Raw genomic sequence first — 461,373 nt, 5'->3', positions numbered from 1 at the left:
GGGGGCAACGCCCTCGGACGGTTCGTCGAGCAGCACCAGATACGGGTTGCCCATCAGCGTGCGCGAGACGGTCAGCATCTGCTGCTCGCCGCCGCTCATCTGGCCGCCGGGGCGTCTGGGCATTTCGCCCAGATTGGGGAACAGGCGGAACAGTTTTTCCGGCGTCCATTGCGGCGCACCTTCGCGCGGCGGCTGACGGCCGGTATCGAGGTTTTCCATCACCGTCAGATCGGCAAACACGCGGCGATCTTCCGGGACGAATCCCATGCCCATGCGGGCGATCCGATAAGGCGGCAACGCCGTGATGTTCTGTCCGCGAAAACGCACTTCGCCCTGACGGCGCGGCAATAGTCCCATCACCGCTTTCATCGTGGTCGATTTGCCGGCGCCGTTGCGGCCCATCAGCGCGACCACTTCGCCACGGCCCACTTCCAGGCCGACGTCGAACAGAATATGCGCACGGCCATAGAATGCATTGAGGCCGGAGACCTTCAGCATCGGCTCGCTCATTGCAGCGCTCCTTGTCCCGGATGGCCGCCTGCCGCTTCATGCAGCGGCGCGCATGGCTGGAAGGTCTTGCCGGTGCCGAAATAGACTTCCTGAACGCGTGCGTCGTTGCGGATCGTTTCGCCGTCGCCCTCGGCTATCAGCTTGCCACGTGCGAGCACGATCATGCGATCGGCGTAAGCGAATACAACGTCCATGCTGTGTTCGGTAAAGAGCACGCCGATCTTGTACTCCGTGACGAGACGCCTCGTCAGCGCCATCAACTCGTTGCGCTCCCTGGGCGCCATGCCGGCGGTGGGCTCGTCCATCAGCAGCAACTTCGGCCGATTGGCCAGCGCGATCGCCAGTTCAACGCGTTTGACATCCCCATAAGCGAGCACGCCGCAGGCGCGGTTCGCGTCGGCGCCCATGCCGACCTGTTCGAGCAGCGTCATCGCTTCGTCGGCATAGCGCGAGCCCACGGGTTTCCACAGGCCGAAGGTTTTGCGTTCGCGCGAGACGAGGGCCATCTGCACGTTTTCGAGCACGGTCATCGAATTGAAGGTCGCGGCAATCTGAAACGTGCGGCCAACGCCCAACCGCCAGATATCGCGTGGCCGCATGCCGACCAGTTCGCGATCGTCGAGGCGAATCGAACCGGACGACGGTTGCAGTTGCCCGTTGACCATATTGAAGCAGGTCGACTTGCCCGCGCCATTCGGTCCCAGCAGCGCGAGCAACTGGCCGGCTTCAAGATCGAAGGACACATCGTCGACCGCTTTCAGGCCGCCGAACGACTTGGAGAGGCCGGATACGCGCAGCAGGCTCATAGCCCCTCCTTGATCGCCGTACCTTGCGACGCCGCCGAAGCCCGATCTTCCGCCTTATCCACCGTATCGTCGCCAAACCGCTCGCGAATAAAACCGACGATCCCCTGCGGAAACGCGATCACCAGCAACAGGATCGCGAAACCCAGCAGCGCCTGCCAATAGTCGGTCTGCCGCGCGACGGTGTCCTGCAGCCAGGTGAACACCGCCGCGCCGACAATCGGACCGGTCAAGGTCTGCAAGCCGCCGAGCAGCACCATCACGAGGCCATCCACGGAGCGGCTCACGCTGATCACCTCGGGCGAAATCGTCCCTTTGGAGAAGGCATACAGCGATCCGGCAAGCCCGCAGAACAGCGACGCGACGACGAATGCCGCCCACTGCACACGTTTCACGTCGATGCCGATGGCTTCGGCGCGCAACACCGAATCGCGCGACGCCCGCATCGCGTAGCCGAGCGGCGAGAACAGCATCTTGCGCAGCAGCCACACACCCACCACGGCGCAGGCGAGCGTCAGATAATAAAAAGCCACCGGCGACGACAACCAGTTCGACGGCCACAGGCCGAGAATGCCGTTGCTGCCGCCTGTTACATCGTCCCACTGGAACACCACGGACCAGACGATCTGCGCGAACGCGAGCGTCAGCATCGCAAGGTACACGCCCGAAAGCCGCACGCAAAACCAGCCGAACACCAGCGCGCCAGCCACGGCGAGCGAGGGGCCGAGCAGCAGCGCGGCTTCCATCGGCAGATTCAGAACCTTGAGAAACAGTGCGGCGCCATAAGCACCCAGGCCGAAATACGCGGCGTGGCCGAACGAATGCATGCCGCCGGGACCCATGATGAAATGCAGACTCGTGGCGAACAGCACGGCGATCAGGATTTCAACCAGCAGCACAGGCATATAGGGAAACGCGTTGGCCGCAAGCGGTGCGAGCACCAGCACCAGCAAGGCGATGGCCGCCAGCCACTTCAGGCGCTTGCCGGCGGGCCTCAATGGCGCTTCAGGTGCCGCCATGCCACGCACCGCGGCGCCCGCCTTCCCGAGCAAGCCCCAAGGCCGCACCACCAGCACCACCGCCATCACGACGAATTCCGCAACCAGCGTAAAACGGCTCAACGACAGGTCGATACCGAACACCGACACATGCCCGATGCCGATGCAGAGCGCCTTGATCTCGGCGATCAGCAACGCCGCGATAAACGCGCCCGGAATCGACCCCATGCCGCCGACCACGACGACGACAAACGCATTGCCGATGGTCTCCAGATCGAGCGACAGATTCGCCGACATCCGCGGCCCTTGCAGCGCACCGCCCAGCCCGGCGAGAAATGCGCCGACGAAAAACACGCCGGTAAACAGCCATGCCTGATTGATGCCGAGCGCGCCGAGCATCTCGCGATCCTGGGTCGCGGCGCGCACGAGCGTGCCCCAACGGGTGCGCGTCAACGCATACCAGAGCAGCAGCAACACCACGGGTCCGATCACGATCAGCGCAATATCGTAGGTCGGCAGCGGATGGCCGAGAAATTCGACCGCGCCGGCCAGATGCGGCGCACGGGGTCCAAACAGGTCTTCGGGACCCCATAGCCACAACGCGGCGTCGCGAAAGATCAGCACCAGCGCGAAGGTCGCCAGCAGGTGAAACAACTCGGGGGCCTGGTAGATGCGCCGCAGCACGATCATTTCGACCAGCGCGCCGAGCACCGCCACCACCAGCGCGGCAGCCAGCACCGACAGCCAGAAGCCGCCCGTGGTATGGCCGAAACGGCTCGCGATGCTATACGCGACGTAAATGCCGAACATATAGAACGAGCCGTGCGCGAAGTTGACGATGCGCGTCACGCCGAAGATCAGCGACAAACCGGCGGCGACGAGAAACAGCGTCGACGCATCGGCGAGCCCGTTGACCAGCTGTACCAGCAAATTCGAAAGCATCGCGACCCTTGAAATAGCTCAGCGCAAACCGTCTTCGCCCTTGATCTCACTCACCTGCAAGCCGCCGATGCGCGGCAGCGGCCGGCCCGAGGCTGTCACAGCAACGGCCACGACGATTTCATTCGCGCGCGGCGCATCCGACACACGTGCCTCGATCGCGTCGAAATGGCTGCGCACGAAAGCGGCATCTTTATGGCCTAACGGCACGTCGATCGCGGTGCCGAGCGTACCCATTTTTTTCGCCGACGGCACCAGCGCCGCGCCTTTTTCAACCGCGACTCGCAGCGGAGCGCCGAGCTTCGGATGCAGGATCGCAGCCGCGTGCTCGAGTTCACCCGCTTCGCCGACGATCGCCGCCTTGCCGTAGCTTTGCGCGTCGCCCGGTTTGATGCCGAGCGCTTCGACACACTTGTTGCCGAGCAAGGCGCCAAGTTCCTCGCCGGCTTCGATCAGCGCGTCCAGTTTCGCCTCGTAACGGCCCGCGTAGGGATTATCGATCACCGCGATCGCGACTGCACGGCGTGCCGGTGGTTCGACGGCCTGCCCCATTTCAATGCGTGTTTCATCGACCTGCACGATCAGCTTGCGAAGCTTGATTGCCATTTCACTCTCCCGGTTTCGATGCGTGTTACGCCGTTCAGCGCAAGCCGTCCTTGCCCACAATCGCCTCTTTCGCCAGGCCGCCGACACGCGCATGCACGCGCTGGCCCGTGCTCATCACGAGGATATACACCAGTTCGTCGGCAGCGGGGGCGCCCGGTACACGCACTTCGATCGCGTCGAAATGGCTGCGTACGTAGCTCGCGTTGACATGTGTGAGCGGCACATCGAGCGCGGTGGAAGGCGCGCCGACTTTCTTGGTCGACGGCACGATAGCGTTAGTCGGCACGCCGTTTTTCTCCAGCAATTCGCGCATCGCATAGCCGCCGGGCACATGCCACAGCGCGCCATGCTCGAGTTCGCCCCGCGAGCCGACGATTGCGCCTTTGCCGTAGCTTTCAATCGATGCGTGCGGCACCGCCATCGCCGCCAGCAACCGTTGCGCCATGTCGAAGCCGATTGGCTTGAGCGCTTCCATCGCATGCTCGATTCTGGCCTCGTAGCGGCCGGCGAACGGATTCGTCATTACCGCGGCAATCGCGCCGCGCCGCAACGGCTGCGCGGGTGCGGGGCCGAACTCGTGAAAAATGTCTTCGACGTGCGTCAGCACGCGGCGTATTTCGAACACGGAGCCTCCGTTGCTTATTTCAGGTTGCCTGTTTCACGTTGCTGACCTGGGCTTGCCGTCCCGGCGCGATTGCTGACCAACGCGTCCTGGTAGTGCATCCCCGCCACCCGTGCCCGTCCTTGCAGGAACAACGCCGCGCCTTCGATCAAACCCTGTTCCTGCAAACGCCGCGCCGCGTCGACGCCACGCGCCAGCGCGAAGTCGATCAACGGTTGCGGCAAGGATGGCACGTCAACGGTCACGAGCATGTCGCCGAGATCACTATCGTCTTTCAACGAGGACGCCGGCCTGCGCACAACACCGGTATGGTCCAGATTGACGGCATTAGCGATTATCGTCGCAGCGGCATCGGCAGTGGCGGCGTTGCGAGCGAGCACCGTGACGCTGTCGGCAATACCCAGACTAAAACTGCGCCCACGCCAGCCGCTGGTCGCGACGCCGCGAATCGGCATCGCGGCATCGAGCGTCAGGTTGGCGTCCAAAGCTTGATCGCCTGGCAAATTCGCGCCGGAGAACCCCGCCAGATCGGCGAACACGCCCACGCGATACTGTTGGCCTTCCGTCAGGTAGAGCGCGATATCGCCGCCGTTGTTAATGAAAGCGCGCGCTATACCCTCACGCGCGAACGCCGTGATCAATTCATCCGCGACGCTCCCTGCGACGGCCGCCATCGGCGTGATGTAACGCGCACGGTGAGGATGACTGGCGCTCCACATGCGGCGGGCAACGGGACCTTTCAACACGCAGTCGCTGTGCGCAGCATGGCCTGGAACAGGTTGCCGAAGCAGCCTCAACTCGCCGACCAGCTCAGGCAACACGTCGACAAAGCGTGCCCAGCAAGCCTCATATGCGGCCTGCACCGCCGAGGGTTCGCCGTCCGCGCCGAGAATCAGATCGATCGGCCCATGCTGCCAATGCCAGCGGGCCGCGTCGAGCTGGGCGCGGGTTGCGCTCGTTGCGTTCGTTGCGTTCGTTGCGCTCTTTGCATTCGTTGCGTTCATCGGGTTCGTCGTGCCGGTCATGTGTCGCTGTTAGCCCGGCATCGGCGGCATGGCGGGCGGCCACGGATTGTCCGGATGACGCGCCAATGTTCTGCGGGCAAGCGGCGCCCCTTCCGTATGGTCCGGCCCATTCGCCAGCACGCTTGCCAGCGACCGCACCGCGTCGAGATGGCCGCCGAGATCGCGATACGCGTCGTACGTCATGGTGAATTCGATCGGTGCGACGATCGCGGGCGTCGGCACGGTGCCGAACGATCGATCGGGCATACGCGAAACATCCACCATCACGGTGATGCCGCCACCCGGCCACACATAGGCGGGCGCGCCGCCACAGGTGACGTTGACGAGCTTCTGTTTGATCGCGCGCGTCAGCAGGACCGGATTCTCCGTCGCTCCCGCTCTCAGGCTGCCGCCTGCGCCGCCGAGAAACAGCACTGTCGCAAGCGAAGGTTCACAGTTCTCGCCGATTCGTTCGACCGTGCGGTGCACGGCGTCCGGCATGGCCGCGATACGCGGCACGAGATTCTGATCGAGTTCGTACCATTGCGCGTGTTCGCCGGTGGTCGACACCATCAGCAAGCGCATACCCGGTTTTGCCACAGCGGGATCGAAACCTTCGACAATCGCCAACGGGTCCTGAATGTCGGTGCCGCCCCAGCCGGTGCCGGGATTCGCGACCTGGAAATAGCGGCCGGGGGTCGATTTGCGGCCGCGAATCTTCAGACCTGAGCGCGTCATGCCCAGGCAGCGGCCCGCCTGGTGTTCAGTCAGCACGCCGGTGATGTGATCGTCGACCACCACCACTTCATCGACGTGGCCGAACCACTGCTTGGCGAAGATGCCAATGGTGGCCGACCCGCAGCCCACCCGCATACGCTGCTCTTCCACGCCGTCGACAATCGGGGCCGCGCCCGCGCGAATCGTGAGACTCGCCCCGCCGTCGATAGTCAGCTCCACCGCTTCCTTATTGCCGAGCGCGAGCATCATGTCGCACGTGACGCGGCCCTCTTTCTTGCTGCCGCCGGTCAGATGATGAACGCCACCGAGGCTCAGCATCTGCGAGCCGTATTCGGCCGTCGTCACATGCCCGACGATCTCGCCGTGGCAACGCACGTTCGATTGCTCCGGCCCGAGAAAGCGGTCCGTGTCGATCTTCACCTTGAAACTGCAATAGCTGAAAATGCCCTCGGTGACGACGGTGATCATGTCGACGTCGTCGAGCCTCGAGGCAACAATGAACGGCGCGGGCTTGTAGTCGGGATACGTGGAGGATGCGCCAATGCCGGTAACGAACAGCGCCTGTTCCGCGGCAGGATCGTGTACTTCGGACGATGCACCAAATTCGACCGTAGACTCCGCACTGTTCGTGATCGCTTCGGGCGAACTCGCGGCGCGCGACAGAAACACCACAGGGTCGACGCGAATCAGCCGCCCGTCCGCATTCGCATAACGATCGCACGCGCCAGTGCGGCCCTCCGATATCTGGCACAACACCGGGCAGGCATTGCATTCAATCTTGTTCGACGCCATTCGCTCGCTGCGCGGCATCGCTTTCTCGAGCACGGTCGGGCCTGGTGTCGAGGCGGTTTCGCCGTCGACGCGCTCCGCACCGAAATCGACCTTCGTATGTTCTGTCATGGTGGGGTTCCCATACGACGACATTACAATCGGTCCTGCCCGGCTGACGAATCGCCCCTGTTTAAAGGGACTTTCGCGTGATCCGCATTTTTCCATGTTGCGGTCACTCACCGTTCGTGTAGTATCCGCTACACCAAACTTGTTTGAAATCTACTCGATCAAAATAGACTGCGCAACGAGTTTCCCGGTGAACATGCGAATGCTGCGGCGCGACATTGCCGTAGGAATCACGCTTCAAATCTACCCCGAAGCACCTGATCGTGCCGAGCATTTCGTCACGCGCAATATGGGCTGTATGATGAAGACGCGCCGTGCTCAAGCGTATCCGAGCTTGGCTTAGCGGCTGCGGCGCAGGCCGTTCAACCCGACGCTAACAAAGAGATCCGAGACCGCCATGAGTCCCACTGCCGCCCGCAAGCCGGGCGCCATCGGCATCCGAGCGAAGCAGGCGCAAGACACCCGCGCCAAGATTCTCAAAGCGGCCATCAAGGTCTTCGCCAAGCAAGGCTTTGCAAGCGGCCGAATCGAAAGTATTTCGAAGGCCGCGCGCTCGCACGACCGGATGATCTATTACTACTTCGGCAGCAAGGAACAGTTGTTTGTCGAGGTGCTGGAGACGATCTACACGCAGTTCAACGAGGCCGAAAGCAGGCTCGATCTCGATCTGGATGATCCCGTGCATGGCCTCGAGCAGATGGTCGAATTCGTCTGGCAGTACTACCTCGATCATCCCGAGTTCGTCACGCTGCTGTCGAGCGAGAATCTGCATCAGGGCAAGCACGCGAAGAAATCGTCGAAGCTGAAGGAGATTTCCGGCTATGCAATTTCGGTCGTGCAGAAGTTACTCGACGCCGGCCAGGCGCAAAACGTCTTTCGTGCCGACGTCAAAGCGCGTGACGTGTACCTGATGATCGCGTCGCTCGGTTATTTCTATAACGCCAATCAGTACACGCTGGGTGCGTTTCTCGGCGAGCCGCTGATGGACAAGGCCGCCCTCGCGCATTGGCGCGAGGTCATCAAGGACACGGTGTTGCGCGCGGTGCGCTTGCAACTGCCGGCCGACACCGCGGTGATGAATACCAGCAAGATTGCCTGAAGCGCACTTCGCGAAACGTGCGCTTCAGGACTTTGTTAAGGCTTTGCCGCTGCGGCGTCGTCTTCGCGGAACAGTTTATCGGCCAGATGAAACGCCGAGTTGGCCGCCGGCACGCCGCAATAGATCGCGGTTTGCAGCAGTACTTCCTTGATCTGCTCGCGCGTCACACCGTTGTTTTTTGCGGCACGCAGATGCAATGCGAGTTCTTCGCTGCGATTGAGCGCGACCATCATCGCGATGGTCAGCAGACTGCGCGTGTGACGCGGCAAACCTTCGCGCGTCCAGATTTCGCCCCACGCATAGCGGGTAATCAGATTCTGGAACTCTTCGGTCAATTCCGTGCGATTCGCAAGCGACCGGTCGACGTGCGCGCTGCCCAGCACCGCGCGGCGCACGCCGAGTCCGGCTTCGTAGCGGTCTTCGTCGTTCATTTCTGCTCCGTCAGGAAGTCGAGCACGGTCTTCGTGAAGGTCTCGGCTCTCTCGATGTTGGAAATATGCGAGGCGTCCAGTTCGACATAGCGCGCGCCCGGAAGCGCCTGTGCCAGTTCGCGGCCTTGCGCCGGCGTGGCGGCTAGATCGTGCGTGCCGCTGATCACCAGCGCGGGCACCTTGATGCCGGGGACTTCAGGCCGCAGATCGGCGGCGTCGATGGCGTCGCAATTCGATGCGTAGCCTTCTTTGTCGGTGTGCACGAACACGTCGCGGATCATCGCAAGCACCACCGGTTCGCGTTCGATGTAGTCGGCGGTGAACCAGCGCGGCAAGACCGCGTCGGCCAGTGCGAGCATGCCTTCAGTGCGGGCCCTTGCGGCGCGCGGCACCCACACCTCCGGCGAACCGATGCGCGCCGCCGTGTTGCACAGCACGACCCGTTCGAGACGATTCCCGTGACGCGCGGCCAGCGCAACGCCCGTAAGGCCGCCCATCGACAGACCGCAGAAATTCGCACGGGCGATCTTCAGCGAGTCCATCAGACCGAGCACGTCGCCGGTCAGCTGGTCGATCGTGTACGGACCTTTGGGCGCTTCCGAATGACCGTGACCGCGCGTGTCGTAGCGCAGCACGCGGAAGTGTTTGGACAGAGCCGCGACCTGCGGCGTCCACATCGACAGATCGCTGCCGAGCGAATTCGACAACACGATCCACGGCGCGTTGCCGTGACGGTCCCCGTCGATTCGATAGTGAAGCTCGGTACCGTTGACTGCGGCGTAGGGCATGCCGGTTACTCCTTGGAAGTGGCGCGTTTGGCGCGCGCGTGATGAAGTGCCAGCGCGGCGTCCACATAAGCGTGCGCCTGGCCGACGTATTGAGCGGGATCGAGCAGCTGCTTCAGGCGCTCGATCGAAAGATGTTCGGTCACGGCGGCGTCCGCCGCGAGCACCTCGAAGAGTGTCTTGTGTTCGGCGACGGCCGCTTTCGAGGCACGCTCGACCAGGTGATGCGCGTCGAGCCGGCCGATGCTGTCGCCGAGCGCGAGCATGACCGCTTCGCCGAGGATCAGGCCGTGCGTGACGTCGAGATTGGCGGCGAGACGCGGCACATTCACGTTGAGCCCCACCGCAATCTGTTCGATGTTGGCGAGCGCGCCACCCGCGAGGCGCGCGAGATCCGGCAACGCGTCCCATTCGGCTTGCCAGCCGCCGAGCGCACGCTCGTGCTCCTGCACCATGCCGGCGAACACCGTGGCCACCAGCCCCGGCGCGCGCGTCGCGGCCGTCAGCACAGCGGCGCAGCCAACCGGATTGCGTTTGTGCGGCATGGTCGACGAACCACCCTTGCCGGCCGCGGCAGGTTCACCCAGTTCGTCGATTTCGGTTTGCATCTGCAAGGAGATATCGCGCGCGATCTTGCCGAGCGTGCCGATCAGCATGCCGAACAGCGATGCGGTTTCGGCGATGCGATCGCGCTGCGTGTGCCACGGCAAGGTGGGCACAGCAAGCTTGAGTTCCTGAGCCAGCGATTGCGTGACTTGCGGCGCCGCGTCGCGCAGGCTCGCCAGCGTGCCGGCCGCGCCGCCGAATTGCAGCACCAGCACGCGCGCGCGCAATGCATCGAGCCGCTCGCGATGACGCAGCAGTGCATCGAGCCACTGCGCGAATTTCAGACCGAGCGTGATCGGCAGCGCCTGCTGCAACCAGGTGCGGCCGATCATCGGCGTCGCGCGGTGGGTGGCGGCGAGTTTCGCCAGCGCATCGCAGGTGGTTTGCAGGCCGCTGTCGAGCAGATCGAAGGTGTCGCGTAATTGCAGCACCGTCGCCGTATCGATGATGTCCTGACTCGTCGCGCCCCAGTGGACGTACTTCGATGCCTCAGCGTCTGCCGCTTTGACGCGCGCGGTAAGTTGTTTGACGAGGGGAATCGCGAGATTGCCGCCGAGCGCGGCGTCGCGCGCAAGCGCGTTGGCGTCGAGTTGATCCGCCTGGCAGGCGCCCTCGATCGCGGCTACGGCGCGGTAGGGAATCACGTTGTGCGCGGCCGTTGCGCGCGCGAGCGCGGCTTCGACATCGAGCATCCGTTGCAGCGTGGCACGCGGCGACCAGATATCGTTCATCGGCTGCGTGCCGCAAAGAAGGCCGGTCAGACGGGCGCTGGAGTCGAGCATGGTGGCGTCGATGAGGGAGTCGAAAGTAGGAGTTTCGCCGAAGCTGCCTGGACGCGCCGCGAGGCGCACCGCGACACGCTATCTACCGAGAGCGTACCGCACACGGCGTTGCGGCGCATTGTGCCCCGAACATCGCCGCGACGGCGCGGTGGATGTGCGTAGCTGTCACGTCGATCGTAGAGGGCGTATGAGCTGCGCTATGTGCCGTGCGCCGTGACGTTACCTGAGGCGTGAGGGGCAGAAAGCGCGCCTCAAGCGCACTCCTGTCCGGGACGGCGGCGGGGCGCTGGGCGCGGCATACGCACTTCGCTGCTTCGCCGGCGTTTCGGCTGCCCGGCGCAAGGCAGGCGTCCGCCACCTGCCTTGTGCAGCGATGCTCAGGCCGCGCGAGCCGCTTGCGTGCCGTCGATCAGCGGTACGCCGGTCAGTTTGTGCAGCGCATCGAAGTCGATGTCCGAGAATATCTCGCGCACCACGAGCCCCTGATCGGTGACGTCGATCATTGCCAGGTCCGTATAGATGCGGTCGACGCAATTCACGCCTGTGACCGGATACGAGCATTGCGCCGCGATTTTGCTTTCGCCCTGCTTGGTCAGGTGTTCCATCATCACGTAGACCTGTTTCGCGCCGATGGCCAGATCCATCGCACCGCCGACTGCCGGGATCGCATCGGGCGCACCGGTATGCCAGTTCGCCAGGTCGCCTTTCGCCGACACCTGGAACGCGCCGAGCACGCAGAAATCCAGATGGCCGCCGCGCATCATCGCGAACGAATCCGAGTGATGGAAGAAGGCGCCGCCCGTGAGCAGCGTGACGTGCTGCTTGCCGGCGTTGATCAGTTCGTCGTCTTCCTCGCCCTTTGCGGGTGCCGGGCCCATGCCGAGCAAGCCGTTTTCGCTGTGCAGGAAGATTTCCTTGCCGGCGTCGAGGTGGTTGGCCACCAGCGTGGGCACGCCGATGCCGAGGTTGACGTAAGCGCCTTCAGGAATATCCTGGGCAACGCGCTTGGCCATTTCATCGCGGGTCAGTTTTTTCATGTCGTTCTCCTCAGGCGGCGGTCGCGGATGCAAGTTCGGCTTGATGCACCGCTTGCGGCACTTCGATCACGCGTTGCACGAAGATGCCTGGCGTGATGATGTTTTCCGGATCGAGTTCACCGAGCGGCACCACTTTCGACACCTGCACGATGGCCGTTTTCGCTGCGCTCGCCATGATCGGACCAAAGTTTCGGGCGGTCTTGCGATAGACCAGATTGCCCCAGCGGTCGCCCTTGAACGCTTTGATCAGCGCAAAGTCCGCATGTAGCGGCGACTCCAGCACGTAGTGCCGGCCGTCGATCAGACGGGTTTCCTTGCCTTCCGCGAGTTTGGTGCCGTAGCCGGTGGGCGTGAAGAACCCGCCGATACCTGCGCCTGCTGCGCGAATGCGTTCCGCGAGGTTGCCTTGCGGCACCAGTTCAAGTTCGATTTCGCCGGCGCGGTAGAGCGCGTCGAACACATACGAGTCGGTTTGACGCGGGAACGAGCAGATGATCTTGCGCACGCGTTTGGCTTTGAGCAGCGCCGCGAGGCCGATATCGCCATTACCGGCGTTGTTGTTGACGATGGTGAGTTCGCGCGCGCCCTGTTCGATGAGTGCGTCGATCAGTTCGGACGGCATGCCGGCCGTGCCGAAGCCGCCGATCATGACGGTCGCGCCGTCGTGGACATCGGCTACCGCCGATTGAAGTGACTCGAAAATCTTGTTGATCATGTCGAAGTTCCTTTGGGGGCGCTGCGGGGCGCTGCGGGCCGCTGGGCGTTTGCTTTTTGCCTTTGCAGGCAAGGGCTTGTGCAGGACGGTCTCCGGGCCTGTGCTGGCGGCTGCTCGCCGGATCAGGATGCGGGCTGGCGCCTTTGGTTTGTTCGTTGTCGATTTGTTCTATATACGAACGTTGATTCGATTAGCGAACGTTGAGGCGATTATGGTTGCCATTTGGGCGAGTTGTCAAGGCTGGGGATTGCCCTTAATCATAGGAGGTGGGCCTGCTCGGCGGTTTTGTTGTTGATCTGGATTTGGGGCGGTGCCTTGGATTTTGGGCGTTGCCTTGCTGGATTCGTGGTCTGTTTGGCGTTGTTGATCTGGGCTTTTGGCCTTTCCTTGCTGTGTTAGTGGTCTATTAGCGTTGCCCCTGTGCGGGGCGGCACCTACTTCTCTTTGCCGGCCGCAAAGAGAAGCAACCGTATTGGAAGTCAAGCGACGGCTAGCTGGCGGATGACTGATGCCCGGCACGGTAGTCAGCGATGCACAGGCGAGCGCATGCAGCACGATTGATGATCGCGCCCGGACTGCCCGCCATCAGGGCAACGCGTGACGAAGCTCAGTTAGTCGGCGAACTCCAGGGCGTGGCGTTACGGACCATCGCATTGAGCGTGACGACGAGCTTGCGGATGCAGGCCGTGATAGCAACCTTGAACGGTTTGCCGGCCTTGCGTAGCCGGTCATAGAAAGCCCGGATGGTCGGGTTAAAACGCAGCGCCGGCACGCAGGCCATATAGAGCGCTCGCCGCACGACGGCGCGCCCACCCTGAATGCGGCGTTTGCCGATGTGCCTGCCGCTGTCGCTATTGAAGGGAGCGACGCCGGTGAGCGCAGCGATCTCCCGGCGGTTCAGCGAGCCAAGTTGGGGCATAAAAGCGATCAGCGTCGCGGCGGCGCCGGGACCGATGCCTGGCACGGAGCGCAGCAGGTCTTCCTTCTGGCGCCACGCGGGCGAGGAGCGCAGGAATGAATCGATGTCGTTGTCAGCGAGCTTGATCTGCTGCTTGAGCCATTTGATGTGCTCGTTCAGACTGTCCCGTGCAGCGGCATGGGCGCGCTCAAGCCGTGCTTTCTCTGCCACGAGCATATCGATGAGCTGGGCACGGCGCAGCAGCAGGGCCTGCAACTGCTCGGTCTGCACATCGGTGAGCGGGCGCACGACGGGCTTGAGGACCGCGGCGAAATGGGCGATGGCGAAGGCGTCGATGCGATCGGTTTTGGCACGCGAGCCGGTTGCGCGGGCGAAGTCGCGTACCTGCCGGGGATTGACCGCGACGGCGGGCAAGCCGGCCTCGCAGAGGGCCCTGAGCACAGCGAGTTCAAGCTTGCCGGTGGCCTCCATGACGATCAGTGTGGGGCTCAACGCGATCAGACGTTGCACCAGCTGTTCGATAGCGACCGGCTCATTGTCGACACGGAAATGTTCGGTGGTGTCGTGAATGGCAATATCGAGCGCGCTGCCGCTGACGTCGATGCCGATATAAACGGAAGAAGATTGATTCATCACGGTACCCATACTTGCAGGAAAATACGAGCTCAAGGCTCAGTCAACTGTTCGGGTTAGAAGGATGAAAAAGGATAGTCGCTCAAGCTTCTCTGCGGGCTCGAAACCCGGTAGGCAGACGAACTGACTGTCCCTGTGACGACAACTGATCGGGTCGGCGTCACAGAAGGGAATATACAAGTAGGCAAGAGAAAGCGGCTCAAACCGCTAATTCTTAAGCGGGTCCCCCGCACAGCCGCGGTAGTGGTGCATCTGGAATCTGTGTTCTCGCACATTCGGCGTTAGTGACAAGGCCGTCATACCTCCGGCGGCGCTGCGCGCGCCGATACCCAGTTCACAAAACAGTCGGTTGCGTTTTGTGGTCCAGCCGAACTCGATGTGGCGGCGCTTTCGAAACCCACGATATTTGCGCATTCGGCGCCTCGCCACGGCGAAGCCGTGGCTCCGCTGCGCAAAGCAAACCCGCTGGTTTCCCCGGCAGACCCGTCCGCGACGCACGCAGTGCGGAGTGGGAGCTGATGAATCCTTTGTCAACAGCGCGGAGTGTGCGGCGGCACGGATTCCAGATGCACCACTACCGCGACTGTGCGGGGGACCCGCTTATGAGCTGGCGGGGTGAGCCGCTTTCTTTGCTTATCTTTCTTTGCGGCGGTGTGTGTCAAGGTAGTTGTCGCGTGAACCGTTACGCTGCCTGCCTGTACATTTGGGCCGAGGCCGAGGTTCGTTCCGGATTCAGATAGACCGCGTCTGCCAGATGCCAGTTCCGGATAGCTCCTGACCAGCGCGCCGGGTTTCGCATGCGTGCGCTCCGGTACAGCGCTCGCCGTCGGGCCAGCAGGTCACTGGCTTCGCCCCGGTGACGTTGGCCCGGGCTGACATACTTCAGACCGCTGTGACAGTGCTCTTCGTTGTACCACTGCACGAAGCGCTGCACCCATTGCCGAGCCGCCTCCAGCGTGTCGAACGGCTGCTCTGGCCACAACGGACAGTACTTCGCCGTTCGGAACAGCGATTCGGCAAAAGCGTTGTCGTTGCTCACACGCGGCCGGCTGAACGAAGGCTGCACACCCAGATCGATCATCGCCGCGCGCATGGTGGCGCCTTTCATTGCACTGCCGTTATCAGAGTGCAGCACCAGCGGACGCCCGGCGACGCCTTCACGCAGACACCCCTTGGCCAGCAGCACGCTCGCGTGCTCGGCCGACTCCTGCTCCCAGACCTCGTTCATCACCAGCTTGCGGCTGTAGATGTCCTTCATCATGTACCAGTAGAAGTACCGGCCCCTTACCGTGGTCGGCATCCAGGTGATATCCCAGCACCACACCTGATTCGGACCATCGGCACAATGCGTCGTGAGCGTGCGTCGTTGCGGGGCACGCGCGCGGCCCCGGCGCTGGCCCTGTCCTGCCGCTTTCAGCACCCGGTAGAACGTCGATTCGGAAGCCAGATAAACCCCCTCATCGGCCAGTTTCGGCACGATCTGGTGCGGCGTCAGGCTCGCGTAGCCCGGGCGGTTGGCCGCATCGAGTACGGCCTGCCGCTCGGCTTCACTCAGCCTGTTGGGCGGCGCTGCACGCTTCACCTGAGTGCGCCCGTCATGCGGCAACAGGCGCCAGCGCTGGACACTGCGTATGCTGAGCCCCAACTGCTCGCATGCTCGCGAGCGGCATGCCCCTTGCCGTACGGCTTCATCGATCAACTGCATGGCTTCATCGCGATCCGGGCTGCTGATCAGTCTTCCTCTTCCTTGCCCCAGATCGCGTCGGCTTTTTTTCGCAGGTTCAGCAACGCCGCCGCCTCCGCACGGGCCGCATCGCTGCGCTTGAGCTGGCGCTCCAGTTCACGGATGCGCTTCTGGTGAGCCTTCACTTCCTTGCGCTGGGCAGCCGTGAGTTTCGCCTCCGGCACGTTGGCCTGCTCGCACGCCTGACGCCACTGCCGGATCTGCTCCGGATAAATGCCCTTGCTACGGCAGTATTCTGAGGTCTCCACCTCGTTCAGCGATGCCGTCTCCAGCACCACCCTGAACTTGTCGGCGCTCGACCATTGATCGCTTGTCTTGCCATTGCCCGGCATGAATCCCCCAGCCTGTCTCGCGCTCTGCCGCCAGGCACGCAGTGTCACCGTCGTGATGCCCGTCGCCCCTGCCAGCTCGATGACCGCACGATTGAACGGCGGCATCATCTGTTTGACTACCCATTCCCGCGTCTCTGCTGAATAGCGTCTCATATTCCATTCGCTGTCCGCCCTCCATCTTTACATCAATCGTTCGAGTGAGGCGACAACTAGCCTGACATGGAGGGGCGGCGGCAAAGAAAGTAAGTGCCGCCCCGCACAGGGGCAACGCTAATAGACCACTAACAATTCAAGGAAAGGCCAAAAGACCAACACCAGAACAGACCCCGATCACAGCAAGGCAACGCCCAAAATCCAGATCAACAACAAAACCGCCGAGCAGGCCCCAACCGCTATCCAGAATCCAAATTATTGAGCTACCCTTTATCCAGATAAGAAATACCCCCCCAAAACCCGCCGCAGGCAAAAAACCCAAACCCGATGCCCGACACAAACCTGGATCTAAACCTGATCCCCTACCTCGTAGCAATGGAAGACACCCGCAACGTGAGCCGCGCAGCGGACCAACTCGGCGTCAGCCAACCCCGCGTAAGCACCGCGCTAGGCCGCCTGCGGGAATACTTCGACGACCCGCTCTTCGTGCGAACATCGAAAGGCATGGAGCCCACGCCGCGCGCGCTCGCCATCCTCCCCGCCGCTCGCGACGCGCTGCTGCGGATCGAAAAAGGCATGCTCGACGTACAAGACTTCGATCCGGCCACCAGCACCCATACGTTCTCCATCGCGCTCTCCGACGTCGGCGAAATCGTCTTCCTGCCGCGGCTGCTGCAACTCTTCGCCGAACGCGCGCCGCAGGCAAATCTGCGCTCCGTGTCGCTGCCGCCCTCGCACGTGGAACGCGGGCTCGAATCGGGTGACGTCGACCTCGCCGTAGGCTATTTCCCCGACCTGTCAGGCAACAACTTCTTCCAGCAACGGCTTTTCACCCACCGGTTCATCTGCCTGATGCGCACAGGGCACCCGCTTTCGAAGGCGCCGCTCACGCTGCCTCAGTACGTGGCGTCGGGCCACGCCGTGGTGCGCGCCGAAGGACGCAGCCAGGAAGTCCTCGAACACTACCTGGAAAAGAAACGCATCAAGCGCCGCGCGGTACTCGAAACGCCACACTTCATGAGTCTGCCGTTCATCCTCGCGCGCACCGATCTGCTCGCCACCGTGCCGCACGCCATCGGCTTCGCGTACGTGTCGGAGCATGCGTCGATCACGCTGGTCGAGCCGCCACTGCCGTTGCCGCGCTTCGATCTGCGGCAACACTGGCATCGCAAGTTTCATAACGACCCGCGCGCGAGCTGGCTGCGCAGCATCGTCGCCGAACTCTTCAACGACGATATGGACGAGTGGCCAAAGTAAGCTCACGCCCCGTCAGCGAAAGGGGCATCGACACGATGCGACGCAAAACATGGAACAATGGCCGCTACTCATTGAACCCGCGCGCCCCGTCTAGCGTCGACGCGCGCCCCCGGAGGAGCGACGGATGGCCAGCAGCAAAGCAAAGAAAACCAAACCCGCGGCCGCAGTGGACCGCCCCAGCCGCGAAGAAGCTGAAGCAGCAGTACGCGTGCTGCTGCGTTGGGCCGGCGACAATCCCGAGCGCGAAGGCCTGCTCGATACGCCGGCACGCGTGGTGCGCTCCTATGAGGAGTTCTACGCAGGTTATCAGCTCGATCCGCGCGAAATCCTCGCCCGCACCTTCTCCGAAGTGGACGGCTACGACGAAATGATCGTGCTGAAAGATATCCGCTTCGAAAGCTATTGCGAACACCACATGGTGCCGATCATCGGGCGCGCACACGTTGCGTATCTGCCCGAGCATCGGGTGGTCGGCATCTCGAAGCTGGCACGCCTCGTCGATGCCTTCGCCAAGCGTCTGCAGATCCAGGAAAAGATGACCGTGCAGATCGCCGATACGTTGAACGAAGTGCTGCAACCGGCGGGCGTCGGCGTGATTCTCGAAGCCGCGCATCAATGCATGTCCACGCGAGGGGTGCACAAAGCAGGTGTCACGATGGTCACCTCGCGCATGCTGGGCACCTTCCGCACCGATCCGTCGACGCGTCGCGAGTTTCTGTCGATCGTGGGCAATCCAGGGGTGGTGGCGATCTCCAACACCTGAGCCACCTCAGGCCGTGCCGCGAGCCGTACGGCGCGCCGTGCGCATCTGGCCAAAGGTGGCCAGCAGCACGGCGCCAAGCACGCACGCGACACCCGCAAGCTGCGCCGCGCTGACCGGTTCCCGCAGCACGGCAGCGGCCAACGCCACCGCGCTCACCGGCACGAGCGCGGTCATCAGTCCGGCTTCGGCACCGCTAATGCGCGCTGCACCCGCATACCAGAGAACGAAACCGGCCACGGTCGGCACCAGCGCGTAATACAGCACGCCGGCCAGGGCGTCCAGATTGAACGGCACGCTCCAGGGCTTCTCGAAGAACGCCGGCACGATCGCCACCGCGAAACCAATGCCGCACATCAACGCCGATAGCGGCAGCGGCGCGACCGGCGTGTGCAACTTGCGATTGAGCAGAATGAAGAGCGCCTCGCAAACGATCGCCGCAAACACCAGCGCATTGCCGACCAGCGAACGGGCTGCATGCGGCGCGGCGAAATCGTCGAGATGCACGGTACACACCAGCACGCCCAAGGTGGCAAGAACAATCGCGCCGATCAACGCGGGCGCCGGGCGCTCGCCCAGCGCGAGCATGGCGACCATGCCGGACACGGCAGGCAAGGTGCCCGCAATCACACCGGCATCGGCAGCCGAGGCGAGCTTCATCCCGCTGATGAGCAACACTGTATAACCGACGCTGCCCGCCCCCGCCTGGGCAATCACGAGCACCGTATCGTGCCGGTCGAGACGGGGCCAGCGCACGCCCCGCCAGCGCATCGCCAGCACAAACAGGGGAAACGCGATGGCAAACCGCAACGCGGTCGCGCTGAACGGCGGCAATCCGCTGGCGATCGATTTGCTGACGACAACCGTGCTGCCGACCCCGATCATCGCCAGCGCGCAAAACACATAGCCGACATAGCGTGAATTCATGCTGCTGTCCTGTTCCTGTATATGAGCAGGCAGATTAAGGGCGGCCAACGCGTGCCGTCTTGAACGAAATTGCAGAGAAAGTACCCGCCAATAGTTCGGCGGCCCCGTCAGCTTGACGGAATACCGGCTCCAATCAGGCATGGATCTGGCTGGCAGCCTGGTAGGACCAGCCGGTGCTCCAGCAACGTCCATCGAGTATCCTGATCAAAATAGAACCCGCCACAACGGCGTGGTCAATCGAACACAACAGGAGTTCCGCAATTGGTAGCGTTTCCGTCGTCGGCGGTTTCAACCTGGGGCGGCGCAGTCGTCTTTCTCAACGTTCTGTTGACACGCCTCGGGCTGCCGATCCCCGCGGTTCCCATACTGCTCTTCGCGGGCTCCGCGATTGCCGCCGGCACCTTGTCTTTCTGGCCGATCCTGCTGGCCGCGGTGCTCGGCGCGCTCATCGGCGACGGCACATGGTTCGCCGCGGGCCGCATCTACGGACGCAAGCTGATCGCCGCCTTGAGCCGGATCTCTCCGGCGGTCGATTCCAGGCTCGATTCGGCTCGCTCGCTATTCGAACGCTTCGGCGTGCCGCTCGTGTCGATCTCGAAGTTCGTCCCCGGACTGGGACTCATCACCCCGCCGCTAATGGGCACGACCGCCGTGGACAGCCGCATCTACGCTGTGTGGGATCTCGTCGGCGCGCTGGCGTGGGCCACCTTCTGGCTACTTGGCGGCGCCGCGGCGGAACGGCAGTTGCATATGCTGCTCGCCGTCGTCAGAGCGCGCGGGGGCACCGTGATCGACGTCCTGCTGGCCGCGGCGCTGATCTATCTGCTGTACCGTCTGCAGCAGCGGCGTCGCGAGCGGCGCCGTCTCGTGGATGCCGCCTCCGCGAGCGCCTCGCAGGCAACCGTGGCCTCGCGTGGATGGCGCCGCATCATGCCGCGCAAGATTCTGGATGCCCGCCCAGCCACATCGGCAGGCGAAGCGCCGCGCCCTCTTCCCGGTGCGCTGGCGCTCGACCCCTACTCGCCTGAACAGGTCGACGGCGCGCTGCTCGCTTATGACATGGTGATTTATTGCATTTGTCCGGACAGCGCAACCGCGGTGCAGATCACACACCGCATGCGCCTGAACGGCTACACGCGGATTCGCGCCCTGAGGGGTGGCCTTGACGCCTGGCAAAGGCGCGGGTTTCCCGTCGAGCCACTGGTGCCGGCGGGTGAAGCGGCCATCGGCAAACGCGCACCGGCATCACACGCCGAGGCAGGCGGCACGGTGACGCTACGCGGCTTCGCCCCCCGGCGCGGCAAAAGCGCCTGGGCAGGCCCCTGAACGGTCATCCAGCCCGGCGCGCGAGCGCTGTCTCATACAACGCGTTGCCGTCGCACGTCACGCTTTATCGCGACGAGTCCTGCGCCACTGAACTTCCCGCCGACACCGCCGACCTGACCCGGTTGCGCCCTGCCGCCTTGGCCGCGTATAGCTGCCGGTCGGCGGCGGCCAGCAGATCGAGCGCGTTCGCGCCGTCCGCCGGCACACAGGTCGAGCAACCGATGCTCACCGTGATAGCGATCACCTCACCGTCGCGATGCACGACTCGCAGACTCTGCACCTTGCTGCGAATCTGTTCCGCGACGTTGAGCGCGCCTTCGGCTGTCGTATCCGGCAAGATAACGGCAAACTCTTCGCCGCCGTAGCGCGCCACCAGATCGACCGGACGCAGCACCGTGGCGGAGATGCATTCGGCCACGGCGGTCAGCGCCTCGTCGCCGCTTGCGTGGCCGTAGACGTCGTTGAAATGCTTGAAATGATCGATGTCGATGAACAAGGCCGATAGCGACTGCCCCGAGCGCCGCGCGCGCCGCCATTCTTCGTCGAGACGCTTGTCGAGCACGCGGCGATTGCTGAGCCCCGTCAACGGGTCCGTCGCGGCCAGTCGCACCAGCGCCGCCTGCGCACGGGATTTGTCGCGCAACGCGAAAGCAAGCAGCCACGAGACCATCACGAACACCGCGCCGAAAGCGAGCGTCAACACGCCGGCAATCGTGCTGCGACGCCGCCACGGTGCGAGCACTTCATCCACGGACGGCGCAACCGCGGCAATCAGCGGCGTGCCCGGCACACGTGCGTAGGTGAACATCCGGCGCACGCCGTCCACCGCCGAGATGGCGATATACGAGCCCGAGTTATGCGCGGCCATCACCTGAAAGGTCGGTGACTTCGCTATGCTCGAGCCGATATCGCGCGAGGAAAACGGCTTGCGCGCGAGCAAGGTGCCGTCGTCCATCACGATGAACACGGAGCCCAGTTCGCCCGTGTTGATCCGGTCCAGCAGATGCTGAAAATACTCGATGCGTATCGCCAGCAGCGCAACGCCGCCAAACCTGCCATCGGCTTCATTAATGCGCCGCGTGAGACCGATCGAGAGCTTGCCGTCGCGCAGCCGCGAGCGGTACGGGTGCGATAGATAGAGCCCTGCGGCCGGATTGCGTTGATGCACCAGAAAGTAGTCGCGGTCGCCCAGGCTCACTGAGGCGTCGATCTCGTCGTTCTGCGAGGCGAGCACCCGACCGTCCGGGCCGAGTACATAGGCGCCGCCAAGGTAGGCCGCGGTGGTTGCGCGATCGAACAGCACGGCCCGCCGCAAGCCGGGAGGCAGGGTCCACGTGCCCGGATCGCGTGCCCCGTCCACCATTGCCTCCAGCGACAAATCGTAAATCTCGACATTTCGTTCGAGATCGGTGGAAATGATCGAGACGAGGTTTTGTGCCGTTTCGCGCGCATGGTCGAGCGCGTCGGCGCGGCCGCTGCTCAGCGTCAGCAGCGTCAAACCGGCCATCGCCACGGCAACCAGCGTGCCGGCCACGCCCGCAAAAAACGGATGGTTGCCGACATAGCGCGCCACATCGGTCCCACCGGCGCGCGACATGAATCGCAACCGTCGACGCCGCGAAAGCGTTTGATGTGCCACGTGCGCATCGCCTCCTTCGCAAAAGGTCCACCCGGCGGATCAGTCCCGACGCATAGCCAATCGGCTTACTTGGGCCGCTTCGCCTGGGCGCGCGGCCGCTCGCCGCGCCAGATTACAGTTTGCGCAACAGTCCCGCTGCCGCGCGCATCCGGCGTTTGCGCTCCTTTCTGAACCAGCGAAGCGCTGCGTCGGTGTCGCCGGATCCAGCTAGCAAGTCCACGTTGTCGCGCAACAGCATTTCGCTCGCGACAATATCGTTGAGCGTACCGAAACGCTTCTGAATCCGCTTTAACCGCTTCAGCACACGTTTGTGGTTGCCGCTCAAAACCGGCTCGAAAAACTCGAGCAGGTAGCGCACTTTTTTCCCGGCCTTTCTGACGTCGTGGAAGGCAGTGTAGTTGGAGCGCTTCGCGCGAGACGCGCGTTTTATGCGTTTTTTTAGCGAACGTTCGGAAGCAGCCACCCGTTGCTCGACGAACGTTTGCAGCGGCACCCGCTCGTGAGCCGTGTTCAGTTCCTTACTGGCGCTGCTCAGCGCGTCTTGCAACAGACGTTTGACGCCCGCGTTCGAAAGCGTTTCGCGACTTGTCGCCAACGCGTCGCCGCGCACCGCCTGGAGTTGCGGCGACAACTCGGGCGCAATGCGCTCGTTGCCGGCAATCAACGCGATCAGAATGTCCCAGTCGCGCGTCTTGCCGGCTGCCGTCGCCAGATACTTGTACAGCGCGCGTTGGCGCGTATTCCCACCTTTTTCCAGCAAGGGTTCGAACGCCCACCACAGCGAGCGCAACCGCCGCAGCGAGACGCGCAGTTTGTGCAGCGCTTCGGGCGACGCGTCTTCATGCACCTCATTGGCATGTTCGATCGCCGCATCGACAAGCGGCGCCGCATACGACGCAAAGGCCGCCTCGGCAGATTGCTCTGCTTCGGCCGGTTCACGATCCGCAGCCTGCTTGCCGACCTTGCGACTTGCTTGCATCACCGCACGTCCTTCAAAGGCCCATTTATGTCAGCCTAGCAAAAAAAGGTCCCAGTGGATATCCGCCCGCGCGTCACCTAAACTGCACGACGATGGCCTACGGAAAATGCACGTTGCATGAGAAGCAATCCGTAGTGCGCCACCTCGGCCACCTGAATCGCGCGAGCCCATACGAGTCTGCATGCGACCCTCGCGGGAGTTGAACCGGACCCGCCATTCCACGGCACACGGTGCATTTCACGCCTAGTTATTTTCGGACCACTTATCATTCCTGCGCGCCGTGCAATCTGCGGCTTACCCCGCAACGCCAGTCTCCACACACTTCTCGCGAACCCGCCCCGCATAGCTGTCACGCCATTGTCATCATTGCGTCACACAGGCACCGCAGGATCGGCAGTTCCGCGACAACTTTCTTTTGGGGCATACGCCATGCCGGAACTTTCGTACCCGCAACCGGGCGCTGCAAGTGAAAAGGGGCGCAGTATCGGCCTTATCATTTTCCTCGTCGTGATTGCGATCGGCGCCGTTTATTGCGCCATGCACCTGGCAACCGATCTACAACCGGTTCGCGAAGGCTCGGTGCTGCCCTACTTCCTGCTCGGTGTTGCACTCCTGATCGCGCTCGGCTTCGAATTCGTCAATGGATTCCATGACACGGCCAACGCAGTCGCTACCGTGATCTACACGCATTCGCTCGCACCGAACCTCGCGGTGGTCTGGTCCGGTGCGTGGAATTTCCTCGGTGTGCTGACTTCAACGGGCGCGGTCGCGTTCGGCATTCTGCAACTGCTGCCGGTCGAGCTGATTCTGCAAGTGGGCAGCAGCGCGGGTTTCGCGATGGTGTTCGCACTGCTGATCGCCGCGATCATCTGGAATCTGGGCACCTGGTATTTCGGACTGCCGTCGTCGAGCTCGCATACGCTGATCGGCTCGATCATCGGCGTAGGTCTGATGAATCAACTGATGCACGGCGCGAGCGGCACGAGCGGCGTGGACTGGAATCAGGCGCTCGGCGTGGGCAAGTCCTTGCTGTTTTCGCCGCTGGTCGGCTTTCTCGCCTCGGCGTTGCTGCTGTTGATCCTCAAGGCCGTCGTGCGGATTCCCGCGCTGTATGCGGAGCCGAAGGGGAAAAAGCCGCCGCCGTTCTGGATTCGCAGCCTGTTGATTCTGACCTGTACGGGTGTTTCGTTCGCGCACGGTTCGAACGACGGGCAGAAAGGCATGGGCCTCATCATGCTGATCCTGATCGGCACGGTGCCGACGGCGTACGCGCTGAACAAGGCCGTCACGCCGGCGGAAACGCAAACCTTCATCGCCGTGGCTCAACACGCCGCGGACACGCTCGGCAAGTACACGCAAGGCGTGGCGCCGTCCGCCGATCCACGCGCCGAAGTCGAAGCGTACGTGCGCAACCGTCAGTTGACGCCGGCCACGGTGCCGGCCTTGCAGCAACTCACCACGTTGATCGGCCAGCAGGTCGGCGCATCGGGATCGATGGCTGCCGTGCCGCAAGCTATCGTCGATAACGTGCGTAACAATATGTATGTCGCGTCCGAAGCGATTCGCCTGATGGAGAAGAGCAAGCAGCCGGCCTTCTCGTCGGGCGATGCCAAAGCGATCGACAACTTCAAGGCGCAAACCGATCACGCCACCAAGTTCATCCCGACGTGGGTCAAGGTTGCGGTCGCTATCGCCCTCGGTCTCGGCACGATGGTCGGCTGGAAGCGCATTGTCGTCACGGTCGGCGAAAAGATCGGCAAGCAGCATCTGACTTACGGCCAGGGCGCATCGGCTGAAGTGGTCGCGATGCTGACGATCGGCGCAGCCGACATGTACGGCTTGCCGGTCTCGACCACGCACGTGTTGTCCTCCGGCGTGGCGGGCACCATGGCGGCCAACGGCTCCGGCTTGCAATGGGGCACCGTGCGCAGCCTGATCCTCGCTTGGGTGCTGACGCTGCCGGTTTCCATCGCGCTGTCGGCCGGTCTGTACTGGCTGTTCCGGATGGTGTTCTGAAACGGCTGAAATCGCCGGAACCGCAGTAGCCGGGGCCAATCCCGGCTACTGCGAAGATAAAAAAAGCGCGGTTTCTGCCGCGCTTTTTTATCCCACTGGGCGGGCCGAAACCCGCAACCCGCAGCCCGCTCAATAAATCTCGGGCACGATCATCGAAGGCGGCACCGGCTGACGGCTGTATTCGTCGTGATAAACCCGCGCGGGCAATTCGACCGTCGGATGCTCAATCTCGTGGTACGGCACCTGGCTCAGCAGATGGTGAATGCAGTTCAGGCGCGCGCGCTTCTTGTCGACCGCCTGCACGACCCACCATGGTGCTTCGGGAATGTGCGAGCGCTGCAGCATGACTTCCTTCGCCTGCGTATACGCTTCCCAGCGGCGCCGGCTTTCCAGATCCATCGGACTGAGTTTCCACTGCTTCAGCGGATCGTGGATGCGGTTCTGAAAGCGGATTTCCTGTTCTTCGTCAGTGATCGAGAACCAGTACTTGAGGATCTGCACGCCGCTGCGCGCCAGCATCTTTTCGAATTCCGGCACCGAGCGGAAAAACTCTTCGTACTCGTCGTCGGTGCAGAAATTCATTACGCGTTCAACGCCCGCGCGGTTGTACCAGCTGCGATCGAACAGCACCATTTCGCCGCCCGCCGGCAGATGCGACACATAACGCTGGAAATACCATTGCGTGCGTTCGCGGTTGTTCGGCGCAGGCAAGGCCGCCACGCGGCACACGCGCGGATTGAGCCGCTGCGTGATGCGTTTGATCGCGCCGCCCTTGCCCGCTGCGTCACGCCCTTCGAAAATCACCACCAGGCGATGGCCGGTCTGCACGATCCAGTCCTGCAGTTTGACGAGCTCGCCCTGCAGGCGAAACAGCTCGCGGAAGTACACCTTGCGCGCCTCGCGATGTTCGGGCGAGAAGCCGTCCGCACCGTCGATGATACGGTCGTCGACCTCCATTTCGAGCTCTTCGTCGTACGCGTCGATGAGGTCTTCCTCGAAACGGCGTTGCCGTTCTGCCATGACTTCGGCCTCGGGTCTCGGATCCAGCTCTTTCATTAGGACTCTCCTGGCAACGGAAATGATTAGGCGCGCGGCGCATACGCGTCGCGAACGGGTTCGATTATCGAAGCGCGAGGTGTCAGCCGTGTTACCGGCGCGGCGGCCACGCGTTGCTGCGAGGGATTCGCCCGCGGCCTGCGCGCCGTGTGGTGAGCCATGATAGCGACTTTTGTGTGGCTGCCCAGGCCCTAACGCAGCGGCTTCGCAAAGCTGAGTTCGTGGCCATCGGGATCGGTAATGTGAAAATAGCGCTCGCCCCACGGCGCATCGGACGGTTCGAGCGACGGCTTCAAACCCGCCGCCAGCGCCTTCCGGTAGAGCGCGTCGACATCCGAGACGTAGAGGATCACACGGCCCCACCAGTTCACCGGGGCGCGGGTGTCCACGATCAGATTCAGATACGAACCGCCAAATGCGAACGACGTGAACGCTTCGTTCGAACCGCCGAATTTGATCGGAAAACCAAGCGCTTCGTAAAACAGCACCGCGCGCGGCATATTGTGGGTGGCGAGCGTGATGGCGCTCAGCGACTCGATCCGTGGGCCGGCCGGCTCCGTCGGGTCTATTCGCGCACTTGACGACGCAGAGGCTGCGGCTGACGTGGCAGGCGAGTTCATGGCGGCTACCTCCTTGTCGACATGGTAGCGCCGGACGGGCTTGTATGGCGTAGCGGGCATTAAGGCGGACATTGAGGCTGGCGTCGCGCGACACGGGAAAGTACCCCGTAGCCGGCCTCGTCCCCCGCCGCGCCGGCACTTGAAAACCCTTCCACCGCCCCGCATCTGGATTCCCGTTTATCCGGAGCATCGCCATGGGAAGCCGTCCACGCTTCATCGATGACCTGTCGCGCGCCGCATCCGACGCCCCCGGGCCCGATCCACTCAGCGTTTTATCCGACGACGCCCTGCTCGACGCCTATTCCCGCACCGTAATCGGCGCGCTGGAACGAGTTCAGCAGGCCGTCGCCTTCATTTCTGTCGAACGCCGGCTGCCCGGCGCCCCCGCGGGGCGCGACAGTCGCGGCGGCACCGGCTCGGGCTTTCTGTTCACGCCCGACGGCTATCTGCTCACCAACAGCCATGTCGTGCATGGCGCCACCCACATCACAGTGACGCTCGCCGACGGCGCGAAATTCGACGCCGATCTGGTCGGCGACGATCCCGGCAGCGATCTGGCCGTCCTGCGCATCGGCTCGCCGGAGCCGCTGCCGCACGTCGAACTCGGCGAATCGTCGAAGCTGCGGGCCGGCCAGATCGCAATCGCGGTCGGCAATCCGCTCGGGCTCGCGCAAACCGTGACGACCGGCGTGGTCTCGGCGCTCGGCCGCTCGCTGCGCTCGAATTCAGGCCGCATGATCTACGACGTGATCCAGACCGATGCCGCGCTCAACCCCGGCAATTCGGGCGGCCCGCTGATCAATTCAGCCGGTCAGGTGATCGGCGTGAACACCGCGATCATTCCCGGCGCGCAGGCAATCTGCTTCGCCACGGCGATCGATACGGCCAAGTGGGTCATCATGCAGATTTTCGCGCATGGCCGCGTGCGGCGCGCGTACATCGGCGTGGCCGGCACCACGAGGCCGCTGTCGCGCCGCGTGCAGCGCTATTTCGGCCTGGACTCGAAAAGCGGCGTGCACGTCATGGAGATCGTCAAAGGCAGTCCGGCCGCGCTCGGCGGTCTACGCACCGACGACACGATCGTCGCGATCGATACGCTTGCGGTGCAAGACGTCGATAGCCTGCAACGCACGCTCGACGCCTCGCGTATCGACAAGCCGGTCAACGTGACCGTGTTGCGGGGCGCGCAACGGCTCGAATTGACCTTGACGCCGGTCGAGCAGACAAGCTGATCGAACCGCTGCAGAGCGGCTCAACAATACCCCACACGCCTTGAGTCTCACCGATAAAAAAGGCCTCGCACTCAATCGGGTGCGAGGCCTTTCTTCTGCCTGCGGCGCATCCGCAAAGATGCGCCGCCTGGATGCTTCTCAACGATTCAACCAAGCGTTCACTGGATCACCCGCGTCACACCACGGCCGCGCGGATCGGCTGCCGCTTCCGGCGTATCGCCGTTGACCTTGATCGCCTGAATGTCGCCGCTGAAATCCTGCCCCTTCAGCGTGTAGCCCTTCGCCTCGATCTGCTTGGCGAGTTCGCCGTCGATCGGCTTGTACGGCTCCCAGAAGATCGTGTTCGGCGGCAACAGTTGATGATGGAAACGCATTGCCGCAACCGCGTCCTGCAACGGCATGTTGAAGTCGTAGACGTTGTTGATCACCTGGAAGATCGACGTGAAGATGCGCGAGCCGCCCGGCGTGCCGATCACGAGCGACACCTTGCCGTCCTTCGTCAGAATCGTCGGGGTCATCGAAGACAGCGGGCGCTTCTTCGGTGCAATCGAATTCGCGTCGCTGCCCACCACGCCGAACATGTTCGGCACGCCCGGCTTCGCGGAGAAGTCGTCCATTTCGTCGTTCAGCACGATACCCGTGCGATCCGCCACCACACCCGAGCCGAAGTAGCCGTTGATGGTGTACGTGTTCGACACGGCATTACCCCACTTGTCGATCACCGAGAAGTGCGTGGTTTCCGCTTTCTCCGGCATCGACGTGCCCAGACCCGGCTGTACGCTCTTCGTATCCGAAGGCGTAGTCGGGTTCACCTCGGCAGCGCGTTTCGCGAGGTATGCGTCGTCGGTCAGTTGTGCGACCGGCACCTTGTAGAAGTCCGGATCGCCGAGATACTGCGCACGATCGGCGAACACGCGCTTCTCGATTTCGGCAATCAGATGCACGTATTGCGCGGAATTAAGCGTGACGTCCTTGAAGTCGGGTGCGATGTCGGCCTTCATCTTCAGCAACTGCACGAGACCGATACCGCCCGAACTCGGAGGCGGCGCGGTAATCACGTGGTAGCCATTCCAGTCTGCCTGGATCGGCTGACGCCACACCGCCTTGTATTGCTGCAGATCGGCCTTCGTAATCAGACCGTGACCGCGCATGGAAGCCGCGATCAGATCCGCCGTCTTGCCCGAGTAGAAGTCTTTCGCACCCTGATCCGAAATGCGCTGCAGCACGGCGGCGAGATCCGGTTGCTTGAAGTTCACGCCCTGCTTCAGATTACCGAAGTAGGTGTCGAAGTTGGTCTTGCCGGCAAAGTCTTTCGCTGCGTCGTCGCGGCGTTGCTGCAATTGCTCGCTGACCACGAAGCCGTCGCGCGCGTAGTGAATCGCCGGCGCGAGCACCTGCTTCCATTTGAGCTTGCCGAAGCGGCGTTGCGCCTGCCACATACCGTCGACGGTGCCTGGCACGCCGACCGCGCGGTAGCCGAACAGGCTCATGTCTTTGATGACCTCGCCCTTGTCGTCGAGGTACATGTTCTTCGTTGCAGCCAGTGGCGCACGCTCGCGATAGTCGAGGAAGTACGGCTTGCCGTCGACATATAGTGTCATGAAACCGCCGCCGCCAATATTGCCCGCTTCCGGATACGTCACGGCAAGCGTGAAGGCAATCGCGACGGCCGCGTCGACGGCATTGCCGCCTTCCTTGAAGATCTGTTCCGCGGCGCCGGCGCTGTACTTGTCGGCGACCGCAATGGCTGAAGCGGTGAGAACTGCCGGCTGCGCTTTTTCGGGCGCTTTGGCAAAGGCCGGAGTGGCTTCGAGAAGGCCGCTTGAAACGGAGACAAGCGCGACTAGCGCAAGTCCGCTAACGGACGATTTGGCGTTGTGAAACAACTTCATTGGATCCCCTCCGAGACGACTTCTTCATCTGACGATAACGAAAGCTGCCTTGCGCTTATAACATGCGGGTCCGGCATTTGCGAAGCCGTGGCGCGCATGGGGTGCATGCTGCGGCACACAAAAAATGCGCGCTTGGCGACGCGGATTATCGTGAGCCGCGACTGTTCGAATTAACTTCGAACACAGCTACCGCGCCGCACCAAAAAAAACCCGCGCAAGCGCGAACACTCACGCGGTGCCTCTGCTGCCGCGGGCAATTTCATCGCCGGCACCTGGCGGCAGGCGCGCGGTCACCGGAATCGACAGGAACGAGAACAGGCCGACCACGAGAAACGCCGGCCAGAAGTCGGAGAACACGATAGTCGAATGACCCTGCACGTTATGCGAGATTTGCAGCACAATGCCGGCGATCGTCACCCCGAGCCCCAAGGAAATCTGCTGGATCACGCTCGCCACACTCGTCGCGCGGCCAACGTCGCGGCTCGAAATGTCCGCGTACGCCAGGCTATTCAACGACGTGAATTGCAACGACGGGAAGAAGCCGCCGAACAGCACCACACACCAGATCAGCCAATGCGGCGTGCCGGGAAAGAACAGCCCGTAGACGGCAATGGCGAGGCCCGCGCAACCGGCGTTGAACATCAGCACCGTGCGGAAACCGAAGCGGCTGAGAATGCGCGACGCGGCCGCCTTCATGAAGATCGAGCCGAACGCTGACGCGCAGGTGATCGATCCCGACTTGAACGCTGTCATGCCAAGACCTTCCTGCAACGCGAGCGGCAACAGAAAAGGCACCGCACCGAGGCCGATGCGAAACAGCGAGCCGCCCACCACGCTCGCATGAAAACTCGGAATGCGCAACAGCCGCAAATCGAGTACCGGCAATTCGACGCGGTTCGCGTACAGCACGTAAATCACCAGCAGCACCACGCCAATCACGCACATGCCGATCGATGCGGTATTGGACACCAGTCCGCCGCCAACCAGCGAGAGCCCCAGCATGAACAGCGACGCCCCGCTCGCCGACAATACGAAACCGGTCCAGTCGAGCCGGCCAGGATGCGCTTCGCGCACGTTGGCGATGTGTTTGTTCGCGAGCCAGATCCCCAGCAAACCGATCGGAATGTTGATGAAGAAAATCAGGCGCCAGTGCAGATACGTCGTAATGAAGCCACCGAGCGGTGGCCCCACGACCGGCCCGAGCAGCGCGGGCACGGTCAGATAGTTGACCGCGCGGATGAAGTCCGACTTGGGCACCGAGCGGAAAATAATGATGCGCCCCACCGGCACCATCATCGCGCCACCGATGCCTTGCACGAAGCGCGCAACCACGAAAGTGCCAAGCGAAGTGGACGCCGCGCACATCAGCGAGCCGGCCATGAAGATGCCAATTGCCGTGCGAAACACTGTGCGCGAGCCGAAGCGGTCGGCAACCCAGCCGCAAATCGGAATGAAGACGCCGAGGCCAATGACATAAGCCGTCACGGCAAGCTTGAGGGTGATGGGGTCCTGGCCGAGATCGCGCGCCAGAACTGGCAGCGACGTCACGATGACCGTGCCGTCCACGTTTTCCATGAACATCGCACACGCGACGATCAGCGGAACAATGAAAGTGCCTAAAGCGAGAGGCATTGGCATGACGGCGGGTTGCAAGGCCGCCGATGTAAAGCGGCAATTATCGCACTGCAACGACAACAGATGTTGCTAAACAGCGTCCTTTCGCATTCGCGCTAAAACGCGGCTTGCTATCCGGTACTGAATCGTTGAGCGCGCAACGACGCAGCACAGCCTACGAAAAACAGGAGTAAAAAGAGAAGAAAACGCGAAGCGATGATGAGCCGGAATATAGCCGGCTCATCATGCCATTCAGAAGCGCTTCAAAAACAGCGCCGAGGCAGAGCTCAGCGTGACGCGCTGACCAGCGGTTGCAACGACGGCAGAATTTCGGTGCTGGCGCGAGCGACGTCGTTCGGGAAGTCGATCTCGATCCACGGCGAGCCGGTCACGTCAGCCGTGTCGAATACCTGGCTGCGCTCGAGCAGCAGGTCGCGCACCGCTTCTTCGTGCGGCATATTGGCCCGGCCGCTCTCGACGTAACCCGCGACGATCTGCGTGAAACGTTGCGCGGTTTCCTGGCGGAAACGGAAGAATCCCACCGATTCGCCGATGGTGTCGTACTCGAGATTGACGGCGAGTTGCTTGCGCAACTCGACCGGCACGCCGTCTTTCAGACACAGCTTGACGGGCTCGTCGCCCGCTTCGAAATCACGGTCGATCAACAAACGGTTGACCGTTTCGCCCGCCACCAGCGCGTTCAGAATGCGCTCGTCGTAAAGCACGTCGGCATCCATCAGCAGCACGTCGCCGCCGCGCGTGAGCGCCTCGGCCACCGTGTGCACCGTCAGCACGCTACCCAGGTCGTAACGCGGGTTCAGCACGGTTTCCACCTGATGCGGCCAGTTGATGCGCTCCAGTTCCGCCTGCACCGATTCCGGCTGGAAACCGAGCGCCAGCACGACCTCGGTCACGCCGGCGGTTTCAAGCATCTGCAGATGCCGTTCGAGCAGGCTCATGCCGTCGAACTGCAACAGGCACTTCGGGAACTGTGCCTGCGGCGGTTGCTGGAGACGCAGGCCTAGGCCCGCTGCGAGGATGATGGCACGCATGCGCAGTCCTTTGAAAAAATTCGGAGATTAATCGACAACCGGTACGCGCCCGGTGGCGCGCCGCCGTTGCCAGTTTCGTTCGCTGAAATGCAACACCAGCAGTCCCGGCAAACCCAGCAGGATTTCACGTGCGCGCTTGGCGAGCGACAACGCCAGCGCCGCATCCGGCGGCAGGCCCACGAGCGGCGCAAGCAGCAGATAGCCGCCTTCCTGCACACCGAGCGAGCCCGGGATCATAAAGGCTGCGCCACGAATCGCTTGCCCGAGACTTTCGAGCAGGAGTGCGTCGACCCAGTCGACCGGATGACCGAGGAAGCTCAGCGCGAGCCACACTTCGACCGTGCCGACGATCCAGCCCACCAGGCTCAGCGCAAAGCTCGCCGCAACGCGGCCGCGCTCGCGGTAGATGCCCTGCACGGCCGCGTCGACGGCTTCGGCGCGCGTCATCAGCGACGACCAGTCGCGTTTGCCGAACACCTTGGAGACCACGCCCAGCAGACGCCCGAACAGACCGCGCCGCTGCGCGTAATAGAAACCCGCGATCATCGCACCCAGCACGCCGGTGGCAATGAACGTGGCGGTTCGCAGATCGTGAAGCGCGCCATGTGCGGCGTAAGCGCCGAACAGCAGTAGTCCGAGCAGCGCGAAAACGATTTGCGCGAGCGCTTGCGCCGTCGTGCTGACGGTAATGGCGGCCGCCGCGTCGCGCATGCGCATGCCGCGCTGGGACAGTTGCCGCACCATCACCACGGGGCCGCCGATCTGGCCGGCCGGCAACAGGCTATTCACCGATTCGCCGATCCAGCGTGCGAACACCGCATCGCGCAGCGTGACGTCATGATGCACACCGTCGTGCCGGCGCCGGAACAGCACCGAGATCGCACCGGCATCGAGCACCAGCGGCACGACGTGAAACGCCGCGACCAGCACAAGCCCCCAGCCAGCCGCGGCCAGCGCCGAGGCAACGGAGCCGAAACCCTGCCACGCGAGCAGGCCGACAAAAAGCGCCGTCCCGATCGACAGCAGAATCAGAGCCGCGCGTGTCATGCGTGGCCCTTGCCGCGCTTCGTCATTTGACGGAAGACCTGACGGAAACCGAAGTACGCGATCGCGTCCTTCATATTGGAGACGAAACGGCGCCACGGCCGCATGTTCGGATCGGTGACGTATTCGAAAGTCAGCGATACACGCATTTCGTTCGCGCCAGCCGGCGTAATGCGATGCCGCAGCTTGTCGCCGTCGAAGAACACCAGGCCGCCCGGCGGAATCTGCACCGAGCCCGGCTGGTCCGGCACGTCCGGATTGCGTGTGTGCAATTCGTAGTCGAGCCGGCACGACGATTCGTCGATCACGCCGAGCAACAACGTGTAGCGGCGGCCGTCGTAGTACGAGGTATCGTAGTGCCAGCCGATGTGGTCGCCGGCACGCGTGTAGTAATACAGCGCATACGCATGCGGATCGTCTCCGGGCGACACTTGCAGCTTGTCGCCGCTGAGTTGCTCGAGCCAGCCAATCAGTTCCTTCGACCGGTACAGCTCGGCGATGAACGGCGCGAGGCGGTCGATCGTATGGCGGCTCACGCTGCCGCCCTGCTTGTGGCCCGGCAGATAGTTGCGGTTCACTTCGTCGAGCAGACCGCGCGCACTCTGCACGAGCTGGTCAGTGACTTCGGGCGCGAGAAAATCTTCCAGATACAGGAACGCGCCCTGCTCGGCGAAATCCCTGGAGAGCCGCGGCATGTTGAAGCTCCGCGTGCGGCCCGCCACCGCGCGATCGGCATTCGGCGCAGGCGTGGCCGGCGTAACCGGCGAGCGTTCAACTGAGATTGGCGCGATCACGTCGTCTTCGGCGTGCATACTCATTCACTGGCCCACATTTGACTGGTTTCAGGTTCCTTGGCAGGGACGGCCGCCAGGCGGGCGGTGCGGCGCGAAACGCGCCAGTAATCGACCACGACCCAGGCAGCAAAGAGCGGCGCACCAATCGACGCCACCACCACGAACGGTGTGACGACGCTCGTCAGCGTGACGATGGGCAGCAGATACAACACGTCTTCGGTTTCGAATCCGCCAACCGAAGCCTGTTTGGTGCCCGCCTTGCCCGCCATGTCTTCGATGCGCATGCGCAGGAAGAAAATCAGGGCGACCGCAACGCCGGCCACGGCGCCGAGCCATCCCGGTGAAACTTTCAATGCGCCGACATGTGTCGTACCGATTCCCATGCCGACGAACAACATGACAGTCACGAGCGCGTCACAAGCCAGATCGTAAAAATGACCGATCCGGCTCGATTTTCCGCCGATGCGCGCAAGCTCGCCGTCCGTGTGGTCGACGAAGTTCGACAGCACGATCAGAAAGGCGCCCGCATTGGCTGAGGCAAATCCGCCGCGAGCGAGGCACAGCGCGCCCGCCACGCCAATTAGCAGGCGCAGCGTGGTCAGATGGTTCGGCGTAACCCACGTGTTGACGAGCGGCGTGACAAGCCGGCGGGCGAGCCGCGCATCCCATGTCCTCGGGGCCGGAACGTTCAACGGAATTTTTGGTCGGGAATTCATAACCCGGAAATATATACGGGATCGCGAAAGCGTGCTTTATTCCTTAACGTTTTCTTAAGGCCTCGCGTGACCCTCAAGTGCCGGCTGGTGGGCAAAGTATGCCGAATCACGTTAAAGTGCGAATCCAGTTGCGCCTGTCATGACGGATCACTTCGATGCGCAACGTTTTTTGGGTCGCGGCATTTGGCCGCCACCCGTTGCGAACACACTACATCGAACGCAGGTCGTTATTCACGCTTATGAAATGCCTGTTTTTCTCTGCACTCCTTGCGCTGACCACCGCGGCGCTGCCGCTTACCAGTCACGCCGCCGCTCTCGACACACCGCTGACCTGCAATGAAAGCGGTCATCAGTTCATTGCCGATCTCGCCCAGCAACAGCTGATCGACCCGAAGCCGACGCGAGTCGAAAGCAACTCCATCAATGCGTTTTCGCCGACCCGGGGCGCCGACCTGACCGCCTACGGCTTTCACGTTTTCGCGGTGGTCGGCTACGAAAAAGACGACCCGATGTTTCGCGTCGGCGATGGCGAGCCGGTAGCCCGCTCGGCCTATGGCGTGGTGGTGTTCGGCAGCGAATCCAAAGTCCAGAACGCGCTCACCGAAGGCGGCAGCACGGCGATCGTGCACCGGGTGGCGCCGCTCATCACGGCGATTTTCTGCAAACGGAGTTGAGGCGGGCGGCCCGATGCCGCCCGGCACCGCCACTCCCTACAGCTTGATCCCCGCCGGATCCGCCGTCAGATACCCCACCGTCGCGCCAAAACGGTCCTTATAGTTCGCCCGCACGAGCGGATCGAGCGTCGATTGGACCTTGTCGTGCAACGGTGTTTCCCAATCGCCGACGTGCTGAAAGTTGCTCATCACGTAAGTCCAGCCGTTGATTTCGTCGACCGCGTGCAGGCCCGTCGACTCCGCACCCGCCGGGCACGACAACACGCGCGCGAGCGTCTTCGTGTCGACGTTGTAAGCCCACAGGAAATTGTTGACGTGCATGCCGCTGTCTTCGCCGATAAACAGCGTGCGCAGTTTTTCGGAGAACTTCAGGTTGTCCGGATTCGCGATGCGATCCGCGTTCGCCGTGTTGCCGAGCGCGTCGGCGGGCGACAGATCCTCGCCGACCAGCGCCGCGGGCGCGGCCATCTCGACCGGCACCCACTCGCTGTTGATCGCGCCGCCGCTGCGGTCGCGCTGGCCGCCCTTCATGTTCAGCGCGTAAACCGCACCGGCGTTGATGACCTTGTCGAGCGCAATATCGGTCGACGCAGCGTTACCGCGCACCATCGATTTCTCGATGCGCGACATCGCGGAATACAGCACTTTGTCCTTGATATTGACCGTCGTGCCTTCGAGCTTCGTGAACCCCATGCTGCCGCCCGCCAACGCGGCGTAGCGGTGCGTTTCGAGGAAGGTCGCCGCCTTGACCATGCCCGGCTTGACGCGCACCCAATTGAAGGTGCCGTTGTAGTTGATCTTCGTGTAAGTCGAATCGGCGGGATCCCTGGTCGCAATGTCCACGATGTCGCTCGCGCGCAACTGGTTGGCGAGCGCCTCGATTTCGTCGCTGGTCGCGTGGCCCAGATTGATCCAGGAGAGCGTCGCCGCCCCCGCGCCGCTCGATGAGGTCTGCGTCCACTTCGCCACATACAGCGTGCCGGCCGACAGATCGGTCTCGCGATCGGCGATGAACATGAACAGGCCGCCGTTGGTCGCGTCGTCGCCCATCAGCACGGTGCGCTTGTCCGGCATCACCTGAATCAGTTCGTGCGAGATGCGGCCAAGGCAGTAGTGCTTTTTGATCGTGCCGGTGCCGTCGGGATTCACGGTCACTTCCGGCAGATGGCCATAGTGATAAGGGTTGGCCGTGGTTTCGTCGCCGAACAGACTGCGGCTGAAGCCCTTGAACTGGCTATTGGCCGCGATCGTGGAAGCGTCCGGCTCGTATTCTTCACTCGACAGATGCGTATTCCACGGCGACAGGCTCGCGCCGCATGTGATCCACAAGCCATGGGCCTTCGAGGTATCCACGTTGGAATAACCCGCCAGAGTGAGCTTGCCGGTAGCCGGGTCCTGATCGAGCGTGAGCACGGCAATCGGCGAAGGCAACTGGCCGTACATCGACTTCAGGCTCTGATCGCGGGTCGTGTACTCGAACTGCACGACGGCAAATACCGCGTTGCCCTTGAGTCCCTTGACCGTCGGCTTGTCGAGGCGGATCAGCGAGCTGCCGTCCGGACAGTCCGAATAGAACTGGCGCTCCTTACCCGAAACGGATTTATCGATGATCGGCTGATTGTTGATGTCGAAGTAGCCGCCAGCCAGGATCGTGCCGCCCTTGATGTTCGGCACCATATCGCCGGTCACGAAGAACGGCTGGTAAGCGAGCTTGAACGAGCGGCGGCTGCCGTCGCTCAGTTGCACCGTGAGGGTGGAGCCGACCGTGGTTTTCGCCATCGCGGCGGGCTCCGCCAGCGTCGGCGCGGCCATGGCGCTGAATGCCGCCGAGACGAAGTTCGCCACCGGCTTGACCGGCGTTGCCAGGTCGTTGCCGCCACCGCAGGCGGTCAGCATCGACGCCGTTGCGAGGCCGCCTAACGGCAGCATCGGCACGCCAGTGAGTATTTTCAGGGCCTTGCGGCGGGAAAGGTCGAGCTGCTCTGCCATGTTGTCGTGATCCAGGTTTTGGGTAGCGTGGGTGATTGCACAGCCGGCACGCACTCAGATCCAAAACCGCATGGTTCACGCTCGCGCCGCTATGACGCGAGGATTCTATGAAGCCAATGTGAAAGTATATTGACAGGCTTTAGTAATATTTAATTTGGCGATTTGTCAGCAACCCGTGCTGCACCCGGTTCAGCCCGGACGGCGAAATTCGTTCTCGACCCACGCAACGGCGCTCGCCTTGCTGAGCTTGAAGTTCAGCGCGACCTGCACTTGCGCGAGCTGTTCACCGAACGTGTCGAGCGCGGTCAGCAGCGCGTACGGTTCGTCTTCGTCGGGAACGATGTCGAGCGTGATGTCGAGTTCGTCGTTACCGTCCGCGCTGGCCACGCGTACTTCTTTATGCAACTGGGCGCGCAGTTGCTGCTCGTGGCGGCGCAGCACCTCAGACGCGGTTTTCACCAGCGTGTTGAATGCCGAGGTATCGAGCGGCTTCGGATCTTTCTTGTTGCGGCCCATCGTCCACGGACCGACGAGCGCCGGTTCCGCTTCGCCGTCTTTGATCATGGCGACGGCCCAGCCTTCATCGTCTTCGTTCTTGATGACGCGCGCGGTCCAGCCGTCGTCGCGCCACAGACGCGCTTCGTGCACGGTTTCCGGCTGCGCTTCGTCAAGCTGCTCGGGGATGGCTTCGTGGATTTCGGGCGCGCCTTCCGTCGTGGGGATAGCAGGGGTGTCGGACGATGGAAGGGGGGTATCGGTCATTACAGGTTTACTCACGTTCGCGGGGCGGAAACACATCTCAAGCCTGCGATTCTACCCGCCCCGCGCGCGCTCAATCCGCCCTCTGACGAATGGATAAGCCGGTGCAAGCTCCTCGTCATGCGAAATAGTGCATTTCGTTATGTACGGGAACTTATTAATTCATTAAAAAAGTTTCAAAAAAAACGCGGCCCGAAAGCCGCGCATAAAAGATGAAAAAGACACCCCTGGTCAAGGGGTGAAGTGAATTGTAGAACCGTAATTAGCCAGGATAGACCATATGAACTGGAAGAGTGCATTGCAGAAAATAGAATAAATCAAGTCCGCTTTATGATTCGCTCAAATCCTTACCGGATATGACAAAGCGGGAACGTCGCGATCGAGCAACATCTATAATTTGACAAATAGTTACAGCGCCGCTGCATACAGATATTTTTTCTTTATTTATCCGCACTTACACAATTACAAACCGTCATTGCGAAATAGAAAAATCATTGTTGTGCCATACGCGCTTAAAGATATTAATAGCAGGAATACACTGCGCAGCGGATCGTCAGGCAGCCGGGGCAATCGGCTGCAAGCACTGGAATGCGATTCTTTACGCACTGTCCCGGAGTTATCTAAACATGAAAAAAACCCTCATCGCAGCAGGTCTCATGGGCGCGTTCGCCATCACGGCTCACGCACAGAGCAGCGTCACCTTGTACGGCACGCTGGACGCCGGCCTCGTCTACTCGAACAACCAGGGCGGTCACAGCAACTGGCAACAAGGCAGCGGTTCGGTGTCGAACACCTACTTCGGTCTGCGCGGCAGCGAAGACCTTGGTGGCGGCCTGCATGCCATCTTCACGTTGGAGAACGGCTTCAATCTGAACAACGGCCAGGACACGGAGAGCAGCACGATGTTCAATCGTCAGGCTTTCGTCGGGCTGAAGAGCGATCAGTACGGCGCGCTGACGCTCGGCCGCCAGTACGACTCCGTGGTCGATTACCTCGCGCCGCTGTCCGAAGCGGGCGCGGGCTTCGGCAACAATCTGGCCGCTCACCCGTTCGATAACGACAATCTGGACAACTCGTTCTCGATCAAGAACGCCGTGAAGTACACGAGCGCGAACTATGCCGGCCTCAAGTTCGGCGGTCTGTACGGCTTCAGCAATTCGGCCGGCCAGTTCTCGAACAATCGCGCGTGGAGTGCCGGCGCTTCGTACGACAACGGTCCGCTGAGCGTGGCGGCCGCCTACCTGCAACTGAACAACTCGGGCAGCTCGAACCTGAGCGGCGCCGTGTCGCAAGGCGACGGCACTGCGGCAGTCGCGGCAAACCTGCAGCGCACGTTCGGCGCCGGCATCAACTACACGTACGGGCCGGCAACGGCAGGCTTCGTGTACACGCACACGCAACTGGACGGCATCAGCGGCGTGGACGTCGGCGGCGTCACGCTGCCTGGCGTGGCGGGCACGAACCTGCATCTGGACAACTACGAGTTGAACGGCAAATACGCACTGACGCCGGCCCTGAGCCTCGCCGCGTCCTACACGTTCACCGACGGCAAGATGTCGGGATCGAACGGCTCGGGCGATCCGAAGTGGCACACGGTGTCGCTGCAAGGCGACTACTCGCTGAGCAAGCGTACCGACGTGTATGTGGAAGGCGTGTACCAGCACGCATCGGGCGAACTCGGCAACTTCGGTGCGAACGTGGCGGCAATCAACACGCTGGCGCCGTCGTCGACCGGCAACCAGGTTGCCGCTGCTGTAGGCCTGCGTCACCGTTTCTAAGTTGCGCTCATTGCGCTCAGTGCTCTCGTTGCGCTGATAGCACGTGTAGAGCGGCACACCCATCCGCTCTGCAGTCGAAACCGCGCGTGACACGATCACGTGCGGTTTTTTTCATGGGGCTTACGTTCTCACATTTCCACGTAGTCATAGTGACGCCACAAGCGCGCCGTGGGTATACTGAACCCGGCTGCCTTCCTCACCTCAACGCCGTTATGTCGCTACGTCGCTACGTCGCTACGTCGTAACATCGCTGCGGTTGAACGGCGGTTTCGTCGCGAAGCATGACGTTACGTTCAATCGCGTCGCGCTTCGCCCGCGCCCCAAGTTCCCGAGTACGACCGGGGACGCCGACGACCGAACCATGAAAAGACTTCTTCTGCTTGCCCCCGCTGTTGCCGTCACTGCTTTTCTCGCTGCCTGTGGTTCTTCCAGTGGTCCCGCCCGCGATGCGTCCCAACCGATGATGTACGTGTCTTCGCAACGTGCCCCTGCCTATATCGCCGATTGCCTCGAAGGCAAGCTGTCGCGTGTGCGAATGTCGCGCGTCGGCGGGGCGACCGAGATCGCCGTCGGTTCCGATTCAAACACCTCGTATTTCGTCACGCTGACGCCGTACAACGCCGGCTCGGTCATCAAGGTGATGCGTCCCGCGAATGCACCGGACGATCCGCCTGAACCGGAAATGCGCTTCGACATTGCGCGCTGTGCGACCTCCTGAGTTTTGGGTCGCACGGCTGCGTCGTTGAAGACCGCTCTCAAGGTCACGCCGATACGTGATTTTTAATTCACGTGTCGGCTATTTTTTTATCCGTTCATCTGCGAATATAGCCGCCCCCTGGCTTTTATCCGGCGCGCTGCGTCGTGAGGTTCGATGGCATCCAGCAAAGCACATCACGCGACCGGATTCGCGGCCGGCGTTATCGCGGCGGCGGTCGTCGCGCGCGTCGGTGGCGGCGGCTCGTTTCATATCGGCGTGCTGTTGAGTTTCATCGCCGGGGTGGCCGGGAGTACGGCGCCGGACTGGCTGGAAGTGGCGTGGTGGTCACGCGCACGAAGACTGTGGATCACCCATCGTACGTTGACGCATTGGGGGGTGGGGTGGGTCGCGTTGCTTGTGGTTTCTTATCACTGGCTTGGGCGGTCTGGTTATGCTGCGCCGGGGTTCGGGTTTGCTTGCGGTGGGTTGATGCATTTGCTGGCCGATTGGCCTAATCCGCTTGGTGTGCCGTGGGTCGCCGGGCGGCACTCATTGAAGCTCTGGAATAGTGGGCACTGTGATTTGATTGTTGTTGCGGCTTCGTGGGTCGCGGCTTTCTTTGTTGGGGAGCATGTTTGGGTGCATGGGGTGCACGGAATGCTCGGGGTTTCGGTTTTGCGGGGATGGGGGTGGCTTTGACTCGCGTCTTTGGGTTTTTGGCCTTTCCTTGTTGTGTTAGCGGTCTATTAGCGTTGCCCCTGTGCGGGGCGGCACCTACTTTTCTTTGCCTGCCGCAAAGAAAAGTAGGCAAAAGAAAGCGGCTTTACACCGCCAGCTCATAAGCGGGTCCCCTGGCTTGAGGGGGTAGTGGTGCATCTGGAATCTGTGTTCTCGCACATTCCGCCTCAGTGACAAGGCAGTCATACTTCCGGCGGCGCTGCGCGCGCCGTGGCGGTTGTTCAGCCCCCCCTCCTGTGCGCCCCCTTCTTGCGGTTATGCTCGTGTCGCCGATGCGTAGTTCGCCGGTGTAATCCCCAGCAATCGGACGAAAGCCCTGGTCATGTGGCTCTGGTCGGCAAATCCGGCGGCAGCCGCGGCCTCGGCCAAGGTCGTTCCGCGGGCGATCAGTTGCCTCGCAAGCATCACGCGCCGCTGCATCCGGTAGGCGTGCGGCGGAAGTCCCGTCTCATGCGCGAAGCCGCGTAGTAACTGAAAACGACTCATGCCACTGTCCGCCGCCAGATCGGCTAGCGTGAGCGGTGACGAAGGGTCGTCGTCGATGCGAGCCCTCGCTCGTACAATCGGGCTCAACGACGGCAATAGTCGCGAACGTGCATTCGCGCTCGCGTGCGTTCGGATCAGATACCCAAGCAAATCGAGCATCGCCTCCTCCCGCACCAGATCGTCCGGCACGGTTTGCGCTTCCACCGATACCGCGAACAGACGCTCGAACAACCTCTTCAGCAACGGATCGTGTATCGCCGGTTGCGTTAGCTCGATCTCGTGCGCAGCCGCACCGCTCAGCTCGACAGCAACATCGGACAGCATCGAAGGCTCGAAGTACAACATGCGCCATGCCCGGCCGCGCTCGTCGAGCGGGCTGCCGTCGTGCACCTCCCCCGGATTCACCATGATCGCATCGCTCGCCCGCGCTTCAACCACGCCGCGCCCACTCGACGATCGATGCCCGCCAGCCACGATTACGCCAACGCCGAACCGGTCGTGCGAATGACGCGGAAACGAATGCGCCGTTTCCGCTACCGTCGCCTCAACGCCGGCAATCGCACAACGAGGCATGTGAACGCGGCCGTGCGGCATGGTTCGCCTTGTCAGAAATTAAGGAGCGTGCGGCGCGGCGCAACACGCGCGAATGTGCGCCGCGATAACGCGCCGTGAGTTGCAAGTCGAATCGCAGAGCGCCACGCTACGCTGCAAAGCACAAGATGACAGGCAAGCCGCCCCGCTCATCAGCCACGCCCCTCGTCCGTGCGGTCGCTCTCACGGATCTTGCCCTGCGACACGCTGCTGCCCGGCGGCACACTATGCGTCAGCCACACGTTGCCGCCAATCACCGAACCACGCCCGATGGTCACGCGGCCGAGAATCGTCGCGCCGGCATAAATCACGACGTCGTCTTCAACGATCGGATGGCGCGCGTTGCCCTTGATCAGCGTGCCGTCAAGGTCCGCAGCGAAGCTCTTCGCGCCAAGCGTCACGGCCTGATAAACGCGCACACGCTCGCCGATGATCGCTGTCTCACCGATCACGACGCCCGTGCCATGGTCGATAAAGAAACTCGGCCCGATGGTCGCGCCCGGGTGAATGTCGATGCCCGTCGCGGAGTGCGCAATCTCATTGATGAAGCGCGCGAGCAAGGGCACGCCGAGGCGATGCAGCGCGTGCGCAAGACGGTGATGCGTCATCGCCCATACGCCCGGGTAACACAGCAGAATTTCCGTGATGTGCTGGGCAGCCGGGTCGCCGGTGAAAGCAGCCTGAATGTCGCTGACCAGCAATGCGCGAATCCCGGGCAACTGCGTGCCGAATTCCCGCGCGACCTCGTACGCACGCGCCTTCAGATCCGCATCGGGCGTCTCCCCGAACTCGGGCAGAAAGCGCAAGGCGCGCCGGATCTGTTCGGCAAGCAATCGCAACGTGCTTTCGAGTGTATGGCCAACGTAATAGTCGACCGTTTCGTCAGTCAGATCGGGGGCGCCGTAGTGTGTGGGAAACAGCGCCGCACGCAAGCCGGTGACAATGGAGATTACCGCTTCGCGCGACGGCAGCTCGCGAATGCCGAGCGGATGCCGCGTGCGGTGCAACTCCTCACGCGAGGCGCGCAAGTCCGCAACGATCTGTTCGAGGCCCCAGTTGTGGGAAGGCACGTTAGGCATAAAAGGACAGCGCCGTACGCCAGGTACGGTTCAGAGTGATTGTCCCAAGAGATTACCGCGTTTTGCCGTGGCCCGCGCAATGCGGCGCGGCTGCCCGGCATGCCGGATGCTTCAGATGGTCACGCTGCTCGCGTCGATCCAGCGCACCGCCCAGTCGCGCGCATGTGCGATAGCGGCGACTTCGTCAGGAAAACGCAAGTCGGTGGGAAAAAAACGGTTGGCGACCAGTTCGCCGTCGCTCGAGCGGGAGATGACCACATAAGGTTGCCAAGTACCATCGCCCGCGCGCGCCGGCGCGCAGTTCAGCAAATAGCCGCGATGTGTGAATGCAGCATCGAAGTGCATGTGTCACCCGCCCTGACGGCCCCGTAAGATGTTCTGAGTAGCGCGTTTGTTCATTGTCGGCCATGTAAAAACAACCGGACGCATGTCGTCAACGCATGTCGTCAATTTAACCGCGCTTCACTTGTCGGAGTAAGATCATACTCTGTAGAAAATAGGCGTCCATTAAAAAAAACGAAAGGACTGCCGGACGCAATCGCGAGGCGAAATGCCCGCATACATCAGTGCACATAACCGCGAGGCAACCGCGGCGCGCGCAGTACAAACTCACCGCACAACAAAATCGTGCGGAGCAGGAACGGGTTTTGCCGCACTTCAACCATGTCCTCTTCAACGGAGAATGCATGATGAACAGCGATATCAACAAGCCAGCAGACACCGGCCAACAACCGCGCACCACTGGCCCTCGCACGACGGAGCTGCACAACGACCGCACCCACGACAGCACGGTCGACACCGACGGCAAGAATCTCGAAGCCGCCCGCATCGCCGGCCACAGCCCGATCTCGCCCGACGAAATCACGACGAGCAACGCCACTCTGATCAACAGCGTGCCGGAGGCGCACGACGGCATGGCCGGCTTCGACAGCCGGGTTGGCGGCAATCACCTGCTGCTGGCGCTCGAACCAGGCTGCACGGTCATCGACAAGGGCATGGTCGAGCCGCAAGGACCCGATTCAGCCGACGATCCGTTTGACGATCCGCGCTCGATCCGCAGCCGTCGCGAACGCGGCCGCATTCACTACGCCCTTAATCATTTACGGCCCACTCGCGTAATCGAATTACATCGGTCGAAATAGATATTGGAACCGCGGACACTGCGGACACTGCGGACACCGCGCGTATTCGTTTGAATTGGCCCGTTTGCATCGATTAATCAGTCCATTCCAAAGCGCGCGCCGTTTGAATGACGGCGCGCATCCCGTCACGGATTAGAAACTCCGGGTTGCAGGACCTGCAAGCCGAACAGGCTATTTCCGCTCACCGAACGCCGACACAATCGACTCAGATTCATTACCCAACGGAGCAGCAAATGAAAAAGATCGTCGTGATCGGTGCCACGGGCACGGTCGGCCAGGCAGTGAGCGCAGCGTTGAAAGCGCGTCATGAAGTCATCGAAGTGGGCGCGACGCGCGGCCAGTATCGCGTCGACAGCACGGACCCGGCCAGCATCGAGCGCCTCTTTGGCGAGATCGGCAAGGTCGACGGCGTCGTCACCGCCACCGGCAAGCTGCATTTCGGCCCGCTGCCGGAGATGAGCGTCGAGCAATTCTGGGTCGGTCTGCGCGACAAGCTGATGGGTCAGATCAACGTCGTACTGGGCGCCCAGCAGTACGTGAACGACGGCGGCTCGTTCACGCTGACGAGCGGCATTGTCGGCGACGAACCGATTCGCGAAGGCGCGAATGCAACCACCGTGAATCTGGCCCTGGAAGGTTTCGTGCGGGGCGCCGCGATCGAGTTGCCGCGCGGCATCCGCATCAACGTGGTGAGCCCGACGGTACTGACCGAAGCGCTCGATGCGTTTGGCCCCTACTTCCGCGGCTTCGAACCGGTGAGCGCCGAACGTGCCGCGCAGGCCTATCTGCGCAGCGTGGAAGGCGCGCAAACGGGCCGGGTGTATCGCGTGGGGTATTGAACGCTCAGCAGGCTCGTTGAATCCCGGGCTCTCCGCCTGCGTGCGCTTGTGCCGGTTTGCGCACCGCAGCACCGGGATTCAGCACCTCAGCGCTTCTGCTCTTTCACGCGCGACACGATCTGGGTCGGGCTGACGAACTGCAGTGCAATCAGCACCCAGATCAGCGTGATCGCCATGTAGATCATCGCCATCGCATCGATCGACTGCGGGGCGCGCACACCGGTTGAAAATACCGCGTAGTACAACGCGACTACGAGCGTTTGCGTTGCCGGCCCCGCCGTGAAGAATGTCAGCTCGAACATGCCGATAGTGCGCACCAGCACCAGCAAGCCCGCTGCTAGCATGCCGGGTACCAGCAGGGGCAGCAGCACGTAGCGGAAATAGCGGAGCGTGTCGGCGCCGAAGATGCGCGCCGCCGCTTCGAGACTGGGATCGATCTGCTCGATGAACGGGGTCATCACCAGGATCACGAACGGCAGCGCCGGCACGAGATTCGCCAGAATCACGCCGCCCAGCGTGCCCGCGAGACCGACTTTGTACATCACGGTCGCCATCGGAATGCCGTAGGTCACGGGCGGCACCATCAGAGGCAAAAGGAAAATCAGCATCGCCACGCGCTTGCCCGGAAACTGCACGCGGGCGAGCGCATACGCCGCGGGCACACCGAGCACAACCGACAACACCACTACCGCCCCGACCACTTCGACCGTGACCCACAACACGCTCGCCAGTTGAAAATCGCTCCACGCCTGCGCGTACCAATGCAGTGTAAAACCCTGCGGCAACAAGGTGCCGAACCAGCGGGTCGCGACCGAATTCACCGCGACGGTCGCAATCAGCAACACCACGTTGACGAGGAAGAACACCATCGCCCCCCACACCAGCACAAGCCAGATGCGGCCCGGCACACTGGCGCGCTGCTTCATGCGCTTGCCGGGTTGCCGTGCGCCGTCGTGGTTTTCGTTCGAGGTGGACGCGGACCACGAAGCATGCGCGGCGCGATGATCGGCAGCCATCAGCCTTTGCCTCCCGTCGTCGGACCGCGGTAGAAGAAGCGGCGCGCGCCGAGCATGGCGGCAACCACCAGCAGTTGCACAAAACCCATCACCATCGCGATTGTGGAAGCGAGGGAGTAATCGTAGCTTTCAAAAGCGGCTTCGGCCGCGGCGATCGACATCACACGCGTGGGCCCGGCTGGTGCTCCCAACAGCACCGCAGACGGAAACACCGAGAACGCCTGTACGAACGACAAACACGCGGCCATCGTCAAACCTGGCACCAGCAGCGGCAGATAGATGCGGCGAAACTGCTGCCAGGGGCTCGCGCCAAGCGTGGCGGCGGCGCTCGCGAGCGTCGGATCGATGCCGGTCACGTATGACAGCGTCAGCAAAAACGCAAACGGAAAACCCGACACGATCAGCGAGATCAGCACGCCCCAGAAGTTATGCGTCAAGCGCACTTCGTCGGTATAGAGATGCAGGCCTTGCAACGCCTGCGGAAACCAGCCGTTCGGGCCGAAGTACGTGAGCATGCCGTCGGCGATCAGCACGGTACCGAGCGTAACGGGAATCACCAGCAGCGTCGTGACGAGCTTCTGATAAGGCGAATTGCGGCGCAGTGCGAACGCCACAGGAACCGACACACCGACGTTGATCAGGGTAGCGGGCACAGCAAGCTTGAGCGTGACGAGAATGGTCGGCCACATCGACGTATCGGTGAAGAACGTCAGATAGTTGGCCCACAGGCCGCCGCCGTTCATCGGTTTGAACGACAGCATCAAGCCGTACGCGAACGGATAGATGAACAAAGCGGCGATGAAAATCAGCGCCGGCGCAACCAGCCACGCTTTGGCGTCGCGCGGCGCAACAGATGCGCGTGGCGGTGACAGCGTGGGTGTGTTCATGCGGCCTCTGCGTCATAGACCAGCGTGCGCGACGGCGGCACGTGCAGACTGATGCGCTCGCCCTCTTCGAATTCGCCGGCGATGCGTGCCCACAAATCGCCGAACGCGGTCTTCACCCGCAGCAGGGAATCGTGGCCGCCGTATTCCACGGTGGTGACCAGCGCGCCGAAGGTGTTTCCCGCGTCAGGTGCTGCACGCTCCATGTCCTCAGGGCGCAACGCGACGCTCACGCGCTTGCCGTTGAAACCGGCCATTGGCGTCCCGATCAGACGCACGCCGTTCGCACTCACTGCGACCCCATCGCCCTGCGTGCCTTCGAGCACGAATTCAGCCACGTTGCGATAGCCCATGAACCGCGCGACATGCAAGTTCCGTGGCCGCGTGTAGACCTCCTTCGGCGTGCCGATCTGCTGCACCACGCCCTCTTTCATCACGACGATACGATCAGCCATGGACAGTGCTTCGTCCTGATCGTGCGTCACGTAGAGCGTCGCGCGTTCGAGTTGGTTATGGATCCGGCGAATTTCCGCGCGCATTTCAATGCGCAATTTCGTATCGAGATTCGACAGCGGCTCGTCCATCAGAATCAGCGGCGGTTCGATCACGATCGCCCGCGCAATCGCGACACGCTGCTGCTGACCGCCGGATAACTGTCCGGGCAGCTTGCGCTCATGCCCGACCAGTTGCACGAGCTGTAACGCTTCACGCGCACGGCGCATGGCTTCGCTCTTGCCGACACCGCGCATCTTCAGTCCGAAGCCGACGTTGTCGAGCACGCTCATATGGGGAAACAGCGCATAGTTCTGGAACACCATGCCGAAGCCGCGCTTTTCTGGTGGCAGCACGTCGATGCGTTTATCGTCGAGCCAGATGCCACCCCCGCTCAATGGCTGCAAACCCGCGATGCAATTGAGCGCCGTCGATTTACCGCAGCCCGAAGGTCCGAGCAGCGCAATGAATTCGCCACGCCGGATGTTCAGATCGAGATCCTGCAATGCCGCGACCGCCTGCCCTTCCGCATTCGTGAAACTGCGGCTCACCGAATCGAGCCGCAACTGTTCAAAGTGATGCTTCATGGCGATTTCCTGATACGCGTGACGCTTGACGCACGAATCGCAGCGGCAGGCTGAGAACGGATACGCGTGTTAATTCGCGGCCTACTTGGTCTTCTGCGCGCCGATATCGCTGTCCCACTTCTTGAAAGCCGCGACCATCGCGGTGGCGTTCAGCGGCAAAACATGCGGACGCTCGGCCAGCAGCTTCGCGTATTCCGGCCGGCCGTATTTCTTCAGCACGTCCTGGCTGTGCGCGGGCGCCTGCTCGATGCTCACGCCCTTGATTGCCGGCCCCGGGTAGAAGTAACCATCGTCATAGGTCATGGCCTGCTGCGCGGGCTCGAGCATGAAGTTCATCAGCTTGTAGAGCACGTCGAGCTTTTCCTTCGGCACACCCTTTGGAATCACCATGTAGTGAGCGTCGTTCACCCACGTCATGTTGTCGAATGCCTGCACACGAAAATCCGCCGGCACGATGCCGAGCGCGCGCGGATTGATATCCCATCCGGTGACCGTTACGGTCATGTCGCGTGAGCCCTCACCGAGCTCTTTCATCACGGCCGAAGTGCCACCCGGATAGTAAGGAATGCAATCGTTCAACTGCTTGAGGAAGGCCCACGTCTTGTCCCAGCCGTGAACCGGATCTTGCGGGTCCTTGTCGCCGAGCACGTAAGGCAAGCCCATCAGGAAGGTGCGGCCCGGACCGGAGTTCGCCGGCCGCGCGTAGATCAGCTTATCCGGATGCGCCTTGCACCATTGCAGGAGTTGCGCAGGTGTTCTGGGTGGATCGCTGACTTTGGCGGGGTTGTATTCGAGCAAGGGACCGGCCGGCATATACGCGACTTCGAGGCCGTAGCCTTGTGCGAGGTCCTGCATCTTGCGCGGACCGGGCGCGTATTTATCGAGCACACCGGGGAAAGCCGCCGCATTGTCCGGCAGCAGTTTCATCCAGAGATTCTGCTCGATGCCGGCGGCCAGTGCGTCAGTGCCGGTCAGGACGAGATCGATGTCGGAGCGACCGGCAGCCTGCATCGCCTTGATCTTGCCGGGCAACTGCGGCGCGGGCGCGTTGGTGAACGTGAGGTTGGCGACCAGATTGGGATACTTCGCCTTGAAGGCCTCGAAACCCTTCTGGGTGAGTTGAAGATCGCCGGCCACGTCGACGATATTGAGCGTTACCGGATCGGCCGCGTGCGCGGCGGGTGCAAATGCGGCGCTTGCCATGAGCGTTACGGATACCAGCCTGAACGCCAACCTGCCTGAAACAGTCATTGCGTCTCCTCGCTTCCTGGTATGAAGTCCGCCGGCCAGATGCGCCGCTGGCGGTGTCTCTCTTCTACCAATGGAACATAGCGAAGCGTAACTGCCGATGTCAAGCAAATACTCACCACGGCGCTTTACCCGTCAATCTGCCCGTTTTGGCGAGGAATCCTTGTGGTTCAATGGGTTGCGCGGTTCGCCCGAGGGCAAACCCGAAGTCAGCACGCAGGTTGCATGATGAGTTGTCAGGCAACATGCGCTATCGTAGCGCAACGCCTTGCGTATTCAGCCGCCCTGGACGCCCTGCGTATTCACATAGAGCGAATACAAGCCGTGACTCGCCGCCATGAACAAGCGGTTGCGATGGCGTCCGCCGAAGCACACGTTCGCACAGCGCTCCGGCAACGCAATGTGGCCGATCGGCTCGCCTTGCGGCGTGAAAACGCGCACCCCGTCGAGTTCGTCGGTGCCCATGCCCCAGCCGCACCAGAGATTGCCATGCGTATCGACGCGAAAGCCGTCGGGTGTGCCTGCGCCCGCGTCGATCAACACGCGGTTGTTCGACAGCACGGCGCTATCGCCACTTATGTCGACGTCGAAAGCACGAATCTTGCGCGGCTCGCCTCGCGATTCGACGATGTACAGCACCGATTCGTCCGGTGAAAACGCAAGACCGTTCGGGCCCAGCACGTCGTCGGCGACCACGGTCACTTCGCCGGATTGGCCGTCGATGCGATACACGCACGCAGGCAATTCCGACTCCTGCTGCTCGCCCTCATAGAAGCTGTCGATGCCGAAGGTCGGGTCGCTGAACCAGATCGAACCGTCCGACTTCACGACCACGTCATTCGGCGAGTTGAAGCGCTTGCCGCGATAACGCTCGGCGAGCACGGTAATCGAACCGTCATACTCGGTGCGCGTGACCCGCCGCGTCAGGTGCTCGCAACTGACAAGCCGGCCCTGACGGTCGCGTGTATGGCCGTTCGCATTGTTCGACGACTGGCGAAACGTGGTCACGGCGCCATTCGTTTCGTCCCAGCGCAGGGTGCGGTCGTTGGGAATGTCGCTCCACAGCAGATAACGGCCGTCGCCGAACCAGACCGGCCCTTCCGACCAGCGTGCGCCCTGATACAGACACTCGACGGAAGCGGACGCCAGGATCAACGATTTAAAGCGCGGATCGAGCAGGCGAATGGAGGGATCGGGATAGCGGCGACTGGTGTCGGTCATGCTTAGGCTTTGGATGATGAAGGTTGATGAGAAAAGCAAGCCGATGCCGGCCAGCAGGACCTGCGCCGCACGATCGATCTTCGCATGATGCTCGGACAGCGTTGAACTGGATAGTACCGCCCCGCAATGCTGTCAGACAACCTGGGCACAGGCGATGCCACACAAGCCCGACCCGAAGCCGATAAGACGAAGGCGAAGTTGGCAAAGCCGGTCAGGCGCTTTTGTATGACAATAGCGCCTGACCGGCATGAGTGAATGATCGCAGGCCAGGCGGGAATTGACGATCGGGAAATCGCAGTCGTTTCGCCTGGAATCCGGATAAATGTCGTTCAGTGGTTTGACGGTAATGTTGCCAATCAAAAGCATCAAAACCTGCACCACGAGAAAATTACCCACTTTTTCGACCCGTGAATGTTAATCGGGTCAAAGAAATCCGTTATAAAGAGCAATTCGTTCGCCTCTTCGCAGAACCCGCGCTGGTGCTGTTTCTTTAGAAATCGCGCTCGGCTTGCGGAATAATTTTTAGTGATAGATTGTGAAGATAAAAACAGCCGGGCGGATCACCGCACCGCAATTAACCGCAACGGGATGTTTGCGAGTCTGAGAGAACACAAATTGTCGCTACATTTTATCGAGGAAATGGCGCCACTACTGAACGCCGCGGATGAAGCGGAATGGTTCGGTGCGATTGCGGGCCTTGCTGAAACGTGGGGCTTCGACAAGCTGTTGATCGCCATGTTGCCGCGTCCGACCATTCGCCTCGAAGATGCCTATGTGCGGAGCACCTACGCACCAAAGTGGCGACGCACGTACGACGAACAGGGTCTCGTCCACATCGACCCGACAGTCTCGCATTGCGCAACGCGTGCCACGCCGCTGATCTGGTCGCCAGACATTTTCACCACGGCACAGCAACAGTCGATGTACGAGGAAGCCCGCTCGCACGGCCTGCGCGCCGGTGTCACTTTGCCGATTCATGGACCAAACCAGGAAGCCGGCATGATGTGCTTCGTCAACGACAGCAATCCGTCCGACGCATTCTGGCGCCATGTCAACGTTGCATTGCCAAACCTGGTGTTATTGCGCGATCTGGTGATCGATACCAGTCAGCGCCATCTGAATACGCACACTCAGACTCTATTACCCAAGCTCACGCCTCGCGAACGCGAGTGTTTGAAATGGACCGCGCGCGGCAAATCCACGTGGGAAATCTCCCATATCCTGAGCTGTTCGGAAGCCGTGGTGAACTTCCACATGAAGAACATCAGGACGAAATTCGGTGTGAATTCAAGGCGCGCGGCGGCCGTAATCGCCGCGCAGCTAGGACTTATTGACCCGGGTTAAGCAAGGCGGCGGCGTCACGGCTGTACAAGACCCGTTCAGCCCGGCCCAGATCCGCGTCCGAAACGGTTTTGGTGAAATAGAGGCCCAGCAGGATCGACACGGGCGCCGGAATCTCCGCGCCCGATTCGAACCGGCTGCCACGCGACTGCGTCACGCCAAAGCGTGCCCAGAAGCGGCGCTGGCTCTCTTTTTTCTTCTTGCGGTAGGCAATGATCAGAACCCGATCCACCACCGATGAAGGCTCCGCCGGGCGGCTTTGGACGGAGGGTTGCACCTGCCAGTGATTGTCGAGAAGTTCCATTTTTCGGTCCGGTCGGTTGAGTACTGAGGCTTGTCTCGAATTCTGCGTTATCCGATAAGCATCCACACCTATCCAGGTAGGTAGGTGGCAGAACGATTCAAAATGCATAAGTTTTCTTGCGTATTGGGTACCCCAACACGTTCAGGAGAACGTCATGCAAACAGCGATTCGGATTGGAATGCGGCAGGAATTTGACAATGCGGACATCAATGAGATGTACCGCTTGCGGGCCCGGGTGTTCCATGGGCGGCTCGGATGGGACATCCCGACTATTGCGGGCATGGAGATCGACGGCTATGACGCCCTTGGCCCGCACTACATGCTGATTCAGGGCGGCGACCGGCAGGTGCGGGGCTGTTGGCGTCTGATGCCAACCGAAGGGCCGAATATGCTGAAGGACACTTTCCCGCAGTTGCTTCATGGCGCGGACGCACCGGTCGGGCGGCATATCTGGGAGCTCAGCCGCTTCGCAATCGAAACCAGCGGCGAGGAGCAGTCGTTCGGCTTTGCCGACCTGACCATGCAGGCGATTCACGAACTCGTGACATTCGCCGACCGGATGGGCATCACGCGTTATGTCACGGTGACCACCACGCCGATCGAACGGCTGCTGCGCAAGACCGGTATCGATATCAGCCGGCTCGGATCGCCTCTGCAGATCGGCGTGGAGCGGGCCGTGGCGCTGGATATTGCGGTCAGTCCGAAGACCCGCACCGCCCTGTTTGGGCCGATGGCCGCCGCCGCCTGACGCCTTGACGTGAAATTGGGGCGGGGTTGCGGTTGCCCGCTTGTCAGGGTGCTGTTGCCTGGACGCCACAGACGAGCGGCGAGCGCCTGTTAGTTGCGATCCATCAGGAAGATGCGCGGGATGTCAGGAGCCGAACATCCGTTCGAGCGCATTCTCGAGGTGCGCCCGCATCGCCCTCGCCGCAGCGGGACCGTCCTTGCGGCGAATCGCCTCGAGCACGGCCAGATGTTCATCCTGCACGAGCCGTTGCCGCTCCACCGTCTTCACGAGCGACAGATTGCGCGACAGGTTCATGCTGAACAGAATCTGTTCCTCGATGAACGACATGACCGTGATGAAAAAAGGATTTTTCGACGCGCGCGCCACCGCCAGGTGGAACATGAAATCGTCCTGCGCACCGATACCCCGTGTTTCTATGATCCGCTCCAGCTGATCCCACGCATGCTGGATCGCGCCGATGTCGTCGGCGTCGGCTTTGAGCGCCGCCTGCTCGGCAGCGCCCGCCTCGGTCACGATGCGAAATTCATAGCAGCGGCGGATGTCAGACAGCGTTTCGAGCGGCGCAAAGCGGCGCACATCGGGGTCCGGCCGGCGCGCAACCGTGGTGCCCGAGCCGTGCCGCGTCATGATGATCCCGTCCGCCCGCAAGCGCGCGAGCGCCTCGCGCACGGTCGGCCGTGAAGTCGCAAAGCGTTCGGCCAGTGCGTGCTCGGTCGGCAGCCGCTCACCCTCCTTATACTCGCCTTCAAGAATGCGATTCAGGATGTCGCCGTAAATCTTGTCGGGCAAGCCCGTCGTTTTGCGCTCGTTCATCAGCGGGCTGAAGCAGCTTGTCTGAATAGGTTCCGATTGTAAGGCAAACCTGCCCCTATGCCGGGCTGATCGTCGCGCTTTGGCCGGGCCGGAACGCCGCGAACGCACGCGGCACGGCGCTCATCGCGTGACACATCGCTATCTTAAAATTTGACAAATGTTTGATTTACATCCGGTCTCGATGCATCTTTTTCAGCGATCATTTAAGCTCGCATCGTAATCTAATTGTCAATGAGCCCGGCCGGCCGAATGGCCGCGGCATCCAGCCCTTTCAGACGCGGAGTTGATATGTACACACGCATCCTTGTAGCCGTCGACGGCAGCCACACCTCGCGCCGTGCGTTCGAAGCAGCGCTCGCACTCGCGAAGTCCACCGGCGCCGTCATGCAGCCGCTCTACGTCGTCGAGAACACGCCGATGTATTTCGAAGCGCCCGGCTATGACCCTTCCGTTCTGCGTAACCGCCTCGTCGAGGAAGGCAAGGAACTCGGCGCGGAATTCGCCGCGGCCATGGCTGCGCAAGGCGTTAAGGGTGAACTCGCCGTGGGCGAAGCTTCTTCGCTCGACGACGTTTCGGTGGTCGTACTAAAAGCTGCCGCTGACTTCAACGCCGATCTGCTGGTAATGGGCACGCATGGCCGCCGCGGCTTTCAGCGCCTGATTCTCGGCAGCGTCGCAGAGCGCTGCGTGCGCCAGGCGACCTTGCCCGTGCTGCTGATTCCATCCGCGGCAGGCAAACCCGACGACGGTGCCTGAACGCGTGGAGTGACGCACATGGCCATTGCGTGTGCCCGCCGTCAAGGTCGGCACATGCTGCACGCTGTCTCTAAAATGCGGGCTGAGCACGGTGACCAGGATACATAGCAGTCCATAACCACAAGCAGCAACGCGAGGGTGACATCGCTCAAGAGGCCGAACTGCATGAACGCGTCATTTTGTCGCTAAGCGAGGAGCATGGGCGGTGGGACAATCAGTCATCACCCTTACAAATGACTGAAAAACATGCTGACTCCTACCGCTGTGACTCGCTCGGCCGGCATTGCCGAATCCACTGTGATTTCGTCGCCTGCGCGTGGCGCCCGTCGTGCCGCGCCGGTGAGGGCAACCGCGCGCACCGCCGCTCGCTGTTCGAGTTGTGCGATGCGGGCGCTCTGCATGCCGCAAGGCCTGGCGCCAGACGAACTGACCAAACTCGAAGCGCTTATTTGCACCGCGCGCTCAGTGCAGCGCGGCGAAGCGCTGTATCGCAGCGGCGATCGTTTCGACAACATTTACGCGGTACGCTCCGGCTCCATGAAAACCGTCATGGCGCACCGCGACGGCCGCGAACAGGTCACCGGCCTGCGCCTCGCCGGCGAAGCACTCGGGCTCGACGGCATGAGCGATGACGTGCATGCCTGCAGCGCCGTCGCCCTGGAAGACAGCACCGTTTGCATTGTTCCCTACTCTGCCCTCAAGTCCCTGTGCCGCGAAATCAACTCGATGCAGGAACGCCTGCACAAACTGCTGGGTGAGCAGATCGTCCGCGAAGCCGGGCAGATGATGGTGCTCGGCTCACTTTCGGCAGACGAACGCGTGGCGGCATTTCTACTTGACGTGTCGGAACGCAATGCCCAGCGCGGCTATTCATCGGCGGAATTCAACTTGCGCATGACACGCGAGGACATGGGCAGCTACCTGGGAATGACGCTCGAAACCGTGAGCCGCACCCTGTCAAGATTTCAAAAGCGCGGTCTGATCGACATACAAGGCAAACACATCCGGATCGTCGACCTGGAAAGCTTGCAGAAGGTGTAAGCCGTACGCGCCGGACCTGGCCCGCGCCGCCACGTCCCGGCCCATCCGCCTTTTAAGCGCGCATTCACCTTGGCATGGCTCCTGCGAGCGGGTACAGTCTTTAGTCCGTCCCCCGCAAGGAGACCCGGCGAAATGAATCGCGACCCCGCCCCGCATCACCCGCTCGTCCAGCGCCTGATCGACGCGCGTCAAGTAACCGACGCGCTGTTTTCCATCATCAAACCCGAATTTCTGTATGACCGGCCGATCCGTGAGCGCCACCGGATCGTGTTTTACATCGGCCATCTGGAAGCTTTCGACCGTAACCTTTTCGATCAGCGCCTGTGCGATCTGCCGGCATTCGATCCGCACCTCGACCAACTGTTCGCTTTCGGGATCGATCCCGTCGACGGTGGCTTTCCGACCGATCAACCCAGTGACTGGCCATCGCTCGACGCCGTGCGCGGCTACGGGTTGCGCGCCCGCGAACAGATCGACCGCGAACTCGATGCACTGAGCGACTCGGCGCGTGTCGGGCATGAGGGCACGCAAACCGGTGCGGCCGAGCAGTTGCTGAATGTCGCGATCGAGCATCGCCTGATGCATGCTGAAACGCTCGCGTACATGCTGCATCAGTTGCCGCTTGCACAGAAGGTCGCCCCATTACGCGAGGCGGTGCTTACCCGTGCCGAACCGCGTGAGTCGTTGTCCTCGATGGTCAGCGTGCCGGCTGGCACCACGGTGCTCGGCATGGCACGCGAGAGCGGGCGTTTTGGCTGGGACAACGAGTTCGGCGAACTGCGCGTCGGCGTGCCGGCATTCGAGATCGATCGCCACATGGTAACGAACGGCGCATTTCGCGAGTTCATCGAGGCGGGCGGCTATCGCGAACCCAGGTGGTGGTCCAACAAGGATTGGGCCTGGAAAGAGGCAGAACAAATCCAGCATCCGGCCTGCTGGTCGCAGCAAACTGGAAGCGCTCAGAACAGCGGCTGGACGCTGCGCACGATGTTCGACGAAATGCCGCTGCCGCCCGACTGGCCGGTGTACGTGAGTCATGCCGAGGCCAGCGCCTATGCGCGCTGGGCCGGCAAGACGCTGCCCAGCGAGGCACAATGGCAACGCGCGGCACACGGTGCGCCGCACGCTGCGTCGGGCAATTTCGATTTTCGTAGCTGGAACCCGCAGCCGGTCGATGCGTATCCCGACAACGTCAGCGCATTCGGCGTGGAAGGCCAGTTCGGCAATGGCTGGGAATGGACCTCGAGCGTGTTCGACGCCCTGCCGGGGTTTGAAGCCTTTCCGTTTTATCCGGGCTACTCCGCCAACTTTTTCGATGGGCAGCATTACGTGCTCAAGGGCGGCTCGGCGCGCACCGCGCAATGCATGTTGCGGCCGGCTTTTCGCAACTGGTTTCAACCGCACTATCAATATGTGTACGCCGGATTCCGGTGTGTGAAAGATTGACGAATAAAGCATAAGTTGACGGTCAAAGAGACCGCATGGTTTATTGCAAAGACCGGCGCACTTATGCTTTATTCACTGACGCCCGGCGTCAAGTCCGGGCGACTCCTCGCGTGCAGCAACTACGCCCTGCTTGCTCATCAACGGCGCCTACGGCAACGACATCATGGCCGCGAGCGCACCTTGGCGGCGCTGGGCGGACACGCCCAGCGCCGAGGTTCGCCCGGTCATTGCGAGTCCGTTCGGCGCTGGGCCATCTCACTGCGCCCGAACTTCGATGGAGACGCGCCGGTCCGGTTGCAGGCAAGCGATGACTGCCCTGCTCCCACCGTCCGGACATTGCGTTGTTGAATCGCGGGAGCCCACGCCCGTTGCGTGAATCAACTCACCGTTCAGTCCGTGATCGATCATGTACTCCCTTATTGTCTGGGCACGCGCGAGAGACAACGGCTGATTGAGCGTTTCAGGCCCAAGACGGTCGGTATGGCCTACGACCGAAATAGCCTGAACGCCACTGCGCTGCTTGATACGCGCGATGACCTCGTCGAGGCTCGCCGCCCCGCCCGGCAACATCGAAGCGCGGCTTGATTGCCCGAAGGCAAACAGCGCGTCGCTTTGCAATACGAATTGCGCGACCGTTGGCGGCTCGGCTGCGGCCGGCGGCGAAGCCGCTGCAACCGGCGTATCCGGCGCGTCGCCACATGCGAATGTGAGCCGTCGCGTGACATCGGACTGGTCACTATCCGGCAGCAGGCGTCCAACTTTCTGCACCGGGCGAACCGGTTCTCCGTGACATATCCGCTCGGCGACTTTCATACAGGTAGCGGGTCCTTCGAATACCCCATGACATTCGACCTGATGAAGCCTGGAACCGTCCGCGGCCGTAACGGTATAAGCATTAAACGTCGGCCCGGAAGCACTCGAACATCCCGCAAGAAAAACCAGGCTCAGCGATAAACTCCATCCGGAAATCTGCTTCATTATGTTCTCCATACTGTTTTTTCGTACGCCCGGTTCGGCGCACGATCAGGTTGTCCGCATTTGAGCGAAGGCGTCCGCGCGCTACCATTGCATGGCCGCGCCCATCCCGAAGGTTGTGCCGCCGGGGCTCATGCCGACGCCTGCTTTCATCTTGATGTTCTCGGTGAGACGAGCGGTTCCGCCCAGCGCGACGGCCTGATAGCCACGGAAGCCCGCCGTGCCGATGCCAAATGACAAGGTTTTGTCCTTGTCGACTTCCGGAATCATCGTCAACGCGGTCGCTGCGGCGATGCCGGAATAGGCATTGCGCGCGACCGAGTTGATGCCCGATTGCAACTGGTCCACGCGTTGGTCGGTATAGGCATTGGCTTGTGCCAGTCCGGCATTGAGCTGGTCCACGTTGACGGCGTCCGTCCCCTGCGTACCCGCAGCCACATTTGCCACCTGCCGCGTATCGTTAAGTGAGCCGACGGATACGACGTTGCTTCGGCCTCCGTCCGTGCTGTTGGATCCCAGCGCCACCGAGTTATTCCCGCTCGCCGCTGCGCCGACGCCAACCGCAGTGGCGCCATTCGCGCTGGCTTGCGAACTGTTGCCGACCGCCGTGCTATTCGAGCCGGAAGCTACCGAGCCCTGGCCGCCCGCCGAAGAATTCGGCCCCGTGGACGCGGGTGAAGAACCCGGCGTGGACGAGAAGGGGGCACCGCCGCCCCCGCTTTGGTTATTGATCAGCGTGGTCAACTGCGTGGTGACTGCGGCAAGCTGGCTTACATTCACCGCGTCGGTTCCGGCCTTGCCGGCAGCCACGCCAGTGATCTGCCGATTGCCGATATTGACCTCGCCCGCGGACGACTGCGGACTGCTCAATCCGTACGCGATGTAATTGCTCAACGCGCCAACCGTCGTAACCGACCCCGCGCCCAGCGCAACGCTGTTTGCCATCGTCGCGCTCGCACCCGAACCCATCGCGACCGCGTCGATAGCGCTGCTTTGCGCACCCGAGCCGATAGCCACGCCGCCTGCGTTCGCAGCCTTTGCGTTCGCCCCTTGTGCGATCGACTGGGCGCCGCTTGCGATCGAGCCACTGCCGAGCGCAATCGCGTCGGCCTGTGCCGCGTTCGAGCTCTCGCCGATCGCGACGCCGCCCGGTGCTGTCGAATCGACGATAGCGCCGTTGCCGATGCCCACGCCGTTGTCGCCGTTGACCACCGTCGTCGGTCCAACGGCAATCGACTGCGCACCGACCGCGAGCGAATCCGCCGCCGTCGAATTCGCGTGAAAGTACATCTGTCCGGTCACGGCGAACGACGACAGCGCGCCCGCAAGCTGTCTGATCGTGACCGCGTCCTGGGCCTGTGTGCCGTCCGCGACGTTGGTCAACTGGCGATAGGTATTGCCGGCCGCGCTGCCGAAAGACACGGCGCCGAGCAAGGTTTGATCCGACGTGTTGAAGGGAATCGCATGGGTGCCATTCGCGATCGAACCGATACCGGAAAGGACCGCGCGATTGGACACCGATCCCGAGCCGATCGCGACCCCGCCTGCCACCGATACGCTCGACAGCGCCCCCAATGCAAGCGCGTTGTCCGCCTGCGCGGCAGCGCCGTTGCCGCCGGCGAAGCTGCTCACCCCGGCGGCGGTTGCCCCTACCCCTGCAGCCAACGCATTGACGCCGGTGGCGCCGTCGTTGTTGTAGTTGCCGCCTTGCGTGCCGCCGTCGTTGACGCTGTAGTAGTGGACCTTGCTGGCCGTGACTACGCTGGCAAGGTTGTCGACCGCCTGATCCGTCGCATAAAGCTGCGAACCGTTCACGGCGTCCGTACTCCCTGCGTTCACCTGGCCGGCCGCCACGTTGGTCACCGTGCGCTCGTGACCCGCGCTACCCACGCTCACCGTGCTGGTCGGGGCGGTACCGGCGTACGTGTAGGCCGTGCCGTTGATCGTGGCACCCGTCGTCACCACCGCCGCGGCTGTTGTCGAACCGCTGCCCAGTGCAACGGCATTGGCGTTATTGGCAACCGCGCCCTGCCCCAGGGCCGTGCTGTTGGCGCCGGCCGCGCTTGCGGCCACGCCCGCCGCAAGCGCGTTGGTGCCGGTGGCACCGTCGTCGGCATAGTTGGCACTCTGGGTACCGCCGTCGTTGACGCTGTAGTAGTGCGTCTTGTTGGCGGTCACCGTCGTGGACAGACTGCTGACCGCCTGATCGGTTGCATACAGTTGCGAACCGTTCACCGCGTCGGTACTCGCCGAGTTCACCTGGCCGGCCGCCACGTTGGTCACCGTGCGCTCGTGACCGGCGCTGCCCACGCTGACCGTGCTGGTCGGAGCCGCACCTGCATAGGTGTAGGCCGTGCCGTTGATGGTGACACCCGGCGTCGCCACCGCCGCGGCTGTTGTCGATCCGCTGCCCAGCGCCACACTATTGGCAAACGTCGAACTGGCTCCGGCACCAAGCGCTACAGCGTCGGTGGCGCTGCTTTGCGCGCCTGAGCCCACAGCCACACCGCCCTGGTTAGCGGCATTCGCGTTGGCACCTTGCGCGATCGATTGCGCGCCGCTCGCGACTGCGCCGCTGCCGAGCGCCATGGCGTCGGCCGCGGCCGAATGCGATTGCTGGCCGATCGCGACACCGCCAGGCGCCGTCGCATCGACCACGGCCCCGTCGCCGACCCCGACACCGTTGTCTCCGTTGACAACGGTCGTCGGTCCGACCGCGATCGACTGCGCACCCACGGCCAGCGAATCGGCCGCCGTCGAATTCGCGTGAAAATAGTTCGTGCCCGTCACCGAGAACGATGACAATGCGCCCGCGAGTTGCCTGACTGTGACAGCGTCCTGCGCCTGCGTGCCGTCGGCGACATTGGTCAATTGACGGTAGGCGGTGCTGCTGCCGACGGATACCGCACCCAGCAGGGTCTCGTCGGAGGTATTGAACGGAATCGCGTGGGAACCGTTGGCGATAGATCCGACCCCGGGCAGAACCGCGCGATCGGAAACCGATCCCGATCCGATCGCCACGCCGCCGACAACCGAAGCCGTCGCTTGCAGCCCGAATGCGGTTGCGTTGTTCGCCAACGCCTGAGCACCGTTGCCCAGTGCCGTGCTGCTCACGCCGGAAGCCAGCGCGCCGACACCCGCAGCCAGGGCGTCGACGCCGGTCGCGCCGTCATCGGCATAGTTGGCGCCCTGAGTGCCGCCGTCGTTGACGCTGTAGTAGTGCGTCTTGTTGGCGGTGACCGTCGTGGACAGCGCGTCGACCGCCTGGTCGGTCGCGTACAACTGCGAGCCGTTCACCGCGTCGGTACTGGCCGAGTTCAATTGGCCCGCGGCAACATTCGTCACGGTGCGTTCGGCGCCCGCTTTGCCGACGCTGACCGTGCTCGCCGGATTGGTACCGGCAAACGTGTACGCGGTCCCGTTGATGGTCGCGCCTGGCGTCCCCACTGCGGCAGCCGTCGTGCTTCCCGCACCCAGAGCCACCGCACCGGCATTGGTGACCGTTGCGCCGGAACCGATCGCCACGCCTTGCGTCGCCGCGGCCGACACCGTTGCAGCGTCGCCGAACGCGACCGAGCCGGCATTGTTCGCCTGCGATGCGTTGCCCAGCGCGACGGCGCCCTGGCCGGTCGCTGCATTGGCATTGCCGAGCGCCACCGCGCCCTGGCCGTTGGACGTATTGTTCGCGCCCATGGTTATCGCACCGGTCCCGACCGCCGAGTTCGGGTCGCCAATGGCAACCGCGCCGTTACCGCTGGCCGTATTGCCCACACCGATCGACACCGCCTTGCCGCCAGTCGCGGTTGCCGTCTGACCGATCGCGATGGCGCCGGCCGTATTCGCGGTTGCCCCGGTACCCTGGGCAATCGAATCGCCGCCCGTGGCTTGGGCTCCGTTGCCCAACGCAATGTCGTTGGCCGTCGTCGGTGCGCCGTTCACGCCGGCCACTGCATTCAGACCCTGGGCGATCGAATCGTTGCCGAAAGCACTGGCAACCGGCCCCACAGCAATCGCGTTGGTACCGGTGGGAACGCTATCCGCCAGCACCGAATTGGTGTGGAAATATTTGATCCCGCCACCATTGTTGATGTTGGAAATCGCTGTGGTATTAGCCGTGACCTGCTGGTTGGTGGCGAACAGTTGGGAGCCGTTCACCGCATCCGTGCTCGTCGCGTTCAACGCGGCCGGCGCCATGTTGGTAATGGTCACCGGCGACCCGGCTCCCGCGCCGCCGGTCGCACCGAGCGTGATCTTCGTCCCGCCCGCCGCGTCGTACTTGACCGCGATATTGGCCGTGTTGTCGATATTCGTATTCAGCGCGCTCAACGCACCGGCAACCGTCGTCTGCGCCGTGGGTCCGGTTACGGCGCCGGTAGTGCTGACGGTGTTGACCGGTTGGCTAAAGCCGCTCAGATCGCCGGTCGCGGCGCTATAGCTGGCGCCGCCGCCCAAGGTGCCCGCTGTCGACGCGCCGAGATTATTGACGCCGGTGACAACCGTATTCAGCTGCGAGCCGTTGATTGCGTCGGTGCTGGCAGTCGAAATCACGCCCGCTGCCACGTTCTGCAGTTGCCGTTCCTGGCCGGCGGACCCTATCGACACCACGCCGTTGGCCGCGTTCGCGATGCCGGCCGCCGTGCCGCCATAAAGCGCTGTGGTGCCCGTATGTGGCGCTGCCGTTGTACTGCCCGCACCCAATGCGACGTCGTTCGCGTTGCTGGCTGACGCGCCGGCACCCAGCGCAATCGCACGGGCCTGATTGGCCACCGCCGAATCGCCGAGCGCCAGCGCGCTCGCGCCGTTCGCGTTGCTTGCGTTGCCCAGCGCAAGCGCGCCTTGACCATTGGCGGTATTGCCATTGCCCTGCGCTACCGCGCCATTACCCGTGGCAGTATTGTTCGCGCCGACGGCGACCGCACCATTGCCGGTCGCGGTATTGGGATCGCCAATCGCGACTGCGCCGTTGCCGCTGGCGGTCTGCGCCTGACCGAGCGCCACTGCGCCCGTCCCGCTGAGCACCTGCGAGTTATGACCGCCGGCGAACGACCCGGCGCCGGCTGCTGCAGCGACCGTGCTGCCGTCGCCGATTGCGACCGTGGAGGCGGCGAGCGCACTCGCGGCATTGCCGATGGCAGAAGCATTGACCGCGTTAGCCGTCGCCGAGGTGCCCATGGCGAGGGCATCGGTGTTAGCCCCTGTCTGCGCCGAATCGCCTATCGCAATGGACGAAGAGCCAGCCGAGTTCGCTCCGGAGCCGATCGCAATGGCGCGAATGCCCGACGCCGCGGCACCCGCCACCGTCGCCGGAGTAGACGCGCCGCCTTCGGCAACGGTATCGGATGACCCCAACGCTATCGAATTGGCACCGGTGGCTTGCGAGCCGTTCATCATGCCGAGCGCGTTGAGCCCTGAGGCGGCGGCGCCCGCCCCCAAAGCCACGGCATTCTGTGCCGTCGCTTTGGACACTGTGCCGGCGGCGAGCGACGAGGGACCGGATGCAGTCACGTCCGTGCCGACACCAATCGCACCGGCAGCCGTTGCGCCGGTGCCCGCGACAGAACGCGGTCCGAGATAAACGGCGTTGAGACCGCTGGCGATGGACTGGAAGCCGACAGCGACAGCATGCGTCCCGGAGGCAGTGGCGATATAACCCACTCCGACGGCTGCAGGTCCGCTTGCCACCGCCTGGTAACCAATCGCAGCGGCATAGTCGGCGGTAGAGGTAACGTCCGTGCCAATCGCAATGGACGCCGTTCCGGTCGAACCGGTGCCCGCCAGGCTGCGCGCTCCCAGATAAAGGGCGTTGGCGCCAGTGGCACTGGCTCCCGAGCCGACGGCTATGCCGTTGGTCTGGGAGCCAGTGGCTCCGCTGCCCAATGCGACCACGCCTGACGCGGCAGCATTGGCACTCGAACCCATTGCAACGCTGTTGTCTCCGGTTGCTTTCGCCAACGGGCCGACAGCGGTGGACACATTCCCGCTTGAGACAACATCGACGCCGATCCCGATGGCCGACGTTCCGCTGGCGGCGACATCGGTCCCGATCCCAATCGCCGACTGCGCGGTTGCGCCGGTGCCCGGAGCGGTGCGCGCGCCCACGTAAATGGCGTTGATGCCATTGGCAATAGCCTGAAAGCCGAACGACAAAGCATTAATTCCCGTGCTGCTGGCGCCATAACCTACTGCGGTGGCTCCGCCGCCGGAGGCCGTAGACTGTTGGCCCACGCACGTGGTGCTGCCACTATAGAAGTTATAGGGTGCCGTCGCGCAGCTCAGTTGCGCCTGCGCTTGCGTGCCCCATCCGCCCAGGCCCATTAGCAACAGTGCGATGACGACCCGCGGACTGGAGCCCTGCGGCGCCGTAGCGCCATGTTCACCCTGCTCGCCGCTGCGTCCGTCGCATAGGGAGGCAGCCGCTCCTGACTTTCCCTTGCCGCGCGACGTGTCCAGCTCCGACGCGGCTACGAATGCGCCCAGCGCCTTATTCCAGATGGTCCGATATGCTTTGTTCATGTCGTTGCCTCACCAGGTAATTGAAATGAGAAGTTCTTAAGCACGAGCGTGTGCATGCATCCAAATTATTCAGGATGCCTATTTATAGTGTTCAAAGTAACTCTCTACGGCGCGTGTTGCTTTAGCGTTGGAGCTGCAGCAAGTTGCTTCCGTCCTCGGTTAGTGACGAATCTTGAGCGCGAGCAGATACCCATGCTCACGATATGATTCGCATGACTAAACAATCAATGAGGATCGGTCAGTTAGCCAGTTTTTAAAACGCTGGCTCCTGAGACGTTTGACGAATGTCTGGTTTATGAAGGTCCGAAGGGGAGACGCAAAGGAAGAACGATTGCGTGGCAGAACGCCAATTGCCGGCCAGACTGATGTGATTTCTTCGCCGAGGCAGCGCCCGACTCCGTTCCGACTGGGATACTCATCTTTACTGCCCCCTCAGTAGCCTGTTGCAACGTTTCCCGGCTCGTGGCATGACAAGTCGTCTTGCGCCAGGCTACACGCACCGTTTTTCTTTCTCGCCACATCTTGAGCACACTATGTGAGACGAAGGCCGCCGAGCTATCCGCATCGAATGCGCTGGCTCCCTTCATTAAGTCGTGTAATGAAAAGAAAGATGAGTGCCCGCGGGAACTTTCTCATAGGTCTTTTCATTTGTCTACCAAAAGCATTTGCCAATATCCGGGTGTTGCGCAATTCAATGCTCGACTTTCCTTGACCCCATTTCGACTGCCGAAATGAGTCAGAATTTCCTGATATGCCCTTCAGGATATCTGTAATTTTTTCTCCATTTTTTAAGTCAGTTTTGTGTAGCAACGTGCATTAAAAAATGCGAGACAAAGAATGAGAAGGAAAAAGAAATTCATTCGGCAGGCCGGCCTCGCAGGCTCTCCTGTTTCTTCCACATCTGCCCGCTGCTGCGCAAGGGCAGCAGCAGCGGGACACAGTCAAGTTACTTACCAGCGGTAGCCAACGCCCGCGCCCGCGCCCACGGACCCGTGACCCGAAACGCCCGTCGTGATCGAGCCTTTGACCATCCACTTCTGCGTTGCGACCGACAGCCCCACAGCCATCGCGGATTGTCCACCGTAGTTGCCGGCTGCGAGTGCTACAACCTTCTCGCCCGGCAACACAGCTTGCGGCAAATTCGCCATGGCGATTGCGGATGCTGTACCCGCGCTCGCGTCACGACGATATTTCTCCATGTCATCGCGAACGCTGTTGATTGCGCCATTCAGTTGCCGCACGTTGACTGCGTCAGTCGGAGCCGTACCGTCTGCAACGTTGGTAATCTGACGCTCAGCACCCGGCGCACCAACCGAAACCGTGTTGTCCCGGTCTGCGACTGAATTTGCACCCAGGGCAACCGAATTATTCGCGGTGGCCTGGCTATTGGTGCCGATCGCAGTCGAATCCGTGCCGGTGACTTTGGAGTTCGTGCCGATGGCGGTTGCACTCGCAGCCGTGACCGTCGCGTTCGTGCCGATTGCCGTACCATCCTGACCCGAAACGTTCGAGCCGTTGCCGACAGCGGTTCCGTTCGATGCCGACACCGACGAATTCGTACCCACTGCGGTGTCGGTACTGTCAATGACCGAGCCATTCGAGCCCGATGTCGAAATCTTGTCGACCGTGGTGGTGATCGACGCCAGATTGGTCGAGAGTGCCGAAACCTGCGAAGCGATCGAGAAGAGCTGCGATCCGTTCACCGCGTCTGTGCTGGTGGCGCTGATTTGACCGGCGGCGACATTCTGCAACTGATGTTCCTGACCGACCGCACCGATACTGACGACGCCGGTCGGCGCTGCGCCCGCGAAGCCACCGAAGGTGACGCCGTTCAGCGTGACGCTGCTTACGTTGGTTGCCGCGCGCGTGACCGCGCCGGAACCGAGCGCCGTCGAATCTGCGGTCGAAGCCGCGGCTGCGTTACCGATCGCGATTGAATTTGCACCTGTCGCTTGTGCGAGCGTACCCAGCGCAATCGCGTTGGCCGACGCGGCGTTCGCATTAAATCCAATCGCGACAGAAGTAATTGCTGATGCGGCTGAAGACTGACCAATTGCAATAGCCGATCCCCCGCTCGCCAAGCTTGAGTTGCCGAGCGCTGTCGAGCTGCCGCCGCTTGCCGTCGCTAAGGGACCAATTGCCGTTGCGCTGTTGGTGGCTGCGTTCGACCCGGCCCCTAACGCTACGGAATTCACATCAGCTGCCGAGGCATTCTCACCGATCGCGATCGCGTTCAGGGCAGTTGCCTGCGCACGGGCAATTGCAACGCTACCGATCCCGGATGCAACGGAATCCACACCGATGGACGTAGCGTCAGCCGCGCTCGCGTTCGCCTGAAAACCCAGCGCCGTTCCGCCAGCGGCTGAACTATTGGTACCGACCGCCGTTGAGAACTGAGCGGTAGTGTGTGCCAGAGCACCAATCGCAGTCGAGTCACCGTTCGCCGCGCTCGACCCACCGCCGAAAGCTACTGCCTGGCCGCCGCTTGCGACCGAATTAGCGCCCACTGCCGTGGCATTCTGGCCGCTTGCAGTTACCGTATCACCCAGCGCGGTTGCGGCCCCGCCATTCGCGGCGACATTGATCCCGACCGCTGTATTCTGACTGGTGTTGTTCGCGTCGCCGGCTACGGCGGGAAGGGTCCCGCCGGTACTCGCGGACGGAGCCGTAGCCCCCCCAATCGTTGCAGTCGTCCCGCCGATTTCACCGCCAACCGCCAGGTTATCTGCATGTGCATATCCAGCCGAGAGCGTGAGCGCCGTGAGTACAGCAAGTGCAACTTTCGACCTCGGGGAACACCCGCCATCGCCCATTTCCGCCTGCCCCGCTTCGCCCTGCACGCCACGCTGCGTTTCGGCCGCCGCGACCAGCGCGCCAATTCGACGATTCCAAACCAATTTATATCGGCTCTTGTTCATTACGTTCCACTCTCACTTGTCTGATAGTCAATAAAGGGATTCATGTCTGATCTCCGTCACGCTATGCAGAGGGATCACGACACCGATGTCTTACAAAATGTAGGAATTAGAAAATTTGTGTAAGGCGGCGAGGAATTATGGGCAGCGTTATTGCCGCATTCGTTTTGCCGGAGGGACGAAATGCTTTGCCGGAGGGAAAATTCTTTTGCTATCTGTGTGAAAACCGCTCGATTTAAATTGAATTAACAATTTGATAAGCGTCGCGGCTTTATGCTGACGACCGGTCTCTGCAAGCCTCAAGCTCCGTAATCAGCCGCCGTTAACAGGAACGTTTCCCGTCAAATCCTTTCGCCTACACGATGTCGCCCCGAAACACCACCCTCACGGATGCCCATCTTCTTGTGGTAGACGATCAGCCAGACCAGCTGCGATTGTTGATTGACGTATTGCGCAATGCTGGATGCCGGATCAGCGTCGGATTCGACGGGTCACAGGCTTATCAACGAGCCCTGGCGATTTCACCCGACCTGATCCTGATGGACGTACGGATGCCGCGGATGGACGGATTCGCCGCCTGCCGGCTGCTTGCCGCGGACCCTCGCACCTCTGCGATTCCCGTCATATTTCTGACGGTGGCTGGGGACCTTCACGATCGGATCAACGGCCTGGAAATCGGCGGCGTGGACTATGTGCTCAAGCCATTCGAGGCCGAAGAGGTACTTGCGCGGATTCGCATTCATCTCGCCCGGACACGCGGCAACCGGTACGCCGAAGAGGAGACATCCGCTTCGGAATTCACGGGTAACAGCGTCATCGTTCGCGCGGCCATCCGGCATTTGTCGCAGAGGCTGAGCGACGCGCCAACGGTCGAACAACTCGCGCGCCTCGTGGGCACCAATGAAAAACGACTGTCGCGTGCGTTTAGGGACAACCTTGGCAAGACAGTATTCGAGTATCTCCGGGACGAGCGCCTGCGGATTGCACAAAAGCTGTTGAGCAGCACGCCGGTGAATATTGCCAGCATCGCCGAAGAAATTGGTTTTTCCAGCGCCGCGAATTTCGCCACGGCGTTTCGCGAGCGATTCGGCATGCCTCCGTCAACCTATCGGGAAGAATTTCGCAGCCGGAGTCTGGCTGACACCGTGGAATCCGTCCTCGAGGCAGAGTGACGAGATCATGACTTCGACCTGGTGGTTCCGCTTGCTGTTCTTATGCCTGAGCTGGTGGACCACCCATTCGTTGGCCGTCGGTCTCGACACCACTGGAGCACAGACACAAGGGATTCCCACCCTGGACCAGGCGCAGGTATTCGAAGACACCTCGGGCAAGCTGAGACTGGACGACATACTCACGCTGTCCGCGGGAGCCACACAAGGTTTTCGTCCCATGCAGCAGAGTCGACTGAAACCGGGTTTCACCCGCTCGGCGTGGTGGCTGCGCGTGGCGGTGAGCAACCACGGTTCAGCAGTCCTCCCGCTCGTGCTCGTGTTCCAGGACGCGCGCCTCGAGAAAGTAGACTTTTACAGCGCCCACAACGGCCGCTGGACAAAAGACGGCATCGATTCCGCCGGCCTCGCATCGCAGTCGTTCTCGTCACGCTACCGGCTGGTGGATTTCACGCTCGCTCCCGGTGAACAGCGCGTTTTTCTCATCCGGGCAGCCAGCGACACCGCACTCACGCTCGAGCCGAGACTATATTCCGCAGCGGCATACGACGCGCTGGAGAAACGCGCGGCGCTCTGGGACGGAGGATTGATTGGCGGCACGCTCGCACTGGCGTGGTGCGCGCTGCTTATCGCCTATTTTTCCCGTAGTGTCTCGTTTCTTGTACTGGCCGCGCTGTGCGCTATGACGGCGTTGTTCGAAGCTGCGGATCGCGGCTATACGAAGCAATATCTGTGGCCTTTCGCGACCGAGTGGGGCGCCAGAAGTGTGACGGTGTTCGGATGTACTGCCGTGCTGCTGTTCATTGTCTTTATCTTGCGCATCTCACGCAGCGAAAAGGCAAACCTGCCGGCACGTTACATACTGTTCGGGTTTGCGTTGTTGCAGTGCGTCGCAGCGATAGGCGCCGCATTCGGCAATCTGTTCGCGTTCGCGCAAATCGGCGTGTATGTCAATGCACTGTTCGGCGTCTTCACGGTGATTCTCGCTGCACGGCTCGCGCGTCAGTCGACCCCCACCGCGCGAATCATGTTGCTCGTCATGATTTTCGCTCTCTTCACCTTTGCGTTGCGCATACTCGAAACGCGGGGCTCCTTGCCGACTGCTCTTGCATGGTTGAAATCCGACATTCATCCGAACCCGGTCGTGGCGATCATTGGGTTGGCCACCAACCTTATCGTGCTTGCAGCGTGGATAAACCACGTAGGAAAACAACGAACCGCGGCGAGAACCGAACTTGCAGACTGGCAAAGAAGCGAACACAACCGACTCCGCGAACAGGTCGCGCAGCGCACGTTGGAGTTGAACGACGCGTTGCTATACGCCGAGGAAAAGAATCAGCAACTGATCGAAACGCTGGGTTATGTCAGTCATGACCTCCGTGCGCCGCTTGCCACGATAACGGGTTATACCGGACAGTTGCGGGAACTGGCGGATTCCAGCCAGGTGAGACCGATTGAGGCCATCGAGCGCAGCGTGAACTATCAACTCGGCCTGATCGACGAACTGGTCGGATATGCAAAAACCGAATTGCAGCCGCTGGACATCGCTCCCGTCGCAACCAACCTGCCGGCGCTGCTGGATGACATTGCCGAGTACGCGGTCGCACTTTGCGCGCAGCTAAACAACCAGTTCAAGTATCAGGCATTGACGTCACTGCCCCGACGACTGACGATCGACGGGCGCCGCTTGCAACAGGTATTGCTCAACCTGCTGTCGAACGCATCGAAGTTCACCCGCGACGGCTCCGTTACGCTGACGGTCAGCGCGCGCCTGCAGGACAATCAATGGCACATGGGTTTCGAGGTCGCCGACACCGGCATCGGTATCGACATTGAAGCGCAATCGAAACTCTTTACGGCATTTCGCCAGATACAGGCGGTGAACGGTAGCACCGGCCTCGGCCTCATTATTTCGCAGCGCATTGTCAACACCATGGGCGGGGACTTGCGCGTATCCAGCGCGCCGCATCGCGGCACCTCATTCACCTTCGAACTCACCGTTCCCGTTGCTGAAGACGAGGGTGCGTTGCCGTCGAACGTCGTAGCGCATTCTTCCGGCGCTCCCGCACCTGGTCGCTCACAAGCCAGACACGGAGTCGCGGTTGCCGTTCCTCCAGAGCGCGATCGCCGGGAACTGGCAGCTCTTGCGAAAGACGGACGCCTGACCGACATAGAGCGATGGATCGAAAACATGATCGGGCGCCACCCCACATGTGCTGCGTTCCTGACTGACATGCGATATCGCCTCGAAGCGCTGGATTTCGCGGGTATCGAGGCTCTTGCTCTCGCACCGCACGAAACATCGACGCTCGCCGGGGAAAAATGAAGCGACGGCCGCACCGCGGCCGCTCTTTGACAAACGGCCGGCCGGGCAGCCCGCCAGCAAAACGGAGCAAGACAGCATGGTGTGGACAAAGGCCGCGAGGCAGCGCGCGATCACGGTCACTGTGAAGGGGATGTTTTGCGCAGCGGCTGCCGGCCATGCGCATGCGCAGGCGACGCGGCCAGCGGAGGATTCCGGCGTCACGCTGCCGGAGATCAAGGTGAAGGATGTCGCGAACGGGGCATCAGTCGGACTCGTCGGCAAACGCACCGCGACCGGCACGAAAACCGACACGCCGATCACCGAGGTTCCGCAAACGATCAATGTCGTGACCGGACAGCAGATCGAAATGACCGGTGCCACCGACCTCAATCAGGCGCTGCGCTACGTGCCAGGCTTCGCGTCGTTTGGATCCGACAGCCGCACAGATCTGTATGCGGTGCTGCGCGGCTTTACGCCCACTTTGTTCATCGACGGATTGCAAGCGCCGAACACGACACCTATCGCGAGCTGGCGCGTCGACCCGTACATGCTCGACAGCATCACCGTACTACGCGGGCCAACGTCGGTTCTGTATGGCGCCGGCGATCCGGGCGCGATCGTCGATGCGCAAACCAAACGAGCCGACGGCGAGCGCGTGCGCGAGGTGGGTGTGCAGATCGGCAACTATGCGCGCAAGCAGATCATGTTCGACATCGGCGATAGGCTCGACGCCGATGGCAAGTACGCGTATCGCTTCGTGGGCGACGCACGCGACGGCAACGCGGTGACCGGACCGAATGCGGACCGGCGCGTCGCGCTTGCACCGTCGTTTCGCTGGCGACCGGATTCCGACACCTCGTTGACGCTCACGGCGACCTACCTGCAGGACTGGAATGATATTTCGCACAACTTCCTGCCCGCGCAGGGCACCGTATTGCCAAACCCGAATGGGCAGTTGTCGCATGACGTCTACACGGGGGACCCCACTTTTAATGACTACCGCAAGAAGCAGTGGTCGCTCGGCTACCAGTTCTCGCACGACCTCGATTCCATCTGGACGTTAAGCCAGAACCTGCGCTGGATGCACTTGTCGCTCAGCGACGCGTCGGTGTTTGGCGGCGGCCTCGCCGAGGGAAGCACAACCGACATCACGCGTTACGCCGGGCTGTTTCAACCAAACTACAGCCGCTTCGACGTCGACAACAACGCGCAGGCGCGTTTCGCTACCGGGCCGCTCGAACATCGTGTGCTGCTCGGATTTCAGTACAACCGTCAGACGACGACCGACAGCGACTGGCTCGCGCTCGCGCCGGAGCTAAACCTTTACAACCCGGTCTACACACCGGTCACGACTGCGATCTTCTCGGGCCCGACATCGCTCGGCCACGAGGACCAGTACACGACGATGAACACGTTCGGCGTGTACGCGCAGGACCAGCTCAAATGGAACCGCTGGACCTTGACGCTCGGCGGCCGCGAGGATTGGGTCGACACGCACCTGGACGACCACGAGGCCGGCACGCAGACGAAACAGGATGTCAGCGCGTTCTCCGGTCGCGTCGGCCTCACGTACGAGGGCGACTACGGACTGTCGCCCTACATCGGCTATTCGACATCGTTCAACCCGGTCATCGGTGTGAAGATGTTCGGCGGCGGATTGCCCGAGCCGACGCGCGGCAGGCAGATCGAAGCAGGCCTGCGTTGGCAGCCGCCCGGCAAGAACCTGATGTTGAGCGCAGCCGTCTATCAGATCAATCAGACGAACGTCGTGACGCCGGCGCCGACGAATCTCGATCCGACTGGAACGTCTTCGGTGCAAACCGGAGAGGTGCGCTCGCGCGGCATCGAGCTGAGCGCGGTCGGAAACGTGACGCGCGAACTCTCCGTGATCGCGTCGTACATCTATCAGGACGTGAAGAATGTAAAGGCAAACGACGCGTCGCTGAACAACTGGCCGGTCGACATTCCTCGCCCTCGCCAGATGGCATCGCTGTGGACCGACTGGACATGGCATACGGGAGCGCTCGCCGGCTTCGGGTTGGGAGGTGGCGTCCGCTACCAGAGCGCGTCCGCCGGTGCGCCGGACAACTCGCTGACAGTTGCAAGCTATGTGCTGTACGACGCGGCACTGCACTATCAGACCCGCAACTGGCGTTTCATGCTGAATGCGGCCAACCTGTTCGACCGCCACTACATCAGCGGTTGCCAATCCTATTCGGTCTGCGCATTCGGCAATGGGCGAACGCTGCTAGCCAACGCGAAGTACACCTGGTAGCAAGACGTTCGTCTACTCAGAAGCGATGCCGTATGCCGGCAGCAATCAGCAACTGATTGCTGCCTGTGGACGGAGCCACCGTGTTAATGACCGCGGGCGCGCCTGACGATGCACGCTGGTAGAGCGCCTCGACATACGTATCGGTACGCTTCGAGAGTTGGTAGTCAGCCTGCAGCGCACCCTGGTGCCAATGCGCACCCGAGCCCTTCGTATACGTGTACATGCCGGCCAGCGACACCGTAGGCGTCAACTGGTACACGCCGTTCACCTCATAGTTGCTGAATCCCACCGACGGCGCGGCCGCTCCGGAATCGGCATTGCTCACTCCGCTGTACGTGGAGCGCGACCACGCCGCCCCTAACGTGAACCCGCTAATCGCATAGCTGGCCCCCACGCCGTAGGTATTCTGCGTCTGCACGCTCGCCTGGAAAACATCGCGGTTGACGCCCGGCAGGGCGACCGTGTCGTATGCGCCACCCGCCGTGTTGCCCCGGCCGTTGCCATGCAGCCAGGCCGCGCCCGCGTTAAACGACCCATTCTGATAGTTCGCGCCCACGCTGTACGCGCGGTTGTTCGCGAACTGGCCGGCACCGTTTGAAAATGCATACATGCCGCCGAAACTAAAGCCGCCGAACGTCGGGCTCGCATACTTGATCGAATTGCGGGCCAGGTACGAGTTGTTGGCATTGTCGTTGTCAAACGGGTGAGCAAATGCAGTCCCGCCATTCGCACCCGTCAGCGTGAACGGTGCGAAGTAATCGTGAATCGAATCGTACTGATGGCCCAATGTGACGGTCCCGTAGCCATCGTTGCCAAGGCCGACATAGTAGGGATGATCGTTGAGCGCGGCACCTGTCTGTGTCGAGAACCCTCGTTCGAGGCGGAAAATCGCCTTGTTGCCGCCACCGAGATCCTCCGAACCCTGCAGGCCCCAGTAGCTCCCGTCGATCAGTCCCGAGGTTGCCTGATACTGGGCATGGCCGCCGACGTTGCTCAAATACGCGAGACCTGCATCGATTTCTCCATATAGCGTTACGCTGCTTTGCGCTTGTGCATACCCGCTCGCCAGCGTGAGAACTGCGGTGCAAATCGAGACGCGGATGAAGGAAGTGTTTTTGTTGTTCGACATGTGGGAAGCTTTTTTAAATTGATTAGTTAAACAAACGGTGATCCGAGCCGCAGACCACACCGCATTGCCGCCGGCTCCTGCCGGCGACAGCGCAAACAGCCGGTTCAGTACCACCGCCCATAGCGGCGGATGTAGACCGTTTTGACGACCTGAGTGAGCATCATGTAGCCCACCATCGTGGCGATAAACCAGCCCCAATAGCTCGGAGCCAACGCCGTGAAGCCGAACGTGTCAGCCAGTGGCGAGAACGGCAGCCAGCAGCCGACCGCGATCGCGGTGAAAGTCGACAGCAGCACGGGCAGCGCTGCCGTGCTCTGCAGGAACGGGATCTTCTGCGTACGCAGCATGTGCACGACGAGCGTCTGGGACACGAGACCTTCAACGAACCAGCCTGAATTCATGATGATCTGGCCACCGTTTCCGCCGTGCAGGTGATACAACGCACCCGCGCCGAATACGCTCCACATCAGGAAGTAGGTCGTAATATCGAACACCGAGGACGTCGGCCCAAGCCAGACCATGAAGCGCCCAATGTTGCCCGCTTCCCACTTGCGCGGCTTCTTCAGGAACTCGGGGTCCATCTTGTCCCAGGGCAGGAACATCTGCGACAGGTCATAGATCAGGTTCTGGATCAGCAACTGCATCGCAAGCATCGGCTCCCACGGCAAGAACGCGCTCGCCACCAGCACCGAGAACACGTTGCCGAAGTTCGAACTCGCCGTCATGTTCAGATACTTGAGGATGTTGCCGAACGTCTCGCGGCCCTTGATCACACCCTCTTCCAGCACCATCAGGCTCTTCTCGAGCAGGATGATGTCGGCCGTTTCCTTGGCGATGTCCGCACCGCTATCGACCGAAATCCCCACGTCGGCGTCGCGCAGCGCCGGCGCGTCATTGATACCGTCGCCGAGGAAACCGACCGTGTGCCCGTTCGCCTGCAGCGCCTTCACAACGCGCGCCTTCTGCAGCGGCGCGAGCTTCGCGAACACGGTCGTCCGTTCGACTACTTCGCCAAGCCGGTCATCGTCCATCTGTTCGATGTCGCGTCCGAGCAGCGGTGTGCCGGGCTCAAGGCCGACGTCCCGGCAAACCTTCGATGCGACGATCGGGTTGTCTCCCGTCAGCACCTTCACGGCGACGCCGTTGTCGTGCAATGCGCGAATCGCAGGCGCCGCGGAATCTTTCGGCGGATCGAGGAACGTCAGGAATCCGCGCACCACAAGTCTGGCTTCATCCAAGGTCCTGTATTGCAGTTTTGCCTCGGCCTGAGGGATCTCGCGGGTGGCGACAACCAATACCCGGTAGCCATCCTCGTTGTACTCCTGCGAGCGGGCAATCAGGTCCTGACGCTCCTTCGCACCCAGTTCGCGGATCGCGTCGCCGTCCTGAATATGCGTGGAAACCATCAGCATTTCCTCGACCGCCCCCTTCGACACCATCAGTTGATCGCCACCGGCACGCGCGACGATCACCGACAAACGCCGCCGGACGAAATCAAACGGGAGTTCATCGACCTTCGTGTAATGCGTCAGTTTCACGGCCGTTCCCGCCTGGTTCGCGTGGTTGACGACCGCAATGTCGATCAGATTCTTTTGCCCGCTCTGGTGAAAGCTGTTGAGCCAGGCGAGCTCCAGGATGTGCGGGTCTTTATCGCCATGAATATCGAGGTGGTGCTCGAGGATGATCTTGTCCTGCGTGAGCGTCCCGGTCTTGTCGGTACACAGCACGTCCATTGCGCCGAAGTTCTGCACGGAATTCAGGCGCTTGACCACCACCTTGCGGCGCGCCATTGCAACGGCCCCTTTCGCAAGATTGGCCGATACGATCATGGGCAGCATCTCGGGCGTCAATCCCACCGCGACAGCAAGCGCGAATGTCAGTGCGGACAGCCAGTCGCCCTTCGTCAGGCCGTTGATCATGAATACGATCGGCACCATGACCAGCATGAAACGGATCAACAGCCATGACACGCTGCTCACGCCGCGGTCGAAACTGGTTTCAACCCGCTTGTGGCTAGTGACGTTCTGCGCGAGTGCGCCAAAGTACGTGTCGGCTCCGGTGGCGACCACAACCGCGGTCGCCGTACCGCTTACAACATTCGTGCCCATGAAGCAGATGTTGGCCAACTCGAGCGGATCGCCCTGACCGCTCGAACCGGCATCCGCGGATTTCTCCATCACGGCGCCAAGCGTGTCGTATTTCTCGACCGGCAGCGCTTCGCCGGTGAGTGCCGCCTGACTGATAAACAGGTCGCGCGAGTGGATCAACCGGATGTCGGCTGGGATCATGTCACCCGCCTGCAGACTGACGATATCGCCGACAACCAGACTGGACATCGCGATTTCGCGCTTTTCCGGCGACGCCGATTTCGATGCACGACGCACAACGGTTGCGGTCGTGCGCACCATCGATTTCAGTCGCGCAGCGGCCTTGCTTGAGCGGTACTCCTGAAAAAATCGCAGCAGGCTGCTGACCGTCACCATGGTGAGCAGGATGCTGATGCCGGTCCAGTCGCGATCGTCCGGGGCGGCAAAGTAAACATCGGTCAGGTAACTGATCCCCGCGAGCACGAGCAGCACGATCACGAACGGATTCTTGAAGGCCAGCAGCAATTGCACGACGACGTGAGGCGGCTTGTCATGTGCCACTTCGTTCGGGCCGTTCTGATGCAGACGCTCCTCGGCGTCGGCCTCGACAAGGCCATCCAGCGAGCTTTGCGTATGCAGCAGCGTGGTGTTGATACTGTTGTTGGCCTCGGCGACGATGCGCGCAGAGTGCTTGCGCTCGCTGGAGGTGGACGTGGTAATGAAGCCCCTCTGCTTACGCGGGGACGGATGAGAACGGTAAGAATGCTTGGACATAGTTTTCCCCGTGGCGGGCGGCCAATGGCCGCCGCGACACTTCTTTTTTCAAGGTGATTTTCTATGGTTGCGCGACCTGACTCCGGAATAGGACGGAGCAGGCACGCGCACGTGCCGGACCGCTATCCGGCACGCAGCGACGTCAGTGCGCGCGGCTCCACAACCCCGTCCACCAACGGGCAATGGCCGTCGGCGTTTTATGTTCGTGGATACGCAGCGTCAGCAGCGAGTCGTAGTGGGCACGAGCCTCACGAATGTGAGGCAACTCGGGTACGAGAAGAGCGAAATGCATGATGTTCCTCCGTCCGGGCTGCTGCCCGGAGGTCGTTCGCGTGCGCCGGCTGGAAGGCCGGCACCACGACGCCAAAGCTCAACGAGAGAAAGGCGAGGAACGGTGTGGACTTCCTTCAGGCGGAAAGAAAGTTTGAATCGCGTAAGGGACAAGAGTCACTGTCGGGCATGATTTCTCCTTTCTCGCGCTTGTCTGCACGAGCATGTCTTTTCAACCACGCACTGCACGAATTGCGCGGGCGTGAGCGATCACCGTCGCGAGTCAGGCTCACGACGTCTTTCAAGCGGACGAGCGAAATCACGCGCGTCGACGCGGTACTAAAACGGTGCGGGGGAAGTATTGCGAAACTACGGCGAAACTACGACGCGCACCATCCTGCCTGCTGGCGGGACGGCGGCTAAAAGAGGCGGGCGTCCTGTCGGTCAGGCAGACAAACTGTTCGAAGATCGACTACTGCTACTGTCCAAGGCATCGGCCCCTTAGTGAGAACGGACGAATAGTAATTGCCGTGAAAGTCGCTGTCAACCCGCAAAACGTCATTTTGGAACGGTCGTTAGTCGAAAAGAATCGGAGTCGGAAAAGTGACAATTCAGACGGTCTTTTTGCTGATTGGCACGACCGTTAGAAAAGCGCCTAACGCGTACCGTCAACCCATAATGTCGAGCTATGGATGTGAATCGTAAACCGGCATATCATTCGGCATCCTTAGCTTGAGGCTCATTTTAATCGATGCCCACTCCAGCATCGCACCCTCAATGACCCGCGCCAGTCACCAGTTGCAGCGGCGTTTCAATGACTCGCGACAAGTCACTTTCCTTTCGCTGTTCGGTAACTGCCTTCAACGCCACGTCGACACCGAATACAGCCTGCCGATCGGCAAACTGATTCATGGTCGCGAGCACGCGGCCGTCGGCGAGCAAGGGTTTAATCGCATCGCTGTCGTTATACCCGGTGACATAAACACCACCGGTTCTCCCCGCATCGCGAACAGCATCTACCGCACCCATGGCCATATTGTCGTTACCGCACATCAGCGCCCGGATCTGTGGATAGTCTCCCAACATCTTAGACGCGACGTCCCGCCCCTTCGCATAATCCCAGTCGCCGGACTGTATGGCGACGATCTTCATGCCGGCCTCGCTCATCGCGTCCTTGCTGCCGGCCGTGCGTTGCTGCGCATTGCGGTCGGCGGAGCTCCCTTCGATGATCCCGACCTGATCGCCCGCCTTGAGCCGCTGCGCAAGATAATCGCCCACCTGCTTCGCGCCCTTGCGGTTATTCGGGCCGACAAAAGGCACGGAGATGTGAGCGGCATCCTGCAACGCATCGTCAAGCGGGTTGTCGATGGTAATCATGATGATGCCCGCCTTGATGCCCCGCGCCACGACCGCTGTCAACGCCTTCGAGTCAGTCGGCGCGATGACGATCGCATTCACCCTCGCTTTGATCAGCTCGTCGACCATTCGGATCTGTACGGCCGTATCGCCCTCCGTTGCCGTTCCCCGAATGGTCAAAGCGAACTGCGACGCATAGTGCTTCTGATAATTCTGCGCAGCGTTCACCATCGCGACCGTGAACGGATCGGACATCGACTTCAACACAAGGGCAATCTTCAGCTTGCCGCCCTGCATTGCATCGACACGAGCCGTACCTGTCAGGCCTGCCGAGGCCAGCGTGGCGGCAACCAGCAAGCGGCGGCGCATCCTCTGTGTCATTGAGTTTCTCTCCTTGGACACACACGGACGGCTGTTTGCATCGCGTCCGCACATAAAACGGATCAAACTGCCGCCAACGCTGCTGTGTCCCGATCGCCCGCGCCCGATAGCGGCCGCAGAACGGCAGCGATGTCGTCGAACAACGGCCGGCTGCCGATGTCCTCGCTCAGGCATTGCGCTTTTAACGCTACCAGCTTCGCCGCGATATCCACGTTCGCATCCAGTCCGTCGCATCGCTCGATCAATTCCTCGAGCAGACAACCATACGCCCTGACTTCGATGCGTTGCAACGCATCACTGAAGTCCCGGTTATCGGCAACGTGGAAAGACGCCGCGCCAAAATCGCCCAGCAATGCGCTCCCCTGCTCACTGCCAGCGCCGTGCAGAATATTGTGCGCGTACAGATCGCCATGCATCACCCCTTGACGATGCAGATGACACGCCGCCGACGCAATGCCGTACGCAATACGTAATACTGAGGCCAACCCGAAGCGCATGCCTTCACCATAGGCGTCGCGCGTGCATGACTCGAGGCTTGGTGGGCCCGCAAGATTGGTGAACTGCGGATCGATCAGCTCCATCACCAGGCCATGTGCGCCGGCCGGATGGTCCTTCACCTTACCCACCACCGGAATCAGGTTCGGATGACCGCCAGCGCGAATGCAGGCCGCCATTTCGCAGTCAGGCAATCCGTCGCTCGTTACCGCACCCTTGAACAATTTGACGGCCACCGGCCTGCTCGCCTCGTCATGACGGGCAGAAAGCGCCGCACGATAAATGACACCGGACGCACCCTCGCCTAACTGCGCTTCAAGTTCCAACGCATTCCATTGAATATCCGCGATCGGCGTGTCGATCAGGGCTGACGCGGCCAGCGCTTCACTGAATGGATTGCCGGCGCACGCCAGCCACGAAAGCCGCGGCAGGAGCAACAACCACGCGGGCAGTTCGTCCAGTTGATTCGCCGCGAGACGCAGCAGTTCGAGCCGCGAGCAGGCTGCCATTTCCTCGGGCAATGCGCGCAACCGGTTGCCGGCAAGCATCAACTTCTGCAGTTGCGAGCAGGCGCCGATTTCAGGCGGCAGGGCTTCGACCTCGTTGTCGGTGAGGATCAGCCAACGCAACAACGGCGGCAGCGATTTACCCGAAACCTCACGAATACGATTGGCCTTGAAACCGACCATGCTCAGTTGCGAACACTGCCCTAGCACTTCCGGCAATTCAGTAAACCGGTTGTCAGAGGCAAAAATGATGCGCAGCTTTCGCAGCCGCGGCAAATCATCGGGCAGCGTTGAAAGTGCATTACCCGACAGATCGAGAATTTCCAGCGTGTCGGCCAGATCGAAAATCTCACGTGGAAATTCGCTCAGGCCACACGCCAGAGTGAGTCGGCGGGTACCCGCCAGTTGTCCGGCGCGCAGTTGTTCGAGGGTCGTGGTCACAGTCGTAGAGAATATATCCGCTCGCCGGTAAGCGATGCGTCGAAGGTATCAATTCTACTGAGTCCCGGGCCACGCGCGGAATTGGATAGCAAGATCCGGCGTGACCTCGGCGCGAACAGTGTTTAAGCTGTCAGGTATCGGAGGGTCAAGGCGCCGCGAGTTTGCAGCCTCGCGTCAAGCCATCCCGGCCCCCAGCCAGCCAGGAGCAAGCAAAGTGACATACGCGTACAAGTTGATGAATTCGCCCGTCGGCGAGTTGAAGCTCGTTGCAAACGGCAACCGGCTCGCCGCCATTCTCTGGGAGAACGACAAGCCAAACCGGGTGCGCCTGCCGGAATCGATCGAAGCGGATGACCGCCCGATCCTGCTCGAAACCGAGCGGCAGCTGAACGAATATTTCGCGGGAACGAGAGACCGGTTCGACCTCGAGTTCGACTTCCAGGGAACGGAATTCCAGAAGAAGGTTTGGGCGGCGCTCCTGACGATCCCGTTCGGCGAAACGCGCAGTTATTCGGACATCGCTACGCAAATCGGGAACATCAACGCGGTGCGGGCCGTGGGCGCGGCGAACGGCAGAAACCCGATCTCGATCGTGGCGCCATGTCATCGCGTGATCGGTGCGTCCGGCGATCTGACCGGCTTTGCCGGCGGCCTGGCAAACAAGATGTTTCTTCTGTCGCTTGAAGCCGGGCAAACTTCGCTGGAAGCAGCGGCGGAATCGGCTACGGCTTCAACCACCGCGGCGGCAACGGCAATGGCTAGTCGGGAAGCGCCGGCGAAACCGGCACGCCCGGCGCCCGCTCGCGGGACCCAGAGTTCGCTGTTTGGTAACTGAGCGGCAACTGAGTGGCGACTGCGCGGCAATCGCGCAGGTTGCCGCGCTGATTCGAGGACAATGCGTCAGCCTCAGACGGTGGCGTTGAATGCCTCGTGATAGGTCACATCGCCCGCGGGCCAGGCGCCGGCAAGTAAAATTGCCTGAAAATACTCGGGCGGGACACCCGGCAGCACAAGATGAGGCATAGCCGTAAAACCGAAGCGCCCGTAATAGGCCGGGTCGCCGAGCACCACGCAACCGCTGGCGCCCAGGCGCCGCAATTCGGACAGTGCCGACTCCATCAGTTGCGATCCGATACGCTGCCCTTGACGGCCGGGCGACACTGAAATTGGGCCCAAACCGTACCAACCCGTTGCGCCGTCGGAGATCGCGACCGGGGAAAGCGCAACATGCCCGACGATCCCGTATTCATCTAACGCGACAAGCGAAATCGACAGTTGCCCCGCGCGACGTAATGCATTCACGATGAAATGCTCTGCGCCATTCGTATGCGGTGCATGCTCAAACGCAGCGATCGTGAGTTGCTCGATTGCTGGCGCATCTGCGGGTAATTCGTCGCGGATTCTGAGTGCCTGAGTGCGGGATTCCTTTTTCATGTTGAGGCGAGTCTCGTCGTCGATCATCGCGCGAAGTGCCTGGAACAACGCCGTTGCGTCCGTGTACTTCCGGCCATATCCGAGATTGAATTCGTAGTCGAAATTTCCAGGGTTTTTCCCCTGATTGTGCTGCAGCAGCGTTTCAAGCTTATCCAGTGCCTTAACGGCCCGGGCCTCCGGCGAGGCGGCGCGTTCGTACTCATCCCATAGCGACAGGATGCCTGCGCCGGTCGATGCATCGAGTTCGCGAGTCAGTGTCACCAGATCGCGCCGCTCCTGCTCGCTCTTGTTCGGATGCGCGTGCTGCTCGATCGCCGGAACGTCACCATGAAGTGCCTCGCCGAGATCGTGGATCACGCACATCTTCAGAACCCTGACGAAATCCAGATCGCCTAATTCCTCTTCGAAGGTGATCGCCATCAGACACAAGCGCCAACTGTGTTCCGCCGTGCTCTCGTTGCGACCCGACGAGGTGTACGCAGTTCTCAGCACGTCTTTGAGTTTTTCCGCTTCGCGCAGAAACGCGAGCTTTCCTTTCAGATGTTTGATGCTCATATAGTCTTCTCCGGCGGTCCCTATACGACCCTTCCTGTCGACTCGACCAACCTCGACGAACTGGATTTGCAAGATTTTCCGCCGCCGATCGTACCGGTATCGCATCGGGCAGTACACGCATAAAATATGCGCTCCGCGAGACGGACGGTTTAGCGATGAACCCGGCTACAGCGTTTCGACGAGACGCACGGCTGTGCCGTCGGAGAGCGTCATGCGGGTCCAGCGGCAGCGGCTTTCGCGAATCGGCACCTGCGGCGAATGATTGACGCCACTGCCGAACTCCAACGGCGCAGGCGCGAGCACGCTGCGCCAACCGCAATCGTCGAGCAAAAGTTCTTGCGCCACGATCTCAGGCGTTGCGTAGCGCCACAGTGAACGCCCCAGCAGAGTGCTTAGAGGCACGCTGAATTCAACGGCACGCGCCGACGAGCACGCCAGCAGACGATGTGTGAGGTCGCAAACCAGATGAACTTCACGCGGGCTTTCGGCAACGAGCCGCTCGAGAGCCCGGTCGGCAGCTGATTCGAGGCGCGCCGCCAGCAGTCTTTCCGCCCGCGCCCGCTCCGTTGGCTCCATGTCCTGAAGGCCGGCTTCCCACCGCGAGACGGTGGATTGGGCCACACCGAACATCTCGGCTGCGTGCGTCTGCTTCACGCGATGCAGCAAGCGCCAGCGCTTCAGTGCGATTCCGAGGGCGAGAGAAGTGAGAGTCAGGCTGCTCATACCTAAAAGATTGTACCCGTCTGCCGCATCGTGTTGAAACGGTGAGGCGCTCCACACGCCGGTGCGCGAGGGCACCGCCGGTGGCGGCTCACAAGATGCACCGCCGCCCGCAACAGACGATTCGATCAATTGCTTCTGCCCGCGCCTAAGCATTTCCTAAGCTGAACCCGCTAAGATCCTGGACGTGCTTCATCACATGTCCCTCAAAAACCTCCCTGCATGAATCCACTCGAAGCCTTCAATCAGGCGCTCTTTCTGATGATCAATGCAACGCCGTCGACGCCAGCCTGGCAAATCGACATGGCGCGCATGATTGCGGAATACGTCATTTATCTCGTTCCGCTGTCGCTGATCGCGATATGGCTCTTCGGCGACGAGCGTCAGCGCGAAGTCGCGGTGCGCGCGTTTTGCGTAACCCTGCTCGCCCTTGGACTCAATCAGATTGTCGGTCTGGTTTGGCCACATCCCCGGCCTTTCGTGATCGGACTTGGCCATACGTTTCTGGAACACGCACCCGACCCATCGTTCCCAAGCGACCATGGGACGATAATCTCGTGCATCGCACTGAGCTTGTTGCTGGGTGGCATGAGACGGTACGGCATGCTGATCCTGCTGTCCGGTCTCGCGGTGGCGTGGGCGCGCATCTTTGTCGGCGTGCATTTCCCGCTCGACATGGTTGGCGCCGTAGGCATGGCATGCGTGGCCTATCTGCTGATCGCGCCGCTGTGGCGGCTGGCAGGCGCCACGGTAATGCGCGGCCTTGTCACCGTGTACCGCAAGCTGCTGGCGTGGCCGATCGGGCGTGGCTGGTTATCCTCATAGGCCAGTGTGGGCGCGCGGGCCTGCGCTTCGGATCTTCGAGCGGCGCTGAGGCGCAACCATCGGTTGCACCGCCCGCCACGGCCTGATTGGCGAGCGGCGCTTTGGCAATGGCCAAACCCCGCTTGATGGGCGCGTGAGGATCATTGCGCCCGGCATGCAGTGCAGGCTCGCGCTCGCCGGTCACTTCCAGAGCGTACGGCCGAAGAACGTCAGGGTGCGGTCCCAGGCCCGCTGCGCCCAGACCGGATCAAACTGGGTCCGGGAGATGCGGCCCGGCCCGACTGCCGTCTCGTTAGCGAACGAGTGATGCGCGAGATAGCGATGAAACTCGACGTCGACATTGGCTGCGATGAGCTTCGCCTCCAATGCATCGACCGTCTCTGCCGGGAAGAACTCGTCCTGGGTCGCCCAATGACCAAGAACAGGAACCTTGATTTTCGATGCGTCGATGTATTCGAGCGGCGGAAAGCCGTACCACACCACGCCGGCCGCCACCTCCGGGATATTGCATAGCGATAGCCAGGTGAGCGCGCCACCCATGCAATAACCGGTCACACCGACGCTCGCCGCATGCTGCTTCAGGTACTGGACAGCGCCCCGCACGTCCTGAGTAGCGGCGTCGCCGAAATTGAGCCCGCTCATCAGATGGTGTGCCTCTTCTTCCTCCACCGTCGATTTGCCGCGGTAAAGATCGGGCACCAGCGCCAGATAGCCGGCTTGCGCGAGACGGTCGGCCACCCCGCGGATCTGGTCGTTCAACCCCCACCACTCCTGAATCACGACGATGGCAGGCGCGCCTTCTGCTTTATGCGGCCTCGCCAGATAGCCCTGGACTTCCTTGCCGTCCGGCCGGTGAAACGTGATCATCGATCCTGTGGTCTGTGTCATCAGTCATTCCTCGAGGTAGGCGAAGCCGTTAGCATAGCGCCAGTGCGAGGGACCCTGCTGAATTCAGGCCTTACTTAAAAGCGGTCAATATGCCGTGCAGTGTTTTCACGAGCGCGCTTATGAGCCTTTCTGTATGCTTCCTGGGCCGCCTATTCATAAAGTATCGTTACTAACCAGTCAGTACAGTACGGCGGGACTTGCCACTACAGTGTAATAACGCCCAATTGACTCACTACGCGATCACAACACGCGCTATTAGGACGAGATAGCATTCAACCAAGGAAATCCCTACGCCAACGTAAGGATTTCCTGACATTGAATTCGGTGACGCCCGATCAACAAAATTTTTTGACGCCTTTATGCTCAACCGAGGCTTTTAGTTTATGATCTCTCCCCAGCGAAGTCGTCTATCTAAAAAGACAAGCTTGTTCTGCAACGACCCGGCGCGAAATTGTTAAATTTAAGCATGCGGCAAAAATGTCCGCCACCCGTACTGAATTCGTAAAATTGACTGACTACCGTCTCTCAGGTTCTGGCATGCAATCCTCGGACGCCAGAGTCTTTTCAGCCGACACAATGTGTCGGCTTTTTTTTGCCGGTTAGCCGCAGAAATAAACTTCGATCCGGTTGATTTTCGAAAGCATTAATTAAATAGAAAAATTAAATCTCCCGCAAACCTTTGCGAGATTAAATTATTTTCAGAGAGGCCCGACCATATTGGCTCGATAGCGAACACTGCCACGATCGACAAACCCAAATGCGGAATTAAGAGATAAAGAAGGATTAACTTTCCCGCGAAAGACGTAGCACATCTATTTGTATGACAAATAATTGGAAGCCGAACGCAACAGTTATAACCGCTGGTGCGATACTCAGGAATGAGCCAGGAATCCGGATACTCTGGCCAACCCTGTTTCGAGCACCTGCCGATTATTCGCATACCCAACGCGCACATAGCCTTCCATATCGAGCGCACTGCCCGGTGTGAACATCACGCCGGTTTGTTCGATCAGCGTAGTGCAAAACTCCACCGACGAGATCGGCAGGTCGTACTTCAGCAGCGCGGTCGTTACCGACTTCGGCTTGATATACGACATAGCTGGCTCGCTTACCGGAACCGCTCGGGACGAAACGGATAGGGATCGGCGCAGGGCGTCGCGCCCGTCATCATCTCCGCCAGCAAACGGCCCGTCACGGGACCAATCGTCAATCCGTGGTGATTGTGGCCAAACGCGAACCAGAGTCCTCGATGGCGAGGCGCTCGCCCAATGACGGGCCGCATGTCTGGCGTGCAGGGACGCAAGCCGATCCATGGCGCGTCGTCCAGCCGGCGCCCCAAACCGAAAACCGGCCGGGCGACGCTTTCTGCGCGCGCAAGTTGAATACCCGTTGGCGGTGCATCCCGGCGGGCGATTTCAACACCCGTCGTCAAACGCAAGCGGCCTTCCATTGGCGCGACCACATACCCTCGCTCCGTATCCACAAGCGGTACCGAGAGCAGTGGTTTCGTGGCCTCGTAGTGCATGTGATAGCCGCGCTTCGCGCGCAGCGGTATGCGATATCCGAGCGGCTCAAAAACTTTATCGGACCACGGGCCGAGTGCCACGACCACCTCGTTGGCACTGATCCTGCCCTGAGACGTCTGCACGGTCCACGCATCGGCCTCCTGACGCACCGTACTTGCCTCTCCGGTCAGCAACGTTCCGCCGCCATCCTCGAACAGCCGCGCATATCCCTTCGTCAACGCGCCTGGGTTGGAAATACTCTTCGGGTCCTGCCAATGCAAAGCGCCACAAAAACCGCTGCCCAACCCAGGCTCGCGCGCCAGCAGCCGCGCGGCATCGAGCGTCGCCACGCGCAACCCATATTGACTCGCGGTGACTTCGGCGGCTGATGCTTGCCGTTCATATTCGGAGCGCGTGCGAAATGCCTCGATCCAGCCGCCGTCATGCGCGAGTCTCTGAAGACCGGCACGCTCGATCAGCACGTCGTGTTCGTCGACGCTCTGGCGGATCAACGGCAGCATGTCGCGCGCGGCCGCTTCCAACCGCTCCGGCGACGACTCCCACCAGAATCGCGCGAGCCACGCGGCAAAAGACGGCACGGCCTTATAGTCCCAGTACAGGTCGATCGAACGATTGCGCATGTAGCGCAGCAGTGTTCCGAAATCGCGCGGAAACGCGTAAGGGACCACCGACGACCGCTCGATCAACCCTGCATTGCCGAAACTGGTCTCTTCACCAGGGCCGCGCCGATCGACGAGCGCCACGCGGCGGCCACGATCCTGCAGATGCAGCGCCGACGACACGCCAACGATCCCGGCGCCCAACACGATTACATCGAAATCCATAAGTTACTTCGCGATGATGTCGCGCTTGAAATACTTCTGCGAAAGATTGCTGAGCGTGCCGTCCTTCTTCAAAGCGTCGAGCGCGGCATCGATCTTTCCGGCCAGCGCCTTGTCGCCCTTACGCAAGCCAAAACCGGTGCCTTCGCCTAGTGTTGCCGGATCGCTGAGTGGCTGGCCGACAATCGCATAGTCCTTGCCTGAGGGTTTATTCAGAAAACCGTCCTCAACAGTCTGCGCTTCCTGGACGGCGGCATCCAGTCGTCCTGCAACGAGGTCGGCATACACCTGATCCTGGTCCTGATACGAGACGATCGATACCCCGGCATTCGCCCAGTGATGCTTGAGGAAGTCTTCCTGCGACGATCCCTGCAGGACACCGACGCGTTTGCCCTGCAGGCTCTTCACATCGGGCAGCAAGGACGAACCATGCCGGGCCACCATCACGATCGGCACCACGTAGATCGGCGGCGTGAAATCGATGGACTGCTTACGCTTGTCCGTGATGTTCATGGCGGAATTGATCACATCGAATTTGCGCGCCTGCAACGCGGGAATCAAGCCGTCGAACGAGTTTTCCACCCACTCGCATTTCACCCCCATCTTTGCACAAACCGCATTGCCGACGTCGACGTCGAATCCTTGCAATTGCCCCGTCGGCGACTTGCTCTCGAACGGCGGATACGCTGCCTCGATACCGAAACGCAAGGCGCTTTGAGTCTCCGCGTTAACGGTGCCGACCGAACCGATTAACGCAGCCGCGACGAAGAATGACAGTGAAAGCTTCAGAGACATGATGGATCCCAGTGTGGTTGGAGGGTCGCGAATTCAGGGCGAGAACGGTCGCTAACGGGGCACCGTCTGGAAGCCACATGAGAAACAAAGGAGACGGGCTTCTCACACTCGCTCTGGAACAACAGTCTATTCTGGACATTGGTAATTGCAAGCGATTTTCAAAAATAAAAGTCCAGATTGGACTTTTTGACTTTAGAATCGTGCTGACGCCGCAAGCCGGCAACGATCTGGAGAGCAAGCCCATGAGCAGCACAGACAAAGTATTCCCGTTGATCGTCCAACAGGACGCAGTGCGTAAGGCCCTGCCCCATCTCGATGTGCGCGGTGCGCTGACACGCATGTTTCTCGCGCTTGCGAACAACGCCGCGGTGCAGCCGGCGCAGACCTTCACCCCCTTTCCGCAAGGGGCCGGCGACTTCATCACCTACCTCGGGGTGCTAGCGGAAGCCAAGGCGTTCGGTGCCAAGTTGTCGCCGTACATCGTGACTGAGTCGAAACCGGTCATCACCGCATGGACCGCGCTGATGTCGATGGAAACGGGGCAGCCTTTGATGTGGTGCGATGCGGGATTGCTGACCGTCGAGCGCACTGCCGGTGCGACCGCACTAGCGGTGGATCACCTTGCGGCACCGAACGCGCGCCGGCTCGCCGTTGTCGGCGCGGGCGCGGTGGGACAAGCTCATGTGCGCCATCTCGCGGCGCTACGGCCATGGGATCTGATCAGCGTGTTTTCTCCCGAGCTTGGCGGGAACGAAGCAAAGCGCGCCGCGATCGGAGCCCTTGATGAGCGCGTGCTGGTTTGCACCAGACTTGAAGATTGCCTGCGCGATGCGGACGTGGTGGCGTTGTGCACATCCTCAGGCACACCGGTAATTTCGGAGGACAGGCTGACAAAGCCGGCGCTCATTACGTCGATCAGTACGAACGTCGCGAACGCTCACGAAATTCCACCGGCATGGCTGCCGGGCATGGAGGTCTATTGCGACTACCGGCCAACCACGCCTGGCAGTGCCGGGGAAATGAAACTGGCGGCGCAGTTGCATGGCTGGTCGCCGGACAGCGTGCTTGGCGATCTGCCTGAGCTGGTGTCCGGCATCGCCAGAAAACCCTCCGGGCAACACCACGTTTTTTTTCCGCTCAATTGGACTCGGGCTTGAAGACGTGGCGATCGCCAACGAATTATTCAGACACATAGCTGCGCAGCACAGCAGCATGGCAAAATGACGCGCGTCATGCGGATTCGCCGCACCGTGACGCTACACGTTGCAGACTTTCCGAACCCTGGAATCTCCCCCATCCCTATGCGAAAGACTAAGACAACGGCCGCACGCAAGCTTCTTCTGGATCGATACGGCCGTGTCGCCGATGGTATCGCACTGCTCTTTTTCCCGTACGTCGAAGTCGTCATCCATGACTTGCAAAGTCAGACCGTTGCGTACATAGCCAACAACCTGTCCAAGCGTGAACTGGGTGACGAATCGGCACTGGAAGAAATCGACCATTCGGTGGAGTCAGGCACGGTCGGCCCATACGAGAAGATCAATTGGGACGGCCGGCGGATGCGCTGCGTCAGCACGGTGCTGTTTGACGACGCCGGGGTTGCCGTTGGTGTGATGTGCGTGAACTACAACATTGCGGTCTTCGAGGACATGAAACATGTTATCGACCGGGTGATCTCAGGTGCCGGCGTGGTCAAACAACCCGAAGAATTGTTCAAGGACGACTGGCAGGAGCGTATCAACACGTTTCTGCACACGTGGCTTCAGGAGCGCCAGTTGGCATTGAATTCACTGACCCGCGACCATCGTCGCGAGCTGGTCGAAGCGCTGTGGGCCGAAGGTGCGTTCAAAGGGAAAAGTGCTGCAAACTACGTGGCAAACGTGCTGGGAATGGGGCGCGCGACCGTGTATCAACACATAAGAGATCTGCGCGACGCGGCAGCCTGAGTTGATCGGCGCGCCGCTGCTTTATCCGCGGCGCGCCGGTACTACGCGGCCTTATTGGCCCATATAGCCGAGCGGAACAGTCGCGTTGGCCTTGGCAACCGTCGCGTTGTTCGACACGATGTACTGCGGCACTTCCGTGAGGGTCAGCGTGACCTGCCCGTTCGTATAGGCAAGCGTGCTGGTGTTGCCATACCCGTCGATCTTCGTCACATTGCCCGACGTACCCGCGCTGTCGACCTGAAGCGTATAGCTCGTCGAGTAGGTCTGGCTATAAAGACCGCCGCTCGCGGGCCACTGCGCGTTGCTATGCGCCCATGCAGCCGTCACCACCTTGCCGTTACCGAGTTGCTGGAACGCATACGCAAAGGTTCCCGACGGCGTACCCGTGATCCGGCCCAATGTATTCGTGCCGTCCAGCACACGCGTCATCGTGGCGAAGGCCATTGCTTCGGGCTTCGGCGAAAGGTTCGACGCACCGTATGCGCCTTGAGCGTCATTCAGGTCGAAGAACGTGCCGTATCCCACTTCGCCGGGATAGTCGGCACCGTAGAAAAGCGTCGTCAACTGCGCGCCGCCACCCAGCACAATAATGTGCGAACGCACACCAACCGCGGCCTGGGCAAACAACTGGTTCTGTGACGGCACCGTGGGACCATAGTTAAGACCCGGATCGTAGCTCGTGCCTTGTTCGGTAACGAAGAGCTTCATGTTCGGCTTACCGGCCTGCATCACCGAACGCAATTGCGTCATCTGGTTATCGAGCGCGTTCGCCTGGTTTGCCGTACTCGGATCGGAGTCCTGCAACTCCGGCGGATGAGCCGGATAGGTGCCCGCATTCCAGTAGCCATGCGTCGAGACCGCATCAATGTAATTCCACAGACCCAGCGCACCGAACGTTTGCAGATAACCGGTCGTGCAGGTGCTGCAATTCGCCGGGAACGGGTTGGTCGGGCCCATCACGACGGCATTCGGATCGGTCGAATGAATGCCCTGGTACGCAGCCTTGTACATGGCAACGAAGTTCGCATTGCTATCCGCCCAGCCGAGGCTCGGCTCCCAGGTCACCTGATAATAGTCGCTCTGCTGGTTCGGGTAGTTTGCCGCGCGAATCAGGCTGGTATCGGTGCCGACCTTGGCCATGAAGCTCTGGAACTCCGGCATGTTCGACGGTGCATAGTAGCTGTCGTTGTATTGGCCCGTCTTCGAATCCCAGGCCGGCAGTCCATCAAGACGCACGATGCGCATCTGATCGGGATTTGCCTTGTAGAACGGATCGAGATCGTTCACGCTCGGCGTGTACGTGTTGGGGCCATTGGGTTCCATTGCCGATACCTCGCGGTCGTCGATGGTCCACGAGACGCCCATGTCATGCAGTGCGGCGATGTTCCCATTGAAGCCCTGCATACCGAAGCGGTGCTGATCCTGATGTGCGTATGTGACGGTGCCCAGCACCGGCGTCAGGTTCGGCAGCACGCCGAAGGTTGCGATGCCCACCGGACGCGTACCGCTGTTTGGCAAGGTACCGCCGTTCGAGCGCAGCGTCGCGGTCAGCGCACCATAGCCGGACCACGTCGACGTACACGGAATCGAGTTGGTTTGCACACCGGCGCTCACCGCGAAACTGCCCTGCGTCTTGATCGCGCCATTCGAATCCGCCACGGACCAGACGACGGTATCCGAGTTCGGCGCGTTTGTCGTAATCGCGAGCTTGAACGGTGCATTGTTCTGGAAAATGCGCAGGCCGTCGGTGGTGGGAGTGTCGGCGCTGATCACTCCGTTGGCGGTTCCGCCTGCGGTGTGCGTGGGCGTGCCGCACGAGAGGGTTGAACTGCCAGGCGTCGGGGTTGGAGTCGGCGTGGGTGCCGGTGCCGGTGCCGGTGCCGGTGCTGGCGTTGGCGTTGGCGTTGGCGTTGGCGTTGGCGTTGGCGTCGGCGTTGGCGTCGGCGTCGGCGTCGGCGTTGGCGTTAGCGTCGGCGTCGGCGTCGGCGTTGGCGTCGGAGCCGGCGTAGGCGTTGGCGTAGCGCTGGCGGCAACCGCCCTCACCCAGCATGACTTGCCATAGCCGAATGCGGGATCTGTCTGCGAAACCGCGCCGACATAACACCCAACGCCGTTGCTAAAGGTAGCGGGCGCCGTCAGCATGGCCGACGGCGCGGTGGGCGGAACTGCACCGAACACCACCGAAGCCGTGCCGAGGAATTTGCAGGTGCCATTCTCTTGCGCGCACAACTTGTATTGCAGTCCCGCGACCGTGATGGTGCTCGTCGCGGCCTGCGCATTTTCTGCGCCAAACCATGCCAGTACGGTTGCTGCCGCAACCCCTAGAAGTTTGAAGTTTCTCGTCATTGTCGATGTGTGTCGCTAGGAATCAGGTTATCCCCGAGGATTGAGCGAGATCGAACCAGGTCGTCCCACTTTGACGTTGTTCTGGGTACAGAGAGAGTTGAATCGGTGAACGCGATGAGACCGCATGCCGAGCGTCGCCAGCCGGAAGCACGTCCAGCATTTCGACTTGTCATTAGCCAGCAGATGTTTATTACGTAATCCTTACCAATAACCAAAAAGTTTGCGTGATGAAGTTCTTCAATGATTGACGGCGAACCTGGCTGCCTCGATTTCAGTCAAGGCAAATCCAGAACACGGCAGGTGCGCCCGGAACGAAACTAATTAGGTTTCGAGCCCAATTCCGGTATCGCAACACCTATGAAAGTTGCTGACAGGTAGCGTTAAAGTCGCTTGACTCATTCGCAACCCGTTTGTTTGAGTAAGCTGATCCAGCGTCGCGAAAACGCCTGCCACGCAAGCTTTACTTGATCGACGCGAGTTTCGGGCGCATGCCCGGCATTAGTTACAGCCAGTTTTTGGCAGACGAATTATAAACGTTTCATCTCTGTAACGTGACTGCGATCGTGGTGATAAGTAGTAGTTCAAAGAATCTTACGGGAAACGCTTCCGACGGTTTTCCAAAGCCGGGGCAACGGAAAATCTCTGCCTCACCGAGGCACGGAAAACGCAAGTCTTTGACTCTTGCCGAAGAAAAATAAATAACTCACGCAGGAGAATAACGTCGCACGTTTTTATATTATTAATATCAATGTGAGCGACGGCAAACGAATAGTCGTGAGAGCCGCGCGGTGCGAAATCAACAAAGCGTCAAACGCGCACCGCGTCTTTTCATCTGATCATAATCGCGGCAGAAAACCGATCAGGGTGTCCAGCGATAAACGATCACGCTGGAGCCGTTGTAGTTGTCTTTCGTGATCACGTACTCACCGGCCGACCTAAGGTAAGCCCTGAGGCCATACATCGAATCCACGTCGTTGCCCACGTCGACCGTCCCCCCACTCGAATTGATCAGCGTCGTATCGAGATTCCCCGTCGTGAGGTTGAAGGCGTCGATGTTGGGCACCGTATGCACGTAACCGACAAACAGATAATTCCCCGCAGCCGCGATCGACTTGGGATTGGCGCTGGTGAGGTTGATCACCGGATTGGGCTTCGTGGTGTTGCCCGCGCTCCAGCCGTGATACACCTCGATTCTCGATTGCATCGCCGTCCAGTCCCAACTGCCGGCAATGCCTTGCGCGAGGATCATGGTGTCGCTCTCCGGCAGGTAGATGATGCGCGTCAATGGCCGGATACTCTGCGGAATGGAAATGGCGATTCCGGGTCCCCATATCGGCTTGCCTTCGCCATCGAAACCCGTCAACGGGTAGTGGTAGATGTGATTCGTCCTGTCCAGACCGGCCCACACGTCTCCCCTGCTATCGATGCAAAATCCCCCGGTGACCGATAGTGTCGTGTTGAAAGCCGGACCTGGAATCGACGCGTCCGGAATGGCAATGTAGCCGCTCGCGGAATTGAAATGGAAAAAGTAGAAGATGCCGGGGTTCTGGCCGGACGCCACGAGAATCCGGTTTCCGCCCACGCTAACGAGCTGACCGAAGTGCTCGTCGCGCTGCGTATCGTTCATGTTGAGGCGCGGATCGGACGGATAGCTGAACGGGTCGACCGTGTTCGCGACAAAGGTGCCGCCGGCCGTGCCGGTGTAAATGTTCGTGCCGCCATAGAAATAGGCACCGTCGGTAAGCGGATCCGGCGCGGCGACCGCCTCGAAGTTGAGCGACTGAAGCTTCCATTGCAGATTGCCGGTACTGTCGTACGCGTGAATGTCGGTGCCGCCGTTGCGGCCGAGGTCCCAACCTCCGCCCCATGGGTTGTTGAGCACATACAGGTTGCCGGCTGCGTCTTTACCGATGCCCACAACACGCGTGAAGCGCTTGTCGCCAACCTGGCCCTTGATGCCAGTAGTAGTGTCGAGATAGCCGCCCTGAATGCCGAACGTGCCGACTAGAGTCGGCGTACCCGAGACGGTATAACGCTTGATATTCATGTCGGGACCCTGATCGCCAACCATCAGTTGTCCAGACGATGCATCGAAGTACAGCGCGGAGGGTCGCGAGACGGCAGGCATCTGAATCGTGTTCAACAGCGCGCCGCCCGAGCTGAACTCAACGACCGTGGCCGCGCTTTGCTGCGCGACCCAGAGATTGCCCGCGCTATCCAAAGCGAGCGCTCCGGGACCCGATACGTTAATGTCCTGCTGCCACACGCCATCGGTCGTATAGACGCGAACGCGATTACCCAAAAAGTCGCTCGCATAAAGGAGCGAGCCGGCTGTCGCGAGTCCGGTAATCACGTCAGCCCGCTTGACGGCATTCCAGGCGCTTACTGGAATGAGAAGATCGCGTTGCTGAGTCGCGCGGTTGTAGCGTCCTACCGCCCCGCTGCCGTACTTGGTGCTGTACTGCAAGGCGGCGAAGATGGACGTGGCATTCCCCGTGATGGCTCCGCCCTGAAACTCGCTGTTGATTCCAATCGAACCGATACTCTTGCCATTCTGATAGATCGCAACGCCGCCCTCGTTTTCATCCCACATGGATGCGGTATAGATCACGCCTTCTGGCGCGACCCACATTGAGCGCGCTGTGTTGCCCACGTGCGTAGCAAGCGTTCCGAATGTGTTCGCCAGCCAGTCGGTGGTGTACTGCGCCTGACACGCTGATGCAAACACGCTAATCGTCGCGATTGCTGCGATTGCCGCGCCATGCAGCACAGCGCGAATTCGTTTTCTAACCATGGGCGATGCTCTCCTGACAGTGGTCCCCCGATAATATTAATCACCGTATCATCGAGAAAAGCGTGAAAAATTCAGAAAGCATTTTTTTCGACCATTTGCCAAGCTTGCGAGCATCGCTGAAGTTGATGTCGGTGCCTATCGCACACTCACTGCGCACGCTTGCGCGGTTGACGGAGCAGTCAGTCAGACCATGCCTGTGTCCGGTTTCAGCATGTCCATGAACGCGCGGACCTTGGCGCTCAGCAAGCGGCGCGAACTATAAAGCGCCCAGACCTCCACGGACGCACCCGTTGCCGTGCCCCAGCAAACGAGCCGGCCCGCGCGCACATCCTGCTCGACCAGCAAGCGCGGCAGGAGTGCTGCGCCCACGCCTTGCAGCACCGCCTCGCGCACCATCAATAGCGACGACATCCGCAGCACCGGCATCGGCTGGATGACCCTCACATCGCCGGCTTCCGTGCGCATGTTCCAGAGCGCGCCGGGCGGCGCCGCGGCGAACATGACGGCCGGCACCTGAAGCGCATCGGCTTCGCTTGTGGACATCGCCGACGCCGACGGTATCGACATACCCGGCGCCGCGACCACGAGACGCTCGTCACTGAGAATGCGCCGCCCGACGAGTTGCGCGTCGGGCCGTGGATCGATACGGATCACCAGGTCGTAGCCGTCCTCCACCGGATCCGCAACCCGGTCTTCCGCGATGATCTCGAGCTCGACCTGCGGATAGGCCAGTGCAAAACGCGCCGCGATCTGGCACAGCAGGACGTGCGCGAACACAACCGGTGCGCTGATGCGCAAGCGCCCGCGCGGCACCGGCGCGCGCGACGCGACTGCTTCGCCCGCCTCCTGAATTTCCGCCATGAGCCCTCGCGTGCGCTCGTGGAGCGCAAGACCTTCCTCCGTCAGACGCAACCGGCGTGCGCCCCGCTCGATCAGCCGCACACCGAGGTCGTCTTCCAGCTCGGCCACGCGCCGTGACAGCGTGGCCTTGGGACGGTCGAGCGCGCGACTGGCCGGCCCGAAGCCACCGTGCAAGGCAACCGCATTGAAATCCGCCAGCGAGGTCAAATCCATGATCGTTCCGTTTATGAGACGAGGTGTCTGAATTTTGTCACTTTCGGTCAACCAATGGAACGAATATTGTTCGTCTCACGGACTAACCCAGTCCATTCAACCCCAGGAGAAAATCATGGCAATCCTCGTAACTGGCAGCACAGGCGTAATCGGCAAGCAGGTTCTCGACCATCTGAACGGCAGCGGCGCCGACGTGCGCGCCCTGACCCGCTCGCCGGAAAAAGCCCAATTTCCCGCCGGCGTCATCGCGGTCAAAGGCGACCTGTCCGACATCGACGCAATACGGCGCGCAATGAACGGCGTCAGCACCTTGTTCCTGCTCGCCCCCAACGCCGCCGACGAACTGACACAGGCGCTGCAGACGCTCAGCGTCGCGCGGGAAGCCGGCGTGAAGGGCATTGTTTATCTGTCGGTTTTCAAGGGTGCGGAGTATGTCGATGTGCCTCACTTCACCGGCAAGCACACAGTGGAACGCATGATCGAGCACACCGATCTGCCGGCGACGGTGCTGCGCCCCGCGTATTTCATCCAGAACGATGCCCGGCAGAAAGACCCGCTGCTGACACACGGCGTCTACGGCATGCCGATTGGCAGCAAAGGTATTTCGATGGTCGATGTCCGCGATATCGGCGACGCCGCCGCACGCGAACTCCTGCGCCGCGAGCGCGCCGCCGATCGGCTGCCACGTGAGACGTACGAACTCGTCGGGCCCGATGCGCTGACGTCGGACACCATCGCCGCGATCTGGGCCGAGGCATTGGGACGCCCGGTCCGCTACGGCGGCGACGATCTCGACATCCTCGAACAGCGTCTCAAGGCGGTCGCACCAGGTTGGCTCGCCTACGACATGCGTCTGATGATGCGCCGCTATCAACTGGACGGCGCGGTCGCTTCGAAAGCCGAGATCGAACGCCTCGCCGCGCTGCTCGGGCGGCAGCCAAGATCGTATCGGGACTTCGCGATGGCCTCGGCCGCCGCATGGACGAAGGGTTGATCGATCAGGATGGGTCAAACGCGCTGTCTAAAGACAGGCACGCGGACCACGGGCGGGGCTGAGAAGTCCCGCCCGTGGTTCATACGCCAGCGTTCAAGATCCAACGGCGGCCTTGATTGCCCTGGCGCTATTGTGGAAATGGACGAACTGAGTAGGGTAAGGATCAGTCTCAATGCCCACCGCAAAAAACCGCAGTCAGAAAAAACGGTATGACCTCGCGAATGCCTGCATTGCTGCCAGCCTGCCGTACGCTCGCCTCAACCGATGTGGCAGACCCTCTCACCACCACGCCATACGTTGAAGACTTGAGCGGCTGGCCGCTGCCCTGTTTGAAAATCGGATCGTTCTGCGCATATCCGAAAACGGCCGAGACGTGAAAGCCAAATGCCGTCAGGTTGCTGCCGCGCGCGGGACGAAACGCGTTGACCGAGTTCGCTTCAATGCGTATTGGCTTCGGATCGATCGACTGTTCGTCCAGAAGCGGAGCAATGAAATCATGCGGATTCGACTGACAGTTCAGCTGCGTGTCGAGCGCATAGGCATTGCACGCGGCGGAAGATAATCCCACGCCCAGCGACACAAGGGCGACTAGCATGCGAAGAGTGGATGGTTTCATCGTCGTAGCGCGATCGTTCTGCTGGATTGCCTCGAGAAGCCCGAGCACATAAGGTAGCAGATCGTTGAGATTTCAGAATCGTACCGCTCGTGCCGCCAGTCTGTGCGGTGACGCTCAGACCGGCCGAAACCCGCGCACGACAAGCGCCAGGCCGTATTCCGTGCCGCATAACTCACGCGCCTGCCCAATTCCGTCGCCCTGCTATGCTTCACATGAAGTCGGTCCAGCACGCGAGGATCCGACGCGCGGGACTGTCGCTGTGCCGCTCGCTAAACGAACCACACCCATGACCCGCTCCTCACATTACGACCTCCAATCCCTGCGCGTTTTCATCGTCGTCGCGGAACTCGGCAGCTTGACGAAGGCGGCCGAGCGTACCTGCCTGACGCTGTCGGCAGTCAGCAAACGCATGACCGATCTGGAACATAGCATCGATTGCACACTGATGCTGCGGCAACCGCGCGGCATCGAGCTGACCGCCGCCGGCAAGGGTTTGCTCGCGCATGCGAGACAAGTCGTCGAGCGCGTGAACCGCATGGCCAACGAAATGAGCGACTACGCCGCCGGCGTGCGCGGACACGTGCGGGTCTGGGCCAACACGTCATCGGTCATCCAGTTCCTGCCGCACGACGTGCAGGCTTTTCTCTCCGGCAACCCCGGCGTGAAGATCTCACTCGAGGAACGATTGAGCGACGAAATCGTCGCGGCAATCCGCAACGGCGACGCCGATATCGGCATCTTTGCGGACAATGTGCTGTCGCCGGGTATCGACAAGGCCATATATCGCGAGGACAAACTCGTGCTGCTGGTGCCGGCCGGCCATCCGCTCGCCGCCCTCGAAGAAGTCGCCTTCGCCGATACACTCGACTTCGAGTACGTCGGCCTGAACGAAGGCAGCTCGCTGCTCGCGCGGCTGCTCGATGCCGCATTCAGCGCGGACCGGGTGCTCAAGCTGCGCATCCAGGTGCACAGCTTCGACGGCATCTGCCGGATGATCGAGCACGGGCTCGGCATCGGCGTACTCCCCGAGGGCGCCGTGCGCCCGGAAATTCTCGCAGCGGGCCTGCGCGCCGTGAAACTGACCGACGCGTGGGCTCATCGTGCATTGTGGATCGGCACGCTGTCGCGCGAAACGCTGTCGCCTGAAGCGCTGCGCCTGTACGACTTCATGTCCGGCCATACCGAAGCTTAAGCTCGCCGACCCTTTCCATTCTGGAAAGGGTCGTTGAGAATCCATTGATTTTCAGCGCGGGCGGGTTGTCGCAAAGTAAGCGTCAAGAGACGACGTTTGCAAGGAGACAACCATGACGAAGCCGCTGGATGGCGTTCGCGTGCTCGAAATGGGCCAGCTTATTGCCGGCCCCTTCGCTGGAAAAATGCTCGCCGAGTTCGGCGCGCATGTCATCAAGATCGAACCACCCGGCGCGGGCGATCCGCTGCGCAAATGGCGCCTGCTGCATGAGGGCACATCCGTCTGGTGGGCGGCGCAATCGCGCAACAAGGAATCCGTCACGCTCGATCTTCGCTCGCCCGAAGGTCAGGACGTGGTTCGTCAACTGGTCGCGCAAAGCGACGTGCTGATCGAGAACTTTCGTCCCGGCACGCTCGAAAAATGGGGGCTCGGCTGGGACGAACTGCATGCGTTAAATCCTGGTCTCGTGATGCTGCGCGTGTCCGGCTATGGGCAGACCGGTCCCTACCGCGACCGTCCGGGCTTCGGCGTCATCGGCGAAGCGATGGGCGGCTTGCGGCATCTGAGCGGCGAAACCGGCCGCACACCGGTGCGCGTGGGCATCTCCATCGGCGATTCCCTCTCCGCCTTGCACGGCGTGATCGGCATCCTGCTCGCGCTGCGCCATCGCGATCAGAACGGCGGTGCGGGCCAGATGATCGACGTCGCGCTCTACGAGTCGGTTTTCAACATGATGGAAAGCCTGCTGCCCGAATACTCGACATTCGGCGCCGTGCGTCAAGCGGCGGGCAGCAGCCTGCCTGGAATCGCGCCGTCGAATGCATATCGCTGCAGCGACGGCAAATATGCACTGATCGCCGGCAATGGCGACAGTATCTTCCGGCGCCTGATGGAACTGATCGGCCGCCAGGACCTCGCGGACGATCCCACCCTCGCCCAAAACGATGGCCGCGTAAACAACGTTGAGCGGCTGGATGCAGCGATTGCCGACTGGACTCGCCACCACACACTCGACGAGGTGCTCACCGCGCTCAATGACGCGCGCATTCCCGCCGGCAAGATCTACGACGTCGCCGACATCGCGAACGACCCGCACTACCACGCACGCGAAATGATTCTCGACGGCCAGCTTCCCGACGGCACGCCGGTGCAACTGCCCGGCATCGTCCCGAAGCTGAGCGCGACACCGGGCACGGTGAGCACCTGCGCGCCCACCCTCGGCCAGCACACCGACAAGGTGCTGGAAAACCTCGGCATCGGCACGTCGACTCGCGACGCCTGGCGCGCCCGCGGCATCATCTGAACAGGAGCACGGTATGAGCAGCAAACGTCTGTATATCCAGGAGGTCGCAACTCGCGACGGTTTCCAGAACGAGGCCCGGTTCGTCGACACCGACGCCAAGATCGAACTGATCAATCGTCTGAGCGCGTGCGGTTACGCCAGGATCGAGGTGACCTCGTTCACCTCGCCAAAAGCGATTCCGGCCTTGCGCGATGCCGAAGCCGTCATGCAGCAAATCAAGCGGCATCAAGGCGTTATCTACACCGTGCTCGTTCCGAATCTGCGCGGCGCCGAGCGCGCGCTGTCGTGCGGTGTCGATGAAGTCAATCTCGTGATGTCGGTCAGCGAGAGCCACAACCGCGCGAACCTGCGCATGAGCCGCGAGCAATCGTTCGCACAGTTGCGCGACGTAATCGGCGTGGTCAAGCAAACGAAGGTGGCGATCAACGTATCGCTCTCCACCGCAATGGGCTGCCCGATGGAAGGCGACATCGAACCGGCTGACGTGCTGGACTGGATGCAGCGCTTCGCCGATCTCGGCGTGCATGGCGTGACCTTGTGCGACACCACCGGCATGGCCTATCCATCGCAGGTCGGGGCGCTGTGCGCCGCCGCACGCGAGCGTTTCGCCGCCCTTGAACTCACGCTGCACTTTCATAACACGCGCGGCATGGCGCTCGCCAACACGCTCGCCGCCCTGGAGGCTGGTATCGACCGTTTCGACGCGTCGCTCGGCGGACTCGGCGGGTGTCCCTACGCGCCGGGTGCAACGGGCAATGTCTGCACGGAGGAACTCGTGCACATGCTCGAACTCGACGGCTACGACACCGGCGTCGATCTCGATGCCGTGCTGTCCGCCTCGGCGCTGCTTCCCGGACTGATCGGCCACGACGTGCCGAGCCAGTTGCTCAAGGCCGGACGCCGCCTCGATCTGCACCCGGCGCCTTGCATCGCGACCGACGGCCTGCCGGAACAACGCGCATTTTCTTCAGGAACCTGACATGGCACTCATCGACCACCTCGATCACCTCGTACTGACTTGCGTCGACTTCGCTGCAACGAAGCGGTTCTACACCGAGGTCATGCAGATGCAACTCGAGACGTTTGGCGAAGGACGTATTGCGTTTCGCTTCGGCAATCAGAAGATCAACGTCCACGTGCGCGGCGCCGAATTCGAGCCGAAGGCGCATGTTCCCGTGCCGGGCGCGCTCGACCTGTGTTTCATCGCCACCGTGCCGCTCGACGATGTCATTGCGCATCTCGCCCGCTGCCAATGGCCGATTATCGAAGGCCCGGTTGCGCGCACCGGCGCCACACAGAAGATTCGATCGGTGTACGTGCGCGATCCCGATCTGAATCTGATCGAGATTTCCGAACTCGCGGGCTGATGTCATGACACCCCGCTCCCTACGAACCGGTGATTTTCACGTGCCGGTCAACAACCTGAATCGCGTGCCGTTGCAGCTCACCCTGTGCCAGGCGGTGATTCGATGAACATCGTCCTGCTCGACAGCGCTACGTTGCCCGTGCCGCTCACCGCGCCGGCCTGGGCGGGCGGATGGTCCGCCCGCCTCGCCACGCGCGCCGCCGACGTGGTTCATGCGCTCGAAGATGCCGCCATTGCGATCACGAACAAAGTGCCGATCCGCGCGGCCGATCTGAAACGTCTGCCGAAACTTCGCTTTATCTGCATTGCCGCAACGGGCTTCGATTGCATCGATATCGACGCCTGCCGCGAGTCCGGCGTGATCGTGTCCAACGTGCCGGGCTATTCGGCACAGAGCGTGTCCGAGTGGGCGCTCACGTCGATCTTCGCCTTGCGGCGCAATCTGTTCGCCTATCGCGAGACCGCTCGCATCGGTTGGGCCAGTTCGCCGAATTTCTGCGTGCACGACGCGCCGATTCTCGACATCGCCGGGTCGACGCTCGGCATTATCGGGCGCGGCGCGATCGGCAGTTCGCTTGCCCGGCTGGCCCGCGCGGTCGGCATGGATGTGATGTTTGCGGAGCACCGCGGACGGTTGACGGTTCGCGACGGCTTCACGTCATTTGACGAGGTGGTGCGAACCGCCGACGTTCTCTCGCTCCACTGTCCACTGACCGAAGCGACGCGCAAGCTGATCGACGCGCCCACACTTCGCGCGATGAAACGCGGCGCGTTGCTCGTGAATAGCGCGCGCGGCGGTCTGGTCGATTCGGCAGCGCTGCTCGATGCGCTTACCACCGGCCACCTCGGCGGCGCCGCGCTCGACGTACTCCCGCAGGAACCACCCGATCCGCATGAGCCCCTGCTGGCGTGCGCGCATCCCAACCTCATCGTCACGCCGCACGTCAGTTGGGCGGCGACGCATGCCGCGAACCGGCTCAATGCCGGCATCGAAGCGAACCTCGCTGCGTTCCATGCGGGCGCACCGATCAACGTGGTGAACGGCGCATAAGCCGCGCCGGAAATAAAGCAACGGAGACAAGCATGAACAGCAGCAATCTGGGTGTGGGCGCAAAAGCAGGCGCCCATTCGCGCATCTCTTCATCCGAGCCGGTTTCAACCGACGAATCACACCGCCAGGATGTTCAGGCCGCCACGTTGGGCGGCTGGATGGACAACATGCCTGCGGGCTCACTGCATCGATTTGTAGTGTGGGTGATCGGCATAGGCCTGTTCTTCGATATGTTCGAGATTTTCCTTGTCAGCTCGATCGGTGCGGCGCTGCAGGGCGAGTACGGTATCGACAGACACAGCATGGACTTCAAGCTGCTGCTGGCCTCGGCGTTTGTCGGCATGTTCTTCGGTGCATTTTTTCTGGGCAGCATGGCCGACCGGATTGGCCGGCGGAAGGCTTTCCTGTTCAATCTGATCTGGTACAGCGGCTTTTCACTGATCGGCGCATTCTCGGTCAATGCCGAGATGCTGGTGATCTGCCGCTTCCTCACCGGCATCGGCGTAGGCGCACTCTATCCCGTCGCCGACAGTTTCCTGTCCGAGATTCTGCCCAAGGAACGCCGCGGACGAATGGCCGCCTGGGCCTACACCGCGTCGTATGTTGCCGTGCCACTGGTCGGATTCCTCGCGCTTTGGCTCAACCCTCTGCACTTCGGTGCCGTGGCGGGTTGGCGCGCTATTCTGGTGATCGGCAGCCTGGGCGCAGTACTGGTTTTGCTCGTACAACATAAGATGCCCGAAAGCCCGCGCTGGCTATTGGCGCAGGGTCGCGTCGACGAAGCTCACGCGATGCTTCGGCGCTTTGCCGACAGTGCCGGGGTGACGGTGCCGGTCATCTCACCTGAGGCGACCGTCAAGCGCAATGCAATGACTTTAGGTGAGCGCGTTGCCCTGCTACGCCGCCCTCCGTACAACAAACGCTACCTGATGCTGGCCATCTTCCATCTGCTGCAGGGATTTGGCTACTATGGCTTTGGCACTCTGGCCGCCACAGTAGTGAAAAGCCGCGGTTTTGACATCACCGACGGCACGTTGTTTATCGCGCTGTCGTTTCTCGGCTACCCGGTCGGCTCTTTGCTTTCTATCCCGCTCCTCAACTGGATAGAACGCCGGACGCTGGTGATCGGCGCCATCTTGTCCATTGCGGTTTTTGGCCTGGGTTTTGCCTATTCGAACAACTCGGGGTTGATCGTTCTATTTGGCGTGTTGACAACCTGCGCATCGAATGTATTCAGCAATGCGTACCATGTCTATCAGGCAGAGATCTTTCCGGCCAGCGTGCGCTCGACTGCAATCGGCAGCACCTATTCGTTGTCCCGCATTGTTAGTGCGATGCTGCCTTTCATCTTGCTTCCCGTATTGAGCCAGCAAGGAGCAGGCGCTATGTTCGGCATTATTGCGGCGGCCCTGCTGATCGTGGCTATCACCGTGCGAATCGTCGGCCCCCGCACGACACGGCGCAGCCAGGACGAGATCAACCCGGGTTAAGCCGCGCGTCGTACATCGCTTGATTACAGAAGGCGGCGCGCCGATCCATCGAGGCGCGCCGCCCCACACCTGATGTCTGTCAAACCAGGGTCAACAACGCATGCATCGACCCTACGTCTGCATCAGGAGTCAGGAGAGATGATGCACTTCCTGCAGGCCATATACCGGCGTCGCAATCCCCTCCATGCGCGCCTTCAACTGCAGCGATAAGTATTGCGAGTAGTGGCGTGATTGATGCAGGTTACCGCCGTGGAACCACAGGGCAGCCTGCTGCGTCGGTTTCCACATGTTGCGTTGTTCGCCCTCCCACGGTCCAGGGTCTTTCGTCGTATTCGAGCCCAGCCCCCACACCTTGCCCACTTTATCCGCCACTTCACGCGAGATAAGATCGGCGGCCCAGCCGTTCATCGACCCATAGCCGGTTGCATAGACGACGAGATCCGCTTCCAGTTCGGTGCCGTCGCTGAGCACAACGGAGTGCTCCTTCAGTTCGACCACATCCACACCGCTCTTCAGTTTTATCTTGCCGTCCGCCACAAGGTCGGCGGCGCCCACGTCGATGTAATAACCCGACCCGCGCCGAAGATACTTCATGAAAAGCCCCGAATCGTCGTCCCCGAAATCGAGCATGAAGCCGCGCTTCTCCAGGCGGTCGTAGAACGCCGCGTCGCGCTGCCTGATTGCATCGAAGACCGGTTTCTGGAACGTATGCAGGATCTTGTACGGGATTGACGCAAAGGTCAGATCGGCTTTCGAAGTCGTCATACCCGACGCCACCGCGCGCTCGGAATAAAGATCGCCGAGCGCAAGCTCCATCAACGAATCCGACTTGACGATATGCGTGGACGAACGCTGAACCATCGTGACGTCAACGCCCGCCTCCCACAGCGCCGCGCAGATATCGTGCGACGAATTGTTCGCGCCGATCACCACCACTTTCTTGCCCTTGTAAGCGTCCGGCCCCGGATGTTTCGACGAGTGATGCTGCTCGCCCTTGAACACATCCATGCCTTTGAATGAGGGGATATTCGGCTTACCTGACATGCCCGTCGCCAGCACAAGCTGCTTGGGCCGCAGCGTCAGCGTCTCGCCGCCATGCTCGACCTCGACCACCCATTCGGCCGCCGCTTCGTCATAGCGTGCCGACTTGCAGGTGGTCGATCCCCAGTAGTTCAATTCCATGACCTTGGTGTACATCTCAAGCCAGTCGCCGATCTTGTCCTTGGGCGTAAAGACCGGCCAGTTATCCGGGAACGGCAAATACGGCATATGGTCGTACCAGACCGGATCATGCAGACACAGCGACTTGTAGCGGTTGCGCCACTGATCGCCAGGACGTGGGTTCTTATCGACGATGATCGTCGGCACCCCCAACTGGCGCAAACGCGCACCCAGCCCGATCCCACCCTGTCCTCCCCCCACGATCAGACAGTAGGGTTGCTCCTCACGACCCAGCTCCCGCGCCTCCGCTTCGCGGCGCTCCTTCCAGCTGACCCGATCCGTGCGTGCGCCGTGTTCCGCGCCCATCGGACGACGCTGGCCTTTGGGCTCTTCGTGGCCTTTCAGTTCGGCCATGGTGGTCAGCAAGGTCCAGATCAGGCCGTCTTTCACACGGATAAAAGCACTGCCGCGGGCGGCCTGCGTCTCGAACGTGATCCACGCCTGGGCTACGCCGTCGGCTTCGGTCGGCGTCTCATTGTCGGCAATCCTCAGCCGGGTGGGTTTAATGGCGTCGAGTTGGGCGTCGAGCATGGCGCCGATCTGCTCCCGGCCCTCCATGGTTTTGATATTCCATGTAAAAGCAACCAGATCGCGCCAGTAGCACTCCGGTTGAAACAACGCGACGGCCGCAGCGGTATCGCCGCGTTTGAGCGCCGATTCCAGGGACTCCAGAACATGTGTAATAGTCTGGCTTGCATTATTTTCAGGCATGGCTGCTCCTCCATTCGATACGGATTAGTGAAACATCGAGGTAATGCGCGGGTTCTTTGCCCGCTGGATAACCGTGGACCGCTAGCGCCGGTGCGGCGGGACAATGCCGAACTTCGCGATCCGTCTGTAAAGCGTCGCCCGCGAGATGCCGAGAGTCTGAGCGGTCTCGTCGGGGTGCCATTTCGCATCCGTCAGGGCGGCGACGATGCGATCGCGCTCAAGGGCGTCGATCTCGAAGAGGGCGGGTTGTGCCTCGCGGGCGGGATTCCGGTGCTTCGGCGCCGCTTGCCGTTGCGCCCGGATGACCGGTGGGCGAACCCGCGCATGAAGAGGCGCGCCGCTGCCCACCAGTTTCATCGAAACCATGTCGCGGCCGGGCCTGACATCCAGAAGACGTTCGGCGCGGACATCGAATAGCTCGGAGACAGGCCGCGGCAACTGGTCGAGGCCCGGCACACATTCCTTGGCCCGGCGGTTTGCCGCGACCGCATTTCCATGCACGTCGAAAGCGATCAGAATTTCCGGCTGGGCTTCCACGTAGTGACGATTCCGGTGGGCCAGCAACACCCAGTAATGGGTGGTCGCGTTGAGAAAGAAACTATCCTCGATCAGCACCGCGCTATGACGCACGATATGGTTGATCAGGCGCTGGCTTTCGCGTTCGTCAGGCGAGCGAATCGCCGAAGCATCTAGCACGCCGATCAGTTCGCCTTCCAGCCCGAAGATGGGCGAGGCACTGCATGTCAACGTGGTAAACGCGGCGCGAAAATGATCTGTCTTATGCACCGTGATCGGTTGGGAATCCAGCAATACGGCCGCAACGCCGCAGGTTCCCTCTTCCTGCTCGGACCAGCAGGAGCCCCAATAAAGCCCCGCCCGTTTGAAGTCGTGGCGCCGGTCCCGGTCGACGCGATAATCTATCGTCACGCCCTGCGCGTCGGTGAGCATCACACAGTAGTCCGCTTCGCGTACCGTCTCATGCAAACGCGAAAGGCATTCTCCCGAGGCCCGCAAAACCGATTCTTCACGATGTTGCACGTCGCGTAGTTCCGGCGCGGTCAGAATGCGCGGACCTTTTGTCAGACCGGGATCGAGATGATATTGCTCGAGCGAGCGCCAGTACGACGAAGCCAGCCGCGCGGAATCGGCACCGCGATCGGGCGTCCGGCCTTCGATCAACCTGCGGATCCGGTCGATGTGTCTAACTTGCGGAACATAAGGCATGAATGTCTCCGGTCTGCTCGGCGCACATCGCCAGGTGCGCGCTCAGGATGACTTTTAGCATGCGTGTTCCGGAAGATCACACCGCAGTGCAGCATCAAGCCGGATGAGACTTTTGTCTCATTCCTTTGTCTCATTCTTTTGTCTCAGTTCTTTTATGGCGGGGACGGAACGCGGTTCGATTTCCGCGGTACTGAAGATAGGGCGCGTGAAGCCCCTGCTAGAATGCTTGCCCTTTTCTCTGGAGACGCACATGTCCTGGTTCATCTATGAAGTGCCCGAATACAATGAAGACGGGGCGCGCATCGAACCCTTCAGCGACCTGCGTAGCCGCGTCCAGAAAGTCAGCGGGCAGGCCATGGTCGACGAGCTGGAAAGCGTCCGCGAGAACGCCGCGAAGACAGCGGATACGCCGGCGCACCCGCTACGCGCCGCGGATAATCCTCACGTATTTCCGATCCCGTACGCCGACTCCATGATCCTGGTCGGGTTCATCTTCGAACTGAAACGGGAGTCCCGATGCCTGGTGGTGTCGCCCGTGGAAATGCCCTGGTTGAAAGACGCGTAACGCGTCTCGTCGCCAACGCGTAACGCGTAACGCGTCACGCGTAGCGCGCGAGAAACATGTCGGCGGCCGATTCCGCGACGTGTTTCTGTTCATCCACGCCGAGAGGCGGCTGCCCCATCGTCACCTGCGGCCAGAAAGCGAATGCTTTTACGAGAGCCTGCAGCTGCTGCGAAGCGTATACCGGGTCCGACGTCTTCAGGCGGCCATCGGCTGCGGCTGCGCGAATCCACACCGTCAAGTCCTCCTCCCGCTCACCCATGCGGGTCACCATCTCCCGCGCGCGCTCCGGCGAATGAATGCCCGCCGCGATCGCGACGCGCGCGAGGGCCAGGAACGCCTCGTTATTCAATAGGCCCAGCTTTTTGAACAGAAGCTGGAGCAACTGCGCACGCAATGGATGCGCGGCGGAATAAGCCGGCGCTTCGCCTGTGTCACTCGATTCCCACAACTGCCGCAGGATCGCTGCGAACAGCACTTCCTTACTGGGGAAATGGTTGTAGACCGTCCGCTTCGAGACGCTCGCGCGGGCCGCGATACGGTCCATGCTGGTCGCGTCGAAACCGGCCGCGAGAAATTCTTCGATGGCCGCCTCGATGATGGCAGCGCGCTTGCGGTCGGTCAGGCGTAGAGGGGGATGACTGGTGTTCATCGCTAAATTTTACACCGGGTAGTTTACTTTTCTCAAAAATAAACTACACTCAACAGTCTACTTTCTGTATCGAGGCGGTTTGCATGGCATCGTTCACCAGTTCTATTCGCCGCGCCTTGGGCCTGACGGCGGCGCGACGCGGGCGCGAATTGTTCGACATGTCGGCTCAGCACGACGGCGAGCGCTTTCGAAACGTCAAGCCGCGTCCCGTAGAAGGTGTCGGCAAGACCCTGAGCATCGCGTGGAATCTGTTGTTCCGCAAACCGGACGGCACGGTGCCGGCGGGCACGCTGCCCGTCGACACGCTGTCGCGCGAACAACTCGACGCCGCGCCGGACCGCAGCCTCTATCGCCTCGGGCATTCGACCATGCTGCTCAAGCTGCGTGGTCAGTTCTGGCTGACCGATCCCGTCTTCGCCGAGCGTGCATCGCCGTTCCGGCGGTTCGGCCCGAAGCGCTTCCATGCCCCGCCCATTGCACTCGAAGACTTGCCGCCGTTGCGCGGCGTGATTCTGTCGCACGATCACTACGACCACCTGGATCGCGAAACGGTGCTGGCGCTCGCCGCGAAGACTGGCGTGTTCCTGACGCCGCTGGGTGTCGGCGACCGCCTGATCGAATGGGGTATCGAGGCGTCGAAGGTGCGTCAATTCGATTGGTGGCAGGGCGTTGAAATCGACGGCCTGTCGTTTACTGCAACACCGGCGCAGCACTTCTCCGGTCGCAGTCTGTTCGACGGCAACAGCACCTTGTGGGCCTCGTGGGTGATCGTCGACGACGCGCTACGCGTGTTCTTCAGCGGCGACACCGGTTACTTCGACGGCTTCAGGACCATCGGCGAGCGGCTCGGCCCATTTGACGTGACGCTGCTCGAAACCGGCGCCTACGATGCTCAATGGCCGTACGTCCATATGCAGCCCGACGAGACCGTACAGGCTCACGTCGATCTGCGCGGACGCTGGCTGGTGCCGGTTCACAACGGCACGTTCGATCTGGCGATGCATCGCTGGCAGGAACCGTACGAGCGTGTGGTTGGGCTCGCTGCCGCACGGGGCATTGCGCTCGCGACGCCTCGCATGGGCGAGCGGCTCGATCTGGGCACGCCGCACCGTGGCGGCAAGTGGTGGCGCGAGGTGGCAGAGGTAGCGGAGGTGGTGCAGGCCCCCGCGACGTCGCGGCGCTGGTTCTGTCGCGATAGCCGGCAAGCGAATTCGTAAGGCACCCGGTCAGCAGCGCCGTCGATCGTTCCGGCTAGGGGATGAAAACGGTGCGCCGGGCGCTACTGGGCGCTCCCCAGTGCGCACCGAGATCCGCGAGAGGGACAGCCTCCGTCGCGATTTGCAGACCCGCGCGCACGGTGGCATCGAGCACCTGCTGCATGGTGTGCAGAACGCGCGGTAAAGGGAGGCTGCCGATACCGCTGCCCAACAGCGAAATCGGCGCCGCGCGCAGCACGGCGGCCGGCAACAGAAGATCGGCGCCGCTGATCGCGCCGATCTGGACGAAGCGCAGCGCTTCATCTTCAGCCAAAGTCCGCGCCGCGGCAATCAGCAAGGACAGCGCACTGGCGCCCCACACGTAATCCAGCACCACGTCGACCCCTTCCCGGAATTGCGCTTCGAACGCATGACTCAGCGCGTCGGCGTCCTGCTCTAACGAAATGACGCTATCCGCGCCAGCTTGCCCAAGCGACGCTAGCACGGCCGCGTTACGACCCGTCGCGATGATTTTTTCGGCGCCAAGATGCTTCGCGATCTGGACGGCAAGCCGCCCGGAGGTACCCGTTGCGCCGTTGATCAGCACCGTCTCACCCGCCACGAACCTGGCCCGCTCGACGAGCGCCGCCCACGACGACATGCCCGGAATGGCAATGGCGGCCGCCGTAACGTCGTCGATCGTATCGGGTAGCAGCACGCAGTTCGCTTCGGGCACGAGGCACTGCTGCGCCATCGCGCCGAACGGCGCCTGCGGTCCGAAGAAATACACGCGTTGGCCATCGTCGCGACGCCCGATGCCGTCGACTCCCGCCACGAACGGAAACGCCCCCTTCGACGAATAGTGCGAGCCCGACGCCCTCGCGCGCGTGACGTGACTCAACGCCGACGCCGTAACGTCGACGATACGATGACCCGGACGCGGATCGGGACGATTGAAATCGGCGTAAACAGGGTGTTCGCCCGCCGTTTTGACGACTGCAGCTTTCATGGTGGCTCCTTGAATTCGAGGTGAAACCGGCGTGCCGCTCAGCGGATGTCGCGCTGTATGCCGACCGATGAGTCGATCCAGTCACGCAGCCGCACGTCGCGAATCTCGAGTACATCGAACAGCCCGACGGCACGCAGGGCGGGCAGTGCCGCGACGATGTCCGTGGCGGCCACAGCACGCGCCGCGTCAGTGCTGGCCGGATCGGTCCAGACGCGCGCATTGGCCAGAAAAGCGGCAACCGTGCCTTTGCGGACTGTCACACCATCGATATCGGCCTGATCGACGTGGTCGGGGAGAACGTGTTCGGCTCGCATCGCGCGGCACTCCGGTGTTGTGTAAGTGGAAGCTAGTTTAGTGATGCAGACCCGGCCCGTCTCCGGTATAAAGGTCGTTCGATACCGGATTCCCGCCACCTCTTGCGATGACCACCCCCTTAATTCGACCGGATCTCGTGAGCTCGCCCGACGGTCCGTTCCTCGCCGCGGCCGAACTGACACAAAGTGAATCGCGCGCAACGCCCTCACACAGTCATGCGCGCGGACAGCTCATGGGCGCGCTGAGCGGGCTCGCATCGATCGGGTTCGACAAGCAGCAATGGGTCGTGCCCGCCACCCATGCGATCTGGATTCCCCCGCATTGCGTCCACTCGGTACGCTCCTATGGCCCCTTCGCGGGGTGGAGTGTTTTCATTACCGAGGAGCGCTGCGAATCGCTGCCGCGGCAGGCGCGCGCAATCAAGACGACGCCCTTGCTGCGCGAGGCGGTGCGGCGCGCCGCGAGCTGGCCAGGCATCGAGCTCGACGCGACGCAGACGCGCATTGCGGAGGTCATCGTCGATGAGCTCGCTGCGTCAAAGGAAGAATCGCTAGGCCTGCCGAGCCCCACCGATCCACGGCTCGTGCGCATCACGGACGCGCTCGGCGGCAACCTGGCGGATAACCGCCGCCTCGAAGAATGGGCAATATGGGCCGGTCTCGCGCCGCGAACGCTGAGCCGCCGGTTTGTGACCGAAACAGGCATGACGTTCGCGCAATGGCGTCAACAGGCCCGCCTGCTTCGCGCACTCGAACTGGTGGCGGATGGGATTCCCGTCACGACGATTGCGCTCGAGCTCGGCTACGACAATGTCAGCGCCTTTATCGACATGTTTCGTCGGGCATTGGGCACCACGCCCGGACGCTACCTGGCCGTGGCAGCACCGGAGAATCGCCGTAGCGGCTGATTCGAAACAGCCTGCACGTCACGGACAATATTTCCAGGCGTGAATCGTCTACAGACGTATGGAACCGCCGCGCACCCCAAAACCGATGATCGAACGCGACAACGACATCACCGCAACCGTGTTGCGTGAGCGGTCGAAACTCGGCAATTTTATCCGGCGCCGCGTGCACGATCAGGGCGAGGCCGAAGACATCCTGCAGGACGTCTTTCACGAGTTCGTGCAAGCCTACCGGCTCCCCGCACCGATCGAACAGGTAAGCGCGTGGCTGTTCCGCGTGGCGCGAAATCGCATCATCGACCGCTTTCGCAAGCGCCGCGAGCAACCGCTCGCCGACATGGCCGACGATCAGGACGACGCAGACAACCCGGACTATCGGCTGGATCTCGCCCTGCCGGCCACCGACGCCGGTCCCGAAGCCGTCTATGCAAGATCGGTGCTGCTGGAAACCCTGCAAGACGCACTCGACGAATTGCCGGCAAATCAGCGCGACGTCTTCGTCGCCCACGAACTCGAAGGACGCAGCTTCAAGGAGCTGGCATCCGAAACCGGTGTCGGCGTGAACACGCTATTGGCCCGCAAGCGCTACGCGGTACTGCATCTGCGCGTTCGCCTGCAAGCCGTCTATGACGAACTGGATATCTAAAAGGAGCAGCTAGATGAGATTCAAACTGAGATGCTTCGGCAAGGCACTGTTGGTTCTGGTGGGCGTTGCCGTGCTGGGATGGATGGTGATGGCGCTATGGAATTGGGTGATGCCCGCGCTATTCGTCGGTGCCCGTCCGATCGACTTTCTGCACGCGCTGGGCCTGCTGGTCCTGAGCCGGATTCTCTTTGGCGGATTCCGCGGGCATGGCGGCTGGCATGGACGCCGGCACTGGCGGCGCTGGGAACGGATGACACCGCAGGAGCGTGAAAACTTTCAGAAGAACCTGGCGTCCTTTGACGGCAAGCGTCACGAGGACGAAGCATGAGCCGCGCATCTACATCCGCTTGCAAGCAGCCCGCAGGCGTGATCGCTCCCGTGGTCAATCTGAAGCGGTGCGAAGGCAAGGGCGATTGCGCCATCGTCTGCCCCGAAGACGTATTCGAAATCCGCCGGATCGATACGGCGGACTATCAGCAGTTGGGCGCGCTGAACCGATTCAAGCTGCGCGTACACGGCATGAAAGTCGCGTACACGCCCAACGCCGATGCATGCCGGGCGTGTGGCCTGTGCGTAAGCGCATGCCCCGAACATGCCATTACGTTAGCCAGGATCGGGGCGCCATGAGGTCGTGTGTTGCCACGCATCACTCAGGCAAACGCAGGCAAACACAGATAAGCGCAGGCAGCTACAGGCAGTTGCAAGCAGGCGCAGAGCCGGGACCGCGGGCACCGCGGTCTCAGCTAACTGAATCCATTCCCGATTGCTGATAATTCTGAATCCCGACCTTATCGATCAAGGCCAGATTCGTTTCGAGCCAGTCGATATGATCTTCCGTATCGTCGAGAATATGGGTGATGATGTCGCGCGAGACGAAGTCGCGAACCGTCTCGCAGTATGCGATCGCTTCCTTACAAGTTGTCTGCGACGCCTGCTCGAGTTTGAGATCGCACTCAAGAATTTCTTTCGTATCCTCACCAATCAGCAACTTATGCAGGTCCTGCAGATTGGGCAAGCCGTCCAGCATGAAGATGCGTTCGATCAACAGGTCCGCATGCTTCATCTCGCCGATTGATTCGTCATACTCGTGCTTCTCAAGGCTTTTCAGGCCCCAGTGCCCGTACATTCTGGCATGCAGGAAATACTGGTTGATCGCGCTCAGTTCGTTCTTCAGCTGAGCGTTCAGATATTCGAGAACCTTGGGGTCTCCTTGCATATCGCCTCCTTGAATGGTGACGCCGCGCGATAAAAGCGCGAGGGGTGCTCAGGCATCCTGTTCCGTCTGATGCGACTTACAGCTCAACCGTCGACGCGCGAATGGCCGTTGCTACCAGTCCAGCATAGTGGATTGCCCGTGCAACGTTAAAAATGAGAACCGGAATCGTTAGCAGTAGATGCTTGCGCAGATGTGCGACCACGAAGGTGCCGATCAGGTTGCCGTGCCGGTGCCCACGTTTCTCCCGGCATTCCTCGCCGGCTGGCCCTCCGCCCGAATCCCGGAACTGAACAGGCTCACAAACTGTTCGAAACCCTGGATCGGCAGCGGCTTGCAAAAAAGAAACCCTTGATAGGCATGGCAGCCTGCTACCGCAAGGAAATCTCTTTGCGCTTCGGTTTCAACCCCCTCGGCAATGACACCCAGGTTAAAGCTTCGCGCAAGCGCGACGATGGTTCTCGCGATGTCGGCGTCGTTGGGGTCGACCAGAATGTCGCGCACGAACGAGCGGTCGATCTTTAACTGGTCCAACGGCAATCGCTTCAGATAGGCCAGCGAAGAGTAGCCCGTCCCGAAGTCGTCGAGCGAGAACGTCACACCGCGGGCACGCAGGGCGCTCATCTTTTCGATAACGTCCTGTACGTTCTCAACGAGAACACTCTCGGTCAGCTCGAGCTTCAACCGGTCCGCCCTCGCTCCAGTCCGGTTGATGACCTCGAGCACACCGTCCACGAAATCTGGCTCGCGAAATTGCCGGGCACTGACGTTCACTGCCATGGACAGATGCGCCATCGATGGGCTCGCCGCCCACAGTGCCAGTTGAGCGCATGCGGACGCCAGCACCTTGCGCCCCATCTCGAGAATCAGCCCGGACTCCTCGGCGAGCGGAATAAACTCGCCTGGCGCTATCAGGCCGCGTTCAGGGTGCTCCCAACGCACCAGCGCTTCCGCACCGGTAATGTAATTGCCGTCGACGACCTGCGCCTGATAGTGGAGAATAATCCGGTTCTCTTCGATCGCGTTGCGCAGCCCCACCTCCATTTCGGCCCGCTTCAACACCGCCGTCTGCATCGCCGGATCGAAGAAACAGATGCCATTGCGGCCGCGCTCCTTCGATTGATACATGGCGAGATCGGCCTGTTTGAAAAGCTCGTCGATGGACGTCTGCTCCCCCTTGAATACTGTGACGCCTATGCTGGCGGTGCTCCGGAACTGGATGCCGTTGAGCTCATAGGCACACCCCAGCACGGAGAGAATTCTTTCCCCCACCGCCTCGGTTTGCCTGGTGGCCACCGCCTCATCCAGACTCAGCTTGCCCAGCACCACAACGAACTCGTCACCCCCCACCCGCGCGACCGTGTCGGCCTCATTGACGCTATTCGACAGGCGATACGCGACCTGCCGCAGGAGCAGATCGCCTTTGTCGTGCCCAAGCGTGTCGTTCAGCGTTTTGAAGTGATCGAGATCGATGAACATCAGGGCGCCACAGACCTTGTTCTCCCGGCTCGCCACCATGGATTGCCTGAGCCGGTCCAGAAGCAGTGCACGATTGGGCAAGCGGGTCAGCGTGTCGTAGAAGGCCAGCTCCCGGATTTTCTCCTCCGACTTCTTACGCTCGGTAATGTCGCGGCCGCTGGTACGAAAACCGATGAAGTCGCCCCGCTGATTGCTAATCGGCACCCAGGAAACCGACAGCCACAGCAGCGACCCATCCTTGCGCACGCAACGAAACTCGAGATCCTCGCCGCGAGAACCCTGAAGCCCCTTTTTAAACTCCGGGGCAACCCGCGAAACGTCCTCTGGATGGATCAGCGTGCGGGCGAAATCGGGCATCGCCATGCATTCGGCGACCGTATAGCCCGTGTAGTACTCAACCGAAGGATTGATCCAGCGAGGTTTGCCATCCGGTCCCCACCAGATTTCCAGGTTCACCGTGCAGTCGGCAATGGCGCGAAACTTCTCTTCGTTCTCGCGCAACTCCCGTGTCATCGCCGAGGCGAGCCGCATGGCGCGCTCGCGCCCCGTCATCATGAGCCAGCTCAGAAGCGCCAGCAGAAAACTCAAGCCCGTGCCGGCGCCTGCAATCAACGCCTCCGCATTGCGTCCCAATCTGGATCGGAACTCGTCGGAGGCGCTCATCGAGAGCATCCAGTCATGCCCGTCCACAACCAGATATTCATTTGCGGAGATGATCGCGGGCGCACGCCGGTTGTTTAGCTCCGAAGTGCGATGCAGCAGCGCGGCCTCCAATGGCTCGACCCCATCGTAAATGGCCAGCGAGACACCGGGTGGCTGTTCGCCGTACAGACTGGCCATCACGTCGTGCATCTGGAACGACGCGTAGACCCAACCAATGATGTTCGCCCGGCGTTGCGCGAGATCGTCCTGCGCCTTGCCGGCCGCGTAGATCGGCAGGTACATGATGAAACCCGGCCGACGGTCAGGACTCACGCCGACCTCGAGGTTCACCTTGCCCGACAGGGCCGCCATGCCGGAATCACGGGCCTTCTCCAGCGCGGCGCGCCGCATCGGTTCGTCCCAGGTGTCAAAACCGGGCGAGCTGCGGGCAACGCCGACAAAAGGCTCGCGCTGAATGATCGGCGCATAAGCCGTGCGCTGCCCGCCAGGATGAATCGTGTAGTCTGGAATGCCGCCCTGACGCATGCCCGCTATGTGGGCCGCTTTACTCGCCGCGGGCACCCATTCGATTACACCGACGCCGTGGACGCCGGAAAAATTCGCGTCAAGATTGAGCGCGTTCACATAGCGCCGGAACCGCTCGCGGTCGATCGTGCCGTTCGCGGCAAACAGGCTCTGCACGCCGCGCAGCATCAGTTCATAGGTCGCCATGCGCTGCTCGACGCGGCCCACCGCATCACTCACGGTGTATTCGAACTGGCTGCGCAGCTCTTTGCGACTCGCCTGTCGTTCGTGATTCCAGACGATCCAGGTCAGGCAGAGCGACGCTGATAAAACCAGTAACGGCAGCAGGACAGCGCGTATCCGGATCACGGTGACGCCTTGAAGTTGACCATGGAATCGGCCAGATCCGGCTTGAAGTACTTTTCGAAGATTCGCCGCACCGTGCCGTCGGCGCGCATTTCGTCTACCAGCGCCTGCCACTTTTCCCGTTCGGCGGCGGAGAGCGCTTTCTTCGACATGATCAGACCGTGCGGCACCGAAGGATCGTTGAACTCGACAATCGTTGTCACATTGCGGATTTTTTTCGCGTCCAGTGCGGGGTAATCGAAGGGCTCGATAATCATGCCCTGGATCTGCCGAAGAATAAGCGCCTGGTAGAGCGGTTCGAGCCCTCCTGCCAGGCTGACCCGGTTTTCCGCCGTCAGTCTGTCGACCAGTTCGTTGGCCGATGCGCTGTAGCGAAAACTGCGGATCACGCCGAGCTGGGCGTGCCGGTTATGTTCGAAATCCGCGACGTTGTGGATACCGGCGTCCTTGCGCACGAGTAGATAGTATTTATCACTGAAGTACCATGCAAACGACGCATATTGATTGCGTTCGTCGTTCGCAATGCCAGAAAGGCTGAAATCGAGCGCACCCGACTCGATCAGTTTCCAGATACGTGCCCGCGACATCAGACTGACCTTGATCTGGCAACCGCTGCGCCGGATCAGCTCGTCCGCAAAGTCTTTGTCGATACCGCTGTCGGTGTCGAGCGAATAGAGCAGGCCGTGGTCGTGCAATCCAAGCGTGAACGGCCGGGAGCAATCCGGGCCGCCCGCAAAAGCATTGCTTACGAAACACACTGCCAACAGAACCCCGCCAAGCCAGTTTCGAATCACAACGCCTCCGTAGCGGAATGACGCCTGGTTATATTCTCGCCGGGTCATAATCCGGCGGCATGCTCAGGCAGGTTTATTTTGCTCATACCCTACTTTTATCACAGAATTCGGGATGCTTTTCTGACCCAATGCGCTGCCGATGGGCGGTGACAACTTCAACCATCCGGGCGAAATCGGACCCGGCGTGCATGGCGCCCATTCGCCACACGTGCCTGCCGCTCAATGACGAAGCATCAGCGGCCATCGAAGGCGGTTCTGAAAGGTGGAGCCGGTAGCATGCGAAGGACTCCCCCGAACCCTCCTTTCAATCACGTATCGCTTACATTTCATTTCCCATGGCTACCTACATCCTACTCGGCGGCGGCTTGGCCGTGGCTTTGCTGATTGCTGCATGGGGAATCTGGCGCTTGAGATAGAGGAAGACCGCTTGCCTGCTGCTTGCGTCACGCGCAGCAGGCGCTGTCATCACTACGCCGCGCGCCTACGGAAATATCCGTAGACCGCGCGCCCGCGGCAACACTCAACCTAGATCCCCTATGTCCTCCACTGCTCTCAGCGCGGCCTCTTCTGCAAAAAAAGCTGCGCCCGGTCTTGTGCTCGGCGCCATCGGGGTTGTGTTCGGCGACATCGGAACCAGCCCGCTCTATACGCTGCGCGAATGCCTGAAGGCGGCAGGCGGCATCACGCAAACCAATGTGTTCGGCATTGTCTCGCTGATTCTGTGGTCGATCATCATTGTCGTCACGCTGAAGTACGTCAGCTTCGTGATGCGTGCGGACAACGAAGGCGAAGGCGGCATCCTGGCGCTCACCGCGCTTGCATCCAGAGTGGCACCCGCACGATTGCGCGGCGTTCTGCTAACGCTCGGCGTGTTCGGTGCAGCCATGTTCTACGGCGATTCAATGATCACACCGGCCATTTCGGTGATATCCGCCGTGGAAGGCGTGACACTCGTGGACCCGCATCTGACCGAGTGGATTGTCCCGATCTCGCTCGTCATCCTCACGGGCCTCTTCAAACTTCAGAAGCGCGGCACGGGCGCGGTCGGCCAGGTTTTCGGGCCAGTGATGATCGTGTGGTTCGTGACGCTGGCGGTGCTGGGCATCTCCCATATCGTTACGCATACCGCGATCATGCAAGCCGTCTCGCCGCTCTACGCGGTCGCATTCGTCGCACATGCACCGGCCACCGCGTTCGTTGTCCTGGGTTCGGTCTTTCTGGCGCTGACCGGCGGTGAGGCGCTCTATGCCGACATGGGTCATTTCGGCAAAAAGCCGATCCGTCTCGCATGGCTGATTCTCGTGCTGCCGAGTCTGGTGCTGAACTACTTCGGTCAGGCGGCACTGGTTCTGGAAAAACCCTCCGCGATTGCTCAACCGTTTTTTCAGTCCGCGCCTGGCTGGGCGCTCGTGCCGCTGGTCGTGCTCGCCACGGCGGCCACCATCATCGCGTCTCAGGCCGTTATCTCAGGCGCCTTCTCGATGACCAAGCAGGCCGTGCAACTCGGCTTTCTGCCGCGCATCCCGGTGGTGCACACGTCGACGCACGAGATCGGCCAGGTGTATGTCCCGTTTATCAACGTCACGCTGTACGCAGCCGTGGTTTTTCTGGTGGTGTTTTTCAAATCCTCTGACAATCTGGCGGCGGCTTACGGTATCGCCGTGGCGTCGACCATGCTGCTGACCACCTTGCTGATGTACTTCATCACCCACTCCCTGTGGCACTGGAAGCCGCTGGCCACCGCGGCTGTTATCGGCCCCCTTGCGCTTGTCGACGCGGTGTTCGTATCGAGCAACGTCGGCAAGGTGCTGGATGGCGGCTGGTTTCCGCTGCTCGCCGGAGGTGCGCTGTTCACCGTGATGACCACCTGGCACAAGGGACGTGAAATGGTGGTCGACAAGATGAAAACCGACAACATGCCGCTGGTGGCCCTGATTCATTCGTTGTGCGGCGGCGAGCACTCACCGCCGCGCGTGAACGGCACGGCCGTTTTTCCGGGCGGGGTCGTGGACATGGCGCCCTCGGCATTTCTGCATAACCTGAAGCACAACGGCGTCATGCATCAGGTCAACATCTTTCTTGCGGGTACGACGGACAACGTACCGCATGTTCCCGACGAGCGGAAAGCCACGGTGGTCGACCTCGGACACGGATGCTACGCCGTCACGGTTCACTACGGCTTTATGGAGATTCCGAACGTTCCGTTCATTCTCGAACTGGCGCAGAAACAGATGCCGAACTGGAACTACGAACCTGCTGATACGTCGTTCTTTCTCGCGCGCGACACGGTGATGGCCACCGGCGAAAGCAAATCGATGCCGCTCTGGCGCGAGAAGCTGTTCGCGTTTCTTGCCAGAAACGCAGCGCAGGCGGCTGAGTACTACAGCCTGCCCGCTAACCGCGTGGTGGAAATGGGCGGTCAGATCAATATCTGAGCGACGGCGTCTCCGGCCGTCCATCCAGGCGCGCGAATTTCCCGCCAGAACGATGTGCGAAAAGACCTGGCTCTGGCGCAGCGCAAGCTACCCGGAGGCCAGCGTTGAACAGGCGACGGTGCGATAATTGCAGTGCTTTCCCGGCAATCACGCGTTCAGCATAGGGACAATGGCCTGAATCATGTTGCGCAGAACCAGTTCGCAATTTGACCGTTATATGTTGCGCGGACGCGCTCGCACACTCCTGCGTCAAGCGATCGGCTGGGCGATTTTCGTTAGCGGATTTACGGTCATGGCGACGTACCTGGTGCGGCGGCTAGTCGATGACTAACATAGCGCGAACCGCGCTCGCCATCGTTTAGCCGGCGCCCGGCAATCCGATCCTTTAGCGCCCTCATCCCCTACGGGACGATCACACCCGTTTCAGGCAATGACCCCAAAAGCGGCACCTGCAAGGCCCGCTGCACACACGACCACGGCAATCCCGGCAACGAGCCACAGGTACGCTCCACGCGGCCGGTATGGGTTAGGCAGAGCCGTAACGCTGAGTGCAATGAGTAAGCCAATCACCAGCGGCAGCATCACTGCGTTGACAACCTGCGCCGCGACATTCAGCACAACGAGATTCGGTGCCAGCCAGACCACATAAGCGCTGCCGGCGACGGATGCCACATACACGCCATAGAACCACGGTGAATGCGTGGGCCGGTCTTCAAGCGAGCGCCGGTATCCCGCCACTTCGCCAAGCCCCCATGCCAGCGACAGCGAGCAGACAATAGCGGCCACCATCGACGCACCCAGCACACCGGCGCTGAAGAGAAAACGCCCCGCGTTCGGACCTACTGCAGTCGCAAGCGCGTTGCTGATTTCGCCGACGCTTTGTAGCGCGCCCGCATTGCCGCCTCCCGACAGCGTTGCTGCCGCGGCGACGAGGACCGCCGCGGTCAGTAATTGCGTGAGCACGGCGCCCACCGCCGTTTCGACCCGAGCCACCGTGTAGTCAGCCGCCGTGAGCTTTTTATCCGCTACCGCGGCCTGCTGGTAGAAGACCATCCATGGATTGAACGTCGCGCCAATCAGTGCGGCCGCAAGATATCCAAACTGGTGATTGCCGAGCGGCAGGTCCGCCATTTGCCGGAACAGTTCGTGGACATCCGGATGAGCCTTCCATGCCACAACGAAAAACATCAATTCGAAGGCGCCAATGAAGATCGCGACCCTGTCCACGCGTCGATGCGATCCGGTGGACACGATCGCGATCAGCGCGAGAGCGGCAAGCGGCAACGTAATGGAGCGGGACACGCCATATAGCTCTCCCACGCCGGCGACCCCGGTGAATTCGGTCACCAGAGAACTCAGTACGGCGACGACCAATCCGGCCGCGGATACCCACGCCCATAGCGAGCCGAAGTGCGAGCGAATCAGTTCGCCGTGACCTCGCCCCGTAAAAATACCGAGCCGGACAGTGAGTTCCTGAACCATGTAAAGCAAGGGGATAAGGCCCAGCAGCAGCACCAGAAGTTGCAGCCCCCATTGCGCGCCGGCCTGCGCCGCCGTTACGACATTGCCTGCATCGCAGTCAGCGAGCATGACGAGCAGTCCCGGTCCGCACAAAGCAATCCAGCGCAGACGAGGCGAGACTTTTGGATTGAGCAGCGAGGAACGGGTCATGCTCTCTGGCGGAATGTGAAGGTGGTATGCCTGGTATGCGGCGACTGATTGTAGTCTCTCCGATCGCGCCGAATCATCCGGCGTCCAGCATTCTCAGTACGGCATTTCCTTCGTCCGTAATCGCGAACCTCGCTTCACCGCGCTCCGAATCGACCAGTCGGGCCAGCCCGGCTTCGCGAAGCGCCAGTACATCCTCAGTTGCGGCCCTCGCATCCACAGGTGTTTGAAGCAGCACGAGCAGCGTCGCCAGTTCATGCGCACTCAGGCATCGCCGCTCCGCGGGCGTATAGATGCGTTCAATAAGCTCCATGGTTAACCTCCTGTCTGATGCAGACGCGTTGCAGGTTGTAGATGCATGTCGTGCTGCCGGTGACCTGCATGCGTGAAGTGGCTTGACGCGGCAGCGTCAGGAGAACCACCAGCTCAGCCGTAACGAGCGACCCAACTCATCGGCGATGGACGACGTGCACAACATCGCGACTAGCACGAAAGCGGCCACCGTGACGGCGACAATCGCGTATCCGGCAGGCGTCAACGGGTTACCCGCATAGACCACGCGAAAAGCGGCGCGCGCCGCCATTTTCCCGGCCCGGCGGAAATGGCTTGCCGCAGCCGACCTCTGGCTTCTATCGGCGCGAACGGAAACACCGGCACGCGCCGCCGCCGGAACCGACGTGGAAACGGCCAGCAGATGTGCACGGGCAGCGACCCGCAGCGGGTGTGGCGCACGCACGGCGCCACCGAAAAACATAACGAATGATTTGACGAACATAAGCGCACCCCCGTCCTGCCCGGACATAGCTGGGCGACGTGTGACGACGTGACTGCATCTCGCAAGCGGACTTGCGGCAAGCGGTCAAACAAAGGGAGCGTGCTGCTGACGGACCGGCAGGGAGCCAGTCGGTAATGAAGCGCGCTAACCCGACAAAAGCGAGTTAGCGGCGAAGGAGTGTTCCTGCGGCGGCTATCTCGCGGTGACTTCGCCGGCACAGACCGGCATTGAACTTCCACTACTAGAGCATGTGTCCACAAGGGACTCCTTTTGATGAGACGGGCGGATTGTATTCGGCTCTCGATGAAAACTGCAAGTAAAAAAAACCGCCGGGACATCGTAGTCCGAATCGCCTGGCCAGAATCCCGCACCCAATGATTCTGTTTTCCGATTCCTGTTTTCAATCTCACTCCCGAGCGGTAACAGCCGCTCTTTCCTGTCAATTCTGAAAGGAAATGGGATTAAAAAATTATATTGGCTCTGCTTAGCGAATCATGTTGACTTCGGATTTGCACGACGCCTAGAATTCGAGAATCTTCACAAACGGGGCTGATGCCTTGGACACCTGCAGTAGTCGACCTTCGAATAGTTTCGCTGCCTGACTGGCAGGACGTCCGCGCTCTCTTCATCCAGCCGCCGTCTTGCCTCCCAGGCAGACGGTGCGCGCCGTAGTTACCTTCTCCGTGCACCTTTATTAGCGCCATATAGCCGCGGTATTTTCGCGTCCGTATGGCATCGCGTCGCGAGCGTCAACTCGCGGCTGCGTCCGTTCGCGCCTTGCCGATTTTCAATGGCGCAGACGGACGCGTGATCAGGCACGCCCATTGAAAACACGCGTGCCGGAACGCAGACAAGGAGCCGCCATGCCGGACAGTGACAGTTACCCCTTATGCCGCTCACCTCACCCTTTGCCTGAGGAAAGCAAGTAGACGTTCGCCGGCATGCGCATCGTGCGCCCGGCCTCCATGTCTGCTGGCTTTCCGCGAACCGCGTTAAGCCAAACGCCTGGAGAAATATCATGAACTTCGGCCTCCTTCTGTCGCAACTGCCGCACGTTGAAGAATCACGCGTCCACTACGACGCCATGCTGGCACTGCATGCCAACGAACCGCACAAGCTCGCTGTGTTCTGGCAGCGCCTTAAAGCACTCGTTTCCTAACCTCCCGCGCCCTTTCCGCCATACGCAAGCGACGCCGTCGTTCGACGGCACACGCCCTTACGTATGCCGGAGGTGCGCAATTTCCTCATTGCCCTTTCAATAACCAGAATCAGGGAAAAGAAAAATGGCCACTCCCGCTACTAACGTCTCACCGCCACGCAGCGCCGTGCTCGACTCGGCGCACATCGGCGACATCAAGGGGGCGCTCGGCACCATTGCCCATCACGACACCGCACCGCGCACCAACTGGTGGGCACGCTTCCGAACGCTCCTCGCGATCCTCGGACCTGGCCTCATCGTGATGGTCGGCGATAACGACGCCGGTGCCTTTGGCACGTACACCCAGGCCGGCCAGAACTATGGGACCACCTTGCTGTGGACCATGTTGCTGCTGGTGCCCGTTCTGTTCGTCAACCAGGAAATGGTGCTGCGTCTCGGCGCGGTCACGGGCGTGGGTCATGCACGGCTTATCTTCGAACGCTTCGGCAAGTTCTGGGGGGCGTTCAGCGTCGTCGACCTGTTCATCCTCAACGCGCTGACCATCGTCACCGAGTTTATCGGCATCACCTTCGTTCTCGACTTCTTTGGCATCTCGAAGATTCTCGGGGTCTGTATTGCCGCGGCGCTCACCATGGCCGCCGTCAGTACCGGCAATTTCAGACGCTTCGAGCGCTTCGCCGTCGTACTGTGCCTGCTGAGTTTGCTGCTCGTGCCCGTGCTGGTGTCGATTCACCCGCCGGTCGCTCAGATGACGCGCGACTTCCTCATTCCGAACTGGCCCACTCATTCGAAACTGAGCGATGTGATGCTGCTCGTCATCGGCATCGTCGGCACCACGGTCGCACCGTGGCAACTGTTCTTCCAGCAAAGCTACGTGGTCGACAAACGCATCACCCCGCGTTTCATGAAGTACGAAAAAGCCGACCTGTGGATCGGTATTGTGTTCGTGCTGATTGGCGCCGTGGCGATGATTTCGTTCTGTGCCGCGCTGTACGCCGGCAAGCCCGAATTCGGCAATTTCACGGACGCAGGCGGCGTGATCGCGGGCCTGGAAAAATACGCGGGGCGCACTTCGGCCACGCTCTTCGCCGTGGCCCTTCTTGACGCCTGCATCATCGGCGCCGCCGCGGTCTCGCTGTCGACGGCCTACGCCATCGGCGACGTGTTCAAGATCCGTCACTCGTTGCATCGTCCGGTGTCGGACGCCAAGGGTTTCTATCTCGTCTATTTCGGCATCGTTGCCGCCGCGGCCGCGCTGGTGCTGATTCCCGGCAGCCCGCTTGGTCTGCTAACCGAAGCGGTGCAAACACTCGCGGGTGTCCTGCTGCCTAGCGCCACGGTGTTTCTGCTGCTGCTGTGCAACGACAAGGCCGTGCTTGGCCCGTGGGTCAACTCGAAGAAACTCAATCTGTTCACGGGCGCCGTGATCTGGGTGCTGGTGATGCTGTCCATCATCCTGACCGCGTCGGTCGTTTATCCGGACATCACGGGCGAAACGATTCTGGAAACGCTCGCGGGCGGCACGCTCCTCGCCGTCTTCGGCTATGCCGCCACGGTCGGAATTCGTCGAGTCCGTCGCGAAGCCGCGGACGGACACGTGCAGCAGTATCCGAAGAACGCCCGCGATACCTGGCGCATGCCGCCGCTGGACGAACTGCCGCCGCCCAAACTCACGCTGAGCAAGCGTGTCTGGATGGGTGTGCTGCGAGGCTACCTGGTAGTGGCCGTCGGCCTCGTTGTTCTGAAGGTCGTGCAGATGACGCTGCTGAAATAAACTCGTTCTGCTTTCGAGCGGGGTGATGACGCTGCTGGCACTCGCGTCTCCATACGATATCTGCCTGCCGCCCACGGTAAGTACCGCGCACCGTCTCCACAGACGGCCCGCCTGACAACGCAATGCCACGCAAAGTGTCGTCGCATTGCCTCATCTACGGGAAGTACTGCGTGGGGGAGGCGCTGCGAGGCCGATAAGCGTCGAACGTCGGTGAAATACTGAATAAGCCGCCATCAACAGACGTCATATATCAACCTGCACCTACTCTGCCGTGCCCGCGCGCACGGCATTTTTTCGCGTCGAATGCCTTAAAATTAATCACAGATAGGGGGAAACCCGTATAATTCAGGATAAGAGGTCAGACAACTAGTGGGTATACCACGCGTCAAGACCCGGGCCCGCGCTGCGCGGCGCCTGCCCTGAAAAGCTCTCCTTTCCCAGACCCGTGAACCCGACTGCGACTGCCCTGCCCTTCCGGAACGCCCTGCTAGCGATGCTCGGCATCGGCCTTGTCAATATGCTGGTCGCACTCGACCAGACCGTCGTCAGCACCGCGCTGCCTTCGATCGTCGCCGAACTGCACGGCTTCGAGTACTACGCATGGATTGCCAGCGCGTACCTGCTGGCGTCAGTGGTGACCGTTCCCGTGTTCGGCCGTCTCGGCGACTACTTCGGCCGCAAGCGTTTTGTGATCGCCGCGGTCATTACGTTCACCGTGGCGTCGGTGCTCTGCGGCGTCGCGAACGACATGCTGTTCCTTGTGATCGCACGCGGCTTGCAAGGCGTCGGCGGCGGGATGATGGTAGGTACCGCGTTCGCGTCGATTCCGGATCTGTTCCCCGATCCTCGCGCGCGGGTGCGCTGGCAGGTGGTGATGGCGGCCGCGTACGGAATCGGCACCGCGGCGGGTCCGTCGCTGGGCGGCTGGATGAGCGAGCACTGGGGCTGGCGCTCCACCTTCCTGATCAACCTGCCGGTCGGCGCCGCGGCGCTCTATTTCATCTGGGCGCATCTGCCCAACCTGCAGCGGCCGCACGAGGGCGAGGTCAAGATCGACTGGCTCGGTGCGGCATTAGTCGCCATCGTACTGGGTGGCTTTCAGGCGCTCATCGAAGCCGTGCCGAAGCATGGTTTGACGACCGGCAACCTGACGCTGGCGGCCTTCGTGATCGCGAGCGCCGTTGCGTTGCTGGTGTGCGAAAAACGCGCCACGCATCCAATCATTCCACTCGACCTGTTCAAGGACGCGCAACTCGTCACGCTGTTCATACTCGGTTTCCTGTCCGGCTTCGTGATGTTTTCGCTGATCTTCTTTGCGCCGCTGCTGCTGCAAGGCGGCTTCGGCTTGTCGCCGCAACAGGCGGGTCTGCTCGCCACGCCGATCGCCGCCTGCATCGCACTCGGCAGCCTGCTGAATACGCGCATCGTCATCCACATGAAGAAGCCCACGCGGATTCTGTCGATCGGGTTCGCACTGCTGCTGTTCGCCGCGATCGCGCTGGCGTTCGCCAATCCGCAGACACCGCACGTGTGGATCGAATTGCCGATGGCGGCCGTCGGTATCGGCCTGGGTTTCATCCTGAACAATCTGAATGTGTTCGGCCAGGAAATTGCCGGGCGCGAACGCTTCGGCATCACGACGGCGCTGCTTCAGTCCACGCGGATGGTGGGTGGGATGCTCGGCACCAGCATTGTGGCAACCGTGGTGCAGCATCACTATCGCGACGTGGTGACGCGCACGATGAGCGTGCTCGGCGAGCCGGCCGTTTCGCAATGGCAGCCGCGTTTCGTCGATCTGCGCATCCTGATCGACGAAGCATCGCGACTGAAACTGATTGCGGATATGAAGCCGTCGGGCCTCAATACGCTCGCGTTGATCGACACGGCACGCGATGCGCTGGTGCAGTCGATTCATATCGGCGTGTGGCTGACGGCGGTAGCGGCACTGGCCGCTGCGCTGCTCGTGCAGCGCATCTCGCACGTGGTGTTTCGCAAGAGCTGAACGCGGCGTGGCCGCGATCGTTTCGCGGCTGCGGCCCGCGCCGCTTCTTGCATCGGTTATTGCAGCACTTATTGCACCGGTTATTGCACCGGTTATTGCGCGCCGAGCTTCCTGATCAGCACGTCGAGTTGCGCCATTTCCTCTTCGGTCAGATCGGTCAGCGGCGCGCGCACCGGGCCCGCGCCGTGGCCGACCAGCTTCGCGCCGGCCTTCACGATACTGACCGCGTAGCCTTGGCGGCGGTTACGGATCGCCAGATACGGCAGGAAAAATTCATCGATCAGCTTGCCGACGGTAGCGTGGTCGTCCGCGGCAATCGCACGGTAGAAATCCATCGCGGTCTTCGGGATAAAGTTAAAGACCGCCGACGAGTACACCGGCACGCCCATCGCCTTATAAGCCGCAGCGTAGATTTCCGCGGTCGGCAGGCCGCCGAGGTACGAGAAACGCTCACCGAGACGCCGGCGAATCGTCACCATGTTCTCGATTTCACCCACGCCGTCCTTGAAGCCGATCAGATTCGGGCAACTGTCCGCGAGACGTTCGAGCATATCCGCGTTCAGCTTCGAATTCGCGCGGTTATAGACGATCACGCCGATGTTCTTCACCGCCTTGCAGACCTGCTCGACGTGCGCGGCAATGCCTTCCTGCGACGCCTCGGTCAGATAGTGCGGCATCAGCAGCACGCCGCTTGCGCCAAGACGTTCGGCCTCCTGTGCATATTCAATCGCAACGCGCGTCGGGCCGCCCGCACCGGCGAGAATCGGCACCTTGCCGCGGCAGGTATCGGTCGCCGTGCGAACCACCTCCGTGTAGTCGCTTTTGGTCAGCGAGAAAAATTCGCCCGTGCCGCCCGCGGCGAACAATGCCGTCGCGCCATACGGCGCGAGCCATTCGAGGCGCGCAGCATAGGTATCGGCGCGGAAATCGCCCTGTTCGTCGAAGTCGGTCACCGGAAACGACAGCAGGCCTTCCGAGACGATCGCTTTGAGTTCTTGAGGTGAGGTCATGGCGTGAATGGCGTAGTAGCGTAAATTTTGTCGGTGAAAACGAGCGGCGGCACCCGGCGCCGCTCAAATCATAAAAGACTCAGCGCACCAGACACGGGCGCTTGTTGTCGAACTTCCAGTTCGGAATCAGGTATTGCATGGCCACGCCGTCGTCGCGCGCACCGAGGCCGTGTTGCTGATACAGCGCATGCGCCTTCTCGATCTCGTCCATATCCAGTTCGACACCGAGGCCGGCAGCCTGAGGCACCTTGACCTTGCCGCCGACGATCTGCAGCGGCTCACGCGTCAGGCGCTGACCGTCCTGCCAGATCCAGTGCGTGTCGATCGCCGTAATCTTGCCGGGCGCCGCCGCCGCGACATGCGTGAACATCGCGAGCGAAATGTCGAAGTGATTGTTCGAGTGCGAGCCCCAGGTGAGCCCCCATTCATTGCACATCTGCGCCACCCGTACCGAACCCTGCATGGTCCAGAAATGCGGATCGGCAAGCGGAATATCCACCGACTGCAACTGGATCGCGTGGCCCATCTGACGCCAGTCGGTCGCGATCATGTTGGTCGCCGTCGGCAAACCGGTCGCGCGGCGGAACTCGGCCATCACCTCGCGGCCCGAATAACCATTCTCCGCGCCGCACGGATCTTCCGCGTAAGCCAGCACGTCGTGCTTGTCGCGGCACAGGCGCACCGCTTCCGCGAGCGACCATGCGCCGTTCGGGTCGAGCGTGACGCGGGCGTTGGGGAAACGCTCGGCGAGCGCCGTGACCGCTTCGATTTCGGCGTCGCCGGACAACACGCCGCCTTTGAGTTTGAAATCGTTGAAGCCGTAGCGCGCCTGCGCTGCCTCGGCGAGCCGCACGACGGCCTCGGGCGTCATCGCTTCTTCGGTACGCACGCGCTCCCAGTCGTCGCGCCCATCCGCGCCGCTCGCATAGGGCAGATCGGTTTTCTTGCGGTCGCCGATATAGAACAGATAACCGAGCATTTCCACTTCGTCGCGTTGCTGGCCTTCACCGAGCAGCGCCGCGACGGGCACGCCAAGATGCTGACCGAGCAGATCGAGCAAGGCGGCTTCGAGCGCGGTCACCGCGTGAATGGTGGTGCGCAGATCGAAGGTCTGCAGACCACGGCCACCGGCATCGCGATCGGCGAACTGGGTACGCGCTTTGTTCAGGATAGCCTGAAGATTGCCGATCGACTGACCGACGACCAGCGGACGCGCGTCGTCGATGGTCTGGCGGATGCTCTCGCCACCCGGCACCTCGCCGACGCCCGTGTGTCCGGCACTGTCGCGCAGAATGACGATATTGCGCGTGAAGAACGGGCCATGCGCGCCGCTCAGATTCATCAGCATGCTGTCACGGCCGGCGACGGGCACGACGCGCAGCTCGGTCACGATCGGCGTAGCGTTCGATTGGGATGAGTTCGTGGACATGAGAATGGACCCGGTAGAGTTAGCGAGCCAGCAGGTGGGCGTCCGCGCGCTGGATTAGCGCGCTTGGGACCCGTGCCGGGCAGAAAGTGGGAAATGCGTGATTCATGATTGGCGATTTTCGCTGGTCAGTGGGCTTTGCTATGCAAAGACTCCGGCAACGCGTCACGATTCACACGGCGAGTGCGGGTCAGGAAACCGGCCGCCGCCGCGATCAGCGAAGCCACGCCCAGAGCGTACAAACCGCCAGTAATTGAGCCGGTGTGCTGCTGCAAATAACCGAACGCGGCCGGTGCGAAAAAACCGCCGAGGTTGCCGACCGAGTTGATCAGCGCGATCACGGCTGCGGCAACGCGTGCGTCGAGATAACCCTGCGGAATCGGCCAGAAAAGCGACGAGGCCGCCTTGAAACCGATTGCCGAGAAACAGATAGCCACGAAAGACAGTACTGGATTACTCGAAGTCGAAGCGAACAACCCGCACGCCGCAATGACGAGCGCTACCGCCAGCCACGCCTGCTGGAAACGCCATTTCGCCGACAACACCGCGAAGCAGTACATCGCGACCATGGCGATGAGCCACGGGATGGTATTGAACATGCCGACTTCGAAGTCCGAGAGTCCCCCCATCTTGCGAATGATCGTCGGGAGCCAGAACGTCGCCGCGTAGATAGTCAGTTGAATCGCAAAGTACAGAAAACAGAATAGGAGAATCTGCGGGTCTTTCAGCAGCTTCATCGGGGGTAGATGCGCTCCGCCATGCGCCTCGCGCTCGGCCTGCTCCGCGGCGATCGAGCTGGCGAGAACGGTCTGCTCCTCCGCCGTCAGCCACGAGGCATCGCGAATACGCGACTTCAGCAGCACCCAGCTCACGCCGCACAGCACGATTGAAAAACCGCCCTCAATGAGAAACATCCATTGCCAGCCTTGCAAGCCGAGGCCGCGAATCGACAGCAAACTGCCGGTGATCGGCCCGGACAGCACCGACGCCAGCGCGGAGCCCGAGAGAAAAACCGCCACGGCCTTGCCCCGCTCTTTCTGCGGCAGCCATTGGGTGAAGTAAAACACCACGCCCGGAAAGAAGCCGGCCTCAGCGATGCCGAGCAGGAAACGCAACACGTAGAAGGACGTATCGTTCCAGACGAACGCCATGGCCGCCGCGACCAGCCCCCAGGTGCCCATGATGCGGGTCAGCCAGGCGCGTGCGCCGTACTTCTGCATCAATACGTTCGACGGCACTTCGAACAGCGCATAGCCGACAAAGAACAACCCGCTCCCCAGACCGTACGCGGCAGCACCGATGCCGAGGTCCGCCTGCATGTGAGAATTGACGAAGCCGATGTTCACGCGGTCGATGTAGTTCGCGATGAACATGATCAGAAACAGCGGCAAGATGTGCCGCTTGACCTTCGAGACCGCGGACTCGAGCGGGTCGGCGGCGGTAAGAGCAGATGTCAAGGTTGTCTCCAGTTCCGGCCACTCCGGCGGCCTGCTCCGAAATACGTGATACGTTGTCTGACGACAGTCTACCCGCTTCTTTCCATCGCTTCCAATAAGGTGTTTACCCTGCCACTTGATCCATACTCCGACCGGGTATAGTGGATACCGCGACAAGCGCGGCATTCTTACCTCGGAAAATGCCAATCCAAAATAAGACGTCCGACAACAAGATGTAATCCGCTTGCAGCAGAGGCCCCAAAGAATCGATCCGTCGCCGCGCGCCTCCCGGGAGCGAGTGTTTCGAGTCGCGATCATTCGGACTGACGCTATGATGGCTATGTCGAACCGTCATATGACTTCACTCGCACCCGCTACGGGTGTATTTCCAGCCGATCAGATTAATCAACAAACCGTAAATGAGCAGCCTGACTGAGAAGGTGGTGGCCAGCCTTTCCGACGAAATCCGCCGCGGCGCCCTGAGGCCGGGAGACCGCATCCCTACGGAAGTCGCCATGATGAAGCAGCTCTCGGTGAGCCGCTCCGTGGTTCGCGAGGCGATCTCGCGCCTGCAGGCGGCTAAAGTGGTCGAGACGCGTCACGGCATCGGCACGTTCGTGCTGGAGCCGGCCACGGAACAGTCGATGCAGTTGCCCGCCGCCGACCTCTCCAGCATGCTGGACGTGATGGCAATCATCGAATTTCGCATCGATGTGGAGGCTGCTTCGGCTGCGCTCGCCGCGGCACGGCGCACCGAGCAGAATCTCAAGCAGATTCGTGCCGCACTGGAACGCTTCGAGTCGGAACTCGAACGCGGGAGTACGGACACGCTCGCGCATGACATCGAGTTTCATCTGCAGATCGCCCGGGCAAGCGGCAACCGCTATTTCTTCGATGTGCTCAGTCAACTCGGCCGCTCGGTGAGCCCACGCACACGGCTCGGATCAGCCGAGATCGCGGAGCTCGATCATATTGAAACCTTGCGCAACGTGCTCAGCGAGCACCAGATGATTTACCGGGCCATCGAACGTCAGGACGCCGACGACGCACGCGCCGCGATGCGCATGCATCTGAGCAATAGCCGCGAGCGGCTTCGGCGCGCGCATGAGTCGAGCAAGGCGGCCGGCTAAGCCCAATATCAGGCCTATCAGATTCACCAGTGGCAACCTGAACCGGCTCAGCGCTTCATGCTGCCTGGCCCTGCAAACTATCTAGGGTGCCGGCACATAGCCAACCCCAGCCGGCTCCTCCACCTCCAGCCCCATCAAGGCCGAACTCAACGATTTGCCATGCGCGTCCAGCGCCAGCGAGCGCGTTACGCCTCCGCCGAGCGCCTCGCCGAGTACGAAGTTGAACGCGGCAATGCCGGGCAATTCGTAACGCACGACGCTGCCGCGCACCACCTCGCCGAGGTACGCCTTGACCCGCTCAGCGCTCAACACCGCTCGCAGATGCTCATAGTGTCTGGCGTCGTAACAGATGACGGAGATATTCAGCGTATTGCCCTTGTCGCCAGTCCGCGAATGCGCAAGTTCACGTAGTTTCATGTCACGCCTCCACCAGCGAGAAAGTGGGCCTGGCGTGCTCACGTGGCAGCAACACCGATTGCACCGCGACGACTTCGCGTGCCGACTTCGTCACGCCGCCACCGCCCGCCGGTCCGTTCGTGTAAAGCGTCTCCACCTCGTTGCCGATCCGTACCGCTTGCGCCAGCGAGTCGGCGCGACCCGCGACCCGTGCCCGGACCTCATAGGGCTCGGCGTGGTCGACCGCCAGCGCTTCGCCATGCAATGCATTCACGCCGATCAGATCGAAACGCAATTCACGCGTATCCACACCGGTCAAGGCGAGCCTTTCCCGCACAATATCGAGCGCGAGCCGGGCACGTGCCAGCGCGCCGGGACCGCCATACGAAATCTGCCCCTCGCCGATATAGCCATCGAAATAAGCGACCGACACCTTCAACGTATCCGTACGCGGTGCGCCACGTCCACCGCTCACGCGAATGCGATCCGGCGCTTCCTGCGCGACACGCACCTGCGTGAAATCGGCAACCACGTCCGGTTGCAGATAGCGCTGCGGATCGTGAATTTCATACAGCAGTTGCTCCTTGCAGCTTGCTTCGGTCACTCGTCCGCCGGCCTGCGCGAGCTTGGTGATGATCATCGACCCGTCCTGCCCGACTTCGGCGATGGGAAAACCGAGCCGCGCGAGATTCGGGACGTCCTTGAAACCCGGGTCCGCAAAATAGCCTCCGGTGATTTGTCCCGCGCATTCGAGCAGATGGCCGATCACGGTTGCCTGCCCGAGCGTTTGCCAGTCGTCCATCCGCCAACCGAATTCGTGGATCAACGGCGCGACGAACAGCGACGGATCGGCGACGCGTCCGGTCAGCACGATTTGCGCGCCGGCCGCCAGCGCCTCGACAATCGCCGCCGCGCCGAGATAGGCATTCGCGGAGACGAGGCGATCCTTGTACGACGCGACGCTTTCCCCGGATTCCTCGAAGCGGAAATTGCCCTGCCGTACCACGTCGAGCACATCGTCGCCGGTGACGGCGGCAATCTTCACCGGACCGAGGCCGAGCGAGTGCGCGATCTCGGCGGTCTTCTTCGCCGCCGCGAGTGGATTGGCCGCACCCATGTTCGACACGATCCGCACGCCGTTGCGAATCGCAGCGGGCAGCACGGCCGCCATGCGCGTTTCGAGCAACGGGTCGTAACCCTGTTCGGGATCTTTGCTGCGCGCCTGCTGCGCAATCGCGATGGTGCGCTCGGCGAGGCATTCGAACACCAGGTAATCGAGCGCGCCATGTTGCGCCAGTTCGGCCGCCGGCTCGATACGGTCGCCGGAATACCCCGCGCCCGCGCCGATTCGCACCGGCCGTCTATGTGGAGTCGTTGTCATGATGATCGCGTCCGTTCAGTGAAGCCGTGCGGCTCACAGTGAGAATATCCCCAGCACGACGCAGGCAATCGTCATCACGATCGAGGCGCCGAACAGCAAGGGAAACGTAAATTTCTGGTGATCGGCAAGATCGATGCCGCACAAGCCGACTACGAGGAACGTCGCCGGCGTAAGGGGGCTGACCGGAAAGCCGGTCGTCATCTGCCCGAGCAGCGCGGCCTGGCCGACGTGCACGGCGGGCACGCCGAGTTGGCCGGCCACTTCGGCAATCACCGGCAACACGCCGAAGTAAAACGAGTCCGGATCGAACAGCATGCTGAGCGGCATCGACAGCACGCCGAGCACGACGGGAATGTGCCCCGCCATCGCGGGCGGCACGAAACCGACGGCCGCCTGTGCCATCGCTTTCAGCATGCCGCTGCCCTGCATCACACCGGTGAACACGCCGGCCGCGAGCAGAATGCCGGCCATCATCAGCGCGGCGCGCGCGTGAGCGTCGATCCGCTTGCGCTGCATGTCGACGTTCGGATAGTTCACCATCAACGCGACGCATAGCCCGACCATGAACATGATCGCGGGCGGAATCTTCTCGCCCATCACGACCATCGTGCCGAGTACGACCAGTGTCAGGACGATGTTGAACCAGAAGTTTTTCGGCCGGCGCAAGGCTTGCTCCTCCGGCGTCAGCTTGCGCTCCGGCATCGGTATCGCAGCGCTCGCGGCGCTGAGACCCAGCCGCTTTTCCTCGCGCCGCCCAAGCCAGAATGCCACGCCGAAAACGAACACCAGCCCGATCAACTGCACGGGAATCAGCGGATTGAACAGCGCCGAAATCGGCAGATGCAGCGACGCCGACGCGCGGATCATCGGCCCGGTCCACGGCAGAAAGTTGATGCCGGCGGCCATCGAAACGGCCGCGGCCAGCACGCGCCGGTCCATCTTCAGACGATCGTAGAGCGGCAGCATCGCGGGAATCGTGACGAGAAAGCACACCGCGCCAGAGCCGTCCAGGTGAATCAGCAGCGCGAGCACGGTGGTGCCCATCACGATCCGCGTGGGCCGCGTACCGACCGCGCGCAGGATGCGGTCGATGATCGGATCGAGCGTGCCGGCGTCGGTGATGGTGCCGAAGTAAAGAATCGCGAAGACGAACATCCCGACCACGGGCGCGAGGCTCTTGAGCCCGTCGATCACGAACTTGCTGGTCTGAAAGCCGAACCCGCCGAGGAGCGACGCCGCAATCGGCACGATGATGAGCGCCACCAGCGGCGACATCCGTTTCGACAGAATCGCGCCGAGCAGCACGACGATGGTAGCCAGCCCCAGTAGTGGCAGCATGTGCTTGTCTCCAATGTTGTTTTTTACTGCGATCGAGCGTAAGTTCGGGGCAATAATAAATCAATTGAAATGAATTGATCGCAGCAATCACAAACCATTATGGATCTGAATCTTCGGGATATCCGCGCGTTCATCGCTGTCGCGCAAACGGGTAGCTTCACGCGTGCGGCGGCACGGTTGCACCTGTCACAACCGGCCTTGACGGTGCAGATTCGCCGGCTCGAGGAAACCGTCGGCATGCGCCTGTTCGATCGCAACAGCCGCAATGTCGCGCTAACGCCGACCGGCCGCGAACTGCTGCCTCTGCTGCAAAAGTCGCTGCACGATATGGAACATGTGCTGATCGACGCCCGTGCGCTCGGCGAGGGAACCAGCGGCACGGTGCGCATCGCGTGCCTGCCGACTTTTGCGGCCAGCGTCTTGCCCGAACTCGTACAGGACATGAAGAAGGCTGTGCCGCGCGTGAACTTCCATGTGCGCGACGTGGTGGCCAGCGTGGTCAACACGCTGGTGCGCAACGAGGAGGTCGATATCGGGCTGACTGGCGGTACGCTGGACGATAGCGCCTTCGAAGTCCTGCATGCGGGTATCGATCGGCTGGTGGCGGTTTTTCCGAAGCGCCATGCGCTGGCGCGGCGTCGGCGCATCACGCTGGCCGACCTCGCCGCGGTGCCGCTCGTGCTGACGGCCCCAGGCACGAGCGTGCGGGCCGTGGTCGATAGCGCCTTTGCCAACGCCCGCTGCGCGCCGGAGATCGCCTGTGAGCCGACCTACATGATGAGCGCCGTCGCGATGGTGCGCGCCGGGCTCGGCGTGACCATCCTGCCGGCTTCGGCTCGCGAGGTCAGAGCGGAGCCTGAGTTGGTGGTTCGTCCGGTTGACGATCCCGCCTTCACCCGTCCGATCGCCCTCATCAAGAAACGCGGCAGGACCCTGCCGCCCGTCACGGAAACCTTCGTCGCCATATTGCTCGACAGGCTCGATTGACCCCCATGCGTATTCAATGATTCAATCGACCATGCAACCGGACTGAGACAAAGTCCTATGCAGCACGCCGGCTCTGAACCGGCCATCCAGGGGGAGTCAGGCACGTGTCGAATGGACAGGTTCTTACCTTGCGGTACCGCTCGGCCAGATGGTTTGGGGGGACCCGCAAATGGATCGCCTGGACAATCGGCCGGCATCCCCTGTTGGCTGGTCTGTCCGGCATGCTTGCCGCCATCGTCATGGCCGCTCTGACTTTCGTCGCGCTCTATAACAGCCGCGAAGACGAATTCCGCCATGCCATGGACAATTCGCGCAACCTCGTCGCGATTATCAGCCGCGACCTTGCGCGTAATGTCGCCCTTTACGATCTGTCGTTGCGCGGCGTGGCGTCGGACGCCGAACGCCCGGAAACATGGACCCTGTCGCCCTACTTGCGCCAGCGCGTATTGTTCGATCGTGGACTGGGTTCGCCGATCTCCGGCGACGCTTATGTTCTCGATGCGCAAGGCCGTGTCAAAGCGTCGAAAAGCGGCAACACTTACCCCGGGCTGTCGTTCGCGGACCGCGACTACTTCACCGTGCAGCAGAACAACCCCTCGGTGGGCCTCTACATTTCGCATCCCTATCCGTCGCAGGTCCGCGGCGGCGCGCTGGCGGTTGCACTGTCAAGGCGTATCGACACGGCCCAGGGTGCATTCGACGGCATTGCTCTCGTCAGCATCCGGATCGAGTACTTCGAACATCTGCTCGACAATATCGATCTCGGCCCCAACGGCGGCGGCTTTATCGTGCTCGACAACGGCACGCTCCTCGCGAGCCGGCCGCCGGCGCGCCGTGGCATCGGCTCGAACTATGCGGGTACGGCAAATTTCGCCGGCATCGCGAACCACCCGTCCGGCAGCTTCGTCTCGGACGGTTCGCTGGATGGCATCTCGCGCCTGTACACCTACGCCCACGTGCCGGGCACACCCCTGATCGTCGGTATCGCGCCCGCCGTGGAAGACGTGCTGACCGACTGGCGCAAACGCAACATGCTGGCCGGCGCGATGACGGTTCTGTTCGGCGGCGCGTACGTGATCGTGGCGTGGCTGTTTGCCTTCGCGCTGCGCGACAAGGTGCGCGCCGAGGCCGAATTGCAGCGCATCGCCGAAACCGATGCGCTGACCGGCTTGAGCAATCGCCGCGCTTTCGACCAGCGGCTTGCGCAGGAATGGCTGCGTTCGCAGCGCGAGCAGACGCCGCTCTCGCTGCTGTTCATCGACATCGATCACTTCAAACGCCTGAACGATACCTACGGCCACGCGGCGGGCGACGAGGTGTTGGCCGAGGTAGCCGCGCGCATCATGTCGGGCACCCGGCGCGCGGTGGATCTTGCCGCACGCTATGGCGGCGAGGAGTTCGCGGTGGTGTTGCCGAATACATCGCTCGACGGCGCGGTCAAGGTCGCGGAAACGATCCGTGAGCGCATCGAGGCGGCAGGACTTGCGAACAAGGACACTGAACGCGGCCACGTGACGATCAGCGTGGGCTGCGCATCATGCATGCCGCCCGGGGGCGGCAGCGCGGCCGCCCTGCTTGCCGCGGCCGATACCCAGCTGTACGCCGCAAAGGCCGCTGGACGCAATCGCGTGGCGTGGCAGCCGGGTGCTGAACAATATCCGGCTTGAATATCGCTGATTTTCCGCCAGGCGATCTTTCATTTTCAAACAGAACCCGAATCGCCTCGCTATTCGTTTGTTTTAATCGACCAGACTCAAGCTAGTATTAGCATCGCGCGGACGCGAGGATAACGTTCGCGCGCATTTTCCAAAAATCGCCGAAGACCAAAAAATGATAATCAGTCAATTTCGAATGCTCGTGGTGGCCACTGCCTCATTCGCCGCGGCCGTTCCAGCATACGCAGGGTTGGGCGGCGCGCCGACCTACCCCGTAACCGCCAGCAGTACCAGTGCAGGGGCACTGAGCCTGGGCGGCGCCGCCGTGGCGCGCTACGCGGCAAGCGGCAATGCGGCCGCGCCGGCTTACACCGTGAGTCAGACCACGCTGCCGTCGGGTACGGTGGTGAACGAGTACATCACGGCGGCCAACACCGTGTTCGCGTTGAGTTGGGAAGGCCCGACCATGCCGCCGCTCAAGACGCTGCTCGCCACTTACTTCCCGTCTTACGTGCAGGGCCTCACCGACGCACATGCTGCGCAAGGCGGCGGCTACGGAGCAGCCGTCGTGCATCAGTCGGCGCTGGTCGTGGAGACCGGCGGCCATATGGGCTCCTTCGTTGGGCGAGCCTATCTCCCGCAAGCGTTGCCGCAAGGCGTGAGCGCTGACGACATCAAGTAAGTCTATTAAAAATCAATCGAGAGAATAAAAGTGCGCAAAATCGCATGGATCATTGCCGCGGCGCTCGGGCTCAGTCTGGCTGCCTGCGGTGGCGGCGGGGGCAGCAGCAGCGGTAACAGCAACACGGCGGCAAATGCACCGGCCGCCGTCAATTCGCCCGCCCCGTCGAACACCGTCACTTCGACACCTAACGTCCTCGCGGCGGACGCTTCGGCGGTGCCTACCACCGTCGGCCCCGGCAATACGATCGGGGTGACGGTCAGCAAAACGGGCATCCACAATCAGCCCATGGTCACCGTCACGCTCTGCACCCCAGGAACCAACGCCAGCGGAAACTGCGTGAAGATTCCGAATGTGATCGTCGATACCGCGTCGTTCGGGCTGCGTCTGGTCAGCTCCGCGATTCAGCCATCCACCTTCAGCACATTGACAGCCGAAAAAGATCAGACGAGCGGCCTGCCGCTCGCCGAATGCGCGCTGTTCGGCAGCGGCTACGCGTGGGGGACTGTCCATTACGCGGACGTGTCGCTTTCGGGTGAGACGGCCACGAGCGTGCCGATCCAGGTGATCGGCGATGCCACGCTGACGACCGCCGCCCCGTCCGAGTGTCAGGTTGGCCGTCCGCTGGTCACCACGGCCGATCTCGGTGCAAACGGGATTCTCGGCATTGGCGTGAGCCCGAACGACTGCGGTCTGGCGTGCCAGCAAGGACCGGTGTCGACGTTCTACTACACCAACGCCGGCGTCGGCACCGCGGTGCCCGTCAACGGACAGATCACCAACCCGGTCTCGATGTTCGCGCAGGACAACAACGGCGTGATTCTGGAGATGGCCCAGGTTTCCGACACCGGCAGCCCGACCGCTCAGGGCACGCTGGTGTTCGGCATCGACACGCAGGCCAACAACGCGTTGGCCGGCACGAGCGCCACGTTGATGAAGACGAATGAAAACGGCAACTTCACGTCGGTGTACAACGGAACCGCGCAGACCAGAACGTTCTTCGATTCCGGCTCGACGGTCATGTTCTTCCCGGACCTGAGCATCCCGATCGACAGCGCGAGCGGCTATTACGCCCCCGCGACGACGGTGGGCCGAACGTCGATACTGGTAGGAGCCAGCCCGGCGAGCACGGTACTCGGTTTCAATATTGCAAACGGCGTGACGCTGAACGCATCGGGAAATAACGCGTTCAATAATCTCGGCATCTATATGACGCGGCAGTTCGACTTCGGCATGCCGTTTTTCTATGGCCGGCACGTGTACTACGGGATTTCGGGCAAGGGATCCACGGGTGGCGGCACGGGGCCTTATGTAGCGTACGTTTCGAGCTAAGTAGCGAGGGGTCCCGCGCGGCGGCTATCGGTGCAGGCGTCGATAGGCCGTTGTGCGGGACGTCGTAATGCGAAGCCGGAAAGGGTGAGGCGAGCCGATGCCGGTGGACTCGCGTTGGTCCTGCTGGGTCTCGGCGTGGCAAACTTCGCTGCCACCCTGCCGGCCGGGTGACTGCTGAAGCGCAACCTGCTGCGTGACACGGGTGCCGATGCCGGCGCTGGTTTGCGTCCGGGTGCAGCAAGGATCACCGCAAAGGAACCCACCCATGGAATTCCACGACGACGACCTCGCCCATTTCGAAACTCATGGCGCTGCCCCGCTGCCGGTTTCGAACGACCAAGGCTACGTCGAGCACGAAGGCGCGCGGATCTGGTACGCGTCATATGGGACCGGCAAACCGGTCATCCTGCTGCACGGCGGTCTGGGGCACAGCGGCAACTGGGGCTATCAGGTCCCGGCGCTGGTCAGTTCCGGGCACCGCGTGGTGGCGATCGACAGCCGCGGCCATGGCCGCAGCACCCGCGATGCGCGCCCCTATAAGTACGAGTTGATGGCCACCGACGTTCTGGCCGTAATGGACACGCTGCAACTCGAGCGCGCCGCCATGGTCGGCTGGAGCGATGGCGCCTGCGTCGCCATGGTGCTGGGCAGCCGGGCTCCCGAGCGGGTTGCCGGCGTGTTCTTCTTCGGCTGCAACATGGATCCGGGTGGGACGAAAGCATTCGTGCCCACGCCGATCATCGACCGGTGTTTCGCGAGGCATGCCAAGGACTATGCCCAACTCTCGGCCACACCCGACGACTTCGATGCATTCGTTGGCGCAGTCAGCGAAATGATGCGAACCGAGCCCAACTATTCAGCGCACGATCTGGCCGCGATTCGCGTGCCGGTTGCCATCGTCCAGAGCGAGCACGACGAATTCATCAAACCGGAACACGCCGACTACCTCGCCCGCAGCATTCCAGGCGCGGCGTTGATTCTCCTGCCCGGCGTGAGCCATTTCGCCCCGCTGCAACGGCCGGCGCAATTCAATCACGTAATGCTCGCTTTTCTGAAGCGCGTGCTTCCCTGAACCGGGCGATCAGGCGCAACGTTTGGCTGTGCCGCGAATGCATGGCGCCCCACTATGTGGTCAGCACGCGAAAATTTCACGATGTGGCATGAGCCCTTGCTTCGTAAAAAATCGTGGTGCGTGGCACAAATTTGCCATTTCGCAATGTCGCCCCACGTTGCACATCGCGAAATGTAGAATGTAACTATATATTTTTAAAAGATATTCTTTTATCGAGAGAACCGTCTAACACGCTCTTGCGCCACGACCTGCTGACGTAGACTCTTTTACAAGAGCCGACGCTTCATAGGACGCAGCGAAAAGGGTGCAGCGAAAGACGGGACGAAAGCGCAGTCGCAGCGAGTCCCCTGCCCCTACCTGAAGCCGCCACGGCATCGCGGTTTTTAATTGGCAATTGGGAGACTAAAAATGAAAGGCTTTCGCTTTGGATCGACCCAGGGAGCGTTCTATATTTTGCCGGGCCAAGGTGGCTGGGAGGCAACTTACGGCAACGAAACGCTTGGTGAATTTTCCTGCCCGGAAAAGGCCGCCGACGAAGTCGCACGCGGCCTCACCTGCCCGCAACTGACCGAAGTCGACACGTCGACACTCGAAATTCCTGAGAAGCTCAGTGATTGGGAAATCGTTCACGTGTGAAGGCAGGCATGACCGATTCGGTACGCGTAGAAACGACGATGGCGCTCCTTAGGAGCGCCATCGTCTTGCTTACGGCCTATTTCCGTACTTGTTCCGCGACCTTGAGCGGCGGTTTCAGTACCGCATTCAGCACGTCATTTAGTGTCTTAAGTGTCTTAAGCAACCGCGTCCACGATCTTGTTCAGCGTCGCGCTCGGGCGCATGGCCTTGCTCGTCAGGTCGACATTCGGACGGTAGTAACCGCCGATATCCACCGGCTTGCCTTGCGCTGCACCCAGTTCTTCGATGATCTTCGCTTCGTTGTCCGCCATTGCCTTGGCCACACCGGCGAACTGCGCCTGCAAGGCAGCGTCTTCGGTTTGCGCAGCGAGTGCTTCAGCCCAGTACATGGCCAGGTAGAAGTGGCTGCCGCGGTTGTCGATACCGCCAATCTTGCGCGCCGGCGACTTGTCGTTGTCGAGGAACTTGCCGGTTGCCTGATCCAGCGTCTTGGCCAGCACTTGCGCCTTCGGGTTGTGATACGCGCCGCTCAGGTGTTCGAGCGAAGCCGCCAACGCCAGGAATTCGCCGAGCGAATCCCAACGCAGGAAGCCTTCTTCGACCAGTTGCTGAACGTGCTTCGGCGCCGAACCGCCCGCGCCGGTTTCGAACATGCCGCCACCTGCCATCAGCGGGACGATCGACAGCATCTTCGCGCTGGTGCCCAGTTCCATGATCGGGAACAGGTCGGTCAGGTAGTCGCGCAGCACGTTGCCGGTAACCGAGATCGTGTCCTTGCCGGCGCGGATGCGCTCGATCGAGAATTTCGTCGCTTCAACCGGCGTCATGACGCGGATATCCAGACCGCTGGTGTCGTGGTCCTTCAGGTATTGCTCGACCTTCTTGATGATCTGCGCGTCGTGCGCACGTGCCGCGTCCAGCCAGAAAATAGCCGGCGTGCCGGTGGCGCGAGCCCGGTTGACCGCGAGCTTGACCCAATCCTGGACCGGCGCGTCTTTGGTCTGGCACATGCGCCAGATGTCGCCGGCTTCAACCGCCTGCTCGATCAGCACCTTGCCGGCTGCATCGGTCACGCGAACCACGCCGCTCGCCGGAATCTGGAACGTCTTGTCGTGTGAACCGTATTCTTCAGCGGCTTGCGCCATCAGGCCGACGTTCGGCACCGTGCCCATCGTGACCGGGTCGAATGCGCCATTCTTCTTGCAATCTTCGATCACAGCCTGGTAGACGCCGGCATAGCAACGGTCGGGAATCACCGCCTTGGCGTCGTGCAGCGCACCGTCCGCGCCCCACATCTTGCCCGATTCGCGAATCATGGCCGGCATGGATGCGTCGACGATCACGTCGCTCGGCACGTGCAGGCTGGTGATGCCCTTGTCCGAGTTGACCATGGCCAGTTGCGGGCGTTGCGCGTACTGCGCCTTGATGTCGGCTTCGATTGCTTCACGCGTTTCGGCCGGCAGATCCTTCAGGCGCGCGTACAGATCGCCAATACCGTTGTTCGGGTTGAAACCGGCTTGCGCCAGCGCGTCGGCATGCTTGGTCAGCACGTCTTTGTAGAACACCGAGACCACGTGGCCGAAGATGATCGGATCCGACACCTTCATCATGGTCGCTTTCAGGTGCACCGAGAACAGCACGCCCTTGGCCTTCGCATCGGCGATTTCCGCTTCGATGAAGTTGCGCAGCGCGTTCTTGCTCAGCACCGATGCGTCGATGATCTCGCCCGCTTGCACGGCCGTCTTTTCTTTCAGGACCCTGGTCGAGCCGTCGGCGGTGGTCAATTCGATCTTCACGGCGCCGGCTGCTGCGATCAGCGCCGATTTTTCGCTGCCGTAGAAATCGCCGCCGCTCATGTGCGCCACGTGCGACTTCGAGTCCGCGCTCCACTTGCCCATCTTGTGCGGATGCTTGCGCGCGTAGTTCTTGACCGACAACGGCGCGCGGCGATCCGAATTGCCTTCGCGCAGCACCGGGTTCACCGCGCTGCCCTTGATCTTGTCGTAGCGCGCCTTGACGTCTTTCTCTTCGTCGGTCTTCGCTTCGTCCGGATAGGACGGCAGCTTGAAGCCCTGATCGCGCAGTTCGGCAATCGCAGCCTTCAGTTGCGGCACCGAAGCGCTGATGTTCGGCAGCTTGATGATGTTCGCTTCCGGACGCGTGGTGAGTCCACCCAGTTCCGCCAGATCGTCGGAACCCTTCTGTTCCGCGCTCAGGTAGTCCGGGAATGCAGCGATGATCCGGCCGGCGAGCGAGATATCGCGCGTTTCAACGATCACGTCGGACGAGCGCGTGAACGCCTTGACGATCGGCAGCAGCGAATAAGTCGCCAGAGCAGGCGCTTCGTCGGTCAGGGTGTAGATGATCTTCGGCGATGTGGACATGTTTGATGCTTTGCTTGGTGAAGTGTTAGACAGAGCGTTGGTGGCGCTGAGCCGCGGAATGGCGGCAAAGCAGCAGGAACGCAGCGCGACCCACGGCACTACTTTTTACGGCCCGACCGTGAGTATATGCGTGTTTTCCAGTACTCGCTGCTAAACAAACATATCGCCGAAACAGCGCGGACAGGGCCGAGCCCCACCAGATAAGGCTTACAGCCAATTCGCCTATGTCTTAAGACAGATGTCTTATAGAGGACTTGAGGCGTAAGCATATTGTTAATGCGAATCAGATGCATTACCATTCGTGCGCAGTCGAAATCTGGACCATCCGTTTAATCACTACTCGCCAAACGATGCCGTCGCGCACATTTCTGGTGCGTTGCGCCGTCCTGCCCAACTCAAACAATATGCAGAATCTCCTCGTCGCCAGCCGCCCAGCGCGGCCAACGCTGATGCGCGGCCATCGCCGTACACCGTCTCTACTCAGTGCGGGGCTGTTCGTCAGCGTCGGCCTGTCGTTGTCCACGCTGTCGTCATCGGGATGGGCTCAGGCCGCGGCAAGCGACGCCGGCGGCACACTGCCCGCCGTGAGCGTCTCGGCCGCGAAAGACACCGCCGTGGCGCAGGCCGACACCGTCAGCGCAGGCGCGCTGGGTACGCGCAAGGCGGTGGACACGCCGTTTTCGACGCGCACCGTGACGAGCGAGGAAGGCAAGGACCTGTTCGCGACGACCTCCAACGATCTGTTCAAGTACGATCCGGCCGTGTCGGCCAGCAGCGAGAACGCGGTCGCCGAAAACTCGATGTTCCAGGTGCGCGGCATGCCGATCGACACACTGAACAGCATCAAGGTGGATGGCCAGACGTTCCCGTCGTGGGACACCGACCTGCCGCTCGAACCGTTCGAGCAGGTGGAATTGCTGAAGGGCCTGTCCGGTTTCATGTACGGCTTCGGCTCGCCGGGCGGCATCGTCAACTTCGTGCTGAAACGGCCGACCGACGATCCATACCGCAGCATTTCGGTCGGCTATAGATCGGCCGGGGTGTTCACCGAGGCGATCGATCTGGGCGGCCGCTTCGGCAACGACAACCGTTTCGGCTATCGCCTGAACCTCGTCAACGAAGACGGCAATACCGCCGAGCAGAACGGTCATATCCGCCGCCAGGTCGCGTCGCTTGCGCTGGATTTCCGCATCACGCCGGACCTGACCTGGACGGTCGACGCCTTCTATCAGAAGCGTAAAACCAACGGCACGCTGTTTGGCCTCGGCTTCGGCAGCGGTCTGGGGATTCCCGACGCGAGCACCGTCACCCATGCGCTAACGCAGCCGCAGAATTACTATCAGACCGAGATGGCCTCGTTCGGCACGGGCCTCGATTACCGTCTTTCCGAGAACTGGCATGCGAGCGTGAAGTACCGCTTTGCCAAGGAGAATCGCACCAACTCGGATAGCTTCCTGTACGTCACCGACGCCGCCGGCAACTACTCGAACACGCTCTATGCGGCGCTGACGCGCTACTTCTATCAGAACGTCGACGCGATGGTGCAGGGCAAGTTCAACACCGGCAGCATCAGGCACGACGTCGTGCTCGGCGCGAGCTACCAGACGCAAACCGCCGAGTACAGCAACAGCACCGGCTGGAACAGCGGCTATTTCCTCGGCACCGGCAATCTGTACAACAGCACCTTGCTGACCAACGACGAAGTCAGCATCGGCTCGGATCTCTATCGTCAGCAACGCATCACGCAGGCCGCGTTGTATGCCAGCGATACCGTGCAATTGACGTCGCGCCTGTCGGCACTGGTTGGCGTGCGTTACACGCAATTCCGCCAGCATCAGTACGACCCGTCGAGCGCCGTCACGTCGCAATACAGTGCGAATCCGGTCACGCCGACCTTCGCGCTCATGTACAAGACCGACCCGTATTCGACGGTCTATGCGAGCTATGTGCAGTCACTCGAGCAGGGCGGCGCCGCGGCGAACACCAACCTCAACTATCCGGCCACGTACGGCCCGTTGAGGAGCAAGCAGTATGAAATCGGCTTCAAGACGGATCACGCGAAATGGGGCGCCAACCTCGCGCTGTTCCGCGTCGACCAGGGCTACTACTACACGAACACGGCCAAGCTCTTCGTGCAGGACGGCACCAAGCGCTACACCGGCATCGACGCGAGCGGCTGGCTCGCGTTGACGAGCGAATGGCGCGTGATGGGCGGCATGATGTGGCTCGATACGAAGGCCGTCGACATCGACGACGCGGCTATCGAAGGCAAGCGCATTTATGGCGCGCCGCGCTTTACCTTCACGGGCCGTATCGAGTACAACCCATCGTATCTGCGTCCGCTGACGCTGGCGTTCGGCGGCAAGTATGTCGGCAACCAGGCCGTGGACGCAGCCAACACGCAGTTCGTGCCCGCCTATACCACCTTCGATCTGAGCGGCCGGTATGAGACGAAGATCGCCGGCAAGGACGTGACATTGCGCGCGGGCATCAACAACATGTTCAACCGCCGCTACTGGACCACCGCGTGGGGCTCCTTCGTCTCGCCTTCACCGACCCGCACGGCCGTGGCTAGCGCGACGATGCAGTTCTAACCACTACGCGCGAGGCAGGGCGTCCATGCTGGGCGCCCTGACCATGGCGGGAATCTCGGCCACCAGCGCGTCGATTGCCGAGCGCGTCTTCAAGGCCAGATATCGGCTCTTCGGCCACACCACGTGGATCTCCTGCAAGGGCCGAAAACAGTTCTCCATGACCGCGACCAGTTGGCCCGTTTGCACATAGCGGGTCAGCAGCCAGCATGGCAGCCACACCAGACCAAAGCCTGCAATTGCGGCATCCACCATCCCCTGCATGTCGTCAAAGGCGAGTTGCGGCTCGACTTGCGCGCGGCGGATTTGCCCGTCGGTATCGACCACGTCCCACGGCAATGCCACACCCGCCCGCATGTAGGCGATGATCGTGTGGCCGCGCAATTCGTTGACGTTGGTGGGCTTGCCGCGTTGCGCGAGATAGGACGGCGCCGCGCCGATGCTTGCGTACTGCACCCCCAGCCGGCGCGCCGCGAGACTTGCGCTGTCAGGCAGCGGACCGATCCGCACGACCAGATCGAAGCCCTCCTCCACCATGTCCACGAAGCGATCGTTGATCGAAATATCGACCTTCAGTTGCGGATGCCGGCGCGCGAGCCCGAGCAGGACCGGCGCCACGCAATGATGGCCGAAGGCCTGCGGCACGCTCACCCGCAGACGCCCTTTAGGCTCGCGCCGACCCGAGTCCAGATCGGCCTCCGCCGCCTCGAGCTCGGCCAATGCGCGCACGCAGCGGTCGTAATAGGCCTGGCCGTCTTCGGTGAGGCTCTGGCTACGTGTAGTGCGGTTGAGCAGGCGCACGCCGAGGCGCTTTTCGAGCCGCACGATCACCTTGCCGACAGCCGAACGCGTCAGGTTCATGCGCTCCGCCGCCAACGCAAAACTGCCCGTTTCGACGACGCGCACGAACGTCGTCACGCCATCAAGAATGTCGCTCATAGCCTCACCCAATTGGTTCCCTCAAAGACACATTCATTGGAGTAAATGGCGTCAATAGGGACAGGAATTCCCCTCTATATTACACACTCTCTGGTGGCCCAGGCCATCGACTATCGAGGTGAATTCCTATGTCCAGATATCGGAACGCGTCGCCACGGCACGACGAACGGCCGCATGCCGGCGCCACGGCGACCACAACCGACCAGGGCTCGACCACGCGGCAATCGCGCGCCGGCCGGCCCACGTCCAACGACGCGGCGCAAACGACGACCCGTTTCTCCATCCGCAAGAACACGCTGGCGCTGGGCGCCGTGTGCCTTGCTTCACTGATGTTCAGCCTTGAAATCTCAAGTGTGCCGGTGATCCTGCCTACTCTCGAGCGTGTTCTGCACGGCGACTTCAAGGGCATGCAATGGATCATGAACGCCTACACGCTTGCGGTAACAACGGTCCTGATGGCAACCGGCACGCTGGCGGACCGCTTCGGCCGCCGGCGGATTTTCGTCATTGGCATTGCGCTGTTTGGCCTGACTTCGTTGATATGCGGGCTTGCGCAGAGCGTGCCGACGCTGATCGTCGGGCGTTTGTTGCAAGGCGCGAGTGGCGGCGCGATGCTGATCTGTCAGGTCGCCGTGCTCTCGCACCAGTTCAACGAGGGACCTGAGCGTGCCCGGGCATTCAGCGCGTGGGGCATTGTTCTTGGCATCGGCTTGGGCTTTGGGCCGATAATCGGCGGAATGATCGTGGCGGTATCCGGGTGGCAATGGGTCTTCTGGGTACATGCGCTGCTCGCCATCGTGACCTTGGCGCTGGTCTTTGGCGGCGTGCAGGAATCGCGCGATCCGCACGCGCATACGTTCGACGTGGCCGGCATTGCCACGTTGTCGCTGGCGGTTTTTGGCCTGGTGTATTTCATCACCCAGGGCCCCGCCCTTGGCTTCACCAGTTCGCGTGCGATTTTCATTCTCGTGGCGACGGTGCTTGCCTTCGTGGCATTCCTGTACGCGGAGCGATTCAGCGCACGTCCGATGTTCGATTTTTCGGTATTCAGGATTCCGCAGTTTTCCGGCGCGTTGATGGGTTCCGCCGGCATGAACTTCAGTTTCTGGCCTTTCATGATTTACATCCCGATCTACTTCCAGATCGGACTTGGCTACGACAGCATGACTGCGGGGCTGGCCTTGCTTGCATACACGCTGCCGACGCTGCTGTTTCCTCCGCTGGGCGAGCGGCTTATCTTGCGTTACGGCTCAGGAATTGCAATTCCTGGTGGTCTCTTCGTCATCGGCCTTGGTTTCATGTTGATGAAGTACGGCAGCAGCGTTGCGCATCCGAGCGCGCTGACGATGTTGCCTGGTTGCATACTCGCCGGGGCCGGCCTTGGCTTGACGAATACGCCCGTAACTAACACGACAACGGGTGCCGTTCCTGTGGAGCGAGCCGGCATGGCATCTGGCATTGACATGAGTGCGCGGATGATTACGCTCGCGATCAACATTGCGTTGATGGGTGCGATTCTGATTGCCGGCATCCTGTTCCACCTGAAGGCGAGATTGCCTGCAACGATCGACGCGGGCCTGCTTGCCCGACTTGCCGAGAAGATTGCCGCGGGGGATGCCGAAGCTGTCAAAGCGGGAATACCGGTGCTAGCGCAAATCGATCCTACGGGAACAGCGGTTCACGCCGCATTAATCGACGGCTTTGGCTGGGTGATGCTATACGGCGGCGCTGGCGTATGGGTCCTCGCGGTGCTGAGTTTTGTGATTTCGGGCAGCGCATCGAGACGGCTAAGAAAAGTAGAAACCCGTCCTGCACAACAAGTCGCCCGCTGCGATTCGTGCTGAAGCGTCAGACTGACGGATCGCCGAGGTTCATCCGATGACGGCAACACATGGCCCCAAACGAGATCGAGACCGGAATCGAGATTGGTGTTAAGAAATGAGCGTCGGCGCGCGCAGCGCCGCCGGAAGTATGACTGCCTTGTCACTGAGGCGGAATGTGCGAGGAGACAGATTCCAGATGCACCACCACCGTAGCTGCGCGGGGGACCCACTTATGAGCTAGCGGTGTAAAGCCGCTTTCTTTTGCCTACATTTCTTTGCGGCAGGCAAAGAAAAGTAGGTGCCGCCCCGCACAGGGGCAACGGGGCCTGTCAGTAATTTCGTGTTTGAGGCATAACATGTCGCCAAGGAGTGACTATGCCTCGCAAACCGAAAGCCAAGCCGGTAGACCTGCCGGCAATTCCTGCCGAGCTGCTTGAACAGTTCGGCAACGGCCCGATGACGGCCGAAGCCATCAATGCCGCCACGATGGCGCTCAAGAAGGCCCTGATCGAGCGTGCGCTGGGTGGCGAGATGAACCACCATCTCGGCTATCCGTCGGGCGCCGCCAGGCCGGCCCACGCCACGAACCAGCGCAATGGCCGTGGTGCCAAGACGGTTCTGACCGAAGACGGTCCAATCCGCATCGAGGTGCCCCGCGACCGTGATGGCAGCTTCGAGCCGATATTGATCCCCAAGCATGAACGCCGCTTCACCGGCTTCGACGACAGGATCGTGGCCATGTACGCGCGTGGCATGACGGTCCGGGAGATTCAGGGTTTCCTGCAAGAGCAGTACGGCACCGAGGTCTCGCCTGATTTCATCAGCTCGGTGACCGACGAGGTGATGGCCGAAGTGAGCGCCTGGCAAACCCGGCCGCTCGAGCCCATGTATCCGGTCGTGTTCTTCGATGCCTTGCGCGTCAAGATCCGCGAAGACGCCGTGGTACGCAACAAGGCGGTCTATCTGGCACTGGGCGTGCTGCCGGACGGCACACGCGACATTCTCGGACTCTGGATCGAAGGCACCGAAGGCGCCAAGTTCTGGATGAAGGTCTTCAATGATCTGAAGACGCGCGGCGTCAACGACATCCTGATCGCCGTCACGGATGGTCTCAAGGGCATGCCCGAAGCACTGGCCGCCGTGTTCCCGGCCACCACGCTGCAGACCTGCATCGTCCATCTGATCCGTAATAGCCTGGATTATTCGAGCTGGAAAGATCGTCGGGCACTGGCCGCAGCGATCCGTCCGATCTACACGGCACCCAGCGCGGAAGCGGCCGAAGCTGAACTCGACGCGTTTGCCGATGGGCCATGGGGCCAGAAACTCCCGATGATTGGCATGGCCTGGCGCAGTGCCTGGGACCGCGTGATCCCGTTCTTTGCGTTTCCCCCCGCGATACGCAAGATTATTTACACCACAAATGCCATTGAGAGCATCAATGCCCAGTTGCGCAAGATCATCAAGACCCGCGGCCACTTCCCGAGTGCCGAGGCCGCCACCAAGCTCATCTGGCTGGCCTTGCGAAATATCACGGCGAACTGGGGACATGCCGCTCACGACTGGAAGACGGCCATGAACCAATTCGCTATCCTCTATCAGGATCGCTTCATCAGATCACCCGTGTAATTCTCCAAACGCCTTAAACACGGAAATTCTGACACCCCCGGGCAACGCCAATAGACCACTAACACAACAAGGAAAGGCCAACACCCAACTCTAACTACCGCCGCCGCCCACTACAAACCACCCCCACACCACGATTACAGACATCAACACAATACCTCTCAGCATCCCTCACAAGGGACCCCACCACCGTCTGCGAAACATCAAGCGCCCGCGCTGCGCTCAGCAGCGTTTCCTCCCGCACTCTCACCATCTCAAACGCAACCCGGTTACGCGCCGGCAACTGCTCAAGAGCCTGACAAACGTGCCGCAACGTATCGCGCACAAGCAGCGCTGCTTCAGGTGAAGGCTCCACCGAAGGCACATGCAAACCATCGTCATTGTCAGCGTGATAGGTACTCTCGAGGCTCTGCCGCCGAACCACGTCAATCGACGCATTCCGCACCATACGGGTCACGTAGGCCACCGGTTGCCGCACAGCATCCTGATCCCGAAAGTCGATCAGTTTGACAAACACATCGTGCACCACATCTTCAGCCAGACTGGCGCACCCTACGAACCCGCAGGCCAGTTCAACGAGCATCGGCCGATTCGCAACCAGCACATCGAGCAGCGCTCCTTTCCCCCAATCGACGGAGCGAGCGCGACTGCCGGCCCGCCGTTGCTCTGAAGGACGTGCGACACCTGCGTTGAGAACAGACATTGGTATCGCTGTTGAAGACTGCTGCCGCACGAACACCTCCGCCATGAATTCGCTCCGAATTTCTCAAGAAACGACATCAATTTATCGTAAACACGAATCATTCTCAATCAAGATTTGAAATAACCTCACGGGTTCGACCGGTTTGCTTGATAAGGCAGGATTCCCGCGGCATGAGAATTAACTATAGACAGCCAGTACCTGGCACTCGGTGCCGAACATCACGCGGCCAGTGATCATCAGATAGTCCGGGCCGTCCATGAAATGAAATTAACTTAGGCATCCATATTTTTGTCGAAGTACGCGAAGCGGAACACAGTCGTGCAATAGTGGAAATCCCTGCCCCACTTCAACTCACCCCACTCGCCATTCTCTTCGTCACAACGCTTGACACTTTTCACGACGCATCATAAAGTTTGCCTGCAGATCTAGATAAGAGACTATCTGTAAGATGGTCTCTTGCGCGTAAACGGAACGCATCCGAATACGCACTCGCGATTTGCTCCGCGAACAGCACCGGCCTCTTACAGAAAAACTAAAGGAGACCGATTGTGCAAACGATCGCGATTAAGATTCGTGGCATTGACGATGTTATTTCATTCATCGATTCATGTTCAGGCATTCCCGGTAGAGCCGGCGTTATCTGGTGGCTCGCACTCGGCGGCCTGTTTCTAGACGCATTCTCCAATTCTGCTTTGAGCGCGGGCCTCGGGCCCATGACGCGGGATCTCCATCTCGGCGCGCCTCAAATTGCGCTCATGACGTCGTTTGCGTCCTGGGTTGCGATCGCCTTTAACCCGATCGGCGGCTGGATGGCCGATCGCTGGGGGCGCATCCGTCCTTTAGTGCTGGCCAAATTGCTCGCGGTGATCGGCGCCGTGCTGGTGGTGTTCGCACCGGGTTTCGAAGTCATTCTGGCGGGCCGCTTCTTTGTCGGCATGGCCTACGGGATCGACTTCGCGATTGCGATGGCGATGCTCGCCGAGTTCACGCCGGTCAAACTGAAGAGCCGCCTGAATGCATGGCAGGGCATGTGGTACACCGCCGTCTGCTCCAACCTGCTGCTCGCACTGCTGTTTCAATCTTGGCACGTGGGCGACTCGATCTGGCGCTATTCGGTGGCGGCAACGGCCCTGTTCGGCGCGGCGATCCTCGTGCTGCAACTGGTGTTTCTGGTCGAGAGCCCGATCTGGCTCGCGCGCAAGGAACGTCTGGTGGAGGCCGCCACCGCGATGAGCCGCATCTACGGGCGTCCCTTCTCTGCCGCGCCCGTCGAAGAGCGCGTGCCGGTGCTGAATCAGGCCACCCGTGGGCTCGCCAACGTCGCACTGATCTTTCGCGGCATCTATCTGCCACGCACCCTGCTCGCCGCTACCGTTCAGGTCGGCCAGTCGATCCAGTACTTCGCGATCGGCTGGTATCTGCCGTTGATCAGCGCGGCGTTGTTCGGCAAGGATTTCGTCTACGCCACGCTCGGCGCATTGCTCTTCAACGTGTTCGGCATCTTCGGCGGCTTCATGTCGCCGGTCATCGGCAAGCGATTCGGCTTGCGGCGCGCGTCCGCATTCGGCTTCGCCGCGGTCTTCGTAATGCTGGTGGTACTCGGTCTGTTCGGCTCGAAAATGCCATTGTGGCTCGCGGTGATCGTGCCCTCGCTGTTCATTCTGTTTCACTCTTCAGGGCCCGGCGCGAACGGCAAGAGTCTTTCTTCGCTGTCGTTTCGCAGTGAGATTCGCGCGGGCGCCAACGGCGTAATCGGCGCGTTGGGGTCGATTGGCGCCGCGCTGGGCCTGCTGGTGTTCCCGCTGTTTCGTGAGCGCTACGGCCTCGACACCACCTTCCTGATCCTGGCCATCGTGCCGCTGGTGGCGAGCGTGATCTGCTTTGTCATCAAGTGGGACCCGACGCGCACCACCATCACCCCCGACAACGAACCCAACGCGCCGCAATTCAAAGGCGACGCTGAGCAAGCATCCGCATTCATGACCCCGGCAATCGAGAAATCCCAGCAATGACCCGTAATCGAAACGTTATTCTCGCCATCGACGAGGGGACGTCCGGCACGCGCGCGGCAGTCGTCGACGCAGACGGACAGGTCTCCTGTCTGGAGTATCTGCCGCTCAGTGTCGACAGCCCGCGGCCGGGCGTCGTCGAGCAGGACGCGAACGCCATCCTCGAGAAAACCCTCGCCGTGTGCCGCGCGACGCTGGCTCGCGCGGCAAGCGAGCAGTTGAACGTGGTCGCGTTAGCCATTGCGACGCAACGCGCCACTGCCGTGCTGTGGGACACCCACACCGGCCGCGCGCTGGTGCCCGCAATGGTGTGGCAGGACACACGCCACGCAAGCGAACTGGACCGGTTGGCCGCGAAGTGGGACAGCACACTGATCGAACGCGTGGGACGTCCTGCCGGTGTGCGCTCGCCCTATCTGTGGGCGGCCCATCACCTGCAAAAGACACCTTCTGTGATCCTGGCCCAGCGCGAGCGCCGCCTCGCGTTCGGCACGATCGACACGTGGCTGCTCTGGCATCTGTCGAACGAACGCGTTTGTGTGACGACGCCGACCAACGCGACCTCGGCGAGCGCCTATCTGCTGGCCGAGCACCGCTATTGTCTCGACTGGATCGATGCGCTCGGCTTCCCGCAGACCCTGTTGCCGGAACTTCGTCAGGATGCCGATGAATTCGGCCGAACTCGCGCCGACCTGCTCGGCATCGACGTGCCGATTCTCGCCTGTGCGGGCGATCAGCTCGCGGGCGCCGTGGGACTGGGCTGTCTCGATCGCGGCCAGTCGATGTGTGTCCACGGCACCGGCAGTTTCGTCGATCTGCTGGTGGGCACGCAGATTCCACCCGTCACAGGGACTTCGCACGACGGCACGCTGACCATGACCGCGCGCCGCCAGCACAACGTCTCGCATTATTCGCTCGAAACCTTCGTCGCGACTACAGGCTCGGCGCTGAACTGGATCTGCGAGAAATTGCACTGGTTCGACAATCCCGCCCAGATCAGCGCGCTCGCCGCAACGGTGAACTCGGCGCGCGGCGTGACCTTCCTGCCTGCCTTGACCGGCCTGCGCGTGCCGCAATTGCAACCGAATGCGCGCGCTTCGCTGTGCGGCATTTCCATCGCCACGACGCAAGCCGAAATCGCCTACGCGATTCTCGAAGGCATCGCGCATTCGGTGGCGTTGTGCATCGACGCGAACCAGGCGATCGCGGATGTCGAAGCCTCCGAACTGGTGGTCGGCGGTGGCCTGTCGGGCAGCGACACCCTGTTGCAAATTCAGGCCGATCTGAGCGGCATGCCGGTGCGGCGCATGCATGAAAGCGACCGCGCGAGCCTGCGTGGCATCGCGTTTCTCGCTGGTTCGTCGGGATTGCTGTGGGATTCGTTGCAGCAGGCCCGCGCCACTACCGTCACCGACGCGGTGTTCGAGCCGTCGGCGGACTCAGGCGCGCGCGCGAAGCGGCGCGCCTCGTGGCAGGCAAGGGTCGAGGCCGAACTTGCTCATGCAAGCGCATTTGATAATGGTTGTGGGGACTGATACACATGTTGTTTATTCCATCCAGAAAGGCCTCGAAAGAACGCGCCGAAATGACCGGCACCGAGCCCCTGCGCATGGTGCGCGGCGAGCAGCTCGACCGCCTCGGCAGTGAAACCTTCGACATCGTGATCGTGGGCGGCGGAGTAACCGGCGCCTACGCGGCACTCGACGCCAGCTTGCGCGGCTATCGTGTAGCGCTGCTCGAAAAGAGCGATTTCGCCTCGGGCACCTCGTCGAAGTCATCGAAGATGGTGCACGGCGGCCTGCGTTATATCGAGCAGGGCAATCTCGGGCTGGTACGCCACTCGTTACTCGAACGGCAGCGTCTGCGCAGAAACGCACGGCACCTGGTGCAACGCCTGCCCTTCCTGTTTCCCGTCATGGAGAAAGACGGCGTGTTCGACAAGCGCCTCGCCAAAGCATTCGAAAGTCTGCTGTGGACCTACGACATTGCCGGCGGCTGGCGCGAAGGCATCCTGCATCAGAAGCTCAGTAAGGCGGAAGTGCTGTCGCATTGCCCCACCTTCAACGAAGAGAACCTCACCGGCGGCTTCATGTATTTCGACGCGCGCGTGGACGATGCGCGCCTCACGTTGAATCTCGCGCGCACGGCGGCGTTTCATGGCGCGGCCGTCGTCAATCACGCCAAGGTCGTCGAGATTACGCGCGACGGACACGGCAGCGTCGACGGTGTGATCGTGCATGCGGACGAGCGCGAAATTCGCGTGCGTGGCGGCGTGGTGGTGATGGCTACCGGCGTCTGGTTGCGCGACTGGAACGGCCGCAAAAAAGACGATCCGGCAGCTTTGCAAATCCGTCCTGCGAAGGGCGTGCACGTCGCGATTCCGTGGCTGAAGATTCGCAACGACTGCACGGTGACGATTCCCGTACCGGGCCGCAGCCGACGCGCGACGATCACACGCTGGGGCAACGTGTCCTATCTCGGCACCACCGACGAAGACTATCAAGGCAATCTGGACGACGTCTGCTGCACGCGCCAGGAACTCGACTTCCTGATCGAAGGCGCGCGCTCCGCATTGAAGACCGATCTGCAGGCCGGGGACGTGGTGGGCAGCATCGCCGGCTGCCGGCCGCTGGTCGGGCCGCCCGGTGGAAAGACGCTGGAAATGAAGCGCAATCACGAGATTCATACCGCGCCGGACGGACTCGTCACGATCGTGGGCGGCAAGCTCACGACCTCGCGGCACATGGCCGAACAGACCATCGACGCCGCGCAGAAAGTGATCGGCAAACGCGCGAAATGCCGGACGAAGTCCGCGTACCTGCTTGGCGCGGCGGGCTACGACGCGCAAGCGATCGTTGCGTCAGGCGGTTTGTCCGCGCAACTGGGCGAACGCTACGGCACGGAAGCGCGTTTTGTCACCGACATTCTCGAAGGCGATTCGAGCTTGCTGAAGCCGATCGTCGAAGGTCTGCCGTACACCGAAGCGGAGGTGCTCTACGCCGTCAGACACGAACTCGCGAGCAACGTGGATGACGTGCTGTCGCGCCGCATCCGCGCACGCCTGATGGCACGCGATGCATCGGCACGCGCCGCCGTGCGCGTGGGTGAAATTTTACAGACGGAACTCGGCTTGTCCGCAGCGGCCGTCGCAAAGCAGGTGAGCGACTACGTCGCCGCCGTCGAACACGAAAAGTCTGTTCTTATGGGAGAAACCGAATGATCAGCAAGGAAGCAATCAAGCGTGGCTATAACCGTGGCAACTATATCGTCGGCGCGCATACTCCGCCGGCTTACGCCGCCACGCTCAAGGACACAGTCAAGGACAGCACGGCTGAAGCCGGTCTGCAACGCGATCCGGTCAAGGTCAGCGAACAGCAGATCGGCGCATTGCGCGACGTAGCCGACGAAGTGCTCACGCTCGCACCCGACGTCGTCGCGTGGACGCGCGACTGGTGGGCCGCCTCGATGGTGACGGAAACCGCCGGCAAACCGGCTACGCCGCACGCGGTCATCGTGCGCGTCTCGAAGGTCGAGCAGATTCAGGCTGTCATGCGTATCGCCCATGCAGCGTCGATTCCGGTAACGGTGTCCGCGGGGCGCAGCAATGTGACCGGTGCGGCGCTGCCCGTGCGCGGCGGCATCGTGCTGGACGTGTGCGAACTGAATCGCCTCGTCGGCTTTGACCGCGAAAGCCAGATCGTCGAAGTCGAAGCCGGCATGTTCGGCGACATCTTCGAAGAAACCATCCAGCGCGACTACGGTATGACGATGGGCCATTGGCCGTCGTCGTACGCGATCAGCACGGTCGGCGGATGGGTGGCGTGCCGCGGCGCGGGTCAACTCTCGACGCGCTACGGCAAGATCGAAGACATGGTGTCCGGCATGGACGTGGTGCTCGCCGACGGCAGCCTGATCAGCGTGGGCGGTTATTCGCGCGCGGCGGTCGGTCCCGATCTGCAGCAGCTTTTCATCGGCTCCGAAGGCACGCTTGGCGTAATCGTGCGCGTGCGTTTGAAGCTGCATCGTCTGCCGGATTACGGCCGGGCGATTGCCTATGGCTTCAAGACCTTCGCGATCGGCCTCGAAGCATGCCGCCAGATCATGCAACAAGGCGCGAACCCGGCTGCCCTGCGCCTTTATGACGAACTCGAAAGCGGCGTGCAATTCGGGCTGCCGGAATCGAACGTGCTGCTGATCGCCGACGAAGGTCCGCGCGAAATGGTCGAAGCGGTGCTGACGATCAGCGAACGTGTCTGCAAGGAACTGGGCGAGCAACTGGACGACAAGGTCATCTTCGAGAAGTGGCTCGACACGCGTTACCTCACCGGCAAGAGCGCGGAAGGTTTCAAACGCAGCCCGGGTTTTGTGGCCGATACGCTGGAAATGGTCGGCCCGTGGAAAGACCTGCCGGGCATCTATGCCGACGTAGTGGCCGCCATCAATGCAGTACCCGGCACGCTGGCCGGTTCGGCGCACCAGTCGCATGCGTATGTGGACGGCGCGTGCCTGTACTTCTCGTTGCGCGGCGAAGTCGAAGTCGAGCATCGTGCGAAGTGGTATCGCGCGGCATGGGACGCCGCCAATGCTGTCCTCATCAAATACAATGCGACGTTGAGCCACCATCACGGCGTCGGCCTGTTGCGCGCGCCGTATATGAGCGAATCGCTCGGTAGTGCATTCCCGGTTCTGCAGGCAGTCAAGCGCACACTCGACCCGAAGAACATTCTCAATCCCGGCAAGCTTGGCCTGACTGACGAGCAAGCTCAAGACACGAAGCAGTAATCACATGGATAAGTCACTTGGGGCGCGCCTAACGCGCCACCCGGTCATTGCGACGCTGTTCGGCGTCGAGCAGATCGACATCTTTCTGAAAAGCGCTGCGGAAATCTCGATCGTCGCGAATGTCGAATTGCGCAAACTGCACCCGGTGGTCGCGGCGCTGACGAAAGCCGGCAAGTATGTCATCGTCAATATCGACAGTTGCGATGGGCTTTCGCAAGATAAAGGCGGCGTGGAGTATCTGGCGGACATCGGCGTCACCAGCCTCGTCTCGACCCGGGTGGCGACTATCCAGCGCGGCAATCGGGCCGGTCTCGTCACGATGCAGAAAGTATTCGTGACGGACCGCTCGACCTGGCCGCGTAGCGTAAAGGCATTGGAGCAAAGCGATCCGAATCTGGTACAACTGATGCCAGCGCCGATGCTCTCGCATCTGTCCGAACAGGACCGCAAGGCTTTGCCGCCGATCGTCGCCTCGGGCTTCGTCTGCAATAAAGGCGACGTGTTCGATGCGCTGAAGAAAGGCGCAGTCGCGGTCTCCACCAGCGACAGCGAATTGTGGAATCTGGATCCTGAACGTTGAAGGTCCCATCTTGTTGGAGCAACCGATGGCAAATGCTTACCTGCAGGTGATCGCGCATTATTTCGCCAAACCCGGCAACGGCGACGCAATTGTGCAGCCCCTTACGGAACTCGCGGCGGCGACCCGCATGGAGCCCAAGAACCTCTACTACGAATTCTTCCGCTCGCCGGCCGATTCCGATCACTTCGTGATTCTGGAACAGTACAGCGACGCCGACGGCCTCAGCGTGCATCGCGATACACCGCACTTCCAACGGCTCGGCTTCGGCACGATCATTCCGCTGCTCGAGCGGCGTGAAGTCACGAGCCATATGGTGCCTGGAGACGCAGCATGATGAACGCATTCCGGTTTCAAACCGTGCCGGCCATGGTCGTCGAATTCGGCGCGGCGCGCCGTCTCGGCGCTCTGTTGCGTGCGCAATTTCCGTCACTCACACGCCTGTGCGTGGTGACGGACGGTTTTCTTCACAAGAGCGGGCTGCTGAATCCGGCTCTCGCCGATCTCGCGGCGCACGGCTGGAACACCACCGTGATCGACGATGTGATCGCCGATCCGCCCGAGCATATCGTGCTCGAGGCGACGTCGTTCGCACGCGAGGCCGGTGCGGAAATCGTGCTGGGACTCGGCGGCGGTTCGTCGATGGACGTGGCGAAGCTGATCGCCGTGCTGGCTCCGCAGCAGGAGCAGGCACTCAGCGAGATGTACGGCGTGAACAAGGTCACGGTATCGCGCTTGCCGCTCGTGCAGATGCCGACCACCGCGGGCACCGGCTCCGAAGTCACGGCCGTGTCGATCGTAACGGTGGGCGAGGCGAAAAAGATGGGCGTGGTCGCGCCGCAACTGGTCGCCGATCTGGCCATTCTCGACGCGGAACTCACGCTCGGGCTGCCGGTTGCAGCAACGGCGGCAACCGGCGTCGACGCGATGGTTCACGCGATCGAGGCCTACACGTCCGCGCATTTGAAGAACCCGGTGTCCGACATGCTGGCGGTGAAGGCGCTTGAACTGCTGTCGCGCAATCTGTTGCCTGCCTGCGAGAACGGTCAGAATCGCGCGGCCCGCGAAGCGATGTTGCTCGGCGCGGCGTTCGCCGGGCAGGCTTTCGCCAATTCGCCGGTGGCCGCCGTGCATGCGCTCGCGTATCCGATCGGTGGCATTTATCACGTCCCGCACGGTCTTTCGAATGCGCTCGTGCTGCCACACGTGCTGCGCTTCAACGCCCAGGCAGCGGCGCATCTGTACGCGGAACTCGCGGACGTGATCGCGCCGGGTCTGACGGGCAGCGCGGAGAGCAAGACGTTGGCGTTGATCGAACGGCTCGAACAGATGATTGCCGCAACCGCGATTCCGGCCCGATTGCGCGACGTCGGCATTGAACGAAGCGGGCTCGAGCGGATGGCGAGCGACGCGATGTTGCAAACGCGGCTTCTGGTGAATAATCCCCGGCCTGTTACCGAGGCCGATGCGCTGGCAATTTATACCGCTGCGTTTTAATCGACGAGCTGAGCGTGAGTGAGAGCGGGAGTCGCCATGCATGGTGTTTGATGGCAGCTCAGCGCCGTTACGCCGACGGGACACGTTACGTAGCATGGGCGCGGAACACGGCCGATGCGTTTTAGTTGAGAACGGGTTTTCGACGCGATAAATTCTTCAAATTTAAACTTTCTCAACTATATATTTTATAAATCGTTGAAATAACGCGATAACTCGTATTTGGCGTGCAATTTGCAGTGATAACCCCATCAATAGTCGTTCAACGGGGACATCATGCAAAAATTCGCCGGTCGGACAGTTATCGCTGTTGCGACATCAACATTACTCGCGCTCTACGGTTGTGGATCGACCATTACCAACCCCGGCAGTGGCCTTGGCGGCGGTGGACTGGGAGGCACTTCGGGGTCGAGTTCGGGAGGTAGTTCGGGCGGCAGCTCGGGCGGCTCTTCAGGTGCCAGCTCCGGTGGCACTTCGGGTTCCAGCTCGGGCGGCAGTAGCTCCGGCACGAGCAGTTCGGGCACGAGCAGTTCGGGCACGAGCAGTTCAGGCACCAGCAGCTCGGGTACCAGCAGTTCAGGCACCAGCAGCTCGGGCACCAGCAGTTCAGGTACCAGCTCCGGTACCAGCTCCGGTACGAGCTCAGGCACCAGCTCCGGTACCAGCTCCGGTACCAGCTCGGGCACCAGCTCCGGTACCAGCTCCGGTACCAGCTCCGGTACGAGCTCAGGCACCAGCTCCGGTACCAGCTCCGGTACCAGCTCGGGCACCAGCTCCGGTACCAGCTCGGGCACCAGCTCCGGTACCAGCTCAGGTACCAGCTCGGGCACCAGCTCCGGTACCAGCTCAGGCACCAGCTCCGGTACCAGCTCGGGCACCAGCTCCGGTACCAGCTCAGGCACCAGCTCCGGTACCAGCTCAGGCACCAGCTCCGGTACCAGCTCGGGCACCAGCTCCGGTACCTCCGGCGCCTCCTCCACCCCCATCGGCAACGTCGTCACCCAGGGCGGCAATCTCATCACGGCCGTGGGCACCACCGTCGCCGATACGGGTTCCAAGATCACCGGTACCTCGATCCCCGGCGTCAACGGCGCAACGACTTCGAATCTCGGCGCTGCAATCACCGATCTCGGCAACGGCGTCAAGGTGCTCGGCAACGGCACGGCCGCGGGTCTCGGCACACTGGGCAGCTCGACCAATCCGCTTGGACCGACTCTGACCTCCGCGTCGGGTCTCGTCAGCAATACAGGCGCAGCCGTTACTGCGGTCGGCGGTGTGGTGACGAGTCTCGGAACTGGGCCGCTCGCACCGCTCGCGCCCGTCACGTCGACCTTGGGTGCGGTTGTCGGCGGTGTGGGTGAGGGTGTCGTCAAAGTTGGCGCTGGTTTGAATTCGGCGCTGACCAGCGGGCCGGTTCAACAGGTCGAGACCCAACTGAGCACGGTCATCAACCCGATCACGCTGGTGGTCTCGAATACGACACAAACAATCGGCAACGCCACGGGCCTCGGCGCACCGCTCAACGGCTTGCTGAGCACCATCGGCAACGGACTCGATTCGGCCGGCAAGAAAGTGTCGGGCGCGACCGGCGATCAGGTGGGTAAAGACGTCGGCGGCATCGTGAGCCAGTTGGGCAAGACGGTCACCAGCACGGGTGGACTGCTAACGGGCGCGACGACCAATCCGTTGGCGCCGATCGCCGGCCTGCTGGGCCCGCTTGGTGGACTGGGCGGGCTGGGCGGATCGAGCGGCTCCGGTAGTGGCATCGGCATCCCGCCACTGACCGGCCTGATCGGCAACCTCGGTTCGCTGGGCGGAACCGGAAGCACCGGCAACCCGCTCGCGCCGATCACCGGACTCCTCGGCGGCTTGAGCTCGCCTGGCGGCACCTCCGGCGCAGGCGGCCCGCTTGCACCGGTCACCGGTCTGCTCGGCAACCTCGGTTCGCTTGGCGGCTCTTCGAGTTCCGGCGGTCCGCTCGCACCGATCACCGGCCTCGTGTCGACGCTGACGTCGACGCTAAGCGGTGCTGCGGGCCAAAGCTCGCCGCTCGCGCCCGTCACCGGCCTCGTCACGACGCTGACTTCGACACTGAGCGGCGCATCCGGCAAGACCACGCCGCTTGCGCCGGTCACGGGCATCGTGAGCGGCCTGACCGGTGGCACGGGTAGTACGGGTAGCGGCTCGACGGGCAGCGGAAATCTGCTGGCGCCGGTGACGAACCTTGTCACCGGATTGCTTGGCGGCGCCGCCCCCGCTAAATAAACCGCAATAAGTAAGCAGCATTAATCAGCATTAAGCGGCAATTCGGCACAGCGGCCGGGACTTAAAAAATCAAAAGCCCGGTCGCTCCCTATGTCATGAATACGAGGATGACATGAACTCCACTCTGGGTAACGTAGCGCACGTAGAAGAGCAGCGCCCGCGTTCGGCAACGCCGTTTTCCGTAGGCTTGCTTGGCATCACGATCGGCCTGCTGACGCTCTGGCTGCTGCGCGACAATACCGCGCTGGACGGCGCGGCGCGCAGCACTGCCGCATGTCTCGCGATCATCGCAACCATCGCGCTATACGAACTGTTTGTCGCGCGCGCGTATCTACGCCCAAGCGCGGGGCTTGCGGGCCAGGCGCTCCGGCCGCTCAGTATTGCGCGCGTGGCTTTGCGTCTTGCCGCGCTGGCCTCGGTATATGTCGGCATCGGCCTGCTCTACTGGCTGTTGCCCGAGTATCACGGCACGTTCTACAAACCCTTCTGGTCTCTGATCAGTACGCTCGCACCGTATCTGATGGTGGCCGCGCCGTTTTACTTTGCGTGGATGGACAGGCGCCAGCGCGAAGTCGACGATGCTTATATGTTGTGGGGACGTCTGGTGTTTCTCGGACAGCGCCCGGGCAACTGGAAACCCGTGCGTGAAATGCTGGCGGGATGGATGGTGAAAGCGTTCTTCCTGCCGCTGATGATCACCTATCTTTCCACCGATGCGGACCATATCGGCGCGTCGCTCGCGACCGCCATGAACGCGCCGTTTTCTCTCGCGTCGTTCAGGTTCATGTATGACCTGTCCTTCACGATGGACTTGATGTTCGGCACAGTAGGCTATCTGTGCACACTGCGCATTCTCGATACCCACGTGCGCAGCGCGGAACCCACCACGCTCGGCTGGCTGGTTGCCCTAGTCTGTTATCAGCCGTTCTGGTCCCTGATCTCGAGCCAGTACATTCACTACCAGGGCACGATGTTCTGGGACAACTGGCTGATCTCCGTACCCATTATCCGATTCATCTGGGGCAGCGCAATCATCGCCCTCGTGTTCTGCTACGCGCTTTCCACTGTCGCGTTCGGCTTGCGATTCTCGAACCTGACCAATCGCGGCATCATCACCTCGGGTCCTTATCGCTTCACAAAGCATCCCGCCTACATTACAAAGAATCTCTCGTTCTGGCTGGTCTCTGTGCCATTCGTCGAACCGTTGGGCTGGCAAGTCGCGTTCACGCACTGCGTCGCGCTGACGGCCGTGAATCTGCTGTATTTCATGCGTGCCAAAACCGAGGAACGGCATTTGATGAACGACCCTGACTATCGGGCTTACGCAGAATGGATCGAGAAGAATGGCCTGTTTGCCAGAGTCGGGCGCGTGTTTAAATAAGATGTTTATTCTACAAACACGCCGGTGCACATTTTTTGCATCGCACCATTTTTCATAAGAACAAGAATGTCGGCTGCACTTTTTACCGGCGGCACGCGACTGCCGGTGCACTCGGAGGATAACGCCCGCCACCGATTTTCCGGGAGCGGCAGATACCCCTCTGCTGCGTTGCAACCAGAACGTTACGTAACGTTCTGGGTCGTGCTCAGGATTCGCGGCTGAGCGCCAGCATATCGGCCAGCCCAGCCTTCGGACGTGCAAACAGGAAGCCTTGCGCCAACGCCTGCGGCCAGGCGCTCAACCATTGCAACTGTGCTTTGGTCTCGACACCGCTCACCACGACCTGCACATCGAGCGCATGGAGCAGATCCAGTAACGCCGATATCACCACGCAGGCGCGCGGATCACGCGGGACCATGGCCATCAGTTCAGGCGCAATCGCGACCGTGTCTACGTCGAGTGCACCAAGCAGCGCGAGCGAAGACGCGCCGCCGCCCCACTTGCCTAGCGAGATGCCGGCTCCCGCCGATCGAAGTCCGGCCGTCAGGGTACGCAAAGACAGCAGACGTGCCGCGTCGGCACTATCGGGCGCTTCGATTTCAAGCAGATTGGCCGGCACGCCATACGAGCGTGCGATACGTGAGAAGTCGTCGGCAAACGATTCGGTCACGGCCACCTGTGCCGGCACCGTGATTGCAACCGGCAGCAGCGCCATCTTCGCGGAGAGACAATCGCGCAGTTCACGGCACACGCCGTCGATGACGAACAAGGCCATCTCCCGCGCGACTTGCGGATGCTCGAGCGGCATCATGAAAATGCCGGGAAGCAGCAGCCCGTAGTCCGGGTGAGTCCATCGCACCTGCGCTTCGAGGCGCGTCAGCGCTCCGCTTGCCACGCGATAAGCGCCTTGAAACACGAGATGAAATTCGCCCGCGCGCAAACCTTGGCGGACACGGCTTTCGAGTTCACTTAGCGTCACAGGATCGTCGTGCGCGTCGTCCCAATCGGTCTGCTCAACGCAAGCGTTACGCGTGCCGAACGACGTTGCGAGCGATACGGGTTTTTCATAGTCGAGCGTTAGCATGGCGGAGGCGCAATTTTTTAACCTCGCCAACGTATGCACATGTCGTGCCAAGTGTTGCGCTCACTCAGCGATCCAACCGCGACCATCACCGATAAGCCCCACGGAACAATGGTTTACGGCGATAAGGATCGTATCTGCCGAGGCATGATTTTCATTGCCGAACGTTTGTATGGATGCGTGTGTTACGTAGCGTTCCGCCTCGACGTTACGGCCTGTCGCGCAGTGCGTCGCATGTTGGGATTACCGCAAGCGCGTCTCTTCACATCCGGAAATTGTGTCCTGCATGACGAACAGGACGCTATTAACGATCGGTAAAATTTAGACTTTCGCACTGCACCAATAAAATTTGACCGATAAAAAAAGATTTACTAGTATCGGCACCAACGCAGCATGCAACGACTGCGCATTCCTCATACAGTCTTTCAAGGCGGCCGATGCTTCAGATCCCCCTCACCGACGCCGATTGGGCGCGCGTTCAGAATCTCTTTCCCACGGCCGCGTCCGGGCGCGGGCGCCCTCGTCGCAGCGATCGCGAGATCCTCAACGCGATACTCTGGGTGCAGCAAACGAAAGAAAAATGGCACAGGCTTCCCGCGACTTTTCCGCCACAGCAAACTTGTTATCTTCGGTATATGACCTGGAAGAAAACGGGCGTTCTAGATCAGGTGAATGAACGCCTTCCGTTGTGCGATTCGGCGTTGTCGACCTGCTGAATTAGCGTCAAGCATTGCCTGGCACCCCGCATCGATTCTGAAGCGATTCGCTGTCTCGCGATTCGCTTCTATGAGCGCCGGCGCCCTTCAGCAGGTCAGGCCTTGCCATTCATTCGATCCATCACCGCCATCAGATCGGCGAGCGACTGTTTGCATTGCGCTGCGTTTGGCGCGCTGGCGCGCAACGCGCTCAGTGCACGGTCGATGGCTTTGTCGACGATATGCCAGTCGGCTGCGGCACGAGGCTTCAGCGAAGGCTCGGCGTCGTCCCATGCCAGTTCCAGATCCTTGATGCGCGCCTTGCCGCCCGCGAGATCGCCCTTGTCCACGAGTATTGCCGTGTCGGCGGCGATCTTGCGAAACGGCGACAGATCGCCAAGCTTCGACACCTTGACGGCCTCTGCCGCTTCCGTTGACGCGAAGCCGATCCCGCCCCCGTCGCCGTGCCCGAAGCTGATGGCGGACATAGCGATGAAAGAAGCGACGACAGCTTTGTTGAGCGTGCGTTGATTCATGATTGTCCTTTTCCGTATGATCCGGTTGTTTCGATAGACGATTGAAAATGAGCGACGTGCACGGCTTATTGAGCAGCGCTCGTTCAAGGCTCGCGTGCCGGGACAACTCGCACGGACCGCTGTTCGATTGCAGTCGCGAAAATCACCAGCACGACAATGGCACTGAGGAATAGAACGCTCGTATTGATCGTGCCGAGGCCGATGCCGCCGTAGGCGCGCGACTGCGAAAGCAGGTCGCCGAACGAGGCGCCCAGGGGCCGCGTCAAAATATAGGCAAGCCAGAAAGTCAGCACGGGATTCCCGCCGACGTAATAGATAACGCTCACCGAAGCGATCAACGCGCCGAATACCACAACACCGAACAGGAAGCCGAGTCCCAGGGCTTCTGTCGCGAGATCGCCCGCCGCAGTGCCCAGCGCGAACGTGACCAACACAGCAGCCCAGTAGAAAAGCTCACGCCGCGTCGTGTAGATCGTGTGAATCGACAACGTCCGTTCACTGCGATACCAGAGCGCGAACACCACGGCCAGCGTAAGAGAAAACGCGATCGTGCTCGCGTAAAGACTGACACCGAGCTTGTCGGTCAGTGCATCGGTAATCTGCGTACCGACCACGCTGACCAGCACCACGGTCAGCCAGTAAATCCACGGTATGTACTTGCGCATGCGAAGCTGCATGACCAACGCGGCAATCAGCAACGTCAGCATCAATGCGCCAGTGAACGCGGTACCGAGCCCCACATGCACGGCAAGATAGTCCGCGCCGGTTTCGCCCACTGTGGTCGCCATGATCTTGATCGCCCAGAAGACAAGCGTTGCCTCGGGCACTTTGTTGCGCATCCCGGCAACACGATCATTCGCGGTCTCTAGCAAGCTGGCTCTCCCATTGGTCAGCATTTAATTCGACGCTGCGAGCAGGCGCGTTGGCGCTTACCCATGCGGCGAATAGTGCAATGGCGAACCTTATGGAAACCTTATCCGTGACGCCGGCGCAATCACGGGAATGCAAACGGGAAACGGAAAGCAGGAAAGGGTCTGAAGAGGCGCCGCCGCTAACTGCGCGCCGCCTCTTCAGACCTTGAATCGATCGTTATGGAATATTTAAAAACGCGTACGAATACCCGTTGTCAACTCCAACTGGTTCTTCGCCCCGTACGTCGTCGCCACCACATAGCCGCGGTGCAGCTTCATGTAGTCGCCGGCCACGTAAAGCTCGGTGCGCTTGGACAAGTGATAGAACATCGAGGCGTACAGGGTTTCCTTATAACCGCTGCCGGTGCCGGTATCCGGATCAAAACTCAGGTTGGCATTGGCGATACTGCCGCTGGTGTCGAACGCGGCATTCGACGTGTGCATTTGCTGGTAGCCGAGTTCGTAGTCGAGTGGCCCCTTCGGCGCCAGTTTGAACGACACCGTCCACGCATTGTCACGGCGTTGGCCCAGCGCACCCTGATCGCCGGTGTAGTGAAAATAGCCGGCATTCACGCGGAAGATGCTGTACGCGTAATTTCCACCCACCGAGTACGCCTTGTTGGTGAAGCCGTTATTGTTCACGTGGTTGTAGAACGAAGACACATTGAACGGGCCGCCGTTATAGCCGAGTGCAACGGAATACGTAGCGTTGTTGCCGAAACTCGTCTTGTTGCCGAACGCATAGCCCGCTGACGTGAAAATGCCGTTGTTCCACAGCTTCTTCCAGACAAGACCGTTCTCGTAACGGGTGCCGGTTGCGCTGCCCGCGTAGAAGATCAGTTGCTTGAAATTGTTGGTATTGGTCCAACCGCCTTCTTCCGTATTCAACTTCCCGCTGGTGTACGGGTCGCCATAGATCGCGGACGCATCGCGTGCAATCGTGTTCTGGAACCCCGCGGTGAACTTACCGATGGTGTCGCTTTCCACGCCGACCCATGCGTCGCGATCGAAGATCTGGCCTGGGTCCTCCATGGCGCCGTCGCTCACGCGGTACTCCGCTTCCAATCTGAAGATCGCCTTCAGACCACCACCCAGATCTTCCGCGCCCTTCATGCCGAACCGGCTGCCGCTGAACCACGGTTCACCGTTGATACCCATTGAAACCACGTGTTTGCCATCAGCATTCGCGTTGGTCTGATAAGACACTGCACTCAGATCCATCAGGCCGTAAAGCTGTACGTTCGATTGCGCGTGAGCGCTGCCCACCGCCAGGACACCCGTGCTCGCCACCAGCAACAAGCTGCTCTTTTTTACCATCGTCTCCTCCGATCCTGCTGCGTTGAATTGATCTGATATCCATTTGCGTAGCAGAACAAAGGATAGTCAGACCAACCCTTCACGCCTCTTTCGCAGAAGCACGGGAAACGTCGGTGAAAACACTACATACAACGATATTTAAATGAATCGATTAACCTGCTCAATACTACGAAATACTCACGCTGGCGTTATAACGTCTCGGCAAATGATTCGCGCGGCACTTCTTCGCGCAGGATGTAACCCAATCCTCGCAAGGTCATGATCTTTGCACTGGAGCCGGCAAGATGCTTGCGCAAGCGGTGGATGTAGATATCGATGGCATCGGCGCTGGGTTCGTCGTCGAGCGCGAAGACCTTGTCGATCAAGGTGGACTTCGAGACTGTCTTGCCCTGCTTCAGCATCAGCGTTTCGAGGATCGCATGCTCGCGCCGCCGCAACGGCAAAGGCTCGTTCTGCAGCACGAATTCACGGGAGTCGAACAGATAACGCAGATCGCCGCAGTCGATCGACTGCCCCTTGTCGCCGGCCGCCTGGCGACGGATCAGCGCCTTGATGCGTGCGACCAGTTCGCGCGCGTCGAAGGGTTTGACGACGTAATCGTCCGCGCCGACCGAGAAGCAGGCCACCTTGTCGTCGGTCGAACCGTTAGCGGTGAGCATGAGCACCGGCACGTTGTCGCGTTTGCGGCGCAGGCGCGCCAGTACGTCCTTGCCACTCATGCCCGGCAGCCGCAGATCGAGCAGCACCGCGTCGTAGCATTGCAGGCCGAGCAGCGTCTCGGCCCGCTCGCCGTCCTGCGCCCAGTCGATCGCGAAATGCTCGACCTGCATAAGGTTCATCACCCAACGCGCGAGGTCGGCGTCGTCTTCAACGAGCAGCAGTTTCATGAGTCTCCCCTGATATACCGGCGTATCGAGTATCAAACCGCCGCCGACCATAGTCGCATCTCGACGGTGGCGACCAGGCCAACACCGCCCTCTCCGGGTTCGAGCGTCACGGCACCGCCCTGCCGGTGAGCGATCTCGCGCACGATCGGCAAGCCGAGGCCGGTTCCGTCTGCATGACTCGACGCGCGATAGAAGCGTTCGAACACGCGCGCCCTCGCTTCAGCCTTGATTCCCGGCCCATTGTCGATCACACGCACAATCGCCCTGTCGTTGCTGCGCTGGGCATGCACGGTGACGCGGCCACCGGTTTGCGTATAGCGCAGCGCGTTGTCGACAAGATTGGTCACGAGCGCCGCGGTCAACGCCTCGTCGCCCGTTACGTACAAACTGTCTTCCAGTTCGGCGCCCAGGTCGATTTCACGCGACTGCGCGAACGCAATCAACTCCTCCAGCACGCCCGCGATCAACGCGCTCAGATCGACCCGTTCGCGCGTATTGGGCGGCGCGGCAGACTCGGCCTGAGCGAGTAGCAACAGTTTGTTGGTCAGGGTGGTCAGCTTGTGGCTGCTTTTATGCATGCCGGCCAGCGCTTCGCTGAGCGGCGCGTCCCGATTTTCACGTTGCCGCGCGAACTGGATCTGCGCGACCAGCAGCGCGAGCGGCGTGCGCAACTGATGCGCGGCGTCGGAGATGAATTGCCGCTGGGTTGCGGCCTGCTGGCCCATGCGCGCGATGCACTGGTTGATCGCGTCGACGATAGGCCTTAATTCGACATGCAGGCGCACCACGCGTATCGGTTCGAGTTGCGACGCGTTGCGATCGGCGACGTCGTCTTTCACCTTCATCAACGGCCGCAGCTCGAAGGTCAGCCCAAGGTAGACGAACACCATGGCGAGCACCAGCGTGAGCACCTCACCGAACAGTTGCGGCCGCAGCAGACGCCACAGCATGGCGTCGCGCGAGCCCTCCGTCTTCGCGACCGCGACGATGACTTCCTCCGTGCGGCCGGAGTCGTATAACTGCCGCACATAAACAGCCGCGCGTACGGGCCGGCCATCGTCGAGATGGGTGTAGTAGAGCATCGGGACATCGCCCGCGCCGCGCGGCACCGGCAACTCGGGGCTGCCGGCCAGCAGGCGGTGGCCGCTCGCTTCGACACGATAGAACACACTGTCCTGCTCCGGCGACTCGAACAACTCGAGCGCGGCAGGCGGAACCTGGATCGAAACGCTGCCGTTATCCCAATCGATGTCCTCGCCAATGATACGCATCGACGATAGCAGCGCGTTGTCCTGAACCAGATCGGCCGTGGTCTGCGCGTTACGGTACGAAATCAGGCCGGAAATGGAAACGAACGCCGCCAGCGGCAGCAGGAGCCACCACAACAAACGTCCGCGCAAACTGCCTGAAAACACGATTCGTCGTTCCTCTTTCCTGGAAACCGGCGCACCTCTCGGTGGACGTTTAATAGATCGACTGCAAAAAATTCTAGGCGCGCGAATCCTTCCCGAAGCTTTCGCACACGCGTTTCTGGCACCGATTGCGGGTTTGTCCCGACTCGTTCCAGATTCGCCAATCTGAAGCGGCTGGTTTATGCGGGCTGACGCCCTTCGGCCGCCGCGCGCGGAAACGACACGCTCACGTGTACGCCTTTGCCGCCTTCGCCTGGTTTGAGCGCGATCTCCGCGTGATGCGCATCCGCAATTTCGCGCACGATGGCGAGGCCCAACCCCGTTCCTTCCGTATCCGTCGATGCCCGGAAAAACGGTTCAAATACGCGGCTGCGCGACTCGGCGGGAATGCCAGGGCCGTCGTCCAACACCGACACGGTGACCCGATCGGTATGCGCGCTGACCGCCACCGTCACGTGGCCGCCACTGCCGGTATAACGGATCGCGTTCTCCGCAAGATTGGCGATCAGCGCCTGAAGCAGGCCGCGATGCCCGGCCACCGGCGCGGGGCCGTTCAGTTCGGCGCCCAGATCGATGTCGCGGGCCTGGGCGAGCAGCGCCAGGTCCTCCGCCACTTCCATTGCCAGCGCCACCAGATCCACCGTTTCCACGGCCAGTTGCCGATTGTCGGCGGCCTCGGCCTGGGCAAGCAACAGCAGCTTGTTGGTCAGCCCGACCATTGAACGGTTGCTGCGATGCATCGCGGCGAGCGCTTCGTCGAGCGCGGGATTCAGACCGTCCTGCTGGCGCGCGAACTGCAATTGTGTGCCAAGCAGCGTGAGCGGCGTGCGCAACTGGTGCGCGGCGTCGGCGATAAAACGCCGTTGCGCGGCAACCTGTACGCCGAGCCGCGCGATACATTGATTGATCGCTTCGACGATGGGCCGCAACTCGGTATGCAGGCGCTCGACGCGAATCGGCTCAAGCTGCATGGGGTCACGGTCGGCGACGTCCTCCTTCACTTTCATCAGCGGCCGCAATTCGAAGGTGAGGCCGATGCAGACCAGCGCGACCGCCAGCACAATCATTTCGATCTGCCGAACGAGTTGCGGCTGCCACAATTGCTGCGCCATCGCGTCACGCGAGCGCACCGTCTTGCCTACCGTCACCCGCACCCGGTGCGTCGCGCCGTTGTCGTACATCAGGCGCACGAGTCCGACTGCGCGCACGGGCTGGCCATGAAACTCGGCATCGTAGTGATCGGCCTGGTCGGACGGGAGCGCCGCGTGTTGCGGAAAATCCGGCGTGCCGGCCAGCAAACGGCCATTGTCGACCCGCACGCTGTAGAACACCTGATCGCGATACGGCGACACGAATACTTCAAGCGCGGCCGGCGGCACATCTACGCGCAGAAAACCGTCCACCCATTCCACTTCCCCGGCAATCATTCGCGCCGACGAGATCAGTTGGTTGTCCTGCACCAGATCCGCCGTACGGCGCGCGTTGTCGTACTCTGCCTTGCCGGTGACGAACACGTACAGCGCGAGCGGCACCAGCAGCCACCACAGCAGACGCATGCGCAGGCTATTGGTCATCTTCTTTCTTGCGCAGCAGATAACCGAGCCCACGCAACGTGACGATCGCGGCCGAACTGCCGTCGAGTTTCTTGCGCAGCCGCGAGATGTAGATTTCGACCGCGTCCTCGCTCGGCTCGTCCGCCAGCGTGAAAATCGCATCGACCAGCGCCGGTTTGGTCACCGTCTTGCCCAGACGCAGGATCAGCGTTTCGAGCACCGAGCGCTCGCGTGGCGTGACATTCAGCGGTGCACCCTTCAACGTGAACTGGCGCGTGTCGATGTCGAACGAAAGATCGCCACAGACAACCTCACTGGCTTTCGACGGCGACTGACGCCGGATCGCCACCTTGATCCGCGCAATCAGTTCGCGCACTTCGAAAGGCTTGACCAGGTAGTCGTCCGCGCCGGCGCCGAGCAGTTCCACTTTTTCGTCGATCGATCCGCTTGCGGTCAGGATCAGCACCGGTGTGGCGTCACCGCGCTGGCGCAGCCGGCGCAGCACGTTCTTGCCCGACAGCTTCGGCAGATTCAGATCGAGCAGGATCACGTCGTAGTGGTTGGTGCGCAGCAGGCGATCGGCGGCGTCGCCGTCCTGCACCGCGTCGAGCGCGAACGCTTCCTGCTCCAGCATTTTCGCGAGCCAGTGCGCAAGCGTCGGGTTGTCTTCGATAAGCAGCAGCTTCATGGCGGGAACGGCGAATTGGGTCACTCAATGCGCGGCAAAAGTCAGGACGCCGATTGTGCCGTAAAACAAGGGCGTTGCGCGCAGCTTGCGTAATTCGTGGCCTACGTTATGGGGTTTGCCAGGGGGTGGCGGAGCGGATGATGTGAATTCTCGGGTTAACACCCATAATTTGCCCCCAGCCCCGAAAGCTGCCAGAAGGTTTCCGATTTTTATAATCCCCGTCATTCATCCAGAAAGCGCCGCATCCGCAGATAGCGGCGACCAAACCTAAGGAGACTGCTTCATGCGTACCTTGCGCCAGATTGCCGCTGTGTCAGGTGTTGCGTTCACCCTTGCCGCCGCTTCGGCCGCGGCTCACGCCGAGAAGCTGACGATCATGGTCGGCGGCGCCACCAAGATCATCTATCTGCCCGCCAAGCTCACGGAGCAACTCGGCTACTTCAAGGACGAAGGACTCGACGTCGAAATTCTCTCGCAACCGGCCGGCGTGGATGCTGAAAACGAACTGCTGGCTGGCGCTGTGCAAGGCGTGGTGGGCTTCTACGATCACACCATCGACTTGCAGAGCAAGGGCAAGGAAGTCCAGGCGCTGGTGATTTTCGGTCAGGTGCCGGGTGAAGTGGAAATGGTCTCCACCAAGGCTGCCGAGACGTTCAAAAGCATGGCCGACTCAAAGGGCAAGACACTGGGTGTGACCGGCCTCGGTTCGTCCACCAGCTTCCTCACGCAATACCTCGCGCAACGCGCGGGCGTGCCGTCCACGCAATACACGCTGCTGCCGGTCGGCGCGGACAACAGCTTTATCGCCGCCATCAAGCAGAACCGTATCGACGCGGGCATGACCACGGAGCCGACCGTCTCGCAGTTGCTGAAGACCGGCGACGCCAAGGTGCTGGTCGATATGCGCACGCTGGAAGGCACGCGTGCCGCGCTCGGCGGCACGTATCCGGCTTCGAGCTTCTATGTGCAGCGCGCGTGGGCCGAATCGCACAAGGACGACGCCGCGAAACTCGCGCACGCATTCGCGAAGACACTGAACTTCATCGCGACGCATAGCGCGGAAGAGATCGCCGCGAAGATGCCGAAGGACTACTACGGCAATAACAAGGACCTGTATGTCGGCGCGTTGAAGGCGTCGCTGCCGATGTTCACGAAGGACGGCAAGATGCCCGCCGACGGCCCGGACACGGTCCTCAAGGTGCTGTCGGCGTTCAATCCTTCGGTGAAGGGCAAGCACATCGATCTCGCCAAGACCTACACCAACGATTACGTGTCGGCACCGGTCAAGACCGCAGCGAAGTAATGCACTCGACGTAATGCGCCCGAAGCAACGTCCTCGACATCACGCCCATTCAACATCAAGAGAACTGCGAGGCATCAGCCGATGAATCAACCCATGTCACGCGATACACCCGCCATCGAAATGCGCAACGTATCGTGCCGTTTCATCTCTCCGGACGGCAAGGCAACCGTCGCGTTGCGCGACTTCAGCATGTCGGTGGCGCGCGGCGAATTCGTCGCGGTGGTCGGGCCGACGGGTTGCGGCAAGTCGACCACACTCAGCATGATCACCGGCTTGCTGAAGCCGACCACCGGCGAAGTACGGGTGATGGGCGCGCCGGTGGACGGTATCGATCCGCGCATCGGTTTCGTGTTTCAGGCGGACGCCGTGTTCCCGTGGCGCTCGGTGCTCGACAACGTGGCGGCCGGCCCGCTGTATCGCGGCCGCTCGAAATCCGCCGCGTACGACGAAGCCAACGAATGGCTGCGCCGCGTGGGCCTCGACAAGTTCGGCAAGCACTATCCGCATCAACTGTCGGGCGGCATGAGAAAGCGCGTGGCGCTCGCGCAAACCTTCATCAACAAGCCGGAAATCCTGCTGATGGACGAGCCCTTCTCGGCGCTCGACATGCAGACGCGCACGCTGATGCAGGACGAACTGCTGCAACTGTGGGGCGGCGCCGGTTCGGTGGTGTTCGTCACGCACGATCTGGAAGAAGCGATTGCGCTTGCCGACCGCGTATTCGTGCTGACGGCCCGCCCGGCCACGCTGAAGAAAGTGTACGAAATCGATCTGCCGCGTCCGCGCGTCACGTCGGAGATTCGCTACGAACCGCGTTTCATCGAAATCTCGCGCGACATCTGGCATGACCTGCGCGAAGAAGTGCAGATCGGTTAATCAAGGAACGGCAAACATGTCTACGACCCCTCAACATATGATGCCTTCGGGCATCGATCCCGTGACACTCGCCCAGGTCGAGCGTGTCGCGCAAAAACGCATCCGGCAGCGCCAGGCGCTGGTGATTACGCTGCGCATTGTCGTGCTGGTGGTTGTGCTCGGCGGGTGGGAGTTGTCCGCGCGCCTGAAGTGGATCGATCCGTTCTTCTTCTCGATGCCCAGCGCGATTTTCGATCAGATCGTCGACTGGTTCGTGAACGGCACGTCGCAAGGTCCGCTCCTGACGCAAGTGTGGGTCACGCTTGAAGAAACCGGGCTCGGCTTCATTATCGGTTCGGTGGCGGGTGTGTTCTGCGGCATCGTGCTCGGCCGCAACAAGCTGCTCTCCGACGTGTTCAGCCTCTACATCAAGATCGCCAACTCGATTCCGCGTGTGGTGCTCGGCTCAGTGTTCGTGATTGCGCTCGGTCTTGGCATGGCTTCGAAGGTGGCGCTGGCGGTGGTGATGGTGTTCTTCGTCGTGTTCGCCAACGCGTTTCAAGGTGTGCGCGAAGCAGACCGCTACATGATCGCGAATGCGCAGATTCTGGGTGCATCACGCCGTCAGGTGACGACCTCGGTGGTGATTCCGTCGGCGCTGAGCTGGATTCTCGCCAGCTTGCATGTGAGCTTCGGTTTTGCGCTGGTCGGTGCGGTGGTCGGCGAGTTCCTCGGCTCGAAGCAAGGCATCGGCCTGCTGATCTCCACAGCACAAGGCGCGTTCAACGCAAGCGGCGTGTTCGCGGCAATGATCGTGCTGGCCGTGGTCGCACTGGCTGCGGACTATCTGTTGACGGCACTCGAACACCGGCTGTTGAAGTGGCGGCCCGCAGCGGTTTGAGTTGACCGTCAGGCTGCATGAAAAAAGGGGCGCCATTGGCGCCCCTTTTTATATCAAATTTCGCAACAAACCTTACCTGAATTGACTATTACTCCGGCCAGATCGCAAAACTACAATGCAATCACTGACTACGAACAACACCGCTCGTAGCAAGATAAAGACCGAACTGGAGGTAGTTCATCATGAAATCGCTCATTCAAGCTGTTGTTATCGCCGCTGTGCTGGCCGCTCCTGTCGCCTCGTTTGCGCAGTCCAACCAGCCCGTGACCCGCGCCCAGGTGCGTGCAGAACTGATTCAACTCGAAAAGGCCGGCTACCAGCCGGGCCGTGCCGACCCGTACTACCCGGCTGACATTCAGGCTGCACAAGCCCGTGTCGCCACGCAGAACGGTACCGCACAAGCCGCGCAAAGCAGTTTCGGCGGTGTGGTGAGCGGCTCGTCGCAGTCCGGTCATGCGGTTCCGGCAAACGGTCCGAAGTCGATCTACTTCGGCAACTAAGCCGATACCCGAGCCGGTAACCAGGCAGTCCGGCGGAACCCGCCACAGAGGCTTTGCTGCTTGCCCTCTCGGCTGCCAGGCGCGCAAAACAGCCGCGCGCACTGATTCAAATGAACTGGCCCGCGACCGGGCATCCCCGGTCGCGGGCCAGTTCTGTATTCGATACCTCCGTCATCGGGCTCCCGATGACTTCGCCTGGACCTCCGTGGTCTGGGCGCTTTTTCTATTTCCGCATGGATTGCGACGCCGTAGCAGTACCTGACTACCGGCGTTATTCGCGGGCGATCAGACCGTCTACTTCGCCACGCCCCGTGACGAGACAGCTCGACAGGAAATTTTCACCCTGGCTGCTGGCCCCGACGTTACCGAAGCCCTTCTTCAATGCATTCGCCTTAACCAGTTCCGCGCCCTGGTGGCACGTTATTGTCCCCATTTCACCGGCTTGCGCGCGCATCAGCGCCCTATCCGCCATCAGATAGCCAAGCAACAACACCACAGCAATATTGAACGCTTGTCTCATGGATCGTCTCCTCTTTTGAAGAGACTAACGCGAACCATCGACTCAGGATGCTAGGGGTTTCCCGATTGGCAGCGATTCAATGATGCAGATTAAGTGACGCGGATTTTCGCGTGAAGCCGCTATGCGGCGCTATCCGTTAGGATATTGCTGGGCAATCAGATTCGCTCGCAATGTAGCGAACTGGTTCGTCATGTCGTTCAACAGATAGAGATCGCGGCGGCGATTCGCCGGTTGTGATGCCTGTGCATCGTAGTCGATCGGCAATGACACACCCTGAGCCGCGTAAGCGTTCATGCCGCGTGCACGCGAGGTCTGAATCGCGCGCTTCGCCTGATCGCGGTGCGTGACCACCGCCACCGTGCCGAGCGCCGCAGCCGGCTGGAGCGCAATGATCGCAGCCGCTACGTCGTCGAGCGCCGGATAGCTGATCGCGCCATTGCTCGCGACAGTGGGCGGCTTGACCGATTGAAGATTCGAGCCGTTCATCTGGTACTTCGACGCGAGCACGCTGGCCACTTCCCATTGCGCATACACCATCACCGGTTTCAACTGATACAACTGGTGCACGGCATCCGCGATCTCTTCGTTGATCGGACCGGGCTGCGGCAATTGCGCCTGACTGCTCCCACTGGCGGAACTCGCGCCGCTTGCGGCAGCGGGCCGGTCACCAAAGCTGTACGCAACGATTGCACCGATCTGGGCAGCGGGAATCGACGGCATATTCCAGTTAAAGAAGATGTCCTGCAGATAGGGCATTTCAGTGTTCGCGATCGCTGCGTCGTTCAACTCGACGTTGAGCTTGCCGAGCATTTGACGTTGAAGTTCAGCATCGGAAACGACTGCGGCGGATGCCTGAGCGTTGCTGCTCGTGGCAAGCGTAGCGGCCACGACCGGCAGTGCGGCGGCCGATGCCGAGATCAGAAATTGACGGCGAGATGACATGAGTTGCCTTGCTGTTCTGTGATGACGTTGCGCCTTTTAGCCTTGCGGATAGGCCTGGGCGATCAAGGTTTGAGCTTTGACGGCCAACTGTGCATACATGTCATGCACCAGATAGAGTCCGCGATTGCGAGTCCACGGCTGCCCCGACAACGGATCGTAATTGACGGGCAGCGTCACTTCCTTCGCTGCGTACGCTTTCATGCCACGACCCACGGAGGTCTGAATGCAACGCTTCGCATGGTCGCGATGACCGACCACAGCCACATTCCCCATGGCCGCGGCACCGCCTTCAAGCGCCACGATGGCGGCTGCCACGCCGTCGGTGCTGAGGTAAGTGATCGAGCCGTCGCTGGCAATGACAGGTTCGATGGAATGCAGGTTCGTGCTGTTCATCTGATACTTGGACGCGAGAAAGCGCGCGATTTCCCACTGCGCGAAGACCGTCACGGGCTTCAATTGATAGATCTGATGCACGGCATCTGCGAGTTCTTCATTGATCGGCCCGGGATCAGGGAGTGCCGCCTGATTGGTGCCGTTGCTCGACGTGTTGCCACTCGCCGCGTTCGGCCGGTTGCCGAAGCTATAGGCAACGATCGTGTTGACCTGTGCGGCGGGAATCAGCGGAAGGTCCCACGTAAAACCCACGTCCATCAAATACGGCTCGATGGTATTACCCGTCGTGGTGTCGTTGAGTTGTGCGTTGAGCTTGCCGATCATCTGCGCCTGAAGTTCGGCGTCGGAAATGGGCGTGCTGATGGAAAGATTATTGCCACCGCATGCGCCAAGCGCGGATGCGAGAACGGGCAGCGTCGCCGTTCTGGATGCGGAGGCAAGGAAGGTCCGTCGGGTTTGCATGGCGAGTTGATAACCTGAAGCTGTTCGGATTATTTGATATCGCGTGAGCGAATTGATAAGACCGGCGATTCGCATAACGTGCGAGTTTCGCGGGCCTGATTCCGAACAACACTTTAATTACCAACTATGACAGTGCCGTTAATTTGTAAGGTTTTCAGACGCGGCATGTGTTACGCGTCTTTTGTCCAATTCTCTTCCAAATTAAAACGGATAACTAACCATCTATAGAACGGACCCGATACTCAGAATCGAGCTTCGATCTGCTTGATGCGTTTTTCAACGGACGCGCGCACCAGTCCATTCGAAGGCACCAGCAGCAGTGAGGATGCGATGATTCCATACACCTGATTGCGCCGGACTTTGGAGACTTTGGCCGGGTCGAGCCAGGCCGCGTTATCCACCAGCAACAACAGCGTGTCCAGGCCGATCAGGATCGGCCACAAACAGGCGAGACGCAAACGCACCGACCACGCGGGAATCGCCAGCGTGTAGTCGAGCGCCTCGCGGAAATGATCCAGCGCACCGCGCACGAGTTCGACCATCAGAGGTCTCGCGCGAGCGGAATTCGCCGGCAGCAGCAGATCTTGCACGCTGAGGCCGTATTGATCGAGCATCGTCTGCGGCAGGTAGCAGCGGCCGATTCGCAAGTCCTTGCCGCAATCGCGCAACACGTTGGTCATCTGCAGCGCTTTGCCGAAACGCACGCCGCGGCGCGCCATGGTCTCGGGCCGCTCTTTCAGCGTACCGGGCATGTGTGCGTAAGTCATCGTGGTCCAGAATTCGCCGACGCAGCCCGCCACCAGATAGGTATAGCGGTCAAGTTCCGCGTATTCGCGCAGCGCGGCGATCTGACCGGAACGTTCGTCGGGAAACGCGCGAAGGTCGAACTCCATACCCTCGGTCAGCGTCGAGACGATTTCGCGTACGGCCTTGCGGTCCGACTCGCTCAGTTGCGAGAGCACCTCGAGCGCGGGTCCAAGCGATTCCAGCAAGACCTTTTCATCGGACTGGACCTGCTGCCCCGCTACCTCTGTTGCCATACGCTGGAACAGCGCGCCGTCGTCCGTCGCGCCGTTGATCTGGCCGCGCAGCGACAGCAGCAACGCCAGGCGTTGCTCGGGCGAGATCAGCGACGTGTCCGCGATGGTGTCGGCCGCACGCGCCAGCAGGTACGCGAGGCCAATCGGATCGCGCATCCCGGCGGGCAGCACGCGCAGGGTGAGGTAGAAGGAGCGTGAAACGCCTTTCAGGAGCGGGCCGAGAAGAAAGGCCCGGGTCGGATTCGGCATGAGTGAGATCAGGTGAGTATTAGGCGAAATCAGGAGGCGAAAATCAGGCGCTGCCGAATTGTATACGTCCACTGGACAGGGATCATGCCGAATCCCACCATCGAATACGCGCGCAAGCCGCTTTCATTCGACACCCTTCACGCGATGCTCGAGCGGATCGCGGCCTGACGGCTAGGTAAAACCCCGAATTCCTGCCAACCGCCACACAGATTAATCTCGGCACATTCATTAAATAGAACGTCGTTCTGTTAGACAGAACTACGTAGGCAAGAGACTCCGAAGGAGGATTCCATGGCAAGCCTGCCGCTCGACGCACCTGGCGCGTCGCCCGCTTCAAGCACCGGCGCGCAGGCGCTCACGCCCGGCGTCAACGCGCGCATCGACCGCCTGCCCGCCACGCGCACGATATGGATGCTGGTGTTCCTGCTGTCGATCGGCGGCTGGTTCGAGTTCTACGACCTGTTTTTCACCGCTTATGTGGGCCCCGGCCTCGTCAAAAGCGGCCTCTATGCAACCACGACCGCATCGTTCTTCGGGGTATCCGGGCTGGGCGCCTTCGTGGCGGCGTCATTCGCCGGACTCTTCATCGGCACCTTCTTTCTCGCGGGTCTGGCGGATCGCTATGGCCGTCGAACCGTGTTTACCGTGTCGCTACTGTGGTATTCCGCGGCCACGCTGATCATGGCCCTGCAAACCACCGCGCCGGCCATCAATCTGTGGCGCCTGATCGCGGGCATCGGCGTGGGCGTCGAGCTGGTGACGATCGACACCTATGTCAGCGAACTCGTGCCGAAACACCTGCGCGGCCGGGCCTTCGCGTTCGTTCATCTGGTGCAGTACACCGCCGTGCCGTCGGTCGCCTTGCTCGCCTGGTGGCTGGTGCCACAAACGCCGTTCGGCGTGGACGGCTGGCGCTGGGTCGTGATCATCGGCGCACTCGGCGCGGTAATCGTGTGGGCCATCCGCCGGCGCGTGCCGGAAAGCCCGCGTTGGCTCGCACAGCAAGGCCGCGCCGCCGAAGCCGAACAGGTCCTGCAAGCGATCGAAGCAAAAGTCGCCCGGCAATACGGCAAGCCCTTGCCCGCACCGGTGCCGGCTGTCGAGCCGGCTACCACCAAGGCCGCTTTCCGCGAAATCTGGCAGCCGCCGTATCGCAAGCGCGCGATCACGATGCTCGTCTTCAACCTGTTCCAGGCGATCGGCTTCTACGGCTTCGCATCATGGGTGCCGACGCTGCTGGTTTCCAAGGGCGTGACGATTACGCACAGCCTGCTGTATTCGTTCGTCATTGCGATCTCCAATCCGTTCGGACCGCTAATCGGCATGGCGATCGCGGATCGCATCGAACGTAAGACCCTGATCGTGTTATCGGCACTCGGCATCGCCGTGTTCGGCAGCCTGTTCGCGACGCAAACCTCGCCTGCCATGCTGATGACGCTAGGTGTGCTGATCACGCTGTGCGGCACCTTGCTGTCGGTCGGCTATCACGCGTACCAGACCGAACTGTTCCCCACCCGCTTGCGGGCGCGCGCCGTCGGTTTTGTTTACTCGATGTCGCGCTTATCCGCGATGTTCTCCGGCTTCATGATCGCCTTCGCGCTGCGCCACTTCCAGGTGCCGGGCGTGTTCGCGTTGATCACGCTGTCGATGGTAATGGTGATGGGCGCGATCGGCCTCTTCGGGCCGCGCACCAACAATCGCAATCTCGACGAAATTTCGCATTGAGCGCAACTGAGCGCATTGAACAAGAGGCTTCAAAGATGACGCTGCCGCTGGCTGGAGTGCGGGTACTGGATTTATCGAATGTATTGGCGGGCCCTTTCTGCGCGTATCAGCTCGCGTTGCTGGGCGCCGAAGTAATCAAGGTCGAGCATCCCGAGGGGGGCGATCTTGCGCGGCGCCTGGGCGCCGACAAGGAAGCGTCGATGCGCAACATGGGGGCCTCGTTCGTTGCGGTCAATGCCGGCAAACAATCCCTCACGCTCAATCTGAAGGACCCGCGCGGCAAGACCATCTTGCGCGAGCTCGTCAAAACCGCCGACGTGCTGGTCGAAAATTTCCGGCCCGGCGTGATGACGCGGCTCGGCCTCGATTTCGACGCGTTGCGCGAGGTGAATCCAAAGCTCGTGTACTGCGCGATCTCCGGTTTCGGCATGGACGGCGAGTTTTCGAAGCGCCCCGCCTACGACCAGATCATCCAGGGCATTTCGGGTGTGATGAGCGTAACCGGCGACGCCGACAGCGCGCCATTGCGCGTCGGCTACCCGGTGTCGGACACGGTGGGCGGTCTCACCGCCGCATTCGGCATCTGCGCCGCGCTGGTGGACGCCCGCGCAAGCGGGCACGGCCGCATGCTCGACGTCTCGATGCTCGAAGCCACGCTCGCGACGATGGGCTGGGTCGTCTCGAACTATCTGAATGCCGGCGTCACGCCCGAGCCGATGGGTAACGAGAACTTCACCGCCGCGCCTTCGGGCACCTTCAAAACCGGCGACGGACCGCTCAATATCGCGGCGAACGAGAACAAGCAGTTCGCCAGCCTGTGCCACCTGATCGGCCGCGCCGATCTGCTCGACGACACGCGCTTTTCCGAGCGCAATGCACGCAAGGTGAATCGCGCGGCATTGAAGGCTGAAATCGAAGCGGCGCTGGCCAATGACAGTGCGACAAACTGGGAAGCCAAATTCTTCGAAGCAGGCGTGCCGGCCGGACGCGTGATGTCGGTGCCCGAGATCCTCGCTCATCCGCATCTGGAATCACGCGAGTTCATCCGCGAATTTCCGGGCAACGGCGCGACTGAGCGGCAACGCGTCACGCGCGCGGGCTTTCGTCTCTCCGATGCCGACACCGCGCCGGCCACGCCCGCGCCGGTCCTATCGGCACACACGCGCGATCAGCTCGCCGCGCTCGGTTACGACGACGCACAAATCGACCACCTACGCTCCGAAGGAGTGATCTGAACATGACGCAAGCATTCGACGCTGCCAGGCTCGCCGCCGAGTACTGGAGCACTTCGATCATCGATATTCATCCCGGCTCGATCAAGGTACGCGGTTTTCCGATTCAGGAACTGATTGGCAACGTCAGCTTTCCGCAAATGATCTGGCTGATGCTGCGCGGAGAGCTGCCTGACGCCGCGCAAGCGCGTCTGTTCGAGGCGGCGCTGGTGGCATCGGTGGATCATGGCCCACACGCCCCGTCGATTGCGATCTCGCGAATGGCAACCAGTTGCGGTTTGCCGTTGAACGGCGCAATGGCCTCGGCGATCAATGCGCTGGACGACGTGCATGGCGGTGCGGGTCAGCAGGCGGTCGAACTGTACGATTCGATCGCCGCGCTCATGGAAGCAGGCGCCACGCTGGAGGGCGCGGTCGAGCAAGGAGTCGATGCATTTACCGCTGAGCACGGCAAGTATCTGCCCGGCTTTGGACACCGCTTTCATCCGGTCGATCCGCGGGCCATCCGGCTTCTTGCACTCGTGGATGAGAACGTCGAACAAAAAAGTATCAGTGGGCAATACGCCTCGATTGCGCGCGGCATTGAAGCCTTGCTCAAGCAGCGCAAGAACAAGCCCGTACCGATGAATATCGACGGCGCAACCGCCGTGATCTACGCGGAACTGGGTTTTGCGCCGGAGCTGGCACGCGGCGTGTTTTGCCTGTCACGCGCGGTCGGGATTCTGTCGCATGCGTGGGAGCAGCGCGGACGCAACGAGCGCAACAAAGGCCCGATGCCGCGCCAGATGGGCTACACCTACACGGGCAAGCCCGAACGTCACCTGTCCTGAAGCGCGGCCGCGCGCCGCTGCGCGTTGCGCATGGCGCGTGAGTCGCCGCCTAAGGCATCCGTGGCACGCGCGGCGCAATCGAACAACGCGTCGAGATTGCGCTCGAAAAACGCCTGATCGATGCGCGAACTCGGGCCCGCGAGCGTGAGCACGCCGCGCAAGCTCTGGCGCACGCCGAATACCGGCATCGAAATCCCAGCCGTCTCCCGATCGCGCTCGCCGATCGACACACAGTAGAAATCCTCGCGAATCTTCTCGTACGGTGCGCCCGGCGTGCCGCCGAACGCCAGCAACGCATGGCCGCCCGAGCCGCTTTCCAGCGGCAGTACGTCACCTTCGCGCACATGAAAACGCACCGCATGGGTGGAGTCCACACGATGCAGGCACACGCGCACCGCTTCGTCGCGCACATAGAAGGACACGCTTTCACCGCTTGTTTCCGCGAGTTCACGCATCAGCGGCACCAGAATATCGCCGACGTTGAGGCTGCGCTGATACAGCGCGCCGAGCATGAAGGTGGCGGGGCCGAGTTGATAACGGCCGTCGTCCAGACGCAGCAGCAGGCGGTGCTGGATCAACGAGCCCGCGAGTCGCAATAACGTGCTCTTGTAAAGCCCCGTGCGCGCCGCGAGTTCGGCGAGCGTGAGCGCGGCGTCATCCGGCCGGAAGGCGAACAGGATCGCGCAAGCACGATCGATGACGGCAACGCCCTCGGTTTCCTTTGAGTTTGATTTGTCCGTGGGCGTTGGCATGAGTTCGCGTCAGTCACGTTGCTTCATAGGGAAGCTGAAATTTTACGCCATCACGCGGTGCGCTCATAGTCGACATTGGTTCCTCAGCGAAGCAACGGGTCGAAAGCGAATGCCGCACGGCGAAACACGGTCATTTTCGCCTGTTTCTGCAGACTCGCGGTCGCAGCTGAACCCACGATAAAGAGATGCCTTTTGCTCTGACGGCGCAGATAAAATTTCGATCGTCCTGGATGCCTGGAAGGCAAAAATACAAAGGCATCAATGAGCAGATTTGTACGCTTCGATCTGTCAGTAGAGCTGACAGCAGAGTTATTGCGGAGGCATCAAAAAGGGTACCTTACGGACAGCGACTACCGTCATCAGGTTCTCATCGGCCATTTTACGAAGGAAACGCTGACGGCGATCAACTTATCCGATCGAGCCATTGTCACGTCCGTTCGCCTGCTTCTCAAAATCATGGAGAAACATGGGCTGCCTCCCGAAACGGTCGCCTCGCTGCGAGAACTGATCCTCAAACCCGTCGCAGTGTATGAATCAGCCACTGAGCGCGATAGCATTGTGGTCGTTACGATCGAAATGCCTGACGGTAAAAATCCGCTGCTTGTCGCGATTCGCGTCGACGTGCCGGATTCAGCAAACAAACCAAACATGCACTGGATGGCAAGCGCTTACGCGAAAGACGATCCTGCGGTCATCGAGCGCTGGGAGGCAAATGGACTTCTGATCTGGAAGCGCGAGCCGGTCGTTGAACTCACAACCGAACCGGTGTAGCCAAGGAGTAGGAAATTGCGGGGCCGAGGCCAACGTCCCAGCCGGAGATATAAAAGGCAGCGACTCGGCCTGGAAATGAAAATGCCTAAGTCCACGGATAGCCGACCGTCTGCTGCTAGTCGGGTATTTATCGTAGCCCTTAGGCAACGCGAATTATCTGCTTCGATAGGGATCTTGTCAAACTGCATCAAAGACCTCCGACCTCTGAGGCGGGCAAGATTCAAGTAGGCAGCGGCACGCATCCCGGATGCGTCGCACAACGGCCGGCCGCGAGCGGCGTCATCGTGCGAAGCCCAACCGTCGTTTCATCTGCGGCCACCCCGCCCCCATCAAACTGCCGCCACCACGACCGCGCCAACGTTTGCGATCGCCGCATTGCAGCGCGCCGCATCGCCGCTTGTCTCCGTGAGGTAGACCGTGACGAGAATCGGCCCGCGTCCCGGCGGCCAGAGAATCGCGATGTCGTTTGCCGTGCCGTGATCGCCCGTGCCGGTTTTATCGCCGACGCCCCAATCCTTCGGCAGCTTCGCGCGAATCCGTTCGCCACCGGTCTGATTCGCGGCAAGCCAGGCCAGCAATTGCGCACGCGACGGCGAGGACAAGCGCTCGTCCAGCAGCAGTTCGCGCAAATTGCCGAGCATCGCGTTGGGTGTGGTGGTGTCGCGCGGATCGCCGGGTGTCGCTTCGTTCAGCGCCGGTTCGTTACGGTCCAGACGCGTGACGCCGTCGCCGATACTACGCGCGAACGCGGTCAAAGCAGCGGGACCGCCGAAGCTTGCCAGCAGCAGATTGGCCGCGGTGTTGTCGCTGAGCGTAATGGCTGCCTTGCACAAGTCGGCGACGCTCATCCCCGCCTCACCGGTCAGCTCGCGGGTGTGCCGGCTGGTCGCCGGCGAGTACGGCACAAGATCGCTTTTCGAAAATACGACACGCCGCTCCAGATTCTCCTGCCCGTGATCCACGCGCGTCAGTACAAGCCCCGCTGCCAGCAGTTTGAACGTGCTGCACATCGGAAACCGCTCGTCCGTCCGCAAACCGGTATGCAATCCGGACGTTGTGTCGAGGATCGAAACGCCGAGCCGTCCGCCGCTTTCCGCTTCGATCTGCGCGAGCCGCTGGCGAATTGCCTCCACCTTGACCGCGCCGCCGCCTTGTTTGGTGGCGCTCGCCTTCACCACTTTCGCAAACGCTCCACCGCTGCCAACCGCAACCCCAGCTATCGAAACACCGAGCATCGCGCCCGCGAATTTCCGTCTTGTGATCATCGCCGCTCCTTATGTGAAGCCGCAACTATCGGTGTTCCACCGCGCGTTGGCAAACGATGATAAGTTAGTCGGTCCCCAAGAAAAACTTGTGCTTCCGCCATGAGACCGTATCTTCCGTTGAATGCGCTGCGCGCCTTCGAGTCGTCCGCGCGGCATTTGAGCTTTACGCGCGCCGCGCTCGAGTTGAACGTCACCCAGGCCGCGGTGAGTCAGCAGGTCAGGACGCTGGAGGAGCGGCTCGGCACGACGCTATTCAAACGTTTGCCTCGCGGACTGGCAATGACGGATGAAGGCCTGGCGCTGCGCCCTGTCCTCACCGATGCGTTCGATCGCATCGAAGCCGTGCTCAAGCAGTTCGAGGGGGGCCACTTTCACGAGGTGTTGACAGTCGGCGTGGTGGGTACCTTCGCGGTAGGCTGGTTGATGCCGCGACTCAGGTCGTTTCGCGAAGCGCATCCGTTTGTCGAATTGCGTCTGCTCACCAACAACAATCTGGTCGACCTCGCCACGGAAGGCCTCGACTTCGCAATTCGTTTCGGCGACGGCACCTGGCCAGGCTCGCTCGCCACCCGGCTGCTCGACGCGCCGCTCGCGATTCTGTGTGCGCCTGAAATCGCGCGGCGCCTGGCCGAACCCGCGGATCTCGCCAATGAAACCTTGCTGCGCTCCTATCGGGTCGATGACTGGGCGACCTGGTTCGCGGCCGCCGGTATTCCGCCGCGGCCAATTCGTGGACCGGTGTTCGATTCTTCGCGATTGATGGTGGAGGCGGCGATGCAGGGCGCGGGCATTGCGTTGGCGCCCGCGCTAATGTTCGATCACGAGATCAACACGGGCCGCCTGGTGCGCCCATTCGAAGTGGAGGTTCACGCCGGCAGCTACTGGTTGACGTGGTTGAAGGGCAAACCAATGACGCCGGCCATGACGCTGTTCAGCCAGTGGATCGTCAAGGAAGCAGCGTTGCCCGAACAAGGCTAGCAAACCGCCCGTCTTCAGGTATGGAGGCACTCACTTGCACTGTTTGACACCTCTTACGCCGAAGCGATCTCGCGCGTAAAAGCATCCTCGCTGACGACCCGGCAAACTGCGCCTGAAATCCCATCGCGATCGGATTAGCCCTGAAATCAAGGGGCAATTTGCTGCACTGCCCACGCGAAATCCGATCAGAAACCTTGACCTGGCGATTCTGTTTTCTTACTATGAGCCTCGAAGTTTGCGCAGCGTTTATGAACCTGTTCTTACAAAAAGTGCGCACATAAAAAAAACGACAGCTAAACACCGAGGTCTTTCGGGGCTCTTGCATGACAATGGATGAGGACATCGCGCACGTCGCGCGTGTAATGGCGCCATCGCTACGCGCCTTCCGTGGCGAACCTGTGTTGCCACCAGCATATTGGCGAAAACGGCTACAACGCATACAGGACGAATTTCCCCTGACTCAATTGCAGACGTTCCAGATCAAGCATCTGCTTGGGGAGTTGGATCGGTTCGAGGCGGAAGCACAAAGCCGCTCATGCTGAGTCGTTCCATCATCGTCACGAGTCAACTACTGTTCGAACCCTGGTAGCGCCAGCGACAAGATCCGGCGCTCGCTGATGCAATTCCCGATCGAATCACTTCCTCCATCAGGCGCACACGTTTCCGCTGGCGAGTCAACGTGAAAAACGAACGGAGAAACATTCGGCATCTCTGTATCGCGATCGCCTTCGCCAAATTTCCCTGATCTCGCAACAAAAGAAATCACTCACCTCGCGCATGCTCTTCGCGGATTGCGTGTTACGTGCATTGGGACGTAACGAAGCCCAGGTGTTACGAGCTACGTGGTCGAAATATCACTAGAAAAAAGAGCGCTTGCTGCCCACAGGCTCGGGTCGAGACCATGGGTAGTGGGCCACTCATCTGGCATAAATCTCGCTTGATTGCAGCGCGCCGTCACGCAAGAGCGTGAGTCTTCGGCGCGTCGAGACAAAACGGATGCTGCCAGAACAGACCGGCAGCCACACACGCTACGGGACCGTATGAAAATCGGGTTGAACCTCATTCCCAAACTTTGTGTTTTGGGCGTCTTTTTTTATTTGTATGTAAGCGTGAACACAGCCGCATGGGCAACAAAGCGCCACGAAGGGAAGCTGTTGTTTCTGGAGTGGCAACCAACACGTGCGCGCGGGTCGCAGGAGTTGAAACGGCTGAACCTGCTTAGGCGGTTGCGTCTCTTTGCTTTGCTGACTGCGATCGTCGCAGTTGCTGTGCAAGCATTTCTCTTTTTCCGCTAACAAAAGAACAGCACATGAAAATCGGATATACGAAAGGCAACTACCCTGAACAGCGCTGCGTGCTGGGAAAAGTGCCGGACACCACATATCAAAAAATCGGCAATCCGATTTTCATCCGTCTCCTTGCGAAGATCGAGCGAAAGCTCAGCAGGAAGCAATTGTCGTTCTTCGATTTCTTCCACGTCGAGAAGAAATCGCCTGATGTTGATTGCTTCCATTTTTTCAACGACGTTTCGAACACCCGTAAGCCCTGGGTGTCGACGTTCGAGTCGATGATCCCGCGCGAGAATTTTTATCTTGATGCCAAGCAATCGCGCAATGCAGACGGTTCGCTTAGACACAGTCGGCTAGTCCGGTACAAACTTGGCCTGATCGCCCGAGACAATTGCAAAAAAATTATCGCACTCTCCCAATGCAATATGCGTATGCAACTTCGCATGCTGGAGTCCTATCCGGAGCTCAGGGAAGCCATCGTACGAAAGATGGCGGTTATTCCGCCGCCTCAGGCATTGATCAGTGGTTGCGCCGAAAAGCCGGATGATGGCATTGTCCGTTTCACCTTCGTCGGGCGGCAGTTTTTCCAGAAGGGAGGCTACGAAACCCTTGAAGCTTTTGCGCGCCTGGAATCGGAGGGAATCACAGGATATGAGCTAACGCTGGTAGGCGATCTTTCCGAGACCTGGAACCATGCCCACCGCGGGGTTCAGGATAAAGAGGAAACCCTGCAGCAGGCCCGGGCGTTGATTTCCAGTAGTCAGCGCATCACGCACAAAACGAAACTGCCCAACGCCGAAGTCATCGAGCTATTGCGGCGCACCCACGTTGGCCTGTTACCGACATGGGCCGACACTTACGGTTACTCGGTCCTGGAGTTCCAGGCGGCGGGTTGCCCGGTCATTACGACCAATGTTCGCGCGCTTCCGGAGATCAACAACGGTTCGGTGGGATGGGTTGTGGATCTGCCGCTCAACGAATCAAACGAGCTCGACGTGAATAACGAAACCGTCAAACGGCAGCTTCGTGATGCGATTATCGACGGTATTTACAAAGCAGCTCGCGATGCGATCGAGCACCCTGAAGCACTGCGCGAGCGGGGGCAACGATGCATTGAACGCGTAGCCTCCGAGCACAGCCCGGCTGCCTATGCCGATCAATTGAATCGGCTTTATGCCGCGTGATTCCCGGTGCCGGTGAAAACCACCGCCCTCAGCCCTCAATTAATCCGATAGCGCTGCATTTCAGCCTCGGATACGACAATCCACGCGTGCGCCGCATCACGTGCGGCGATGACTTCTTCTGATCACATCAACGTGGCGGCCGCGGCCGCCGCATCACTTCTGCGTGGTCAATACCATTTGACCTCCACGCCGTCTCGATAGCGCTCATTGCCTGCGAAGGAACGATTGCCTGAAACCAAGGTCAGTGATCGTCAGCGAACATACGCATGATTCGCCAGTCTGTACACTCTGGAAACGTCGACAAAAGCCTGTCTGGTAAAACGGCAAGCATTTCAAATACATGGAGTTCGCATGCCCGTGCGCTGGATTGTCAATCTCATGCTAATGCCACTTCTACTAATTGCAGTGGTATGCGCTGCTTTGGTTGCAATATCCATAGCCAGTTATGACGAACTGCTCGAACGCGCGCGCCGTTTCAGGCAGTCCTAGTGTTCTCGGCTGGCAAAGACAGACTTCAGAATACCCAAAAACCGCGCTCCACCATGTCCGCCGCTATCAAGAGCCACGCGTGGACCCTGCCTGAATAATCGCTATCGGCCCAAATCAGAAAAACTCTGACTGCCCGTTATGCCACTCCCCAGCGTGCTTCCGCCGAGATCAGATTGTAGTAACTCATCCGACGCGTCCGTATTCTCCGCACTGCCCATACCGCCCATACTGCCGGACACTTTGTTTTGCATAACCCTCATCGCAGCGCCACTTCCCATTCCGACGCCGGCCACTGCCGCCACACTCGTCCCTCTGGCCATGCTCAGACCACCGTTCGCGCCAATACCGATTCGGGCGCCGGCGCCCATGCCCCCGCTCATGCCGGCCATTAAACCGGAAGAGCCCGGTCTTTGACCCATCCCTCGCTTTTGCCCGATGCCGCCTGCCAACATACCCGACACCTGCTGGGTCTTGACGCTCGAGGCCGCGGACGGGTCTAGCGTATTCTCTGTGAGAGCGCCTGGCTCACTATAGGATGGCGTCTGATAGTCGGACTCCTCCTTTTCGGCCGCAATCCGGTTTTTCCGTCCCGCGTATCTAATGCGATAGTGCCCCTTCAGGGCATCGGCCTCTGCTTTGCGCGCCGAAAAACTCGACACTGTAAAGTTACCTTCTCCGTAGCCGGCTTGATCTAAAGGCGCCGCGGAAAGTGCATCGCCTTCAACCTGCGCACACGCGCAGTTAGCCAAAAATAAGTAAGTTATCAAAAAAGCGATTTTTATTTTCATACATCGACCCCGGCAATCGAATAACTTCAAGATACTTCACAGTCTGGACGCAGACGCCCCCAGTCAATCACATCTCATCGCCCTCGGGCAGCGCGCCTTCTGCTCTGCCTGGCTGCACGGCGTATTTCGGATACCGCCGCGTGTATTTTTCCAGCAGCCGCTCATATTCCGTGAGAATCTTGTTCCACTGAAATTCTTCTTCAAAGCGCTTAACGCTCGCCGAACTTAAGCGATCGACAAGCTCGTCGTCGTCCAACAGTTCGGAGATACAGGCGTTGCATTCTTCGACCGTCGAGAAAAATTTCGCGCTATCTCCAGCCACCCAGCGGTTGAACCGATTGTTATGCGCAATCACCGCGCACCCGGCACCCAACGCTTCCACAAGAGAGGGATTCGTGCCGCCCACCTGATGTCCGTGAAGATAGAAGCGCGCATTTGCGCGAAGCGCGCTAACAGCGGCATGGTCATAGATTGCGCCTGGGAAAATGACTTCCTCGCTTGCGGCGTCCAGAACCCTCTGGTGATACGCGTTCTGCTGTCCGTTATAACTTCCCAACACCATCAATTTGGCCTGCCGCCGGCGTTGTGAGAATGCGGTGACGATCTCCAGGATCGAGTTCTCCGCTTCCGGTCTTGCTATGAGGATGCCGTACGGCAAGCCTGCAAGATCGTATTTACTCAACACGGAATGCTGGAGATCGCGCGTTGCCCGGTCAGCGCCGTAGACAATCGTTGTGATCTTTTTTCTGGACACCCGTGTTGCCAGGTGATCGGCAATCGACGGATGGTCGGCTATCAAATGGTTACCAACGAGGCAACCAATCCGCTCATTCAGCCACAACCAAACTTTCGCTGGTGCGCTCCACTTTATTCGCTGCCACTCAAGTCCATCCATGTTGAAAATGTTGTTTATCCCGGACAGACGAAGCCAGCTTGAGAAAACCGCCGTGTTGTAACCGAGCGTCAACACCACATCGGGTCTCGCCTCGATTACATGACGCACGGCCTTAAAATCGAACGCCATCGTGCCCCACGCGCCAGGCGCATTCGTGGAAATCGTAACGCGCCGCACGCCTTTCCATTCGTCTACCTCGCAAAGGTTCTCGGCAGTGTCCGCCTGGCAGTAAACGGTCACTCGCCACCCCTGCTTCACCAGATAAAGTGCCAAACGCTCCGCAAAAGTCTCAAAGCCACCATGTCGCGCGGGAATCCCGCGCGTCCCCAGAATAGCAAGGTCTTTTTTCATTATTTGATTAAGCGATTTAATTTTTTAAAAATCTTAACGGAATCGATTTCCCCGAGCCCATTCCAAAAGGCCTTGCAAATCAATTCTGCCCAATACCTAGATGTCCCGAAAAATTCTCCTGTATCCATTCAAAAAACCGCACATGGACAAAAATATCGAACGAAACAGAGAGAATCGCTTCATCAAATAGTTGAAGTAGTCTTCGGCAGGCTTATTACGGCCTTTAAAGTCCTGCCTCATCAGCAAAGTCCTTTCAGCTTCAATGCTGCTCCCGGCATGCTGCGCAGGATGCGAGAGCACGTCGCAAAAAAGCACCTCGCCTTTTGAGCGTTTCAGTAGCGAGGCCCAATCGTCAGCCTTGTGCAACACCGCGGATTGCCTGGCAAGCAAGTCAGCCGCCATGCCTCTAGACAATACGTAACAGGCGGTTCGCCACATTTGCCGATAGGAATGCCCGTTGACCGTGAACACGCCAGGCTCGCTCGAACTTCGCTGCTTGCCGAAAAGCCACCTGCGTGAGCGCAGCCCATCCTGCGCGCCGCAGCAAAGCAAAAAGTCGTTATCCAGTTGCTCCGCAACACGCGCAATTCGGCTGATGTCTTCATCGCGCCCCTCGATATCGTCCTCAAGGATTAGAGCCATCTTTTCGCCGGTATCCAGAAATTGCCGATACGCTTCAAGATGGCTCAGCGCACAACCTACTTCCGCCGGGCTCAGCAACTCACCTTTCGAACGATAAAGCGGAGCGGCAAGCTGAAAATACTCCCGCGCGCTCATCGAGCGTCCGTCGACCGCGCTCACAATTTCAAATGCTTCTGACGCCTGGGGAAATCTGCCTTTTAGCAGCTTCCTCCGGGCCTCATCCTGCGACAGTGAAATCAGAAATGTTTTCATCGTAGATACTATTCGCACTCAATTCGCACGGCACACGGGATTCTATTTACCTTTTAAAGCGCTAATAATCGTGTTCATTCTGACGGTCCTCCCATTCGAAGCCATGCGCAAAGTCGTTTGCTGGGGATTCCAGAGCGGATTTTCCTTAAATGCGTGGAAGGCCCAGCCAAACGAAAGCTGATCCATGACATCAAGCAGGTCGGCGAGGTAACGATCCCCATCATCACCCGATATGACGCTTGCACTAAACTCCCCGATGAAAATCGGAACATGATTGGCGTCACCGTACTGCCTCGCGACAACGAGGGTGGCCCGGATCTTGTTCGCGTCCCACTGCTCTCCGGCGATTCTCCCAGGGTAGTGAACCGCCGCGGAGAACTGCGGCAGCACGCCTTCATGCGTCAATTCCATTGGCGTGTACATATGGGGACTTACAACCATCCGATCCGTACGTGGAAGCTTGAGACGGCTCAGTGCGGAAAAGAAACTGTCGTAGCCCCCTTGCGCGTTAAGCTGCCTCGCCGGCTCGATAACGATGTATGCCGCTTTATTGTTGGCTCGAATTACCGAGACTAACGATTCGACAAACTTGTTCCAATCAAAATAATTATTGTCGGCCGACGGTACCGCCGTTACAGGTTCGTTCAACAGGTCAAATCCCAACACCGCCTGGCCGTCGCTGCGATAGCGCTGCGCAATCTGAACCCAAAGCGACTTCAATCTGTTCTGAAGCAAATCGGATGACCAGAAAACGTCATGCGGCGACGTCGTGTATCGATTCTTGAACCCCGGCAGCGCGTGGGGATCGATAACAACGGCCAGATGATTCTTCTTCGCGACCTCAATTATGTGGTCAAGTTTCTTGAAGGTGGCCTCGTTGCTCTCATACGAGCCAGTCAGGCTTAACAGCGGCGAGTCACCGAATGAAACGCGAACCACACTACATCCGATGCTCGCGATATATTCGAGATCTGCGTCGGACACATTTGGTGTTACGTTAAAACCCCGTGCTGTTGCCCAATCGAATGCAACAGCCGGCATCGAGGTGAGCGCCAGCAAGCACAAAAAAACACCCGCAATCGATTTTTTTGAAATCATTTCACCAGCACTCCTCTTACACCGTAGAACGCCGTCTTACATGAATTGATGACCTTTCGCCCAACAACAACCCTGGCGAAGTCGGTGACGAACTTTCGGACTTTTACCGCGCGAAGAAAAAGTGCGGCAATCAGTATCCCTGCCGCCTTGATACGCTCAGAAAGCGGACCGTTTGCTAATTCCGGTGCGATTATGATTGCCATGAATCCAAAAATTGCACCTTTCGACAGATGATCGCCGTACCGCCTAATCCACTCTTTTGAACCATCGTTGTCTACGAGCGAAGAAACACGATTCGTTTTCGAATCCTGGTACCAGATCGTCTCAGCACTTTCAATAAACACAAATTCAGCGCCAATCAACTGCAAGCGAATCGCCAGATCCCAATCCTGATGCTTTAGCAGTCTCGAATCGAATAGGCAGCTTTCGAAAAGCTCTTTCGACATGAACAGCGAGCTTGTCTGAATGTGCCCCGAATTCTTGAACAGGTAGTCGCCGACCTGTTCCCCACGTCCAATTCCACGAGCAGGTTCCATAAACTCTTTGCCGTCTCGCCTCACCCGCAGCCTTGTATAACAAACGACAGCCTTTGGGTTCCCGTGCTCCAACACGGCTTCCATTTGAGTGGCCAGTTTCCCCGCCAGCCACTCGTCATCTGAGTCGAGAAATGCTATGTATTCGCCGCGCGCCAAGGTACCGCCTTTATTCCGCGAGGCGCCTCCCTTGAGGTTCCTGTCATTCCTTAAGTATCGGACGCGAGGATCATTTATCGTCCTGACGACTTCTTCCGTACCATCAGTTGAACCGTCGTCTATGACTATTACTTCAATATTCGTCCAGGTCTGTTTAAGCGCGCTTTCTACCGCGCGGGCGATAGTAGCCTCCCGGTTGTAGGTAGGAATGACAACACTGATAAGCGCATTGTTGTTCATCATTCCACCTGGGCACGTTTCTCGGCAAATGTAAAAACGGTCTTCTTTATCCACCCAAAGCCCATCAGCCCATAAACTGCCGCCCCTACCGCAGAGACCAATATCGCGAGCGGCAACGCGCTCATCCCGGTATCGATTAATTTAATCCGCAGCACAGTCATGCAAACCATCATCACGGCGCAAATCGCCAGCGGCCGCGAAATTTTCGCCAGCAAATACGAAATGCCTGAGCCCAGATGTTTCATGGTCGCAGTCATAGCCACGAAGAAATTGATCATGTTTGCAACGGCATACATCGCAGCGACATGATTGACATCCCAGAAGGCGCCAATAATGAATCCACCGACCTGCAGAACCGTCGCAATCAATCCGAGCTTCATCAATGATTTCGTGTTCCCGGTTGCCATAAAAACAGTGCCGGTGGTACTAACCACTGACTGTATAAATCCAACCGGCGCAAGCCAGGCCAAAACCGGAACTACCGCACTCCATTTCGCGCCGAATACGATGTGCACGAACTCGGACCTCAAGACCCAGATCCCGCACATCAGGGGGCCCGTGATCGTTACGACCATCATGACGGTCTTCAGGTACAGATTCCGCAGGACAAGCGGTTCGTTCTGATGCCGGCTTAGTAACGGGAAGAGCGCCCGGGTGGCTACGAACGTCATGTTTTGCAACGGAAACAACATGACCCGATAGGCCTGGGAATAAACACCCAATTGCACCGCGCCAAGCAACTTGCCGACGACGATGCTGTCGGCGTTTCTCGCGAAATAATTGATCAGATTGAACGCCGTTAAATTCCCGCTATAGGAGAACAAGGATTTAAAGGATTCGACATTGAATTTCCTTACCGGGCGCCACCGGCTCAATATCCACAGTTGCGTCGACGACAGCGCAGCCGCAGTGAGTATCTGCGCCGGCAGGCAAAACACGCCGAACCCAAAGTGGGCCAGGAGAATAGCCACAGAGAGGCCTGTTCCCGAAGATAGAATTTCAACCCTTGCAAGCAACTTGAACTGCGATTGACGCTCAAGCAAAGCCTGATGAACGGCGGAGCTAGCGGTGATCGGGAAGCCGAGGGCGAGCAACCACAACACCTTCGGAAGATTCGGCGACACAAAGATGTATCCGATCAGGGTGGCCAAACCCGCGACCAGTGCTGAAAGTGTCAGCCCGACTCCGAAATTCAGCCAGAAGACCGTGGCTTTTGCGTTCTCATCCAGTTCATCTCTCTGAACAACAGCCGCCGAGGTTCCCAGGTCTCGCAGAAGATTCGCGAGATTGACGACGATCATCGCCATCGCCATTACGCCGTAATCCGCGGGCCCAAGAAGCCTCGCCAGAAACAGCATGCCCAATAGCTGCAATCCCACGCGAGAAAATTGGGAAACGGCAACCCATTTCGTGTTGTTAATAAGTGTCATGGGCCGCCCATAAATCCATATTCTTTAATCATCGCCGCAATCTGCACGTCGTTCTCGTCGCTTCCGAGGTTTGACTTCCACAGTGCGACCTCCTGGGAGCCGAGCCAGAATTTGACGGTTCCGCTTGACGGGACTTTTCTGACCAGAATGCCCCTGGCTCTCGCCATCCAGTAAAACCAGACGTCGTCAGCTTGCGGGCAAAGGCTTTTCATTCTGTCCACGTTTGTTGCTTCGCCGTCGAAGACGTTGGGTGGATAAAGAACGCCGCCCACTCCCGTAGCAAAATTCAATGGATTTTTTTGCAAAGACTCCGAGCACCAGTGCCAGGTTCTGTATGCATCGGGTAGCCCGTCAGAGTTGGTTTTAACGACATGCATCCGGTGACAAAGAATTTCCGGCGAGCTCTCGTTGTATTGCTCAAGCAGGTCGGCGAGCCATGTCCGCCAATAGACGACGTCGTCATCGGCTGTAACCACTGCCATGCCTTTATAGGCGGACAGAGCGGGCACCAGTTTCTTGTATGACCGCAAGTTTTCGCAGAAGTGAATCTCCAGCCCCCAACTCTGCAGCGCCAGTACATTGGCCGGCAAATGCTCCGAATCCTCTTCGGCTATCCAAAGTACTACCGCGGCCGGTTGCACGCTTTGCAAGAGAATCGTCTTGAGCGTTAAATGCAGGGTCCGGAACCTCGGCGGATATGAGGTAAGGCTGACGATAACTCGCCGGTCGAGTTGCGCCGTTCGGCGCGTTGCACGGCAGAGAATCCACGTTACTTCGGTCGTTAAATGATCCACCAGGGCTCTCACCACAGCGAAAGCCAACTTGACGTCCTGCTTAACGGTTCGCAATCTGTCTTTCATGACATTACCGAGCGATACAGTGCGGACAACTTCTCGTAATGCGCGGGTCTGCTAAATTTACTTTCGACATTCTTCCTGCCCACACGCCCCATTTTTTCCAGATCGAGCTTTCCATATGCCATTTCTTCGACTGCGGTAATGAGCGCGTCAACGTTGCCGGCTTCGACAAGCGTCGAGTCGTCCCCGGCACTCAATACTTCTGGGAGCCCCCCGATGTCGGCAGCAATCACCGGTTTCCCATACGCCAGCGACTCTGCAGCCGACAGTCCGAAGGTTTCGTACCAGACGGATGGAACGATGCTTGCCGTCGCTCCTCTGACTAAGCCGCCCAACTGATCTCGAGTGGCAAATCCGAAGAACGTCACGTTCGACATAGCGTTCTTCCGGCAATATTCCTTGGCATCTTCATAGGCGCCGCCGACACCCACAATCAACAGGTTGATGTTTTTAATCTTCTTGAAGGCCGCAAGGAGCACCCAGATTCCCTTCTCTTTTTCTACGCGTCCGAAATATATGAAATACCGGCCCGCGCGGTACTCGGGAACTATTTCGCTAATATCCACAAAATTATGTATGGTGGAGACCTTGTGCTCCGGAACACCCATGCTTACGACCTTGTTCCGTTGAAAATCGCTAACGGCTATAAATCTGTCTATCTTCTCAACGGAACCGAACATATAGCTAACGTAACTCTCGACCATAGAAGCGGCCGATCGCATTACGGACCCCTTGTTGCATCGATGTGTGAGGACATTGTGAAACTTGAAATTCGCACACTTCTCGCAAACAGAACCGTTGGAGCTGAGTTGATACGTTGGACATACAAGCTTGTACTCGTGAATTGTCTGCACCAGCGGTATGGCGTGACTTTTCACCTCAGCCAAAATAGAAGCCGAAAGCTTCCCGTAGTAAATGTGGCAATGAAATACATCAGGACCGAATTCCCTGATAAATCTCCGAACGGCTTTCTTCGCATCGAAGTTGTACATGTATCGAACAACATCGCTCAGGCGCGGTGACGAAATTGATACTTCCTTTTTCGGGAAAAATTCCAGCCATTCGCTGGCCTGGTTCTCCTTATCCGCACCACAAAAAGGTGCAACTTCGTGGCCGTAGGCACGAAGCATTTTCTCTGTTTCTATAAGAACCTTGTCAGAGCCACCTCGTACGAAGTAGTTCTGGCCAGCCATGGCGATTTTCATGATGCTCTCAGGTAAACCGGTGCGCTTGTTTTAGTTAGCGATCGCCGAACAACCTCCCCATTCATCGCCGCAGATATCTCAAACAAATATAGAAAGACAATGAAATGAGAATTGAAGCTGACCATTCTCGACTCAAAGGTGTTTTCGAGAATGAAAATAAACATGTACCCAAAAAACAGGGTAAATGTCTGGTTATTTTTAAGATTCTTAACAAATACAGTGATCAACAGGAAGACAATCACCTCTCCGCACAACCCCAACGAGTAAAGCGTCTCGATGAATCCGTTATGCGCGGAGGCCACCAGAAATCCGACCTGCGACGTAAAGTCCGAACCATCAAGGCTATTCGCCACGCTTAGCTGATCAAGTCCGTAGCCCCAGATCGGCGACGCGGCAACTTTCGCGAAGATGTAAAGCCAGATGACATTCCGGTTTGAAAAGGTTGCGTATTTTTCATCGGGCGAATCCATCCCCAGGGCGATGGCGGCATAGACCGCGAAAGCACTGAGCAGCAACAAACCCAGCAGGATCAAAAGACGATAACGATAAATGAATTTTCTTATAAAGCTGAAAGTGCACGCCGAATTGAACAGGAACAGCACGACCACAATACCGATTGCGGTCGTCGACTGACTTCCAATAGTCAATATGGCGGCAAGAACTGCACTCAGGGCAGCAAACTTGTTCTTCGAGATCAACCAATACCAGAATGAAATCGAGAATGCGAGCGCCGCGAACGATCCGAGAGAATTTTTATGAGTAAAAATACCTTGCCATTTCCCCAGGTGTTCACCAACTGCCACCCCATAGTGAGGAATCAGGAATATGTATATAAAACTCGACAACTCGAATATAAGAAATCCTTTTATCGCCGCGCGGATCGTCCCGTCCCAGCCAGCCAACTTAATATGTGTCGCGACCAGCAGATACGCTGCAATCAACAGCAAAGCCGCACCCAAAGATGCCTTAGGCACCTCGGCCCACAACGCGGAGCAGATCGATAGCGCGCCGAGACCCAGCAAGGCCCAATGCGGTCGGATTTTGAACCTGCAGACAATCCATACAAAAAATACAACCGCCAGCGTCACACCGCCCCAAACAATGGGCAACGCGTTCAGAGGACCGTTGTAGGGAATAGCATTGTCCAGGCCCTGGTCGCGCGCCCCGCCATCTTTGATCAAGCCGATGTATGCGCCGAATGACAGAATCGTCATCGCAAATGCCAAGAATCCAACTATTCTCTTAAGCATGTTTTATCTCTAGGGCCACGCTACCGTTTCCCGGCAGAATTCGATCCGATTTCGAAAGTCCACGCATTCGTGGCCTTCGCCGTTTACACACGTCCTGCTCGCCGCTGCTACTTCTTGATGCGGCCGTACTGGTACGTGTAGTACCCGCCGTAATATCGGCCGTAGCCAATAACCCTGCGCGGAATGCCGTTGAAGATGGCCCCCTTCAGCACAGCGCCCCCTTGCCGCAACCGTCTTACCGCTTCGGCAATTTCAGGCAGCGGGTGCTGTCCGTGACGTAGCGCCAGGAGCGTCGTGCCCGCCAGTTTCGCCACAATTGCCGCGTCCGTCACCGCAAGCACGGGTGGCGTGTCGACGAGGACAATGTCATACGAGGCAGCCAATTGATGAAGCAGCTTGGCAAAGCGGTCAGCGAGAAGCAATTCGGCTGGATTCGGCGGAACGGTCCCCGTTGTTATCAAGTCGAGGTTTTCCAGTACCTGCCGCCGGGTCGCCTGTTCCACCGTATGGGTGCCCAGAATCAACTCCGACAACCCATTCTCCCGGGGCGTGTCAAAGAATTGATGCAAGTGGCCTCGCCGCATGTCCGCGTCGATCAACAGAACGCGCTTGCCTGTTGTAGCCAGTACTGCCGCCAGGTTAGAGCCAATGAATGACTTTCCTACGCCCGGGCTTGGGCCGGTAACCACCACAATATTGTTCGTGCTATTGAGCATGGCGAACTGCAACGAGGTCCGAAGACTGCGAATGCTCTCAATGGTGGGATCGTCCGGCCGAACTTTGGCGAGAGCGAATATTCCCTCCTCGCCTTTTCGCATGGAGTTTTCCAACGCCGACTGTTGCTCGCTTTGCGGGATTGCCGCGAAGATGCTCACGCCCGTTGCACGTTCAATCACGTCGCCGTCCTCTACGCCGCGCACAATAGCCCGGTTGATAAAGGCGGCAACGGTACCCAGAATCAGACCCAGGACAACGCCCAGCGCAACGACCAGTGGCCTCTTCGGCTTGACAGGTTTATCCGGCTGGACGGCACGGTCCACGATCCGCACGTTGCCGACTTTGCCAGCCTTAAGAACTTTGAGTTGCTGCGCGCTATTCAGCAAGCCGGTGTACAAGTCGGTATTGACAGTAACGTCGCGCATGAGTCGCAAAGCGGACTGCTCAAGATCTGGCAGCGCTGTGATGCGGCGCGCCAGAAGGCCGACCTGATCCTGCGCCGCGCTAATCTGGCTGTCGATCGTCGCGACGTTATGACTTGCGGGATTGAAGCGCTGCAAGAGCTCCACGCGCTTCTGCTTCAACTCAAGCAGCGTAGAGTTGGCATCCACCGATTGTTGCAGAACGAGCTTGGCCTCTTCGCTCAAGCTAACTGTCCCGCTGCGGTTCCGAAAATTGTTATATCGCTCTTCTGACGACTCCAGTTCCTTCTTGAGTGCAGGAAGTTGCTGATCCAGAAAGACCAGCGTCTTCTCGGTCTCGGCGGTATTCAGTTGAACGTTTTGATAGACGTACTCGTCGGCAATCGCGTTTAGCGTGTCCTTCGTCTCTTCAGCATCGGTGCCGTCGAGAGTAGTCTCAAGAATCCCGGACTGCTTGCCCTGCTCCGCAATCACCAGCTTGTCCTGGAGATCCTCGACACGCTCCGATTCCGAATAGCGCAAGAGATTGAACTTCGTGTTGGGGCGGGCATTGAGTTCACTCACAAGAGACGTAACCGGACCATCATCGACCCGACCGTGGGCTTCCTGACCCACCACGCCATTCAGCACGACATCGTTATCGTTGTCCAGCAGATGGTATTTTCCGCTCCCGTCTGAGACCAGAGTGAATTTACTTTCCACATAGGTTTTCGGAACGTCGAAGCGCTCTACCTTTATTTTCTCACCACCCCACGCGAAGCTTTCAAGACCGAGTAACGGTTTGGCCAGAGAACCCTCCGGCAAGTTTGCCAGCTCGTGATCTTCAGCGCGGCGCGCAAACCAGCGACCGATGACCGGGAAGTACTTCGGCTTTGCCGAGATGTACAGCTTCAGCTTTGAAACCGTCTGCCCAAGTACGAGCCGCGATCTGAGGATCTCGATTTCCGCCGTCGTTTCCGACTTGGCACCAAGCAGAGGGGCCAGGTCTCCTAATAGCGCGGCGGAGGTATCGGAATCCTCAACCTGAACGATCATGTTTGCGCGGTAGACAGGCTTCGCAATGATCGCGTACGCCACGCTCAACACAGTTACAACAAGCGTGACAATCAAGATCAACTTTCTGTTGTTCTGGAGCACAGCGATATATTCGCCGATGCTCAGATCATCATCTGTTTTTTCCTCGAGGAGCCGAATGTCTTTTAAGTTGGTCATTTTCACATTACCGTTGCGTTCATTTCGCGCAGCGCCACATACCAGTCGTCAAGCGCAGTGTCGATAGTAGACAAGACGTGTTCGAAAACTGAACGGTCTTTACGATACGGGTCGATCACATCAATCCCGCGATGGTGTCCAAGCCGAAAAACCCGTCCCGTGGAGAAGGGGTAACGAGACTCAAAGAATCGCTTCTGGACGTCGGTCATTACGAATATCACCGTTGCATCCGTGACCATGCTCAGGGTTACCTGACGAGCAATATGTCCATCGATGTCGATGCCACGCTCAATTAGAAGCTCTCGCGCAAGAGGGTCGGCGCGGTGGCCCACTACCGCACCAATGCCGGCTGATGCGATACTCAGCTCCGGCAGGCGGTGCGAAAGAATTCCAGCGGCCATTGGGCTACGGCACAGGTTTCCATCGCAAACGACAAGTACTGATGTGCTCATTTTTGCCTGAAGCATTTCGTTAGGTTTCGCAAACTTCGTATTGACACGACTATTTAGTCGCAATCGCCGCTGTCAGACCTGCATTGATGGCCGGAATGAGCAAGCTCAGAACACGGCTAAACCGCACCAATCCATTGCCGTCGACGTAGACAACGTCATTGGTCTGCAGATTGAACTGATTGGCGAGAAGCATGGAAACCGGCGATTTTGCGTCGAGGTGGAACACCTTGAAGTTCTTGTCGGCGGATCCACGAATGACGTAGACCTGCGACGGGTCGGAACTCGATGTGTTCAGACTACCCGCCTGCGCCAGGGCGTCGCTCAATGTCAGCCTGCCGTCGCGCAAGGGCACAGCAACTGTCGGCTTATTAACTTCGCCCATGACGAAAACGCCGCTATCCTCGCGTGACAGAACGCGCAGCAGGTCTCCTTGACGAAGGACGAGCCTGGCCGGGTTGTATCCTTCCTGAAGGATCCTCGGCAAGTTAATACGAAACGACTCCCCGTTTCGAACGAGCATCAGCCGGCTCTGATCTGCGGTGGGGCTAAATCCGCCGGCGCGGTTAATCGCTTCGTAGAGGTTCATTGGTACGTCATTCAGAACCTGAACACCTGGCACCCGGACCTCGCCGTCTATGTACACCTGTTTCGAACGATACGAGGACACACGCACCGTTACCTGCGGATCGTTGAACGTCTTGGCTAACTCGGCAGTCAGTTTTGACTGAATCTCCTGCGGCGCCAGCCCTTCGACATGCAGACGACCCGCAAACGGAAATTGCAGATTGCCCGACTGATCCACAACGAAGCCGGACCCGGGATCTGCCGCCTTTTGTGTCGTGGCCGGCGGCTGCGCTCCCTGCGCAAGCGCTAACTCAGGGTGGTCCCATACGGTGATTTGAAGCACGTCCCCACGGCCGACCGTATAAAGATCGGTCGTAGCACTTGCGTTTTCCAACCGTAAAAACGCCGGCTTATCTTCTGTTTCGCGCGCCGCCTGGATCGTCGAAAGATCGATGTCGGTAATCGGAATCTTGAGATCGGTGGTCGGTGTTTGAGTGTCGCTACCGTCATTGAGCGCAACCACGGCCGGCGTGGACATCTTCATCCCGGGAGCAACAGTACACGCGGACAACATGGTGAAGGCCGGCAGGACTATCAGGCCGAGACGTACGAATAGTCGTTGGAATCCTTTTGGGCTTTGCGCAAAGCATACGGAACGCTTGGACATACGATGTTTCCCCGTGTATCCCGCACTCGCGGGACAATTTATTTTTCGGATGAGGCTCAAGCCGTACTACATGGCGACGATCGAGACAGACAGATCTCGCGGGTCAACCATCCTTCACCTCAATGAACTGCCGTTTCCGAACTAGCCGGCTCAATCGGAAAACGTTGTCTGTCAATTCTGTTGTGCTCGCAACGACCATCGATCATGATTTCCGCTGCCGCTGCGATGCGTCCTGGACGACCGCCCTTATCGAGCATTAACCGTGCCAAACAGTTCAGCCGCTTTCCCGATCGCTTCCGAGAACGTTTACGTGGGTAAGTGCCGATATAAGCGGGTCCTCTTCCTGTCTCGCGTCCAATTTGAGGCGGCAGGAAGGAGGACCCCGACCTGCGTTACGTAACGTCCTGCCGTAACGCGTGAAGATGATCGAATGTCCTGCCTCTCAAGCACTAACGCACTGCACTCATTTAGTCGTTGTGCCAGTACCGCCGGTGCCGCCCGTACCGCCGGTCGATCCATTGCTGCCGCTTCCGCCGGAAATCGGTGCTGCTGCGCCCGCTGCCGTTGCAGCGCTCGAGAGCGACGCCGCCGGTTGACCGTTGCTGGTAATCGCGCCAGCCGCCAACAAGGTGTCGAGATCCGCATCCGCGCCCGGAGCGCCAGGCGTAAACGAAACCGTCAGGAACGACGACGAAGAAAGCGTGATTCCATACGTGTTCTTGATCAGCGTCGCCACCGCCGCCTGAGCATTCGCAATCACCGTACTGTTCGACAGCGCGCTCTGATACGAAGAGTTAGAAGAAATCCCCGCTAGCAGGCCGCTCACAGTCGTACCCAATTGCCCCGCCAGGTAGTCCAGCAACAGTTCTGTCAGCGGCGTCACATTGAAAGTACCCGCGCCGGCAGCAAACGAGTGAATCGTGATCGCACCGCTGGTCGCGGTAATCGCGCAAGGACCGTCAAACGCGAAGGTCGCCGTATAAGCGCCGTTCGAATTTGCCGTTGCACTGCCCGAGCCGTTCTTGCAGGCCAGCGTGATACTTGCGTTAGCGAGTGCCGCGCCAACAGCGGCCGTGCCGTTTACCGTCCCGACCGGCGAACTGCCGGTGCTGGTTCCACCACCACATGCGACCAGCGCGCTGGTGGCAAGCACGATCGATCCGAACTGCAGCGAGCGCAGCGTGGCGCCGTTTAGAAGCTTCATCGCCTATCTCCAAAGAAAGTCATTCACAATTGACCGGTGCCAAAGCCCGTCCGTCGCCTACACCCTGCAAACCGTTTCCGCAGATGCCCTGTGAAAGCACGGCGCCCGTCGACACGGCAGGCACACTCACTTGCGGTTTCTGTTTCGTGCGGTCAGTGCCGTCAGTACCGTCACTAGGCGGCCGCCCGTAACGCAGATACGCATCACGCATCCGATAGAGCTGAGTCGAGAAGTACTCGCCGCTAAAGCGGCCCTGATTCAACAAATACTGCTGTGTGCTATACGGGAAACTCATGTTCTCCGCCGCATTGGCCGACAGGTAATTCGTCGAGCCCACCCGCGTGCGGAAATCGAGCCCGAACTGCTCCGAGCCGTACACCTGGCTGATCCCCGGCTTCATGCCCTGGCGCAACGTCAGTGGGAAGCTGACTGCTGCCCCCACAAACGTGCCCTGCCCGCTATGTTCGCCATGCACACTCACTGATACGTCGTCGAACCAGCGTGTCAGTGTCGCAACCGGTCCCTTGTCTCCTCCAACAAAACGCGCCACCCCGGCTTCGATCCACAGCTTCCAGGACGGTTGGACCCAGCGGTAAGTCAGCTCGGCATTCTTCTCGCTCGGCAATTCGTCATGACCCGGTTCATGGTGAAAATAGGCGAGCCGCAGACGAATCAGATCGGGGCGTCCCGGCACGAATACCGTGGTTTCGTTCTGCACACCGACGTACGAGTAGTCGAACTTTCCGATCGATGCCACGTTGAACACTTGCGGCATGATCCAGAAGCTTTGCGCCAGGGCGACCGCATTCAGGCCACCGCGCAAGCGGTAATCGCTGAACACCCGGCCCTCGTCCATGTTTTTGGTGTTGTAGAGCGGCGCGATATAGCTCGCGTACAACTCCGCACCCCGCCAAAGCGGCACGAATCCTTCAATGTTGGCGCCCAGCGAAACATCGAAGACACCGTACTCGGTGCCGTACAGGTAACTGACCACCGGCTCGATCTGAATCCGCGTCAACCCATGCGTGTGTTCGTTGCCATGCCATGCGATCGAATCCGCGTCGTAGGTTGGACGCGTACGCATCGTCAATGAAGCACCCGCAGCTGTCGGCGCGCCGCCGGCAATGAACTGCGCAAATGCGTCGCGGTCCACAATGACTTCGCCTATTGGTTCATTGGCCTTCTTGATGACCACGTGAATCCTGGCGGTGCCATGAGGTGCATTCACACTCGCGACACCGAGCGCAATACCGAGCGCATCGGCTTCGTTCTGGTTGTAGCGATGGTTCTCGTACTCGACCACCAGATCGCGACCGCTGACCCCGACACGCACACGTTCGAGTCCGGCAGCAAACAGTTGCGCGGCGATCTCATCGAGCGCGGAGGTATCCAGCGCTTCCGGAATGGCGGCAGACGGCGTGTCGGACGATTTACCCGCTGTCACGTCACTCAGCATCACGGACGCATACGACTGCAAAGGCGGCACATACGTGATCGGCGCGGCGGCCAGTGCACTGTGCCCGGCATTGGCTGCGCGTGTGTCCACCGGTTGCAGGCTGGCGAGGCGGATGGCGCCGTCATCGTCGGCATCCGCGGTTTGGGCTGCGGGTACTTGCGGCCCGTCGCACAAGCCCTCTGCACAACGCGCACCGCTAAAGCGCTTGCCCAGCGGAATCTGAATGCCCACCGAGAATGAAGTGCGCGGCGCCACGCCATCGGTCGAACGAATCGAGCGCATGAACGTGCCGATCACGTTCGCATCGGCAAGCCAGCTAATTCGCGGCGATTGATAACGTACACCGGCATAAGGCGTCTTCGAATCATCTTCTGCGAGCAGCGACAGCCCCGTGTTCCACAGCGAGACCTGCGCGCCGCCGAACAAACCGTCAAGTCGATCGCCCCGGCCGTAACCGGCCGTCAATGTCACCGGTCCGAACGCTTGCGACACCACGCCGTACTTCGAACGGAAGAAATGTGTCTGACCACCAATGTCCGTCACACCGAACGCAATGTTCGGCTGATACTTGAAGAACTTCGGTACTTCGACCTTGACATTGGCCATCAGATGCCGAAATATGAAATGCTCCTCGCCAGTGAACTGAACCGACTTGACCGTCGGATAGTTGGCCAGCCCGCCCGCAACTTCAACGTAAGGCAGCAGTCCGAAGGCGCCCCAATAGACTTCTGAGCCGGTCGCCTGTTTTCCGTATCGCGGGTCGATGTAGTTGTTGTACTGAACTTCTCCTGTACCTTCGGGCAAAGCAAACGCATACGGAATGACTAGGCCACCGGCCTGGCCTAACGCATTCAACGCCGGCTCGGCCGCTTGTACCGATGCCGAAAATGCCAGAAAGGAAGCGACTGCAACGGCTGTCGGCGCCAATACGAATAGTTGTCCGCGTGATCTCGTGGCCATGTGTTTTCTTATTGTGTGCAAGTGTCAGTACGCGTTGCTATGGATCAGCCCTTTCGCTATCGTCGCCGCGACAATCCGCATGTCGAGCCCGAATGACCAATTGCGCAGGTAATACAGGTCATGTTCGACGCGTCCTTGCATCTTCTCGATCTGGTCTGTCTCCCCTCTGAATCCGTTGATCTGCGCCCACCCCGTAATACCCGGCTTGATTCGGTACCGATGGATATAGCCGTTCACGACTTTCTGATAAAGCTCGTCGTGTTCGATCGCATGAGGCCGCGGCCCCACCACCGACATATCGCCGCGCAGCACATTGAAGAATTGCGGCAGCTCATCCAGACTGGTACGCCTGAGAAACGCACCTACTCGCGTAATACGCGGATCGCCCCGCGTCGCCTGTTTCAGCACGCCTGTTTCCACGGCATGAGGACGCATCGAGCGGAACTTGTAGATCTTGAAGATGCGGCCGTCCGCGCCCTTGCGCTTCTGCGTGAAAAACACAGGCCCTCGCGAAGAGAACTTGATGGCAATCGCAATTGCCACGAGCAGCGGTGCAAGCGCCAGCAGTGCACAAGCGGCGAACAGGCGATCGAAAATCTCTTTCTTCACTAACGCGCGAGCCGGTACCGGCGACGCAACCAGATTAATTGCAGGCATCCCGATCAAATCGATCATGCCGCTATCGAACAGCGCAACGCTGCGCATATCAGGCACAAAACGCACGTTCACGAGATCGTCGCGAAACTCGGCGACAAAGCGCGAGATCGTGCGTTCCTCGGAGAGAGGCAACGCAAGCCACAACTCGCTCACGTCGTGAGATCTCACGTAGGCAGCGAACTTGACGATGTCGTCGTACACCGGCACGCCCGAACCTATCGTTCCCAGCACCGGCCGCACATCGAAGGCCGCCACCGCGCGAAAACCACTCGCACTCGAGCCTTCGATATTGCGCACGACCTGGTGGCAATGCGCACCGCATCCGACCACGGCAACCCGACGCAGATTCATCCCCGCATGGCGCACGCGTGCCAGCACAGCGTGCACAAGCAGACGCGACGCAATCAACGCGCCCCCCGTAATGGCCATCCAGTAGGCAAACCAGAGACGCGAGATGAAATCCGTGCGATGCAGCGAAAACATCAACACAAGGCCAAAGCCCTGAACGACGAACCACGCCAGTGACACCTGACCGGCCATGCGCAACATCGCCCGCCCACGCCACGATCCATAGACACCGAAAGTAGGGAACAGAACCAGCGTAAAGGCCGCGGCAAACGCAACGAACGCGGTATCGATACGGCTTTGCGTCAGGTCTTCAAAGCGCACCTGCGATGCAGCCAACGCCCCCAGGACGACGAGCATCACATCGAGCAAGCGTGAGATCAGGCCTTGCAACCCCGGTATCGTTCTTCTTTGCTGCGAAAAATTCGCCGTATCCATACTTATCCCCGCGCTGGTCTCTCGCGCCAAACGTTCTTGTGGAGCTGCTCAACTTATGTTTGCTTCAGCAGCCCATGTCTCTCGTACATCAACCACCACGCTCTTCGCGACAACAAAACCACCCCGGCACGCGAAGAAGCGCGCAATACAAAAACAATCTGGATTTCATTCATCCAGCGCGAAACGACACGACTGGACGTTCCTGAACAGCGATAGGGGATGTGCTGCAAGCCGCTCGCACCCGTCCAATCTGGGTACTCAGGCAAACGCCGCCACGGCGAGATCCGAACCAGAGATCAAACCGCTTGTACGTTGAGGAGACTGACCTGATAACCCCCGACCAGGTCAGTCGTTGACTCGAACTTCGCTACTGCTGCTTACTGCTTGTGTTGTCTGTGTTATGCACCGCGCAACCTTTAAAGCAGCAACCGTGCCAATCGTTATATTTTTTTTACAATCAGCTTTAATATATGGGACAAACCCTTGTCGCAGATACGTTTTTTCCCTGGAACGGTCGCCTGGAAAGCCGTCAAATAAAACGCAAAAACATGCCCGGTAACGCGCCCGTTACGTAACGCCGCCCGTAACGGCGCTCATCGAACCAGAACGGAGGCGGGCAGGCAGGAGCGCTGCGAAAAGTCCAACGAGGGCTATGAGGAAGATGCCTTAAGGTGCCTTAAGGTCCCTTAAGGCAGAGGAAACCGATCCGGGGGAACGGTCGAAGCGTCCCACCTCAGATGAATAAAACGGCGCCTCGCAAGAACGCAGACGTTCGTTTTAAACAGATATGCGCTCCGACTTTCGCTGTTGGGCACATGGCTTGCTGAACCCACGGCATCGATACTGCCTTTCGCGAGCCCGCTCAACCGCGGGCCGCACGGCTGTCGTGACAGATAGGTCCTGTCAATCCAAGCGGAGGTAATTAATATGTTGGGAACTATTCTTCTGGTCGTGCTGATCCTTCTCCTCATCGGTGCGCTTCCGACGTGGCCTCATAGCCGTGCGTGGGGTTATGGGCCAACAGGCGGTCTCGGACTCGTAGTGATCGTCGTGATTGTGCTGGTCCTCACTGGCGTCATATAGCCGGTATTGCGCTGCTTAAGAGCGGCTAGCTGTCGGCTGCTTCATCGCCGGCATAGCCGTTCAGCAGTTGCTCGAACAGATCGGCATCGCCCATTTGACCGCCCTTGAGCATGACTTCCATGCCGTCGAGTTCACTCCGCTCAGCGTGCAGACGGCAAACGGTGACGCCCGCCGACAAGGGAGCAAGATACGACAACCCCCATGCATCGAGCGCGCGCACGGCGATGCTCGATGTATCCCCACCTGCGATCCCGATGCGCTGCAGTCTCACCTTGCCAAGCACCGCTTTCAGCAATGCGGCATTCGCATTAGCGAGTTGCGGCATCACGCTGCGTGCAGCGTCGGCTATGGGATGCGCCATGCGCCGGGTCGTGAAAGCCAGCACATTGCGTCCATCGCGCAACGGCCCGACGATTGCCGCGACGCGTTCAGCCAGATAATCCGGCGCCGCATTGCCGGTCATTTGCTGCGGGTCCAGTTCTACACGCAGATAAGACTGTGCCGCGGCGATCTGCACTTCCGTCAAAGGGGAAAGACTGCCGGCCAGCACGAACACCGGGCCCCGTGCGCGTGTCAGCGGCGCAGGCACGGCACTGACTTCTCCTCGGTCCACCACATCATTGAGCGCACTGACATAAGCCTGCGCCACACTACTCGCCCCAACCGCAAGCAGTGGCGAGCGGATCGCGGCATGACGGGCGATCAAACCGCCAATCGCTTGCAAATGCGAGTCGTCGAGTACGTCGAATAGCACGGCATCTGGTTTCGATTCGAGCAGGCAATCCAGTTCGGTTTGCAGCGCCGCGTCCCCGCGCGCGTAACAACGCCAATCGACCGATTGCACATTCTTCAATCCCTGACGTTGCAAATGAACTCGTAAGTCCGCTTCATTCATCGGCGTGACGGGATGACGGCTCATGGTCGGGTGACGGTCGATTCTGTAGACCGATTGTTGATGAGCGTCTTCACCGCCAGCCGCAAACAGTTCGCCGAATACACAATAGCGACGCAGACTCGGTTGCCCCCCCACCACGGCCACGAGCGAGTTCGCACAGTACTCGCGCAATGTGCGGATTGCCACGCCGATGCTGCCGGTCTGCGGCGCACTGTCGAAGGTCGAACACACTTTGTAGTGCATCACGCGCACGCCTAGCGCGGCGAACGCGGCCCCCACCCGTGCCAGCTCCTGATGTTGCGCATGGGGCTGCATGGTGCGCGCGGCGCCCGCGATACCCACTGCGTCGAGCCGGCCCAGCATCGACAGCCGTTGGGCATCTGGCGGAGCGAAGAACAGCATGGTGCGCAAGCCGGCGCGGGCGAGATGAGCGAGCGTGTCGGTCGCGCCCGTAAAGTCGTCGCCGTAGAAACCATAAGCGGGGCCCGCGCTGCTCATGCCGCTCATGCCATTCACCTCCCGCGTGTCGCTCATGGTCGGCTGCCGAAGAACTCCAGCGCACGCCGCAATTCCGGCATATGTTCGGCGTAACGTTCCAGCGGCGTGTGCGCCTGCGCCGCCTCCCATGCCTGCCGAACACTTGTGACGCCGGCCGCAGGACCGTCGGGATGCGCGAGAACGCCACCGCCCGACATGAACAATACGTCGGTGGAGTGCACGGCATCGAACGTCGCCGGCACGGTGCCCGCCCATTGTCCTGACGAAAATGCGGGCAACACGGCATCGTCGCAACCCGGTGCGAGTGGCGCAGCACAATCGCGTGCGGATTCGATCACCTCGGCGTCGCTTTGCGCGAATTTACCGGCGAGACCGTGCACGTGCATATGGTCGACACCCGTCAATCGCCAGAGCGTCTGATACGCCTGAAACGACATGCCGAGCGCCGGATCGCGCGACATCATGCCGTAGCCGTTTCGATGCGCATGCAGCACGAGTGGCGTTGCGCGGCGCAGCGTCTGGATCGCCGAAAAGCCGCACCAGTTGATGCTGGCCATCACGCAACTGCCGCCTTCGTGCTCGACGAGTTCCGCGTGACGGCGCATCGCGTCGAGATCGTCGGTGATATTGAACGCGACCATGACGGGGCGGCCGCTGCGCTCGCGATAGTCGCGCACTGCTTTCATCACCGCGCGCACGCGCTCAGCAAGCGGAGCATGCGCGGGATTCGCACACACTTCGTCATCCTTGATGAAATCGACACCCGCTTCGCACAACTCGCGCACCAGCGCCGCGGTTTCTTCGGCACTCAAACCAACATTCGGCTTGATGATGGTGCCGATCATCGGCCTGTCCGCGACTTGCGTCAGCGCCCGCGTACCGGCTACGCCATGACGCGGCAATTCAAAGCGCGCGCGATATGAGGCCGGCAAGCGCAGCGACAACAGCCGCATGCCGGTCACTTCACCGAGGTCATACAGATTGCCGGCAACGGTCGCGGCAAGCGTCGGCAGATTCACGCCGATGTTGGCCAATGGAAACGACAACGTGACGCGAGCGCGCCGCCACGGTCCTTGCGTGCCCTGACGCGCCAGCCACGCGCTCGGCAAGCTGGGCTGCGAAGCCGGCTCGAGCTCGTCGATTCGCACCACGCTGGCGCGACTGCGCGCGCGTAGCGCGTCGGATTCATTCGCGACCCGCACGAAGGTGCCGCTCGACTGCTCGCCGGCCATCACGTCGGCCACGCGCGCGGGATCGAGCGGCGTCTCGATCAGATAGTCGGCTTCGAGGCACTCGTCGGTGACGGTCTGCGCCCGCAATATCGTGTTCATAGCGTGCTCAGATCGGGAAAGCGGCGCACCGGATCACGACCGTCCCAATCTCGCGAGGCCGCGTAGATCATGTCGAACAGTTTGCCCTTCGGCCCCGCGATCTCCGACAACTCGACCACCGTGCCTGGATGATTTTCAGTGTCGAAGTAAACGAAACGCCCATTACGCCCCACCTCGCCGCTCATCGCGACTTTGAAGCCTTGCTCCTGCAAACGCGCAAGATCGGCATCGAATGAAGTGGTCCAGTAAGCGTTGTGCTGCAAACCGGTGTGTCCCGCGGCAAGAAAGTCGCGATACATGGACGGCGCGTCATTGCGGGTCTGGATCAGCTCGACCTGCAGCGTGCCCGAGTTCGCCAGCGCCACCGAGTTATGCACGTCGTACGATTGCCCACGGTACGTGTAATTCTCGATTGGCACGCGTTCGTTGTAGAACCACGGACCCACGCCAAGTACGCGGCTCCAGTAGTCCATCGCGGCCTCGATATCGCGCACTACATAACCCGCCTGACGGATCTCGCCAAAGAAACGACTCATGAAACTCTCCCAATGCTGCCAGTTTTGAAAGACGAGCGACGCCCCGGCGCAGCGGGAACGCAGCGCCCGAATGTCGAACCCGTAACGAGACTTAAAAGAGACCTTAGAGAAAACCGATAGAAAGCCAGGGAATCGCCGCGATCAGAATCAGGCCGACGATCAAAGCCGCCATATAACCGACAATCGGACGGATACCCGCGTCGGGATTGACCTTGCTGATCGCACACGCCGAGTAGTAGCCGACTCCGAATGGCGGCGAGAACAGACCCACACCCATCGACAGGATCACGACGATCGCGTAGTGCACTTCATTGACGCCCGCGATCCGCGCAATCGGGAACAGCAGCGGTCCGAACAGCACGATGGCGGGAATCCCTTCGAGCACACTGCCGAGCATCACGAATACGACGATCGACACGGCGAGAAAACCATACGCGCCGCCGGGCATCGAGCCCATCAGTTGTGCGAGGTCCTGCGAGAAGCCGGATTGCGTCAGCGCCCACGCCATGGCCGTCGCGCAACCGATAATGAACAGGATCGCACCGGACAGGGTCGCTGCGTCCACCAGCATGCGGCCAAGGCGCTTCCACTCAAACCGCCGGTAGACGAGCAGCCCGATCACCATCGAATACGCAATGCCGATGGTCGATACTTCGGTCGCTGTCGCCACACCTTCGACCACCGCCATTCTGATCACGAACGGTAGCGCGAGTGCCGGCAGCGAGACAATGAACAGACGCCCGATCTGCCGCTTGCTGAAACGCTGCGCGCCGCTCAGGTCCTCCTTGCGGTAGCGCCACCACACCACCACGCACAGAATCAACGCAAGCACGGCGCCTGGCAGCATCCCCGCAGTGAAAAGCGCGGAGATCGACAGGCCGGTCACCGAACCGATCGTAATCAGCACAATGCTCGGCGGAATGGTTTCGCTTTGCGCGCCGGTGGTGGCAAGCAGCGCAACCAGGTCGCCTTCTGAAGCACCGCGTTTTTTCATTTCCGGGAACAGCACCGGCGCGATCGCCGCCATGTCCGCGACTTTCGAACCGGAAATGCCCGATACCAGATACATCGCACCGATCAGCACGAACGACAAACCACCATGCAAGTGCCCGACGAGGCTCGCGAGAAACTCGATCATCGCGCGCGCCATGCCGGTCATTTCGATCAGCAAACCGAGAAACACAAACAATGGCACCGCCAGCAACACCAGATGAGACATCCCCTCATCCATACGACCCACTACAACCTCGAGCGGCGTGAAGGTCGAAAGCCCGAGATAGCCGAACGTGGCAAGCGCGAACGAAAAGCCAATGGGCACGCCTGAAAAAATACCGATCGCCACCACGCCGACGAAGAAGATCACCAGGTTGGCCTTACCAAGCGTCTGGAACCACGGACCGGCGAATACAGCCACGACGCCCAATAGCGCGGCAATCACGAGCACGATCAGCACGTCGCGCAAGCGACTCACCTGCGCAAGACGAATCAGGCCAACGGTCAACATAAGCGCTGCACCAATCGGCAACGCGAGCGCGCGCCATGCATTGCTGATCTCCAGTGCGGGTGTGACGATCGCCGCCTCGCCCGATGCATAGTCGTAGGCGGGTCCGATCAGCAGCGCGAGTAAGGCGATCGACGCGGCGATCGCCAGCGTATCGACGAATGCGCGCCGCTGCGCCGAAAGACGGCTGACGAAAGCCGTCATCCGCATATGTTCACCGCGCCGCAACGCAAGTACGGCGCCGAGCATGGCGAGCCACAGGAACAGAATCCCGGCAAGTTCGTCCGACCACACCAGCGGCTGGTGCAGCGCATAGCGGCAGATCACGCCCGCCAGCAGCACGACGATCTCCACCGCCAGCAGTGCCGCCGCACAGACCTCGACGAGCGCGATCAAGCCGCGATCGAAGCTTCGCAGCCAGCGGCGCGGCAGGCTCGCCGCGTGCAGCGCGACGGCTGCCTCGGCCGGATTCAATGCGTGATTCGACATACGGATGCCTCCTCGCGGCCGCTCGCCGCGCTTCGCGTCATGCTCATCGATGTGCCGCACGGTCGGAACTCAAGGTTCATCGCTTGCGGTTAAGCCAGCTTGCCGACCGATTGTTCGAGCAGGTCCCACGCCTGCGTGCCGAACTTGCTCTTCCATTCGGCGTAGAAACCCGCCTGGCGCAGCGCCGCGCGGAACGTGTCCGGCGCAGGACGGTTGATGGCGAGGCCTTTGCTTTGCAGATCCGCGACGGCAGCTTCATTGAGCTTGCGAACGTCGTCGCGTTGTTTCAGCGCGCCTTGATTGAACGCATCGCTGGCGATCCCTTGCAGGTCCTTCGGCAAACGTTGCCACGCGCGCTGGTTCAGCACGAACCAGTAGCCGTCCCACATGTGGTTGGTCAACGAGCAATACTTCTGCACCTCGTAGAGTTTCGCGACCTGCACGATCGGCAGCGGATTTTCCTGTGCGTCGACGATATGCGTTTGCAGCGACGAATAGACTTCGCTGAATTGCAGGCTGGTCGGCGCGGCGCCCAGGCCCTTGAACATGTCGATGCTAAGCGGGCTCACCGGTACACGGATCTTCAGACCGCGCATGTTTTGCGCGCTGACAATCGGCCCGTTGCTGGTCGTGGTCTGACGAAAACCGTTGTCCCACATCTTTTCGAACGACTCGAGCCCGGCCTTCTGCATCGCGGCGCGCACGTAGGCGCCAAGCTTGCCGTCCATCGCGCTCCACACCTGGTTGTAGTCGCTAAACGCAAAGCCGACCGCATTGATCGCGACCGATGGCGCGAGTGTAGAAACCACCAGTGCGGACGGCGTGAACATCTCGATGCCGCCGCTACGCACCTGCGCGAGCATGTCGGTATCGCCGCCCAACTGGTTGTTAGGGAATATCCGGATCTCCATGCGCCCCTTCGACGCCTCTTTGATCTGGTTGGCCGCTTCCTGCGAGCGCACGTTCAGCGGATGCGTGAGCGGCAGATTGTTGCCGTACTTGAACACGAATTCCGGGCCGGACGCCGCGCGCACGATCGCGGGAAAGCCCAGCGCGCCGGCTACCGGCATGGCGGCAGCGGCACGCAGCAACGTGCGTCTCGCGAGGTTGGTCATTTGGGTGTCTCCTTGCTTATAATTGATGTGACTGTCGAATCCATCAAAAACCATCATCATCCGCTGACACTGCCCTGATTTCCGGTCACTGCGTGTCAGCCGTCGTGTGATAGCTGCAAGACTAGGCGTGCGCGGCAATTGCTGTCAAACCGCGAACTTGATGGTTTTTGATGGACTTCCACTCTGCGAAGGACGGCTATGTCCGAACCGCTTCTCGTCACCGCAGCCACGCGGGCGCGCATTCCCGACATTGCGCGCGCCGCCGGCGTCTCGACCGCCACGGTGGATCGCGTACTCAATGGCCGCGAAGGCGTACGCGCGGTCACCGCGCAACGTGTGCTTCAGGCGGCCGCGCAACTCGGCTATCTGCTCACGCCGGAAACACCCACGGCGTCTGCTTCAAAACCCATGCGCATTGCGTTTCTTCTGCCCGCCGGCACCAATCGCTATTTGCACATGCTCGGCGATTACATCGACTTCGCGCACGATCAATGGAATGCGTTGGACATGAAATGCCGCGTCCACTACGTCGAGAGTTTCAACCCGAAAGAACTCGCCGACCGTCTGCTGCACTACGGACAACGTGCGGACGGGGTGGTGTTCATGGCGCTCGAGCATCCCGTCGTACGCGATGCGGTAAATACGCTTGCCGATCAAGGTGTACCGGCAATTACGCTGATTTCAGATTTGTCGAACGCGCGGCGATTGGCGTACGTGGGCATCGACAATCGCTCAGCCGGACGAACGGCAGCGTTGCTGCTGGGACGCTTCATGGGACCACGGCCGAGTGGGAAGATCGCGATGCTGGCGGGCAGCCTCAACTATCGTGGCCATGAAGAACGCGAGATCGGTTTTCTGCACCTGATCGAATCGACGTTTCCGCAGGTGCGGGTCATTGGTTTGCGAGAGGGGCACGACGATAGCGAGCGCAACTATGCGCAGACGCGCAAGCTGCTGGAACAGCATCCTGATCTCGCGGGAATCTACAACAGTGGCGGTGGATCTGACGGGGTCGCTCGCGCGATTGTCGAAGCCCGTGCCGAGCAGAAGATCCTGTTTGTCGGGCACGGATTGACGCCGGACACGAGAGCCCTCCTGATCGACGGGACGATGGATGCATTGATCACACAAACACCGCAGGCCATGGTGGGGAATTGTTTGCGCATTTTCCGCAACGTACGGGAAAAACGCGAGGCGATGAGTGACGTTAAACCCGTGCAGTTCAGTATTGTACTGAGGGAGAATTTGCCTTGATTCGCGGGGTTTGAAGCGAGGGTTTGAAACTTGCCAGCAGGTCCGCGACGGCGAATCACGTCAGGCATGCCGGATGCTCAGTCTCCAGCGTATTCAATCTTTGATACACAAGGAGATCACATCATGCCTTACCTTCTCGGCTGGCTGCTTGGCGTCCCGCTTATCGTGCTGATTATCCTGTACCTCATCTTCCATTAACTCGTTGCAGCATAGACAGTTCACCTGAAGATCGGTCCACGCGGCGCTGCCTGTCCGGGCAAGCCGCGTTTCCCGAGGGCCTCGTCCCCCGTGTCGCCGTCCATCGATACCAGTGATGGATCGGCACCTATTCCTTTTCACTTGCACTGTACAAAACGGTGCGTAAAACTAGGTCCCCTAGTCCGCGCAAAATGCCATATCTGCACACGCACGCACAGACTGCGTACGAGCAAGGAGGGACCGATGGCAAGCAACGAATACACGCTGTCACATCAGGACGTGGTGAGGGCAGTGATCATTCATCAGAACATTCATGAGGGCTTCTGGACGCTGAACATCAATTTCAACGTCGCCGCCACTCATGGCCCACAAGTGCCGGACCCCTGTCTCGCCGTGACGATCAAGGGCATCGGCATCATGCGGGCTTCGTCTACCGATCCGCTCGCCATCAACGCAGCCCTCGTCAATCCCGCAACGCCGGAACGGGTTGAAAGTCCGGAACGTTCCGTGCATATCGCCGCTGCCGTCAACGGTACGCATGAAGGCGGCATGCAATTCTGTCGCGACGCCTATCGCAGTGTCGCTGTGCAAAGCGCGGTCAGAGCGCCGGGCAAACCCAGTTGAACGGGATCAGCGAACCGCCGCCATCAATGCGCCCATGCCGACCAGCAAACTGCCCATCAGGCGATTGACCACGCGCAATCGCTTCGGCCGTTGCAGCACCGTGCGCAGACGGTGCGAAAACACCGCCGTCGATGCCACGCCCAATGCGAACACCAGCGCAAACGTCACGGCCAGCAGCAGATATTGCTGATTCGCGGACCAGTGCACCTCATCCGAAGGCGCACTGATGAACTGCGGAAAAAACGACGGGAAAAATAACAGCGTCTTCGGGTTGAGCCCGGACGTAGCGAACCCGCGCCAGAACAGACTGCGCTGCTGATCCGCGCCGGCGGAAGCCGCCAGGCTGCCGCTACGCCATTGCTTGCAGCCGAGATACACGAGATAGATCGCGCCGGCCCAGCGCAACCCGATCAATGCGCGCGCGTCGATCAGCAGCAGCGAGTTCAGACAGAGCGCGGTGAACGCCAACTGAAGCAGCACGGCGCAGGTGCCGCCCCACACGCAGGGCAACGCGGCGCGCCAGCCGGCGCTGAGCGCCTGACTCATCGTCAGTACATTGACCGGACCAGGGGAATAAACGAGTACGAGAGAAGCGAGGAGAAATGAAACGTACAGCTGGATCGACATCAGTGGGCCAGGTTGCGGCTTGACCAGTCGTGCGCGCCATCGCCGCGCTCGAAGATCGTTCAAGGACAGCGGATGGACGCCCGGTGCCGGCAAGCATTCGGTTAAGAAAATGCACCATGCCCGGCGAGCGCGTCTTCCGGCGCGGGTGACGCCGGAATTCGCCCGCGTGCTGTCTTCCTATGAAGGCAGCGAGACACCGGATGGCAGCTTGTGGCCGCGCAAGACCGCCGGCCCGGGGCCGGCGGCCCGGACGGTTGTCCCGGGCATGAATGCACCCTGAAAATATACCAGGAGGCAGGCTGGATATGCTTCTTAAAGCGGTGCAATCATCCGCCGCACACAGAACGATCTTCCTTTAGAATGGTATTTATCTGAATAAACTTCCGTTGATGCCATGTCTACCCGAAATCGTCCACTGGATAACCAGGATCGGAAGATCATGCGCGAGTTGCAGAAGAACGCGCGCCTGAGCAATGCCGAGCTCGCCGATCTGGTCGGCATGTCGACTACGGCGTGCTGGAATCGCACGCGTCAACTGGAAACCGAGGGGTATATCCGGGGCTATGTCGCCTTGCTCGATCAGCAGAAACTCGGCTTCGCCGACGTAGTGCTGCTCGAAGTCACGCTCGACCGTCACGACGACGATGCCCTCGCCCGCTTCGGCGCCGAACTGGCGATGTTGCCGGAAGTGCTGGAAGCGTATCTGGTGTCGGGCGACTACGACTACCTGGTGAAAGTGGCGGTCGACGGTACGGCGGGATACGAGCGTTTTCTACGCGAGAAGCTCTACAAGATCGCCGGCATCCGCCATAGCCGCTCGATGTTTGCCCTCCGCTGCATGAAGAGCATCCCGTCGATCGCGATCTGATCAGGCGATGCCTGCCAGCTTCAACGCGTCGACGGTCATATGCACACCGAGTGCAATCAGAACAACGCCCATCATCCAGCGCTGAGCCAGCAGGAGTCCTGGACGACGGGAGAGGAACGTCGCCATGCTGGCGGAACAGATTGCCACCAGCCCGTTGACCGAAGCGAACGCCACAATCAGCAGTGAACCGAGCATGAGCGACTGCCTGAAAACACTGCCGTCCTGATAGTCGATGAATTGCGGCAGGAGCGACAGAAAGATCATCGCGAGTTTGGGATTCAACAGGCTGGTGGTTGCCCCCATCGCCAGAAGCCGGCGCGGCCGTTCGCGCGGCAGCTCACGAACCTCCAGCGGAGAGCGGCCACCCGGCTTCACCGCCTGCCACGCCAGATAGAACAGATACGCCGCGCCCACCGCACCCAGCACGCTGGCGGCATAAGGCACGCTCAGGAAAAGCGCGGTGATGCCAAACGCCGCGCCGAACATATAGAAGAGATATCCGAGCATGACGCCCGCCAGCGATATCAGCCCGGCCGTGCGTCCCTGCGCAATCGAGCGCGACATGACGTAGACCATGTTCGGACCCGGTGTCACAGCAAGCATGCCGCCGACCGCCAGAAATCCGTAAATCGATACCGTACCGTGCATTGTCGCGGGCTCCCTTCAAGGGCTCAGCATGAGTGGCATCAGTATCGGCCGATATGCATACGCCAGTAAAACGAATTAAACTGAACCCATTGCTCAGATTTTCTGACGAATTTGAAAGCGGCTTAAAGTGAAAAAACTCGATCTCGACGTGCTGGAAATGGTGGCGGCGGTCGCCGATACAGGATCGTTCGCGGGAGGGGCGGCGTCCGTGCACCGTTCACCGTCGGCGGTGAGCATGCAGATCAAAGCACTTGAAGATGCGTTGGGGAAACCGCTCTTCGTGCGAAGCACCCGCAACGTCGCGATTACCGCCGAGGGCACGACGCTTCTGGACTATGGCCGTCGGATGCTTGCCATGCGGGAGGAAGCGTGGGCTTCGGTGGTTCGCCCGGAGATGAAGGGCCGCGTCACGATCGGCGTGCCCGACGACTACGCTTCATCGTTGCTGCCTCCGGTTCTGGGAAAGTTCGCGGTTGCGCATCCCCGTGTGGAGATTCGCGTCATCGGTTTGCCCAGCAATGCGCTCGTTCCCTTGCTGAAAGACAACACGCTCGACCTGGCCTGCTTCACGAAAACGCGGGGCGTGGTGGGCGAATTTATTCGCTTCGAGCCGATGGTGTGGGCCGGGTCGCCCGCAAGGAAAGTGTGGAAAGAGCGGCCACTTCCCATTGCCGTTTTCGAACACGGCAGTACAGCACGCGCCTATGCCGTCAGCGCGCTTCAGCGTGAAAATATCAAGTATCGGATGTCCTACGAAAGCCCGAGTTTGCTGGGCCTTATCAGCATGGTCGAAGCCGGGCTCGCGATAGCGCCGCTCGCACGATGCAGCGTTCCGGCGCACCTTGTTCAACTCTCGCAGAATGAAGGCTTGCCGCCCCTGAACGAACTCGAAGTGGTCCTTGCGCGCAGTGCCCGCTCGGCACGGCCGCCCTGCGATTTTCTCGCTGAACAGATTCTGTCTGAGTTGAGGATTTAAGCGGGACTACGCCGGTTTCTCGACCGGGGGCGTTGCCGCTACGCCGGCGCCTGCCTGCCGCGCAACGGAACGCCCAGGTCTTCAGTGCTTATGATGCAGCCAGTCTTTGAGCGGATGGGCGTGCAGCCAGCGGGAAACCGGCTGGTCGTTCAACTGGTCTTTGTGTTCGCGCCTGTAGCGTACCGCTGTAAATATCACAAGACAGCACACCACCACGATTCCCACTACGAAACTCATCATCGATTCAGTCATGGCAACCTCCTTTGAGGCGAAACCATGCTTATATTTTAGGCGACTGGAGAAATAGCGACGTCGGCTTTCATTGTCCCATGACGATAGGAACCGCGACGCGTTCCAGCACGGTCATCGGACCCAGCCTTCTGATGATTTGCATCTGTGCTGTGTCGCGCACAAAGAGCGATCCCGCGAACCCCAGTGCGTTCACCGAAATGCCCTCTACTCGCTCCAGGGTCCGTGGCACCAGCAGCATCCATCGCGGGGTGACAAGCAGGTTGTACGGTGCCGACGGGTGCAGTTCGCCACTCGCTTCGATTGCGCGCAGGCCCACCGCGTCGAGCAATGCGTGGTAGCAATCGAGCGCTTCCTGTGCAGCGTGGCGTGACGCGGCAGGTGCCCGTTCCAGACAGGCGATGGCGTGCCGGAACGGCAGACCCGGTACCTTGCCAAGCCGACCTTCCATGCGTACTGACCCAAGAACAGACTCAATGGGAAGCGGCGGACCTGATTCCGCAAGCGGCAACGGCACGATCTGCAAATGCTTGTGGAGTTGACTCGCACCCGCCTGCGCGCCGCCATTGTAGAAACCCAGGCCATCGAACTCGGCCAGGCAGACAAACCAGGCAGCAAAGTCCGCCAGATCGAGCAGCGTTTCCTGCGATCTGAAGCAACGTGTGACGATCAGAAGATGATGATCGATGACGTTGAATTTGTTGAGCAACGCGATGTGCGTGTCCGAGAGATCGGCCACAAAGAGGTCTGGATCATAAGGCAGGAACGGATTGATCGCGCTGCGCGTCGCGGCTCCGTCGGTCTTGACGGCCTTGTGATCTTTGGGCGCCTGGCGCGCCTCCTCCTTGCGAGCGAGGCTTGAAACCTGGCGAACGAGAAACCGTACGCCGCGGTCTTCGATCAGCGCCTGGGTTGTCTCGATCGGCCGCAACGCGCCGCACCGCAGCGCATGCTCGGTCTGGTACAGGATAGCCGGCCATAGGGTGCCGGGCTGGAGAGGGGGATGTCCCACAGTTCAGGCAGACCGGTGCCCGTGTCGCGAACGCGCACGTCGCAAGCGCGCATGTCGCTGAACAGGAGTAAGCCGCACACCTACGCCTTGTACCCAATAGCCCGTAACAAATCCTTGCGCCATTGAACGCCCTCCTCGTCTTCCACGCCGAGCGGCGGGAACCCGTCAACCACACCCAGAATACCGCGCCCCTGGTCGGTCTCGGCAAGCAGAACCTGGGTGGGATTCGCCGTCGCGCAGAAAATCCGGCAGACCTCCGGCACGGCCTTGATCGCGTTCAGAACATTGACTGGATAAAAACCATCGCCGAGAAAGATCACGAAGCAGTGGCCCGCGGCGATGGTCATCGCATTCTGGCAAGCCAGCTCGATCAGGTCAGTGTCGGTGCCGGAGCGCCGCACAAGCCGGTTACCCGACGCTTCACAAAAGGCCAGACCAAACTTGATACCAGGAACGGTACCGACCATGGCCTCATGCAGATCCTCGACGGATTTGATGAAATGGCTTTGCCCCAGGATGAAGTTCGTCGCCTCGGGTTTGACGATTGTTACCGTAAGCAGTTGCATAGCGGACCTCGCTCGGTTGCGCCGGAAGCACTTGGAGAAGGCTGCTTTCGTCAGCGAAGTCAACGAAGTCAACGAAGTCAACGAAGTCAGCGAATCCCGGTTGGTCGCGTTTCGCCGGCCCGCGGCTGCCTTCCCCAATCAAGCCTAGTACGAACCCGCCATCAGCGAAAGTGCGGGCCGCAGGGTGGCGTCATCACTACCCGCTAACGTTGGGCAAGATGTGCCACATGACTGCGCATTTGCTGCACTAGAATGAATTTTCACCGTACTGGATCGTGCTGGCGAACCGCACCTGTCCAGCCCAGGTAGGACGTGTGTTGGAGGGACAAACCATGCCGACGTACCAATATCGCTGCGAGAAATGCGGCGAGTTGTTCGAGCACGCTGAACATCTCGCTGAACATGAGAGCGCTCATCCGCTCTGCCCGAAGTGCGGAAGCGAGACCTGTCAGCACGTGCCGACACCCTTTGTCGCGAAGACGTCCAGAAAGAGCTGAGTTCTCTTAACTCGCGTCGGTGGCGTTCTATTTCCGCAAACAATGTACGCGGCTGAAGTGCGGACGGCGCGCAGGCGTAAGCATGTGCTCACGACATAGCACGCCGCCAATCGTCAATTGTCAGTCGTCAGCCGCCGGCCTTCAACGCGTGCCAGGCAGCAGGATTCGCTCGTCTACCTGACGGATGTCGGTGTGCCCGCAAAAGGCCATGGTGATGTCCAGTTCCTTGTGGATGATCTCGAGGCACCGCGTGACGCCCGCCTCGCCCATCGCACCCAGGCCGTAGAGGAAGCTGCGCCCGATCAGCGTGCCTTTCGCGCCGAGCGCAACCGCCTTCAGCACGTCCTGTCCGCTGCGAATGCCGCCGTCCATCCACACTTCAATGCGCGAGCCGACCTCGCGTGCGATTTCGGGCAGCGCCGCGATCGAAGAGGGTGCACCGTCCAGTTGGCGCCCGCCATGGTTGGAGACGATCAACGCGTCCGCGCCGCTGTCGGCGGCAAGGCGCGCATCTTCAGCATCGAGGATGCCTTTCAGAATGAGCTTGCCGCCCCACTGCTTCTTGACCCACTCGACGTCCGCCCAACTCAGCGTGGGATCGAACTGCTCGGCGGTCCACGAGCCCAGCGAGGACAGATCGCCCACACCCTTCGCATGACCGACGATGTTGCCGAAGGTACGCCGCCGGGTGCCGAGCATGCCGAGACACCAGCGCGGCTTGGTCGCGAGATTGACGAGATTCGCGGGGGTCAGCCTGGGCGGCGCCGAGAGCCCGTTCTTGATGTCCTTGTGGCGTTGCCCAAGAATCTGCAGATCCAGTGTCAGCATCAAGGCGCTGCACCCTGCCGCGCGAGCGCGCTCGATCAACCGCACAATGAAATCGCGGTCGCGCATCATATAAAGCTGGAACCAGAACGGTTTGGTGGTCTGGGCGGCAACGTCCTCGATCGAACAGATACTCATCGTGGACAAGGTGAACGGCACGCCGAATTTCTCGGCCGCGCGTGCCGCGAGGATTTCACCGTCGGCATGCTGCATGCCGGTCAAACCCGTCGGCGCGATCGCCACCGGCATGGCGGCCGCCTGACCGACCATTTCCGTGTGCGTGCTGCGGCCGGCCATGTTGACCGCCACGCGCTGACGCAGCTTCAGGCGCTGGAAATCGCTCTCATTGGCGCGGTAGGTACTTTCAGTCCACGAGCCGCTGTCGGCGTAGTCGTAGAACATGCGCGGCACACGCCGTTGAGCGAGCACGCGTAAATCTTCGATGCAGGTGATGACGGGCACGATTTCTCTCTGCGCAGGGAACAAGGGACCGAGTGTACGTTGTGGAGATAGTCACCCGGTATTCCGGTAATTCCTTAGGACAATTCAATCAGGCTTCACGTAAAGGCTTCTGGCAAGCCGCCAGCGCCGCGCCGGCCGCCAGCAGCAACGCGGAATAAACCAGCCCGCGGGCGAGACCTGCGCCATCCGAGACCCAGCCGATCACCATCGGCCCGACGATCTGTCCGAACGCAAACACGATCGTGAATGCGCTGATGCCCTTGGCCCAGTGACTCACCGGCAAATTGTGGCGCACGAACGCCGTGGTCGACGCAACGGCCGAGAGAAACGTCGCGCCGAACAACACGCCGGAGACGAACGCCACCCAGGGTTGCGTGAACAACGCGGGCAGCAGCGTTGCCACCGCGAGCAACGCGTTGAGTATCGCGAGCGCATGCCCGCCACGCATCCGGTCGAGCAGACCGGACCACAGGCGCGCCGATACCACGGTCGCCACACCGAGCAACAGGTAGAAGCCGGTCACCACCGCCGCACTCATGCCCGCGTTGCGCAGCAGCGCGACGATGAACGTCATGTAGCCGATATAGCCGACACCGAACAATCCATAGCCCGCCAGCGCGAGGCTGAAACGCGGCCAGCGCGGCGCTTCGGCGGTATCGGCAGCATGTGCGGCGGACGAGCCAGGCGCATGAACCTTGTCGATCTTCCTGGCGGCGCCGACGGCAATCGCGGCAAATGCCGCACACGCCGCCGCGAGCGCGAACCACGCAAACTGCCAGCCATGCACGGCGTCGACAATCGTCAACGGCACCAGCACCGACGAGGCGACGATGCCCCAGCCGGTCCCGCCGTAATACAGGCCGAGCACCAATCCCGCCTCGTGCGGTCTCGCGGATGCAAGCCGCGCCGCAAGCACGCCGCCGCTGATGAAAATCGCCGCGCTGCTCACGCCGGTAACCACACGCAACGCGAGCAGCGAATGTGTGTCGGCCAGCAAACCGCTGATCGCCATCAGAAGCGCGGTGACCGCGCAGCCGGCGCCGAACAGTACACCGGCCGGCCAGCGGCGCGCGAGTTGCGGAAAGGCGAGCGCGCCCAGCAGATAGCCCAGCGCATTGGCGGTGTTCATCGCGCCAGCCTCGGCAAAGCTCCAGCCGAGGTCGAGTTTCATCGACGGCAACAGCAGCGCGTAGGCAAAACGGGCAAGGCCCAGCGCGATCGCGCTGCCTAACGACAGGCCAATGGCCAGCATCAAGGTAGGCAGGCGCTGCGCCGCTTCAATGGGGTGTGAGGTCGATGCGATGTCTCGAGTTTTTATTGGCATTGGCTAGCGTGGGTAGACAAGGATGCGCAGGCTTGCTGCGGCATTTCGCCATCATAGCCGGGGGCGCCTCGCGCGGTTGACCGTTAGTTGCAAGTATGAGCCCGGCATTCGGCTGCAAGCCCTCCGCACCACCCGCAGCGTGTGCCAATCCGCGATGCCATGCGCTGTCCAATTCACTTTCTAAATGCGAATGATTTGCATTTACTGGAAAATTGGCTCATCATACGGCCCATACCATCAGCCGAATACCAAAATCATGAGCACGCTCGATATCAGCCGTCCTGGAACCGCAAGCGAACGCACAGCAACCGCGCCTCAGTCCGCCGCCAGCGCCAAGGCGACGGCCGCGCTTGAGGTGCTGCTGTCGCGCCAGTCTCATTGGCCGCTCACCGAGCCGGGACCGGCAAGCACCGAGCTCGATCTGATTTTCGACGCTGCCTTGCGCGCGCCCGATCACGGCAATCTGCGGCCGTGGCGCTTCGTGACGATCCGCGGCGACGCACGCGACCAACTGGGCGACGTGCTGGTCGACCTCGCCTGCGCCCGTTCGCCCGGCGAGCCGCGCTCAGCGCATGCGCATCGGCGCCAGAAGGCATTCGCAGCGCCCCTCGTGATCGCGCTAGGCGCAGCGCTCTCGGCCCACTCGAAAGTGCCCGAAACCGAGCAGTTGCTGGCGGTTGGCGCCGCCACGATGAACATGCTGAATGCGATCCACGCGCTCGGCTACGGCGGCTTCTGGGCCACCGGACCAGACTGCTACGAACCCCAACTGCGCGAGGCGCTGGGCTTCGCGCCGAACGAGCAGCTAGTGGGATTCCTGTTTGTCGGCACGCCGAAAACGCCCGGCCAGGCACCGGCACGTCCGGCGCGCAGCGAGCACGTACGCGAATGGCTGCCGGCACAACCCGCAAAGACTTGAAGCACGCCCTGACGCAAATCCTGCGTCATCGCCTATCCGTCGCAAGCGACATGCGCTGGCCTGCGACGCGGCTCTCATCCGATCAGGCCGGCGCGACTCATTGGACCGTGTCCATTCAGGAGCATCGATGAACTTCCGCTCTCAATACAGCAGCCGTCCCGAACTGGTCGACGACCACGTGGCGGACACCGCCAATGCACCCGATCGCACGGTCCTCAGCGCAGTACGCACGTGGCTGCGGCCAGCGTGCGAAACGGCGCGCGGCGGCGTGCACTGGCGCGACATCCTGAGCGGCGTGGGACTGCGGCAGGACGGCATCGAACATTTCGATCTGCTGATGCGTTCGCTGATGCACGTGTCCTATCGCCCGCTCGACATGCGATGCCGCTGCGCCAGCGATCTCGGCAAGGACGAAGCCGTGATTCTGCAAACCATCGCGCTGCTGCAAAAAACGCACAGCGGCGCGGCCTTGCGCATGCTGAACGAATGGCTGCCGGCGCCGGCTGTCAGTGGTGTGTTGAAGCTGATTCGCTGGTTCGCCATCGACCTGCTCGACGCCGGAGTCGAACTCGACGTGCAAGCGCGCCGCGTCACGTATATGCATTGAGGGCCCAAGCGTATGCCGATGGAACTCGCTTATCGCACGTCCTCGCATGGGCGCGACAGCATCGAGCCGCAGACGGCGAACCGCGCCAACGTCCTGCACGCCGATCAACCGGCTCGAAGCACCCACGCTATCGTCCATGCCGTCGCGCCGGAATTCGTCTCGCATCCGCTGACGCGCCACTATCCGGCCAGTGTCGCCGCGCCGCGCGCGGGTGAATTGCAGATGTGGCGGTTTCGCTGCGAGTGGCTGCCGGTGCCGGTCCAGGAAGGCGAAGCGTGGCTCTCGAAGGTCGAGCGCGAACGTGCACGGCTTCATCCGAACTCGGCGCTGCGCAAACGCTTTATCAGCGCGCGCGTGGTGACACGCTGGATCGTCGCCAATCTGTTCGACTGCGAACCGCAGGCCGTCGATTTGCAGGACGACGGCCATGAAAAACTGCGCGCGCGCCATCCGCATGACGGTCGAGGCATCACAATCGATATCGCATACGCCGGCATCTGGATCGTGATCGGCATTGCATCGGCCACGCTCGGTCTGAGCGTCGTCGTCCCCTCGCCCGGCGCCACGCCCGACGATACGCCGGAAGGCTCACGCCGACGCGCGCGTTACGGCAGCTTGTGCAATGCGTTGCGCTATGCGCCCGTCGATCTCGACCTGGATCTGCTGTCGAGCGATACCGCCGTCGGCGCGTTCGATCTGGCGGAGCATGGCCGCTGGCATGTGCTCGATTTACCGATGTCGGGCAAGATTCGCGCGGCAGTTGCACTCGCGCAGCCCGTCACGCGGGTGCAGGCGATTGGATGGCCGAAAGCGATGGTGTTTGGCGAACCCGGCAAGTAGACGCCTGGCGCCACGCACGCCTCGTATTACGCGAACGTTTTCGTCGACCACGCCACGCAGGCGATATAGCCTTCCGGCGCCGCGATCCAATGCGCGGCAAGCTCGCGCATGTCGTCGGGAATCTGCTTGCGTAGCGTCACTTGAAGACCGTCGCGCGGCAGCACCGTGAGATGCTGCAAGCCACGCGTGATGCCCACGCCCGTTGTTTTGACGAGCGCTTCTTTCGCGACCCATGCGTCGTAAAACGCACTGATCTGCTGTGCGGCGTCCAGCCGCTCGATCCATGCCGCCTCGCTCGTGTCGAGCGTCAGCGATACGATCGAACGCCAATCGAAGGTATCGCTGCATTGCTCGATATCGACGCCGACACGCTGGCGCGGCGACATCGCGATCAGTCCGTGCGCACCCGCATGCGAGACGTTGAAGTCGCAGGCGTTGGAATCGGCGAGACAGGGACGGCGGTTTTCATCGAGCCTGAATCGGACGGCGTGTGCGGTCATGCCGAGATGTCGCGCGAGTTGCTCGCGCAACGCCACACGCACGGTGGCAAAACGCAGCGCGTCTTCGTGGCGGTGAAAGTTGCCGGCTCGCGTGCGTTCGTCGCTGCTAAGCGCGGCGAACGCGGCATCTTCCAACGATGCTTCGAAAGCGAAATCGACCCGCCACAACGAAACGTCGGATGGGCCTTCATGCGGTAGTGGAACAGGTTCGATTGAATACATCGCGAGGATTCGGACGTTGGACGCGCACAAGCAAGAGACTTTACGCGACTCTACCCGATATGACGTTCAAACCGGCTCTATCTCCTACTCCGAACAGGCGTTCGCAAAGCGGCGACATTCAACGATGGTTGTGGCACCCTCTTCTTTCGCGCCCCTCCAATCGCACCGGACCCGGCGGCCCGCAGGATGCGGCGGAAAGTGGCGCATTCCATATGGCTCGGTGCGGGACAGGCAGCAGCGTGCCGTAGGCCATCGCGCATGGCGGTCAGTTGGCGGATTGTCCTGTCGAGTTCGTCTGCCTTCATCACCAGCATCTGCCGGTCGATGCGCGGCTGCCCGTCCGGCGCAAACATTTGCGCAATCTCTTCCAGCGAAAATCCCGAAGCGCGTCCCAGCGCGATCAGTGCCAGCCGGTCCAGCACGTCCCCGTCGAACAGGCGGCGCAACCCGCGTCTGCCGGTAGACGCAATCAGCCCCTTTTCCTCATAGAATCGCAGTGTCGATGCAGGAATACCGGATTGCTGCGCCACCTCGGCGATGTCTAGCCTGATCATCCCTTGACCTCAAGTCGACTTGAACTTGCATAGTGTAGCTTCCGCTCCCGGGGAGCAAACACAGGACAACGACCATGGATGCCAATCACCCGAACGCAAGTACACAGGCAGCGCTTTGGAACGGCAGCTCAGGCCGCGCGTGGGTGGCCGAGCAGCAGGTGCTCGACCAGATGTTCAAGCCGCTCGAAGATCTGCTCGTCGACGGCATCCGCGCCGGGTCCGCAACGCGAGTACTCGACGTCGGCTGCGGCACGGGCAGCACGACCCTGACTGCCTCAAGGCGGCTGGGTGCGAAGGCCCATTGCATCGGCGCCGACATTTCAGCACCGATGATCGAGGTCGCCCGAACGCGCGCGGAACAGGAGCGCTCGACGGCAAGCTTCATCTGTGCCGACGCGCAGACCTACGCCTTCGAGCCGGCGTGCTTCGACTGGATCATGTCGCGCCTGGGCGTGATGTTCTTCGACGATCCGGTCGCAGCCTTCGCGAATCTGCGGCGCGCCGCCAGCGATCGCGCCGAACTACGCTGCATTGCCTGGCGGAGTGCCGCGGACAATCCGTTCATGAGTACCGCCGAGCGCGCCGCCGCGCCGCTGTTGCCGAGTCTGCCCGTTCGCCAGCCGGGTGCGCCTGGACAGTTTGCCTTCGCCGACCGGAACAAGGTGTCATCCATTCTGGAGGCGAGCGGATGGACCGGGATCGACATCCAGCCACTCGACGTGGAGTGCGCGTTTCCGGAGAACGAACTGATCGGCTATTTCACCCGGCTTGGCCCCGTCGGTTTGAGCCTTCAAACGGCAGACGAGCCGACTCGCGCCCGAGTGATCGAAACGGTTCGCGCCGCCTTCGACCCCTACGTGCACGGCACCGAAGTTCGCTACACGGCGGCCTGCTGGATGATCAACGGCCGCGCGCCATCCGCCTGACCGGCGCCTCGCAAGGGACGCCCTTAGACGCGCTTCATTTCCTTCGGTACGCCGAGCAGCAACGCCACGCCGCTGGCGAACAATAGCGCGGTCAGCAGATACAGCGCGTTATCCATGCTGCCGGTGTGCGTCTTGATCAGACCGATCACCCACGGGCTGACAATCCCGCTCGTAATGCCGATGCTGCTGATCAGCGCAATCCCCGCGGCGGCAGCCGCGCCGGACAGATAACCCGACGGCACGGTCCAGAAAATCGGCAACGCGGCGAAGATCAGTACGGCAGCCACCGAGAGAATCGCGAGCATCGCCGGAAAGCTGCTCAGATGAAGTGTCAGAAGCGAGAGCGCGATACCGCCGCCGATCGTGCAAACCGCGAAGTGCCGGCGTCGTTCGCCACGGCGGTCCGAGTGACGCGCAATCAGAATCAGGCCCACTGCGCCGACGGCATTCGGAATCACGGTGTACAGGCTGATCGCCAGCACATCGTGAACGCCGAAGTCGCGAATCATCAACGGCATCCAGAAATTCAGCGTCAGCGACGCACAGGTGAGCGAGAAGTAGATGAACGCAAACAGATACACCCGAGGATTGCGCAGCGCTTGCATGACAGAGCGCGATGAATGTGCGTCCGAATGTGCGTCCGAATGTGCGTCGAATGCCGCGCGGCGATCTTCATCGCGCTGCGCGATCAGTTGCGCCTTTTCTGCGGCGGTGAGCCAGCTTGCCTGCTGCGGGCCGTCGAGCAGATAAAACGCGGCGAGCAAGCCAAGTACGATGGCCGGCGCGCCTTCGATCACGAACATCCACTGCCAGCCGAACAGCCCCATCACGCCGCCCATATCGCGCATGATCCAGCCGGACACCAAGCCGCCGAGCACACCCGCCACCGCGACGCCCGCGAAGAAAATCGACAGAACGGCCGCGCGCCGCCGCGCCGGGTACCAGTAGGTCAGATACAGCACGATGCCGGGAAAGAAACCCGCTTCGAACACGCCGAGCATGAAACGCAGCACGTAAAAGTGCATGGGCTTCGACACCAGCATCATGCCGACCGACGCGATGCCCCACAGCAGCATGATCCGCGTGAACGTTCGGCGCGCGCCAAAACGCGCCAGCAACATGTTGCTCGGCACCTCGCACAGCACGTAGCCGATGTAAAAAACCGCCGCCCCCAAACCGTACATAGCGTCACTGAAACCGAGGTCGTGCTTCATCTGCAATTGCGCGAAGCCGATATTGATGCGATCGAGAAACGACACCACGTAACACAGGAATAGAAACGGAATAATCCGCATCGAGACCTTGCGATACAACAAGTCGTCCTGCACAGCAGCGGATACGCCCGGTGCGAGCGTGGGGGCGAGGGATTGGCTCATCGATTATCTCCAAACGTGAGGGTCCAACGGACCCGCTGGGTCCGGCGTCTCGATGCGCCGCGTTGTCTGTTTGCTACGGGAACGGAACGGCATGCGGCGCTATAGGTACGCCACTTGCCATGGTGAATTGCGCGTGGCTCGAACGGCCACGCGCGTAAGCGTTTTAATTACTGCGGCCTGCCGTCACTCGTGCTCAGGCGGCCAGTGAATGCGTTGGTGCGCCTTGCAGCGAAACATCAACCACGCCTGCACGTGCGTGCCGCATCGCTTCAAGCAACGTCAAGTGATCGCCGATATGGTTGGCCAGCAACAGGATCAGTTGCGCATTGGCCGACTGACTCTGCGCGTCGTCCAGATCGCGATGCATGTCGATCAGCGCCTCGTAGAAATCGTCGGGGCGGGCGAGATTGGGTTGCGTGTTCAATGCCATGACTGTCTCCTGCTATTTTCTTTTGCCGGTGCGCTGCGGGTGCCCTGCTTCAGGCCGTACCTTCCACGCACAACGCCCGCTTCAATGCGCCTTGTACAAAGCTCACGTCCAGTTGCCGACGACGCGCGCAGACGTGTTGATCGGGGCGGATCAGATAGAACGTGCCGGGTTGGCCGTCATAACGTGCGGCGACAAGACCGTCGACGTCATGCACCACCTTGACATCCGAAGCCAACGCGATCTGTGCATCGCCACTCGTCACCACAACGAGCTTCAGCGGAACCGGCCCGCTTCGCAATGCGTCCAGCGCAGCTTGCGTCGACTGATCCATACCTTGCGAGCCGCAGAACAGCACGCCCGTAAATTGCTGGCCGAGTTGCTGTAACAGCCATGCAGGTTGCCCGTCTGCACGAACCGGTGCATCGACGCACGATGCGCCCGGCACCATCGGACCTTCAAAGCTCTCGCTGTCCAGTGTATTCAACGGAGAATCACGCAGCACCGCCGGCACAGACAGCCGGCCGCTATTCGTCAACTGCCGCGCGAACGGGTGGTGCCGTGCGAGCTTCAGCACCGCATCGCGGAACACGCGGCTCACGGGGCTCTTCGGCGTGATGAAATCGGTCGAGCGCGTGGAATTGCGGATGTTTTCATCCGCGGCGAATTCGCGCTCGCTTGCATACGTGTCGAGCAGCGTATCGGACGCTTTACCGTCGAGCACCATCGCCAGTTTCCATGCGAGGTTCTCCGCATCCTGCACGCCGCTATTCGCGCCGCGCGCGCCGAACGGCGACACGCCATGCGCGGAATCGCCCGCGAACAACACGTTGCCGTGCCGGAACCGATCCATGCGCAAACACGAAAACGTATAGACGCTGACCCATTCCAGCTCGAACTTCGCGTCCGGTCCAAGCAACGCGCGCACACGCGGCATCACCCGTTCCGGTGTTTTCTCAAGCACCGGATCGGCGTCCCAGCCCAACTGGAAATCGATTCGCCACACGTTGTCCGGCTGGCGATGCAACAGCACCGATTGATTCGGATGGAACGGCGGATCGAACCAGAACCAGCGTTCAGTTGGAAACTCCGCTTCCATCTTCACGTCGGCGATCAGGAAACGGTCTTTGAAAGTGACGCCCTTGCTGTCGAGTCCCATCAGATTGCGCATCGGACTGCGCGAACCGTCGGCGGCCACTACATAGCGGCCGCATAACGGGTATTGACCATCGGGCGTGTCGATCGTCAGCGTTACGCTGGCGTCCTGCGTGCCTGGTGTGCCGCTCTGCTGCACGCCGACCACCTTGCTCCTCCAGCGAATCTCGAGATTCGGCATCTCCTGCGCGCGTTCGAGCAGAAAACCTTCGACGTAGTACTGCTGCAGATTGATGAACGCGGGCCGATGATGACCCGCCTCCGGCTGCAGATTGAACGTGTACACCAGTTCATCTTTCAGGAACACCTTGCCGACATTCCAGCTAATGCCCTTGTCCACCATGCGCTGCCCGCAGCCGAGCCGATCGAAGATATCGAGCGACCGCTTCGAAAAGCAGATCGCCCGCGATCCGGTGGACAACGAACAATCGTCGTCGACCAGTACGACCGGCACGCCCTGCTGCGCGATATCGATCGCGGTAGCGAGGCCCACCGGCCCCGCGCCGACCACGATCACGGGATAACCCGCCTGCTCCGCGCCGCTTTGCTCGCGGCACGGCCGATACTCGAACGACAGCGTCTGGTAGTTGATGCTCATCTTGTGTCTCCGTCCTTCTCTTCTCTGCTCTGCTTGACGCTTTCCGGCGTTTCTATGCGGTGGTCAGATTTTCAATCAGGCTTGCAGTGCGTCCCACATTTCCTTGTCCCGTTGCGCGGTCCAGATGCGCGGATGCGTGATGCCGCTCGCTTCGTCGAACGCACGCGAAACGTCGAACGGCAGGCAATGCTCATAGATGAACACGTGGCCGAACTTCGGGTCCATTGCCTTGCGCGTATGCGCCATCGCGGCTTTCAGATCGAGCTTCTGTTCGACGGCTTCACGGCCTTGCTGGAGCAGCGTGGTCACGAAGTCTTTCGTGTAATCGAGGCCCTTGTTGACGTCTTCCGGCGTGGTCAATGCAGGACCGCGGCCCGGCACCAGCTTCTCGGCCTTCAGCGCGCGCAGCGCTTCGAGCGTGGCCGGCCATTGTTCGAGTTGAGCGTCGCCGCAATAGCAGGCTGCGTCGTATTCAACCAGGTCGCCGGAGAACAGCACCTTCTGCGACGGCAGCCACACCACCGTATCGCCCTTCGTATGACCGGCGCCCAGATGCGCGATACGCACTTCCAGCTTGCCGAGGAACAGCGTCATTTCTTTTTCGAACACCAGCGTGGGCCACGTCAGACCCGGCACGGTTTCAACGCCGGCGAACAGACGCGGGAAGCGTTCGATTTCCGACTTCATGTCCGCTTCGCCGCGCTCGACGATCATCTCGTAGGTGCCGCGGCTCGCGATCACTTCCTGCGCGCCCTCTTCGAAATACGCCGACGCACCCAGCACGCGCACCGCGTGGTAGTGCGACAGCACGACGTACTTGATCGGTTTGTCGGTGACGCTGCGAATCTTCGCGATGAGGTCTTGCGCCATGGCCGGCGTGGCGGTGGTGTCGACGATCAGCACGCCGTCGTCGCCGATGATCACGCCCGAGTTCGGATCGCCTTCAGCGGTGTACGCGTAAGCGTTCTCGGACAGCTTGGTCCAAGTGACTTTCTTGACTTCCAGGTCTGCCTGGGATGCGAATGCCTTTGCCATGCTTGTCTCCCTCAAAAGTGGAATGTGAGGCGAGACGGCCGGCTGCGCGTACGGATTTCAGATGCGCGGGCTGACTGTATTGGGGGTTGTCTCGCCCCGTTTTGACTCTGTGACTGCACCGGTATGTCGGGGTGAATGCATCTTATGGCCGTGCCAGTTTATTTGTCAATAGCGAAATGTATCGCTATACGCAAATCTCGGAGCGTCTAAGATAAGGACAGGATGGCGCGGGCTTTCGCACGGGGCATCGGCTAACATGGACCCTTTTTACGGACGAGCGCGGGTGTGAGCACAGCAGCGAAATCGGCCGCCGGCAAGGGCGCGGGCGGCAGCGAGACGGCAGACGGCGGCAAGACGCAGCGCGGAATTCAGAGCGTCGAAGTGGGCGGCCGCGTGTTGCTGGCGCTCGCGCAGGCGCGCAGTCCGCTCGCTTTGTCCGATCTCGCCGCCGCCGCGCAGATTGCGCCGGGGCAGGCGCACGCCTATCTGGTTAGCTTGAGCCGCTTAGGTCTGATCAAACGCGACGAATTGTCGGGCCGTTATGAACCCGGTCCGTTGTCGTTGCGGCTTGGCTTGATGCATCTGGAGAACCAGCCGGCGTTTCGCGCCGCCGTGCCGCGCGTGGCGGCGTTGGCCGAGGCAATCGGGTTTAGCGTCGCGATCTGTATTGCCGGGCCGCAGGGGCCGACCATCGTCCGCTATGAACATGCGGGCTTTCCGCTGCATGTGAATCTGCATGTGGGCACGGTGATGTCGCTGCCGGCCACGTCGACGGGGCGCGTGTTTTGCGCCTATCTGCCACGCGAAGCGCTGGCGGCGATGTGGGCGAATCAGTCGGGCTCGCGCGATAGCGCCATGACGCCATCTGGCGACAGCGCCGCGTTCGAGGCCGCTTTGAACGACATCCGTGCGCGCGGACTCGCATTCAGCGTTGACGCGCCGAGTCCGGGCATCAGCAGTTTGAGCGCGCCGGTGCTCGATGCCAGCGGCCACTTGTGCCTCGCGCTGACGGTGATCGGCTCGACCGGCGCGATCGACGTCACCGCCCAGGGTCCGACGGCTCGCGCACTGCTTGCTGCCGCTCATGACATTGGCGCTGAACTGGCGGCCGCGCCTTCTTTGCTGGCTTCTTCCGCATCGTGACCGATTCCTTCGACACCGCTTACACAGGCACCGGCGCTTCTGCTGCGTCGGCCGCTTCCGCCGATGCGAAACCGCAGCGCGGCATCCAGTCGCTCGATAGCACCGGCGAGTTGCTTGGCGCGCTGGTAGCAGCCGCGCGGCCCTTGAGCCTGCGCGATCTTGCGGCTTTAGCCGGCATGCCGCCGGCTAAAGCGTTTCCGCATCTGGTGAGTCTGCTCAAGATCGGCTTGCTGAATCGCGATGCCGCTGGTTGCTTCGAAGCCGGGCCTTTAGCACTGGAGCTTGGCTTGATCGGCTTGCAGCGTTTGTCGCCCACGCGGGAAGCCGAACCGGAAGTGGTCGAACTGGCGGCGTCGACGGGAATGAGCGTCGCGATGGCGGTGCTTGGGCCACTCGGGCCGACCGTCGTGCGCCTGGAAGAATCAGCGCGGCCGCTGCATGTGAGCTTGCGGGTCGGCACGGTGATGTCGCTGGTGAATACCGCTATCGGGCGCGTGTTTGCTGCTCACGTCGCGGACGATGTGCGCCACGGCCTGCTGGCGCAAGATCATTTGCGGCTGGCGGGCGCCGAGGCGGAGGAGACAAAGGCCTACACCCAACGCCTCGCGCAAATCCGCGCGGACGGCATCGACACCGCACTGAGCCGGCCGGTGCCAGGCATCGACACCCTGGCTGCGCCGGTGCTGGACCATACCGGCAGCATCTGCCTGGTGCTCGCGGTGATGGGGCCGAGCGGCAGCTTCGACAGCGAACTCGCGGGCGGCCCCGCGCAGACTTTGCGCGCCGCCACCCTGAGGCTGTCGCGGCGCTTTGGGTGGATGACGGCGGCAGGCGGGGCCTGAAAACACGATCACTTGCCATTGGCGTCGGTACGCTGCGCTCGCCCCCTCCGATAGCGCCACACCCCCACGCCGATCACACCTACGGCGATCAGCAACCCGATCAACGCCACCGGTTTCTTATTACGCCCTGCATCGCGCTTCACGTCGCGCCAGGCCTGCGTATAAGTGAACGTCGCCGCGGCCCGGAAATCCGGCGCCGGGCACAGCGTGCCGAACGGGCCGCCGAAATCCACGTAAGCCCCCTCTTTGACATAGCGCTGATAAAACGCGAGCGAGCGCGACGGATCGTCGTTGTGCGTCCAGTCCGTCCCACGGCAAAGCACGGCGGCGAATGCCTGCGAACGCGGCGGCAAGCCGTCCGCCGCTTTGGCGATGTAGTCGGCGGCGATGTCGCGGTAGTGAAAACGCACCAACGGTTTGCTCTCGCTGGCCGCGTAGCGGCGCTTCTCGTCAGCAGTCACGAACGGTCCGGCCAGATCCGCCTCCGCGCGCGCCGCCGGCGTATCCGGCGTATCCGGTGTCGCGGCCGCGCCGGCATCTGAAGTGCGATTCACTCGTGCACCGATCACACCTGAACGTCCCGATCCGCCCGCGAACGCACCGTCGACATCGCGATAGTCCGGTCCTTGCTCATAACCCATCAACTCCATGCCCTGCTGCTTCGCGAGCGTCGCCGCGTCGAACCAGCCATGCGCGCGGTTCGCACCCAGCCATGCATGCTGCGCCTCGTCCAGCGCGGCCGCATAGTCACGCGCGAGCTTGCGAAGCTGCAATTGCTTGCGGGTCGTCTGGCCGCCTTCCCAACTGAAGGTGCTGTAGCGCGGGTCGTTGTCGGCGGGAAAATACGGCAGCGCATCGTCAATCCGGCCATCGCGCACTAGACGGCGCGCGAGCAGATAACGCAATGAATCGGCGGTGGTCTGGGGCAACGCAGAGTAGGCATCCGCACTCGCATTGGACGCCGGCACAGGAGGCACCGCCGATGCCGGTACGCGCGAGTCGACGAAGTGCTTCAGTTCGTCCGTGGTGAGCACGCGCTCGGCGATATAGGCCATGTCGCTGCCGTAGGCGACTTCGGAGACGGAGTCGTCGTCCAGGCCCGTCTTGTCCTGTCGGGATGCCGCGTCGAACAGATAGCCGAGCGCCTCGATATATTGGCCGCGCGATAGCGTCAACACCGCTTGCTCGCCTTTAATCAACAGCGCACCGGCCGGTTCGACGCTCGAATCGGCGGTGGGAAATGCTTTGGAGGCCTGCGCATAGGCCTGCACGGCAGCCGCCGTATCGCCGCGGCGCAAGGCCAATTTCGCGCTCACCCAGCTAGCGAGCGCGCTATGTTCACGCGCCGCCAGCGCACCGGCGAAATCGTAGCGGCCGACACGATACGCCAGCGCGGCGAGGCGGTCGGCGCCCGCCACATGATCGATGCCCCGTTGCCGAATCGCCTCGACCAGCGACACCAACGCCGGGTTGGATCTGATGCCCTTGTCGCCGCGAGCGGCATCGGCATAGCCGGTCGGGCCGTAACTGTTGTCGTAGCCGCCGTAGTATTCGAACGCGCTCGCCGGTTGATCGTTGACGATGTCGCCTTCACGCGCGAGCGCATACGCAACCAGCAAACGTTGCGCGAGCGGATCGTCGATCAGTGACGCGACGCGCGCCTTCCGCTCCAGCGCCCACGCTGCGATAAAGCGCAGAGATTGCAGGCCGCTATTGCCACCGCGTGCAGCCTCCTGCGCGTACAGGTTGATCGCCTGCTTGAGATCCGCCGGCGCAATCGCCGCCGCGCACGGCGTGCTGTTCAGGAAGCTGCGGTAGTCGCATTGCTTGCCGGTTTGTTTGTCCTGCAGATAGGTGAGCGCTTCGTCGCCAAAACTGGCTACCGCCAGACCTTCGGGATCGGGGGCTCCGTTGGCTGCGAGCGTGCGCGGTTTCGCGTAAGCGGCCGGCAGTGCGGCCGTGAGGGCCGCGCACGCGTCGCCGCTCGTGCAGTCGTCCGCCCGTGCCTGGGCGATCGCCGCGAGTTCGGTTGCCGCGGCTACCGCACGTGGGGCGCCGGTTGCAGCAGGCAACGCGAGAACCGCATCGAGCCGGGTAGCCGCGCGGCTGAGTAGCGCTTCGCGTGCAGCGCAGGTGGACTGGGCGGCTGTGGTGTCTGCTGCATGGGTCGCGGGCGAAGCGCCGGATGCGCCTGCATCAGCGGCGGCTGGATTTGCGCTGGATGCGGGCGCATCCGGCGCCGCACTTGCCTCGCTCGTGCAGGCCGCCAGCGCGTGGCCGAAATCGACGTCCGCGGCTGCAAAGAGCCGTTGCGCCTCCGGCACGCTCGCTCCCATTGCGTAGGCGGTGTCGCCATCCGCGGCCTTGGCCATCGCGGCCAGCGTGGCGATCTGTTCGGGCGAGAGGCCCGCCGACATCGCTTTGGCAGGATCGACCGGTTGCTGCCCCGCCGGAACGTGTACGGCTTCAGGCGCGAACAGATGATCGGCAGGCGTCACGAGATGCGAAACCTCATACGCAAACGAATTGTTCGGCGTACCGGATAGCGTGCCCGCGCGATTGTCGAGCAATTGCAGCGGAAAAAACGGTCCGCACGCATGGACGATAACCGCGCCGACCAACAACGCAACCCCGCCACCGAGCGCAAGATATTTACGGTTCAACATGAACAGAGACCTTTTTGTTATCGACTTCGCCGCAGCGAAGCCAGCCGATATCGCGGCGCATACCCGCGCGCAGCAAACCGGGTTGAACGCGACGCAGCAGCATGCCGCGCGCGTCGTAGTCGAGGGCGTAGCCGTTGATACCATCGGCGGCTGCGCATGAGGCATCGGCGCGCACGGTCGCGGGCAACGGTGCGTCGGTGTTGCCGCCGCTGACGAGCGAGACGTCGAAGAGACCCGGCTGCTGCGCGCTTGGGCGCACGTCGGCGGCAATCGCGGACGTCAGCGGTGCGCGCGTGAGCACGGCACGCCAGGTGGCTAGACTCCATGCGCGTTCGTCCGCATCGGTGGGTAGACGGAACCAGACGATGCCCTTGAGTCCCGGCAACGCATCGCGTTCGATCCGCGCGACAAAAGCGCTGATGTGCTCGGGTTGCGCGACAAGTTCATGCACGACGCCCTGGGTCGAGCCGTTGGCGAGCAACATCGGCCGCTCGCTTTCGATGCCGGCCACGCGGCCGTCGTCGCCCCATGTCACGCGCGAGCCGTAAGTCGGCAACGCGACGCGCCACGGACGCCGGGTGCGTGGCGCGAATTCGCGCAGCCATGCGCGCGCTTGCGCCGGATCGAACAGCCCGCGCACCGGATTCATGACCGCGTGCACCTGCAGGATGGATTCGTCGGCTTGGGCCAGCAGCGCGTCGAGCGCGGGGCTGTCGAGCCAGGTGGGCAGCGCGGTGATCGTCAGTTTGACGGTGGGATCGAGTTGCGCGCGTAGAGCGGCAAGAAAGCGCGCATAGCCGGCGAGCCTGGACGTCGCGCAGTCGTGATCGATTTCAATCGCCGCGAGCGGGATGCCATGCTGCTTCCAGTCCGCCGCGAGCTTGACGATGCGCGCGACCGGCAACGTGTTCAGATCGTCGAGTTGGCCGTCGATCCGGACGACCGCGCTTACAGGCGCGTGGATTGCGGCGAGGATCGTCCAATCGGGCGAGACGACGGTCCAATCATCTTTGCTGTCTTTCTCCGCGGCCAGCACATGCCACGTCTGGACGAAAGCGCGGCTTTGTTCGAGCGCCGACGCAACGGCCGGCGCCCATTTACGCTGCCAGAGATAGGCGTCGTTCGGCAACGGTGCGGGCGGCTTGCTGCAAGCGCCGACGAACGTCAGCATCAGCGTCAACGCCAGCAGCGACACGGCGCAAGCGGCGAGCGCGCCACGCACTCGCCGCCGCCACGGCGCTGCACTGCCGTCATTCATAGTGCAAGGCTTTGGGCACGCGATAAGCGGTGCCGTCGTATTCGAGCGTCGTGGTAGTGCGCTTTAACGAACGATCGGTCGATACGCAGTCCTGGCTCGTCTGCTTGCTGACGGTTTCCTTCGCGGTTTCGCCGACGCGCAACGTCGCATAGCCCGCACTGTTGGCCGGACCGAGGGCGAGCGTGCGTGTGATCGCCGAGAACGTGCCGGCGCAATTGCCGTCCCATTCGCCGGTGTTGTTCTCGACGGCCAGATCGTCGACCACGCGGCGCAGCGTGTGGCCGTCCAGCACATACAGGCTCAACGCCTGAGCCTCGTACGGATTGACGCGCGACGCACCCTCGTAAGTCACGCGAACGCCGAATGCGCGCAATTGCGGGGTGAGTTGATAGCGGGCGGTGTCCAGGTCGATCTGACTGAAGCGGATCGCGTCCGAACTGATCGCAGCCGCTTCATAGGTATGCGCGATGATGGCACCCGACTTGCTGTCGGCGACCAGCACTTCGACGTCGTACTCGCCTTCGTCGTCGGTGTTGCCCGCTTTCGGCAGTGGCTGCACGGCCAGCGTCAGTGAAGGGTCAGCAGGCCAGACCTTGCACGCCGCGTGCTCGGTGTCGAGTTGCCGGCCGGGGTGCAAGGTTTTCATCCACGTGGACAGATGCGACTGGCAGTCGGCGGTGGCGTCAGTACCGGCGTGAGCGAACAGGGGCAGGCACAACAGGGCCGACGTGATGAGTTTTTTCATTTTCCCTTCGGGGTATCTTTGGCAATGCGATTTTTCCAATGCGTGGTGCATTGGCGGATTCGGCCAGTCCGGCGGATTTTATGGTGCGCGCCGTTCGTTGTAAAACGATGACGCGAAAACGATGCCACGCTGTCAATATCCTGTTGACTCGGCCCCAAGGGCCAACCTCATGATGCGAGTGGTCAGCAAACACAGAGGTGACTCATGCGTTGTTCCACCCCCTATCTGAATGCGTCCGAAGCGGCGCGGCGGCTCGGTGTCTCGACCAAGGCCTTGCGGCTCTATGAGCAGCGCGGCCTGGTGACGCCGTCACGCACGCTCGCCGGGTATCGCACGTATGGTCCCGCCGAGATGGCGCGTGCAGCGGAAATCGTGTCCCTGCGAGCGCTTGGCCTTAGCCTCGCCCAGGTGACCCAGGTGCTGGAAGGCGACCCGCGAAGCCTGGAGCCCGCCTTGGCCACGCACGAAGCGAAGCTCGAGGCCGGCATTCGTCAGCTCGTGGATACGATCGCCAAGGTCAGGGGGCTTCGGGCAGGTCTCGCCAAGGGTCAGGCGCCGGCCGATGGAGAACTGGCGCGTCTGCTCAATCCTGGCGCGGAATTCGGCACAGCCTTCGATCTCCCCTGGCCGTGGGGTGGCGAACGGTTCGAACTTCGCGAGATCCGGCCGCTGAACTACATCATCGGCCCGTTGGGAAGCGGCAAGACGCGGCTGGCGAGCTGCCTGGCGGAGAAGCTGCCGAATGCCGCCTTCCTCGGCCTCGACCGGATACACGATGGCCATGCTGCGACCGTAGCGCGTCTGGAAACGGATGCCGCGCTCAAATCGCGCGTGGATCGGACGCTGGCGTGGCTCGTCGACGAAGGTGCGTCTGAATCGGAAGCACTCATCGCCCTGCTCGCCGGACTGGAATCCGAAGGGCCTGCCGTGCTTGTGGTCGACATGGTGGAGCAAGGGCTGGATCAGGCCACGCAGGAGGCGTTAATCGCCTGTCTGCGTCAACTCGCCAAAGCAGGCGGCCGCCCGCTATTTCTGATGACGCGCTCTTCGGCGATCCTGGATCTGACTGCAATCGGCCCGGATGAATCGATTATTCTGTGCCCGGCCAATCACAGCCCGCCCACGCTCGTCGCCCCTTATCCAGGCACGCCGGGATACGAGGCCGTTGCAACCTGTTTAGCGTCACCGGAAGTTCGCGCTCGCACGGCGGGGATGATCGCCTGGCGGCCTCAAGCAGCGTGATGCTTCAGGCATGCTTCAGGCGTTCGTCGCAGGGCTCCGGAAGCGGACTAACCGGATCAGTCCCCCGCCGCCTCCGGCTCATGCGACGACAACCGCGCCTTCGCGTGCCGCATCTTTTCGAGGGTTTTCGGCCGCGCCTTCAACGCGACGCCGATCGCCAGCGCATCCATGATGCACAGATGCACCAGCCGCGACACGCCTGGCGTATTCGGATCGATCGGACTCGGCACGCGCAGCAGCAACGGAATATCCACCAGCCACGCCAGCCGCGAGCCGACATTAGTCAGCGCAATCGTGGTCGCGCCACGCTCCTTGGCGATCTGAATGCTTTCGTTCACTTCGACGCTGCGGCCCGAGTGTGAAATCGCAAACGCCACATCGCCCGGCTCCATCAGACCCGCGTAGAGACGTTGCAAATGACCGTCGGTAAACGCGGTAGCCGCGATATCCAGCCGCAAGAACCTCAACGCCGCATCTTGCGCGACAAGTCCCGACCCCGAACCCACGCCGAAGAAGAACACCCGCCCCGCGCTCGACAACGCCGCAACCGCGCTCTCGAACACGGCCGGGTCCAGTGCACCACACGCATGGGTAATCCCGTCGACGGCGGCTTCACCTACTTTGTCCATCAACGTGCGCACATCGTCGTCACGCGCCACCGCGGTCGACGCATACGGCACCCCGCCCGCCACGCTTTGCGCCAATTGCATCTTGAAGTCACGCAGGCCATGCGCGCCGATCGCGCGGCAGAAGCGCGTGACGGAAGGCTCGGACACGTCCGCGCGCTGCGCAAGCTCGGTGATGCTCGCGCGCATCGCAAAGTCGACGTCGCTCAGCACCATGTCGGCAACTTTGCGCTCGGCGGGCCGCAAATTGGCCAGTGCGCCGCGGATGTGGGGAATCAAGTTCGGTGCGGACACCCGGTGTTCCTTAAGGGTTAAATGAATCCGCGTCGCGTCGCAGCTTCAATCCTTCAATCAGCTTGAATCGACTTCAAGCGGCAACACGCGGTTCAGACCAGCCTGCGTCCACTCTCCGTATCGAACAGATGAATATGGCCGGCCGGCAGACGCAGCGTGACCCGCTGGCCGGGCTCGACTTTCGAGCGCTGGCGAGTCGTCACGCACCACGTGCTGCCGCCTATTTTCCCGTACAAGTGGGTTTCGGCGCCAGTCGGCTCGACCACTTCGACTTCCATCGTGGCGTCCGGCTTGTCAGCCATGGTTTCGATATGTTCGGGACGGATACCGAGTGTGACCTTCGCGCCGGGCGCCGCCGACGCCGGCGCGCCTTCCAGCACGATCTCGCCACCGTCGCTGAGTTTCAACGCCAGGCCGTGCCCTTCCGTCCGATTGACCAGCACCCCTTCCGCGAAATTCATCGACGGCGAGCCGAGAAAACTCGCCACGAAGAGGTTTGCCGGATGATCGTACAGTTCCAGCGGACGACCGATCTGCTCGATCCGTCCCGCGTTCATCACGACGATGCGGTCGGCCATCGTCATCGCTTCGATCTGATCGTGCGTGACGTAGATCACCGTATTCTTCAGACGCTGATGCAGCGCCTTGATCTCCGTGCGCATCTGCACGCGCAGTTTGGCGTCGAGATTGGACAGCGGTTCGTCGAATAGAAATAACGACGGCTCGCGCACCACTGCACGGCCCATCGCCACCCGCTGACGTTGGCCACCCGACAGCGCGCGCGGCAAGCGATCCAGATAACCGCCAAGGTTCAGCATCTTCGCGGCGGCTTCGATCCGCGGCTTGAAACTCGCGGACGATTCCTTGCGAATCCGCGGCCCGAACGCGATGTTTTCGTAGACCGACAGATGCGGATAGAGCGCGTAGCTCTGGAACACCATCGAGATATTGCGCTGCTGCGGGGCAAGCGTATTCGCGCGCGTGCCGCCGATCATCAGATCGCCGCCGCTGATTTCCTCGAGCCCCGCGACCATCCGCATCAAGGTGCTCTTGCCGCAACCCGACGGGCCGACCAGCACGACGAACTCGCCGTCATCGATGTCGAGATCGATGCCGTGCACCACTTGCGTGTCGCCGTAGCGTTTGAAGATGCCGCTCAGTTGCACTGCTGCCATGCTGTCCTCATCGTCTTACTGCATCGTCTTGCTGCCGTGCCGTCTTGCGTGTTCGGGCAAAGGAGCACGGCGCGCTATCGGGTATGGGGTATCGGGTCACCACCATTCAAACCAGTTCAAAGCGATTCCAGCGTCAGCTCTTCCGCCATCAGGCGATTGCCGGCCATCAGCCCGCCGTCGACCGGCAACGCGACGCCGGTAATCACGCGCGCCATCGGCGAGGCGAGGAACATCACCGCGTCGGCGATATCGTCGGGCGTCGCGAAGTCGCGCAACGGGTACCACTTCTTCAGATCCTCGAAGACCTGCGGATTCTTGTCGACGCGTGCCTGCCACGCTTGCGTCTTTACCGTCCCTGGACAGACGATGTTCGCGCGAATCCCATAGCGGCCCAGCTCGATCGCCAGCGCTTTCGTGTAGCTGATGAGCCCGGCCTTCGCCGCGCTATACGCCGGATGCCCGAGCGCGGCCATGCCGTTCACCGAGCCGATCAACACCAGTGCGCCCTTCTGCCGTTCGATCATCGACGCACGCACTGCTTCCACCGTGTGATACGTGCCGTTCAGATTCAGATGGATGTCGCGCTGCCAACTGGCGGCATCGGTGGTGGCGAGCGTCATTCCTTTGGCGGCGCCCGCGTTGGCAACCAGCACGTCCACCGGACCGCGCGTTTTCACTGCGTCGGCAACGGCTTGCTGCACTGCGGCAGCATCGCCCAGGTCGACCGCGACCGGCGTGACGTGTGCCTCGCCGAGTTGCGCCACTAGCGCACTGAGCGCGGCCGCGTCGATATCGAGCGCCAGCACCGTGTCGCCCTGCTCCACGAAACGCTTGCACAACACGCTGCCAATCCCGCCGCAAGCGCCCGTCACCAACACCACACGATTCATGTCCGCCCTCGCTCCTAACCGCATCGCACCGTCATTCTGGCGTGTAAGTTTCCTACAAACCCGACGCTGCGCACTTGTCTAGTCATCCCGAAGATTGGGTATCCGTGACTTCGCGTTACGCAGAATACCCCTGCTTTACAGCATCTTATGCACAAAACCCGCCGAGAAAAAATATGGCAGACCCTACGTGACAAGCTATTTTGCGTCATGTAGGATTTTTTCAAACAATTTAACCAACGCGGCCGGCGACGGCAGCAGACCACCCCCCCACCATCATCGGATGGGACCGGACTACGCGCTAAAACGCTAACTCCGATCGACACAGGAGAGAGAGAAATGTCGTTGCATGCCCGTGCTTCACTCGCGCTCGGCAAAGTTGCCGTAGCGCTCGCGTTTGCAGGTATCGCCGTCGCGGCGCACGCCGACACGGTTCGCGTGACGGTCGCGCATTACAGCGATGCGACCGCGCCGTACTTCGAAAAGATGGCCCGTAACTTCGAGAAGGCCAATCCCGGCACAACGATCAAGATCGAAGACGTGAACTGGGACACGCTGCAACAGAAACTGCAAACGGACATCTCCGGCGGCGCCAACGCCGACCTGGCGATCGTCGGCACGCGCTGGCTGCTCGACTTCGTGAAGGACGACGTGGCCGAGCCGCTCGACGGCTACATGGACGCGAGCTTCAAGAACCGCTTCATTGGCCCGTTCCTCGCACCGGGTGAGATCAACGGCAAGGTGTACGGCCTGCCGATCGCCGCTTCCGCACGCGGGCTCTACTACAACAAGGATCTGCTCGCGAAGGTCGGCTATCCTGACGGCCCGAAAACGTGGAATGACGTGATCGATGCGTCGAAGAAACTGAAGGCACAGGGCATTGCCGGCTTCGGTCTGCAAGGCAAGGAAATCGAAACCGACGTCTACTATTACTACGCGCTGTGGACCAATGGCGGCGACGTAGTGGGCAAGGACGGCAAGGCGGCGTTCAATTCGCCGGCCGGCATCAAGGCCGCTACGCTCTACAAGACAATGATCGACGAGGGCCTGACGCAGCCTGGCGTGACCGGCTACAGCCGTGAAGACGTGCAGAACCTGTTCAAGCAAGGCCGCGTGGCGATGATGATTTCCGCCCCGTTCCTCGCCAAGCAGATCAAGAAGGAAGCGCCGAATCTGAAGTACGGTATCGATCCGATCCCGATGGGCACGACGCACGCCACCTACGCGGTGACCGACTCGATCGTGATGTTCAAGAACTCGAAGGTGAAGAAGTCGGCCTGGAAGTTCCTCGACTATCTGTTCACGAAGGAACCGCGCGTCGAGTTCACGACGACCGAAGGCTTCCTGCCGACCACCAAGGCTGAGGCGACCGATCCGGCGTTCAACGATCCGGATACCAAAGCTTTCGTCGCGCTGCTGCCGACGGCTCACTTCGCGCCGACCGTGACCGGTTGGGAAGACACTGCGAAGGCTGTGACCGATGCAATGCAATCGATCTACCTGGGCAAGGCAAAGCCTGCTGACGCGTTGAATGCCGCGGCCGCGCAAGCGAACAAGTCGCTCGGTAAGTGACACACGTAGTCATGAGGTGATCTGCTGAACACGGAACGCGCGCCGCCGTTGCCAAGGCGGTGCGCGTTTCGGTTGTCATGGATGTAATGCACTATCCGGCCCATCCCGTCGCGCCTCTTTTCTAATGGGGACGCGTCTTACGATCGAGCACGCATGAGCCGTTCCGCTTCTTCGCGCCTGCAGGCGCCCTGGTTACTGATTGCGCCGAGTCTGGTGTTGGCGCTTTTCATCATCAGCTATCCAATTTTCAACATCGTGTGGCAATCGCTGCACGAGGTCTCGCGCTTCGGCGCGATCCGCGATTTCACCGGTCTTCAGAACTTCATTACGATTTTCACCGACCCCGCGTTTCTCGCTGCCGCCAAGCGGACGATTGTCTGGACTGTGTGCGTGGTGGGCGGCACGGTGCTGATTTCGGTGCCGGTTGCGCTGATCCTGAATCAGGATTTCTATGGACGTGGCGTGGCCCGCACGATTGTGATGCTGCCGTGGTCCGTCTCGCTGACGATGACCGCCGTGGTGTGGCGCTGGGCCTTCAACGATGATTACGGCATGGTCAATGTCACGTTGCAGCGGCTTGGGTTGATCAACGGTCCGATTCATTGGCTCGCTACGCCGGAGCTCGCGTTTCCGGTTGAGATCGCGGTGGGTATTCTCGTGTCGATTCCCTTTACGGTGACGATTCTGCTGGGCGGCTTGTCGTCGGTGCCGGGTGACATTTACGAAGCAGCGCGCATGGATGGCGCCAGTGCGTGGCAGCAGTTTCGCAAGCTGACGATGCCGCTCTTGCGGCCGTTCATCAACATGACGATTCTGTTGAACGTGATCTACGTGTTCAATTCTTTCCCGATCATCTGGGTGATGACGCAAGGCGGGCCGGATAACGGCACGCATATTCTCGTTACGTATCTCTATGAGCTTGGGTTCCGGCTGGGACGTCCCGGCGAAGCTGCGGCGGTGTCGCTGATCATGCTCGTCATGCTGTTCGTTTTCTCGATGATCTATCTGCGCCTGCAGCCCGCGAAAGAAGGAGAGACGTCATGAGTCTCAGCGTCAAGATGAAGCGCTCGCTGTGGTGCTGGTTGGCACTTTCGCCGCTGATTGTGGCGGTGTTGTTTCCGTTTGCTGTGATGCTGTTTACTGCTTTGAAGCCGGCTACGGAGATTTTTGTTTATCCGGCGAGATGGTTGCCGGTGCATTGGCAGTGGAGCAACTTTTCGGATATGTGGGTTGCGGCTAACTTTGGCGTGGCGCTGAGGAATAGCTGCGTGATCAGCTTTTTGTCGACTGCTCTGGCGTTGGCGGTGAGCTTGCCGGCGGCTTATGCGTTGGCGCGGTTTCCGTTTCGTGGGAAGGGGTTTTATTCGCAGTTTCTTTTAGTGACGCAGATGCTGTCGCCGATCCTGCTGGTTGTTGGGTTGTTCCGGTTGGCGGCGATGATTCCTTATGGGGATGGGAATCTGGTTGACTCCAAGATTGGCGTCATCGTTTCTTATGCGGCGTTTAATATTGCGTTCGCGGTTTGGATGCTGTCTTCGTACTTTCAGACTGTGCCGAGGGATTTGGAGGAGTCGGCGTGGTTGGAGGGGTGTGGGAGGACTAGGGCTGTTTTTAAGGTGTTTTTGCCGTTGGCTGTGCCGGCAATTGTCGTTACCGCGATCTTTACTTTTATTAATGCGTGGAATGAGTTTGCGGTGGTTTATACGTTGATTCGGTCGCCGGAGAATAAGACTTTAACCGTTCAAGTGACTGACATGGTCGCTGGGAAGTATGTTGTGGAGTGGCATCTGGTGATGGCCGCTACTCTTTGTGCGACGCTGCCCGTTTCTGTTGTGTTTGCCTGGTTGCAGAGGTTTTTGGTTAAGGGGCTGGCGTTGGGGGCGGTGAAGTGAGGGATGGAGAAGTGAGGGGCGTGGAAGAAGGCAGAAGCAGTTCCGCCCGGTGCAGGTAGGGCTATCGGCCCGGCCACAGCTTGCGCTCTACGCCAACTACACTTGCCCGCGGACAGCAGCACATGACTTGACAGACAGCCGCGAAGCGCTGCCCCAGAACCACGGGTTTTAGATCTAACCAACCCGGGAAAATCATTCCCACGGTCCGGCGCAAGGATATCTGCGCCGATCGATTACCCATTAATACTGCTCAACAATGCTGACTAACACTCTCAACCGACGCGAGTCACACATTTCGCCATTGGTCCACGTCCTTCATTAACGATGTTGAAACTTACCTTCGCACCTTCAAAGATATCGGATTCCTCTCGGACATCCTTGAAATAGAAAAATACGTCCTTGCCCTTTTCACGGGTTATGAATCCAAAGCCCTTGAAAGCATAGTAGGCCTTGATTGTGCCGTAATTGAGTTCGCTAGATTGACTCGTCATATATCATTTCGCTTCGAGTTTTAGTCGGCGGACATTTCTTCAGCTTGGCGCGCAGCGCATGCGCCAACATCGGCTCAGTCCTAGAAACGATGTTAATACGGTGCTTCGCCTTATGGTATCCAAGCGAGTATGCGTATTTTTCCCGATCACGGTGTGAAGTGCGACAGAGCATATCGACGATCTTTTTTGTCTTGGTGAGCTCGGCCTTGTCATAAACAGGGACAATCCCTTGCAAGATCGTTCTCATGCGAGTTGCGTCACCATATTTCAAGTATTTCAACATCGCGACCTTGCCCGATGCACTCGCATGTTCGACGTGATAGGTCAACGAGGAGTTGTCGCTCATGGCCGTCTTTTGACATTGATACACGGCGGATCGAATTGACCTGCGCTGTTTCGGATTTACCCGTGGCGTTCCGCGATTGAGCCAAAGACCAGTAACCTCCATAAGCGACTCGGGATTTGATCGCGAAGTAATCCTGGTCTTCGCCGCTCTCAGCTTGAGTCCCTTCTTCTTGACCATACTCGAGACTTTTTTGATTACATCTTCAACTTTCTCTGGACTCAGCGGCTTTAGCGACGAAACGCAAATATCATCAAGTAAACGAGTGTAAACGTAATTCCGGTTGTGGAAATCCTGAGCTATGTGGTACTCGACGTCATGCAAGACGAGATTCGCAATGTGCGAACTCGTACACGCACCCTGCGGCACCTTTCCTTCGTAAGTCGTTAACCGAGCGAGGATATCTGCAACTTCTTTAGGAAATTTGAAAAGATGCTGGAAGATACTAACTACTTGCTTCATTTCGATAGAAGGATAGAAATCCTTCACGTCAAGCGCAATCAATACTTCAGCGCGTTGATGCACCGAAGCGTTTTTCACGTAGTCTCTGTTTTCTACGCCGCCATACAGGTATGCCGGATAAGCGACGTGACTGAAAATCTCACGATTGATTCGCTTTTGCAGCGTCTTGAGGTGCAAGCTCGGAATAAGCAGTGCTCGACGCTTCCCGTTGTCCTTGGGGATTTCGAAGGGCGTATAGTGCCGGTCAAGGTTTGCAGCCAAATGCTTTAGCGCCGACTCCGAAATTCGAAGCGCAGCGCAGAGCGCATTCACGGAACCGATCGGTTTCTTTTTATAAAATGGACGCATTGCGCTGATAAAAAAGGTAGGTACCTACTTTACGTGAGATGGTGCAGCTTATCCCACGGCAAAGATTCTAGCAGCCACCAAAGCTTACTAATAAGCATGGCGACGCTGAGCAGACGGTTAGCGCTGGTCACATAGTCGTTTTGCTCTCGCTTAACGATATGGGCCTTCCGGGCAGTGCGAACACGGCCGGTCATTGAGTTCGGTTTTGTCTTTGTGGACATCATCATTTTCCTTTTCGGTTGTGCCGCTGGCCACAATGGCCGACGACTGCTCATCACCGAAAGGAAAAACGGGAAATAACAACCAACCGCTGCTCAGGTACCTACGCATTTTGCTCATCAACCGTACCGCGCCTATCCCGCGAATCCCGTGCCCATGCGATCGATCTCGCACGGCCGCATTCCCGAGCAACGCCACGGTCATGTCCTGAAGATAATGCCAACAGAACGTCTCATGCGAGACCTAGATTTTCCCGTTCGAAACTCAACAATTACCAAAGGCATTCAGCCCAAGCAGTACGCTTGGTTGAACAGACAATATCTTAATAAATCGGAAAAAACAACCCCTTGCCTGCAAGGGCAGCAAAAAAGTCCGTTAGTGGTTTACCGTATTGTCGAATGCCTTAGATCAACGCGGCGACTGAACACCCAGCCGAGCCGCCACTACCCCCCCTAATAAAATGATCCCGGCAGACGCGATTGGGCTATAGACCCCATCAAGTTCAACCGGACATACACGCAGCGTCCAACGACAGTACCTGTAGCGCACAGTCGCGAATTTGACAAAAATTAGCGGCACTTCAGTGCCTCGCAGTTTTCATCTACCGGCTTGTGGTTTTTAGAAACTATAACCGGCGAACAACCGATGTCGCTTCGTGTATGCGGCCCTCGGAAGATGTCTGCGAGTGCCGGCCAACGGCGTGCAAGCCATGCCGCAAGATGCGCGGAGGCGCACATCAATGACTATCTCCGACCGACCATTGGAGCGATCCAACGGAACAAATTGAACCTCGCGCCGGGGCCTTTGGCGCACCGCGCTGCGGCTTTGCGTTGGCTTTCTTCCCCCGCAAAGACGGCCATCGAGTCGGAAACGACGAAATGAACTAGCGCCGCCTGTCTCTCCCGCGTTGCGACCCATACAGTTAAGTGTGCCGCTTGCGCACACAAAATTCGGGCCAACGCCCCCCTACGCGACGATCTAACTCCATTTTACTTGACGCCTGCTTCGCACTTATGACCTCGGTATGTGCGGCGTGATAATTTCGTTTATCGTCTCGGGTATAGCTGCACCCCATACTGAAAAGCAGCAGAGAGCATGCGTGCCGTTGTTGTGTCCTCTGTCATACCGATGACCATATCCAATTGGCCAAACGCAAACACTTAGCCCGCCTGGTTGATCGCTGCACCGCTCCCATGACTTATAATCAACAAGCCATCGGGAAACACCCGGCGGCCAGGTTTGGAAGCCTGCATGTAATGCCCGCACACCCGCTCAGGCGGGTCGTGCGTCTATCCCTGCACGTCTATATTTCTATGGGCGGGCTGTGGTGGGGGAGCCGCAAGGCTCGCCGGCTTGGCATTACACCGGTCTTCCAATCCCGCTACGTGCCCGCTCACCCCTTCCCCAAGCAAGCGAGTGTCGGGCGATCCAGGAAGTACCAGGGAGGTCGCACCATGAGCAGCAAACCTACAAAACAATCTCAACCCGCTTCACGCCCGCCTGTCGACGCGCTCCAGTACGAAAAGCTTGCGCTCTCCACCTTCGATCTATGCAACCGGCAGTTGAGCCAGCTCAACACATTGATCACACTTGGGTCCTCAATATGTAGGAATCCTGCCATCACGAGTGACGAAAGACGACGTCAGCAGACCATGCTTGAATTGCTCGTCGACACAGCAGAGCAATATCAGCGGGAGCTGGAGTGTAACCGAGAGCTGTATCAGGTGATCGCACTCGATGCGAAAGGCATCCCTCAAAGCCGCATCACCGCGAACCGTGCAATGCGCCTTCTCGCAGAGGCATCACAAATAGCGACGAAAGAAACGCCAGCGGCCACAAAGCCGAACCGGAGCAAGCCAACGTCAGCCAAACCCACTACGAGCGCATAAACGGACGCAGCGGCCCAACCATCGGCTCCCGCACAGCACTAACCATCAAGAAGGCGAGCAACTTCAGTTGATCAGATTTGCAGGATGCCTGCCCTCCGTCACGAGCATGTGCGAGCGCCACAAACAGGCGTGGGCAGGCATCCAACAAACCTAAACGAAGTCAGCCTAATACGAGCTCCGCTGATCGGCGATTTTTGTCCGGTCTAGAATCGTTCCGGTCCAAGTACGAGCCGGTCGAATCCCACGGAGAGCCGAGTGACGGTCATCGCGCAAGTTTCAGATATTCATGTCCGTCCTCACGGCACCCTGTATCAAGACGCCGTGGACTCGAATGCAATGTTTTCGGCAGCCGTCGATTCGCTGAACCGCATCCAACCCGAGCCAGACCTGGTCGTCATCTCTGGCGACCTGACGGACTACGGTACCGAGGATGAGTATCAAAAGCTTCGCGAATTACTTGTCGGGCTGAGACGACCGTTCGTGGTCTTGCCGGGTAATCACGACGACCGTGGCAATCTACGGGCCGCGTTTCCGGATCACGCGTGGCTTCCGAACAAGGGCGCACTCTCGTTCGCGCTAGACGTGGGCGCACTACGCCTCGTGGCGTTGGACACTTCCGTTCCTGGACTGCATCACGGTGAACTGGACGCCAAAACCTTGACCTGGCTCGACACCGAACTCACTGAGCATCGAGATCGGACTGTGGTCATCGTCATGCACCACCCACCGTTCATGACGGGCATCCCTTATCTGGACATCTACGGGTTGCGAAATGCGGATGCATTCGCAACGGTTCTTGCACGCCACAACAACGTCGATCGAATTCTCGCCGGACACGTCCATCGGTCGATGCAGACGCGTCTCGGACGCGTTCCCGTCCTCACGTGCCCGAGCACGACCACACAGATCGCGCTGCGCGTCGAAGCGGACGCGCAGCCCGCTTCTTTTCTCGAACCACCCGCATACATGCTGCATCGCTGGACAGGTCGAGGTCAGCCGGCGGTCTCCCACTTGTGTTACGTCGAACGTTTCGAAGGTCCACTCCCCTTCGCGTAAGTTTCGCCGTCAAGTACACAGCGGCCGATAGACGCACGAGTCATTAGCAATATTGCTCGGCTGGCCTTTGGTCCACGGGACAGGATCGCATCGAAACTTGCGACCACGATTCATCAATCGAATTTGACCAGGTCCTTAAAGATCAGTTGACCCCACCTATCTCCCAGTCCCTGCACAAGCAGTCCACCTTCCGACAGGCCGCCAAGTTTGATCGGCGCAAAACCGAGATTTTCCGCAAGCGCACCAATCTCCTCTGCGGCGCCATCATCGTCACTCGCCAGGAACACGACTCTCCTGCCACCGTGTACGCCCGGGTCCTGTTCAAGGACGCGAGCACCCAAATGATTGAAGCCCTTGACCAGCCTGCTCCCCGCGAAGGTCTGCGCGACGGCCCTGGAAGAAGGTTGTCCACCCACTTCCTCAGGGGGCACGCCGTAGGCATTGGTGACATCGACGATAGTCTTCCCCTGCCAGGTGGACAGCGCCTTCGCGACATCCGGGTGCGACCTGTAACCGACGGCCAAAAAGACGATGTCCGCCTTGACCGCTTCCGCCAGTTTTTTGGGAATGATCTCGGGTCCGATAGCGGCCGCAGCGGATGCAAAGCTTTCCGGGTCGCGAGTGGTAGCAACGGATACTTCAATGCCTTTTCGTGCAAACGCCTTGGCCAGCGCCTGGCCGATCTTGCCGAAGCCAATAATTGCGTAGCTCATATAGTTTCCTTGGTGTGCGACGCCCTACCGGCTCCGAATATCGAACGGAGTGACCGGCGGGCGTAGCGTGTCAGAGTTGCGCAAGGCCGCCGTCGACGGCAACCTCGCTTGCGGTCATGAAGCTGCTGTCCGGCGATGCAAGAAAGGCGGCCGCCGCTGCGATCTCTGCCGGATCGGCCATGCGTAGGAGCGGAGTCATCGCGCCATAGGCTTTCTGGCCCTCTTCGCCCAGCGACCTCTTCGCCAGTTCGGTCGCCGTCGCCCCGGGCGAGAGCACATTGACCCGGATGCCCGTGCCCTTCAGGTCATGCGCCCATGACCGCGCGAGGTTGCGCACCGCTGCCTTGCTCGCGCTATAGGCAGTGAATCCCGGGGCGCCCGTGGTCCCGGCGCTCGATCCGGTCAGGATGATCGAACCGCCCGCGCTCATCAGCGGCAGCGCCTTCTGGACCGTAAAGATCGTGCCCTTCACATTGGTGTCGAAGGTTTCGTCAATGTGCTCGGCGGTGATCTGCCCGAGCGGAAGCGGGCTTCCCGCCCCGGCGTTGGCGAAGACGATGTCGAGAGTGCCGCGCTCGGCCTTCACCGCCGCGTAGAGTCGGTCGAGATCGGCCAGATCGGAGACCGAACCCTTCACCGCGCGGGCATTGGGCCCGAGGTCGGCGACAGCGGCGTCGAGTGCGTCCTGCCGGCGGCCGAAAATGAAGACGAAAGCGCCTTCCTCGATGAAGCGCTTTGCTGCGGCGCGGCCGATGCCGGTAGCGCCACCGGTGATCACTGCGGTCTTTCCATTCAGTCTTTGCATGTCATTCGTCCTTCGAAACAGAAGCGGGAAAGACAATTCTGGCCCTCTTGATCCATGAAGCCAATTGACCGAATATCTATGGATCCCATCTATTTTTTAGATATATGCTCGACAACGTCACCATCAATCAACTTCGGGCCTTCGTGGCCGTGTGTGACCAGGGAAGCTTTTCGGGGGCTGCGCGGGAACTGAGGCGCGCACAGTCGGCGATTAGTCACGCGATCAGCGCGCTCGAGAGTGCCTTTGATGTGTTGCTGTTCGAACGCAACGCCCGCAAAGCCACGCTTACAGCAGCGGGCCGTAGCCTCCTGCCTGATGCTCGTGGGGTGATCTCACGCACCGAGGAAATGAAGATGCGCGCGGTTGCGATTGCTGAAGCCGGGGTGCCACAGGTTTCGATTGCAGTGGATACCTATTTTCCGCGCGCGCATCTGATTGAATGCCTGCGCAGGCTGCAGTCGGACTTTCCAACCGTTGCAATCAATCTGCGCATGACGACCATGCAAGGCGGCGAGCGCCTGGTTCTCGAAGGAACGTGCGCACTGGCGGTGACGATCACCGACGTGCCGGAGCTGAGCCCGGCCACCATAGAAAGGCAGCATTTATGTGAAGCGCAAATGGTGACCGTCTGTGCGCCATCGCATCCTCTGGCCGCTATCGCGGGGCCGATCCCGCGGGAGGAATTTGGCCGGCACATCCAGCTCGTCGTCACCGACAATCAGCCCGATGCGGAAAAGACTCAACACGGGGTCGCCAGTGAACGCCAGTGGCTGGTCAACGACCTCGGCGCGAAGCACGATTTGCTAAGGGGTGGTTTGTGTTGGGGGCACATGCCGCATCATGTGGTTGCGCACGATCTCGCGGACGGAACACTTATCGAACTCCAACGGCGCGCCTGGCATATGCGCGCCCTCACCTTCATGATCTCGCAGCGGCGTGGGTACTCGTTTTCCGAATGCGAGACGCGGCTGGTTGCGCTGCTCGGTAATCGTCATCGCTTTTCAAAGGGTGCCGGCAAGCGCTCTGTCTCACGCGCGGGGCTTCAGCGCTAAAAGCCGGCCTCCACTAGATCGCGTTACAGGTAAATTGCGATTGCGGATCGTTCAGTAGTTGCAGCGGTGCCGTCATGACAGATACCCACGTCGAACCACCGGTCCCTGGGCGGATATTGTTCACGGAAGGCGTGGCCGTGAGTGTATTTCCGTCTCCATCCTGATACTGCACGTATGTGCTGCAGTTAATCGCAACATTTCCCGTGTTATTGACATTGAGGACGTAGGTATCGCCCGCGGCGCTCATAGAGCCCGAGGAGGAGAAGGACACCTGCGAGGCAGGCTTACCCGCCACGGAAGCGGGGGGATTAGCCTGAGAAGGTAGGGATGTTGCTCCTCCGGTGTTGCCTCCGGAAGCCACTGTGGTTGTAGTGCCGCCGCCTGGCTTCGATGTGCTGCCGCCCGAGTTGCCCTTGCTCAAGGTCGCAGGCACCGCGACGGGTTTCGCAGTACCCCCGGTGCTGACGGCAGCGGTTGATTTTTGCTGTGCTGCGAGTTGGGCTGCGCGCTGCTGTGCCGCCAACTGCGCGGCTTGCTGCTGCGCGGCTTGCTGCTGGGCTGCTTGCTGCTGGGCTGCTTGTTGTGCAGCACGCTGTTGCGCCGCTAGCTGCCGTTGCTGTGCCGCCAGATTGTTGGCCGACCGTTGAGCGTTGGCTGCATTGCTTGCACCTGCCACCGCTGACAAAGCCTCGGCAATGCCACTCCACATAGAAGCAGAGGATTCCTGCTGTTCGTTGGCGTAAGCGACGGTATATTTGTATAAGTCTTCGATATCTTCATCGTTAACCTTAACAATTCGACACTCGTGCTGAACTTTAGCGTCAGGGGCCATTAAAGAACCCATCAAACCAGTGCAGCCATTCATCGCTTGCGTTTTGGCAGAATCCTCCGTAGCTCCGCTGCTCGAGATTGTCGTTATGCTCTTGCCGCCATGCTGCAGCTGAATCTGTCCGAAAGCCATGGCCTTATTTTTGGGAGCTGAATTATATTCCGCCGTGCGCTTCTGATAATAATCGTCAGTCATCCACTGATTGCCGGCCGCGCAGCCAGAAATCAGCACAAGGCAAAGTATACTTGCGAATAGTTTCATTTGCCCCTCACAAGGTTTTCCTTCATTTCATTTCGATAGCGGTCGGCAAAATTTAATAATCAGCGCAATCGCAACCCGCACATCATTTGAAACGGCAGATTTTAATTAAATTATTTTCCATAAGAATCCCACCCAGATTCCCAAATATGAGAGTGCTCACATAAGCATGTAATGGCACCTTCCATTTTCTTTCGCCATTACCCTCCGTGATTGTTTTGAAAACGGTTGAGCAGATTCTTGCGCGCCCGGCAGTGCGATGTCATGCCTCATTTGGGGTAGAGGGCTGCCGCCTATGTGCGCCAGCGCACATTGCATTTTTCTATCTTTTTGCGCGCCGCATAGTCGATCAAGGCTTGAAGAATGTCGAGGCTCGCAGCCATTGCCGAATCGAGTCACGTCTTCGCATTACGCGAATCGAAAGTGTGCGATCCGCCACCGCGGCGTCGCCTGCCGATCGAGATTAACCTGTATTGCCAAAGCGATTCTGACGCGCGAATCTTGAGAGGGATATCGGGCAATCACTTGTGTGTCGGCGCTTCAGTTGGTGCACTCTTGCCACCTCGCACGGTCGGTCATATGGCGCGTGGGATCCACGGGCGGGTTGCACTAAACGCACCGCGCGGCGTGAACAGGACAGGCAGACGGAGCACGCCATGAGCCAATTTGACGCGGAAGCGCTTTCGACGTTGATTCAGCTGATCTACGCTGCGTCGACGGACCCATCGAAATGGCGCCGCTTTCTCGACCGATTCGCGACAACGGTGGGTGCCGAAGGCACGGTACTCTTCATGCACGATTTCAGCGATTCGACGGTCGTGCAGCAGGACGGCGAAACCGCGCTGATGGAGACTGTGCGCTGCGATCCTGCCTTCATCGCGTCCTACGGCACCTACTTCGCGCGGTGCAATGTCTGGGCCGAGGCGGAGGATAAAATGCCGCCCGGCCGGGCGATCACGTCGGAAATGCTTGTGCCATTCTCGGCGCTGCAGCGTAGTGAGTTCTATGGCGACTGGCTGCGGCCGCAGAGCCTCGCTCACGCGCTCGGCGGCGTGGTGTCAAAGACGGGTAGCCAGGCAATCAAATTCTCTGCGATGCGCTCACGGCATGCGGGCGTGTTTGGCGACGACGCGCTGCGGCTCTATGCGGCCCTGTTGCCGCACCTGTGTCAGGCATTCGAAATCCATAAGCAGTTCCGCGCATTGCGCACCGCAAACGCGGGGCAAAGGCACGCGCTCGACGCGATGCCGATGGCGGTCTGGATGTGCGGTGCCGATTGCAAAGTACTCTCAGCGAACCTCGCTGCGCGCGCGATGACCGATGCGCAGCGTGGGCTCCGCGTCAATGTGGCCGGGCACTTACATGCGCAACTACCGGAAGATGACGAGAAATTGCAGCGCGCGCTCGCACTGGCTGCAGGCGTGCGTGAACAACAACCGCGCATCGGTACTGCGCTCGGTCTTGCACGGCTGTGCTCAGTGACTCGGATTTCGGCGATGGTGACGCCCGTTCACGAGGCGACGATGGATATCGATGAGGAAACGGCGGTGGTGGTATTCGCGTCGGATCCAGACGACGGTTTGCGCACACCAGAAGAATTGCTCTGCAAGATCTACGGGCTGACCCGTCACCAGGCGAGGCTTGCAGGCTGGCTGATGCGCGGCGAGGATCTCAAGGCATATGCGCAAACATACGAAGTCGCCTACGAGACAGCGCGCGCGCATCTGAAACAGGTGTTCGCAAAAACCGGCGTGAATCGACAGGCGGACCTGATCCGCTTGCTGCTATCGAGCGCGGCGCTGATGATCCGCTCCGAGGCAGCGTCCTGGCGCGTGCCGGAGCAGATTGGCTAGTGTGGTAGACGACATATCGCGCCGACCGAGCGGCCGACTAATGGACGTGTTCGATGTTCTCAAGGTCTTCCTGAAATTGGGTCTGACGTCATTTGGCGGGCCGATCGCTCAGCTGGTGATCGCACTCGGGGCGCTGCTCGGCAATCGTCATCGCTTTTCAAAGGGTGCGGGTAAGCGCTCTGTGTCACGCGCGGGCAAAAAAGCGTGAAGGGGCGCTACGCGCGCTGTGTACGATTCCCGCCCCCCCTCAGTACGGCTAATGGCGCAGTGCGACACGTCCTCATCTAGTCAGATACCCGGTCACGAGCCGCGCCGTCTCCTCGACGAGCGCCTCCATCGCTTCGTCCGAAAGCATCTGGGAATAGTGCAGCACAGCGTTGTGCGTCAACGCCTCAATGGCCGTCACGCATACAAATGATGCGAGCCCCAGGTCGTCGATACACAGTTCGTCGCGATGCCTCTCCAGATAAGTACTGAACAGCGTGAAGTTCTCACGGTTGAACGTTTCCAGCTTCTCGAGCTTACCCACGCGCGGAATCTGCTCAGCGAGCACGCGATGCAGCTTGGGATCGACACGGTGAGCCTTTACCGCAACCGCGACGAGTTTGTGCACCGCCTTGTCGACCGATTCGGTCAAAACCCCCGCCAGCTCGCGCCGGACCAATTGCGTGATCTCCTGTTGGTGGCGCTCGATGACGGCGGCAACGAGGGCCTCCTTGGTGGGGAAATATTGATAAAGCGAACCAACGCTTACTCCCGCCACTGCTGCGATGCGGTTGGTGCTGGCCTTGTCGAATCCTTCCTTGACGAGAATGCGAGCAGTCGCTTCAATCAGCGCGTCGACCGTCGCGCGCGATCGCCGCTGAGTGGCGACTTTCCTGGGTTTTACGAGCGGTCTGCGTGCCATTTTCCCATGTCGCCAATGCGAGTATGAAAAGCGAATGATAGCTCGTACATTACCCAGCATGGAAATGCAAGGCAGCACCTTGCGCGACGCGCGCGACGCGCAAAACTCTTAGGGAGGCACGACATGCACGACACGTTGCAACACCTGTTTCGATACAAGGCCTGGGCGAATGACGAACTGCTGACCGCGCTAGCCAGACTTGGGGCCTTGCGTCGACTCATCCTTACCCGACTGGCCATCAAAGCCCTGAGCCACAGCTATGTAGTCGACCGGATCTTCGCCGCGCATCTGCAGCGAAAGGCTCCTCCCTATACGTCGGCCAACCTGAGCGAGTTGCCAACACTGGACGATCTGGCTGCAGACATCAGGACGTCCGATCAGGAATACATCACGTACGTGTCCGGGCTTGATCGCGGCGCCCTTGCGGAACGGATCGATTTCGTTTTCACCGATGGCGCCCCAGGCTGCATGTCCCGGGAGGAAATGCTCATGCACGTCATCAACCACGGCACTGGCCACCGCGGCCAGGTCAGCGCCCTGATGCTGCTCAACGCCGTTTCACCGGCCAGAGACGGGTTCACAACCTATTTGCATGAAGCGGAGGCGTCGACGAGAGGGCGAGGCTGACGCGTGGACGGGCACCCAGTCGCGGCAATTACGTGACGCGGCGATGCAACGTTCAACATCGTGAATTGAATGGACGCTTCCTTAGTGGAACCGACGCCTGATTGTCCGGGCGACCGGGCGGGCGAATGCCGCTTCATTGTCAGACTGAGTCCGATGATGATCAGCTCAGAACGACCCACAACGGACACCTGGAATTTCTGAAACCGTACATTCAAGTCTATCCCGTTGTACAAGCCTATTCCCGAATGTTCCGCTTGAACTCGTCATACATCGCCCATTGTGCGTCTTCGCCAATGTGGATGTTGACGGGAAGCTTTGGGCGGCCCGCCAGCGCCTGGTTGAGTCGGGTCATAAATTCGGTCTCAGAGGCCACGTAGTATGTCCATTCCCTCAAGTTTTCTCCGGTAGAAACGAGAGCGAGGATTGCAAACCCATCCTCTTCAACAACTAAACTCAGTGCATCTTCCGTGGCGTCCATCCGCTCTCGCACGTCGATGGCTGGCATTCCAGTTTCAGAATCGTATTCCCAAACAATGATGACTCGGATGGGATAATCGAGGCGATCGAAATTTTCGTCGAAATCTTTGATATACCGAAAGATGGTCACGCGACCATTGGTTGCGTTTCTTGATGTTCCCGTCGCCCACCCGGTCCGCATCACGTCGTTATTCATCAACCCTCCCAGCTCTCAATGTCTTCAATCGTCATTTACGGTTTTGCAAGAAAAACCTGCACCCCTCAGTTTCATCGTTTTATCCTCTGACGAGGACTGATTGTCGACGGCCTAAGTCGTAATGTCGAGGGTTCAAGTGGCCGTCCGGTGGCGTACATGCAGTTATCCGTTTGACCGAAACCACATGGTACCTAACGCGCACCGTAAACATAGAACCATTCTTGTCGGATTGTCGACGACTCAGGTAGCGATGTCGAATGTCCGCAGTTGGCCGGTCGAGAACCGACGATGCCGTGGGGTCCGCACCGCCTGTCGCCCGGCGCGCGGACGGCAGTCTTCGACCCCTCTCGGTCAGTGGAATTGAGACCCTTTGATGGCGGGTTTAAAGTTAACAAGGGACGCTCAGCCGGTAGGTTGTCTACATGCTAGTGTCCCTCCAGCATGACCTCAATTCGCTCCTTTCCTCGACCCGTATTTTTGCGTTTGAGTTTCACTGCACCAATCTCGTGAGTCGATTTTGGATGCGTGCCTCCACAGGCCATCATCGCAAAGCCATCAACTTTCCAGTATCTTCGCTGTGTTTGGACATCGCTGAAATCTGTGAGGATAGGGAGATCGCGTGTCGTCAAATCTGCTGCCGCTGATTCAATCTCCGGAAACAACGGCGCGAGGCTGACATCGCTCGCGAAATCGATGCGCGCCTTATCTTGTGCGATGTGGGCGCCGATACGCTCGATGCCCGGGCGCAGCCGATATACCAACTGCAAGACCATTTCTGCGGCAAAGTGCAGGCGCATCAGTCGATACCGCCTCTCCCAGTCAATGCGCCATGTGACGCAGTCCCCCACGCTTAGTGAATGGTCGTGCGGCAAGGTATAAACGATTTCCAGGCCAAGCTTTTCAGCCTTGATAACCGGGTATCCGGCAAGTGAACCGCGATCGCTTTCCTGGCCGCCAGAGAAGGCAAAAAATATCGTCGCCTCGACCTGCACCTGCTCACCGTCCACTTGACTGACGATTGTGTCCAGCGCTGTTTGGTAAGGTTCGTCCCAGAATACTTTTCGTGTCACCATCCGACCGGTCCTGTTTTTTCCAGAAAAGGAGGATACGGTAATCGAGCCGAACTTGGGTGGCTTGTACGATCTTGCGATCTGCGGCCCTTCCTCATAGCAACATCGCCTGCGTGGTGTTCGGCTGGCTGGAAATTTGCGAAATCACGAGGGGCCGCTTTTGCAGTCTAAGCGACCAGTGCATGCCACTTCTCCGGGACCAGCGCATGACCGTTCCTGGCCGATTGCGCCAGTTCGACGATCGTCCCCGGACCGGACATTTGGATCCTCGGCGGCTCCTTATCTGCGGTTTCTGCGAACGTGTACTACCGGCCACAGGGCGACGGTCAGAACGTCGCGTTGAACGGCTGGCACGCTGGATAAATCAGCCGTTCGATCGGGATTACGCCGTGCATGCCTATTTTGTGTGAGTTGTGTGATCCTCGAATGCGGCGACAATCTGCTCAATCATCGCTGTGATGCGCGCGGTGTGCCGCAGGTCTTGATGCGTGACGAGCCAGATTTCGTAGACCGCCCCACGGGCAGGTTCAGGCCATATCTGCACCAGCCCGTCGTGTTCAGCCAGATGTACCGGCAACTCACCAATGCCCAGACCCGCCTTTACCGCGCTGCGCAGCATCAGGCTGGTATTGAAGGTCGATACGATGCGCCCCGCGTGTATCGGTTCGCCAGCTAGAGTCGCTGAACGATTGCCAGTCCAGTTTCCCTGATAGACGACGAGATCGTGCCCCGCGAAGGCGGAACCAGCAGCGGGCTTGCCGTGCTGCTCGATGTAGGCATTCGAGGCAAAGAGCGCCATGGGCCAGCGGGCGAGACGCCGCGCGACAAGATCTGGGTTATCCGGCCTCACTGATCGGACCGCAATATCAGCTTCACGCTTTGCCAGATTAAGCATGCGCGTCGAGGTGTCCAGCAGGACGCGCACTTCGGGATGCGCAGCGTGTAGCCGTTCGATAGCGGGAAGCAGGAATTCGAGCGCGATCGAGTCGGTGCTGGTGACTCTCACGTCTCCGGCAAGCCGTGTATCCGTGCCTTGGGTTCGTCTGACGAGTTCGTGCGCGGCGTGTTCCATTTTCTCCGCCGATTTCAGCGCGGCCTCGCCGGCAGTGGTCAACGCATAGCCGTCGGAGGTCCTCAGGAAGAGCGTTGCACGCAGCGCGTGCTCCAGCGCCGCAATTCTTCTGCCGACCGTTGCCTGATCAAGATTGAGCGTCCTGGACGCTCCACGGAGCGTTTTTTCCCGCTCCACCGCGAGAAACACTCGCGCGTCATCCCAGTTCATCGCCGCCTCCTGATGCAAATTCGCATCGCACGATGTGAATAATGCTGCGCGAATTCATCAATGTCGAGACCTATACTGACTTCAAGAGTTCCTCGTTCACTGATCCGCCCGGATCAAGCGAGCCTCATCCATATAAGGGGTGGTATTCATGTCTGCTTCAACTTTTCACGTACCGTCGTCGATGACGGCCATCGAGATCAAGCAGCCCGGCGGCCCGGAGGTCCTGGTGCCGACGACGCGCCCGGTGCCGGTGCCGGCTGGCGACGAGGTGCTGATTCGCATCCACGCAGCAGCCGTCAACGGTCCGGACGTGTTTCAGCGCAAGGGGCTGTATGATCCGCCCCCCGGCGCTTCGGACATTCCAGGGCTTGAAGTGGCGGGCCAAGTAGTTGCTGTTGGCGCAGACGTGACTCAATTCCGCATCGGCGAACTGGTGTGTGCATTGATTCCAGGCGGGGGCTATGCAGAGTACGCAGTCGCGCACGCCTGCAATACCATGCGTATCCCCAAAGGCCTGACGCTGGTAGAAGCGGCGGCCATGCCGGAGACGTTTATGACGGTATGGCTTAACCTGTTCCAGCGCGGCAAGCTGGCTGCCGGCGAATCGCTCTTGATCCACGGCGGCGCGTCAGGTATCGGTACAACGGCGACCATGCTGGCGAAGGCGTTTGGGGCTGCGAAAATCATCACGACCGTGGGCTCGCAGGCGCATCGGGAGGCCAGCCTCGCACTGGGCGCAGACGTCGCCATCGACTACCGCGAGAACGACTTCGTCGCCGAAACGAAGCGGTCTACCGATGAGCGAGGCGTCGACGTGATCCTCGACATCATTGCCGGGGACTACGTGGGCAGAAACTATGAAGCCGCTGCCATGGACGGACGGATCGTCCAGGTGGGTGTGATCAAGGGGCCGGCGAAAGATCTCAACATCGTGCCGATGTTGACTAAACGTCTGACGCATATGGGCTCGACATTGCGGTCGCGCACAGCCGCGGATAAGGCGACCATCATCAACGAACTGGAGCGGCAGGTCTGGCCGCTTATCGAGAGCGGCAAAATCAAGCCAGTCGTCTACAAGACCTTTGCGCTTGCCGATGCTTGCGGCGCGCATGAGCTGATCGATTCCGGCACGCACTTTGGAAAGATCGTCCTCACGACAGGTGCCGACCTCATTGGCTAAGGCCTCGATCACCGGCGAAGAGGAGGCGCCAAGCCCTTTGCCGGTTTCGCCATGGGCACCGTCAAAGAATTGGTTTCAAAGGCCGCCAACTGTCGTCGCACACTTTGCGACCTTCGACCGTAGATGCTTCGAAAGCGGACGGAGATGAATCGTGTCTGGATGACCGAGACGGGTCGACAAGCGAAGTGCGCGTCGAGGTTGGCAGGCGACTGACGAGCGCGGGCCGAACTTCCGGGTTCGGCCAGGACGGGACGCTCGACAAAGGCGGCGCGAGTGGCCGAAGACCAACCTGAAGCGGTCGTTCTTATCGGCGCAACCTTAGCGATGGGTGTGTGGAGAGTGGACTCGATGTAGCGGGATGTCGACCTGAGCCCGTCGACGGAGACACACGCAAAGTCCCAACTCTGCGGTCCACGATACTGGACATTCGTTGAGGTCGTCATAACGCCTGATTATTCAACTCGTGGGCTCTTCCTTGATATCGGTTTGTGGTGGCGGATTTGCAATGGAAATGATGAATGGTCGTGCTGCGGGATTCGGCTGCGCCTGGCATTCAGTCACTACTATCTTTGCAGTCAATTCTTCGCGCTTGGGCAACTTGCGATAGACCAGATTGCCGCCGCGCGCGCTGATGACCGACTCCGGCACGACGCCAAGGCCGACGCCTGCTTCGACTAGCGTTAGTAACGTCGGTAATACGCTATCCTGGAGAAAAGAAGGGACTACGCGGGCAATCGAGAAGGCCGAGTGAATGAGATTCCGGAAGTAGGGCGACGCATCGGCTCGGTATCCGACGAGTGGATAGCTAGCGAGCTCTGCCAGATCGACACTGGATTTTGTCGTCAACGGGTGATCAGATCGCATCGCCACATACATCGGCTCACGATAGATCACTTCGACGCGCATGTCTGCGTCCACTGCGGTGGGCCGCATAAGCGCGACGTCGATCGTTCTCAGTCTCAGCGCACTCTGCATCTCGATGGAGTTCAGTTCATGCAGGTCCAGTTCAATTCCTGGGTTCGCCAGCCGGTACTGATGTAGCGCCTCCGCGAGCGGAGAACACGCTGCCGTAGGTGTCAGCCCGACCGATAGCCTACCCGTTTCTCCGCGTGCCGCCTGCCTGACACGGCGCACCATGCGCTCCATGTCCCTCAGAAGCTCCCGCGCATGCTCGAGCATCACGACGCCCGCCGGTGTCAGTTGGACCGAACGCGTGGTGCGGGTGAACAACTCCGCATCGACCGTTTCTTCGAGCCGTCTGATCTGGTGGCTCAGCGCCGGCTGGCTCATGAAAAGGCGCTCTGCCGCCCTCGCGAAATGCAATTCCTCGGCCGCTACGCAGAATGTCGCGACCAGTTTCGCGTCGACGCTGGCCGCCATTAATTCAGATTTCGACATAAATGTCTGTTAATTATGAATTGGACTATGAATAATCCGTTATATACGCTTCGGGACAGCATCACAAGAGGTGGTGCGAGATAACCCAGGAACGGAAAGATGGAAGGTGAAATCCGACAATTAGGCGTGCGCGAGATCGCCGGGCAGGTTCGACGAAAAGAGAGACCGAAAGACTACTTTGTTCGCCGATCGTTGGCGTCAATCGAAGCGCTGGATTCGCAAATACGTGCGTGGGCTTGCATCGCACCACGTGCGGACACAATCGAAGCAGCAAGTGCAGTAGATACAGCAGCACCGCTCGCCGGCGTGCCTATCGGCGTCAAGGACGTGCTTCATGTTGCCGGCATGCCAACCGCGTACGGCGCACAGCTTTTCGCGCGTCGCGCCGAAGAGTTTGATGCTGCATGCGTGGGCATGTTGCGTGCCGCAGGAGCAGTGCCGATCGGTAAGACCGTCACAGCCGAATTTGCCTATAAACACCCGGGACCGACGCGTAATCCCCACGACCTCCGGCGCACGCCGGGTGGCTCTTCTAGCGGCTCGGCTGCAGCGGTTGCTGCCGGCATGGTACCCGTGACTATCGGCACGCAGACAGGCGGTTCCATAATCCGGCCCGCGGCGTTCTGCGGCGTGGCGGGTTTCAAACCTTCATTCGGTGCTGTACCGCGAGACGGCATGAAGGTGTCGTGCGAATCGCTGGATGTGGTCGGATGGTACGGAACGTCGGTCAGCGATATTGGTGCCATTGCTGACGTGCTGCTGTCCGACGAGCGCGTGTTGCAATCGCCGGCGAGACGTCCGCGAGTCGCAGTGATGTACGGCACCTCGCTGCATGCTCTGGATGCAGACGCGAGAGAGGTACTCGCGATGGCCGAACGTGCGCTGGTAGATCACGGCGCAACCTGTATGCAGATTGCCTTTCCACGGGAATTCGCGCTGCTGGTGGAAGCACATCGAACCATCATGCAGTACGAGTTCGCACGCAGCCTGGCGTCAGTCGCGAGAGTAGTACGCAGCGGGCTCAGTGAGGTATTGCTGGCTTGTGTTCGGCAGGGTCTTGCGATCTCACGCAGCCAATATCGTGGGATGAAGGACGTTCAGTCCTCGCTAAGAGATACATGGAATTTCCACTTCGGCGACGCCGATCTGATTCTCGCTCCTAGCGTGCCCGGTGAAGCGCCGCTGGGACTTGCGGCTACGGGGTCCTCTGCATTCAACGTAGTCTGGTCGGTGCTCGGATGGCCATGTCTGCATATTCCCTTTGGGCGGTCCCGTCATGGTTTGCCTCTCGGTATTCAGTTGGTAGGCAAGTGGAACGGAGACGCTGAACTACTTGGTTGGGGCAGTTGGGTCGAAAGCCTTCGTCGAGATCAAGGCGCAACGATAAGCAGCGAATCGCGCATGGCTTCATGCGTCATCCGATGAATTTTTAAAGCAGAACTCGGCTCGACGCATCGCCGTGTTTGCGAGACTGCAATTACAAAACCAAATCCGGGTGACGATCACCCTATAAGCGGCGCGCTGTCAAAGCGCCAGGAGGAGCATTGATGTATGCAATATCGTCTCAGACAGTGACGGAGGCACAGGTGACGCCTGGTCACACGTCCGAATCCGCTTCGGGGATCAGCCGACGTCTCGATCAGCTTCCTGCCACGCGGCCCGTGTGGATGCTGGTGCTGTTGGTATCGATCGGAGGTTGGTTCGAGTTTTACGACCTTTTCATGACGGCATACGTCGGACCAGGTCTGGTCAAGAGCGGAATGTATTCGGTGACTACAGCGTCGTTTTTCGGTTTCAGCGGGCTGGGCGCGTTCGTGGCGGCATCATTTGCAGGTTTGTTCATCGGCACATTTCTGTTGACCGGTCTTGCCGATCGGTTCGGGCGCAGGACCGTATTTACAGCTTCGTTGCTATGGTATTCGGTAGCGACGCTTGTCATGGCGTTTCAGGATTCCGCCCAGGCGATCAACATCTGGCGACTCATCGCGGGAATCGGCGTCGGTGTGGAGCTAGTCGTGATCGATACCTATGTAAGTGAGCTGGTCCCGGCGCACTTTCGTGGAAGGGCATTTGCGTTCGTCCACCTCGTGCAGTACACGGCAGTTCCCTCGGTCGCGTTTTTCGCGTGGTGGTTCGAACAGCATCCTGTCGGCGGCATCGCGAGCTGGCGTTTGACCGCTGGACTCGGTGCGTTGGGCGCTATCGCCGTCTGGGCGATTCGTCGTCGGGTTCCGGAAAGTCCCCGTTGGCTCGCGCAGCACGGGAGGCTTGCGGAGGCCGGACAGATTCTCGATGCGCTCGAAGCGAAAATTGGCATACCGGTGAAGGACAGTGGAAATGAGTCTGGTGCGCACATCGAATCCGTGCAGAAACCGGCGCGTTTCAGCGAGATCTGGCAGCCGCCATACCTTAGAAGAACGCTTGTCCTGCTGACGTTTCACCTGATCCAGTCGATCGGCTTCTATGGTTTCGCTTCATGGGTGCCGACATTGCTAGTGGCCAAAGGCATCACGGTAACCCATAGCCTGCTGTACTCGTTCATCATCGCATTCGCCAATCCTATCGGGCCGCTGATTGGACTCGCCATTGCGGACCGGATAGAACGCAAGACTTTGATTGTCTTGTCGGCAGCGGGCGTTGCACTGTTCGGTGGGATGTGTGCGGTCGTGCAGTCCGGTGTTTTTCTGATCGCGCTCGGCGTGCTGCTGACGCTCTGCAATACGCTGCTGTCGGCGGGCTATCATGCGTATCAGGCCGAACTCTACCCCACCCGCATCAGAGCTCGCGCAGTGGGCTTCGTCTATTCCCTGTCGCGGTTGTCCGCGATGTTCTCCGGCTTCTTTATCGCTTTCACGCTTCGCAGTTTTGGCACGTCCGGCGTCTTCGCCCTGATCACGGCCGTCATGATTGTCGTGATGATTACCATCGGCGTGTTTGGTCCGAAGACCAATCGACGGAGCCTCGACTTCGTGTCTCGCTGAAGTGACTAGGCGTCAGTCCAGGAACCGATCGCCATTCTCGAAAAGTTCCCCGAGGGCAAGGATGGAGCGGTGTCGAATCCGCGATATCGAGTTGCGTCCCCCCGCCCGATTGACTCAGACCGACTGCTTTCCATCACAGTTGTGGCATTCGCGAACACCAGTTGAAGGACCGGAACGGGTCGAAGACTGCCGTCCGCGCGTCGGGCGACAGGCGGTGCGGGCCCGACGGCATCGTCGGTCCTCGACCGGCCAGTTTCGGCCACTCGCCAAAGGCATGCAATGGTCACTCGAACAGCTGGTCCGCTCGGAATCCTGCCCGATGCCCGACACGCACATGTCGGCCGACGCGGGCTCCGTCGCGGAGCCTGCATGGTTTATAAAGTGGCAGGCAGGCTCAAGTCTGGTTGCCCCACAGATCGTCAATCGCACGTATCGCTAGCAAATATCCGTTCGCACCAGCTCCGCAGATCACCGCTGTGGCTGCCACCGAGATCGTCGAGTGGCGATATTCTTCGGAACGCCGGTGGATGTTGGTGATATGCAATTCCACTACCGGCCGGCGGACGAGCTTGACTGCGTCGAGCACCGGAATCCGGCCGAACGAAAAACCGGCGGGATTGATGATCAGCGCTGCGTCCTGCAGGAACGCTTCCTGGATCCAGTCGATCAGCTCGCTTTCGCTGTTGGTCTGACGGAATACGCAGTCGAACTTGAGCGTGTCGGCCAGCGTCAGGCAGTTCTCTTCGATGTCCTTGAGCGTGGTGGTGCCGTAAATGTGCGGCTCCCTTGCGCCCAGCATGTTCAGATTGGAGCCATTGAGGATGTAGAGTTTGCGAGTCATGGTGTCAATGTGTAGAAGAACATTCCAGGGACGTGCCTTTGGTTTCACGGGATATTGCGATCATCAGGAAGGAGATCAGGTTCAGCGAGCCGCAAACCGCTACGATGGCCCATGGAGAACCGTTAAAGGCATTGAGCAGCGCCACGGCGACGATCGGCATCGGGCCGCCGGTGAGCAGGTTGGCTCCCGAGTACGACAGTGCGGACCCCGTGTAGCGCGCCTCGGTCGGAAAGGACTCAGCGAACCAGACCGGCTGGATGCCACTCTGGAACTGTGTGAAACCGAGGAATGCGCCCATCACGGCCATGGTCATGGCGATTGAGTTCTGGTTGAGAATCGGGAAGTAGATCAGGCAGCAGATCAACGTGCAGAACGAGCCGATCATCAGCGCACGTTTGCGTCCGATCCGATCGCTCAGATAGCCGCCCGCCAGCGCCCCCACGATGGCACAGACATTCGCAACCATTAGCAGCATGAAGCCCGTCTGCTTGGGTACGCCGAGGTGTTTCGTCAGGTAGCTGAGCGAGAAAACGACGATCAGATAAAACAGCGCGGCCGGGCCGCAGAAGAACAGCGTCAGGCGAAGCGCGGTGCGCCAGTGATATTTGAAGACTGTACCGAGTGGATTGGCGGCGCGTGTGGGAGCGCCAGTCTGCTTGAGCGCCTCGAATGCCGGTGTCTCGCTAACCTTCCTGCGGATGTAAATGCCCAGCAGCACCAGCACAAAGCTTGCGAGGAATGGGATTCGCCATCCCCAAGAATCGAAGTCCTCCGACGAAAGCAGTGCGGCCAAAGTAAAGAGCGAGAAATTGGCGAGAATCTGACTGAGTGGCGAGCAAATGCCAAGCAGCCCCGAATACCAACCACGGCGGTTAGCAGACGCATGCTCCACCGCCATCAGTTGCGCGCCCGTCGATTCGCCGCCGAGCGCAAAACCCTGAATGATGCGCAGCGACACCAGCAACGTCGGCGCGAGGATGCCAACCTGCTGGTAGGTGGGCAGCAACCCCATCAGGAACGATGACGCACCCATCACCGAAACGGTGATCAGCATCAGTTTGCGGCGTCCCCAACGGTCACCGAGCATCCCGCAGATCACCGCGCCAAGCGGGCGTGCGGCCAGCCCGGCCCAGAAGCTAGCCAGCGACGCGAGCAGCGAGGCGGTCGGGTCCAGCGACGGAAAAAATAGCTTTGGAAAGATCGTGGCTGCGACCACGCCATACAGTGCGAAGTCGAACCATTCGAGCGCTGTACCGACGGTTGCGCCTGCCACCGCCCGGCGCGCCATCAAGTGAGCCTGCGCGGACTGTTCTTGTGCGGCAAGATCTGAATCAGCGAAAAATAACATGTTGTCTCCTGAATTCCCGATATGTTGAAACGTTCGTTTCTGGCGACGAACCAGTGCTATTGTTTGCGCTGCAAAGACGGGCCGTTCCGCGCCGGAACTGCATTTCACACTGCGAAAATAGACGGGAAATGTCACTCAAAAACGGTCTGAGAATTCTCGATCTGCTGGCGTCGCAAGGCGAAGGCGTTGGCCTCGTAGCCATTGCGGATGCCTTGTCCCTGCCGCGCAGCACGTGCCACCGTCTGCTCGCCGAACTTGTTGAAAGCGGGTATGTCCGTCAACTGACCGATCACAGCCGGTACATCCTGACCATGCGCATGACGTCGAACGGACTCGAATTCCTGAGCCTCACGGGCATCGCGGATATCGCCCAGCCGATCATCGAGCGCGTCGCCGCGCAAACCGGTGAACTGGCGCGGCTGTCGCTGGTGGACGGTGAAGCGATTATCTGGGTGGGTAAGGCGGACGGGCATCGCATCGGCTTCCGCTACGACCCCGACATGGGCCAGGCCGCGCGACTTTCATGCACGTCGACCGGGCACGCGTGGCTGATGACGATGACCGACGAACAGGCGATCGCACTGGTTTTGAAGCAGGGCTTCGGACCGCCAAATGAGTTCGGACCCAATGCGCCGACGACAATCAAAGCGCTGCTGGGATTCCTGCACGCTGCTCGCATACGTGGTTACGCGATGATCGACGAGGTGTTTGCCCCGCGCATGTCAGCGATGGCGGTGCCTGTAATAAGTGGTTCGCGCTGCGTCGGCGTTATCAGCTTGGCCGGTCTGCGGGTGCGGCTGACTGCCGAGAAGATTCACGAGTACTCGGTACTGCTGCGCGGGGCAGCGAATGAGCTGGCTCAGTTGAGCAATATGGCGGGATTCCCCAGTCGGCCACCCCTCGGCAAGGGATGAAAAGGGACCGGACTCATGCCCTCCGGGCGGAGGACCTGGTCCGCTTTGACCGAACTGCTGTCTCCGATACGTCGGCGTGGATGACCGAACGTCTCTGGCAGCGGCCCTTGATCTGCCGACCGTACGGCTGGCAGCAACGGGTCGGAAGCTCCCACACGTTCGTGCCGCAAATCGCTATCGGCCAGACCCTTGATGCTTGCACCCATTGCCACCCACTCCGTTGCTCCGCGAGATTAACTAGTCTTTTTGCGCGACTTTGACGACGTCACGTCGTGCGCGATCTCGGAGAGCCGCTTGTCACCAAGCAATTGAAGTAACGTATTTTCCACTGAACCCAACACCTCATTGATGTGGCGATTTACCGCCGCTTCCACCGGACAAGTGTGATTGTCGTCGGCCAGGCAGATCACAAACGGCGCGGTATGTCCAATGGCCTCGTAGACATCTCTCACCGTAAGATCGTTGAGGTCACAGGCAAGCGCCCAGCCTCCGCCTGGACCACCAGTCGACTTTACGTACCCCGCTTCGCGTAGCGCAGCCATCGTTCGGCGGACAAAGACGGGGTTCGTATGCAGCATCAGCGCAATCGTCTCTGAGGTAGTCGCGCCTCCTCGAAGATGCATGTGGATGAGGACGTGCAGAAGTCGAGCCAATCGGGTATCGCGTTGCATATTCGGAAGCTTGGTAATGCGCAACTTTTGATGTTACGCTATCTCGGGATTCTTGTGTGCATACATCTCTGCCAGAGCAACCATGACCGCATACCGCCAAACCTTTGTTGAAGCCAACGGAATTCGCCTGCATGTCGCTGAACAGGGCGATGGCCCGTTGGTGCTCCTTTGTCACGGCTTTCCTGAGACCTCGCATGCCTGGCGCCATCAACTGGCGGCACTTGCGCACGCCGGCTTCCACGCAATAGCACCGGATCTGCGTGGCTACGGATCAAGCGAATGCCCAACGGCAATCGGACAGTACACGACGTTAGACGTTGTCGGTGACCTGGTGGCACTCGTTGACATTCTCGGAGAACGCGACGCAGTTGTTGTGGGAAACGATTGGGGGGCAACCATTGCCTGGCAAGCCGCGTTGCTTCGGCCTGACCGCTTTCGCGCTGTCGTTGCGCTTGGGGTGCCGATGATGGGCCGCGCGCCGATGACCCCGAGCCGGCTTTTTCCGCAGACCGACCAGACGAGGTTCTATACGCATTACTTTTCCGAACCTGGTTTGGCCGAAGCCGAACTTGAGCGTGACGTTGCCACGACATTGCGCAAGATCTATTACTCCGCATCAGGCGACGTCGGGGCCCGCGATGCGAATACGCCCAATCCATTCGGACTTGTGCCGCGCAGTGGTGGACTCCTTGACGCTCTGATTGATCCACCTTTGTTGCCCGCGTGGCTCACACCCACCGACCTCGACAAGTTTGTACAAGGATTCAGCATTTCTGGCTTTCGCGGTGGATTGAACTACTACCGCAACCTCGATCGCAACTGGGAAGTGCAATCGGCTTTCGAGGGCCTGCTCGTCGAGGTTCCCGCCCTGTACCTTGTCGGAGAGCGAGACACCGGTCTGGCAATGCCGGGCATGCACGAAATTATCGACGGCATGACCCAGATCGTGCCCAGGCTGTCGGCCTCGCGAATCGTTCCGCGAGCAGGGCATTGGCTGCAACAGGAGGCGCCGGATTTCGTCAACGCGGCATTGATTGAGTTTCTCCGCCATCTTTGATGTACACGGACGCGATCTGACACGGACGGTGAACGCGTGCCTGCCCGATCGGCAGATTGTCCTAATCTAGAAAGACCGTGTCGACGAGATGTGGGAAATGATCGGAGGAATTCATGGCGGTCCTCAAACGCAAGCAACGCGGGAAAGAGATAAGCGACAAGGCGACGTCGTGCGTCAAGAGCGGCGCGCCTGTGGTCAAGCGGCAGACCGGCGCGGGAAGAACGTTGGGCGGCTGGGGAATGCTTATAGTCGGTTCGTTGATCACCTGGGGTTGCGTTTCGGACAACGGCGCCAGGTACGGCAGCGACGCAGCGAATCAAGCCCAGTCGTGTCGCAAGGACGATCTGCAATGTCTCGGCGATCAAGGGAACGCTGCGGCCAGCATCTATTGCAAGGGTCCGATCGAGCGACTTGCGACGCGCACCGTCAGATGGACGGGCGGCCCCTACGAGGTGAAGTTCAGTCGCTTTCGCTGGAGCGATAGTCCGGGCGGCGCCATCACATACATTGGCGACAAGGCCGAGTTCCAGAATGACATCGGCGTCTATACACCGATCATTTACGAGTGTGGCCTTGCCAGTGACGGCAAAACGGTTCTCGCCGTCAGTGCGAGCGCAGGCAGATTGCCGCCCTGACGACGCCCCGATCCAACCGGAGAATTGTGAATCATCCCGCTCGATCGTATGTATCTGTTGTCATCGTTCGCTCGGGCGGCTCCAAACCTCAAAGCTGCGAATCGAGCAGCGCGACAAGCCGTTCCAGCAGCTTTTCACGGAGCGGACGGCGGCGCCAGTCGTCAAGCGTGATGCGTTTCGCGTTGACAACGTCGCCGTCGAAAACGGCCGTCTGCTGGCGCGCGAAATCGTGGTCATAGATGTTGAGATTGGCCTCGTCGTTGAGCTTGAACGAGCGGCTGTCGAAGTTAGTCGAGCCGACCGACACCAGATACTCGTCGACGACAATCAGCTTGCAGTGATACATCGTGGGCTGATACTCGTACATCTCAACGCCCGCGGCGAGGAGGTCGCCCCAGCACGCGCGCGACGCCTCGCGCACCGTGTGGGTGTCAATGCGTTTGCCGGGCGTGATGATGCGCACCTTCACCCCGCGCTTCGCTGCCTCGACGATCGCGTTGATCGTCAGCTTGTCCGGCACAAAGTACGCACTCGCCAAGTGGATGGAATGCGTTGCCGCGGTGATCGCCATGAGGTACATCAGCTGCATGTCGTCGCTGCCGCCGGAGGGCGAACTGCTGAACATGTGCGCGAGGCCTTCGCCTGCGGCGTCGATCTCCGGGAAGTATTGCCGGCCGTGAAGCACATTTCCCATCGACTTGATCCAGTTGTCCATGAAAACCGCCTGCATCTGTCCTACCGCCGGGCCTTCGACGCGAAAGTGCATGTCGCGCCAGTGCTTCTCATCCTGCGCGTGCCCGGTCCACTCGTCGGCGATACCCACGCCGCCCGTAAAGCCGATGTGTCCGTCGATCACGAGCAGCTTGCGGTGCGTGCGGTCGTTCATGCGGCCGAGACCGGTCCAGTGCGGCTTGTGGTACCGAACGACTTCCGCGCCCGCCTCGCGCAGCATCCGCAGATAGCGCCTGTCCATCTTCGACGAGCCGATCCAATCGAGCAGCACATGCACCGCGACACCCGCGCGCGCCTTGTCGGAGAGAGCGCGCGCGAATTCCTCGCCAATCGCACCGGACCAGTAAATGAAGGTTTCGAAGGTGATCGTGTGCCGCGCCGAGCGGATGCCCTCCAGCATCGACGGGAAGATCTCGTCGCCGTTGAGGAGCACCTCGAAGCGGTTGCCCGAAATGACGGGCGGCCCGAGCAGCAGCCCCATCGAGCGAATGAACTGCGGATCGTCACTTGCGTACAGCCGTTCGATCTTGTGCTCGAGCTTCTTCTCGCCGCTCGTCAGGTTCGCGATCACCAGCACGACGACGAGCGTTACCGCGACCGTCAAGACAATTAGGGCAATCGTCGGCATGCGCGAGCCTCGCGTAGCGGACACTCGTCCGGAGTCGTTAGTGTACGGGTATTCCGGACTGCGGATGGTATTGCCTGTGCAACCACAGACGGGTGTCGAATGCGGACAAGCTATGAGCGACGGCGGCTTCGATCAAGCCCATTATCGGCACTGGCCGAACCCGGTCCGTTGCGAAATAGATGAACGGGCCGTCGTCGCTCGGATGGTGCCCGACTCAGTTTGACCCGAAGGAGGCACGGACGTTTCTCCATAGCAGCCGAAAGGGAGGCGTTAGTCACGTTTCGATCATAGCTATGCTACAGCGTCAACTAGTAGTAGGCTCATCGTTAGATCCTGGTGCGACGGTGCTTCTAATCAATACGCCGTTGGCGACAGTTTGGGCGCGTGCCACGCATGCGTGAAGAGATCATAGGGGAGTTCCCGTCGATATCCGCAAGCGGCATCAACATGGAGGCAGGCATGGTCAAGACAGCGTTATTCGTCCGGCTCGAAGCGAAGCCGGGCAAGGAGCAGGAAGTCGAAAGCTTCCTGATGGGCGGACTGCCGCTCGTCGAGCAGGAACCCGCGACGATCGCGTGGTTCGGGCTGAAAATCGCGCCATCGGTGTACGGCATATTCGACGCGTTCCCCGACGACGCCGGACGCCAGGCGCACCTGGCGGGCAAAGTAGCCGAGGCGCTGATGGCGAGGGCTCCGGATCTTTTCGCTAACCCGCCGGAAATTATGAACATCGATGTACTCGCGGCGAAGCTGCCTTCGTAGCCGCGTCGGCTTCCGGCGCGGGACTTGCTAGCGTCGCAGAGCTTGAACAACCTGCGCCGCTAACCTCGCCGTCCCAAATCTATCGGACAATGCTTGGCAGACGGACGACGGTTGAGCCAGAGGGCAAAGGAATCGGGCCGCTCGATACGGCTGGCTCGTCAAGGCCATCGACAAATGCCTCCGCGTTCACTTCGATGGCGTGCAATTGTTCGCACGCGGCGACTTCCTTACGGACATTGTCAGATGGCCATCCCGTCTCAAGAGCCGAAACGTAGCTCGGCAGCAATGAGGTCGTAGGTCTCAACAATTCAATTGCGCTCATTTTGTTCGGTGCGTGTCTGCGAGCAATGATTGCCAACAGTTTAAGCGGTGCCACCGAACGTCCCAAACTGGCCGATAGCACCGGTTCGGCGAACGCTCTCTAGCGCCGCCGTTGGACTCGTCAACGGCAGCTTTCCGGTAGACGCGGCGAATGCGTGCTCCCGGCCATAAGCGGTCAGTCGGCCTTGATATGAAAATCGTCGATAATCTTCCTTAGCAAAGGCAACGCAACTCAGGAAAAATTTCACGACATGAATTCCGCCGATGTTATGCACATTTTCGAGGCGCTTATCGCTCTAGCCCTGATCGGCCTGGTAGCCTACGGCCTTATGCAGAGCAAAATCGCCGCCAAACTGCAGAGAGACTATCCGGGAGAAAGCGCGCGCCTCGGGGATGACGGTAAATTCAACTACGCGCCGATTATCTGGCTGGTGAGCGGTGACTATAAATCACTGAACGACCCACAAATTGATAACTGGGCCGGCGTAGCAAGGGCGGCACTGCTTGTCGGTGCTTTAGCCTCATTGGTGTTTTTTGTGCTGCTCGCGTACGGGCGATATCGCGCGCACTCAATATAAGTGACCGCTTGTCGTCAAATTGACCGGCAGCTTCGGGTCGGAAGTGTGAGTTCGCTGATGCAGAAAGCTGCCATTCCGTTGTGTGGTGTCGTGACCGTCAGCAATCCGGTACGTTGCTGACATGCAACTCGACCTTCCCCAATGTCGGCAAAGGCCGATGAAGCAACGTTCAACATCGCGAATTGAATGGCCGTTTCCTTAGTGGAACCGACGCCTGAATGTCCGGGCGACGGGGCGGGCGAATGACGCTTCATGGTCGGACTGAGTCCGATGATGATCGACTCAGAACGACCTAAACGTGACATCCGATTTGAAAACGTTAATGTCGGCTTCGCCTCCCATCCCGGCCCGTCCAGTTCGCCATTGCCAAGCCGACGGAATACCAAATTCATTTCTTTAGTCAGCGATTTAAAGCGGAACCAGTATTTATTTCACTTGAATTCGTCGATAAACAGATAAATGCAAAAAGCATAATAAACGCCCGTCAATGTTTAAAGCGACGAACATTACGTTATGCATTCAAGTAGACTCGAGCAGCGTCCCCCGACTCGAACTTCAGCAGGGGGTGCGGACGAATCGGATTGAGGCGGCTTTCAAACATCACTGACTGCGGAGAAAGAATGAAAAATAGTATTTCGCGTGTTGGCAACGTTTCGATTTTCTCTGTGACGTTCGCCTTTGCGGCCGCCGCTTGCGCCCAAGGCAATTTGCGGATGACTACCCCACTTCCCCCGCAAATTCTGACGCCACCTTCGGCCCAGACGCGCCTCGGCAAGCTTGAATTTACTGACGGCGTGCCGACGCCGCAAACCGCACAACTCGTCTATGACAACCTCGACTTTCAGCGCGGTGTCGAGGCGTTCCTCAGTGGCATCCCTGGCGCGTCACTGGTCGCCATGCGCAGAGGTCTGCGCAAGCTCGGGCCGGACAACGGGACAATCGCACTTTTCGAAACGCTGATGGATTCGAAGTCGTTATTCCTGACAGCGAACACCGAGTCGGTCTACTACTTTGGCTGGCTCGATCTGAAAAACGGGCCTGTGGTCGTTGAAGGACCACCCAATGTGCTCGGCGTAGTGGACGACTTCTGGTTCCGGTATGTGGCGGACTACGGTAACGCGGGACCGGATAAGGGCAAGGGCGGGAAGTATCTGGTTGTCCCACCCGATTACAAGGGGCCGGTGCCGGACGAGGGTTATCACATCGTCAAATCGTTGACCTACGGAAACTGGCTGGTAGGGCGTGGCTTCCTGCAAAACGGTTCGGCCCGTCCGGCTGCCGACAGCATCAAGGCGCATCTGCGTGTCTATCCGTACGCGCAAAAGGACAATCCACCACCGACTCACTTCGTCAACGCGTCCGGCATGGTTATGAACACGGTTCACGCGAACGATGTAACGTTCTACGATGAAGTCAACCAGATCATCCAGGAAGAGCCCGCTGGCGCATATGGCCCCGACATGACGGGGATTTTCAGATCTATCGGCATCGAAAAAGGTAAGCCTTTCGCACCCGACGACAGGATGAAAAAAATCCTGATCGACGCGGCTGCCGTGGGCAACGCGACCGCTCGCGCCATCGACTTCGCAAACCGCGACAAGGCAGCCCCCATCTACCCGGACCGGCACTGGAACACGCCATTTATCGGTGGAAGTTATCAGTGGCTTAACGATGGCGCACGCAACTTCGACGCACGCACGATGTTCTTCTATGCAGCGACCGTCGACACGCCTGCGATGGCGGTAGCCATGCCGGGTATCGGATCACAATACGCTTCGTCAAACCTGGACAACAACGGCAAGCCGTTCGACGGCTCGAAAAACTACGTCCTGCACGTTCCGCCGAACGTTCCTGTGAAAGACTTCTGGTCGATAGTTCTTTACGACACACAGACCCGCTCGATGCTGCAAACGGATCAGCAGTTCCCGAGTGCGTCGAGCCAGAAGGACCTGAAGAAGAATGCCGACGGCTCTTACGACGTCTATTTTGGCCCGAAGCCACCCGCTGGACATGAGAGCAACTGGGTTCAAACAATCCCGGGCAAAAGCTGGTTCACAATTTTCCGTTTGTACGGTCCGCTCGCCCCGTGGTTCGACAAGTCGTGGAAGCTGGAGGACATCAAGGAGCTGGCGGGCAGCTAGGCGGCAGGGATCGATCTTCGCGATGCAAACGAACCGAAGCACCGCCCCATTTTCTGGCAATAGGCCGTTGCCGTGTTCCGGCGAACGGCCACTCCCTACCGAGAGCGTTATATGATCAAAGAGAACAAGCATTTTCGCGTCCGTGTTCTTCTGTCCGCCGGCGCACTGGCGTTTGCCGCGCTAACCCAGCCGGCTGTCGCACAAACGCGAGGCGAACCCACCGCCAACGCGAAGTTTCCGCCTGGCCCGGTCGTCGGCACTCATCTGCCCGAAGCCTATGTCAGTCAGATGGGCAAGATCGCTTATCTGTGGGGCTGGCCGATGGTGAACATCTACAACCGGTATCTGGTTTTCTCGAAGGTGCCCGAAAATGGCCTGGGTGACGGCGTATTGCCCGTTGGGCCATTGAACCGGCTGACGATGCTGGTTGATTACATCAAGCCCGAGGAGCGTGCTGTTGCAACGCCTAATCAGGACGTCGTCTATGGCTTCGGTATTCTTTCACTCGAAAAGGAACCCGTTGTCTTCCAGGTGCCTGATTTCGGCAGCCGCTTCTGGGTCTACCAGCTTGGCAATCAGCGCACAGACACGCTCGGCGGCGTAGGCAAGATGTACGGCACCAAGCCGGGTTTCTACATGGTGGTCGGGCCGCACTGGAAGGGTACAGTTCCGAAGGGCATCACGGGCGTGTTCCATTCGCCGACGAATATCGCCTACATCATTCCGCGCGCTTTCCTGGACGATACGGCGGAAGATCGCCAGGCCATCCGGCCGGTGGTGAGCCAGATCATGTCTTATCCGTTAAGCGAGTTCAACGGCAGGACGAAGACCAAAGACTGGAGCGCGCTGCCGAAGTTTTCCGATCCTGCTGGCGGAACCCAAGGCAGTGGCGCCGAAACGCAATGGGTGAAGCCCGAAAAATTCTTCGACGAACTGCCTCTGGTTATAAAGGCGGTCCCTCCGCAGCCCGGCGAGGAAGCGCTCTACGCGTGGATCAACTCGTTGCTCGACGCTGCTGCAAAGGACCCGAAAGTCGCCGAGACGCTCAGGCAGTCGGCAGTTGACGCGGACAAGGAACTGGTCGCCGGAATGCACAGCTATTACTACGCAGGCGTGCCGGTCGGGAACAACTGGATCGCACCGCAGAACGGCGCGCAATTTGGCACGGACTATTTCAGCCGCACGGCGGCTGCCAAGGCGAACATCTTTGTCAATCCGCGAAAAGAGTCTGCGTATTTCGCGCAGGAATACGATACGCAGAATCAGCGATTGAACGGCGCAAACGTCTATCAGGTCACTTTCCCCAAAGGCGAGCTTCCGCCCGTGAATGGTTTCTGGTCGGTCACGCTGTATGACGAGGCTCACTTCTTTGCGCCGAACGAACTCAACCGCTTCTCATTGGGGACCAAGAACAAGGACCTCAAATACGGGCCGGACGGCTCCCTGACGCTTTACGTCCAGAACAAACGCCCGAGCGAAGACAAAGTCGCTAACTGGCTGCCCGCGCCGACGGGCGATTTTGAGTTGTTCATTCGGGCGTACTGGCCTAAGGCCGAAATCATGCAAGGTCAGTGGTCGCCTCCGCCAGTCCAAAAAACCAACTGACCTGAACGGTCGTTTCGAGCGCCGCAGGCCAACGGCCGCGCTTCGAAGCTGATCACATATCCGCGCAGCGAGCGTCCGCTCAACATCAGTCGACGGACGCTCGCACGCAGATCCCCACTGGCTGAAAATGGCCGAACGGGGTCCGACAGGTTCCTCAATCGTGTAGCTCAATGCGGTAGCGAAGAGACTCCGCACCTCCATAGGCCGCCGCCTTTTTGAAGCGTTCGATCAAGACACCATTGCATGCTGCGATCACCCGCTGCGAAGCTATATTTTTCGGGATCAACCGTTAGCTCGACGTAGGACAAACCTTGCCGCCTCGCTTTGCCCAACATCAAATTGAGCGCCTGCTTGGCGTAGCCGTTGCCTCGCTTCCACGGCACGACTGAGAAACCGATATGTCCGAGTACGTACGGCGGCAACTCGGCAGTTCCAGCTTGCCAACGAAATCCGATTGCGCCGCTAACGTCGCCGTCCCAAATCCATCGGACAGTGCTGGGCAGACGTGCGACGGTCGAGCCATCGGGCAAAGGAATCGGGCCACCCGCTGCGGTTGGATCATCCAAGCCGTCAACAAATGCCTCCGGGTTCATTTCGTTCAGTGCGTGTCAGGGAGCAATGATTGTCAACAGTTTAAGCGGTGCCGTCGAATGTCTCAAATTGGCCGTTTGCAACCGCTGGGAAATGACGCTTAAAGCTGCCGCTGGCCTAGGGTGCAAGCTTTCGAACGGCGGCTCACGGTGAATGGGCCGAACGCGTACAGTCGGCCAAATTGAGACGTTCGCGACGGACCGATTTTGGCATGCGTACTGACCAGATGGCCGGCATTCCCGTGCTAAGCTGATTTAGTGTCGAACCGAAATTGCACGCTATGAGCACTCGCGAAACAAACCGTCCGTTGTCCGCCGCGGAATTTTCGCTCGCTCGGTGGATGCTGGAGCACGGCCATCCGGAGGCGAGAGAGTTTCTCGAACAACTCGCGGCGGCAGAAATAACTCCTTGGCAATGTTCGTGCGGCTGCGCAAGCGTCAATTTCCAGATCAAGGGCCGCCAACCTGCGCCCCCAGGAGTGCGCGTCCTCGGAGAATTTTTCTTTGGACCAAACGATGAGCCCGCCGGGATATTTATTTTCGAGAGTGAAGGCGTGTTAAGTGGCATTGAGGTTTACGGGCTCGCCGCAGATGCCCCTAAAGAGCTGCCGCGAGAAGAAACACTTCGGCCATTTCCTTCCAGCAGCGGCGAATCAACGTCTGGCGATTGATCCGCAGAAAGGTAGTCTGCGCTGCGCAAACCTTCCTGGAGGACCGTTTTGCGGCAGTGAATTACAAATGGGCTATGACCGCAACGGGTTGAACTGAGCCGCTCATCATCCGACTGAGTGCGGACACTTTCTGACGATCGACATCGTCGCGTAGATCGTAGACAATCCGGCAACCATTCAACGGTTCCCCCGAGAAGAGTCCATGAAACTCAAGATTTTCGGCACAGTGATTCTGGCATTGCTGGCATTACTCGCGGTCGGCATACTCGGATATACCGGTACCGTTGTCGGATCGAAACTCTACTTCCTCGCAGTGGAGCGGACATGGGCTCAGACTGGGGCAACCATCACCTCCATAGATACGATCTCGAAACCTCTGAAGTACGGAAACCGGTTGTGGGCACCGTCATGGACCTATACCTACATCGTAGACGGTAAGTCATACAGTGCCCAAAGTACCCACATCGCTCACGGCTTCGACGTGAACTGGTATCGATATGAGCCAGTCGCGGCACGCGATGGTCTTTCGCGGCCGGTCGGTTCCGCCGTCCACGCATTCTACGATCCGAGCAACCCGTCACGCTCCGTTCTGGATCGGGCGACATTTGACCTTGGGGATGCCATAAATCTAGCGATCTCTATTCTGGTTTTGGCAAAGTCCGTGGACTTTGTACGCACTGGGCGGCGTCGGGCCGCAAACCAATCTTCATGAAGTACTGGTGCACGCAATCAGCGCGTCACTAGATCAACTCGCAACGATGGAATGGCGGCTATGCGGGAAGGGGATCGACCGCTCAGGGTCGAACTGAGCCGATCGCCGTCGGGCTCAGTTCGGCCAGTTTAAGTCGTTCGGCATCATGCGCCAGATCGTCAACGATCCGCACACGTCATTAGATTTTCTCTGTTGCCAACTTCAGGCCTAGCCCGACAAACACGGGCCACATTGTCCTGGTCATCAGTGTGGTCGCGTACTTGCCATAAACCACTTGCCCCGTTGAGAGACCTTAAAATCCTGCTTGCAACAGAATACTCTGTACTATAGAGTTATCTGCATCAACACGACAGGGATACCAAGCGATGCCAATTTCATCGGAACAGGCAGCACAAGCGTTGCGCGAGGTAGAGCAGACGCGTGCGCTGAGCAGCACCCTTTATGGGTACCAGAAAGCCTCGCCGCATCTTTTCCTGTGGGGCCTGATCTGGCTGGTGGGTTTCAGCCTGAACGACTTCTTCCCCAGCCACATCAATCTGGTCTGGGTTCCGTTGGACATTCTCGGGATTGCATGCAGCACCTATCTGGCTACCAGAAACCCTCACGCCCGCGATGAGCCAAGTCTGAGCAAGATGAACCAGATCTGGCGCTGGCTGGGCTCGATCCTCACCATCATGGCGTTCTTCGTCGCGGTTCAACTGGTTATGCAGCCTACGGCCGAGCGCCAGGTCGTGTCTCTGATGATGTTGATCGTGTCGATGTTCTATGTGCTACGCGGTTTGTGGGGTAGTTCACGAATGGGATGGACGGGCATAGCCCTGGCAGCGTTGACTGCATATGGCTTTTACGAGGTGCGCACGCATTACGACTTGTGGATGGCGGTGGTGGGCGGTGTTTCTCTAATTCTCGCCGGCTTGTGGCTGAGGAGAACCTGAATGACACAAATGGACGAGACCATTCACCAGCCGGTTCGACTGAAGATCATGGCGGCCCTGAAGGCGTTACCTAAAAACGAGCAGATCGAATTTGTTCGCCTGCGGGAGATTGTCGGTGCGACGGAAGGCAATCTCGGGGCACACATCACGACGCTGGAGAAATCCGGCTATATCGAGGTGGTGAAGGATTTCAACGGCAAGAAGCCGCGCACCCGGGTTGCGATGACCACGGCGGGGCGACGGGCCTTTCAGCAGTATGTCGATCACTTGCGAAGCATCCTCGACGGCGACGCGTAGAGGATTTGCCGGGCTGCATCTCATCCTCGTCAGGAGTTGCGATGAAATATAGAGAATCGATTCAAGCGATGCGGACAGCGGACCAGATGGCCTTCAGTGCGATCGGCTCGCTCTGGATGCTGGGTTGGTGTCTGCAAAAGCATGCACAGGATCTGTCGACGCTATGCGTGGTGTTGCTAGCTGGTGCCGCGATCTTCCTGTGGGCCTGGTGCGATCACCGTACCGCGCACAGTGGCGTCAAGGTGCCCGGCGCGCGCCGTTTTCAATCTGCGCGCGGATCAGCTGTGGGCTCCGCTTTGGAAGGTCTACTGTGCGGCGCCGGGCTCTTGTTCAATCTGGTGTTCGTGCTGGCACTGCTTGGCCATCCGGGTTGGCTGCTGCCGATCCTCATGGCACTGACAGGCCTCACCTGCCTCGCACTTGGCAAGGCTGTGCAGCACCGTCCGCATTACTTGACTGGCCTCGCATTGCTTGCGGTGGCACTTGCTCACGCGCTCGCCGCAGCCGTGCCCAATCATGCTGCCACGTGTTTTGCCGCAGGCAGTATTTTGTGGATTAGCTGCCTGTATGGTCTGTTCGTGGGGCGCTTCAATGCTGGCCGGGTTGTTGTGTTGGCTGGTCGGCGGTCGCTCGCGCTGTCCTTGCGCTAAGAGTCGCTTATACGAATCAACCTCTCATTCGAGATGCAATGTCGGTGCTGGGGCCTACTCCAACCCAGTCCATGGGGCTCCGGATAGGAGATGACCAGAAGGAGCGTGCCTATCCATTTCATCGACCTGTACTCTAAGTGCGAGAGCATCTGAACTCGTGCGGTCCCGCTCGTGACAGTCCGTTAAGGAGAAGGTAGAAAGTCCGCTCCGTGGCGCGTGCTGCCGATCGCGACCGTGTGACATTCGGACGGCCCATGCCGTTTGCATAAGGCGGTGATCGGAAGCTCGGTGCTGGTCGGTGGCTGGCAATTCGTCTTTGTCCGGCCAGGTTCGGTCAGTCGATATTGCTTCCTGTCCCAAGCAGCCGCTCGACAAAAAAATGCTTCTCAACGACAATCGCCGCGCCTTCTTTCATCAATGCAGCCACTAAATCAACCAACGAATGATATGAAACCGTCGCTCAATCGGATCATGCTGTACGTGAGGAGTGTCGAGGCTACTTGCGACTTCTATGAGCGTCATTTCGGATTCACATGTTCGTCGGATCCGGATGATCGAATCACAGAATTGAAGTCTCCGAATGGCGGGGCGATTCTGATGGTGCATCAGGCCGCTAAAAGCGTTAAGACGGGACAGGTAACGGTTAAGCTTGTCTTTGACATCGAAGACGTAGAAGGCTTCAAGGAACAGTGTTCGATGCAGGGGCTTGATTTTGGGTCCACACATAAAGCGGACGGATACTGTTTCGCGAACGCCAAAGATCCCGACGGAAACTCGATCTCGATCTCGAGCCGGGCTTTTGCCCACGCAAAGACCTCGGACCATCCCGACTAGAAGCAGCATCAGGTGAAAGTTATGAGAAACGACATGGCGTTTGTCAAAGCAATCTGATTAAGACGACATGTGATTCAATGACAACCCGGCGCTCCGCATTTCCTGAATCATGCATGGCCTTACAGCGACCGATGGAATTTCCAGACTGAGACGTTGAATGGCAAATTCGAATGGCCGTTATCGGGAATCCCGAAGGTCCGCTCGGGGTCGAAAGTGTGAGTTCCCCGATGCAGAAAGCTACCGTTCCGTTGCGTGGTGCCGTGACCGTCAGCAATCCAGTACATTGCTGACATACAACCCGACCTTGCCCAATGTCGGCAAAGGCCGATGAAGCAACGTTCAACATCGCGAATTGAATGACCGCTTACCTAGTGGGACCGACACCTGAATGTCCGGGCGACGGGGCGAGCGAATGACGCTTCATGGTCGGACTGAGTCCGATGATGATCAGCTCAGTTCGACCCTAAACTGCCATTCAGCTTTTGGCATAACGGACATTCGATTTATCATCGCAATCACGATCGAATCCGAGCGGATGATGAACCCGAACAGCCTACCTCTGCGGCCCTCGGCCCTACGCGTCAGCTTGGCTTATCTGCTAGCCGTGACTGCCGCGAGCACCTATATTGTCGTCTCCAAGTTTCCGCAGGTGATTGCGCAGAGGGCATCGAGTGGACTGCTATACCCACTTTGGCAAACAATCCTCGTTCTCCTCTCGGACTGCTCTTTCATCGTCATCATTTGGCTTCCAGCGGCGTTTTTTTCCGCTCTGCCATGCGTGCTGCTTAACCTACTTGCTTCCCGTTACCGCCTCCGAAGCCCGCTCTTTTACGTTTTTGTGGGATGCGGCCTGGCGCTTCTCGCTGTCGTCCCATTTATCTCCCTGACGTCTGGGTGGACGTGGTACACCGATCCTCCCAATCCCCCGCCACTGCTTGGGTTTTGGTCGGAGGTTCATTCGGTCGCGCCTGTGTTCGGGTTTGCGGGCGCTGTTGCGGGCCTGACGTTTTGGCTCGCGGCCGGTCGGCACTTTCCCAGGAAGTCTGCGTAGACTGAACTTCGCGCATGTTGTTTCCAGTCAAATGATCCTAGTCTGGCGTCGAGTACCGATTGTTGACGATTCTCGCAGGAGGTCGACCGTCTCTTCTTGGCCGAACCCAGAAGCTCGGCCACCGCGCGTCAGTACCTTACCCAACCGTCGCGCGAATTCACCTTGTCAATCCAAAGGTGACACACGCGATCATCCATAACGGCCATTCGAATCGGTCGTTGAACGTCGCTTCAAGGGATTTCGACGCCGCCGCTTCGACAGCAGAACCTGACCAGGTTGGCGTCGAGGTCGATCACGTAGGGTTTTGCCATGCCCCACAGGTCCCTTGCACGCGAAGCATGGCTAGAGCTGGCAAGATGAACAGTTCTCGTCAGTCGCCTGCTCGGGACAAATCGCGCAGATGCTCGCCGATCCGCCAGAACATCATAAGGTTAAGCACGGTAAGGACTCCCGTGTTGGCCCAACCTGCGACAGCGCGACCGTAGACACCGAAGGTCATGTCGATCACAGTGGCGAGTACTAACGATGCAATGGCGAATTTCCATCCGACGGTAACGGACAGCGGCAAGTAGCGCGGAAGAAACTGCTCGCCACGGTTGCCGTTGCATGAAAACAGGTAGAGGAGACCGCCAACGGTCGTCGCGAAGCTAAGCCAAGTGCCCGCGAGGGCCCAAGGCGATAAAGACAGCGCGGGCACGGAGCTGCCGATCGAAAACTGAAGCCAGTCGAACGCGATGATCGCAAAGAAGTAGCAGAACGTCGCACGGTCCGAAATATTGCGCTCAGTTAGTTTGCGCTTTACGTGGCGAGTGCTCCAGATCAAGCGATAGTCGATAGGCATAAGGATTTAGGCCGCGGAGTGGTTTCTGGGTTTTGTACACGGAGAGGGTGTCGCCAAAGCTTACCGTAAAGTGTGCCATCTGCCACGATCAAGTCGCATCAGTAAAGGTCACACAGGATCGGAACGGCAAAGTTAATTGTCGGCGATTCCAGCGCATGTTCCGGATGACCGCTCTTGGCCGACCGCTACCTCACGCGATCCGCATGTGCAGCACGAGCCCGGCGGTCGGCACCGCACCCCCAAAAAAGGGGGACAGTCTGGCGAGACCCGTTACAATTTTTTTTTCAGAAGATTGTCGATTTTCGATCATCAGCTTCGTCGTCAGGTTATTCACACCGAAAGGATCTCCCATGAAATACCTCGGCTTGGCCTACTTCACCCCCGATAAATTCGCCGCGATGGCGCCAGACGACGTCAAGAACCTGGTGAGCCAATGCCCCGCATTGGACGACAAGATGCGGGCTACCGGCAAGGTACTGATTTCCGCATCGCTTGGCGATCTGGACAGCTGGAGGACGCTCCGCCCACGCAGTGGCAAGACGCACGTCACCGATGGGCCCTATACCGAGTCGAAGGAAGTCGTGGGCGGCCTGTTCATCATCGAGGCGGATACCCATGACGAGGCGTTGCGCATCGCCTCCATGCACCCGGCGGCCACGCTGGGCGAAGAAGGTGGATGGGTCGTCGAGCTTATCCCCATGGATTTCTACTGGGCCCGATGAGGGCTTGGACGCGTGTCTCAAATATGCGTTGGCGCTCGCATGCAGCACGTGAATATGGTTGATGCTCGACATCGCTCTTAACGAGGTAATTTTCGTAGGAAACGAACTCGTAGTAGACGGTCATGGTTTCAGCGTGGGAACGCGCCCAGAACGTCCCGGCCCATTCATTACCCGGCTCGTTGAGGGCACGCCCCCCCCCATCCGGCCCGTGATTCGACCGGCTCATGGATGGACCAGAACGACCCTGGACCGGACAAAAATCGCCGATCGGAAGAGCACGCATTAGGCTGACTTCGTTCAGGTTTGTTGGATGCCTGCCCACATTTGCGTGTGGCGCTCGGCCATGCTCGTGATGGAGGGCAGGCATCCTGCGAATCTGAGCAACTGAAGTTGCACGCCTTCTTGATGGCTAGTGCTGCGCTGGAGCCGGTTGTTGGTCCGCGTCTGATTCTGCGCTTGTCGTGGGTTTGACTGACGTCTGTCTGCCCGGGCTCGGCTTTGTGGCTGCTGGCGTTTCCTTCGTCTCTATTTGTGATGCCTCTGCAAGTAGGCGCATTGCACGGTTCGCAGTGATGCGGCTTTGAGGGACGCCCTTCGCGTCGAGTGCGATCACCTGATATAGCTCACGGTCACACTCCAGCTCCCGCTGATATTGCTCTGCTGTATCGACAAGCAATTCAAGCATGGTCTGCTGACGTCGTCTTTCGTCACTCGTGATGGCAGGATTCCTACATATTGAGGACCCAAGTGTGATCAATGTGTTGAGCTGGCTCAACTGCCGGTTGCATAGATTGAAGGTGGAGAGCGCAAGCTTTTCGTACTGGAGCGCGTCGACAGGCGGGCGTGAAGCGGGTTGAGATTGTTTTGTAGGTTTGCTGCTCATGGTGCGACCTCCCTGATACTTCCTGGATCGCCCGACACTCGCTTGCTTTAAGGAAGTGGGTGAGCGGGCACATGGCGGGTTTGGAAGACCGGCGCTAAACCAAACCGGCGAGCCTTGCGGCTCCCCCACCACAGCCCGCCCATTGGAAAACAACAGACGTGCAGAGGTAGACGCACGCACGCCTGAGCGGGTGTGCGGGTTTAGCTAGCAGGCTTCCAAACCTGACCGCCGGGTGTTTCCCGATGGCTTGATGATTATAAGTCATGGCAGCGGTGCAGCGATCAACCAGGCGGGCTAAGTGTTTGCGTTTGGCTGATTGGATAAGGCATCGGCGGTGCGCGATGGGTTGTCGCTAATCCAGGGATCGCGGCCGAGCAGGCGGCTAGTTGCTTCAACGTTGACGGTCAGTACGAACGCGTAGCGGGTTTCGTCAATGCTAGGACCTGGCAGTCGATGGCGGTTCATCGGCCTTTGCCGACATTGGGGAAGTTCGGGTTGTATGTCAGCAATGCACCGGGTTGCTGCCGGTCACGGCACCACGCAACGTAACGGTAGCTTTCTGCATCGGGGAACTCACACTTCCGACCCACAACGGACCTTCAGAGTTGCCGTAAGCAGTCGTTCATGTCGCACTCAAGGGCATGCCGCCGCGGACAGGCTAACCGCGTCCAACGTGCATTGCCCCTACGGTTGCAATACTCCGATGAGGAACTTCGTGTTTGGAAGCTCCTGCATTCGCCAAGTGTCAGAGGCGATCACGGGATTACTTATACCCGTATCAACAGTTGCCTTGTTCCGGTTTAAAAGTGGATAAACAATGCTTTCTTATTCACCCGCCGCGAGCTCATTTTAGATACCAAAAACATCCAACCTAGTCTTCTACGTACGGTTCGAGGCCAGTCCGCACGCATATCGCTTCAAATCGTCCACGCCACGGCTGGGACCTTGAGCAAAATATACACTCCGGTCGTATAGAAAGACCTGAGATGACCAATTGAATTATTCAGCCCACAGAAAGTCTGTCCATGAAAATCGCAATCCTTCCGGGTGACGGCATCGGAACCGAAATCGTCGCTGAAGCCATAAAGGTCCTGAATGTCCTGGACCTGAAACTTGAAACGGAATTCGCTCTAGCCGGAGGCGTGGCCTACGCGGCACACAATCACCCGCTGCCGGAAGCCACACTGAAGCTTGCCAAGGAAGCCGACGCGGTTTTGTTTGGCGCCGTGGGCGACTGGAGATACGACCAGTTGGACCGCCCCCTTCGTCCCGAGCAAGCGATCCTCGGACTCCGTAAGAATCTTGGTCTGTTTGCCAATCTCCGCCCCGCGATCTGTTACGAGCAACTGGTCGGCGCTTCAAGCCTCAAGCCCGAAGTGATCTCAGGTCTTGACATACTGATCATCCGGGATGCGACCGGCGACGTTTATTTTGGTCAACCGCGTGGACGCCGCACCGCTGTGGACGGTCATTTCCCCGGTACGGAAGAAGGTTTCGACACTATGCGCTACTCGCGTCCCGAGGTCGAGCGCATCGCTCATGTCGCCTTTCAGGCCGCCCGCAAACGCAACAAGCATGTCACTAGCGTCGACAAGGCGAACGTACTGGAAACCTCCCAGTTCTGGCGGGACATTATGACCGAAGTCAGCAGGGATTACCCAGACGTGGAGCTTGACCATATGTACGTCGACAATGCGGCGATGCAACTGGTCAAGGCACCCAAAAAATTTGACGTGGTCGTCACCGGCAACATGTTTGGAGACATCCTCAGTGACGAAGCCGCAATGCTCACTGGCTCCATCGGCATGCTGCCATCGGCGAGCCTGAATGCCAGCAACCAGGGGCTGTACGAGCCCAGTCACGGTAGCGCTCCAGACATCGCAGGCAAGGGCATCGCGAATCCTTTGGCGATGATACTGTCTGCTGCCATGATGTTGCGTTTCTCGCTCAATCAGGCTGCCGCCGCAAACCGCATTGAATCCGCGGTCAGGGATGTGCTCGCATCGGGATTGCGTACGGCAGACATTTATTCCGAAGGCACGGCCAAGATTAGCACATGCGCGATGGGTGACGCAGTTGCGGCTGCCATTACCAAGAAAGCCTCGACAGGCTGAACAAAGCGCACGATCCGCTGAACCGTTATCTAATCGGCGCGAAGCTTGCTAATCGCGCCGATTCGTTGGTCACCTGTTAGCAATCGTGCGCAGGTAGCCATCGAAAGATGGCAGTTCCAATCATCGAAATTCATACTGATCATCGTGCCCAGATGCCAACTGTTGGCGATCCGGGAAGCGACGCGAACGGCTGAACCTGGCCGAACCCGGAAGTTCGGCCCGCGCTCGTCGGTCACCTGCCAACCTCGACGCGAATTTCCCTTGTCGGCCATGAAGCGACGGTCGATGCACGTGGCCGGATCGTGGACAATCTATACGGAGAGATCAATAAGTAACGCTCTACAGCGCTCGCGCCCATTCATTTCCGGGGTGAAGGGCATCAAGGCAGTTTTTCAGCCACGCGCGTTCGATAACCGGCAAGTTGGGCAATGCTCTCTCGAAATCTTGCTGATCTTTTGGGCGCCGATCCCTAGCCTTGAACAGAAGCACGGCGGACGGGTTCAGATAGGGGATGTCGTCAGCGGTTCTCATCACCATTTCGGCACGCGGTCGCTTGAACGATGGCTCTCTTTTGTAGGCCCAGAATTCGTTAGTTCCCGGCTCGATCATCATATCGATCCGCCAGCATTCTGCAGCGCGGTCAAAACCCCAAAATTGCATAACCTCAGTCGGCGGGTCCCGATCCGCCGGCAGACTTGCGACTACGCCGGCGTGAGCAGTGTAGAACTCCAAATCACTGAACGCCCGACGAAAGGTGCTGAAATTCTCTCGCAATATTGTGAATTCCAGATCGCTATGTTCGCGAGTCTGGGCACCGTGCCAAAGATCGAGTGCCCATCCACCCGCGACACACCAAGGCAAACTAGTATCGCTCAACCGTTGAGCCAGTTCGGCCGGTTGCCACGCATCCCATGCTTCCTGGTCCGGTATGTCCACTTGAGTGTTCATCGTATCGAGCGACCCCGTTTGCTTCGGAGCTTCGGATTTTCTCACAAGATAACCGGCGCGCATGGTTCACAAATGCGGGCCGCTTATACCTATCGTATGAGACAGCGACCGGCCACAAATAGACGGTGCCAGCCGCACCGGTCGCGAGCGCAACGTCCCGGTTCGCCCCGACGTCGCGCAACTGCAGGTGCGCCAGCCCGGCCTCTCAGGCGGGCGCGAGAAGGCGCGCCACATCGGCGTGAGAGCCGACCCTGATGCGTGTGGGCGCATCGTCTTCGCCAACGTCCGAGAACAGGAACAGCATGAGTAACGCGCGGTCTCGCGAGGTAATGTTCACCCTCCAGGCCGAGTAGTCGCGGCCAGTGGGATCGCCCGTTGCGCCGGGAAAGCTGAGGTCGACGTGCCACCCAAGATCGCCCGGATCGGCTGTGGAAGGAAAGCGTACGACGAACGTTCCCACATTGGGACGGGGTTGCCAGCGCTAACGCCCGACCAGCTTGTCGAACGCGTCATAGAGGGTGGGTGTGTTGACGGCCTCACCGAACGAGGGTGGCTGCGTTCCGTACTCGTCGTTGATAGCCCCGATGCGGACGACTGGACGGGTCCAAGTTGTGGAATCATCGGGATCAATCCCGATCGCCTGCCAAATCTTCGCACGACCGCTGTCCGCTATCGCGCGTGGGAATGCGTCGTCGAGCCGCACGAAGCCATCCTCAATGAACCGACGCACCTGCGTGTCGCTCAGCATCTTCATCACCTCCAATCCGGCTCCGAGCATCGATGACTCTGGTCGCAAGTTTTGATCAAAACGGAACGTCCGCTTTCGATTCCTAAGTGGCCGTGCATGTACATGAGCCGAAAGGAACGCTGTGGGTCGAGCTGAACCGGTCATCATCGGGCTGAGTTCGGCCAACTTCGGACCCTCGACGGCTTCCTCAGAATCGTCAACAATTCGACGAACGACCGGCGGATAGCATGTCGCTCTCTTCAGGCCATTTGTAGCATTCGCGTTCAACCAGCAAAAATCGGGGAAGATATGAAAGGTAGCTGCTTATGCGGGGCGATCGGCTATGAGATAGATGCGCTCGCGACTTCAATCTCGCATTGCCACTGCCATACTTGTCAGAAGGCCCACGCTGCTGCATTCGCGACAACCGCCCGGGTTAGACGAGAGCACTTCCGGTGGACACGCGGAGAAAGGCAGCTGTCCAGTTTCGAATCGTCGCCGGGGAAGCTGCGCCGCTTCTGTTCATCATGCGGCACGCACGTTCTTGCTGAGCGACTCGAACAGCCGTACGTAATATTGAGGGTTCCGACGCTTGACGATGATCCCGGCATAAGTCCGGCGATGCACATTTGGACGTCGCACGATCGCCCGTGGATTTCCGAATGCGGTTCGATTTCCCAATACCTTGAATGGCCGACGGCAGAATAAGCGCGATCGGCCACGAACGGCCGCTCAGCAACGAGTCTCAGATTGCCGACAATGCAAGGATCCTGACGCGGCTAGAATGTGGTCCCGCCTCTCTACATGCTATTTTTCGAATGACGACGAAACAGAGATTTATCACTGCGCTTCTCGGTGCGCTTGCCTGGATCATCATCGACCAGCTGACAAAGGCCTTATTCAAACAAATATTGACGCCAGGCGAGGTAGTGCCACTGTTCGCGGGAAGTGTTTTGGTCCTGCCCATCTATAACCACGGTGCGTTCCTTAGCCTTGGGGCTGGAATGTCTGATACGACCCGCAACCTTGTTTTCATATACGGTGTTCTGGCTATCTTGGCCGGCTTGTTCTGGTGGCTGGGGCGCTCTTCAAGACTTCGCCGTATTGATGTCATCGCTATGGCCTGCATTCTCGGCGGAGGACTCAGCAATTTGCTCGATCGTTCGATCTATCATGGCCAGGTCTTCGATTTCCTGAACATTGGAATCGGGCGTTTGCGAACGGGCGTGTTTAACCTGGCGGATGTTGGAATTATGCTCGGCGTAGCGCTACTTCTTTTTAGTGGTAAGCGACGCGGACCCACTTTGCCGGGGTCCGCGACGGCCTGAGAATCTTTGAGTCCGGATAGTGTTGGCCAACGACCGGTTTGGAGCGTATTGAAGGTGTCTTCGGGGTCGAACTGGGGCGGCTGAATGGGACAGTAGTCAGCCACTTTGAGACATTCGGCGGGGACACGCCGATCGTCAACAATCAAAGCTTCGGTGCAGCGCGGATCGGCTCACCACCACCGCTTGTTCGTTCATGCTACGATTCCCAATGCCTGACTGACATAAAGAAATCAGGCTTTGACTCACCCGTAGTTAACCGCAAAAGACTTCGCTCGAACAATGTACGCAGCTGCCTGGCCTCCCTCGAAAACGCACTGAAAGCCTGTGTCGATGCAGTGATTGCATCTACTTTGGCATTCGTCCCGGACCTGTTGTGATAGGCAGTCCGGTGATGTCGCCCGAATCGACTTTTCGTATCCAGATTCGTGCGACTGCGTTTTCATGAGACCACAACATGCGTATTCTCAATACGATGGCGGCTCGCGCCATCCCGCTCGTTCCCCGTTCGCTAATCCGTAAGATCTCCCGCCGCTATATCGCTGGCGAAACGCTCTGCGATGTTTGCACGCGCATCCGCGCGCTCCACGCAGCAGGCTTCCGTACAACCATTGATGTGCTGGGCGAGACTGCGTCGTCGTCCGAGCAGGCGGAGTCGATGGCTCGCGACTATCTCAATCTCGTCCAGACGCTAGGCGCAGAAAATCAACCCACCGAGCTATCGATAAAATTGACTGCCCTCGGACTGCATCTCGACGAAGACGCGTGCATGGCACGAGTCTCTATGGTTTTGCGAGCGGCGGCATCGTACGGAATCAGCGCGTGCATCGACATGGAAGACATCAGTTGCACCCAGAAAACGCTCGACGCGTTCCGGGAGCTCGAAGCCGACGGTTATCCAGTTGGGATCGCGCTGCAAGCGTATTTGACGCGCACGAACGGCGACATCGTTCCCCTGCAGGCGCGCAAGAGCCGCATGCGCATTTGCAAAGGGATTTATGCAGAGTCAACCGAGCATCTCGTCGACGGTGCATCGAGGGATCGGGCCGCGATCAATGCGCACTTCGTTCGGCACGTATCGAGCGCAATACAGGCGGGATCGTTCGTGGGCATTGCAACGCACGACGCGCAATTGATCGATGCATTGACCAGTTGGCTGCAACGCGAGCGAGTTGACCGCTCACGATTCGAGTTTCAGATGTTGCTAGGCGTGTGCGAACCGCAGCGTGACGCTTTGCTTGCGCAAGGATTTCACGTCCGCGTTTATGTGCCATACGGTCATGACTGGTATGACTACAGCACCCGGCGAATTAAGGAGAATCCGCGAATTGCCGGATATATCCTGGCTGCGATGATGCGTAGCGCTCGGGCTCGCTAGCAGTTACCGCAAGACCGGTGGATCGGGACCGACCAGATCGTTGGTCCCGGTTCGAGCGGCTACTTTCGAGAAATCCGGCCGGCTTTTGTGGGTCGGTTCATGCCATCTGCATGAGGCGGCGGTCGGCCAACTTGAGCCACCCGACGCCATGTTGTGAACGCATACAGGGCGGTCACATGCGGTTACTCAGCTTTCAACCAACGAGCCACGGCGTCCGCGGTATCTTCGGGGATTGTATTGAACGCGATGGACGCATTGGGTGCCGCTTTATGCACGGTATTGACGAGTATCTCGAAGAGCGACAAATTTTTTGGCGGAATCCGTATTCCGCCACCGATCACGACACAATCGTAAGTTGCGGTTGCTAATTGGCGCTCGACCGCAACAGCGGCAGTTTCGTCGGGTCGCACGAGGCGGAGATCGGCACGCCATCCACGTGCTGCCATTAGTTGCATGCCGAGTGCGATTCCAGCATGAATTTTCGTCGCGTCCAGCCCTGGCGGCAACGCAGGATCGGAGTAGTCGACTGTTTCTGGCTCCAGGCCGACGAACAACACTCGCGTCACTTCGTCCAATTCGTTCATCACCCTCTCCTGATCCATTGCCTATTCGGTCAAACGCCCCTTAAATTGAGACGGCAAACTGTGACAGTAAAAACAGATCGCGCGGGCGTCACATTAGCACGTCCGGGCCACTGGGTGAGCAGAGACCGATGCGAAGATTCGAACGTCTGCTATCGACAAAACTGACTGGCCGTTCAGGGTCGATTTGAGCCCGACGCCGGTCAATCTCGATGAATCGATTCTGCTCTCCGCCATGAGACCCGGTTCGACCAGGAATCGTCCTTCGACACTGCCGTTCAGATCACGGACAATTGTCGCGAATATGCAGTGACACGACCATCGAGCTGGACCTTGAAAGAGAGTTTCATGATAGAGATCCATCACCCGACGTTAGATGATGCAGAGGCACTGCTTGAGTTCGAGCTCGATAACCGCCCTTACTTTAACAAGGCGTCGCTCGGATATCGAATCGGCGAGCGCTTCGCGGGTGGTGGATATGCGACCAAAGCAGTTGAGCTAGTGTTAAGTAAAGCTCGCGATGACTTTGACCTATGGCGAATCGAGGCCACTGTCAGACCCGAAAATCAGGCATCTCCTCGCGTTCTAATACGCAATGGATTTACCGTGTACGGGACCGCTCGGCGCAGCATGAAGCTTCATGGCATCTGGCACGACCTGATGCATTTTGAGTGTCACCTGCAACCGTCCGTCCGCGACGCTGCTCACTCGGTTGCTGAGTTGGGAACCTCGTCGCCCTCCTCCGATAACTCTTTTTCGGAAATATAAGTGACGTTTGTCGCGCATCTTTGAGTGCCCACTATCCAGGTTTTCAAATGACGACTCGGGGCCTCGCTATGCCAATCGCATGAGCCTCCACACAGCCCTGAAGCGTCTGCCACAAACCGTCAGCGGCAGCCGGAAAGCGGTCGCCCGCCGCGCAAGACATTGCTCCTTTTGTTACGTTTTCGCGACAGTCTTTTTTTTTCCTTTCTTAAGTTTGCAGGAGGTGCCTTATCCTCCGGCGCGCAGTAATAAATAAACCATCCAAAAGATACTCAGGGACACTGAATTACAGATGAAGAACATCACCTTCAAGGCAACGGTTACCGCTGTTGCCGCCTTCGCCGCATCCTCGGCAGCAATGGCACAGTCGTCGGTCACCCTGTACGGCATGCTAGACGCAGGTCTCAGCTACACCTCGAACGTTAACGGCCACTCGGACTACGCCCTCGTTGGCGGTGCCTCAGGTTCGAACAAGTGGGGTCTCCTGGGTCAGGAAGACCTCGGCGGCGGCCTCAAGGCGGTCTTCAAGCTCGAAAATGGTTTCAACATTGCAACCGGCGGCATCGGCGGCCAGGGCCCCATTGGCTCCTCGCGTTCGCTGTTCAATCGCCAGGCCTACGTAGGCCTCGCTTCGGACCAGTACGGTACCCTGCGCCTGGGTCGCCAGATCGATGCCGTGACGGAAATGGTTCAAGGCCTGACGGGCGACGCCATTTCGGCTTCGACGTTCTCGACCCCGGGCGACGTGGACAACAACGACAACACGACGAACCAGAACAACGCCATCAAGTACATTTCGCCGGTTTTCTACGGCTTCCAGGCTGAAGGCGCGTACTCGTTCGGCGGCGTTGCCGGTGCTACGGGTTCGGGTCAATCATGGTCGGTGGCTACGGACTACGCTCAAGGCGGTCTGACGGTCGCCGGCGGCTACTTCCATGCGGCAAACCAGGGTGCGAACGGCTGGCAGAACGCAACGGCACAACCGTCGTTCGGTGGTGCGCTGGGCTATCCGAGCTCGGGTTACTACGGTGGCAATGCGTTCAAGAGCGCGGGCATCGCTCAAATCGCCGGCCAATACCAGTTTGGTCCGTACACGGCTGGCCTGCGCTACTCGAACGCGCAGTACCAAGGTAACGATGGCCAACAGTCGATCCACTTCAACGTGGTGGGCGCCCTTCTGCAGTACCAGGCAACCCCGGCGCTGTCGCTCGCTGCTGGGTACACCTACGTCTACGGTTCGGCAGCCACGCAGGCGCAAGCCGCCGAGGGCCGCACGATGGCTTCGATCAACCAGGCGTCGCTGGGTGCTACGTACGCACTGTCGAAGCTCACGTCGGTATACGCCATGGGTGCCTACGTTCATGCTCAGGGCGCTCAGGCTTCGGCTGCGGACTTCGGCAATACCGCATCGGGCGGCAACCAGGTTCAAGCCAACGTTGGCATCTACCACCGGTTCTAATCGCCGGTTCAGAAGTCTGGGGTAGTGAACGCACTACCCCAGACAAAAAATCCCGGTAGTGAATTGCACCCCAAAAGTTGGACATTGGTCCGATCTTTGGGGTGTTTTTTCATGGGCAACGAATGCTGCATTGTCCCAATTCGAATTAGCCGTATTGGGACAGGTCATGAACAGAAGCGCCCTTTTGGCCACAGCCGTATGGCCGCTCGCGTACCGATGTTGCATGCCGCCTCTTCCTTCGGAGCGGCCGGTCAGCAGCCACGGCTGCGAAGGTGATCACGAACGTCCGCTATGCCCGTCAGGCAGGATCGACTATTGGACTGTCTTCTTCCAGGATCGGAAGAGATCTAACAGCACTCTCGCGGGCGTCGGCAGGATGCCCTTCCGGTGCCAGACGGCGCCGACGTCCATGGTCGGGATCGGAATGCTCAGATCACGCCTCATAATCCGGTTCCCTTCGAGCGACCACGGACGATAGACGAGGTCCGAAAGAATCGTGACGCCCAACCCGAGCGCGACCATGCTTCGCACGGCTTCGATCGACTTGCTCTGGATACGCACGTGCGGTTCGAGGCCATACTTTCCCCAATACTTGCGAACAGTGCGGACATGCTCGTCCATGTCGAGTAAAAGGTAGTCCTCCTGTGCAATGTCCTGTAGCGTGACCTGTTGTGCATCTTGCAACGGGTGATCCGGATGGGTCCAAAGCCGGCGCACAGAGCGCAGAATCGTTTCATATTTCAGCTCGTCCACGTCGGCCGTATTGGACACAAGCATCAGACCGATATCAAGCTGATTGTCGACGAGACGTTGCTCGATATCCTCGCGCGCGTCTTCGATGACCTCGACGCTCAGGTGCTCGAAGCGCTGCGCGACAGTAGCAAGCATTGACGGCATCAGGTAAGCCGAGACGGTTTCCGTGACGCCGACCCGAACGTGGCCCGAAATCTGTTCAGGTTCCTCCTGGGCCGCGACTACAGCGCGCCCGATGGACACATTCGCGCTCTGCACATGCCGAAGAAATCGCTCGCCGGCTCGGGTCAGCCGGACGCCCCTCGCGTGGCGCTGCAGCAGCGGCACCCCCACGGTGTCTTCGAGATTCTTCAGCGCGATCGTCATCGACGACTGCGAAACGGCGCAGAGATTGGCGGATCTGGAAATCTGCCCGGTATCAGCCACCGAGATGAAGTACTCGATCTGGCGAAGCGTAATGTGTGTGGCCACGTTGACCTACTCCGCTGGGATATGGCGCCGTGCAATCCGACGGCGCGAACCGACGACCAATCTGAGGTATTGAAAAATTATATATCGCGAGGCATGAAATATGAATTAGGCAGGGCAATTTCGGCTGCATAGCATCCCGTCATGAAAGGAAACAGTGGAACGATGATGGAGACGCAGGAGAAGAAGGGGTACTGCACGCTATGCCGGTCAAGATGCGGCACGATCAACGCGGTCCGCGGCGACATGTTGCTGAAGGTGCGCCCCGACACTACGCACCCGACCGGCAACGCGATGTGCATGAAAGGCAAGGCCGCGCCGGAGCTCGTACACAGCCCCGACCGGGTGTTGTATCCCATGCGCCGCACTGCCCCAAAAGGGGCGGCCGACCCGCGCTGGAAACGGATCAGCTGGGACGAGGCGCTTGACGAGATCGCGACCACGCTCGCGCACGTCAAACGTGAAAACGGCGCCGAATCGGTGGTGTTCGGCGTGACCACCCCGAGCGGTACGCCGATGAGCGACAGTATCGACTGGGTGGAGCGATTCGTCTGGTCGTTCGGAAGTCCGAATATCTGCTACGCAACCGAGATCTGCAACTGGCACAAGGATTTCGCGCACGTGTTTACCTTCGGCTGCGGCATGCCAACGGCCGATTACCGGAATTCCGACGTCATCGTGCTTTGGGGTACGAATCCCGCCAACACGTGGCTGGCCCAGGCGGACAGTATTGCAGCGGGTCGGCGCAACGGCGCCAAGCTGATTGTCGTGGACCCGAGACCCACGGCGCTCGCGCGCGAAGCCGATATATGGCTGCGCGTGCAGCCAGGCACGGACGGCGCGCTTGCCATGGGAATTGCCCGGCAAATGATCGCGACGGGAAATATCGACGATACATTTGTCCGCGCGTGGACGAATGGCACCTTCCTGGTTCGTCGCGACAGCGGACATTTTTTGCGTGAACGCGACATCGATCCGGAGTCGTCGAACAATCGATATGCGGTCTGGAATGGCGCGCTCAATCGACTCGAACTCGTCGGAGAAGAGGCGCGCACGTCGCCGTCCGACCTTTCGATTTCAGGCTCTTATCAGATTTCCGTATTCGACCTGACGGGTCGCGTAATAGAGGTCGCGTGTACGCCCGCTTTCGAGTTGTACTGCGGTGCGCTGTCTGAGTACACGCCCGAACACGTGAGCGAAATCACCGGTGTCGACGTCTCGGCGATCGAAGTCGTGGCGGCGATGCTCAGCCCACGCCAGCGCATTGCTTATCACGCGTGGTCTGGCGTGGGACAGCACACGAACGCGACGCAAACAGAGCGGGCGATCGCTACGCTGTATGCACTGACAGGTGCATTCGATACGCGGGGTTCAAACCGCGAGTTGGTCAAGCAGCCGGCAAACCCCCTCAGTAACTACGCCATGCTGAGTCCTCAGCAGCGAACAAAGGCACTCGGACTTGACGAGCGACCACTCGGTCCGCCCGCCCAGGGATGGGTGACCGCGCGCGATGTTTATCGGGCGATTCTCGAGGCCAAGCCTTATCGGGTGCGCGCGCTTGTCGCGTTCGGCACCAACATGCTGATGTCGCAAGCCGACAGCGCATTGGCGCACGACGCGTTGTGCGCGCTGGATTTTCATGTTCATTGCGACCTGTTCGAAACGCCATCCGCCCGCTATGCGGATATCCTCCTTCCGGTCAACACGCCTTGGGAACGGGAAGGACTACGTCTCGGCTTCGAGATCAATGAGCGGGCCGTCGAATTGGTCCAGCTGCGGCAGCGGATGGTGACGCCCCGCGGGGAAAGCCGGGCAGACTACGACATCGTGCTGGACCTGGCGGTCAGGCTCGGGATGGGGGATCAATTCTTCGGTGGCGACGTCGAAAAAGGATGGAACCATGTTCTCGAACCGTTGGACCTGGACGTCGCGACCCTGCGTTCGCACCCCGAGGGCATTTACCGGCCGCTCAAGCAGCAGGAAAAGCAATACGCCTGCACGACGCCGAATGGCCCGCGAGGCTTTGCGACCGAAACGCGGTGCGTCGAGTTCTATTCGGAGAAGCTGCATCGGTACGGCTATCCGGCCGTGCCGCAGTATGTCCCGCCGAGCCGCGGAGAAGGAGCACGCGCAGCCGACCGTCGACGCTTTCCGTATACGCTCACTTCCGTCAAGAACGGCTACTACTGCCACAGCCAGCATCGTGGGCTGCCAAGCCTTCGTCGCCGTGCCCCGTATCCCGTCGCGGAACTGAGCGCCGATCTGGCGGCCATCAAGGGCATTGTCGAGGGTGACTGGATACGCGTCGCCAGTACCAGCGGCACCGCGCGGTTTCGTGCGCGAGTGGTCCCCGAACTCGCGCCGGATGTCGTAGTCGCGGAGTATGGCTGGTGGCAGGCGTGCGACGAGATCGGCATGGAATCGTCGACGGCCCTGGGAAGCACAAACAGTAACTACAACAGCATCGTGTCCGCCGCCATCGCCGATCCGCTGAGCGGTTCGTCGCCGCTTCGTGCCGTGCCGTGCGACGTCACGCTCGACCCGTCGGTCGATCCCGCGCGACGCGCATGGCAAGGATTCCGGGACTTTGTCGTGTCGGCCGTGCATGGAGAAGCCGAAGGCGTTCGCACGGTTACGTTCAGCGCAGCCGACGGCGGACCGCTCCCCGACTATCTGCCCGGACAGCATGTGACGATCCATATTCCGCAATTGTGCGAAGGAGGAACGACGCGCGCCTATTCGCTCACTGGCCATGCGATTGAAAACGATCGCCGGACATACTCGATCTCCGTGCGCCATCAGCGAGGCCGAAGTGCCGATGGTGAGCAGTTCGAGGGCGTCATGTCCTCGTATATTCATCGCGAGTTGGCAGTTGGACACAGGGTCTTGCTTCAAGCCCCCAGCGGCACCTTCATCGTACCGCCGGCTTCGAAGCGACCGGTCGTCATATTCGCGGGTGGGATTGGAATAACGCCCTTCATTTCGTGGCTGGAAACGATCGGACAGCTGGGCACACAAGCGCCCGAATCCCAGCTGTTTTACGCGAATCTCAATAGCTCGACTCATGCGTTCCGGAATCGAATTGCGCAATTGCAGCGTGCGTTGCCAACGCTCAAGATCGTAAATTGCTATAACCAGCCGCGCGACGAAATACTCGGACGCGACTTCGAGATGCAGGGCTACCTCACTGCGGACGTCGTGGACGACGCATTGATACAGCGCCGCGCGCGATTCTATTTATGCGGCCCAGAGCCGATGATGAACGCCATCACGGCGGGCCTCGTCGAGCGGGGCGTGCCGCCGTTCGATATCTTCAGCGAGGCCTTTCGGTCTCCTTCAAAACCGGCCCTCGATCCATCACAGCGCTTTGCCGTCGAATTCCGGCGGTCGCAGATCAAGGCTGAATGGGCACCCGAACGGGGAAGCCTGCTCAGCTTCGGCGAGAGCCTCGGCATCAGCATGCCCAGCGGCTGCCGGGTCGGGCAATGCGAGAGCTGTGCCGTCAAGGTCCTGGCGGGCAAGGTGTCGCATATGACAGGGCATGGGCCGGACGAAGCCGATATGTGCCTCGCCTGCCAGGCGATCCCGGCCACCGATATTTCCATTGAAGCGTGAACGACTCACGAGGAGCAAATCGAGCATGAAATTTTTTGACACGCCAGCGACACGCGAGGCGCTGGACTTCGCCACGCTGATTCCGTCGCTGAAGAAGGCGTTCATCAAGGGGTGTGAGGTTCCACTCCGACACTCGCACACGATCAATAGCGGCGACGGCAACACCGGCACCGTGTTGATCATGCCGGCGTGGGAGGCGGACCGATATCTCGGCATCAAGACCGTGAACATTTTCCCGGCTAACCAGGGCCGCGGAATGCCCGGCTTGCACTCGACTTACGTGCTGTACGACGCCGGCACGGGTGAGCCGCTCGCGCAGATGGACGGCAATGAAATCACCTCACGCCGCACCGCCGCCGCCTCGGCACTCGCTGCCACCCTTCTGGCGCGCGACGACTCCTCGCACATGGTGCTGGTGGGCGCCGGACGCGTGGCAAGCCTGGTGCCGGCAGCGTATCGAAGCCAGTTGCCAATCACGCATGTCGAGGTCTGGGACATCTATCCGGAGTCGGCCGCGCGACTCGTGCAGCAACTGCGAGACGAAGGTTTCAATGCGGCAGTGGTCTCCAGTCTGCCGGACAGCGTGGCGCGCGCGGATGTCGTGAGCTGCGCGACGCTCGCTACCGAGTCGATCGTACGCGGCGCGTGGCTGAAACCGGGAACGCACCTCGATCTTATCGGAAGCTTCACGCCGCAGATGCGCGAGGCTGACGACGATTGTTTCCGAAACGCGCGCGTGTTTGTCGATACGGACGAGGCACTGCAGAAGTCCGGCGACCTGATAGGGCCGTTGTCGCGCAACGTGATTTCGCCGGCGGACCTGAACGGTACGCTCGCCGCCTTGTGCCGGGGCGACGTCGGCGGGCGCTTCGACGGCAGCGAGCGCACGGTATTCAAAGCGGTGGGGACCGCACTCGAAGACCTGGCTGCGGCAACGCAGGTTTATGAAAAGCATGTTTAATCACTCGAAGCGTCGGAGACCATGATGAAGGAATTGAACCGTCAGCAAGACCTGGCAGCCTCGACAGCCGACGATGCAGTTGGGCTCGAGCGTATGGCCGCAGCCGTGACCCGTTGGTCGGAAAAGTGGTTTCCCGACGCATACATATTCGCGGCGATCGCGGTCGTCGTCGTCGCTGTCGGCGCCCTGGCGACGGGTGCGCCTGCACAACGTGTGGGGATTGCCTTCGGAGACGGATTCTGGAGCCTGATTCCCTTTACGATGCAGATGGCGATCGTGGCCATTTCAGGCTACGTGGTCGCGGTATCTCCGCCTGCCGCGAAATTGATCGCATGGCTTGCCCGCCTGCCGTCGAACGGCAAGTCCGCGGTGGCATTCGTCGCGCTGGTCAGCATTTCGGCGTCGCTTTTCAACTGGGCGATCAGCCTGATCTTCAGCGGCCTGCTGGTTCGTGCGCTCGCTCGTCGCACCGGGCTCCGTATGGACTACCGGGCAGCGGGTGCCGCCGCCTATCTCGGCATGGGCGCGACCTGGGCGCTGGGATTGAGCTCGTCAGCATCGCAATTGCAGGCGAATCCGGACAGTTTGCCGAAAGCGCTGCTGGCGATCACCGGAGTCATTCCGTTCTCCGAGACGATTTTTCTTCCCCAGTCGTTACTGATAGTCGCCGCTCTGACCGTCGTATCGCTTTTGATTGCGTATCTCTCGGCGCCCGGCGCGGAACGCGCCAAAACCGCGCAGTCTCTGGGCATCTCGCTGAACGAAGCGGAACTCGAAGTCGCAGCGCCTTCACGCCCCGGCGACTGGCTCGAGTACAGCCCGTTGATCACAATCCTGATCGTCGCACTCGGCTCGGTTTGGGCATGGCACGAATTCACCACGAAAAATCCGGTGCTGGCCATCTCGAATCTCAATACCTACAACTTCGTGTTCCTGCTGGCCGGAATGTTGTTGAACTGGCGCCCGCGCCGCTTCCTGAACGCCGTGGCGAAATCGGTGCCGTCTGTGGCTGGCGTGTTGATCCAGTTTCCTCTCTATGGGGGCATTGCGTACATGCTGACGAAAGCCTCCGCGCCGTCGGGACTACCGCTGGCCGATCATCTTTCTCATTTCTTCGTCACCGTGTCTTCGCATGCGTCGTTTCCGGCGCTGATGGGCATCTACTCTGCCGTCCTTGGATTCTTCGTGCCGTCGGGTGGCGGGAAATGGATCATTGAAGCACCGTACGTGATCGCGGCCGCCAAGGAACTCCAGGTTCATCTGGGCTGGGCGGTAACCGTCTACAACGCGGCGGAGGCGTTGCCGAATTTGATCAACCCTTTCTGGATGCTGCCGTTGCTCGGCGTGCTGGGATTGCGGGCTCGTGACGTGGTGGGCTTCACGTTTACCCAGTTCATCGTGCATCTTCCGCTCGTGATCTTCATGCTATGGATTCTTGCGGGGACACTGACCTTCCATCCCCCCGTCGTGCCTTGATCCGTCTGTGACGCCAGCCTGGTGCAGCAGGTCAAAAGCCGGCGAATAGCTACCGCACGCCACAACCTGCCGCTTCCGAAACAGCTTACTCAGCCCGCGTCCAGATCACGTCCCCCGGTTTCTTCAAGCATCGACACGGCAATCAACGAAACGATCACGCAGCCGATCATGTACCACGCCGGCGCCATCGTATTGCCGGTCGCCTTGATGAGCCATGCGACGACCAGTTGCGAGGTCCCGCCGAAGACCGACACCGCAACCGCATAGGCGCTCGCCAGATAACCGGCGCGGACATGTTTCGGGAAATTCTCGGGCATCAGGGAATACGCCGGCGCCGATCCCATGGTGTAGAAAATCATCAGCAGTACGATCAGACCGAACACGACCGGCAGCGCCGGAAAATGGTTCATCAGCCAGAAAGCCGGGTAGAGCAGAGCGATCAACGCAACGCGGCCGATGAGGGTGAGCGGCTTGCGGCGCTGCATCCTGTCCGAGAGCGCGCCCCACACCGGACACAGGGTCAGCGAAACGCACGCTGCACCGATCGACACCAGCATGGAGAGCTTCGGCGGCAGTTTGAGATACTGGATTGCGTAGGTGGGAATGTAGTACATCAGCACGTAAGTCGCGACCGTCATGCCCATGATCGCGAACACGGTCAGAAACCATTTGCGCACGAGCGCCGGCTCGAGTTTCGAACCCTTCGTTTTGCCCGCAGCCGGCGGCTCTTCAACGATATGCCGGCGCAGATACACCCCGACAGGCATGATCAGAACGCCGGCGAGAAACGGTACACGCCATCCCCAGGCGAGCAGTTGCGGCTCAGTGAGCTGGTAGGTGAGCAGCGCGGCCATGCCGGAGCCGAGCAGCGCGGCAGCACCCTGGCTCGCCAGTTGCCAGCTCGCCCGAAAGCCGCGCCCCTTCGCCGAACCCGTTTCCAGCAAGGTCGCGGTAGCGGCGCCAAACTCGCCGCCCTGCGCGAAACCCTGCAGCAGGCGCGCGAACACGATCAATGCGGGTGCGGCAAGGCCGATCGTGGCGTAATCGGGCGCAAGGCCGATCATCCCGGACCCGACCGCCATCAGGAAGATCGTCAGCGTCAGCGCCGCGCGGCGGCCGTGCTTGTCCGCGTAGTGGCCGAGCACGAAGCCGCCCACGGGCCGCGCGACGAATCCGATCGCAAAGGCGGACAGCGCGAGCAGCGTGGAGACGACCGGATCGTGCGCCGGGAAGAACAGCTTCGCGATCGTCAGCGCGAAGAAGCTGTAGACGGTGAAGTCGAAGAACTCGAGCAGATTGCCAAACACCGCGGCAATGACGATCCTGCGTTGAGACGCGGGCGTGGACACGGCGGATGCCGGAGATGCGGTGGATTGCGCAACGGGCTGGGCGGACATGGGTACTCCCTTGTGCTCGGATTTCGCGTGACGACGCCGGTCACGCGAGGCTTGATCTGGATCGAAGGCGGTGGCGCCGGTGAGGCTCAGGATGCCGCAGCGAGAAAACGCTCGACCAAGCGCGTCCAGTACGCTGCGCCCACGGTGAGGTTGTCGTCGTTGAAATCGTATGACGCGTTGTGCAGCATCGGGGCTCCCTCGCCGTTGCCGAGACGCAGGAAGCAGCCCGGTTTTTCCTGGAGGTAGTAGGCGAAATCCTCGCTGCCGGCAATCGGGCCAAAGCCATCGACCACCCGTTCGTCGCCAACCAGTTCGCGCGCCACCTGCTGCGCCAGTTCAGTCTCCGGCACGCTATTCACGACCACGGGATATCCCGGCACATAGTCGACGTCGATCCGCGCGCCGTAAGCATCCGCGTGCGCCTGCGCGAGCGCGCGGATGCGCGTTTCGAGCAGCGTACGAACCGCGGCGTCGAACGAACGCACGCTGATCTGCAGGCGAGCTTTTTCGGGGATCACGTTCGCGACGTGCCCGGCATTGAAAGCGCCCACGGTCACCACGGCGGCCTGCATCGGATCGACACTGCGCGACACGACGGTCTGCAACGCGCTCACCAGGCCGGCGCCGATCACAATCGGGTCGACGGCCAGATGAGGCCGCGCCGCATGGCCGCCACGGCCGTGAATCACCAGTTCAACGGTATCGCACGCCGCCATGAACGGCCCGCTGCGGAACAGGAAGGTGCCGGCGGGATAGCCGGGATGGTTGTGCAGACCGAAAATCGCGTCGCACGGAAAGCGCTCGAACAGGCCGTCTTCGATCATGCGTTTGGCGCCGCTATCCGCGCCGATTTCCTCGGCAGGCTGGAACACGAGGTGCACGGTGCCGTCGAAGCGGCGCGTGCGGGCCAGATGGCGGGCCGCGCCGAGTACCATCGTCGTGTGGCCGTCGTGCCCGCACGCATGCATCAGCCCCGGCTCGGCGCTGGCGTAGGACAGGCCGGTCTCCTCGCTGATCGGCAAAGCGTCCATATCGGCGCGGATGGCTACCGCACGCGCGCCCGTCCCCGCCTTGAGCGTGGCCACCATGCCGGTGCCGCCCAGACCGCGTGTCACGGCATAGCCCCAGCTTTCGAGGCTCTGTGCAACGAAATCGGAGGTCTTGAACTCCTTGTAGGCCAGTTCCGGATGACGATGAAGATGATGACGAATGCCGCTCAGTTCATCGCGCAGATCCAGCGTGTCGTCGAGGGAACAGAAGTCCTGGGTGCCTGACATGGTTTCGCGCCTGCAAGGGAGTGAGAAAGAGGAGCAGTATTTCGCCGCAAAAAAGGCCAATCAATGACGTTTTACGGTCGATAATGTTGACTTCCATGTCAACGAATCAGCCATGCCGAGCGACCCCGAAAGTTTGCGCGACACCGCGCTCAATATCCGCAGCCTGCGCTATCTGCACGAAATCGAGCTGCACGGCGGCGTGCGGGCGGCCGCGGACGCGTTGTCCATCAACGCTTCGGTGATCAGCCGCCAGGTTGGGAATCTCGAACGCCTGCATGGGGTGGCGCTGCTGGAGCGGCAGGGTCGGCGCGTAACGCTCACGGAGATCGGCCGCACGCTCGTCGAGCATTTCCGTGAAAGCGCGCAGCGCGACGCGGAGATGCTCGCGCAGTTGGAAGACTATCGGGGCTTGCGCAGGGGCCGAATCGAGATCGCCACCGGCGAGGGGTTCGTCGAGACGCTGCTCGCCAGCGTGCTTGAGGCATTCAGCCTGCAGTTCCCGGACATTGTGGTGGAACTGCGCGGCGCGGCGACCTCAGAAATCGTTGCCATGGTGCGCAACGACGAGGTCGATCTCGGACTGTGCGCAGGCGGCATCAGCGATCCGGCGATTCGCGCGCGAACCTTTCGCGCCGCGCCGCTCTGCGCGCTCGTCAGTCCGCAGCACCCGCTGGCGGGCGAACGGCGCATCCGCGTTGAACAACTGGCCGACCACCGGCTGATCTTCATGCCGTCGCGTTTTGGCGTTCAGCAGTATGTCGATTCGCTGCTTCGTGCGGAACGGCTCAATCTGACGCCGGCCTATCGCTGCGATCTGTTTTCGTCGGCGCAAGCGATCGCCGCTGCGGGCCTGGGTGTCGCTTTCATGTCGACCGATGCGGCGCGCCAGTATCTGGACGCCGGAAAACTGGTTCCCATAGAGATCGACCACGCGATCGCCCGCGAATTCGGCAGCCAGGTCATACGCCGGGTTGGCAGGCGTCTGTCACCCGCGGCCGAGTTCCTCTGGACCAGGCTCGTCAAGGCGCTGCAGAGGCGTCAGGGGTAGTCTGCATAACCTCGCTCGACGTGGTCGATCACGCGCCGGTTCTGGCTCGCATGGAAATCGCCCGAGCAGCGCGGCGAAAGGTCGCCGGCGTTTCGGGTTTCGGGCCTAACCTTTGAGTGAACCACGCCGTTCTTTGCTCAACGTTCAGTCGTAGCGGCGATGTTTGTGATGGCGCTTGCCCGAGCGGTAGCCACGGCCGTAGTCGTCCGCGTACGAATTGGACCGCGACATGTTCCCGCCGAGCGCCGAACCCGCGCCGCCACCCACGGCCGCGCCGACGAGGCCACCGGTGCGGCCGCCCATCGCATTGCCTGCCGCTGTGCCGGCACCGCCCCCGAGCGCGCCGCCGATGATAGCGCCCGTGCGTTCCCTGCGGTTTGACGTGACTGCGCCGCCGGCACCGCCGCCAACTGCACCGCCAATGACGGAACCCGTACTGCCGCCTATTGCGCCACCCAGTGCAGCGCCGGCTACGCCACCGAGCGCGCCGCCAAGGGCATTGTTCATATCGCCGGCCACCGCCGGTAACGACACTGCAGCGGTGAGCGCTGCAATGGCAACAATCTGGAGGATTTTCTTCGACATAAAAGGTCTTTAGTTTTTGGGACGGCGCCGAGTATAACCGCCTCACGAAAGGTTTTTGTAACCTGGCGGTTAGGGTCCCGGTAAGAGGTGTAACAAAATGATCCGATGGCTTTTGGTGAAGCGCTTTCGGGACCATTGGCAAGTGCTGCCGCCAGCACTGCTCCGCGTTCAGTACCGGAACACCCACAGTCCATAGCCGGAACCATCGCCCTTTCGTTTCCTGCCTTTCGATGTCTTTTTCAGATTGATGCCGGTCGGGTCGGCCCACCCAAACGTCTCAAAGATCCGTTCCGATAGCGTAATAAACGACTTGTCTTTCCGATAAGCCGACACTGCAAAAAACAATAGAAAAAGTGCAGGAAAAAGTGATGTCACCCCCAGAAAATAGAACTTCTGCGGCGCAGTCAGGACGGGCGCTTTTACGAAGAACAGGAAGCTCATCGCCGCCACCCAGACGATCGACAAGGTGGCGCAGACCTTCACCACTGTCTTCAGATACGCCTGGCGGCCACTCGTACAGTGCGGGTACACGGCCACCAACTCATCCTCTATTCGCCGTACCGCAAAGCACGTCACACCAACACCTGATTTCTCGGCCACGACTTCGACTTCGTCGTTCTCACGGAAAGGGAATCGCCATAGCCACCCCTCGACGTGCACGCCGTCAATCTCGAAGGAGATCTTGTCGACCTCTTCCTGGCTGCTGCCCGCCACGGTGGACATGGCAACGGCGAGCCCGGTCATGCCCGATAGGCCCAACGCAACCGTACCGGCACCGGTGGCGATTTTTTCGTTTTCTGTGCGCATGAAATCACGCGTTACTTTCGTGCGCTTGAGATTCTCGATACGTCCGCGCAACAAAGCCGGACGATCCGTCTGCTCTAACATGTTCTATTCACCGCTCAAAAAATGCTCACAGAAAGGCTGGTCACGTGGGCTACCCAAAACGTCGCGTCATCACGAAGCTGAAGATACTTGATTCCAGGTATAGCCAGCACCAGGCGACTGGAATACCGTCGTGAATCCATGTCACTATTGCCGCTGTCGTCGGTTGAGCGTTGCCGGCCGTTCCGGCAATCCCCCCACCGGTTCACTCCCCTCTACGCGGCCCCATGGCGCAACCATCGTCCGATACTTTCGAATCCGTGCTGCCCGGCCCGCTCCTGATCGTCGAGGACGAGCCACCGATGCAGGCCCGGCTGCGCGCGATTCTCGCCACCCTCGGTTACACGGACGACATCCTGTCATTCGCGGGCAGCATTGCCGAAGCCAACGCGCTACTGGCCAACCAGCCGTTCGCGCTCGTGCTGATCGACGTCGGCCTGCCGGACGGCAACGGCATCGATCTTATACGTGCGTTGCATGGACAGGATGAGGCGTTGCCGCTTCTGGTAATCTCCGCCTGGAGCACCGAGCAGGTGATCGTGACCGCGCTCCAGGCGGGCGCAACCGGCTACCTGCTCAAGGAGCGAGACGACGTTGAAATCGCGATGTCGATCCGCAGCGCACTGCGCGGCGGCGCGCCCATCGACCCATTCGTTGCCAGACGCATTCTCGATCTGACCGGTCTCGCCAGGCGCGCCAGCACAACCAGCGCGAAGCCGCCGACGCGCTCGCCGCTCAGTCCGAGGGAAATCGAAATCCTGGTGCTGGTCAACAAAGGGCTCACCAATCGCGAGATTTCCGATGTGCTATCCCTGTCCAGGCTAACGGTCGAATGTCACGTCAAGAACATCTACAAGAAACTGGCGGTCAACTCTCGCACTCAGGCCGTGTTCGAAGCGCGCACGCATGGCTTGTTGCCCTGATCTGTGCCCTCGCCACGCTGCACGCCAGTACCGCGGCCGCCGTGCCGGCGCACGCCGACACCCTTACGCATCCCCGCATCGAAGCGGCCCGCTCGGACTGGCAGTCTGATAGCCCGCCATCGGCAGGCTGGGTTACAGTATCGCTGCCCGACGACTGGTCTTCACGCTGGCCGGAATTCGATGGTGTCGTCTGGTATCGGCTCTCATGGCAACAGGCAGACGTAGCGCATCCTGCCGCGCTGATGCTCGACTATCTGAACATGGCCGGTGCGATTTATCTCAACGGCAGTTTGCTGATGCGCGACCGGCATCTGCTTGAACCGTTGACGCGCGCCTGGAACGCGCCACACTATCAGGTCCTGAGTCCGCCCTTGCTGCGCGAAGGCACCAATACGCTGCTGATACGCGTGTCGGGGCTGTCGCAGTATCAGCCCGGACTTGGCAACGTGTCGATCGGCGATCCCGACACGCTCCAGCGCAGCTACGAAACCGAATACTGGCTGCGCCACGATCTGCAACTGTCCAGCCTTGCCGTGACGGCCACGCTCGGGTGCTTCTTTTTCGCGTTATGGCTAATGCGTCGGCAGGAAGCCGTCTATGGCTGGTTCAGTTTGATGTCGCTCGCCTGGTGGTGGGTGGCGCTCAACCAGGTGGCGACAAGCCCATGGCCGTTTGCCAGTACCGACGGGTGGGAAAGCGCCAACTCGATCGCGCTGATTATCTACAGCGCGGCATTCACGATGTTCTCCATACGCTTTTGCGAACGGCGTTTGCCACGTATCGAGACCGTACTCTGGCTACTCGTGGCCGTCGGCACGATCGTCATGCTCGCGACGCCGCACAGCCATATGGGCATGACGCGCGCCGCTCTGGCCGTGGCGCAGGCCTGCAATTTCTTCGCGACCTGCTTTGCCTTTCTCTACGTCGCGTGGCGTCACGGTCGCACCGATCATCGCATTCTGTCGATCTGCATTGCCATTTTCCTGATCGCCGGAGTGCATGACCTGCTGACGTTTCTCGGCATCCTCAACGACAATCGCTACTACTCCGCACTCACGTCGCAATTGCAGATGATCGGTATGGCGCTGGTGCTCGCCTGGAATTTCGTCGCCAATCTGCGCCATATCGAGCGCTTCAACGAGGAGTTGAACATCACCGTCGACGCAGCCAGGGCCGAACTGGCGAACACGCTGCACCGCGAGCACGAACTCGAAGTCGCCAACGTCAGGCTCAACGAACGGCTCAATCTCGCCCACGACCTTCATGACGGGCTGGGCGGCACGCTTGTCAGCAGCATTGCCACGCTCGAGCACGCGCCGCACGGTATCCCGTCCGGACGCTTCCTGTCGATTCTGAAAGAGCTGCGCGACGACCTGCGCATCATCATCGATACCGCCTCGAACCAGCAGCCCGGCGAATCTCCGCTGGCCGATCAGATCGGTCCGCTGCGGCACCGGCTCACGAGCCTGCTGGAAAGCCACGGCATCGAATGCCGCTGGTCGATCGCCGGTCTTGACCGGTGCTACCTGCCGCCCTCGAAAAGCATCGACGTCATGCGGATTCTTCAGGAAGCCCTGACCAACGTCTTCAAACACAGCCGCGCCAGTCAGGTGGAGATCGACCTGCACAGCGACGAGCGGGAACTCGCACTCGCTGTTCGCGACAACGGAATCGGCTTCGATCCCGCCGCGCTCCAGCAGCATGCGGGAACCGGCATGCGCAGTATGCAGGCGCGTGCGCAGCGGCTGGGCGGAACGCTGCGGATTCGATCCGCTGCCGGCCTCACCGCACTGGATATGCAGGTGGCGCGAGCCGAAACTGAGCCCCTGCTTCGTTAGGTCGTGAGCGAACGCTCACCCACACGCCGCAACCAGGCGACGCCGCTGCAGCGCCGGTCGTGTGCGGGACCGGCATCGGCATCGGCACCAGGGGGCACGCCAAATCCTGCGTGCTATGCTTGAATCGGTAACCTTTTTGCAAGAAACCAACCCGTATCTGTGTCGACAACACGGTAAGCGCCATCCAGAACGCTGCACGGGTCGGCACAAGACTGAGCCGGACACGATCGCGACCGCCGACCATGGACTACCGTCATCTGCAACAGCGCAAGAGCTTGCACGGCCGCATTGTGCAGGAGCTCGGCATGGATATCGTCGGCGGGAAAGTACAGCCAGGCCAGCGCCTGCCTGCCGAGACTGTCCTGTGCGAGCGCTATGGCGTGAGCCGCCCCGTGCTGCGTGAGGCGACTCGCGTGCTGGTGGCAAAAGGTCTGGTGGTGTCGAAACCGCGTGTGGGCAGTGTGGTGAAACCTCGCGCGGATTGGCACATGCTGGACCCCGACGTCCTGTTCTGGACGATCAACAGTGTGCCGGAGGGCGAGTTCTTCGGTTCGCTCCTGACCGTGCGCCGCGTGATCGAACCCGCGGCAGCGGCACTCGCCGCCACGGCGGCGACCAGCGAGGATCTCGCGCGCATCGCATCGGCTTACGATCAGATGGAACGTGCGGAAACCGCAAGCGCGCTACTGAACCCGGACCTCGAGTTTCACCGCGCCATCATGGCAGCCACTCACAACGACCTGCTGGCCTATATCGGCAACATGCTGTCGCTTGCCTTGTCCGAATCGATCAAGCTGACGAGTCGCCATCCGGACACGCATGCGTTGTCGCTGCCTCGTCACAAGGCGATTCTCACCGCGATCCAGAGCCGCGATCCGCTGGGTGCCCGGCAGGCAAGTCTGGTTCAGCTCGACAATGCACGCGCGGACGCCGCAAGCGTGCTGGAAACCGGCGGCCAGTTTCAGACGCAACCCTGACCCGCACGCAGCGAACGCCTGACGTCCCCCCGCGCTCCGCTTCTTTCATTCAGCAACCCGATAGTCATACTATTAAAGCGCCATATCGTGCAGAGCGATTCGACTCTTCACGATCCACGCTGAACGATGCCCGTCTGCTCCATCATCGTGTTGCGCCACACCGCCTGAAGCCAATACGGAAAGCCGCGCTGCACCGCAAAAATTTAATTAGTCCGACTAGTTAAGGGTATACATCGATTAGTAGGCAAAAGAGCGTGATATAGCATTTTCTGGTGGGTAGTCATGCGTACGCGCGTGCACGTGGGTTTCATGAAAGGAATGATGCCCGGCTCCGGTGTTTCTCTTGCCGGAGCTTTTCCTGCTTGCGCCGTCATGGACAGTGAAGTGTTCAATAATTGAGAGACGGGAGATTGAAATGGCGCAAGCGAAGGAAGACAAAGACGAAGTGCAAGGCACGCGTCGGGGATTGTTGCAAGGCGCGGGCCTCTCCGCTGCACTAGCGTTAATGGGTGGGATGGGCGGCATGGGTGGCATGATCACGCAGGCCCAGGCGGCGGAAGGCGGTTCGTTCCCCGGCCACAAGCGCTGGAAAATCGTCTTCGTCAATCACGTCACAACGAATCCGTTCTTCGTTCCCACGCAATACGGCATTCAGGATGCGACGGCCATGCTGGGGATGGACTACCAGTGGACCGGCTCGGCCAATGCCGACATCGGCGAAATGGTCAACGCAGTGAATGCGGCGATCGCCGCGAAAGCCGACGCGATTGCGGTACCGATCGTCGACCCGAAAGCATTCGACAAACCCATCCAGGCCGCGCTCGACGCGGGCATTCCCGTGTTCGCCTATAACGCCGATGCACCGTCGGGTTCGACGAATCCGCGTCTTGCGTATATCGGTCAGGATCTCTATCTTTCTGGCTACCAGATGGGCGAGCGAATCTCGAACCTGATCGACAGCGGCCTCGTCGCACTCTTTATCGCCACGCCAGGGCAGCTCAACATTCAGCCACGGCTTGACGGTGCCGCCGCCGCAATCAAGAAATCGGGCAAGAAGATCGACGTCCAGACCATCGCAACCGGCGCGACCGTCAACGAAGAGCTATCGAAGATCAAGTCCTTCTATCTCGGCCACCAGGATCTCAAGGGCATGTTCGCCGTGGATGCGGGCAGCACCCAGGGCGTGGCCGAGGTGATGAAAGAATCCAACCTGCCGTCCAAAGGTGTCCACGGCGGCGGCTTCGATCTGTTGCCGCGCACGGTCGATCTGATTCACGATGGCTTCCTCGATTTCACGATCGATCAGCAGCCCTACGTGCAGGGTTTCTATACGGTCGTGGAGGCGTTCATCTTTCTCGCCTCCGGTGGGCTGGTTGGGCCCGCCAATGTCAACACGGGCCTGAAGTTCGTCACCAAGGGCACGGTCGATCCGTACCTGAACACATCGACGCGCTATGAAGGCAAGAGCACGAAAGCCCAGATCGTGCCACGCACGGGTGCGATCAAAGGGTGAACTCTCCCGTGACGGACGTTCAAAAATCCGCGATACGTCCGAGGCGCTGGTCAGGCGCGCTCGGACGTTCCAGCGAAATTCGCATCTTTGCGGTCGCGCTGATCCTCAGCATCTACTTCGAGAGCGTCAACCATGACTTCCTGCTGACCAGCGCGAGTCTTCAGAATCTCTCGCAGTTCATCGCCCCGGTGGCGATCATCGCCTTCGGCGAAATCATGCTGATGATCGGCGGAGAAATCGATCTTTCCGCCGGGATGGTCTTTGCGTTCGCGCCTTTCATCATGTATTTCGCCATCGAGGCCGGTGTGCCCGCATGGCTCGCGATCATTATCGGCGTGATCGCAGCGGGCCTTGTCGGTCTGATTAATGGCGCGGTGACGGTGTACCTGCGCATTCCCTCTTTCGTGACCACGCTGGGTACGTTGTTCTTCGTGAACGGCCTCACGCTGACGATCTCGCGAGGTACGCCGGTTTCGCCGCCGGAGGATTCCGCGTTGGCCGCGTTCATGGGGGGATGGGGTTACAGCGAAATCATCTGGACGCTTGCCATTGCTGCCTTCATGCACGTGTTGCTGCGCCATACACGCTGGGGTTTGCATACGATCGCGTCGGGAGCGAATCAGTTGGGCGCGAGCGAAGCGGGGATCCAGGTCAGACGCCTGAAACTCGGCAACTTCATTCTTGCCGCGGTGCTCGCCGGTTTGACCGGGATACTCGAAGGTTTTCGTATCACCTCGATCGATCCGCAAGCGGGCGGTAATCAGATCATGTTTCTTGCGGTTGCCGCGGCCGTGATTGGCGGCACGCCGCTCGCCGGTGGCTCAGGCACGATCATCGGTGGGTTGATCGGTGCGGCGGTGCTCGGCATTCTCAACGACGGCTTCACGCTGATCGGCATCAACGCCTTTACCTTCAACATGATTCTCGGCGCGGCGATCCTCGGGGCCATGATCTTCAACATCCACGTGGTTCGTCTCGCGCGCAAGGGAGAGCTGTGATGTCCGAGGTGCTGGAGGCGCTGCGCGGCGAAGATATCGTCAAGCGTTTCGGTGCGGTCACCGCGCTCGATGGGGTGTCGCTAACACTCCGACAGGGCGAGATCCTTGGCGTGCTGGGCGACAACGGCGCCGGCAAATCGACCTTGATCAAGATCCTGACGGGCTTTCATCAGCAGACCGGCGGCAAGCTCTTTGTCGGCGGCGAGGAAACCTTGCTTCGCTCTGTCGACCATGCCCGTTCGCTCGGCATTGAATGCGTCTACCAGGATCTGGCGCTGGCCAATTCGCTAAGCATCTATCACAACATGTTTCTCAATCGCGAGATCATCCGGCGCGGGCCGTTTCGGTTGTTGAACAATCGCGCCATGCGTGAACGCGCCGCTGAGTGCCTTGAAGAAATCGGCGTGCATGTGCCGTCGGTCGATCTGCCGGTCGAGCAGTTGTCCGGCGGACAGCGACAGGCTATCGCGGTGGCCCGCGCGGTCAATTCGAATGCGAAGATTCTGCTGCTCGACGAACCGCTCGCCGCCATGGGTGCCCGCGAGGCTGGCCTGATCATCGACCTGATCCTGCGGCTGAAGAACAAAGGCGGCTTGTCGATCATCATGATCATGCACAACTACGCGCAGACGCTCGATATCGCGGACCGGGTGATGCTGATGCAGCGCGGGCGTGTCACGTACCAGCGGGAAGCCGCGAGTACGTCGGTTGAGGAGTTGATGGATATCGTGCGGCGCGAATATCGCGCGATGCGGGCAGCGGCAAGCTGATCCCCCAACCTGAGCGCAACGGCTACTGCTTTCCGCGAAGTGCCTAAAAAAAAAGCCGGCCCGATACGGGCCGGCTAAATGGGTTCCGGCCCACTCCGAGGGCCAGAGCCGGAACCGTGTACAACCGGCGTACAACCCGCAATACTCAAAGATCCGGCGACCGGTCTTCAACAGGCTCGTAGCAATAGCGAAACTCGCGATCCCCCATCGGCCACGAGTTTCCCGTGCCATCCGTCAAGATCCAGTCGCCTGGGTTCACCTTGCGCCAACCCTCCGGTGTGGCGACGGCCCACAACTGCCCCTGGCGTTCCACTCGCGGGTGATCGCCTGGCGCAAACCATCTGCTTGCTTCCACGGTTGAACCTCGATTACTGTGCCTACTGAACCGCATCCTCGCACCCTGTCTGTCGATCTCAGGAGCGAACCTGTGGCGCCTACAGGTCCGCAGCAGACTGCCTGCTCAAACAACACCGCGTTCGCGGCACACGACTTCAATCCCAGGCCAGCTTGCTGAACTGATAGCCCTTGCCGCGGACCGTCTTGATGCGCTGCGACGTACCGGCGTCGTCGTGCAGCTTGCGGCGCAATTTGGAAATGCCGCCGTCGATCGTACGGTCGAGTCCGTCGAATTCGATGCCGCGCAGTTGCCGCATCAACTCGTCACGGCTCACCACCTCGCCCGCGCAACTCACCAATGCCCACAGCAAGTCGAACTCGGCCGATGTCAGATCGGGCTGGCTGCCGTCCGGGAGCTTGACCATCCGGCTTGCCCGGCAGATCTCGAACTTGCCGAAGGTATAGCGCTCGGGTTGGGCAGCCTCCGCCGCACGCGTGGTCACGGGGCGCGATTGCGCCTTGATGCGCACCAGCAGCACGCGTGGTTCGACGGATTGATGTATGGGGTCGTCCGCGCCGAATTCGAGGCCCAGTACTTCGGCGAACTGTTTGTTGCGCTCGGGCACCATGATGATCATCCCGTCGAACTGCTCGCACGCGTCGCAGTAAATCTGGAAACCGTCCTTGCCTGACAGGTTCGCTTCGAGAATCGCCAGGTCCGGACGACGCTCGAGAATGGCCTGCACGGCTTCGTTGCCGTGCAGCACCGCCTCGACTTCGTATTCGCGTTTGCGCAGATAGTCGGTGACCAGCGCCGACAGGCGGTCATCGTCTTCGACAAACAGGATCCGGAATGGCATGGCACGAATCGTTCACGACGAGTTGTTTGAATAGCGGCAGGCAACGGCATGGCGCGATGCATGGCCAACAAGCAACGACGCCGCGCCAGCCTGCTCGACGCGCAGCATAGCTTATGCGTTGCACATCCTGCGCACTCCAGGACAAAACTCCACAAATGCACTCGCAATTCGACATGGGCGTACACAATCCATCGGCCTGGGTCGCTATCCGCGCGTGACGAGCGCCGTCCGGGGTAGGCAACGGACTTTCGGCCGCCGCAATGTGGACTTTTGTCTTTTATTGTCGAAACCGCTCAGGTGTTACCAATTATTACCGATACTCGGGGAGTCGCGGGCTGCGGAAATACGGGGTGATCTATCTATGCCTTAGACACAATCGAAGACGAATAACGGAAGGTGGCGTAATGCGTGGAACGGTCAAATGGTTTTCCCAAAAGAGGGGATACGGTTTTATTGTTGGGCAAGACGATATTGAGTATCACGTTAGTGTGCGAGACGTCTCAGGTGTGACACTCCCCGCAAATGGCGACACCGTCGAATTTGAAGTCACACAAGGAAAGCGTGCGTCTCGCGCCACCAGGGTCACCGTTATCCAGCGCGCTGCGAGTGCCGCGCAACCCGCACGGGCCACGGACGATCGCGTGGTTTGCGCAGCCTGTCAGAAACGAATGGTCCCGCGCATGATCACCTATCGCGGAGAACCGAAGAAATCCGTTTGTCCCTTCTGTGGCACGACCTATCGAAAGTTCGGCTGCTTTCTCGCTACGGCCGTGTATGGCGATTACGACGCGCCGCAGGTGCGCTTGCTGAGAGACTTCCGCGATCACGTCCTGAATCGATCATCCGCTGGCCGGGCGATGGTTCAGTTGTATTACCGCACGTCTCCTCCAATCGCCGACTTTCTGCGTACTCATCCAGGCTCGGCGGCAGCCGTTCGTTTAGCGCTTGATGTGTTGATTCGCTTCATCACGCTTATTAACGGAAAGGTCCGCTGGATTGGCGCGAATCGGCGAAACGATGGGCAATAGCGCAGTTGGATAGCGCACAGGAAAGCGGGCTCGCCACATTGCGTGGCCGCTGCGTTTTTTGTCGGAAGAGTTCGTGACGCACCTGAGGTTGTAGGCCGATAATTCCCATGGCGGCCTCCAGTAGCCTGGGTTGGCCCGATACTGCTGCATTCCCCTGGCACACAACTGCCGTTCGCGATTTTTTCGACGCCACCTGTCCGTCAGCATGCGGCCCGAGCGTCATTGTAATGGCGGCTCAATGTCATTCGCCCGCCCTAACCCCATGACGGAGGCTCATATGCAATATCTATTGATGATCTATTCGGAAGAGAACGGCTGGAACAAGATGACCGCCAACGAGCGGCAGCAAGGGGTTGCCGCCTATCAGGCGTACACCGAGTCGTTGAAAAAAGCGGAGGTGCTGCTGGGCTCCAACCGGTTGCAGCACACGAGCACAGCCACCACGGTGCGGCTCGTCGACGGCAAGCCGCAGGTGCTTGACGGACCGTTTTCCGATTCGAAGGAGCAGCTCGCCGGCTACTACCTGATCGACGTGCCCAATCTGGACGCGGCAATCGCGTGGGCGTCGCGTTGTCCCGGCGCGGCGCACGGTCTCATGGAAGTGCGCCCGGTCTGGACTGCCCCCTACGACGCGCCATCTGTTGCATGAACCCGTCCGGCGGCGACCGTGACGCTGACGGCGCCGCACATTCGATTGCGGAGGCGGTCGCTCGCCGCAGTTACGGCAAGCTCGTCGCGCTGCTGGCGATGCGTACCCGCGACGTCGCCGCGGCCGAGGACGCGCTGGCCGATGCGTTTGCGGCCGCGCTCGCGGACTGGCCGAAGCGCGGCTGCCCCGCGAATCCCGAAGCGTGGCTGATGACGGTTGCGCGCCGCCGGGCGCTCGACGGCGCGCGCCATCGCCGGGTCGGCGATGAAGTGGTGAACCAGCTCGCGATCCTCGCCGACGAGATCGACGAGCGCGAAGCCGGCCTGTTGCCCGACCGGCGGCTTGCGCTCCTGTTCGCGTGCACGCACCCGGCGCTCGAGGCGGCGATTCGCACGCCGCTCATGCTGCAGGTGGTGCTGGGGCTCGAAGCGAAGACGATTGCATCCGCGTTCCTGATGTCGCCCGCCGCGATGACCAAGCGTCTCGTTCGAGCGAAGAACAAGATCCGCGAAGCCGGCATTCCGTTCAGCGTACCGGAGCGCGAGGAGTTGCCCGAGCGGCTCGCTGCGGTGCTGGAAGCGGTCTATGCAGCGTATGCGGAAGGATGGACCGATCCGGTCGGCAGCGATACCGAGCGGCGCGATCTCGCCGGCGAGGCGCTGTTTCTTGCACAACTGCTCGTCGAACTGCTGCCCGAGGAACCGGAGACGCTTGGTCTGCTCTCGCTGATGCTGTACGCGCAGGCGCGGCGCGATTCGCGACGCGATGCAGCCGGCGAGTACGTGCCGCTGTCGGCTCAGGATCCGGCGACATGGAACGCGCCGATGATCGATGCCGCCAGCGCGTTGCTAAGACGCGCAAGCGCATTCAACACCATTGGACGTTTTCAGCTCGAGGCCGCGCTGCAGTCGGCGCACGTCCACCGCTGCTGGACGCATCGCCCGAACTGGGATGAGATCGTGCAACTCTACGATGCGCTGCTCGCGATCGCAGCGTCGCCGGTGGTCGCCGTGAACCGTGCGCTCGCTCAGGCGGAACGGGACGGCCCGCAGGCGGCACTCGACGCGCTCGAGCCATACGCGGACGATCCGCGACTGAGCGACTACCAGCCGTACTGGGCCGCGCGTGCCGATCTGCTCGCACGTGCCGGTGCGACCGCCGAAGCGCTTGGCGCATACGACCTCGCGATCGGACTCGAGCGCGATCCGGCTGCGCGCCGGTTCCTGCAGCGCAAACGCACTGATCTGTTATCGGCGGGAAGTTAGATTGCTGCAGTCCGCCAATCAACGCTCGACTTTCGACATCACCGCCGTCGTCGGGTCGTACCGGTAACCCTTCTGCGAAAGCCGCTCGGCCATCGTTGCGCCGATCAGCTTTTGCTGCGTGTCCCGGGATATCAGATCGCTATCCGGCTTGAAGCGCTCAAGTTCGGACGAGAGCTTGCGGATGAGCGCCACTTCTCCTGTACTGCGTGAGTCGATAAACAGAAGCTTCTCGTTTGCCGAACCGAGCCTTTCCTTGAGATCCTTCGCATGCGCGACCCACTGTTCCGCGATCGCTCTAAGCTCGTTAAAAGCCTTCTCATGCGCTTTGGCCTGCGCCGAGATCTGGCGTTGCAACTCGGCGACTTCTTCCGCCGTCGCAGATTCGGACGCTTGAGTAGCAAGCTGAAGGTTGCGTCGTCCTTCTTCCGCGCGAATTTTTTCGACTTCCGCGAGACGTTGCGCCAACATCGCGGCGTGCTGCTCGGCGGCCTCGGCCCGTTCCTTTGCGCTGGTACCGGCTTGTGCAACCCGGGCCAGTTCCTCGCTCGTCGCAGACGCACTCTGCGATACCCGAGCCAACTCAGTTTCCGCCGCCGTTTTCGCCTCGGTGATGGCGCCGACCTGTTCGCGCGCCGTCTCGAGTTCCCTCGTCACACGCTGCAGTTCGCCCAGTTGAAGCGACGCTTCATCGTGCCGCGCTACGCCTGCGTCGCGCTCTGCCGCGAGCGCGCTGCGCGCTTCACCCAGTTCAGCTTCAAGCGCAGCAAGCCGCGTCAGGCTCTCATGTGCCTGCGCCGTGGCCGCTTCTACGCGCGACGAGGCCGCGCCGGCCTCCTGCGCCCAGCGTTCCGCATCGGCCGATTTCGCTTGCTCGAGGTCGGCAAGCTGCTGCTGCAACGCCGCGGCATGCTGTTCGACGGCCTCCGCCCGTTCCTTTGCGGCCGAGGCGTCTTGTGAAACCCGGGCCAGTTCGGCGCTCGTCGCCGACGCATTCTGCGCAAGCTGAGCCAGTTCAGCATCCGCAGCGGATTTCGCCTCCGTGATGGCGCTAACCTGTTGCCGCGCCGCCTCGAGTTCGCTCGTCACGCGCTGTAGTTCGCCAAGCTGAACCGACGCTTCCTCGCGCCGCGCTGCGCTCGTCTGCTGCTCTGCTGCAAGCGCGTTGCGCGCCTCAGTCAGGTCGGCGTCCAATGTGGCGACCCGCGCCAGGCTCTCGCTCACCTGCGCCGCGGCGGCGTCCGCACGCGATGAGGCCGCGCTCGATTCCTGAGCCCACCGCTCCGCTTCAACCGTCTTCGCCTGTTCGAGGTCCGCAAGTCGCTGCGCCAACGTCGCGGCATGCTGTTCCGCCGATTCTGCCCGCTCCTTCGCCGCCGACGCATCATGCGAAATCCGCGCCAACTCGGCACTCGTGGCGGCAGCTTCCTGCGAGATCTGCGCGATCTCAGCCGCCGCCTGCTCCTTCGCCACCGACGCCTCCTGCGAGACTCGCGCCAGTTCAGCGCTCGCCGCCGACGCCTCCTGCGAAATCCTGGCGAGCTCAGCATCCGCCGCCGTTTTCGCTTCGGTCATCGCACCGGCCTGCTCCCGCGCCGCCTCAAGTTCCCGGCTCACGCGCTGCAATTCGTCGAACTGAATCGCGGCTTCCTCACGTCGCGCTGCGCTTGTCTGGCGCTCTGCTTCAAGTGCGTGACGCGCCTCATCCCTTTCGGCTTCCAGTCCGGCGACACGTGCGAGACTCTCGCTCGCCTGCACCGTGGCCGCTTCCGCTCGCGCCGACGCCGCAGTTGCCTCCTGCGACGCTTTATCCGCTTCGGCCGACTTCGCCTGACAATCGAAGCCCAGCGAGGAAATCTCCTGCCGCGCCTCATCGAGCTCCTGCTTCATCCGCGCGATTTCGTCGTTCTGGTTCGACACGGCGGTGGCCAGCTCTTCGCGCGCCTTGCGCTCCTCGTCGAGTTCCGCCCTGGTGTGCTCCAGCGCGGCCTGTTCCGTCGACACACGCTGCGCCAGTTCTTCCGCGCGAGCCTCGCCCGCTTCGGCCCAGCTCGTCGCGGCCGCGAGTTCCGCTGTGAGCCGAGCGGACATAGCCTCGGAAGCACTCAGCGCATTCGTCAGCGCAATATGCCGCTCGTGCCCGGTCGCAACTTCTTCGGCCGACTTCTGGTACTCGACTAGCACCTCATCCCGTTCCACCCGGAGAGCGTCGAGTTGCTGGTTCACGGCGCTCAGGTGCTGACTGACCGCCTTGTCGGCTTCGCCTTGAGCGGCCATCCAGAGCCGATCCGCGGCGCTCATCATGGTTTCGGCAATGTGCTCCGGCAATGCAGCCTGCACCTGCATAGGCGGCGTAACGGGCTGCCTCACTTCGCGCCAGCGTTGCAAAGCCGCTGCAATGGCAACAATCGACCCGCCGGGAAGCTCCGGCCAAATGGTCACCGGGGAAACTTTCCGGCCTTCCTCGACCATACGATCCGCGATTTGCGCGACCCGTTCGTCCGTGATTGTGTCTGCGTCCGTGAACATAAGTGCCTCAAAGCTCAATATGGCTTGCCAGAAAATAGAGTACCCAATACGTTACCGCATTCGAGCGTATTGCCGATGAAAGGACGTGGGTTTGCCCATACCGCATGGGCGAGCAGAGTCGCGGGTTCAGTGATGGCGATCACACCCGCAAAGTCATCGACGCCTGACAAATGCCTGACGCGTCACGACGGCTGGCCTGCTCCATAACCTCCGGGCGCTGTTGCAGGCGCGGTCAGATCTTCGTCTGAAGCCGGGTATGCCGCCTTGCCGGCCGGCACGCCGTTCGATTCGACAATCTCAACCCGCAGACTGCCCTGGTTATTCCAATACGCCCAGCTGGCATCGTTGGCAAAGCAATACAGATAACCTGAGTGGGGTGCCTTGATCTCCACCTCTCGACCGATTCTGAAGTAGAAGGGTTCAGGCGGCACGCCGGCTTCCCCCGACTCCCCCGGGTATGAAATTGCACCGCAGAGTTCGAACCAGTTCGCCCCTTTGACCCGTTTGGACCATGCCAGCAGGCGTTGCATCCAGTTACCCGGCGTTCCCTCCGCGCCCGACGCGCTGTCCCCATCCAGCCAGGTTTGACCGTCAGGCACCTTGAACCGGTAACGCACGCCCTCCTTCATGAAAATGCCTGTCCAGTTCCACAACGGGCTGGCGAAAACCCGCACCTGAACCGGCACGGCTGGGTTTATGTTCGGTCGATAAGGTGCCTGAAAGATAGGTGGATCGGCCTGTCGTGCCAATGCCAGAGCCGAGATCGATTCAGAGCATATTCGCGAATCCTTCGCCAGATACGGGAAGGATCGCGGACGAAAGCCGATTCTCCTGTAGAAGCCAGTCAGTGAGTTGTGAAGTACGCCATGTACCGCGGACGGCGACAACTGATCCGCATCGGCCAACTGCTCCAGCATGGCTGACTCAAACACCGCGCCGCATCGCGCGGCCTCGGCAATCATCCATTTGAGTGTGGCATCGGAAAGCCCTGTTTCCTTGTAGCCGCCACCGACATCAGCGTGCACCCCAGGAAACCACAACTGGGTCACGCGCACCGGGTCGCAGCCATCCGCATCCGTCCACAGGGTTGGAAAGAAGTTGTTGCGCTGCTCATCAATCGCAAGGGCTTGTACCGCGCGTTCAACTTCTGGCGACAGCGTCGTGTCATGAAATTCGAAACGCTGCCTGCCGAGGCCGAATAACTCCGCAATTTCAGGGATGCCGAGCGCGCCCACCGTCTCCCATACGCCCAGGAAGCGAATGGGCGGCGGTTTGCCGTGCGCGAGGCGGAAGCGTTCCTGCCGGCTGACGTTTTCCGGTACTTTCGGGTCGAGCCGGTACAGGTTCCATGCCTCTTTGACCAGCGCCCAGGTTGCCCCGTGCGGCAACCCACAGTGATGCAACATGCCCACCAGGCTTCGCGCCGTGAACGCGCCACGAGAGAAGCCGATCACGAAGATTTCAGAACCTTCTTCGTAGTGGTCGGACAGCCACTTGTATGCGGTTCGAATGTCCCGGGAGAGTCCTAATCCAAGCGCACCGTCAATGACGCGGCGCACCCTGCCTTCGTTGGCCCCAATGCCGACGTGATAGTACCGAAGCTGTTCGATGCCATCTTCGCCGCGCTCGCTCAACGCGTTGAAAAAGCGCACAACGTTAGTTGGAACAGGCACCCCCTGAAACTCGTCGCTATCCGAGTTCCATGTGCCGTCACAGCAAACGAAAAGTCTTTTCATGTTTGTGGTCCTTCTCGTCCTGCGAGACGTTCATCACGCAGTGCAGCAACCGTCACCTCATATTTCGACCCGCGAGCCCAGTTCGATCACCCGGTTCGCGGTCAGCTTGAAATAAGCCGCGAGGTTACCGATATTGTGCGCCATTACGCTGAACAATCGCTCGCGCCACACCGGCATGCCCTTGCCTCCGGTCGCCACCACAGTGGCACGACTGAGGAAATAGGACACCTGCGCCGGATCGATCACCAGGCCCTTCGGCTCGCAGTCGCGCAGCGCTTGCGGCAGGTTGGCCTCGTCCTTGAAGCCGTAGGCCACGACGATGGTATGGCAGTCGTGGCCCAGCGACGTGATTGTCACGCGCTGCTCGCGTGGCACATAGGGCACATCCAGGTTGGTCACGTGCACGAACAGCGCGCGTTCGTGCAGCACATGGTTGTGCTCCAGGTTGTTGACCAACGCGTGCGGCACAGCGTTGACGTCGATGTTCAGGAACACTGCCGTGCCGGGCACGCGGATCGTTTCCTTCGCGAACAGGCAATCCAGGTAGGTGCCGAGCGGCTGTGTGCCGGCATGGCTGCGGGCTTCGTCGATCATCAGCCCACGGCCACGATGCCAGGTGGACATGATGGTGAACATGATCGCGCCCAGCAGCAGCGGGAACCACCCGCCATCCACGAACTTGAGCAGATTGGCCGAGAAGAACGCTAGGTCGATGACGAAGAAAAAGCCGGTAGCCAGCACGCACAACAACCAGTTGTAGTGCCACGCGTAGCGCACCACGTAGAACGTGAGGAAGGTGGTGATCATCATGGTGCCCGTTACGGCGATGCCATAGGCCGAACCCAGCGCCGTAGAGGAACCGAAGCCCAGCACGGCGCCCACCACCGCGATCAGCAGCAGCCAGTTGATGGCGGGTACGTAGATCTGGCCGACTTCGCGTTCCGAGGTGTAGATGATGCCCATGCGCGGCATGAAGCCCAGTTGCATGGCCTGCCTGGTCATAGAAAACGCGCCGCTGATCACCGCCTGCGACGCGATCACCGTCGCCACCGTGGCTAGCACCACCATCGGGAACAGCGTCGCCGACGGGAACAGGTGGAAGAAGGGGTTGTCCACGGTCTTGGGGTCCGACAACAGCAGCGCACCCTGACCCAGGTAGTTGAGCGCCAGCGCGGGCAGCACGAGAACGAACCACGACAGGCGGATCGGCGGCGCGCCGAAGTGGCCCATGTCGGCATACAGCGCCTCGGCGCCGGTCAGCGCCAGCACCACCGCGCCGAGTGACACAAAGGCTCGCCAGCCATTGCGCAGCAGGAATTCGAGGCCCATGAGCGGATTGAAAGCGTCCAGGATGGCCGGCGCGCGACCGATGTTGAGCAACCCGACCACCGCGATTACGCCGAACCACAACACCATCACCGGCCCGAACACCGCGCCGATACCAGCCGTGCCGCGCCGCTGCATGAGGAACAAGGCGACCAGCACGACCAGCGCGATCGATACCACGTAGGGTTTGAGCTGCGGCTCCGCCACTTGCAGACCTTCCACCGCGCTGAGCACCGAGATAGCCGGCGTGATCACGCCGTCGCCATAGAACAGCGCCGCGCCGAACACACCGGCAAGCAGCAAGCCGTTGCGCAGCCGCGGGCGGTCCATCACCGAACTGGAAGCCAGCGCCAGCAGCGCCATGATGCCGCCCTCGCCGTGGTTGTGAGCGCGCATGATCAGCGTCACATACTTGAGCGTCACCACGATGATTAGCGACCAGATGATGAGCGAGACCACGCCCAGCACGTTGAAGCGGTTGAGCACCAGTCCGTGGCCCGAATCGAATACCGTGCTCATGGTGTAGAGCGGACTGGTGCCGATGTCGCCGAACACAATGCCAATGGCGGCCAGCGCCAGTTTGGGCATCGACCCGTGGCGAGGTTCTCCGACGTGGCCGGCCTGGACGCCCGCTTGCGGACCTGAAGACGATTCCATGAATGGCTCCTTCTCAGTGAGTGAGGGCCCCGCCAACGAACGGTGCGCCGTCCCGCAAGCGCCAGGCGGCCCGTCTCCTGCCATGAGCTGATCTGCGGCCTGCCTATCGATAACAGCGTATAAAAAAAAGGGCGCGTTTCAAAGCATCCGCTTCAGCTTGTCTCCGATTCTCCGTCCATGATGAGTAGAAATAGCGTCGACTGCGATGAGATGTTCAGCTTCCTGTAAAGATTGCGCCGATGAACCTTTGCGGTGGCCGGTGACACGCCAAGCAGTTTTGCCATATTTTTGGTCGAATGACCGGCCAGAATCATCAGCGCGACTTCAATCTCACGATGGGTCAGCGAAGCGTTGGAGCGCTTGCGCAACGCCTCTTCGAAGTGAAGGCGCCGGTCACTTTCTGTGGACGAATGCACCGGCGGCGGGAGTAGCGCTGTCTGCGCCGACAGCGCATGGCACATCAACGGCAGCAACCATGCGCCGTACAGACAGAGCGTGCCGATTTCAGTCGAGCTAAAGCGGCGTTCACTACCCAGCGATACAGATAGCGTGCCGCCCGCAGGCAATGGCGCCAGAAGTTGCACCTCGTCTTCCAGCACGTTCACCGAAAAATAGCGGCGAAAGTATTCGGTTTCGCGGAAATGATCGGGCGCCACTTCGTCGAGGCAATACACACCCGGGCTGATCGCGCCCAGGCTGAATTGATAGAAAGGGTCCAGCAAATAGACGCTATTCAAATACCCTTTGAACAGTTCGTCGTGGGGCGCGCGCGCCGGGATTTCCGCGACCAACTGGGGTGTTCCGTTGGGCCAGAAAATCACCACCACCCAGTTGTCAACGTGGACCACCTTGCGCAACAGGTCGATCAGCGCGTGCCAGAACTGTTTGTCGTCGAGTTTCTCGACCAGACGTCCAAGCCGCTGATGAAACGCGACGTCCGATACTTCAAGCTGCATGCCGGTCTCCCCCAACTACCCCTTAAAGGGTAGGCCGCATTATCGTTCTAGCCCTTCGGCCTGATTTTCACTCGTTGCCCTCCACCCTACCATCTCCGTACCCCGCCGCATGCGCGTCGACAGGTTTGCTCGCAACGAGCAACACAGGAGAAAAGTATGGGTATCAGAGACATTGGCGTTCGAGTTGGCCACGGCACGCCCGGTCCGTTTAACAGCATCACCGACGTGCAAGGCGTAAGAGTCGGCCATCGTACCCTGGTCGAAAATCGCGCAGAAGCGTCGATTCGAACCGGCGTGACGATCATCGAACCGCGCCCTGGCATCGCCCGGTTCGAGCCATGTTTTGCCGGCTGTCATGTGCTCAATGGAAACGGCGATGCCACCGGTCTCGAGTGGATACGCGAATCCGGCCTGCTGACCACGCCCGTTGCGTACACCAATACGCACAGCGTTGGCGTGGTTCGCGATGCACTCGTCGCCGCCGAACGCGCATTGGTTGGCGATAGCCAGTACTGGTGCATGCCGGTGGTGCTGGAAACCTTCGACGGCGTACTGAACGACATCTGGGGTCAGCACGTCACCGCGGCGCATGTCCACGAGGCGCAGTCCAAGGCCCGCAGCGGACCCGTGGCCGAAGGGTCGGTTGGCGGTGGCACCGGCATGATCTGTCATGAGTTCAAAGGCGGTATCGGAACCGCCTCGCGCAAGCTCGCTCAAGAAGACGGCGGCTGGACCGTCGGTGCGCTGGTCCAGGCGAACTACGGGCGTCGCGACGCATTGCGTGTGGCCGGCTATCCGGTTGGGGAGGTGTTGCGGGATCTGCCGTCGCCATTCGACAAACGTCAGGCGGGCGTGCCCGGCATGGGGTCGATCGTCGTGACGCTTGCCACCGACGCACCGCTTCTTCCCCATCAGTGCACGCAGCTTGCCCGGCGGGCAAGCATTGGATTAGCCCGGGTTGGTGGCGGCACGGAATATTCCAGCGGCGACATCTTCATCGCGTTCTCGGTCGGCAACCACGGCATACCGCCGGCGGATTACGGCAACCAGGGCGAACCTGTCATCAACCTGCGCAGCGTCAGCCACGATTTCATCTCTCCGCTATTCGTCGCGGCTGCGGAAGCAGTCGAAGAAGCCATCCTCAACGCACTTGTTGCTGCTGAAGATATGCATGGAAGAGACGTTCATGTTCCCGCGCTCGGCGTCGACCGGCTACTGAAAGCACTGCAACAGGTTGGCTGGCGCCGCGATGCCGATCATGCAATCCGCCCGTTCGCTGACTGACTAACGCTTCTTCCCCTTGCCTGAATTCCTTCATTAAAACCGAAAGGTCACTATGACATCCCGCCCGCTCATCACTGTCCTCACTGGAATCCTCGCAGCATCGGGGCTGCTGGCCGCGACGGCCAATCATGCCAAAGCCGAAGAACTGAATGTCTACAACTGGTCGGACAATATTGCCGACGACACCGTAGCGGGGTTCGAAAAGGAAACCGGAATTCACACGCGCTACGACGTCTATGATGGCGACGATACCTTGCAGGCAAAGTTGCTCAGCGGTTCGTCGGGTTATGACATCGTGGTGCCGTCGTCCAGCTATGCCGGCAAGCAGATTGAAGCGGGGGTGTACCGGAAGCTCGACAAGAGCAAGATTCCAAATCTGGCTAATCTCGATCCCATGCTCATGAAGATGCTTGCGTCAGCCGATCCTGGCAATCAGTACACCGTGCCATGGTCATGGGGAACGGACGGCATCGGTTACAACGTCACGAAAGTGACGCAGATATTAGGCAAGGACGCCCCCTACGATAGCTGGGACCTGCTGTTCGATCCGCAATACGTATCGAAGCTGAAAACCTGTGGTGTTTCCGTACTCGACTCGGCGGAGGATGCGTTTTCGGTGGGTCTGATCTACCTGCATAAGGATCCCAACAGCACCAACCCCGCGGATTATCAGGCCGTGTACAAGCTGCTCAAAACAATTCGGCCGTACATCACGCAATTCAATTCGTCCGGCTACATCAACGATCTGGCCAATAACGATGTCTGCATTGCGCTGGCGTGGTCAGGCGACGTCGGGATCGCGAAGCGGCGTGCGCAAGAGGCCCATCGCGCCTACGAGATTCGCTACGTCATTCCCAAAGGCGATGGCGTGCTGTGGTTCGATTTGATGGCGGTTCCCAAAGATGCGCCTCACCCTGAAGCTGCCATGCAATGGATCAACTACATCCTTCAGCCCAAGGTTAGCGCGGCGATCACCAATCAGGTTTTCTATCCCAACGCTAACGCGGCTGCCCGTGCTTACGTGAAGCCGGATATTCTCGATAACGAAGCGGTCTACCCTCGCGGGGACAAGATGAAATCGCTCACACTGTCATTGCCGTTGCCGGCCGATATCCTGCGCCTTCAGAACCGGCTGTGGACGCAACTCAAGTCCGGGCGATAACTTCACTGCTGTTCGGGCCGCACAAACGGCTGCTGCGAGCGAATCACCACAACCCGACTCACCGCTCAATCGCGCGCGTGAGCCGGGCTGTCTGTTGTCACTGACCGTAGACGTCGAAGTCGAAATACTTTTTCGCGATTCTGTCGTACGTGCCGTCCGCGCGAATGTCGGCGATCGCCTTGTCGATCTTCGCCTTCAGGTCGGTATCTTCTTTGCGCAAACCGATCGCGGTCCCGCTTCCCAGCGTCTTCGCGTCGTAAAGCGCATTACCGGCAAATGCAAAGTCCTTGCCTCGCGGTGTGTGCAAGAATCCGACCTCGGCCTGCACGGCGTTTTGTAGCGATCCGTCAATGCGCCCGGCAATCAGGTCCGAGTAAACGAGATCCTGATCCTGGTAAGACGCGATCACCGCGCCGGCCGGTTCCCAGTACGTCTTCGCATATGTTTCCTGGATCGAACCCTGCTCGACGCCGATTCGCTTGCCCTTCAGCGCCTGCGGCGTCGGCAGGAGCGTCGAGCCCTTCTTCGCGACAAGGCGTGTCGGGATACGGAATACCTTCGACGAGAACGCGATCTGTGTCTGGCGCGCGGGTGTCATCGACATCGTCGATAGCACGCCGTCGAACTTGCGCCCCTTCAGTGCGGGAATCATCCCGTCGAACGCATTCTCGACCCACACGCACTGCGCGTTCAGGCGGCGGCAAATCTCATTGCCGAGATCGATGTCGAAGCCGACGAGTTTGCCGTCGGCGGATTTCGATTCGAACGGCGGATAGCTCGCGTCGACACCGAAGCGCACGGTCGACCAATCCTTCGCGATGGCGCTGCCGGACGATACCGCGAGCAGCGCCATCGTCAGGGTTGCAAGCAGGGATTTCATGTTTTTCCTTTCGTCATTCTTTTAAAGAAATGCGCGACGTGAGTGAACAATCGCAAACGTGCGGTAAGCACGCCGTCACGCCGGGGCCCGTTGCCAGAACTGCATCCGGCGCGCAGCGCCCGACATTCGACCTTAATCCGCCCATCCTTACAAATGCATTAAACAAATCACTTCATGCATGCAACGCATATCAGCCAGCCGCCAGTGAAAAGATGAAGCCGCCGATCCTGCGCCGTGAGAACCGGCTGCGAACACAGTTCAAGTTCGGCTGATACGGCCTGTGCCGCTGCAGCTTTGGAGAATCACGGAGTCAGCGTAAATCTAAACGCGTGTTTCCAACATGCGGCTTTATAGATCGGAGTCCGTATTATGACGGCAGAAGCTTTTGTCTGAACTATCTGCGCAGCCGGATAGCGTAACGGCAGGTTACGTTCGACGTGATGGGAACACGTAACATCCAGGACTTAACACCCGCTGCGCTGCGCCGTCACGGTGTTTCGCACTGCATCTCGTGTAGCTCGTCCAGCAAGGCCCCGCTGCACCACGCGCCACTCAATTCCGGCACGGTCGATACGCGGAGCGTACCGCGTTGAGCTACCAGTGCATTGGCTCGGAACTTGCAGCGGCCAAATGCCCGAGCAAGCCATATCCGAGCATGGCGCTACCGCAGCCAGCTCCAGAAGAACGATACGAAGGCGACGCGCACACACGCGCGGTGTCGGGCTCAAAGCAACCGTTCAGGAAAGACCGATCAGCGGTTTTCCGGGGGCACTGATTACACCTTTGACCAATCAGGACGCGATTTCATCGCGAAAGGACTAATCATGGCTCCCTTCAAACGCACTCTCGTTGCGTCGGCAAGCGCACTCCTATGGTGGTCGCTAGCGACCCCGGCTCACGCTGGAGATGTCACCGCCCCCACTCCTCCCTCAATGACGCAAGGCGGCGGATGGACGAGCACCGGGCAACCGGGATCGGGATTCTCATGGACAGGAGGCAGCGGCGCGCCCAGCGGATGGACCGGCAGCGGTTCGGGCGTGAGTAGTGGCTCCGGTTTTAGCGGCAGCACGACCTGGGGCGGCGTGACGGTTTCCGGCTCGGGGTACGGAGGCGGTTTTGCAGGTGGTGGATTGGGTGGTTATGGCGGGTATGGCGGTGGGTACGGTGGCGGTTCAGGAGATGGCGGATCCGGCGGTTCGGGTAGTGGGAACGGTGGTGGATCTGGGGATGGTGGCCACGGTGGTTCGGGTGGTTCGGGTGGCTCGGGCGGCTCGGGTGGCTCGGGTGGCTCGGGTGGCTCGGGTGGCTCGGGCGGTTCGGGTGGGTCGGGTGGGTCGGGTGGCTCGGGTGGCTCGGGTGGCTCGGGTGGCTCGGGTGGCTCGGGTGGCTCGGGTGGCTCGGGTGGCTCGGGTGGTTCGGGGAATTCGGGCGGTTCGGGTGGCTCTGGAAACGGAGGCCATGGCGGCTGGGGCGGTGGGAACGGCGGCGGTTCCGGAGACGGTGGCCACGGTGGATCGGGCGGCTCCGGTGGATCGGGCGGCTCCGGTGGGAACGGTGGCGGCACTGGAACCGGTGGTCATGGCGGCTCCAGCGGCTCCGGCGGTTCCACAGGAGCCGGTGCCGGTAATGGCAACCAGACCACCAGCGGCCTTCTTGACCCGATCGTGAATCTGGTCGTCAGTGTCGGCGCGGTTAGCGTGCCTATCTTGCCGATCACCGTAGGCAACAACAGCGGCAGCGGAAACGGCAATGGTGTGGGCAACGGCGCAATCGGCGGCTCAAAGGGCGTGACAGGCGGCTCGAGCGGACATAGCAACGGCGGCCTGCTGGCACCTGTGACCGCGTTGCTCGGCGGCCTGTCGGTAGGTTCGGTGAGCGGCGGCTCGCAAAGCAGCAGCGGCCCGCTCGCGCCGGTGACCACCTTGCTCGGCGGACTGACCGGTGGCCTGGGCGGCGGCACCTCGCAAGGCAGCAGCGGCCCCCTCGCACCGGTGACCACCTTGCTCGGTGGACTAACCGGCGGCCTGGGAGGCGGTACCTCGCACGGCTCGTCGACTGGCTCCTCGGCCAGCCCGGTTGCGCCACTGACCAACCTGGTCGGCACCATCACCGGCGTACTCGGTGGCACAAGTGGCGGGTCGTCTCCGCTCGCTCCGTTGACGAACCTGCTCGGCGGCCTCACAGGTGGACTCGGCGGCAGCATCCCGCAGACGTCGACCACACCCAAGCACTAACCTGCCGCGCGTGGTGCCTCCAAGGGCACCACGCGCGAGACCTCGTGGGTGCAATAGCAAGCAACCCGGCCGGACCTGACCGGCGTCACAGTCTCGCGACGTCAGGCCCGGCACATGCCGGTGCGCCGACATGACTCAACGCAAAGAACCGCGGCCACACGTTCGGAGATGGCGCGCGCGTCGTTACTCCGGCCTCACCTTCGCCCTGTCATCAGGCATCACGAGATCGCGCTCGACCAGTTCAAGCTTCAGTGGCGCATCCGCCGACAGTCTCTTCCTGGCAATCACACGACGCCAGCTTCCGTGCGAATCAGGGTTCCGGTAGAACGCCACAACGCCTACATATTGCGTATCCGGCTGCATGGGCTGCGAAACGCTTACAGAAGCACCGGGGCTGACTATCGTCGCCATGTTGTCCTGCAGATCCTGCGCAAGGACAGTCTTGTCGTTTTTCAGCAGATCGTCATATGAGGCCTTGTCTATGCGCTGTCGATCCTTGAGCTGATACACGCGCACGGCGACTGACGTCGAGCGCATGGCTTCGTCGGGATTGATCGACGCGCGCGCGGTGAGGTCGACGTTCAGCACCTTGACCTGTTTGTAGAAGACAGCGTGGTACGCACTCGAGGTCGAATCCGACACCGTCTGCCATGCACCACATCCGTTGAGCATCAGACTTGCGGCAAGGAGGGCAGCGATCGAAGTAATCAGGCGGAAAGTCATAAGCACTCCAGATTCAGACAGACGGCACGAGGAACGGATTCGGCCCCGGTGCCGGAAATGCTTCGTAAGCGCCAAGCGCAATGGTTATCAAACGCTCTTCGTCTGAAGGCAGAATAGTGGTCCACGCAAGTCGAGGCGTGTGACGTTCAAGCGCCGTGCCGATTCCTGGCGCGGGTGCAACGCGCGACGATACTTCCATGCGCAGGAACACGTCGGCCTTTGTCCCCGCATACAGACGGATAAAGGCCATCAGTTCGCGGTGCAGCCACGCACCGGGCAACAGGTCGTGGGCCTGTTCCGCGCTCGCCGGCCGCAACGTCACACGGGCGGCGCGGCTCCGGTACACCAGACGCGTGCCCAACACGTAAGCCCCACCGAGGCCACAACGCTTGCCCTCGCTCCTTACACCAGCGGCACCGCTCGCGGACGTGAGCGGTTGAGGCTTGCCCGCGCTCCTGAGAACCGGGAAGAACTCGTCGACACGTACATCGACACCGGGTACGGCAAGTGCCACGACACCGGCAAGACCTTCAGGCGTGCGCGTGCGCTGGATCAGCAGCCCCAGCAGCGCGAGTACTCGCGAGTCGGGCAGGCCGGCGCGTGCGGGCTTGTCACCCCAGCCGAAACCTGCCAGCGACAATAGCCTGCGTGAATGCGCATCGGTGCCGCCCGGACGGAAGCCGACCGGGTAACGATACTTTTTCCAGGCGCGATACAGCAGCGTGACGAACCGGTGATTGAACTGGTCGAGAAATGCTTCGAGCGCCTCGTGCCCTTCCGTTCGCAGCACGATGTCGTCGATCATGTGCGAGGGTATGGCTGCGTCCACCCCGTACAGCCCCATGAACGTCGTGCGCACGGTCGGCGGCGTGTTCGGTCCGTAGGTGCAACCCTCCTCGTCAAACTCGACCAAGGCAATTTCGCCAGCCGGAAAACCGACGCGAGCGAGGGGGCGAAATCGCACGGGTTCATGTTCCGGCGTGTCGCGCGTACCGAAGCCGGGACGCTCCGGCACACACACTTCGAGCAGTTGACACAACTGCATGAAGTTCATCGTCGGTGCACGTGCGAGCAGCGACGCAACCAGCGGCTCCAGGCTGTTGGGCAGCGCTTGCGGTTTTAACTTCATAGCGAGGAGCGTAGCGCTTTGCTGCGCGGCCATTCATTGCGTTGCCGCGACGGCAGGCTCACTATCGCAAGCTTCGTGAACAGGTTGATCTCGGCATAAAGCGCGAAGAAACGATGCAGCAGTTCGCCGAATAGCATCACGTCGCCGACGCCTGCGAACGCATGACTGTCGAGCGTAACCTCGATCAGCACACCCCGCTCGACCGAGCCGCCCGACACCTCCTCGAGCAGTTCCTCCGAGACGTGCAGGATGCCCGCCAGGCGCCGGCGGTTCAGCTCGTCGTTGGTCCAGTCGTAAAGCGCCAAGGCACCGCGCAGCACTTCCGCGTCCATCATCGACAGGAAGTTCGGCGCGAGGTGAGATAGCACCCGCCACTGGAAGCGGTCGCCGGTGGGCGGATAGAGCGGTAGCGTTAGCGCTGCCCGATTGCGCACCGCCGACACGTTCGGCGTGCTCTCGCCCAATTCATCAATGCTCGCTTCGCGCAGCCCCTTTCTCGGCAGCATGCCGTTCGTGCCCGTCACACGTAGCGACAGATTTTCTGCCGGCAGATCCTCCATCGTCTCCCACGCGTGGCCGCCGAGGATGACCCACGTGTCATGCAGCCCGTTTACACCCCGCCGTACGCGCGTGTGGAAGTACCGCTCCGGTGCCTCATGGCGCAACATCCCGCCGCGGTGCCGGAACGTCGCGAACTGCACATACTCGTAACGCTGCGCATTAGCATGATCGAACGACTCGATCGCGTCGACTGAGTACGTTTCGATGTTGGCCCCCTGGTGGCCGGCAGCGACAACCCGGTATTCCGTCTCGTGGTGATTGACGTCGATCGGTTCGGCGTCGAGCGGAAACAGGTTGATAACCGGCGCACAGAAGAGCCGCACGTTCTCCACCGTGAAGCGCTGGTCGGACGGGTAAGCGTGCTTGAGCAGGATTTCCAGTTCGAAGCTGTAGGTATCTGCCGGCAACTTCGCGATATTCAGATTGCACAGGTCGACGAACAGGAACTTCTCCCGGAACGCGAAATACTCGAGTAGCAGTTGAAAGCCCGAAAATTCTGCCTCGGCCCTCGGCCACAAGCGCTCTTCCAGCGTAAAACCAGCAGGCTCGATGCGCAGGCCCTCAAGCAACTGCACGTTGCCTTGCTGCGACTCAGGAATCCGCAACGAGACAGAGTCCACCTGACGGGTCAGCGCGAGGTGCATTGCGAAGGCAGTGGGCAGATCCGCGTTCAGGTACAGGCGCAGTTTCGACAGATCGGTGGCCTCACGCCGAGCCGAACGATCGATCTCGAAGCGCAGCCGGATCACCGATCGGCCGTCGTGACGAACATCCGGCCCCGCATGGGTGAGGCGCATCGGCTGGAGCGTCACCGCCTGCGTCGTGCAGTAGACGCATTGCACGGTTTTCGGCGCGGCGCCTTCCATGCCGGGTGGCGCTGGGGTCACGATCGGAGCCGAGCGCACCGGTACGCCGGCCGACACTATTTCAGTCTTCTGCAACTTTTCGACGAGCGGAAAGAACTCCACGATCGACAGCGACGGAATCATGCGCAGATAGTGCGGCCACAGCAGGTTCACCAGTCCCTCCGTCAGCTCCGGCAGTTCGTCGTCGAGTTTCTGCTGCAAACGACCCGTCAGGAATGCGAAGCCTTCGTAAAGCCGTTCGACGGATGGATCTCGATCCCCCACGCGATCGAGATTGAGCATGCGTGCGCGATCGGGATGCGCTCGCGCGAATTCCTTGCCTGCCTCGCGCAGGTAACGCATTTCGGCTTCGTAGTAGCGGAGGATTGAATCGTCTTGGTCCATGAAAACTCGTTGTTATAGCGCGAGGGCTCGTGTAGGGTCGAGCACGGTCAGCTCTCCCTGGAGTTGGTCGATGCGGTGGGCGAGCATGGGCTTGTCCGCGTCCTTGCGAAGGCTCACCGATCTGAGCGCCTTGATCAGTTGCTGCTTCACCTCGAAGGCGAGCGAGGGCTCCCAGCGCACGAGCGGCACAGTTTGCGTCGCGGCATCCAGTTCGACGAGCAACGGCAACGCGGCATCGATACGGCCCGCGTGATCGGCGAGGCGTGCCATGACGAAACGTTGCAGATAGCGCTGCCGCTCGGTCCTGACTCCGGGCAGCGATTCCAGCCACGCGAACGCGGCCTCGAGGCTTTGGCTTGCGGCGAGATCCCTGGCCTGCGCTTCGATCTCGGGCCAATCGCCAGCCGCACCGTCCTCGCTTTCGGCCGAGACGGATAGTGGGGCGACCGTCTCGCCCGCTTCAAGATCACGCACAACCGCATGACGGGCGATCCATTCGAGCGTAGTGTCGTCGGCGAACGGCGTGCCTTCGTTGAATGCGAGCCGCTCGATTCCTGGCAGACGTTCGAGAAAGAGTGCGAAGTCCGCCCGCAGAAGTTCACGCCACGCGTTATACGGTGCGCCGACGCGATCAAGCGAAATATGCTGGAAGTACTGTAGATCGAGCCATAGGTGATTCACGCCTTCCATGAATGCACCTTCAACGCGTTCGAGCAGTTCGTGCCAGTGCTTCTGCAATACGAGGCGCTTCATCTGCTGGCGCAGTTCGGCGCGCGGCGGGACGAGACGTGTGCGGAACTGCGCGTCGGCGGGTGGCACCTCGTGCAGGGTGTCCCAGCGAACGCTGCGCACGAGCCGCACCGATGGCAGGTAGCCGTTTTCCTGATCGCGCAGCCAGCTTGCCATCGTGCGCGCCTGGTCCAGCAGATCGCGCGTGGAAGACACGGCGCCGGTTGCTTTGCCCGTGGCGCCCTGCAGTGCCTGCTGGGGTGAATCTGTCTCCTGATCCGCACTGCGCGTCGACTCGCGGTTGCGTTCCAGGCACGCGACGAGCGGTTGCAGGTTGGGGCGCGCCGCTTCGGGCCACTCACTGGTACGCGTGAGAAGCAGGTTGAGTGCCGCCATCGCGCGCTCAAGATCCGCGGGTGCGAACTCACCGCGGCTTTCGAGCAGATCGACCATGCGCGTGGTCGCGAGTATTTCAAGCGCCCCTTTCTTCGTTTCAGCACGTGCGGGCAGTAGTGCTGCATCGAAGCGCTCAACCAGCGTCGCGATCAGCTCCAGACCGTCCGCAAAACCTGCCGGACCGTGCTGGCGCAATCGCGCGAATGTGTAGTGGCCGGCCACGCGCAGATCCTTGCCGGTTCCCGTGATCAGTTGCTCACAGGAACGCACGATCAGGGTGTCATCGATACCCGTGAGCTTCGCGGCTTCGTCCTTCAGTTCGAAGAACGCATCCTCGTAGCCAGGATCGCGGCCACAGGGATGTTCGCCGGGAAATGGCACGAGCCATGACGACCAGACGTCGGCGCGTGCGCGCGGCAACGAAAGAGCCGCGTTCGTGCCCAGCAGATTCTTGACGAAATGAGTTAGCACACGTCGACCTCAATAAACAAATGCATCGGCTAGCAGGCGATTCGCGCGGGTTAATCCCGCTTTCACGCGGCCTGCCACGGGTGGATTCGAATCGGACGGTGGTTTGCCGTCGTCGCGGGATTCCACCGGCGTGGCCGTAGAAGTAGGCGACGACGCCGCTGCGGCCGCTGCCGCCGTCATCGACGCCGGCAGTGGAGGAAGTTCGTCGAGGGCTCCCTTCTGGTTACCACGCGACGACCCCGTCAAAAAAATGCGCTGCGGCAGCGAGAAATGCCGGAGCGCGAGCATGTCGAGCGGTCCCGCCCCGACTTCGCTGCGTAGCTGCACTTTTAGCGGGATGTCCTGAGTCGGGTCCGGCATCCACGCAAGCAGATAGCGTGCGTTGTCCTGCGGCGTGACCCTCGCGCGTTCGAGGAGGCGAATCAATCCGAATCGGCCCGGCGTATCGAGCGCCGAGCGCAGGCCGCCCTCCTGCGTCTGCCATTCGATGCGCGAGATGTTCTCCAGCGCATCGCCCGGCCAGATGAACGGCGTCCACTCTTCCTTCTGATTGAAGTAGTGCAGCTCGCGGCCTGAGAGCACGATCTTCATGTCGGTAATGCCTGGCGTGGACACTGCACGCAGCTCGAAACGCACGCGCGCATCGCCCGATGGAAAAAACGAGGTCGACACACGCATCAGCGTGTTCAACGCGGTGAGGAAGGCCGGGTCGACCGTCAGAAAGTTATCGTCCGATCCGTGCGTGCTAACCCAGCGATCACCCTGCCGCTCGACAACGCCGGCCAACTGCGTGCTGACGAACTGGGTAATCACACCACTGTCCGATCGCATGAAGCGCGCCATTTCCGGCAGCGATGCGTCGTTGTCGGAGTCGGCGAACGGATAGCGACCACCGAAGCTCCGGTTCCAGTCGGCGAGAATTCCGCTGCGCCAGGTATCGTTCAGGCTCGATGCCGCCGGCTGCAGGACGACCTGCCACGTCTGCTCGAACGGCTGCTGGAACAGGTCGCCGAAGGCCGCCCATTGCTGCCCGAGGCTTGCGGCCACGCGGCTCGCGTAGTCGCGACTGTCGGCAATATCCGAGGTCTTGCCTTGCAGCACGGCCTGGGCTGCCGAGCGTGACATCGCGTCCGGATCGGTGCTCATCATGATCTGCTGGAGCTTCAGCCGCATTGCGGTGACGCGCTCCAGAAAACGCGCCAGACTCAGATCGCCTGCTGCGGCCATCCGCGCGGACGCCTTACTGTTACCGGCGCCTCCCGCGGCCAGATCGTTGCCTGTCAGCCGCACCAAGGGGCCGAATGCGGCCGCCAGCGGGGCAGCGTCTTGCGGCTGGGCAATCTTCGATGGGTCCTTCTCATCGGCACCGACCAGTTGCTGCGCCTTGTTGAGCAGCGTGTCCGAAAGCGATTGTGCCGTTGCGCCGGTTTCAGCCTGGTACACGACGACATTCATCAATGCGACGAGCGGCGAGCGTTGCGGATCGCCGAGCAGGGTCAGTTGGTCGACTGTGCCGGAGAGCGTTGCCGTCGGCTGCCAGCGGATGCTGTTCAGGAATGTCTGCCACGCGCGAGCGTAGTCGTCGAAATAGCGTTGCCTCAACTCGGTCTTGAGCGATGCCGTCGGCGTGGCACGGGTCCGGCTGTCGGACAGTACCCAGTCGCCGTCAACGCTGCCCTGTTCGTTTGCGTCATCGATCGCCTTAGAAATCCGTTCGTCCCACGCAGCCCGTGTGAAAACCCCTGGCACGGTTGCCGTCGTGCTGAACAGTCCGCGGCTGCTCGTGTCGCCCAGCAGGGTCGACAAGGACACCGGCGGATACTTGGGTTTTGCGTCATCCACGATCTGCTGGTAGACGGTGTCGGTCGAGTTCTGGATGCCTCTCACGCCGATCACGGTCTCGCGTGCTGCACCGACCAGCAATGCGTCGGGAACGATCGCGAGCGACGTGCCGCTGGCCGCCGGATGTTGTATGAGGTGATTCGCGTAGAACGCGGCCAGATGCTCACGCAGATCCTGCCATGCACCGTCGCTCAGGGATGAGTTGACGGGACGAGCGGGCTCTCCGGTTGCTAACAGTTGCTGCGTGAGGAATTTCGTGTCGGCGCGCTCGGGTTTCGCGAGCATCAGATACGTCTTCAGTGTGTCGTACGCGGACTTGATCTGCGCGTCCCCACCGCTTGCAATGTCCGCGTCTGAGAGCGAGGCCAGTTGCTGTAGCCGTTCCTCTAGCCTGGCGCGGATAGGCGCGACTACCAGGCGGGCGGCTCCGCCTTCGTAGACGGGCCACAGGGTGGTAAGGAGTGCCGCGTCGCGGTTCAGGCCGAAGCGGGTATGCCACGGCGCGCCGTCGTGCTGGCGGATTTCGAGGGTATCGAACTGCTTTTGCAGACTGTCAAGGGTCAGGACGGCTTCCGTGGGGTCCTGAGTGGCCGCGAGCTTTGTCGCCGTGCTGGTCGCCATCTGGATTGTCGACCGGTTCGTGAAGCCCGACAGCATGGTGCCCGCGATCCAGAATCCGATCAGTGTGGTCGCAATCCACGCGGCGGTCGTCGGGAGAGAGAAACCAACGCGGCGGCCGTGGATGCGGCGGCTATGGTCGGCAACGGTCTGCCAGACGAGCTGTTGCCGGATGGGATCGCCTTCGCCATCCTCCGTCGGAACGTCCGACGCTTCACTGACGCGCTCCCTGAAGATCGGCGTGAAAAGCACGCCGTGAATCGCGCTGCGCCAGATGCGGAATTGGCCAATCCGCGCGACCAGGTCCGATAGAAAATTGCCATGGCGGGCAATATGCTGCGACAGCTCGGCTGCATATCGGTCTGAAGGGTCCTTCGCAAGACGCATGACACCCGCATTGGCCAGCTCGCCGGACAGCCCGCGCAGCGAGGCATCGACTTCGTCCGGACGGACGCCGGCATTCGACCATGTGCAGCCGATCGCTTCGTGCGGGCCGGACGTCTCGTCGCCAGCGTCGGTCACATTCAGCAGGTACACCGGAGCCGCCCAGCGCAGCACGCGCGCATGGCGGATGAGCCGCTGGGCGGTGTACTCCGCATCGGACGGCTGGCTGCCAGAGGTATGCGTCCGAAAGACCGCCACAATGGCATCGACCGGTCGCCTCCGGCGCAAGCGCCGGATCTGATCCAGCGACGTGGTATCCATCTGTCCACCAGTCTGCCTTGCGTAGAGCAGCAGAGTGTTGCCGGAGATCCTATAACCGTTCTGCGCAAGATCGGGGGCGAGGCGCCTGACGATCGGGTCGTCCCCCGCAACCAGTACCCATCGATCTCTGTACCGCCAGCGCCATCCATGACGTTCGCGAAGCGCGTCGCACAGTCCAACGAATGACCCCGATCCTCGTGCAGCGGCGGTGGAGGTTTGCCCAGTTCCGTTATGGATGTTCCTGTGCCGATCGTAGCTCGCAAGCCACCTGGCAATTCGCATCGAAGCGATCCAGAGTACGACTGCCTCGAAGTATTTGATGAACAGCAGCGACAGAAGCAACCCGGACAGCAGGCTCAGCTCGATAATGATCCTTGTGTTACGGGACCAGCCGTATCGAGGCCCTTCAAACCACACGGCAATGCCCACCGCAATGAAGACAACGGCGACCGCGATGCCTATGAAGATCGCTGTGGGTTGTGGCTTAGATTCATTCATGTTGTTTTCTGCAGACGAGGGCGGCCATCTCATCACCTTCCTGAGTGAGGACCAGTTGCGCTTCGCCGGTATGCGTCGCGTGCTCCGCAGCGAGCGCGGTGGCGAGCCAGCCCCCCGCGACTGCGCAGTTCCCCACCGTTGCATCAAGCTCGATCCATTGCGTTTGGTCACCAGATGGGATTGACGACCTGACCACTCGCGCAAGCTTTTCGGAAAGGCCACTATTCCAGACCGTCGTCAACCGCTTTGATTCTGCCCACCCCCAACGAGCAGCAAGTCCGAGCGTCTTACCCACGTCGCCCGCCGGACCGATAGCGGGGCGATACAGGTGCAGCACGTCTGTCGTTGCGCTGCGGGCAACGCCCGGGCGTGCCAGCAGTAGCGCTATGCCGACCTCGGCCACGCCGTCCTGCAGTCGTTCGCTGACCGCGTTGCGCAAGCCGATCGCGACCAGCATTTGCGCGTCGCGCGGGTCGAGGCGGTCGTGCCAGGCGTCCGTCTCGAACAGCGACAGAGGATCGTTGCTTGCGTTGACGGTCAGGCGCAACGTCGGTGCTTCGGCGCGAAGCAACTCCTGCAAGCGGGTATGAACGTGGGACAGATCGAGCGTTGACTGCAGAGTCAGGTCCACGTGAAGAGCCGTGCGCGCCGGCAGAGCTGCCAGTCCGGCGGACACACAACCGACCAGTCGCTCCACAAGCCAATCGCATACAGCGAGATGACGCGCATGTTCGGTCAGTTCATTGCCCGCATGGAACGTCATGCCAGGAATTTCCAGCCAGCGTGCGTTGACATCCAGACCCGGCACCGCCCTGCTCGGACGCGGAAACATCCTGACGCCACCTGTGATCAGGTGCTCGACGCTGTTCTCCTTGTCATACGCTGAATAGCACCAGCCATGACCGAGGATAACGAGAGGTTTGCTGGCAAGTCTGTGACATTTTTCTTCCTCGCATGCGCTCGTCACGTTGTGAGCCATTGCACCGCTGCGCCGGGCATACGAGTAACCAAGATAGGAGCACAGCAAAAAAAACCATACGAGCGCCGGATAGCCGAGGACGCACAACCAGAACCATGCGGTGTTGGTCGGTCGTCCCGCAGGCCACAGGAAAATCGCAAGCGCGCTCCCCAGACACATAACCACGATGAGCAGCATTGCCCAGAGTAGCGTGGACGGCCGCGGCGGCTCCGGGACCACAACCAGCGGCGGTACCCGCGCAAAATCAATCGGCATCTATCGAACCGTCGCGCCGTCGGATGTCGCAATAAGAAAGCTGCCGCACTGGGTATGATCGCCATCCCTTGAGAGTGGAACGCCGGCGTCTTTCATGCTGCTGCTTCCTTCCGCTATTTCGTTGTTGCCGTGGATCGGACAGGACACCATGTCGCCGACCCGCGCTGCGCGACGACCCGTGACCTTGATACGATCTGAACCGGTGAGAATTTTTCCACCGTGGCTTGTGCTATCGCCTTCGTATGCAAGTTTTTTTGTTTCGATGATTCCTTCATCGTTCATAGTTTTTGAAACCTAGTTCTTTTTCAATATATGCGGCATCGTTCCGATCACCTTCCCTGATTAGCTGACGGGCAATCAAAGAGTAAGAAGCTCTGTTGCTCGTGTTTGGTGGCTCGCATTTCATAATGTTTATCAAACCGGCACTGTCAACGAGGTGCTGCCTGATCGATACTGAGCCATTCAACTTGACGGATTCCTGGAATTGATTCCATAGCTCGTTTGCCCCAGAAAACTCATACTGGATCATCACCTTGGTGGCATCGTATTCGTATCCGGTCACGATCCACTCGTCGGCCTTCTCGGACCAATTGCCGCCACAAAGCTCACCGGTTTGCATACTGACTATGCATCCCGACGCGGTATCCAGTACCGGGCAATATTGCCTGCCGGAGTCCTCCGCCGTACCCGAGGGGCCCGGGTCGACAACCCCGGCTCGGAAAACGTCCAGAACCGCATACCTGCCCGACGGAGAAACTCGCGGGGAATAGTCGTGGGCGAATATCACACCGCCCATCGACGCGAACGATTCCATCGGAAAAAGGGGAGTTTCACGTCCAGACGCTTCTTCCAGGACCGCGCGCTTCCATCCGGGTCCGAAGGTCTTCGCCTCTCTGCCTTTTAGTGGTAGAGAAAAAATCAAAGACGACCCTCCACGAAAATCTATCTTTTCTCGCTCGGCACTTTTATCCGCGCTTGCTTGCACGGGAGACCCTGATAAAAATACGAGCGCGACGACCCATCCCTTATAGCTGCACTTCAACATACGAGTTCTCATTAGCCCAAGTTGCCAGTTAAATTTCCAAATCGCCGTGGCGCCGAATTCAATCCGTTGCTGTCACGAGACATTTCCCGCCTGTTTCCATAGTGGCCAACCACCTCACGCTCATATTGAGCGCGGTTCGAACCCCACTCATCCGGATTTCTCGAAAGCTCAGGATGGTGCGAAAACAGCACGTCCAGCGACTTGCCGATGTCCCGGGTCACGTATCCAGGTCGATTCACACTCTGGTCCAGGGCTGCGGCCCGACCCAGGTCAGATTGGAAGTATTGGGCTATCGTGTAGTGGTATCCACGCGGCGTCGCAGGAAGGACCTTGTCCCGCAGACGAGACAGGAAGTCCATAAGTTGCTTTGTCTCGTATGACCTGGAAGTGATTGCGTGTGCGATAACTGCGAGTGGGACGCTTTTCACCTTCTGCCCGAAGTTCGCGGCCGAACAGCCTCGCCTCATTAAATCTTTTAGAGGTCCCGCAGTGATTTTTTGACCTTGCGTCAATTCGGAATGCGAATAAAACATCTTGGCGCCGGGTCCTACTCCTTCTACTGTCCAACCACATTTTTCAAACAATTCGTTGTATTCCGAAGCATTGGATGCTTTGAATTCCGCAACCTGGGTCGGAAATTCCCCCTTGCCCATAGAGTTGATTGTTTTCTGCATCGCCCCCGCGGTCACCGCCTCACTATCGTATGACTGAACAGCGTCAAGCATTCCCTCGTTTTTCGACATCGCCACAATGATTCGATACTCACTTTCAGAAATCACGCCGCTAACTCGCATTTCGGTCAGCACTTTCGATCTGTCGAGTGCCCTTTCGCCCCAGAACACTGGACCATAGTGCGTGTTCGGAGCGTGTCCATAGCGGGTAACCTTAAACACGTCCTGAAGACAGCATCCGCACGCGCAAGGAGTTTGTCCGACGAGAAAATTCCCCACCAACGCAATCGGATGGATATGAAAAACGTCCGGCGCAGGCAGATCCGCCAAGCCGGCCTTGACGTCATCCCACCAGACAAGCTTCTCGATGCGTTCCAGCTCCGCCTCGTGCTGCGGCTGAGGCCCGGTCTTTTTTTCAATTTCAGCAATGAGCCGTTTCCACTTGTCCGGATTAGCCCATTCGCTCTCGTGCCTGATGATCAGTCTCGACATACGCAATGCGATCCACGGATTTTCCGCCGCATTGTAGAGCCTGTCCGCAGCCTGATTACGGTCTCCCGTCAGCGGCAGCGTGTCGTAGATCTTCTGCATCAATTGACTCAGCTTGTCCCGCGAGCCTGCATCCGGCACGTCTGCGCCAGTCAAATAGTCAACGTATGCCTGAGTCGTCGCAAACATCGTATGCGTTGGGTCGTGCGGATCCCCCAGGGTCCTGAAGTCCACCCATTTCTGTGCAAATTCACGCGTCACGCGGCCACCCGCAAAACTATCTTCGCGCACCCATCCGCTGATGTCATGACCCAGCGCGTCCGCACTGTCCACGTGCCACCAGTTAAGCTTCCGGCCATCGGTTCCCGCCGTTGCCTCCCTGGAAGGGCTGTTCGGTCGGCGGGCCAATCCGGCAAACGAAGCGACCTGGATCACACCCGTCTGCTTCGCGTGTTGCCCCTGCTGACCTGGCAGGTGGTACAGCGTCGTATTGCGGTCAACGCGCAGGATCGTGGGGATCTTGGACAGTCCTAACTGCTTCCACGCCTGTTCGTGTGCCCCGTTACTGGCGATCCACGCCTGCCCTTGGGTGATGAACGTCTTGACGGTGTCATCGCAGAACACCTCGATGTGGACCATACGGTTCGAAGTCTGCTGGCTCAATGAGTCATAGCGCCCGAGATGGCCAATCAGTTCGCCCGCCTTGATCCTGAACGGTTCCGTCAGCACGACCACCTGGTCCAATGACGACTCGGGCATGACTTCCGTCACGACTGGACCACCGTGCTCCTTACCGAGAAAAATCCACCCATTGGTCGCGACATCCGGAGAGACAAAATCACCCACAACCTTCGGATACAGGTCGGCTCTGTGAGAGTCGGTTATCTGCCCCCAGCCGTCCGCGCGCGCCCCAATGACCACCCGCGCCCCCTGCGGCAGAATGCCGAGGATCGTGCCCGTTCGTCTGGTTGCGCGTATCCGTAACCCCATCTGTTCAGAGGGCGCCGGCTGTCCGTTTGCCCCGGCATCGGGCAGGTCCTGCGCAAATGCCGTGACCTCGAACTCTTTCGACCAGTACGCAGGCCGGCTCAGCGTCGTATCACGCTCGTAGTCCGCCAGATCCTGCAGGTGCATGTACAGGCTGTAAAACGTGAGCGTGGTGCCTCGCGGGAATTCCATCGAATGACGCACCAGTGTGAATCCCGTGCTGTACGGTGCGCTAATCGCGCCTGTGTCGTTCTGTGCGGGAAGCTCGCTGAGCGGGTAGGCACGGTCCACACGATAAGCAATCACTTCACCGTCAGCAAGGCAGCGCACCCCGTATTTCAGATCCAGTGAACGGCCTGCCCCAGTTTCGGTCACGTGAATTCCACCGTGCCACATGCCCTTCGCACTGACCGAATAATTACCTGAAGGTTCGGTCTTGAGGACCTTGTAGAACTCGTGCTCGTCGGTAAAATCCGTGGACGAAGCCGTTGCGCCTTGCCCTTTCCTTCGGAACGGAAAGGCGAAGCTCGACTGTTTTAATGGAGGGTTGACCGGAGGCGGCGGTGTCGTATTTGCCATGACCGCGCTTACTCAGAAAACCCGAAGTTCATCTTTCCCTTCAAATCCTTCAGCGGGACGTCGGACCAACTGGGGAACGTGAAATTGCCACTCGCCGGGCCTTCGACATTCAACACGCCCTTCACCTGCACCTCGTTTGGACTCGCGATCTCAATCTTGCCGTTCGCGATCTTCAGATACGCACCCGCCCCATCGCCCAGCGTGATGCCCTTCGAACCGGTAATGATGACTTCGCCGGTCGATGAACTGAGCGCGACGTTGTTCAGCGCCATCAATTCCATCGCATCGCCCTGCGCCTGAATCTGGACCTTGCCCTTCGCGGCGAAAATCCTGATGCCGAGCTTCGCGGCAAAAAGAGAAACCGCTTCGCCCGCAGCGACGGTAATGCGCTTGAGCGCTCCGATATCCAGACCGTTTCCAGCCGTTATGAACATCTGCTTTCGCGCAGCGACCTGCAACTCGCGTCCACTGACAATGCCGACGCCTTCGGGCCCGCTGGCGACAATCACCGGCCTCTGAAGGTCCGTGAGCTTCTGCTCGATAAGCACGCGCTGCTGATCGATCTCGGCAAGCCAGACCTTCGCCGCCTTGGCCGAGTCGTTCAGCGAGCGCATCAGGTCCGCCGCCTGGCGGAGCGTGGCATCAGCATCCTGCATGTCGAGCTGCGGTCCCGTCGCTTCGGGTTGAGCTTCGGCGGTAATCAGCACGCCCTTGCCGCCCCGCACGGCGACATGTTCGTCAGTGCGCAGTTCCGCGCCTTGCCCGCGCTCCTTGCTTTCGCCGTCGACCATGTGCCCAAGATTGAGTTCGCTGGCCCGAAACGGCGTGGTCAGGTGAATGTGCTCACTGCCTTCCTCGTCCTCCATGCGCATTTCATTCTGCGCGGCGGTACGAATCAGGTTGCGGGTGTGGTTCAGGTTGTTGACGAGGTCTGGATGCAGGCTGTCGTGCATCGCCCCGATAATGACGGGTCGATCCGGATCGCCATCCGTATGAATAATCGCCACCTCTGCGCCATCAATCAGAGGAAAGTGATGACCGTAGTTATCACCGCTGTACGGCTTCGCAAACCGCACAGGGCGGCTGGTTCCGCCCGGGCTCCACGTGTCCAGGTCGAACGGAAGTTTGATCACATACCAGCCTTCCTCCGTCAGATAGGCTCGCTTATAGTGCGCGGGCGATGTGATACGTGCAGGCAGGATGCCGTTGATCACCGGTCGCGCGGCCGGAATGACCGGCGTGCGCCAGACACGATCGGACGGGATCGCGGTAAACGTATTCGAGTACGCCTGCCTGCGCCCACCATGGGACGAGACAGAGACAATGAACAACCCGTGCGGTGCGTCAGCGAGTTGCTCGTCGAGGTTTAATACCTCACCGGATTCGAGTGCAAACGCATTGCCCTCGCCTTTGAAGGTAATCTGCTGCGCCAGATGCGCTTCGTGACGCAGTTGCGCAATGCGCTGCCCCTCTTGCGGCGTTTCGTAATGCTCGCCCCAGCGGTAGTCAACCGCGTTCGTGGTCCTGTCATCGCGCGCCGCGTTCCGCTCGACGAGCAGCGATACACCCGCTTGGCGGTGGTTGTAGTCGTTTAGCTGGATCGTTTCGGGCACGCGCCGCATCCGGCGTTCAATCGACCTGACTGACTCGGCTCCGGCATTGGCCAGTCCCGAGTGGCGACGCAACGGCACGACGCGCTGGCTGCGAGCATACGCATCGAGATCGTCGCCAAAGACGATGACCTCCTGATCCTTCGCCTGTTCGAAGCGAAACCAGATACCCGCATCCGCGGCGATGCGCTGGATGAAAGCGAGGCTAGTCTCGTGGTACTGGGTGATGTATTCGTGCCGCTTGTATTGCGCCCGAAGATTGAACCTGAAGTCGACGCCTTCGCGGTATCCGTAGTGGCGCAATGTGTCGGTGACGAGTTCCTGCACCGACTGCTTCTGGAACAGACGGCTGGTCACCGTGCGGGCCAGATCGGCAACACGTGGTTCGACGAGCAGTCTGTAGCGCGTCTCGTCCGCAGATGTATCGAGCTGATCGAACTGCGTCACGATGCCGTGCATCGTCCGCGCCGGAGGCATCTCGCTGAACTTCGACGCGTTCTCGCCGAACATCTTTCGCAGATAGCCGGCGTTTGGATCGATAGGGTCGATCACGAACTTTGCGGGCCGCCCCAGCACCTGATCCATTGGGATATCGGCGACAGGACTCATGAACTCGATGTCGTAGCGGTACAGACGGCTGACACCTTCGTCGCCTGCGAACTTCAGCACCGAGAACGGCGCCGGATGCGGCGCGAGTTTCAGCTCGTAAGCCTGCGACGGCAGAACCATGGACCCCATCAACGACTCCCTCGAACACGTGCGACATCAAGGACGACAACGTCGGGACGCGGGCATTCGCATCCTGACGAAATACGTCAGCTGGTTACATTGACTACAGCGAATCAGCTTTTCGCTTTTGGCATCTGCGACACCAGCGACAGACCGATGTCCATCCCCTCCACCTGAAAGTGCGGGATAACGAACAACTTGATGCGAAAGAATCCGGGGTTGTCCTCGATGTCTTCGACCGTCACCTTCGCCTCACGCAGCGGATGCGACGCCTGCAACTCGTCACCCGGATCTTTCATCTCGGTCACGAGACCCTTGATCCAGCCGTTCAGCTCAAGTTCGAGCACACGCCGGTCCTTGGTCGTGCCAATGTTTTCGCGCTGAATCAGCTTCAGGTAATGCGCGATACGCGACAGCAGAAAGATGTATGGCAGACGCGCATTGATGCGGCTGTTCGCGGTCGCTTCTTTCGTCTCGTAGAGTGCCGGCTTCTGAGCCGAGCTGGCCGAGAAGAAGCACGCAAAGTCGTGATTCTTGTAAAACGACAGCGGAATGAAGCCGAGTTTGGCGAATTCGAACTCTCGCGTCTCCGGGATCAACACTTCGGTCGGAATCTTGGGCTGATAACCGGTGCCCAGGTCATACAGGTGAACCGGCAGATCCTCGACCTTGCCGCCCGCTTGCGGACCGCGAATCTGTACGCACCAGCCGTTGCTGGTGAAGCTGCGCACCATATTCGCAGCGAACGCAAACGACGCGCTAACCCACAGATAGCGATCGTGGTTCGGACCCTTCACCGCCTCTTCGTAGTTGAACGCCCGCACCGGTGCCGTATCTCTGCCGTATGGCAAACGACCCAGCACACGAGGCATGGTGAGCCCCACATAACGGGCGTCGTCCGTGTCGCGGAAGCTCTTCCACTTGATGTACTCGGCGCGGTCGAAGTAGTTGCCGATATCCTGAATCGCGGCCACTTCCTCCATGGATTGCTTGCCGAAGAACGCCGGCCCAACCGAACCGATGAACGGCATGTGCGCCGCGGCAGCCACCTTCGAGATATTGCGCAGCAGACCAATATCCTGCGGTGAATTGGCGAATTCAAAGTCGCTGATCAGTGCGCTGATCGGCTGACCACCAGGCGTGTCGTACTCCTCGATGTACGTGAGGCGGTACAGGCCACTCTGGATGAGCTCGGGCGTATCCTCGAAGTCACGGATCAACGCGTCCTTCGAAACATCGAGCACCTCAACGCGCACATTCTTGCGGAAGTCCGTGCGGCTCACGAGCATCTTGAGGCCGCGCCAGCGTCCTTCCAGTGCCTGGAATTCCGGCGTATGCATCACCGCATCCAGTTGACGGCCGATCCTCCGGTCGAGCTGGCCGATGTGGAAATCGAGTAGCGATTTGTCCAGCCGGTCGACCGGCTTGCTGCTTTCACCCACCAGTTGCAGGAAGGCACTCATGCCCCGCGCGAGCCGCTCGTCGGCCGACGACTCGGAGAGCAGGTCGTTGTCGCGGAACGCCTCAAGCGGGCGAGCCGCGCTCACCGGCTTCAGGTTGATCTTGTTGCACAACGATTCATAGACGCTGTTGCCATCGCCGACGGGGATTTCGTCAGGGGCGTCGAGCACGACTGTCTCAATCGCGCCGCGTTGCGGGGATTCGTTACGTGACATGTTGGATCCTATCTCTACCGTCCCATCGGGACGCGCGTGGCTCGTTGTCCGGAATACAGTGAAAGCCGTCCTCGACCTACGCGTGACCTTCTGGCTGCGCAGCCGACGTGGCGATCAGTGCAAGTTCGCCGCGCAGTTGCCGTGAGAGTGCATGGTCCTTCAGAATCTTCTCGAACTCGCGACGGAATGTGCCGTTGTCGAGCAGGTTCGACTTCAGGTCCCGCAGCAGATTGCGCATCGCCAACAGAGGCTGCAATTCGGGAATCTGCGCCGCCACCTGCTCGGGTTCAAAGTCCTTCATCGACTGGAAGCTGAGCGCTACGGGCAGCCCGGAGCCGTCTTCGGCGAGCGTGTTCCCGGCATTGACCTTCAGTTCTGGTGCGAGATCGGACAGAACCGCGTCGAAGTTGTTTTTGTCGATATTGATCTTCTTGCGTTCCGCAAGCGGGGCCTGCTCCTTGCCCGCGCTGTAGTCACCGGCAACGAGCAGCTTGAGGGGCAACTCGACCTTCTTGCGGGCGCCGCCCGTATGCAGGTCCAATGTGATCGACACTCTTGACTTCGGAATTTCGTGCTGGAAGCTGTCCACTATGTAGTCCTTTATAAAAGGAGGATCACGTTGGTATCGCAGCAACGTGATCCATGCTTACTTATGCGATTGTTTTCATTTCGACCCGAATTAAACACGTAACTCGACAATCAAGTCAAAAGACCTGTCGCCTGATTGCAAATACATTAATTTAAATTACCCAAAAAAATAATCACAAAATTAAGAACAAATCAGAATCCCTCAACGATTTTCTCAAAAAATAGCCCTAAGAACCCATCAAATCAATCCCACCACAGCCATGCCAATCATGATCCCCGGCACATGGCAAGACTTCAATCCAACAAAATAATAATGAGATATTCAGCGCGGTTCATCGCCCACCGACTTATTGACTCAAAGCAACGAAACAAGCGATTAATGATTTTTCACCTTTGAATATAAAAACACCTATCAATGGGATATGCCGACGTGATTTACCGCGTATAGAATCCGCCATCCAGACCGAAAATAATCAGAGAGAAAACCACACATGCGGATCGACAAACCGCTCTGGCACGAAGGCCTGATCCTCAACCAGCAGCAATTCCAGCAACAGGACCGGTGGACGGATTTCGTGCACCGGCAGTTCGCCTCGGCCGCAATCGTGGAACCGTGGGGCACGCTCGGCGTGGAGATCGACGAAGAGGCGCTGCCAAACGGACGCCTCAAACTCACGCGTCTGAAACTTCGTTTTCCTGACGGTACGGCGTTCGACACGTCCGTGAGCGACGCGCTGCCGCCCGCCCGCGATCTGACGCGAGGCTTTCCGCCCGAGATACAAAGCGTCGTGATGCTGGCGGCCCTGCCGCTGATTAATGCCACGGGCAGCAACTGCCGCTTCGACGAGACGACACTCGCCCGGCCGCGCCGCTCGTATCGGGAGTTTGTGAAAGTCACCGATCTGAACGGCACAGGCGAGGCCGAGATGGCCGCCGAACGCCACGCGGTGCGTCTGCTGTTCGACTTCGAACAGCAGGCGGATGACTCAATCTGCGCAATCGCCCGTCTCACGCGTGGCACGGGCGGTCACTTCCAGTTAGACCGCTATTACGTGCCGCCGTGTCTGACACTGGCCGGTCACCCCTTGCATGTCGAGCGGGTGAAACGTCTTGCCGACATCCTGCAGGCGAAAAGCGCGACGTTGGGCGCGCGTAAGAGCGAGCGCATCGAGGCCGTTGTGGAATACGGCGTCGCCGATGTCTCGCTGTTCTGGCTGCTCCACTGCATCCACACGTACTGGCCACAACTTCGTTTCATCGCCACGCACCCGAACCAGCCGCCTGAACGGCTCTATTCGATGCTAGCCCAATTGGCGAGTGTGTTGATGACGTTTTCGACCTGCGCCCAACTGAACGAGATCCCGACCTACGACCACGTACGGGCCGACGAGATTTTCGCGCAGCTCGAAACAATGATCCGCGATCTGCTCGACTCGATCATTCCATCGCGTGTGATTTCGATTGGCCTGACACGCAAGAGTCCGACTATGTGGATGGGCCAGTTTCAGGACGAGCGGCTCGTGGCCGGCGCGGATTACTACCTGTCAGTCAACGCCGCGCTCGCGCCATTCGAACTGGCCGAGTTGTTCCCGAAGGTGTGCAAGATCGGTGCGCCGGACGACCTCGGGCACATCGTCAATTCCGCGCTTGCAGGCATCCCGCTCAAGGCAGTCCAGCGCGTCCCGGCCGCCATTCCGGTGCGTCTCGACAACCTGTACTTCGCACTCGACCATAGCGATCCTGCACACGCCCGGATGCTGGCTGCGCGGGCCTGCCAGATTTATCTGCCGACAACGGTGGCCGATCCTTCGCTTGAACTTTACGCGGTGATCCGCTCATGAAAACGATCGCCCGTATCCCGAAGACAATCCCCTTGATGGGGGCACAGCTGTCTTGCGACCGGTCAACCGGCGCGGGAATTCGCGACCTGCTGCGCGACACGGCACTCCTCGTCAGCATGCTGACGCGAGGCGGTGAGACCGAACCACTGGAACAGTTACGCGAGCGTTGCGTGCAGTTAATCGCTACCTTTTCCTCCGCGCTCGAACAGCGCGGTTTTCCCGCCGACGTTCGGGAGGACGCGCAGTATGCCCAGTGCGGACTGCTCGACGAAACAGTACTACGCTGCCCGTCGATAGAAGACAGGGCCAGTTGGGAAGCGCACCCGTTGCAGGTCGAGCGATTCGGCAAGCTCGACGCCGGCGAACACGTCTTTGACCGGCTCGCGGAACGCTTGCGCGAAACGCCGCCCAACGTCGATCTACTCGAATGCTACGCCGCTGTTCTTGGCCTCGGTTTCAAGGGCCGCTACGCGCGTGAAGGGGAAACGAAGCGCGCGGCGTTGATTGCCACGCTCAACGCCCGGTTGGAAAAGTTGCGACCCGCCGTCGAGCGGACATTCATCGCCGATCGCACCGGCCGGCGGGCGGCGGACTGGTTTTGTCGCGTCTCGCCATGGGCAATTGCCGGAATCTGCGGCATCGCGGCGGTTTTCGTCTACCTGATCTGGGACCAGACGCTCGATGCGCAACTCGCTCATCTGGTAGCGTCTGCGCGCGCCATGAAACCGTGATGTCCGATCTGCGCCTGGGGTATCCGTTCCGCGCGATGGTCGTCCTTGCGACCGTGTTAGCGCTTGCTGTGCTGTTTACTATCTTGCCGGTCAGCCGTGGACTGGCCTGGATGGCTGCCATGGGCGTGATGCTGATGGCACTGGTTGCTGTCGTCCTGTGCACCTTGCACCGCAATCGTGCGAGCGAGCAAGGCTTGCACGCGCTGGCCGCGCTGGGCGCCACATCAGCCGATCTGCCCGTAGGCCTGCACACGCGCATGCCGCTGGTGCTGGTCACGGGGGACTCGCTGCCCGAACTGTTCAATCGTGGCGGGCACGAGGAACAGCTGGCACACATTGGCGACGGAGCGATCTGGTTGCGGGTCGACAACCCACGCGACCTGGCACTAATCGGTGTTGCCGTGAAGCGGTGGCGCGACGGCCGCGCACCCGATAGTGTCGTGCTGTCGATCACACCTGCCTTACATGCTAGTGAAGATGCGCTGACGCAGGCATTACGCAGCGCGCGCCAGTCGATCAGCGACGCCTCACGAATGCTCAGCACAGCGTTACCCGCCAACATAGCCATCTACCAGCGGCTCACCGCATTGCCCGCGACGAATCATCAATGGTATGGCGTGTCGGCGACAAACAGGCAGACAGACATCCAACGGTTCGAATCAGTGATGCGGGCTGCCGAAGCGCAAGTGCAGCAGGCCGGAAACGATCCTGCTCCTGCACACCGTGCGGCGGCTCTTGCATCGATCATGGGCTGGACACGACAGATTGTGATCAGTTCGCTGACCGGTCATCTGCAATCGTCTGTGCCGTGTGCGCTCGTCGGTATCGCGTGGATCGATTGTGGCCCGGCGAGCGGGCCCGTCTCACCGTGGGCGCGGCACGTCCTTGCGCAATCGCGCGTCATGCCGCCGCCGATGGCCGCATCGCCCGCACCGTGGCCACTGCCTCAGCCGCTGATCGACGCCACGCCGCGACGGCGCTGGGTGTCACCGCGTCTCGCAGCGCTCGCTCACGCAATCGCACTGCTCGCCTGCGCTGGCGCACTGGCTACCTGGGGCTCGGCAGAAAACAACCATGCACTGCTTACTCACATCGGGGCCCATCTCGGCCGGTTCTCGATGATTCCGCCCGGGCATGACACCGCACGCCGCGACGCGTTGCAGGCACTCGTCGCGGACCGTGACCAGATCGACCGTTACGCACGTCTCGGCGTACCGCTGCGCCTGTCGTTCGGTATGTATCGCGGAGCGGCGCTCGTGCCCGTGCTCAACACGGCGATCGCCTCGTATAAAGCGCCACCCTCGCCAGCAGTGTTGATCGCACTCGACAACATGTCGCTATTTGACAGTGGAAAGGCACAGCTCAAACCAGGATCTACCCGTGCGCTGGTCCGCGCGCTCGAGTTAATCAGGGTTCATCCGGACAGGCGGATTCTGGTCGCCGGATACACGGATAACGTCGGCGACGCCGGCAGCAATCTGAAGCTGTCGATCGCGCGCGCCGGGGCCGTGCGCGACTGGCTGGTCGACGCATCGGGCATCGCGGTCACGCAGTTCGCGATCCAGGGTTATGGCGACACCCGCCCGATTGTCGGCAACGATACCGATGCCGGACGTGCGCAGAACCGGCGCGTCGAGATCATCCTGGTACCGGACAGCCCGCAGCCCCCTTTGAGAGTCGCACCGAAGGAAACGCCGTTGGGGCGACCGATCCGCCTCACACCTGGGCAGAACACCGGCCGACGCTCGAAGCAGTTCAAACCCGGAGCATGGCTTCGGGGAATCCGCGGTCCGGGATCGACCCCGGACGCTTGTTGCAGTCAAAACCAAGGAGAGTAAAAAAATGGCAATTCCGGCATACATGTGGATCAAGGACGATGGGGGCGCCGACATCAAGGGTTCCGTCACGGTTCAGGGCCGCGAAGGCAGCGTCGAAGTGGTCGCGCTCGATCACAGCGTCAATATCCCGACAGATTCGAATACCGGCAAACTAACCGGCACGCGCGTGCATGCTCCGATCACCTTCACGAAGGAAACCGACGCGGCGACGCCTTACTTGTACAAAGCAGTGACAAGCGGCCAGACGCTGAAGTCGATCGAAATCAAGTGGTACAAGATCGACGATGCGGGAAAAGAAAAGGAATACTTCAACACCCGCCTCGACAACGTGAAAGTGGTCGCGGTCAAACCCAGGATGCTCGACATCAAGAACCCGGCCTACGAGAAACACAACCATCTCGAAGACGTTGAACTACGCTACGAGAAGATCACGTGGTCGTACAAGGACGGCAACATCATTCACGCCGACAGCTGGAACGAACGCTCATAAGGTTCGCCGGGCGGCCGGCACCGATCACCTGAAGGAGTACGTCATACCAGTGGGCCCTTCCCTCTACGACAAGCTGCTTGGCCAGATCGGCGGCGAACCGCTGGATGCGTACGACGACAGAACTCTTGAGATCCTGAGCATCCAGCAGAACGTCCGCCGCATTCTCAACGCACGGGCAGGCGCACTCAAACACCTGCCCGATTACGGACTACCCGACCTGACGAACATCTACAAGGCGCTGCCCGCTTCCGCGCATCTGCTCAAGCAACAGATGGAATCGACGCTGCTGGTGTACGAACCGCGTATCCGCTCAATCGACGTGGCGTACATCGACAATCCCGATCCCGGCGTGCTGGTGAGTTACGAAATGACGTGCCACCTGAAGAAAGCGGGACTGGTGCGGTTCGGAACGTACTTCGAACCACCGGGCCGCATGCGTGTACAACGGCTTCAGGAGGAACGCTTGCACCCACCGCTACCTTGACCTACCGCCCGACAACTCGACGGAGTTCTGTCGTCCGCTTACTTAAAAGCGAGCGACATCGACAATGGCATCGGCAAATGCCTTCGGCGCTTCCTGCGGCAGATTATGTCCGATACCGCCGTCGATATTCCGGTGCTGATACCTGCCGGTGAACTTCTTCGCGTAGCTTGCCGGATCGGGATGCGGCGCGCCATTAGCATCGCCTTCCATCGTGATGGTCGGAACCGGGACGGCCGGTGCCTTCGCCAGAATCGCTTCCAGTCCGTCATATTGCGGTTCGCCGTTGACCAGCCCGAGACGCCAGCGGTAATTGTGGATCACCACCGCGACGTGGTCCGGATTATTGAACGACTCAGCCGAACGCTCGAACGTCGCGTCGTCGAAATTCCATTTCGGCGACGCGAGACGCCAGATCAGCTTGTTGAAGTCGTGGCGATTCGCTTCATACCCCGCGTAGCCCCGCTCCGTGGCGAAATAGAACTGATACCACCAGGCCAGTTCCGCTTTCGGCGGCAGCGGCGTCCTGTTGGCTTCCTGGCTGCCGATCAGATAACCGCTCACGGAGACCATCGCCTTGCAGCGTTGCGGCCACAGCGCGGCAATGATATTCACCGTGCGCGCACCCCAATCGAAACCGCCAAAAATCGCCTGGTCGATCTTCAATGCGTCCATCAATGCAATGATGTCGACCGCAACCACCGCCTGCTGACCGTTGCGAGGCGTATCCACGGACAGGAACCGCGTTGAACCGTAACCCCGCAAATACGGCACGATCACCCGATAGCCCGCGGCCGCCAGCATCGGCGTGACTTCGGCGAAGCTGTAGATATCGTAGGGCCAGCCGTGCAGCAGGATGACCACCGGTCCATTCTGCGGACCGGCTTCCGCATAACCGATACTGAGTGTTCCAGCATTGACCTGGCGAATGTTGTCGAACGAAGCAACGCGGGGTTCCGCTTTCGGATTGGGTGGCGTGCCGTTCGGCTGCGCCTGGGCAAGTCCGCTCAAACCCAACTCCATCAAACTGAGACCCGCAACTGTCGTCCCAAGCAGACGACGACGTCGCGTATTGATCTGATCCGGCATCGCTGATTCTCCTTTTAGATTAGCCAGGAAGTATTAGAACCCCTGAACGTATCTGACTTGTGTCGGCAAGGAGCAGCAGCGCAATCCTATGTATCTGTCGGCAGCGTCGATACATTGAGATACAAAAGACAGTTGGGAGGCGACGGAATCTAGTCAAAACTTTTCAGTAAGAGCCTGGCTTCCAGGCCACCGTCGGGCCGGTTATGCAGCGACAGAACTGCGTCCATCGCCAGCGCGAGCTGCCGTGCAATCGCGAGACCCAGCCCGGTGCCGCCGGTGCCGCGATTACGTGACCCTTCCAGCCGATAGAACGGCTCGAACACGGCTTCCAGCGACTCAGCCGGAATACCCGGCCCGCGATCGAGTACCGAGACCGTCACCTGTCCTTCCCGCAAAGCGGTGACCCTGATCTCCGCCGACCCACTGAACTTCAGCGCGTTATCGACGAGGTTGCCCACGATCCGGCGTAACGCCTGCGGACGCGTCACCCATGGCGTGCCGATTCGCCCATGCAGCGAAACGTCCTTGCCGGCATCGACATAGTCGAACACGAGGCTGTCGAACAACGCATCCGGATCGATACGAAGTGGCGCCTCGCTAGCGCCATGCATGGTGCGTGCGTAGGTGACGCCTTCCTTGACCATCGTTTCCATTTCCTGCAGGTCCTGCTGCAGCTTGGCCCCTTGCGCGCTGTCGTCCATGACGTCGACGCGCAACCGCATACGGGTAATCGGCGTTTGCAGATCATGCGAAATCGCCGCAAGAATCTGCAAGCGCTCGGTCATGTACAACCTGATGCGGTCCTGCATGGCGTTAAACGCCCGAGCGGCGCGCGCCACTTCGTCCGGCCCGTCTTCGGGCAGGCGTTCCGCTTTCAGGTCGGGGCCCAGTGTATCGGCCGCTCGCGCCAACTGGCTCAACGGACGTGTCGCCAGCCGTACCGCCAGCCAGCAGCAGACGGCCAGCACGACCAGTTGCAACACCAGCACCCACGACAACCAGGGCGACAGCGGCGCGCCTGGCATCGGGTGGTAGTCGATCGTCAGCGGCGTGCCGTCGCTCAACTGCAAATGAACCTGCAGGCGCTCCGGGTCGCCCGGGACGGCATTGGCCGTGAGCGGATAGCGTTTGCCGATGCCGTCCGCGATAGATTGAGCCACCCTCGCCGAGAGCGTTGCATCCGGCGGCGCGCCGGCAACCCCCGGCCCGAGATTGAAGGTATAGGTGCGCCGCGCCAGCCTCGGCAGCCATTCGGCGCGTTCGTTAGCAGGCAGATGATCGAGCAGCGCGACGGAACTGGTGACCTCGCGTTCGATGTAACCCATCATCACGTTCGTCATGGTCTGGTCGCGTTCCGTCATGGTGAGCCAGACCGAAAGCGTTTGCACCAGCGCAAGACTGACAAACAGAATCAGCGCAAGCCGCATGAATAACGTGCGCGGCCAATGCAGCAAGGTGCGCAGCTTCATGGACTGCCTTCGATCATGGTCACGGCTGCTGAAAAGACATAACCCTCGCTGCGCAGCGTCTTGATGTAACGGGGTTCGCGCGCAGTGTCCTGCAAGCGTTGCCGCAAACGGCTGACCAGCAGATCGATCGAGCGGTCGAATGGATCGGCCTGGCGGCCCTGGGTCAGATTGAGCAATTGATCGCGCGTAAGCACGCGCTGTGGATGATCGAGAAATACACGCAGCAAGCGATATTCCGCGCCGCTCAGGGCGACCATCGTGCCCTCGGCGTCGAGCAGATGGCGCGCGGTGGTATCGAGCCGCCAGTCGCCGAAGCCGATCATCGGCGCGGTTTCCGTCACCTGCATGCCGGGCGGCAACATCCGCGCGCGGCGCAGCACGGAGCGAATGCGTGCCAGCAGTTCACGCACCGCAAACGGCTTGGACAGGTAATCGTCGGCGCCCATTTCCAGTCCGACAATACGATCCGCTTCTTCGCTGCGGGCGGTCAGCATCAGTACCGGCACCGTGCGAAACTTGCCGGCACGCAGTTCCCGGCACAACACGAGACCGTCTTCGCCGGGCAGCATCAGGTCCAGCACGATCAGATCCGGCGCCCCCTGTTCGAGCACCGCGCGCATCTGCCGGCCGTTGGCGGCCAGCGAAACGCGCATACCGTTTTTCTCCAGATAGGTGGCGAGCAGTTCGCGGATGCCGCGATCGTCGTCGACGATCAGGACATAGTCGATGTTTTCCATCAATGGATCAATCCTTTCGACGATTGACGCGCACCCGGTTCACGTTGACCAGCGAACAGTGCACGGGGTGTGCGAGTTCCGCCGCCAATCCGCCCGCCAGGAAGGCAAGCATCGCCATCAGCCGTCTCATGCGTCCTCCACGACGGACAGACTGGCGCCATTGGCCACGCTGGCCTCCAGCGTATACGGATCGATGCCCTCGAGGCAACCGATGTTGACCCGCCACAGTTGCGGATCCCTACGTGTCTGGTGAAACGGATAAATGCCGCAGTGTTTGCAGAAGTAGTGCCTGGCAGTGTGCGTATTGAACTGATAGAGCGTCAGCGCTTCCTCACCCTGCAGGATCTTCAGTTCGCCGGCGGCGAACGGTGGTGTCATCAGCGCGCCCTTGCGCCGGCACAGGCTGCAATTGCAACGCGCTGCCGGAACGACGTCGGTACGCACTTCAAATTTCACGGTCCCGCAATGACAGAACCCTTTCAGCAATTCAGTGTTCATGGAGTGCTCCGTAGCAGGTATGGCTGCTTTATAGCCCAGCCCGCGCGAAGCGTTGTATCCCAATGTATCTGGGCGCTCCCCTGACACAAAACATTGCAGCCGAACCGCCTCGCCGACACAAGCCAGATACGAACGGGCGTTCCAATGCAGCCATGCTCATCACTTAAAGGACGTCGACATGTTCTCCCGACTCAAAACCACCGCCGCCATCGCCCTGTTCGCGGCAACCGTGACCGCCGGCGCCGCCGCGCTCACCACGCTCATCGCAAGCCCCGTGGCCAACGCCGCTGACAGTTCCACCACAGATCAATTGAACAAACGCACGACCGCGCCGGAATTCACCGGCATCGACAAGTGGCTGAATAGCGATCCCCTGACCATCCAGCAGTTGCGTGGCAAGGTTGTGCTGGTCGACTTCTGGACCTACACGTGCATTAACTGCATCCACGTGCTGCCGTACGTCAAAAGCTGGAATCAGAAATACAGGGACCAGGGTCTGGTGGTGGTCGGCGTCCATACGCCCGAGTATCCATTCGAGCGCGACACGGACAAGGTCAAGGCCGCGATCAAGCGCTTCGACATTACCTATCCGGTCGCACAGGACAACAGCTACGCAACCTGGCGCGCCTACGATAACCAGTATTGGCCCGCGTTTTATCTGGTCGATAAGAAAGGCCACGTGGTCTACACGCACTTCGGCGAAGGCGACTATGAACAGACCGAGGCAAAGATCAAGGCCTTGCTGGCTGAAAACCCGTGATTCGTATTGCAATGTATCCGGGCAGCGAAGCGATACGGAACATTGCAGTTGACCCGGCTTCTGAATACAAGCCAGATACGTCAGCACGTTTTAATGCATCAACGCCGGATGCAATCGGCGTGAGACCTTAACCGGCACGCTCTGATTAGCGGCGTACGCTGCTAATCAGCCCGCGCGCGCCGCGTCTAGACACCTGCCAACGCCGGCAGATCGATCTCGTACGACGCGCGCTCGCGCCGGCTGCCAATACGCCGCTGACGTACCGCGTGGCCTGGATCCACCGCGCTTCCAGCACGCTTCGGCAGGCTGACGGGATAGCGAGCGTTTTTCTTCTCGAGAATGGCCCGGCTTAAAAACCCTGGGCTGTACGCCTTCAGCAAGTGCGGATGATGCGCTTCGATGTACGCAGCAATCCGCGCTTCCTCGCCTTCGATCATCGCCAGCAGCGCGAGCGTGTTCGCATCCCAACGGAAACGCAGGCCGAGTTCATCGAATGCGCTGTTGTACGCGCACAGTTGCGCTTCGACTTCCACATCTTGCGTGCTTTCGCACACGTCGAATTGGGACGGGGTCATGATCGTCTCCCTCAGGAAATTGGCATGACCAAGAATAGGAGGAGGAATCAATAAACAATAGTTAAAGTTTTTTCGAAAAACGATAGCTTTTTCTGTATACATCGATTTTTCTGCGGCACGGAGTCCGCCCTGGCATGCCTGGATGGCTGTATCGCGCACCCGGCGCCGCTTGGTCAGCAGCCGCAAGCCCATCCATTAGCTATGCCGAATGCAAACCATAAAATGTTTTAATTTTTACTTATCGCTGTTCTCGCGCAGCATCCCCTCAGACGCGCTCCACGCCAAACACCTGTTACCCAGTTGTCGTGAGATCGACGGCTAAAGCTTTTCGTTAGGGCAATTCCCCTGGCCGACCACTGGCGCTTCATTGCCCGCAGACAGCCGGCACAGAAGCGATTCGATCACGTCAGTCCAACGCGCCAATCGAGCGTGACGGAACTATAGGAGACGAATGACATGGGACATTCCAACGTATCCCAGAGCGGCAGTACGGCGTTCAGGCATCACCGCTGGGTGCAACTTGCGATCGGCATCGTGTGCATGGGACTGGTCGCGAATCTGCAATATGCGTGGACATTATTCGTTGTACCGATGGATAACGCCCATCACTGGGGCCAGGCAGCCATCCAGACAGCTTTCACCGTTTTCATCGTCACCGAAACCTGGCTCGTGCCCGTCGAAGGCTGGCTCGTCGACAAGTTCGGACCTCGTCCGGTCGTGATAGGCGGTTCGCTATGCGCGGCGCTCGGCTGGATCATCGACGCGCATGCGAGCAGTCTCGCCGAACTCTATGTCGCAGCCGTGATCGCCGGCATCGGCGCGGGCTGCGTGTATGGCACCTGTGTGGGCACGGCGCTCAAATGGTTTCCGGACAAACGCGGTCTCGCGGCCGGTTTGACCGCGGCAGGTTTCGGCGCCGGCGCGGCCGTCACGGTGATTCCGATCGCCGACATGATCCAGCGCTCGGGCTACCAGCACACCTTCATGTTCTTCGGCATCTTCCAGGGCGTCTGCATTCTGCTGCTCGCCACCATGCTGATCCGTCCGAAACCGCCCGCAACCGCGATCGCGGCGAGACGCGTGGTGGCAAGCAAGATCGACTACACGCCCGGCGAGATGATCCGTTCGCCGCTCTTCTGGGTGCTGTATCTGATGTTCGTGTTCGTCGCGGCCGGTGGCATCATTGCGACCGCGCAGCTTGGGCCGATCGCGAAGGAATACGGCTTTGCGAAGCTGCCGGTGAGTCTGCTTGGCATCACGCTGCCGCTGCTCACCATGACGCTGTCGATCGACAATCTGTGCAACGGCTTCACGCGTCCGTTGTGCGGTTTTCTGTCGGACCGTATCGGCCGTGAGAACACGATGTTCATGATCTTTCTCGGCGAAGGCGTCGCGCTGCTCGGGCTCATGCAGTTCGGCCACAACCCCTACGCATTCATGTTCTTCGCCGCGGCCGTGTTCCTGTGCTGGGGCGAAATTTTCTCGATCTTCCCCGCAACCTGCGCGGACACCTTCGGCAGCAAGTACGCCGCGGCCAATGCGGGCACGCTCTATACCGCGAAGGGTACCGCGTCGATGCTGGTGCCGGTCGCCTCGGTGCTGTCGGCGAACGGCGGGTGGAGCACCGTGTTCATCTCGGCAGCGGTGATCTCGATCGCTGCGGCCGTATCCGCGAAGTTCATCCTCGCCCCCATGAGAAAGCGCTGGATCGAGAACTCGGGCGCGCCGGCCGGCGCGGTCATTGCCGAAGCGCGGCTTCAGCCGTCGCCTGGCGGTTCGCCTGAATAAACGACCCCGTGAGCGCGCCACTCACGACGAATCCCACAAAGCCCCGTGACCAAGGAGACATATCATGGCAGAAGCCGATAGGCCCGCAACAGAAGCGACCCCGAAGCAACAGGCAGCCGAGACGACCGATGGATTTCATCTCGTCATCGACGCGCTGAAACTGAACGAGATCAACACCATCTTTGGTCTTGTCGGTATTCCGATCACCGATCTCGCGCGGCTGGCACAAGCGGAAGGGATGCGTTTCATCGGCTTTCGTCATGAACAGCACGCGGGCAACGCAGCGGCCGTTAGCGGTTTCATGACGCAGAAGCCGGGGATCTGCCTGACCGTGTCGGCGCCAGGCTTTCTCAACGGCCTGACCGCGCTCGCCAACGCGACCACCAACTGCTTCCCGATGATCCTGATCAGCGGCTCGAGCGAGCGCGAGATCGTCGATTTGCAGCAGGGCGATTACGAGGAAATGGATCAGCTAAATGCGGCCAGGCCGTATGCGAAGGCCGCGTATCGCGTGCTGCATGCGGAAGACATCGGCATCGGCGTGGCGCGAGCGATTCGTGCCGCGGTGTCGGGCCGGCCGGGCGGTGTGTATCTGGACTTGCCGGCCAAGCTGCTCGCGCAAACGATGGATGCCGTGAAGGCGCAGCAGTCGCTGGTCAAGGTCGTCGATGCCGCGCCGCGTCAGTTGCCTGCGCCGGAATCGGTGAAGCGCGCGATCGACGTACTGAAGAGCGCGAAGCGTCCGCTGATCCTGCTCGGCAAGGGCGCCGCATACGCGCAGGCCGACGCGGAAATCCGCGCGTTCGTCGAGCAAAGCGGCATTCCGTATCTGCCGATGTCGATGGCCAAGGGGCTATTGCCCGATACGCACGAGCAATCGGCGTCGGCAGCGCGCTCGTTTGTCCTGCAGGAAGCTGACGTTGTCGTGCTGATCGGTGCGCGTCTGAACTGGCTGCTCTCGCACGGCAAGGGCAAAACCTGGGGCGCGGCGCCGAAGCAATTCGTTCAGGTCGATATCTCGCCGACCGAGATCGACAGCAACGTGGCGATTGCCGCGCCGGTGATCGGCGATATCGGCTCTTGCGTGGCGGCATTGCGCGCCGGCCTCGATGCGAGCTTCGCGAAACCGGGCGCGGAGTGGACCGGCGCAATCGCCGAGCGCAAGAGCAAGAATCTCGCAAAGATGGCTGCCACGCTCGACCAGAATCCGTCGCCGATGAACTTCCACAGCGCGTTGCGCGCGATCCGCGATGTGTTGAAGACACGCCCGGACATCAACGTCGTCAACGAAGGCGCCAACACGCTCGACTACGCGCGCAGCATCATCGATATGTACGAGCCGCGCAAGCGCTTCGATTCCGGCACGTGGGGAATCATGGGTATCGGCATGGGTTTCGCGATCGGCGCGGCAGTGACGAGCGGCAAACCGGTTGTCGCGATTGAAGGTGACAGCGCCTTCGGTTTCAGCGGTATGGAACTCGAAACCATCTGCCGCTACGACCTGCCGGTTTGCACCATCGTGTTCAACAACAACGGCGTGTATCGCGGCACCGACGTGAACCCGACTGGCGGTAAGGACGTCGCACCGACCGTGTTCGTGAAGGGCGCGCGTTACGACAGGATGATCGAGGCATTCGGCGGTATTGGCTACCACGCCACCACACCGGAAGAACTGACCAAGGCATTGCTCGAAGCGATCGCATCCGGCAAACCAAGCCTGATCAACGCCGTGATCGACGAAGCGGCCGGCACGGAAAGTGGCCGCCTGACCAATCTGAATCCGCAAAGCGCGGCGATGAAAAAGTGATCCAGCATAACCACGGAGAAACCAAAGTGACCAAACCTCTCGAAGGCATCAAGATCATCGACTTCACCCACGTTCAGGCCGGTCCTGCGTGCACCCAGTTGCTCGCCTGGTTCGGCGCCGACGTGATCAAGGTTGAACGGCCGGGTTCAGGCGACGTGACACGCAACCAGTTACGCGACATCCCCGACGCCGACGCGCTTTACTTCACCATGCTCAACAGCAACAAGAAGTCACTGACGTTGGACACGAAGAAGCCCGAAGGCAAGGAAATACTCGAAAAACTGGTCCGTGAATCCGACGTGCTGGTCGAGAATTTCGGGCCAGGCGCGTTGGACCGGATGGGGTTTTCATGGGAACGCCTGAACGAACTCAACCCGAAGATGATCGTCGCTTCGGTGAAGGGTTTCAGCGACGGCCACCACTACGACGACCTGAAGGTCTATGAGAACGTCGCGCAATGCGCAGGCGGCGCGGCGTCCACCACTGGCTTCTGGGACGGTCCGCCGACCATCAGCGCCGCGGCGCTCGGCGACAGCAACACCGGCATGCATCTGGCCATCGGCATTCTGACCGCACTGCTCGGACGCGACAAAACCGGCAAAGGCCAGAAGGTTGCGGTATCGATGCAGGACAGCGTGCTGAACCTGTGCCGTGTGAAACTACGCGACCAGCAGCGGCTGGAGCGCGTGGGCTATCTCGAAGAGTATCCGCAGTATCCGCACGGCGAATTCAGCGACGTGGTGCCGCGCGGCGGCAACGCGGGCGGCGGCGGTCAGCCGGGTTGGGTGCTCAAGTGCAAGGGCTGGGAAACGGACCCGAATGCGTACATCTACTTCACGATCCAGGGCCATGCGTGGGAGCCGATCTGCAAGGCGCTCGGCAAACCTGAGTGGATCGACGATCCAGCCTACAAGACCGCTGAGGCACGTCAGCCGCATATCTTCGAGATTTTCGGCACCATCGAGGCATGGCTCGCCGACAAGACCAAATTCGAAGCGGTCGACATCTTGCGCAAATTCGATATCCCGTGTGCGCCGGTTCTGACGATGAAGGAACTGGCCAACGATCCGTCGTTGCGTGCAAGCGGTACGATCGTCGAAGTGCCGCACAAGAAGCGCGGCTCATATCTGACGGTTGGCAGTCCGATCAAGTTCTCCGACATGAAACCGGAGGTCACCGCGTCGCCGCTGCTCGGCGAACATACGGACGAGGTGCTGGCAAGTCTTGGTTACAGCCGGCAGGATATTTTCAACCTGCGCGAAATCAAAGCGGTTTAAGCGTGCCTCCCCGCATGCCCGTGTGTATGCTCGGGCGTGCGGATACGGCGTCCTTCGCGGGCGCCGTATCCAATCCAGCGATCTGCGTTTTACATTCGGGGGAGCATCATGCAAACAGGCACCGACTTCGAGCAACTCGTCAATGTGATCGGCGACGCGGTCATCATTTCAGATGCCGGCGGCAGCATCACATTCTGGAACCCCGCGGCAGAACGCATGTTCGGCTTTACGCAAAGCGAGGCGCTCGGAAATTCGCTGGATCTGATCATTCCGGAACGTTTGCGCGGCCGCCATTGGGACGGTTATCACAAGACGATGGCAACGGGCGAAACCCGTTACGGCAACGACGTGCTGCGTGTGCCTGCCATCCATAAGGACGGGCGGTCGCTCTCGATTGCCTTTACGGTTGCATTGCTGCATTCGCCGCAAAACGAACTCACCGGTATTGTTGCCGTGATCCGCGACGAGACCAGCCGCTTCCAGGAGGACCGCTTGCTGCGCAAGCGTCTCGCGGAACTGGAAACCTCCGTGCGCGCGTAAGCGAGAACCGCGGCAGTTCATCACGGCGGTTGACCCCGCGTGTGCCGCATCGCTTGCTCACCAGACCCGGCAGATATTGGGCGAGGTCTTTGAGCGTCACAACATCGGGCGTAGCGGGCGCGTGCCATACGGCTACTTCGGCGTCACATGCTGGATCGTCCTGAGTTCCCTTGTCAGTGCGATTCTGTCGGACTCTGGCGATTCGGAACACAGTTTTATATCACAATGGGATACAATCACGTCGAAATGTTCTTTCGCTTCGTAGGAATTTGGCCTTAAGGTGTGCTGCCGTCCTACGTGATACCCACCTACTTTCCTACTCATCCCTTGTCCCGCTACGCTCTTGTTCGCTGGCTTTCCAGCTTTGCCCCCCACCCTATTGCCGTCCGATGGCCGGAGCGCTTGAGGTCGTGTCTCGGCGCATTGCTTGGTATCGCGTTCACCGGCGGGAGCATGCACGTCCTTCTCGGGCCGGCAGCCAACATTCCGCTCCTCGTGGCGCCCATGGGGGCGTCGGCTGTGCTGCTGTTCGCGGTGCCGGCCAGTCCGCTGGCGCAACCGTGGTCCATCATCGGCGGCAATCTCGTTTCAGCGACGGTAGGGGTTGCCTGTGCAAACTGGATCGCCGATCCGGTGGGCGCCGCCGCGCTGGCCGTCGCGCTGGCGATCTGCGCGATGTTCGCGTTGCGGTGCGTGCACCCGCCGTCGGGCGCGGTTGCCCTCACCGCGGTTCTGGGCGGTCCGGTCGTCCATGCTCTCGGCTACCGCTTCGTGCTCGAACCGATCGCGATCCAGTCGGTCGCCCTGCTGGGCGCGGCCATCGCCTACCACGCAGCCACCGGGCATCGATACCCGCACGTCGCCCAGAGTTCGGTCAAAGGCCCGGCGACCTCACCGGCAGCGGCGAACGAAGGTTTCACGCGCGCGGACCTGGAGTCCGTGCTGAGCAAGCGTGGAGAACTGCTCGATATCGATACGGACGACCTGGAATCCCTGTTGCGCGACGTTCAGTTGCAGGCCTATGCCCGCACGTTCAATGAGCTGACGTGCGCCGACATCATGTCGCGTTCGCTGGTCGCCGTGTCGGCAAACACGAGGGCGTCGGCAGCATGGAGCCTGCTGAAACAGCGCAACATCAAGGCACTCCCGGTTACCGACGAGAAGCAGCACGTGATCGGCATCGTGACCCGCGCCGACCTTGTGGACAAACGCGCGGTCAGCAAGGCGACCGTTCTGTCGTCTCCGCTGCAACGCTGGTTCCAGCGCAGCATCACCCCGGCGCCGCTGGTCGGTGCCCTGATGAACGTCGACGTGCATACGGTCGACGCGACGACGCCGATCGTCGAACTGGTGCCAGTGTTCGCGAACTACGGACACCACCACATCCCGGTTCTGGATGCCAACCGGCGGCTTGCCGGAATGATCACGCAGGCCGACCTCATCGCGGGTTTGTACCGCCAGGCTTACGCCCAGCAACGACGCGCGGCATAGCACTATTACGAACGGACACTGCGCTGAAACACGGTCACAAATATCACGTCATGATATAATTTTCACCTCACCTATTTCCTCACGAAACGCCGATGAAAACACTCACTCGCAACTTGACCAAGGCGGACTTCGAGCAGTTGTCGGAGTTTCGCTACCAGATGCGGCGCTTCGAGCGTTTCTCCGAGCAGGCCGCCCAGGGCGAAGGCATTACCCCGTTGCAGTATCTGCTGCTCCTGCATATCAAGGGGTATCCGGAGCGCGACTGGGCCACCGTCGGCGAGCTGGCAGAACGGCTCCAGGCGCAGCATCACGGCGTGGTCGCGCTCGTGTCCCGCTGCGAAGCGCTCGATCTGGTCCGCAGAAAGATCAGTGAGACGGATCGCCGCCAGGTCGAGGTTCATTTGTTGAAAGCAGGCGAACTTGTGCTTGCCCGTCTTGCCGAGATGCACCGCACCGAACTGAAGTCGCTCGAAGGCGCATTTAACGTCCCCCGTATTGATTTTTGAGTCACCATGAGTCTCGATAACCATAAGCGTGATTTCTCCACCAACGCACGGCTTCCCGGCATTTCCGCACTCGCGGCGGGAATCGGCGCGCTTAGCACGCTCGCAGCGTTCGTGCTGCTGAGCCTGATTCATCTGTTCACGAATCTGTTCTTCTTCCAGCAGTTTTCGTTTACGGACCGCTCGCCGGCCGGCAACACGCTGGGTATCTGGGTGGTAATCATTCCTGTGATCGGCGGTCTCATCGTCGGTTTCATGGCCCGCTATGGATCGGAGAAGATTCGCGGTCACGGTATTCCCGAAGCGATCGAAGCAATTCTGTTCGGCAAGAGCCGCATGTCGCCGAAAGTGGCAATTCTCAAACCGCTCTCGTCCGGCATTGTGATCGGCAGTGGCGGCCCGTTCGGCGCAGAAGGCCCGATCATCATGACAGGCGGCGCACTGGGGTCGCTGATCGCGCAATGCGTGAAGGTCACCGCCGCGGAACGCAAGACACTGCTGGTGGCCGGCGCGGCGGCCGGCATGACCGCGGTCTTTGGCACGCCGGTGGCCGCCGTCCTGCTGGCGGTCGAACTGCTGCTGTTCGAATGGCGCCCGCGCAGTTTTCTGCCGGTCGCGCTGGCATGTGCGGTCGCAGGGTTTGCGCGTGCGGCATTCTTCGGCACGGGAGCGCTGTTTCCGCTTGAGACCGCGCCTCCCGGCGCGCTGTCGCTCGTGTCCTGCGTCATCGCCGGGTTGATGTCCGGTGCGCTTGCATCCGGTCTGTCAGCCGCGCTGTACAAGACCGAAGACCTGTTCGGCAAGCTGCCCATCCACTGGATGTGGTGGCCCGCGCTCGGCGGCCTCGTTGTCGGTATCGGCGGCTTTATCGAGCCTCGCGCGCTGGGTGTCGGCTATGACGTGATCGGCGACCTGTTGCACCAGCACATTGCCATCCAGATCGCGCTGGCGATCCTGGTGGTGAAAGCGGTCATCTGGGTCGTGGCCCTGGGCTCCGGCACCTCGGGCGGCGTCCTTGCGCCGCTGCTGATGCTCGGCGCAGGACTCGGCGTGGTGTTCGGTCACGTGCTGCCGGGCGGCGACCCTGCCCTGTGGCCGCTCGTCTGCATGGCGGCCACGCTCGGCGCCACGCTCGGTGCGCCTTTGACCGCAATCGTGTTCGCCTTCGGCCTGACTCACGACAGCAACGCCTTGCTGCCGCTGCTCGCCGCAACGCTGATCGCGCACGGGTTTGCAACGGTCGTCATGAAGCGTTCGATCATGACCGAGAAAATTGCGCGGCGCGGTTATCACATTTACCGGGAATACGGCGTCGATCCACTTGAGCGCCACCATGTCGACGAAGTGATGTCGCGTACGGTCGAGACCATCGACGGCGAGCTGTCCGTGGGCGAGGCGTTGGAAACGTACTTCGGCACGACCCAGACACATCGCGCCTATCCGGTCGTGCACCAAGGCGCGCTGGCGGGTGTGGTGGATCGCGCGGTGCTGGAAAAGATTCGCGATGACGAGACAGCGCATACGCTCGACTCGCGCCTGAGCGACGTGTTGCGCCAGCGCTCTCCCGCGTTTGCATTGCCGAGTGAAACCTGCCGGCTCGTCGCAACACGTCTGGCGGTGCACGGGCTCGAACGCTTGCCGGTCGTTGCGGATACCGAAACGTTGCAGCTGATCGGTATCGTGTCGCGCAGCGATCTGATTAAGCCGTCTCTCGCTCACTTCGACGAAGAGCATAAAAAAGAACGCTTCCGCCGTTTGCGGGTTCCCACCGGTAAGCGGCACTTTCCGCCGGTGCCCTGAGTCAACGGACAGTCTCACCTGTGAGGACAGGTCCGCGCGACGTAGTGTCGGCGCTACTTGCCGCGCGCCACCGACACCAGCTTTTTTACACGTCGCGCCATACTCACGAACACGCCGTCGGATTTGCTCGCAGACGCCCGTCTGTGCGGCATGCGCTGGAGATCCTCCCAGTCTTCCTGCAACGCGCGCGCATGATCGGCGGCGTCGAATGGCCATTCGACCACCACCGCTCTCAATACCGCCGCGCGCGGACCCGTTTCGGCGCTGTCTATGTACGCGTTAATCGCCAACGCCTCCTGCTCGGCCGTTCGCTGAGAGTCGGCGACAATGAAGTCGTTAAGTCCTTCGATATGAACGCACCACAACCGTTCGCTCACTTCCTGTCTCCGTATTCAAGCCACCGCTCTTAGCCGCTCCCACTTCAAATCTGAAAAACACGGGCCTTGGGTAGCTTCACTGAACTTCACATCGTTGTGTTCACCGTTCCATTCCATCACCTGAACGTTCTCGTCCGCATCGACGGTCACATCCCATCCTATGCATCGAGCAAAAGGAATTTTCCGATGCAGATCGAGGACCATCGCAACGCATTGCGCAAATGCCGGGATCGTCACACCTGAGAAACGGACTCCGGAATCGGGATGTTCTGCAATCGCACCCCAATCGTTCATGTAACCCTCACGACCCAGCTCACCGGTAACCAGATCGACCGGCACGCAGATATCGTGATCGCTCTGAACGTGTGTATCGTCCGCTCTACCGAGCCGGAAAAAACAGGCTCGAATAGAAACGCTCCCAGCATCGTCTACAACTGTCGTAAAGCGCAACGTGGCAACCGGCTTTGACGCAAAAGCATTGAACACGCGATGCTGAGTGATGAATTTCTGAATCACCCCATTGCCAAGCGATTTGATGACTTCGCCGTTGAAGTTCTTTCTATCAAAGAGGTACACGCCTTTGCCCTGACCGGACCCGTCCAGCTTGAATACGACCCTGTCGCACTGCCCGAACACCAGGCTCTCGAGATCATGCTCTGGAATCACAACACTTCTGTCTGTGAAGAACAGGCCATTGGCGAAGTAAGCGATATCCGGAAACGCATTGCTATCGAAGATCAACCGCGATAACGGCTTCAGCGCGGACAGCTTGCCGTACGAGCCTTTCATGCTCGGCACGACCACGCTGCCGTAATAGTTATCCGGAATCCACCCTTCCTTGAACGTTCCGCTGAACGCCGTGTAGACACGCAGCCACGGTGCGTAGACGATACTCCCAAACACATCGCGCGCGTAGGTATCGGCGAGCTTCAGATGCGCCGGATCGGCCTTTCCATACGTCCGCTCCAGAAACTCCAGCACGCGCCCTGCCTGGGCGCCATGATCCCGGTGGAATCTGAATTGCGCCACCCTCTTTAACGACCGCCTGACCACACGTTCAACATCGAATGAGGCCATTCCTACTCCCTGTACCGTATTACTGGGGCCTCGATCTAAGCTCAATAAGCGTTAGGATGATGAAGCCCCTTGAATACAGTCGCGAAAATGATCTTTACATCAAGTCTGAATGACCAGTTCCTGAGGTAATACAAATCGTGCGCGACACGGCCTTCCATTTTTTCGATGCGATCGGTTTCGCCGCGAAAGCCGTTAATCTGTGCCCAGCCGGTAATGCCGGGTTTGATGCGGTAACGATGAATGTAGCCGGAGACAATGTTCTGGTAGAGATCGTCGTGCTCAAGCGCATGAGGACGAGGCCCCACCACCGACATATCGCCGCGCAGCACATTGAAGAACTGCGGTAATTCATCAAGGCTCGTACGCCTAAGGAATCCACCCACTTTGGTAATGCGCGGGTCGCCACGGGTCGCCTGTTCGAGCACACCGTGCTTCTGTTCATGCAGACGCATGGTACGAAACTTGAAGATGGTGAAGACACGGCCATCCGCCCCTTTACGGCATTGCTTGAAAAATACCGGTCCGGGCGAACTCAACTTAACCGCAATCGCACAGGCAAGCAGGATAGGCGATACCGCGATCAACGCGCCCAGCGCAAAGAGACGGTCGAACAACTCCTTCTGCACCAGTGCATTGGGCGGCAATGGCGACGCGGCGAGATTGATGGTCGGCACGCCCAGCAGGTCCGTGACACTGCCTTCAAACAACGCTAACGTGCGCACGTCGGGCATGAACCGTATATTGATCAGATCGTTGCGAAACTCATTGACCAGCTTGAGGATCGTGCGCTCCTCGGTCAATGGCAACGCCAGCCAGACTTCGCCGATCTGCCGTTCCCGAACGTATCGAGCAAAGCTTGCATGCTCTTTAAAGACACGCACCGCCGTCGTGGCCGCCGCAGTGGTGTCAGCGCGCACGTTGTACAGCGCGTTGGGCCGAAACCCCGCAGCCGGATTCATCTCCATCTTGCGAATGATCTCGTCGCAATGATCGCCGCACGCCGCCACGGCCACCTGCTGCAAGTTCAGGCCCGCGTTGCGCGCCCGGCCAAGCAGCATGTGCGTCATCATGCGGCCGGCAATCATCAGCCCGCCGGATATGCCGGTCCAGTAGGCAAACCAGAGACGCGAGACAAAGTCGATTCGATGCAACGAGAACATCAGTGCCATTGCGCAGGCCTGCACGACCAGCCAGCCGAGCGCGACTTGCCCCACCAGCGCTCTTTTGGAGCGTCCGCGCCACGATTCGTACACACCAAGCGCCGGAAACACAGCCAGTGAAAAAGCGGCGGCGAAAGCCACGAACGCAAAATAGAAACCTCGTTGAGACGCATCGTCGAAGCGGATACTGGAGGCAACCAGTGCACCCGTCAGAATCATCGCCACGTCGAATAGTCTTGCCAGTAAACCAGTAATCAATCGCATCACAGCCCCTTAGTACACGTACCCCGTTACCAGAGCTGATTCAACCGCACCGTCCGTACTTGTCGTCGAATCTGACGATGTCGTCTTCGCCGAGATACGTTCCGGACTGAACCTCGATGATCTGAAGCGGTACGCAGCCGGGATTTTCCAGACGATGGCGTATGCCGAGTGGAATGTAGGTCGACTCGTTTTCGCCGAGAAGGAATTGCTCCTCGCCGCGCGTGACAAGCGCGGTGCCGCTCACGACAACCCAGTGCTCCGCGCGGTGGTGATGCATCTGTAATGACAGGCGCGCACCGGGCATGACGACAATGCGCTTCACCTGGAAGCGGTCGCCGTGATCGATCGAATCGTAGAAACCCCACGGCCGGCGCACTTTTCTGTGCGCGTCGGCTTCCGGTGACTTCTCGCGCTTGATGCGTGACACCAGGCCCTTGATGTCCTGCACATGCGAACGGTCCGCGACCAGCACCGCGTCGTCGGTATCGACCACGATCATGTTGTTCGTGCCGACACACGCAACCAATCGCCCTCCCTGAGAACGCGCATAAGTGGCGGTTGCGCCTTCGAACAGCACACGCCCGTTCGACGCGTTGCCGCACTCGTCCTTTTCCATCGCCTGCCAGACCGCATCCCACGAACCGAGATCCGACCAGCCCGCGTCGAGCGGCACCACGATCGCGCTGAAGGGCGAATCGGGTTTGGCGACGTGTTCCATCACCGCGTAATCGATCGAATCGGATGGCGAACGCAGGAACCCGGTAGCATCGGGAATGATGCATTCGTCCGTTTTCTTGGCGCCCTGATACGCCTCGACACACGCAGCGTGGATCTCCGGCTGGAATCGCTCGATGACGGCTAGCCAGACAGACGAACGAACCACGAACATGCCGCTATTCCACCAGTAATTGCCAGATTCAATGTACTGCGCGGCAAGTTCTGCGGCCGGCTTCTCGACAAAACGTTCGATGCGATGCGCGCCATCCGGCAATACCTCACCGAGGCGGATATAACCGAATCCCGTATCGGCCCGATCAGGCGGGATGCCCAGTGTAGCGATCTCGCCCTTCAGCGCATGACGTGCTGCAATATCGATCGACTGGTGGAGCGCATCCAGATTTGCAATGGCATGGTCCGCGGGCATGGCGACCAGAATGGCATCCTGCCCATCGGCACACGCCGCCAGCGCGGCAAGCGTAAGAGCCGGCGCCGTATCCCGGCGAGCCGGCTCGACGATAATGCGCGCGTTCACGCCAATTTCCCGAGCCTGTTCGTAAGTCGCGAAGTAGTGTTCCGCCCCGCACACGATGAGCGGATCCGCAGCGATCTCCCAGGTCGTACTGAAACCCGCCATTCGCCCCATCGTGGCCTGAAGCAAAGTCTGGTTACCGATCACGTCGATCAACTGCTTCGGAAACTGCTCGCGCGACACCGGCCACAGGCGAGTACCCGATCCACCGGCGAGAATCACTTGCACGAGCGGTGGATAGTCCACTACAACCTGATCGATCGCTTCGCTATCCAGCTCGCCGGCAACTACCGTAACCTTGCTCATTTAAAGCTCCTTTACATTGAAACCAGCCGGTGGACGAAATCCTCACGTCCGCGCACAACGCGTTGCACCGTCAATCGCGCCGTTGGTTTCTTGTGTGATCAATGACAGGACGACTGTGTCAGACGGACAAAGCCAGTAGTTCAATTAGCGGCGGTAAAGATGCCCGCGTTGACCGTCAATCTGGCCCGACCGGAAAGCGTGGATAGTCTTGTGGTTCGATCGCAACTGCATGTCGTTCAAGCAACACGACACGCCTCGACTCCTACCGGCAAGCTAGCGCCACAGAGCAGTACTTGATGAGCTTCATCATAGTCAGACTACGCTGCACCACAGCATTTCTGGCGCGAACCGTTGAGGTTTTGGCCCAGGTCGTTGGACCTGTTTTCGCCAGCACGCTAACGAGTACCTGATTTGCGTGTCTGATGAGACAAGCAGGTTGGAAATCAACTTATCGCCGTGATACCTTTGACGTGAACGAGTTGATGTTCTGGTACGCCATCCGCTATACGCCATCCATTTATCTGGAGCCGCAATGGCTTACATATCGTTACTCGCACTATTCCTGACAGTCACCAATCTGGTCCCCGTGAGTGCGGTTGGGTTGGTGCCGCTCGCCTTTTGTCCGTGGCGTTTTTTTGGACGCAGCTACCCCGCGTTCATGACGCCGCTTACCGCTTTCACGCTTCTGGTCATCGTCTCTACCCTGCTCTACGATCCCAGGTCATTTCTGGAATTCGATTTCTATCGGCGCGACGGTAATTTCTTCATTTCGTATGCACCCATTTTTGCCGGTTGCCTGTATACGCACCGCTGGGATCTGAATAAAGTTCTTCGCACATTCTTCGTGTTCGCCGTGATGATCAATCTGCCGCCTTACGCTTACTACATCGTTCACAACGGCCTACTCAGCATCTTTGCGAGTCCCGACAACAGTTTTGGCAGCTACTTCATTGCGCGCAACGCGGCTGGGGGCTTCTTCGCCATGCTGTTGTGCCTCGGCATCGCGTGCTATCTGCACAGGCGCAGCAAACTGCTGCTAGCCCTGCTGGCCGCCAATGCACTGATGCTGTTCTCCACCTATAGCCGAGGTTCGTTGCTGGGTGTTCTTGTCGTTCTTCCCTACCTCTATTTCGGCCGCAAGCGCTGGATGCTGGCAACGCTGATCGCCGGCCTTATCGCGGGCTCCATTGGGATGGCGATCTACCATATGGACCCGCGGGTCGACTATATGGGCTATACCTTCACGATCGAGAATCAGGATGCCAAGGTCGCCAATCTGGACATTCGCTATGAATGGCTATGGCCGCGAGCGCTGACGTACTTCGAGCAGAGCCCGATCGTAGGGATAGGTTTCGGCTCGTTTGACGACCATATCGGCAGCGTGACGAATTATTTTCATCTGCTGGGTATCGCGTCAGACAAGATCATCGAGCATAGCGACTCGCACGCTCACAACTCTTACCTGAACATTCTTGCGGAGCTCGGCGTAGTTGGGCTTGCCCTGATGTTGGGCTTCTACTGGAGACTGATTGAGTGGTGTAAACACGGCGCGGCCGCCGCTGCGCTATTTGGCGGCGGACAGAACTTCGCCGCCTTCAGGTTCGTTGAGATTTCATCTGTTTGCCTGCTTGTCATGGCCGCGACCGAACATCGTCTGGTTTCGCCATCGAATGTGCTGATCCTTGCGCTCGTCATTTCCCTGCTGCTGGCCGCGCGATCGGTCAACAACGCCGCGATCGACCATCTTCAACAGAAGGCAAAAGAGCACGCGCTGCTCTGATTGCTAGCGGGCGTCGGCGAACAGTCCTTGATCAGATTCGCCGGCGCAGACATTCACACTCACGACACGACATCAGCATGCTGGCGCTGATTGACAGGCAGTTGCTGGCTCGCGACCGGATACGGCAGGAAGTGTTCGAGGCCTCCGTATGGGAGCCGTGAGTCGATAAAGCTGGTTAGCGCCGTCTTGAAGTTCTCCGACGAAAAACGCTCAGCGTTTCTACGGCATGCCCGCGGATCGAACAGGCCGGCGTTGCGCTCAAACCGGCCTACCGCGGCCAGCAACGACTCTGGCGTCTGTTCGCCAAAGAACACGCCCGTGGGCCGCTCAAGCGGCAGACCGATAACAGATTCGAGCGCACCGCCTCTGCCGAATGCGATAACCGGCGTTCCGCATGCCTGCGCCTCCACCACCGAAATACCGAAGTCTTCTTCTGCTGCAAACACGAACGCACGCGCGCGCCGTAAATGATCGACCAGCGTATCGAACGGTTGATGACCCAGGATCGTGACGTTCTCGCCGGCCACTGCCCTGATCTTCTTCATCTCGGGGCCGTCGCCAATCACTACAAGGCGGCGCTCAGGCGTCTGTGAAAACGCCCGCACGATCAGATCGATGCGTTTATACGGCACCATGCGCGAGGCCGTCACGTAGAAGTCGTCCTTCTGCGTACATATCTTCATGTTCGCCAGATCGACCGGCGGGTAAATGACGGTTGCTTCACGCTGGTAAGTTTTCTTGATCCGCCGGGCGATGAAATGCGAATTCGCCAGCAGATGATCCACGCCATTGGCCGAGCGCGAATCCCATCCACGGATGTAGTGAAGCAGCACGCGCGCCATGATGGATTTGATACCGGTGTTCAGATGAGACTCGTTGAGATACTGGTGCTGCAGGTCCCACGCATAGCGAATGGGGGAATGTACGTAACTGACGTGAACCTGGTTCGGTCCGGTCAGCACACCCTTCGCCACCGCGTGCGAACTGGAAATGACAAGATCATAGCCAGACAGGTCAATCTGCTCGATCGCGATCGGCATCAATGGCAGGTACGCACGATAGCGTTTGCGCGCCAAAGGCATCCTCTGAATGAAGGAGGTCTTGACGGATTTCCCCTTCACGCAGTCGCGGTCCTCCAGAAAATCGACAACCGAAAAGATATCCGCTTTCGGGAAGCACTCGATGATGTTCTTCAGCACCTTTTCCGCGCCGCCCGAAACCACCAACCAATCGTGAACAATAGCGACTTTCACTTCAACCTCCCGTGAGAATGCGACTGACCTCTTTCCTTTTTCCACCACCGGCTTCACTCGTCCTTTGCTGCACGCGTCTGCGGTCGAAAACCGCACGCAACCCGAACCATGCCCAACGCCCGCTCGCCTCCCGGTACGAGCCCAACCAGCTCGAGGCGAATGACCACCACCATCAACATGACCGATAGCATCGCCTCGCCGATCACGCGGGCGAGTGCGATACCAGTGGCACCGTATCGGGGCGCAAGAATGAGCGCCGCAACCAGATTGATCAATCCCGACGCAATGCCCACGCCGGCAAGCAGACGATCCTTCCTGCGCGGCACGAACACATAGCCCGCCACGAACTCGTTAAAGGCAGCGAATGGGAACATCCACGCAAAGATCTGCAGAACGTGCGCGCTGGGTTCAAAGGAGGCGCCAAGAATCAAAGGCAGCACAAAGGGCGACAACGCTAGCGCGCCGCAGAAGATCAGCAATCCGTATCCCATCAGCAAGGTCGCGCCGCGCCGGGTCGTTTCATGCGCGCCTTGCATGTCGCCCTGTGCGAGCTGCCGCGTGATGGTGGGAATGAACACCTGCGCGGCCGGCCCCATCAGCGCGAGCGCGATCGTCGCAAAGCGTTCCGCCGCGCCGAAATAGCCGACCTGATCAGGCGTGGACAACAGCGTCAACAGGTAGGTGGACGACGCCGTGAATACGACCGACCCGGACGAGTAAAGAAACAGCATCGTCGAGTTGCGCACGAGGGGAACGATGCCTGCCAGCCTGATACGCGGCCAGCCCAGCTGGTAGATCGTCAAACCGTAGGAAACGATCGTGGACGCTACACCGGCAATCAGTAGGCTTGCCAGCACCCACACCGCGTCATCGGGTCCTTTTACGAAGTTCAAAACCAGCACAAGGCTCAGGAGAAAGCCGAACACTTCGATAATGATCGGCGTTCGAAACTGATGACGCCCCTGAAACAGCCAACCGAGATTCATCCCCGACACGATCCCCAGCAGCGTAGCCAGTACACCGATCAGAGGACGCTCGGACAGGATGGGTGAACACATCGTGGCAATCAGGCCGATGCTCCCCCCAACCACGCCATGCACAATACGGGCGCTCACATGCAATGAGAAGATGTCGTTGCATTCTTCATTCGATTGCGCTTTCGACACGTCACGCATGCCGACCGGGCTAAAACCGTAATTGACGAGCATCCATATCACGTTCATCAACGACATCGACGCCAGTACCCGGCCGTAGCCGGCCACGCCGAGCATCCTTCCGTAGAACGGCACCACGATGATGAGGTACACGTACCTCATCAGATAGCCGCCGTAGACAAACCCGATAATCCGAACGCTCTTTCGTCTATCCATGCCGTTCTCCGTGCTGGCGTTTCCGGACTTCAACGCCCCACCGCGCGACGACGGGCAAGCGGGTTGGCGATATACCGCACCACGAAGTCAGAAAGCGGCGAGTAAGGGACGAGACACAGGCTTGACAGAACAAGCGTGCCGAGTTTCTTCTTGAGACTCCAGAAGGGATTCGCGACGATGGTGTGGAAATAGTGACCCGAATCCCGCAACATCCAACGCCACCGCGTTTGCAGCGTCGCCCGATAGACGCTTGAGCAGAAGCGCGTCTTCTCGAGTGCAAAGTCGTGAAATGTCGGTGCAAGCTCCACCTGGAGCCGGGCCCTTGCGATATCCCGCAATATTGCCCATCTCAGGTTGACGGCTTCCGGCGCTTTGTTGAGCTGCTCCGAGTTGGCGAACGACACCGTCGCGCCGCCCGCGTTGTGCACGCGATACCCCCCCAACGACTTTCGTACCGCGGCGACACGACCTACCAGCGCTACACCGTAGATTGCGTAAAAGTCCGCACCGTAGCGATTGATGCCCGCCTCAGGAACCGGAAAAATGCGTCTGAGCGCGCTCACGCTGTATGCGTTACCGGATGCCGGCGGCGACGGATACAGCCAGCCGCCCAGCAGTAACTTCCCGCAATCGGCGGGCGGATCGACGTGAGGTACATAGGCGCCGGTCGACGCGCCCGTGCCGTCCATGACGTCCAGACGAAACTGCACCTTGACCCAATCGCCGGTCGCAAAGATCCGCATCACTTCAGAAACCGCGCCCGGATACAGCACGTCATCGGAGTCGAGGAAAATCACATAGTCCGTTTCGAGCACCTGGATCGCGTGGTTGTAAGCGGACACCTGGCCGCCGTTTTCCTTGAGTATCGAAGAGATCCGCGTCCCAAACGTCTCGATGATCGCGCGCGACCCGTCGGTCGAACCATCGTCGATCACTATGACGCGCGTCGCCGGATAGTCCTGCCCGAGCGCCGACTCGATCGCCGTGGCGAGATAGTTCTCGTAGTTGTAGTTGCAGATCACGACAGTGACATGGTTCATGATATGTCGACGCTATCCAGAGGTTCGATCAGCCGAAATTCGACGACCGTGAAACGACCGATGCATGCTGCAAGTACTCAAATTCGCACGAGTTGAACATCGTCTGTATTGATCCGGTTCAGTTAAGCGCCCCCACGAACAACGACATAGGCAAGATGCCTGGGCGGTTTGTTGTCAGCCCCGTTGACTCGATCCGGCACCTTGAAGCGGATCTTCAGGGTCTGCTCGTTCCACGCCAGCGCAACATTGTCCTGAGCACTCGCCGTGCCGCTCAGCGCGTCGATGAACTCCACCCGCGCATTGCGTGAAGCAAGCGGTTTGAGTCCTGCCACCGCGACGCTTTGCCAGCCCGGCGCCGCACTGACCTGCATCACGACGTCATGGCCGGAGAGCAATGCACTTCCAGAAGCTCCCGGATCGAATTGCAACGGCTTGGCAAAGCTTGCAAGCGATCCGTTCGCTGTCTGATTCAGAACAACCAGGCTTCGCCCGGATGGGTTGTAGGTCCGTCTGGGCGGCCCGCGATGCGTCAGACGGAACGGCTCGTAACCATCCCAGTGGTAAATCATCGACAGGTACTTGTTCGGATGGTCCCAATCTCTGTCGAGTGCCCACACGGCGAAGTCGAAGAAATAGCGCGGTAAATAGTGCGGGTCCTTCATGTACTCGTCACCGATCTCCGTTTGCCAGATGCCGCGCGCGGGACCGTTTCTCACGTATTGCTGATACAGGGAATCCAGATCGGCGACAGGGAGATAGTGCGTGTCGATGTAATCGACCCAATCCAGCATCCGTTCCTTCAACACCGGGCTCCTGTATTCGAGCCATGTTCTGAAGTTGTCGAGACCGCCCTGGTCCGGCCATCCGCCATACACAACGTACGCGTGATACTTGCGGATGATGCGGGCCGCCGGGATATGGATGCGCTCGACGTAATCCTGCATGGCACGCGCATAGGGCTTCGAACTCTTTACGTTGCCGTCGGCATCCGGGCCATGCCAGAAAGTCGCCTGGGCCAGTCCGCCTGACAACCTGCCCGCGGCCTCATTCCAGATCTGGAAATAGCGCAGGTTATAAGGCGGCGCGGAATAGGCGCGAACCACGGCTTCGACGTACCGTTCCCACGCGTCCACATCCACTGGTGCCGAATTACCGTCGCCCGGTACGCTCGCGTTCCATCCCGGCGTATAGCCGAGCAGCAGGAGCGAGCCGATCCCGTTGCGGTCATTTGCAAGCAACGCCGGCGGCAGTTCGGCGTCGAACGCCGAACTGGTCTTGTCGATGCGCATGACGTCTTGTGGCCCGTCCGCCTGACCCGGGCCAACCGAGCCTCGCCCCCAACTGATGCCCATTGCGCGCCACATCTGAACGTCGCTGGCCGCACCTGCCCAACCATTCGAACCAATCAACTCCGTCATCCTTCGGCCACGCAGGCCCTGCGATCGCGACCCGGGCGTGAGCGAAGGCGCAGTCTTGCCACGCGCGAGGGGCGTCCCCGCTGCGGCGAGCGCGGCGAGTAGGCGCAACGCCCGCCGTCTGCCGGCGATGCTCGTGACCCGCATGATTCGCCTGGTCACAAACATGGGCTAGCTCGCCGACGCGCTGGGCGCCAGTTCCGGCAACGGAGCGCCGGCGTGACCGTAGAGAATCTGCAGCACCTGTCGCGCCGAGTGTTCCCAGCGAAACTCACGTGCATGAGTCACGCCCCTGGTCCGGTAACGTTGCCGCAGTTCGCTATCGGCCATCATCTGGGAGATCTTCGCCGCGATATCGTCCGCCGAGGTCGCATCGCAGTACATGGCGGCGTCGCCGCATGCTTCCGGGATCGAGGTCCGCGAAGAAGCAATCACCGGGCAGCCGCAGTACATCGCTTCGAGCGGCGGCAGTCCGAATCCTTCGTACAAGGAGGGAAAAACGAGGCAGGCGGCATTCTCATACAACGACTTCAACTCGCCATCCGACACGAAGCCCGCCCATACAATCTGGCTGGAATCGGTCCGCAGTGCCCTTTCCTCGCTGCTGAAGATACGTTTATTGCGGCCGCCAACAATGACGAACTTCACGTCTTTCAGATGCCCGAGCTTATCGATCGCTTCCAGAACACGTTGCAGATTCTTTCGTGGATCAAGGCTGCCGACGATCACGCAATACGCGTCTTCCACAAGTTCCAGACGTGTCATGACGGCCGGATCCGATATGACCCGATCCAGATGATCCGCGCCAGGCGTGATAACCGTGACACGCGATTCATCGACCTTCAGGTGATGGCAGATCCGCATCTTCGAGTATGCCGAAACCGTCAGAAGCACCGGCTCCATTCGCCGCAGCATGCCGAAACAAACGCGATACCAGAGCCGGAACTTCCGGGAGAAGCCTTGCGGCACATCGTAGATCGCCATGTCGTGAACCATGACGATTTGCCCGCGCTTGAGAAGCGGATTGGTATTGCACAGATTGAGAAGCGTCCTTCCTCGCGCCGCGACAGGCAGCGTGATCTGCTCCCAAAGCGTGCCGCGCAGCCACGGAAAGCACCGTTTCCGCTTGAGGTGCGTGCCCGGCTCGACAACGTTCCGAGGCACGAAAACTTCCAGTTCATTCCCAGGCGTTGCACTCATCTGCATGGCCCGCGTGAGTTCATACGCCACACGCTGAACACCGGTGACTGCCTGCGAAGTGAACTTTCCGTTAATTGCAAAGGCCATCGGCTTCTCCGTTTGACGGTGCCACAAACCATCTGACCGCAAGCTTCCCGCGGCCGGTACCTCATCAATGCGTTGCTTCGAGATCGCCGAAATCGCTGCCATAGTTCGTCACGTAGTCGTAATTCCGTGTGCTTCGCAGAAGCGGAATGCCGTTGAAGACGGCACCGGCAATGCGCCCTTCGGCGCGCGCCATCTTCTTGACCGTGTCCGCAATTTCCTGCTCGCTCTGCATTCCCGAGCGCAATACCAGCAGCGCCGAGCCTGCTTCACTCGCGATAATGGAAGCGTCGGTGACGGCGAGAAACGGTGGCGTATCGACGATCACCATGTCGTACTGGCCAGTGAGTCGCGACAGCAACTCTTTGAACTGGGGCTTCATCAGCAACGCGGCGGGGTTCTCCGGCCGCGCGCCGCAGGACAGGAACGTCAAACCGTCGATACCGGTTGCGCGCAAGGCATTACGCAAACCTAGCTGCCCCGAAAGCACCTCCGAAAGACCGCCACGGTTGTTTCCGTCGAACAACGAGGCGAGGTGACCCCGGCGCATATCGGCGTCTATCAGGAGAACGCGCGAGCCGACCTCCGCGTGCAGGATTGCGAGGTTCGCCGCAACAAAGCTCTTTCCCGCGGAAGGCGTCGGTCCGATAACCATTAGGAGGTTATTGCGCGCGTGCGCGAGGTCGCGCGCCACCGACGTACGCACAGCGCGAAGCGCTTCGACCGACATGTCGTTCGGAAACCGTGCGGCGAGCACTCTGGTGTTGTCATCACTCCGGGATCCTGCAACCCCCATTCCGGCGGCGCCGCCAACAAACTGCATATCCGCGGCACTTCGCGCAAGCGGTTGACTGGACCGTCCTCCCACACCAGGGAGTGCCTTGCGGCCCACGCCGTGACGGTCAAGCAGCAGTTGCTGCTGACTGAACAGAATCTCGCCGAAGACCGGCACGCTCATGCGGCTTTCCACGTACCTCGGATCGGTTACGCCGGTCATCACGTGACGGCGCATGAATACGAGCACGACGCCGGACAGGAGTCCGAGTATCACGCCACCCGCAAGCACGATTTCGGGCTGCGGCTTGACCGGCCGGTGAGGTCTGATCGCGGGGTCGACAATATGTGCACCGCCTGTCGTGCTTGCGCGCCGAACCTGCAATTGCTCGGCTTTCTGCACCATCCCTAGGTAGATTGTTTCCGCCACCTTCTGCGCGCGAATCAGATCGACACTCTGACGCTCGGACGACGGCATGCCATTGAAATGGCCGTCGAATTGCGCCTTCGCGTCCTGCAACTGTGCGATCTGCCGGTCGGCCGTCTGTACCCAGCGGCTATCCGCCGTGTAGCGATCCAGGAGTTGCGTACGCTGTATCTGCAGGCTCGCAATCTGCTTGTCGATGTCCAGGCCGCCCTGGAGATACGCTTGTGCTTCGCTCGTCGGCTGCATGGATTGCGAAGCCCCACGGAAACGCTTCAACGCATCCTCGGCCTTTCTGAGGTCCGCCAGCAAACGGGGCAGTTCCCCATTAATGAACGCCAGCGTAGTCGTGTCGTTGGCTTGCCGGGCGGCGATCGCATAAGCAAGGTACTGATCGCCCAACGCGTTGGCGACTTCAGTGGCCTTATCCCGGCTCTTGTCCGTGTACTCGATCTGGATAAGGCCAGAGTCCTTTACCTTGTCGCCGACCTTGACCAGTGTTCCAAATCGCTTGATTGCGTCGATCTCGTTCCAGCGAATAACTTCAAACTTCGTGCCCGGTCGCGCGTCCAACTGCTTCACAAGCATGGAAACACCGTTATTCTTGACGGGCGCACCCACTACACCCTTTACAAGAAGCTGATCCGACGGACCACGCAACTCGTACGCGCCATTTCCAAGAGCAACCAGCGTCAGCTTCTCTTCCTCGAGATCCTGCGGTACATCGAGCGCGCCGATCTCCATGCGCTCCCCGCCCCACGCGAACGACTTCAAACCGAGCCACGGCGCCGCCGGTTCTCCCGGTGTGGCAAATTTCTCCGCGATATCCCCGAGTAAAGGAAACTTATGCGGCGTCACTGACACGTCGAAGCGGAATTTCTCAATGACCGGATCGAGTACCGCGCGGCTGCGTATCACGGCCATTTCAGTCACGGGCGCCGGTGCCGGCGGAGGAAGACTCTCCTGATTCTGCAAGGCGAGTCCGAGCGCATTAGGTTCGGGAGGATCGACACGCAACAGAACATCCGCTGAGTAGATCGGCGTTGCGATGAGCAGATAAACCACCGCCAGACCCAGCACGACGACAGCTGTGCCCACGATCTCCCAGATGTGATCGCGCATCAGCGTGAGCATTGCGCCTGCGCTGAGCTGACCACGCTCCGTGCTGGGAGCGGGAGAGAACGAATTTGCAGGGTAGTAATCCACCGGTTTGATCCTTCCATGTTCGATGGGCAGAGTAATGATTCGTTACCGCTCTGCTGCACCACCAGTTCGTGATCTGGAACCGCCGCCGAACGTGAATGAAACACGGCCGGCAGCACCTCGAAGTTACGTGCTGGGTCAGGTTGGGTGGAAGAGCCGAAGCCCTCGTGCATTCGTACTACTACATGTATTGTCAATACACGCCATGAACCGGTTTCGCGGTGCATTACGAACAAGCAGCCACGCCGTTTCCACAACAGGCGGACATGACCATAGTGAGTGACTTGATTTCGACGACGCCGGCATCAGGCCGCACGGACATCTCGTGAGAAAGCCTCGCCATGGACAAGCCCGCCTACTGCCGGTCTCCACCTGCAAGGTCAATCTTTTGTATGCGCGCGTGGCGTCCCAGACATCCGCTGACCTGGACGCCCAGCGCGAGACGACGAGCGCAATACCGCTGGAACCCTATGAGTGCAACTACGCGCGATCAGGCACCTGCTTCGTGACTTCGCGCATGCTGACCATACAAGGCCTTCTGCGGTCCTGGTAATCGGTAATGGATATGTCTGCCCTTGCCACAGCGGCTGGACGGCGTCTTCAAGCAAATTACCCAACGAACAGATTCACAATTCAACACAAACTCCCGTGCGAATTTTTCTATTCATGTTGCGGTGAAGCATAGCTCGAAAAGAATGCACCATATCGCCGACGGCATAAATTCGGGTGTTAATGGCCGATTAAGTTGAGTGCATTACGAACGCTATGAATTCAGAAAGCGTTGTTGCTATCTGTAACTGCTGTAACAGAGTTGCACAATTCGAGTGCGATGCTGTAACGGAAGTTTAGTGACAGTTCACACGCGAAAACGCACGTTTGAAATTTTGAGACGGGCGGGATCCCTTTCCAGACGGGCCAGATGGGCCTTCAACCGACGATCGGCCTGATGCAAACCTGGTCGCCACGCACGGAAAAAGTTTCTGACCGGGAATACTATTAAAGTGCTTTTTGTGGAAATTTCAAGGTAAGAATTTCCCCGATCATGACAATTACGCCAAAACACCTGGAACATCGGCCAAGCTCGTTCTGAAAATTTCGATGCGCTAATCTCTTTACGTATCGTGATTGCGTGTTTGGAGAAATTAGCGTGATGACTTCCAGGAGTTTTCTTACGTCGTGCATCAATGAGTGTCAGAATGGAATGAAAGCGGTGAAACATATTGGCCTCCTGATTTTCCAGGACTGTTCCATGTTGACCACCGGCGCGGTCGGCGATGCTTTCCGGCTTGCCAATGAGTTCGAAAAAGCGGGTGGCGACGAGCCTCCGTATCGGCTCTCAGTGCTGTCCGACGAAGGCGGACTCGTGACAAGCTCATCGAGTATCCTGATCTGGACGCAAAGCCTCGAACGATACAACCTGGCCGATTTCCACGCCTTCTTTGTCGCCTGCCGCGACACCACTGGAACCGCGGAGTCCAACGGCCGCTTTCTTTCATGGATCTCGCGCCACGGATCGATCGCATCCCGTGGCATTCAGCAAGGCGCGAGCCTTGCTGTGGTATGCAGGAACCCGTTGCAGTCAACCGTACCCGTCTTTTTCTTTGACGATGGCGGCGGTGGTGCGAGCACCGGCGGCGGCGTCGCGCCCGCCGATCTGGCACTCGCGCAGATCGAGCGCGACCTGGATTCGGAGACCGCGCGAAAGATCGCTCGTGCACTCCAGCCGAATTACATTGAACGAAACACGCATGATCTCGACGATGCAAGCATCGTCACAACAACCGAGAAGATTCGCGAATCGGCCCGCTGGATCAAGGAAAACTACAGCCAGGCCATCTCAGTCGCCAAAGCAGCAGAATTCGCTGCAATGAGCAAGCGCAATTTCCAGCGTCGCTTCAAATGCGAATTCGGCATGACCCCTCTCGAATACCTGTTGCGTACGCGCTTTGACGTTGTCCGCGCAATGCTAAGAAACACCGATCTGCCCGTCGACAAAATCGCAAGACGATGCGGCATGGGCGACGGCAATCGACTCGGCCGGCTGTTCAAGGAGCGCTACGGCGTCTCGCCCACGCAATTCCGCGCGCAACAGCACATTGATTCCGAGGAGCCATGGTCGACGCCCGAGGAAGCCTGGAATACCGCGACTGAGATCGCGCGATAAGCGCGCCGATTTTCGGACTGCAGCCTTGCGACGCCATCAGCCATGGATCGAAACATGACGACCACCAAGTCCGCACAGTTCGACCAGAAAGCCGCCACGTCCACGCCAGCACACAAGGAAGCACCGCCTTCTGAAATCATCGTGGCCAAACACGCGAACCTCGTACAGGAAGATCCGTATCGGCCAACGCCGCAGTCAGTTTCCACGGTCAGACGGCTCAAGGAGGCGGCAAAGTGCATGCTCCCTGATTCCCTGTTCCTGAGTATGCTGCATCACAAGCGCATTGGCCGCTATCCGAATCTTCTCCGCCCGGCGACCTTCAACGAAAAGATCCTGCAACGAAACCTCAGACCGGATCCTCGCTACATTAGCCTGACCGACAAACTGTCGGTGCGGGAGTACATAGCGGCCAAGATAGGAGAGAAGCACCTCATACCGTTGATTTCGGCGCCGGAGGTGTTTACGCGCGAGGTTTTCGACGCGCTGCCAGGTTCTTTCGTCATGAAGGCGAACCACGGCAGCACTTTCGTCGAAATCGTCAGAGACAAGTCCGAGACTTCGTTCGAGAAACTGCAACTTCTCGCCGGGCAGTGGCTGTCCACCGAGTTCTACTACGTCGCCCGCGAGAGGCATTACCGCACGATCAAGCCGCGAATCTTCTTTGAACAACTCCTTCTGGACCAATCGGGCCAGATACCCGCCGATTACAAGTTGCATTGTTTTGGCGGCCGGCCGGGGCGCCCCATCATCTACATCCTGGTGATATCCGACAGGTTCGGAAAAGCGACGCACGGCGACGTGTACGACGTCGACTGGAACCATCTCGATGTAGCCATCGGCTACTACAAACGGAGCGCCAAGCCTGCTCCGCGCCCAAAGAATCTGGCATCCGTGCTGGACATCGCGGCCACGCTGTGTGAAGACTTCGACTATGTCCGTGTTGACTTATATGCGCCGGACAACCAGGTCTTCTTCGGTGAGCTGACCTTCACACCGGGCGCGGGTGTACTGCCCTTTACGCCCGACAGCATCGACTACGAGTGGGGAAAATTGCTGGGTTGAGCAGGTATTTTCTAACCTGCATACCTGCTTCACCCAATGTCTCTGCACCCCTCAACCCGACCGGAGCAGTACAGATGACGCAAGCTAGCGACGAAGTGCCCCGCACGGCGGACGCCAGGACGGCGGACAAACCACGGCCCACGGTGATGATGTGCCCCTTCACCAACCCCACGAATCGCTATATACAGATTCAGAAAGATCTCTACCGCTCGATCGGTTACGACGTCGTGCCGCTTTCCATCAAGGGCCTACTCAACGGCGGGTTCTTCCAACTGTTCAAACCCGGGAACATTCTCGCTTTCCATTGGCTCGAGTACCGGCCATTCAAACGTGACAAAGGCACTGCCCGGTTGAGCCTGACAGGGTCGCTGCTGTTCGCGTTCTACTGTTCGCTCATGCTGATCGGGCGGGCGAAGGCGGTTTACTTCATCCACGATCACGCGGTCCACGATACGATTGGCTTCAACAGGCGCTTGTCGATGCGAATCATTGCGCTCGTGCGCCGCCTGGCGGATTTCCGCGTGGTCCACGCGCCAGACTTCCAGGCGCAGTACAACGCGCAGTACCTGCCGCATCCACTCTATTGGGACGCCCCTGGACAGGCACCCACCACACCGAGGAAGGACGGCGCGATGCCACTGTATTCGTTGCTCGGCGTGATCCGCCCATACAAGCAGATTGACGCGTTACTCGACGTCTGGCCAGACGAGTGCAAGCTGCATATTGCCGGACACGGCACTGAGGCCTACCTCGCGACACTGAATGAAATCATCGATAGACGATCGCTGCGGAACGTCGTTCAGCTCGACGCGAGGTTCCTGACCGACGCGGAGTTTGCGCAGAGCATTGCCGATAGCGACGTACTGATCCTGCCGCACGCGGCCGACTCGATGCTGGTGAGTGGCGCGTTCTTCGAAGCCATTGGACGCGTGCCGTTGCTGATCTCGCGCGCAACCCCTTTCATGGTGTGGGCTGCCAGGAAGTTCGACAATGTCATTCTGTTCAATGACATCTCCGAACTCCCCGCAATTGTCCATTCGGTTAACGCATCGTGGCCGGCGCTTGCCCGCAACCCGGGCAATCTGGCTATCGACGAATTCGGCTGGAACGCCTGTTGCCGGCGCTACGAGCAGTTCTTTGAGGCCGTTGAAGGCCACCGGGACGCGGTTGAGAAGCCCGTTGTTTAGCGCAGGCAGCGGCACATCGCTCAGCGAACCTGATGTCCAGGCGGCGTTGAAGCGCTCTATTTCAGACTCAGTAAAACCATGCGCGGGAGAAAGACCTGAATGCTCACTTCACAACTGGTTCCGGGACGGCTCAGGACTATTCTGTATCGATACGTCACCGAGCGCCCTCAGGAAGAACGACTGTTCCATACTCTGCGCCCGACGTTCGTTTCAGTCAGGATTCCGGGTGAATACCGCCCCTGCAATCCATCGCTGTGCTTTGACGGAAATGGCTACACCGTCGTTGTTCGTTCGGTTAACTACGAACTGATGGAAAGCGGCGGCGTGAAGTTACATGGTCAAGACTACGACACCGTCAACTACATCGGCGAGTTGTCCGCGAATCTGAATGTTCTACGCATGAACGCTCTGGAAGACACGGCGTTCAGGAATGTACCGGGTAAATCTCGCGATGGCTTCGAAGATCTGCGGACCTTCTTCTGGAAAGATTCCTTGTGGTGTCTGGGCAGCGCGCGCAGCAACGCGGGCGACACCAACACGATGGCGCTTCAGAAAATATCTGGCGAGCGTGTTGTGGAGAGCTACCTGATCGAGTCGCCATTTGGCTTCAGTCGCGAGAAGAACTGGATGCCTTTCGTGTCCGAAGGCAAGCTCTACGCGGTACATACGATGAACCCGTTGACCATTGTCGAGATCAGCGAACATGGCGCAACCGTATCGCTCACGAAACCATTGAAGGTGCCGAAAGGCCTGCTGGGATCATCCCAGCTAGTCGAGTGGAAGGAAGGTTGGCTGTGCGTCGTACACGAGCGCAGTCGAGGAAAAAAGCATCTCTACAAGCACCGGTTTGTTTATTTTGACCGGAACTGGAATGCCGTGCTTTCCGAACCGTTCTACTGGAAACAGTACGGCGTGGAATTCTGCTGCGGGCTGGCGGTTCACAATGGAACCGTAGCGGTCGGGATTGGTGTCAATGATTCGGAAGCGATCATCGCTCAGTTCAATGAGACTGATATCGATCGGCTTTTGTGATCTCTACCGCACACCAGGTTGAGTAGCGGGAAAACCAAAGATACCCGGTCTCCCCTGCACATTCAGGAGGAGACCGGATTCACTGCGTAACCCGATGCTTACCGGCTTAGTTGTCGGCGTTGGCCGAGGTAAAGCTCGTAAATGCACTGTACGACGGGTTGATTGGCGAGCCGTTCATCATAATGCCGAACGTCTCGTTGCCGCTATCAAGCACGTAGTACATCACAGACTGGATGTTGTGAGTCTTTCTCGCCGGATAGAACTGGCCCAGTTGCGTGGTGATGTAGTTTGCCCGATAAGCCTCAGTTTGCTCCGGGCCCGTATTCCACTCGGAGATGATGAAAGGCACGCCGTAGCGGGCTTTGCAATACGTCGGCAGATCGAAGCCAGGACCTGCGCCGTCTGTGCCGATGTTGAAGATATCGCCGTAGACTTCGTAGTTGTGCCAGGTCGTGATATCCCAGCGCACCGCCGGATAACCGCTGCTTCCGTCCGGTTGAGTACCCTCCCACAATGCATCGGACGCGCCAACGTCGTTCACACAGAAGTTGATACCGCACTTCGCGGAAGACTGAACCGATTTCACCCCGTCGATCATGCCGCGCATCACGCCGCGCAAGACCGGCCAGTTCGCGTTGTTGAAGTCGAGCGCCTTGGTCCCTGCGTTGGTGGAGTCCAGAATGATCGCGCCATCGCGCGTCAGTTCATTGCCGCACTCGTACATGGTCACACCGTACCCCATCAGCGCTCCGGCAACCGCTGAGCCCGCTGAGTAGCCTGCGCTGTAAGCGGTCGACTCACCGCTGAAGAGCTTGCCGGTACTGTCGTAGAGCCCCTGGTTAATCAACACCAGCAGCTTGATCCCCGCCGACTGGAAAGCTTGCGCCAGTTTGACCACTGCGTTGATCTGGGTCGGGTCGGACGTGCAGCCAACACGATAGCTGGTGCAACCCATTGCCTTGAGCGTCGTGACCAGTTGCGCCGGCGTGTAGGTGTAGTCGTAGTGCCCGTTGATACCAAAGAAGCTACCCGCGGCCGGCGCGACGGCGATACGAGGATCGGTACAGGCCAACCATTGAGAGGAAACCTCCGCGTTCGCGTAAAAGTGACCACTCGTGTTGCAATGATAGATCTTGCCGCCATACCAGAGTACGAGCGATACGTTGTAGTTGACGCCTACCACCGTGCCATTTTTATAGACGACGCCGTTCACGAGGGTCCATTTCGCACCCGACTTATCGAGGATGTATGGCGCGGAAGGCAGCGTGGTGCCGTCGGCTGAGACGGTGCCCAGACGCGGATCGATGCAACTTCCCCACGCCGAGCCGTTCCATTGATAGAACTGGCCGCTCGCGTTTTCGTGATAGATACTGCCATTGATCCACAGCGCGAGCACAACGTTGTAGTTAACCCCTGCTACCGCGCCGTTCTGATATAGCACGCCGCCCGACAGCGTCCATACCGCGCCGCTGCTGTCGGTAATCGAAGCTGCCGGGGGGATTGTCGTACCGCTCGCGGATGCAGCACTCGCGTGCGCCGTAGCTTTGCTGGCAGCCGATACAGCCGTGCCGTTGCTACCGTCTTCCGAACCGCCGCCGCAGGCGCTCAAAAGATAACTTCCACCCAGGGCCGCTAGCCCGCTCATAAATTGACGTCGTTTTACCATGGCCGAATATTTTCCACTGTCGATAAAAATATAAATAGTGATTTTTAGAGTTTTCGAATCAGAGAATGCTTATAGATAACGCGGTTTACTTCGCGATCCTAATTATGGAAAAAGATCTTCTTGCGTATTCCGGGCGCAGTTCAAAGCCTGATTAAACGGTCCGAGGCAAGACTCGATTAGATGCGGCTATCCAGCGGACGAGCGTCACCGATCGCTGTGGCGATCCGACATACGCGTCCTACTGCGTTAGAAACCGATGGGAGACAACCTGACAACGCTACTTCACTGCTACTCAAAACTCTGCCACCACACAATGCGCAAACGTTTGATCAGACGAATAGCCTTCCTTCTGCTACTCGCAATTTCTTCCACTCACTCGCCGCGACTGGGGTAAATCGTACCCGGAATGCCTGTTCGGTCCCACAAGAAATAGTAATTTTCGGACAAATAGTAAGATTATTTCTATTAGGTTGGCGCATCGCAAAGATCCCTGCTTTCTCATGATGATCATAGGATTGGATGGTCACCATCTTTCTGACTTCGACCCCAAGAAAAGCTTCCCATTTTGCGCAATGTATTCGAGGGTGGCATCAGGTCGGCGGACGATGCACCGTTTGAGCGCGCGTGGTCGCTTACGCTTCGATAACAACCGCGCTCGAGCGCATGCGAATTTCGTCTGAATGTGAGAACGCGTGGCAGTGAGATTCGAGCGACACTTCCGCTCTCCTGAGAAGTGTCATCATGGTGTCACTTCCCAGGTACTCGACGAAATCGACAATTAATTCGCCGCAATGACAGAGAAATCCAGGTCGCAATTCGAGTGGCGATATACGTTCAGCCTTTATCATGAGCGAGATCGCGGCAGCACGAGAAACACATCCGCGCCCAACGCACTTTTGCACGCCGCCAATCAGGATCAATAAAAACTGGAGACCCGCGTGAAATTCGATACGACCACCGTCCGGCTGATCCTCGCCATCGCTGAAGAAGGCAGCATCTCCCGCGCTGCCGACAAACTCAGCCTCGCTGTCGCGGCGGCATCACGGCGTGTATCGGACCTCGAAGCGCAACTCGGCGCCAAACTGTTCCAGCGCGTGCCACACGGTGTGGCGATCACCGAATCGGGTGCCAAGCTGCTGGAATACGTCCGGCAGATCGACAATCTGATCGATCGTCTTGAAGGCGACGCACAAGCGCTCAACCAGGGGCTCGAAGGCCGCATTATCATCGGCGCGCCAAAGGCCGTCGTAATCCAGTTCCTCGCGCGCGAGATTGCGGAAATTCAACGCAAGTATCCGGGGATCTCCCTGAAGATCGTGGAGGAGAACAGCAAGATCGTGCAGCAACTGCTACGCGACAAAGTGATCGACGTGGGCATTTACGAAAAGAAAAGCGGCTTCCTCGATCTTGCCAACTCACCCTATAGAGAGGACGAACTGGTGCTGGTGTACAGCCGCCCGCATTTCCAGTTCCCCGATGCCCCCGTCGGGATCGACGACATTCTCGATCTGCCTATCGTGAGTCTCGGCAAAGGTTCCGCGGTCTTGTCCGCCGTCCAGCGTGCGTACCGCAGTCGCGGGCGGCAATTCGCCAACAACTTCACCGTCAGCGGTTTCGACACCATGCTGGCGATGGTGCGCCACGGCCTCGGCGTAGGCCTGATGCCACCCGAGGTTCTGCGCAGCTTTCATCCCGAGGCGACGCTGGCGTCGGTCGCGCTCACGGGCGACTGGCACCAGCGCAGCTACGTTCTGTCCTGCGTCGAGGGGCACGCACAGGCGCAAACCCTGCACAACGTGGTGGCCGAGCTTCTCGGCGGACCGGCTTAGCTTCCGGTCGGCACGCGCGGCCCGGTTTCGCAACGCGCGAAACCAGACATGCTCCAGGCATTCTTGCGGCAGCCTGGTCTGTAGCGGACAGTGAGGGCAGAAAACCTGCCGGCCACGCACGACATGGCCGAGCGGTTCGACTCACACCTTCTACAGAGGAAACCCGAAATGACGGATTCGAAACATCTGCCGCTGCAAGGCATCCGCGTGCTGGACGTCAGCCAGGTCATGGCCGGCCCGTTCGCCTGCATGCTGCTGGCCGACATGGGCGCGGACGTGATCAAGGTCGAGCCGCCCGAAGGCGACCAGACCCGCGGCGCGATGGGCTTCAGGATGAAGGGGCCCGACAGCATGGGCTTCCTGAACATGAACCGCAACAAGCGTTCGCTAACGCTGGACCTCAAGAGCGACGCAGGCCGTGAGTTCTTCTACGAGCTCGCAAAAACGGCCGACGTGATCGTCGAAAACTACCGTCCGGGCGTGGTGCAGCGGCTCGCCATCGATTACGAGTCGATCAGGGCAATCAATCCAAAGATCGTCTACGTCAGCATCTCCGGCTTCGGACAAAGCGGACCGTGGGCGTCGCGACCTGGCTTCGACCTCATGGCACAGGCCATGTCGGGTGTGATGAGCGTGACCGGTTACAAGGGCGGTAAACCCGTCAAGGCCGGGGTGCCCGTGGCGGATATCGGCTGCGCGCTGTTTGCCGTTTACGGACTGCTGTCGGCCTACATCGGCGCGCAAAAAACGGGCGAGGGTCAACACATCGACGCCTCGTTGTTCGATTCGATCATGGCCTTCTCGATCTGGGACATGTCGGAGTACTGGGGCACCGGCGTGCCGCCGACACCGCTCGGCACCAGCAACAAGATGAGTGCGCCCTACCAGGCCGTGAAGGCGCGGGACGGCTACTTCGTGATGGGCGCGACGAACCAGAAGCTATGGACGAAACTGTGCGAACTGCTGGCGCGTCCCGACCTCGTCGCGCACGCGGATTATGCAAGCGTGTCGCTGCGCCTGAAGAATCGCGAGGCGTTGATCGAAACCCTGGAACAGGAATTCGCGAAGCGCGACAGCCACGCATGGGTCGACGCGATGCTCGCCGCCGGCATTCCAGCCGGCCCGATCCTGTCCTATCCCGAGGCGTTCGAAAGCGAGCATGCCACGCACCGGCGGATGTGCATGGAAATCAACCACCCGAACGAAGGCAAGGTCAAGAACATCGGCTTTCCTGTGAAGATGCTCGGTACGCCGCAAACGGTGCGCCGTCATCCGCCGCTGCTGGGCGAGCATAACGAGGAAATCTTTGCCGAAATCAACGGGACAGCGCCATGAGCGATCCCGTCAAGCTCACGGTCTACCCGTCCGGTGCAGCGGAGATCGTGATCGATCGCCCCGAGCGTCACAACGCAATGACGCTCGACATGTACGAGTCTCTGCTGGCGCTTGTCGCTCAATGTGGGCAGAACACTGGCGTGCGCTGCGTTCTGTTTAGAGGCGCGGGCGGCAAGTCCTTCATTTCCGGCACCGACATCGCCTGTTTCAAGGACTTCCGCGACGGCCGCGATGGCGTGATTTACGAGGCATTCGTCGAGCGTGTGATCGACGCGGTCGAACGCATTGCGGTCCCGACAGTCGCCGTGATCGACGGTTGGGCCGTAGGTGGCGGCCTCGCGCTGGCGACGGCCTGCGATTTCCGCGTCTGTAGCGAGGGCTCGCGTTTTGGCGCGCCGATCGCGAAGACGCTCTCCAACACGCTGTCGTCGCGCAATATCGCGCGCCTGCAGGCCGCGCTCGGTGTGCCGCGAGTCAAGAAGATGTTACTGCTCGCCGACTACGTCACGGCAGAGGAAGCGCTGGCGTGCGGCTATGTCTACGACGTGTGTTCGCAAGACGCGCTACAGGAAACTGCTCATACGCTCGCGCAGCGGCTGATGACGCTTTCTCCGGTCACGCAGAAGGCCGTTAAGGAGAGCCTGCGCCGCATCGTCGTTGAACAGCGGCTCGATGACGAAGATCTGATCGAAGCGGTATACGGCAGCACCAACTTCAGGGAAGCCGTAGCGGCTTTCACCTCAGGCGCGTCAAAAAAATAACCACGAACAAAGTGGAGTGAGACATGAAACGATTACAGCCTAGGGCAACAACATGGGTCCTGCTGATGTTGTGCCTGATGTACTTCATCACCTACGTCGACCGTGTCAACATCAGCACGGCCGCCGGGCAATTCAAGTCCGAACTCGGACTCAGCAACACGCAACTCGGCTTCATCTTTTCAGCGTTCGCCTATCCGTATGTACTGTTCCAGTTCATTGGCGGCTGGGTCAGCGATCGCTTCGGGGCCAAGCGCACGCTGATCGCCTGCGCTTCCATCTGGGCGGTGGCAACCACGCTGACAGGTTTCGCAGGCGGCTTCGCGACGCTCGTCGCGGCGCGACTGCTGCTGGGCCTGGGCGAAGGCGCCACGTTCCCCGCCTCTACCAGCGCAATGGCCTCGTGGGTGAGAAAGGATAAGCGCGGCATGGCTCAGGGCATTACGCATTCCTCTGCACGCCTCGGAAACGCCGTGGCACCGATGCTGGTTTTGGCGCTCATGACAGCGTTCAACTGGCGATTCTCGTTTTACCTGCTCGGCGCACTGAGTTTCGGCTGGCTCGTGCTGTGGTACGTGACGTACACCGAGAAACCGGCAGATCATCCGCGCATCACCGCCGATGAAATCAACAGCCTGCCACCACCGACGGTACGTCCGGTAGAAATGCCAGGCACATGGGCTCGTCTTTATCGCCGCCTGCTGCCGGTCTCCGGCGTCTACTTCTGCTACAACTGGATTCTCTGGTTGATGCTGGACTGGATGCCGCTCTACTTCATGCATAGCTTCCATCTGAACATCAAGAAAGCAGTTATCTTCACGTCAGGGGTGTTCGTTGCGGGTGTATTCGGCGATCTGGTGGGCGGCCTGATCAGCGATAAACTGCTTCGCCGTACTGCTAATCTCAAACTCGCGCGCAGCTACCTGGTGGCATTCTGCATGACCATGACCGGACTATCGCTGATCCCCGTGGTGCTGATACACGATCCGATGTATTCGCTGATTTTTCTCGCCGCGGCGATGTTCTTCAACGAAATGAATATCGGGCCCATGTGGGCGATTCCAATGGATATCGCCTATGACCGCTCGGGCACGGCCAGCGGCATCATGAGTGGTACCGGCTTCACCGCGGCGATCGTGAGTCCGGTGATGGCCGGCTATCTGATCGACCGCCTGGGGAACTGGAACGTCACCTTCCTGCTGTCCATCGGTGTGATGGCCTGCGGCGTGCTGATGACGTTCCTTATGAAACCGGATGCGCCATTCGTCGCGAGGCTCAAACAGATGGTGCCTTCGCCGGAGCTTGAGAGTCGAGACGCTGTGTTTCCGGCTCGTCGATAAAAACTGGCGAGCCGATGCTTCGGTACGTCCTTTCGCGGGATAGATCGAATCTGCAAAAACAACGGGTCGAGCCACGCCGCCGTGCATTCAACAGCGCGTGGCTCATCCAATTAGTACGCCCTCGGCAACACCTCAGCCCGCTTGACCGTGGCTTCCCTGCTCGCTATCGAGATGCGCCATCTGCGCCGCCGCGTAGCGCTCACCCGCGGCAGCACCAGGCGGGACTGCCTGCGCGATCGCAGCCAGATCGTCCGCGGTGAGCGTCACATCGACCGCCCCAAGTGCTTCGGCAAGACGATCGCGCCGGCGCGCGCCAACCAGCGGCACGATATCGCTGCCCTGAGCCGCCACCCACGCAATCGCGATCTGCGCAACCGAAACGCCTTTGGCATCGGCCACCTTGCGCAGCGCGTCCACCAGCGCGAGATTGTGATCGACGTTGTCGCCCTGAAAGCGCGGGCTCATTGCGCGAAAATCGCCTTTCCCCGCGGACTCCTTGCTCCAGTGACCGCTGATCAAGCCGCGGGACAACACGCCATAGGCCGTCACGCCAATCCCGAGTTCGCGGCACACCGGCAGGATCTCGTCTTCAATGCCGCGTGAAATCAGCGAGTACTCGATCTGCAAGTCGCTCACCGGATGCACCGCTGCCGCGCGGCGGATGGTCGTCGCGCCCACTTCGGACAAACCGATGTGCCGTACATAGCCGGCTTTGACCATGTCCGCGATCGCGCCCACCGTGTCTTCGACAGGCACGTTGGGATCGAGTCGCGCGGAACGGTAGATGTCGATATGATCCACGCCCAACCGCTGCAGCGAATAGGCGAGAAAGTTTTTGACCGCGGCGGGACGTGCATCGTAGAGCGACCAGCCGCCGGCGGGGTCGCGCATCGCGCCGAATTTCACGCTGACGATCGCCGCGTCGCGACGCGACGGCGGTGCACTTTTCAGCGCCTCGCCGATCAGCATTTCGTTGTGGCCGGAGCCGTAGAAATCGCCCGTATCGAGCAGCGTAATGCCGGCTTCGAGCGCGGCGTGGATGGTGGCAATGCTTTCGGCGCGGTCCGACGGACCGTACATGCCTGACATGCCCATGCAGCCAAGACCGATCGCCGAGCTTAGCGGCCCCGTCTTACCCAGTTGAAGTTGCTTCATGACGTTCCTTGTTGGTAGTGACGCCGCAAGAAAGGCGCTTGACCTGAAGTATCGGCCCAATTTCAGCGTGCGATAATCCGCCTCAATCCGGATGACCCGTGCGGAATAGCGAACAATGCAGGAACCCGATCTTTCCGATTTGAAAGCATTCGTCGCCGTCACACGGGCTCGCGGATTTCGCCATGCCGCACTGACCAGCGACGTGTCGGCCTCATCGCTTAGCGAAGCGGTTCGAAGGCTTGAACAGCATCTCGGCGTCAGACTGCTCAACCGCACAACGCGCAGCGTCACACCAACGGAAGCCGGGCAGCGTCTGTTCGAACGGCTCGCGCCGGCATTCGGGGAAATCGCCATCGCGCTGGATGCGGTGAATCTCTTTCGCGAGAGTCCTACCGGAACGTTGCGGTTAAACGTTCCGTCGATCGCGGCAAGAGAAATCCTGCCCGCGCTCCTGTCCCGCTTCCTTGCCGCTCACCCGGGTATCACGGTGGACGTTGGGACCAACGACACGTTCATCGATATCCTCGCAGCGGGTTTCGATGCCGGCATCCGCTACGACGAACGCCTCGAGCGCGACATGATCGCCGTGCCGATCGGCCCGCGCGTTCAGCATTTCGTCGCGGCGGCTTCGCCGGCCTACCTCGCGGCCCGCGGCGTACCGCAGCACCCGGGCGAATTGCTGAACCACGCATGTATCGGCCACCGCTTCGACAGCGGCGTACTCGCGACCTGGGAATTCAAACGGGGCGACGAGGTTGTGCGGATCGAGCCAAACGGGCCGATGATCGCCTCCGTGATCGAACTGCAAAGAGGCGCGGCCGTCGACGGATTGGGGATCGTCTATTCGTTCGACGAGTTTCTGCGGCCGGCAATCGAGCAAGGCACGCTCGTGCCGATACTCGACGAGTGGTGTCAGTCCTTCAGCGGACCGTTTCTGTACTACCCGAGCCGGACACATATGCCGGCGCCGCTGCGGGCATTCGTCGACTTCATTCTCGCCACCAACGACCCGGATAGTCGGCCATAGGCGCGACACGAGGCGCGATACGCCGGGCTAGGCGTTGTACTGCATGAGTCCCGGCAACGCCTCCGCCAACGCATCGACAGCCAGACGCACCTTCAGCGGCAAGTGCGGAGTTTGCAACCAGAGCGCGTAGGCGTCGTAGAGATATTCCGGCTGATCCGGCAGCAATCGCACGAGACTGCCGGTCTGAATGCGCTCGCGAACAAGCCAGTACGGAAGCCACGCAAGGCCCATCCCGAGCACCGCCGCGTCGGCGATCGCATCGAGATCGTCGAGCCGCAACCTGTTTGGCGGGGTGACCTCGACCGGAGAGCTCCCGGCGCACGGAAACAGCCACGGGCGAATACGCCCCGAGCGCCGGTAAATAATCGCCTGATGCGTGCTGAGTTCTTCTATCAGCCGAGGATGGCCGTGCGCGGCCAGATATGCGGGAGCGGCACAGACCACCATGTGCTGGCGCGCAATGCGACGCGCGATCACCCCTGCTTTGTCCTCCAGACCGCCGGTCCGGATGGAGAGATCGTAGTCATCCTCTGCCAGATCGACTAAACGGTCGTTGAAGGAGAGATCCAGTTCCAGCCTCGGATAGCGCTGCGCAAATGCCAGCAGGACCGGTGCCACACAGCGCCGCCCGAAGTGAACGGGCATCGAGACGCGCAGCTTGCCACGCGGTTCGGACAGTTGATCGGCCGCGAGGGCATCCGCCGCGTCCGCTTCGGCGAGTATGCCCCGGCAGCGTTCGTAGTAGGCGCGGCCGAACTCCGTCAGGCTCTGCCGCCGCGTGGTGCGGGTAATCAGGCGCACGCCCAGACGCTCCTCGAGAAACTGCACGTGCTTGCCGACCATCGGTCCGGATAAAGCGAGTGCGTCCGCCGCGGCCGCGAACGAGCCCAGGTCGACAGCTTTGACGAACACGGCCATGCTCGTGAGACGGTCCATATTGATAACCGTTGGTTTCGACTGTTCTAGTTATAGCGCTATTTATCTCGTCATGCATCACCGTCATAGTTCATTCATTCCCATCACTTTCGAGTTGAAATCCTATGACACGTGTTATTCGCTTTCATCAGCATGGCGGCCCCGAGGTTCTACGCATCGAGGACGTCGCAGTTCCACCGCCCGCTCAAGGGGAAGTTCAGATCCGTGTGAAGGCGTTGGGCCTTAACCGCGCCGAGGCCATGCTGCGCGCGGGCAATTACATCGAAACGCCTACGCTGCCTTCGGGTCTTGGGTACGAGGCCGCGGGTATCGTCGATCGGGTCGGGGAAGGCGTGCAAGGATTCGCGCCGGGCGACGCCGTCAGCGTCGTGCCGCCGCCGACCATGCTGCGCTGGCCCGCTTACGGTGAGGTGGTCACCTTTCCCGCCAGGTTTGTCGTCAAGCATCCGCCGTCGCTCAGTTGGGAAGCGGCCGCGGCAGTCTGGATGCAATATCTCACCGCTTACGGTGCGTTGATCGACATCGCCAAACTGGGTAAGGGGGACTTCGTTGCCGTGACCGCGGCGTCGAGCAGCGTCGGCCTTGCCGCGATACAGATTGCCAACCGGGTCGGCGCCACGCCCATTGCGGTCACGCGGACCTCGGCCAAGCGGCAGGCGTTACTCGAGTTGGGCGCCGCCCATGTCGTCGCTTCCGCGGAGGAAGACCTGGCGGGCCACCTGAAGGAAATCGCGGGACCGCAGGGTATGAGGGTGGTGCTGGACCCAATCGGCGGCCCGATATTCGAGCCGCTCACGGACGCCATGTCTCATGGCGGCATCCTGCTGGAATACGGCGCCTTGAGTTCTGAGCCGACACCCTTCCCGCTATTCACCGTGTTGAGCAAGGCGCTGACGCTGCGCGGCTATCTGGTGCACGAGATTATCGGCGATCCGGCGCGCCTCGCAGCGGCCAAGGCTTTCATTCTCGACGGATTGGCCTCGGGCGCGTTAAATCCCGTCATCGCCAGGACATTCCCGTTCGACCAGATCGTCGACGCCCATCGCTTTCTGGAGTCGAACCAACAGTTTGGGAAGATTGTCGTGACGGTTTGAACCCGCCCGAGACAGCGCGCTCAGCCGGCTGCGACGACCTCGATACGCAAGGCTTCCCCGCCGGCTGCAATTGCCAGCAAATGGTCGACGTTCGGGTGCGCGCCCGGACGGTTGCGCGCGTCGGCCGTATGCTCGGCGAACACGGCGAGGCCGTGTTCGGCCGCCTTGGCGTCCAGCGTGCCGAAGGTTTGCTGCAGATAGTTGTACACCGCCAGCGAACCCTGCTTGCCCGGCTTGTTCTCGATGCTGGCCACTACGGCGCCCTTGCCGTCGAGCAGATCGATACGTTCGATGCCACCGATGGCGGGCAGTTGGGCGAGGTTGTCCTTGAACACGTTGCTCGGCTGAATCACTGAAAACACTCCTTCTATTCGGAAAAATACGGCGAGCCGTATCTTATCCGATAGGGTGCTGCGCATCGCGCCCAACGCACGGCGTGCCGCAAGGCCCGGCATCGCGCAAACTTCGGTTTTCTCGAACTATCGCTCCCGGTTTAGCAGATTTATCCGCTCCTCAACCTGACGCAGACTGAGGTTCACCACCACTGCGGACCTTGTCCGCGCCAGGAGCCCCGACATGCGTAACTATCCGCGCAACAGTCCTCAAGCCGCCGCCCGTATCGTCGCGTTGGCGCTCATCTCCGACGGCCACGTCAGCAGCTCGGAAGAGCGTGCACTCGAAAGCCTCGATATCGCCGGCCAGCTGGGTCTCGCCCCGGCGCAATTCGCGCAGATCGTACAGACGATGTGCGAAGACCAATCGGTCGCGCACACCCCGGCGGTCGGCCAGCTCGATGCGGCCCAGCTCACCACGTTGTTCGGCGAGATCGACGACACCGCCTTGCGTCGCAAGGTGATCCGGCTGTGCCTCGCCGTCACCGTCGCGGACAACTATCTGGCGGACGGCGAAATCGCCTTGCTCACCGCCGTGTTCAGGGCGTGGGGACCTCAGCCGGTCCAGACCACGAACCGGCACGTCGCGCTGCTGAGCGCACCGCGCGCTCACGCACGCACGGCGGCGACCACCTGAGAAGCGAGCGCATGATGTTGCCCGCGCCGCGAACGGATCGCGTGGATCTCTTCGACCACGCCTTCCGCCCGGCCGAGCCGGCGCAGTCCGCGCAGCAACGCCACGTCTCCGGCGCCGAGTTCCGCGAGCGGAAACACGCCGAGGCCACGCGCGGCGAACACCGCCATCAGCGCGCTGTCTTCGAATTCGCCGACAATCCGCGGCCGGATTCCCGTGGCTTCGAACCAGCGGTCGAGCCGCGCGCGCAACGCGCCGTGCCCCGTGGGCAGAAGCACGGGCAGATCGGCCAGGCACTGCGGAAAGCCGGCACGGGCGGCCTTGCCGATAATCTCCGCCGGACCGTACCAGTCGACCGGCGAACCGATCAGGCGCTGGCTCACAACGCGCAAATCCGCGTTGTGCGGCGCGGGTTGGCACGCGAGAACGAGATCGAGCCGATGGAGCGCGAGTTCGGACAACAGTTGCGCGTGCTCGCCTTCGTGACATAACAGCCTGAGCGAGGGCGTATCGAGCACCGGCGCCAGCAGCGCGTGCGCCGCGAGCTTGGAGATGCCGTCGGAAAGCCCCACGGCAAGCCGCGCGATGCGCTCGCTGCCCGTCTCGCGCATCTCGTCGAGCAGCGCCTCGCCAATCTGAAAAATCTGCTCCGCGCGATTGAATGCCGTCTCGCCGGCTTCGGTCATGGTGACACCGCGCCCGGCCGGTTTCAGCAACTGGCGCCCGATCGATTTTTCCAGCTCGCGCACCTGCGCGCTGATCGTCTGCACCGCCATGTCGAGGCGCTCGGCCGCACGCGCGAAGCCGCCCTCCTTCACGACGATCCAGAAGTAGTACAGATGGCGATAGTTGAGCATGGGCAGTAAATAGTTCGAAAAAACCGATATATCGATCAGATTATCACTGATTTATCCGAACCATGAAGACGGCGATGATAGCGGCATACCGAAGTTGCCCGTCACTCATTACTTACGGACCCCATGGATTCCTTACTCATTCTCGCTGCCGACCCCGCCGCATGGGCTGCGCTTCTCACGCTGGTCGTGATGGAAATCGTGCTCGGCATCGACAACCTGATCTTTATCTCGATCCTCAGCAACAAGCTGCCGGAAGCCCAGCGCGCGCGTACCCAGCGCCTCGGCATCATGCTCGCGCTCGTGTTGCGGCTCGGCCTGCTCGGCACCGTCGCGTGGATCGCGCAGCTGACCGCGCCCGCTGTGACGTTGCTCGGCCACGCGTTTTCGTGGCGCGACCTGATCCTGCTTGGCGGCGGTCTGTTCCTGGTCTGGAAGGCAACGAGTGAAATTCACCACAACGTCGTCCATTCAGAGGAAGTTCGCGACAAGGCAAGCACGACTGTGCAGCTGACTGCGATGGCCGCGATCGGACAGATCCTGGTGCTCGATATCGTGTTTTCGGTCGACAGCATCATCACGGCGGTCGGCATGACCGAGCACATGCCGATCATGTTCATTGCCGTGATCGCCGCGGTCACCGTGATGCTGTTCGCGGCCAACCCGCTGTCGCGCTTTATCGACCGGAATCCGACCATCGTGATGCTCGCACTCGGCTTCCTGCTAGTGATCGGCATGACGCTCATCGCAGAAGGTTTTGGCACCCACGTGCCGAAGGCTTACATCTACGCGGCCATGGCGTTCTCCGCGTTTGTCGAAGCATTGAACATGCTCGTGCGCCGGGCGAAATCGAAGCAGGCGCTTAGCGTCGAGCAATGAGCGTCCACCAACTTTTTATCCTTAAGGAGCAACGAAATGAAATGTCCTGTTTGCAAGACCGCTGACTTGCTGATGACCGAGCGACGCTCGATCGAAATCGATTACTGCCCGGTCTGCCGCGGCGTCTGGCTCGATCGCGGCGAACTCGACAAGCTGATCGCGCAGGATGCCGGCAGCAACGAAGCGCCGGTGAGCGCGGCCGCACACCCGAGCCGGAACGACCACCACGATCGCGACCGTTCACACAACAGCGAGCATGGCTACGACCGCAACCGTGGGTATGACAACAACCGCTCGTATGACAGTCACCGCACGGACTATCGGGGACACAAGAAAAAGCGCTCGCTGTTCGACATGTTCGATTTCGACTGAACGTGTCCGCAAGTACCGGAACGAGGCGGCTAGTATCGAATCAAGGGCGCGCGCTGTTTTATCAGCCGCGCCCTTTCGTTTTTCTCTCTTGATCTCTCCTGGCCAGGCCTCATGCCAACGCCAAACCCTTCAGACAAATAACAACGCGCCGCGTGTCATCGGCCGGGCGATCTGCCGCGTTAACGCAAATACAGCAGCAGTAACCCAGCGGCAATAACCAGCGGCACCAATACACCACCAGTAACGCACAGCATTAACGGTTTGATGCGCGGCGTGCATGCACTAAATCGCCTTGCGCACGCCGCCTTGATGCTTCCCCAAATTGTTTTCCCTGCCCGTTTATCGTTCAGATGCCAATTTCATTCGTTTCGATTAAAAAAAACCGGCGCGCTTGCCGCGCTGACTTATTGCGCGCTCACCATCGCGATGCCGGCTCATGCAGCCGACAACGTGATCGTGCTCGACTCCGGCGAAGCCCAACTGACGCTGGTCGATCCGGCTACGCACAAGGTCATCGGCACGGAGCCGACCGGCAAGGAACCGCATCATCTGATGATTACGCCGGACGGTCACTCGCTGATCGTCGCCGATTCGATTTCGAACGATCTGATGTTTCTCGATCCGCACACCGGCCGCGTGCAGCGCAAGGTCGAAGATATCGAAGACCCCTATCAGCTCGGTTTCTCGCCCGATCACAAATGGTTCGTCACCGCCGGCCTGCGGCTGGATCGTGTCGACGTGTACCACTACGACGGCCAGAACATGACGCTCGCCAAACGCGTTCCGCTTTCGAAAACGCCGAGCCACATGACGTTTTCGTCCGATAGCAAGATCGTGTTCGTCACGCTGCAAGACACCGGCGAAGTGGCCGCGATCGATCTGGCGACGCAATCGGTGCTGTGGAAACTGCATGTCGGCAATACGCCCGCCGGCCTCTGGATGACGCCGGGCGACCGCTATCTGTTGATCGGCATGACGGGCGAAGACGACGTCGCCGTGGTGGATTGGCACAAGCAGCAAGTGGTGCAGAAAATCCAGACGGGGCGCGGCGCGCACAACTTCCGCAACCTCGACGACGGCCATCACGTGGCGGTCACGAACCGCGTGGAAAGTACGATCAGCATTCTCGATTACAACACGCTGACGAAAACCGCCGACATCACCGGACTCATGCCTGGTCCTGACGACATGGAACTTTCCGCGGATCATCGCTATCTGTGGGTCACATTCCGTTTTGCGCGGCATGTCGGCATCATCGATCTGACGACGCATAAACTTATCGACACAATCGCTGTCGGACGCTCACCGCATGGTTTGTATTTTGCCAACCGTGCCCCCGTGTACGCGCCCAATCCAGACTGACCAGGCTTTCGTTTTGATGACAGCATCCGCAATTTCAAGAGGTTTTCGATGATTCACGAGATCGTCGCGCAACTCGACAACGGCGTCTCGGCGTTGCAGACACTTCTGTACGTCGACGTGGTGCAGCCGTTGTTCTATCGCTTCGGCCTGATGGGCTACGACGAGGACACCTATGACGCGCTCTACTGGGTGATCATCGGTGTGCTGGAAATACTGATCACGTATATCGCCTTGCGGCCGCTGGAAGCGCTGCGCCCCATCGAGGCATGGTCGGATCGAAAAGCGCTGCGAGCCGACGTGATCTACACGTGGATCGCCAAGCTCGGCATCATCAATATCGCGTTCTTCTTCATGCTGCAGCCATTGTTCGATCACTGGCAGAGCCTGATGGCGATCTACAACGTGCCGAACATCGACATCGACGGCTTGTGGCCGGGCGTCACCGATCAACCGGTCGTGTCGTTCCTGATCTATCTGATCGTGCTCGATTTCTTCGGCTACTGGTATCACCGCTGGCAGCACCGCTTCGGCGTGTGGTGGGAACTGCACGCGGTGCACCATAGCCAGCAGCAGATGTCGTTGTGGGCCGACGACCGCAATCACTTTCTCGACGACATCATTCAGGCTGCGTTCTTCGCCGCGATATCGCTCTTCATCGGCGTGCAGCCGACCCAGTTCGTGGTGCTGGTCGCCGTCGGCAACTTCATGCAGAGCGTGCAGCACGTGAACGCGCGCCTGCCGTATGGATGGCTGCTCGAACGCACGATCGTCAGTCCGATTTTTCATCGGCGTCATCACGCTGTCGGCTACGGTCATGAAGGCACGCGCTACGGCTGCAACTTCGGCGTGCTGTTTCCGTGGTGGGACATGATGTTCAAGACCGCGTCGTGGGACCACACCGTCGAGCCGACCGGCATTCGCGACCAGTTGCCGGCACCGCACGGCGCCGGGCGCTCCTACGGCAACGGCTTGATCGCCCAGCAATGGCGCGCGTTTGGCCGCATCGCCATGCGTCTGCGCGGCCAACGCGCCTACGGTGGCGTGACAGACTGAGCGGCATCGCTGTGAAGCCTGGCGCGCCTCACCCCAAGCCCACGGCCCGCGCGATCAGCAATCCACCTGCGCCGACGATCCCGGCCCCAATGAAGCGCGCCGCGCGCTCGCCATGCGGGGCAACGCGTTCGACGGTGATAGCCGCCGTCACGACTGCCATCACCCGCAAATCCATGATCCCGGCAACCAGAAGGACCATGGTCAGCCCGGCACAGCAGTAGCTGCAGTGGAGGCCGAGGCGCAAGCCGTGCCGCCACGCCGTGGCGGCATCCGCGGGCAGAGCGGGCAAGGCAGACCGTCCCGGCAACATCTGGCAGCACCCCGGCGGCGTACGGCAACAGGCAAGACGGCGTGCCTTCCACGCAGTGAACTGCAACGCCCCGGCGATCAGCACAATCACACCGGCCGCAAGCGGAACGGCGCGCGCCAGCGCCGGCAGTTCCATTTCGAGCGCCGCGAGCGCAACGCCCAGCGGAAATACCGCCACACCGAGCGCGCTCCATACGAAGAAATACCCCGCGCCCACCAGCAGCGTCAGCCGGCCGACGCGCGTCTCACCGATTGCGCTGACGGCCACGCGATAGCGCCACAGCATGGGGACGAGCGACGGCAGCATCATCGCGACCATCATCACGATCCACATGCCGACAAACGACGCCGCGAGTCCGAGCCACGTCTGTCCGCACATTCGCATCCACGCCGCCGACATCGTCCAGCCGCCTGGCATCGGCATCCCGCCCATCGCCGACATGGACGTGGCGCTCACCGTCGTCACCGCCGCGCTGACGGCGAACAGCAGCGCCGAGACGCCGAAGAACGCCCGCTGCGAAACGGGCGCGCCGATCGGGCGCCGCGACATCGGCGGCCCCGCGCTTGCGCTCACGTGTTCCATCGCGGGGCTCAGCGCGTCTCGTACTCGTCGTGGCGCTTCCACCAGACGCCCGTCTCATTGCGCCCCTTCGGCGCGCGGTCGAGCCACTGATACATCGGCCAGATGCCGTCCACGCCTCGCGCATAGGTGGAATACGTGTGATAGAGCACACCGTCCTCGAGGACGAACGCGCTCAAACCCGGCCGGTCGCGCGTGTACGTCGCCGCGTCGGTGCCGCAGGTCGCCGCGAACCGGGCGACGGGCTCCGGAATCTGCGCCTCGTCCATCGCGTGGCCGCCGCGCTCGTAGTTGTACTCAATGTTCCCTTCACGCTGTTGCGCCTCGGTAAACGCGATGTTGAAGTCGAAGTTGAAGTCGCTGCCGTGCGAAGACGCCCAGGGGAACGTCCACCCCATCCGGCGCTGATACGCCTGCAGCTTCTCGAACGGCGCCCGCGACACCGCCGACAAGGTGACGTCGTGATTCGCCAGATGAACCGCGACGCCGTCGAACCCATCCGCGATCGACGAGCATGACGGGCATCCCGCCTTGTAGTCGGGACCGAACATGAAGTGGTACACGAGAAGCTGCGAGCGTCCTTTAAAGAGGTTGGCCAGCGAGGCACTGCCCGCATCGGTTTCGAACCGGTACTGCTTGTCGATGCGCACCCAGGGCAGCGCCTGCCGTTGTTGCGCCACCGCATCGCTCTGCCGTGTGAGCGCCTTCTCCGCCTTAAGCAGTTCGAGCCGCGCGTCCAGCCATGCTTCACGCGTTCCGGTCGTATGTGTCGTAGTCATGCTTGCCTCCTTGGGCGTCCTGCGTCGTTCGCTCAGTTGTCGATACGACGTACGGGTTGGTGGTCGTGCTAGATTAGTCACGGGCACCCGAACGGTGGGAGTGACAAGTGTGGCGGGATTCAAACAGACCATGACACCATGGACGCGCTAGTAACGGCGGCAGCGCGGGCGCTGGCGGCAGGCGACCCGCTCGGTGCATTGAACCGGGTTGCCTTGCGCGACGACGCAGCCGCGCTCGCGCTGCGCGGCATCGCGATGGCGCAGCTCGGCGATCTCGCTCGAGCGAAGGTGCTGGTGCGAAGCGCCGCGCGCGCCTTCGGTCCGAAAGAGCCGGTAGCCCGTGCCAGATGTGTGGTCGCCGAGGCCGAAATCGCGCTCGCCTCACGCGATCTGGGCTGGCCCGCCAAGGCGCTCGACGCCGCGCGGGCAACACTCGAAGCCCACGGCGACCGGCTGAATGCCGCGCATGCGCGGTACCTCGAAGTCCGGCGCCTGCTCCTGATCGGCCGCCTCGACGAGGCCGAGCGTTTGCTTGCCAGGCTCGATCCCACGCCCTTCCCACCCGCGCCGCGAGCCGCTCACGAGCTGGTCGTCGCGGGAATCGCAATGCGCCGCCTCCAGACAAAAACAGCGCGCACCGCACTCGCCAAGGCTGAGCGCGCCGCGCGCGAGGCAGGTATTGCGTCGCTGATAGCGGAAATCGAGAGCGCTCGCCTTCTGCTGAACACGCCCGCGGCGCGGCTGCTTGCGCATGGCAAGGAGCGGCCCCTCCTGCTCGAGGAGGTCGAGGCGTTACTGGCATCGAAGGCGCTCGTGGTGGACGCGTGCCGCTATGTCGTGCGTGAAGCCAACATCGTGGTCCCGCTTGCGCGGCGCCCGGTGTTGTTCACACTCGCCCGCACATTGGCCGAAGCGTGGCCTGAAGACGTGTCGAGGGACACGCTTATCGCGCGCGCATTCCGGACCAGGCACGCCGATGAAACGCATCGTGCGCGATTGCGTGTCGAAGTCGGGCGGCTTCGCGCGTTGCTCGGGCCGCTGGCCGGCATCAGCGCAACGAAGCGGGGTTTCGCGCTAGTGCCGCACGGCGCGCGCGAGGTCGTCGTACTCGCGCGGCCGGTGGAAGAGCCGCACGCCATGGTGCTCGCTTTCCTCGCCGACGGTGAGTCGTGGTCGAGCTCGGCGCTCGCGATTGCGCTGGACACCAGCCAGCGCACCATGCAGCGGGCACTCGACACGCTGGCGGCCGCCGACAAGGTGCAGTCGTTCGGCCGCGGGCGGGCGCGGCGCTGGATGACACCGCCCATGCCCGGATTCACGACGACTTTGTTACTCCCCGCGCCCCTGTCAAACGATTAGGATGCCACCATGAAACGATCAGCCGCCAATATCGTGCGTGAATATGGACCCTTTCCGGGCGTCGACGCTGTACATGGCGTGACCTACGACGGTCAGCATGTCTGGATCGCGAGCGGCGACAAGCTGAACGCCTTCGATCCGGCGAGCGGAGCAATGCTGCGCACGATCGACGTGGTCGCGCGGGCCGGCACGGCCTTCGATGGCCAGCACCTGTTTCAGCTCGCCGACGAGCGCATCCAGAAGATCGATCCGGTTACCGGCCGCGTATTGGGTACGATCCCCGCGCCCGGCGGTGGCGGCAACTCAGGGCTTGCGTGGGCCGAAGGATCGCTCTGGGTGGGACGCTATCGCGACCGGAAGATTCATCAGGTCGATCCCCAAACCGGGGAAATTCTTCGCACCATCGAGTCCAACCGCTTCGTCACCGGCGTCACCTGGAACGACGGGGAACTCTGGCACGGCACCTGGGAAGACGACGCGAGCGAGTTGAGGCGAATCGATCCTCGTACCGGAGAAGTGCTGGAAAGCCTCGAGATGCCGCCTGGCGTCTACGTGTCGGGACTCGAAGCCGATGGCGGCGATCAGTTCTTCTGCGGCGGCGCAAGCAGCGGGAAAGTGCGAACGGTACGCCGCCCCGCCCGAGGCGCCGAGCTTCCCGCCGAGTCTGTGGACGAATAGGCTATCCAACGGGCAAAGCAACCCGCGCCGCCGAAACACCAACCAAGGTTAATCGCCTGCCCGCTCAGAACGGTTGCCGGCGCTTTGCCGTTGCATCGAGTTTCGCCGGCCGATGTTCGTCCGTATCGACACAGCACACCAGCACCTCCGCCTCCTCCTCGCTGAGGCTCAGGTAGACATGCCCGGCCGAGCTGTCGAAGTACAGACTGTCGCCGGGCAGCAACCTGAACGCCTTGCCGCTTTCGAAGCGCAACTCCAACTGGCCGCTCAACAGAAAAACGAACTCCTGCCCCGCGTGCCGGATGTACTCGGGAAAATCCGACACGGCACGCGCATGAATGCGCGCGCGAATCGGCATCATGCGCTTGCCGGTCAGTTTGTTCGCGAGCATGCCGTACTCATAGTTCGGCGTGTCGTAGACGGGCTGCTTGCCCGCGGCTGTAAACGAAGGCTTGATCGGACCGGCTGCCGGTTTGCGGGTCCGCCCGAAGATCGCGTCGAACTCCAGTTCCAGCGAGTGGGCGAGCGCCGCAAACTTGTCGTAGGTCAGCGCGATATCGCCGCGCTCCGCCTTGGAAATCGTCGACACCGCAATACCTGAGCGCTCGGACAGTTCCGCCAGCGTCAGCCCGCGCGTCTTGCGCGCCTGCCGCAAATGGCCGCCCACCAACTTATGGTCGAGCTCGGGCGGCGCCTCGCGTGTATCCGCCAACTGCTCTTTCTTCACAGCCTTGACCATCTTGCTCACCTTGGTGGAAATTTTTTTCTCACATACGAGAATTTTTATTTTTCTCGTATATGATAACTCACGGTGCTTACCTCCTCTTTTATCGAGTCCGGTCAGGGCGGCGCCGTCAAAACAACGATCCCCATCACCAGGTGAGTTCATGAGCACCATGAAATTCGATGTCGTCGTGCTCGGCGCGGGCATTGTCGGCGTGTGCGTTGCCGCGCATCTTCAGAAGCGCGGCCGCCAGGTCGCGCTGGTCGACCGTAAGCTGCCCGGCAACGAAACCTCGTTCGGCAATGCCGGGTTGATCCAGCGCGAAGGTGTTTATCCCTATGCGTTTCCACGCGACCTCGGCACCTTGCTTCGGTACGCGCGCAACCAGTCGCCCGACGTTCGCTACCATGCCGACGCCATGCTCAAGACTGCGCCCTTCCTGTGGCAGTACTGGCGCAATTCTCATCCGGCAAAACACGCCGCTATCGCGAGGTCGTACTCCACCCTGATCGAGCATTGCGTGGACGAACACCGCGCGTTGGCTGCCGACGCCGGCGCGAGCGCGTTGTTGCGCCCAACCGGCTGGATCAAGGTGTTCCGTACGGCGGCGGTGTGGGACGAAGAAATCCGGCAGGCTGAACAGTGGCACCGGGAATATGGCGTCGAATTCGAATCGCTGGATGCGGGCCGGCTGCAACAGAAGGAGCCCGATCTCAACAAGACCTTGTTAGGCGGCCTGCGTTATACGGCATCCGAATCCGTAAGCGATCCCAATGCGCTCGTCACCGCCTACGCGAAGTATTTCGAAGCGCTCGGCGGACGCTTCTTCATCGGCGACGCGGACTCGTTTCGTGAGGGTTGGACGGTCGACACGCAAGACGGAACCATCACCGCTTCATCGGCGGTCGTCGCGTTGGGACCGTGGTCGGATCGTGTGAGCTCGCGGCTCGGCTATCGCTTGCCGCTCGCCGTCAAACGCGGGTACCACATGCACTATGCGCCGCAGGGGGCAGCCCGTCTGAATCATCCGGTTCTGGACGTCGAGAAGGGCTACGTGCTGGCACCCATGGCAAAAGGCATCCGTTTGACCACGGGTGCGGAAATCGCGCACTGCGACGCGCCTAAAACACCCACGCAACTCGCCGCGGTCGAACCGGTCGCGCGCACGCTGTTTCCCTTGGGCGAGCGCCTCGACAACGAAGCGTGGATGGGACGGCGTCCCTGCACGCCCGACATGATGCCGATCATCGGACCCGCTGGAAATCACAAGGACTTGTGGTTCGCGTTCGGCCATGCGCACCACGGGCTGACGCTAGGCCCCGTCACGGGCCGGCTGATTGCGCAGATGATGACCCACGAGGAAACGCTCGTGGACACGCGGCCGTTCAGGGTGGAGCGGTTCTAAAGGCAGCTCGCTCCACGCCTGATCCGTTCAGTTCGCGCGGGAGCGCTTACCGGCCGCTCGTCTGCAACATCGCGCGATACTGCTCACGCACGGGCCGGGCGTTTTCATAGTTGCGTTCCTTGATCACGCCAAAGCCGCGAATCGACGACGGCACCCGCAACAAGGCCAGCGCCGATTCGATCGTTTGCGGGGTGAGCCGTTGAAGCGCGAGTTCGACGTCTTCCTCGAACTCACCGATCAACGCACGTTCGATGACACGATCCTTCTGGCGGCCAAACGGATCGAAGGCGGTACCGCGCAAGACCTTGCCGTGCTTCATCACGCGCAACAGCGGATCGAGCCACGCCGCGCGAAGGGCAATCTTGGTTCTGCGGCCGGTACGAGGATCGCGACGCGTCAAAAGCGGCGGCGCCATGTAGAAGGTCTTCTTGCCGCCGCCATCGAAAGCGCTGGACAGGTACGAATGGAAGCTGCCGTCGGTATGCAGACGCGCGACTTCATACTCGTCCTTGTACGCGAGCACCTTGAAATAGTTGCGCGCCGCCACTTCGGTAAGTTCACCGGCGGCCCCGGCAATACGCTGCTCGGCCTGCTGCACCCGCTCGACAAGCGCCATATAGCGGCGGCCATAGGCAGCGTTCTGATAATGCTCCAGATCGCGCACGCGGTCGGCCACGAAACGCTCCAGTTCAAACTCGCCCGACGCTGCCGCAACCGTGCCGGAAACCCGCTCGATCACACTCGCGTCGTGAGCCAGCAAGCGGCCCCAGAAGAACGCGCGCCCGTTCATCTTCACGGCCGTGCCGTTCAGTTCGATAGCCCGCAAAATGGCCGTTTCCGAAAGCGGAATCAAGCCTCGTTGATACGCATACCCAACCATCATCATGTTCGACGCAATCGCGTCGCCGAACAGAATCTCGGCAGCGCCCGAACCATCCCAGAACGCGGATGAGCCCGACCCGAGCGCGCCTTCGATCGCACGCTGGTGAATGGCCTTGCTCACGGGCAGATCGCCATCGCGCACAAAGTCCGAGGTGGGCGTAATCCGTTCGTTCACAACGGCCCGCGTCACGCCCGAAGCGACCCGCGAGAGCGCACCCGCTGACGCCGCGACCACCGCGTCGCAGCCAAGCAGAACATTCGCGGCGTGCGCGCCGATGCGTGACGTCACGATTTGCGCGCGGCTGCTCGCAATCTGCACATGGCTGATCACGGCACCGTTCTTTTGCGCGAGACCCGTGAAATCCAGGGTCGAGGCGCCTTTACCTTCCAGATGCGCGGCCATCGCGAGAATCGCACCGATCGTGACCACGCCCGTGCCGCCGATACCGGTGACGACAATGCTGGCGTGCGCGTCCAGATCGGCCGGCACAGCCGCCGGCGCAGGCAGTTTCGCGCGCCATTCGGCCTCAATCGCGCCAATCCGCTTCTGATCCGGCTGTTTGGGTTGCAGCCCTTCAACCGTAACGAAGCTCGGGCAGAACCCTTTGAGGCACGACGTGTCCTTGTTGCAACTCGACTGATTGACGGCACGTTTGCGGCCGAGCTCCGTTTCGAGCGGTTCGATCGCAATGCAATTCGACTGCACCGAGCAATCGCCGCAGCCTTCGCAAACCGCCGGATTGATCACCACGCGCCGGGGCGGGTCGATCAGCTTGCCGCGTTTGCGGCGCCGGCGCTTCTCGGCCGCGCAGGTCTGGTCGTACACGATGACCGAGACGCCTTTGGCCGCACGCAGCGTACGCTGGAGTGCGTCGAGGTCGTCGCGATGCTGGATGTCGACGTTCGCGGGCAGACGCAGGGAACCGGCGTACTTTTCGGGCTCGTCGGAAACGACCACCACTTTGGCAACACCCTCGGCGACCACCTGGGCCACCACGCGCTGAACAGTCAGGCTGCCTTCGGCGGGCTGGCCTCCGGTCATCGCAACCGCGTCGTTAAAGAGAATCTTGTACGTGACGTTGGATTTCGCCGCGACCGACTGGCGAATCGCAAGACTTCCCGAGTGCTGATAGGTGCCGTCTCCCAGGTTGACGAACATGTGCGGGAGATCCATGAACGTCGACATGCCGATCCATTGCACGCCCTCGCCGCCCATCTGACAGAACGTCGCCGTGTCGCCCGCTTCGCCCAAGGCCATGATGTGGCAACCAATGCCGGCCGCAGCGTACGAACCATCCGGCAATCGAGTCGACGTATTGTGCGGACAGCCGGCGCAGAAAAACGGCTTACGGCTCAGCGGCTGCGCATCTTTGCCGGCCGCCGCGAGCGCAATCACGCGCGAGCCATTGCGTTGAACCGGCGCGACGAGCGGAGCAGGCGGCACGGATACCTTGAGTTCGACCTGGGTATGGGCAAAAAACCGTTTCAGCGCGGCCGCGATCTGGTCCGGTGCGAACTCCATCGCGGCGGGCAGCAGCGGCCCGGCTTCGCCCAGGTCCTTGCCGAACACAGCGGGACGTTCGTCCGGCCGCAGATTGAACAGCGCTTCCTTGATCTGACGCTCGACAAAGGAGCGCTTCTCTTCGACCACGACCAGCGCCTGCATGCCGCGCGCAAAGGCGCGGACGCCTTCGGTCTCCAGCGGCCAGATCATGCCGATCTTGTAGACGCCGATGCCGAGGCGCTCAAGCTCCTGCGCCGACAGCCCAAGGGCCGCGAATGCCGCCAGCACGTCACCGTGCGCCTTACCCACCGTGACGATACCGACCCGTGCGCCGCGCGGCCGTACGAGCGTGCGATCGAGCGGGTTGGCACGCATGAAAGCGAGGGCGGCGGGCAAACGCTCATCGAGTATGCGTCGTTCGAGTTCGCTGCGTTCGGCCGGCCAGCGAAGATTCGGGTCGTAGTTGAAGCCGCGCCCTTCCGGTACGTGGATGTCGGCCGGCAATCTGAAACGAGGCGCCGCGCCGGCGTCGTGCGCCTGCACGGTCATCGAACGGCCGCTTTCCACGGTTTCGGTGATGGCCTTGAAAGCGACCCACAGGCCGGAGAAACGCGACATCGCGTAACCCGCCAGACCAAACTCGATATATTCCTCAACCGACGCCGGAAACAGAATCGGCATCATCGCGCCTTCGAAGACATGGTCCGTCTGGTGCGGGAACATCGACGACTGTGCCGCGTGGTCGTCACCCGCAACGGCGAGCACGCCGCCTTGCCTCGACGTGCCCACAATGTTCGCGTTGCGGAACACATCTCCAGTTCGGTCGACGCCCGGGCCCTTCCCGTACCACATCGAGAAAACGCCTTCGACACGCTTGCCGGGAAAGGCGTCGACCTGTTGCGCGCCCCACAGCATGGTGGCGCCCAGGTCCTCATTCAAGCCGGGTTCAAAGCGGATCGCGTGGTCCGCGAGCAGTTTCTTCTGACGCCACAGTTCCTGGTCGAAGCCGCCGAGCGGCGAGCCGCGGTAGCCCGACACCAGACCGCCTGTCCGGATGCCCGCGGCGCGATCGCTGCGAGCCTGTTCAACCAGAATTCGCACCAACGCCTGGGTGCCCGTCAGGAAAACGGTTCCGTTCTCTCTGACGTAGCGGTCCTCAAGACCGTAGTCCATGTCGATCGGACGCCCCAGCTCCACTGCTCGCATATTCATTGTTTGTCTCCTCTGCCTGTAGGGGTGGCATGCGAGCCATTTTAGGTAGCCGATAGAGGCGATTCGTGCCAAACTGAGTCCCACAATCGCTTGAAATTGGCAAGTCGCGCCGATTTTCAGCCGTTTTAAGGGAAAATTAGCCAATGAAGTTTGACCGTACCGACGTGGCCATCCTGCGCGCATTGCAGCTCGACGCCCATACGAAAGCCGCCGACCTCGCGGAGTCGCTGGGTCTTTCGCTGTCGCCGTTTTACCGGCGTATCCGGATGCTTGAAGAGGCCGGCGTCATCAACCAGTACGTGACGCTGCTGGATCAGGAGAAGGCGGGGTTTCCCGTCAATGCGTACGTGTCCGTGGCAATCGAGAAGAAGAGCGAGGCGCGGCTCGCGGCGTTCGAGCGCGCGATTGCGAACCTGGATGAAGTGATGGAGTGCTACCTGATGACCGGTGCTTTCGACTACATGCTCCGGGTGGTCGCGGCCGACATTGCCGGCATCGAGCGCTTCGTCATGACCAGACTCACGAAGGTTGACGGCGTACGCGACATTCACACATCCGTCGCGCTTCGTCGCGTCGAATATAAAACTGCGCTGCCGCTACGGATTCGCGACGAATAATGCCTAGCTGAAGGGCGCTTTTTCCGGTTCAGCCGCATATTTGTCACGGAGCGCGTTCACGCAGCGGGTGAACCGCGTGCGGAAACCGACAGGATCGGTACTCGGCGGCGTGAGTCCATCCGAGGTCACGTTCCATCCGTCGGCGGTGCGGGTAGCGTCCAGATCGAAGTTCGCGCCCGGCTCGTCTTCGAGAATCACCGTTTCACGTATGTCGCGGCCCCCGGCGCTGATCACCGCCTGACACCCCTGGCGAAGCCCGCCCGCCGCATGAACGCCACTGCTGCCCAAGGGAGCGCTATTCGCGGCTGCGCCGTACATCCGTAGCGACTGGAATTGGGGCGGCGTCGCGGCGGTAACGAATGCGACGTCGCTGTCCGATATCCGGTCGCTACAACCGGTGATCAGGCTGAAAATCGCGGCCAGCATGAAGCCGGCGAAAGCGCGTCGAAAACTCGATGTCTCGTGGCGTAGCATGGTTGGCCCCGTAGTTCTTGATATGTGGTCGGGAGCCTCGTGTTCCGGCTCCGCACCATTCATTGCGGCAATAAGGATATCCGATACGCATGACAACGATCCAGCGTGCCGATATCAATTCGATGCACAATTTCAAGGAAGGCTACGCGGACCCGTTGCAGATCAACGCAAACGCTCACGCAGGTAAGCGCATACAAAACCATTGAGTTCGCGCCTCACCTCAGGCGTGCCGAGCTTGCCGCGCAACGCGGCCGTATGAACGACGCCTTCAACCGCCGAAGCGAGAACCTGCGCTGCGATTGCGTCGGCCGGCGTGGCGACGCGCTCCGTACCCGGCAGGATCAATGCCTGATAACGCAGCAGATATTCCACCTCGAACGTATCCAGGCTCGCCCGCTCCGCGAGCGGCACTTCGTCCAGCAGCACCCGATGCAGCCGCTCACTATCCAGATGGATCGCGATGATGCCGTCGATCGCCTGAGCGGCCCGCGTCTCGGGCCGGATTGCATCGTTGGGTTCACCGGGCTCGGGCAACACGGCGAGTACCGCGTCGAGATGGCGCGTGCGGATCGCTTCGGCCAGCGCCAGCTTGTCGGGAAAGTATTGATACAACGAGCCGATACTCGCACCGGCGACGCGAGCCACTTCATTGGTTGTGAATCGGGTCCAGCCGCGCGCGGCGAGAACGTGAGCGCCCGCTTCGACTAACGCATCCACAGTGGCTCGCGAACGCTGCTGCCGAGGCGCCCTGCGGGCCGGTCGAGGGGGGGCGGAAAAGCGAGTAGCCATGGCCGTGGATCCACGCAAAAATTCAAATATACCCGCGTCAGGAAAGCGTGGCGCACGGCGCCACCGTCATCCCCTAATAAAAGGAGTCCGACATGGAGCAGCCGCCCCGTGTTTCCCAAGAAGTCAAACTCGCTGCCCACCCGGAAGGCAAACTGCGATCAACGGATTTCGTCCTTGCCGAAACGCCATTGCCGTCATTGGCGCCCCACCAGGTACTGCTACGCAACCGATGGTTCCGTATCTCGGTGTCAACCCGCTTAATGGCCAGCCGCGATGCCAAAGAGATCAAAGGTATTCCATTTCCCGCACTCAGGCCGGGCGATGCTCTTGCCGACGGGGCAATTGGGGAGGTGATCGCCGCAACGCCCGAATCCGGGCTAAAGGTGGGCGACACGGTCTCGCATTCGCTGGGTTGGCGCGACTATGCGGTGGCCGACGCACGTCAATGCACGGTGTTGCCGCGCGAACGCCTCGACCCGGCCGCCTACCTCGGTCACGGCTGGACCGCGTATGCCGCATTGACCCGCGGCACGCACATCAATCGCGGCGATACCGTACTCGTTTCCAGCGGCGCCGGTGCGATCGGATCGATGACCGGGCAGATCGCGCGCAGGCTCGGCGCCGGGCGAGTCATCGGCAGCACAGGCAGCCCCGGCAAGGTTGAATGGATGAAGCATGAGCTCGGCTATGACGCGGTGATCGTTCGCGACGGCCGGCCCTTCGCTGCTCAACTGGCCGAAGCCGCGCCGCACGGTATCGACGTGTTCGTCGATATGGTCGGCGGCGAACAGTTGACAGCCGCGGTCTCGCAGGCACGAGAAGGTGCGCGCTTCGTGATCCTGGGCGCCCTCATTGCGGAGCTGAATGCGCAAGGCTCCAGCGCCATCGCACCGACTGAGATCGATTCGTTTCAGCTTCCGATCAAAGGCATCACACTGCGCGGCTATAGCGCATGCGAAGACGATCCTGGCGCGTTTGCCGAATGGATGCAGCGCCTCGACGCGTGGCGGCATGAAGGCACGGTCTGCCTCCCCGCGACGATCTTCAAGGGCCTCGACAACGCGCCAAAGGCATTGCAGGAGGCTTGTGAGGGAAAGCTCAAAGGCGTGGTGCTGGTCGAACTTTGACGGAACCGATCGAGCACCGCCCGAGCACCAGGCGGGCATCACGCACGGGATCAACTGAAACGAGAGAACGGAATCAATTTCCAGGAGAAATGCATGTCGAGTGCAAGCGTCGCGATTGTTTACCACAGCGGGTATGGACATACGGCACGGCAAGCCGCAGCCGTAAAAGAAGGTATCGACCGGACTGCCGGCGCGCGGGGCATCCTCGTTACCTGCGAAGACGCGCAGGCGCGCTGGGATGAACTAGCCGCAGCCGATGCGATCATTTTCGGCGCGCCGACTTATATGGCCGGGGTGTCAGCCGAATTCAAAATCTTCGAGGAAGCGACCTCGACTGCGGTGATGACCAAGGGGTTTCTATGGAAGGACAAGATCGCGGCCGGCTTTACCAACTCTGGCGCGCACGCCGGAGACAAGCTGGCCACCCTTGTCCAGATCGCCCTGTTTGCCGCCCAGCACGGTATGCACTGGGTCAATCTTGGCTTGCCTCCCGCGAATAACTCAACCACGGGTTCGCCAGACGATCTGAACCGGCTGGGTTTCTGGCTGGGGGCGGGCGCGCAATCGAATACCGACCAGGGCCCCGATGCCGCGCCGCCCGAAGCGGATCTTGCCACGGCGCGTTACCTCGGCGCACGTGTTGCCGAAGCGACGCTTCAGTTCGTTCGGGGCCGTGCGGCATGCGCCGGCCGAGTGGGCTTTGATCGTTCGGACAGCCGGGTCAGTGTGGAAACCTGAAGCTGACGCGCTTCATTTTCCTGCGACAAGGCTTTCGGCCTCTCGCCGAATCCTGGCGAGCGTACGCTGCCGGATAAGCCCACTGACAGGACGGATGACGAACCAGTAAGGCGCGAATCGGCGGCGAACTGCCGAGCTGGGACAAAACACGCGCGTCTCCGTACTCAGCATGGACGCGCCTGACGCGGTGGCATCGACATTGAAGTCCATGACAAGCTGGCAGACATCTGTTCTGACGGTTGCCTTGAACGCTTCGGGCGAGTCGATGTCGAGCAGGCCGTAGTCCGCCTGCCAGAAGGCGCCGATCAGCCCGAACGCCAGGCCACGGTCTCCATCGCGGCCCAGAAACGTGAAATCGTCGAGATCCAGTGGCGGTCTCTGCGAGCGTTGCATGAGTCGCGACGGCAGTTCGCGCAGGCGAATCGCCAGTCGTATCAGCGGGTCATCCTGCGCCCGTTGACGAGCGGCGCAATCCAGAATGATGTCCGCCGGTGCGCTGATGAGCGCGGTGTGCCGCTCGCGGAAATCGTAGCGAGGCAAAAACTCGTCGATTAGCGTCATTTTATTTTTCGCCTGCTGCATGCGGCATCCCGTTCACGTTATCAATCGACAGCTTACGAGAATTCGCGTTGTTTTGTTCCGCCGCTTTACGGCTGGATACCCTCCTCGTCCATTCGCAGCAGCCGGCCCGCATTCGCGATCACGATGAAGGTCCCCAGGTTATGCAAAAGCGCAACCCACACGGCGCTGAGCACGCCCGTCGCGGCCAGTGCGATCACGGCGACCGTCCACGCCAATCCGATCGCGGCATTGACCGCCGCGGTGTGCAGGCAGCGCCGCCCGAGGCGCACACAGGTCGGGATACGGCGCAAGTCGTCGCCAAGCAGCACGACGTCGGCCGAGGCTACCGCAATGTCGATGCCTCGCTCGCCCATCGCAATGCTGGTAGGGCCGGCCTTGATGGCGAGCACGTCGTTCAGGCCGTCGCCCACGACTAGCGGGTGATAGCCCGCCGCCATTTCCTGCACCACGTAGTCGAGTTTGTCGTGCGGCAGCGCCTGCGCGACCACAATGGCAATCCCGGTTTGCGCCGCCAGTTTGCGCGCCACCGGCTCGCGATCTCCGGTCAACAGCGTTTGTCGCGTCAAGCCGAGTTCCCGCAACTCGGCCAGCGCGTCCCCGGCTTCCGCACGCAGTGCGTCGGCAAAGCCGAACCACGCGAGCAATCGGCCGTTCAACGCAAGACCGACGCAAGGCCCTTCGATCTCGCGGCGCGGTTCCTGCAAAGCCTGCACGTACTGCGCGAGCAAGCCGAAGCGGCCCAGTACCGCGACGCCTTGCGGCGTCTCCGCGAGAACGCCCAAGCCGCGTAGTTCACGTGCGTGTTCGAACGGCTCCCGTTCGAATCCGGCGCCTCCGGTTTCTGTCGCGTAGTGCAGCAGCGCGCGGCTCACCGGATGCGCACTGCTGCCGCCAAGCCGCGCCGCGAGTTCGAGTACCTGCGCCGCGTCGGCACCAGGCGCCAGCAGCACGTCTTCGACCCGCAATTCGCCGTAGGTCAAGGTGCCGGTCTTGTCGATCACCAGCGAATCGATCTGTGCAAACTTGTCGAGAAACGCGGCGCTTCTGAACAGGATGCCATGACGCGCGCCGACTGCAATGCCGGCAATGGCCGTCGACGGCGCAGCGAGCACCAGCGCGCACGGACACGCCGCGACAATCACGGCCAGCATCGCCGATGCATTCGCCGAGACGAACCAGACGATCGCCGCGATCAACAGAACGAGGCACAAATAGCCGCCCATGTAGCGTTCGAGTATCTGCGTAATCGGCGGCTTGGCCTGTTCGGCGCGCTGCATCAACTCGATGATTCTGCCGAGCGTCGACTGCTTGCCCGCATGCGTGACTTCGATACGCAATGGGCCGTCGAGATTCATCGCGCCGCCGAATACGGTCGAGCCCGGCTCGACGTCGAGCGGCACCGACTCGCCGGTAATCGGCCCGTTGTCGACACTGGAATCGCCATGCTGAACCACACCGTCGGCAGGAATTCGCGCACCGGCGACGACTTCGATGTGGTCGCCCGCCCGCACCGCGTCGTACTGCACTTCTTCGATCGAGCCATCGGCTTTCACGCGCCGCACCTTGCCCGAGGTCAGCCTGCCGAGCGCCCGGATCGCCTCCTGCGAACCGAGCACGCTGCGCTCTTCGAGTGCATGTCCGAAGGTCATGACGATCGGCAACAACGCGGCCGTCGCCATGTCGCCCACCGCCCATGCCGCCAGCATGGCGAGCGCGATCAGGCGGTCCGTCACCCCGTGCAGACTCGGAGACTTCAGGCTGTGCCACGCGCCGGCGAACACCGGCCCGGCAACCACCAGCGAAGCGAGGCCCGCGAGGACCTGCGCAAGCGCTTCATCCGCCGGGTCGAAGTAGTGCCATGCCGTCGACAGAATCAGCAGTGCGCCGGCCAGCAATGCAAGCGCGACTTGCCGCGTCACGCCGCGTTGCTCGGCTGCCGATAAAACAATCGCGCGCCCCTGGGCGATGCCGTTCGCTTCGTCGGCGTGCGAGCCGTGCGAGTGAGCGTGGGCGTGCTCGCCTGTGTGCGTGGTGTGCTCGACTCCGGTGCTCATCGCGCATTTCCAGGCAGGATCAGATTCGATGTGTCGTGCGGTCCGACGGTCGTCACGCTGCCCGCTTTCGAGAGCACCGACTGAACGCGGTCCCGATACACGCGTGCGAGAAGCCCGGGATCGCTGTTGGTGCGAAGCGGTACTTCCAGTTGCTGAATGGTCATGGTTTTAGCCTGCGCGGTAGCGACACGTTCAACGGCGCTCGCCTCAGCATTCTGCACGATCCGGTCGGCATCCTGTTGCGCATCCTGGCGGGTCTTTTCAGCGGACGTGCGGGCCTCGGCCATGCTGCGCTCGGCCACCTGCAATGAGGTCAGCACCGAATTGAACGCGCCGACGGCGGCAGCCGGAAACGCCACTTCGACATCGACACGCGCGACTTCCACGCCGAGTCCCGCATGCTGCGCTTCGAGCTGGCGCAAGTGGCGTTCGATTTCCTGCGCGAGATCGCCGCGCAAACGCTCGCGCTTTATCGCGACCTGCTGATCCGCCGACAGCAACTCGGGACGCGCGACAAGAATCGCATCCAGATCGCGCTGCGCCACGACATCGACCGCCGAGGCGGACACGATCCGCTCGAGCGCCGCGGCGAGCCGGTCTTGTTGCAGGACATAGGCATAGGGATCGACAACCCGGTAGTACAACGTGGCGCGCAACTGCAACACGCCGTTGTCGCCGGTGAGCACGTAACCGGAGCCGGCTAACGCATCGGGCAATTGCGCAACGGGCGGCGTTGCGTCGGGGCCTCCTGCGTTGTCCGGCGTGACCGGTGGGTTGGGCGGGCCATCGTCCGGCCCGATCACGGCCCCGGTTCCGGCGGGTGCTTGCGCCGATGGCGCAGCTTCCCGCACCGCCATATCCGCAGCACGCGCACGCGGATCACGTTCGAGCGACTGGATGCGTTGCTCCAGAACCCGCGCGCTGCCGGGCACCAGCAAGGTCAACTCGAACGGGCGTGGCCAGGCAATCAACAATCCCGCGTCCTGGGTGCGCACGAACGAGCCGAACCGCAACACGACGGCGCGGCTATCCGGCGGAATCCGCCGGATGTTCGAGCCGGCCCATGCGCAGGCGGCGAGCACGACCAGCGCGGCGACAAACCAGAACGAGAGCCGTACCGCCTGGGCGCCCGGGCCGAGCGGCGGCAAGTCGGCGTCCGTGCTCATCGCGCAGGCCTGATTTTTTTCGACGTGGACGCTGCGCCGGCACCGGCCTGCGGCAACGACTCGGGGCCGAGTGCGGTGGGACCCTGCACCAAAGCCTGGAACGGCGCGGCATCGGTGCGCAGAATCAGATTCGTATTGCTGCCGACCACCGCGTCGAGGGTATCGAGCGAGCGCAGCATCGTGTAGAGCCGCGGATTGCCGGCATAGGTGGCGCCATAGATCCCGGCAGCGTCCTTGCGGGACTGCGCCTCGATCTGCGCCGCTTTCACATTCGCATCGGCAACGGCAAGCCGGGCATCGCGATCCGCATCCGAGCGGATCTGCGCGGCCTCGCGGTTGCCATCGGCCGTGCGCTGAGCGGCGACCGTCTCGCGCTCGGCGCTCATCCGGCTGACCGTGGCCGCGAGCGTCACGGCCGGCAGCGTCAGGCGCTCCAGTCCCACCTGCACGACATGCACGCCATAAGCCGAGTACAGCTGCGCGTCGATCTGGGCGCGCAATGCGTCTTCAAACGCTGAGATGCGGACCTTGGACGGGTCCGTGTTGACCAGCGACGCAAGGTCGAATCCCGCCGACGTGGTTTGCAACGACGAGCCCAGCAACGAGCGGATTTGCTGCGCGGCTTCGTCGGGCTGGTTGCCCACGGCCCGGACGAAACGGCGCACGTCGTTCGGGTCCGCCGCGACGCGCCACGCCACATACGCCTGCACGATGATCCGCAAGCCGTCTCGCGTACCGACGTCCTGCAAGCCGCTCGAGGTCGTATGCAGACGCAGGTCGACCGGCACCACCGCTTCGATCGGCGCAGGCAGACGCCACGCAAGGCCCGGTTCGAGCAGGACGCGCACGGGTTGGCCAAACCGCGTGATCACCGAGGCTTCGCCCGCGCGCACGGAGATGAAACTCGCCACCGCGAACGCCACGGCCACGCAGAGCAACGCAAGCAGCACCCGGCCATAGAACGGGCCGCCACGCGCGGCCTGCGCATCGCCGCCATCGTGATGATGATGGTGATGTCCATGACCGTGCCCGTGATCGTGGCCTTCCGCATGCGAATGGAACAAACTCATATCGTCACCTTAAAAACAGCTTCGCCGACATTGGGCGTGCTTCTCTGCGGAATGCCTGTACAGCGCTCGTACGACTCATGTGCCACACGTGTACGACGGGCCCGGACGTCAATTGCCATGAGCAATGCCGGTGAGATCGGCCGCGCTGAACGAGCGCAGGTCGATGGTTGCCCGGCCGTCGGCGCTCAGCCGGTCGTCGATCACCGTGATGCGCGCGTTCTGCAAGCCTTTCTGCAACTTGCTCAGGTAGTACTCGAAGGGGAAAGCCGGGCCGCCGAGCCGGTAGGCCACCGTGTCGGCTTCGAAGTCGATCTGCTGCACGCGCGCCGCCGCCATCGTGTCGGCTGCCCGCGCGCTCGCCTGGGTGACGCTTGCCTGGGCCTGTTGCTGCGCATTGCCAAGCAATCCCGCCGCAAAACCGTGCGCTTCGGCAACGCTCGCCTGCGCGCGAATCTGCGCGGCCTGCACGTCGTGGTAAGCCGCGGCCGCCCCCGTGGGAGGATGCACGCTTTCGATCACCACGGCCACCACTTCGATGCCGCTCGATAGCTGGTCGAGTTGCCGCTGAACCGCGCGGCGCACGCTCTCGGCCATGGCGGTCTGGCTCGTCTCGAGCAACGCCTGCAGCGTATGCGACGCGAGGTAATGCACCGCCTCGCGATTGGCGATCGAGCGCACCGTGCTCTCCGGATCGACCGACCGATAGAGTGCCGCGCGCGCCGCCGCGTCGCTCAAACCCTCGCGGTAGTCGAGCCGCACGTCGGCGTTGACGATCTGGAAGCTCTGCTGCTCGCCGGTGGCGCCCGCGATCACCTGGCTCGTGTCCCAGGGATGCGGGACGTCCCAGAGACGATTCATCTGCTCGGACGTCGGGCCGTCGGCGGGCGTGGATGGCGCCGCGACGCTGCTGTCGTCGGCGCCGCCCGACACGATGATCTGATGCACCGCGCCGTTGTCGACGAGGCGAGCCTTGCCGAACGGCCAGGGCATACCGAAGTGAAGGCCCGGCGGCCAAACCGCTACCGGCGCACCGAACCGTTCGTAGACCGCGCGCTGGGACGGGCCTAGCACGACGACGGAGGTCAATAGCCACGCACAGGCCACCATCGCCACGACGGTGACCGGCAACAGCCGTACAAAACTGCGCAGCACCCAGTTCTGACGCAGATCGATACCGTAGCGGTCGTGCAACTCGGCGCCGATCGACGAGAGCGATGAGCGGCGATAGCGCAACATTCCCGCGATGAGGCTCGACGGGATTCGCGCCGCGTTTCTGCCGGGGCGCGGTGCGAAGAACCACAGAAGCGTGGCGCGGATCATCATTTCGACGGCAATCGCAGCCGTGAACACCGCCGCGACATGCACCAGCCAATCGAGCGCCGTGTGCAGGTAGACAAGCCACGCCGCCGACAGCGCCGCAGCGAGCGCGCACACCACCAGGACGCGCAGCATGCCGGCGAGCGACGCCGACAGCGCAGCATGGGATTGCTCCGCATCCTGTGCGTAGAACCGTTCGGCGACGAGTGTGAGAAAGGCCAGCGTCAGCGCAGCGGCGCCGCTAACGATCACGAAGGACGACGACACCATCGCGTGAATGAGCGCGGCGGGCGGCAGGGGTTGCAAGGCAATCGCGGCGAGCGCCACGGACAGACAGTTGCCAATGACCACGCCCCACCGCTGCCAGTGGAAAGCGCTGATGGCGAGACGCAAGGGCGGCGCCTCGGCGTCTTGCCAAAGCAGTCGCCGGATGAAACTTACGCCCTGCTTCCAGCCCGATTCCTGTGCCGGATCACGCGGCGTGCGTGCCCACGACGACGGCCATATCGTGACAACGAACACGTTCAGGCACGCGCTCGCCAGAACCGCGCTCCAGCGCAGATCGACGGGTAGGGTTTTCAAAAGGCTCAGGATGCCGAGCAGGCCCGCAAGTCCCAGGGCCACCCATCCCGTCAACGAAGCTTCGCCACGTCCGGACGATAGCTCGCCCAGATCGCTTTCTTCGTCGGCATGCCGATCCGACATCAGTATTCCTTACGAACACGTTACAAACCGGGTGATGCACCACGTCCCCGACGGGTTATCGCGATACTCCGCGAGCCGCAATTTAGCGTGCCAGTATAGGAAACTCAAGGTTAGTCTGCGAATGACTCACCAGGCATAAACAACGGAAAGCGCCGATCGTCACGCGCCTCTGAGCGCGCGTATTGCATTCAGCAATCTGTCGATCTCAGGCTCAGTGGTCAGATAGCTGACCGACGCACGCGCAATCTGTTTAAGTCCTCTGGGCTCCATATCCAGCGGCGTGTAGCCCACACCGTTACTGCCGATCGTGATGCCCTGCGCCGCCAGTTTGCTCTGCACCGAGAGCGGCTCCAGACCCGCTACGTTGAATGCCACCAGCCCGGACTGTTCGCGACCCTGATCCAGCACCGTCACGCCGGGGATCTCCGCGAGTTGCACGCGCAAAGCCTGAGCAATGCTGTCGATGCGCGCGCGAATATTTTCAATGCCGATCTCCAACGCCTCTTCCAACGCATTGGCCACGCCGCAATGCAGGGCCAGCGACGATTCCGACAACTCCAGGCGCGCCGCGTCGTTGCGCAAGACGGGTTCGCCGTCGGTGCCAAGCGGCGCGGATCGCGTATCGACGAAGGCCGGCGTCAGGCGCGGCAGAAAATCCTCGCGCACGTACAGCAGACCAGTGCCTCTCGGGCCTCGCAACGCCTTGCGGCACACGCCGCTCAGAACGTCGCAACCCACCGCGGCGACGTCGATGGGAAGTTGCCCAAGCGCCTGCGCGGCATCGATGAAGTACGGGATGCGATGGCGGCGTGCGACCTGCCCGATCGCCGCGGCCGGATTGATCAGTCCGCCGTTCGCCGGCATCCAGGTCAGCGCGATCAGGCGCACACGATCATCGAGCATGGCCTCCAGCGCCTGCGGATCCACGGCGCCGCTGGAGTCGGACGGAATGACGTCGATCGTCGCCCCTGTGCGCTGTGCCGCAAGACGCATGGCGGCCAGATTGCCACCCCACTCATGACGCCCGACCAGAATCCGCTCGCCGGATCGCAAGGGCGCGAGTGCCGCGAATGCGGCACCCCAGCCGGCCGAGTTGCCTGTCGTCAGCGCAATCTCCGCGGGCCGGGCGTTCAGCAGGCGCGCAGCCAGCAGGCGCGCGCGCTCGCTTTGCTCACGTCCCGTTACCCCGGCTTCCATCGGCCCCGTCGTGGCTTCGAGCCACAGCTGGGCGCGTATCGCTTCCAGCGTGGCGGACGACGGCAGCGAGGCCCCCGCGTGATTGAAATGCGTGACGGTGTGAGCGCCGGGCGTGCGGGCGCGCAGCGCCTCCACGTCGGCAAGCGAGAGAGGAGATGGCATAGTTATTCCAATGACGGACGTTGGGCTCAAGCTGATGTAAGAGAGATCACGGCTTCGACTTCGATGGCCACACCGGCAGGCAGCGACGCGACGCCGACCGCACTGCGCGCATGGCGGCCGGCCGCGCCAAACACGTCGACCATCAGGTCGGATGCACCGTTGGCAACGGCGCTATGACGATTGAAGTCCGGCGTGCTGGCGATGAACACACCCAGGCGAACGACACGCGCCACGCGGTCCAGCCGGTCGCCTGTGGCGGCCGCAATCTGCGACAGGACGCCCAGTGCCGAGAGGCGCGCCGCCTCGATGCCTTGATCGTCCGTGAGCTCGTCGCCGAGGCGGCCCAGACAGGCCGGCTGGCCGCCCTTGCGTGATATCTGGCCGGATATAAAGAGAAGATTGCCTTCCTGCACGAACGGCACGTAATTGGCTGCGGGCGAGGCTGCGGCTTCAAGCGTCAGGCCGAGTTCGGCGACACGTGCGGAGATGGAAGAGGTCATATCAGGAGCATCCGATCGTAAGGGAGAACCCATCCTATGGGCCCCGCCCTGGTGTGACCAATCAATTTTTACACGCCATGCATGAGCGAAACTAATGCGTACCGACCAGCACGTCTTGCGCGGCGGTCTGCGTGATCCACGCGCGGAAAGCAGACGCGGCATCGCTCAATCCGCCCTTGGGGGTGACGAGCCACCAGCCGACGCGAGGTTCGTCCAGCACCGCGTCGGGCAATGCCTCCACCAGCGCCTTGCTCGCCAGTTGCTGGCCAATCAGCCGATGGCGGCCCATCGCGATGCCCTGCCCGGCGAGCGCCGCTTCCACGACGATGTTGTAGTCATGCAGTTGCACATGCTGCGCCCGGCTAAGGTCCACGCCGAACCGATTCGCCCAGAGCTCCCACTCGAAGGAATGCTTCGAATACGAGGCCAGAAGCGGAAAGCGCAGCAGATCCTGCGGCTTGCGCGGGCGGCTTCTGCCACTGACAAGGGACGGGATGCAAACCAGCGACAAACGCTCAGGCATCAGTTGCTGCGAACGTACGCCCGGCCAGCCGCCACGGCCGTAACGGATCGCCACGTCGACCTCGCCGCCCGACACGTCGGCCAATGCGATCTCGGGCCGCAACTGCAGATCGATACCGGCATGGGCGGCGGAGAAAGCATGCAAGCGCGGCGCCAGCCAGCGCGTTGCAAAAGAAGCCAGTATCCCGACCGTCAAGGTGGCCCGCTCGCCGGGATGAACGCGAACCTCACGGGTACCGGCGCGCAGCAGTTCGAAGGCCGCATGCACCTTCGCGTAGTATGCCAGGCCCTCCGGGGTCAGCTCGACGGCACGCGTGCGCCGCTCGAATAACGCAACGCCCAGGTCGGCTTCCAGTTTCTGGATCTGGTGACTGACAGCACCTTGTGTCACGAACAGTTCCTGTGCCGCATGACTGAAACTCAGACGCCTCGCGGCTGCTTCAAAAGCACGTAGCGACAGGAGCGGAGGTAATGAGCGGGCGGAATGCATCGGAGCTTGGCAATGGGCACGAAGAGTTTGCCATGCTACGCCACTTGGTATTGCCGCGTGCGCCTCAGACAAGCAGCGCGATGCGAATGCCGCGCGCGCTAGCGCAAGCCGGCCGCAATTTCGACGTTCGCGACCATCGCCATGAGCCGTGGCGCGATATCGTCGATCAAACGACGTCCCTGCGCCGACTGTGCCGGCACCGCGCAGTTGAACACCAGCGTCTCAGCGTCCACCTGCGCGCACAACGGCGCAGCGACGCCGTACGCGTTCTTCTGCATATCGCCGTACGAAAAGCACACGCCGGCTTCACGGTAGTCGCGCAGCGCCTGCTGCACCTGCGCCCCATAAAGTTGCCATTGCTCAGGCACGGCGACGCGTAGCCGGTTCAGCGCCACTTCACGCTCCTGCGGCGTCACCGCCGCCAGCCACGCCCGGCCCATCGCCATCCGCAGAATCGGACGCACCGCGCCGACGTCGGGCCGGGCAAGAATTCGCTCGTCGCCCGGACAGCATTCGATGTAGACCATATTCGACTGATCCCGCATGCCAAGCGACACCGACCCGCGAATCTGCAACGCAAGCTCGCGCATGAACGGCCGCGCGATCTGCCGGATGCGCATGCCGGCCAGCAGCGGATAGCCCATCGACAGCACACCGCCGCCGAGCCGATAGTTGCGCGCCACCTGGTCATGGCGCAGGTAGCCGAGCTCGGTCAAGGTGTAGGCAAGCCTCGACACCGTGGCCTTCGACAAACCCGTCCGCTCGACAAAATCCTTGTTGCCGAGTGCCGCTTCGCCGGGCCGGAAGCAGCGCAGAATTTCCAGACCGCGCGCGAGCGTGAAAGCGAATTGACGGTCGTCGTCGTCGGGAAACGAATCCATGGTCGGCCGCCCGGGAAATGGACCCGGCGAGGGTCGCGCTTCGTCGTCGGCGGCAGGCTGCAAGGCGAGCTGGCGTTCGACCGTTTCCACCATCGCCGCCAGACGCGGCGCGATCTCGTCGACAAGCATCCTGCCGGTCAGTTGCACCCGCGGCACGCCGCAATTGAAGACGAAAGTTTCTGAATCGATCGATTCGCGCAACGGTACGGCGACCGCATGGATTTCAGGCTCGAAATCGCCTTCGCCCAGCGCGAGGCCACACTTACCGAACGTGCGCAGCGCGCCCTTCAACCCGGCGTGATATGCGTCCCACTGCGCGGGGTCCCGGGTGCGAACCTGCTCGAGCACGAGAGCGCGTTGTGCGGGCTCGGCGCGGCCCAGCCACGCCCGGCCCATCGCGGAGGCAAGTATGGGCAGCGAAGCACCGGTATCCGGACGAAACGCCGGCGATTCATGACCGCGTGCAGTCTCGACATACACCATGTGCGAGCGATCGCGGATTCCGAGCGACACCGAACCGCGCGCCACATCGGCAAGCTCCCGCATCAGCGGCCGCGCCAGTTCGCGGATCCGCAGGCCCTGCAGAAACGGATAGCCGACCGACACCGCCGCCGAGCCCAGCCGATATTTGCGTGCGCTGTTGTCATAGCGCAGAAAGCCGAGCACGGCGAGCGTATACGTGAGCCGCGACACCGTGGCTTTCGACAGGCCCGTGCGCTCGGCAAAGTCCTTGTTGCTGAGAATTGCGTCGCCCACCTTGAAGCAGTTCAATAACGCGAGGCCGTGCGCGAGCGTGGTGGCAAACTGGGGATTGCGGAGTGGATTCGGTGCCATCGTTTATGCGAGGAAACGCTCGGGGCGTGCTTGCGCCAATTGGAGCACGTTCGCTAGCCGGCCTCCATCCGTGTTTAACATAGCGAAACCCTGGTACCGCCATCCTGCCAGATTGCTAGGCTGAGCCACCCCTACAGGTCTACGCGGAGTGGTCTCAATGCCTTTGTCATCCTGTCAGCAGGCGCTCGGCCCGCTGTTCAATCCCCAATCGATTGCCGTTGTCGGCGCCTCTTCGAATCCGGCCAAAATAGGTGGCCTGCCGGTGGAGTATCTGCTGACCCAGCGGTATCCCGGCGCAATCTATCCGGTCAACCCGAAACAGGATCGCATCCAGGGTCTGCAGTCTTACCCGACCCTGCGCGACGTCGGTGCGCCAATCGACATGGCCATCTGCGCGGTGCCCGCAGCAGGCGTTATGTCCGCAGTGGAAGATGCGGCGGCCGCCGGGGTCCGCTCGATCGTGATGTTTTCCTCAGGCTTCGCGGAAACCGGTGCAGCCGGCGTGCGCGCGCAGAACGAACTCCGCGCGCTCGTGAAGGACAGCGCGATCAGCTTGCTGGGACCGAATTGCCTCGGCTTCGTCAACAACCATCAAGGCGTGTACGCGACGTTCACCCCCGCGCTGAAAATCGCCGCGCCGCTGCGCGGCAACATCGGGCTGATCAGCCAGAGCGGCGCGTTCGGGATCTTTGCGTTGATGCTCGCGCAGCGTCGCGGTCTGGGTATCAGTCATTTCGTCTCCACGGGCAATGAAGCGGATATCGAACTCGCCGACGCGCTCGCGTGGCAAGCGCTCGACCCTGCCACCTCGGTGATCCTTTGCTACCTCGAAGGCGCGCGCGACGGCGAGAAACTGTGCGCCGCGCTCGAACTGGCTCGCGCGCAGCGCAAACCCGTGGTGATGTGCAAGGTTGGCCGCACCACGCAAGGCGCCGCAGCCGCGGCGTCGCACACCGCCTCGCTTGCCGGCTGCGATGAAATCTACGACGCCGTGCTGCGCCAGTACGGCGTGTACCGTGCGCAAGACATTCACGAACTGTTCGATATCGGCTATGCCTGTTCGGTCGCACCGCTGCCTGCGTCCGAGGCGCTTGGCATCGTGTCGCTTTCCGGCGGCGCCGGCGTATTGATGGTGGACGAAGCCGACCGGCTAGGGCTCTCCGTGCCCCCGCTGGCGCAAGCAGGACAGCAGGCGATTCTCCAGCGCGTGCCGTTCGCGTCCGCCGTCAATCCGGTCGATATCACCGGCCAGATACTCAACGAGCCCGCGTTGCTGGGCGACACCGTCGACACGATGCTGGAGCACGGCCAATACGGCGCGATCGTGTCGTTCCAGGCGGTCACCGGCATTTCGCCGCAACACAGACCGCTGGTCACCGAATTGTGGGCGCGCGTGCGCGCCGCTCACCCGGACCTGACTATCGCCGTCGTCTCGCTCTTCGACGAGCAGAACCGCAATTTTCTCGAGTCGCACCGCTGCCTGACGTTTGAGGAACCCGCTGCCGCCGTGCGGGCGATTGCCGCGCTACACGCATTTAGCCGGCATTTCGAGCGGCAGCGGACGCCGATTGCGTTGCCGGAACCCGTCGCCATCGAGCCTGCGCGTTTCGACGAAGCCGACGCGCTGCGCCTCCTGGCCGACGCCGGCATTCCGGTGGTTTCGAGCCGCGTGGCAAGAAGCGCCGACGAGGCCTCCGACGCAGCCACCCGGCTCGGATTTCCGGTCGTGCTCAAGGTGCTGTCAGCCGACATCGCACACAAATCGGATGTGGGCGGCGTCGCACTGCGGCTGGCCGATTCGCAGGCGGTTCGGGCCGCCTTTGCGCGTATCACGGAGAACGCCGCGCGCGCCGCGCCCAATGCGCATATCGAAGGCGTGCTGGTCGCGCCGATGATCCAGCACGGCGTGGAATGCATTCTAGGCGTGACACGCGATCCGGTATTCGGTCCGGTCGTCATGTTCGGACTGGGCGGGGTTCTCGTCGAAGTGCTCAGGGATGTCACGTTCAGGCAGGCGCCCTTCGACGTCGCGGAAGCGCATCGGATGATTCGCGAGATTCGCGCGTGGCCCGTGCTGGGTGGCGTGCGCGGTCAACCGCCGGTCGACGTCGACACACTCGCCGACACGCTGGCCGCGCTCTCGCGTTTCGCCGCGGCCAACGCCGGCAGCATCGAGTCGATCGACATCAATCCGTTCATCGCGCGGCCCAAAGGCCAGTTTTCGTGCGCCGTCGATGCGCTCGCAACAATCCGCTCAACGGAGAAAACATGTTCCCCATAAGCCCCCGATGGCGCGCATGGATCGTCGTCGCCCTGATGTTCCTGTTCATGCTGATCAATTTCGCCGACAAAGCCGTCATCGGTCTCGCGGCGGTGCCGATGATGCATGACCTTGGACTGACGCCGCAGCAACTGGGCCTTGTCGGCAGTAGTTTCTTTCTGCTGTTTTCAACGGCCGGTGTGCTGTTCGGTTTCGCGGCCAACCGCATCAAGGCAAAGTGGCTGCTGGCGGTGCTCGCGCTCGCGTGGGCGCTGGTGCAGTTTCCGCTCGTCGGCACGGTTTCGTTTCCCTTGTTGATCCTCTGCCGGATTCTGCTCGGCGCGGGCGAAGGACCGGCCTACCCGCTTGCGATTCACGCGACCTACAAATGGTTCGATAACAGCAAGCGCAGCATACCGAGCGCGATCGTCCTGCAAGGCGCCAACACCGGCATGCTGCTGGCCGGCCCGTGCCTGACCTATCTGATCATTCACTACGACTGGCATCGGGCGTTTCTCGTACTCGGCATTGCCGGATGTGTGTGGACCGTGCTGTGGCTGTTGCTGGGCGCCGAAGGTACGGTCGACGAAACGGCGGATGCGGCGGCTGCGCAGACCGCACAGCCGCCGGGCCAGCACATTCCCTACCGGCGGCTGATTGCCGATCCGACGCTGGCGGGCTGCATCCTGCTGACCTTTGTCGGCTATTCGGTGCTGTCGGTTGGATTCACCTGGTTTCCGGCCTACCTGCGGCTCGCGCTCGGTTATCCGGCGGCCGACGCCGGCTGGCTGTTCTCGCTGATTGTCAGCGCAGGCATTCCCGTCACGCTCGCCGCGTCGTTCCTTTCCCAGTGGCTTGGCGGCAGGGGCGTGAGTTCGCGCCTATCGCGCGGTGTCATGACGAGCGTGCCGGTCGCGCTCGCGGGCCTCGCCCTGTTCGGCACGACGCTTGCGCTCAGTCCCGCGCTCAAGGTGTTGTGTCTGAGCGCGACGAATGTGCTGAGCCAGTTGATCTTTTTCTTCGGTCCATTAATGATCGGCGAAGTCACGCCCATCAGACAGCGCGCCGCCTGGCTCGGCATCAATGCTTCGCTCGGTACGCTGGCGGGTCTCATCGCGCCGGCGTTGATGGGGCACTTCGTGAGCGACACACAGGGTATCGCGGAAGGCTTCAGGCATGGTTTCACCATGCTGGGCTGCATTCTGGTGCCGTGCGGCGTGCTCGGCATCTGGCTACTGGATCCCGAACGCTCGGTGCGCGCTTTGCAGCACTTCCACGCTCGCGCCGGCAGCATTCGCAACGACGTGGCCACGAGATCGTCCGCCAGCGAGGAGGCGGCTTGACGGAATAACGTTCAATCGGGAGCGCAGCCTGTCCACCGGCGGACAGGCTGCATTTCGGCTTACTGCTGCGCATCCTCGTCGATACGCTCAACCGGCGGAATCGTGTAGGCCTTCGACAGGATGGCCTCGCGCGGATGGTATAGGCGCAAGATGAGATAGAACCGGCCCGAGGGAGCCGGCAACCAGTTCGAGACCCCCTGCCGCGGTTGCGTGTGCTGGATCAGAATGTCGAGCGAACCGTCCGGGCCGTAGTGCAGGTCGCGCGTGCGATCGCCGATCGCATAGCGCCGGATCGGGTTATCCGCGAAACAGAAGTCGCTGCCGTAAATCGATACTGACCAGAAGGCATCCACCGGCGGCAAGCCTCCAGCAGGAAAGCGCAACACGTAGTCATGCGTGCCGTCGAATTGCTCGCCCTTGCTGTCGAAGTCGCCCAGCGCATAGAGCGCCTCCTCGCTCGCGAGCGCGCCGAGCCCTTTCATCGCAGTACAGGAGCGCGCCAGATAGTCCGTGCCCAATCGGCCACCCGCATAGTTGATCGACCATGGCCGCGCGCGACGGCTACGGGTATGGCCATCGACGATCTCGATACCCGCTGCCACCGCCCTTCGCAAAACCGCCACCTGTGTGTCGTTGGGCACCCTGGCGTCGAACGCCCGCTCCGTTGCAATACCGAGACGGGAAAACTGGGCGACGAGACCCATATCCACCGCAGGCGGCGGGTTGTCGGCCATCGCTCTTGCCAGGTTCGCGAAGAACGCCTCGCCTGACCCGCTCCAAGGCTGGTAGGCCGCGACCGCGCGCGGCAAGCGGGCCGGCGCCGTCGCGCGCAGCGTGAAACCGGCCTGGAAAGCACGCGCTGCCTCCATGTCTTCAACACCATCGATCAATACACGGCCGAGCACCCAGACGAGGTTCGTCGGACAGCGGATTTCGATCGAACCGGGCGGCAGCGAGCCGGACCAGTCGGGGCCGACGATGGCAAAGCTTGCCGCTGACGGCCCCATCACACGCGGACCGAGGTTATGGAAATTGTCGCTATACGCGTCGATGAACTCCATCACGAAGTAACGCCCGGTCGGTGCCGGCGTCGAAAACATGACGGGACCGTCAGCGAGATTCAGCCAGGCCATCGAGTAAAGCAGGTCATTGGCCGGTGTGACGACATCACGGTCTTCGTGGGTCCACGGCCGCGGGCAATGCGAGAACTGGTTGATCGGCGCACGCCCGTTGTTCTGCGGTTCGTCGACGGCGGTCATGAGCGCGCACGTACGCACGATTTCGACGAGCGGATAACCGTATATGAATGCCTGAACCCCTGCGACGTACGCCCATTCCTGCTGTGCATTGCCTATGGTCATTCGAGAAACTCCGTGAGGATCGGCTTGCATGCGAGCAGCACGTACGGGGAGGCGGGATGGCGGGATCCCCTTGCAAGCCTGAGGAGCGCAAAGTATAGGCAGCGGCCGGCGCGCGAGTGTTTAACATAGCGAAACCCTGGTACCGTTATCCGGCCGGCGCGGTAGGCTCGATCCCACTCCTTCCCGTCCATAACCGGAGCGGTATCCATGTCTGGCTTTGCAAGCGAAAACCTCACCGCACTCGCCCGCGACGCGGTGATCTATACCCTGCCACTATTCGAAATGGCGCGAACGCGCGCGGCGACCTGCCCCCGCCGCGACGACAACGGCGAGTTCGCCGGCGACAGTCCGGCTTCGACATTCGGCTGGGTCAATCAGCTGGTGCGCGGCCGTCAGTTGCTGGGCCCGCGAAACCGCGAAGTCGTGACGCCCAATAACGACACGCTTTACCTCAGCACGTGGCTGGACCTCGGCGACGAACCGCTGGTGCTGGAAGTACCCGACACGGCGGACCGCTACTACGTACTCGGTCTGCTGGACTTCTACACCAACCCGTTCGAATCCATTGGCACGCGCACAACGGGCAACGGCGCGCGGCGCTTTCTTCTCTATTACGGCGATGTGCCGCCGCTCGCCGACGACGATCTCGCAGCGATCGCCTGCCCAACGCGAGAGGTCTGGATGATCGGCCGCATCCTGGTCGACGGCATGGACGACCTGGCCGCCGCACATGCCCTGCAGGATCGCTTCGCCGTGAAGACGCTCAGCGGTCAACCCGCACAACGGCGTTTCGATGTCGGCATGGCGCGCGGGGCGGCGGCTGGCGATCCGCGTTTTTATGCAGCGGCGGTCAACGCCGCGCTCGCCCGCAATCCTCCGCCTGCCGCCGAATCCGCACTCGTCACCCGTTATGCCGCGGTCGGCATCGGCGCAAACATCGACGTATCGACGCTCCCGGCGCCCACACTCGCCGCGCTCGGCAGCGCGCTCGAGCAGGTGATCGGCGAACTGGGCGTGCCCCAGCCGTCGGCGCTCGGCGGCGGATGGTTCCTGCCGGTGGAAGTCCGCGCTTCGTTCGGCAACGACTATCTGAAGCGCGCACACGTCAGCCGCAACTACATCGGCGCACTCGGCATAGAGGAAGCGATGTACGTCACCGCCGACCGGGACAGCGAAGGACAACCGCTTGACGGACGCCACGCGTACGAACTGTCGTTTCCGCCTGACGGCCTGCCCCACTCGCAGGCATTCTGGTCGATCACGATGTATGACAAGGCATCGCGCATGCTGGTGGATAACGCGATCGAGCGATACTCGATCGGCGATCGCTCACCGCAGCTTCGCTACGATCAAGGCGGCCTGTCGCTGACCTTGTCGGCAACACCGCCGCTTGACCCTGCCGCGCTAGCCAACTGGCTCCCCGCGCCGGACGGGCTGTTCTACATCATGCTGCGCATCTACATACCGGGCGCGCTTCATCTCGACAGGAAGTTTCACTATCCGCCGATCCGCCGCGTTCCGGCCGACCGACCCTGAAAAACCGTCAGCTCATTTGCCCAACCCGTTGAACAGCCTGTTGACCGGCCCGTTGACCAGCCCGTTGACTAGCTAAGGCGCCGGAAAGTCCAGGCGCCTGCTGACCTTCACGCCGGCCGCCCATTCCAGCGCGGCCGCGCCGCCAAAATAAAAAAATCCAATATGCGGCGACGGATTCCCGCGGCTTGCTCCGTTAAAGAGACTGGAGCACAACGTTCGCGAATCACCCACATCCTGACAACACTGAAAGCTGGCACAGCCAACCAGCCGTCGTGAGGGCTCGGCCAACGTTATTGCCCCCTGTTTTCCGGCCCATGCGTTCGATTCCCTTACTATGACAACTCAAATACTGGTCGTTGACGACGATGTCGAACTCCTTGGTTCGCTGGCCGCCTTTCTCGGACGAGAAGGAATGGCGGTCTCCGTTTTGCACGAGGTGCGATCGCTTGGCGATCAGATCGAACGGAACCCGCCGGATCTGATTGTCCTCGACCAGATCATGCAAGGCGTAAACGGTCTAGCCGCACTAACCAAACTCCGCGCCGCGGGCAACACGGTCCCGGTGATTCTGGCCTCGGGGCCCGACGACATGGACCGGATCGTGGGACTCGAAATGGGCGCGGACGACTGTATCGGCAAGCCATTCAATCCGCGCGAACTGCTTGCGCGCATGCGAGCCGTATTGCGCCGACAAACCCAAGCCGCGCCGGGCACCGCGCGTGAGGAACACGCCGTGATCGGATTCGGCCCATTCACGCTGGATCTTCAACTGCGCACGCTGATCATGGAAAACAACCGGCTCACGCTGTCGGCCGGAGAATTCGCGCTACTAAAGGTCTTCGTCAGCAACCCTATGCGCACGCTGACCCGGGAGCGCCTGCTCGAGCTGCTGCATGGCCCGGAAGACGATCATACCGACCGCGGTATCGACGTCCAGGTGTGGCGGCTGCGCAGAATCCTCGAGAGCAACCCCTCCTCTCCGCGCTTCATCCAGACCGTGCGCAGTCACGGTTATGTGTTCGTGCCGGATGGCGCGCAGCAGTCCACGAGGCACTGATGCTTCGCTTGCCGCGACGATCGCAACGCTGAGCCTGGATGTGGACAAGGCCTTCAAGGCACTGCATTATCCTTGCTGGCGAGCAGCGCCGAACCAGAGAGGCGACAATGCCCAGGCACAACCCAGCGCTTCATCGCAACGAAAAAGTCCCCATGACACCGGGCCGCCGGCGGCTTCTCATCGCCGGCGCGATACTGCTGATAGCGGCGTTAGGCTGGGGACTCTCGGTGATCCTCGAACCCGCCTTCCGCCATACGATCGTCATCACCACCGGTGCGGACAACGGCATCTATCGCGGCTTTGCAGACCGCTATGCGCCCCTCCTGAAACGCGACGGCATCAAACTCGATATCCGCAGCTCGTCGGGTTCGAGCGAAAACTATCAGCGCCTGACGGACCCGAACAGCGAATACGAAGTAGGTTTTATCCAGTCCGGCACCACCCGCCCCAAGGACACCGATCACCTGCAGACAATCGCCGCGGTCTCCTATGAACCGATCTGGGTGTTCTACCGTGGCGAGCCCACCGTCAACCGGCTGGCGCAACTGCGTGGCAAGCGGATTTCGATCGGCGTTCCCGGCAGCGGCCTGCTGAACGTTTCGCAGGTATTGCTCGGATACAGCGGCGTCACACGGGACAATACAACGCTGCTCGAAATGGACGCGGCCCAATCCTATCAAGCGCTCGAAAACGGCCAGCTGGATGCGGCCTTCTTTATCGGCAGACCCGATGCGCCCATGCAGACAACGTTGCTGAACAGCGATCTCAAGCTGATGAGTTTTGCGCAGGCCGATGCGCTGGTGCAGAAATTCCCGTCGCTATCCAAGGTGATCTTTCCGCGCGCGTCGACCAGTGTGGTCAACGATCTGCCGCAGACCGACGTCACACTGCTCGCCGCCACCGCGTTGCTCGTCGCAAAAGACACGCTGCACCCCGCGCTGGTCTACCTGTTGCTGGACGCGGCCAAAACCGTCCACGGCGGCGAAGATTACTTCACGCGGCTTGGCGTGTTTCCCAATCTGAACACCGAAGAATTCCCTGTTTCTGAAGAGAGCGAGCGTTACTTCAAAACGGGGCGCCCTTTTCTCCAGCGCTACCTGCCGTTCTGGCTAGCCAGTTTTATCGAACGACGGTTGCTGATCCTGCTTCCCTTCATGGCGTTATTGCTCGGGTTGTTGCAGGCGTTGCCGCGCATGGCGGAAGCCCGCATCAAGAAACGCCTGGTGGTCTGGTATCGCGAGATCAAGGCGCTTGAAGATGAAATATGGAAAAACCGCCATCCCACCGCGGACCAGCTTGCGCAATGGCAGGATGAGATCGAGCATATCGATGCGAACGCCAACCAGATCAAGATGCCACAGCGTTATATCCACGACGTCTATGCACTCAAACAGGCGATTGGCGTAGTCCGGGACCGGATTGCCCGGGTCGCGCGGCAAGCATAGCTTAGGCCGCCGGCGCGGCAGCGTCGTCGACAATCGGCTGGCGAGCCATGAACCAGTAGAACAGCGCGGCACATCCGGCAATGATGCCGCCGGAGATGAACGCGAGCGCATAAGAACCCGTGCGATCGACGATGAAGCCCGCGACGACCGGCGAGAATGCCCCACCAAAGTAGCCGCCAAAATTCTGGATCGCGCTCACCGACGCGATCATCGACGACGGCGCGATATCCGCCGCGAGCGCCCACGCCGAGCCGACCACGGCGGCAATGAAGGCGAGGCCGACGGTGAACAGTGCGATGGTCACGCTGAATACGTGGGTGAACGGCAACGCGATCGCGCACGCCGCCGCGCCCACTGAACAGCAGGCAATCAATAGCCGCTTCGCATCGATCGCCGAGGCGAGATGGCGATCGACGATCTTCTTCGCCAGATAGCCCACCGCGATTTCACCCACGGCGCCCCCCGCCCACGGAATACCCGCGACCACGCCAAGCTGCGCGAACGAGATGTGGAAGCGGTCGAGCAGATAGAGCGGCAAAAACACGAGGAAAATGTTCCACAGCCAGATCGTGCAAAAGTAGCCGAGGATCATGCCCCACACGCTGCGGCGGCCGAACAGCGAACGCCATTTGAGCGAGGAGTTCGCCAGCGACCGTTCGTGACCACCGCCGCCGGCTTCGATGTAGGCCAGTTCGTCTTTCGACAGGCGCTTGCTGTCGACCGGATTGCGATACAGCAGCAGGAACAGCAGCGCGAACGCGATCCCGACGGCGCCGGTCACATGGAATAGCGAGCGCCAGCCGAACGCGACCATCAATGCAACCAGCATGGCGGGCGCGAGCGCCGGTCCCCACTTCGACGATGAATCCCATACGCCCGTCGCGAAGCCGCGCTCCTTGGCAGGAAACCACGCCGCTGTGATTTTCGCGGAGGTCGGCCAGCACGGCGCCTCCCCCACCGCGAGCAACGCACGCATCACCAGCAAACCGGAGATCGAACCCACCACGCCCGTCAGCCAGGTCGCGACACTCCACCAGATCATGCCGAGCGCATACGCACGCTTTGCGCCGAAACGGTCGATCACCCAGCCCGCGGGTAACTGCATGACCGCATAGGTCCACGCGAACACGCTGCCGAGCAGACCAATCTGCGTGCGTGTCAGCCCCAGTTCCTGAATCATGCCGGGTGCGGCGATCGAAAGACTGGCACGATCCATGTAGTTGATGATCCCGCCGATCAGCAGCCAGATCAGCACGTGCCAGCGGAAATTGAGGTGAGTGGACGGCGCCGCGGCGGCCGGTACCGGAATGATGGGTTTGTTCAAATCGTGTCTCCGTCCAGATGGCCTTATGCGGCCATTCATTGTCGCCAGTGGCATCTTTGAGCGCTACGCAGCACGATGCTCACGTGCATGCACTGTGTGGCCCTTATGTGATCCTTACGTGGCAATTAAGCGGCCACCGAGCGACCAGTGTACGGACCGGAACCCGTCGGCTCCAATGAGGAAACCGGATGGGCCGATAGCGTTTACGTTATCGGCCTCTCCATCAAGACGGTCGCAACAGCAGCTTCTGGACTCGCCAGTTCAGAAGCTCGGCCACAAACAGCACGTTCTCGGACGGACAAGCCATTTGATGAATCCAGCCAAACTGCTTCAGTTGCTTGCCGGATTGACCCAGCACGCCAAGCAGTTTCCCTTCGAGCGTCAGTTTGTAGATGCGTCCCGGAAACGCATCGGAACTGTAGAGCACCTGATTCGGGCCCGGCGAAATGCAGATCGCCCACGGCGAGCCAGGCGCAAACGTGCCCTCGGCTATGGCGGCTTCGTCCGGCACGTTGCCGATTGCCGGTTGAGCGCCAGGCGGCACCGGCACGTCGATTGTGAACTGCCGCTGGAAATTGCCTTCGCCGTCGAACACCTGAATGCGGCGGTTGCTGCGATCGGCAACATAGACGAGACCCTTCGCATCGACCGCGATGCTGTGTGGCGTATGAAACTGACCCGGACCCGTGCCACGATCGCCCCACGATTTGAGCCAGTTGCCGTCCTTGTCGACCTTCGCCACGCGGGAGTTGATGTATCCGTCGCTAATGTAGGTGTTGTCGGCGCTGTCCCACGCGACATCGGTAACCTGCCTGAAGCGTCCCGGCTCTGCCGGCAGCGGCGGATTCGGATGCTTGAGCGGACCGGTTGCCTCGTCCGCCGCCTCCTGCTTACGGCCGAACACCATGGCTACGCGTCCCTCCGGCGTGAACTTGATCACCATGTCGGAACCCTTGTCGGTCACCCAGATATTGTCGTGCCGGTCGACTTTGACCGTGTGCGCAAACGACCACGCGTACAGGTTGTGGCCGATTTCGCGGACGAAGCGGCCGTCCGGTGCGAACTCGAGAAGCTGGGCCGCAGCCGCGCCGTAGGCCGGCCCAATCGAGTTGCCGCGCGAGAGCACAAAAATATGTCCCTTCGAGTTGAAGCTGACGCCCGAACACTCGCCGAGATAAACATCGTTTGGGAGACGCAGCAGATTGGGAACCGACTCGTAAGCGATGCCCGGGACAGATTCCGCGTAGGCGAGACTGGGGAACAAAGCGAGCGCCGCAGCACTTTCGGCGGCCAGAGCGAGGAAGCGGCGACGGCTCAACACCGCGCCCGGAGAGTCACTGCAGCAAAGACAGGAGTACGACTGTTGATCGTTCATTGGCTTGTCTTCCTTTCGCTCGCCTTGCGGGACAGCGGCGTGGTCGGTTTTCGCGCCAAGGTATGCGGCATGTCCGGATAACAGGCGCACAAAGTCTTGCACGGCGAGGATACACCGGGAAGACGCACACGCAAATTCCCGCTGCCTATAAGACCACGCAGACCACACAGATCACGCGTACTATCCCGTCTGTCCGGATCGACGGCCGTACTCAACGGCGCAACCGCTATGCGCCACGCTTCACTCGAGGTGATATCCATGCTCAGGAATCTTTCGCAAGCCAGCTTCGCAACCGTCGCGATCGCCATGCTAGGCGCTTGTGCGATGCCGCCCGCCAGTCCGCCGAGTGCATCTCTCGATCCGCCTCAGGCCGAGCGCGTGATGACGCTCACTGCATCGGGCGTGCAGAACTATTCGTGCGAACTCGACGCGCAGGGTCATCTGGGATGGGTGTTCCGGAGCCCACAAGCCACGCTCTACGATGCAAGCGGTCACGCGGCGGTCCGGCATGGCGCGGGGCCGTCCTGGGAGGCGGAAGATGGCAGCCGGGTCGTAGGCCGCGTGCTCGCGCAGAAGCCCAGCGAAACACCGGCGAGCATTCCCCAGCTATTGCTCGAAACACATAGCACTGCCGGTAGCGGCACATTGTCAGCAGTACGATATGTGCAACGCGCGCATACCGTCGGCGGGTTAGCGCCCACGGCGCCGTGCTCGACGGAGCATGAATCCGGAAGCTCGCCCTATCTCGCGAACTACGTGTTCTACCGCTAGGCCGACCACGCTGCGCGCCGCACGCTTACTTCATGTTGGGCTGGTTCGGCGGCGGCAGCGCCGGATCGAGTTTCGCGGACTGTCTCACCAACTGCTCGGTCATCGCAGCCGCAACCGGATTCGAACCAGGACGATATGGATCGTTGCGGCTGAACTGGGGTTGAGGTTGAGGTTGAGATTGCGGCCGTGGCGGCGGCAATGCCGGATCGAGTTGCGCGGACTGTTTGACCAGCGCATCCGTCATTGCGGAAGCAATTGGATTCGAGCCGTCACGATTCAGGCTGTCACGCCGGGTTTCGGTTCGCGTCACCGGGACCGGGCGCGGCGCTACATAGGCATGCTGCGCGACCGGTTCACGTGGTCGCGTATCCGCTTTCGGTGGTGCCTGCACGACCTCTTTCGCCGGCGAGCCGGATTGCGTCACCACGGTTCCGCTCACAACCTGATTGGGATCGGTCGCTGGGGGGCTGGGCAGTGGTGCTGCGCCAACCACAGTTCCCGCTGTAGCATGAGCGTCATCCAGTTGGGGCGTAGCCTGGAAAGAAGTCGCGGCCAATTCCGCTGAATTGTCCCTGGGGACCTCGGTATCGGCCGCTGCGTGATCTCTTTCCTGCAACAGCAGGAAAGCGCCGAACGCCACTTCGATGAGCAGCACGCCGACTATCAATGATTTGCTTACATTCCTCATATTAACCAACGATTCGTTCAATCGGTGCGACAGGATTGATGACGGCCGCCCGCTCAAAGAACGCATCGGACGGCTGGTTCGCGGCTTGGGCCCGCGACGGGTTGATGTGGGGATGATTTGCGCGGCCCGCACACGTTGACGTGTCCAGCGGGAGGGGTCCGGCGGCTCACGCCACCAAACGGCACGGGACATGCTACGTATGCTAATGCGAAAAAACAATCCGTGCTGAGCGCAACAAGACCACGCGAACTAGTCCGCAATGCGCGAGCATTCTGCGTGCCCGATGCCAGCAGGGACCACAGCGCGATGTAGTGGAACATCCGGTCGGAGAAAGGTAATTTTCTCGTCCGGATCGGTCAGATTTTTGTCGGCAACGAGCTAGAGGCTCGTTACATTGACGGAAATGTGTTTGACCCTGCTTTCTGCGTCAGCAATCCGGGATGACTGCGAGTAGTTTGACCGGCGAGACCCAACCAATTACCGATCATCTTCTTCGGTTGCGCCTTAAATTGAGCGACGCTTCTCTTAGCATTTCTGCAAAGAGGGGCGCGGCGCGGGTTCAATCGCGTCCCTTCGGACAGAGTAGTCCAAGCTGGCTCGAAAAATAACGCGCAAACACCGCTGACCCGGTCGTTCGCAAACAGCAGACAGGAAGACCGCGCTCCCTCGCCGGTCCGTCAGATCGCCTCTCCTCCCGTTCCGGAAACAAGGCGCGCCGCCATGAAGTCGATCAGCGTGCGGATGCGGCGCGGAACCGGGCGGCCAGCGCTCCACACCAGGTGCACCGGAACCGGCTCGGGTTCGAACGCGTCCAGCACCGTCACCACCTGCGCCGCGTCGAGCAGTTTCTGCACCTGAAAGATCGGCGCCCGGCCGACACCCGCGCCTGCCGCAGCCGCGGCATTGCACGCAAGCGCGCTGGCGGAGCGGAACCGCCCCGTGACCTCGACAGCGCCACCGGCCCGATCGAACGCCCATGTCTCACGCTCGGCATGCTGGCGCAGGATGCAGTCGTGTGAGGCAAGATCGGACGGATGGACCGGGTAGCCGCGCGCGGCGAAATAGCCCGGCGTGCCGAACACCACCCGTCGCAACGTGCCCACCTGTTTCGCGCGTAAGTTCGAATCCGGCAGACGTCCGAGGCGAACCGCGAGATCGATACCGGTTTTCGCGAGGTCGAGATGCTGCTCGGCGAGCACGAGTTCGGCGCGGACAGACTCGTGAATCGCCAGAAACGTCGCAAGAATCGGCGAGACAAACTCAGCGCCGAATGCCGTTGGCGCGCCGACACGAATACTGCCGCGCAACTGTGTGGCCTGGTCGACGAGTTCGTCGCGCGCTGCGCTGATTTCTCCCAGTGCAGGCCGAATTCGCGCGGCGAATTTCAGGCACGCCGCAGTGGGCTCGACACGGCGCGTCGTACGGTGAAACAAGGTCGTGTTCAACTCGCGCTCGAGCGCCGCGATAGCACGGCTCACCGACTGCAGCGTTCGCCCCAGCGAGCGCGCCGCAGCCGTCAGGCTTCCTTCGTCGAGGATAGCCAGCAGCACTTCATATTCGTCTTTGTTCATGCCCGTCATTCTCTCGTTTTCCGGAAGAATCTCTGACGGCTCGCACCGCTAGCCGGGAGCCGCTCACCGCCTTACATTCTAGCCATGTCGATACCCGGCTGATTCCCAAGGAGGCGATGAATGATTCAACGAAACGAGAATGGCATGCCGATGAAATACAGCGACCGGTTCACCCTCGCCGATGCACGCCAGGTTGCGCGCGCAGCCGAAGAGGAAGCTCTGCGTCACGATTGGCCCATGGTGATTGCGGTGGTGGATAGCGGCGGACACCTGGTGCTTCAGCAGCGGCTCGATGGCGCGCAACTCGGCAGTTACGAGGTGGCAAGACAGAAAGCCGAAACGGCCGTGCGATTCCGGCGCCCGACGCGCGTTTTCGAAGACGCCCTCACGCAGGGCGGGCTCCATCTGCGTCTGCTCGGCATGACCAACCTCGTGCCGCTGGATGGAGGAATCCCGCTGATTCGCGATGGCGCCGTAGTCGGCGCGATAGGTGTGTCGGGCATGCGCTCCGACCAGGACGCACAGGTCGCCCAGGCCGGCGCCGATGCGCTGCCGGCAACGGAACCAGAATCGGAATCGCCGCGCGGCCGTTAAGGTTTGCCTTTGAGGGTGAACGGCGCCAGCAGAGACCGTACGTCGACCTGCTGACCCTGGAGCAGAAGCAGCCTCGCATGCAGCACCAGATTCTCGAGAACCAGCTTCGCGGTGCTCAGCAGATACAGCGCATGAATGTCGGAGATCGACATGTTGCCTGCTTCGACCAGGTGATGACGCTCGACCAGTGAACTCATGACAAGCCGCCTGAGTTCCTGCTCACCGAATGGGAGGTCTGCGAAGTCGATCGGGTCGTCGGCTTCCACTTCCCGCAGCAGTTCCACCAGCGTTTCCGTGCTTACGTCCATGTGCAGGCTCCACGTTGTCGTTAAGACCAGCATAGCCAAACAGAGTCACCAGCACTCACAGCCTACCGTGTCTGCCAGCGAGAGTCCACCGTGACCTGACCTGGATGCAGCAGTAGAATGCTCCGGACACGGAGGGTCATCCTATGGCAAGCATAACGAGCATCGACATTGAACAACTGCGCCCGCTGCAGGCAACGGTCGGCATGCTGGAAGTCGATGCAAAGCGAAAGCGCCTTCTGGCCATGGATGCAAAGTCTTTGAAAGCCTTCCTGAAGAGCGCACCGATCCCAACCGTCATTGGCAAGCGCAACAGGCACTATGTCATCGACCATCACCACCTCGCGCGGGCGCTATGGGACGGTGGCATCACGAAGGCGTTCGCCGAGGTGGTAGCGGACCTGTCGCAACTGCCGGACGAGAAGTTCTGGGACACCGTGATTGCAAAACGCTGGGTGCATCCCGTCGATGAACGCGGCATTCTGCGAGCCATTTCCGCGATTCCCGACGAGATCTCCGCCCTTATCGACGACCCGTACCGCAGCCTCGCCGCGTTCGTGCGCGACGCCGGCGGCTATCTGAAAACGCCCGAACCCTTCGCCGAGTTCCAGTGGGCGGATTTTTATCGCACACGCATTCCGATGTGGACGAGCGAGTCGCAGTTCAACGCAGCGGTCGAGCAGTCTGTCCACCTGGCGTGGAGCCCCGACGCCCGAACGCTGCCGGGTTTCAGATCGCGTCGCGTGAAATAGCGCCGGGCTTACCCGCGCCGTTTCTTCTTCAACTCGATCGTTTCGAACAACTCATAGTTTTGCGTGGGTGTCTGGTCGGCACCCGGCGCGTGGTAGTAGTTCATCGTAATCGTCGTCTCGCCACCCGGTTGTCCCGGGTCGTGATCGAACACCGCGATGCCGTAGCCCGTGCCGGTGTCGCGTTGCGCCGACCAGATGGCATCTTCAACGGCGTCCGCGCCGGCACGCACAAACGTTCCCGCGGCCGTGCCCGCAACCGGACGATTAGGCCGCGTGAAAATTCGCGCCTGCGGCAAACCGGTACCGGCATCCACCCCGTAGACGTCGAGCGGTGCACTCGTGCCGCCGCCGCCGAGAATCAGGTGAATCGTGCCGTGACTCGTATCGAACGTCGACGCCCCCGACGACACCGCCGACATCACTGGCCGCGGCTGCAAGGTATCGACCACGCGCCCCGTGGCGATATCGGTGCCCTTGTTGTGATTGCAACCGCGCACGGGATAGCTGCGTTCGTAATCGTGGTCATGTCCGCACAGCACCAGATCGACGCCGTAGCGGTCGAACAGTGGCAACCACGCCTCGCGAATGCCCTTGTCGGAACCGTTGCCGGTCTTCGATGAACTCAGCGCGTCCTGATGCATCTGCACGACGATCCAGTCGACTTCGTGGTCTTCCGCCGCCCGGCGCAATGTCCTCTCGAGCCAGCGGGTTTGCTCGCCTTCGCTATAGCCACGCACATAGAGCGAGGTGCCCGGCTGAATCGGCGGATTGCCGGTGCTCGCCACCGGCACCAGCGGGCTCGGGCCGGCAACGAACGCGGCCGCATCCTGATAGACCACGTCGTCCGCATCGAGCGAAATGAAGAGCACCGAGCTCACGCGGAAGCTGTACCAGCGCCCCTGAAAGCGCGTGTGATTCTCCGGCAGCGTATAGCGCGACAGATACGAGGCGAGGCCTTGCTCGCCGTTGTTGAATTCGAGTTCGTGATTGCCCGGACAGGGCATCCACGGCCGGTTCGACGCCGAAGTCTGGCAGTTGTTGCCGAAATCGCGCCATACGTCCGGCTGATGCGTCGGGTTCAGATTGGCGTAGCAAAGATCGCCGTTGAGCAGGTGGAACAGCGGCTCGAATCGCTCGACGGCCTGAACCGCGAAACGGCTCTGCGGCGACGACAGGACCCAGCCGGTATTGGGCGTCGCGAGGTCGCCGTAGCTGGTCCAGCGGAACGGCGCACGGCCGCGCGGCGCGGTGTGAAAGCTTGCCGTAAAGGGTTGAGCCGCGTTGCTGTCGTTATCGGCGCTCACCTCGTACTGGTAGCCCGTATCGGGCTTCAGGCCGCGCAGACGCGCGTGATAGGTGAACACGACCTCGCCGTTGATGCCATCGGTATAGGTGCTCTGGACACCGTGCACCGTCTGCGCCGTCTCGCCCGCGCCGTTCAGACGCACCCGCGGGTTGACCGCCGGCGCCGGCGACGACCATGACACGGTCACCTCGCTCGTCGGGTCGTTGCCCCAGGTCAGGTGAATCTGCTCCGGCGTGCCGTCGGGCGCGCCGTTGGCGCCGCGCGCCGTCAACGCGAGCGTGCCCGCGGCCGTCGCGAAACTGGATGCGCCCGCCAACTTCAGAAACCCACGGCGCGAGACGATGCTGGCGCCCTGATCGGTCGGCAAGTCCTTGACGATTTTCTTGTTTGTCATGTCGGGTGTTGTTGTAGGGGGGGTGGAAGGTCGCCCATGCGGAAGCGGACGGCGGCCAGTTGGCGCACGGTGCGATGTTGGCCGCGCGTGCCGGGCCGTACCAGGGCACGACTGAAGTGACAGCGCATCCTAGTCGCGAAGCTATGACAGCCAGATGAAACGGCCATCCAGAACAAGGTGGCAAAAGCCTTCCAAGCGCGCAGAAAACCGGCACGGCGCCTCATCTTCAGGCATCGCGAGCGGCCTGCCGGACACGCCGAAATACCACGCCCGGCAGCCCGATTCATTAAGGGTCTGCATCCCCCACCCCTCCGGCGTGTAAACTGCTGACTTTTTTGACTCTGGTGGTATGGTGCAAGTCCCCCAGCGCACAGCTTTCAGCGGCCCGGCGCTCATACGTTTACTTGCCAGCCTGACGGACGTCGACGTTCCCGAATCCAGCCAGTCGCTGTCGGACCGGCTGAGCCAGTGGCTCGGCTGGACCGATGCGATCGCGTTGTCCTCGGCGTTAAACAACAACCCGCCGGCCGTCGGCGCCGGCGCGCGCGCCTTCGGCGACGCTGAGGAGAGCGAGTGCGCCCGCGCGCGCACGTCGTTGGCGAACGCCATCGTCGGCGATAGTGTGTTTGCCGCCGCGCGGCGTCGCGGTTCCGGGGCGCACGCGCCGGTACAAAGTGGCTCCGACGATGCGCCGGTCGACTACGCGGTGTTCCGGCAACGCTACCTCTCCATGCAGCAGACGATGGAAACGGGGGTCGGCAACCTGCGCGGCCGCCTGCGGGCCATGCTGGCCGCCAAAACGCCCGCCATGGCCCGGCTTGCGGTGGTGGATGCCGTGATGGAGCGCGCGCTCAGTGAGCGCGAGCGGAGCCTGCTGGCCGCCGTGCCGGGCTTACTCGCCGGGCACTTCCAGCGTTTGCGCGAAGCGGAGCAACACATGCTGGCCGACGCCGAAGCCCCGGCGGACGACGCAGCGGCCCCAGTGACCACTGCGGCCGCACCCGCCGTCACGCCCGGCACCTGGCTGGACACGTTCCGCAAGGATATGCAGAGCGTGTTGCTGGCCGAACTGGATGTTCGTTTACAACCGGTCGAAGGGTTGCTCGCAGCCCTTCGCACCCGCTAACTGGGACACTATGTCCAGATATCTCAATCTCGTTGTTTTTCTGGTAGGTCTGGCCGCGGTGTGCTGGATCGGTGGCGGCTACGTCGGCTCGAACGCCCTCGCCCTGGCTGTCACGATGTTGATCGGCGTTTGCTATCTGGCGGGCGCGCTCGAACTGCAGCGCTACGGCCAGGCCACGGCCACGCTGACGCATGCGGTCGCGGGCCTGTCCACGCCGCCGCCAAGCCTCGGCAGCTGGCTCGAACCGCTGCATCCCAGCCTGCGCAATGCAGTGCGCCTGCGCGTCGAGGGTGAGCGCGTGGCCATGCCGGGCCCGGCGCTGACGCCGTACCTGGTCGGCCTGCTCGTGTTGCTGGGCATGCTCGGCACGCTCCTCGGCATGGTCGCGACCCTGCGAGGCACCGGCATCGCGCTGGAAAGCGCGACGGACCTGCAAGCGATCCGCGATTCGCTCGCCGCGCCGGTCAAGGGCCTGGGCTTCGCGTTCGGCACCTCGATTGCGGGCGTGGCCACCTCCGCGATGCTGGGGCTGCTTTCGGCGCTGAGCCGGCGCGAGCGGATTCAGGCGGCGCAAATGCTCGACGTGAAAATCGCAACGACTTTGCGCATCTACTCGCAGAGCCATCAGCGCGAAGCAAGCTTCAAGCTGTTGCAGCAGCAGGCCGAGGTGATGCCGACCCTCGTCGACCGTCTGCAGGCGATGATGGCCGCCATCGAGCAGCAAAGCCACACATTGAACGAGCGGCAGATCGCCAGCCAGACCACTTTCCACGACAAGGCCGAGGCAGCCTATACACGCCTTGCCGCTTCTGTGGAGCAGTCGTTGAAGGAAAGCGTCGCCGAAAGCACCCGCGCCGCCAGCGCGGCGTTGCAGCCGGTCATGACGGCCACGATGGCCGGTCTCGCGCGCGAAAGCGCCGCGCTGCACGACACCGTTACGCACGCGGTGCAACGGCAACTGGACGGACTCTCGGCCGGGTTCGAGACCACCGCGAGCAACGTCACGGACATCTGGAACAAAGCCCTGGAGAAGCAGCAGCAATCGGGCGAGGCGCTCACCGAGCATCTGGGCGCGTCTCTCAATCGATTCACCGAGACCTTCGAGCAACGCTCGGCCGGCCTGCTGGATGGCATCTCCGCACGGCTCGACGCAACGGCCGGCAGCGTGACGGCGGCATGGAACGAAGCGCTGTCGCGGCAGGACCAGGTCAGCGAGAAGCTGGCGGACCGCAATCAGCAAGCGCTGGCGGCGGCCGCAGCGACCTTCGAGCAGCATTCGGCATCGCTCTTGCGCACGGTGGGGCAATCGCATACGGATTTGCAGACGGAATTGGCCTCGCGAGACCAGCAGCGTCTGGCGAACTGGACCGAGACGCTTGGGTCGATGGCGAAGTCTTTGAGCGAGGAATGGGAGCAGGCCGGTACGCGCACCGCGAGCCGGCAGCAGGAAATCTGCGACGTGCTCGCACAGACCGCACGCGACATCTCGGCCCAGACTCAGGCACACGCAAGCGGCACCATCGCCGAGATCGACCGGCTCGTACAAGCCGCGGCGCAAGCTCCAAAGGCTGCGGCGGATTTGCAGGCGGAACTCGCCGCGCGCGATCAACAGCGACTTGTGGCATGGACAGAAACGCTCGGTTCCATGGCCGCGACGTTGAGCCAGGAATGGGAGCAGGCCGGTACGCGCACCGCGAGCCGGCAGCAGGAAATCTGCGACGTGCTCGCACAGACCGCACGCGACATCTCGGCCCAGACTCAGGCACACGCAAGCAGCACCATCGCCGAGATCGACCGGCTCGTACAAGCCGCGGCGCAAGCTCCCAAGGCCGCAGCGGATTTGCAGGCGGAACTCGCCGCGCGAGATCAACAGCGACTGGCAGCCTGGACCGAGACGCTCGGTTCCATGGCCACGACATTGAGCCAGGAATGGGAGCAGGTCGGCGCGCGCACCGCGAGCCGGCAACAGGAAATCTGCGACACGCTGGAACAAACCGCGCGCGACATCTCGGCCCAGACCCAGGCGCACGCCAGCAGCACGATCGCCGAGATCGGCCAACTCGTGCAGGCCGCATCGGAAGCGCCCAAGGCCGCGGCGGAAGTCGTCGCCGAATTGCGTCAGAAGCTCTCCGACAGCATGGTGCGCGACACCGCGATGCTGGAAGAGCGCAGCCGCATGCTGGCAACGCTGGAAACCCTGCTCGATGCCGTGAACCACGCATCCACCGAACAGCGTTCGGCCGTCGACGCGCTGATCGCGACGTCGGCAGATCTGCTGGATCGCGTCGGCACCCGTTTCACCGACAAGGTCGAACTCGAAACCGGCAAGCTGGGCGCGATTGCCGCGCAGGTGACCGGCAGCGCCGTCGAAGTAGCGAGCCTCGGCGAAGCATTCGGCGCGGCCGTGCAGTTGTTCGGCGAATCGAACAGCACGCTGGTCGCGCATCTGCAACGTATCGAAGCGGCGCTCGACAAGTCCCTCGCGCGCAGTGACGAGCAGTTGGCCTATTACGTGGCGCAGGCGAGAGAAGTGATCGACCTGAGCATGATGTCGCAGAAGCAGATCGTCGAAGACCTGCGGCATCTCGCGGGCAAACGCGCGCCGGTTGGAGCTGAAACGGCATGAGCGAGGAAATCGACGGCGGCATGGAAACGGCGGCGCCCATCTGGCCCGTCTTCGGCGACCTGATGTCGGTGCTGCTGGGCGCCTTCGTGCTGATCCTGGTGAGCGTGATCGGCGTGCAACTGGAACTCTCGACCCGGCTGGAGCAGGAAGTCAAGCAGCGGCAAATGGAAACGCAGCGCCGCAAGACCCTGGAACAGGCACTGGCAGGACCGCTGGCTGCGGGCCGGGTAACGCTGGTCAACGGCCGCATCGGCATCAACGGCAACGTGCTGTTCGCGCTCAACTCCGATCAGTTGCAGCCCGAAGGCCGCGACGTGCTGAAGAGTCTGGCGGGGCCGTTGTCCGCCTACCTGCGGGCCAATGACCAGATCCTGATGGTGAGCGGCTTTACCGATGACCGGCAGGTGCGCGAGGCTAACCGGCGCTTTGCCGACAACTGGGAACTGTCGGCCCAGCGCGCGTTGACGGTGACCCGTGCGCTGATCGACGAGGGCGTGCCCTCCTCGGCCGTATTTGCAGCCGCGTTCGGCTCCCAGCAGCCCGTCAGCTCGAATGCCGACGACCAGGGCCGCGCCAAAAACCGGCGCGTGGAAATCGCACCGGTCCCGCGGCCTTCGAGCGCAACGGTGAAGCCTCGTGAGTAATGTGACTCGTGCGGACGGTAGCGCTAGCGATGTGACTGGCAGCGCCCGGGCCACGCTCGATGCATGGCGTGAGTGCGGCGCCGATCGGCTGAACCCGATCCGCTTTCATTTCATCGAGGCG

403 protein-coding genes and 4 pseudogenes (2 of these 407 running past the window's edge) are annotated in these 461,373 nt (G+C 60.8%); 184 read left to right on the top strand and 223 right to left on the bottom strand.

The window, feature by feature from the left end:
* The 7 genes in view from GH665_RS25775 to GH665_RS25745 are tightly spaced (at most 34 nt apart) and all read right to left on the bottom strand, a layout consistent with a single transcriptional unit that may run on beyond the window.
* Positions 1-510, bottom strand: partial view of an ABC transporter ATP-binding protein gene (locus GH665_RS25775; protein WP_028200507.1) — the 5' portion only. The gene continues 204 nt to the left of window position 1, outside the view; only the first 510 of its 714 coding nucleotides appear in the window; it begins with the start codon at positions 508-510; its stop codon lies beyond the left edge, outside the window.
* Positions 507-1,316, bottom strand: a complete 810-nt coding sequence (locus GH665_RS25770) for an ABC transporter ATP-binding protein (protein WP_153140100.1) — start codon at positions 1,314-1,316, stop codon at positions 507-509. The genes GH665_RS25775 and GH665_RS25770 overlap by 4 nt, the downstream gene beginning before the upstream one ends.
* Positions 1,313-3,253, bottom strand: a complete 1,941-nt coding sequence (locus tag GH665_RS25765) for an ABC transporter permease (protein ID WP_153140099.1) — start codon at positions 3,251-3,253, stop codon at positions 1,313-1,315. The genes GH665_RS25770 and GH665_RS25765 overlap by 4 nt, the downstream gene beginning before the upstream one ends.
* 18 nt (positions 3,254-3,271) lie before the next feature.
* Complete coding sequence (locus GH665_RS25760; protein WP_030103787.1) at positions 3,272-3,856, bottom strand: amino acid synthesis family protein; 585 nt, start codon at positions 3,854-3,856, stop codon at positions 3,272-3,274.
* Positions 3,857-3,890: 34 nt separating this feature from the next.
* Positions 3,891-4,481: an amino acid synthesis family protein gene (locus tag GH665_RS25755; RefSeq protein ID WP_030103788.1), complete on the bottom strand. Its 591-nt coding sequence runs from the start codon at positions 4,479-4,481 to the stop codon at positions 3,891-3,893.
* Between the two features lie 14 nt (positions 4,482-4,495).
* The gene (locus tag GH665_RS25750) at positions 4,496-5,482 is read right to left on the bottom strand and encodes a UPF0280 family protein (RefSeq protein WP_153140098.1); all 987 of its coding nucleotides are present in this window, start codon (positions 5,480-5,482) and stop codon (positions 4,496-4,498) included.
* A gap of 30 nt (positions 5,483-5,512) precedes the next feature.
* Positions 5,513-7,120: a 6-hydroxynicotinate reductase gene (locus GH665_RS25745; RefSeq protein ID WP_153140097.1), complete on the bottom strand. Its 1,608-nt coding sequence runs from the start codon at positions 7,118-7,120 to the stop codon at positions 5,513-5,515.
* 394 nt (positions 7,121-7,514) lie between these two features.
* Between GH665_RS25745 and GH665_RS25740 the strand changes: the two genes are divergently transcribed.
* The gene (locus GH665_RS25740) at positions 7,515-8,216 is read left to right on the top strand and encodes a TetR family transcriptional regulator (RefSeq protein WP_153140096.1); all 702 of its coding nucleotides are present in this window, start codon (positions 7,515-7,517) and stop codon (positions 8,214-8,216) included.
* A 35-nt stretch (positions 8,217-8,251) separates the two neighbouring features.
* Here GH665_RS25740 and pcaC read toward each other — a convergent pair whose 3' ends face one another.
* The 7 genes from pcaC to GH665_RS25705 form a co-directional block, all read right to left on the bottom strand.
* Entirely contained in the window at positions 8,252-8,647 is a 396-nt protein-coding gene (pcaC, locus tag GH665_RS25735) for a 4-carboxymuconolactone decarboxylase (protein ID WP_120342295.1), read from the bottom strand.
* Positions 8,644-9,435 carry a 3-oxoadipate enol-lactonase gene (pcaD, locus tag GH665_RS25730; protein WP_153140095.1) on the bottom strand — a complete coding sequence of 264 codons (792 nt, stop codon included), beginning with the start codon at positions 9,433-9,435 and terminating at the stop codon, positions 8,644-8,646. The genes pcaC and pcaD overlap by 4 nt, the downstream gene beginning before the upstream one ends.
* A 5-nt stretch (positions 9,436-9,440) precedes the next feature.
* Positions 9,441-10,820: a 3-carboxy-cis,cis-muconate cycloisomerase gene (locus GH665_RS25725; protein WP_153140094.1), complete on the bottom strand. Its 1,380-nt coding sequence runs from the start codon at positions 10,818-10,820 to the stop codon at positions 9,441-9,443.
* Positions 10,821-11,197: 377 nt separating this feature from the next.
* The gene (locus GH665_RS25720) at positions 11,198-11,857 is read right to left on the bottom strand and encodes a 3-oxoacid CoA-transferase subunit B (RefSeq protein WP_153140093.1); all 660 of its coding nucleotides are present in this window, start codon (positions 11,855-11,857) and stop codon (positions 11,198-11,200) included.
* A 10-nt stretch (positions 11,858-11,867) separates the two neighbouring features.
* Positions 11,868-12,572 carry a 3-oxoacid CoA-transferase subunit A gene (locus tag GH665_RS25715; protein WP_153140092.1) on the bottom strand — a complete coding sequence of 235 codons (705 nt, stop codon included), beginning with the start codon at positions 12,570-12,572 and terminating at the stop codon, positions 11,868-11,870.
* A gap of 607 nt (positions 12,573-13,179) precedes the next feature.
* On the bottom strand, positions 13,180-14,124 hold the full coding sequence (locus tag GH665_RS25710) for an IS110 family RNA-guided transposase (RefSeq protein WP_174771707.1): 945 nt from the start codon (positions 14,122-14,124) through the stop codon (positions 13,180-13,182).
* A 682-nt stretch (positions 14,125-14,806) separates the two neighbouring features.
* Positions 14,807-16,353 (bottom strand): IS3 family transposase gene (locus GH665_RS25705; RefSeq protein ID WP_408279059.1). Its coding sequence is split into 2 segments (ribosomal slippage): positions 14,807-15,888 and positions 15,888-16,353, totalling 1,548 coding nucleotides; the frame shifts between segments, so codons are not numbered across the junction.
* A gap of 327 nt (positions 16,354-16,680) precedes the next feature.
* On the opposite strand from GH665_RS25705, the gene GH665_RS25700 reads away from it, so the two are divergent.
* Positions 16,681-17,610: a LysR family transcriptional regulator gene (locus GH665_RS25700; protein ID WP_153140091.1), complete on the top strand. Its 930-nt coding sequence runs from the start codon at positions 16,681-16,683 to the stop codon at positions 17,608-17,610.
* A 124-nt stretch (positions 17,611-17,734) separates the two neighbouring features.
* Positions 17,735-18,373, top strand: a complete 639-nt coding sequence (folE, locus tag GH665_RS25695; protein ID WP_153140090.1) for a GTP cyclohydrolase I FolE — start codon at positions 17,735-17,737, stop codon at positions 18,371-18,373.
* Positions 18,374-18,379: 6 nt separating this feature from the next.
* On the opposite strand, the gene GH665_RS25690 is transcribed toward folE, so the two are convergent.
* A complete protein-coding gene (locus GH665_RS25690) occupies positions 18,380-19,297 on the bottom strand; it encodes a DMT family transporter (protein ID WP_153140089.1) in 918 nt (305 codons plus the stop codon).
* A 261-nt stretch (positions 19,298-19,558) separates the two neighbouring features.
* On the opposite strand from GH665_RS25690, the gene GH665_RS25685 reads away from it, so the two are divergent.
* Positions 19,559-20,623: a VTT domain-containing protein gene (locus GH665_RS25685; protein ID WP_153140088.1), complete on the top strand. Its 1,065-nt coding sequence runs from the start codon at positions 19,559-19,561 to the stop codon at positions 20,621-20,623.
* 64 nt (positions 20,624-20,687) lie between these two features.
* Here GH665_RS25685 and GH665_RS25680 read toward each other — a convergent pair whose 3' ends face one another.
* Entirely contained in the window at positions 20,688-22,220 is a 1,533-nt protein-coding gene (locus GH665_RS25680; protein ID WP_167531005.1) for a diguanylate cyclase, read from the bottom strand.
* A gap of 154 nt (positions 22,221-22,374) precedes the next feature.
* Positions 22,375-23,241 carry a CHAD domain-containing protein gene (locus tag GH665_RS25675; RefSeq protein WP_153140086.1) on the bottom strand — a complete coding sequence of 289 codons (867 nt, stop codon included), beginning with the start codon at positions 23,239-23,241 and terminating at the stop codon, positions 22,375-22,377.
* A 429-nt stretch (positions 23,242-23,670) separates the two neighbouring features.
* On the opposite strand from GH665_RS25675, the gene GH665_RS25670 reads away from it, so the two are divergent.
* Entirely contained in the window at positions 23,671-25,257 is a 1,587-nt protein-coding gene (locus tag GH665_RS25670) for an inorganic phosphate transporter (RefSeq protein ID WP_153140085.1), read from the top strand.
* Positions 25,258-25,386: 129 nt separating this feature from the next.
* Here the strand turns inward: GH665_RS25670 and ppk2 are convergent, their stop codons facing one another.
* Complete coding sequence (gene ppk2, locus GH665_RS25665; protein ID WP_153140084.1) at positions 25,387-26,313, bottom strand: polyphosphate kinase 2; 927 nt, start codon at positions 26,311-26,313, stop codon at positions 25,387-25,389.
* 191 nt (positions 26,314-26,504) lie between these two features.
* The gene (locus GH665_RS25660) at positions 26,505-26,933 is read right to left on the bottom strand and encodes a VOC family protein (RefSeq protein ID WP_153140083.1); all 429 of its coding nucleotides are present in this window, start codon (positions 26,931-26,933) and stop codon (positions 26,505-26,507) included.
* Between the two features lie 194 nt (positions 26,934-27,127).
* Here GH665_RS25660 and GH665_RS25655 point away from each other — a divergent pair, with 194 nt between their 5' ends.
* Positions 27,128-28,165 carry a S1C family serine protease gene (locus tag GH665_RS25655; RefSeq protein ID WP_153140082.1) on the top strand — a complete coding sequence of 346 codons (1,038 nt, stop codon included), beginning with the start codon at positions 27,128-27,130 and terminating at the stop codon, positions 28,163-28,165.
* 158 nt (positions 28,166-28,323) lie between these two features.
* Here the strand turns inward: GH665_RS25655 and ggt are convergent, their stop codons facing one another.
* From ggt to GH665_RS25625, 6 genes are all read right to left on the bottom strand, one after another.
* Complete coding sequence (gene ggt / locus GH665_RS25650) at positions 28,324-30,057, bottom strand: gamma-glutamyltransferase (protein WP_153140081.1); 1,734 nt, start codon at positions 30,055-30,057, stop codon at positions 28,324-28,326.
* A gap of 228 nt (positions 30,058-30,285) precedes the next feature.
* The gene (locus GH665_RS25645) at positions 30,286-31,689 is read right to left on the bottom strand and encodes an MFS transporter (protein ID WP_153140080.1); all 1,404 of its coding nucleotides are present in this window, start codon (positions 31,687-31,689) and stop codon (positions 30,286-30,288) included.
* A 269-nt stretch (positions 31,690-31,958) separates the two neighbouring features.
* A complete protein-coding gene (locus GH665_RS25640) occupies positions 31,959-32,723 on the bottom strand; it encodes a phosphocholine cytidylyltransferase family protein (RefSeq protein WP_153140079.1) in 765 nt (254 codons plus the stop codon).
* A 27-nt stretch (positions 32,724-32,750) separates the two neighbouring features.
* A complete protein-coding gene (locus GH665_RS25635; RefSeq protein WP_153140078.1) occupies positions 32,751-33,770 on the bottom strand; it encodes a flippase-like domain-containing protein in 1,020 nt (339 codons plus the stop codon).
* On the bottom strand, positions 33,767-34,585 hold the full coding sequence (locus GH665_RS25630; protein WP_153140077.1) for a HalD/BesD family halogenase: 819 nt from the start codon (positions 34,583-34,585) through the stop codon (positions 33,767-33,769). Before GH665_RS25630 ends, GH665_RS25635 begins: the two co-directional genes overlap by 4 nt.
* Positions 34,582-35,277 carry a CDP-alcohol phosphatidyltransferase family protein gene (locus GH665_RS25625; protein WP_153140076.1) on the bottom strand — a complete coding sequence of 232 codons (696 nt, stop codon included), beginning with the start codon at positions 35,275-35,277 and terminating at the stop codon, positions 34,582-34,584. Before GH665_RS25625 ends, GH665_RS25630 begins: the two co-directional genes overlap by 4 nt.
* 239 nt (positions 35,278-35,516) lie before the next feature.
* Between GH665_RS25625 and GH665_RS25620 the strand changes: the two genes are divergently transcribed.
* A complete protein-coding gene (locus GH665_RS25620; RefSeq protein WP_153142299.1) occupies positions 35,517-35,951 on the top strand; it encodes a hypothetical protein in 435 nt (144 codons plus the stop codon).
* 36 nt (positions 35,952-35,987) lie between these two features.
* On the opposite strand, the gene GH665_RS25615 is transcribed toward GH665_RS25620, so the two are convergent.
* Both GH665_RS25615 and GH665_RS25610 read right to left on the bottom strand, forming a co-directional pair.
* Complete coding sequence (locus GH665_RS25615) at positions 35,988-37,940, bottom strand: PhoX family protein (RefSeq protein ID WP_153140075.1); 1,953 nt, start codon at positions 37,938-37,940, stop codon at positions 35,988-35,990.
* A 189-nt stretch (positions 37,941-38,129) separates the two neighbouring features.
* Positions 38,130-38,702, bottom strand: a complete 573-nt coding sequence (locus tag GH665_RS25610) for a hypothetical protein (RefSeq protein ID WP_153140074.1) — start codon at positions 38,700-38,702, stop codon at positions 38,130-38,132.
* 623 nt (positions 38,703-39,325) lie between these two features.
* Here GH665_RS25610 and GH665_RS25605 point away from each other — a divergent pair.
* From GH665_RS25605 to GH665_RS25595, 3 genes are all read left to right on the top strand, one after another.
* Positions 39,326-40,477, top strand: coding sequence for a porin (locus GH665_RS25605; RefSeq protein WP_028200537.1), 1,152 nt, complete (start codon positions 39,326-39,328; stop codon positions 40,475-40,477).
* 361 nt (positions 40,478-40,838) lie between these two features.
* On the top strand, positions 40,839-41,195 hold the full coding sequence (locus GH665_RS25600; protein WP_174771758.1) for a sugar ABC transporter ATPase: 357 nt from the start codon (positions 40,839-40,841) through the stop codon (positions 41,193-41,195).
* A 153-nt stretch (positions 41,196-41,348) separates the two neighbouring features.
* A complete protein-coding gene (locus GH665_RS25595; protein WP_153140072.1) occupies positions 41,349-41,873 on the top strand; it encodes a metal-dependent hydrolase in 525 nt (174 codons plus the stop codon).
* Positions 41,874-42,167: 294 nt separating this feature from the next.
* Here the strand turns inward: GH665_RS25595 and GH665_RS25590 are convergent, their stop codons facing one another.
* The 3 genes from GH665_RS25590 to GH665_RS25580 all read right to left on the bottom strand — a co-directional run bounded on the left by GH665_RS25590 (position 42,168) and on the right by GH665_RS25580 (position 44,413).
* The gene (locus GH665_RS25590; RefSeq protein ID WP_408273560.1) at positions 42,168-42,971 is read right to left on the bottom strand and encodes an AraC family transcriptional regulator; all 804 of its coding nucleotides are present in this window, start codon (positions 42,969-42,971) and stop codon (positions 42,168-42,170) included.
* Positions 42,972-43,141: 170 nt separating this feature from the next.
* Positions 43,142-44,068, bottom strand: coding sequence for a serine O-acetyltransferase EpsC (gene epsC, locus GH665_RS25585; protein ID WP_153140070.1), 927 nt, complete (start codon positions 44,066-44,068; stop codon positions 43,142-43,144).
* A gap of 111 nt (positions 44,069-44,179) precedes the next feature.
* Positions 44,180-44,413 (bottom strand): hypothetical protein, encoded by a 234-nt coding sequence (locus tag GH665_RS25580; RefSeq protein ID WP_030099888.1) that lies wholly within the window; start codon positions 44,411-44,413, stop codon positions 44,180-44,182.
* 344 nt (positions 44,414-44,757) lie between these two features.
* On the opposite strand from GH665_RS25580, the gene GH665_RS25575 reads away from it, so the two are divergent.
* Both GH665_RS25575 and GH665_RS25570 read left to right on the top strand, forming a co-directional pair.
* The gene (locus tag GH665_RS25575) at positions 44,758-45,210 is read left to right on the top strand and encodes a DUF3005 domain-containing protein (protein WP_153142298.1); all 453 of its coding nucleotides are present in this window, start codon (positions 44,758-44,760) and stop codon (positions 45,208-45,210) included.
* Between the two features lie 233 nt (positions 45,211-45,443).
* Positions 45,444-46,049 (top strand): short chain dehydrogenase, encoded by a 606-nt coding sequence (locus GH665_RS25570; protein WP_153140069.1) that lies wholly within the window; start codon positions 45,444-45,446, stop codon positions 46,047-46,049.
* Between the two features lie 86 nt (positions 46,050-46,135).
* Here GH665_RS25570 and GH665_RS25565 read toward each other — a convergent pair whose 3' ends face one another.
* The 6 genes from GH665_RS25565 to GH665_RS25540 form a co-directional block, all read right to left on the bottom strand.
* On the bottom strand, positions 46,136-47,065 hold the full coding sequence (locus tag GH665_RS25565) for an ABC transporter permease (protein ID WP_153140068.1): 930 nt from the start codon (positions 47,063-47,065) through the stop codon (positions 46,136-46,138).
* The gene (locus GH665_RS25560) at positions 47,065-47,952 is read right to left on the bottom strand and encodes an ABC transporter permease (protein WP_153140067.1); all 888 of its coding nucleotides are present in this window, start codon (positions 47,950-47,952) and stop codon (positions 47,065-47,067) included. The genes GH665_RS25565 and GH665_RS25560 overlap by 1 nt, the downstream gene beginning before the upstream one ends.
* Positions 47,949-49,028 carry an ABC transporter ATP-binding protein gene (locus GH665_RS25555; RefSeq protein WP_153140066.1) on the bottom strand — a complete coding sequence of 360 codons (1,080 nt, stop codon included), beginning with the start codon at positions 49,026-49,028 and terminating at the stop codon, positions 47,949-47,951. Before GH665_RS25555 ends, GH665_RS25560 begins: the two co-directional genes overlap by 4 nt.
* Before the next feature lie 81 nt (positions 49,029-49,109).
* Positions 49,110-50,231, bottom strand: a complete 1,122-nt coding sequence (locus GH665_RS25550; protein WP_246216515.1) for an extracellular solute-binding protein — start codon at positions 50,229-50,231, stop codon at positions 49,110-49,112.
* Positions 50,232-50,552: 321 nt separating this feature from the next.
* Positions 50,553-51,497: an SMP-30/gluconolactonase/LRE family protein gene (locus tag GH665_RS25545; protein WP_153140064.1), complete on the bottom strand. Its 945-nt coding sequence runs from the start codon at positions 51,495-51,497 to the stop codon at positions 50,553-50,555.
* A gap of 132 nt (positions 51,498-51,629) precedes the next feature.
* Positions 51,630-51,893 (bottom strand): hypothetical protein, encoded by a 264-nt coding sequence (locus GH665_RS25540; protein ID WP_153140063.1) that lies wholly within the window; start codon positions 51,891-51,893, stop codon positions 51,630-51,632.
* Between the two features lie 243 nt (positions 51,894-52,136).
* Between GH665_RS25540 and GH665_RS25535 the strand changes: the two genes are divergently transcribed.
* Complete coding sequence (locus GH665_RS25535) at positions 52,137-52,841, top strand: helix-turn-helix transcriptional regulator (RefSeq protein ID WP_153142297.1); 705 nt, start codon at positions 52,137-52,139, stop codon at positions 52,839-52,841.
* On the opposite strand, the gene GH665_RS25530 is transcribed toward GH665_RS25535, so the two are convergent.
* Positions 52,825-53,142 carry a helix-turn-helix domain-containing protein gene (locus GH665_RS25530; RefSeq protein WP_120342330.1) on the bottom strand — a complete coding sequence of 106 codons (318 nt, stop codon included), beginning with the start codon at positions 53,140-53,142 and terminating at the stop codon, positions 52,825-52,827. The genes GH665_RS25535 and GH665_RS25530 overlap by 17 nt on opposite strands.
* Before the next feature lie 154 nt (positions 53,143-53,296).
* Here GH665_RS25530 and GH665_RS25525 point away from each other — a divergent pair, with 154 nt between their 5' ends.
* Positions 53,297-53,890 carry an acyl-homoserine-lactone synthase gene (locus GH665_RS25525; protein ID WP_153140062.1) on the top strand — a complete coding sequence of 198 codons (594 nt, stop codon included), beginning with the start codon at positions 53,297-53,299 and terminating at the stop codon, positions 53,888-53,890.
* A gap of 123 nt (positions 53,891-54,013) precedes the next feature.
* Here GH665_RS25525 and GH665_RS25520 read toward each other — a convergent pair whose 3' ends face one another.
* Positions 54,014-54,703, bottom strand: a complete 690-nt coding sequence (locus tag GH665_RS25520; protein ID WP_153140061.1) for a FadR/GntR family transcriptional regulator — start codon at positions 54,701-54,703, stop codon at positions 54,014-54,016.
* Positions 54,704-54,991: 288 nt separating this feature from the next.
* Here GH665_RS25520 and GH665_RS25515 point away from each other — a divergent pair, with 288 nt between their 5' ends.
* The 3 genes from GH665_RS25515 (at position 54,992) to GH665_RS25505 (ending at position 57,946) form a co-directional block, all read left to right on the top strand.
* Positions 54,992-55,459 carry a universal stress protein gene (locus GH665_RS25515; RefSeq protein WP_153140060.1) on the top strand — a complete coding sequence of 156 codons (468 nt, stop codon included), beginning with the start codon at positions 54,992-54,994 and terminating at the stop codon, positions 55,457-55,459.
* Positions 55,460-55,843: 384 nt separating this feature from the next.
* Positions 55,844-56,500, top strand: coding sequence for a helix-turn-helix domain-containing protein (locus tag GH665_RS25510; protein ID WP_153142296.1), 657 nt, complete (start codon positions 55,844-55,846; stop codon positions 56,498-56,500).
* Positions 56,501-56,632: 132 nt separating this feature from the next.
* Positions 56,633-57,946 (top strand): SUMF1/EgtB/PvdO family nonheme iron enzyme, encoded by a 1,314-nt coding sequence (locus GH665_RS25505; RefSeq protein WP_153140059.1) that lies wholly within the window; start codon positions 56,633-56,635, stop codon positions 57,944-57,946.
* A 255-nt stretch (positions 57,947-58,201) separates the two neighbouring features.
* On the opposite strand, the gene GH665_RS25500 is transcribed toward GH665_RS25505, so the two are convergent.
* The 3 genes from GH665_RS25500 to GH665_RS25490 form a co-directional block, all read right to left on the bottom strand.
* The gene (locus GH665_RS25500) at positions 58,202-58,924 is read right to left on the bottom strand and encodes an OmpA family protein (RefSeq protein ID WP_153140058.1); all 723 of its coding nucleotides are present in this window, start codon (positions 58,922-58,924) and stop codon (positions 58,202-58,204) included.
* Positions 58,925-59,005: 81 nt separating this feature from the next.
* Positions 59,006-65,434, bottom strand: coding sequence for an ESPR-type extended signal peptide-containing protein (locus GH665_RS25495; protein ID WP_153140057.1), 6,429 nt, complete (start codon positions 65,432-65,434; stop codon positions 59,006-59,008).
* Positions 65,435-66,384: 950 nt separating this feature from the next.
* Complete coding sequence (locus GH665_RS25490) at positions 66,385-68,352, bottom strand: YadA-like family protein (protein ID WP_153140056.1); 1,968 nt, start codon at positions 68,350-68,352, stop codon at positions 66,385-66,387.
* A gap of 359 nt (positions 68,353-68,711) precedes the next feature.
* On the opposite strand from GH665_RS25490, the gene GH665_RS25485 reads away from it, so the two are divergent.
* The 3 genes from GH665_RS25485 to GH665_RS25475 all read left to right on the top strand — a co-directional run bounded on the left by GH665_RS25485 (position 68,712) and on the right by GH665_RS25475 (position 74,098).
* Entirely contained in the window at positions 68,712-69,521 is an 810-nt protein-coding gene (locus GH665_RS25485; RefSeq protein WP_153140055.1) for a response regulator transcription factor, read from the top strand.
* Between the two features lie 7 nt (positions 69,522-69,528).
* Positions 69,529-71,844, top strand: a complete 2,316-nt coding sequence (locus GH665_RS25480) for a sensor histidine kinase (RefSeq protein WP_153140054.1) — start codon at positions 69,529-69,531, stop codon at positions 71,842-71,844.
* Between the two features lie 76 nt (positions 71,845-71,920).
* Complete coding sequence (locus GH665_RS25475) at positions 71,921-74,098, top strand: TonB-dependent siderophore receptor (RefSeq protein ID WP_153140053.1); 2,178 nt, start codon at positions 71,921-71,923, stop codon at positions 74,096-74,098.
* Between the two features lie 16 nt (positions 74,099-74,114).
* Here the strand turns inward: GH665_RS25475 and GH665_RS25470 are convergent, their stop codons facing one another.
* The 5 genes from GH665_RS25470 to GH665_RS25455 form a co-directional block, all read right to left on the bottom strand.
* The gene (locus GH665_RS25470; RefSeq protein ID WP_153140052.1) at positions 74,115-75,227 is read right to left on the bottom strand and encodes a porin; all 1,113 of its coding nucleotides are present in this window, start codon (positions 75,225-75,227) and stop codon (positions 74,115-74,117) included.
* 104 nt (positions 75,228-75,331) lie between these two features.
* Complete coding sequence (gene mgtA / locus GH665_RS25465) at positions 75,332-78,088, bottom strand: magnesium-translocating P-type ATPase (protein WP_153140051.1); 2,757 nt, start codon at positions 78,086-78,088, stop codon at positions 75,332-75,334.
* 142 nt (positions 78,089-78,230) lie between these two features.
* Positions 78,231-78,380, bottom strand: a complete 150-nt coding sequence (locus GH665_RS38820) for a hypothetical protein (RefSeq protein ID WP_167346805.1) — start codon at positions 78,378-78,380, stop codon at positions 78,231-78,233.
* A 752-nt stretch (positions 78,381-79,132) separates the two neighbouring features.
* A complete protein-coding gene (locus GH665_RS25460; RefSeq protein ID WP_153140050.1) occupies positions 79,133-80,095 on the bottom strand; it encodes a substrate-binding domain-containing protein in 963 nt (320 codons plus the stop codon).
* A gap of 62 nt (positions 80,096-80,157) precedes the next feature.
* Complete coding sequence (locus tag GH665_RS25455; protein ID WP_153140049.1) at positions 80,158-81,537, bottom strand: leucine-rich repeat-containing protein kinase family protein; 1,380 nt, start codon at positions 81,535-81,537, stop codon at positions 80,158-80,160.
* Positions 81,538-81,751: 214 nt separating this feature from the next.
* Between GH665_RS25455 and GH665_RS25450 the strand changes: the two genes are divergently transcribed.
* Positions 81,752-82,372 (top strand): methylated-DNA--[protein]-cysteine S-methyltransferase, encoded by a 621-nt coding sequence (locus tag GH665_RS25450; RefSeq protein WP_153140048.1) that lies wholly within the window; start codon positions 81,752-81,754, stop codon positions 82,370-82,372.
* 71 nt (positions 82,373-82,443) lie between these two features.
* On the opposite strand, the gene GH665_RS38965 is transcribed toward GH665_RS25450, so the two are convergent.
* From GH665_RS38965 to GH665_RS25440, 3 genes and pseudogenes are all read right to left on the bottom strand, one after another.
* The gene (locus GH665_RS38965; RefSeq protein ID WP_217361943.1) at positions 82,444-82,971 is read right to left on the bottom strand and encodes a GNAT family N-acetyltransferase; all 528 of its coding nucleotides are present in this window, start codon (positions 82,969-82,971) and stop codon (positions 82,444-82,446) included.
* A pseudogene (locus tag GH665_RS38960) lies at positions 82,969-83,526 on the bottom strand (HD domain-containing protein); the annotation flags it as partial. The gene GH665_RS38965 and the pseudogene GH665_RS38960, both read right to left, overlap by 3 nt.
* Positions 83,527-83,691: 165 nt before the next feature.
* A complete protein-coding gene (locus GH665_RS25440) occupies positions 83,692-84,249 on the bottom strand; it encodes a helix-turn-helix domain-containing protein (RefSeq protein ID WP_153140046.1) in 558 nt (185 codons plus the stop codon).
* Between the two features lie 219 nt (positions 84,250-84,468).
* On the opposite strand from GH665_RS25440, the gene GH665_RS25435 reads away from it, so the two are divergent.
* Positions 84,469-85,071 carry a phosphatase PAP2 family protein gene (locus GH665_RS25435; protein WP_153140045.1) on the top strand — a complete coding sequence of 201 codons (603 nt, stop codon included), beginning with the start codon at positions 84,469-84,471 and terminating at the stop codon, positions 85,069-85,071.
* Positions 85,072-85,251: 180 nt separating this feature from the next.
* On the opposite strand, the gene GH665_RS25430 is transcribed toward GH665_RS25435, so the two are convergent.
* The 4 genes from GH665_RS25430 to GH665_RS25415 form a co-directional block, all read right to left on the bottom strand.
* On the bottom strand, positions 85,252-85,959 hold the full coding sequence (locus tag GH665_RS25430) for a dienelactone hydrolase family protein (RefSeq protein ID WP_153140044.1): 708 nt from the start codon (positions 85,957-85,959) through the stop codon (positions 85,252-85,254).
* An 872-nt stretch (positions 85,960-86,831) separates the two neighbouring features.
* The gene (locus GH665_RS25425; protein WP_246216369.1) at positions 86,832-87,056 is read right to left on the bottom strand and encodes a hypothetical protein; all 225 of its coding nucleotides are present in this window, start codon (positions 87,054-87,056) and stop codon (positions 86,832-86,834) included.
* A gap of 11 nt (positions 87,057-87,067) precedes the next feature.
* The gene (locus GH665_RS25420; protein ID WP_153140043.1) at positions 87,068-88,309 is read right to left on the bottom strand and encodes an NAD(P)/FAD-dependent oxidoreductase; all 1,242 of its coding nucleotides are present in this window, start codon (positions 88,307-88,309) and stop codon (positions 87,068-87,070) included.
* A gap of 3 nt (positions 88,310-88,312) precedes the next feature.
* Positions 88,313-89,101: an ABC transporter substrate-binding protein gene (locus GH665_RS25415; RefSeq protein WP_153140042.1), complete on the bottom strand. Its 789-nt coding sequence runs from the start codon at positions 89,099-89,101 to the stop codon at positions 88,313-88,315.
* Between the two features lie 242 nt (positions 89,102-89,343).
* Between GH665_RS25415 and GH665_RS25410 the strand changes: the two are divergent.
* Positions 89,344-90,325 (top strand): annotated as a pseudogene (locus GH665_RS25410) (ornithine cyclodeaminase family protein).
* Positions 90,322-91,047, top strand: coding sequence for a helix-turn-helix transcriptional regulator (locus tag GH665_RS25405; RefSeq protein ID WP_408273503.1), 726 nt, complete (start codon positions 90,322-90,324; stop codon positions 91,045-91,047). Before GH665_RS25410 ends, GH665_RS25405 begins: the two are co-directional and overlap by 4 nt.
* A gap of 51 nt (positions 91,048-91,098) precedes the next feature.
* Here GH665_RS25405 and GH665_RS25400 read toward each other — a convergent pair whose 3' ends face one another.
* Positions 91,099-92,820, bottom strand: coding sequence for a glycoside hydrolase family protein (locus tag GH665_RS25400; protein WP_246216368.1), 1,722 nt, complete (start codon positions 92,818-92,820; stop codon positions 91,099-91,101).
* Positions 92,821-92,870: 50 nt separating this feature from the next.
* Here GH665_RS25400 and GH665_RS39195 point away from each other — a divergent pair, with 50 nt between their 5' ends.
* Positions 92,871-93,056, top strand: coding sequence for a hypothetical protein (locus GH665_RS39195; protein WP_246216367.1), 186 nt, complete (start codon positions 92,871-92,873; stop codon positions 93,054-93,056).
* A gap of 1,196 nt (positions 93,057-94,252) precedes the next feature.
* On the opposite strand, the gene GH665_RS25395 is transcribed toward GH665_RS39195, so the two are convergent.
* Together GH665_RS25395 and GH665_RS25390 are read right to left on the bottom strand one after the other, a co-directional pair.
* Positions 94,253-96,187: an SMP-30/gluconolactonase/LRE family protein gene (locus GH665_RS25395; RefSeq protein WP_153140037.1), complete on the bottom strand. Its 1,935-nt coding sequence runs from the start codon at positions 96,185-96,187 to the stop codon at positions 94,253-94,255.
* A gap of 183 nt (positions 96,188-96,370) precedes the next feature.
* Positions 96,371-97,261: a LysR family transcriptional regulator gene (locus tag GH665_RS25390; RefSeq protein ID WP_153140035.1), complete on the bottom strand. Its 891-nt coding sequence runs from the start codon at positions 97,259-97,261 to the stop codon at positions 96,371-96,373.
* Between the two features lie 115 nt (positions 97,262-97,376).
* Here GH665_RS25390 and GH665_RS25385 point away from each other — a divergent pair, with 115 nt between their 5' ends.
* The gene (locus GH665_RS25385; RefSeq protein ID WP_153140033.1) at positions 97,377-98,255 is read left to right on the top strand and encodes an NmrA/HSCARG family protein; all 879 of its coding nucleotides are present in this window, start codon (positions 97,377-97,379) and stop codon (positions 98,253-98,255) included.
* A 169-nt stretch (positions 98,256-98,424) separates the two neighbouring features.
* Here the strand turns inward: GH665_RS25385 and GH665_RS25380 are convergent, their stop codons facing one another.
* On the bottom strand, positions 98,425-98,850 hold the full coding sequence (locus GH665_RS25380; protein WP_246216366.1) for a hypothetical protein: 426 nt from the start codon (positions 98,848-98,850) through the stop codon (positions 98,425-98,427).
* Between the two features lie 307 nt (positions 98,851-99,157).
* On the opposite strand from GH665_RS25380, the gene GH665_RS25375 reads away from it, so the two are divergent.
* The 6 genes from GH665_RS25375 to GH665_RS25350 all read left to right on the top strand — a co-directional run bounded on the left by GH665_RS25375 (position 99,158) and on the right by GH665_RS25350 (position 105,273).
* Positions 99,158-100,063, top strand: coding sequence for a LysR family transcriptional regulator (locus tag GH665_RS25375; protein WP_153140029.1), 906 nt, complete (start codon positions 99,158-99,160; stop codon positions 100,061-100,063).
* A 112-nt stretch (positions 100,064-100,175) separates the two neighbouring features.
* Positions 100,176-101,366 (top strand): CaiB/BaiF CoA transferase family protein, encoded by a 1,191-nt coding sequence (locus tag GH665_RS25370; protein ID WP_153140026.1) that lies wholly within the window; start codon positions 100,176-100,178, stop codon positions 101,364-101,366.
* Between the two features lie 13 nt (positions 101,367-101,379).
* The gene (locus GH665_RS25365) at positions 101,380-102,345 is read left to right on the top strand and encodes a hydroxymethylglutaryl-CoA lyase (protein WP_153140024.1); all 966 of its coding nucleotides are present in this window, start codon (positions 101,380-101,382) and stop codon (positions 102,343-102,345) included.
* A gap of 1 nt (position 102,346) precedes the next feature.
* Positions 102,347-102,733: a VOC family protein gene (locus tag GH665_RS25360; protein ID WP_144194791.1), complete on the top strand. Its 387-nt coding sequence runs from the start codon at positions 102,347-102,349 to the stop codon at positions 102,731-102,733.
* A gap of 102 nt (positions 102,734-102,835) precedes the next feature.
* Positions 102,836-103,783 carry a D-2-hydroxyacid dehydrogenase gene (locus tag GH665_RS25355; RefSeq protein ID WP_153140022.1) on the top strand — a complete coding sequence of 316 codons (948 nt, stop codon included), beginning with the start codon at positions 102,836-102,838 and terminating at the stop codon, positions 103,781-103,783.
* A 32-nt stretch (positions 103,784-103,815) separates the two neighbouring features.
* Positions 103,816-105,273, top strand: coding sequence for an MFS transporter (locus GH665_RS25350; protein ID WP_153140020.1), 1,458 nt, complete (start codon positions 103,816-103,818; stop codon positions 105,271-105,273).
* Between the two features lie 129 nt (positions 105,274-105,402).
* Here the strand turns inward: GH665_RS25350 and GH665_RS25345 are convergent, their stop codons facing one another.
* On the bottom strand, positions 105,403-107,205 hold the full coding sequence (locus tag GH665_RS25345; protein ID WP_153140018.1) for an NAD(P)/FAD-dependent oxidoreductase: 1,803 nt from the start codon (positions 107,203-107,205) through the stop codon (positions 105,403-105,405).
* A gap of 81 nt (positions 107,206-107,286) precedes the next feature.
* A complete protein-coding gene (locus GH665_RS25340; RefSeq protein ID WP_153140016.1) occupies positions 107,287-108,429 on the bottom strand; it encodes a helix-turn-helix domain-containing protein in 1,143 nt (380 codons plus the stop codon).
* A 250-nt stretch (positions 108,430-108,679) separates the two neighbouring features.
* On the opposite strand from GH665_RS25340, the gene GH665_RS25335 reads away from it, so the two are divergent.
* A complete protein-coding gene (locus tag GH665_RS25335) occupies positions 108,680-108,994 on the top strand; it encodes a hypothetical protein (RefSeq protein ID WP_028194987.1) in 315 nt (104 codons plus the stop codon).
* Between the two features lie 34 nt (positions 108,995-109,028).
* Here GH665_RS25335 and GH665_RS25330 read toward each other — a convergent pair whose 3' ends face one another.
* Positions 109,029-109,643, bottom strand: coding sequence for a TetR/AcrR family transcriptional regulator (locus GH665_RS25330; protein WP_153140014.1), 615 nt, complete (start codon positions 109,641-109,643; stop codon positions 109,029-109,031).
* Positions 109,644-109,726: 83 nt separating this feature from the next.
* Between GH665_RS25330 and GH665_RS25325 the strand changes: the two genes are divergently transcribed.
* Entirely contained in the window at positions 109,727-110,860 is a 1,134-nt protein-coding gene (locus GH665_RS25325; RefSeq protein ID WP_153140012.1) for an MBL fold metallo-hydrolase, read from the top strand.
* Positions 110,861-110,894: 34 nt separating this feature from the next.
* Here the strand turns inward: GH665_RS25325 and GH665_RS25320 are convergent, their stop codons facing one another.
* Entirely contained in the window at positions 110,895-111,848 is a 954-nt protein-coding gene (locus GH665_RS25320) for a quinone oxidoreductase family protein (RefSeq protein WP_153140010.1), read from the bottom strand.
* Between the two features lie 38 nt (positions 111,849-111,886).
* Positions 111,887-112,162 carry a hypothetical protein gene (locus tag GH665_RS25315; RefSeq protein ID WP_153140009.1) on the bottom strand — a complete coding sequence of 92 codons (276 nt, stop codon included), beginning with the start codon at positions 112,160-112,162 and terminating at the stop codon, positions 111,887-111,889.
* Positions 112,163-112,269: 107 nt separating this feature from the next.
* Here GH665_RS25315 and GH665_RS25310 point away from each other — a divergent pair, with 107 nt between their 5' ends.
* From GH665_RS25310 to GH665_RS25295, 4 genes are read left to right on the top strand one after another with little or no spacing between them, the layout of a single operon-like run.
* Entirely contained in the window at positions 112,270-113,070 is an 801-nt protein-coding gene (locus tag GH665_RS25310; protein ID WP_153140007.1) for an AraC family transcriptional regulator, read from the top strand.
* Positions 113,071-113,128: 58 nt separating this feature from the next.
* Positions 113,129-113,713, top strand: coding sequence for an RNA polymerase sigma factor (locus GH665_RS25305; RefSeq protein WP_153140006.1), 585 nt, complete (start codon positions 113,129-113,131; stop codon positions 113,711-113,713).
* 13 nt (positions 113,714-113,726) lie between these two features.
* The gene (locus GH665_RS25300; protein ID WP_153140004.1) at positions 113,727-114,041 is read left to right on the top strand and encodes a hypothetical protein; all 315 of its coding nucleotides are present in this window, start codon (positions 113,727-113,729) and stop codon (positions 114,039-114,041) included.
* Entirely contained in the window at positions 114,038-114,340 is a 303-nt protein-coding gene (locus tag GH665_RS25295) for a 4Fe-4S dicluster domain-containing protein (protein WP_153140002.1), read from the top strand. Before GH665_RS25300 ends, GH665_RS25295 begins: the two co-directional genes overlap by 4 nt.
* 112 nt (positions 114,341-114,452) lie before the next feature.
* Here GH665_RS25295 and bfr read toward each other — a convergent pair whose 3' ends face one another.
* The 3 genes from bfr to GH665_RS25280 form a co-directional block, all read right to left on the bottom strand.
* Positions 114,453-114,929, bottom strand: a complete 477-nt coding sequence (bfr, locus tag GH665_RS25290; protein WP_153140000.1) for a bacterioferritin — start codon at positions 114,927-114,929, stop codon at positions 114,453-114,455.
* Between the two features lie 213 nt (positions 114,930-115,142).
* The gene (locus GH665_RS25285) at positions 115,143-117,941 is read right to left on the bottom strand and encodes a bifunctional diguanylate cyclase/phosphodiesterase (RefSeq protein ID WP_153139998.1); all 2,799 of its coding nucleotides are present in this window, start codon (positions 117,939-117,941) and stop codon (positions 115,143-115,145) included.
* Positions 117,938-118,732: a substrate-binding periplasmic protein gene (locus tag GH665_RS25280; protein WP_174771757.1), complete on the bottom strand. Its 795-nt coding sequence runs from the start codon at positions 118,730-118,732 to the stop codon at positions 117,938-117,940. Before GH665_RS25280 ends, GH665_RS25285 begins: the two co-directional genes overlap by 4 nt.
* Positions 118,733-119,268: 536 nt before the next feature.
* Between GH665_RS25280 and GH665_RS25275 the strand changes: the two genes are divergently transcribed.
* Complete coding sequence (locus GH665_RS25275) at positions 119,269-121,167, top strand: potassium transporter Kup (protein WP_153139994.1); 1,899 nt, start codon at positions 119,269-119,271, stop codon at positions 121,165-121,167.
* A 423-nt stretch (positions 121,168-121,590) separates the two neighbouring features.
* Here the strand turns inward: GH665_RS25275 and GH665_RS25270 are convergent, their stop codons facing one another.
* From GH665_RS25270 to GH665_RS25260, 3 genes are all read right to left on the bottom strand, one after another.
* Positions 121,591-122,838: an NRAMP family divalent metal transporter gene (locus tag GH665_RS25270; RefSeq protein WP_153139992.1), complete on the bottom strand. Its 1,248-nt coding sequence runs from the start codon at positions 122,836-122,838 to the stop codon at positions 121,591-121,593.
* 73 nt (positions 122,839-122,911) lie between these two features.
* Positions 122,912-123,148 carry a hypothetical protein gene (locus GH665_RS25265; RefSeq protein ID WP_153139990.1) on the bottom strand — a complete coding sequence of 79 codons (237 nt, stop codon included), beginning with the start codon at positions 123,146-123,148 and terminating at the stop codon, positions 122,912-122,914.
* Between the two features lie 96 nt (positions 123,149-123,244).
* Positions 123,245-123,610, bottom strand: a complete 366-nt coding sequence (locus GH665_RS25260; RefSeq protein WP_153139989.1) for a hypothetical protein — start codon at positions 123,608-123,610, stop codon at positions 123,245-123,247.
* Between the two features lie 1,018 nt (positions 123,611-124,628).
* On the opposite strand from GH665_RS25260, the gene GH665_RS38815 reads away from it, so the two are divergent.
* From GH665_RS38815 to GH665_RS25250, 3 genes are all read left to right on the top strand, one after another.
* Positions 124,629-124,769, top strand: a complete 141-nt coding sequence (locus GH665_RS38815; protein ID WP_167531004.1) for a hypothetical protein — start codon at positions 124,629-124,631, stop codon at positions 124,767-124,769.
* Positions 124,770-124,893: 124 nt separating this feature from the next.
* Positions 124,894-126,543: an NRAMP family divalent metal transporter gene (locus GH665_RS25255; protein WP_153139987.1), complete on the top strand. Its 1,650-nt coding sequence runs from the start codon at positions 124,894-124,896 to the stop codon at positions 126,541-126,543.
* 493 nt (positions 126,544-127,036) lie between these two features.
* Positions 127,037-128,545 (top strand): MFS transporter, encoded by a 1,509-nt coding sequence (locus GH665_RS25250; protein ID WP_153139985.1) that lies wholly within the window; start codon positions 127,037-127,039, stop codon positions 128,543-128,545.
* A gap of 92 nt (positions 128,546-128,637) precedes the next feature.
* Here GH665_RS25250 and kdgD read toward each other — a convergent pair whose 3' ends face one another.
* The 3 genes from kdgD to GH665_RS25235 form a co-directional block, all read right to left on the bottom strand.
* Complete coding sequence (gene kdgD, locus GH665_RS25245) at positions 128,638-129,555, bottom strand: 5-dehydro-4-deoxyglucarate dehydratase (RefSeq protein ID WP_153139983.1); 918 nt, start codon at positions 129,553-129,555, stop codon at positions 128,638-128,640.
* A 79-nt stretch (positions 129,556-129,634) separates the two neighbouring features.
* Positions 129,635-130,984, bottom strand: a complete 1,350-nt coding sequence (gene gudD, locus GH665_RS25240; protein ID WP_153139981.1) for a glucarate dehydratase — start codon at positions 130,982-130,984, stop codon at positions 129,635-129,637.
* Positions 130,985-131,109: 125 nt separating this feature from the next.
* The gene (locus tag GH665_RS25235) at positions 131,110-132,438 is read right to left on the bottom strand and encodes an MFS transporter (RefSeq protein WP_153139979.1); all 1,329 of its coding nucleotides are present in this window, start codon (positions 132,436-132,438) and stop codon (positions 131,110-131,112) included.
* 398 nt (positions 132,439-132,836) lie between these two features.
* Between GH665_RS25235 and GH665_RS25230 the strand changes: the two genes are divergently transcribed.
* The gene (locus GH665_RS25230; protein WP_153139976.1) at positions 132,837-133,547 is read left to right on the top strand and encodes a FadR/GntR family transcriptional regulator; all 711 of its coding nucleotides are present in this window, start codon (positions 132,837-132,839) and stop codon (positions 133,545-133,547) included.
* Between the two features lie 81 nt (positions 133,548-133,628).
* Here GH665_RS25230 and GH665_RS25225 read toward each other — a convergent pair whose 3' ends face one another.
* The 3 genes from GH665_RS25225 to GH665_RS25215 are packed head-to-tail and all read right to left on the bottom strand — an operon-like array spanning position 133,629 to position 136,662.
* Entirely contained in the window at positions 133,629-133,964 is a 336-nt protein-coding gene (locus GH665_RS25225) for an AtuA-related protein (protein ID WP_153139974.1), read from the bottom strand.
* A 1-nt stretch (position 133,965) separates the two neighbouring features.
* Positions 133,966-135,324, bottom strand: a complete 1,359-nt coding sequence (locus tag GH665_RS25220; RefSeq protein WP_153139972.1) for an acyclic terpene utilization AtuA family protein — start codon at positions 135,322-135,324, stop codon at positions 133,966-133,968.
* A 33-nt stretch (positions 135,325-135,357) separates the two neighbouring features.
* On the bottom strand, positions 135,358-136,662 hold the full coding sequence (locus GH665_RS25215; RefSeq protein ID WP_153139970.1) for a CitMHS family transporter: 1,305 nt from the start codon (positions 136,660-136,662) through the stop codon (positions 135,358-135,360).
* Positions 136,663-136,761: 99 nt separating this feature from the next.
* On the opposite strand from GH665_RS25215, the gene GH665_RS25210 reads away from it, so the two are divergent.
* From GH665_RS25210 to GH665_RS25200, 3 genes are all read left to right on the top strand, one after another.
* Positions 136,762-137,649 (top strand): LysR family transcriptional regulator, encoded by an 888-nt coding sequence (locus GH665_RS25210; RefSeq protein ID WP_153139968.1) that lies wholly within the window; start codon positions 136,762-136,764, stop codon positions 137,647-137,649.
* Positions 137,650-137,852: 203 nt separating this feature from the next.
* Positions 137,853-139,316 carry a sensor domain-containing diguanylate cyclase gene (locus GH665_RS25205; protein WP_246216365.1) on the top strand — a complete coding sequence of 488 codons (1,464 nt, stop codon included), beginning with the start codon at positions 137,853-137,855 and terminating at the stop codon, positions 139,314-139,316.
* Between the two features lie 163 nt (positions 139,317-139,479).
* Entirely contained in the window at positions 139,480-139,986 is a 507-nt protein-coding gene (locus GH665_RS25200; RefSeq protein WP_246216364.1) for a DUF2844 domain-containing protein, read from the top strand.
* A 5-nt stretch (positions 139,987-139,991) separates the two neighbouring features.
* Here GH665_RS25200 and GH665_RS39190 read toward each other — a convergent pair whose 3' ends face one another.
* Entirely contained in the window at positions 139,992-140,252 is a 261-nt protein-coding gene (locus tag GH665_RS39190) for a hypothetical protein (protein ID WP_246216549.1), read from the bottom strand.
* 22 nt (positions 140,253-140,274) lie between these two features.
* On the opposite strand from GH665_RS39190, the gene GH665_RS25195 reads away from it, so the two are divergent.
* From GH665_RS25195 to GH665_RS25185, 3 genes are all read left to right on the top strand, one after another.
* Positions 140,275-141,318 carry a DUF3443 family protein gene (locus GH665_RS25195; RefSeq protein WP_246216513.1) on the top strand — a complete coding sequence of 348 codons (1,044 nt, stop codon included), beginning with the start codon at positions 140,275-140,277 and terminating at the stop codon, positions 141,316-141,318.
* A gap of 265 nt (positions 141,319-141,583) precedes the next feature.
* A complete protein-coding gene (locus GH665_RS25190; protein WP_153139964.1) occupies positions 141,584-142,390 on the top strand; it encodes an alpha/beta fold hydrolase in 807 nt (268 codons plus the stop codon).
* A 408-nt stretch (positions 142,391-142,798) separates the two neighbouring features.
* Positions 142,799-143,026: a hypothetical protein gene (locus GH665_RS25185; protein ID WP_153139963.1), complete on the top strand. Its 228-nt coding sequence runs from the start codon at positions 142,799-142,801 to the stop codon at positions 143,024-143,026.
* A 155-nt stretch (positions 143,027-143,181) separates the two neighbouring features.
* Here GH665_RS25185 and GH665_RS25180 read toward each other — a convergent pair whose 3' ends face one another.
* Positions 143,182-145,410, bottom strand: coding sequence for an NADP-dependent isocitrate dehydrogenase (locus GH665_RS25180; protein ID WP_153139961.1), 2,229 nt, complete (start codon positions 145,408-145,410; stop codon positions 143,182-143,184).
* 404 nt (positions 145,411-145,814) lie between these two features.
* Here GH665_RS25180 and GH665_RS25175 point away from each other — a divergent pair, with 404 nt between their 5' ends.
* Positions 145,815-148,004, top strand: coding sequence for a TonB-dependent siderophore receptor (locus GH665_RS25175; RefSeq protein ID WP_153139959.1), 2,190 nt, complete (start codon positions 145,815-145,817; stop codon positions 148,002-148,004).
* A 3-nt stretch (positions 148,005-148,007) separates the two neighbouring features.
* Here GH665_RS25175 and GH665_RS25170 read toward each other — a convergent pair whose 3' ends face one another.
* A complete protein-coding gene (locus GH665_RS25170) occupies positions 148,008-148,940 on the bottom strand; it encodes a LysR family transcriptional regulator (RefSeq protein ID WP_153139957.1) in 933 nt (310 codons plus the stop codon).
* Positions 148,941-149,068: 128 nt separating this feature from the next.
* Between GH665_RS25170 and GH665_RS25165 the strand changes: the two genes are divergently transcribed.
* Both GH665_RS25165 and GH665_RS25160 read left to right on the top strand, forming a co-directional pair.
* Positions 149,069-150,784, top strand: a complete 1,716-nt coding sequence (locus tag GH665_RS25165; protein WP_153139954.1) for an MFS transporter — start codon at positions 149,069-149,071, stop codon at positions 150,782-150,784.
* 354 nt (positions 150,785-151,138) lie between these two features.
* Positions 151,139-152,389: an IS256 family transposase gene (locus GH665_RS25160; protein ID WP_153134964.1), complete on the top strand. Its 1,251-nt coding sequence runs from the start codon at positions 151,139-151,141 to the stop codon at positions 152,387-152,389.
* A gap of 94 nt (positions 152,390-152,483) precedes the next feature.
* Here GH665_RS25160 and GH665_RS25155 read toward each other — a convergent pair whose 3' ends face one another.
* Complete coding sequence (locus GH665_RS25155) at positions 152,484-153,134, bottom strand: RNA polymerase factor sigma-70 (protein WP_153139952.1); 651 nt, start codon at positions 153,132-153,134, stop codon at positions 152,484-152,486.
* A gap of 503 nt (positions 153,135-153,637) precedes the next feature.
* Between GH665_RS25155 and GH665_RS25150 the strand changes: the two genes are divergently transcribed.
* From GH665_RS25150 to GH665_RS25120, 7 genes are read left to right on the top strand one after another with little or no spacing between them, the layout of a single operon-like run.
* Positions 153,638-155,101: an MFS transporter gene (locus GH665_RS25150; RefSeq protein WP_028195024.1), complete on the top strand. Its 1,464-nt coding sequence runs from the start codon at positions 153,638-153,640 to the stop codon at positions 155,099-155,101.
* Positions 155,098-156,633 (top strand): FGGY family carbohydrate kinase, encoded by a 1,536-nt coding sequence (locus GH665_RS25145; protein ID WP_153139950.1) that lies wholly within the window; start codon positions 155,098-155,100, stop codon positions 156,631-156,633. Before GH665_RS25150 ends, GH665_RS25145 begins: the two co-directional genes overlap by 4 nt.
* 5 nt (positions 156,634-156,638) lie before the next feature.
* Positions 156,639-158,318, top strand: a complete 1,680-nt coding sequence (locus GH665_RS25140; protein WP_153139948.1) for a glycerol-3-phosphate dehydrogenase/oxidase — start codon at positions 156,639-156,641, stop codon at positions 158,316-158,318.
* Positions 158,315-159,880 carry an FAD-binding oxidoreductase gene (locus GH665_RS25135; RefSeq protein ID WP_153139946.1) on the top strand — a complete coding sequence of 522 codons (1,566 nt, stop codon included), beginning with the start codon at positions 158,315-158,317 and terminating at the stop codon, positions 159,878-159,880. The genes GH665_RS25140 and GH665_RS25135 overlap by 4 nt, the downstream gene beginning before the upstream one ends.
* A gap of 4 nt (positions 159,881-159,884) precedes the next feature.
* Positions 159,885-160,460, top strand: coding sequence for a glycerol-3-phosphate responsive antiterminator (locus GH665_RS25130; protein WP_028195028.1), 576 nt, complete (start codon positions 159,885-159,887; stop codon positions 160,458-160,460).
* A gap of 25 nt (positions 160,461-160,485) precedes the next feature.
* The gene (locus tag GH665_RS25125) at positions 160,486-160,794 is read left to right on the top strand and encodes a putative quinol monooxygenase (RefSeq protein WP_153139944.1); all 309 of its coding nucleotides are present in this window, start codon (positions 160,486-160,488) and stop codon (positions 160,792-160,794) included.
* On the top strand, positions 160,794-161,954 hold the full coding sequence (locus GH665_RS25120) for an iron-containing alcohol dehydrogenase (protein WP_153142292.1): 1,161 nt from the start codon (positions 160,794-160,796) through the stop codon (positions 161,952-161,954). The genes GH665_RS25125 and GH665_RS25120 overlap by 1 nt, the downstream gene beginning before the upstream one ends.
* A 332-nt stretch (positions 161,955-162,286) precedes the next feature.
* Here the strand turns inward: GH665_RS25120 and GH665_RS39570 are convergent, their stop codons facing one another.
* Complete coding sequence (locus tag GH665_RS39570; RefSeq protein ID WP_343038765.1) at positions 162,287-162,952, bottom strand: hypothetical protein; 666 nt, start codon at positions 162,950-162,952, stop codon at positions 162,287-162,289.
* A 25-nt stretch (positions 162,953-162,977) separates the two neighbouring features.
* Between GH665_RS39570 and GH665_RS39565 the strand changes: the two genes are divergently transcribed.
* Positions 162,978-164,216, top strand: coding sequence for a collagen-like triple helix repeat-containing protein (locus GH665_RS39565; protein ID WP_343038764.1), 1,239 nt, complete (start codon positions 162,978-162,980; stop codon positions 164,214-164,216).
* Between the two features lie 112 nt (positions 164,217-164,328).
* Positions 164,329-165,597, top strand: coding sequence for an isoprenylcysteine carboxylmethyltransferase family protein (locus GH665_RS25110; RefSeq protein ID WP_153139940.1), 1,269 nt, complete (start codon positions 164,329-164,331; stop codon positions 165,595-165,597).
* A 205-nt stretch (positions 165,598-165,802) separates the two neighbouring features.
* Here GH665_RS25110 and GH665_RS25105 read toward each other — a convergent pair whose 3' ends face one another.
* Positions 165,803-166,681, bottom strand: a complete 879-nt coding sequence (locus GH665_RS25105) for an EAL domain-containing protein (protein WP_153139938.1) — start codon at positions 166,679-166,681, stop codon at positions 165,803-165,805.
* A 434-nt stretch (positions 166,682-167,115) separates the two neighbouring features.
* Between GH665_RS25105 and GH665_RS25100 the strand changes: the two genes are divergently transcribed.
* Positions 167,116-167,394 (top strand): transposase, encoded by a 279-nt coding sequence (locus GH665_RS25100; RefSeq protein WP_153139936.1) that lies wholly within the window; start codon positions 167,116-167,118, stop codon positions 167,392-167,394.
* 95 nt (positions 167,395-167,489) lie between these two features.
* On the opposite strand, the gene GH665_RS25095 is transcribed toward GH665_RS25100, so the two are convergent.
* The 7 genes from GH665_RS25095 to GH665_RS25065 all read right to left on the bottom strand — a co-directional run bounded on the left by GH665_RS25095 (position 167,490) and on the right by GH665_RS25065 (position 174,677).
* Positions 167,490-167,861, bottom strand: coding sequence for a histidine kinase (locus GH665_RS25095; RefSeq protein WP_425496069.1), 372 nt, complete (start codon positions 167,859-167,861; stop codon positions 167,490-167,492).
* 131 nt (positions 167,862-167,992) lie between these two features.
* A complete protein-coding gene (locus tag GH665_RS25090) occupies positions 167,993-168,748 on the bottom strand; it encodes a COG4705 family protein (protein WP_153139931.1) in 756 nt (251 codons plus the stop codon).
* Between the two features lie 261 nt (positions 168,749-169,009).
* Positions 169,010-170,137, bottom strand: coding sequence for a porin (locus GH665_RS25085; protein ID WP_153139929.1), 1,128 nt, complete (start codon positions 170,135-170,137; stop codon positions 169,010-169,012).
* 188 nt (positions 170,138-170,325) lie between these two features.
* Complete coding sequence (locus GH665_RS25080; protein ID WP_153139927.1) at positions 170,326-171,024, bottom strand: response regulator; 699 nt, start codon at positions 171,022-171,024, stop codon at positions 170,326-170,328.
* 32 nt (positions 171,025-171,056) lie between these two features.
* Complete coding sequence (locus GH665_RS25075; RefSeq protein WP_153139924.1) at positions 171,057-172,439, bottom strand: sensor histidine kinase; 1,383 nt, start codon at positions 172,437-172,439, stop codon at positions 171,057-171,059.
* A gap of 176 nt (positions 172,440-172,615) precedes the next feature.
* Entirely contained in the window at positions 172,616-174,010 is a 1,395-nt protein-coding gene (locus tag GH665_RS25070) for a sensor histidine kinase (protein ID WP_153139922.1), read from the bottom strand.
* Positions 174,000-174,677 carry a response regulator gene (locus tag GH665_RS25065; RefSeq protein ID WP_027800938.1) on the bottom strand — a complete coding sequence of 226 codons (678 nt, stop codon included), beginning with the start codon at positions 174,675-174,677 and terminating at the stop codon, positions 174,000-174,002. Before GH665_RS25065 ends, GH665_RS25070 begins: the two co-directional genes overlap by 11 nt.
* Positions 174,678-174,960: 283 nt before the next feature.
* On the opposite strand from GH665_RS25065, the gene GH665_RS25060 reads away from it, so the two are divergent.
* The 4 genes from GH665_RS25060 (at position 174,961) to GH665_RS25045 (ending at position 178,236) form a co-directional block, all read left to right on the top strand.
* A complete protein-coding gene (locus GH665_RS25060) occupies positions 174,961-175,980 on the top strand; it encodes an ABC transporter substrate-binding protein (protein WP_153139920.1) in 1,020 nt (339 codons plus the stop codon).
* A gap of 81 nt (positions 175,981-176,061) precedes the next feature.
* Positions 176,062-176,856: an ABC transporter ATP-binding protein gene (locus tag GH665_RS25055; protein ID WP_028195040.1), complete on the top strand. Its 795-nt coding sequence runs from the start codon at positions 176,062-176,064 to the stop codon at positions 176,854-176,856.
* A gap of 16 nt (positions 176,857-176,872) precedes the next feature.
* Complete coding sequence (locus GH665_RS25050) at positions 176,873-177,736, top strand: ABC transporter permease (protein ID WP_153139918.1); 864 nt, start codon at positions 176,873-176,875, stop codon at positions 177,734-177,736.
* A 182-nt stretch (positions 177,737-177,918) separates the two neighbouring features.
* Positions 177,919-178,236, top strand: a complete 318-nt coding sequence (locus tag GH665_RS25045; RefSeq protein ID WP_153139916.1) for a DUF4148 domain-containing protein — start codon at positions 177,919-177,921, stop codon at positions 178,234-178,236.
* A gap of 271 nt (positions 178,237-178,507) precedes the next feature.
* On the opposite strand, the gene GH665_RS25040 is transcribed toward GH665_RS25045, so the two are convergent.
* From GH665_RS25040 to GH665_RS25025, 4 genes are all read right to left on the bottom strand, one after another.
* Complete coding sequence (locus GH665_RS25040) at positions 178,508-178,756, bottom strand: hypothetical protein (RefSeq protein WP_153139914.1); 249 nt, start codon at positions 178,754-178,756, stop codon at positions 178,508-178,510.
* A 129-nt stretch (positions 178,757-178,885) separates the two neighbouring features.
* A complete protein-coding gene (locus GH665_RS25035; protein WP_153139912.1) occupies positions 178,886-179,698 on the bottom strand; it encodes a hypothetical protein in 813 nt (270 codons plus the stop codon).
* 36 nt (positions 179,699-179,734) lie between these two features.
* Positions 179,735-180,553: a hypothetical protein gene (locus GH665_RS25030; protein WP_153139910.1), complete on the bottom strand. Its 819-nt coding sequence runs from the start codon at positions 180,551-180,553 to the stop codon at positions 179,735-179,737.
* A gap of 242 nt (positions 180,554-180,795) precedes the next feature.
* Positions 180,796-181,842 (bottom strand): phytoene/squalene synthase family protein, encoded by a 1,047-nt coding sequence (locus GH665_RS25025; protein ID WP_153139908.1) that lies wholly within the window; start codon positions 181,840-181,842, stop codon positions 180,796-180,798.
* 291 nt (positions 181,843-182,133) lie between these two features.
* On the opposite strand from GH665_RS25025, the gene GH665_RS25020 reads away from it, so the two are divergent.
* Genes GH665_RS25020 through GH665_RS25010 form a run of 3 tightly spaced genes read left to right on the top strand, consistent with a single transcriptional unit; the run spans position 182,134 to position 185,629 of the window.
* Entirely contained in the window at positions 182,134-183,567 is a 1,434-nt protein-coding gene (locus GH665_RS25020; protein WP_030099806.1) for an MFS transporter, read from the top strand.
* A gap of 35 nt (positions 183,568-183,602) precedes the next feature.
* Positions 183,603-184,802, top strand: coding sequence for a CaiB/BaiF CoA transferase family protein (locus GH665_RS25015; protein WP_153139906.1), 1,200 nt, complete (start codon positions 183,603-183,605; stop codon positions 184,800-184,802).
* Between the two features lie 2 nt (positions 184,803-184,804).
* A complete protein-coding gene (locus GH665_RS25010) occupies positions 184,805-185,629 on the top strand; it encodes a citryl-CoA lyase (protein WP_153139904.1) in 825 nt (274 codons plus the stop codon).
* Here the strand turns inward: GH665_RS25010 and GH665_RS25005 are convergent.
* A complete protein-coding gene (locus tag GH665_RS25005) occupies positions 185,617-186,381 on the bottom strand; it encodes an IclR family transcriptional regulator (protein ID WP_153139902.1) in 765 nt (254 codons plus the stop codon). The two genes, GH665_RS25010 and GH665_RS25005, sit on opposite strands and share 13 nt — an antisense overlap.
* Before the next feature lie 261 nt (positions 186,382-186,642).
* Between GH665_RS25005 and GH665_RS25000 the strand changes: the two genes are divergently transcribed.
* Entirely contained in the window at positions 186,643-187,152 is a 510-nt protein-coding gene (locus GH665_RS25000; RefSeq protein ID WP_153139899.1) for a MuF-C-terminal domain-containing protein, read from the top strand.
* A 329-nt stretch (positions 187,153-187,481) separates the two neighbouring features.
* Here GH665_RS25000 and bla read toward each other — a convergent pair whose 3' ends face one another.
* On the bottom strand, positions 187,482-188,417 hold the full coding sequence (gene bla / locus GH665_RS24995) for a class A beta-lactamase (RefSeq protein ID WP_153139897.1): 936 nt from the start codon (positions 188,415-188,417) through the stop codon (positions 187,482-187,484).
* Between the two features lie 99 nt (positions 188,418-188,516).
* Between bla and GH665_RS24990 the strand changes: the two genes are divergently transcribed.
* From GH665_RS24990 to GH665_RS24980, 3 genes are all read left to right on the top strand, one after another.
* A complete protein-coding gene (locus GH665_RS24990) occupies positions 188,517-189,395 on the top strand; it encodes a LysR family transcriptional regulator (RefSeq protein ID WP_153139895.1) in 879 nt (292 codons plus the stop codon).
* A gap of 1,040 nt (positions 189,396-190,435) precedes the next feature.
* On the top strand, positions 190,436-190,690 hold the full coding sequence (locus tag GH665_RS24985; RefSeq protein ID WP_153139893.1) for a hypothetical protein: 255 nt from the start codon (positions 190,436-190,438) through the stop codon (positions 190,688-190,690).
* Positions 190,691-190,704: 14 nt separating this feature from the next.
* Entirely contained in the window at positions 190,705-191,868 is a 1,164-nt protein-coding gene (locus GH665_RS24980) for a glycosyltransferase family 4 protein (protein ID WP_153139891.1), read from the top strand.
* Positions 191,869-192,458: 590 nt separating this feature from the next.
* Here the strand turns inward: GH665_RS24980 and GH665_RS24975 are convergent.
* The 15 genes from GH665_RS24975 to GH665_RS24905 all read right to left on the bottom strand — a co-directional run bounded on the left by GH665_RS24975 (position 192,459) and on the right by GH665_RS24905 (position 211,115).
* The gene (locus GH665_RS24975) at positions 192,459-193,145 is read right to left on the bottom strand and encodes a hypothetical protein (RefSeq protein ID WP_153139889.1); all 687 of its coding nucleotides are present in this window, start codon (positions 193,143-193,145) and stop codon (positions 192,459-192,461) included.
* A gap of 67 nt (positions 193,146-193,212) precedes the next feature.
* Entirely contained in the window at positions 193,213-194,391 is a 1,179-nt protein-coding gene (locus GH665_RS24970; protein ID WP_153139887.1) for a DUF1972 domain-containing protein, read from the bottom strand.
* A gap of 96 nt (positions 194,392-194,487) precedes the next feature.
* Positions 194,488-195,285: a glycosyltransferase family 25 protein gene (locus tag GH665_RS24965; protein ID WP_153139885.1), complete on the bottom strand. Its 798-nt coding sequence runs from the start codon at positions 195,283-195,285 to the stop codon at positions 194,488-194,490.
* 42 nt (positions 195,286-195,327) lie between these two features.
* Positions 195,328-196,383, bottom strand: a complete 1,056-nt coding sequence (locus GH665_RS24960; protein ID WP_153139883.1) for a glycoside hydrolase family 5 protein — start codon at positions 196,381-196,383, stop codon at positions 195,328-195,330.
* Positions 196,380-197,318: a glycosyltransferase family 2 protein gene (locus tag GH665_RS24955; protein WP_153139881.1), complete on the bottom strand. Its 939-nt coding sequence runs from the start codon at positions 197,316-197,318 to the stop codon at positions 196,380-196,382. Before GH665_RS24955 ends, GH665_RS24960 begins: the two co-directional genes overlap by 4 nt.
* Positions 197,315-198,745 (bottom strand): lipopolysaccharide biosynthesis protein, encoded by a 1,431-nt coding sequence (locus GH665_RS24950; RefSeq protein WP_153139879.1) that lies wholly within the window; start codon positions 198,743-198,745, stop codon positions 197,315-197,317. The genes GH665_RS24955 and GH665_RS24950 overlap by 4 nt, the downstream gene beginning before the upstream one ends.
* Positions 198,742-199,605 carry a glycosyltransferase family 2 protein gene (locus tag GH665_RS24945; protein ID WP_153139877.1) on the bottom strand — a complete coding sequence of 288 codons (864 nt, stop codon included), beginning with the start codon at positions 199,603-199,605 and terminating at the stop codon, positions 198,742-198,744. The genes GH665_RS24950 and GH665_RS24945 overlap by 4 nt, the downstream gene beginning before the upstream one ends.
* Positions 199,602-200,807, bottom strand: coding sequence for a glycosyltransferase family 4 protein (locus tag GH665_RS24940; RefSeq protein ID WP_153139874.1), 1,206 nt, complete (start codon positions 200,805-200,807; stop codon positions 199,602-199,604). The genes GH665_RS24945 and GH665_RS24940 overlap by 4 nt, the downstream gene beginning before the upstream one ends.
* A complete protein-coding gene (locus GH665_RS24935) occupies positions 200,804-202,021 on the bottom strand; it encodes an O-antigen ligase family protein (protein WP_167531003.1) in 1,218 nt (405 codons plus the stop codon). The genes GH665_RS24940 and GH665_RS24935 overlap by 4 nt, the downstream gene beginning before the upstream one ends.
* A gap of 143 nt (positions 202,022-202,164) precedes the next feature.
* The gene (locus tag GH665_RS24930; protein WP_153142291.1) at positions 202,165-204,408 is read right to left on the bottom strand and encodes a polysaccharide biosynthesis tyrosine autokinase; all 2,244 of its coding nucleotides are present in this window, start codon (positions 204,406-204,408) and stop codon (positions 202,165-202,167) included.
* Between the two features lie 2 nt (positions 204,409-204,410).
* Positions 204,411-204,860: a low molecular weight protein-tyrosine-phosphatase gene (locus GH665_RS24925; RefSeq protein ID WP_153139870.1), complete on the bottom strand. Its 450-nt coding sequence runs from the start codon at positions 204,858-204,860 to the stop codon at positions 204,411-204,413.
* Between the two features lie 49 nt (positions 204,861-204,909).
* Positions 204,910-206,091 (bottom strand): polysaccharide biosynthesis/export family protein, encoded by a 1,182-nt coding sequence (locus GH665_RS24920; RefSeq protein ID WP_246216363.1) that lies wholly within the window; start codon positions 206,089-206,091, stop codon positions 204,910-204,912.
* 463 nt (positions 206,092-206,554) lie between these two features.
* A complete protein-coding gene (locus GH665_RS24915) occupies positions 206,555-207,295 on the bottom strand; it encodes a carboxypeptidase regulatory-like domain-containing protein (RefSeq protein ID WP_153139868.1) in 741 nt (246 codons plus the stop codon).
* Positions 207,296-207,314: 19 nt separating this feature from the next.
* Complete coding sequence (locus GH665_RS24910) at positions 207,315-209,711, bottom strand: YjbH domain-containing protein (protein WP_153139866.1); 2,397 nt, start codon at positions 209,709-209,711, stop codon at positions 207,315-207,317.
* Positions 209,712-209,735: 24 nt separating this feature from the next.
* Positions 209,736-211,115 (bottom strand): undecaprenyl-phosphate glucose phosphotransferase, encoded by a 1,380-nt coding sequence (locus tag GH665_RS24905; RefSeq protein WP_153142289.1) that lies wholly within the window; start codon positions 211,113-211,115, stop codon positions 209,736-209,738.
* A 963-nt stretch (positions 211,116-212,078) separates the two neighbouring features.
* Here GH665_RS24905 and GH665_RS24900 point away from each other — a divergent pair.
* The gene (locus GH665_RS24900) at positions 212,079-212,234 is read left to right on the top strand and encodes a DUF3309 family protein (RefSeq protein ID WP_035519431.1); all 156 of its coding nucleotides are present in this window, start codon (positions 212,079-212,081) and stop codon (positions 212,232-212,234) included.
* Between the two features lie 25 nt (positions 212,235-212,259).
* Here GH665_RS24900 and GH665_RS24895 read toward each other — a convergent pair whose 3' ends face one another.
* The 5 genes from GH665_RS24895 to GH665_RS24875 form a co-directional block, all read right to left on the bottom strand.
* Positions 212,260-213,663: a four-carbon acid sugar kinase family protein gene (locus GH665_RS24895; protein WP_153139863.1), complete on the bottom strand. Its 1,404-nt coding sequence runs from the start codon at positions 213,661-213,663 to the stop codon at positions 212,260-212,262.
* Positions 213,660-214,958, bottom strand: coding sequence for a ribulose-bisphosphate carboxylase large subunit family protein (locus GH665_RS24890; RefSeq protein ID WP_153139861.1), 1,299 nt, complete (start codon positions 214,956-214,958; stop codon positions 213,660-213,662). The genes GH665_RS24895 and GH665_RS24890 overlap by 4 nt, the downstream gene beginning before the upstream one ends.
* Positions 214,955-215,494, bottom strand: a complete 540-nt coding sequence (locus GH665_RS24885) for a VOC family protein (RefSeq protein WP_153139859.1) — start codon at positions 215,492-215,494, stop codon at positions 214,955-214,957. Before GH665_RS24885 ends, GH665_RS24890 begins: the two co-directional genes overlap by 4 nt.
* 103 nt (positions 215,495-215,597) lie before the next feature.
* On the bottom strand, positions 215,598-217,484 hold the full coding sequence (locus GH665_RS24880) for a TRAP transporter large permease (RefSeq protein ID WP_153139857.1): 1,887 nt from the start codon (positions 217,482-217,484) through the stop codon (positions 215,598-215,600).
* A gap of 89 nt (positions 217,485-217,573) precedes the next feature.
* The gene (locus GH665_RS24875; protein ID WP_153139855.1) at positions 217,574-218,599 is read right to left on the bottom strand and encodes a TRAP transporter substrate-binding protein; all 1,026 of its coding nucleotides are present in this window, start codon (positions 218,597-218,599) and stop codon (positions 217,574-217,576) included.
* 198 nt (positions 218,600-218,797) lie between these two features.
* On the opposite strand from GH665_RS24875, the gene GH665_RS24870 reads away from it, so the two are divergent.
* Positions 218,798-219,853, top strand: a complete 1,056-nt coding sequence (locus GH665_RS24870) for a LacI family DNA-binding transcriptional regulator (protein ID WP_153139853.1) — start codon at positions 218,798-218,800, stop codon at positions 219,851-219,853.
* Positions 219,854-220,294: 441 nt separating this feature from the next.
* On the top strand, positions 220,295-220,675 hold the full coding sequence (locus GH665_RS24865) for a hypothetical protein (protein ID WP_153139851.1): 381 nt from the start codon (positions 220,295-220,297) through the stop codon (positions 220,673-220,675).
* A gap of 6 nt (positions 220,676-220,681) precedes the next feature.
* Here the strand turns inward: GH665_RS24865 and GH665_RS24860 are convergent, their stop codons facing one another.
* Positions 220,682-221,302 carry a LysE family translocator gene (locus tag GH665_RS24860; RefSeq protein WP_153139849.1) on the bottom strand — a complete coding sequence of 207 codons (621 nt, stop codon included), beginning with the start codon at positions 221,300-221,302 and terminating at the stop codon, positions 220,682-220,684.
* Between the two features lie 394 nt (positions 221,303-221,696).
* On the opposite strand from GH665_RS24860, the gene GH665_RS24855 reads away from it, so the two are divergent.
* Positions 221,697-222,170, top strand: a complete 474-nt coding sequence (locus tag GH665_RS24855; RefSeq protein ID WP_153139847.1) for an Lrp/AsnC family transcriptional regulator — start codon at positions 221,697-221,699, stop codon at positions 222,168-222,170.
* On the opposite strand, the gene GH665_RS24850 is transcribed toward GH665_RS24855, so the two are convergent.
* Entirely contained in the window at positions 222,171-222,818 is a 648-nt protein-coding gene (locus GH665_RS24850; RefSeq protein WP_153139845.1) for a LysE family translocator, read from the bottom strand.
* Between the two features lie 127 nt (positions 222,819-222,945).
* Here GH665_RS24850 and GH665_RS24845 point away from each other — a divergent pair, with 127 nt between their 5' ends.
* The gene (locus GH665_RS24845; RefSeq protein ID WP_153139843.1) at positions 222,946-223,794 is read left to right on the top strand and encodes a LysR substrate-binding domain-containing protein; all 849 of its coding nucleotides are present in this window, start codon (positions 222,946-222,948) and stop codon (positions 223,792-223,794) included.
* An 81-nt stretch (positions 223,795-223,875) separates the two neighbouring features.
* On the opposite strand, the gene GH665_RS38810 is transcribed toward GH665_RS24845, so the two are convergent.
* From GH665_RS38810 to GH665_RS24835, 3 genes are all read right to left on the bottom strand, one after another.
* On the bottom strand, positions 223,876-224,046 hold the full coding sequence (locus GH665_RS38810; protein ID WP_167531002.1) for a hypothetical protein: 171 nt from the start codon (positions 224,044-224,046) through the stop codon (positions 223,876-223,878).
* Positions 224,047-224,113: 67 nt separating this feature from the next.
* Entirely contained in the window at positions 224,114-225,055 is a 942-nt protein-coding gene (locus tag GH665_RS24840; RefSeq protein WP_153139841.1) for an ATP adenylyltransferase family protein, read from the bottom strand.
* Between the two features lie 80 nt (positions 225,056-225,135).
* The gene (locus GH665_RS24835) at positions 225,136-225,621 is read right to left on the bottom strand and encodes an adenosine-specific kinase (RefSeq protein WP_153139839.1); all 486 of its coding nucleotides are present in this window, start codon (positions 225,619-225,621) and stop codon (positions 225,136-225,138) included.
* 332 nt (positions 225,622-225,953) lie between these two features.
* On the opposite strand from GH665_RS24835, the gene GH665_RS24830 reads away from it, so the two are divergent.
* Complete coding sequence (locus GH665_RS24830; RefSeq protein ID WP_153139837.1) at positions 225,954-226,118, top strand: FmdB family zinc ribbon protein; 165 nt, start codon at positions 225,954-225,956, stop codon at positions 226,116-226,118.
* 141 nt (positions 226,119-226,259) lie between these two features.
* Here GH665_RS24830 and GH665_RS24825 read toward each other — a convergent pair whose 3' ends face one another.
* Both GH665_RS24825 and GH665_RS24820 read right to left on the bottom strand, forming a co-directional pair.
* Positions 226,260-227,405, bottom strand: a complete 1,146-nt coding sequence (locus GH665_RS24825; protein WP_153139835.1) for an alpha-hydroxy acid oxidase — start codon at positions 227,403-227,405, stop codon at positions 226,260-226,262.
* 88 nt (positions 227,406-227,493) lie between these two features.
* Positions 227,494-228,729, bottom strand: a complete 1,236-nt coding sequence (locus tag GH665_RS24820) for a YbfB/YjiJ family MFS transporter (protein ID WP_153139833.1) — start codon at positions 228,727-228,729, stop codon at positions 227,494-227,496.
* Between the two features lie 256 nt (positions 228,730-228,985).
* Here GH665_RS24820 and GH665_RS24815 point away from each other — a divergent pair, with 256 nt between their 5' ends.
* The 3 genes from GH665_RS24815 (at position 228,986) to GH665_RS24805 (ending at position 231,095) form a co-directional block, all read left to right on the top strand.
* The gene (locus GH665_RS24815) at positions 228,986-229,648 is read left to right on the top strand and encodes a nitroreductase family protein (RefSeq protein WP_153139831.1); all 663 of its coding nucleotides are present in this window, start codon (positions 228,986-228,988) and stop codon (positions 229,646-229,648) included.
* 127 nt (positions 229,649-229,775) lie between these two features.
* Positions 229,776-230,255: a hypothetical protein gene (locus GH665_RS24810; protein ID WP_153139829.1), complete on the top strand. Its 480-nt coding sequence runs from the start codon at positions 229,776-229,778 to the stop codon at positions 230,253-230,255.
* Between the two features lie 18 nt (positions 230,256-230,273).
* A complete protein-coding gene (locus GH665_RS24805) occupies positions 230,274-231,095 on the top strand; it encodes a 4'-phosphopantetheinyl transferase family protein (protein WP_246216362.1) in 822 nt (273 codons plus the stop codon).
* 26 nt (positions 231,096-231,121) lie between these two features.
* On the opposite strand, the gene GH665_RS24800 is transcribed toward GH665_RS24805, so the two are convergent.
* A complete protein-coding gene (locus GH665_RS24800; protein ID WP_153139827.1) occupies positions 231,122-231,817 on the bottom strand; it encodes a 4'-phosphopantetheinyl transferase family protein in 696 nt (231 codons plus the stop codon).
* A gap of 77 nt (positions 231,818-231,894) precedes the next feature.
* Positions 231,895-232,371, bottom strand: a complete 477-nt coding sequence (locus GH665_RS24795) for a helix-turn-helix domain-containing protein (protein ID WP_153139825.1) — start codon at positions 232,369-232,371, stop codon at positions 231,895-231,897.
* Positions 232,372-232,445: 74 nt separating this feature from the next.
* On the opposite strand from GH665_RS24795, the gene GH665_RS24790 reads away from it, so the two are divergent.
* Positions 232,446-233,297 carry a class I SAM-dependent methyltransferase gene (locus GH665_RS24790; protein WP_153139823.1) on the top strand — a complete coding sequence of 284 codons (852 nt, stop codon included), beginning with the start codon at positions 232,446-232,448 and terminating at the stop codon, positions 233,295-233,297.
* A 23-nt stretch (positions 233,298-233,320) separates the two neighbouring features.
* On the opposite strand, the gene GH665_RS24785 is transcribed toward GH665_RS24790, so the two are convergent.
* The 4 genes from GH665_RS24785 to GH665_RS24770 form a co-directional block, all read right to left on the bottom strand.
* Positions 233,321-234,673: an MFS transporter gene (locus tag GH665_RS24785; RefSeq protein WP_153139821.1), complete on the bottom strand. Its 1,353-nt coding sequence runs from the start codon at positions 234,671-234,673 to the stop codon at positions 233,321-233,323.
* 193 nt (positions 234,674-234,866) lie between these two features.
* Positions 234,867-235,103: a DUF2783 domain-containing protein gene (locus GH665_RS24780; protein WP_153139819.1), complete on the bottom strand. Its 237-nt coding sequence runs from the start codon at positions 235,101-235,103 to the stop codon at positions 234,867-234,869.
* Positions 235,104-235,152: 49 nt separating this feature from the next.
* A complete protein-coding gene (locus tag GH665_RS24775) occupies positions 235,153-236,853 on the bottom strand; it encodes an FAD-dependent oxidoreductase (protein WP_153139817.1) in 1,701 nt (566 codons plus the stop codon).
* Positions 236,854-236,928: 75 nt separating this feature from the next.
* The gene (locus GH665_RS24770; RefSeq protein WP_028195103.1) at positions 236,929-237,888 is read right to left on the bottom strand and encodes an MBL fold metallo-hydrolase; all 960 of its coding nucleotides are present in this window, start codon (positions 237,886-237,888) and stop codon (positions 236,929-236,931) included.
* A gap of 285 nt (positions 237,889-238,173) precedes the next feature.
* Here GH665_RS24770 and GH665_RS24765 point away from each other — a divergent pair, with 285 nt between their 5' ends.
* Together GH665_RS24765 and GH665_RS24760 are read left to right on the top strand one after the other, a co-directional pair.
* Positions 238,174-239,031: an IclR family transcriptional regulator gene (locus GH665_RS24765; protein WP_153139814.1), complete on the top strand. Its 858-nt coding sequence runs from the start codon at positions 238,174-238,176 to the stop codon at positions 239,029-239,031.
* Entirely contained in the window at positions 239,028-239,873 is an 846-nt protein-coding gene (locus tag GH665_RS24760) for an IclR family transcriptional regulator (protein ID WP_153139812.1), read from the top strand. Before GH665_RS24765 ends, GH665_RS24760 begins: the two co-directional genes overlap by 4 nt.
* Positions 239,874-239,881: 8 nt before the next feature.
* On the opposite strand, the gene GH665_RS24755 is transcribed toward GH665_RS24760, so the two are convergent.
* From GH665_RS24755 to GH665_RS24745, 3 genes are read right to left on the bottom strand one after another with little or no spacing between them, the layout of a single operon-like run.
* Positions 239,882-242,539 (bottom strand): hypothetical protein, encoded by a 2,658-nt coding sequence (locus GH665_RS24755; protein ID WP_153139810.1) that lies wholly within the window; start codon positions 242,537-242,539, stop codon positions 239,882-239,884.
* Complete coding sequence (locus GH665_RS24750) at positions 242,526-243,797, bottom strand: DUF3142 domain-containing protein (RefSeq protein ID WP_246216361.1); 1,272 nt, start codon at positions 243,795-243,797, stop codon at positions 242,526-242,528. Before GH665_RS24750 ends, GH665_RS24755 begins: the two co-directional genes overlap by 14 nt.
* On the bottom strand, positions 243,790-244,542 hold the full coding sequence (locus GH665_RS24745; protein ID WP_153139808.1) for a PA3715 family protein: 753 nt from the start codon (positions 244,540-244,542) through the stop codon (positions 243,790-243,792). Before GH665_RS24745 ends, GH665_RS24750 begins: the two co-directional genes overlap by 8 nt.
* 204 nt (positions 244,543-244,746) lie before the next feature.
* Between GH665_RS24745 and GH665_RS24740 the strand changes: the two genes are divergently transcribed.
* On the top strand, positions 244,747-245,784 hold the full coding sequence (locus GH665_RS24740; protein ID WP_153139806.1) for a MerR family transcriptional regulator: 1,038 nt from the start codon (positions 244,747-244,749) through the stop codon (positions 245,782-245,784).
* A gap of 56 nt (positions 245,785-245,840) precedes the next feature.
* Here the strand turns inward: GH665_RS24740 and GH665_RS24735 are convergent, their stop codons facing one another.
* The 3 genes from GH665_RS24735 to GH665_RS24725 form a co-directional block, all read right to left on the bottom strand.
* Positions 245,841-246,704 (bottom strand): MurR/RpiR family transcriptional regulator, encoded by an 864-nt coding sequence (locus tag GH665_RS24735; RefSeq protein ID WP_153139804.1) that lies wholly within the window; start codon positions 246,702-246,704, stop codon positions 245,841-245,843.
* Positions 246,705-246,796: 92 nt separating this feature from the next.
* Positions 246,797-247,879, bottom strand: coding sequence for an ABC transporter ATP-binding protein (locus GH665_RS24730; protein WP_153139802.1), 1,083 nt, complete (start codon positions 247,877-247,879; stop codon positions 246,797-246,799).
* Between the two features lie 116 nt (positions 247,880-247,995).
* Entirely contained in the window at positions 247,996-248,769 is a 774-nt protein-coding gene (locus GH665_RS24725; protein ID WP_153139800.1) for an SDR family oxidoreductase, read from the bottom strand.
* A 336-nt stretch (positions 248,770-249,105) separates the two neighbouring features.
* Between GH665_RS24725 and GH665_RS24720 the strand changes: the two genes are divergently transcribed.
* The 3 genes from GH665_RS24720 to GH665_RS24710 all read left to right on the top strand — a co-directional run bounded on the left by GH665_RS24720 (position 249,106) and on the right by GH665_RS24710 (position 252,230).
* Positions 249,106-250,338 carry an ABC transporter substrate-binding protein gene (locus GH665_RS24720; RefSeq protein ID WP_153139798.1) on the top strand — a complete coding sequence of 411 codons (1,233 nt, stop codon included), beginning with the start codon at positions 249,106-249,108 and terminating at the stop codon, positions 250,336-250,338.
* A gap of 153 nt (positions 250,339-250,491) precedes the next feature.
* Positions 250,492-251,382: a carbohydrate ABC transporter permease gene (locus GH665_RS24715; protein WP_144194281.1), complete on the top strand. Its 891-nt coding sequence runs from the start codon at positions 250,492-250,494 to the stop codon at positions 251,380-251,382.
* Positions 251,379-252,230, top strand: coding sequence for a carbohydrate ABC transporter permease (locus GH665_RS24710; RefSeq protein WP_153139796.1), 852 nt, complete (start codon positions 251,379-251,381; stop codon positions 252,228-252,230). Before GH665_RS24715 ends, GH665_RS24710 begins: the two co-directional genes overlap by 4 nt.
* A 272-nt stretch (positions 252,231-252,502) precedes the next feature.
* Here the strand turns inward: GH665_RS24710 and GH665_RS24705 are convergent, their stop codons facing one another.
* Positions 252,503-252,721, bottom strand: coding sequence for a retron Se72 family effector protein (locus tag GH665_RS24705; protein ID WP_153139794.1), 219 nt, complete (start codon positions 252,719-252,721; stop codon positions 252,503-252,505).
* Entirely contained in the window at positions 252,705-253,838 is a 1,134-nt protein-coding gene (locus GH665_RS24700) for a reverse transcriptase family protein (RefSeq protein WP_167531001.1), read from the bottom strand. Before GH665_RS24700 ends, GH665_RS24705 begins: the two co-directional genes overlap by 17 nt.
* Positions 253,839-255,547: 1,709 nt before the next feature.
* On the opposite strand from GH665_RS24700, the gene GH665_RS24695 reads away from it, so the two are divergent.
* Together GH665_RS24695 and GH665_RS24690 are read left to right on the top strand one after the other, a co-directional pair.
* Positions 255,548-255,982 (top strand): hypothetical protein, encoded by a 435-nt coding sequence (locus tag GH665_RS24695; protein ID WP_153139790.1) that lies wholly within the window; start codon positions 255,548-255,550, stop codon positions 255,980-255,982.
* A 255-nt stretch (positions 255,983-256,237) separates the two neighbouring features.
* Positions 256,238-257,038, top strand: coding sequence for a phosphodiesterase (locus GH665_RS24690; RefSeq protein WP_153139788.1), 801 nt, complete (start codon positions 256,238-256,240; stop codon positions 257,036-257,038).
* 113 nt (positions 257,039-257,151) lie between these two features.
* Here the strand turns inward: GH665_RS24690 and GH665_RS24685 are convergent, their stop codons facing one another.
* Positions 257,152-257,751, bottom strand: a complete 600-nt coding sequence (locus tag GH665_RS24685) for an NADPH-dependent F420 reductase (protein ID WP_153139786.1) — start codon at positions 257,749-257,751, stop codon at positions 257,152-257,154.
* Between the two features lie 70 nt (positions 257,752-257,821).
* Positions 257,822-258,556, bottom strand: coding sequence for an SDR family NAD(P)-dependent oxidoreductase (locus tag GH665_RS24680; RefSeq protein ID WP_153139784.1), 735 nt, complete (start codon positions 258,554-258,556; stop codon positions 257,822-257,824).
* A gap of 104 nt (positions 258,557-258,660) precedes the next feature.
* Between GH665_RS24680 and GH665_RS24675 the strand changes: the two genes are divergently transcribed.
* Complete coding sequence (locus GH665_RS24675; RefSeq protein ID WP_153139782.1) at positions 258,661-259,608, top strand: LysR family transcriptional regulator; 948 nt, start codon at positions 258,661-258,663, stop codon at positions 259,606-259,608.
* A gap of 13 nt (positions 259,609-259,621) precedes the next feature.
* Here GH665_RS24675 and GH665_RS24670 read toward each other — a convergent pair whose 3' ends face one another.
* A complete protein-coding gene (locus GH665_RS24670; RefSeq protein WP_153139780.1) occupies positions 259,622-260,698 on the bottom strand; it encodes a hypothetical protein in 1,077 nt (358 codons plus the stop codon).
* Between the two features lie 653 nt (positions 260,699-261,351).
* Between GH665_RS24670 and GH665_RS24665 the strand changes: the two genes are divergently transcribed.
* Both GH665_RS24665 and GH665_RS24660 read left to right on the top strand, forming a co-directional pair.
* Positions 261,352-262,548: a helix-turn-helix transcriptional regulator gene (locus GH665_RS24665; RefSeq protein ID WP_153139777.1), complete on the top strand. Its 1,197-nt coding sequence runs from the start codon at positions 261,352-261,354 to the stop codon at positions 262,546-262,548.
* Positions 262,549-262,588: 40 nt separating this feature from the next.
* Positions 262,589-262,756 carry a hypothetical protein gene (locus GH665_RS24660; RefSeq protein WP_153139775.1) on the top strand — a complete coding sequence of 56 codons (168 nt, stop codon included), beginning with the start codon at positions 262,589-262,591 and terminating at the stop codon, positions 262,754-262,756.
* Between the two features lie 72 nt (positions 262,757-262,828).
* Here GH665_RS24660 and GH665_RS24655 read toward each other — a convergent pair whose 3' ends face one another.
* Positions 262,829-263,455, bottom strand: a complete 627-nt coding sequence (locus GH665_RS24655) for a TetR/AcrR family transcriptional regulator (protein ID WP_153139773.1) — start codon at positions 263,453-263,455, stop codon at positions 262,829-262,831.
* A gap of 123 nt (positions 263,456-263,578) precedes the next feature.
* Here GH665_RS24655 and GH665_RS24650 point away from each other — a divergent pair, with 123 nt between their 5' ends.
* Complete coding sequence (locus GH665_RS24650; RefSeq protein WP_153139772.1) at positions 263,579-264,082, top strand: DinB family protein; 504 nt, start codon at positions 263,579-263,581, stop codon at positions 264,080-264,082.
* 235 nt (positions 264,083-264,317) lie between these two features.
* On the opposite strand, the gene GH665_RS24645 is transcribed toward GH665_RS24650, so the two are convergent.
* The 3 genes from GH665_RS24645 to GH665_RS24635 form a co-directional block, all read right to left on the bottom strand.
* On the bottom strand, positions 264,318-264,755 hold the full coding sequence (locus GH665_RS24645; protein WP_153139770.1) for a DUF695 domain-containing protein: 438 nt from the start codon (positions 264,753-264,755) through the stop codon (positions 264,318-264,320).
* A gap of 425 nt (positions 264,756-265,180) precedes the next feature.
* On the bottom strand, positions 265,181-265,825 hold the full coding sequence (locus GH665_RS24640) for an alanyl-tRNA editing protein (RefSeq protein WP_153142287.1): 645 nt from the start codon (positions 265,823-265,825) through the stop codon (positions 265,181-265,183).
* Between the two features lie 397 nt (positions 265,826-266,222).
* A complete protein-coding gene (locus GH665_RS24635; protein ID WP_153139768.1) occupies positions 266,223-267,107 on the bottom strand; it encodes a LysR family transcriptional regulator in 885 nt (294 codons plus the stop codon).
* A gap of 148 nt (positions 267,108-267,255) precedes the next feature.
* Here GH665_RS24635 and GH665_RS24630 point away from each other — a divergent pair, with 148 nt between their 5' ends.
* Positions 267,256-268,287: an NAD(P)H-quinone oxidoreductase gene (locus tag GH665_RS24630; protein WP_153139766.1), complete on the top strand. Its 1,032-nt coding sequence runs from the start codon at positions 267,256-267,258 to the stop codon at positions 268,285-268,287.
* Positions 268,288-268,743: 456 nt separating this feature from the next.
* On the opposite strand, the gene GH665_RS24625 is transcribed toward GH665_RS24630, so the two are convergent.
* Positions 268,744-269,667 carry a LysR family transcriptional regulator gene (locus GH665_RS24625; RefSeq protein ID WP_246216360.1) on the bottom strand — a complete coding sequence of 308 codons (924 nt, stop codon included), beginning with the start codon at positions 269,665-269,667 and terminating at the stop codon, positions 268,744-268,746.
* A 117-nt stretch (positions 269,668-269,784) separates the two neighbouring features.
* Between GH665_RS24625 and GH665_RS24620 the strand changes: the two genes are divergently transcribed.
* Positions 269,785-271,110 carry an amidase gene (locus GH665_RS24620; RefSeq protein WP_153139762.1) on the top strand — a complete coding sequence of 442 codons (1,326 nt, stop codon included), beginning with the start codon at positions 269,785-269,787 and terminating at the stop codon, positions 271,108-271,110.
* A gap of 122 nt (positions 271,111-271,232) precedes the next feature.
* Positions 271,233-272,666: an MFS transporter gene (locus tag GH665_RS24615; RefSeq protein WP_153139760.1), complete on the top strand. Its 1,434-nt coding sequence runs from the start codon at positions 271,233-271,235 to the stop codon at positions 272,664-272,666.
* Between the two features lie 394 nt (positions 272,667-273,060).
* Here GH665_RS24615 and GH665_RS24610 read toward each other — a convergent pair whose 3' ends face one another.
* Together GH665_RS24610 and GH665_RS24605 are read right to left on the bottom strand one after the other, a co-directional pair.
* On the bottom strand, positions 273,061-273,507 hold the full coding sequence (locus tag GH665_RS24610; protein WP_153139758.1) for a type II 3-dehydroquinate dehydratase: 447 nt from the start codon (positions 273,505-273,507) through the stop codon (positions 273,061-273,063).
* Between the two features lie 4 nt (positions 273,508-273,511).
* The gene (locus tag GH665_RS24605) at positions 273,512-274,795 is read right to left on the bottom strand and encodes an MFS transporter (RefSeq protein WP_153142286.1); all 1,284 of its coding nucleotides are present in this window, start codon (positions 274,793-274,795) and stop codon (positions 273,512-273,514) included.
* Between the two features lie 188 nt (positions 274,796-274,983).
* Between GH665_RS24605 and GH665_RS24600 the strand changes: the two genes are divergently transcribed.
* Positions 274,984-275,769 carry an IclR family transcriptional regulator domain-containing protein gene (locus GH665_RS24600; RefSeq protein WP_153139756.1) on the top strand — a complete coding sequence of 262 codons (786 nt, stop codon included), beginning with the start codon at positions 274,984-274,986 and terminating at the stop codon, positions 275,767-275,769.
* A 233-nt stretch (positions 275,770-276,002) separates the two neighbouring features.
* On the opposite strand, the gene GH665_RS24595 is transcribed toward GH665_RS24600, so the two are convergent.
* Positions 276,003-276,440: an RrF2 family transcriptional regulator gene (locus GH665_RS24595; RefSeq protein ID WP_153139754.1), complete on the bottom strand. Its 438-nt coding sequence runs from the start codon at positions 276,438-276,440 to the stop codon at positions 276,003-276,005.
* Between the two features lie 82 nt (positions 276,441-276,522).
* Between GH665_RS24595 and GH665_RS24590 the strand changes: the two genes are divergently transcribed.
* Positions 276,523-277,497, top strand: a complete 975-nt coding sequence (locus tag GH665_RS24590; RefSeq protein ID WP_153139752.1) for an alpha/beta fold hydrolase — start codon at positions 276,523-276,525, stop codon at positions 277,495-277,497.
* A 113-nt stretch (positions 277,498-277,610) separates the two neighbouring features.
* Positions 277,611-278,132 carry a zinc ribbon domain-containing protein gene (locus GH665_RS24585; protein WP_153139750.1) on the top strand — a complete coding sequence of 174 codons (522 nt, stop codon included), beginning with the start codon at positions 277,611-277,613 and terminating at the stop codon, positions 278,130-278,132.
* Between the two features lie 88 nt (positions 278,133-278,220).
* Here the strand turns inward: GH665_RS24585 and cls are convergent, their stop codons facing one another.
* On the bottom strand, positions 278,221-279,492 hold the full coding sequence (gene cls, locus GH665_RS24580; RefSeq protein WP_153139748.1) for a cardiolipin synthase: 1,272 nt from the start codon (positions 279,490-279,492) through the stop codon (positions 278,221-278,223).
* A 459-nt stretch (positions 279,493-279,951) separates the two neighbouring features.
* On the opposite strand from cls, the gene GH665_RS24575 reads away from it, so the two are divergent.
* Together GH665_RS24575 and GH665_RS24570 are read left to right on the top strand one after the other, a co-directional pair.
* On the top strand, positions 279,952-280,254 hold the full coding sequence (locus GH665_RS24575) for a putative quinol monooxygenase (protein ID WP_153142285.1): 303 nt from the start codon (positions 279,952-279,954) through the stop codon (positions 280,252-280,254).
* 572 nt (positions 280,255-280,826) lie between these two features.
* Positions 280,827-281,153, top strand: coding sequence for a hypothetical protein (locus GH665_RS24570; RefSeq protein WP_153139746.1), 327 nt, complete (start codon positions 280,827-280,829; stop codon positions 281,151-281,153).
* A 14-nt stretch (positions 281,154-281,167) separates the two neighbouring features.
* Here the strand turns inward: GH665_RS24570 and GH665_RS24565 are convergent, their stop codons facing one another.
* Entirely contained in the window at positions 281,168-281,545 is a 378-nt protein-coding gene (locus tag GH665_RS24565; RefSeq protein ID WP_153139744.1) for a hypothetical protein, read from the bottom strand.
* 321 nt (positions 281,546-281,866) lie between these two features.
* Between GH665_RS24565 and GH665_RS24560 the strand changes: the two genes are divergently transcribed.
* Both GH665_RS24560 and GH665_RS24555 read left to right on the top strand, forming a co-directional pair.
* Positions 281,867-283,294 carry a DUF1254 domain-containing protein gene (locus tag GH665_RS24560; RefSeq protein WP_246216357.1) on the top strand — a complete coding sequence of 476 codons (1,428 nt, stop codon included), beginning with the start codon at positions 281,867-281,869 and terminating at the stop codon, positions 283,292-283,294.
* Positions 283,295-283,405: 111 nt separating this feature from the next.
* Positions 283,406-284,899: a DUF1254 domain-containing protein gene (locus GH665_RS24555; protein ID WP_153139740.1), complete on the top strand. Its 1,494-nt coding sequence runs from the start codon at positions 283,406-283,408 to the stop codon at positions 284,897-284,899.
* Positions 284,900-285,066: 167 nt separating this feature from the next.
* On the opposite strand, the gene GH665_RS39690 is transcribed toward GH665_RS24555, so the two are convergent.
* Positions 285,067-285,492, bottom strand: a complete 426-nt coding sequence (locus tag GH665_RS39690; protein WP_217361908.1) for a GNAT family N-acetyltransferase — start codon at positions 285,490-285,492, stop codon at positions 285,067-285,069.
* A 278-nt stretch (positions 285,493-285,770) separates the two neighbouring features.
* On the opposite strand from GH665_RS39690, the gene GH665_RS24545 reads away from it, so the two are divergent.
* The 6 genes from GH665_RS24545 (at position 285,771) to GH665_RS24520 (ending at position 289,588) form a co-directional block, all read left to right on the top strand.
* Complete coding sequence (locus GH665_RS24545; RefSeq protein WP_153139738.1) at positions 285,771-286,160, top strand: hypothetical protein; 390 nt, start codon at positions 285,771-285,773, stop codon at positions 286,158-286,160.
* A 202-nt stretch (positions 286,161-286,362) separates the two neighbouring features.
* Positions 286,363-286,872 carry a DUF3592 domain-containing protein gene (locus GH665_RS24540; RefSeq protein ID WP_153139736.1) on the top strand — a complete coding sequence of 170 codons (510 nt, stop codon included), beginning with the start codon at positions 286,363-286,365 and terminating at the stop codon, positions 286,870-286,872.
* A gap of 365 nt (positions 286,873-287,237) precedes the next feature.
* Positions 287,238-287,807, top strand: a complete 570-nt coding sequence (locus GH665_RS24535) for a hypothetical protein (RefSeq protein ID WP_153139733.1) — start codon at positions 287,238-287,240, stop codon at positions 287,805-287,807.
* The gene (locus GH665_RS24530; RefSeq protein WP_153139731.1) at positions 287,808-288,104 is read left to right on the top strand and encodes a winged helix-turn-helix domain-containing protein; all 297 of its coding nucleotides are present in this window, start codon (positions 287,808-287,810) and stop codon (positions 288,102-288,104) included.
* 86 nt (positions 288,105-288,190) lie between these two features.
* Positions 288,191-288,754, top strand: a complete 564-nt coding sequence (locus GH665_RS24525; protein ID WP_217361907.1) for a hypothetical protein — start codon at positions 288,191-288,193, stop codon at positions 288,752-288,754.
* Between the two features lie 273 nt (positions 288,755-289,027).
* Positions 289,028-289,588, top strand: a complete 561-nt coding sequence (locus tag GH665_RS24520; RefSeq protein ID WP_246216356.1) for a VOC family protein — start codon at positions 289,028-289,030, stop codon at positions 289,586-289,588.
* 1,421 nt (positions 289,589-291,009) lie between these two features.
* On the opposite strand, the gene GH665_RS24515 is transcribed toward GH665_RS24520, so the two are convergent.
* On the bottom strand, positions 291,010-291,480 hold the full coding sequence (locus GH665_RS24515; RefSeq protein WP_153139727.1) for a hypothetical protein: 471 nt from the start codon (positions 291,478-291,480) through the stop codon (positions 291,010-291,012).
* Positions 291,481-291,670: 190 nt separating this feature from the next.
* Positions 291,671-291,832 (bottom strand): hypothetical protein, encoded by a 162-nt coding sequence (locus GH665_RS24510; protein WP_153139721.1) that lies wholly within the window; start codon positions 291,830-291,832, stop codon positions 291,671-291,673.
* Here GH665_RS24510 and GH665_RS24505 point away from each other — a divergent pair.
* Positions 291,831-292,202 carry a YciI family protein gene (locus tag GH665_RS24505; RefSeq protein WP_153139718.1) on the top strand — a complete coding sequence of 124 codons (372 nt, stop codon included), beginning with the start codon at positions 291,831-291,833 and terminating at the stop codon, positions 292,200-292,202. The genes GH665_RS24510 and GH665_RS24505 overlap by 2 nt on opposite strands.
* A gap of 409 nt (positions 292,203-292,611) precedes the next feature.
* Here the strand turns inward: GH665_RS24505 and GH665_RS24500 are convergent, their stop codons facing one another.
* On the bottom strand, positions 292,612-293,085 hold the full coding sequence (locus GH665_RS24500; protein ID WP_153139716.1) for a hypothetical protein: 474 nt from the start codon (positions 293,083-293,085) through the stop codon (positions 292,612-292,614).
* Between the two features lie 1,025 nt (positions 293,086-294,110).
* On the opposite strand from GH665_RS24500, the gene leuB reads away from it, so the two are divergent.
* Complete coding sequence (gene leuB, locus GH665_RS24495; RefSeq protein WP_153139714.1) at positions 294,111-295,199, top strand: 3-isopropylmalate dehydrogenase; 1,089 nt, start codon at positions 294,111-294,113, stop codon at positions 295,197-295,199.
* A gap of 339 nt (positions 295,200-295,538) precedes the next feature.
* Here leuB and GH665_RS24485 read toward each other — a convergent pair whose 3' ends face one another.
* Positions 295,539-296,192 (bottom strand): nucleotidyltransferase domain-containing protein, encoded by a 654-nt coding sequence (locus GH665_RS24485; RefSeq protein ID WP_217361906.1) that lies wholly within the window; start codon positions 296,190-296,192, stop codon positions 295,539-295,541.
* A 436-nt stretch (positions 296,193-296,628) separates the two neighbouring features.
* Positions 296,629-296,901: a hypothetical protein gene (locus GH665_RS24480; protein ID WP_153139711.1), complete on the bottom strand. Its 273-nt coding sequence runs from the start codon at positions 296,899-296,901 to the stop codon at positions 296,629-296,631.
* Between the two features lie 282 nt (positions 296,902-297,183).
* On the opposite strand from GH665_RS24480, the gene GH665_RS24475 reads away from it, so the two are divergent.
* The 4 genes from GH665_RS24475 (at position 297,184) to GH665_RS24460 (ending at position 299,577) form a co-directional block, all read left to right on the top strand.
* Positions 297,184-297,582 (top strand): GFA family protein, encoded by a 399-nt coding sequence (locus tag GH665_RS24475; RefSeq protein WP_153139709.1) that lies wholly within the window; start codon positions 297,184-297,186, stop codon positions 297,580-297,582.
* 110 nt (positions 297,583-297,692) lie between these two features.
* The gene (gene lspA, locus GH665_RS24470; protein ID WP_153139708.1) at positions 297,693-298,202 is read left to right on the top strand and encodes a signal peptidase II; all 510 of its coding nucleotides are present in this window, start codon (positions 297,693-297,695) and stop codon (positions 298,200-298,202) included.
* A gap of 38 nt (positions 298,203-298,240) precedes the next feature.
* On the top strand, positions 298,241-298,579 hold the full coding sequence (locus tag GH665_RS24465) for a hypothetical protein (RefSeq protein ID WP_153139706.1): 339 nt from the start codon (positions 298,241-298,243) through the stop codon (positions 298,577-298,579).
* Positions 298,580-298,656: 77 nt separating this feature from the next.
* Entirely contained in the window at positions 298,657-299,577 is a 921-nt protein-coding gene (locus tag GH665_RS24460; RefSeq protein ID WP_153139704.1) for a proline dehydrogenase family protein, read from the top strand.
* A 182-nt stretch (positions 299,578-299,759) separates the two neighbouring features.
* Here the strand turns inward: GH665_RS24460 and GH665_RS24455 are convergent, their stop codons facing one another.
* Positions 299,760-300,161 (bottom strand): PTS sugar transporter subunit IIB, encoded by a 402-nt coding sequence (locus GH665_RS24455; protein WP_153139702.1) that lies wholly within the window; start codon positions 300,159-300,161, stop codon positions 299,760-299,762.
* Between the two features lie 345 nt (positions 300,162-300,506).
* Between GH665_RS24455 and GH665_RS24450 the strand changes: the two genes are divergently transcribed.
* Positions 300,507-300,926, top strand: a complete 420-nt coding sequence (locus tag GH665_RS24450; protein ID WP_153139700.1) for a GNAT family N-acetyltransferase — start codon at positions 300,507-300,509, stop codon at positions 300,924-300,926.
* A gap of 289 nt (positions 300,927-301,215) precedes the next feature.
* Positions 301,216-302,382, top strand: a complete 1,167-nt coding sequence (locus GH665_RS24445) for a porin (RefSeq protein ID WP_153139698.1) — start codon at positions 301,216-301,218, stop codon at positions 302,380-302,382.
* Positions 302,383-302,694: 312 nt separating this feature from the next.
* Here the strand turns inward: GH665_RS24445 and GH665_RS24440 are convergent, their stop codons facing one another.
* Positions 302,695-303,606, bottom strand: a complete 912-nt coding sequence (locus GH665_RS24440) for a LysR family transcriptional regulator (RefSeq protein WP_153139696.1) — start codon at positions 303,604-303,606, stop codon at positions 302,695-302,697.
* A 165-nt stretch (positions 303,607-303,771) separates the two neighbouring features.
* Between GH665_RS24440 and GH665_RS24435 the strand changes: the two genes are divergently transcribed.
* From GH665_RS24435 to GH665_RS24425, 3 genes are read left to right on the top strand one after another with little or no spacing between them, the layout of a single operon-like run.
* Positions 303,772-307,218, top strand: coding sequence for a molybdopterin-dependent oxidoreductase (locus tag GH665_RS24435; protein WP_153142282.1), 3,447 nt, complete (start codon positions 303,772-303,774; stop codon positions 307,216-307,218).
* A 25-nt stretch (positions 307,219-307,243) separates the two neighbouring features.
* A complete protein-coding gene (gene lhpI / locus GH665_RS24430) occupies positions 307,244-308,179 on the top strand; it encodes a bifunctional Delta(1)-pyrroline-2-carboxylate/Delta(1)-piperideine-2-carboxylate reductase (RefSeq protein WP_153139694.1) in 936 nt (311 codons plus the stop codon).
* A 24-nt stretch (positions 308,180-308,203) separates the two neighbouring features.
* On the top strand, positions 308,204-309,655 hold the full coding sequence (locus GH665_RS24425) for a short-chain fatty acid transporter (protein ID WP_153142281.1): 1,452 nt from the start codon (positions 308,204-308,206) through the stop codon (positions 309,653-309,655).
* An 89-nt stretch (positions 309,656-309,744) separates the two neighbouring features.
* Here the strand turns inward: GH665_RS24425 and GH665_RS24420 are convergent, their stop codons facing one another.
* Positions 309,745-311,052: an MFS transporter gene (locus GH665_RS24420; protein ID WP_153139692.1), complete on the bottom strand. Its 1,308-nt coding sequence runs from the start codon at positions 311,050-311,052 to the stop codon at positions 309,745-309,747.
* An 86-nt stretch (positions 311,053-311,138) separates the two neighbouring features.
* Entirely contained in the window at positions 311,139-312,329 is a 1,191-nt protein-coding gene (locus tag GH665_RS24415; RefSeq protein WP_153139690.1) for a M20 aminoacylase family protein, read from the bottom strand.
* A gap of 133 nt (positions 312,330-312,462) precedes the next feature.
* On the opposite strand from GH665_RS24415, the gene GH665_RS24410 reads away from it, so the two are divergent.
* On the top strand, positions 312,463-313,377 hold the full coding sequence (locus tag GH665_RS24410) for a LysR family transcriptional regulator (RefSeq protein WP_246216355.1): 915 nt from the start codon (positions 312,463-312,465) through the stop codon (positions 313,375-313,377).
* A 144-nt stretch (positions 313,378-313,521) separates the two neighbouring features.
* On the opposite strand, the gene GH665_RS24405 is transcribed toward GH665_RS24410, so the two are convergent.
* Both GH665_RS24405 and GH665_RS24400 read right to left on the bottom strand, forming a co-directional pair.
* Positions 313,522-313,962 carry a hypothetical protein gene (locus GH665_RS24405; protein WP_153139687.1) on the bottom strand — a complete coding sequence of 147 codons (441 nt, stop codon included), beginning with the start codon at positions 313,960-313,962 and terminating at the stop codon, positions 313,522-313,524.
* Between the two features lie 168 nt (positions 313,963-314,130).
* Complete coding sequence (locus tag GH665_RS24400; protein ID WP_153139685.1) at positions 314,131-314,850, bottom strand: putative type VI secretion system effector; 720 nt, start codon at positions 314,848-314,850, stop codon at positions 314,131-314,133.
* Between the two features lie 224 nt (positions 314,851-315,074).
* On the opposite strand from GH665_RS24400, the gene GH665_RS24395 reads away from it, so the two are divergent.
* The 6 genes from GH665_RS24395 (at position 315,075) to GH665_RS24370 (ending at position 321,866) form a co-directional block, all read left to right on the top strand.
* The gene (locus GH665_RS24395) at positions 315,075-315,770 is read left to right on the top strand and encodes a response regulator transcription factor (protein ID WP_153139683.1); all 696 of its coding nucleotides are present in this window, start codon (positions 315,075-315,077) and stop codon (positions 315,768-315,770) included.
* A complete protein-coding gene (locus GH665_RS24390) occupies positions 315,680-317,608 on the top strand; it encodes a sensor histidine kinase (protein ID WP_246216354.1) in 1,929 nt (642 codons plus the stop codon). Before GH665_RS24395 ends, GH665_RS24390 begins: the two co-directional genes overlap by 91 nt.
* A 242-nt stretch (positions 317,609-317,850) precedes the next feature.
* Positions 317,851-318,585, top strand: a complete 735-nt coding sequence (locus tag GH665_RS24385) for a FadR/GntR family transcriptional regulator (protein WP_153139681.1) — start codon at positions 317,851-317,853, stop codon at positions 318,583-318,585.
* Positions 318,586-319,000: 415 nt separating this feature from the next.
* Positions 319,001-320,098 (top strand): sugar ABC transporter substrate-binding protein, encoded by a 1,098-nt coding sequence (locus GH665_RS24380; protein ID WP_153139679.1) that lies wholly within the window; start codon positions 319,001-319,003, stop codon positions 320,096-320,098.
* 32 nt (positions 320,099-320,130) lie between these two features.
* Positions 320,131-321,096, top strand: coding sequence for an ABC transporter permease (locus GH665_RS24375; protein WP_408271340.1), 966 nt, complete (start codon positions 320,131-320,133; stop codon positions 321,094-321,096).
* Positions 321,096-321,866 (top strand): ATP-binding cassette domain-containing protein, encoded by a 771-nt coding sequence (locus GH665_RS24370; RefSeq protein WP_153139675.1) that lies wholly within the window; start codon positions 321,096-321,098, stop codon positions 321,864-321,866. The genes GH665_RS24375 and GH665_RS24370 overlap by 1 nt, the downstream gene beginning before the upstream one ends.
* 145 nt (positions 321,867-322,011) lie before the next feature.
* On the opposite strand, the gene GH665_RS24365 is transcribed toward GH665_RS24370, so the two are convergent.
* Both GH665_RS24365 and GH665_RS24360 read right to left on the bottom strand, forming a co-directional pair.
* Positions 322,012-322,221 carry a hypothetical protein gene (locus GH665_RS24365; RefSeq protein ID WP_246216352.1) on the bottom strand — a complete coding sequence of 70 codons (210 nt, stop codon included), beginning with the start codon at positions 322,219-322,221 and terminating at the stop codon, positions 322,012-322,014.
* A gap of 136 nt (positions 322,222-322,357) precedes the next feature.
* Positions 322,358-323,062: a winged helix-turn-helix domain-containing protein gene (locus tag GH665_RS24360; RefSeq protein ID WP_153139671.1), complete on the bottom strand. Its 705-nt coding sequence runs from the start codon at positions 323,060-323,062 to the stop codon at positions 322,358-322,360.
* A 260-nt stretch (positions 323,063-323,322) separates the two neighbouring features.
* Between GH665_RS24360 and GH665_RS39560 the strand changes: the two are divergent.
* The 4 genes and pseudogenes from GH665_RS39560 to GH665_RS24345 form a co-directional block, all read left to right on the top strand.
* Positions 323,323-323,640 (top strand): annotated as a pseudogene (locus GH665_RS39560) (cold-shock protein); the annotation flags it as partial.
* A gap of 102 nt (positions 323,641-323,742) precedes the next feature.
* Positions 323,743-324,090: a CFI-box-CTERM domain-containing protein gene (locus GH665_RS39180; protein WP_246216548.1), complete on the top strand. Its 348-nt coding sequence runs from the start codon at positions 323,743-323,745 to the stop codon at positions 324,088-324,090.
* Between the two features lie 277 nt (positions 324,091-324,367).
* Positions 324,368-324,739 (top strand): YciI family protein, encoded by a 372-nt coding sequence (locus tag GH665_RS24350; RefSeq protein WP_153139667.1) that lies wholly within the window; start codon positions 324,368-324,370, stop codon positions 324,737-324,739.
* Positions 324,736-326,004 carry an RNA polymerase sigma factor gene (locus GH665_RS24345; RefSeq protein WP_153139665.1) on the top strand — a complete coding sequence of 423 codons (1,269 nt, stop codon included), beginning with the start codon at positions 324,736-324,738 and terminating at the stop codon, positions 326,002-326,004. Before GH665_RS24350 ends, GH665_RS24345 begins: the two co-directional genes overlap by 4 nt.
* Before the next feature lie 18 nt (positions 326,005-326,022).
* On the opposite strand, the gene GH665_RS24340 is transcribed toward GH665_RS24345, so the two are convergent.
* The 4 genes from GH665_RS24340 to GH665_RS24325 all read right to left on the bottom strand — a co-directional run bounded on the left by GH665_RS24340 (position 326,023) and on the right by GH665_RS24325 (position 333,205).
* Positions 326,023-328,530 carry a DNA-binding protein gene (locus GH665_RS24340; RefSeq protein ID WP_153139663.1) on the bottom strand — a complete coding sequence of 836 codons (2,508 nt, stop codon included), beginning with the start codon at positions 328,528-328,530 and terminating at the stop codon, positions 326,023-326,025.
* A 182-nt stretch (positions 328,531-328,712) separates the two neighbouring features.
* Positions 328,713-330,266, bottom strand: coding sequence for a DUF2235 domain-containing protein (locus tag GH665_RS24335; RefSeq protein ID WP_153139661.1), 1,554 nt, complete (start codon positions 330,264-330,266; stop codon positions 328,713-328,715).
* 57 nt (positions 330,267-330,323) lie between these two features.
* Positions 330,324-332,180 (bottom strand): potassium transporter Kup, encoded by a 1,857-nt coding sequence (locus GH665_RS24330; protein WP_153142279.1) that lies wholly within the window; start codon positions 332,178-332,180, stop codon positions 330,324-330,326.
* Positions 332,181-332,401: 221 nt separating this feature from the next.
* Positions 332,402-333,205 (bottom strand): helix-turn-helix transcriptional regulator, encoded by an 804-nt coding sequence (locus tag GH665_RS24325; RefSeq protein ID WP_153139658.1) that lies wholly within the window; start codon positions 333,203-333,205, stop codon positions 332,402-332,404.
* Positions 333,206-333,361: 156 nt separating this feature from the next.
* Between GH665_RS24325 and GH665_RS24320 the strand changes: the two genes are divergently transcribed.
* Positions 333,362-334,489 (top strand): DmpA family aminopeptidase, encoded by a 1,128-nt coding sequence (locus tag GH665_RS24320; protein ID WP_153139656.1) that lies wholly within the window; start codon positions 333,362-333,364, stop codon positions 334,487-334,489.
* Between the two features lie 52 nt (positions 334,490-334,541).
* Positions 334,542-335,651, top strand: a complete 1,110-nt coding sequence (locus GH665_RS24315) for a polyamine ABC transporter substrate-binding protein (RefSeq protein ID WP_153139654.1) — start codon at positions 334,542-334,544, stop codon at positions 335,649-335,651.
* A 97-nt stretch (positions 335,652-335,748) separates the two neighbouring features.
* Here the strand turns inward: GH665_RS24315 and GH665_RS24310 are convergent, their stop codons facing one another.
* Positions 335,749-336,531: an ABC transporter substrate-binding protein gene (locus GH665_RS24310; RefSeq protein ID WP_153139652.1), complete on the bottom strand. Its 783-nt coding sequence runs from the start codon at positions 336,529-336,531 to the stop codon at positions 335,749-335,751.
* Between the two features lie 38 nt (positions 336,532-336,569).
* Here GH665_RS24310 and GH665_RS24305 point away from each other — a divergent pair, with 38 nt between their 5' ends.
* Both GH665_RS24305 and GH665_RS24300 read left to right on the top strand, forming a co-directional pair.
* The gene (locus tag GH665_RS24305) at positions 336,570-336,803 is read left to right on the top strand and encodes a hypothetical protein (RefSeq protein WP_153139650.1); all 234 of its coding nucleotides are present in this window, start codon (positions 336,570-336,572) and stop codon (positions 336,801-336,803) included.
* 552 nt (positions 336,804-337,355) lie between these two features.
* Positions 337,356-338,765, top strand: coding sequence for a hypothetical protein (locus tag GH665_RS24300; RefSeq protein ID WP_153139648.1), 1,410 nt, complete (start codon positions 337,356-337,358; stop codon positions 338,763-338,765).
* Positions 338,766-338,948: 183 nt separating this feature from the next.
* On the opposite strand, the gene tssJ is transcribed toward GH665_RS24300, so the two are convergent.
* The 12 genes from tssJ to tssB all read right to left on the bottom strand — a co-directional run bounded on the left by tssJ (position 338,949) and on the right by tssB (position 357,296).
* Entirely contained in the window at positions 338,949-339,488 is a 540-nt protein-coding gene (gene tssJ, locus GH665_RS24295) for a type VI secretion system lipoprotein TssJ (protein ID WP_174771755.1), read from the bottom strand.
* A gap of 13 nt (positions 339,489-339,501) precedes the next feature.
* Positions 339,502-340,617 (bottom strand): type VI secretion system baseplate subunit TssG, encoded by a 1,116-nt coding sequence (gene tssG, locus GH665_RS24290; RefSeq protein WP_246216351.1) that lies wholly within the window; start codon positions 340,615-340,617, stop codon positions 339,502-339,504.
* Positions 340,614-342,428 carry a type VI secretion system baseplate subunit TssF gene (tssF, locus tag GH665_RS24285; protein WP_153139643.1) on the bottom strand — a complete coding sequence of 605 codons (1,815 nt, stop codon included), beginning with the start codon at positions 342,426-342,428 and terminating at the stop codon, positions 340,614-340,616. The genes tssG and tssF overlap by 4 nt, the downstream gene beginning before the upstream one ends.
* Before the next feature lie 12 nt (positions 342,429-342,440).
* On the bottom strand, positions 342,441-344,024 hold the full coding sequence (gene tssA, locus GH665_RS24280) for a type VI secretion system protein TssA (RefSeq protein WP_153139641.1): 1,584 nt from the start codon (positions 344,022-344,024) through the stop codon (positions 342,441-342,443).
* Between the two features lie 9 nt (positions 344,025-344,033).
* Entirely contained in the window at positions 344,034-347,687 is a 3,654-nt protein-coding gene (locus tag GH665_RS24275) for an ImcF-related family protein (RefSeq protein WP_153139640.1), read from the bottom strand.
* Complete coding sequence (locus tag GH665_RS24270) at positions 347,680-348,921, bottom strand: hypothetical protein (RefSeq protein ID WP_153139638.1); 1,242 nt, start codon at positions 348,919-348,921, stop codon at positions 347,680-347,682. Before GH665_RS24270 ends, GH665_RS24275 begins: the two co-directional genes overlap by 8 nt.
* A complete protein-coding gene (locus GH665_RS24265) occupies positions 348,922-349,203 on the bottom strand; it encodes a PAAR domain-containing protein (protein ID WP_153139636.1) in 282 nt (93 codons plus the stop codon).
* Complete coding sequence (locus GH665_RS24260) at positions 349,193-349,966, bottom strand: hypothetical protein (RefSeq protein WP_153139634.1); 774 nt, start codon at positions 349,964-349,966, stop codon at positions 349,193-349,195. The genes GH665_RS24265 and GH665_RS24260 overlap by 11 nt, the downstream gene beginning before the upstream one ends.
* Positions 349,967-349,977: 11 nt before the next feature.
* Positions 349,978-352,692, bottom strand: coding sequence for a hypothetical protein (locus GH665_RS24255; RefSeq protein WP_153139632.1), 2,715 nt, complete (start codon positions 352,690-352,692; stop codon positions 349,978-349,980).
* Positions 352,693-352,700: 8 nt separating this feature from the next.
* Entirely contained in the window at positions 352,701-355,040 is a 2,340-nt protein-coding gene (locus GH665_RS24250) for a type VI secretion system Vgr family protein (RefSeq protein ID WP_246216350.1), read from the bottom strand.
* Positions 355,041-355,144: 104 nt separating this feature from the next.
* Positions 355,145-356,707: a type VI secretion system contractile sheath large subunit gene (gene tssC, locus GH665_RS24245; RefSeq protein WP_153139630.1), complete on the bottom strand. Its 1,563-nt coding sequence runs from the start codon at positions 356,705-356,707 to the stop codon at positions 355,145-355,147.
* Between the two features lie 76 nt (positions 356,708-356,783).
* Complete coding sequence (gene tssB, locus GH665_RS24240) at positions 356,784-357,296, bottom strand: type VI secretion system contractile sheath small subunit (RefSeq protein ID WP_153139628.1); 513 nt, start codon at positions 357,294-357,296, stop codon at positions 356,784-356,786.
* A 490-nt stretch (positions 357,297-357,786) separates the two neighbouring features.
* On the opposite strand from tssB, the gene tssK reads away from it, so the two are divergent.
* From tssK to tssE, 5 genes are read left to right on the top strand one after another with little or no spacing between them, the layout of a single operon-like run.
* Complete coding sequence (tssK, locus tag GH665_RS24235; protein WP_153139626.1) at positions 357,787-359,136, top strand: type VI secretion system baseplate subunit TssK; 1,350 nt, start codon at positions 357,787-357,789, stop codon at positions 359,134-359,136.
* The gene (locus tag GH665_RS24230) at positions 359,133-359,867 is read left to right on the top strand and encodes a DotU family type IV/VI secretion system protein (protein WP_153139625.1); all 735 of its coding nucleotides are present in this window, start codon (positions 359,133-359,135) and stop codon (positions 359,865-359,867) included. The genes tssK and GH665_RS24230 overlap by 4 nt, the downstream gene beginning before the upstream one ends.
* Positions 359,867-361,705, top strand: coding sequence for an OmpA family protein (locus tag GH665_RS24225; RefSeq protein WP_246216349.1), 1,839 nt, complete (start codon positions 359,867-359,869; stop codon positions 361,703-361,705). The genes GH665_RS24230 and GH665_RS24225 overlap by 1 nt, the downstream gene beginning before the upstream one ends.
* 4 nt (positions 361,706-361,709) lie before the next feature.
* Complete coding sequence (locus GH665_RS24220) at positions 361,710-362,195, top strand: Hcp family type VI secretion system effector (RefSeq protein WP_153139623.1); 486 nt, start codon at positions 361,710-361,712, stop codon at positions 362,193-362,195.
* 43 nt (positions 362,196-362,238) lie between these two features.
* Positions 362,239-362,679, top strand: coding sequence for a type VI secretion system baseplate subunit TssE (tssE, locus tag GH665_RS24215; RefSeq protein WP_153142275.1), 441 nt, complete (start codon positions 362,239-362,241; stop codon positions 362,677-362,679).
* Positions 362,680-362,721: 42 nt separating this feature from the next.
* Here tssE and GH665_RS24210 read toward each other — a convergent pair whose 3' ends face one another.
* From GH665_RS24210 to GH665_RS24195, 5 genes are all read right to left on the bottom strand, one after another.
* Positions 362,722-363,765 (bottom strand): alpha/beta fold hydrolase, encoded by a 1,044-nt coding sequence (locus GH665_RS24210; RefSeq protein WP_153139621.1) that lies wholly within the window; start codon positions 363,763-363,765, stop codon positions 362,722-362,724.
* Positions 363,766-363,914: 149 nt separating this feature from the next.
* Positions 363,915-365,234: an ATP-binding protein gene (locus GH665_RS24205; protein ID WP_153139619.1), complete on the bottom strand. Its 1,320-nt coding sequence runs from the start codon at positions 365,232-365,234 to the stop codon at positions 363,915-363,917.
* Positions 365,231-365,971, bottom strand: coding sequence for a response regulator (locus GH665_RS24200; protein WP_153139617.1), 741 nt, complete (start codon positions 365,969-365,971; stop codon positions 365,231-365,233). The genes GH665_RS24205 and GH665_RS24200 overlap by 4 nt, the downstream gene beginning before the upstream one ends.
* Positions 365,972-365,978: 7 nt before the next feature.
* Positions 365,979-366,101 carry a hypothetical protein gene (locus GH665_RS39475; protein ID WP_281357310.1) on the bottom strand — a complete coding sequence of 41 codons (123 nt, stop codon included), beginning with the start codon at positions 366,099-366,101 and terminating at the stop codon, positions 365,979-365,981.
* Positions 366,098-366,469 (bottom strand): GFA family protein, encoded by a 372-nt coding sequence (locus tag GH665_RS24195; RefSeq protein ID WP_153139615.1) that lies wholly within the window; start codon positions 366,467-366,469, stop codon positions 366,098-366,100. The genes GH665_RS39475 and GH665_RS24195 overlap by 4 nt, the downstream gene beginning before the upstream one ends.
* Before the next feature lie 178 nt (positions 366,470-366,647).
* Between GH665_RS24195 and GH665_RS24190 the strand changes: the two genes are divergently transcribed.
* Positions 366,648-367,229, top strand: a complete 582-nt coding sequence (locus tag GH665_RS24190) for a thioredoxin family protein (RefSeq protein ID WP_153139613.1) — start codon at positions 366,648-366,650, stop codon at positions 367,227-367,229.
* Between the two features lie 185 nt (positions 367,230-367,414).
* On the opposite strand, the gene GH665_RS24185 is transcribed toward GH665_RS24190, so the two are convergent.
* A complete protein-coding gene (locus GH665_RS24185) occupies positions 367,415-367,804 on the bottom strand; it encodes a hypothetical protein (RefSeq protein WP_153142274.1) in 390 nt (129 codons plus the stop codon).
* Between the two features lie 456 nt (positions 367,805-368,260).
* Here GH665_RS24185 and oxlT point away from each other — a divergent pair, with 456 nt between their 5' ends.
* The 4 genes from oxlT (at position 368,261) to GH665_RS24165 (ending at position 373,216) form a co-directional block, all read left to right on the top strand.
* Positions 368,261-369,592 (top strand): oxalate/formate MFS antiporter, encoded by a 1,332-nt coding sequence (oxlT, locus tag GH665_RS24180; RefSeq protein WP_153139611.1) that lies wholly within the window; start codon positions 368,261-368,263, stop codon positions 369,590-369,592.
* A 64-nt stretch (positions 369,593-369,656) separates the two neighbouring features.
* Positions 369,657-371,399 (top strand): oxalyl-CoA decarboxylase, encoded by a 1,743-nt coding sequence (gene oxc, locus GH665_RS24175; protein ID WP_153139609.1) that lies wholly within the window; start codon positions 369,657-369,659, stop codon positions 371,397-371,399.
* A gap of 26 nt (positions 371,400-371,425) precedes the next feature.
* The gene (gene frc, locus GH665_RS24170; protein WP_153139607.1) at positions 371,426-372,676 is read left to right on the top strand and encodes a formyl-CoA transferase; all 1,251 of its coding nucleotides are present in this window, start codon (positions 371,426-371,428) and stop codon (positions 372,674-372,676) included.
* A gap of 108 nt (positions 372,677-372,784) precedes the next feature.
* The gene (locus GH665_RS24165) at positions 372,785-373,216 is read left to right on the top strand and encodes a PAS domain-containing protein (protein WP_153139605.1); all 432 of its coding nucleotides are present in this window, start codon (positions 372,785-372,787) and stop codon (positions 373,214-373,216) included.
* Positions 373,217-373,226: 10 nt separating this feature from the next.
* Here GH665_RS24165 and GH665_RS39685 read toward each other — a convergent pair.
* Positions 373,227-373,316, bottom strand: a pseudogene (locus tag GH665_RS39685) (DUF1840 domain-containing protein); the annotation flags it as partial.
* A gap of 227 nt (positions 373,317-373,543) precedes the next feature.
* Here GH665_RS39685 and GH665_RS24160 point away from each other — a divergent pair.
* From GH665_RS24160 to GH665_RS24150, 3 genes are all read left to right on the top strand, one after another.
* On the top strand, positions 373,544-374,707 hold the full coding sequence (locus GH665_RS24160) for an HPP family protein (RefSeq protein ID WP_153139603.1): 1,164 nt from the start codon (positions 373,544-373,546) through the stop codon (positions 374,705-374,707).
* Between the two features lie 92 nt (positions 374,708-374,799).
* Positions 374,800-375,213, top strand: a complete 414-nt coding sequence (locus GH665_RS24155; protein ID WP_153139601.1) for a MarR family winged helix-turn-helix transcriptional regulator — start codon at positions 374,800-374,802, stop codon at positions 375,211-375,213.
* 6 nt (positions 375,214-375,219) lie between these two features.
* Positions 375,220-377,010 carry a chloride channel protein gene (locus GH665_RS24150; RefSeq protein WP_153139599.1) on the top strand — a complete coding sequence of 597 codons (1,791 nt, stop codon included), beginning with the start codon at positions 375,220-375,222 and terminating at the stop codon, positions 377,008-377,010.
* Positions 377,011-377,063: 53 nt separating this feature from the next.
* Here GH665_RS24150 and GH665_RS24145 read toward each other — a convergent pair whose 3' ends face one another.
* The 4 genes from GH665_RS24145 to GH665_RS24130 are packed head-to-tail and all read right to left on the bottom strand — an operon-like array spanning position 377,064 to position 381,443.
* Positions 377,064-377,387: a hypothetical protein gene (locus GH665_RS24145; RefSeq protein WP_153139598.1), complete on the bottom strand. Its 324-nt coding sequence runs from the start codon at positions 377,385-377,387 to the stop codon at positions 377,064-377,066.
* Between the two features lie 15 nt (positions 377,388-377,402).
* Positions 377,403-378,464, bottom strand: coding sequence for a sugar-transfer associated ATP-grasp domain-containing protein (locus tag GH665_RS24140; RefSeq protein WP_153139595.1), 1,062 nt, complete (start codon positions 378,462-378,464; stop codon positions 377,403-377,405).
* A 41-nt stretch (positions 378,465-378,505) separates the two neighbouring features.
* Positions 378,506-379,888, bottom strand: a complete 1,383-nt coding sequence (locus tag GH665_RS24135; protein ID WP_153139593.1) for an undecaprenyl-phosphate glucose phosphotransferase — start codon at positions 379,886-379,888, stop codon at positions 378,506-378,508.
* A gap of 40 nt (positions 379,889-379,928) precedes the next feature.
* Complete coding sequence (locus GH665_RS24130; RefSeq protein WP_153139591.1) at positions 379,929-381,443, bottom strand: mannose-1-phosphate guanylyltransferase/mannose-6-phosphate isomerase; 1,515 nt, start codon at positions 381,441-381,443, stop codon at positions 379,929-379,931.
* A gap of 532 nt (positions 381,444-381,975) precedes the next feature.
* Between GH665_RS24130 and GH665_RS24125 the strand changes: the two genes are divergently transcribed.
* On the top strand, positions 381,976-383,223 hold the full coding sequence (locus GH665_RS24125) for an O-antigen ligase family protein (protein ID WP_153139589.1): 1,248 nt from the start codon (positions 381,976-381,978) through the stop codon (positions 383,221-383,223).
* A gap of 59 nt (positions 383,224-383,282) precedes the next feature.
* Here GH665_RS24125 and GH665_RS24120 read toward each other — a convergent pair whose 3' ends face one another.
* The 7 genes from GH665_RS24120 to GH665_RS24090 form a co-directional block, all read right to left on the bottom strand.
* A complete protein-coding gene (locus tag GH665_RS24120) occupies positions 383,283-384,476 on the bottom strand; it encodes a glycosyltransferase family 4 protein (protein WP_153139587.1) in 1,194 nt (397 codons plus the stop codon).
* Positions 384,477-384,529: 53 nt separating this feature from the next.
* Positions 384,530-385,846 carry an oligosaccharide flippase family protein gene (locus GH665_RS24115; protein WP_153139585.1) on the bottom strand — a complete coding sequence of 439 codons (1,317 nt, stop codon included), beginning with the start codon at positions 385,844-385,846 and terminating at the stop codon, positions 384,530-384,532.
* Between the two features lie 29 nt (positions 385,847-385,875).
* Positions 385,876-386,886, bottom strand: a complete 1,011-nt coding sequence (locus GH665_RS24110; protein WP_153139583.1) for a glycosyltransferase family 2 protein — start codon at positions 386,884-386,886, stop codon at positions 385,876-385,878.
* Positions 386,887-387,008: 122 nt separating this feature from the next.
* A complete protein-coding gene (locus GH665_RS24105) occupies positions 387,009-388,448 on the bottom strand; it encodes a hypothetical protein (protein ID WP_246216348.1) in 1,440 nt (479 codons plus the stop codon).
* A gap of 24 nt (positions 388,449-388,472) precedes the next feature.
* A complete protein-coding gene (locus GH665_RS24100) occupies positions 388,473-389,588 on the bottom strand; it encodes a glycosyltransferase family 4 protein (protein WP_153139581.1) in 1,116 nt (371 codons plus the stop codon).
* A 64-nt stretch (positions 389,589-389,652) separates the two neighbouring features.
* Positions 389,653-391,989, bottom strand: coding sequence for a polysaccharide biosynthesis tyrosine autokinase (locus GH665_RS24095; protein WP_246216347.1), 2,337 nt, complete (start codon positions 391,987-391,989; stop codon positions 389,653-389,655).
* 853 nt (positions 391,990-392,842) lie between these two features.
* A complete protein-coding gene (locus GH665_RS24090; RefSeq protein WP_153139578.1) occupies positions 392,843-393,205 on the bottom strand; it encodes a hypothetical protein in 363 nt (120 codons plus the stop codon).
* Positions 393,206-393,235: 30 nt separating this feature from the next.
* Here GH665_RS24090 and GH665_RS24085 point away from each other — a divergent pair, with 30 nt between their 5' ends.
* The 4 genes from GH665_RS24085 to GH665_RS24070 all read left to right on the top strand — a co-directional run bounded on the left by GH665_RS24085 (position 393,236) and on the right by GH665_RS24070 (position 397,431).
* A complete protein-coding gene (locus tag GH665_RS24085) occupies positions 393,236-394,150 on the top strand; it encodes a GlxA family transcriptional regulator (protein ID WP_174771753.1) in 915 nt (304 codons plus the stop codon).
* Positions 394,151-394,204: 54 nt separating this feature from the next.
* A complete protein-coding gene (locus GH665_RS24080) occupies positions 394,205-395,212 on the top strand; it encodes an ATP-grasp fold amidoligase family protein (RefSeq protein WP_153139574.1) in 1,008 nt (335 codons plus the stop codon).
* Positions 395,213-395,286: 74 nt separating this feature from the next.
* Entirely contained in the window at positions 395,287-396,399 is a 1,113-nt protein-coding gene (locus GH665_RS24075) for a glycosyltransferase family protein (protein WP_153139572.1), read from the top strand.
* Between the two features lie 99 nt (positions 396,400-396,498).
* Positions 396,499-397,431: a glycoside hydrolase family protein gene (locus tag GH665_RS24070; RefSeq protein WP_153139570.1), complete on the top strand. Its 933-nt coding sequence runs from the start codon at positions 396,499-396,501 to the stop codon at positions 397,429-397,431.
* Between the two features lie 106 nt (positions 397,432-397,537).
* Here GH665_RS24070 and GH665_RS24065 read toward each other — a convergent pair whose 3' ends face one another.
* A complete protein-coding gene (locus GH665_RS24065; RefSeq protein WP_153139568.1) occupies positions 397,538-399,097 on the bottom strand; it encodes a hypothetical protein in 1,560 nt (519 codons plus the stop codon).
* A 938-nt stretch (positions 399,098-400,035) separates the two neighbouring features.
* On the opposite strand from GH665_RS24065, the gene GH665_RS24060 reads away from it, so the two are divergent.
* The 4 genes from GH665_RS24060 to GH665_RS24045 all read left to right on the top strand — a co-directional run bounded on the left by GH665_RS24060 (position 400,036) and on the right by GH665_RS24045 (position 404,359).
* Positions 400,036-400,926 carry a LysR family transcriptional regulator gene (locus GH665_RS24060; protein WP_153139566.1) on the top strand — a complete coding sequence of 297 codons (891 nt, stop codon included), beginning with the start codon at positions 400,036-400,038 and terminating at the stop codon, positions 400,924-400,926.
* Positions 400,927-401,094: 168 nt separating this feature from the next.
* Positions 401,095-402,261, top strand: coding sequence for a CaiB/BaiF CoA transferase family protein (locus GH665_RS24055; RefSeq protein WP_153139564.1), 1,167 nt, complete (start codon positions 401,095-401,097; stop codon positions 402,259-402,261).
* The gene (locus tag GH665_RS24050) at positions 402,258-403,022 is read left to right on the top strand and encodes an enoyl-CoA hydratase (RefSeq protein WP_153139563.1); all 765 of its coding nucleotides are present in this window, start codon (positions 402,258-402,260) and stop codon (positions 403,020-403,022) included. Before GH665_RS24055 ends, GH665_RS24050 begins: the two co-directional genes overlap by 4 nt.
* A gap of 23 nt (positions 403,023-403,045) precedes the next feature.
* Complete coding sequence (locus GH665_RS24045) at positions 403,046-404,359, top strand: MFS transporter (RefSeq protein WP_153139561.1); 1,314 nt, start codon at positions 403,046-403,048, stop codon at positions 404,357-404,359.
* Positions 404,360-404,491: 132 nt separating this feature from the next.
* Here GH665_RS24045 and GH665_RS24040 read toward each other — a convergent pair whose 3' ends face one another.
* Positions 404,492-405,514: an aldo/keto reductase gene (locus tag GH665_RS24040; protein ID WP_153139559.1), complete on the bottom strand. Its 1,023-nt coding sequence runs from the start codon at positions 405,512-405,514 to the stop codon at positions 404,492-404,494.
* Positions 405,515-405,629: 115 nt separating this feature from the next.
* On the opposite strand from GH665_RS24040, the gene GH665_RS24035 reads away from it, so the two are divergent.
* The gene (locus tag GH665_RS24035) at positions 405,630-406,541 is read left to right on the top strand and encodes a LysR family transcriptional regulator (protein WP_153139557.1); all 912 of its coding nucleotides are present in this window, start codon (positions 405,630-405,632) and stop codon (positions 406,539-406,541) included.
* Positions 406,542-406,568: 27 nt separating this feature from the next.
* Here GH665_RS24035 and GH665_RS24030 read toward each other — a convergent pair whose 3' ends face one another.
* A complete protein-coding gene (locus GH665_RS24030) occupies positions 406,569-407,477 on the bottom strand; it encodes a LysR family transcriptional regulator (protein ID WP_153139555.1) in 909 nt (302 codons plus the stop codon).
* Positions 407,478-407,581: 104 nt separating this feature from the next.
* Here GH665_RS24030 and GH665_RS24025 point away from each other — a divergent pair, with 104 nt between their 5' ends.
* Entirely contained in the window at positions 407,582-408,571 is a 990-nt protein-coding gene (locus GH665_RS24025) for a zinc-dependent alcohol dehydrogenase family protein (RefSeq protein ID WP_153139553.1), read from the top strand.
* A gap of 20 nt (positions 408,572-408,591) precedes the next feature.
* Here the strand turns inward: GH665_RS24025 and GH665_RS24020 are convergent, their stop codons facing one another.
* Complete coding sequence (locus GH665_RS24020) at positions 408,592-408,924, bottom strand: DUF2322 family protein (RefSeq protein WP_028195296.1); 333 nt, start codon at positions 408,922-408,924, stop codon at positions 408,592-408,594.
* Positions 408,925-409,147: 223 nt separating this feature from the next.
* Between GH665_RS24020 and GH665_RS24015 the strand changes: the two genes are divergently transcribed.
* Positions 409,148-409,600: a TerB family tellurite resistance protein gene (locus tag GH665_RS24015; RefSeq protein ID WP_153139551.1), complete on the top strand. Its 453-nt coding sequence runs from the start codon at positions 409,148-409,150 to the stop codon at positions 409,598-409,600.
* Here GH665_RS24015 and GH665_RS24010 read toward each other — a convergent pair.
* Complete coding sequence (locus GH665_RS24010; RefSeq protein WP_153139550.1) at positions 409,573-410,454, bottom strand: LysR family transcriptional regulator; 882 nt, start codon at positions 410,452-410,454, stop codon at positions 409,573-409,575. The genes GH665_RS24015 and GH665_RS24010 overlap by 28 nt on opposite strands.
* A 123-nt stretch (positions 410,455-410,577) precedes the next feature.
* Between GH665_RS24010 and GH665_RS24005 the strand changes: the two genes are divergently transcribed.
* From GH665_RS24005 to GH665_RS23990, 4 genes are all read left to right on the top strand, one after another.
* Complete coding sequence (locus GH665_RS24005; protein ID WP_153139548.1) at positions 410,578-411,330, top strand: TerC family protein; 753 nt, start codon at positions 410,578-410,580, stop codon at positions 411,328-411,330.
* A 36-nt stretch (positions 411,331-411,366) separates the two neighbouring features.
* Entirely contained in the window at positions 411,367-411,702 is a 336-nt protein-coding gene (locus GH665_RS24000; protein ID WP_153139545.1) for a TFIIB-type zinc ribbon-containing protein, read from the top strand.
* 309 nt (positions 411,703-412,011) lie between these two features.
* Complete coding sequence (locus GH665_RS23995) at positions 412,012-413,064, top strand: YVTN family beta-propeller repeat protein (protein WP_174771752.1); 1,053 nt, start codon at positions 412,012-412,014, stop codon at positions 413,062-413,064.
* Between the two features lie 48 nt (positions 413,065-413,112).
* Complete coding sequence (locus GH665_RS23990; RefSeq protein ID WP_153139542.1) at positions 413,113-414,117, top strand: sterol desaturase family protein; 1,005 nt, start codon at positions 413,113-413,115, stop codon at positions 414,115-414,117.
* Between the two features lie 28 nt (positions 414,118-414,145).
* On the opposite strand, the gene GH665_RS23985 is transcribed toward GH665_RS23990, so the two are convergent.
* Positions 414,146-415,009, bottom strand: a complete 864-nt coding sequence (locus GH665_RS23985) for a DUF2182 domain-containing protein (protein WP_153139540.1) — start codon at positions 415,007-415,009, stop codon at positions 414,146-414,148.
* 8 nt (positions 415,010-415,017) lie between these two features.
* Positions 415,018-415,785 (bottom strand): DUF899 domain-containing protein, encoded by a 768-nt coding sequence (locus GH665_RS23980; RefSeq protein WP_153139538.1) that lies wholly within the window; start codon positions 415,783-415,785, stop codon positions 415,018-415,020.
* Between the two features lie 138 nt (positions 415,786-415,923).
* On the opposite strand from GH665_RS23980, the gene GH665_RS23975 reads away from it, so the two are divergent.
* Positions 415,924-417,144, top strand: coding sequence for a helix-turn-helix domain-containing protein (locus tag GH665_RS23975; protein ID WP_153139536.1), 1,221 nt, complete (start codon positions 415,924-415,926; stop codon positions 417,142-417,144).
* A gap of 9 nt (positions 417,145-417,153) precedes the next feature.
* Positions 417,154-417,822 carry a Vgb family protein gene (locus GH665_RS23970; protein ID WP_153139535.1) on the top strand — a complete coding sequence of 223 codons (669 nt, stop codon included), beginning with the start codon at positions 417,154-417,156 and terminating at the stop codon, positions 417,820-417,822.
* Between the two features lie 64 nt (positions 417,823-417,886).
* Here GH665_RS23970 and GH665_RS23965 read toward each other — a convergent pair whose 3' ends face one another.
* Positions 417,887-418,561 (bottom strand): helix-turn-helix domain-containing protein, encoded by a 675-nt coding sequence (locus GH665_RS23965; RefSeq protein ID WP_153139533.1) that lies wholly within the window; start codon positions 418,559-418,561, stop codon positions 417,887-417,889.
* A 157-nt stretch (positions 418,562-418,718) separates the two neighbouring features.
* Here GH665_RS23965 and GH665_RS23960 point away from each other — a divergent pair, with 157 nt between their 5' ends.
* Positions 418,719-419,951 carry an NAD(P)/FAD-dependent oxidoreductase gene (locus GH665_RS23960; RefSeq protein ID WP_153142271.1) on the top strand — a complete coding sequence of 411 codons (1,233 nt, stop codon included), beginning with the start codon at positions 418,719-418,721 and terminating at the stop codon, positions 419,949-419,951.
* A 46-nt stretch (positions 419,952-419,997) separates the two neighbouring features.
* Here GH665_RS23960 and GH665_RS23955 read toward each other — a convergent pair whose 3' ends face one another.
* Entirely contained in the window at positions 419,998-423,549 is a 3,552-nt protein-coding gene (locus GH665_RS23955) for an indolepyruvate ferredoxin oxidoreductase family protein (RefSeq protein WP_246216346.1), read from the bottom strand.
* Between the two features lie 143 nt (positions 423,550-423,692).
* Between GH665_RS23955 and GH665_RS23950 the strand changes: the two genes are divergently transcribed.
* Positions 423,693-424,166, top strand: a complete 474-nt coding sequence (locus GH665_RS23950; RefSeq protein ID WP_028195311.1) for an Lrp/AsnC family transcriptional regulator — start codon at positions 423,693-423,695, stop codon at positions 424,164-424,166.
* 3 nt (positions 424,167-424,169) lie between these two features.
* On the opposite strand, the gene GH665_RS23945 is transcribed toward GH665_RS23950, so the two are convergent.
* Together GH665_RS23945 and GH665_RS23940 are read right to left on the bottom strand one after the other, a co-directional pair.
* The gene (locus tag GH665_RS23945; protein WP_153139530.1) at positions 424,170-424,640 is read right to left on the bottom strand and encodes a hypothetical protein; all 471 of its coding nucleotides are present in this window, start codon (positions 424,638-424,640) and stop codon (positions 424,170-424,172) included.
* 162 nt (positions 424,641-424,802) lie between these two features.
* Complete coding sequence (locus GH665_RS23940; RefSeq protein ID WP_246216345.1) at positions 424,803-425,357, bottom strand: TetR/AcrR family transcriptional regulator; 555 nt, start codon at positions 425,355-425,357, stop codon at positions 424,803-424,805.
* Positions 425,358-425,521: 164 nt separating this feature from the next.
* Here GH665_RS23940 and GH665_RS23935 point away from each other — a divergent pair, with 164 nt between their 5' ends.
* Both GH665_RS23935 and GH665_RS23930 read left to right on the top strand, forming a co-directional pair.
* Positions 425,522-426,556, top strand: coding sequence for an MDR family NADP-dependent oxidoreductase (locus GH665_RS23935; protein ID WP_153139527.1), 1,035 nt, complete (start codon positions 425,522-425,524; stop codon positions 426,554-426,556).
* Positions 426,557-426,649: 93 nt separating this feature from the next.
* Positions 426,650-427,294 carry a flavodoxin family protein gene (locus GH665_RS23930; RefSeq protein WP_153139524.1) on the top strand — a complete coding sequence of 215 codons (645 nt, stop codon included), beginning with the start codon at positions 426,650-426,652 and terminating at the stop codon, positions 427,292-427,294.
* Positions 427,295-427,306: 12 nt separating this feature from the next.
* On the opposite strand, the gene GH665_RS23925 is transcribed toward GH665_RS23930, so the two are convergent.
* The 9 genes from GH665_RS23925 to GH665_RS39555 form a co-directional block, all read right to left on the bottom strand.
* Complete coding sequence (locus GH665_RS23925) at positions 427,307-427,876, bottom strand: hypothetical protein (RefSeq protein ID WP_217361904.1); 570 nt, start codon at positions 427,874-427,876, stop codon at positions 427,307-427,309.
* 65 nt (positions 427,877-427,941) lie between these two features.
* Entirely contained in the window at positions 427,942-429,930 is a 1,989-nt protein-coding gene (locus GH665_RS23920) for a heavy metal translocating P-type ATPase (RefSeq protein WP_153139523.1), read from the bottom strand.
* A complete protein-coding gene (locus GH665_RS23915) occupies positions 429,927-431,096 on the bottom strand; it encodes an SPFH domain-containing protein (RefSeq protein WP_153139521.1) in 1,170 nt (389 codons plus the stop codon). Before GH665_RS23915 ends, GH665_RS23920 begins: the two co-directional genes overlap by 4 nt.
* Positions 431,093-432,166 carry a protease modulator HflC gene (hflC, locus tag GH665_RS23910; RefSeq protein ID WP_153139519.1) on the bottom strand — a complete coding sequence of 358 codons (1,074 nt, stop codon included), beginning with the start codon at positions 432,164-432,166 and terminating at the stop codon, positions 431,093-431,095. Before hflC ends, GH665_RS23915 begins: the two co-directional genes overlap by 4 nt.
* A gap of 108 nt (positions 432,167-432,274) precedes the next feature.
* Complete coding sequence (gene hflK, locus GH665_RS23905) at positions 432,275-434,188, bottom strand: protease modulator HflK (RefSeq protein ID WP_153139517.1); 1,914 nt, start codon at positions 434,186-434,188, stop codon at positions 432,275-432,277.
* Positions 434,189-434,347: 159 nt separating this feature from the next.
* Positions 434,348-435,547, bottom strand: a complete 1,200-nt coding sequence (locus GH665_RS23900) for an aminotransferase class V-fold PLP-dependent enzyme (RefSeq protein ID WP_153139515.1) — start codon at positions 435,545-435,547, stop codon at positions 434,348-434,350.
* A gap of 26 nt (positions 435,548-435,573) precedes the next feature.
* A complete protein-coding gene (locus GH665_RS23895; protein WP_153139514.1) occupies positions 435,574-436,047 on the bottom strand; it encodes a RidA family protein in 474 nt (157 codons plus the stop codon).
* Between the two features lie 91 nt (positions 436,048-436,138).
* On the bottom strand, positions 436,139-437,059 hold the full coding sequence (gene gcvA, locus GH665_RS23890; RefSeq protein WP_153139512.1) for a transcriptional regulator GcvA: 921 nt from the start codon (positions 437,057-437,059) through the stop codon (positions 436,139-436,141).
* Between the two features lie 98 nt (positions 437,060-437,157).
* Positions 437,158-438,774, bottom strand: a complete 1,617-nt coding sequence (locus tag GH665_RS39555; RefSeq protein WP_343038762.1) for an IclR family transcriptional regulator — start codon at positions 438,772-438,774, stop codon at positions 437,158-437,160.
* Positions 438,775-438,931: 157 nt separating this feature from the next.
* Here GH665_RS39555 and GH665_RS23875 point away from each other — a divergent pair, with 157 nt between their 5' ends.
* Together GH665_RS23875 and GH665_RS23870 are read left to right on the top strand one after the other, a co-directional pair.
* On the top strand, positions 438,932-441,055 hold the full coding sequence (locus GH665_RS23875; protein WP_153139510.1) for an acetate--CoA ligase family protein: 2,124 nt from the start codon (positions 438,932-438,934) through the stop codon (positions 441,053-441,055).
* Positions 441,043-442,377 carry an MFS transporter gene (locus GH665_RS23870; RefSeq protein ID WP_153139508.1) on the top strand — a complete coding sequence of 445 codons (1,335 nt, stop codon included), beginning with the start codon at positions 441,043-441,045 and terminating at the stop codon, positions 442,375-442,377. Before GH665_RS23875 ends, GH665_RS23870 begins: the two co-directional genes overlap by 13 nt.
* Before the next feature lie 59 nt (positions 442,378-442,436).
* On the opposite strand, the gene GH665_RS23865 is transcribed toward GH665_RS23870, so the two are convergent.
* Positions 442,437-443,738, bottom strand: a complete 1,302-nt coding sequence (locus GH665_RS23865) for a DUF1254 domain-containing protein (RefSeq protein WP_167530999.1) — start codon at positions 443,736-443,738, stop codon at positions 442,437-442,439.
* A 207-nt stretch (positions 443,739-443,945) separates the two neighbouring features.
* On the opposite strand from GH665_RS23865, the gene GH665_RS23860 reads away from it, so the two are divergent.
* The 3 genes from GH665_RS23860 to GH665_RS23850 all read left to right on the top strand — a co-directional run bounded on the left by GH665_RS23860 (position 443,946) and on the right by GH665_RS23850 (position 447,776).
* Positions 443,946-445,274, top strand: a complete 1,329-nt coding sequence (locus GH665_RS23860) for a DUF1254 domain-containing protein (RefSeq protein ID WP_153139504.1) — start codon at positions 443,946-443,948, stop codon at positions 445,272-445,274.
* 334 nt (positions 445,275-445,608) lie between these two features.
* A complete protein-coding gene (locus tag GH665_RS23855; RefSeq protein ID WP_153139502.1) occupies positions 445,609-446,331 on the top strand; it encodes a response regulator in 723 nt (240 codons plus the stop codon).
* A gap of 152 nt (positions 446,332-446,483) precedes the next feature.
* Entirely contained in the window at positions 446,484-447,776 is a 1,293-nt protein-coding gene (locus GH665_RS23850; protein ID WP_246216344.1) for a TAXI family TRAP transporter solute-binding subunit, read from the top strand.
* A gap of 1 nt (position 447,777) precedes the next feature.
* On the opposite strand, the gene GH665_RS23845 is transcribed toward GH665_RS23850, so the two are convergent.
* Together GH665_RS23845 and GH665_RS23840 are read right to left on the bottom strand one after the other, a co-directional pair.
* On the bottom strand, positions 447,778-449,100 hold the full coding sequence (locus tag GH665_RS23845) for an MFS transporter (RefSeq protein ID WP_153139498.1): 1,323 nt from the start codon (positions 449,098-449,100) through the stop codon (positions 447,778-447,780).
* Between the two features lie 223 nt (positions 449,101-449,323).
* Complete coding sequence (locus GH665_RS23840; protein ID WP_153139495.1) at positions 449,324-450,475, bottom strand: peptidyl-alpha-hydroxyglycine alpha-amidating lyase family protein; 1,152 nt, start codon at positions 450,473-450,475, stop codon at positions 449,324-449,326.
* 258 nt (positions 450,476-450,733) lie between these two features.
* Between GH665_RS23840 and GH665_RS23835 the strand changes: the two genes are divergently transcribed.
* On the top strand, positions 450,734-451,246 hold the full coding sequence (locus GH665_RS23835; protein ID WP_153139493.1) for a DUF3455 domain-containing protein: 513 nt from the start codon (positions 450,734-450,736) through the stop codon (positions 451,244-451,246).
* 25 nt (positions 451,247-451,271) lie between these two features.
* On the opposite strand, the gene GH665_RS23830 is transcribed toward GH665_RS23835, so the two are convergent.
* Together GH665_RS23830 and GH665_RS23825 are read right to left on the bottom strand one after the other, a co-directional pair.
* The gene (locus GH665_RS23830) at positions 451,272-451,901 is read right to left on the bottom strand and encodes a hypothetical protein (protein WP_217361903.1); all 630 of its coding nucleotides are present in this window, start codon (positions 451,899-451,901) and stop codon (positions 451,272-451,274) included.
* A gap of 710 nt (positions 451,902-452,611) precedes the next feature.
* On the bottom strand, positions 452,612-453,505 hold the full coding sequence (locus GH665_RS23825) for a LysR family transcriptional regulator (protein ID WP_167530998.1): 894 nt from the start codon (positions 453,503-453,505) through the stop codon (positions 452,612-452,614).
* Between the two features lie 120 nt (positions 453,506-453,625).
* Between GH665_RS23825 and GH665_RS23820 the strand changes: the two genes are divergently transcribed.
* The gene (locus tag GH665_RS23820) at positions 453,626-454,099 is read left to right on the top strand and encodes a GlcG/HbpS family heme-binding protein (protein WP_246216343.1); all 474 of its coding nucleotides are present in this window, start codon (positions 453,626-453,628) and stop codon (positions 454,097-454,099) included.
* On the opposite strand, the gene GH665_RS23815 is transcribed toward GH665_RS23820, so the two are convergent.
* Complete coding sequence (locus GH665_RS23815; protein ID WP_028195325.1) at positions 454,096-454,407, bottom strand: hypothetical protein; 312 nt, start codon at positions 454,405-454,407, stop codon at positions 454,096-454,098. The genes GH665_RS23820 and GH665_RS23815 overlap by 4 nt on opposite strands.
* A gap of 143 nt (positions 454,408-454,550) precedes the next feature.
* On the opposite strand from GH665_RS23815, the gene GH665_RS23810 reads away from it, so the two are divergent.
* A complete protein-coding gene (locus tag GH665_RS23810) occupies positions 454,551-455,156 on the top strand; it encodes a ParB-like protein (protein WP_153139487.1) in 606 nt (201 codons plus the stop codon).
* An 8-nt stretch (positions 455,157-455,164) separates the two neighbouring features.
* Here the strand turns inward: GH665_RS23810 and GH665_RS23805 are convergent, their stop codons facing one another.
* Positions 455,165-456,856, bottom strand: coding sequence for a purple acid phosphatase family protein (locus tag GH665_RS23805; RefSeq protein WP_153139485.1), 1,692 nt, complete (start codon positions 456,854-456,856; stop codon positions 455,165-455,167).
* A 349-nt stretch (positions 456,857-457,205) separates the two neighbouring features.
* Here GH665_RS23805 and GH665_RS23800 point away from each other — a divergent pair, with 349 nt between their 5' ends.
* The 4 genes in view from GH665_RS23800 to GH665_RS23785 are tightly spaced (at most 10 nt apart) and all read left to right on the top strand, a layout consistent with a single transcriptional unit that may run on beyond the window.
* A complete protein-coding gene (locus tag GH665_RS23800) occupies positions 457,206-457,982 on the top strand; it encodes a DUF3348 domain-containing protein (RefSeq protein WP_153139483.1) in 777 nt (258 codons plus the stop codon).
* 10 nt (positions 457,983-457,992) lie between these two features.
* Positions 457,993-460,608, top strand: a complete 2,616-nt coding sequence (locus GH665_RS23795) for a DUF802 domain-containing protein (RefSeq protein WP_153139481.1) — start codon at positions 457,993-457,995, stop codon at positions 460,606-460,608.
* Positions 460,605-461,252, top strand: coding sequence for an OmpA family protein (locus tag GH665_RS23790; protein WP_153139479.1), 648 nt, complete (start codon positions 460,605-460,607; stop codon positions 461,250-461,252). Before GH665_RS23795 ends, GH665_RS23790 begins: the two co-directional genes overlap by 4 nt.
* Positions 461,245-461,373: the 5' portion of a DUF2894 domain-containing protein gene (locus GH665_RS23785; protein ID WP_246216342.1), read on the top strand. It continues 567 nt past the right edge of the window; 129 of the gene's 696 nt are visible here — the first part of the coding sequence; the start codon lies at positions 461,245-461,247; its stop codon lies beyond the right edge, outside the window. Before GH665_RS23790 ends, GH665_RS23785 begins: the two co-directional genes overlap by 8 nt.

The organism is Paraburkholderia agricolaris (assembly GCF_009455635.1).
In the GTDB taxonomy this organism is placed as follows: Bacteria; Pseudomonadota; Gammaproteobacteria; order Burkholderiales; family Burkholderiaceae; genus Paraburkholderia; species Paraburkholderia agricolaris.
The sequence above is the reverse complement of the archived record's forward strand: the minus strand, read 5'-3'. Positions and strand labels throughout refer to the sequence as shown.

What these genes read in the sequence shown, in the direction of transcription:
- GH665_RS25770 (WP_153140100.1), bottom strand. Translation starts at nt 1,316, where the DNA reads ATGAGCCTGCTGCGCGTATCCGGCCTCTCCAAGTCGTTCGGCGGCCTG.
- GH665_RS25765 (WP_153140099.1), bottom strand. Translation starts at nt 3,253, where the DNA reads ATGCTTTCGAATTTGCTGGTACAGCTGGTCAACGGGCTCGCCGATGCG.
- GH665_RS25760 (WP_030103787.1), bottom strand. Translation starts at nt 3,856, where the DNA reads ATGGCAATCAAGCTTCGCAAGCTGATCGTGCAGGTCGATGAAACACGC.
- GH665_RS25750 (WP_153140098.1), bottom strand. Translation starts at nt 5,482, where the DNA reads ATGAACGCAACGAATGCAAAGAGCGCAACGAACGCAACGAACGCAACG.
- GH665_RS25745 (WP_153140097.1), bottom strand. Translation starts at nt 7,120, where the DNA reads ATGACAGAACATACGAAGGTCGATTTCGGTGCGGAGCGCGTCGACGGC.
- GH665_RS25740 (WP_153140096.1), top strand. Translation starts at nt 7,515, where the DNA reads ATGAGTCCCACTGCCGCCCGCAAGCCGGGCGCCATCGGCATCCGAGCG.
- pcaC (WP_120342295.1), bottom strand. Translation starts at nt 8,647, where the DNA reads ATGAACGACGAAGACCGCTACGAAGCCGGACTCGGCGTGCGCCGCGCG.
- pcaD (WP_153140095.1), bottom strand. Translation starts at nt 9,435, where the DNA reads ATGCCCTACGCCGCAGTCAACGGTACCGAGCTTCACTATCGAATCGAC.
- GH665_RS25725 (WP_153140094.1), bottom strand. Translation starts at nt 10,820, where the DNA reads ATGCTCGACTCCAGCGCCCGTCTGACCGGCCTTCTTTGCGGCACGCAG.
- GH665_RS25720 (WP_153140093.1), bottom strand. Translation starts at nt 11,857, where the DNA reads ATGAAAAAACTGACCCGCGATGAAATGGCCAAGCGCGTTGCCCAGGAT.
- GH665_RS25715 (WP_153140092.1), bottom strand. Translation starts at nt 12,572, where the DNA reads ATGATCAACAAGATTTTCGAGTCACTTCAATCGGCGGTAGCCGATGTC.
- GH665_RS25710 (WP_174771707.1), bottom strand. Translation starts at nt 14,124, where the DNA reads ATGAATCAATCTTCTTCCGTTTATATCGGCATCGACGTCAGCGGCAGC.
- GH665_RS25700 (WP_153140091.1), top strand. Translation starts at nt 16,681, where the DNA reads ATGCCCGACACAAACCTGGATCTAAACCTGATCCCCTACCTCGTAGCA.
- folE (WP_153140090.1), top strand. Translation starts at nt 17,735, where the DNA reads ATGGCCAGCAGCAAAGCAAAGAAAACCAAACCCGCGGCCGCAGTGGAC.
- GH665_RS25690 (WP_153140089.1), bottom strand. Translation starts at nt 19,297, where the DNA reads ATGAATTCACGCTATGTCGGCTATGTGTTTTGCGCGCTGGCGATGATC.
- GH665_RS25680 (WP_167531005.1), bottom strand. Translation starts at nt 22,220, where the DNA reads ATGTCGCGCGCCGGTGGGACCGATGTGGCGCGCTATGTCGGCAACCAT.
- GH665_RS25675 (WP_153140086.1), bottom strand. Translation starts at nt 23,241, where the DNA reads ATGCAAGCAAGTCGCAAGGTCGGCAAGCAGGCTGCGGATCGTGAACCG.
- GH665_RS25670 (WP_153140085.1), top strand. Translation starts at nt 23,671, where the DNA reads ATGCCGGAACTTTCGTACCCGCAACCGGGCGCTGCAAGTGAAAAGGGG.
- ppk2 (WP_153140084.1), bottom strand. Translation starts at nt 26,313, where the DNA reads ATGAAAGAGCTGGATCCGAGACCCGAGGCCGAAGTCATGGCAGAACGG.
- GH665_RS25660 (WP_153140083.1), bottom strand. Translation starts at nt 26,933, where the DNA reads ATGAACTCGCCTGCCACGTCAGCCGCAGCCTCTGCGTCGTCAAGTGCG.
- GH665_RS25655 (WP_153140082.1), top strand. Translation starts at nt 27,128, where the DNA reads ATGGGAAGCCGTCCACGCTTCATCGATGACCTGTCGCGCGCCGCATCC.
- ggt (WP_153140081.1), bottom strand. Translation starts at nt 30,057, where the DNA reads ATGAAGTTGTTTCACAACGCCAAATCGTCCGTTAGCGGACTTGCGCTA.
- GH665_RS25645 (WP_153140080.1), bottom strand. Translation starts at nt 31,689, where the DNA reads ATGCCTCTCGCTTTAGGCACTTTCATTGTTCCGCTGATCGTCGCGTGT.
- GH665_RS25640 (WP_153140079.1), bottom strand. Translation starts at nt 32,723, where the DNA reads ATGCGTGCCATCATCCTCGCAGCGGGCCTAGGCCTGCGTCTCCAGCAA.
- GH665_RS25635 (WP_153140078.1), bottom strand. Translation starts at nt 33,770, where the DNA reads ATGACACGCGCGGCTCTGATTCTGCTGTCGATCGGGACGGCGCTTTTT.
- GH665_RS25630 (WP_153140077.1), bottom strand. Translation starts at nt 34,585, where the DNA reads ATGAGTATGCACGCCGAAGACGACGTGATCGCGCCAATCTCAGTTGAA.
- GH665_RS25625 (WP_153140076.1), bottom strand. Translation starts at nt 35,277, where the DNA reads ATGAATTCCCGACCAAAAATTCCGTTGAACGTTCCGGCCCCGAGGACA.
- GH665_RS25620 (WP_153142299.1), top strand. Translation starts at nt 35,517, where the DNA reads ATGAAATGCCTGTTTTTCTCTGCACTCCTTGCGCTGACCACCGCGGCG.
- GH665_RS25615 (WP_153140075.1), bottom strand. Translation starts at nt 37,940, where the DNA reads ATGGCAGAGCAGCTCGACCTTTCCCGCCGCAAGGCCCTGAAAATACTC.
- GH665_RS25610 (WP_153140074.1), bottom strand. Translation starts at nt 38,702, where the DNA reads ATGACCGATACCCCCCTTCCATCGTCCGACACCCCTGCTATCCCCACG.
- GH665_RS25605 (WP_028200537.1), top strand. Translation starts at nt 39,326, where the DNA reads ATGAAAAAAACCCTCATCGCAGCAGGTCTCATGGGCGCGTTCGCCATC.
- GH665_RS25600 (WP_174771758.1), top strand. Translation starts at nt 40,839, where the DNA reads ATGAAAAGACTTCTTCTGCTTGCCCCCGCTGTTGCCGTCACTGCTTTT.
- GH665_RS25595 (WP_153140072.1), top strand. Translation starts at nt 41,349, where the DNA reads ATGGCATCCAGCAAAGCACATCACGCGACCGGATTCGCGGCCGGCGTT.
- GH665_RS25590 (WP_408273560.1), bottom strand. Translation starts at nt 42,971, where the DNA reads ATGCCTCGTTGTGCGATTGCCGGCGTTGAGGCGACGGTAGCGGAAACG.
- epsC (WP_153140070.1), bottom strand. Translation starts at nt 44,068, where the DNA reads ATGCCTAACGTGCCTTCCCACAACTGGGGCCTCGAACAGATCGTTGCG.
- GH665_RS25580 (WP_030099888.1), bottom strand. Translation starts at nt 44,413, where the DNA reads ATGCACTTCGATGCTGCATTCACACATCGCGGCTATTTGCTGAACTGC.
- GH665_RS25575 (WP_153142298.1), top strand. Translation starts at nt 44,758, where the DNA reads ATGAACAGCGATATCAACAAGCCAGCAGACACCGGCCAACAACCGCGC.
- GH665_RS25570 (WP_153140069.1), top strand. Translation starts at nt 45,444, where the DNA reads ATGAAAAAGATCGTCGTGATCGGTGCCACGGGCACGGTCGGCCAGGCA.
- GH665_RS25565 (WP_153140068.1), bottom strand. Translation starts at nt 47,065, where the DNA reads ATGGCTGCCGATCATCGCGCCGCGCATGCTTCGTGGTCCGCGTCCACC.
- GH665_RS25560 (WP_153140067.1), bottom strand. Translation starts at nt 47,952, where the DNA reads ATGAACACACCCACGCTGTCACCGCCACGCGCATCTGTTGCGCCGCGC.
- GH665_RS25555 (WP_153140066.1), bottom strand. Translation starts at nt 49,028, where the DNA reads ATGAAGCATCACTTTGAACAGTTGCGGCTCGATTCGGTGAGCCGCAGT.
- GH665_RS25550 (WP_246216515.1), bottom strand. Translation starts at nt 50,231, where the DNA reads ATGGCAAGCGCCGCATTTGCACCCGCCGCGCACGCGGCCGATCCGGTA.
- GH665_RS25545 (WP_153140064.1), bottom strand. Translation starts at nt 51,497, where the DNA reads ATGACCGACACCAGTCGCCGCTATCCCGATCCCTCCATTCGCCTGCTC.
- GH665_RS25535 (WP_153142297.1), top strand. Translation starts at nt 52,137, where the DNA reads ATGGCGCCACTACTGAACGCCGCGGATGAAGCGGAATGGTTCGGTGCG.
- GH665_RS25530 (WP_120342330.1), bottom strand. Translation starts at nt 53,142, where the DNA reads ATGGAACTTCTCGACAATCACTGGCAGGTGCAACCCTCCGTCCAAAGC.
- GH665_RS25525 (WP_153140062.1), top strand. Translation starts at nt 53,297, where the DNA reads ATGCAAACAGCGATTCGGATTGGAATGCGGCAGGAATTTGACAATGCG.
- GH665_RS25520 (WP_153140061.1), bottom strand. Translation starts at nt 54,703, where the DNA reads ATGAACGAGCGCAAAACGACGGGCTTGCCCGACAAGATTTACGGCGAC.
- GH665_RS25515 (WP_153140060.1), top strand. Translation starts at nt 54,992, where the DNA reads ATGTACACACGCATCCTTGTAGCCGTCGACGGCAGCCACACCTCGCGC.
- GH665_RS25510 (WP_153142296.1), top strand. Translation starts at nt 55,844, where the DNA reads ATGCGGGCGCTCTGCATGCCGCAAGGCCTGGCGCCAGACGAACTGACC.
- GH665_RS25505 (WP_153140059.1), top strand. Translation starts at nt 56,633, where the DNA reads ATGAATCGCGACCCCGCCCCGCATCACCCGCTCGTCCAGCGCCTGATC.
- GH665_RS25500 (WP_153140058.1), bottom strand. Translation starts at nt 58,924, where the DNA reads ATGAAGCAGATTTCCGGATGGAGTTTATCGCTGAGCCTGGTTTTTCTT.
- GH665_RS25495 (WP_153140057.1), bottom strand. Translation starts at nt 65,434, where the DNA reads ATGAACAAAGCATATCGGACCATCTGGAATAAGGCGCTGGGCGCATTC.
- GH665_RS25490 (WP_153140056.1), bottom strand. Translation starts at nt 68,352, where the DNA reads ATGAACAAGAGCCGATATAAATTGGTTTGGAATCGTCGAATTGGCGCG.
- GH665_RS25485 (WP_153140055.1), top strand. Translation starts at nt 68,712, where the DNA reads ATGTCGCCCCGAAACACCACCCTCACGGATGCCCATCTTCTTGTGGTA.
- GH665_RS25480 (WP_153140054.1), top strand. Translation starts at nt 69,529, where the DNA reads ATGACTTCGACCTGGTGGTTCCGCTTGCTGTTCTTATGCCTGAGCTGG.
- GH665_RS25475 (WP_153140053.1), top strand. Translation starts at nt 71,921, where the DNA reads ATGGTGTGGACAAAGGCCGCGAGGCAGCGCGCGATCACGGTCACTGTG.
- GH665_RS25470 (WP_153140052.1), bottom strand. Translation starts at nt 75,227, where the DNA reads ATGTCGAACAACAAAAACACTTCCTTCATCCGCGTCTCGATTTGCACC.
- mgtA (WP_153140051.1), bottom strand. Translation starts at nt 78,088, where the DNA reads ATGTCCAAGCATTCTTACCGTTCTCATCCGTCCCCGCGTAAGCAGAGG.
- GH665_RS38820 (WP_167346805.1), bottom strand. Translation starts at nt 78,380, where the DNA reads ATGCATTTCGCTCTTCTCGTACCCGAGTTGCCTCACATTCGTGAGGCT.
- GH665_RS25460 (WP_153140050.1), bottom strand. Translation starts at nt 80,095, where the DNA reads ATGACACAGAGGATGCGCCGCCGCTTGCTGGTTGCCGCCACGCTGGCC.
- GH665_RS38965 (WP_217361943.1), bottom strand. Translation starts at nt 82,971, where the DNA reads ATGAAAAAGGAATCCCGCACTCAGGCACTCAGAATCCGCGACGAATTA.
- GH665_RS25440 (WP_153140046.1), bottom strand. Translation starts at nt 84,249, where the DNA reads ATGAGCAGCCTGACTCTCACTTCTCTCGCCCTCGGAATCGCACTGAAG.
- GH665_RS25435 (WP_153140045.1), top strand. Translation starts at nt 84,469, where the DNA reads ATGAATCCACTCGAAGCCTTCAATCAGGCGCTCTTTCTGATGATCAAT.
- GH665_RS25430 (WP_153140044.1), bottom strand. Translation starts at nt 85,959, where the DNA reads ATGACACAGACCACAGGATCGATGATCACGTTTCACCGGCCGGACGGC.
- GH665_RS25425 (WP_246216369.1), bottom strand. Translation starts at nt 87,056, where the DNA reads ATGTCGTATATCAAGCCGAAGTCGGTAACGACCGCGCTGCTGAAGTAC.
- GH665_RS25420 (WP_153140043.1), bottom strand. Translation starts at nt 88,309, where the DNA reads ATGGATTTCGATGTAATCGTGTTGGGCGCCGGGATCGTTGGCGTGTCG.
- GH665_RS25415 (WP_153140042.1), bottom strand. Translation starts at nt 89,101, where the DNA reads ATGTCTCTGAAGCTTTCACTGTCATTCTTCGTCGCGGCTGCGTTAATC.
- GH665_RS25405 (WP_408273503.1), top strand. Translation starts at nt 90,322, where the DNA reads ATGACGCGCGTCATGCGGATTCGCCGCACCGTGACGCTACACGTTGCA.
- GH665_RS25395 (WP_153140037.1), bottom strand. Translation starts at nt 96,187, where the DNA reads ATGGTTAGAAAACGAATTCGCGCTGTGCTGCATGGCGCGGCAATCGCA.
- GH665_RS25390 (WP_153140035.1), bottom strand. Translation starts at nt 97,261, where the DNA reads ATGGATTTGACCTCGCTGGCGGATTTCAATGCGGTTGCCTTGCACGGT.
- GH665_RS25385 (WP_153140033.1), top strand. Translation starts at nt 97,377, where the DNA reads ATGGCAATCCTCGTAACTGGCAGCACAGGCGTAATCGGCAAGCAGGTT.
- GH665_RS25380 (WP_246216366.1), bottom strand. Translation starts at nt 98,850, where the DNA reads ATGCTAGTCGCCCTTGTGTCGCTGGGCGTGGGATTATCTTCCGCCGCG.
- GH665_RS25375 (WP_153140029.1), top strand. Translation starts at nt 99,158, where the DNA reads ATGACCCGCTCCTCACATTACGACCTCCAATCCCTGCGCGTTTTCATC.
- GH665_RS25370 (WP_153140026.1), top strand. Translation starts at nt 100,176, where the DNA reads ATGACGAAGCCGCTGGATGGCGTTCGCGTGCTCGAAATGGGCCAGCTT.
- GH665_RS25365 (WP_153140024.1), top strand. Translation starts at nt 101,380, where the DNA reads ATGAGCAGCAAACGTCTGTATATCCAGGAGGTCGCAACTCGCGACGGT.
- GH665_RS25360 (WP_144194791.1), top strand. Translation starts at nt 102,347, where the DNA reads ATGGCACTCATCGACCACCTCGATCACCTCGTACTGACTTGCGTCGAC.
- GH665_RS25355 (WP_153140022.1), top strand. Translation starts at nt 102,836, where the DNA reads ATGAACATCGTCCTGCTCGACAGCGCTACGTTGCCCGTGCCGCTCACC.
- GH665_RS25350 (WP_153140020.1), top strand. Translation starts at nt 103,816, where the DNA reads ATGAACAGCAGCAATCTGGGTGTGGGCGCAAAAGCAGGCGCCCATTCG.
- GH665_RS25345 (WP_153140018.1), bottom strand. Translation starts at nt 107,205, where the DNA reads ATGCCTGAAAATAATGCAAGCCAGACTATTACACATGTTCTGGAGTCC.
- GH665_RS25340 (WP_153140016.1), bottom strand. Translation starts at nt 108,429, where the DNA reads ATGCCTTATGTTCCGCAAGTTAGACACATCGACCGGATCCGCAGGTTG.
- GH665_RS25335 (WP_028194987.1), top strand. Translation starts at nt 108,680, where the DNA reads ATGTCCTGGTTCATCTATGAAGTGCCCGAATACAATGAAGACGGGGCG.
- GH665_RS25330 (WP_153140014.1), bottom strand. Translation starts at nt 109,643, where the DNA reads ATGAACACCAGTCATCCCCCTCTACGCCTGACCGACCGCAAGCGCGCT.
- GH665_RS25325 (WP_153140012.1), top strand. Translation starts at nt 109,727, where the DNA reads ATGGCATCGTTCACCAGTTCTATTCGCCGCGCCTTGGGCCTGACGGCG.
- GH665_RS25320 (WP_153140010.1), bottom strand. Translation starts at nt 111,848, where the DNA reads ATGAAAGCTGCAGTCGTCAAAACGGCGGGCGAACACCCTGTTTACGCC.
- GH665_RS25315 (WP_153140009.1), bottom strand. Translation starts at nt 112,162, where the DNA reads ATGCGAGCCGAACACGTTCTCCCCGACCACGTCGATCAGGCCGATATC.
- GH665_RS25310 (WP_153140007.1), top strand. Translation starts at nt 112,270, where the DNA reads ATGACCACCCCCTTAATTCGACCGGATCTCGTGAGCTCGCCCGACGGT.
- GH665_RS25305 (WP_153140006.1), top strand. Translation starts at nt 113,129, where the DNA reads ATGGAACCGCCGCGCACCCCAAAACCGATGATCGAACGCGACAACGAC.
- GH665_RS25300 (WP_153140004.1), top strand. Translation starts at nt 113,727, where the DNA reads ATGAGATTCAAACTGAGATGCTTCGGCAAGGCACTGTTGGTTCTGGTG.
- GH665_RS25295 (WP_153140002.1), top strand. Translation starts at nt 114,038, where the DNA reads ATGAGCCGCGCATCTACATCCGCTTGCAAGCAGCCCGCAGGCGTGATC.
- bfr (WP_153140000.1), bottom strand. Translation starts at nt 114,929, where the DNA reads ATGCAAGGAGACCCCAAGGTTCTCGAATATCTGAACGCTCAGCTGAAG.
- GH665_RS25275 (WP_153139994.1), top strand. Translation starts at nt 119,269, where the DNA reads ATGTCCTCCACTGCTCTCAGCGCGGCCTCTTCTGCAAAAAAAGCTGCG.
- GH665_RS25270 (WP_153139992.1), bottom strand. Translation starts at nt 122,838, where the DNA reads ATGACCCGTTCCTCGCTGCTCAATCCAAAAGTCTCGCCTCGTCTGCGC.
- GH665_RS25265 (WP_153139990.1), bottom strand. Translation starts at nt 123,148, where the DNA reads ATGGAGCTTATTGAACGCATCTATACGCCCGCGGAGCGGCGATGCCTG.
- GH665_RS25260 (WP_153139989.1), bottom strand. Translation starts at nt 123,610, where the DNA reads ATGTTCGTCAAATCATTCGTTATGTTTTTCGGTGGCGCCGTGCGTGCG.
- GH665_RS38815 (WP_167531004.1), top strand. Translation starts at nt 124,629, where the DNA reads ATGAACTTCGGCCTCCTTCTGTCGCAACTGCCGCACGTTGAAGAATCA.
- GH665_RS25255 (WP_153139987.1), top strand. Translation starts at nt 124,894, where the DNA reads ATGGCCACTCCCGCTACTAACGTCTCACCGCCACGCAGCGCCGTGCTC.
- GH665_RS25250 (WP_153139985.1), top strand. Translation starts at nt 127,037, where the DNA reads ATGCTCGGCATCGGCCTTGTCAATATGCTGGTCGCACTCGACCAGACC.
- kdgD (WP_153139983.1), bottom strand. Translation starts at nt 129,555, where the DNA reads ATGACCTCACCTCAAGAACTCAAAGCGATCGTCTCGGAAGGCCTGCTG.
- gudD (WP_153139981.1), bottom strand. Translation starts at nt 130,984, where the DNA reads ATGTCCACGAACTCATCCCAATCGAACGCTACGCCGATCGTGACCGAG.
- GH665_RS25230 (WP_153139976.1), top strand. Translation starts at nt 132,837, where the DNA reads ATGAGCAGCCTGACTGAGAAGGTGGTGGCCAGCCTTTCCGACGAAATC.
- GH665_RS25225 (WP_153139974.1), bottom strand. Translation starts at nt 133,964, where the DNA reads ATGAAACTACGTGAACTTGCGCATTCGCGGACTGGCGACAAGGGCAAT.
- GH665_RS25220 (WP_153139972.1), bottom strand. Translation starts at nt 135,324, where the DNA reads ATGACAACGACTCCACATAGACGGCCGGTGCGAATCGGCGCGGGCGCG.
- GH665_RS25215 (WP_153139970.1), bottom strand. Translation starts at nt 136,662, where the DNA reads ATGCTGCCACTACTGGGGCTGGCTACCATCGTCGTGCTGCTCGGCGCG.
- GH665_RS25210 (WP_153139968.1), top strand. Translation starts at nt 136,762, where the DNA reads ATGGATCTGAATCTTCGGGATATCCGCGCGTTCATCGCTGTCGCGCAA.
- GH665_RS25200 (WP_246216364.1), top strand. Translation starts at nt 139,480, where the DNA reads ATGATAATCAGTCAATTTCGAATGCTCGTGGTGGCCACTGCCTCATTC.
- GH665_RS25195 (WP_246216513.1), top strand. Translation starts at nt 140,275, where the DNA reads ATGGTCACCGTCACGCTCTGCACCCCAGGAACCAACGCCAGCGGAAAC.
- GH665_RS25190 (WP_153139964.1), top strand. Translation starts at nt 141,584, where the DNA reads ATGGAATTCCACGACGACGACCTCGCCCATTTCGAAACTCATGGCGCT.
- GH665_RS25185 (WP_153139963.1), top strand. Translation starts at nt 142,799, where the DNA reads ATGAAAGGCTTTCGCTTTGGATCGACCCAGGGAGCGTTCTATATTTTG.
- GH665_RS25180 (WP_153139961.1), bottom strand. Translation starts at nt 145,410, where the DNA reads ATGTCCACATCGCCGAAGATCATCTACACCCTGACCGACGAAGCGCCT.
- GH665_RS25175 (WP_153139959.1), top strand. Translation starts at nt 145,815, where the DNA reads ATGCAGAATCTCCTCGTCGCCAGCCGCCCAGCGCGGCCAACGCTGATG.
- GH665_RS25170 (WP_153139957.1), bottom strand. Translation starts at nt 148,940, where the DNA reads ATGAGCGACATTCTTGATGGCGTGACGACGTTCGTGCGCGTCGTCGAA.
- GH665_RS25165 (WP_153139954.1), top strand. Translation starts at nt 149,069, where the DNA reads ATGTCCAGATATCGGAACGCGTCGCCACGGCACGACGAACGGCCGCAT.
- GH665_RS25160 (WP_153134964.1), top strand. Translation starts at nt 151,139, where the DNA reads ATGCCTCGCAAACCGAAAGCCAAGCCGGTAGACCTGCCGGCAATTCCT.
- GH665_RS25155 (WP_153139952.1), bottom strand. Translation starts at nt 153,134, where the DNA reads ATGGCGGAGGTGTTCGTGCGGCAGCAGTCTTCAACAGCGATACCAATG.
- GH665_RS25145 (WP_153139950.1), top strand. Translation starts at nt 155,098, where the DNA reads ATGACCCGTAATCGAAACGTTATTCTCGCCATCGACGAGGGGACGTCC.
- GH665_RS25140 (WP_153139948.1), top strand. Translation starts at nt 156,639, where the DNA reads ATGTTGTTTATTCCATCCAGAAAGGCCTCGAAAGAACGCGCCGAAATG.
- GH665_RS25135 (WP_153139946.1), top strand. Translation starts at nt 158,315, where the DNA reads ATGATCAGCAAGGAAGCAATCAAGCGTGGCTATAACCGTGGCAACTAT.
- GH665_RS25130 (WP_028195028.1), top strand. Translation starts at nt 159,885, where the DNA reads ATGGATAAGTCACTTGGGGCGCGCCTAACGCGCCACCCGGTCATTGCG.
- GH665_RS25125 (WP_153139944.1), top strand. Translation starts at nt 160,486, where the DNA reads ATGGCAAATGCTTACCTGCAGGTGATCGCGCATTATTTCGCCAAACCC.
- GH665_RS25120 (WP_153142292.1), top strand. Translation starts at nt 160,794, where the DNA reads ATGAACGCATTCCGGTTTCAAACCGTGCCGGCCATGGTCGTCGAATTC.
- GH665_RS25110 (WP_153139940.1), top strand. Translation starts at nt 164,329, where the DNA reads ATGAACTCCACTCTGGGTAACGTAGCGCACGTAGAAGAGCAGCGCCCG.
- GH665_RS25105 (WP_153139938.1), bottom strand. Translation starts at nt 166,681, where the DNA reads ATGCTAACGCTCGACTATGAAAAACCCGTATCGCTCGCAACGTCGTTC.
- GH665_RS25100 (WP_153139936.1), top strand. Translation starts at nt 167,116, where the DNA reads ATGCTTCAGATCCCCCTCACCGACGCCGATTGGGCGCGCGTTCAGAAT.
- GH665_RS25095 (WP_425496069.1), bottom strand. Translation starts at nt 167,861, where the DNA reads ATGTCCGCCATCAGCTTCGGGCACGGCGACGGGGGCGGGATCGGCTTC.
- GH665_RS25090 (WP_153139931.1), bottom strand. Translation starts at nt 168,748, where the DNA reads ATGCGCAACAAAGTGCCCGAGGCAACGCTTGTCTTCTGGGCGATCAAG.
- GH665_RS25085 (WP_153139929.1), bottom strand. Translation starts at nt 170,137, where the DNA reads ATGGTAAAAAAGAGCAGCTTGTTGCTGGTGGCGAGCACGGGTGTCCTG.
- GH665_RS25080 (WP_153139927.1), bottom strand. Translation starts at nt 171,024, where the DNA reads ATGAAACTGCTGCTCGTTGAAGACGACGCCGACCTCGCGCGTTGGGTG.
- GH665_RS25070 (WP_153139922.1), bottom strand. Translation starts at nt 174,010, where the DNA reads ATGACCAATAGCCTGCGCATGCGTCTGCTGTGGTGGCTGCTGGTGCCG.
- GH665_RS25065 (WP_027800938.1), bottom strand. Translation starts at nt 174,677, where the DNA reads ATGAAGCTGCTGCTTATCGAAGACAACCCGACGCTTGCGCACTGGCTC.
- GH665_RS25060 (WP_153139920.1), top strand. Translation starts at nt 174,961, where the DNA reads ATGCGTACCTTGCGCCAGATTGCCGCTGTGTCAGGTGTTGCGTTCACC.
- GH665_RS25055 (WP_028195040.1), top strand. Translation starts at nt 176,062, where the DNA reads ATGAATCAACCCATGTCACGCGATACACCCGCCATCGAAATGCGCAAC.
- GH665_RS25050 (WP_153139918.1), top strand. Translation starts at nt 176,873, where the DNA reads ATGTCTACGACCCCTCAACATATGATGCCTTCGGGCATCGATCCCGTG.
- GH665_RS25045 (WP_153139916.1), top strand. Translation starts at nt 177,919, where the DNA reads ATGAAATCGCTCATTCAAGCTGTTGTTATCGCCGCTGTGCTGGCCGCT.
- GH665_RS25040 (WP_153139914.1), bottom strand. Translation starts at nt 178,756, where the DNA reads ATGAGACAAGCGTTCAATATTGCTGTGGTGTTGTTGCTTGGCTATCTG.
- GH665_RS25035 (WP_153139912.1), bottom strand. Translation starts at nt 179,698, where the DNA reads ATGTCATCTCGCCGTCAATTTCTGATCTCGGCATCGGCCGCCGCACTG.
- GH665_RS25030 (WP_153139910.1), bottom strand. Translation starts at nt 180,553, where the DNA reads ATGCAAACCCGACGGACCTTCCTTGCCTCCGCATCCAGAACGGCGACG.
- GH665_RS25025 (WP_153139908.1), bottom strand. Translation starts at nt 181,842, where the DNA reads ATGCCGAATCCGACCCGGGCCTTTCTTCTCGGCCCGCTCCTGAAAGGC.
- GH665_RS25020 (WP_030099806.1), top strand. Translation starts at nt 182,134, where the DNA reads ATGGCAAGCCTGCCGCTCGACGCACCTGGCGCGTCGCCCGCTTCAAGC.
- GH665_RS25015 (WP_153139906.1), top strand. Translation starts at nt 183,603, where the DNA reads ATGACGCTGCCGCTGGCTGGAGTGCGGGTACTGGATTTATCGAATGTA.
- GH665_RS25010 (WP_153139904.1), top strand. Translation starts at nt 184,805, where the DNA reads ATGACGCAAGCATTCGACGCTGCCAGGCTCGCCGCCGAGTACTGGAGC.
- GH665_RS25005 (WP_153139902.1), bottom strand. Translation starts at nt 186,381, where the DNA reads ATGCCAACGCCCACGGACAAATCAAACTCAAAGGAAACCGAGGGCGTT.
- GH665_RS25000 (WP_153139899.1), top strand. Translation starts at nt 186,643, where the DNA reads ATGAGCAGATTTGTACGCTTCGATCTGTCAGTAGAGCTGACAGCAGAG.
- bla (WP_153139897.1), bottom strand. Translation starts at nt 188,417, where the DNA reads ATGATCACAAGACGGAAATTCGCGGGCGCGATGCTCGGTGTTTCGATA.
- GH665_RS24990 (WP_153139895.1), top strand. Translation starts at nt 188,517, where the DNA reads ATGAGACCGTATCTTCCGTTGAATGCGCTGCGCGCCTTCGAGTCGTCC.
- GH665_RS24985 (WP_153139893.1), top strand. Translation starts at nt 190,436, where the DNA reads ATGAAAATCGGGTTGAACCTCATTCCCAAACTTTGTGTTTTGGGCGTC.
- GH665_RS24980 (WP_153139891.1), top strand. Translation starts at nt 190,705, where the DNA reads ATGAAAATCGGATATACGAAAGGCAACTACCCTGAACAGCGCTGCGTG.
- GH665_RS24975 (WP_153139889.1), bottom strand. Translation starts at nt 193,145, where the DNA reads ATGAAAATAAAAATCGCTTTTTTGATAACTTACTTATTTTTGGCTAAC.
- GH665_RS24970 (WP_153139887.1), bottom strand. Translation starts at nt 194,391, where the DNA reads ATGAAAAAAGACCTTGCTATTCTGGGGACGCGCGGGATTCCCGCGCGA.
- GH665_RS24965 (WP_153139885.1), bottom strand. Translation starts at nt 195,285, where the DNA reads ATGAAAACATTTCTGATTTCACTGTCGCAGGATGAGGCCCGGAGGAAG.
- GH665_RS24960 (WP_153139883.1), bottom strand. Translation starts at nt 196,383, where the DNA reads ATGATTTCAAAAAAATCGATTGCGGGTGTTTTTTTGTGCTTGCTGGCG.
- GH665_RS24955 (WP_153139881.1), bottom strand. Translation starts at nt 197,318, where the DNA reads ATGATGAACAACAATGCGCTTATCAGTGTTGTCATTCCTACCTACAAC.
- GH665_RS24950 (WP_153139879.1), bottom strand. Translation starts at nt 198,745, where the DNA reads ATGACACTTATTAACAACACGAAATGGGTTGCCGTTTCCCAATTTTCT.
- GH665_RS24945 (WP_153139877.1), bottom strand. Translation starts at nt 199,605, where the DNA reads ATGAAAGACAGATTGCGAACCGTTAAGCAGGACGTCAAGTTGGCTTTC.
- GH665_RS24940 (WP_153139874.1), bottom strand. Translation starts at nt 200,807, where the DNA reads ATGAAAATCGCCATGGCTGGCCAGAACTACTTCGTACGAGGTGGCTCT.
- GH665_RS24935 (WP_167531003.1), bottom strand. Translation starts at nt 202,021, where the DNA reads ATGACGATTCTGTCATTCGGCGCATACATCGGCTTGATCAAAGATGGC.
- GH665_RS24930 (WP_153142291.1), bottom strand. Translation starts at nt 204,408, where the DNA reads ATGACCAACTTAAAAGACATTCGGCTCCTCGAGGAAAAAACAGATGAT.
- GH665_RS24925 (WP_153139870.1), bottom strand. Translation starts at nt 204,860, where the DNA reads ATGAGCACATCAGTACTTGTCGTTTGCGATGGAAACCTGTGCCGTAGC.
- GH665_RS24920 (WP_246216363.1), bottom strand. Translation starts at nt 206,091, where the DNA reads ATGTCCAAGCGTTCCGTATGCTTTGCGCAAAGCCCAAAAGGATTCCAA.
- GH665_RS24915 (WP_153139868.1), bottom strand. Translation starts at nt 207,295, where the DNA reads ATGAAGCTTCTAAACGGCGCCACGCTGCGCTCGCTGCAGTTCGGATCG.
- GH665_RS24910 (WP_153139866.1), bottom strand. Translation starts at nt 209,711, where the DNA reads ATGGCCACGAGATCACGCGGACAACTATTCGTATTGGCGCCGACAGCC.
- GH665_RS24900 (WP_035519431.1), top strand. Translation starts at nt 212,079, where the DNA reads ATGTTGGGAACTATTCTTCTGGTCGTGCTGATCCTTCTCCTCATCGGT.
- GH665_RS24895 (WP_153139863.1), bottom strand. Translation starts at nt 213,663, where the DNA reads ATGAGCGACACGCGGGAGGTGAATGGCATGAGCGGCATGAGCAGCGCG.
- GH665_RS24890 (WP_153139861.1), bottom strand. Translation starts at nt 214,958, where the DNA reads ATGAACACGATATTGCGGGCGCAGACCGTCACCGACGAGTGCCTCGAA.
- GH665_RS24885 (WP_153139859.1), bottom strand. Translation starts at nt 215,494, where the DNA reads ATGAGTCGTTTCTTTGGCGAGATCCGTCAGGCGGGTTATGTAGTGCGC.
- GH665_RS24880 (WP_153139857.1), bottom strand. Translation starts at nt 217,484, where the DNA reads ATGTCGAATCACGCATTGAATCCGGCCGAGGCAGCCGTCGCGCTGCAC.
- GH665_RS24875 (WP_153139855.1), bottom strand. Translation starts at nt 218,599, where the DNA reads ATGACCAACCTCGCGAGACGCACGTTGCTGCGTGCCGCTGCCGCCATG.
- GH665_RS24870 (WP_153139853.1), top strand. Translation starts at nt 218,798, where the DNA reads ATGTCCGAACCGCTTCTCGTCACCGCAGCCACGCGGGCGCGCATTCCC.
- GH665_RS24865 (WP_153139851.1), top strand. Translation starts at nt 220,295, where the DNA reads ATGGCAAGCAACGAATACACGCTGTCACATCAGGACGTGGTGAGGGCA.
- GH665_RS24860 (WP_153139849.1), bottom strand. Translation starts at nt 221,302, where the DNA reads ATGTCGATCCAGCTGTACGTTTCATTTCTCCTCGCTTCTCTCGTACTC.
- GH665_RS24855 (WP_153139847.1), top strand. Translation starts at nt 221,697, where the DNA reads ATGTCTACCCGAAATCGTCCACTGGATAACCAGGATCGGAAGATCATG.
- GH665_RS24850 (WP_153139845.1), bottom strand. Translation starts at nt 222,818, where the DNA reads ATGCACGGTACGGTATCGATTTACGGATTTCTGGCGGTCGGCGGCATG.
- GH665_RS38810 (WP_167531002.1), bottom strand. Translation starts at nt 224,046, where the DNA reads ATGACTGAATCGATGATGAGTTTCGTAGTGGGAATCGTGGTGGTGTGC.
- GH665_RS24835 (WP_153139839.1), bottom strand. Translation starts at nt 225,621, where the DNA reads ATGCAACTGCTTACGGTAACAATCGTCAAACCCGAGGCGACGAACTTC.
- GH665_RS24830 (WP_153139837.1), top strand. Translation starts at nt 225,954, where the DNA reads ATGCCGACGTACCAATATCGCTGCGAGAAATGCGGCGAGTTGTTCGAG.
- GH665_RS24820 (WP_153139833.1), bottom strand. Translation starts at nt 228,729, where the DNA reads ATGCCAATAAAAACTCGAGACATCGCATCGACCTCACACCCCATTGAA.
- GH665_RS24815 (WP_153139831.1), top strand. Translation starts at nt 228,986, where the DNA reads ATGAGCACGCTCGATATCAGCCGTCCTGGAACCGCAAGCGAACGCACA.
- GH665_RS24810 (WP_153139829.1), top strand. Translation starts at nt 229,776, where the DNA reads ATGAACTTCCGCTCTCAATACAGCAGCCGTCCCGAACTGGTCGACGAC.
- GH665_RS24805 (WP_246216362.1), top strand. Translation starts at nt 230,274, where the DNA reads ATGGAACTCGCTTATCGCACGTCCTCGCATGGGCGCGACAGCATCGAG.
- GH665_RS24800 (WP_153139827.1), bottom strand. Translation starts at nt 231,817, where the DNA reads ATGTATTCAATCGAACCTGTTCCACTACCGCATGAAGGCCCATCCGAC.
- GH665_RS24795 (WP_153139825.1), bottom strand. Translation starts at nt 232,371, where the DNA reads ATGATCAGGCTAGACATCGCCGAGGTGGCGCAGCAATCCGGTATTCCT.
- GH665_RS24790 (WP_153139823.1), top strand. Translation starts at nt 232,446, where the DNA reads ATGGATGCCAATCACCCGAACGCAAGTACACAGGCAGCGCTTTGGAAC.
- GH665_RS24785 (WP_153139821.1), bottom strand. Translation starts at nt 234,673, where the DNA reads ATGAGCCAATCCCTCGCCCCCACGCTCGCACCGGGCGTATCCGCTGCT.
- GH665_RS24780 (WP_153139819.1), bottom strand. Translation starts at nt 235,103, where the DNA reads ATGGCATTGAACACGCAACCCAATCTCGCCCGCCCCGACGATTTCTAC.
- GH665_RS24775 (WP_153139817.1), bottom strand. Translation starts at nt 236,853, where the DNA reads ATGAGCATCAACTACCAGACGCTGTCGTTCGAGTATCGGCCGTGCCGC.
- GH665_RS24770 (WP_028195103.1), bottom strand. Translation starts at nt 237,888, where the DNA reads ATGGCAAAGGCATTCGCATCCCAGGCAGACCTGGAAGTCAAGAAAGTC.
- GH665_RS24755 (WP_153139810.1), bottom strand. Translation starts at nt 242,539, where the DNA reads ATGTTGAACCGTAAATATCTTGCGCTCGGTGGCGGGGTTGCGTTGTTG.
- GH665_RS24750 (WP_246216361.1), bottom strand. Translation starts at nt 243,797, where the DNA reads ATGAATGACGGCAGTGCAGCGCCGTGGCGGCGGCGAGTGCGTGGCGCG.
- GH665_RS24745 (WP_153139808.1), bottom strand. Translation starts at nt 244,542, where the DNA reads ATGAAAAAACTCATCACGTCGGCCCTGTTGTGCCTGCCCCTGTTCGCT.
- GH665_RS24740 (WP_153139806.1), top strand. Translation starts at nt 244,747, where the DNA reads ATGCGTTGTTCCACCCCCTATCTGAATGCGTCCGAAGCGGCGCGGCGG.
- GH665_RS24730 (WP_153139802.1), bottom strand. Translation starts at nt 247,879, where the DNA reads ATGGCAGCAGTGCAACTGAGCGGCATCTTCAAACGCTACGGCGACACG.
- GH665_RS24725 (WP_153139800.1), bottom strand. Translation starts at nt 248,769, where the DNA reads ATGAATCGTGTGGTGTTGGTGACGGGCGCTTGCGGCGGGATTGGCAGC.
- GH665_RS24720 (WP_153139798.1), top strand. Translation starts at nt 249,106, where the DNA reads ATGTCGTTGCATGCCCGTGCTTCACTCGCGCTCGGCAAAGTTGCCGTA.
- GH665_RS24715 (WP_144194281.1), top strand. Translation starts at nt 250,492, where the DNA reads ATGAGCCGTTCCGCTTCTTCGCGCCTGCAGGCGCCCTGGTTACTGATT.
- GH665_RS24710 (WP_153139796.1), top strand. Translation starts at nt 251,379, where the DNA reads ATGAGTCTCAGCGTCAAGATGAAGCGCTCGCTGTGGTGCTGGTTGGCA.
- GH665_RS24705 (WP_153139794.1), bottom strand. Translation starts at nt 252,721, where the DNA reads ATGACGAGTCAATCTAGCGAACTCAATTACGGCACAATCAAGGCCTAC.
- GH665_RS24695 (WP_153139790.1), top strand. Translation starts at nt 255,548, where the DNA reads ATGAGCAGCAAACCTACAAAACAATCTCAACCCGCTTCACGCCCGCCT.
- GH665_RS24685 (WP_153139786.1), bottom strand. Translation starts at nt 257,751, where the DNA reads ATGAGCTACGCAATTATTGGCTTCGGCAAGATCGGCCAGGCGCTGGCC.
- GH665_RS24680 (WP_153139784.1), bottom strand. Translation starts at nt 258,556, where the DNA reads ATGCAAAGACTGAATGGAAAGACCGCAGTGATCACCGGTGGCGCTACC.
- GH665_RS24675 (WP_153139782.1), top strand. Translation starts at nt 258,661, where the DNA reads ATGCTCGACAACGTCACCATCAATCAACTTCGGGCCTTCGTGGCCGTG.
- GH665_RS24670 (WP_153139780.1), bottom strand. Translation starts at nt 260,698, where the DNA reads ATGAAACTATTCGCAAGTATACTTTGCCTTGTGCTGATTTCTGGCTGC.
- GH665_RS24665 (WP_153139777.1), top strand. Translation starts at nt 261,352, where the DNA reads ATGAGCCAATTTGACGCGGAAGCGCTTTCGACGTTGATTCAGCTGATC.
- GH665_RS24660 (WP_153139775.1), top strand. Translation starts at nt 262,589, where the DNA reads ATGGACGTGTTCGATGTTCTCAAGGTCTTCCTGAAATTGGGTCTGACG.
- GH665_RS24655 (WP_153139773.1), bottom strand. Translation starts at nt 263,455, where the DNA reads ATGGCACGCAGACCGCTCGTAAAACCCAGGAAAGTCGCCACTCAGCGG.
- GH665_RS24650 (WP_153139772.1), top strand. Translation starts at nt 263,579, where the DNA reads ATGCACGACACGTTGCAACACCTGTTTCGATACAAGGCCTGGGCGAAT.
- GH665_RS24645 (WP_153139770.1), bottom strand. Translation starts at nt 264,755, where the DNA reads ATGAATAACGACGTGATGCGGACCGGGTGGGCGACGGGAACATCAAGA.
- GH665_RS24635 (WP_153139768.1), bottom strand. Translation starts at nt 267,107, where the DNA reads ATGAACTGGGATGACGCGCGAGTGTTTCTCGCGGTGGAGCGGGAAAAA.
- GH665_RS24630 (WP_153139766.1), top strand. Translation starts at nt 267,256, where the DNA reads ATGTCTGCTTCAACTTTTCACGTACCGTCGTCGATGACGGCCATCGAG.
- GH665_RS24625 (WP_246216360.1), bottom strand. Translation starts at nt 269,667, where the DNA reads ATGGCGGCCAGCGTCGACGCGAAACTGGTCGCGACATTCTGCGTAGCG.
- GH665_RS24620 (WP_153139762.1), top strand. Translation starts at nt 269,785, where the DNA reads ATGGAAGGTGAAATCCGACAATTAGGCGTGCGCGAGATCGCCGGGCAG.
- GH665_RS24615 (WP_153139760.1), top strand. Translation starts at nt 271,233, where the DNA reads ATGTATGCAATATCGTCTCAGACAGTGACGGAGGCACAGGTGACGCCT.
- GH665_RS24610 (WP_153139758.1), bottom strand. Translation starts at nt 273,507, where the DNA reads ATGACTCGCAAACTCTACATCCTCAATGGCTCCAATCTGAACATGCTG.
- GH665_RS24605 (WP_153142286.1), bottom strand. Translation starts at nt 274,795, where the DNA reads ATGGCGCGCCGGGCGGTGGCAGGCGCAACCGTCGGTACAGCGCTCGAA.
- GH665_RS24600 (WP_153139756.1), top strand. Translation starts at nt 274,984, where the DNA reads ATGTCACTCAAAAACGGTCTGAGAATTCTCGATCTGCTGGCGTCGCAA.
- GH665_RS24595 (WP_153139754.1), bottom strand. Translation starts at nt 276,440, where the DNA reads ATGCAACGCGATACCCGATTGGCTCGACTTCTGCACGTCCTCATCCAC.
- GH665_RS24590 (WP_153139752.1), top strand. Translation starts at nt 276,523, where the DNA reads ATGACCGCATACCGCCAAACCTTTGTTGAAGCCAACGGAATTCGCCTG.
- GH665_RS24585 (WP_153139750.1), top strand. Translation starts at nt 277,611, where the DNA reads ATGGCGGTCCTCAAACGCAAGCAACGCGGGAAAGAGATAAGCGACAAG.
- cls (WP_153139748.1), bottom strand. Translation starts at nt 279,492, where the DNA reads ATGCCGACGATTGCCCTAATTGTCTTGACGGTCGCGGTAACGCTCGTC.
- GH665_RS24575 (WP_153142285.1), top strand. Translation starts at nt 279,952, where the DNA reads ATGGTCAAGACAGCGTTATTCGTCCGGCTCGAAGCGAAGCCGGGCAAG.
- GH665_RS24570 (WP_153139746.1), top strand. Translation starts at nt 280,827, where the DNA reads ATGAATTCCGCCGATGTTATGCACATTTTCGAGGCGCTTATCGCTCTA.
- GH665_RS24565 (WP_153139744.1), bottom strand. Translation starts at nt 281,545, where the DNA reads ATGAATTTGGTATTCCGTCGGCTTGGCAATGGCGAACTGGACGGGCCG.
- GH665_RS24560 (WP_246216357.1), top strand. Translation starts at nt 281,867, where the DNA reads ATGACTACCCCACTTCCCCCGCAAATTCTGACGCCACCTTCGGCCCAG.
- GH665_RS24555 (WP_153139740.1), top strand. Translation starts at nt 283,406, where the DNA reads ATGATCAAAGAGAACAAGCATTTTCGCGTCCGTGTTCTTCTGTCCGCC.
- GH665_RS39690 (WP_217361908.1), bottom strand. Translation starts at nt 285,492, where the DNA reads ATGAACCCGGAGGCATTTGTTGACGGCTTGGATGATCCAACCGCAGCG.
- GH665_RS24545 (WP_153139738.1), top strand. Translation starts at nt 285,771, where the DNA reads ATGAGCACTCGCGAAACAAACCGTCCGTTGTCCGCCGCGGAATTTTCG.
- GH665_RS24540 (WP_153139736.1), top strand. Translation starts at nt 286,363, where the DNA reads ATGAAACTCAAGATTTTCGGCACAGTGATTCTGGCATTGCTGGCATTA.
- GH665_RS24535 (WP_153139733.1), top strand. Translation starts at nt 287,238, where the DNA reads ATGCCAATTTCATCGGAACAGGCAGCACAAGCGTTGCGCGAGGTAGAG.
- GH665_RS24530 (WP_153139731.1), top strand. Translation starts at nt 287,808, where the DNA reads ATGACACAAATGGACGAGACCATTCACCAGCCGGTTCGACTGAAGATC.
- GH665_RS24525 (WP_217361907.1), top strand. Translation starts at nt 288,191, where the DNA reads ATGGCCTTCAGTGCGATCGGCTCGCTCTGGATGCTGGGTTGGTGTCTG.
- GH665_RS24515 (WP_153139727.1), bottom strand. Translation starts at nt 291,480, where the DNA reads ATGCCTATCGACTATCGCTTGATCTGGAGCACTCGCCACGTAAAGCGC.
- GH665_RS24505 (WP_153139718.1), top strand. Translation starts at nt 291,831, where the DNA reads ATGAAATACCTCGGCTTGGCCTACTTCACCCCCGATAAATTCGCCGCG.
- GH665_RS24510 (WP_153139721.1), bottom strand. Translation starts at nt 291,832, where the DNA reads ATGGGAGATCCTTTCGGTGTGAATAACCTGACGACGAAGCTGATGATC.
- GH665_RS24500 (WP_153139716.1), bottom strand. Translation starts at nt 293,085, where the DNA reads ATGAGCAGCAAACCTACAAAACAATCTCAACCCGCTTCACGCCCGCCT.
- leuB (WP_153139714.1), top strand. Translation starts at nt 294,111, where the DNA reads ATGAAAATCGCAATCCTTCCGGGTGACGGCATCGGAACCGAAATCGTC.
- GH665_RS24480 (WP_153139711.1), bottom strand. Translation starts at nt 296,901, where the DNA reads ATGAAGATGCTGAGCGACACGCAGGTGCGTCGGTTCATTGAGGATGGC.
- GH665_RS24475 (WP_153139709.1), top strand. Translation starts at nt 297,184, where the DNA reads ATGAAAGGTAGCTGCTTATGCGGGGCGATCGGCTATGAGATAGATGCG.
- lspA (WP_153139708.1), top strand. Translation starts at nt 297,693, where the DNA reads ATGACGACGAAACAGAGATTTATCACTGCGCTTCTCGGTGCGCTTGCC.
- GH665_RS24460 (WP_153139704.1), top strand. Translation starts at nt 298,657, where the DNA reads ATGCGTATTCTCAATACGATGGCGGCTCGCGCCATCCCGCTCGTTCCC.
- GH665_RS24455 (WP_153139702.1), bottom strand. Translation starts at nt 300,161, where the DNA reads ATGAACGAATTGGACGAAGTGACGCGAGTGTTGTTCGTCGGCCTGGAG.
- GH665_RS24450 (WP_153139700.1), top strand. Translation starts at nt 300,507, where the DNA reads ATGATAGAGATCCATCACCCGACGTTAGATGATGCAGAGGCACTGCTT.
- GH665_RS24445 (WP_153139698.1), top strand. Translation starts at nt 301,216, where the DNA reads ATGAAGAACATCACCTTCAAGGCAACGGTTACCGCTGTTGCCGCCTTC.
- GH665_RS24435 (WP_153142282.1), top strand. Translation starts at nt 303,772, where the DNA reads ATGGAGACGCAGGAGAAGAAGGGGTACTGCACGCTATGCCGGTCAAGA.
- lhpI (WP_153139694.1), top strand. Translation starts at nt 307,244, where the DNA reads ATGAAATTTTTTGACACGCCAGCGACACGCGAGGCGCTGGACTTCGCC.
- GH665_RS24425 (WP_153142281.1), top strand. Translation starts at nt 308,204, where the DNA reads ATGAAGGAATTGAACCGTCAGCAAGACCTGGCAGCCTCGACAGCCGAC.
- GH665_RS24420 (WP_153139692.1), bottom strand. Translation starts at nt 311,052, where the DNA reads ATGTCCGCCCAGCCCGTTGCGCAATCCACCGCATCTCCGGCATCCGCC.
- GH665_RS24415 (WP_153139690.1), bottom strand. Translation starts at nt 312,329, where the DNA reads ATGTCAGGCACCCAGGACTTCTGTTCCCTCGACGACACGCTGGATCTG.
- GH665_RS24405 (WP_153139687.1), bottom strand. Translation starts at nt 313,962, where the DNA reads ATGTCGAAGAAAATCCTCCAGATTGTTGCCATTGCAGCGCTCACCGCT.
- GH665_RS24400 (WP_153139685.1), bottom strand. Translation starts at nt 314,850, where the DNA reads ATGTTAGAGCAGACGGATCGTCCGGCTTTGTTGCGCGGACGTATCGAG.
- GH665_RS24395 (WP_153139683.1), top strand. Translation starts at nt 315,075, where the DNA reads ATGGCGCAACCATCGTCCGATACTTTCGAATCCGTGCTGCCCGGCCCG.
- GH665_RS24390 (WP_246216354.1), top strand. Translation starts at nt 315,680, where the DNA reads ATGTCACGTCAAGAACATCTACAAGAAACTGGCGGTCAACTCTCGCAC.
- GH665_RS24385 (WP_153139681.1), top strand. Translation starts at nt 317,851, where the DNA reads ATGGACTACCGTCATCTGCAACAGCGCAAGAGCTTGCACGGCCGCATT.
- GH665_RS24380 (WP_153139679.1), top strand. Translation starts at nt 319,001, where the DNA reads ATGGCGCAAGCGAAGGAAGACAAAGACGAAGTGCAAGGCACGCGTCGG.
- GH665_RS24370 (WP_153139675.1), top strand. Translation starts at nt 321,096, where the DNA reads ATGTCCGAGGTGCTGGAGGCGCTGCGCGGCGAAGATATCGTCAAGCGT.
- GH665_RS24360 (WP_153139671.1), bottom strand. Translation starts at nt 323,062, where the DNA reads ATGCCATTCCGGATCCTGTTTGTCGAAGACGATGACCGCCTGTCGGCG.
- GH665_RS39180 (WP_246216548.1), top strand. Translation starts at nt 323,743, where the DNA reads ATGATCACCTATCGCGGAGAACCGAAGAAATCCGTTTGTCCCTTCTGT.
- GH665_RS24350 (WP_153139667.1), top strand. Translation starts at nt 324,368, where the DNA reads ATGCAATATCTATTGATGATCTATTCGGAAGAGAACGGCTGGAACAAG.
- GH665_RS24345 (WP_153139665.1), top strand. Translation starts at nt 324,736, where the DNA reads ATGAACCCGTCCGGCGGCGACCGTGACGCTGACGGCGCCGCACATTCG.
- GH665_RS24340 (WP_153139663.1), bottom strand. Translation starts at nt 328,530, where the DNA reads ATGTTCACGGACGCAGACACAATCACGGACGAACGGGTCGCGCAAATC.
- GH665_RS24335 (WP_153139661.1), bottom strand. Translation starts at nt 330,266, where the DNA reads ATGAAAAGACTTTTCGTTTGCTGTGACGGCACATGGAACTCGGATAGC.
- GH665_RS24330 (WP_153142279.1), bottom strand. Translation starts at nt 332,180, where the DNA reads ATGCCCAAACTGGCGCTGGCCGCCATTGGCATTGTGTTCGGCGACATC.
- GH665_RS24325 (WP_153139658.1), bottom strand. Translation starts at nt 333,205, where the DNA reads ATGCAGCTTGAAGTATCGGACGTCGCGTTTCATCAGCGGCTTGGACGT.
- GH665_RS24320 (WP_153139656.1), top strand. Translation starts at nt 333,362, where the DNA reads ATGGGTATCAGAGACATTGGCGTTCGAGTTGGCCACGGCACGCCCGGT.
- GH665_RS24315 (WP_153139654.1), top strand. Translation starts at nt 334,542, where the DNA reads ATGACATCCCGCCCGCTCATCACTGTCCTCACTGGAATCCTCGCAGCA.
- GH665_RS24310 (WP_153139652.1), bottom strand. Translation starts at nt 336,531, where the DNA reads ATGAAATCCCTGCTTGCAACCCTGACGATGGCGCTGCTCGCGGTATCG.
- GH665_RS24300 (WP_153139648.1), top strand. Translation starts at nt 337,356, where the DNA reads ATGGCTCCCTTCAAACGCACTCTCGTTGCGTCGGCAAGCGCACTCCTA.
- tssJ (WP_174771755.1), bottom strand. Translation starts at nt 339,488, where the DNA reads ATGACTTTCCGCCTGATTACTTCGATCGCTGCCCTCCTTGCCGCAAGT.
- tssG (WP_246216351.1), bottom strand. Translation starts at nt 340,617, where the DNA reads ATGAAGTTAAAACCGCAAGCGCTGCCCAACAGCCTGGAGCCGCTGGTT.
- tssF (WP_153139643.1), bottom strand. Translation starts at nt 342,428, where the DNA reads ATGGACCAAGACGATTCAATCCTCCGCTACTACGAAGCCGAAATGCGT.
- GH665_RS24275 (WP_153139640.1), bottom strand. Translation starts at nt 347,687, where the DNA reads ATGAATGAATCTAAGCCACAACCCACAGCGATCTTCATAGGCATCGCG.
- GH665_RS24270 (WP_153139638.1), bottom strand. Translation starts at nt 348,921, where the DNA reads ATGCCGATTGATTTTGCGCGGGTACCGCCGCTGGTTGTGGTCCCGGAG.
- GH665_RS24265 (WP_153139636.1), bottom strand. Translation starts at nt 349,203, where the DNA reads ATGAACGATGAAGGAATCATCGAAACAAAAAAACTTGCATACGAAGGC.
- GH665_RS24260 (WP_153139634.1), bottom strand. Translation starts at nt 349,966, where the DNA reads ATGTTGAAGTGCAGCTATAAGGGATGGGTCGTCGCGCTCGTATTTTTA.
- GH665_RS24255 (WP_153139632.1), bottom strand. Translation starts at nt 352,692, where the DNA reads ATGGCAAATACGACACCGCCGCCTCCGGTCAACCCTCCATTAAAACAG.
- GH665_RS24250 (WP_246216350.1), bottom strand. Translation starts at nt 355,040, where the DNA reads ATGGGGTCCATGGTTCTGCCGTCGCAGGCTTACGAGCTGAAACTCGCG.
- tssC (WP_153139630.1), bottom strand. Translation starts at nt 356,707, where the DNA reads ATGTCACGTAACGAATCCCCGCAACGCGGCGCGATTGAGACAGTCGTG.
- tssK (WP_153139626.1), top strand. Translation starts at nt 357,787, where the DNA reads ATGCGGATCGACAAACCGCTCTGGCACGAAGGCCTGATCCTCAACCAG.
- GH665_RS24230 (WP_153139625.1), top strand. Translation starts at nt 359,133, where the DNA reads ATGAAAACGATCGCCCGTATCCCGAAGACAATCCCCTTGATGGGGGCA.
- GH665_RS24225 (WP_246216349.1), top strand. Translation starts at nt 359,867, where the DNA reads ATGTCCGATCTGCGCCTGGGGTATCCGTTCCGCGCGATGGTCGTCCTT.
- GH665_RS24220 (WP_153139623.1), top strand. Translation starts at nt 361,710, where the DNA reads ATGGCAATTCCGGCATACATGTGGATCAAGGACGATGGGGGCGCCGAC.
- GH665_RS24210 (WP_153139621.1), bottom strand. Translation starts at nt 363,765, where the DNA reads ATGCCGGATCAGATCAATACGCGACGTCGTCGTCTGCTTGGGACGACA.
- GH665_RS24205 (WP_153139619.1), bottom strand. Translation starts at nt 365,234, where the DNA reads ATGAAGCTGCGCACCTTGCTGCATTGGCCGCGCACGTTATTCATGCGG.
- GH665_RS24200 (WP_153139617.1), bottom strand. Translation starts at nt 365,971, where the DNA reads ATGGAAAACATCGACTATGTCCTGATCGTCGACGACGATCGCGGCATC.
- GH665_RS39475 (WP_281357310.1), bottom strand. Translation starts at nt 366,101, where the DNA reads ATGAGACGGCTGATGGCGATGCTTGCCTTCCTGGCGGGCGGATTGGCG.
- GH665_RS24195 (WP_153139615.1), bottom strand. Translation starts at nt 366,469, where the DNA reads ATGAACACTGAATTGCTGAAAGGGTTCTGTCATTGCGGGACCGTGAAA.
- GH665_RS24190 (WP_153139613.1), top strand. Translation starts at nt 366,648, where the DNA reads ATGTTCTCCCGACTCAAAACCACCGCCGCCATCGCCCTGTTCGCGGCA.
- GH665_RS24185 (WP_153142274.1), bottom strand. Translation starts at nt 367,804, where the DNA reads ATGACCCCGTCCCAATTCGACGTGTGCGAAAGCACGCAAGATGTGGAA.
- oxlT (WP_153139611.1), top strand. Translation starts at nt 368,261, where the DNA reads ATGGGACATTCCAACGTATCCCAGAGCGGCAGTACGGCGTTCAGGCAT.
- oxc (WP_153139609.1), top strand. Translation starts at nt 369,657, where the DNA reads ATGGCAGAAGCCGATAGGCCCGCAACAGAAGCGACCCCGAAGCAACAG.
- GH665_RS24165 (WP_153139605.1), top strand. Translation starts at nt 372,785, where the DNA reads ATGCAAACAGGCACCGACTTCGAGCAACTCGTCAATGTGATCGGCGAC.
- GH665_RS24155 (WP_153139601.1), top strand. Translation starts at nt 374,800, where the DNA reads ATGAAAACACTCACTCGCAACTTGACCAAGGCGGACTTCGAGCAGTTG.
- GH665_RS24150 (WP_153139599.1), top strand. Translation starts at nt 375,220, where the DNA reads ATGAGTCTCGATAACCATAAGCGTGATTTCTCCACCAACGCACGGCTT.
- GH665_RS24140 (WP_153139595.1), bottom strand. Translation starts at nt 378,464, where the DNA reads ATGGCCTCATTCGATGTTGAACGTGTGGTCAGGCGGTCGTTAAAGAGG.
- GH665_RS24135 (WP_153139593.1), bottom strand. Translation starts at nt 379,888, where the DNA reads ATGCGATTGATTACTGGTTTACTGGCAAGACTATTCGACGTGGCGATG.
- GH665_RS24130 (WP_153139591.1), bottom strand. Translation starts at nt 381,443, where the DNA reads ATGAGCAAGGTTACGGTAGTTGCCGGCGAGCTGGATAGCGAAGCGATC.
- GH665_RS24125 (WP_153139589.1), top strand. Translation starts at nt 381,976, where the DNA reads ATGGCTTACATATCGTTACTCGCACTATTCCTGACAGTCACCAATCTG.
- GH665_RS24115 (WP_153139585.1), bottom strand. Translation starts at nt 385,846, where the DNA reads ATGGATAGACGAAAGAGCGTTCGGATTATCGGGTTTGTCTACGGCGGC.
- GH665_RS24110 (WP_153139583.1), bottom strand. Translation starts at nt 386,886, where the DNA reads ATGAACCATGTCACTGTCGTGATCTGCAACTACAACTACGAGAACTAT.
- GH665_RS24105 (WP_246216348.1), bottom strand. Translation starts at nt 388,448, where the DNA reads ATGCGGGTCACGAGCATCGCCGGCAGACGGCGGGCGTTGCGCCTACTC.
- GH665_RS24100 (WP_153139581.1), bottom strand. Translation starts at nt 389,588, where the DNA reads ATGGCCTTTGCAATTAACGGAAAGTTCACTTCGCAGGCAGTCACCGGT.
- GH665_RS24090 (WP_153139578.1), bottom strand. Translation starts at nt 393,205, where the DNA reads ATGTTTCACCGCTTTCATTCCATTCTGACACTCATTGATGCACGACGT.
- GH665_RS24085 (WP_174771753.1), top strand. Translation starts at nt 393,236, where the DNA reads ATGTTGACCACCGGCGCGGTCGGCGATGCTTTCCGGCTTGCCAATGAG.
- GH665_RS24080 (WP_153139574.1), top strand. Translation starts at nt 394,205, where the DNA reads ATGACGACCACCAAGTCCGCACAGTTCGACCAGAAAGCCGCCACGTCC.
- GH665_RS24075 (WP_153139572.1), top strand. Translation starts at nt 395,287, where the DNA reads ATGACGCAAGCTAGCGACGAAGTGCCCCGCACGGCGGACGCCAGGACG.
- GH665_RS24070 (WP_153139570.1), top strand. Translation starts at nt 396,499, where the DNA reads ATGCTCACTTCACAACTGGTTCCGGGACGGCTCAGGACTATTCTGTAT.
- GH665_RS24065 (WP_153139568.1), bottom strand. Translation starts at nt 399,097, where the DNA reads ATGGTAAAACGACGTCAATTTATGAGCGGGCTAGCGGCCCTGGGTGGA.
- GH665_RS24055 (WP_153139564.1), top strand. Translation starts at nt 401,095, where the DNA reads ATGACGGATTCGAAACATCTGCCGCTGCAAGGCATCCGCGTGCTGGAC.
- GH665_RS24050 (WP_153139563.1), top strand. Translation starts at nt 402,258, where the DNA reads ATGAGCGATCCCGTCAAGCTCACGGTCTACCCGTCCGGTGCAGCGGAG.
- GH665_RS24045 (WP_153139561.1), top strand. Translation starts at nt 403,046, where the DNA reads ATGAAACGATTACAGCCTAGGGCAACAACATGGGTCCTGCTGATGTTG.
- GH665_RS24040 (WP_153139559.1), bottom strand. Translation starts at nt 405,514, where the DNA reads ATGAAGCAACTTCAACTGGGTAAGACGGGGCCGCTAAGCTCGGCGATC.
- GH665_RS24035 (WP_153139557.1), top strand. Translation starts at nt 405,630, where the DNA reads ATGCAGGAACCCGATCTTTCCGATTTGAAAGCATTCGTCGCCGTCACA.
- GH665_RS24030 (WP_153139555.1), bottom strand. Translation starts at nt 407,477, where the DNA reads ATGGACCGTCTCACGAGCATGGCCGTGTTCGTCAAAGCTGTCGACCTG.
- GH665_RS24025 (WP_153139553.1), top strand. Translation starts at nt 407,582, where the DNA reads ATGACACGTGTTATTCGCTTTCATCAGCATGGCGGCCCCGAGGTTCTA.
- GH665_RS24015 (WP_153139551.1), top strand. Translation starts at nt 409,148, where the DNA reads ATGCGTAACTATCCGCGCAACAGTCCTCAAGCCGCCGCCCGTATCGTC.
- GH665_RS24010 (WP_153139550.1), bottom strand. Translation starts at nt 410,454, where the DNA reads ATGCTCAACTATCGCCATCTGTACTACTTCTGGATCGTCGTGAAGGAG.
- GH665_RS24005 (WP_153139548.1), top strand. Translation starts at nt 410,578, where the DNA reads ATGGATTCCTTACTCATTCTCGCTGCCGACCCCGCCGCATGGGCTGCG.
- GH665_RS24000 (WP_153139545.1), top strand. Translation starts at nt 411,367, where the DNA reads ATGAAATGTCCTGTTTGCAAGACCGCTGACTTGCTGATGACCGAGCGA.
- GH665_RS23995 (WP_174771752.1), top strand. Translation starts at nt 412,012, where the DNA reads ATGCTTCCCCAAATTGTTTTCCCTGCCCGTTTATCGTTCAGATGCCAA.
- GH665_RS23990 (WP_153139542.1), top strand. Translation starts at nt 413,113, where the DNA reads ATGATTCACGAGATCGTCGCGCAACTCGACAACGGCGTCTCGGCGTTG.
- GH665_RS23985 (WP_153139540.1), bottom strand. Translation starts at nt 415,009, where the DNA reads ATGGAACACGTGAGCGCAAGCGCGGGGCCGCCGATGTCGCGGCGCCCG.
- GH665_RS23980 (WP_153139538.1), bottom strand. Translation starts at nt 415,785, where the DNA reads ATGACTACGACACATACGACCGGAACGCGTGAAGCATGGCTGGACGCG.
- GH665_RS23975 (WP_153139536.1), top strand. Translation starts at nt 415,924, where the DNA reads ATGGACGCGCTAGTAACGGCGGCAGCGCGGGCGCTGGCGGCAGGCGAC.
- GH665_RS23970 (WP_153139535.1), top strand. Translation starts at nt 417,154, where the DNA reads ATGAAACGATCAGCCGCCAATATCGTGCGTGAATATGGACCCTTTCCG.
- GH665_RS23965 (WP_153139533.1), bottom strand. Translation starts at nt 418,561, where the DNA reads ATGGTCAAGGCTGTGAAGAAAGAGCAGTTGGCGGATACACGCGAGGCG.
- GH665_RS23960 (WP_153142271.1), top strand. Translation starts at nt 418,719, where the DNA reads ATGAAATTCGATGTCGTCGTGCTCGGCGCGGGCATTGTCGGCGTGTGC.
- GH665_RS23955 (WP_246216346.1), bottom strand. Translation starts at nt 423,549, where the DNA reads ATGAATATGCGAGCAGTGGAGCTGGGGCGTCCGATCGACATGGACTAC.
- GH665_RS23950 (WP_028195311.1), top strand. Translation starts at nt 423,693, where the DNA reads ATGAAGTTTGACCGTACCGACGTGGCCATCCTGCGCGCATTGCAGCTC.
- GH665_RS23945 (WP_153139530.1), bottom strand. Translation starts at nt 424,640, where the DNA reads ATGCTACGCCACGAGACATCGAGTTTTCGACGCGCTTTCGCCGGCTTC.
- GH665_RS23935 (WP_153139527.1), top strand. Translation starts at nt 425,522, where the DNA reads ATGGAGCAGCCGCCCCGTGTTTCCCAAGAAGTCAAACTCGCTGCCCAC.
- GH665_RS23930 (WP_153139524.1), top strand. Translation starts at nt 426,650, where the DNA reads ATGTCGAGTGCAAGCGTCGCGATTGTTTACCACAGCGGGTATGGACAT.
- GH665_RS23925 (WP_217361904.1), bottom strand. Translation starts at nt 427,876, where the DNA reads ATGCAGCAGGCGAAAAATAAAATGACGCTAATCGACGAGTTTTTGCCT.
- GH665_RS23920 (WP_153139523.1), bottom strand. Translation starts at nt 429,930, where the DNA reads ATGAGCACCGGAGTCGAGCACACCACGCACACAGGCGAGCACGCCCAC.
- GH665_RS23915 (WP_153139521.1), bottom strand. Translation starts at nt 431,096, where the DNA reads ATGAGCACGGACGCCGACTTGCCGCCGCTCGGCCCGGGCGCCCAGGCG.
- hflC (WP_153139519.1), bottom strand. Translation starts at nt 432,166, where the DNA reads ATGAGTTTGTTCCATTCGCATGCGGAAGGCCACGATCACGGGCACGGT.
- hflK (WP_153139517.1), bottom strand. Translation starts at nt 434,188, where the DNA reads ATGTCGGATCGGCATGCCGACGAAGAAAGCGATCTGGGCGAGCTATCG.
- GH665_RS23900 (WP_153139515.1), bottom strand. Translation starts at nt 435,547, where the DNA reads ATGCCATCTCCTCTCTCGCTTGCCGACGTGGAGGCGCTGCGCGCCCGC.
- GH665_RS23895 (WP_153139514.1), bottom strand. Translation starts at nt 436,047, where the DNA reads ATGACCTCTTCCATCTCCGCACGTGTCGCCGAACTCGGCCTGACGCTT.
- gcvA (WP_153139512.1), bottom strand. Translation starts at nt 437,059, where the DNA reads ATGCATTCCGCCCGCTCATTACCTCCGCTCCTGTCGCTACGTGCTTTT.
- GH665_RS39555 (WP_343038762.1), bottom strand. Translation starts at nt 438,774, where the DNA reads ATGGCACCGAATCCACTCCGCAATCCCCAGTTTGCCACCACGCTCGCG.
- GH665_RS23875 (WP_153139510.1), top strand. Translation starts at nt 438,932, where the DNA reads ATGCCTTTGTCATCCTGTCAGCAGGCGCTCGGCCCGCTGTTCAATCCC.
- GH665_RS23870 (WP_153139508.1), top strand. Translation starts at nt 441,043, where the DNA reads ATGTTCCCCATAAGCCCCCGATGGCGCGCATGGATCGTCGTCGCCCTG.
- GH665_RS23865 (WP_167530999.1), bottom strand. Translation starts at nt 443,738, where the DNA reads ATGACCATAGGCAATGCACAGCAGGAATGGGCGTACGTCGCAGGGGTT.
- GH665_RS23860 (WP_153139504.1), top strand. Translation starts at nt 443,946, where the DNA reads ATGTCTGGCTTTGCAAGCGAAAACCTCACCGCACTCGCCCGCGACGCG.
- GH665_RS23855 (WP_153139502.1), top strand. Translation starts at nt 445,609, where the DNA reads ATGACAACTCAAATACTGGTCGTTGACGACGATGTCGAACTCCTTGGT.
- GH665_RS23850 (WP_246216344.1), top strand. Translation starts at nt 446,484, where the DNA reads ATGACACCGGGCCGCCGGCGGCTTCTCATCGCCGGCGCGATACTGCTG.
- GH665_RS23840 (WP_153139495.1), bottom strand. Translation starts at nt 450,475, where the DNA reads ATGAACGATCAACAGTCGTACTCCTGTCTTTGCTGCAGTGACTCTCCG.
- GH665_RS23835 (WP_153139493.1), top strand. Translation starts at nt 450,734, where the DNA reads ATGCTCAGGAATCTTTCGCAAGCCAGCTTCGCAACCGTCGCGATCGCC.
- GH665_RS23825 (WP_167530998.1), bottom strand. Translation starts at nt 453,505, where the DNA reads ATGAACAAAGACGAATATGAAGTGCTGCTGGCTATCCTCGACGAAGGA.
- GH665_RS23820 (WP_246216343.1), top strand. Translation starts at nt 453,626, where the DNA reads ATGATTCAACGAAACGAGAATGGCATGCCGATGAAATACAGCGACCGG.
- GH665_RS23815 (WP_028195325.1), bottom strand. Translation starts at nt 454,407, where the DNA reads ATGGACGTAAGCACGGAAACGCTGGTGGAACTGCTGCGGGAAGTGGAA.
- GH665_RS23810 (WP_153139487.1), top strand. Translation starts at nt 454,551, where the DNA reads ATGGCAAGCATAACGAGCATCGACATTGAACAACTGCGCCCGCTGCAG.
- GH665_RS23805 (WP_153139485.1), bottom strand. Translation starts at nt 456,856, where the DNA reads ATGACAAACAAGAAAATCGTCAAGGACTTGCCGACCGATCAGGGCGCC.
- GH665_RS23800 (WP_153139483.1), top strand. Translation starts at nt 457,206, where the DNA reads ATGGTGCAAGTCCCCCAGCGCACAGCTTTCAGCGGCCCGGCGCTCATA.
- GH665_RS23795 (WP_153139481.1), top strand. Translation starts at nt 457,993, where the DNA reads ATGTCCAGATATCTCAATCTCGTTGTTTTTCTGGTAGGTCTGGCCGCG.
- GH665_RS23790 (WP_153139479.1), top strand. Translation starts at nt 460,605, where the DNA reads ATGAGCGAGGAAATCGACGGCGGCATGGAAACGGCGGCGCCCATCTGG.